The sequence below is a fragment of the Vibrio alginolyticus NBRC 15630 = ATCC 17749 genome (genome assembly GCF_000354175.2).
Classification (GTDB): domain Bacteria; phylum Pseudomonadota; class Gammaproteobacteria; order Enterobacterales; family Vibrionaceae; genus Vibrio; species Vibrio alginolyticus.
Genome location: NC_022359.1, coordinates 288,357 through 749,729, shown reverse-complemented (window position 1 = coordinate 749,729; position 461,373 = coordinate 288,357). Strand labels below are relative to the sequence as shown.

Here is a 461,373-nt window from a genome sequence, read left to right as displayed (position 1 = left end):
CTTTTTTTCTCAAACTAAACGAGACAAAGCAACAAGGCGTATTTACGCTCAAAGACGTGGCGCGTAAAGGCGTTGACTTCACCTCATACTGCGAGCAGTTCTATCATCAAACAGGGTGGAAAGACGAGCTTAGCATGCTAGTCGAAGTTGAATCTGGCCGTTGGGTCATGCTGTACTTCGGATATATGACTGATGGAAAATACTTTTCTCAGCAACAAATAAATAAGCTAAAGCCCTATTTCCCGATAATTCAGTCGCTTTGTCAGCAGCATTGGAAACAAACGGAATTTACCTTTTCTGAGCCTGTTTTTGCACAGAGTGCTTATTCTGGCAGTATGCGATTAGCCATTGAGCAAGCTTTAGCAACGTTTGGCGTAGAATCACTCACCCGTCGCGAACAAGAGGTGGCTTCGCTTCTCGCTCAAGGGTTTGACACCAAAGAAATTGCCGCGCGGTTACACTTAGTTCAAGGCACGGTCAAAAATCATCGAAAGCGAATTTACTCGCAATTAAATGTGTCTTCATTGAGTGAGTTATTCCAGCTTTTCCTCAATCACCTCATTCTCCATTCAAGATAAAAAACTGTCCCTTAAGGGATATATCGAGAAAAGGTGTCGCGTTTTAGTCTGAATGTAACAACCACTAAAACAGACAAAAAGAATGACGACACCATTACTGCAAGATTTACAAGATCGCGGCTTGATTGCACAAGCCAGCGATTTGGAAGAAATTCAGACACTTCTCTCACAGCCACAAACCGTTTACTGCGGCTTCGATCCTACAGCTGGCAGCTTACATATCGGCCACCTCGTGCCTTTGATTATGCTTAAGCGCTTTCAAGATGCCGGACACCAAGCTGTTGCCTTGATTGGCGGTGCAACGGGCATGATTGGCGACCCAAGCTTTAAAGCGACTGAGCGCAGTCTGAACTCAGAAGAAATCGTCTCAGGCTGGGTTAACGATCTTTCTAATCAAATTCAGCAGTTGATGAACCACCAACTGACCAAGCCGATGATCATGGTGAACAATGCTGACTGGATGAAAGCGATCAATGTGATCGACTTCTTTCGCGATGTGGGTAAGCACTTCTCGATCAATACTATGGTCAACCGAGAATCGGTAAAACAACGCCTGCAACGACCTGACCAAGGTATCTCCTTCACCGAATTTAGCTACGCCCTACTGCAATCGTACGATTTTGCCGAGCTAAACCGTCGATACGGTTGCCGTTTGCAAATCGGTGGCAATGACCAATGGGGAAACATCGTCAGCGGGATCGATTTAACTCGCCGTCAAAATGGTGAGCAAGTATTTGGCTTAACTCTGCCGCTGATCACCAAATCCGATGGCACCAAATTTGGCAAAACCGAAGGCGGCGCAGTGTGGCTAGATCCTAGCAAGACCTCTCCTTACGCGTTCTACCAGTTCTGGCTTGGCGCAGAAGACGCCGACGTTTACCACTTCTTGCGTTACTACACATTCTTGAGCTGCGAAGAAATTGCCAGCATTGAAGCGCAAGACCAAGCAAGCCAAAGCAAGCCACAAGCACAACGTATTCTCGCTGAAGAAATGACGCGATTTGTTCATGGCGAAGACGGCCTCGCCAGTGCCGAGCGCATCACTCAAGCTTTATTCAGCGGTAATGTGCAACAGCTGAGTTTGGGTGAATTAAAACAATTGGAGTTGGATGGTTTACCAAGCATTGAGAGCGCACAGCAAGATTTGGTTGAGCTGTTGATTGAGTCGGGCTTAGCAAGTTCGAAGCGTGTTGCACGCGAACACATCAGCAACAACGCCATCAGTGTAAACGGTGAAAAAGTGTCGGCTGATAACCCAAGTTTGAGCTTCCCACTGTTTGATCAATATTGGTTACTGCAACGCGGTAAAAAGCACTTCTGCCTCGTGAAGCGTGCCGCGTAGTAACACTCGCAGTACAAAGCCCATAAAAAATTCCCCTCACCGCTTTCGTGATGAGGGGAATTCAAATTTGAACGATTTTAAGCCTAACAATAGGCAAAGGCGTTGCTTATTGCGTTCTTAAACGTTGCCAGTACTTTTCGTAAATCGCTAACGTTTCTGCGCCAACATCATTAATAAACTCGCCTTTTTTCATGTCTTCTGATGAAGGGAAAATAGTACGGTTATTTTTCAACTCTTCTGGCAATTTGTCACGCCCAGCGTTCGTTGCCGACGCATAACCCAAACTGGTCACGATTTCCGCTTGGTTCTCTGATTGGTACATGAAGTTAATAAATTTATGCGCCAATGCTTTGTTTTTACTGCCAGACGGAATAGTGAAGTTGTCCATCCACAATACCGCGCCCTCTTCCGGCATCACGAACTTCAGCTCAGGCATTTCAACCTGTCCTTGGAATGCGTTGCCGTTCCATTGCATGCCGACCGATGTTTCACCGGACACGTAAGGGACTTGCGGCGCATCTGAGTTATACAGTAATACGTTGTTTTTCAGCGCTACTAGAGAATCAAAAGCCTGCTCGATTTCAGCTTCGTCTTTTGTATTCACGCTATGACCATTTTTCTTCAACGCCATACCGAACACATCGCGAACGTCATCAATCAGCATGACTTGTTGTTCGTATTGAGACTCCCATAAGTCTGCCCATTTGGTCACTGGGTGCTCAACCATGGATTCGTTGTAGCTGATCCCGGTAATGCCCCAAATATAAGGCAGCGAGTAATCATTTTTAGGATCGTGCGCTTGGCCAAGTAAACCGTCCATTGTGTCTTGCATGTTTGGCACTTGAGCGTGATCTATTTTCGAAAGCAGCCCTTCTCGCCCCATTTTTTCAATGAAGTACGCAGAAGCAAAAACCACATCGTAGCCAGAACCTTTTAGCAATTTTAGCTTGGTGTACATTGATTCATTATTCTCAAAGGTCGAATAATTAATCGTAACGCCTTCTTGTTTTTCAAACGCTTTTAACGATGCTTCCGGCAAATAGCCACCCCATGCATAAACGTTCAACGTTTTGCTATCTGCATGAGCAAACATGCTGAGCACAAGAGCACTCAGCCCCAATCCTTTGATGATTAATTTCATGGTATGCAATCCAACCAGTCCAGCGACGCGCTGGGATTCGGGTGCATAATTAGGTAATTGTTACCCAATTGAAAGAAAATTTAATTAATCTTTAACAGCAAAAATATTTATCGAATTTATAAAATTAACGCATGTTTTTAATAGCGACTGTGCATACCAAAATGATGAGACATTCCATCTTCCATTCGGCCGCCTTTCCAGCCACCAGAGCCGAGTAAATTAAGCACATCTTGAGCGGTATAGTCGGCACCAGAAAAGAAATCATGCGCCACGTCTGAGCGTATTGCTTGCAACTCTGGTTGATTTTCCAAATCAAGATCTTGCGGATCCGCATATAATGCCAACGCAATTTTTTGTTGGCACGCGCTTAACTCACTGGTGCTCGTCTTTACCTGACCAACCGAAAAATACTCACGACTGCCGTATCCCACCACCAATCTGGTACTCATTAGTTTAATCACTTTCTTAATGCGACGACGTTGTATAAATCTCAACATGTTTTGTTATTCCTGTATTAAGTTGGCTATGGTCGTATTCTTTTGTTCGAATTAAAACACTCTGTTTTATCCGCGAAATTTCTCTAGCGCTTTTCGCGATGATCGGTTGTATAATACGATCCTGAAATATTTTGTTACGTTACCTCGGTAACCCCTGAGACTGCAACATGAACAACAGCAGATGGGTCGGCTTTATAGGCGGCACGATTGTCTTACTTAGTACCTTTATCCTCTTCGGATCTTCCGTCCACTCTGCTTGGTACCGAATCCCTGCGGAAGCCATTCATGGTATCGCCTTCACTTTGGCTTTTGGTTTAGGGTTAAACAGCCTGCTGGCGTACGCGACGGCAGTGATTACTCTTGCTGCACTATTCTACATTGGCTTTGTCGTTAGCTATCGGGTCCATCAGAAACTTAAATAGTCTTCTGTCTCAACCTGAGCTTAATAACGGATACTTGGTAACTAAAAAGGGAGCAAACGCTCCCTTTTTAGTTGTCAGCATGTAGATGTTCTATGCCCGCTTTAATCATTAAGGTGGTATACCCTCAACGACTGCTGCATACCTGAAACATGATCACCTAAATACTCAACCGTCATTGGAACCTTGGCCAACAGAGTAAAACTGGAGTCACTGAACCTTCCATCAGCATCACTCTCCAAATGAACAAAAAACGCAGGCTTATCCGCAATCAATGTAATTCGCCTCCCTTCAATAGAGACATCTATATTGGCTTTCGCTATCGGCAAGGTTTTTAGCTCGTGAGTACTAAACCATGTGTTGCTTATTCTGTCTTCACCGATTTGCGCTTCAACATAGAAGAAGCCTGACGTAAGTTCATCCTTCTCGATCAATTCATCCAACTGCCACAAAATCGTATTGCTGTCTGCTATGACTGTTTGTTCTAAGCTCCAACATTGCTTTTCTTCCCCTTGCCAATCTAACCACTTGAGCAATGCGTTGACGCTTGCGGACTCTTTCGCATCATTGAGCAAATGTAGGCTCAACTCGCCTGTATGCTCGGAAAATACCAAATACTGCGGCGCAAAAAAGCGTTTTGCATGGTAGTGCAACTGCTTCCATCTACCACTGTATTCCAAACTAGACCAAGAACTGACAGGCCAATTGTCGTTGAGTTGCCAGTACAGCATGCCGCGACAAACTGGAGAAATGGCACGCCAATGATCGCATGCAGTTTTGATCGCGATTGCCTGCTGAACTTGACTTAAATACAGCATGTTCTCAAATCCAGAGGGAAAACGAAAATAGCGCGTGAACATCTCTGTAATAATACTATTACCACGAGGGTTCTTCTGATGTTGTTCGAAAGTTGGGGATGTAATATTCCAGTCTTGCTCAGGGACAAACCGCTTAACTTCAGCAAAAGATGGCCAAGATTGAAAACCAAACTCAGAGCAAAAACGAGGATTCACGTCAACGTAGGCACTGAATGATTTTCCTGAATGCCAAACGTCCCAAAAGTGCATATCGCCTTTACTATCATCATGCCACGCATCACCGAAATCCAGTTCACCATTACATGGGGAACTTGGCCAGAAACGGCGAGTGCTATCTTGCTCGGTAATCTCCTTCTCAATCATGCGGTTGAGGCGATCGTAGTTTACCGTGTATTTGACTTTGCTGCGCTTAGATTCGTCATACCAACCAATAGCTCCAATCACTTCATTGTCACCACACCAAAGTGCGATTGATGGGTGCTCCTTGAGCCTCGGGATTTGGAATCTAAGTTCTTCTTCTACCTCTTTTAAAAACTCGTCGTTTGATGGGTACAACGAGCAGGCGAACATCATGTCTTGCCACACCAACAAGCCAAGTTCATCACAAAGGTTATAAAAGGTTTCAGTCTCGTACTGACCACCGCCCCATACGCGAATCATGTTCATGTTGGCATCAACCGCACTTTGCAAAAGGTTGCGATAACGTGTTTCGCACTCTCGCCCCGGCATTGCGTCAATAGGGATCCAGTTGGCACCTTTAGCATTAATCGGTACGCCATTGACGATAAATTCCATTGCAGAGCCGTGCTCATCAGCTTGATTATTTAGAGTTAACTGACGCAAACCAATGTTGTGCGTTAACTTTTGCTCTCTGCAATAAATGGTAATGGGATAGAGATACGCTTCGCCATAACCCGATGGCCCCCAGCGTTGAGGCTCCAAAATGTGGAACTGGCAATGATAGTGACCACTTCCTTTTGTTTGAATACATTGACGCTCACCATTAAATTCAACCATCATTTCATGGCGTTGACTGTCCGTTTCCACTTCAACTACTACATCAAGAAACACACTCCCATCGGCTTGCCATTGCTGCTCTGTCGAGAAGCCTTTGAGCCAAAGCTCATTCACAATGTCGATTTGAATGGGGTCGTAAATACCCGATACCATCAAGCAAATGCCCCAGTCCCATCCGGAATGGCATTGTGTTTTGCGGATCAAGTTCATGTGTGGAATTTGGTTGTTGCCCATTGCCGATGGAATAGGAAATGGCAGTTTTTTTGCTCTTGCGATACCTTCTAAATCCACCCGAGCAAACTCAACCCGAATCGTGTTAGTACCTTGCTTTAAATGCGGTTTAATATCCACACGTTGCTGGGTAAACATGTTGCTGCAAGTTAGTGCTAACTCACCATTAACATAGAAGGTTGCCAAGGTATCGACACGAGTTAGCGTCATCCAAATTTGCTTGGCAGACAACGTAAACGCGTCGACGTCAAACTCACGTGAGATATGCCACTCACACTCTTCAATCCATCGAACTTTGTTTTCATTATCGGCAAAATAAGGATCTGGAATCTGCTCTGCTTGTAAAAGCGCCGACACATTATCGCCCGGAATAAACATTGGAATTTCAAGATTGGGACGCTGTGGCGAGGTAAGCATCCACTGCCCGTTAAGTTCGAAGTGAGCCATCGAGTTAAACCTTAGCTTGGGAAAAACATGTTTCTCAATGTAATCCTGATAAACCCATGCAAAAATAAGGGAAATGTTAATTACATACGAAATGCGGTGCATTTCACGTAAAAACTCTTTCTTTTGATCTCTACCCAAAAATCAGCAACTTGGCTAACCTGTTAAAAATTAATCGAAATCTAAGGTTATATTTGCAACTTCGACATGTTAACATCATCGGCTTTTTGAACATCCTCACACTTTTCGTTGAAACGATGTGAGGGGAAATGCACGGCTTCATAGCCCTAAAAAGCGAAGTAATTATGTCAAATATGACGAATGCCGCCTCCCACACAGCGCCTATTCAGGATGCTGACTATTCTGCTATTCATCCCCCATCTTTACTCAAGCGCCTCGAACTCACCAATCCTGTCTTTTGGTTAAGTGGTAGCTTCCTCACTCTATTCGTTTTACTTGCTCTAACGAATACCGACTTTCTAACCGCAATGGTTAACACCGGCTTCGGCTTTGCTACTAAATATTTCGGAGCTTACTGGCAAGTACTGCTTCTTCTGAATTTCCTAATTGGTTTGGCTCTTGCGTTTGGTCGCACTGGTTATGTGCGCCTAGGTGGTCTAGCGAAACCTGATATTGATAACTTTAAGTGGTTGTCAATCGTACTCTGTACTCTACTTGCAGGTGGTGGTGTGTTCTGGGCCGCAGCTGAGCCTATCGCGCACTTTGTGACTGCTCCGCCTCTATACGGGGAAGCCTCACCGAAAACTGCCGCAATCAATGCCCTATCTCAGTCTTTTATGCACTGGGGCTTCTTAGCTTGGGCGATCCTTGGTGGTCTATCTTCCATTGTCTTAATGCACTTGCATTACGATAAAGGCCTGCCTCTTAAGCCGCGTACTCTGCTTTACCCTGTGTTTGGTGATAAAGCCATTAAAGGCTGGATTGGTGATGTTGCTGACGCATGTAGCATCATTGCAGTAGCAGCAGGAACCATCGGTCCTATCGGCTTCTTAGGTTTACAAATTAGCTACGCGCTAAACTCATTGTTTGGCCTGCCAGATACGTTCGTAACGCAAAGTATGGTTATTATGGCGGCGATCCTGATGTATACCCTTTCCGCACTGAGCGGTTTGAGCAAGGGTATTCAAATCGTCAGTCGTTACAACATCATTTTGTCTGTACTATTAATTGGTTACATCCTGTTCTTCGGGCCGACAAGCTTTATCGTTGATGGCTACGTGCAAGGCGTTGGTCGTATGGTGGATAACTTCTTCCCTATGGCACTTTACCGTGGTGATACAGGCTGGCTAAGTTGGTGGACAGTATTCTTCTGGGGTTGGTTTATCGGTTATGGCCCAATGATGGCGATCTTTATTGCTCGTATCTCTCGTGGTCGTACAATTCGCCAATTAATCATGTCTATTAGCATCGCGGCACCGCTGATTACTTGCTTCTGGTTTAGTATCGTTGGTGGCAGTGGCCTTGCGTTTGAACTTGATAACCCTGGTTTGATTTCATCTGCGTTTGAAGGCTTTAACTTGCCTGCAGCACTGCTAGCGATTACTGGTGAATTACCTTACCCAATGATCATTTCGGTTCTGTTCCTGATCTTAACGACAACATTTATCGTGACGACGGGTGACTCGATGACTTACACAATCAGTGTAGTGATGACGGGCTCAACAGAACCAAACGCAGTGATTCGCTCGTTCTGGGGTCTGATTATGGGTATTGTCGCTATTGCGCTCATCTCAATGGGCTCTGGTGGTATTTCTGCATTGCAGTCTTTCATTGTGATTACCGCCGTGCCTGTGTCTTTCATTTTGCTGCCAAGCATTTGGAAAGCACCCGGCATTGCAAGCAGAATGGCGAAAGAGCAAGGCCTCGTTTAAACCGCCTCTCTAACCAATATGCGAAAAAGAGCCCTTCATTGGGCTCTTTTTAATTCTGCGCTTTATCCTACGCTATCAATGCGAATCATCACTGCGTCTGGACGCCAATACTCGAATTCGCAGTCCATTAAATGCCCATCTTGTTTGTAGTTTACCCGCCGAATTTTCAGAACGGGTTGTCCTTCAACTAGGTTCAACGCCTTAGCGACATGAGCAGGAGCTGACGTGGGAATCACATCAAAACGAGAGCGCTTTGTCTCGTAACCATACTTCTCACGATAAATGCCCGTCAGGGACATGGTGAGGTTCTCAGACAATATACCCTCAAACAGTGCCGCTTTGAGCACGTTCTCAACAAACAATACCGCTCGCCCATCAATAAAACGTAACCGTTCAATTACATAAATTGGGGTAATTAGCTCCACCTCTAACGATTTGGCATACTCACCTGCGGCCATTTCACTTCGCACGTTGAGTAACTTAGTTTCTGCAATACGATGCTGCTCTCGAATCATCTGATGGAAGTGAGAACGAGACAACGGGTTGTAACAGATACGCTCAGGAGATACATACCAACCCCGGCGCTCTTCTCGATAAATAAGACCTTCAGTTTCTAAAGACACCAACGCATCTTTGATAGTGATTCGAGTTGTAGAAAACAGCTCACTGAGCTCTCTCTCTGACGGCAGTTTTTGTCCTTCCGACATGATGCCGGAAAGAATCTGCTGTTTTAAGCTGCTTCTAATTTTTCCTAATTGGGTACCAAATTGTCCGGTGCCTGTCGCTCTCATTCTGATCTAGTCCAACGATAATTTGACGAATAACATAAGGCGTTTACGTAACAAAAATATGACATTAATCAACAGAACACATACTGAACGTATGAAATATAAGTGCCATATAAAATCAGCAAAACTGTCAAATTACTTGCGCTAAATCGTCACATTCCATCCATAGCATACAAAGCGAACTTACTGACCTAGTCCAGAAGGATGGAGACAATGAAAACTTTGCTAAGTCGTTCAATTACCGCACCAGCGGCAATCATTGCGGTAACGCTCGCTACGCCAACAGTAGCGAAAGAAGCCGATATTGAATCTTTGGTAGCAGCAGCACAAAAAGAAGGGGCGGTTTACAGTGTGGGTATGCCTGACAGTTGGGCAAACTGGAAAGACACTTGGGCTGATTTAAAGTCAAATTACAACCTTAAGCACCAAGACACGGATATGAGCTCGGCTCAAGAAATCGCAAAATTCGAAGCTGAGAAGAAAAACGCGACCGCAGACATTGGTGACGTAGGCTTTGCCTTCGCACGTGTAGCGGTTAAAAAAGGCGTCACTCAGCCATATAAACCAACAACTTGGAATGACATCCCAGATTGGGCAAAAGACGAAGATGGTCATTGGGCACTTGCCTACACTGGCACTATTTCTTTTATCTCCAACAATAACCTCGTAAAAGACGCGCCAAAAACGTGGGATGACCTATTAAAAGGCGACTACAAAGTGACCGTAGGTGACGTAGGCGTAGCAGCACAGGCAAACAACGCGGTTCTCGCCGCAGCGTTCGCCAACGGTGGGGACGAATCCAACCTCAAGCCTGCGCTCAAATTCTTTTCAGAACTCGCGAAGCAAGGTCGTCTTTCATTTACCGATCCGAACATCGCCAACCTAGAAAAAGGCGAAGTTGAAGTGGCGATCATGTGGGACTTCAATGCATTGAACTACCGCGACAAAATTGACCGCGACCGCTTTACAGTGAGCATTCCTCAAGATGGCTCTGTGATTTCTGGTTATACAACCATAATCAATAAATACGCGAAGAACCCTAATGCAGCAAAGCTTGCTCGTGAATACATCTTCAGCGATCAAGGGCAAATCAACTTAGCAGAAGGTTATGCGCGTCCAATCCGCACCAACATCACACTGCCTCAAGCAGTGCAAGACAAGCTAATTGCTAATGACCAATACAGCAATGTTCACCCAGTGACTGACTTCTCAGCTTGGGAAAAGTCCGCACGTAAGCTGCCACGTCAATGGCAAGAAAGTGTCTTAATCCACCAGCAATAAGAGTAAGTCGTTATGAGCAATAAGGTCATCCTTGTTGTTCTAGATGGACTGAACTATCAGGTAGCCCGTGATTGCATGGGCTACCTCAATGGTCTTCTAGAACAACGTCGTTCCCAACAAGAAACTCGCGCAACGCTTTATCCTGTGCAGTGTGAGCTGCCCTCTATGTCTCGCCCACTTTATGAGTGCATTTTAACGGGCGTTCGCCCTGTAGAAAGCGGCATCGTAAACAACAATATCGTTCGTCTATCCAAACACGATTCCATTTTCAGTTTGGCAAAAGCCCAAGGAAAAGTGACCGCTGCGGCTGCCTACCACTGGGTAAGTGAGCTTTATAATCGCGCGCCATTTGAACCTGTTCGCGATCGTTTCACGCATGATGAAACCCTGAATATCCAGCACGGCTGCTTTTACCATTGGGATCATTATCCTGATGAAGCCTTGTTCCTGGACGCAGAGTATTTACGTCGAAACTATCAACCTGATTTCTTATTGATCCATCCGATGAATATCGACGATACAGGACATAAGTTTGGCCTAGACTCTCGCCAATACCGCAATTGTGTGCGAGGTGCAGACATTATTCTTTCCAACTACATCGATCAATGGCTTGCTGATGGGTATCAAATCATTGTGACCAGCGATCATGGCATGAACAACGATCTTTCTCACGGTGGGATTTTACCTGAAGAGCGAGAAGTTCCCCTGTTTGTCATTGGTGATAAGTTTACCCATCAAGATTGTCATATTAAGCAAACTGATATTTGTGGCACCGTTTGTCAATTGCTAAACCTTGACCACACGAAGCCATACACTCAGGAATTGTTAGCACTATGAGCAGTTCAGTCCTCTCCCCAAGCTCCAGCGAATCACGTTCAAATTTGGCAAGTACTTGGTTAAAGCGCTTTAAGCCAGCCATTTGGTTGGCGCCTTTCGCACTGTTTTTCTATCTATTTCAACTCGCACCGATGATTTGGGTACTGTTAAACAGCTTTATCTACGATGGCGAGTTTGCCTTCGATAACTACATTGAAGTGCTCGACTCCGCCTTTATGATGCAGGCGTTTGGCAACAGTTTGTGGTTAGCTGTATGGTCGAGCATTTTTGGCTTAGCCATTGCGACTCTGTTGGTCTCTTCTCTGCGCAGAGTCGATTCTAAAGTCCGCGACGGTGTGATTGCGTTTACGAACATGAGCAGCAACTTTGCAGGCGTACCTCTGTCATTCGCTTTTATTATTATTTTGGGCACCAATGGGGCGATTACCCTTTTGCTCAAGCAGTATGGCTTACTCGGTGATTTCGACCTTTATGGTAAATGGGGCCTGCTGGCCATTTACATCTACTTCCAAATCCCGCTGGCGGTATTGTTGCTCTACCCTGCGTTCGACGCGTTGAGTGATGATTGGCAAGCTGCTGCTGCGCTACTGGGAGCCAAAACATCACAGTATTGGGCGAAAATCGCGCTGCCAGTGCTCTCACCAGCCTTATTCGGTACCTTTATTATCTTAATAGCCAACGCAATTGGCGCTTATGCGAGTGTTTATGCGCTGACCTCCGGTAACTATAACGTCATCACAATTAGAATTGCGAGTCTGGTATCGGGAGACCTGTTCCTTGAACCTAATCTCGCCGCTGCAATTTCGGTGATTCTAATGGCGTTACTTGCCTTTATCACAGTGATTAACCAATGGCTCATTTCGAAAAGCTATGCAGGTAGGAAGTAGTCATGAACAACGTTAATACTCGATTCCATAAAACGGTGGTTTATTCCATTGTTGGGATCATGCTCATCCCGATTTTAGCGACCTTTGTCTATTCGCTTTCATCACGCTGGGGCGCCACGGTGCTTCCAGATGGTTTCACTTTTGATTGGTACGTTAAATTGCTGACCGACCCACGCTTTTTGCAAGCGTTTGGGCGTTCGCTGTTTATTTGTATTGCTTCGCTAACCCTCAGTGTGATTCTAGTTCTGCCAGCGATATTCGTGGTGTTTTACTACTTTCCAAGGCTCGATAAGCTCATGAACGTATTGATTTTGCTACCATTCGCTGTACCACCAGTGGTGTCCTCCGTCGGCTTGCTTCAACTTTATGCTGACAGTGAAATCTCCCTTATCGGTACTCCTTGGATTCTAGTAGGTACTTACTTCACCATCGCGTTACCGTTCATGTATCGTGCGATTTCTAATAGCTTCGAAGCAATTAACCTTAACGATTTAATGGACGCTGCACACTTGCTAGGAGCAAGCACAACCAAAGCGTTTTTGATGGTCATTTTACCTAACCTCAAAAAAGGACTGATGGCATCGCTTTTCCTTTCATTTTCATTTCTATTGGGAGAGTTTGTGTTCGCCAATATTTTAGTCGGCACACGTTATGAAACCCTGCAAATCTACTTGTATAACATGCGTCAGACGAGCGGCCACTTTACGTCTGCCTTAGTGATGACCTACTTCCTATTTATTTTTTTACTGACTTGGTTGGCAAGTCGTTTCAGCCGAGGAGTCAAACAATGAGCTACGTAACAGCGAAAAATCTAACTAAACGTTTTGGTGATAACACCGTATTTGAGGATATTCACTTTAACATCGAGCAAGGTGAATTCATTACGCTTTTGGGCCCTAGCGGTTGTGGTAAATCGACACTACTTCGCAGCCTTGCTGGGCTTAACCCTGTCGATGGAGGCGAGATTTGGGTAAACGGAGAAGATATCACGCATCAAGTCCCGCAAGAGCGTGGTATTGGGATGGTCTTTCAATCGTATGCGCTGTTTCCCAATATGACCGTCGAAGGCAACATTGCATTTGGCTTAAAAATGAAAAAGCTTGCGAATGATGATATTCGACGTGAAGTGGCTAAAGTCATCAAACTGGTGGATCTGGCAGGTAAAGAAAAACACTATCCGCATCAACTTTCTGGCGGTCAGCGCCAGCGTGTCGCACTCGCTCGAGCGTTGGTGGTGAAACCTCGCATATTATTGCTTGATGAGCCACTTTCTGCGCTTGATGCCAAAATACGCAAACACCTTCGTCAGCAAATCCGAGACATTCAGAAAGAGATGAATCTCACCACTATCTTCGTAACTCATGACCAAGAAGAGGCGATGATTATGTCTGATCGTATCTTCCTAATGAGTAAAGGGGAAATTGTTCAAGCAGGAACACCTGAAGAAATTTATACTCATCCTGCTAACGAGTTTGTGGCCGGTTTCATGGGGCACTACAACCTTGTAGAGGCCAATAAAGCCAAGCAACTCTTCAACATTGATACCGAATGGAAAGTAGCGATTCGCCCAGAGTCTATATATGTAAAAGAGCAAGGTCGTCAATATGATAGCCACATCTCAGCGCCACAAGTAGGTACGATCACCAACCACCAGCTTCTAGGTAATGTTATTCGCTATCAAGTGAACGTTGAAGAGTGTGAGCTCACTGTTGACTTGCTTAACCGCTCTTCAGAACGCTTACTAGCGAATGGCAGCCAACTAGAGCTACTCTTTAACCTAAACGAAATTCAACCAGTGAGAGCCTAAACATGTCCAAACCTTTGTATGTTTTTGATATGGATGAAACCCTAATAAACGGCGACTGCGCAATGATTTGGAACGAGTTTATGGTTGAGAGAGGCATCGCGACTGATCCTTTATTTATTATGGAAGATCAGCGTCTAATGGCCTTGTACTCTGAAGGCAAAATGGACATGGAAGATTACCTAGCGTTCTCCATGAAGCCACTAGAAAACATGCCGATTGAAGAAGTAAACGCCTTGGTTGAAGAATGTGTTGAAAGCCATATTTTGCCTAAACAGTTCCCTCAAGCCAAAACCCTGATTGAGCAACTGTCTCGTGATGGTATAGATATGGTTATCATCTCTGCCAGCGTCACTTTTTTGGTGGAAGCCGTTGGTCGCCGTCTTAATATTCCAACCGCACTCGGAATTGATTTAATCGAGAAAAACAACCGTTATACTGCTGAAATCGACGGTATCCCGAGTTATCGTGAAGGCAAAGTCACGCGATTAAAACAGTGGCTAGAAAATCAGCCTGAGCCTTATTCCGAAATCCATTTCTATACCGATTCAATCAACGATTTACCACTTTGTGAATACGCGAACTACGCTTATCTGGTAAATCCATGCCCACAACTAAAAGAACACGCCAACAGACCGAATTGGAGTGTGTTAAGTTGGGGGTGATATAGCCTCACAAGACCGTTCTTCCTAAGTAAATACTTTTCTATTTGTTCAAAGAGCAGTTCTTTCTGCTCTTTTTTACTTCTCTTCTTCACAAATTAATCACTTGATTAAATACTGATTAATTTTTCACATGTCGCATGAGAAATCAGCGTCTTATAATTAATCAAATGTTTAATATTTTGAGAGAAGATTGTGACGGAAGCGCATCGAAGGGCGGGAAGACCCACAGATAATATCGACGCAAGGGAAAAACTGATTTTCCACGCGCGCGAACTCTTCACCATTATGGCTTATGACAAGGTCTCTACTCGCCTAGTCGCGCAGAAAGCAGGCGTGAACGTGGCGATGATTCGTTACTACTTTGGCAACAAAGAAGGCTTGTTCGAGACCATGTTGCGCGAAACACTGTCACCGATGCAAAAGCAGATGCAGACGTTGGTATCCAACAGTAACGAGCAAAACTTTCTCGATCTAATGCGCACCTACTACCGCGAAATGATCAAGGTACCACAGTTCCCACGCTTAGTTGCCCAAGTTATGAATATGCCCCCATCGGAAACCCAACGCAAACTGCTCGAAAAAGTCTTCGCAGATATCAGTAAGCCAATGCAAGGTGTGATCTTTGATAAGTTGATCGACAGTGGCGTTTTACGAAAAGACGCCGACCCTCAACTTTGTCGCGTCTCTTACATCAGCTTGATGGTATTTCCTTTTATGGCACCACCAGCACTGCTCGCCATTCATGGCATTGAACTTTCTGAAGCCTTCTTGAACCGATTATTCGAACACAACATACAACTGATGAAACATGGATTTTTAGACTCGGGCGACCAATATGAAGATAAATAAAAAGCTGCTGTTCTTTCCTGCTCTTGCGGTGGGGGTCGTCATTCTGTTTTTGGCGATTAGCCTCAAACCAGATTTGCCCGTAAAACCCGCTGGAGATCGTGCACGGTTGGTCGAGACGATTCCACTTGAGCTCAAAGCCATTGCTCCAGTAGCCATAGGGTTTGGCAAGATCGCCCCAAAAGTGGAATGGAAAGCGATAGCCGAAGTGACGGGGAAAGTGGTCTACCGCCATCCGCAGCTGGAAAAAGGACAAGTGTTGCAAGCAGGGACAGAAATCTTGCGAATCGACCCACTCGATTACGAACTGAAACTGGTTCAAGCTCAAGCCGATCTCAAATCTGCTCAAACCTCTCTGGCTAAGCTGAACCAAGAAGAAGCGAATCTCAAAAGCACACTCAAGATAGAAGCCAACCGTCTGGTTATCGCCAACAAAGAGTTAGACCGTAAACAAAACCTACGTAAAAAAGGCCTAACCTCGCAATCGGATGTAGATCAGCAAGAGCAAAGCGCGCTCTCTCAACGTAAATTAGTGCTGGATATTGAAAATCAAATTGGTTTGATGCCGGATGAGAAACGAGTCGCGGAAGCCCTAGTTAAAGTTAATGCATCAAAAGTGGATGAGGCCGAACGCTCGCTTGATAAAACCATCATCACGCTTCCTTACGATTTGCGTATTGCTGACGTAGAAATTGAGAAAAAGCAAGTGGTTAACCTCCAACAAACCATGGTGACAGGACATGGTATTGATGTCATGGAAGTGGAAGCTCAACTATCCATTCATGACATGCAAACTTTGGCGGCGAGCATCGGTGAGTTTGTCCGCGATGAATCTGGTATTCCACAACCTGATATGAATGCGATTCATGCCAACATTGAACTCAGCAGCGGTAACCTCTCTGCAAGCTGGCCTGCGAAAGTTGCACGCATCAGTGAAACGGTTGATCCAAGCCAAGCGACTGCCGGTGTGATTCTGGAAATTGAACAAGACTACCGTGCATTAAACCCAACGTCTGCGCCTCCATTGGTGAACGGCATGTTTGTGCGTGCCTTGATTGAGGGACAAGAGAACCCGAGTTGGGTCATCCCAGAGCGTGCGCTTCATGGCGATAAGATTTACCTGATGGGAGATGACAACCGTCTGCAAGTCGTCACGGTTGAAGTGTTATATCGCCGCAATAACCAAGTGGTGATCGATGGTGAACTAGAGCAAGGTCAGAAGCTGATCATCAACGATTTGCTGCCCGCAATTAACGGCATGCTATTGAAAGAGTCACCTGAACAGTCAGAAGCCACTATTGAGGAGTCTGATTCATGATCCGATTCTTCGCCAAGCATCCAACAGCAGCCAACTTGCTGATGCTAACGCTGCTGATATTGGGGATTTCTTCACTTTCCACGATTAAGCGTGAAACTTTTCCTGAGTTTGATCCGCCCTACATCCTAGCTGGTGTGGTTTACCCAGGAGCTTCCCCGCAAGAAGTCGAAGAGAGTATCTGTGTCCGAATGGAAGATGCTGTTGATGGCCTTGCTAACATTGAAGAAACGCAATGTGAAGCGATAGAAGGCTCTGCGCGTCTTATCTTAAAACTGAATGAAGAAGCCGACATTGGGCGCATGTTGGTTGATGTTCAAACCCAGATCAACTCGATAAACGACTTCCCACAAGAGATTGAATCTCCTGTGGTCCAAGAGCTCGATTGGAACGAGCCAGTTGTGGATGTCGCGATCACCGCAGATACCACATGGCCAGAGCTAAAAGCGTATGCCGAACAGCTTAAACGCACGTTAAAAATCGATTACGATGTCTCTTTGGTTGAAGTTGCTGGCTTCTCTGACCACCAATACCGAGTAGAGTTAGACACTCAAGCTATCCGACAACTTGGTTTGAGTGTTGGTGATATTGCGGACCAGATTGGTCGTCAAAACGTCAAGTTGCCAAGTGGCAATGTCGAAACGCCAGATAAGAACTTTCTGATCCGCTTTGACGAACGACGCGTGACGCCGGAAGAGCTTGAGACTATCGTCGTGGGCTCTGGTACAAATGGCTCAATCATCCGTCTAAGAGATATTGCGACGATTACCGACCGGTTTGAATTGGACGAACAGAAAGTCCTCTTCGATGGTCACCCTTCTGCCCTACTAAAAGTCAGCAAAAACAAAGAAGATGACGCACTGCGTATCAAGGAACGGGTTGCTCAATTTGTCGAAGAACAACAAGCTATCGCGCCAGACGGTGTGATGCTACAAATGACCAATGACCTTTCATCTGTGCTTTGGGATCGCCTGACCATGATGGTCAAAAACGGTTGGCAAGGTATCATTCTGGTTTTCGCCACCATGTGGTTGTTCTTTAGTTTTCGCTACTCTTTTTGGGTCGCAGCTGGTTTGCCCGTAGCCTTCTTAGGTGGGTTATTTTTGATGGCGCAACTTGGCCTGTCCATCAACATCATGTCTTTGGTCGGGTTACTCATGGCCATCGGTATCATGATGGATGATGCCATCGTTATTGCCGAATCGATTGCCGCTCACCTCGACCGAGGAGAAGAGATCGATGATGCCGTTATCAAAGGAGTGAAAAAGGTACTGCCAGGGGTAATTTCTTCCTTCCTAACTACGGTGTGTATTTTTGGTAGCTTGTTATTCCTGCAAGGTGAAATGGGTGCGGTACTTAAAGCAGTTCCTCAAGTTCTGATCCTCGTTTTGAGTTTGAGTTTGGTGGAAGCCTTCTTGATCCTACCTAACCACCTTTCTCATTCGCTACATAAACAAAAGCAAGAGCGAACAACACCGAAGTTCAAACAAAAGCTGCTCGCTTCTTTTGAAAACTTCCGCAACACCACCTTGGTCAACGCAGTAGATAAAGTGGTCGAGTATCGCTATGCCTTTATGGGTGGCGTGGTTGCCTTGCTTCTTATCTCCGCGGCCACGTTAGTAGGTGGTTTACTCAAGTTCCAACCCTTCCCTGAATTGGATGGCGACATTGCAGAAACGCGTATTATTCTTCCTCCGGGTTCTTCTCTGTCTCAAACGGAAGCTGTCGTCGATAAGATCGTCGCTTCCGCTCAAAAGCTAGATAAAGAATGGACAGAGAAAGTGGAAGACGGCAATCCATTGGTTCTACACATCACCAGTCAATTCAACGCTAACGCCGACGCGAATGAATCTGGCCCTCACATTGCCACGGTACGTCTGGATTTGCTGGGTGCAGAGAGTCGTAACACACTCATCGATGAATTTATCGATGCATGGCGTGAAGACATTGGTGAACTTGCCGATCCTATCTCGCTGGTATTTAAACAACCGACCATGGGGCCGGGTGGACGAGCGATCGAAATTCGAGCGAAGCATGATGAACTGGATGCGCTCAAAGCCGCCTCTATCGACATTCAACAATACTTAAATGAGTTTGACGGTGTCCATGGCGTGTTGGATGACATGCGTATGGGTAAAGAAGAAGTCTTGGTAAAACTGCGTCCGGGCGCAGAAGCTTACGGGATTAACGGCCAACTCATCGCCAATCAATTGCGTGCAGCTTTCTTTGGCCAAACCGCAGACGAGATCCAAGTTGGGGTAGAAAACATTTCAATCGAAGTTCGCCTCGATAAAGCACAAGCCGGTGACTTACAGCAATTGGCAAACTTTCCTATTATCTTGTCCGATGGCAGTCAAATCCCCCTCGCAACCATTGCGACTTTGGATTTCCAACGTAATTACGTAAGAATCCAGCGCATTGATGGCTTGAGGACTGTGAGCGTATTCGGCGATATCGACAATACGAAAGCCAACTCAACCGCCATTATTCGTCAGTTCCAACAGGATGAAGCGCCAAAGCTTATGCAAAAGTATCCCGGTCTTCGCTTCGATTTTGAAGGTGAAGCCAAAGATACCGCTGAAACTGGCGCATCAATGGGTAAAGGCTTCTTGCTTGGTTTGTTTGGCGTGTTTGCGATTCTGAGTTACCAATTCCGCAGTTATTTGGAACCATTCGTCGTCATGCTTGCGATTCCCCTCGCTTTTATTGGCGTGGTATGGGGACACATCCTACTCGGTCACTCATTAAGTATGCCAAGTATGATGGGCTTCGTCTCATTAGCAGGGATTGTGGTGAATGACTCGATTCTGTTAGTTCAGTACATACGCCATCATGTGGATGAAGGGGATAATGTGCATGACTCGGTAGTCAAAGCCAGTCGGGAACGCTTTAGAGCAGTATTCCTAACATCAATGACCACTGCAGCAGGTTTGCTTCCGTTGCTGACTGAAACCAGTTTGCAAGCACAGGTTATCCAACCACTGGTTATATCCATCGTGTTTGGTATTTTCGCATCCACTCTGCTGGTGTTGTTTATGATCCCTGCCGCGTATGCCATTTTAGCTGACTTCGGCCTAGTCCATAAACACGAAGAAATCTAAAACGACTGATAAGTACATTTATCAAAATGAACAAGAGCGGCTTAGGTCGCTTTTTGTTCGATACCAATACGTTAAAAAAACACACAATCACTTAACAAACAGAGGGTTATTGTATCTCATTAAGTGTGAATATGAACAGTTAAGGATTAAGTATGTTGAGTTTTATATAACCAAATCAAATAACCAACACAAGATTTATAATATGTCTTATTGTCAAAAACGGCATTTCACAGAGTAAAAATACACGTAGGCAACACATTCACAATTTAAACTCACGATAATGAAAACATTGATTGAAGAATTAACATTTTAACAATGATTACAACAATGTTAACTTTAGCCTCGTTGGTCGCGCTGGTGGTAAGCCTCTCACCAAGCCTATTGTCAGTTTTATATGGACGTTCGACCACCTCCAAAATGAATAGACACCCAATTTGGTGCCCTTTTTTCGCCCGTGAAAGCATTCTTCGCGGGCTTTTTTCTTTAAGTTAAGTATGAACGCTCTGGATCAACTTTTTTTGCCAACCTTTCGGATTTGGAGGTAGTATGCGAATCAATAAGCGGAGACAGTGCTAGCAACTCTAAAACATTTTTTTCAAAGATTTCATCCGCGTGTCTTACCCAATCTAAAAACTTTTTTTGAGCAAACATAGGCTCGATTTCATATAAAAATTCAATACTAAAGTAAAACTCATTTTTGATAGGCAAATTGTACACTCTTCGATAGTCTTTTTTATACTCCAAATTTCCTTCTACATATTTTGAAAATGTATTTTCACCAATCTTGATATCTTGGCATTTGATTGGAGGGTAACCACGAAGAAACTCTCCTACAAGGAACTCTTCTTTCGCTCTCTTTTTTTCTTCGTTTATCGGGTCCATTCCCCAACGATGATTTGCATACGCAATGGCATCATTCATCAACTCTGTATGATCACCTTTTCGAGAGCCGTCAGGTGACTCTACAGCATGATAAAAACCCACGTACTCGTTCTCTATAAATGAAGATAGTTGATTAACACTAGTAATATATTTATCTGAAGATTTAATCCTTAACCGAATATATAAGCCACCTTGTTTATTGATTGGTAATAGTGGATTTATTATTTTATTTTGAAAAGAGAAATAAATCGTGGCCAATTTTATAAACTTTTCATGCCGCTCTACTTTTGAATCAATATTGAATCGTTGTAATTCAATAAAATCTTGGTATACATGACCTTCATATATATTGTTCGGACATTCAAATGATAGTACTAAGTCATCTATCTGGAATACATTATGTAACAAGTGTGCAAAATCTGGTTTCCCTCTAAAACCATCTTTACACATTTTAATAAAACTCATATGTCTATCTCTTATTCTTCAAATATGCATCAATACCTTTAAACGAGAGCCTGCAATATGAGTTCTAATTCAAGTAAAGGTAAGCCACATACTAAGGTATTATGAAGGTCAAAAAGGAGATCGGATCTTTTCTAAATTTTAAATATCTAACATCACCTCCACTTTACTGAAATCTACACTTTTAAAAGTTACATCCGCTCCATCCAGCAATAGCTCATCAAACACGCCAACTATTGATAATGAGCTTGAGGATCTGATCCCTACCCATGAAATGAGAAACAAAAAAGCCAGCCTTAAAAGGCTGGCAAGTAGAGCAACAAGGTCAGTGCTTACTGCTAACTAACACCGAACTCGTATTGGATTCATTTTCGTCTGTTAGTCTCTTTTATCGGCGTTTATGACTTGCTTGCTTTCTCTTTGTGGCACGTTACCTTTACTAACTGTTCTTGCTCATCTTTAATGTTTTTCACGATACGCTCATCACGTGCGTGAATGGCATCCATGTTCATTTGCTGAATATCTGCTATAGCTTCATGTTTCATCTCAGAAAAGTCCTGACGTAAATCTGAGCTCCACTCCTCTTTGTCTAAAGTGTTAGCAGCAGCGATCGGTGATGACATTACAGCAATAAGACTTAGAGTAGATAGAAATACGCTTTTCATAATAAGCTCCTTGAGGATTAGCAGTTAATTTTAATTACAACTTATATATTGCACATACGATGCCAACTTTTATTTTGTTATTTTTCAACAACTTAAACAAACCCTCATGTTCAACGTTATCTTCGTCTGGTAAATTTCGCTAACCAAGTGTCAAATTAACCATACGAATTTAAAACATTAGAAACATACACATTAGAAATACTTTGTCAGGCAGTTTTCTCATCAGATAACTACGTAACTGCCCACTAAAAAATCACTTTGAATCAAAATGCGGAAACAAAAAAGCAGCCCGAAGGCTGCTCCTAATCGTTAACATCAAGCTTGTTAACTCGATACGCTTGCTTCAACGCTCGACGTCACTGGCGACTTTCTGAAACGATTAATCAAACGATGGATAAACCTCTTAATCGATCTGAAAATATTTTTCATATCTTCAAGCATTAAATACAAACAAGGCACCAACACTAAAGTCAGAACCGTTGCGTACAACACCGCAAAGCCCAAAGCGACAGCCATCGGTATGACAAAACGCGCCTGCAAACTCGTTTCAAACATTATCGGCAATACACCCGCAAACGTCGTTATTGAGGTGAGCGTGATAGCTCGAAAACGAGCACAACCCGCCTCAACAACCGCTTGTTTGATGTTCATACCCTTTTCTCTCACTTGGTTTACGTAATCTGTCATAACCAGAGAGTCGTTGATAACCACGCCAGCAGCGGCGATCAAACCAAATGTCGACATCATACTGATGTCTAAACCTAGCCAGAAATGGCCCCAAATCGCCCCCGTCAGACTAAACGGAATGACGGACATTACAATCAAAGGTTGGGTATAACTTTTTAACGGTACAGCTAACAAGATGTAGACGATGATCATGCCTGCAATAAAGAACAAAATCTGTTCATTACGCTGCGCAGCCTGCTCTTCAATATCACCACCCAATTCTGTTTTCACACTCGAGAACGCTTGCTTCATATCCGGTAAGATATTGTCGTCAATGACCTTCACGATTTCTTGAGGTTCAACCAATTCTTCGTCTATCGAACCATAGACATAAACGGTTTGATACCCGCCTTCACGTCGAATGCTACTCACGCCCGGCTGCTCGTTGATCTTCACCACATCACCTAGCATGACCTTCTTACCTGCTGGTGTGGTAATCACAGCGTAACGCAATGATGAGAATGCTTCACGCGTCAATTGCGGGTAACGCACCATAACTTTAATTTCTTCACCATCACGAATAATGCGCTGTGCTTCGCCACCATAAAAGCTGCCACCAACTTGCTCTGCGATCATGGTAAGATCCAGACCGAGATCGTACGCTACAGGCGCAAGAGACAGGAGTACTTCTTTGCTTCCAGAATCAATAGAAGATGAAATATCATATAACCCTTCTTCCTGCTGTAAACGCTCTATCAAGTAACGCCCAGCCTCGTTGAGCTCATTGATGTTAGAACCAAACAACAAGTAGCCAAACTCATCCCTGTCACCACCACCCGCACTCTGCTCGCGGATTTTGATGCTCTTCATACCTGGAATAACAGGCATAGCTTCACGCCAACGTCGAGCCAGTTCAAATGTATTGAACGGGCGTAACTCTTCATCAACCAGAGGTACTAATACACGACCTTCGGTGCGGCTTCTGTTGTACGACAGCACATCACGAATCATTCCTTGACCATGTTCTGCAATGGTCTCAGATTCGATCTTTTGCATGACACGTTCAATAGTCTTGAGTGCACTGATTGTCTGCTCACTTGAAACGGTATCATTCATTTCAATAGTGATCGCAGGATAGTCAGTCGGCACTTTAGGGTTAGGGATCACCCGAACATAATTCGCGTTGATCAAAGCCGCGCTGATCAGCAGTAAACCACAGAACACCGCAAACACTGTCCAGCGCCAATGGGTGCATGTTGTTACAAAGTTACGATATGGACCATTTACAAAACCAAAAAACGTTGGTTAAATCGGTCACGCCAGCCACCTGGTTTAACTGGCTTAAAATGGGTATGCGCCAAGTGCGCTGGTAGGATCAACTTTGATTCAATCAAACTGAAGATCAAACAAAGAATCACGACCCCCGCAATACCATAAAAGAAGGCACTATCAATACCGCTAGACAACAAGAAAGGGGCAAACACCGCAATTGTGGTTAACACACCGAAAGTGGCTGGTGTGGCAACACGTTTTACACCACGAACCACGTTTTCGACGCCACCGCCTTTTTCTTCAATTTCGCTGTAAGCGCTCTCTCCCATCACGATGGCGTCATCAACTACAATACCGAGCACCATGATGAAAGCGAACAGCGAGACGATGTTCACTGTAATACCCAAAGCTGGCATCATCATCACCGCACCAAGGAAACACACTGGTAAGCCGATCATTACCCACATAGCCAAGCGGAAACGTAGGAAAATGGTCAGCATAATCGCGACTAATGCAGCGCCTTGCAGCAAGTTTTTCAACATCATGTCGAGACGCCCATTTAAATAATAAGTCGTATCAACCAAGACTTTGAGCTTAACATCCTGCGGCAATGTCTTGTTTTTTGCTTCAATATAATTACGAACGGACTGTGCAACAGGGATAATGTTCTGATCACGAGTTGCTTCAACAGACATGTAGATCGCATTTTGACCTGAGTATTCAAAGTAGCGCTCTTCTTCCGTAAAGCCATCTTTTATTGTGGCAATATCTTGCAACAGAACCTTTGCACCATTTGCGCCAAGCTTTACAGGAATATTTCTAAACTCATCACCACGGTAGTATTGGTTTTCAATCCTTACTGCAATCATCCCTGAGTTTGTTTTTACTTCGCCCGCAGAAAAGTTGGCTGAGTAACGGCTGATCGCGCTGCTGATATCGCTCAACGTCAGGTCGTATTTACGAAGAACAAGTGGGTCAACTTCAATCGCTATTTCTTCTTCTGGCGCACTCAGATACACCAGCATGACGTTTTCTAACTGAAGTAATTCATCTTCGATTTGCTTAGCAATCGGTTTAAGCTCCTCGAGCGGTCGGTCCCCGACTAATCCCATTTCGATTACATCTTGGCGCCATTCAACTTGGTAAACATTGATTGGTTCCATACCCGCTGGTAAGTTAGACAAGGTATCAATACGTTGATTTACATCATCTAAGACACGCTTGATATCGGCATTAACGTCTACCTCGATAGAAACATACGCGCTACCTCTAGAGGCCGTTGAGACTGCTTTTTTAATCCCGGTGACGTCTTTAATCGATTCCTCGACCTTAACGAGAATACTCTCTTCTATCTCTTGAGGAGAAGCGCCAGGATAAGCCGCACGAACATCAATGTAGTTCACCTCAATATTCGGAAACATCTGCCTTTGAATAAAGAGAAAACTCACCACACCCATGATAATGATGAACACCATCAAAAGGTTGGCAGCGACGGGGTTATTCGCAAAATAGGCAATTAAGCCCTTTTGTTTAGTATCTTCCATGACAAACTCCTACTTACTGTACGACGGTTTCGGAGTCGTCACTCTTTTTTGCGATTTGTACCGCCATGCCTTTTTGAGGGTACTCTGGTAAGGTCAGTACCAACTTATCACTTTGCTCTAAGCCTTCGCCCACCAGCAAAAACTCACCTTCTGCTCTCAAAACCGTGACAGTTCTGGGTTGAAGTTGATTATCGCCATTCACCACCCACACGGTACGGTTTTTAACTAATTCCTGTGGCAAGCGGTAGATGTGCTTAAGTTCCTTACCAGTGAAGCTCACTTCAACGTAGGAGCCGAATTTAATTGGAGGCTGCTGGTTATCGACACCGTATGGGTCCGCGATTTGAATGACCATGTTAATCATTCGGGTAGCGCTATCAATCATGCCTAGATCACGAACTACTCGACCTTCTCTAGTGGTAGAAAACACACCTTGCTGCGTCACTGTCGCAGTGAGTTCACCAATGGATTCGGGTAAAAATGCACTATCAAAACCGGCAATGGGTACGTGCACCTCTGCCACTTCGATGTTGTTTAACGTGGCAACTCGAGAACCAGATGTAACAAATTGACCAACACCAATATCACGCTCAACAACCAGCGCATCGTAAGGTGCAACTACTTTGCAATTTTCTAACTCTCTTTTTGCTCGTTTGAGTGCCGCTTGAGCCGACTTCACTTGCGCTTGTGCGCTCAAAACGTGAGGCTTGCGTAAATACAGATCCGTCACTTGCTTATCGCTCAGTCTCTTTGCCTGACGTTTTGCCACTTCGGCTTTCGCTTGTTCCTCAATCAAGTTTGCGCGTGCACTAGCTAAATCGGCTTCAGCTTGTAAAACCGACGCTTCATAGTTGTCACTTTCAATTGTGAAAAGAACCTCTCCTCGTTTTACGATGCCACCCGTCACAAAATTCGGGTGCCAACTTTTAACTTCACCACTAACTTGCGCGGAAAGGTGTGTTTTTTCAAAAGGGACTAATTCACCGTGACTGGTAATCACCACTTTGTGATCGGTAGGAAAAAGAGAAGAAGCCTGAACAGTAGGTTCTGTAATTGCATCTTTGGTTGACTCTTTTTCCGGCGCAGTTGCGGCAATTGCAGCATATCCTGCATAAGAGCCTCCAACGACGACGAAGGGTAAAAGCCAACGTAATATGGGTTTTGCTAACATCGAAAATCCTTTTTTATTGTTGTTTTCAACACCACACTTTTATTCAGTCCATTGCTCCCGGTAAGCATGGTGGTGAGAGAATTGAATTTGAATAAACATCAAAGCGGCACTTGCCTAGTCTTTTAAGCAGCGAACTAGATAGTTATTGCCAATTTAAAGTTAATAAAATTAACAAAAAATTAACCAACTGCGCAAGTTGCTCTGACTTAACTTTTATTCTAAACAGCAAATGACATGCCAAGCATTTATTTATTAGAAATCATATGGTTATATAAAAAGCATTATTTTATCCAGTGTGCTATTGGTCATAATCACCAGATATTAGTGATTATGACCAATACGGCCATAATGATAATTAAAATAAATGATTATCTGCGCTCTAAAAGTTGAACTTAGTGCAGGCTCTATGGCAATTCATTGATTAATCGCTCGTTATCAAACGGTTCTGGGTGCATGTGGCGTCAGCTTAAGTCTATAATTTGGAGTAGGTAACACTCTGTAAGACAAGGAAATGTGCTTTGTTACAAACGCTCGCCAAGTTGCTCTTCCCCTCGCTGCTCACTATTTTATCGGCATGCTCATCCGTATCGTTGAATGACGCCAGTGAAAAGTCCACCAGCTTTCAGCTCGGTTATCAAAAGGATTCTGTTCTTGCGCAGTACTTTGAAGCTTACGGGAGAGACCCTAAGTCCATAACTGGCTTTGCACCGTTAAATCAGGGACACGATGCCCTTCTTGCTCGAACCTCTTTGATCGAGTCCGCCCAGAAAAGCCTTGATCTTCAATACTATATTTACCGTGGTGACGAAACGAGTCAGCTAATAACGTGGCGCTTGTATGAAGCGGCAAAGCGTGGTGTTCGAGTAAGGCTGTTGCTTGACGATATGCAAAAGCGAAACGACGATGTGATGGCTGCCCTCAATGCACATCCTAATATAGAAATCCGCTTATTTAACCCGCATCAGTATCGCGACTCCCGTTGGTTCGCTCTTGCTAGCGATTTTGAACGTCTTAATCGTCGTATGCACAATAAGTCTCTGATTGCAGACAGTGTTTCCGCCATTGTCGGAGGTAGAAATATCGGCAATGAATACTTCTCTTTTGAATCGCAAGTTGAGTTTGGTGATTTTGATCTTCTGCTCTATGGTGAGGCGGTACAACAAACTGCCGATCAGTTCGACCTCTACTGGAATAGCGCCTATTCGATACCAATGGAATGGATTACACCGAATTCACAGCAAATTACCGACCAAGCGATTCAAAAGCAGGTCAATAAACTCCGGTTAGAGGAAAAGTTTTCAACCGGCCGCTATGACTTCACTCAACTGGATATGTACCAAGATCTAAAACAAGGCAAACTCAAGCTCTACTGGGGAGAAGCGAAAGTATGGTTTGATCTGCCCGATAAAGTCGCGACCCGAGAGAGCCAACTTATTGATAATTTAACGGAGCTGGTTAAAAGTGTTGAGGATTCATTTGTGCTCATCTCTCCCTATTTCGTTCCAACTGAAGTAGGTACTCAAGCATTAAGTAACGCGGCCAAGCGAGGCGTTGATATCACGATTGTGACCAATAGCCTCGCGTCTAACGATGTGTTTGCCGTGCATGGTTGGTACGCAAAATATCGAAAAGATCTACTCGAAGCTGGAATCAAGCTTTGGGAAGTAAAAGCGAGCGCAAAACTCAAAAGTAAGTGGAGCCTCACGGGGAGTAGCAGAGCAAGTTTACACGCTAAAGCAATGACGATTGATAACAAAACACTTTTCGTTGGTTCGATGAACTGGGACCCACGTTCGGCCGCTTTGAATACCGAAATGGCCGTTGTTATCGAACAGCCAGAATATGTGCAAATGTTTCTAGAACAACTGCCGAATCAACTGTCGAGTAACGCCTATGCCTTAACTCTGCGCGACGGGGACATTGTCTGGACCGACGTAAAAACAGGCGAAGAATACGACTCCGAACCAGAAGCAGGAGTATGGCGAAAAATGGGCGCTTGGTTCTCCGGAATATTACCGATTGAAGATCAGCTATAACAGCTGCCAATACTGCAAACCTCCCCAGTCAAGCAAAACAAAATGGACGCTAGTTTTGGGCAGGGGACACAACCAACATAAGGAAGTTCAATGCCAGCGCAATGGAATGAATACTATCAGAAAATTTTAAGCCAACCTCACCGCCCAAACGTGGAAAATGCCGTAAACCAACTTAAGATAGAAGGCAAAGTCGCTCTTGATATTGGCTGCGGAATAGGTCGAGACAGCCACTTTCTACTCGAACAGGGATTTAAGGTTCACGCATGTGATAGCAATGAAGATGCAGTAAAAACTTGTTTAACACGCTTTGAAGGTAATAAACGATTTTCGGTTTCGCAGTGCTGTTTTACTGAATTTAATTACCCTCAGTGCAGCTTGGTTATCGCAAATGCCAGTTTGTTCTTTTGCCCTGATACAGGCTTCAAACAAGTCTGGACAAAAATAGACAGCGCATTACAACCGGGCGGTATCTTCTGCGGCGATTTCTTGGGAGTGAAAGACTCCTGGGTTACCTCCGAAATGCACCCAAACATTACCGCATTAACAAAAAAGGAAGTGGAAAGCTTATTCGAAGGTTACGACCTCATTTCATTGCATGAAAGAGATGAAGACGGGACCACTGTAGTAGGAAGCCAAAAACATTGGCACATGTTTAGTGTGACCGCTCGAAAGCGCTAAAAATGGTCTCTCAGTAAAGAAAGCAGCACTTCAAATCAGTGCTGCTATCAGAGATTAATTGACGGGATACACCACTTCAAAACGCTCTAAAACCAGCGTACGTTTCTCATGCCAATCGATGTTCAACTCATCGCATTCAGCTTTAAAAAATGCAGTATGAGCATCACGCCACCAGTTTAAGGTTCTATCACCTTCGCCTTCTGCGTAGGCAAACTCTGCGGTTACATTCTCATATTTGCATGTACTTACGTCAGTAATTCGTATCACGCAAACCGGGTCCCCATCCCAATTCGTCACTACTTGTAAATGACCGACTTGGGGCATGGTTTCACCATGTTCTCGATACCAAAGCTCCAAACTGCACGATGCAGTTTTCTGTCCAATACGAACCAAGTCTGCGCATACATTCGCGTTGTATTCATCGGCACAATAATAGTCAGCACTGACTGATGGTACAGCTTCCCTTTGTTCTGGTGATAATAATTCTAGGAATTGTTCTAAGTAATCCTTAGCTCGCGCGTCCATGCTCACTCCATTAATCATAAATTCGCAAGGAGGATAAAAGATATCACAACAAATAACCACCAGGAACAAACTGAAAAACAACAAGAATATGACTTCTACGAAGACGACTGTTATTTCTTTTGTAATAACTTTGCTAAACGTTTGTGCTATTTGCTATTGTTGCATGGTCTATCTGTACTCTTCTCGTGAAAGGACGTTATATGCGCTTATTTATTGGTATTTTTTTCTCGCTGATACTTGCCTTGCCAACAATGGCATCGGAGGAAAAGTATTCAGAATCGGATCTGTTAGATAGACCATTAATGGAACGCTATATTTTAGATGAACTAAAAGCGCTGCGTCAGGACTATCAAAGCCTAGAAAAGCGAATGATCACAGAGATCACCGATCGCGAGCTAACGGTCGCAGATAAATCGTTGAACTATGCCAACGTGACCGTTACATACTTCTTCTACATCATTGCTGGTGTCGCATCTCTGATTGCCTTTGTCGGATGGCAATCTCTGCGTGAGTTTAAACACAACACCAAAGAGATGGCTGATAAACGATTGGAGAAGATCGCCCAAGAATACGAGAAAAAGTTTGTCGCCCTTGAGCGAGATTTAAAACGCAAAACTCGCATTATCAGTGAAAACAACAAAGAAATTGAGAAAATCAACGAGATCCATAACTTATGGCTACGTGCACAAAGCTCTCAAACTCCAGAGCAACGTATCGAAATCTATGATGAAATCTTGTTAATTCGTCCAGGTGATTTAGAAGCGTTGACGTACAAAGCCGACGCAGCGATGGAAATCAACGAATACCATTGGGCACTTAGCATTTGTAACCGCGTACTTGAAGTCGATTACACCAACGGCCCTGCACTGTATCAACGCGCGTGTGCATACTCTCGCCTTGGTATCGAAGAGCAAGCTATTGAAGACTTGGAACGCGCAATTGAATACAGCCCATCCATTCGTGATTTACTTGCCGAAGAACGAGACCTCGAATTGCTGCACGGTAATGAGCGTTTTGAAAAGCTCTTACATCTAGCAAGCGAATAATGGAATAAACAGCATGAGCAGCCACTTTAATCTAGAAGACGCTAGCCAAGTATTGGTTGGCGCTTTTGCCCTAGCAGTCCCGATCTCATTTTCGGAGGAAGCGTGGCGATTGGGTGAGAGCCTACCAATGGCAAACTTGCTCATGCTGTTAAGTCTTTCTGTCATTTTCCTCAGTTTTTTCGCGTATCAAAGCGTGTTTCAAAGCCACATCAAGAATCGCGTATCCATCTTTATTTTTCGTGTGGTTATCGCGTACCTCATTGCGGCCGTTGTGGTAGCGTTAGTTCTTTTCTGTCTTGATAAACTGCCACTCATGAATGAGCCTTTGGTTGCGATAAAACGCGTTATCGTCATCACAATGCCTGCTTCGATGGGCGCGATCGTAGTCGACAGTTTCGACAAAGAATAGAGATAATCGCTACTCTTCTTCTAACGTTAAGTTCGACCCCGAGTGGTCTTTCCCTAATACATCTTCTGGGTTTCGCAGTGCGCAGGTTTCTAACGACAAGCACCCGCAGCCAATGCATCCGCCTAAATCGTTTTGCAACGCTTTAAGTTTTTGAATCTTTTGTTCTAACTGTTCATGCCAATGGCTTGCCATTTCTTCCCATTGCGCTTTGTTAGGGGCTTGGTGTTTCGGCAGTTCATCTAACGCATGTTTAATTTCTTCTAACGACAACCCAACTTGCTGCGCTGCTTTGATCACCGCAACACGGCGCAACACACTGCGATGGTAGCGACGCTGATTACCTTGATTTCTCCAACTCGAAATCAGTCCTTTTTGCTCGTAAAAATGTAGGGCAGATACTTTCACTCCAGAACGTTTTGCCACTTCTCCTACGCTGATTTCCATCCTTGACTCCCTGTGTATCAATTTTGTTAAAAAAATGCTTTACCTCAAGCTTACTTGAGGTTTTAAAGTTGCACCATCTTAATTAACGCTAAACCCCGGCGATCTCAAGATAATGTGTTCAGCGCGAACGACTTGGTTGTTAAACACAAGACAGTTGGACATCAAGCTTTTGAAACTCATCGGGAGTTAGAGGCAAACATAATGAAAAATAAAACTCAGCCGTACTTAGCTGGCCGCTTCTTCGACAGCATTTCCTCTGGCTTATTCATGATGGCGCTGCCATGGGTCATGCTTTCCGAACCTAACATGGGTACATTCGTCGCTTTAGTTTCTCTGAGCTGCACCGCGATTTCTTTTCTGGCTACGCCTTTCTTTTCCACTTTAATTGACCGACATTCACGCAAAGTACTACTCGTGCTCAATCAATGGATTCAATCGGGTATGGCTTTGGTGGTGTTCATTGCTTATTGGTTAGGGTTTGAGTCACACTGGTTGCTGGCTTTTGCGCAATTGGTGTATTGGGTTTCGAGTAATTTTGCATGGACGACCAACAACGCCTTCACCCAAGAAAATTATCAGCACCATGAGTATGCGAAAATTTCGGGTCAGCAAGAAATTGTAATGCAATCCACAACCCTCGGAGCTGGCGCGTTGGGTATTGTTTTGCTTGAAATGTGGGGTATGAAAGAGTTTGCTTTGTTTGCGGCCAGCGCCTCTGCGTTAGCAGCGATGTTCTATATTCTGACGCCTTATACCCAACAATTAAGGGCGTCAAAATCCGTTGCTTTCATCGCGCAACTCAAAGAGAGCAAACAAATATTCCGTCTCGAACCCCGATTTTATGGCTTTATTCTGCTCTCTTGCCTCTCTTATCCTGCATTGACGTATTTGAGCAAACTGGTGCCGATTTGGTTTTCTGAACAAGGCATCTCTGGCGATTGGTTTGCAGGGTTCAACATCAGTTTTGGCCTCGGCTCGTTGCTAACCGGCTTTATTGTCACCAAAGTGCTAAGCCGTGCCTCCCATAGCCACATTATGTTCGCTTCGATGGTTATGGTATCTTTTGCGCTTATCGGGATGAGTTTTGCGATGAGCCCGCTGACCATCTTATTGTTTACGGCGCTGTTTGGCGTATTTAACGCGCTAAATCGCATTGCGAGAGTCAACTGGATGCATCACACCGTAGCGGTTCATCAACGAGGTCGCGTCGATGGCGGCATCAGCATGTTTGCCACCACCATTCAATCTCTCAGTTACGTCCTGATTGCAATGTTGAGTCATTACGAACTAACACAATACGGTTTTGCAATCGCAGCTGCTGTCATGGTGTTAGCAGTGATTTTGATGGGATTACTCAGTCGAGACGTCGAGCCGTTTAACGACCTGCCCCTTCATGCAGCAGCAAAGTGAAGCATAGAAATTGAGAAGTTGAGAAATTGAAAAAGCGAGATAGGAAGGCAACCAACATCGTCTTCCTATTTTTTACGCCAGCACTTTTACCTCTATCGCTTATCAGCAAGGTTGGGTATTCTGAGGTGACCAACATGAGCAGAAGGAATTCGCAGTGAATTTAAGGCAATTAGAAGTCTTTTACGCCATTATGCAAGCAGGAACGGTGTCTGGTGCGGCTCGCTTACTACACGTTTCCCAGCCCAATGTAACTCGAGTTCTCGCCCATACAGAACAACAACTGAGCTTCGCTTTATTTGAGCGTGTAAAGGGGCGTCTCGTTCCCACTCAAGAAGCCAAAGCCTTATTGCCAGAGGCTGAAAAAGTCTATCAACAACTCGGACAATTTCGCTCTCTGACCAACAAAGTCAAACAGGGAACTCAACATTTACGAGTCGGTGCCCCGCCTGTTTTGGCCGCACACTTGTTAGCGCCGACTGTCGCGTTGCTGTCGAAAGAGCACGGCATCTCCTTTGAGCTCTTAACGGCCAATCGCGATGAGCTGTGCTCAGGTTTACTGAAACATGAATTGGATGTCGCCATTGCGTTCGGTGAAGAAACGCCACCAGCGATCATGGGACACATGTTATTAAAAGAAAACTTGGCGCTAATTGCCCCTAAAAGCGCAGCGATACCCACAGAAAAAACCGTCACTTTAGAAGAACTCATCAGTCACGATTTACTCATTATCGGTTTAGATAGCCGAGACCCTTTGGGTCTATTGCTGCATCAAACCTTATCAGCGCGTGACGAGCATTATCAACATGCCATCACCGTCCGCAGCTACTCCGCGGCGGCTGAACTGGTGAAAAACGAAGCAGGATTCGCAATTGTAGACCCTTGGACTGCAAAACAATATCGCCAAGATAATGCCGTTTCCGTGCATGCTTTGGAGCCAAATATGTCCTTCTCCGTCTCTATTTTATTCGCAGAGCACACACCTCAATCCATTGCGACAAAGCAATTTATCACCGCCCTAAAACAACAGATGGGTTAAAGGTATAACCTGAAGTTATACCTGCCTAACAAATAAGCATTCGGTTTCCTAAATCAGTCTGGCTACATTAATGAGCAATAACGATGACGAAGGGAACCATCATGCAAATTGCTCAACCTTACCTACTCTTTCTTGGCGATGTAACCGATCCACTCGCAGCAAAAACCGCGCGTGGCATATACCAATGGCGACCTGAGATTTGTCTTGGCCAAATCCGCCTGACGCCAGAAACCGTATCGCTTGGTTTAACCGACATGACACTACAACAAGCGCAGCAGCAAGGAGCAAAAACGCTGGTGCTCGGCACGGCAAATCCAGGAGGCGTCATTCCCGAAGCTTGGCAAGCAACCTTACTTGAAGCGGCAGAGATGGGATTTGAAATTGCATCGGGCATGCACCAACGTTTGGCGGAACTTTCTCCTCTTGCCGATCTAGAACAACGCGGATTAACCAAACTGTATGATGTTCGCCATTATGATGCCCCGCTCAAGGTCGGCAATGGCAAAGCTCGCGCAGGCAAGCGAGTACTTACTGTAGGAACAGATTGCTCCGTTGGCAAAATGTACTCTGCCCTCGCCATTGAGCACACATTAAAGCGTAAAAACTGTCGCGCAGAGTTCAAAGCAACGGGTCAAACTGGAATTCTCATCGCAGGCAGTGGCATTTCAATTGATGCCGTAGTTGCCGATTTTATCTCCGGCGCAGTAGAAACGATCAGCCCTGAGTTCACCGATCACGATTGGGACATCATCGAAGGGCAAGGTTCGTTATTTAACCCTTCGTTTGCTGGCGTAAGTTTGGGCTTACTTCACGGCGCACAAGCTGACGCTCTGATACTGTGCCATGAGATTGGTCGCCCGCACATCCGCAACTTACCACATGCGAGCTTGCCAACCATTGAACAAACGATAGAAGCGAATCTGGCCGCTGCTCGCCTAACAAATCCAAACGCTCAATTAGTGGGTATTTGCTTAAACACTTCGGCGCTCAGCGAAGAAGATGCTGCCCAGTTATGCCAGGATTGGAGCGACAAATACCAAGTGCCCGTCACCGACCCTGTACGTTTTGGCGTTGATGCGGTTGCAGATAGGCTCCTTACGATTTAAGAAACATTTACGGTTTAGAAAATAACTGCGGTTTAGGGAAAACTAGTGAGATGAAAATTCATGTAGAACCTGTCACGATTGCCATGGCGACACCATTTCGCATCTCTCGCGGCAGTCGGACAGAGTGCCACGTAGTCCGAGTGACAATTGAACATCGAGGCATGACCGCCCAAGGTGAATGCACGCCATACCCTCGTTATGGTGAATCGGTTGAATCGGTGATTAAGGCGATTTCTCACGCCGCACATGAACTGCAAAGTTTGTATGCCAAAGGCGAAGCTGATGTCATGGTTCTCAAAAGCCAGCTTCAATCGTTATTGCCCACGGGGGCGGCAAGAAATGCATTGGATTGCGCCCTTTGGCATCTTCACGCGCTTTTGAGCCACAAGCAACAGGTTCACGACCTCTTTACGTTACCAGAGGCGATTGTGACGGCGATGACGGTTTCTATCGACACGCCGCAAGCGATGGCAAAACAGGCGCAGGATTACCTTAGCCAAGGCGCAAAACTGCTTAAGGTAAAACTGGATGGTGAACACGTGCTTGATCGCGTTGCCGCAGTACGCGATGCTGCGCCGCACGCGCAAATTGTTTTAGATGCGAATGAAGCATGGCAAAGCCTCGACCTCGCGACGGTATTTGCTCAACTCGAACCGCTAGACATCACCATGATCGAACAACCGTTGCCACAAGACTGCGATGACGTACTCGCCAGCATTCCGCACCCCATTCCACTTTGCGCCGATGAAAGTTGTCACACCAGAGAGCAATTACATCAGCTGGTTGGAAAATATGAAATGGTGAATATTAAGCTAGATAAAACTGGCGGGCTCACTGAAGCACTATTATTAGCCGACGACGCCCAAAAACTCGGTTTTAGCCTCATGTCCGGTTGTATGTTGGGGACGTCGCTTGCGATGCGCGCTGCCTTACCCATTGCTGCTCAGGCAAGCGTTGTCGATCTTGATGGCCCGGTGTTGCTCGGACAAGATGTAACGCCAAGCTTGGTTTATCGCGACGGCGAAATCGTTCTTTCCAAATAGCCTAAAAAATCCAGAGGTTTTGCTCCAAAAGTCAGAACCTCTGAGTTTATGATCTCGATTAAAAAACAATCAGCCCCATCATGAAATAAGTCACATAAATTATATGGTTATTGAGGCATGCTAAGATTCCAGTAGTCCAAGAAGGTGGTCTTATGCATCGAGTCATCCGGAAAATGACGTGGAAAACGAATAGGCGGTAATCCCGCCCTACTCCAATGCAGTGCGTGGGTTTCTATAACAACCCACTTCCTAGCAATTCGTAGGTTTTTCACGCCATCTTGCAAGGAGGCTCTATGCCTATCAACAAAATACGCAATATCGCTTTTGTCGGCCAAACCGGGACCGGTAAAACCACGCTGATAGAAAAACTGCTCTTCACCTGCGATGCCACGCACCATTTAGGCAGCGTAGAAAAAGGCGATACCGTTACCGACTTCGACCCTCAATCCATCCAATATCAACACAGTATTGAAGCAACGCCAGTAGCACTGCGCTGGAATAAACACCGGCTCAATATCATCGACACTCCGGGACAAAACGAGTTACTTGGCCGTACTATCAGCGTTTTTCCTGCCGTTGAAACATCTGCCCTTGTCATCGACCCTCAAACCCCACTTAACCAAACTTCCGATCGCTTATTCACCTTTGCTAAAGAGCAGCAAAAATGTCAGATGATCATTATCAATAAGCTCGATAACCACGGTAATCAGTTAGAAAGATTGATGGAGAACATCGTTGAGCATTTTGGTGACCACTGCTTGCCGATCAACTTACCTTCGGCTGACGGGGAATCTGTAGTTGACTGCTATTTCGAACCAGAATTGGGACGAGAAACCTTACTTGCAACGGTAGATGAAGCTCATGAGACCTTAATTGACCAAGTCATCGAAGTCGATGAAGAACTGATGGAACTGTATCTGGAACAAGGCTCCGAACTCACCGCAGAGCAACTGCATGATCCGTTTGAAGAAGCACTGAGAACTGGACATGTGATTCCGGTCTGTTTTGTCTCAGGACAAACCGGCGCGGGCGTCGAGTTGCTGCTGCGCACCTTGGCGGAGATCATGCCCATGCCAAACGAGGGTAACCCTCCTCTACTGGAAAAGAACGGCAAAAAAATCAAAGTAAATTGCGAAACCTTAGAGCACACCGTCGCACACGTGTACAAAGTCAGCGTCGACCCATATATGGGAAAACTTGCCTACTTACGTGTGTATCAGGGTGAAATCAATGCGGGCAGCCAGCTTTATATTGGCGAAAGCAACAAGGCATTTAAAGTTGGGCACTTATATCAACTGCAGGGCAAAGATAGAACCGAGATCCCTCGCGCGCTTGCGGGCGACTTCTGCGTTTTAGCCAAAGTGGATGATCTCGAATTCGATTCAATCGTTCATGACTCTCACGAAGAAGATGGTGTTCAACTCAAAACGTTGGACCTTCCTGACTCCATGTATTCTTTGTGCTTGAAGCCTCTTAAGCGTGGAGATGAGCAAAAATTAGGAGATGTGCTGAATAAAATTGCCAGTGAAGACCCTTCTCTGCGCATCGAACATCGCGCTCGCACCAACGAAACCATCATCAGCGGCCAAGGGGAGTTTCACCTCAAAGTCGCATTAGAAAAGATGGCGAACGTGTACAAACTGGACGTCGAAACCTGCCAACCAAGCGTCGAATACTTTGAAACCATCACCAAACCTGCCGAAGGGCATTATCGACACAAAAAACAAAGTGGCGGTGCAGGCCAGTTTGGTGAAGTGCAATTGAAGGTTCGTCCACTCGAACGTGGTGCCGGATTTAAGTTCATCAACAAAGTGGTGGGTGGCGCCATTCCAACCGCGCTCATTCCTGCTGTAGAAAAAGGTATTTTGCAAGCGTTAGAGGAAGGCGCGATTTCTGGCAACCCAATTAAGGATGTGGAAGTCACCGTTTATGACGGTAAATATCACTCCGTCGATTCGAAAGAAATTGCGTTTGTCATCGCAGGTAAGAAAGCCTTTTTAGATGCGATTAACAACGCAGATCCTATTGTGCTAGAACCCATTGTCCAGATGGAACTGCACATCCCAACCGCGAACGTTGGCGATGTTTCTGGAGATTTATCTGGAAACCGAGGCTTAATCGAAGGCACCGAGCCAATCGACAGCAGCTTCACCTTACTCAGAGCCAAGTCACCTGTAAACGAGCTGCAAGATTACGCTCGTCGATTACGCTCTATCACTGGTGGTGAAGGCAGCTTTAGTATGACCTTAAGCCATTACGAGCCTGCGCCACCAGCAGTGCAAAAACAGGTCTGCCAAGGCAGTACACAACAAGGTTAATTCCCTAAGATTCAAATCAATCACATAAACAAAAAAGCGCCCTCATTTTGAGGGCGCTTTTAGGTAAAAGAAAAATTATTTATCGAGAGACAAACCTATCTGACTGATTTTGCTTTCAAACTCTTCGATGCTGTTCGCTTTGTAAGTCGGAGCACCGTTAAAGTAGCGCGGTTTCTCTGGCAGCATCGCATTTTTCAGCTCTTGTTCTTGATCGATATTGTCATGGTAAACCGTTACACGATTTGGAATATCCTGCTTCATTACAGCCATTTTGGTTCTCCTTTATTAAGACGAATAGTAAGCGTAGAACGAATTTATCGGAGTACAGGCGTAACTGTGTAAAATTTAGACACCAACGACAAAATCATATTTAAACAGTTGCATTTAATATTTTTGAGGCACTTTGTCGTGGCTATTGGCAAACGTGAGTGCAGCGATTAAGGTGAGCTCTCTCTACATGAAGACAGGAAGTCCGGTGTCGCAGCAAGAACTCAACCAAATGGGCAGTGCCAAAGTTTTTCTCATCGAAAAAGATGGCGTCCAAGTAATAGAAAAACGTAACCCTACTCAAATAGAAGTCGCGTTTTATCAACGCTATGCCGAACAGTTTAACGCGCTTGGAATACACGTACCGCGCTTGATTCAACTCGACGACCAGAAAAACGTTCTGTACATTGAATACGTTCCCCACGCAGTCGAGCAAGCATTCTTACTTGAAGATGATCGAGTCATTGAACAACTCGTCAAACTGCACCGACTTCCACCAACATCAGATGGTGTTTATCACCGCCACCAGTGGATACCACAAGCGACTCAACAAGCACTCACTACACTTAAACTGGGCTCAGAGACAGAACAGTTCTTCCACCAGCTACAACAACGATCGGCGCACCTTTTTGATAGGCAGAACTTGATCTCCGGAGACACCAATGCAGGAAACTGGGGACAGCGCGAAAATGGCGAGCTGGTGCTGTTCGACTGGGAGCGCTTTTCTACAGGGCATGTCGCGATAGATTTAGCACCGCTCATCGAGGGCATGGGCACATTTGATGATTACTTGAACGTAGCAGACAAATATATAAAGTGCGCAGAGAAAGGTGAAACAACAGAATTGGCGCGCGATATCGGACTAGCAAAAGCGTGGATCGTTGTCGAGGTAGTCAACATACTGGTCTCCAGAGAGAATCCGCAGACCAGCAAGTATTTGGACTGGTTTCGGCAAACCTTGCCGCAATGGGCCAAAAGCCTTAGCGCTCAGGTGATGAGTTAGGTTCTGAGATTTGATATAAACGCCTTTCAGGTTCTGCGCATGAGGTTTCGCAGTTGCATACTTTATCAACACCGACGTTGTTTAGACCGCCGCAACTTCCTTGAATACGCTTGTTATGAAAAATGACGCCAAGTGACATCAACAAAATGATTGCGAGAAAACCAAGAAAGGTAAATAACCAAACCATATTAACCTGCCTTATTAGCCATCGACTCTAGCTTAAGTATAGCAGGGCTAGATGTTGCTTTGAGTAGCGCTTTAGGTCTTGCCAACAAGGAGGTTTTTGATTTTTGGCCACCACAACCACAGGAGCCGCAGCCGCCTTTTTGTTTGTGAACACTTTTCTTATGATTGTTTGATGGGCGTCCTTGAGAGGGCTCAATCAAAGGCTCTCTTGGAACCGCAAGCACATCTTCCAATGAACTACGAGTAGACAGCCTAAATACTGGCGTGCCACTGCTAAGTAGCTTTGCCAATACACGTTCACCAATATTTCGCACAAGAACAGCATCCACATTGTACCCTTGTAGAGACTGAATCAACTGAGACTTCGCATTACAACCCGCTTGTGGCATAGAAGCAATGTTCGCTAAGTTTTTTAGCATACCGTCAGTATCAGAATAAATAGCGATGTATGGTGCTTTTACAAAGTGGTTTGCCACCCGCTCACCATCATTAGGAATAGCATAAATCATAAGTTTGACTCCTCATTCGGAAAAACTAATGCATGACCTTCAACTAAACTTTTTGCGACTTTCAATCTTGCACTTTTTACTGTGTTACCAAAAGTTTGTCTAGAAACGCCCATCTGCTCCGCAGCTTGCTGCTGGCTAAGCCCCTCTAAGTCGGCTAAACGTAGCGCTTCTAACTCTTCTGGTAATATGGCGACTTGCTCCAACTGATTAAATGGAATGCCATTGGGCTTAAAGCAGTGGTGAGCCGCACGTCCGCATATTCGTCTTTCTATCTTTGGTCTTGCCATCATTGTCCCTCAAAAACACAGAGTCAAATTACGCCTTAAACTGGCATATGCCAATAACATTTTTAGCATATGCCAATAAACTAAGTTTGCAAAAATCAACACGACAAATACGTAATACATCAGCATTAATTAGACATCTAATAATTTAGAAATTTCGATGACAAACGAGCAAAAAGATCAATTCTAATTAACCGGATAATAAAAACGTTAATTTGCGCAGATTTTTCATACAAATACACGCTAATGTGTTCATTTTATTGAAGAAGAAAAACTATAATCCAAGCAAATCATTAGTTTGAACACTAATGATTGTTTTATTTAAAGGATGTATACCTAAGGAACGAAAAAGAGAAGTTTGACGATATTCGCCTGAGCTTAAAGAGTAATACGTTCGATAAAGAACCTGTCGAACGACCATTACTTGGCCTAGGTGCCCTACTCTTCTTGCCAAATTAAGTTTCTTGAAAGCGCTTAGGTATATCAGAAAAAGGAAGTACATATGTCTGACTCAAATTGGCTCAGCGAATTCCCGGAAATGGATGCCTCTGATCTCAGGGCGATTCGCAAAACACTCGACGGCGCCTACAGAGATTTCTCTCGCGAGTATGGTGAACTCATTGAGTCTCTGTTTGATCCGCTCCTTGCGTTTCTTGTCTGGTTTGAAAAACTTCTGATTTCTACACCTTGGTTCATTATTTTAGGTGTCTGCACCACTCTCGTTTATGCCGCCAGCCGCTCTTGGAAACTGGCCGCTGCATGTTTTGGTTCGCTGATTCTGATTGGCTATTTCGGAATGTGGGAAGACACTATGCGCACGCTCAGTATCATCACTGTGTGTACCATGCTTGCCATTGCACTCGGTATCCCTATCGGTATCGCTATGGCGCGCTCTAATCGCATTCAGTCGGTGGTAACACCATTACTCGACGTCATGCAGACCATGCCGGCATTTGTGTATCTCATTCCAGTTGTGATGTTATTGGGCATCGGGAAAATTCCTGGCCTTATTGCAGTAGTGATCTACGCGATTCCACCGGTTATTCGTTTAACCAATTTGGGCATTCGTCTAGTTGATAAAGAAGTATTGGAAGCCGCAACCGCATTTGGTGCCAGCACTCGGCAACGGCTTTTTGGGGTTCAGCTTCCGCTTGCAATGCCAACCATCATGGCGGGAATTAACCAAACGATCATGATGGCACTGTCAATGGTGGTCATCGCATCAATGATTGGGGTAAAAGGTTTAGGTCAGCCTGTTCTAAAGTCTATTACCAATCAATATTTCACTCTTGGTCTTCTCAATGGTTTAGCAATTGTCGCCCTAGCAATCCTTTTTGATCGTGCTTCACAAGCGTATGCGAAACGCACTCAAGCTCATTTAGGAGACTCAAAACATGACTAGTCCACTTATCGAAATCAGCGGTCTGTATAAAATCTTCGGCCCCAAGCCCAATAGCGTGATTGAGCGCGTTAAGTTGGGACATAGTAAAGAGCAGGTTTTAACGGAAACGGGCCACACGGTCGGACTAAAAGACATCAACCTGCAAATTCAAAAGGGTGAAATTTTTGTCATTATGGGATTATCCGGTTCTGGAAAATCCACCATGATTCGCCACTTCAACCGATTAATCGATCCAACCATGGGGCAGATTTTGGTAGAAGGGGTGGATGTCATGCAACTTTCGAACAAAGAGCTTGAACAGTTTCGCCGTCACAAGATGTCTATGGTGTTCCAGCGCTTTGGTTTGCTGCCTCATCGCACTGTTATCGACAACATCGCATATGGTTTGGAAGTTCAGGGAATGAATAAAGAGGCGCGCTTAGAAAAAGCAAATGAATGGTTAGAAACCGTTGGACTGACGGGTTATAAGCACCAGTATCCTGCTCAACTATCGGGTGGACAGCAACAGCGTGTGGGCCTTGCACGGGCACTGGCTACCGACGCCGAAATACTGTTGATGGACGAGGCTTTTTCAGCATTGGACCCTCTGATTCGGAGCGAAATGCAAGATCAGCTGGTAGAGCTGCAACAGAAGCTGCACAAAACCATTATTTTCATTACTCATGATTTAGATGAAGCGCTTCGACTTGGCGATCGCATCGCGATTCTTAAAGACGGTGAACTTGTCCAACAAGGTTCACCAGACGAAATTTTACTGCATCCTGCCGATGAGTACGTTGAAGCCTTTGTAAAAGACGTCAATAGAGCGCGAGCACTGACAGTCGAAACGCTGATGCAGCCACCTTCGTACTGTGTTCGCGCTGAAACCATTGAAGATGCACTAAGTGAAATGAAACGTGTTAAACGTGATTATGCCTACCATGAGACCAATGCAGGCTATCAAGGCGTGATAACACAGCAAGGATTGCTAAACGCAGCGAAGTTAACTCATATATCAGATTGGCGTGATGATATCTATGAAGAGGTGCCTATCATCTCTCCACATTTAGCCATTGAGCAAGTGCTGACTGAAGTCATGTCGTGTGAACATTCACTGCCCGTCATCGATGAGCACGGCCATTTGAAAGGCGAATTAAATCGTCAGGTTATTGCGGAGCTGTTTTCTGATCAACGAAGCACAAAACGAGGCACTTCACGCTCAAGCTTCAATAACGTTTCTTAGATGATGTTGATAATACAGCTCACAACAATGTGGGCTGTTATCAATTAACTCACTCCCACTCCCACTCCCCTTTTTAGATATTTGTCTGTGGGCTCAAGCTTGATACCCAAAGCAACATTTACATTGTTCTGATTTTCCTGACAATTTCATGCTCATATCCGGTTTTATTGACATAGTTAGATCATTCTATTGCTTTTTGATGACGCAAATCCTCGATAAATGTCTACTATTACTCTCATACAAAATCTTGATTTAAAGAGGGATAAAATGAAAAAGACAATGTTGGCACTAACAGGCGCGGTAATCATTCTTGCAGGCTGTCAAGATGAGAAACCTGCCGAAACAAGCGCAGTTGAAGTACCTCAGGCAACGGAAACTGAAGTCACCACCAGTGCAGACGTTACGACTGAGACAATTGACACGTTACCAGTAGAAGAAGAACAGGTAATTACTGAAGAGACATTTGTAGACTCTGAACACAACGCACAAAGTGCTCTGGACTGGAACGGCACCTACAAAGGAACACTACCTTGCGCGGATTGTGCTGGTATCGATATGACCATCACACTAAATCAAGATGGCACTTACGTACTTGAAGAAAGCTACCAAGACAAAGAAGACGGTCAATCAAAATCTGAAGGTCAATTCACTTGGGACGCAAATGGCAGCATCGTAACGTTGACAAATGAAGATGCACCAAACCAATACTTTGTTGGTGAAAACGTACTTATGAAGCTAGACATGAATGGCGAAAAAGTAACGGGTGACCTAGCACCACTATACAACTTAACGAAACAGTAAGAAGTTAGTATCAATACCTGATAAATACCCCAAATCCGAGCCACCCCAGCTCGGATTTTTTCGCTGTTTTAACGAAAGCTATTCCAGCAACCTTTCTATTCTGAAGCAACATTCTGCTTCTTACCCTGATTGTTCATTACATTTCCATACGCTTTGCCGATAGATGCTTACAACGTCATTTTGTACAGTGTTCAAAACAAAACAGAACAACTCGGAAAAATGATGAAAAAAACATTAATTGCACTACTTACTCTGACAGCTGCTGGCTCAGCTTTCGCTGGCGATACTTACATTCGTAACGGTAACATCTACAACAACGAAGGCGGTTGGAACGTAGAAGCTGGTGTGGCTCAAGGCAGCGATCTTTTCAAAGCTCAAAAGCATAATACAGCACCAATTCTCAACGGTGGTTACCATGGTGACGACTTTAATGCCGACCTAAGTGGCATTAACTACCGCTTCTTCGGTAACACCAATGAGTTAATCAACATGAGTGCCTACCTTGTAGGTAGTGGTGTAATGCGCGACGGTGATACAGCGAAAAGCCTGAAAGGCACAGATAAACGCCGTTTCGCCGTCGATCTAGGTTTAAACGCAGACTTTACACTGGATCAAAACAACGTCATTTCTACATACCTTCAGCACGATATCAGCGGTGCTTACAAAGGTTACTTGGCGGGCGCGACTTACTTCCACATCATGAAATTCGGTAGTGTTGATTTTGTTCCTTTTGCTAACCTAACTTATCAAAGTGAAGACTACGTAGATTACTACTTTGGTGTGAAACAACGCGAAGCAAACGCAAACCGCAAAGCATACAAAGGTGATTCAACGGTAAGCTATGGTGTGGGCTACAAACTTGTTATGCCAATCAACGACAACTGGCAAGTAAGCCAAATGACACAATACACGCGCCTAGGCAGCGGTATCAGCGACTCTTCTATCGTTGATAGCGCAAACCAATGGGTTGTTGGCGCAAGTGTGTCGTACAACTTCTAATCCGATACGCCCTTATAAAGCCATCATTTCGATGGCTTTATGCGTTGGACATTTGCATAATCTTGAACACCGACTCTAGTGTGAATGAGCAATCCATAACCTATGTAAATCGCTATAGCCTGTATTCTTCACCTGCACACCTCGCACTTGCTGTGTTTTTGTCACTTCTTCGTAGCCAACAAACAAAGGCAAATATAGGTACTGATCGCGCAGCGCTTTCTCTAGGTTTAATAAAGACTGTAGCGAGTGATCATCTGCCATCGCCCTGCGAACCTTTTCTCTATGGCTTAACATCTGGCTTTGATCAAAACTAAAACGCAGTCCAGTTGCTATCGACAGCCATTCGAAGATGCCATATTCAAATGGTGCTTCCATGACTTCCTCAATGAAGAGCAAATCTGCTTGGTGAGACACTACCTCAGGAAAACTAATGTCATCAATAACAATGATCTCTAACTCTAATCCCGTTGCACGAATCACACTGTGCAACCATTCGGAATGACGAATTAAACTCGGAATCGTCCAGACAGGTTCAGCTAATACCACTTTACCTTTCAGTTTAGGTATCACAACACCATCTGTTATTGATAAATCTTGCTCGTGAGTCTCTAACTGAATGCTGTCAACGGCACTTGGCGCATCATAAATTCGCTTTTGCACATGGATGTAATCAGCGAGTTGATACCAAGTTTCTTTTGTGAGTTGGGATTCCGCGCGTTCGCGGTAGGTCACATATGAAAATGCGCTAATTTTTTCCACTTCAACGTGATCGGAGCTTTGGTTAAAGCTCAACATATTTAAGGTTTTAACATCACCATGAGACAGCGTTATTTGATCTAACAATGCGCGTGCTGAAAAATACTCTTTGTGCGCTTCAAGAGTCATACTCTCCTGGTTCCAGCCGCTGATTTTAAATGGCCCAGTCCCTATGTGGTAGGAATAACTAGAACCGAAAGAGACGACATCTCGACACAGAATAGACGCATGAGGAGTTGCTAGCATGTATGGAAACAACTTGTTCGGATGCTTCAATATGATTTTTAAGCAGTTAGATGTTTCTGCAACCACGCTATCAATGCATTGCCAGAGCTCGTGAACTGGTCCTTTTATCTCCCTAAGTCTTTCTATACTCCAAACCACATCCTGTATGTTAAGGGGTTCGCCATCATGGCGATATATGCCTGGCCGCAACCATAACGTCATTACCTTGCCTTCCATTTTCCATTCGTGTGCTAACGATGGCTCGATACCACCATTGGAATTTTGGGTCAGCAATACGTCATAAACGCTTTTCGCGACGTGTAATTCAGTGTGACGGTAAGTATTCGCAGGGTCGATTTTGGATACCCAAGGGTAAGAAGAAATCAAAATAGCGTTATTTGATTCATTCAATCGATTCACTTTTTCAGATGCGATAGTTAGTGCTCTAACCGCGGTTTGACCGAACCAATCAATAAGTTTCGTTATTGAGTTCATTCTTCCTCTGCCAAGCTCCTCAACCAAAAACTCGGTCATCGCTTGTTGGAGGGAAATATTAATACTGAGACGGCTAGCGTTACTTCGGCCAATCGCAGGTTGCCAATCGACCCAATCGTAAGTGGCAAGCTTTTTCATCACAATAGAAACATTGCGCCTCGACGTGCAAATCACCGCTTCTAGCTCAGAAAGCGTAACAAGGTGATACTGGTGAGGTTCAAAGTGCTTTAACAGTAGATCCAGATACCTAAGATTGACATCGTTCACAAAGATTCCTAAGAGTTATTCCAAAGCAAAAAAAATAGCACAGGACGCTTAGCAACTAAACTTCCTGTGCTATATCTAAACAAATTCAAAGCTTGGACTCAGCTCGACCAACAGAAGTCAAAAACGTTTACTAAGCCAAGAGGTAACTTGAATAAGTATTCTTAGAAACGGTAGCTCATACCTACAGAGAACACATTGATGTCTGCATCAACCGTTACTTTTTCATTGCCAAATTTCGCAATGTCTAGCTCAGGCATCATGTATTCCCATTCAACTTGTAGAGCAAAGTTTTCAGTAATAGCGAACTCTGCGCCTAAACCGTACATGCCTGTTACAGTGCTGTCAGAAATGGTGGTATGGCCTGCGCTACCGTCAATCACAGAGTTGCTAATTTTGAATTCAGCATTGAAGTAAGAAAGACCAGCTTTAGCAAAAAGGTTGAAACGATCGCCAATCGGTAGAGTCGCTTTTGGCTGAATCGATAGATACTTCATGTCACCAACAGTAACAACTTTGCCGTCTAAAGCATCGTAGCCACCAATGGCTGCTTCTAGAGAAATGTATTCGTTGAATTTGTAACCACCGAATACTTTGCCTGAAAGGCTTGAGTCATCTTCAAGTTTAAGTTTAGTGCTAGCGTTAGTACCACCACCATTGATAGAGCCATTAACATCACCAAACGATGCTTGACCTACAGATGCACCAACGTAAGGAGCTGCGTTTGCAACAGAACATGTTGCTAGAAGGGCTGTCATTAGCCATGTTTTTTTAAACATTGTATTTCACTGCCTGTTAATTATTGAGGTTGTGTTTTGCCCATCCTTAAGCATGCCATGCTGTCCATTTCACTTGGTTTCAAAACCAAGTGGATGTTAATGAATAAAAACTCAATAAAACATGAAATATTTAGACACAACTTTGCCACTTTCTTTCTTAATTTTGACAATTTAGTCATTTCACAAGCATTGCTGCTTCAACCAGTTAGTGAGCTTGATGATTTCCGCTTGCTTGGCTCGACTCTTTTTATGAATAAAATAAAAGCTGTCTCCGGTTTCCAATCCATGAGAAGGGATGTACACCAAATCGTGCGCTTTATCTCTTTCATTGAGCATAAAATCATTCGCAAATGCGATGCCTTGGTCATAACGCGCCGCCTCTATTGCCAACAACATATGACTAAAATGTTGAACATCGACATCTTTCGGCAAGGTGTAACCGCCCGCTCTGCACCACTCAGCCCAGTCTTTTCCTCTCTCACGATAAATTGAGTCTGTCGACAAAATAGGGTATCGCCAAAGCGCTTCTGGAATCGGTTGATCTTGCAACTCTTTCCAAATTTTATGGCTGCAGACCGGATACAGCGTCTCCGCGTATAACTTTACCGACATGTAGTTTCGCTTTGGCTTTTCTACCGTGATGAAACAATCGCCAACGCTGTCTGTCTGTTCAGGATCACCAACGACCATATTGAGTGTCAGATCGATTTCTGGATGTAAGCGCTTAAAATCAGACAAACGCGGAATAAGCCACTTTACGGCAAGCGAGCTATAAATCGCCAACCGTATGCTGCCTTTGTCCCCTTCTCGCACCTTTTGGCTGGCCATCGCAATTGAGCTAATTGCTGGGCTAATATCCTCTAAATAGCGGGTGCCCGTATCGGACAAAGAGAGCTTTCTGCCTTGACGGATAAATAATGATTCACCCAAATAATCTTCTAATAATCGTATCTGGTGGCTAACGGCACTTTGCGTCACATTGAGTTCTTCAGCAGCAAGCGAAAAGCTAGAGTTTCTGGCAACAGATTCAAAACAGTGAACAGCTCTGAGTGGTGGCAATTTCATTATCTAAAAATCTCATACTTAAACTAATAAATATCACTTCACTTCATCCTATGACATCACCTACTCTTTGGCAAAGAAAGAGGAGAGGAAAAAGTGAAAGTTACATCGGTCGGAGCAGCGATGCTGCTATTAATTGTTGGAAATCTCATTGCGGTGCTTTCGGACTCTTTAATTAAAAGTGTCGGAAATGAAGTGCCTATTTTTCAATTTGTCTTTTTCCGACAAATATCAGCGGTGCTTTTCCTGCTGCCAGTCTACCTGCTAACAAAAAATGCGCCTTTTCTTGAAGGGTTTAAGTGGCATGCTGTTCGCGCTCACGTATGGTTACTTGGTGCAATATTCATGGTTTTGGCGATCTCATCTTTACCGCTCGCAACTGCGAACGCGATCTTTTACGCCGCGCCATTGATCATGCTGCCACTTGCAGCAATCTTTTTTGGAGAACAGTTGTCTAAGCAATCGGTCGCTGCAGCGATAATGGGCTTTGCCGGTGTATTGGTCATCATTCGTCCAGACCAAATCGATTGGGCAGCCATTTCAGCTTTAGTTGTTGCAATTACTTTAGCAATCAATAACTTGCTCATTCGAAAACTGCCAAAAAATCAGTCTGTGATGCAAACGTTATTGATGACAAACTTGGCAGGTATTCCAGTAGCCTTCTTGCTTGTTCTGATCGAAGCAGAACCTTGGGACTGGAGTGCTTTCCCTGTTGCTGCTGGCTCAAGTTTGTTCATCATGATTTATGCAGCAACATGTGTCATCGCTTACCGTTCGATCGATAGCAACAAAATTGCTAGCGCTGAATACAGTGGCTTAATTGGTGCCGTGTTTGTGGGATTGATTTGGTTTGGAGAAGTGCCAGATATATTTATGGCAATAGGAACCATTATGATTGTTGTGCCTCTGGTTTGGCTTTCTAAACGAGAGCGTCGCAAGAAAAAGTTGCAAGAGCAACAAGAAGCGCACGTTACTTAAAGTTGTGCTCTAGCCCAAAGACTAAAAAACCGAGCCGTAAGTGCTCGGTTTTTTATGTGGCTCTAATCGTTTTTTACGTAAGCGACTACGTGAGATAAAAACTGCCTTGCAAAGCGATCATTAAACCGGATGCGATATTCATGCTCGGCTTCCGACACTAGACGCCAGCCTTCAGCAAAGTATTCTTTGATATCATCAACCGCCTCTTCTTTATTTTTGATGTGTTTCGCGTTCCACTGATAAGTGCAAGAGACAACGATCAGCCCACCCACCTTGGTGGTTTTTTTTAGAGCATTGATCACGCTAAGTGGCGACTCACATTGATCAATCACATTTAAACATACGACTAAATCAAAGCGAGATTGGAGAGTATCAAGCTCAAAAGGCTGGTTAATTAGCGTCAAATCAACATGAGCACATTTCTGTACGATATCTCTATTCTCTACCTCTAAAGTGTTTAAGGTGTTCACATCGTGAAGGTAAGTAAGCTCGACGCGTTGTTCTTCTATTAATAGTTGCTTCAAGCCATCCATTAACCTATTTGAAGGCTCCACAAGCGTCGCTTCTCTAAGGTTAGGTAAGCGTTGCACTAACTCATAATAATTTCTTCCCAGCGCCGCCCCAACCTCAAGTAGGGAATACGGCTGAACGCTGCTTTCGATTACCGCCTGCGCAATAAAATCAGCAACTTGGGAGCAGTGAGGTGATGACAAAAAAGAAAGTGGGACTTGTTTTGAGCGACTGGTTATCATCTCAATCTGTTGATCCTCAATGAACTTGTCGAACCATTGCGCTTCGAAATAACCAGCCAAACCGTGCTCGGTCAGGTAAAAATCTTCCATGTTTTTTCCGTTCGTACTTTTAGAAAAGTGATTGTATCGAACACGGAAATTAACGGGTATTTCTGGCCGCACATTCCAATAGGAAAACAGATGAAAACGCCGCTTGTGTGAAAAAGCCCTTTCATCTCAAAGATAAAAGGGCTTGTTAATCGCTTCGGTTAAGTCGCTAACTATTGTGGTAGAACAACGTTACCATCTTGAATTGGGAACGTTTTTGTCGCTGGCTTGCTCGCCAAACGAACCGTCGTTGGTGCACCTGAAACTTCGTAAGTGACGTCGTAACCCACTACTTTATCAGATGTCGTATATTCTGTATGACACTGTTTTTTCGTCGTTGTTACTACATCACCTTTTTGCACATTCTCCTGGATCTTACGACCTGTCAGTGCACCAGCAATCGTACCAGCTGCAGTTGCAATCACTTTACCTGAGCCACCACCGATTTGGTTGCCCAGCGCTGCTCCAGCTGCTGCGCCACCAACCGTACCAATAATTTTATTGTCATCCGCAGGGGCAACTTGCTCGGTTACTACCACGTCTTTACATACTTGGTGCGGCTTTTTCACCGTTTCAGTCACCGCTTCAACCAAAGTAATGTTTGCTTGAGTTGGAGCTGGTGGCGTTTTGTCTTTACAGCCTGCTAGTACAGCAACAACTGCCGTTGCAATTGCGATAGATTTCATATTCATGATTTACATCCCAGTATGGTTTGCTTTGATGAGCGTTATGGTAAATCGCAAAAGGGAAATCACATCAGACGAAAACAAACCCTCTGTTATTAACAAGTAAAGAAACACTGTTTTATAAGAGGTACGTCAAGAAACACTCAGCAACGTGTCAACAGAGCTAAAACTGTATCACTACTGATTATGATTGGGCTGGACTAGTCTATGAGATTTATTTTTAAGCCAAGCTCAAAAATAGTTCGTCATCCGTTAAATACTTATGACGGTGGCTTAGATTACGCACGTGCATAAACATAAAATCAGGGAAACCAGGCGCTATAATGTTATTTGGTTCCCAGCATACACCGCCAACAAACACATATCGCCCCTGCTTGTCATCTTCGTGAAGGGGGTTATTAAGAGGAGAAGAAAACTCTGCTCGGCAACCTTCAACCACACAAACAATTTGTCCTTTAAAAAGGCCAATCACGCGCTTTACAAGATTTGCCTTGATACCACACCTCCATGCTTGGCGAGTGGCCATCTCATAGCCATATTTTCGGATCGCTTTCTTTTGCAAATGTACTACTAGGTTCATTTTGACTCCTGATTCAAGCAACTACGTGAAGCCCAAAGTCATAAAAGCAGATAGACGTCTATACCCGAGTGAGCTCATGGTACGTGGGAATAAACTACGTGATTAGACTGAGTTTAGTGTCGGATGAGATACACCGTCCACGATGCTGTAACGTATCGATTTACACTAATCAAAGGCAGATAACACATCAACTTTTGAGTGCTTTCCTGCGCTGTATCTGGTTACTTCTGTATATTACTATAACGAAATCACCCTCCACGTTTACCTATATAAATTTGTCGTAACGATAGAGGGTGCTTATCAAGGAGAGAGGATAACGCCTACGCGTCAATGAGATAATTTTGACCTTCAGTTTCTAAACGATCGATCATTTTACGACACTCATTTAAATCAAGAGGTTGTTCAAAGCGGCGCTTGAGATTCATCAAAAAGAAGATATCTTCACACATGGCTTTCTCAGGTTCGTCACTGATTTTGGCGACCGGTGAACCATTGCACGTGACCATTTTTATCACGATAGAAAGTGGCTGGTAGGCTTCACCATCTTTATTGACATAATCACCCATATCATTGGCAAGAAAAGTACCGATACCAAAACTCACCTGAATACGTCCTTGGAAATACTCGCAAATATCTAACGCTTGTTCGAAGTTAAGTCCGTCGGTAAACACCAGTGTTTTTGTTAATGGGTCTATATTCAGTGACTGGTAGTGTGCAATCATTTTTTCACCCCAGCTATAAGGGCAACCACTATCGTGACGTACACCGAAGTACGCGTTACTTAGTTCTTCATCAAAGTCTTTAAGGAAAGCATCGATACCAATCGTATCGGTTAACGCAATGCCTAGTGCACCATTAAACATTTTTTGCCAACGTTGCAACGCCACTTTTTGCGAATCTCGCACATTCACCAGAGCTTGGTGTCCCATAAACCATTCATGAGCAACGGTGCCGATAGGCGTCAAGTTTAGCTCTTTTGCTAAGTGATAGTTGCTTGTTCCTGTCAAACATTCCGGCACTTCCTGGCACAAATATTCCAGCATAGTGCGCTGAGCTTGGAAGGAAAAACGTCGACGCGTCGACATGTCAGAAAATTTAAAGTTAGTGATGTTACGACGTTTTAGTTCCGACTTTAGGTGCCGAACTTTCTCTTCTAAAACAGTGGTAAATTGCACAACAGGGATATCTGACCAACGCTGACGGCTACGAACTTCAGACACGATGCTCATGATGATCGTTTCGTACAAGATGGTATCTCGCCACAAACCGTTAATAGTAATTCTTAACTGGCTTGAGCCATCAGCCATGGCTTTGTTATGGAAAGAGACATCGCTTTGTGGGTTGAAACGGAAATGGCGCAGTGCATCAACAAAGTCAGGATTCAGGTAAGGCGCGACACGCTTAATATATTCAATTTCTTCTTGCGTAAATTGAATATCTTGCAGTTTAAGGACTTCGGCTTTTACCTCAGGCAAAAGCTCAGAAAGGTCTTCCTCACTGCGCACGATAAACTTATATGACACCATCGCATCAGGGTAAAGCGCTGTTACAGCACTCATCATATTGACTTTGTAGACATCGAAATCCAAAGCGCTTTGAATGATGCGGGAAGAAAATAGTTTGGTGGTCATTAGGTGCCCTTCTACATGCCCTTCCTGGGTATATAACTTTTTGTTACTAACTAATTTGCGTAAACAATAAACACCCATCTATAGTTTGTCAACTTTTGTTACTAACCACTCATTTTTATAAGGTTTTTTTGTCTAGAATTCGAACAAGCATTGTGAATAAGTCAGAGTCATCCGTAAATTTATGCTCAAACCGTATTAAGAACACTACCGAAAACGTTTCTAACAACTCGTTACTTACCCATTGATTGACCACTTGTTATGCGCTAGATTACTTACAAATCAATATTAGGACCCAACCATGATCGTATCTGTCGACATTATTCCATTCAGGCTATCTGGCTGTGCCGATAAGGGATTGGAAGTGTTGTTGATTAAACGTTCAAATCCAAATCGGCCATACCATGGAGTCTGGGCACTACCGGGCGGATTTGTCTTTGATAAAGACTTAACCAGTGAAGGCGGACGCCCGGCCGATGAAAACTTTGAAGCGGCGCGTCGCCGAATTTGCCGTGAGAAAATCCATACCTACCCTCGCCATTTTAGCGAAGCGTTTATCGACGGTGATCCAAAGCGCGATCCAGAAGACTGGAGCTTAAACATTACGCACTACGCCTTAGTCGATCGTAACAATGTAGAGCAAATAAATAATGCAGGTGTACCGGAATGCCAACTTAAATGGTTTTCGCTACAGGCTATTCTCAATGGAGAAGAAACCCTCGCATTTGATCATCAAAAAACCATTGAAAAAGCGTGGCAAAAGCTTCGTGCATCCATTGAATACACATCGGTTCTTTTGTTTGCATTAGACAAAGAGTTTTTGGTTGCGGACATCATTTCTGCTTATCAAGAGTTTGGTATTGATATCAGCCGAATGACGATTAAGCGCCGCTTGATAGATTCAGGCGTACTAAAACCCACTAATAAAGTCGCTTCAACCAACAAAGGCAAAGGTGGAAAACCCGCAATGGTATATACGCTGACTAGCGACGAAGTAACCTTTTTTCAAAACTGTTTGCGTGGATAAACGCAGACAATCAGACAGACAAGGAGTCTGCCATGACTGTTCGAGTAAACTATCAAACTACAGCAGTGATCGACGTTGATCCAGAGAAAGGCTTTAGTGAGTTATGTCCAAATGAACTGCCCGTTGCAGGTGCGTTGGAAATCGTACCGGAGCTTTTGAGTAATCATGCCAAAGGCCGATTAAAACTGGTCAGTCGTGACTTGCACCCACCGAAAGCAAAATGGGATGCAGAATCGCCAGCCAATATGCTTGAGCCCGTTGGTTTACCGAATGTGGATATAAAGTGGAACCGTCACTGTGTGCTTGGCACAACAGGTTCTGAGCTGCTAGATGGTTTACCACCCGTGTTGGACTATGATTTTCAAGTTAATAAAGGTATGGATCCTGACGCGCACCCTTACGGTATTTTTTTCCATGATATTGCCGACACCAAAACGACAGGCGCGCATGAATTTCTAAAGTTCAACGGGATTGATACCTTAGTTATCGGTGGCCTTGCCTTAGACTTTTGCGTGAAAAAATCCGTCATGCAAGCGTTGGAACTTGGCTACAGTGTGGTAGTTAATCTTGCTTCAACTCGTGCGGTGCTGCCTGATAATATAGAGAATGTGCTGACAGAGCTCAGAGATAATGGCGCATTATTTGTCGAAAAAGCGGACGACATCATCGTAGAAAAGTTCGCCTAGAAACGATAGTAACCGAGAAGGATTTCACCATGCATCAACATGAAAAATTGAATTACGTTGAATTTGGTTCCACTAATGTCAGTGCGACCAAACAATTTTTTGAGCGTGCTTTTGACTGGAGCTTTACCGATTATGGCCCAGAATATTCTGCATTTTCAGGACAAGGGTTGGATGGCGGATTCTTCAAATCTGAGTTTATAAACCAAACCGCAAATGGTGGCGCACTTTTAGTATTTTATAGCTCAGACATTCAGGCCACTCAGGCAAAAGTAGAGCAGCATGGTGGAAAAATTATCCGCCCTATTTTCGAATTCCCCGGCGGCTGTCGATTCCACTTCACTGAACCGAGTGGAAATGAATTCGCAGTATGGTCAGAGAGCCATTAAGTCATCACAAATCAACAACACACCATCAACGTGAGCCCAAGCTAGCCAGATCCGGAACTGGCATTACATTTCTGGTTGACCTCATCCTTGGTTTAATTCACTGTTAGCGCAACAATTAATCGATGAGGCGCTAGACCTCGACCAAGGATGTCAAATGACTGCCGTCAGTTTTTTTCGCTTACTCTGCCTCGCTGCTATTTGGGGTGGCTCGTTTCTGTTTATGCGAGTCGCCGCCAACACATTCGGGCCGGCTTACTTAATCGAATTTCGAGTTACATTTGCCGCCGTCGCTTTGTTATTGATCGCCGTATATTTGAAGAAGAAACTCACGTTAACTGCGCATACTAAACACTTCTTTATTATTGGCTTATTCAATAGCGCAGTTCCATTTTTACTCTTTGCGTACGCAGCCCAGACACTGAATGCATCAACTTTAGCAATATTGAACTCAACCGCCCCAATATGGGGAGCACTAGTTGGCTTTGTTTGGTACCGCAGCCCACTCACAGCGAAATCTGTTCTCGGTATGCTAATAGGCATTGGAGGCGTTGCAGTCTTGGTCGGCTTAGATACTTCAACCATAGGTGAAGAAGCCATGCTCCCTATTGCCGCCAGTTTGATGGCTTCTTTCAGCTATGGCATTGCTACCAACTACACTAAAAATGCGCCACAAGTACCTGCTTTTGACAATGCTCACGGCAGCATGTGGGCGGCGGTTATTTGGGTACTGCCGCTGCTACCATTCTTACCAATGCGTGCAGAACCAAGTCATTTCGAATGGAGCTCTGTTGTCACGCTCGGCGTTGTATGCACAGGGTTCGCTTATTTGCTCTATTTCCGCTTAGTTTCTGATATCGGCCCAGCGTCAGCACTGACTGTCACTTTTCTTGTTCCTGTTTTTGGTATCTTATGGGGCTACTTGGTGCTAGATGAGCCCGTCGGCTCTAACACCATCATAGGAACAATTCTAGTGCTTAGCGGCACTATGCTAGTCACCGGTTTCTCCCCAACAGCAATGCTCGCGAAGCGAAAACGAAGCGTGGCTTAATCAGCCTAATATAACTTCCACACCTCGCTTTTTGATTTGTTCAAGGTCGCTTTTCGGAGCGGCTTTGTCAGTCAGCAGCACTGATATTTCGTCAGTCTTACCAATTGATGAGGGATAAATTTGCCCAAATTTACTAGAATCCGTTAGAACAATATTGCGCCTTTTTTTCGCAATGATGGTTTCTGCGATCTCAGCGCGCATCATGTCGCGGCTAGTAAAGCCAGTGTCTTGATGGAAGCCGTCAATACCCAAGAAGGCCGTGCTGAAATGAATGTTCTCAATACACAACTTAGTCAGCGGTCCGACCAAGCTCTCGCCTTGGTGCTGATACACGCCACCAAGCAAGATAATGTTGGCAGAAGTGTTACGGATGAGATGGGCGATATACGCCGATGGCGTAATGATGGTCACATCGCCGCGCTCAGCCAATGTCCGAGCCAACAACGCATTGGCACTGCCTCCTTCAATCAGCACTGTCTCATTCGGTGCGACCAAATCCGCAGCTTGGTTTGCGAGCGATTGTTTAATATCGAAACGTACTTCCAGGCGGGCATCAATGTCATCACTTTGCAACGCGGTAGCTGCGCCGTGAACGCGCTTTAGGTAGCCCTGTTGCTCCAGAAAGTTCAAATCCTGTCTGATGGTCACGCCCGACACGCCAATGATGTCAGAAAGCTCCGTGACTTGAACGCGTTTACGGTCGTTCACTAATTGCAGAATTTCATTTTGTCTTGGGTTCACAGGTTCGCTCCTTATTGATGAGCTTACAGTATACTCACCTGATGTTTCATATGAAAAGAACTTGAAAGTAAAAAGGAAAAAACGCGTGGTCTGATTAGCCAAGCTTTACCTTGCGAATATCGCTCCCATCAACAGATAATAGGGCAACGAAAATGGGATGGAAGAAGAGGGGTTAACTCCCTACATCCCAACAACGGTAAAGACTAGGATAAAAGTAATGGAAGAAATTTACTTCGCAGGCGGTTGCCTTTGGGGCGTGCAAGAATTTATGCGCCACCTTCCGGGCGTAATCAACACAGAAGCCGGGCGAGCAAATGGCACAACGGATAACACTCAATCCGAATACGATGGCTACGCAGAGTGCGTGAAAACCCAGTTCGACCCTGAGCAAGTTTCGGTTGAAACTTTAATGGGGTATTTGTTTGAGATAATCGACCCTTACAGCGTTAACAAGCAAGGTGAAGACGTAGGTGAGAAGTACCGTACTGGTGTTTATAGCCAAAACGAACAGCATCTCACCATGGCGAAAGCGTTTATCGCAGTACGACCGGACGCCGACAAGATCGCCGTAGAAGTACTGCCACTCACAAATTATGTGCCAAGTGATGATGAGCACCAAGACAGACTCACAAACTTTCCGAATGATTACTGCCACATCCCATTAGATTTACTACATAAATACAGGGATAACTCGTAACCATTCAGTCAGCATCGCTTTAAAAGGCAAGATGCATATCAGTTTAAATCGATGCCGTCCACTAATGACAATGTCATTTCTGCCGCCGATATTTCCTTACAACCCGACGAGTTTTGTCCGCACCACAACGGTGTGAATTCATCTCGGTTTTGCTTTTCCATAAGCGCTCTTAGTTGAGCCATTTCAATGGAGGCGTATGGGAATTTCGGCGCAAACTCACTGATGTAGCCTAGCTCCGACATCGCGCGATTCACAATGCCTCTCGCTGGTCGGCCCGAGAAAACATTGGTCACAGCGGTATGTTGCGCGCGTTCACTGGCAATGGCATATCGATGTAAAGACGATGTTTTCGCCTCATCACACAACAAATAGGCGCTGCCAACTTGAACGGCACTCGCTCCTAATCTCAACGCGGCTTCCACCCCACTTCTATCAGCGATTCCGCCTGCAGCAATAACAGGCAAATTCACCCGTTTGGCGATTTGTGGTAATAACGCCATCAAACTTAATTGAGTAGTTAAATCATCCGATAAAAACATACCTCGGTGTCCACCAGCCTCCAAGCCTTGGGCGATAATACCGTCAACGCCTTTTGCTTCTAGCCAAAGTGCTTCGTCCACCGTGGTCGCTGACGAAAGGATCTTCCCTCCCCACCCTCTAATTCGAGCTAACAGATCATCGTCTGGCAAACCAAAGTGGAAACTGATCACTGGCGGTGCAAATGGTTCAATCGCGTCAGCAATATCATGATTGAAAGGCATCCTTGTCGGAGCGTTTGGCTGAGCCTGAACGGTTGCATCAACCTCGGAAAAATACGGTTGCAGCGTTTTTTGCCACTTTTCGTGCTTGTTGGCGTCATACTCCGGCATTTCATGGCAAAAGAAATTGAGGTTAAACGGTCGGTTAGTTGCCTGCTTGATAAGTTGAAGTTCTTTTACGATGGCGTCTTTGTTCAGCATTCCACAAGGTAACGAGCCAAGCCCGCCAACATTACTGACGGCTATGGTCATTTGGCTGTCTTGCACACCGGCCATTGGCGCTTGAATAATCGGTAACTCTGTTCCCAAAAGTGTATTAAATACCTTATTTATCATGACCTTTCCTTGAAAACTTAACCTTTACCTGTGATGGATCTGCGCCATCGTTATCCAGACTAGACTTTCACATGATTAACCACTTATAAAGTTAAAGTGATGCATTTGTGCGCTATGCACTTTTGATAGAAATGACAAAGGGAGCCTATGGCTCCCTTAATATGCTGAATAACAAGAATCAGAGTGACTATCGTACGACATCTGATTCAAGCTCTAGCTCTGCTACAGACAGCATGGCAAACTCTTCCTCGGCGGTTGCTGCCACCAATTTGTTGCGGCTGTATAACCCATAATAAACACCACCGATAAGAAACAATCCCATTGTCATGAAAAAGGCCGAGGGATCAAAAGCATAAACACCTGTCATTGCGATCAAAGAAAGCACCAGAGAAATACTCGACGTAATTATCCCACCAGGCGTTTTATATGGACGAGTTAATTCAGGCTGTTTAATTCGCAATAAAATATGGCTCAAGGACATTAATGCGTACGATACAGTCGCACCGACAACAGCCATCGCCAAGATTAAGTCCCCCTCACCCGTAAGTGAAACCAAGAACCCAAAAACGCCCGGAACCAACAGCGCACGAGAAGGCACTTTTTTGTCACTGGTTAATGACAAAGTTTGCGGTAAATAACCCGCGCGGGAAAGCGCAAACACCAAGCGGCTGTAACCATAAATGATAGAAAAGAAAGAAGCGATAAGACCAGCTAACCCGAGTAAGTTCACGGCCATTGCTACCGTTGAATTGCCCGTAAGCTTTAGGGCGTCAACTAATGGCACCGCGCTATCGCCTATGACCTTTGAGCCAACCGCACCAGCCAAAAGGACGACTACGAGAGTTGCGGTTAGCAATAAAAACAGCATCGCACCAATGATGCCTTTGGGAACATCTTTTGCCGGATTTTTTGCCTCCTCTGCCGCTAAAGGCACACCTTCAACCGCAAGAAACAACCACATTGCAAATGGCAACGCAGCCCATACGCCATACCACCCAAACGGCAAGATTTCTGTTGCCTGAGCCGTCGCCGGAGCAATATCGAATAAGTTATTAACGTCAAAGTGACCAATAAGCACAGCAGCAGTAATTAGAATAGCTAGCACAGCCAAACCGCTGATGACCATCATTACTTTGAGAGCTTCGCCAACCCCTGCCATATGAATAGCGATAAAGACGGCGTAGAAAAGTGCGTAAACAACAGGACCATCGATACCAACCAATTCATTAACTGCTGAGCCAATAAAAATCACTATCGCAGCAGGCGCGAGCGCATATTCAATCAAAACTGATAAGCCAGTGAAAAAGCCACCTGTCGGCCCCATCGCCTGTCTTGCGAAGCTGTAACCACCACCCGCAGCAGGAATAGCCGCAGACATTTCAGCTAAAGACAATACTAGCGTGAAATACATTACTGCCATCGCGATAGCAGCAATAAGAAAGCCTCCCCATCCTGCTTGAGCGATGCCAAAGTTCCAACCGGCGAAGTCACCAGATATAACATACGAGACACCTAAGCCCGCAAGTAAAATCCAACCTGCGGTGCCTCTTTTTAGCTGCCTTTTGGCCAAGTACTCCTGATGTTTAGACATAGTAAATCCTTCTACTTTGATGAAATTAAAAAGTTGTCGCTGTGTTTATCTTCAACGCTTGCGCCACTTGGCTCATTGATATCTGAGCGATCTTTCAGATTCACTCCTGACAGTTGTAATTTTCGAGCCTCCTTGAGCAAGTAAAATGCGCGTTCACAGGCATCGTCATAGTTGAGCCCCTGGGGACGCACATTGGAAATGCAGTTTCTTTGGGAATCTTTAGAGCCTCGTTTAGCCCCCCAAGTGAGATACATACCCATGCTATCCGGAGAAGTTAGACCGGGTCTCTCTCCAATTAAAACCAGCACGGCCTTGGCGTTAAAACATTCACCAACATCATCCCCTACCGCTACTCTTCCTTGCTTTACGATTGTGATAGGTGCGAATTTCCATTGATGTTCATCATCAGCGCTTAAAAGAGAAATCAATCGAGTAACAACAGGCACGGCATGGTTTTGAATTGCGACGGAAGAAAGTCCATCAGCAATAACAATCGCAAGATCAATGTCAGTGTTATGCTCATTTGCTATCAAGTTGAGCGTTTGCCAAGAAGATTCATCAAGCAGCCTTCCTAAATCGGGCCTTTGCAGGTACATAAGCCGATCACTTACTCGGCTGCTCACTACCACTGGAGGCTCTAAGGTATTTTCAAGAATCGAGTAAGAGTCCGACAAACCAGCAACGAGAGACTCAATATTCAAACTGCAATGCACTGCATCCATAGCTTGGGCATGATCCAGCTGAAATGAGAGTAACTCGTTGGTTGGTACACTGTTCCCGCTACGACCCAGAGCGATCCGAGCAGAGGTGAAGTCACGTAACTTTCCCCACGGGTTGTATGTGACAACTTCAGACTCATCTTGTGGGGACTGAGCAATGGTGATTACTTTACCCATGAGAATACCCCTTATTCAGTTGGTTAATTGCTCCCGAAAACGAGCGAGAGATTTGCTCACTTAACCGAACGTCTTGCACGCTCTCGAAAATCTGCATCTCCATTAACCATTGTTCGAACTCTGGTGCTGGCTTCAAACCGAGTACTTTTCTTGCGTAAAGGGCATCGTGAAATGAGGTAGTTTGATAATTGAGCATGATGTCATCAGACCCTGGAATACCCATGATGAACGAGCACTCGGCCACACCTAATAGTGTCAGCAAGTTATCCATGTCATTCTGATCGGCATAGGCATGATTGGTGTAACAGATATCGCAACCCATAGGTAAACCAAGCAACTTCCCACAGAAATGATCTTCAAGCCCAGCACGAATGATCTGTTTGCCATCAAACAGATACTCAGGGCCAATAAACCCAACGACAGTATTAACCAACAAAGGATCGAACTGTTTCGCGACAGCATAAGCGCGGGCTTCACAAGTCTGCTGATCGACCCCATGAAATGCATTCGCAGACAGCGCTGTACCTTGTCCGGTTTCAAAATACATCACATTGTTTCCTACGCTACCTCGATTCAAAGACAACGCGGCTTCATGGGCCTCTTTCAAAATCGACAAGTCGATTCCGAAGGTATCATTCGTCCCTTGCGTGCCGCCTATCGACTGAAAAACGAGATCGACTGGTGCACCCATTTCAATGGCTTCGATCGTGTTCGTGACATGAGTTAACACACAAGACTGAGTCGGTATTTGATAGTGTTGAATCACCTCATCCATTAAGTTCATTAACTTAATAGCTTGAGGTACATTATCTGTTGCCGGATTGATACCGATAACCGCATCGCCATTTCCGTACATCAGACCATCAAAAATGGTCGCTGCGATACCGTTGAGAGAATCAGTGGGATGATTCGGCTGTAAGCGAGTAGACAGGCGACTCGGCAAACCAATCGTATTCCGAAAAGCCGTGACAACTTGGCTTTTTTAGCAACGAGAATCAAATCCTGGTTGCGCATAATCTTACTGACTGCGGCCACCATTTCTGGTGTTAAACCTTGACGAATTTTAGCCAACGTTTCACCATCGGCTTCTTCACTCAGCAGCCAATTTCGAAAATCTCCGACCGTCAAGTGCTCAATCGGTTTAAAAGCTTCAAGGTCATGCGTATCGATAATTAGGCGAGTGATATCGTCGCTTTCGTATGGAATAACCGCCTCGTTAAGAAACGTTTTAAGTGGTAACTCAGATAGCGCCATTTGTGCGACTACACGTTCTGCCGCTGACTGAGCACAAACCCCGGCTAACGCATCGCCTGAGCGCTCCGGTGTCGCTTTCGCCATCAAGTCAGCTAATGACTTAAAGGTATAGACTTTACTTCCTTGTTGCCGACGATAAGTTGCCGTCATTGCTCTTCCTCTTCACTATTTGGTTCGCTTTTTGCTGAACTATCAATAAGCTTTAAGAAAGTATTGCCAAATGTGTTCCGTAGCGTTATCAAAAACTGGCAACATTTATAAACCAATAATAAACAATGAGTTATGTAAATACTGCTCCAACATGACTCACAAAAAAGGAATGAGCATCACAAGGATGAGTAACCAAATGCCCCAAACTGCACCAATGCTGTGCATCCATCACACTAAGGATGCAAACCAACAAGCTGCGAGTCTGATAAACTGGCAACAGGAATATGACCAACTCAGCGATGGTCGATTTTTAGGTCAAATTCGAGAACGACGATTTCCCAATTTCCATGTGTTTCGTGAAGACAGTAACCGCTCGCTAAGACAGCAATGCAGGGTTGAAGAGGGAGGTATTTGGTTGGGTTTGAGTGCGGAAAATAAGCCGCTACACCTAAATCACAGTCAGTTTAATTCAAGCCAGCTTTTGCTTAGGCAAGGTGGCGCTGATTTTGAGTTAATGACACCGGAGCAGTTTTCTATCTATGGAATAGTGCTCGACAAAAACTTCGTTCACATCATAGAAAATCAACTTGAGCTTGGGAGTATCCAGAACAACATATTTCACTTAACGGGTTTGACGGAAAAACACATTCAACAACTTAAATACTACTTAGGCACGTTACTTGGTTCCGCCGAGCCAAGATGGTCTGAAACCACACATCAAGCAATCTTAAAAGACATTGTGCTGGAGTTGTTCTCACTCAGTTCACTGCACACGAGCCATCCGATATCAATCTCTCATCGTCAACACGTGATGCAGCGTATAAAACAACAGCTACAGGATCTAGACTACCGTACACCAATAACCGTCAGTGAACTGTGTGACGCAGTACACGTCAGTCGTCGCACACTACAGTACACCTTTGAACATTGCTGTAATACTTCCCCAAAGCAGTTCATACATCGAATGCGCCTGAATCAAGTACGTAGAGTGCTACAAAGCCCTGAAGATAATCGAACAATTGCAGAAATTGCTTTTGACTTTGGTTTTTTCCATCTCGGGCAGTTCAGTCAAAGCTACAAGCGGCTATTTGGTGAGACGCCAACTGAAACGAGAAAATGGGAGTCCAGCAAATAAGATGACAGGCAGTATATTCTTTCAGATCCTGCGTTGGGGCCATGTTATGCAGTCGCAATGATTTGCTGAAACTTAGCATGAAGCTCTTCAAGTGCCGCTTCAACATCCGGTTCTGCACGGCTCAAGTGCGAGATTAACGTCATAAAATAGCAGTCAAAAATCAGCGGTATTTTTCCCTCAAGGACGGAGCTTCCGTTTACAGATTGAAACAAAGCTTGGTTAAACGACTGATAATAATCCAAATCCCAAATCACTTCTTTCAACAAAGCTCGGCTCAGCTCAACGTTCGCAAAATAGTAGCGATAGTATTTCTCCGTCAGCGCCAAACCAATGTCGATATCGGTTTTACCTTCCACACTGACTAGCGTTTCTTGGCTGATCTGTTGCAGTTGCGCCAGCATCCCTTCGCGCAAAATCGACAGTTTAGTCGGGAAATGGCTAAACACTGTGCCATCGGCTACTCCTGCTTCTCTCGCTATCTGCCTTGTGGTCGTCATGTCATAGCCATTTTGAGCAAAAGATGCCCATGCGGCTTTTAGAATTTTATCTCTGGTTTGTTGTCGCTTCGTCATTGATGTGTCTGCTTAATGAGCCTGAAAGGATCATACCTTGCGTGGTTGAGATTGACAAATTGAGCGCGCTCATTTATAAAATTGAGCATGCTCATTTTATATAAAAACAAAAGGAATCGCTCATGTACGTATTAAACAAACTAGGCCAAGGATTGATTTTCTTCCCGACCATCTTCTGCTTTTCGTATATTTTAAGACCGATATTAATGGTCATCCTTATTCCAGGAGGACTCGCACTTTTGGCGTTAATCGGTGGCGCAGAAGTCAGAGCAGAACTCAAAGCCATGCTGCTTGAGGAGCTTTTTGGCGTTAGCCCATCGCACACCACCTCGAAAAAGGCGTGAGTGCGCTACAAACGTTGGCAAGGCTAAGTAAAAAAGAAAACGCGCAGATATCGAGATCTCAATACCTGCGCGTAGATGTGGTGAAAATAAGACTGGCGTTAGTCAGTATTCGTGTTCTGGCCAATTCGCCATAAAACGCCACTAGGGTCAAACAAACAACATTCGCGCATGCCCCAAGGTTGCTCGACCAGCTCAGTCAAACGCGAACCAAATTCTTCATGACCCACTTTGGATAAGTGCTGATGCCAGCTTTCTGCGTCTTCTACGAGCAAGTGCATCATGAAGTTATTGCCGTGTTCTGGCTCATAAAAATTCTGTAAAAGAAACGCGCAGCTACCTTGAGAGAAGTATGCTACATCACCGAAGTCCGATGCCATTTCAAAGCCAATCGCCTCATAAAAACGTTTTGATAGCGCGTAATCTTTCGCCGGAACAAATGATTTGATTTCAACAATATTGAGGTTTTCCATTTCCAATTTCCTAAGCCTTTTTCCATAAAACTGACTGACGTAATCTCGCTCTATGCCTTCTATTCGCCTTGCGTAATCTGCTGTGATGACAGTGGCACACACTCTGCCATTTGCGTTTGTAACCACGTGATAAATTTATGTTCGAGTTCTGTACGCTTTTTATCTTGACTCAATAAAACGTAATTGCAACTTGATGGAGAAAACCCAAATGGTGCGACCAAATTACCACGCTTAATATCGTCCATGACAAAAGGATACGATCCCATTGCGACGCCTAAGCCATCCACCGCTGCTTGTATGCAAAAATAAAAATGCGTGAATGATTGCTGAGTGTTGCCGTTGAAAGTTTCACAACGTGTTGATTGCTGCCAATCCGCCCAAGCATTCGGTCTGGTTTGGCTATTCAACAATCGAGCTGCTTTCAAATTGTCTTTAATGGATTGCCAATACTCAGGAGAAAATACCGGCCCCACCCACTCTTCCACAAGAATGGTTTTGTCGTAATCGTGATGCTGCGCAAAATCGTCTCGACGAATCGCCATCGAAAGCCCAGTTGATCCTAATGTTACCGGGCCACCAGCCGTCGACAAACGAACATCAGCACGGTGTTCATCATTAAACGCGGCCAACCTTGGCATCAACCAGCGCATGGTTAATGTCGGTTCACAAGACACTTCAAGATGCTGATGCTTCTCTTGCATAAGCGTATTCACGCCTTTTTCTAGCGTTTGGAATGCCGTTTCTGTGTATGTCTTGAGTAATTCGCCTTCTGCCGTCAACACGACTTTCCTGCCCTCTTTGAAGAACAAAGGTTGAGACAGATATTGCTCAAGTTGCTTGATCTGCTTACTCACGGCTCCGTGGGTAATGTTCAGTTTGTCAGCCGCTTCAGTGTAGCTTGAAGAACTCGCCGCAACGTGGAAGACATAAAAAGATTTCAGGTGACGCATCTGTGAGTTTTTCTCACCAATATGGGAATATTTTTCGATTATAGTCAGTAATAAAGACGCCTACAATTCCGCTACATCCCAGACTTCATCATTCAAACAGGAAATCGATATGGAATTTGTAACTCTTGCGTTATTAGGTGTGCTTATTGTTATTAGCCCTGGCGCAGACTTTGTTTTGGTATTAAGAAATAGCTTAAATCAAGGACGAAAAGCAGGCGTGTACAGTGCGATTGGTATCAGCATGGCGATCAGCATCCACATCGCATACTCCATGCTGGGGATCAGTTACTTAACTTCACAAAATGAATGGTTGTTTAATCTCGTGCGCTATCTTGGGGCCGCTTATCTTGTCTACCTTGGGATTAAAGGAATATTCTCCTCGCAGCCTGCGTCAAACTCAGAAACCATTCAACAGAGCGAGTATTCAATGTGGCGATTTTTCATGCAGGGATTTCTGTGTAATTTACTCAATCCCAAGACGATGCTGTTTTTTCTGAGTATTTTTAGCCAAGTGATTTCTCCCGACTCTAATCAGCAACACATCGCCTTTTTTTACGGGATTTATATGATTGCGCTGCATGGTATTTGGTTTTCTATCGTTGCTGTTTTATTCACGTCATCCCAGCTACAAGCTTTCTTGTTGAAGATTAAGCATCGACTCAATCAAGCATGTGGGGCGGGATTGATCATTTTCGGCGCAATGCTGGGCTTAAAGGTGTAGTGCGCTTGCGGTCCGATTACCCCAGTTCAAATTGATCATTGAACAAGTGGCAGTAATCAAATAAAAATCTACATTATCAATACTTTAAATTAGAAAAAAACAGCCAACGTGCGCTGGCTGTTTCGATACAGTTAATGGATGACCCGAGCGTCCCCTTTAAATAACTGAGACAGATCGATAGTGAATATCGTCACTGTCGGACGTTTAGGCAGAGCATTTTCGATCGAAAACTCTGGCCCAGCTGGAACGAGGGGGAAGTGAATAGCAGTCGGCCACGTTGACGAAGCTTCATTACCGCCCGGCTCAGATATTGAGAAAGAAAACGCAGGTAAACGGGTCATAACACTTACCTCAAATGACTGATTAGCGGGCTCAAGCGAGCCCGCTTAGGTTTTGCAATGTTATTGTTATTTTAACGCTTACTTAATCACTAACGATTGATGACGTTAGATATCAAGTTCTTTGTCTTCAACGTGGTTGGTGATCATCGCTTCAGTGGTGATCATCAAGCCAGCAACAGACGCAGCGAATTGAAGCGCTGAGCGTGTTACTTTCGCAGGGTCCAAGATACCCATTTCGATCATGTTGCCGTATTCACCTGTTGCAGCGTTGTAACCGTAATCGGCATCACCCGCTTTGACAGCGTTCGCCACAACAGAAGCTTCGTCACCTGCGTTAGTTGCGATTTGACGAAGAGGCTCTTCCATTGCACGTAGGGCAACTCGGATACCCACGTTTTGGTCATCATTGTCGCCTTTTAGATCCGCCAATTCTTTCGCGATCTTAGTTAGAGCTACACCACCACCAGCAACAATACCTTCTTCAACCGCTGCGCGAGTAGCGTGTAGCGCATCGTCCACGCGGTCTTTCTTCTCTTTCATCTCAACTTCGGTTGCAGCGCCGATCTTGATCACCGCTACGCCGCCAGAAAGCTTCGCAACACGTTGTTGAAGCTTGTCTTTATCGTATTGAGAGGTGGTTGTTTCGATTTGTTTTTCAATCGAAGCCACACGATCAGTAATCGCGCTTGCTTCTGCTGCGCCACCCACAATGGTTGTTGTGTCTTTGGTGATGGTCACTTTCTTCGCACTACCTAGTTGCTCTAACGTTGCTTTTTCGAGCTCTAGGCCGATTTCTTCAGAGATGACCGTACCAGCAGTTAGTACCGCAATGTCTTCCATCATCGCTTTACGGTTGTCACCAAAGCCAGGCGCTTTCACCGCGGTCGCACGCACGATGCCGCGCATGTTGTTCACAACCAATGTCGCTAGCGCTTCACCTTCGATGTCTTCAGCAATGATCAATAGCGAGCGAGAAGATTTCGCCACTTCTTCTAGTACAGGCAATAGCTCGCGGATGCTGCTGACTTTTTTGTCCACCAATAGGATGTAAGGGTTGTCTAGCTCTACGCTGCCATTTTCTTGGTTAGTGATGAAGTATGGCGACAAGTAACCGCGGTCAAATTGCATACCTTCAACCACAGACAATTCGTTGTTTAGACCTTGGCCTTCTTCAACCGTAATCACGCCATTGCGACCCACTTTCTCCATCGCTTCTGCAATGATTTCACCGATCGCGCGATCGCTGTTTGCAGAAATGCTACCCACTTGGGTAATGGATTCTTTGTCGCTGCATGGCTTAGACATTTCACGTAGTTTCTCAACCGCCGTTTCAGTGGCTTTGTCGATACCACGTTTTAGGTCCATTGGGTTCATGCCAGAGGCTACCGCTTTAAGACCTTCATTGATGAAAGATTGCGCCAGTACGGTAGCGGTCGTTGTACCGTCCCCCGCTTCATCATTCGCTTTGGACGCCACTTGTTTCACCATTTGTGCGCCCATGTTTTCGAACTTATCTTTCAGTTCGATTTCTTTCGCTACAGACACGCCATCTTTGGTGATGGTTGGCGCGCCGTAAGATTTATCAAGCACAACGTTGCGGCCTTTCGGGCCTAGTGTCACTTTTACTGCGTCCGCCAGTAAGTTCACACCTTTCAGCATTTTTTGACGTGCGTCATTAGCAAATAATACGTCTTTTGCAGCCATGGTTATCTCCTCAAAAAACTACTACAAAAATAATTACTCAACGATTGCTAACACATCAGATTCGGACAGAATTAAGTATTCTGCGCCGTCAATTTTCTCGGTTTTCACGCCGTAACCGTCATTGAAAATGATTTGGTCGCCCACTTTGACTTCCATCGCAGCGCGTTCGCCATTTTCAAGACGTTTACCTAAACCAACAGCAATGACTTTCCCGCGGTTTGATTTTTTCACCGACTGAGAAGTTAAAACGATTCCCCCTTCAGATTTATTTTCCACCTCTTGTCTTTCAACAATTAGCTTGTCATTTAAAGGACGAATTTTCATTTTTAAGTGCCTCCTACTTGGAACCAAAAATAAAAGACAAAATAAACATCAAGATGGATTTGCGAGTCGACAGCTCGCTTTCGATGAAAATAATAAGGTCGAAAAATGAGAGTTCAAGAGGTGAATTTGATAAAAATTTTTATTAAATTAAATAAAATTTTCTATCGAATTATCGTATTCACAACCACTTAGCATCTCTTTATGATGGAAAATATGCTCAATCAAATCTAGAGTGGTTACGTACTCTTAAAAAGGATAATCAAACAATGAAAAAGGCCGTATCTCTATTTCTTGCAACGTTGTGCGTTGGCTTCCTCTCACCCAACGTGTCGGCTTCTGAACGCGCTGAACAAGGGTGGCAATTGATTGACGAGGGCGCGATGATTGTCGATGTGCGTACGCCGCAAGAGTTTTCTGAAGGGCATTTGGATAATGCCGTCAACTTCCCTTTATCTGAACTTGATAAACATTTTCAAGACGTCGATAAAGATCAAGCTATCGTGTTGTACTGTCGCAGTGGTAACCGCTCTGGCAAAGCGTATCAATACTTACAATCGCAAGGCTTTACGAATCTGCACAATGCAGGTGGCTTAGAAGAACTACAAAACGCCAAATAGTCGTCTCCGTTCTAATATACAAAGTAAAAGCACAGAGCGTGTCGCAAGCGTATTGTAACGCGCTCTGTTTCTAAATACTTATCTACAACAACTCTATTTTGGCCCAGCATCAAATTGAGTCAGGTTATCCGATATCTCGAGCCACGGCGCTTTCGACGCGACAAAAATATGGAAATCAGGCTTGTGAGAAGGTGTGTCATCCAAGATACCAAGGCGAATATTGACGATCCCATTGTTCTTTTTCGAATACAGACTTGATCCGCAGTGGCGACAAAAGCATAGCATGGTATTTTCGCTTTTCTGATAAGTTTGAATATCTTCTTTCCCTTGGATAATAAGCAGTTTATCCAACGCAATACCACCGGCAGATGAATAGTCAGAACCTGTGAACTTGCGGCATTCAGAGCAATGGCAATTTCCCATGTACTTAAATTCATCTGCCACTTCCAACTTTACCTTGCCGCACAGACATGAGCCTTTTAGTACTTCCATTTGAATTCCTTTTTGTTATGAATCTAATTGAATTAGATGGCTATCTCGACACCATGCCACTGCAATACGAAAAATTAAAGACAGGCAATACAGGTTTTCAAAAATGAAACGAAAATGTAAAACATTCCATTCAGAGGGAAGTGCGCTCGACACGTGAAAAATCGAGCTATTTTAGATACAAAAACACCAAGCAATAACGCTTGGTGTTTACCTCACAGAATGTCGCCTCAGAAAAGGCGCTTTCCGCTGTGCTTAAAAAATGCAGTGTTTAGTAAAGCTGGTCGCTTCGTTTGCAGTCCAGTCACCTTTCGGCTTATCTTTCAGGTTTTCACACCATTGCTCGCTGCCGACACCATCTTGCAGAACACAATGCTTTGCAAAGTCTACCGCGTTGTCTGCTGTCCATTCTGTTTTTGGCTTATCGCGCATGTCGTTACACCAGCCTTCAGTGCCCACTTCATCACTACAAGCGGTCAAAGCAGAAGCCGCCAACATCAGCATGACTAGTTTTTTCATAAATTTAAGGTTCCAGTTGCAAACAATAGTAAAATTAAACTCAATCTCTTCAACACATGCCCATTCAAGTGTCTGAATAAAGGCGTCACTAGCTGAAGTGACTTTTGTATCAACTATAACGAAATTATCAGTCTACGTGTTAAGACACCGAAAAATTATTGAGCGACTCTGTGTAAAGCGCGCCATTCTAAAAGCTATAGGCAGCGCGCTTTTGTTAGCTCACCAACCTTAAAAGAGCCAGTACCAAAGCACGCTAAACGCAGCTCTAATGCCATTTGTTCAAAGTGATCGACGACAGACTGCGTGCTGATCGTCGCAGCTTTTAATACCGCACCAGCTTGCCCAATGAGATTAGCACCCAAATGAATGGCTTTCGCCGCTTCAAGTCCGTTATGAACACCTCCCGAGGCGATCAAGGGTAATGTAGGATGCAGTGCGCGGATTTGAGCCAAACATGTTGCTGTAGGGACACCCCAATCGCGGAAAAGCTCGGCTGCACGCTGCATTTTCGGATTATCTTGGCAATACCCTTCAACCGCACTCCAGCTTGTGCCACCCGCGCCCGCAACGTCAATTGCATCCACACCAGCATCAATTAATCGCTGCGCAACGTGTCCGCTAATACCAAAACCGACTTCTTTGATAATGATAGGAACCTTCACGCGAGATTTAAGCATCTCAATTGCCTGGAAAACACCAACCCAATTGTGGTCGCCATTTTTCTGAAACGCTTCCTGCATTGGATTAACGTGCACAAACAAGGCATCGGCTTGAATCGCCTCAACCGCACGTTGCGCATTATCGAGTTTACCTTTATCGAGCAATTGAGCGGCTCCAAGATTGGAATACAACGGTACTTCTTTCGCCAACTCACGAATGGTTTTACCCAAGCCCGAATGCTGACTTTCTTCTAAGCTAATCCGTTGCGAGCCCACACCCATGGCAATACCTAATTCACTTGCTGCTTCAGCTAAACGACAATTGATCGTTTCTGCGTCTTTTGCTCCGCCAGTCATCGAGCTAATCAAAAACGGTAGCGCTAATTGATGACCAAGAAACTCTGTCGATAAATCGATCGCGTGAAAGTCACATTCTGGCAGCGCACAGTGTTCAAACTCGACAGACTCAAAACCCGCCGTTTTATGCTTCATGCTCATTTCATGATGTAAAACAGCATCTAGGTGTAAATCTTTTCGGTTAGTTTGCGGAGCCATAATGTCACCCTAAAGTAAAACAGTCGCGCAGTATTGCGATCCTTATCAGTAACGTCAATGCGAATTTTGTGAATTTGCCGGATTACTTTTCCGAAACGAGTAATGAATCTCGACTGCCCCTGACATTATAAGAAAAGAAACTCGCTTTCCGTTTTAAACAAGCCGGCAAGTTTCTCTTCAAATTGAGATAATCAGCGTACGATACCCATGATGAAAATGGATCACATTGCTCTGTAGTTTACTTTACGCTGTCCGACAGAATTAGCGACACAACAGTGCTTGTCGTCGTTGGTTCAAACTGTTCGGGATCATCACAGAATTGAATTTTTCCTTTTTCTTCTACATGGAACAGCGGTACAACTGAACTACCTTTGTGATGCGCTAAATAATCTTGATACGTGAAGTTATCGCTCAATTTCGTGTGTTTAACCTCTGCACCACGACTTAACATACTGGCTAGCTGGGTATAGCTTACATTGCCGCCCATCAGCAATTTACCATGGTACTCCTGAGCCACGGAGTGCTTCTCGCTGCCATTGCCGTTGGTTTTCACTTTTTGTAAGCAGTGAACTTTATCTTCCCCAAACTCGTCGACGAATTGCATGCAAGCCATAATGTTGAAATGCTGATCGGGCGTTAATGCAACCACTTGTCCAACTCCTATCAAGTTCAAGTTGTCGTCCGCGTGACTAGAAATAGGGTTGCCGTAATAGTAATCCAACCCCAACATACGAACCTGACTGATGTACTCCCAGTTTGAGTCAGTCATTAATACGCGGCGGTCATAACGCGCCAGCGCCTGCCCTATTTCTCTTGCTACTCGGTTAGCACCAATCAACAAGAAGCCGCGTGGTGCTGGCTCTGTAACGCCCAACGTCAGCGCTACAGGACGTGCCGTCGCACTTTGTAACACGACCGTTCCTATAATCACCATGAAGGTCATAGGGACCAGTAAAATCGCTTCATCAATGCCGTATTCGGTCAATTTGATCGCGAAAAGAGACGAAATCGAAGCAGCAACAATACCGCGCGGTGCAACCCAAGACAAAAACAGCTTATCTTTAAGACGCAAGTTGCTGCGGAAGGTTGAAAGAAAAATCGATAACGGACGCGACACTAACTGCATAAATACAAACAACAATAACGCACCGCTACCTAGCGCAGCAAAATCATCCAGACTGATTCGAGCCGCAAGGAAGATGAACAATCCGGTGATCAGTAAAATGGTTAAATGCTCTTTAAAGTGCAGAATTTGCTGAATATTGATGTCTTTAGCGTTTGCGAGCCACATACCCATTACGGTGACGGTTAGTAACCCAGCTTCAGACTCAATGTGGTTAGAGACCGAAAATACACCTAGAACCACCATCAAAACCGCAAATGGCTGCAAATATTCCGGTAGCCAAGAGCGACGCATGATCGTCGCAACTGCATAGCCTGAGGCCGCACCTAGCATGACACCGACAGCAATGATCGTCCCAAACACTTCGACGCTATTTATCGCGCTGTGAGATACGATAAACTCGTAAACCATCACAACAAAAAGCGCACCGAGCGGGTCAATCAAAATCCCTTCCCATCGCAAAATGTTAGCAAGCGTACTGTTAGGTCTTACGGTTCGTAGAAGTGGCACGATGACCGTCGGCCCTGTTACTACGGTTAAGCTGCCGAATAACATGGCAAGCTCCCAAGTAAAGCCGAGGAAATAGTGTGTTGCGATACTGGTCGCCGCCCACGAAATGATCGCCCCGATGGAAACAATGCTCCATACCGAACCACTCACGCCACGAATTTCTTTAAAATTTAAGGTCAAACTGCCTTCAAATAAAATCACTGCCACCGCCAAAGAGACCAACGGAAAGAGCAAATTACCTAATATCTCATCAGGATTTAACCACTGCATAAATGGCCCGACGATCAGCCCTGCCAACAACAAAAATAAAATCGCTGGCAAACGCAATCGCCAAGCTAACCATTGGCAACCTAAACCAATAACCCCAACCGCTGACAGCACCAGCGCTTCATTACCCACTTGCATCAATAATTACCTGTTTTTGTCTTTTTTCGCGTGAATGCGCTATACCCGAATACATTCAGCCTTACGGTCAAATAGAAACAACCGAACGTGCAAATCAAACGACTGACCTTCGATGACATCGCTACGAAACGCACATGTTTGAAGTCCTTTGGCGATCGCATCAGAACTATGAATATAGTTGACCCCCAATGACTTAACGACTCATTTTTGTTCATCAGGTCTTAAAGTGGCACACAAGTGTGCGACTTTGTCGAATTCATCATTACGCATTGAGTTTCATTATGTAGAATGATTTCTGAAGAAAGCGCGGAACCTAGCACTATATGAGGCTAAGGCATAGAGCATGAACTAAGCTTTAGCGTAAGTGCTCAAAGTTAAGAATCGTGGGTCACGCGACGTACGCAAGGAGAAATGGATTGTACGTAATACTAGCACTGTTCATGGCGTGTCTCGCCATCCTCATCGGAGTGAAAGCCGCCAACCGAGCTGCACTTTTAGAAAAAGAACTAACCAAACTTCGTGAGGAAGTTACATCACTACGAGCCAGTGTCCATGGGGGCTCAAACCAACAAGTGCACCAACAATCCAGCATCGAAAAAGACACACCATCTGTAGCGACGTCACCTCACATAGAATCACAACAGAAAAATGTCTCATCCTCTGGGGAACATGATCCAGCTGCCAACCTAGACTTAAACCAGAGCGCTGCGAATCAAGAATACGCCCAGACAAGAGAAGTGCAACTGGATGTTTTTAGTCAAGAAAATGAGTCATTCCTTCAGAGTAAAGTTCAGAGCCTGCTTAGCAACATTCAAGAAAATTGGTTGGTTTGGGTAGGCGCATTGGCCATGCTGATCGGTGGAGGTTATCTCGTACAGGTGATTGGTAGCCACATCCAGTTTTCGCCATTTATGCGAGTGTCCTTTGCCTTTGTGATCTCATTACTAATGGTGCTTGTTGGCGAGTGGTTTCACCGTAAAGAACAACAGAATCCGCAACGGGCAGCACGAGCCCAAGGCTTTACGTATGTTCCTGCTGCCGTTACCGGTACGGGATTAACGGGCATTTACTGCACCGTCATTTTTGCCTTTGTGGTTTATCAAATGCTAACGCCAAGTATCTCGTTGATCATTTTGGCTTCAGCGGCATTTTTCAGTTTAGCATTATCATTGCGACAAGGGCCGTTAATGGCCGTGCTTGGCTTAATTGGTGGCTACACAGCACCACTGTGGATTGGAGGTAGTGAACCCAACTACTTTTTGTTAGCCGGATACATCTGCGCGATTTCGTTCGCGGCGACCTTATTGATGCAAAAAGTGCGTAGGGCATGGATTACGCCAAGTATCGCGATTCCACATGTCATTTGGATGTTGCTGTTGATTGAGAGTGTACCAACAGAACGGTTGTTCTCGTGGCTCGCGATTTATCTCTCCATCACTTTGTATCTCATTTTCGCGGTTCCGAGAATGGGTTGGATGCTCAATCCTCGCTTTCGTCACTATCAAAGCAAGTGGACAAACTCGCCGACCGCTACCGCTCTCGCAACTGCTTTATTGACCTTTTCTGCCGTCACCAGAATGCCGGAGCTGAACGCTCTACAAATGGCGTACTGTTATACGCTGCTTGTTGCGATCATCTGGCTACCAGCACTTCGTACAGGCTGGTCATTACGTGTATTTTTGCCATCCATTCTCGTCTCGGCAACCGCGCTGATTGTTCTTACCATCGCTTTTGATGCGCTGTATATGTTAGAGCGAGAAGCTAGCATCCTATTCGCATTGGCGGTGAGTATTGCGCTGATCTGCTATCGAACATATTGCCAATCACTTAGTGACCGTTCGCAACTCAGTGGGCTGCTTCTGCTGGTACTGGCTCCCGCGATGAGCTTAATTACGTTGTTTTATATTGACGAATTTATGCAAGGCTACCTGTGGTATTGGACTGCATTCTGCGCATTGATGGCCACTTACTATGCTGTGCTTGGTCAGCGTGCACGTTCGTTGGCATTAGAATGCTCTGCCGTTATGCATGCTTTAATCGTAGGTATCGCTTTTGTTTGGTTGAGTGATACTTGGTTAACAACAGCAATCTCAATACAAGTTGCGATAATGGCCTTACAGGCTCAATTCGGGTTATTTCGACCTGCGAGTTGGGCGATTAAAGTGGCAATGGGAATACTGGTTATCCGACTCACGCTGCTACCTTTCATCCCCGAATGGCAACCGGTAGAAGCTGGGCATTGGGCTTGGGTTCTGGTGAGTTATCTGCCTTCTCTCTTCATCTTGTCTTATGCTCGTTCAACACTAAAACAAGTGGACCGAGAACTGACCAACTGGTTTGAAGGGGCGTTTTTACATGTATTCTTAATGGCATTGTTCACCCAAACTAACTACTGGTTAACGGGGCAATATGGTTACTTGGGGCACATCGACTTCACAAGTGCGGCAGTCTTTGCCAATCAAGCATTAGTTATGGGTTTGGTATACAGCTACCGCAGCCAATTTGCGCAACGCTTAAGCCGTATCTACGAAATCTATAGTTACTTGCTTTGGTGCGCGTTCGCTATATTGATTATTTTGCTTAATACGGCAGAATCGCCGTTGGTGACTGATAACGTCTCGGCACAAGCACTTCCCATCTTTAACATGCTGAGTATCGGCTGGCTGTTACCAGCTTGCATCCTGCTTATCGCAGCCTTTAAACGCTGGAATACGTTGCAAGTTCATCGATTTGCGATTGCTAGTCTAGGCTTTTTACTTGCAGCCATTTGGTTGGGGATGTCTATCCGTCAATTCTGGCAAACCACATCGATGATGCTGTATCAGCCAACCAGCATGGCTGAGTTGTTCAGTTATTCAGTGGCTGGCTTGCTCGTAGGTGGATTGCTGACTTGGCGCGGCGTGACCCAACAGGAGCTGATGATGCAGCGTGTCGGTCTAGTGGTCCTTGCCTGTGTCGCACTGAAAGTATTCTTATGGGATGTGAGCTCTCTGGATGGGTTCTGGCGAGCGATAAGCTTCTTAGGCTTAGGTGCGTCTTTGATAGCACTTGGATGGCTATTCCAGAAATTGAATCGTTCGGTGGCAAAAGCACTCGAGCCCTAGACGAGTCGAAGAGAGATTCCCGACAGTGCGCTGTTTTCGTTATTGGGGGACGATAACAGTGTAAAGCCGGGAATCATTGGAGTGTTCGTTACTTCAGTAAAGCGACCACGGTATGACGACGCACGTTTGCTTGCGCATTCAATGCCTGAAAAGTCGAAGTAAACTCGCCAGACTTTTGCATGAATCCATCCAGTTTTGCATTCACCTCATTGACTGAAAGCTGTGCGGTTTTGGTTTGGATAGAACGCATTTGAGTATTCAGTTCACCATGAAAAGCTTTCGCTTCTTGCAAACTCGTTTGAACTTGTTTCAGATGCTGATTTACTTTGGCAATCGTCTGCTTGATGCCGTCGCGTGAGCCTAGATCAAACCCGAGCTCCGCAATACCATCTGGCTCAGACTTTAAGTTCAAAACGTTAGGCTGTCCCGCAGGGAATCGGTGCCCTTCCCCCGTTACCATCACCTTTTGCTGCATTTGTTGATAAGCGTTGTCTCTGGCTTCAAATAAAATGCTGCCATCATCGGCTAATGAGGCTCGCATTCCTAACGCAATCAAGCTGCGATCCAGCATTTTGACCGTTCGCTCACCGTCTGATTGTCCATCAAACTGAATCATCACCGCTTGACCTTGAGGAAAATCCAAACGGATTTGCTCGGCCTTGTCGCTTAAGCGATGAACATTCAAACCTGGAATAGAAAAGCGACGAATGTCCGCTTTATCCAGTTTTAAGTGCAGTTCGTTATTTAGGACTTTCTGGCCATCGAAACGTGCTTGCTCAACGACTTTTTGGATGGTGGCTTTAGAACGAACCAATGTATCCTGCAAACCAGGAACATTTTGTACGCCTTGATTAATAGCTTGCGTCAAACCACGTTTAATTTGCGTGAGCTCTTTGCCAATCACCTGCAGCGATTTGGACGCGATCTGAACCGCCGTGGCTTGCTGCTGACCCTGCGTAAGCTGAATACCAGATACAGAGTAGGCTGACGCAGTGTCAGCCTGAATTTGCGCCGGACGCGGTTTAATTGCCGTACTTGAGTCTGCAGAACGGGTCGGCATGATAGAGGCTTGTTCTTGTCCACCTAAGCGTATGCTATGGGGTCTAACCTCTACTGTACTCATTACCATAAAAAGAACTTCCTAACCTTATAAACGGTCAAACAGCGACAAACCATCGATCTTCACATAGCTTGCTTGCGTTGCTTGCAAAGCGGCCATGTAATTACTCAATCGTACCGACGCTTCACCATAGTCCAGAGCAGAGAGGTCTCCAGATACCTTGTCAACGAACAGCTTGTTTTCACTGTGCGCGCCACCAACAAGATCTAAGTTGTTGTGTCGACCACCAATCTCAGTCATGGTCCCTAGTACGTTTGAAAAAGTATCGTCGATAGCGCTGATACTCGCCTCAACTTCAGCTCTGAAGTTGGCGGTAGGGCTCTCAAACTCTTTGATCAGCGCATCAATTTGGTTAAGCACGTTATGGCCTCCCCCAAGGTCCAATATTTCTTTTGCAGTCATATTGGAATCCATCGTGACACCTTTAGCAATTGTTACTACGCGCTTGTCACTATTACCTTCAATTACGTAGCTGCCGCTCGCTTTACTTACAGCCGCAGTATCCGTTTTAGTACCAGAGAAAAGGTAGTGCCCTTCTTCATCCTGCGCGTTAAAAGACGACTCAATAGAATCACGGTAACTCTTAAGCTCTGTAATCATACCGCCACGACTTTCGTCAGTAAGAGAGCCGTTCGCACCCCAAAGCGCGATGTCTCGCATGCTTTTTAAGCTTTCTTTGATCGAATCTAAATGGGTTTCTTGACTCGATAGCGTCGTTTTTACGTTTTCAATGTTGTTTTTGTACTGAGCAATCGCACTGGTTTCTCGGTCTAAGTTAAGCAACTTGATCGAAGCCATTGGATCGTCAGACAGCTTGGTTAAGCGCTTGCCAGTAGACATCTGTTGCAGAGCTTCGCCTAATCCCGCGCTATTGCTCTGCAAGCTGTGCAACATCATTTGACTAAATTGATTGTCACTAATTCGCATCTAAACTTTCCTCTTAGAATAACTGCAGAATAGAATCGAGCAGTTGATTTGCTGTGCTGATCACTTTCATGTTGGCATTGTGCGCATTAGCAAACATCATTAGGTTAGCCGCTTCTTCATCGCTGTTTACGGAACTAACATTATCGCGAGCTGCGTGCGCTTGCTTGTTCATGGCTAACTTCGCTTGATAATCAGCATTAGCTTGGCGTGCTTTAATTGCGGTTTGACCCACCATTGAACTAAAGGCATCGTTCAAGCTTACTGAGCCGTAACCTGATACCGCCACTGGCTTGTTGCTTAACTCGATCAATGATTGCAACGCATCTGCGTTACCAGGTGTTCCATCACTTGAGAACGCAAGCTCATCTGGAGTTAGCTTGGTAATATCCAAACTGGCTGCAGGGTTTGCTGGGTCATAGCTGAACAAAGGTTTACCTGGGTTGCCATTTAAGTCTTTGCCAGTTGCAAGCACGGCGTTGTATTCATCCGCGAGAGCTTTCGCCATGTCATTCAGAGCCAGTTGGTTTGGTTTCAACACTTCGGTTTGATAGTCATTAATCGCACCTAATTTGCCACCAAGCGAGTCACCAATCGCAAAGCTTTGATTCGAGAACGTGACGTGTAAGTCCGCTAAGTAAGGATCACTCGGGTCAGGAATGGCTTCCAGTTTGCCATGGTCCGTACCCATCACAAGCGGTTGACCAGAGGTTAGTGTGACCTGAACACTGCCGTCATGCTGCTGTGTTGTTTTGATTTCAATGGTTTGAGATAACTCACCGATTAACCTATCTCGTTCATCCATTAACTGTGATGGATTACCACCTGTACCTTGCATCTCTACCAGTTGCTTGTTCACCTTCGCGATATTTTCCATAAGGCTATTCGCGTGGTTAAGCGCTGCATTACGTTGGTCGCTCATGTCTTTATGTTGATTGTATAAAGACTCGGTAAGCGTATTAAAGCGGCGGGCCAAAGCTTCAGATTCGTTAATGATCTGCTGGCGGTAAGGTATGGATTCCGGCTTAACGGTCGCATCGTTAAGCGCAGCGTTTAGCGAGTCCAAGCCAGCCGATATACTGAAACCATCGGCACCAAGCGTATTCTCCAGCTGACTCATGTTACTGGTGTATCCAGATGCGTATGCCGCCATACTGTTAGTCGACCACGTTTGCTTAATCAGAAATTGATCAGTAACGCGGCGAATGCTAGTGACTTCTACCCCTAAACCTGGACTTAAGCGATTGGCTTTACCATCATCGACAGACGCCATCAACGCTTGTTGACGACTGTAACCCACGGTATTCACGTTTGCCACGTTTTGCGCGGTTACGTCTAGGGCCACACGGTTCGCGCCTAAACCTGAAAGGGCAATATTAACTAGGTTCATTTACAGCTCCATTTTTCTGATCAACGGCTGAGAAAACGCGGTAGTCATACCGGCCTCACCGAATACCTGTTTAACAGAGGCGACGGCTTGAGAAGCGGTATTAAATAGGCTTGAATTCTTCTCCACCTCTTTAGAATCTACTTGTGAGATAGATTCAGAATTCGAAGCTTTACCATCGTTAGCGGATGAGATGTTGCGCGCAGCATCGAAAGCAACCTCACGCATAGACGGGCTCAGCTGCTGGATGAGCATATTGGCAATGCCTGAGCTCTGTTTCTTTGCTAGTTCCATCGCCAGCTGACCGTCATACATATCACGGAATACCCCTTGTTGCTGACTGGCGAACGGGCTGTCTTTATCAGCAAGAGCATCACTACTGCTGCGCATTTGGCGTAACACCATTTGTAGGAACATTGCCTCAAATTGACCTGCGACGACTTCAAGTGCGCCTTCTTGATCACGACTATGCTTGATGTTAGCCAATGCACTATTGTCGTGATAAAGCATCGAATTTAACTGAGTTTGTTCATTGGTACTGTCTAGCTTCATCCTTAACTCCTTATATCACGACCAATTCAGCGTTCAATGCACCCGCTTCACTCAAAGCTTGCAGGATAGACATCAAGTCTGTAGGCGTGGCACCTAAACTATTTACCGCATTAACTATGGTGTTAAGTTCCGTGCCTGGAGGCCAAATCACCATCTGAGCGAGATCTTCATTCACATCAAGGTCCGTTTGGTTAACGACTTTCGTATCGCCATTTGCAAACGCATTAGGCTGACTAACTTGTTGTGATTCAGAAATTCGCACGGTCAAGTTACCGTGACTTACTGCTGCTTCACTCACTTTGACACTCTTACCGATCACTACGGTGCCAGTGCGAGAGTTAAAGACAATACGAGCAGGTTTACGGCCTTCAACGACGCTCATTTCTTCAAGCATCGACATCATGACGACACGCTGCTGTGTATCTTTTGGTGCACGCATATCAATGCGCGCTTTATTGATCGCAACTGCAACGTTAGGTCCAAAAGTGTTGTTAATTTCACGCGCAATATTTTTTGCTGTAGTGAAGCTAGGCTTGCGCAGGTTTAGGGTGATTTCATCACGTTGGTTGAAATCGGTTTTGATTTCTCTCTCTAAAGTCGCACCATTCGGAACGCGACCCGCCGTTGGTGTGTTTACTTCTACTTTGGAGCCACTTCGCCCCTCTGCAGATAAGCCGCCCACAACCACGTTACCTTGCGCAATCGCGTACACTTCGCCATCAATACCACGTAAAGGCGTTAGCAATAACGTACCACCGCGAAGGCTCTTTGCATCACCGATTGAAGACACAACCACATCCAACGTTTGTCCTGGGCCTGCCATTGGGTCAACGGACGCTGTCACACTCACAGAAGCCACATTTCGTAGCTTAGGGTTCATACTGTCATCAATTTGAACCCCAAACTGACGTAGCATGTTGGTAATAGATTGAGAGGTAAATTTCACTTGGTTTCGGTCACCTTGGCCGGCTAAGCCAACTACCAAACCATAACCAACCAGTTGGTTTTCTCGAATGCCGCGAACATCGACCAAGTCCATGATCGGAATTTCCGCTTCAGCACGTGAAGTGCCTGGTAGTCCCAAGGTCAACACCAATAGGAGAGACATAAAGAAAGATTGCATTGTCTTCATTAGAAAGGTACCCATGGGCTGTTGAAAAACTGAGTTAGCCACCCGGCTGCGTTGCTGTCAGCTAGCGCTCCGCGACCTGCGTAGGTAATTCTTGCATCAGCAATTCGTTGAGAAGAAACTTGGTTACTGCGGTTAATATCATCCACACGGACGATACCGGTTAGACGAATAAACTCGTCGCCTTGATTCAGACGAAGCCATTTTTCACCGCTGATACGCAATACGCCATTAGGTAATACTTCGTGTACCGTTACCGTAATGGCACCTTGAAGCTTGTTGCCTTGTGAACTTGATGCACTGCCATCGAAGTTACGTTTGCCATCCACGCTAACCCCTAACTCATCGATAGTTTTCGTGCCTATGGTCGGCGCCACAAAGTTAATTGCTGAACTTTTACCGAACTTAGTACCCGCATTTTTACTCGATGAGGTTTCTTCTGATAATTGAACCGTTAATACATCGCCAACTCGGTAAGCACGACGATCCTGGAACAGAGTCATCGTGTATTGGTGACGATAAAGGCTACCAGATTGGGTTTCCGGCAGCGTGTAATCGAGCGTTGGTGGTGCATATTCCTCAGCATTCGGCTCAGGCGGAATAAATTCCTGACGGCCAGCACATCCCACCAGCAACACGGCGGCTACTGCCCAACTCTTAGAAAGCCATTTCATTGCTTTTTCCTTCATCATCACCAATTTCATACTTACATTGATTGCGAAACAAACTTCAGCATGTCATCTGCAGCAGAGACCACTTTCGCATTCATCTCATACGCACGTTGAGTGGTGATCATGTCGACCATCTCTTCTACTACTTGTACGTTTGACCCTTCCAGTGCACCTTGCTTGATAATGCCGGCGCCATCAGCTCCTGCAATCAGCTCATCAGCTGGACCGCTGGCTTCCGTTTCACGGAATAAGTTGCCACCCATGGCCTCTAAGCCGGCTGGATTGATGAATTTTGCAAGTGTAATTTGACCAAGCTGCTGAGGTGTTGGATCGTCTGCTGTTGTTGTAGTCACTGTGCCATCAACACCCACAGAGAAAGAGACCGCATTGTCTGGGATCTGGATTTGAGGCTCTAAAGGCAGGCCCTGACTGTTCACCATTAAGCCTTCTGAGTTTCGATGGAACTGACCATTACGTGTATACATGATCTGTCCGTCCGAGTTTTCTATTTGGAAGAAACCCTGACCCATTACAGCAAGATCCAACTCTTGCGTTGTGTTTTGGGTATTACCTTGCGTGAACACTTTTTGTGTGCCAACAACGCGAACACCGCTACCTAGCTGAATACCACTTGGTAGTTCGTTAACTTGGTCTACTTGTGCGCCTGGTTGACGCTGAATGCTGTAGAAAAGATCTTCAAATACGACTCGGTCACGCTTAAAGCCAACCGTGTTTACGTTTGCTAGGTTGTTAGAAATGGCAGTCATCTTCGTGTCTTGCGCTGCCATGCCTGTCTTACTTACCCATAATGCTGAATGCATTTTTTACTCCTTGCGGGGCGAGACTTAGCTCGCCGCCATTAATTTGTTACCAGCTTTTGCTAGAGTTTCCGCCGTTTTCATCATGCGAACTTGCATTTCAAAGTTGCGCGTCAGCGACATCACACTAACCAATTCATCAATAGCAGATACGTTACTGCCCTCAATGTGCTCAGGAGAGAGTTGCACGGTTTCATCTGCCGCGAATGGCACGCCATCTACGCTGTGCAGCAAGCTATCACTCTCTTTTTGCAGTTGATTAATTTCCGGTTTAACCAACTTCAAAGTGCCTGCCACAATTTCTGCGCCGCCACCTGGTGGGATCACTGAGACTTGACCACGCTCGCTGATTTCAATCTTTTGATAATCCGGCACAACCAAAGGACCATTGTCACCGAGGACAGGGAACCCATTGATTGTTAGAGCGCCAAAAGTATCGACCTGAATATTGCCTGCACGGGTGTAAGCTTCGTTACCCGCTAGGGTTTCTACAGAGAGATATCCCTCCCCCATAACCGCAACGTCCAACGGACGTCCTGTTTTCACAATATCGCCAGCGTCGAAACGTGTTGAGGCAGAGTTGGTCACAACCATAGTGCGACCATCAAAACCTGGGCCTTGCATCTCTACACTACGCACACGCTCCATATCCGCTCGAAAACCCGCAGTATCAGCATTTGATAAGTTGTTTGAACGAACGTGCTGCGCTTTAAGAACTCGGCTGGCACCCGACGTTGCCGTAAATAACAAACTATCCATGCAAAACTCCCATTACACCGCGTTAAACAAAGCTTGAGTAAGCTTGTCGCTGGTAGAAATTGTCTTTGCGTTTGCTTGGTAGTTGCGTTGTGCAGTCATTAGAGCAACAAGCTCGCTGGTTAAGTCAACGTTAGAACCTTCTAATGCACCCGGAGTTAGGTCACCCATCGTACCTGAACCCGGAACACCCATAATTGGAGCACCTGAGCTAAAGCTTTGAGTCCATGATGTTCCACTCACTTTCGCTAAGCCTTGTGTGTTTGCAAAATCAGCAAGAACAACCTGACCTTGTAGCTGTGATTGGCCGTTAGTGTAAGTCGCGTAAACCATGCCGTTACCTTCAACGCGTACACCTGCAAGTTCACCTGATGTGTAACCGTTAGGACTATTAGTACTTACGCCAAAAGCTGCACCAAATTGCGTGCTGCCTTTCAGGTTAATGTCTACACTCATCGCGTTCGCGCCTGCAGCAGGGAATGAAACATTAAACGGCGCAGTTGGTGCTGAAAGCGAGCCGTCTTTACCAAACGTTACAGGCACAGTTGCTACTGGCGTCGTACCGCCATCTACTTGAACGTTCACTTCCCACGAGTTAGAAGCAGTCTTAGTAAAGTACTGAGTTACCGTGTGCGAGTTACCCAGTGAGTCGTAGACTTTTGTTGTGTAAGACGAGTTAAATGAGCTTGGATCTTTTGGATTGAATGGCGTTACGGCTTTATCAATAACAGACGCGCTTGCGTCGAAGTTCGCAACAAAATCTAAGCTGTCTGTTGCTTTAGCATTCAGTGAGGAAGTCGATACCTGAATATTACCCACAGAACCTGTCATTAGGTTGTTGTTGCTATCGACACTGTAACCTTGAAGCTTTGCACCGCTGTTAGCCGTAACAAAGTTGTTCTTATCCGTTGAGAACACACCTGAACGTGTGTACAACATTTGACCCATATTATCTTTAGTAACAAAAAAGCCACCGCCATTAATAGCTAGGTCCATCGCACGGCCAGTTCCTGTGATACTGCCGTCTTTGTCGAAGTTCTGTGAAATTGACGCGACTTCCACACCACCAGGTTGCATGCCGTTATATACAGCGGAGAATTCTGTGCGGCCACCTTTAAAACCATACGTTGATGCGTTGGCAATGTTGTGACTGATTGTGTTTAGCTCTGTGTTGGTCGCGTCCAGACCACTTAGTGCGATGTTAAAACTCATAAATAGACCTCTGATTTCCGTATTTGGTTAAGCACCAAACTGAGTGATTTGATAGAAAGGAACGTTGCCAACGCCATGGACATTGACTAATGCTGCGCCACCGGTATTAGGAATGCGCACTTGCTCAACAGTGCCTGCCATCAGCACATTTGGACTTGCTTGCCCTTCTTGCACTTCTACGGCCACTGAGTATTTGCCTGGTTTAAGACCAAGTTCTTCAGGATTAATTGAAAAGTCGACGTCACCTTTGCCGTGAGCACCTAGTGGCACTTTAGTTGATTGACCAAATTCATCTTTAACAACTAACGTGACTTGGTTTGAGCTATGAGCGAGTTCGATTTTTCCGTTTTGTACGTCTTCACCAAGCTGAAATTCATCCGCATTGACGTAAACCGTTTGCCCAACAAGGCCCGCTGTTGATAGCACTTGCATGTTGTCCAGTAACACCATGCTCTGTTGCATTGTCTTAGACATATTCTCGGTACTTTGTACCTGCGAGAACTGAGCCAATTGACCAACGTATTCCGTACCATCAAGGGGATTAAGTGGGTCTTGGTTTTGAATTTGAGCCACCATCAAAGAAATAAACTCATTCTCCAATGAAGAAGCGCTGTTCATGTCTTTAGGGTTTGGTGAGATACCGTTGCTGTCTTTTGTTTTTGTATTTACTGGAGCGTCAGACGATAAAGGGGTGTATTGTGCAATACTCATTAGCTACCCTGCCCTAATCTAAGCAGACCTTGCTGCATACTTTTTACATTGGCTAATACTTCAACATTCGTTTCGAAGCTGCGTGTTGCGGACATCATGTCTGCCATTTCAGCAACTACATCAATATCTGGGTAAAACACATAACCTTCATCATTAGCCAGTGGGTTGTTCGGCTCAAAACGCTTCTCTGCATCTCCAGCATTTTTAACAACGTCAACAATGCGAACTTCTGCATTGGGATAAGCTCCATTTTCTGTTGTCATTTGCGTTTTTTGGTACACAGTCGCAAATACTGGCTTAAGCGCTTTATAAGCATCTTCTGGATTTGCAGATACTGCATCTGCGTTTGCTAAGTTACTGGCTACCGTATTAAGACGCACAGTTTGTGCTGTCATCGCGGAACCAGTGATCGAGTAAATATCAGTGAATGACATAATTAACGTCCCTCAATCGCTTTCGCTAAGCCATTAAATTTCATGTTGAGAAACGTCAGGCTAGTTTGAAAGTCCATGTTGTTTTGCGTGAATTTTGCTTGTTCAACACCAAGCTCTACGGTGTTGCCATTTTTGCTATTCTGGTAAGGCACCGAGTATTGGGCCTGAACCTGGAACTTTGGCACCGGTTTGTTCACACCACCTGCCGTTACTTGGTTCATTACGGTGGTGAAACTTAGGTCTTTCGCCAAATACCCAGGGGTGTCAACATTTGCTAGGTTACTGGCGAGGACTTTGGTACGCTGAACGCGAAAATTAAGTGCCTCTGGATGTACTCCTAAAGCATTTTCAAATGTGATCGCCATGCATCTTCCTTACAGTTGGCTCGAATACGCCAACATACAAACAAGATACGTGCCATAAAAAATAGCTATATATATCAATGACTTACAAACAAGGATGGAAGCCAAACTTCCGGCTCTCGGAAAGCATTAAAAACAAGAGGAAAGTGTCCACTTCCTCAACAATAATGCTGACGTTACTCGCTTTGACATCAGAACAAGCATTCGCCAACACCAATGACAAAACCCTCAGCGTTGAAGAGATAAAATCCGTTGTAGCAACGGATTTCGAACAAGAGGTGGATCGCGTAGCGCTCTCCAATCAGTGGGGGGAGTACAAACTGGACTTCGACATGTGGGTGCCCGGTTCTGCCAATCACTTGCCAGAATGTCAATCGCCTTTAGTTATCACAGGTCGTGACAACAACACGTTGCCAGTCGGTAACCTCAAGCGCTCAGTCAGCTGCGACAATATCGCATCACCATGGCGAATTAACGTTACGATAAAGTCTTCGCTGACTCTGCCTGTTTTGGTCGCGACAACCACGGTTGGCCGAAATGAAGTCGTAACGGCTAAACACATAAAGCTTGAAACCCGAACCATCTCTCGCCAAGACGATTTTTATACTCGCCCCGAGCAAGCAGTAGGCTTAGAAACCTCTCGTCGTTTGAGGGCTGGACAAGTGGTTAATCCATCCAATTTGTCGGCCCCACCTCTAATCGAGAAAGGCAATGAAGTCATAGTCATTGCGAGCAAAAATGGATTTAGTGCCAGCACAAAAGGAGTCGCCTTAGAAGATGGAGCGAAAGGGCAACAAATTGACGTGGAAAACCCAAGTTCGGGCAAGGTCATAAGAGCAGTCGTAACTGGATTAAACCAGGTTCATACTCAATTTTGATTTTTTGACTCGGGGTAACATTTTTTAATTTTGGCTCTCGTCAGTAACACTGAACTTCGAGTACAAAAAAATATTTAATGTTTATCACATTCTAACCGCCTACTTAATTTAGAACATGATGATGAGGACCACAGCATGAAAATCGACAAAGTCGCGGGCGGTCATGTCCCACAAACAAAATTACAGCAAGCAAGCAAACAGCCTGTCGACGTCGTCGAACAGAGCAAAGTACACGAGCCTGCATTTCAAGCGAATACCGTAGCGATAGATCGCGCTCAAGCTGAAATGGCATCACTACCTGATGTTGATATGGAAAAAGTAGAACAAGTACGCAACGCATTAGCGCGTGGTGAACTTAGCCTAGATACAAAAGTGCTATCCAAGGCAATCATGCAGTTCCATACAGGTCACGAGTAATAAAACGCTAGGAAGACATCATGGCAAGCGCAGTATCGCAGCGAATTCAACAATTTGTTCGCTCTATATCTGAGGATATTAAGCTTTATCAACAACTGCTTCCTTTGCTTCAGCAGCAAAAGGTATTGTACTTAAAGTTTGATGGAGAGGCACTGAACGACAATGTTCAGAAACAAATGCCGATACTCAATAAACTCAGCCGCTCCGCCAATGACAGAAGCCAGTGTATGCGAGCGCTGGGGTTAGCGTGTAATGACGCCAGCGTAAAACGAATTTTCAACGCTTTGCCTGCCCAAATAGGTATGCAAGCTAGAAAACAATGGGCGCTATTGGAAACGTTGGTAAGTCAGTGCCAACAATACAATCAGAGCAATGGCCACAGCTCTGCGGCGTTCCATGAGTTGGTCAGTCAACTCAAACAACCTGTGCAACACACTTATGAAGATAAATCGTTCTAAACGATGTTCGTCTTGCCTACAGATTCAGTCGCCATCTCGGCTGAGTACTGTAGGCCTTTTTATTTTATTGCCTTTCTGTCCTACCTTCCATTCACATGCCAGGCAAAACCAAATGCTGTCGATATTCAAACGCAGTATCAAGTATTAGCCCCATATAAGCCACAAATTGCCAAGCGTCTCGATTCATCCAAACCGGTAATTAACCACATTTTCAAACAGCTTCAAAACCACTCATTACCAAATAGCCTAGCCTTAGTGCCAATGTTAGAGTCTTCTTACAATCCCAAAGCCGTTTCTCATGCTAACGCCGCCGGACTTTGGCAATTGATACCAACCACAGCGAAACGATTCGGATTAACGATAAATACAAAACAAGACGATCGCTTTGACACAGAAGCCAGCACAACGGCCGCGCTCAAGTACCTGGCGTTTTTATACAACAAATTCGATCAAAATATGGCTCTGACCTTAGCTGCATACAATGCCGGAGAAGGACGCGTTGCACGTGCTATTCAGCAAGCAGGAAGTCGAGATTTCCAACAACTCACGCTGCCTAACGAGACTCGTCAATACGTCAGCCGCTTCTATGCATTGGAAAAGTTGATAGATATCGGTCAGTTACAATCCTCATCATTTCAACCTTTACTCTTGTTTGCTCCAGACACTCCTATGATTTCACAACCGCTGGTCGACTTTAGCCGACTGCCTCCGCTAGTTAATTTGTGATAAAAGCTACGACAGAGCCCAATGTCAGAGAAACGTAAAATTACAAGATCCTGTTCGGCGAATTTGAAAACTCGTGATCTCTATGCAAACGTGTGCAAAAAAGTTGAGGTAAGGTATCTCAAAGATAAGAAAGAGTAGTGGTTTACTAAAAAGCGCCCCAATTGCGCTTGGCAATTGGGTAGATATGCGTCACATTGCGTTTGCAAAAAACATGAAAACCAATGGTCAGACCTAATAATTATTTACACACTAAATGTAAAACAGCTATTGTTTTCATAGTTCGAAACAAATCTAACATATCAAGATGGCGCTTCGCTTGCGCGTCTGGAATAAGTCCGGGTTCCGGGGGGGAGTCCGGACTTTTTTATTGCTCTAAAATCTTTGCCCACAATAGAGCCAACAGAAGCTAAGTCGTAATAATGCAAGCTAGCTGCTTATAGTAATTCTTTAGAAATCAACTGAAGCAAAAACGTTTCGCGCTCAATGCTCATGCCTTTTTTCGGGCTTTCTGCCATCGTTTTTTCATTGTGTGCAATTGCTTCGTGAATGTTCATCCATAACGGGCGCATTCCATTTTTAACTTCGTAATCTTCATACGCCGTTTCGCCTAGCTCACGTTCGATTTTACATGTATAACAATACGACACCATGTGCATCACGTCAGCGTCATCCTTGTACCACGGACGAAACTCCTCAAAGATTCCGAAAGGCTTAATACCATGTATATTTTGGGCGCCCGTTTCTTCCTCTAATTCACGGACTAATCCAGCAATGACATCTTCACCATCATCAATACCACCGCCTGGTAGCGTGTAGTCATGGTAACGTTCTGTATAGAGCAACAGCACATCTTCACCATCAAGTACAATGGCTCGCGCTGCATTGCGCTGAAAAACAATTTTGTCATCCAAATGCTCTATGTCTGGATGAACGGTCGATTTTAAATGTCTCATCGAAAATACCACGGTCAATGTTTTGTGCGCATATTACCGAATTTCACACTTTAAATCATTGTTGTAGGCCAGGTACGTTCGAGCGCTTGTCAGGAAGTGATTGATATGACCTTCACAACAATACGCCAAGAACAGAAGTGTGACGTGCTAATCAGCAATAAATGAGAATATCTAAATTCTTATACGTCCCTCTTACTTTTAACATCGATAAGACAATAATCTCTTAAAGTTGCCTATAATCAATACAATACTCGCCCACCCCATGCGGAGATAAAGAATGAAAAAGACAAATTTAATGATGGCTATGGCTGCAACATTGGTACTGGCTGGTTGTTCAACTTACAAGGGAGCGACCCGATCAACTGAGTATACCTCCGTTGCAAATCCCGCAGCCGTATACTGTGTTCAGCAAGGTGGTGAGCTGGATACCGTGTCGGAAAACGGCGAACGTGTCACTTACTGTGTGCTGTCGGACAATGAACGCGTCGAGCAATGGGAATACTATCGCGAGAATCACAAAGAAAATGAGGGTGACAACTACTAATTATTTTTGTCGATACGTCACCTTCCCTCTATCACTTAGGAGCCTTTGGGCTCCTTTTTTATTTGATTTATCAAAGTGTTCTTACGTTGTTTTTACATATCTCTGACTTTACCGCACATCGACCCTATATCGAACAGTGTTCTATTCTTGACATCCCCCTGACATAACTTTCCACTTGGACAATAAAATTCCAAACACAGATCACACTAATTCACATTTCTTCCACATTTTCTGGGACAGGTGAGCAAGATGAAAACACAAATAGTAAAAGAAGCCGAGTCAGCCCCAAGCAACGTTGTTACTGAAAAATCAAAGCGCATTATTTATAAATCGAGTTTAAACGCCTTGATGATTGTCGCTATAAGTATTCTCGTTAACCTTAGTCTTCGTCTTGATTATGTCGTGTTGGGATCAAGCCTTGGCGAGCTTTCCGTTACAGAAACGCTCCAGCTTGTGATGCTTGCTATTGCATCATGGTCGTTTTTCAGCTTATCGAAACAACAGCCTCAGCTAAAGCATGCGGCTATTTTGATTGCAGGATTTTTTGCAGTACTGATTATTCGCGAAACGGACTATTGGACAGACATGATTCATCATGGCTCTTGGGTTTTCCCAGCACTTGCTGTCACCGCACTGGCTTGCGCCAAAGCTTACCAAGGTGGTAAAGGTACCATGAACGAAATGGCGACCATTTTAACGGTGCCACATATGAAGCTATTAGTTGGTGCTGTAATGCTATTATTAGTCTTCTCTCGTTTGTATGGTATGGGTAGTTTTTGGCAACAAGTGATGGACGAAAATTACATCCGTGATGTTAAAAATATCTCAGAAGAAGGTATAGAACTGCTTTGCTACTGTTTGATCGCATTAAGCGCCGTCCGCACAAAACGCGAGCTTAATGAATAGACTCTGGGTCAAAGCGACGGTTCAATGCCGTCAGTATCGGATGGAAGATACTTAATGCCTTTTCCGCAGCACCTACAGATTCATCCAAGGCCGTCATTTCGACGGCCTTTTTCATTTCTTCAATATGTTGCAAAGCCTCTTTATCGAGCGGTAAAGAGAGCAATTTGTGAATAGCATCTCTTGCGATCATCAGTGGCTTTTTTCGGACAATTGATAAATCTCGGAAAAATGCGCCATGCTTGATCCCTTCTAAATAAACTCGGTAGGTTGTGAGTTCATCGAGTAGCAAGAATGTCTCCGCCATAAGCCCTTTATGTGGGTATGGCACGCTAATATGTTTGCTGATATCCAGTGGAATATTGAGGGTCACCCCCATGGATTCGCAATCGGATTTAAGTACTCGTAATAAGCCTTGCTCATCCATCAAATTCTGGATATCAATGATTCGTTCGAGGTGGTAGTCATTAGACAGCAAGATAACCTCAACCGGATGCCCCGACGATAACTCGAACAACCCACTTTTGCACAAAACTTGGGAAACATAACGCATGTTTTGAAACGTGTTCAACGACTCCGTTTCTAAGAGTATATGACGTTCAGGGAACGGATTCACAGAGTCTGCGTTTAGGGTTCTAAAATACGCGTACATCGCCTCTGCTTCAGAAACACTTTGTCCTTGCGTTACTCCGCCACAAAAAATAATCGCCGTTCGCTCTGTCGGTAGTGATGCAGTCCTACAAGACAAAGCTTCGACTCTTGTTATGCCCTCAGAGGTCAACCTGTTATTGACGAGGCGTTTACCTAAAACGATGACGATGTTGTCTAACTTCATTTTAAAATCTCGCGCTTAGTTGGCAGTGTTACAAAAATCTTCTTTCACTCCCGACCCACAAGCTTTAACATCTAGTTAACAACACTGTTCTAGAGACCTTTATAAAGGTTCACTGCTAAAGGAAGTCAATTATGCTGTCGATTTTCGATATATTTAAAATTGGTGTCGGGCCATCCAGCTCCCATACTAATGGTCCTATGCTTGCCGGATTCCATTTCACTCAGCTAGTTAGCGACTCTATGGCGAAAGTGCATCGGGTGCAAGTGGACCTTTATGGCTCATTGTCACTGACAGGTCGAGGGCACCATACAGACCGAGCCACGGTCCTTGGTTTGATGGGAAATAAACCTGATACCATCAAAATGAGCAGTGCCAAAAGTGCGCTACAAAATACCATAGACAATAATACGCTCATGCTCGCCGGTACACACCAAATTGAGTTTAGCTACGACCATGACATCGTCTTTCATAGCGACAACCTTCCCTTGCATGAAAATGGCATGACGATTACGGCATTAGACGCTGCTGGAGATCAAGTAGCGTTTGAAATTTATTACTCCATTGGGGGCGGATTCATCGCCACCGCCGACGAACTAGAGAACGGCACGCAACAAGATGAGGTCGCAGTACCATTTCCGTTTACATCCGCAGATGAGATGCTGGAAAAAGCCGAGACGAACGGTTTCAGCTTGGGAGGCATGATCCTCCAAAACGAACTCGCATTTCGCTCAGACGAAGAAATTAACCAAAGAGCAGAGCAAATTTGGAAAGTGATGTCGCTCTGCATGCAACGTGGCTTCGATACGGAAGGGATTTTGGAAGGTGGTCTAAATGTCACTCGTCGAGCACCAAACCTTTTGAAAAAGCTCGAAGCCAACGCTGCAGTTGAAAACGATCCGATGGAGATCATGGATTGGATCAATCTCTTCGCCTTTGCGGTTAGTGAAGAAAATGCAGCAGGAGGGCAAGTCGTTACTTCTCCAACGAATGGCGCAGCAGGGGTGATTCCGGCGGTATTGATGTACTACCATCGCTTCATCAAAGAGCTCGATGTTAAACAGCTAAAAGACTTTCTCGCAGTCGCCGGCGCTATCGGCATCTTATATAAAACTAACGCGTCAATTTCTGGTGCAGAAGTGGGGTGTCAGGGAGAAGTTGGGGTTTCTTCATCCATGGCTGCCGCTGGCTTAACAGCGCTAAGAGGGGGCAGTAACGAGCAGATTTGTATTGCTGCGGAAATTGCGATGGAGCATTCATTGGGTATGACTTGTGACCCGATTGGCGGCTTGGTTCAAGTACCTTGTATTGAAAGAAATGCCATGGGAGCAATGAAAGCGATTAATGCATCGCGTATGGCATTAAAGCGCACAAGTAAATGCTTAATTTCGTTAGATAAAGTTATCGAAACCATGTATCAGACTGGTAAAGATATGAATAAAAAATACCGTGAAACCTCTTTGGGGGGCTTAGCTGTCATTCATATGGCACCGCCATGCGAATAATGGCAAGTGGTCATTGCGCTTAGCTTCTCACCATACGCTTATCTGGTAATTGTGATCTGATGATATTACATATAGAAATGCCGCGTTCTTCGCGGCATTTTCTTAACAAGAAACTATTCGATTAATCACGTCGACCACGAAGTTCAATTTTTTGAGTTGCAGCATCCGAATGGATTGTTACACCGCCATAGGCCATTTCATTGCGACCCTTCAGCGTCAATTGAGAATCTGCACGCTCTACGTCAACCTGATTTTTCGTTGCCATCGTCATATCAATCGTGCCCGTGTATGACCCATCGCCAGCAAATGCTACGTTTGTTGAGCAAATCATCAAAACAAGTGCGATTAGTTTTTTCATACATCACCTCTATTATCGTTCTAACTTTCTTTCGGTGGAAAAACTGTAACAACAGAAACGCGCTCATACGAGGAAAGCCATTATTTACCAAATGGAAATCCATGCTAATAAACTGGTGTAACCAAGAATAACTTATCGTTACCTTCAATAAATCAGGGATAAGGCAGCAACTTAAATTGACCGAGCGTTGTCTTTTCTTAAGAAATTCAGCGATATGATTTGTCGACAAAAGCCAAGCGAGACAATGTATGAGCGTTAATCTGGATATTCAAAATATTTTGGTATTAAAACGGATGTATGAGTTACGTAACGTCCGGTTAGTCGCAGAATCACTCGGTAAAACGTCAGGAGCAATCAGCAAAAATCTGACAAAGATGAAAACTCAGCTCAATGATCCGCTATTCGTTCAGACCAAAAATGGCTTTGAACCAACAGCTTTTGTGGAAGCGAATATTGCGCATTTTGAGCAAATAATCAACAGTATTGATTCCATCAAACCACAGCATTTTTCACCAGCTCATTTTGACGGTTCAATCACTATTTATGCTAACACATTGTTTTGGGAGTACTTTGGTGACAAGTTTTACTTGGAGTTACTAAAGTACGCCCCAAACGCAAAATTCTCATGTTTGCGCTGGGGTAGCGAAGCAAAAAAACGATTAATTGACGGTGAAAACGCCATTGCGATTCATTACTTTGATGAAGATCTGCCACAGTCAATTGTTCAGACCGAACTAGGGCGAGGAAAAGCGGTATTTTTTGTTCGACAAGATCATCCCGCTCAAAACTCCCAAGAACTAGAAGAATACCCTTTTATACTTTTTAAAACGCCGGGATGGAACGACTACCGATACCCAGTGTTGGAAAGGCTCAAACATATGGGTTTTAGAACCACACCTAAAGTGGAAATTGAGCATCCAGCGATGATTCAAAAAGTGCTTCTGCAAACGAATCATTTTGGCATAACGATGAGTGGACATGTTCCTAAGGGTTGCCGGAGTATCGCGCTTCCTGCTGGGCTAGAGCTTGATGTTCGCTACGTGATGAGCTGTCGTCGCTCTCAACAGCAAGCTCCGGTAAATCAGTGGTTATTAGATGTCATTAAGCATGTCGCTCAGTCCTAGACTGATGACTTGCTACTGCTAATAATAGCCAAACCACACATGCGCTCTACTTACTCGCTGAACGAACATTAAAGACTCTGTATTAACCATTGAGCAAAGGTGTTTACGTATGATTTTTTGGATGCTCGAACCATCATATAATGTGCACCAGAACTTGGCATATGCCAATTTCCAGCCTGGACTAATACGCCCTGTTGCAGCTCATCCTCAACAAGAAAGTCTCTTACCAGCAACACGCCAAGTTGATTAATCGCAGCATGAATAGCAAGCAATGAGTGTTCAAACTCGGCGACGACTTTGCTCACCTTCCCTTGGTAACCTTGGTGTGAAAGCCACTCTTGCCAAGATTCATGATAACCACTAGTACAGATTTTAGGCGTTTTAGCTAACTGCGAGAGGTCATTTATCGGGTTTAAATGCATAAAGCCGGGGCTTGCGACAACAATCCAGTTTTCTTGGGTTAATCGTATGGCTTCTTGCTCTTGCCAATCTCCATCTCCGTTAATAATTTCGATATCCGCAATCGCACTGGCGTTTGGAACTGTATTAGCAGTTGTCGAGACTTTAAAGAAAATGTCTGGGAATTGTCGCTGAAAATCAGCCAATCTTGGCATTAACCACTGAGAGCAAAAGCTGTGAGCGACATGTAAGTTAACTTGCGTATTCTTGGGACGAGTAAATAAATGCTGCGTCGTGGTCGATAATGTTTGAAGCACATGATTAACCACAGGCCAGTATTCTTGTGCGGAGCAGGTCAGCGTAAGGTGAGTGCCCTTACGCTCGAATAACGTCGCATTGAGCTGTGACTCTAGCGATTTCACCTGTTGGCTGACGGCCGCACGAGTCACATTTAGCTCCTCTGCGGCTTTTGTAAAACTCTGTAGTCGCGCCGTGGCTTCAAAAGCTCGGAGCAAATTGAGCGGCGGTAAACTTTGCATATCATTCTCCCAAACACTTGGCTGTCATGCTATGAACTGGTGATGACAAATTGATGAAGGTGCTGAGTTTACGTATGTTGAGCATATGTCAAAGCGTCCCGATATAACTATGTTTCTACACAACTACTTAGTTTGTTAAGCGGGATCAAAAAAGCCAGCGTGATACACGCTGGCTTTTGGAACTTTATCTTAAGCAGGAATTATTCTGCTTTTTCAGTTGTTTGGTATTCAAACGCAGGAACAACCACTTCAACACGACGGTTCATTTGACGACCTTGACGTGTCTCGTTGCTTGCCACTGGGTTAGCTTCACCCATGCCTTTCACTGTCATACGCTCAGCCGCAATACCTTTTGCTTGGAACTCGTCAGCAACGGCTTTTGCACGTTTTTCTGTGAGTTGCTTGTTGTAAGCAGCAGAACCTGTCGTATCGCTGTAACCCGTGATCTCAACTTGAGCTTGTGGGTAAGTATTCATCAAATCAACGGTACCAGAAAGGTTCGACGCGTCTTTCACTTCTGCACTTTCTAAGTCGAATTGTACTGTCGCTGTTGTTTGAGCAGGGTAAACGTGATCTACAATGCGTGTTGCAGGACGTGCTTCTACCACCTCTTCAACGGCTTTTTCTTGAACGACTGGCTCAGAACCAAACTTGTAGTTGAAACCGATACCGAAGAAATCTGAATCCATGTCTTCAATTACATCATCAGACATATCTTGGTAGCGTTGGTATTCAGCACGTAGGCTCCAGTTGTAGTTGATTTGGTATTCAGCACCCAGAGAGCCAGTTGGTACGAAATCTTTCTCGTCACCAGCCATCATGTATGCAGCACCAACTTTCGCGAATAGATTCCAAGAATCCGTTAGCGGTAGGTTAAATTTAGGAGCAAGCGTCAACGCCCAAAGATCACCATCAACGGTGTTTAGGCCAGGCTTTTTGAAGTTTGCAGTGAAGTCACCAAGGTAATCAACACCATACTCTGCTGCAACGTACTTGTTGAAGCTGTAGCCTAAGTGCATAGATGCTGCAAAACTGTCGTCGTCACAAGGTTCGTTCAGGTAACACGCATCGTTTAGAGAGTTGTAACCTACTTTACCGCCCATGTAAGTGTCAGCAAGTGCAACGTTTGAGATCACACCACCAGCAAGTACAGTAGCCACTGCTATAGCGATTTTTTTCATTATTCTTTTCCTTTTTCTTGTACACAAAGCAACACACCGCGGCAGCATACTGCCGTAAAATATGAAGCCGTAACTTTCTCTTTTCTTCGAATAGAAATAGCTAAATAGCGTAGGAAAGAATCAAAAATGATATTCAAACGCCAATGACGTAAAACGGAAAAAGGTAACCTCAAGACCATCTATTCATGAGCTTCATCCGCATACCCAACCGAAAAATAAAGTTCGTTGCGTTGGTTTAGCCATAGTCAATTCGTTGCGGAGAATATCACAAAGAAGCCAACTTTCTGTGACGCAAATCACCATAAAAAGCCACTTTCTCAAATTTAAGAATCATCATTTAAGCTTGTGAATGGCAACAAATTTTTACAGGGGAGCGTGGATATGGAGAGCACAAAAAAACAGCTCATTTAAAATGAGCTGTTTTCGAAATAATGAAAAAGCGTTAACTCGTCGCGCTAAATTTTATCCGCTACGGTTAACGTTGCAGCTAATACATCTTGTCCAAACAAGACACTACGCTCAGGAGACCAACCGTAAAGTGGATCTGGGTGATTGTTGTTATCTTTAAATGGCATTTCGATTGTGTAAGACAAGCATTTGAACTGCTCTGCAACCCAATTTGAACCGACCGTCAAATTCGCTTTACCAGGCTCATCTTTATCGTAACCAATCTCATCTTGGAACTCTGGCGTAATAGTCAGTAACGCTTGCTTAAATGATGTCTCTAAAGCGGCAAGATTTTCATCGTAAGAAGGAATACCTTCTGAGCCAGCGACGAAGTTATACGGAATCGCTTCATCGCCATGAATATCTAAAAACATGTCAACACCCGTTTCCAGCATGCGCTGACGCACAAGGTAGACTTCTGGGCTCTTTTCCATTGATGGCGTTTGCCATTCACGATTTAGGTTTACACCTACTGCGTTGGTACGCAAGTGACCGCGAATACCACCGTCTGGGTTCATATTTGGTACGACGTAAAGCACCGCTTTTTCAAGCAATGCACGCGCAACCGTGTCGTTTTCATCTAACAGACGTTGGATCATACCTTCCATGAACCATTCCGCCATGGTCTCACCTGGGTGCTGACGTGCAATCATCCAGATTTTCTTTTTGCCTTCTTCTGGCTCACCGAAAGTAAGCAAGCTCATGTCATTGCCATCTAGCGTATGACCAAGCGTCTCTAGTTGGCAGTGGTGCGCGCTTTGTGCCATGTGTAACAAGTCTAAATGGCGATCGTACGTGTATGGCGCAAAGTACGCGAAGTAAATTGAACTGCGCTCAGGGATTACAGTGAAAGTCAGCGTGTCGCCATCGAACTCTGCCGGTACTCGGAACCATTCTTCACGATCGTAAGACGCAACCACATCGTAACCTTGCCATCCTTCTGGATAAGCCGATTTAGCCAAATCAAGCAATTTGATGGTGTGCGATTGCTCAGCTTCTGTCTCAAGACGGAAGTGGAACCACTGGTAGAATTCCGACATATTGTCGTTAGGAATTTTGAGTTGGATGTCGTTTTTGTCGTCCGCTTTCACTACGTGAATGCTGCCGCTATCGAAGTTGCTGAATACTTTCATTTTATGACTCACCTTTTAAATCTGAGCTTGAAAGACAGAGGCTAACACAAGGCTTCATCGCGCCCCAATGACTTTCACTGCAAACTGTCTCGTTTGTGGCTAAAGTCTTCAGTTTAGTCAAGCTTATCCGCTTTGCCTGCTGGTCCTGCAAGTTTTGCTAGCCGCTTATCCCAGATAAACGGCGTTTTCTCGTTATCTTCTGCTTCCTCTTTTCGACGTACCGCGTTGCGCACTATCATAGCCCCGGTCCAGCGAAGCGGTTCTGGTGGGAAACACCCCAACGGTCCTTTGGCTAAACCACTGTTCGTCCACTCGTTATCGATTCCCAATATCAATGAAGATAGGATCTTTCCGCCCATGCGAGTCTGCGCTACACCATTGCCTGAATAACCAAATCCGTAAAAGATATTGCTCTGTTTATCTAGCTCGCCGAAAAAAGGGAAACCAGTAGCAGAACGATCAGAGCCCCCCGTCCATGAATAAGCAAACTCCTCGCCTCTCAAACGAGGAAACAACTTATCGAACGACTTACGCAGTAGACCTTGGTAGCGTGTTGGCTTGTTAAACATTACGTCAACTTGGTTATTGAAAGAAAACTGATTGCCGCCTTTCCCCAACATCAAACGGCCATCTGGCGTATCTCGGTAATAGTGCACAAAAATACGAGAATCCAACACACTAGAACCTACCTGCCAACCAGATTGAGGTAGTGCGTCACCAAGCGGCTTGGTGATCACCATGTCGGAAGAGACCACCACGATACTGTTTTTAAACTGTTTAAACTGCTCCACCATCCATGCGTTCAATGCCAACACCACCTGCTGCGCTTGAACATTTCCTTTAGGTGTACAGACAGTGGCAGGTTTTCCATAATCTAAACGCGTCATCGGCGTATTCTCATAGATTTCAACACCCAACTCCATTGCGACGCGTCTTAATCCTCTCGCCAATAAAGCAGGTTGAACGCTGGCTGCAACTGGAGAGTGAAAGCCTTCTATATTGCGCGGCGATCCCGCATTGGCACGCAGTTCCTCCACCGAGCAACGACGCCAACTGTTCACTTCTAATCGCTTTAACTCGTCCACAACTGGCTGCATTCCCCCAGTTTGAGCCGGATTGGTTGCAGTGTAATAAACCCCTTTTAACGATAATTGCGCATCGATGTTGTGCTGCTGACAAAAGTCGTCAATCTCTAGCACTGCTTGTTCCGACTCTTTTACTAACCAAGCAGCATGTTCTTCACCGAATAACCGTTTCAATGTCGGGAACTTGGTAGACCAAGTCAGCATACAACCGCCGTTTGCGCCCGATGCACCACTGCCACATAAGCCCTTTTCGATAACAACCACCTGTTTTGCCGGAGATTGCTGCTTAATCATAATCGCGGTCCAAAGTCCGGTGTATCCGCCACCAACAATCGCAACGTCAGTATTAATGTTCTGCTGTAACGGTTGTGGCGTTTCTGGTTGCTCAGCTTCAATTGCCTGCTTGAACCAATATGAATGATGTGTCATCGGGTATCCTCGTTAGTGCGTTACATCCATTTCCGCAAACACTTTACAAACGATGATGACAATCAACGAGCAAGAAAATCTAACGCTGAGCGATAGAAAATGTTGCACTGAGAGTGTGAAAATTTTCGCTTTCGACAAAAACAAAATGGGGAGCTCGTGGCTCCCCAAAACAAACAGCAAAAAATATTAGTAGTAAACAATTCAAGTCCGTCTTACTGGTTAGTATTTACCGGTATCACGCATGCGGTACTCGTATTGAACATTGAGAATAGGCTGGTAAACAACTTGCCCGTCACTTTGCAAGAACTCATTTACCATGACTTTTGAGTCAGTGATAGAAAACGATTGGCGATCAACATACGTTGTAAGGCTCGTAAACTCATCACGGAGTTGTCCAGATGATTTATTTTGGTAGCTTTGGATCATGTCTCGGCCCATTTCATAAGCCGCTTGTTTGCTATCCATTACGTCGCCATGGATAGTTTCGGTATCGTTTGTCCACTGATAACCACCAGCAAGAGCCATAGAAGGTGCAGCAATCAGAGCAATCGTACTTGCTAAAGTTGTTAAGCGTTTCATAAACCTCTCCTTACTTACCTTTACATCGGGCCAAAATTGGCTCGATACTTATAAGGTACGTATAAAGACCTAAAACACGTCAAAACAATTTCAAATAATGTTCAATTTTCGTTCAACTTATTTCACATTAACTTAGCAACTCAACGTCATATTCAGCCGACATTCGCATTTTCTTTCTTTTGAACAATGGGTTTCAACCTGACACTTCCTTACCAAACCATACAATACCTAAGGTCAATTTTCTCTTAGAATTTCAGCAAAAGAACAGTGTTCAAAACCTTACACAAACGTCGGACACAGCAAAAACCACCTCTTTTCAGTCGTGCTTTGCATTCCTCCTTTTCGGGTTCTTCGCTGCTCGTCCGTCGGTTCTTAATTGTCGCTATTGAGCACAAGTTAATCTGGAGTGAAAATGACCGCGAACAAATCCATTTTTTACCATAGCAAATCGATTTACTCAGATGATTATGCTGATGTCTACAAGCCAATTTGGACCTACAGAGCTAAGTTCATCTTACGTGCGCTTTATTACAAACGTGCATTTAAGCACCTTTCAGACAATATTGAATCGTCATTGTTAGAGTTGCTTTGTACACGTACGCATCGGTTTTTAGAGAAACCGTTTCGTCCGTATATCATCAAAAACAACTCAGCGTTCGATCGTTCTAACTTGGTAGTTGATCACTATAAAACTATTTCAGAACTGTTTTCTAAACAAACAATCGAAGAAATCTACACAGACTCGAAAGGCCTAACATTAGCCTCTTTTGAAATTGACGAAATCCTGTACTCGGTGAGATTAGTATACGAAGCACGTTATCAAAAAGAAGGCGATATGAGCCTAGTGCTGCACAGCGCTGAAGATGGCAACTTCTACACGCTCTCTTTTACGCTCGGTCACATCGAATCTGGACGCAGCATTATGATTGGCGGCTTACAAGGACCGCGAAGCAGTGAAGAAAACAACGCGAAAATTAAAAAGCTAACTCGTAAGCTTTACGGACAGAGACCAAAAAGCTTGATGGTGAGCTTGCTCACTTTGCTCGCACAAATTTGGGAAGTGAACACGATTCTAGCAGTGAAAACGCAGTCCCATACTTACGCAGCTAAGCGCTACAGCAAAGGGCGAATCAAAACGGATTACGATGCACTCTGGCAAGAATTGGGCGGCACCGAATACAATCGTCATTTTTACTCAATTGATGTAAATGCACCCCGTCGAGATATCGAAGGCATGTCGCGCTCTAAGCGTTCGATGTATCGTCGCCGTTATGAATGGCTAGACAACACCAAGGTCACTTTCGAACAAATATTAAAAGGCGAGCAAGCTAAAAGCTAAGGAGAAGCGTTCATGCGTTATTCATTCATTACTGCTTTAGTGTTGTCGGCTTTTTCTTTGTCAGCCAATGCAGAAACCAGTGAGCACATCATAGGTACAAACATTGGCTATGGCGATGTGAACTACGATGCGCCGACAAGCAAAGAATCAGGCGACATGTTCTTAGGTGAAATATATTACCGCTACATGCCAACACATAACTTTGGTATCGAAGCAGGTTATAAAGGCGCGTTTGACGGTATCGGCTCGATACTCGTGAGTCCGATTTCAGAAGTCACCGATACGAGCTTCTCCGGACCTCGCTTGAGTGGCTATGCTAGCTATCCTCTGGGTTCAGGTTTCGAACTGTACGGCAAGGCAGGTGTCACTCTCTACACTCTCGAATACACTTATAAAATGAACGGTCAGAGCAAGAACATCGAACACTCAAGTGTCGGAGGTGAAGCGGCTGGCGGTATCGGCTGGAGCTATAAACACTTTGGTTTGAATGCAGAATATGTGTACTCAAAAAACAGCGATTTTGACTCTAGCGGCGTGATGTTTGGTGCGCAACTGCGTTTTTAAACAAGGCTTACAAGTTAATACAAAAGGCAGCGAGAGGCTCATTCGCTGCCTTTTTTCGTGAATATAGGTCAATACGCAAGCGCGAGAATGATCCCCGCCACGATAGAAGTAACGCCAAGCCCTCGGGTGAGATACCATTTCTCAGACAAAAACCAAATCCCCATAAACAATCCAAACACAATACTGATTTGCCTTAGTGCTACGACCAAACTCACGTTGTCGGTCATGGTCATCGCAAACAGCACCAAGCCGTAGGTGGATGCCATCATTACCCCTGCCATGCTGGCTATTTTTCGGATATGCCAGGCTGTCTTAATCTCATCTGGCTTGCCCGTAACCAAGCACCACACAAGGGCAGGAATACCAATTGCCCAAAACTGCACGCCCAAATAGAAGATTGCACTGTACTGATCATTCAAGATCTCTGATGCTTGTCCTGTGAGTAAACTCAGCGCTTCTTTATCAACCACGGAGTAACCCGTTGTGCCTATTGCGGCAATTAATGCCCAGAACACACCGACATTCAAATAAGAGCTCAGCGTCATCTGACGAAAGTTCGTCAGTGGTACCAGCATACAACCAAGGGTTATCAGCAAGAATCCAAGCCACTGCTGACTGGATAATTCATGCCCTAATGCCACACTGATTGCGCCGACCATCATCACAGGCAGTGCCCGAGCAATCGGATAAACCACGCCCACGTCTGCGTGCTTATAAGCGACAATCAAGCCGACCAGATAGACCATTTGTGAAATGCCGCTAATGAACAGCAATCCCCAAAACTCACTCGGTAATGATGTCCAGCCAATGGTTGCCAAATACCAAATCAAATAAGGGGTAAGAATGAAACATGCTGAAAAGCTGGCGGCCATAGTAAACGCAAGTCCAGAACCTGAGTTGCTTTTACCAAGGATATTCCAGCCCGCATGGAGAACAGCAGAAAAAACGACGAGACCAATCGCCAACAAATCCATTTCAATGTTCCTGTCTGAATAAAATAAAGGCCCCGAGATGGAGCCTTAGATAATGAGAAAATCCACTTAACGATTGAGTTCCGCCAGAGATTCAATGCTGATGGCATCGTGTCGCCAATACTCGATATCGCAATCAATCAACTCACCATGCTGGTTGTAGTTGATGCGCTCCACTACCATCGCTGGCGTACCGGCTGTCGCACGCAATGCCTGAGCCATTTCACCCAACAAAGTACTGGTTGAAATGCGGTAGCGAATCTTTTGATACGTCACGCCATAATGATCGCGGTAAATGTCCGTCAGTGAATTTGATAAATCGTAGTCCAGCAGGTTCGGAAACAGCTCTGGGCGAATGTAGTTTGTTACGAATACCACAGGTCTATCTTCAAGGTATCGCACTCGGTCGACTCGATACACGTCCGAGAAAGGCTGCAAGTCCAGCAAGCGCGCGGCTTGTTTGTTTGCCAACGTTCCTTTTGCTGCGACCAACTCCGTTTTTGGCACACGATTTTGCGCTTTCGCCATGTTCGGGAAGTTCAGCGTTTGGGTTGGGTCGTAACGCAATGGCTCAGGTGAGATAAACCAACCTCGGCGATCTTCGCGATAGATTCGACCTTCTGCTTCCAGCAGTGATAAAGCTTCACGCAGAGTGACGCGTGTAGTATCGAACGACTCCGCCAACTTACGCTCTGCTGGCAGTTTTTGACGCGGCGATAGCATGCCCGCTTCAATCTGTTCAACAATCGAATCTTTAATTTTTACGTATTGCACGAAGTGTCCTTATCTTTTGCGCCAAGCTTGTGTGCGATTCTCTAACAATTTACCCAAAGTCATCTGAACAATCTTCGCAATTGCGGCAGCAATCATGATCATCACCGCCATTGCCGCTGCAGCGCCAGTTTGACCTGCATCGTCCATATTCAGAATCGAGACCGAAGCCGGAATCGTATCGGTTGAGTAAAGGAATACTACCGCAGAAGTGGTGGTCAATGCATTAACAAACAAGTAAGTCGCAATGTCCAAAATCGCAGGTAAACACACAGGTAATGTCACTTTAAAGAACAACTTGTATTGAGGAAGCTTCACCGATGCCGCCGTGGCTTCAATCTCCGATGGCAACTGCTTTAGCGCTGTCAGGGCAGTCATGTGACCTACTGTGTAGTAATGGACTACCGTGTTAATCACCAAGAATGCCATGGTGCCATAAAGCACGTTCAAAGGATTGTTCGCATCATTGAAGTAAAAGATGTAACCCAAGCCAAGCACCATACCAGGAACCGCCATTGGCACCACGCTAAGCATTTGCATCACTTGACGAATTGGACCAAACGCACGTCCTTTCTCAATGCAGTAAGCACCGACAAAGATGATGGCTGTACCAATAACTGCCGTCCAACCTGCCAGCGTTAACGAGTTGAAGAATGGGCTCCAACCGTAGGTGCTCATTTCAGCAAAGTTGTAGTTGTTTAGCGTCAGCGCTTTGTTCCAAGGCCAGAACGTAACTAACGAGCCATACACCGCCATGCCAAGCACAGCCAACACTGCGATAGAAATGATGCAGCAGTAAACCAAACAAATGCTGTCGCGCGCTTTGTTGGGTTCTGGCTGATAAGGCACCGAGCGCGTGTCGAATAAGCTCTTTTGTTTTTTCTGTACCCAGCGGTCTGCACCGAACGCCATTACCGCAGGGAATAACAACATAATGCTGGTTACCGCACCCATGGCAAAGTTTTGCTGTCCCACAACTTGCTTGAAGATGTCAGTCGCCAGAACGTTATAGCTGCCACCAATCACTTTCGGCACACCAAAGTCCGTGATAACCAGTGTAAAAACGACGATAAGCGTACTGATCAAACCGTATTTCGCCGCAGGTAACGTCACCATAAAGAAGGTTTTGATGGGTGAAGTTTTCAGTGCGCGGGCTGCTTCATACAAGCGGGCATCTGAAGTGCGCAGCGACGTGGTTAAGATCATCAATGCATGAGGAAAGGTCCAGAAGATCAAACCCATCGAGATACCAATTACGCCATAAATCGAGTTTCCCAACAGCATTTCTTTGGCAATACCTTGATTACCGAAAAGGAAGATCAAACTGATCGCCGGCAACAACGAAGGCGCAAGGATTGGCGCAGTACCTAAGATTTGGAACAAACCTTTAAACGGCATGCATGAACGAGTCAGCGCGTAGGCATACCCAAACGCAAGTACACCCACCACCGAGGTTACAATCACGCCCAAAGTGAAGGTGTTGCCCACCGACACCCACAAGCTTGAAGAGGAAAAGTACGTCGCAAAGTTTGCCAATCCAACAAATTCGCCATTGGCATTTTGCACACTCTTGGTCAACATTGCCCAAAGCGGCATTAAGATGAACAGCACCATCATGGTCGACAAACCAGCGAGCAAACCGAACAACACAAGGTTGTCGCGGCTAACACGTCCGAGTAAGGATTTTGCTTTGTCTTGTGTGGTCAGGCTATTCATCGTCATTGTCTTCGCATCCATGTTTACACCTACGCCGCTAGCGCTTTATCAACCGAGGGCACGGCGTAACCATGCAGCCCTTCTTCAGCAAACTGGATGTAACGTACATCGCCCGCTTTGATATTGAGTTTTTGAACCGTTTCCACGGGCACATCCACTACGATGGTTTTCGTTGAGCTGTCGTTTTGCAATACACAATCAATGCGGAAAAACGCCCCCAGAAACTCGGTTGCGGTAACTCGCACTGGTAAAGAGTTGTTGTAGTTTTCAACAAACTTGATGCTTTCAGGACGCACCGCAAGGTCGAAGCGGTCACCACGTTCGATCTTACGATTGGTCAAGCTTGGCGCTGGCATTAAGGTTTCTGCAATGCGTATTTGGGAATCCGTTGCGACTGAGGTTTCAATAAAGTTCATGCTGCCGACAAACTCAGCGACAAAGCGCGTGGCTGGTTGTTGGTAGATCTCTTGAGGTGTGCCGACTTGCTCAATCACGCCATGGTTCATTACCACGATACGATCCGCCATCGACAGCGCTTCGTCCTGATCGTGCGTAACCATGATGGTGGTGATGCCAAGCTGACGTTGCAGCTTACAAATCTCGTCACGTAAGTGAACACGTACTTTTGCATCCAGCGCTGACAGCGGCTCATCAAGTAGCAGTAGACCCGGAGACAACGCTAATGCGCGAGCGAGTGCTACACGCTGCTGTTGACCACCAGAAAGTTGGTTAGGGAATTTCTCGCCAGAGGTTGGAAGACCAATGGTTTCTAACCAGTAATCTACTTTCTCTAGCGCTTCTTTGGTCGACATACCTTGGTTCTTCAAACCCACTGCAATATTCTCTTGCACAGTTAGGTTCGGAAACAAAGCATAAGATTGGAATACGATGCCGAAATCGCGCTTCTCTGGTGGTAGGAATGTGGTCTCTTGACCGTTTTGAAAAATCGCACCAGACGTTGGCAAGTCTAAACCTGCAATGGCACGTAGCAGAGTGGTTTTACCGCAGCCAGAAGGACCAAGAAAACAAACGAACTCGCCCTTTTCAATCGCTAGCGAGATTTTCTTTAATGCAGTGAACTGTCCGAATTGCTTCACTACATTTTCGATATTTAGGTAATGTTGGTTAGTTGACATAACACACGCTCCAAATGGTATATACCAACTTTAGTTTTGGAGTGTTACGTTCCAATGACAAATTTATAGCCAGAAGATGACAAATAGATGAAGGGAGATGAGAGTGGTAATTAGAGATTCCCGACTTTCTTAAGTCCGTCATTCCAGCGAACCTAGGTGAGACTAGGAATCTACTTGCAGCAAACTCTGAAATAACAGAGAAAACAAAAAATCCACCTCAACCGAGGTGGATTTCAACATTCAACTCAAGCAAATTCAATTAAGACTTTGGCTCTGATTTCGCGTCGAACTTCTCAGACCATGCCGCTAGAATCTCTGCACGCTTGCTGCCCATTTGCGCGAAGTCCATCTTCGCCATGTTCTCTTGAACATTCGGGAAGTTAGATACAGTCGCTTTCACTTCTTTATGTGCAACCACTGGGTACATTTCTACGTAAAGCTCGTTTGCCGCTTTAGAGATTGACCAGTCGACAACACGTTTCGCTGCATCAGACTCTTTTACTAGACCAACCGCTTCTGATTCCCAGCCGATGCCTTTTGGTGTGATAACCGCTAGTGGTGCACCTTGTGTTTTCAGCTTCGCGCCGCGACTTGCCATAGAGATACCGATAGCCACTTCGCCCATACCCGCCTGAACACATGGCTTAGAACCAGAGTGTGTGTAGTGAGCAATGTTTTTGTCTAAGTCACGCATGTAGTTCCATGCCTGATCTTCACCCATGTTTTGTAACCAAGCAGACACCTGCATGTAACCAGTACCTGAAGAAGCTGGGTTAGGCATAGCAATGTGACCTTTATAAACTGGCTTAGTGAGGTCTTCCCAAGACGTTGGCTTAGGCAGGTTAAGTTGTTTGGCAACCGCTTCGTTGAAACAAACTGCGTTAAAGAACGCATCGTTACCGAACCAAGCTTGGTTTGATTGAGGGTCGTTTAGATTCGCGTGCAGCTCTTCCAAACCTTTTGGTGTGTAAGGCTTAAGAAGACCTTCATCTTTAAGCAGTGCCATTGACGAGCCAGCAAGACCCCAAACCACTTCTGCTTGAGGGTTATTCTTTTCTGCCAGCAATTTCGCCGTCATGATACCTGTTGAATCACGAACCCACTTAATCTTGATATCTGGGTTGTCTTTCTCAAACGCAGACTTGTATTTAGCAAGAATGTCAGTTTCGAAAGCGGTGTAAACCGTCACTTCCTGTGCAGCCATTGCATTGGTAGCAAGCAGAGAGACAAGCGCAGCCAGCGATCCTTTCATCAAACGGTTTTTCATCATTTTCTCCAGTTAATTTGGCTAAGTTTTCATTTTGGTCTGTACCAGTTGACGATATACACCCTACTGAGCCTTTGTGACGAAATCATGACCATAAAATGGCAGTTTTGAGAAAATTATCGATAAATAGGCGACCAACTGATCGGTGAAATTTTGGATATTAAAGTTTTATGAAATTCACTGAATGGCTATTTACGACCCTTTTTCATCCTTGTTAGAGTGAACTCAATTTTGGTGTAGACCAATTAAATTATTCTGATGGAAATCGAGATGAAAAACGAATACCTACTACTGACTCCTGGCCCTTTATCCACTTCTGAAAGCGTTCGTGAAGCCATGCTTAAAGACTGGTGTACTTGGGATGATGAATACAACAAAGACATTGTCGAAGTGATCCGCACTAAGCTTGTAAAACTGGCAACCAACCAAGACGGCTACACCAGCGTACTAATGCAAGGCAGCGGCACTGCGTCGGTAGAAGCCACGATTGGCAGCGCCATTGGCAAAGATGGAAAATTGTTGGTTGTCGACAACGGTGCTTACGGTGCGCGTATCGCCCAGATCGCTGATTACCTAAATATTCCATGCCATGTTGTTTCCCCAGGCGAAACATCACAGCCACACTTGAACGAGGTGGAAACTGCATTGGCATCGGACCCTGCTATCACACACGTGGCGATTGTTCACTGTGAGACAACCACTGGCATGCTTAACCCAATTGAGGCATTTGCTTCTGCGGCAAAAGCGCACGGTAAAGTGGTGATTCTCGATGCCATGTCGAGCTTCGGCGGGATTCCTATCGATATCGCAGAACTAGGCATCGATTTTATGATCAGCTCTGCAAACAAATGTATTCAAGGCGTGCCGGGCTTTGGCTTTGTGATTGCGAAACAAACGGAACTCGAAAAGTGCCAAGGTCAGGCACGTTCTTTGAGCCTTGATCTTTACGACCAGTGGCACTGCATGGAAGTGAACCACGGCAAATGGCGTTTCACGTCTCCTACGCACACGGTTCGCGCTTTCTACCAAGCATTACTAGAGCTGGAACAAGAAGGCGGCATTGAGGCTCGTCATAACCGTTACCAAACTAACCAGAAAACACTGGTTGCAGGTATGCGCTCTCTTGGTTTCGAACCGCTACTGAGTGATGACCTTCACTCGCCAATCATCACTTCTTTCTACTCTCCAACACACAGTGATTACCAATTCAAAGCGTTCTACACGCGTTTGAAAGAGCAAGGCTTCGTGATTTATCCGGGTAAAGTATCGAACGCAGATTGCTTCCGTATCGGCAACATTGGTGAAGTTTACCCAGCAGATATCGAGCGCTTAATCGGTGCGATTGAAAAAGCAATGTACTGGCAAGTTGCGTAAAGCAGCCTTCTGGTTGAGAGAGCGTTATGACTCAGAACATCAAACCGACCCATTTTCGTAGTGAAGGCGATGTCAACACGACACCGGCGCGCCAAGCTTGGAATGCATCGATGGACGACGAACGCACGCAAGCATTGTTGAAGCGTGATTCGGAGGTCTTTCTTCATCAAGCCATGTCGACGCCTTGCTTAGATAACTTGGAAGCAGCGGAAGGCATCTACATCCAAGATGCCACGGGCAAAAAGTACATGGACTTCCATGGCAATAACGTCCATCAATTGGGCTACGGTCACCCGCATGTGATTAAACGAGTGCAAGAGCAAATTGCCAAACTGCCGTTTTCACCACGTCGTTTTACCAACGAGACCGCGATTGAATGCGCCGAAAAACTCACCCAAATCTGTGGCGGCGAATTGAACCGCGTGCTGTTTGCTCCGGGTGGCACATCTGCGGTTGGCATGGCGCTTAAACTAGCGCGCCACATCACGGGCAACTACAAGGTGGTGTCTCTGTGGGATTCCTTCCACGGCGCATCATTGGATGCCATTTCAGTAGGTGGCGAAGCGTGTTTCCGCCAAGGCATGGGACCATTAATGGCAGGTGTTGAACGCATTCCACCAGCAGTGTCTTACCGTGGTGCTTTCCCAGTTGCCGACGGTAGCGATGTGCATTATGCCGACTACCTTGAATACGTGATTGAGAAAGAAGGCGGCGTGGGCGCATTTATCGCAGAAGCGGTCCGCAACACGGATGTTCAAGTGCCGAGTAAAGCCTACTGGAAACGCATCCGCGAAATCTGTGACAAACACAATGTCATGCTGATCATCGACGACATCCCTAACGGCATGGGTCGCAGCGGTGAATGGTTTACCTACCAAGCCTACGACATCGAGCCAGATATGCTCTGCATCGGTAAAGGTTTAGGCGGAGGCCTAGTGCCTATCGCAGCCATGGTAACCAAAGACAAATACAACACCGCCGAGCAAATCTCCATGGGTCACTACACTCATGAGAAAAGCCCTATCGGTTGTGCTGCAGCACTGGCAACCATGGAAGCCATTGAGCAAGGCGGCTTACTAGATAAAGCCAAAGCCGACAGCCAGTTCATGCGTGAAAAGCTGCTAGAGATGAAAGCCAAATACCCAGTGATTGGTGATGTGCGTGGCATCGGCATGTTATGGGGAATTGAACTGGTTACTGACCACGAAAGCAAAGCACGCGCGTATGACGAAGCGGAAGCTGTGCTGTACCAATGCCTCAACAATGGGGTGAGCTTCAAGGTATCGCAAGGTAACGTGATTCAACTCAGCCCACCGCTGATCATCACCCGCGAACAACTGACAGAAGCGTTGGCGATCTTCGAAGAAGCGATCGCCAAAGTGTGTAAAGACTTTAACTACTTCTAACCTCAACAAAAACCAATTGATTCAGAGTGCAGTTCAAACGTGTAGGCAAGCGCTCTGGCAAGTAAGAAAAAGGATTGAACATGAACAAATCACCAATTCAAGCAGTGATCTTTGACTGGGCTGGCACTATCGTCGATTTCGGCTCTTTTGCACCAACCAGCATCTTTGTGGAAGCATTCAAACAAGGCTTTGATTTCGAAATCGACCTTGAAGAAGCGCGCGAACCAATGGGGCTTGGCAAGTGGGATCACATCCAAGCAGTGGGTCGTATTCCTGCCGTTGATAAGCGCTGGAATGAGAAGTTTGGTCGCTCAATGACCAGCGAAGACATCGACGCTATCTACGCAGCATTTATGCCGCTGCAAAAAGCAAAAGTGGCAGACCACGCAGAGCCAATCCTTAATGCGATTGAAGTTGTAAACGATCTGAAAGACAAAGGCATCAAGATCGGTTCTTGTTCTGGTTACCCCCGCCAAGTGATGGACGTGCTGATTCCAGTGGCGGCGGATTACGGATACAAACCGGATTACGTAGTAGCAACGGATGACCTGCCTCAAGGTGGTCGCCCAGCACCATTTATGGCACTGAAGAACGTGATTGAGCTGAATGTAACGGACGTTAACGCGTGTATCAAAGTGGATGACGCAGCCCCAGGCATCGATGAAGGTCACAACGCCGGTATGTGGACCGTTGGCTTGCTGCTTTCTGGTAACGAAGCAGGTCTAACGTTTGAAGAATACCAAGCTGCGGACGAAGCAACGCTTAATGCCGCTCGTGAAAAAGCGCGTGCAAAATTGCTCAAGAGCTCGCCGCACTACCTCATCGACACCATTGCTGACTTCCCAGAAGTGGTTGCAGATATCGAACGTCGCCTAGCAGCAGGTGAGCGTCCGTAATCTTCATCTTCCACTAACAAATGAAACAAACGCCCCTCACGTGAGGGGCGTTTTTCTTTTTGGCACTATCTTAAGGAGGTTTGGCTTATTGAAGCGTATTTCCGTTAGATAGCAGCTTTCTTGTCGGCTCTTGCTCAGTGTATTCGACCGCATCGTGATCCGCGAGCTTATCGACTTCCGCCTGTTCACCCACCACAATCAACACATGTTGTTTCACCAGAGCATCGACCACTTCAATGTTGTGCTGACGAAGAAGCGCTCTCACTTCGCTCTCTTTTCCTTCATGATACTTAACAAAGTAACGTGCAGGTTGCTGCTCGGCTTGATCTTGGCGTTCATCCACGAGAGGAAATCCTTGATTGTTTGCCAAGCTGCTTGAGCTCAGTCCGATTGCCAATAGTGCGGTAGCGCCTACCACAGACAAAGAAAGTAAGGTCAACTTCTTCATAGTCACTCCTTATTGAAAGGTCAGAGTCCAACTGTTGATGGTGCCTGTGTCTCTTCTGGCACTGTCCACCGCTTTTAGTTCCCATGTACCTTGCGATTCAAAACCAGAAAAATCCGCTTGGAACGTGTTTTTTATATCGTTAGCGCTGCCGCCAGTATTATTGTGAAGTACAACTTCTCCACCAGTCGGTGACGTTAAAGTCACTCGTAGATCACCGATGTAAGTGTGGCTAATATCAACGTCAATACTTACTGTGCCTGAATCACCAGAGCGATCGACTTCTACTGCACTGATTGCGCCAGAAGATTTATTATCTGGAATCGCAACAGGGCTGGTATTTGAGAAGCTAGAGTCCGAAGAGCTACCACCATCAGGTCCATTACAGCCAGCGTCCAAGAACAGCTTCGCCGCTTCAGCATTAACTAGGCCGTGGCCAGTACGGTTGTCTCGACCAGCAACATCAATATCTGTTGCAGTTTTCACTAGGGCATTACGTACTTGCGCTGCTGTACAGGTTGGGTGGTAACTCCACACCAAGCCAGCTACGCCCGTTACGTGCGGTGTCGCCATTGATGTACCATTGTAGTACTCGTAATCTTCACCAGAGGTTGTTGCAACAGTAATTTCCTGACCAACATACCCCAATAGCTCTTGACCAAATGCACGATCAACCGTTACCGAAACCATACGATAAGCGTTGTTTGTGTCTACCAAGAAAGGGTTTTGTAAACCAGGTAGTTCAGAGTTGCTGTATACGATTGCAGCTCGCGCACCCGCATTGTAACAAGCCTGAACCGCATCTACTTCAGGGTAGTTTCCTGAAGACTGGTTGCCGATACGCTCAGTCAAACAAATTTTGCCCGACATATCACCACAGTTAAAGTTACCGCCAGAGACATCACAGCTATCTAGCGTTGCCGTTACTGAACCCGCGATTGGATCCGGAACATACGAAGAACCGTTATTGATCAAACGATTGTGAGGAACAATCCCACGATCAAACTGGCTTACACCATTCAAGGTAATATCAGAAAGTTTACCTTCACCTACCGTAACCGTTGATAAGATCGCCACACCCGGGCCTGAGATCTCAACTTGATTAGTAGATTGTGAGAACGCCGCATGATCATTTTGATTATCAACAGCCGCAACAGACATCACTGAGTCATAAGAAGCTGGATAGCTGTGCGCTGTATTGCCATCATTACCCGCAGCGGCGATCAATAGAACGCCTTGATCGTAAATATTTTGCAGTGCATTTTGCTCAGTTCGGCTTGATTGACTACCACCAAGGCTCATGTTCACAACGTTAGCACCATTATCGGCACAGGTCTGGATTGCTTTAACAAGCCCAGATGAGTAACCCCAACCCGATTCGTTAAATACTTTCACGATGTGCAAATTAACATTCTGGTTTGGCATCACACCCTTTACACCTTCGGTGTTGGCAATCGCAGCAATCGTACCCGCGACGTGAGTACCGTGGGCATTGTTGTTACCCGGATCACTCCATGATCCCGTACCACTATCGTTAGTACCAGCAACGCGGTTACCGCTTAGGTCGTTGTGCGAAATGTCGTACCCTGAATCGATAATACATACAGTGCGATTACCCGCATTGAAGTCAGCTAACAGTTGAGCATTAACCGCTTCATATCCCCATGGGGTCGTTTCGCTGAGCAAATAGCGAGGTGGATCGACTTCCACGTATTCCACATCACTACGGTTGCGAAGCGGCTCTAAGTCATCGCCATCCAATTCAACGCTGTAAATGGCGCGATTGCCCAGTTTTTCCACCTTACGTGCCTTCACCTGTTCTAGAGCAGACTCCTGCGCGATTCGTGGCCCCCAGAATGAGTTACCCCCCATTGAAGAACGGCTGACTGCATCTTCTTTGAATTTGACGATGTACTTCGTCGGTAACTTAGATTCATCAAATCCCATTGGTGGAGCCGCAAACGCTGACATCGAAGTGGTCAGTGCTATTGCTACGGCAGACAACGAAAATAAGCCTTGTTTTTTACTTGTTGTGTAGTGCATTTGCCCTATTCCTTATTTGAGCTAATTTTTATTCACTATATTCTCATGAAAAGTCATCATCATGATGTTTACATGAGAGCTTCAGCTATAGTTTACAGAGCAAAAATGCCAAACAATTTGTTTCATGAATATACAAATTTGTACAAAAGATCATTCAATAAACACTTTAAGTTAACATCAAAAATCATCAACAAAACCTTATAAAGCAATTACTTAATTAACAAAAAGTGAATGTTAAATTAATGTTAGTGAGTAATTATTCTAAATATCACCCATTTAATCGATTGCTATGCTGAATGGATTTTTTGACCGTGGTGCCAAAACTGAAATATTGAATATTTAGTTGTTGACTGTCTTGAGCATTTACTCAGAATTAGAAGGTTTAGTGAGAAAAATTCTCATCTAAATACTGTTATAGCCGAGCGTATTCACGCATTCGGAACAATAACCATTACAAGAAGAGTGAATGATGAAAAAAACAATCACACTATTAACTGCATTACTTCCGCTTGCCTCCGCCATTGCAGAGGAGCCAACTTTATCACCGGCAATGGTTTCTGCGGCTGAAGTGGTTAGCGCGCAAGAAAATCAAACTTATACGTACGTTCGATGCTGGTATCGTACGAGCCACTCTAAGGACGATGCGGCTACCGATTGGAAATGGGCAAAAAACCAAGATGGTAGTGACTTCACTATCGATGGTTATTGGTGGAGCTCTGTCTCATTTAAAAACATGTTCTACACCAATACCTCACAAAACGTAATTCGCCAGCGTTGTGAAGAAACACTAGATCTAGCGAACGAGAACGCAGACATTACATTTTTTGCTGCTGACAATCGTTATTCTTATAACCACACGATCTGGAGCAATGATGCTGCAATGCAACCAGATCAAATCAACAAGGTAGTGGCTTTGGGCGATAGCTTGTCTGATACAGGCAACATCTTTAACGCGTCCCAATGGCGCTTCCCTAACCCGAATAGCTGGTTCTTGGGTCACTTCTCAAACGGTTTTGTTTGGACGGAATACGTTGCTAAAGCCAAAAACTTACCGCTATACAACTGGGCAGTTGGTGGCGCAGCAGGTGAAAACCAATACATCGCGCTAACTGGTGTCGGCGAACAAGTTTCTTCTTACTTAACCTACACAAAGCTGGCGAAGAACTACAACCCTGCTAACACATTGTTTACGTTAGAGTTTGGTTTAAATGATTTCATGAACTACAACCGTAGCGTGCCGGAAGTAAAAGCGGATTACGCTGAAGCTCTGATTCGTTTAACAGACGCTGGCGCGAAGAACTTCATGTTGATGACACTGCCTGATGCAACCAAAGCACCACAGTTCAAATACTCAACACAGGAAGAAATTGAAACGATTCGTGCGAAAGTATTGAAGATGAACGAGTTCATCAAAGCACAAGCGATGTACTACAAAGCCCAAGGCTACAACATCGCATTGTTTGATACACACGCACTGTTTGAGAAGTTAACCTCGGCACCAGAAGAACACGGTTTCGTAAATGCAAGCGACCCTTGCTTAGACATCAACCGTTCATCCTCTGTTGACTACATGTACACTCACTCATTACGTTCTGAATGTGCAGCATCTGGCGCAGATAAGTTCGTGTTCTGGGATGTGACTCACCCAACCACAGCAACGCATCGTTATGTGGCTGAAAAAATGTTAGAAAGCAGCAATAACTTAGAAGAGTTTCGCTTTTAATAAGCCGTTGTTGTTCATTGCAAATTAATCTGCATAAAAATGACCACGATGCTTCGTGGTCATTTTTTATCGATATCGAACCCCGATAACGGTTTTATTTGAGCTCACTTACTTCAAGCCGTTGATTTAGAGACGTTGACTTTGAGCAGCCTCATTCAGCTTTCTGTTTTTGGTACGTTACCGCGGAAGCTGTCCACCATAATAGAGATCAACGTCTTTAAGGTTACATCATCACTGCGGTATGAGTAGGCTCGTATACCCGTAAACTGAACCTGGAACAACTGAGCAAGAAGCAATGTATCCTGGGCTTCAATTTCGCCATTCTCGATTGCTCGCTCAAACAGCTTTGCAAGAAAAGATTCAAATTGGTTTGCTAAGCTGATTGTTTGATTGCGCAGCGCATTAAAATCCTCAGCAAATTCACTTGCTGATTTGACTAACATGCACACTTCACTGGGATTGGAGTCTCGCTGATTGATAACCACATCAATCGCGAAAGCTTCTATTGCATCTAGAACCGTTGTGTTCTGAGCTAAATGCAACTCAAACAGGGCTTGCAAGTTCGCAACGTACATTTTTAGCGCTTCACAATATAGCCCCTCTTTTGACCCAAACGTCGCATAAATACTTCCAGGACGCAGATTCACGCTATCTTGTAAATCACGTGTAGATGTTGCATGAAAACCTTTCTTCCAGAATAGATCCGAGGCGGCTTTCACCACTTCATCACGTTGGAATTTCTTTGTATTCGCCATGAGCAATTATCAATTTTGAACATATGCTCAATTTTATATTGAGCGACCGCTCAAAATCAACTATCCTGTTCTTGCCTAATCCGCTCATATCCAATTACAGGAGATTTAAACATGGCAGAATTTAAACTGTATACCGCAGAAAACGCACCCGAAGGATCAAAGCACCTGATTGAAAATTCAGTCAAAGCGTTTGGCATGCTACCAAACCTTCATGCTGTTATGGCTGAAGCGCCAACCTTGCTTGAGGGTTATCAAGTTGTGCATGAGCTCTTTCAACAAACATCATTTAACGCAGAAGAATTGACCGTCGTATGGCAAACCATCAACGTTGAACATGGTTGTCACTACTGCGTTCCTGCTCATAGTGCGATCGCGGCGTCAATGAAAGTGGATCAGGAGATTGTCGATGCTCTCGTCAACCAAACACCATTGGCAGACGAAAAACTTGAAACACTACGAGAGACAACGCTTCAAATGGTGCGCCAACGTGGTGTAGTTGAAGAGTCTCAGATAGAGAAATTCTTTGCGGCGGGTTACGGACAGCAGCAACTGCTTGAAATTGTTCTTGGTCTAGCGCAAAAAGTGATGAGTAACTACACCAATCACCTAGCTGACACCCCGGTTGATGCACCTTTCAAGAAGTTCGCCAAGTAACTTAAGCTTTTATTACTGGTCCCATTCATGGGACCAGTAATACCTTCAAAAAAAGCTTTGTTGCATGGCGCTTCGCTAGTGTGTGCTGACCCCTAATTACAACGGCGCAACGTCGGTTCCTCCTAAAGACTGGTAAAGCGTAACCTGAGTGAGAAACTGGTTGTAGCGGTTCTCCAACAAAGAAGCTTGTGCGTTTCTGGTGTCTTCTTGGGCATTCAAATAGTCCATGATCGATGTCGAGCCATACTGATACCGCGCAGCATAAATGGACTCAGCGGCACTTGCGGCATCATATTGTTCTTGTAAACGCGCCGCTTGATACTTCAATTTTTCTCGTGCTGACAAGGCATTTTCGACATCTTGGAAGGCGGCGTACAACACTTGGCGATAGCTCACAATGGCCGATTGATAGTCTAAATCGGCAATGGCTTGGCTGTTTTTCATCTCATTCCACTGCAAAAACGGTAGCGTCATATCCGCACCTAAGCTGCCAATCGGGTTGGAAAGCAGGTCTTTAAGCGCTTGTGATGATCCACCCAGAGCCCCAGTGAGCGTCAGCTTGGGCAAGTAGTCCAAATCTGCTGCGTCTTTATTTGCTAGCGCGGCTTTGACTTCATAAATCGCTGCTTTAATGTCGGGTCTGCGGATCAATAAATCAGACGGAGCACCAACACTCAACGATGGCATATCGCCTTCAGGCAGCATTTGGATGTTTACACTAATGCTCTTCGGCGGTTGATTGAACAAAATCGCAAAGGCGTTGTTTGCCTCAAGTAAACTCTGTTCAAACTCACTTTGCTGCGCTTGTAAGCTTGCCAACGTACGTTTGGCTTCAAGCACATCTAACTGATCCACAGCGCCAAGTTGGTACTGTTTTTCAATCAATTGTAGCGTTTGAGCTGCGTCTGCCACATTACGCTGACTGAGGTTTAAGCGCTGTTTCAGATAGCCGATTTGCCAATATAACGATGCCGTCGTTGCCACCAAACTTTGTGCGGTCGCCTCGCGATCTTGTTGACTTGCCATCGCCGTCCACTTGGCTTGGTCAACGTCTGCCGAGATTTTTCCCCACAAATCCAACTCGTAATTGACGGACAAGTTAGTGCTGTAGCTATCTGCCGATTCCCCGCTATCAAGAGATTTTTGAACTTGTCCTGATGTGGAAGAACTCAACGTAGGGAAAAGGTCATCTTGCGCTAAACCCAGCTGTAAACGCGCTTTCTTTAGCGTTAGCGTTGCCAGCGTCAAATCGTTGTTTTGAGCCAACACCTGAGTAATGTATTGATTAAGCGTTGGGTCGTTAAACGCCAACCACCAAGGATCCATACTGACATCACCCGCAACATGCATCTGTTGCCAATTTGCAGGCACTTGCACCTCAGGAGCTTGATAGTCACTACGCATAAGCGACCCACAACCTGACAACCACACTGCACTTAAGGCAGCCGCGACCAATCGAGTTTTGAATTTCATTGTGTTACTCATTTTTAGTCTCTCGCTAGCGCTTCTATCGGATCGAGTTTGGCGGCATTACGAGCAGGTAAAAAGCCGAAAGCGATGCCAATCAACGTTGAGCAAATAAACGCCCAGATGATCGAGTTCATCGAGTAAATCATTTGGAAGCTGCTGCCAGATGTACTGAATGCAAAACCAATCAAAAACGCCAAGCCAATACCAGCAATGCCACCACACAAACACACTAGTACCGCTTCAATCAAAAACTGACGCAAAATATCCGCTTGCCGCGCACCCACAGCCATTCGCACACCGATCTCTTTCGTGCGCTCTGTCACCGACACCAACATGATGTTCATTACGCCAATTCCCCCGACAATTAGGGAGATCACCGCAATCGCTGAGATCAGTAACGTCATGGTTGCGGTGGTTTTCTCGATGCTCTGACGAATGGTGTCAGTGTTAATCGTGAAGAAATCTTCTGTACCGTGGCGCATTTTTAACAAGTTGATGATGCTCTGTTCTACCGCTGCGCTTGGGGCGTTCTCATCAATCCGTACAGTAATGCCGTTGAGGTAGCGTTGTCCCATCATTCGTCCCGACATGGTGGTGTATGGCACCCAAATTTTCAGCGCGTCGCTGTTGCCAAACGCGTCTTCTTTTTTCTGCGTGACACCCACAATACGCACTGGCAATGAACCAAGAAAAATCACTTCACCAATAGGATTTCTATCCGCAAACATTTCCTTTCTGGTGTTGTCATCAATCACTGCTTCTTGGGCGAGTGAGTTCACGCTCTCTTCATCCCAAAACTGACCTTTGGCGATCTCATAACCGCGCACACGGAAATAATCTTCCCCAACCCCTTCCACAGACGCGGTTGCATCCTGATTGGCGTAACGCACGGTTAAGCTGTTGGATAAAGACGGCGTGACACTGTCGACAAAAGGTAGACTCTCCAACGATTTAGCATCGTCGGCGGTTAGCGTTTTCACTCGTCCGGAGCGGCGGTCACCAAACCCTTTGCCCGGCCTGACATCAATGGTGTTTGTTCCCATGGATGAAATATTCGACAAAATTTGCTGTTGTGAACCATTACCTAGTGCCACCACGGAAACCACCGAGGCTATACCAATAATGATGCCGAGCATGGTCAAAAACGTGCGCATTCTGTGGCTAGACATCGCTAGCAGCGCCATTTTGAGCGCGTCAATAAAACTGTCCCACTTCCACCACTTACTGGCGGCTTGCGCTGGGCGATGAAAAGACGCGCTCGGTGTCTTTGCTGCTTGCTCATTGATTACAACTTGTGCATTTGGCGTATCTGCAATGATTTCACCATCTTTGATTTCAATGATGCGATCCGCAAAGTTCGCCACGTTCATATCATGAGTCACTATGATGATCGTATGCCCAAGTTGATGTAACTCTCTAAGAAGTGCCATCATCTCTTGCCCGCTGTGACTGTCTAATGCACCAGTGGGCTCATCAGCGAGAATCACCTCACCACCGTTCATCAGTGCACGAGCAACACTCACGCGCTGTTGCTGGCCACCACTCAGCTGGCTGGGCTTGTGAGTCAAACGATCTTCCAGCCCTAAGCGAGCCAATAACGACTGCGCTCGCTCCGTTCTTTGACGATGAGGAACTCCCGCGTAAACCGCAGGTACTTCCACGTTTGCCACCGCGGTTAAGTCCCCCAGCAAATGGTAACGCTGGAATATAAAGCCAAAATACTCGCGGCGCAGTTCCGCCAGTTGATCAGATTCCAACGTCGAGACATCTTGCCCATTAATGAAGTATCGACCGCTGGACGGTTTATCCAAGCAGCCGAGCACATTCATCAGCGTCGATTTACCTGAGCCTGATGCACCCACGATCGCGACCATTTCACCGCGTTTTATCTCTAAATTAATGTGGTTCAACACGGTAAGCGACTCGTCTCCAGAGACGAAACGTCGAGTTAAATCCTCAACTTTTAAAAGCACGTCACTCATCTTAGAACCTCATTGGAGGTCGACGACGATCACCTCGGCTTGATGATTCTCCATCCATAGCATTGCCAAGAACAACTTGGTCGCCTTCCTTCAAACCTGAGAGAATTTCTGCGTTCACTTTGTTGTTGATACCCACTGTCACGGGCTTTTGCACCACTTGGCCCTGTTCAAGCACTGGCACGGTATAGTTGCCTTTGCCGCCAGATTTTTGCAGGACTTGTGAAGGGACAATCAAGGTATTTTCCGATTGCTCAAGGACAATCGAAACTTGCGCAGTCATGCCGATGCGCAAAATACCTTGCGGGTTCTTCACATCAAATACAGCGTTGTAGTAAATGGCGTCGCTATCTGAAATGCTCAAATCGCTGTCATCGCCATCCATGATGGTTGGCCCCGGCTCAATGGCGCGCAATGTGCCTTTAAACTGCTGATTCGGTTTGCCTAAAATGGTGAACAGCGCCGTTTGGCCTGGGTGAACAAAAATCACATCGGCTTCCGAAATTTCGGCTTTCACCGTCATCGTATCTAACTTGGCTAACTCGATAATAGTTGGCGTGGTTTGATTGGCGTTTACGGTTTGTCCTTCTTCCACCGCGGTGTAGACCACCGTGCCATCCATCGGTGCGTTGATGGTGGTGTAACCGAGATCTAACTGCGCATTGTCGACGTTGATTTTGGCTTTCTCGATTTCGGCATCCAGTTGCGCTAACTCGGCTTTGTAGATGGCGAGCGTCGCTTCGGCATTCTCGTAATCAGCTCGTGAGCTCGCTTTCGCTGCCAACATGCCTTTTTGGCGCACGTATTCATAGTTTGCTTGTTTAATCTGCGCTTGCTTAGCCTGGTACTGAGCGTTGAGACTATTAAGAGACGCTTGGGCTTCTTTGAGGCTGTTTTGCTGAGTCAGGCTGTCAATCTGTGCAATCAAGTCCCCCTGTTTGATCTCATCCCCTAAGTTCACAGCGAGGCGTTGAATTTGCCCAGATACTTGCGCACCTACATTCACCAATTTGGACGCTTGCAACATGCCGTTGGCTAATACCGCCTTTTCGATATTGCCTTTGCGAACGACTTCTGTCGCGTAAGAAAAAATGGGTTCTGGACGTTGCAGATAATGATAACCACCAGCACCAATAGCAAGTAGGCTACACAAAACGAGCCATTTTTTATTGAGTTTCATAGCAGGAGTGAAGTAAATAATCGTTTTGATTTTATACTGCTATTTGTCTTAGCCGTACAGGGTACGAGACGTAAAGATAGGTAAATTAACGTCAAGATACTGAAGGAATAACTTCACTAACGTGAAAAATCCGAGATATTATAGTCACTTCAAAACTTTATCATTCAATAAATATAACAAAGATCATTTTTAATATAGAAATTCAAGTTATAAGTATTATAAACAAAACTTTTAAATACCAACAAACCAGTAAAATCTAAGCTTATTCAATATGCCATCCATTTAAATTTCATTATGGTCATTTTGATGATTGAATTTAAAGAGGAGTTAAGTGGCAAGTTAAATAAAAAATACCCACATAACACAGGTAAGACCGAGAGGAGTGTGTCATGTGGGTTTAAAACGATAGTTCTCTTGCTGATTCGAACTACCAACGTTGGGATGCAATGGAAATACAAATGACTCAGAGTTTCCATCACGAACACTTTATCGCTGGATTTACCTCTGTTTGTTAGGGAACAGTCAGCACAATAAAAATAGAGAAGTAATACCGCAAAAATAAAAGTAGAGGCTCTGAGTTTAATTTACACGTAAAATAATCACCACATTCACGACATGAACCCTTAATAAATTCATCAATAAATATTTATTAAGTTAAATTTATTTATTGTCAACATACTGTTAGTTTTACTCCTAAATATACTGGTCAGATTTGTTTATTTTACTGCTTTTCGTTGCAATACAATCTCTAATTAATTCATGAGAAAAAACATGCAGCGACAATTCACTCTTTCACCGATTTATTTATTAATCGGTTTAGCCTCATCGACGGCGTATGCCGGTGGTTTTCAAATTAACGAACATTCGGCGACGGGTCTTGGTCGTGCTTTTGCTGGTGATGCTGTTATTGGTGATAATGCGTCTGTAGTCAGCCGCAACGCCGCAGCGATGACGCTGTTTAAACAAAATGCCTTATCGTTCGGTGTCACTTACGTCAAACCTGACGTTACCGTTAAAAATGCGCAATATCATCGAGCTAACATTAATGCGGATGTCAATGTTGGTATGGGCGGTTTTCCTCCGTCCCCTCAAGTTGACATTACCCCGTCCTTCTCTCAAACCGTGACCGATATTGATGACGTCGATGGCGTTGGTCAACCAGCCGTTGTACCCAATTTTTACTTTATTCACCCTATCAACGACGACTGGTATCTAGGCTTATCGGCATACTCCAACTTCGGAACCGACATGGAGTTTAAACCAAACTATGGCGCACCTGTTTTTGGCGGTGTCACCAGCGTAGCGAGTGTCAACCTTGGCGCAAGCTTGGCATACAAGGTGAACGACCGTTTTAGTATTGGTGGTGGTATTGATGTGATTTACGGCTCTGGTGAGCTGTACCGCGATATGGACGTGGGTGTTTGCGTTGGTGGGAACATACTTGGAAACGAACTAGAACAACGCTGTGGATCCGTAAAAGGCAACGCACTTGATGTGGAAGCTGGCGGCATTGGGCTTGGTGCGAATATTGGCATGATGTACGAGTTTAACGAACGTCATCGCTTGGGTTTAAGCTACAAGCACAGCCCTAACATCGATGCCAAGGGCGACATCCACTTTGCTGGCGAATCGTACGACTCGCTTGCTATGCCGCTACCGGATATTGCGGAGTTTTCCGGTTATCACCGCGTCTTACCTAAATTTGCCCTGCACTATTCTGTGCAGTGGATTGGTTGGTCAGCATTTGACAGCTTGAAAGCTGATGATCAGTTGCTAAAAGATTTTCAGTGGCAAGACTCCGCGCACTACTCCATCGGTGCGACTTGGTACGCCAATGAACGTTGGACACTACGCACGGGTTACATGTTCGACAAAACACCTGTCGATGAGCTGACTTCGCTTTCTATCCCAGATTCGAACCGTCACTGGTTATCTGCGGGTGCCTCTTACCAATGGTCATCAGATACCACGGTTGACATCGGCATGACGTACTTGATTGGTGAAGATGTCAACGTAGAAGAGTACGCGTATGAAGGTGTTCCTGCACCGATGGTAACGGGCGTGACCCATTCAAATGCGTTCCTAATTGGTGCCCAACTCAGCCACCGTTTCTAATTTGTCAGGCAGTGATCAAACCTCTATGTCATTGCCTTGTAACAACGCTTATCAAAGCGACCGAACAGAGACATTATTATGAACAAAACACTACTTGCTTTTTCACTCTCACTTCTCACTCTAGGCGCGGCTCAGGCTTCAGAATGGGGCTATGGCAATGACAAACACGGGCCAGAGCACTGGGGAGAAATCGCCAAAGACTGCGCAACCACGAAAAACCAAAGCCCAATCAACATCGACAACCCAGCCGATGCAAAACTGGAAGCACTGAACCTTTCGTACACTGGTCAGGTCATTGGTTTAACCAACAATGGTCATACGCTGCAAGCGCAAGTGAACGGACGTAACAGCTTCACCATCGATGGCGAGACGTTCGAGCTGCAACAGTTCCATTTCCACACACCTTCAGAAAACCAAATCAAAGGCCGCCAATATCCACTTGAAGCGCACTTTGTACACGCCAACGCAGACGGCGAGTTGGCGGTAATTTCGGTGATGTTTGATGCTGGCGATCAAAACGCAGCGCTGTCTAAACTGATCAACGCAATCCCACAAGAGAATCAAACCACCTTCTTTAAAGATACGTTTGAGATTAACGACTTACTGCCAAAAACTGCAAACTACTATCGATTTAACGGCTCTTTAACCACACCACCATGTTCAGAAGGTGTGCGCTGGTTTGTGCTTAAAGACACTCAAACCTTATCCAAAGATCAAGCCGCGAAACTGATGGAAGTCATGGGACAAAACAATCGTCCGCTGCAACCGCTAAATGCGCGCGTTGTACTTTCTAACTAAACGCCACATCCGATAAGGGGCATCGTATTTGCCCCTTATTTTGATTCGCTCTAACCTCACTTCGTTACAGGAACCCCCAATGAAAACTCCATCTGTTCTGTCACTCTTACTCGCACTCGCCCCGACATTCGCCTTCTCTCATAACCTTTCTGTCGGTCAAACCACCCCTTCCGTCAGCATTGATACCTATGGCGAAATGACGCTGCAAGGAGACGATGTGGCTTATCAACCTTGGGCAACTCAGCAGATGTTAGGCAAAGTCCGTGTGATACAAGCCATTGCAGGTCGTAGTAAAGCCAAAGAGATGAACGCGCCGCTGATGTCAGCAATCACTGCCGCTCACTTTCCTGAAGATCAGTATCAGACCACAACCGTGATCAACCAAGAAGACGCCATTTGGGGAACCGGTACATTTGTAAAATCGTCGGCAGAGGACAGCAAAAAGACATTCTCTTGGTCTTCCATGGTGTTAGACAAAAATGGCGTATTAGCAACAACTTGGGATCTGCAGCAAGAAAGTTCTGCGATTATCGTACAAAATAAACAAGGCGAAATTTTATTCGTGAAAGAAGGGGCTTTAACTCAAGACGAAGTCACACACGTCATCGAACTGATTAAACAGAATATCTAAACCTAAGGTAAGGAAAAGCTATGAAACTGTTCAACACCATCGCACTCTGTCTTTTAGCGGCTGTGGCCTCTTTCCAATCGGTTGCTGGAGACAACGATTGGGACAAGATTGCAGATAAGACCGTCAGTTTTAAATCGGAAACCGACACAGTCAATCCACTGTCCCCATTTGCTAACGCTCGTTTTAGCCACATCAAAATCAAATGTACGCAAGGTACGGTCGATCTGAAAAGCGTTAAAGTAATCATGAAAGATGGTCAGGAAAAGACGTTCGACAGTTTAGGTGTTCTGACTAAAGGCATGTCATCAAGAAGTTTAAGCCTACCAACAAAAGATAACGCGAAATTAGACAAGATCGAGTTGAACTATGAATCGGTTGGCAGCACAGCGCTGCAAGTCGCGGGAGTGACCAAAAAAGCGCAAGTGGAAATCTTAGGTAAGAAAATCGACGAGTAAGCGATGGCTCAACGAACTCACCCAAACTAAAAACAGCGGCACTAGGCCGCTGTTTTCATTAAAAAATCGTCATGGATAACTAAATGAATTTCTTCAGCTTCGCCAAACCATAAGCGGCGATGGTGACACAATCTTTGATCGTGCCGTCGATCATCATCTGTTCGAACTCCTCAACAGAAAAAGCGCGAGTGATCAAATCCTCTTCTTCACTGTCGAGTTGATTGCCCACGTCCGTTAAATCAGTGGCGAAGTAGACGTGACATGTCTGATTCAAAAAGCCGTATGCGATAAACTGCGCGCCGACATACGCCATTGCGCTCGCCTGCATGCCCGTTTCTTCACGCAGCTCGCCTTTGGCAAGCTCAAGATGATCCGCATCTGGGTTTGATTCCCACGCCCCTTGTGGGATCTCCCAACAACGTTGACCTACGGTGTAACGGTACTGCTGAACCAAGTGAATCATCCCGTTATCGATAGCCAGAATCGCAGCACAATCAGGTTTGTCGACCACACCATAGATGCCCTCTGCGCCGCTCGGACGTAAAATTTTGTCCTCACGCACCGTCATCCACTTATTCTGGTAAACGACTTTGCTGTCTAACTGTTTGATGTCTGACATGGTTATTCCTTGATTTTTCTGAGGGTTACTGCGGAATAATACCCGATTCGGTTACGCCACCAAAATGTTCTTTAGTTCACTCAAAGACTCAACGGTGTAATTTGGTGCGATACGCTCATCGACGCTTGCGCCTGTGGTATTTAACCAGCAAGTTTCAATACCAAAATTATTACCACCCAGAATATCGGAATGCAGGTTGTCACCCACCATCAGTACGCGCGTTTTGCATGGGTTGCCCATTTGCTGCATCGCGTATTCAAAAATACCTAAGTCCGGTTTTGCTACGCCCACTTGTTCAGAGATCACCACTTTATCGAAGTACTCAGTCATCCCTGTGCGCTCAAGGCGAATTGCTTGCAACTCTGTAAAACCGTTGGTGATGATGCCCATTTTAGCTTTGCCTTGCAGCGCTTCCATCAGCTCTTTTGCACCTGGCAACAAGCTGCAAATATCGGCCATCGCTTCTAAAAATGCGCTGTTGAGATCTGCTGTTGTAGTATTCAACTTCTCAGCCCACTCGGTAAAACGCTTATGTTTTAGCTCATCTGCCGTTACTTTGCCGTCTTGGTAATCCACCCAAAGCGGTTTGTTTACGGTTTGGTAATGAGCAAAATCTTGTTCAGTAAAATCTACGCCTTTGCGAGAAAACATAAGCTGCAAACCTTTGAAAGCATCAAAGTGGAATAAGGTTTCGTCAGCGTCAAACAGGATCCAATCGTACTTCATTTTCTTCTTCCCAAAATCAAGGTCGTAATACTGGTGCATAGTCTAGATTGTTTTCTTCTTGAAGATAATCTCTATAATTGGAAATTAATTGTATCCTTGTGCTCAACAATAAATGCTTCACGATAATAGGAGATTGATGTGAACGCGATTGCCTCCCTGCCCGTTTTTGTTGCTGTTGTCGAATGCGGCAGCTTTTCCCTTGCGGCCAAACAGCTGAATCTGACGAAATCGGCGATCAGCAAACGCATCAACCAACTAGAAGATGATTTGGGCATTCGTCTCCTTAATCGAACTACGCGTAAGCTGAGCCTGACCGAAGCAGGAGAACGCTATTTTGAGTACGCCTCTCAAGCGCTCAACCTAGCCCAGCAAGGCGTAGACGCGGTATCGGAACTGCAAGGCTCTCCACAAGGTCGGCTCAAAATTACCGTGCCGATGTCTTTCGGTGTACTGCATATCGCGCCTTTGATCAGCGAGTTTCTCGCTCGTTACCCGAAAATTGAAGTGGATTTAAACCTCGAAGACAAAATGGTCGATTTGGTTAAAGACGGTTTTGATTTGGGGATCCGTATTGGTGAACTCACCTCTTCCAATCTAATCGCAAAACGTCTCGCCCCTTGTAAAAGTGTGCTTTGTGCCTCGCCAGATTACTTAGCGGAGTTTGGAACACCACAAAAACCAAGTGATTTAGTCAGTCACAACTGCCTGCGCTACTCCTATTTCCGTGGCGGCGTCGAATGGATGTTCATCAACAACGGCAGCGAATACAAGGTGCTTCCAAAAGGAAACTTTATCGTCAATAACAGCGAAGCCATTCGCCAGTTGCTGTTAAGAGGTTCGGGCATTGCTCAACTGCCAACATTTATTGCAGGAAGAGACTTTGCCGCAGGAAATCTAAAACCGGTGATGGAAGAGTATTCTCTACCAGAACACGCCATTTATGCGGTTTTTCCTGAGCGCAAGCACATGCCGTTGAAAGTAAGAGCCTTTATCGATTTTATCAGCGAAAAACTCGGTACAGATTTACCTTACTGGGATCGTTACATCAGCCCAGAAAAATAACCATATTGATGATAAGTGAGTGAGATTTCACTACTGACATGTTCTGACATTCCATCCGCGTAACCTTATTTGGAACTCAACAGGCAATCCGCCAAAACCAATAAGGAATCACAATATGGAAACCGTTATCGAAACTGTGCAATTTCGTCTAACCGCAGGCACAACAGAGCAAGACGTGATCGCCGCTGCCAAACAGTCACAAACGTTTGTGAAGAATCTGCCGGGCTTTTTGTACCGATCGCTCAGTCACGAAGCGACGCACGATGTGTGGACAGACATCATTTACTGGCGTTCAATGGACGATGCAAAACAGGCGGGAAAACAGATTAAGCAAGCCGTTGAATTTCAGCCTCTGTTATCAATGATTGACTGCGAAAGCTTCGAGCTTAAACATCACAACTTAAAAATGTGCAGTGAGCTAGAGAAGTAATCAGCCACACTACCACTAACAACCAGTAGGTCTAGATAAGGAACATCATGAGCAAATCAGAACGACTGTTTGAGCTACTGACGCTTCTGCGCGCAAAGCGTTACGCCGTGACAGCGAAAGAGCTCGCAGAAAGAATGGAAGTTAGCGAACGTACGATTTATCGCGATATTCAGTCGTTGCTCAGTTCTGGTGTTCCGATTCAAGGTGAAGCAGGTGTCGGCTACCTGCTGCAAGCTGGCTCTCATCTGCCGCCTTTGATGTTCTCAGAAAAAGAGATGATGGCGCTTGAACTGGGTATGCGGATGGTTCGAGCCTGGTCGGATGCCGAACTTGCCGAAGCGTCTCACTCTGCGTCCACCAAAATACTTTCGGTATTGCCCGATAAGCTCAAACAACAAGTGGAAGATTGTCCGCTGATTGTGCCCGATTATCACACCCAATCCGAGACTGCCAAACGAGGGCAGCTTCTGCGCCACGCGATTGATCATCAGTTTAAGGTCAGTTTGGATTACCAAGATGAAAGCGGACAGGTGACCGAGAGAAAAATCCAACCGTTAGGCCAGTTCTTTTGGGGCAAAGTCTGGACGCTGGTCGCCTGGTGCGAATTGCGCGATGACTACCGCCAGTTCCGCCTCGACCGTATCCAAGCACTGCGTATGCACGATGAAGAGTTTCAGAGTGCGGAAACCAAATCTCTCAAACATTATATTGCGCAGTATGAATCGAAAGATTGAGTGTTTTTCATCCCTCCATCACAAGGATTCTAAATTGCTCTGCTCAATGCGCGATATTTGGAAAGGCACATTTGGTTAAACTAATGTTTCATTTTTAACAGATGCGCAACCAACCTAAGATCGTTAACTTAAGTAGCACGTCAACCACACCGGAGCGTGAAGCTATGAAAGTACTGATTCAATACACCCAAGCAGGGAAATATCGAGATCAAGCGTGGGAGTCTTTAACTCTTCGATCTAAAGGTGATATGCAGGCCGTTACCCCTTCTTATGCTGCCCAACTTATCGAACAAAGCAAAGCGACACTTGTGATGACTGAGGAGCAACAAATCGTTATTCATCCATAACCGACTATTAGCCTTGTTTAACCAACCTTTGTTAGTTGTGCAAGGCTTACATCTCGCCATTACACGTTATCCATTTTATACACGACCAACTATATTTACATAAAAATCAATAAAATAGTTCTTATTTTCGTTCTCGACACTCCTTCAAAACGCCCTTACATTCATAGCTAAGATATAGGTTATCTGTTAGTCTCTTTATTTCTTCATGATAAAAATTAGGATAAAACCTTTGAAAAAGCATCGGTTTATTATAAGGATAGGTGCAATATGCAATTGATCTGGAACATTATTGGATACTTAATGTTCTCTGGTGTATTAGTTATTTTTTTTCAAACATTCTTTATAGGTATCATGCACCTTTTAATGCCAAAAGACATTGTCAATAGCTACTTTAAAGAACCTTATTTTAACACTTTCGAACTAGCTCTATTTACAGGTTGGCCTTACGCATTTTTCCGAACATTGATGTTTGTTCGTTTAATCGTTCAACCTAACTCAGGTAAAAAACGAAAGTTACCCGATGTATCCCAAGAGGTGCCTAGGTGGTACCGTCTATTATCCTTCATTTTAATATGGGTAATTATCATAAACTCTACAATGTTAGCGCTTGTATTTTTTATCGCAGGTTTTTTATCATTAGCAGATCATGTATGACCTTTACCTATCCAATTAAGTCTAATGTCACACTTTAAATGTAAATAACATTAAGAATTTCACACAAATAATAAATACATCAGCTAATTTATGGCTTTTTAAAATGAAAGTCTAGAATGCAAAAAAATAAAATTTTTAAATATAGTTTCTTGTTAATATCTATACAAATAAATTATTAGCTAGAGGTGCTCTGTGTCGGGATCTTTTAAGTATAAAATAAAAGTCATGATAACTTATCACCTATTATATTAAACATGTATGGTGCTCCATATGGTAGCAAGGACTATCAGATGGTACTGACTCATATAATGACATTAAACAAGCATATTTCAGATCCTAACCGCATTAGAGCAGGCGATATCATTTGGTTATCAGCTCTACCCAAATCAAGCTCTCAACTTAAAACTCAAAGTAACAATGCGTTACCTCCTAAAAGTATCGCGAAGCTAGGGACCTACCCAGCGTCTAAACCTCAAATGCCCAGCTCTCCTCCCCATAAAGTTTTGCCTCCCAATCTTCTCAGCTACAATCAACCTCCAAAATCAATCTCAAATCAAGTTCCACCGCAACATGCTGACATGTTTTGGGCGTTGGCATGGCTGGAAAACAACGCCAATATGATTACTATTCCAGGAGGTACCTTGATGGGTGCTACAGGGAACTTGATGAGTAAAGGAAATATTAAGCTCATTGAGAACATCAACGACCTTTACGCAAACTATAAAAACGGAGTAATAAGTAAAGGACAATATGATGGTCGACGTAAAAAACATTTAGACCTACTAAAGAAAAATGTTGGCCCTATGGAAAAGCTGCTATTTGGCAACAAAACGACTCACCAGTCTATTCGCATAGCTCGAAGTGGAGGGTTACCTGCGAATGCTCATATAGTTAAACAAGCCGAAAAACTGAATAAAATAGCTCAAGCATCTAAAGTGGGCGGACATGTTTTAGTCGGTGTTGGTCTGACGGCTTCCTGCATTCAGATTGCGAATACACAAGACCAACATGAGAAGAATGAAATTTTTGTTGAGTCAATAACTAGCACAGCTGTAGGAATGGGTACCAGCGCGTTAGTCGGTCTATTTTTAGTATCAAACCCTATTGGCTGGGGGACTGCCATTGTACTCGCTGCCGGTTCAACGGCTGTAGGTTATGCATCCGGTAAAGTGGCAAAAAGCTTTTATAATTCAATTGAAAGCAAGCCAAACTTAGTCGCTAGTACTGGAATAGAGTCTATATGCAGCAAGTAATCACATTTCTTTTTTACACTTTAATGACTGGTGTGATTATTATTTTCTTACAAACCATTTCTATCGGTGTCATGCACTTTCTGATGCCGAAGGAGATTGTTGGGAACTATTTTAAAAAACCATATTTTAATGAATTTGAGCTTTCTTTATTCACAGGGTGGCCTTACGCATTTTTCCGAACATTGATGTTTGTTCGTTTAATCGTTCAACCTAGCTCAGGTGAAAAGCGAAAATTACCTAATATTTCTAGAGAAGTACCAAAATGGTATCGTTATTTGTCGATTCTATTACTGGGTATTATCATTGTTAACTCTGTTGTCGTTGCCCTGACTTTATCAATTGGTGCCGTTCTTTTAGCAATTGAGTGAGGAATTAACATTAAAATATAACGATGTACTCGACGAAGAGAGCTCAGTCTGAACTCTCTAATCGCCAGAGTTATTGCATACTAACCTCTACTCTTCTTCGTTGAGACGACGAATCAACTTAGCTGGCGTGCCTCCGTATAGACAATCTGGCGGCACATCATGGTTGACTACCGAGTTCGCCGCAATAACCGAGCGAGCACCAATCGTCACACCTTGGTTAATGACCGAATTTCCGCCAATCCACACATCATCTTCAATCGTGATAGGTTTACAAAACGTTTCCCAACGCCGACGACTTCGGTAATCAACAGAATGAGAAGCGGTATAAAATTGCACGCTCGGTCCAATGAGCACGTGGTTCCCGATGGTAATTTTGGCACCATCGAGCATGACCACGTTCATGTTGATAAAGGTTTCTTCACCTATTTCGATGGTCTTACCAAATTCACAATGAAAAGGGGACTGGACAATACAACGGCCTACCTTGCCAAATAGCTGCTTTTGCAATTCGTCGCGCTGACTTTCGTCGGTGTTATTATTAAGTGCTCTAAGTGCTTGAAGAGCATGGCTTCTAATGGCGTCAATTTCTTTGTCCATGCCATCAAAGACCTGGCCAGACATCATTTTTTCTAGTTCTGTCACTGGAAGACTCCTACAACCTGCAATTACTGCTTTCAGATTCTTCACAAGGTACGTGAACTGCGAAATAAAAAAAGAGAAAAGCCCGGACTTTTCTCTTTCCTGTTTTTATATTTTGTGGAGTCTGTCAACTTACACAATTTCCCAACTGTGGGTCATCTCAACACCTTCGCCTAGCATTAAGCAAACCGAGCAGTATTTTTCTAGCGAGTCAGCCACCACTTTTGCTACGACTTCTGGGTCAAGCTCGTCACCTGACACTTCAAAGTGGATATTCACTTGCGTAAAGATACGCGGTGCGGTTTCACGACGCTCTGTGGTTAGCTTGGCATTAACTGACGAAACCTTTTGGCCTGCTGTTTTCAAACCATCAACAACATCGACAGAGCTACAGCCACCAGCAGCCATTAGTACCATTTCCATTGGGCTTGGTGCGGTTGCACCACCATTGCCATCCATCACTACGGAGTGGCCCGACTGAGATTGCCCAAGGAATTTAAAATCTTCTATCCATTTAACTTCAGCTTGCATGATTTACCTCATTTAGCATCGCTTATTCAAGGCATCGTTGCCCTTACTAGCGGTGTGTTTCTTGTCGATACTTTAGCTCTATCGCATAAAAGGGCAACGGAATTTTCAACATTACTGTAATTTTTTCGCTCGGTTACCTTTCTCTATACGTAACACTTTTTATTTAAGTAACACTTTCTACAAAAATAACGATGAGGTAGCTATGAAGAATATGTCTAAGTTATTGGCCGGTTTCTCCTTCGCACTTCCAGTCTTGTTTCTACTATTGAGTAAAACAGGTACCGCCGATACGATGGATAAGCTGAAGGCTTCAGAGAATACAAGAATCGCAACGCTAGCTGGCGGTTGTTTCTGGTGTACAGAATCGGATTTAGAGCAACTGCCCGGCGTAATCGATGTTGTATCAGGTTATTCAGGTGGTCATATTGAAAACCCGACTTACCGCCAAGTCTCTTCTGGTAAATCTGGTCATATTGAAGTGATTGAGGTGAAGTACGATCCTGCTGTCGTGAACTACGAGCAAGTGCTGGACTACTTCTTCCGTCATATCGACCCTACCGACGATAAAGGTTCATTTGTTGACCGTGGTCCTCAATACCGTCCAGCGATCTTCTACCATAATGCGGAGCAAAAGCAGATTGCTAAGCAGTTTATGATGGAAATCGACAAGGCGATGATCTATCCAAAACCGTTGAAAACAGAGCTGATCGAGTTTGAAAAGTTTTACCCTGCGGAGTCGTACCATCAGGATTACTACAAGAAGAGTAGCTTGAAGTACAAATACTACCGCTACGCATCAGGTCGCGATAAATATCTCGACGAAGTATTTGGTGAAGATCGAAAAGAAAGTCCTAAAACACTTCGACAGTTGATTGAAGAAAAAAAGCTGCTTTCGAAAGTGAAAGCGTACAGTAAACCTGCTCAGTCTGAAATCAAATCAAACTTAACAGAGCTACAGTATTACGTGACGCAAGAAGAAGGCACGGAGCGTCCGTTTGATAATGAATACTGGGACAACAAAGAAGCGGGAATTTATGTGGATATTGTGACCGGTGAACCGCTATTTTCTTCTACTGATAAATACAAATCTGGCACAGGTTGGCCAAGCTTTACTCGACCAATTAACCCGGGTTACATCGTGGAGAAAACCGATTATAAACTGCTCTACCCTAGAACGGAGATCCGCAGTAAGTTTGGTGATTCACACCTAGGTCATGTGTTTAAAGATGGTCCGAAGCCGACGGGATTACGCTATTGTATGAACTCTGCTGCGATGAAATTTGTACCTGTGAACAAGATGGCGAGTTTAGGCTACGGCGATTACCTGTACCTATTTGATAAGTAGCTAAACCACCGTTTTAACCAAATTAGGAGTGAACAATCAGCGCGATGAAAGGTTTTAAATCCAACCTTCCCATGAAAGTCTGTCCGGTCTGTCAGCGCCCATTTTCTTGGAGAAAGAAGTGGGCGCGAAATTGGGAGGAAATCGTTTATTGTTCTGAGCGTTGCCGAAGAAATAAATCAACGAAAACGTAGGTCACTCCGACCCTCTCTGGAGTATGTTATTTCATTTGTATTAACGTTTGTACGCGTTCTCTTACCAAGGTAATAACGTCCCATCATAAGCCCAAAACGCCCCGCTATCTTGCGGGGTTGCTTTTTCTATCAAGCCTAATAAATCCTTAGCAACTCGCTCTGGCGTGAACAACTTTCCCTCTGGGACATTGGTTTGAAAAGGTGCCGACAAAGCGGTATCTGTGGTGCCAGGGTGAAGTGAAAGCACCGTGCCATGTTTGACCACTCTTTGCCATTCGATCGACATGGTTTTTAGGAACATGTTTAATGCGGCTTTCGATGCTCGATAGCTGTACCAACCACCGAGCTGATTATCGCTAATGCTGCCAACTTTGGCCGAAATGGTCGCAAACTTGGGTGCAGTACTGCGCTTTAGCTTGGGCGTGAAGTATTTCGCCAACAGCAAACTTGGCAAAGTATTAACCGTGATGGTTTGCTGAAAGAAGTCTGCGTCGAGCGAGCTAAGATTCTTCTCAGGACCTTTCTCTTGGGTGTGCAACATACCAACACAGTTCACCAACCAATCGACGTGTTCAATCTGCTCACTGAACGCTTTTACCTGCTCGTCTTGCGATACATCCACTTGATGCCAAACGACATTTGGGTGTTGCCAATCTGGTTGCTGCTTACGATAAGTGGCATGCACGCGAGCTTGAGGAAACCGAGCTGCGGCTTCTCTCACCATCGCCAAACCAATTCCACCATTGCCACCGACGATGAGTATTTCCATCACAAGTTCTCCACGTTTTCTATGTAGTGCTCTGCGGTATCAAGAATCGCTTGGCGTTGTTGTTCTTCCATGTTGTCCCAAGAGCGGAAAATCATCCCGATTCGTGGATTGGCTGCGAGGCGCTTGTCGTGTTTGTTCATAAAGCGCCAATAAAGGCTGTTAAACGGACACGATCCTTCCCCACTCCTCGCCTTATTGTCGTAATGGCAACCCTTACAGTAGTCGCTCATTTTGTTGATGTAAGAACCACTCGCCGCGTAAGGTTTGGTGCCAACAATGCCGCCATCCGCAAACAATGCCATGCCACGTGTGTTCGGCATTTCGACCCATTCAATCGCATCAACATAGATACCGAGATACCACTCATCCACTTGATCTGGGTCGATCTCGGTTAGCAAGCAAAAGTTACCAGTGACCATCAAACGTTGGATGTGGTGTGCGTAGGCGTAATCGAGGGACTGCCCAATCGCATTGCGCATACAAGCCATTTTAGTTTCACCATTCCAGAAGAAATCTGGCAGCTTTCTTTCTGCGCCCAATTCGTTGTTTTTCGGGTAATGAGGCATGTTCGCCCAATAGACCCCTCGAATGTACTCTCGCCATCCTAAGATTTGGCGAATAAACCCTTCAACTTGAGAAATGTCGATGTCCGCGTTGGAATGAAATGCCTTGAGTGAAGCATCAATGACTTCTCCCGGGTGCAGTAATTTGCTGTTAAGCGAGAATGAAATTCGGCTGTGATACAAGCTCCACTTAGCGTCGTGCTGGCCTGTCATGGCATCTTGAAAACGTCCGAATAACGGCAGACAGACTTGGCAGAAATGCGCGAGTAAAGAGAGGCTTTGCGCGCGATTGATCGGCCACAACAAGTCTCCTTCGAGGTTTCCGATGGTTTTGATGTCATGTTCTGCCAACCGCTCAATAATGCCGTGGACGTCGGTACTGAACATCAAAGGTTGTGGAAGTTGTTCAATGTCTTTGGCTTTGAGCTTGTTACGATTATTGGCATCGTAATTCCATTTTCCGCCGATAGGCTTTCCGTCTTGCATCAAGATGTCGAAGCGCTTGCGCATACGGCGGTAAAAGTGCTCCATCATGATGTGTTTGCCTTGAGGAAACTGCGATTCTATTTCCTCAAACGGTAACAAAAAGTGCTCCGAATCGACACAACGCGTCACGACCCCATCAAGCTTTAATTTGGCTAACTGCTCTAGCAGACGGTATTCATCCGGGCGTTGATATTCAAACTTACTTGCACCAACTTCACTCGCGTAGTGTTGCAAGACTTGCTCAAGATCGTCGAAGGATTGTGTGTCATCCAATGTGAGGTGCAGAACTTGGTGACCTTCACTCTGACGCTCTTTTGCAAACTGTTCCATTGCAGAAAAGAACGCACACACTTTCTGAATATGATGCGTGACGTAAGTATTCTCTTGCTTGAGCTCCGCAATCAGGTAAAGCACTTGCTCATCAGGTTGCTGAAACCAAGAGTGCTCACTGTTAAGTTGATCGCCCAAGATCAATCGTACGGTTTCAAATTGCATTACGGTTTCTCCGATGACGAAGCTTTGTCACTGCTGCCCATCACAATCGGCCAATCGACCATGTCTACACTATCCAAATGCGCGCCAGGACAACGACCTTGCCACCTATCGATGAACTCCATGTGCGGATCGTACATTTCGGTTTGCTTTTCGAGGTTGAATTGTCGTGAACCACGCGGATCAGCACCAACGCCCGCTAGGTATTGCCAATTTCCCCAGTTTGATGCCACATCGTAATCAACCAGTTGTGACTCAAAGTACGCCGCGCCATAACGCCAATCGAGGCCAAGTTCATGCACCAAACAACTGGCGACTAACTGTCTGCCACGATTCGACATATAACCGGTTTCATTAAGTTGGTGCATACACGCATTGACGATAGGAAATGGCGTTTCACCTTTCTTCCATTGTTGGAAACGGTGCGCGTAAAAGCTGGTGAGTGGTGCTCGATTTTGGATGCCACCGAATCGGAAGAGCTGTCGCTTGTGTCGACGGGCATACCAATAAAAGTATTCACGCCAAAGCAGCTCGAAATAAATCCAATAGGTTGAATCATTTGCACCATTCGCGGCTTCATAGCGTTTCAACATGGCATAAATGGTTTTCGGAGAAACGCACCCATTAGCTAACCAAGGAGAGAACTTGGTGGAGTAATCCATGCCATCTAAACCGTTGCGTGTTTGTTTGTATTCACTGGCTAGTGTGGAAGCAAAATACTGGCGACAATGTTCAAGCCCGCGGCTTTCTCCACCATGAAACGTAGCTTTTGTGTCAAAGTAATATGCAGTAACGGAAGGCAGATTCACACCTAAAGGAATTGGAGGTAACGAACGGATACTCTCGTGGGGCCGAGAGATGTCTAAACTTTCAACTTGCTTTCTAAACTGCGTGAAAGTCGTAGGCAGTTTGCTCAAGTCAAATGGCAGTTGTTCTTCCCTTAACAGGGTCCGGATTGCTTGCTGTTTTATTTTTACATGAGAAGCGCCTTCAGCTACGCGACCTAACGCTTGTTGCTCATCCGAACCGGGAAAAGCGTCAGCATATATATGTGTGACGCCGAAGCGATTAACAGCATACTTGATTGCTTGATCGGGCGTTAGTTCAACCGCCCATAATCGCTGACCAAGGTGATTCAAAGATTGATTGAGTTCACTAAGCGATGAGTCGAGAAACTGCAATTTCGCGCGCCCGAAAGAGGCTTCCTGCGCAAAGTGATGCAAGTAAGGCGTCATTGAAGGGTAGCAATACAAGCAAATTAACTCGTCCATTTCTACACTGGCGCTTTTCAACAGTGGGTTGTCGTGCAATCGCAAGTCGTTCGTGAACCAATAAAGTCCTATTTTCTTTTTCAATTCGCACCCTCAGATGTTAATTCTTCGTCTACGAGTTCTTTTCACGGAGACCCTGACGTTAAGCCTTTTGATTTACTTGCTTTTATACGAAAACGAGAGTTTGACGATCATTAGGTTACTAACGTTCACACGGAATTCATTTGCTGGATATCTCAAAACACGCAATACCACCAAATTCCTGTACATGTTTCATACTGATATTTTATAAAATTTGAATCCAACGGTATTGATCACGATCTTAATCACTCATTTTCTATATAAACCATGCAAAAGTGATAAAAATTAAAGCGACATTAGTTAATATCCGTTAATCTAAGCCCAATCCCATTTTGCTAGTACCATCGCAGAAATGACCGACGAGTTTAAGAAATCAACCGCTAATTTAAAAAAAGCGGTCCCACTGATGATCAAAAACCATGTTGCTGCCACGCCAGCCAACTACGCGCTTTGGTATACCTACGTTGACAAGACCATTCCAGAACTCAACTTTGAGTTAGACACGGTGTTAGAAAACTACGGTATTTGCCCGCCAGCAACCAATAAACAGCTTTACAACAACTATGTGGCCAGCAAAGCAGAAACCAGCCTTGAAGATCTTAGAACCAATGTAGAAGTTCTGCTACATGAAGTATCCAGTTCAATGAGCGATACAATTTCAGATACTTCCTCCTTTTCTGAGATGGTAGACAAAAGCTTTAATAAACTGGAAAAAGTTGAGGACAATAGCCTAAGCATTGAAGAAGTGATGGTAGTGATTCGTCAACTTGTCGCAGAGTCACACGAAATTCGTCACTCAACAAAGTTTTTGAATAGCCAATTGACTAACGCGAGTGAAGAAATTTCTCGCCTCAAAAACCAACTGGCTGAAGTACAGCAAGATGCGTTGTTCGATGGTTTGTCAAACCTATACAACCGCCGAGCATTTGACAAAGATCTCTCTTCACTTATTGCATCAAATCAGGCAATGACCTTGATCATGCTTGATATCGATCATTTCAAATCATTTAACGACAATTACGGGCACCTTTTTGGCGATACAGTATTAAAAGCCATTGCCCGCCGGCTACAACAAAGTTGTCGAGATGGGATATGTGCGTACCGTTTTGGTGGTGAAGAATTCGCGTTAATTGTACCTAACAAATCTCTGCGAATTGCTCGCCAATATGCAGACACACTACGCCGCATGATAGAAAAACTGCGTATCAGAGATAAGCGCTCAGGCACACAAGTTCACAGCATTACCGCTTCTTTTGGGGTGGCAGAGTTTGAGCCTGGTGATACGCCTGAAGCCTTAATCAATAAAGCCGATAAACAGCTTTATGAAGCAAAACAACTCGGTCGTAACCGCGTGATGCCAATTTAAATAAACTGGCTAAGCGAAAACGACTTTTATGATGAAAAAGAAAACCCCGCGCTGTAAAGTGCGGGGTTTTTGTATCCAATCATGAGTATCTTAATCGACGCTGTAACAGTAACTTAGAATGTAGTCGTCACCATTTTTTGCGGTATATTCTTTATCTTCACTGCATGCCATCGGCTTACCTTTTTTGTCGCCTTTGATTAGGCTTATCCAATGGCGCATCGCGGTTGGTGCATTGCCAGTTAGTTCAGGATGAAACGTCGTGCGAGTTTCCAATTGAATATCGTCAATGTCCACTAATTCCACGCAACCAGTGCCTTTGTGACAGCCAAACAGCACTTCTACATGATTGCCCGAATCATCTTTAAACAAAATCGACTTTGGATCTTCCTTTTCACCAGTGTACGCCACAAAATGTTTCGGACTTTTCAGGCCGCTATGCGTACCGTCTTTGAAGTAAGCCAATACATGGCGATAATCAATTACGTAACTTGATACGTCTTGGTGCGACCCGTTCTCCAATGGGAACATGCGGTCAAGCAGTTGCTTCGCTTTTACTTGTTTCTCACTCTGCTGCTCGGCACTTACCGCTTCGACGGCAAATACGGCTTCAGCGATAAATGGGCGTTGTTGTTGTTGCATCTCTTTTTTATCGAAGTTCAGCATATTCATCGTCATATCCTCGCACTTAAAAACTCGTCCTAGAGTAAAAACTTAAATCCTTTATTTAAGTTTCAGGCAATTCTGTGAAGTGGATGGTTAATTTCCTTGCCTGCTCATTATGTAGACTAGCGAAATATTGACTACAATTTCACAACAAAAATTTTACAATGTGAATTTTACAAAATGTCTGTGTCAAAAAGCCTTATTCGTCAGTCTCATTTTCTTGGTACGAAAATTCGTAATCTAAGAAAAAACAACCATTTAACGATGGAGGATTTATCTGCCCGTTGTGTAAGAATTAATCCAGAGTACGCTCCTTCGGTTTCTTACCTTTCGATGATTGAGCGCGGAAAACGCGTACCGAGTATCGATATGCTCGAAGTGATCGCGGAAGTTTTTCAAAAAGATCCTGCGTGGTTTTTAGATGATGAACCCGAATTAGAAGCCATCACACCCAACAAAGGGAATCGTGGTGGGATTAGTGGCATGGCGCTGGAGCCGAGCTTCCTGTTCTCCAATGATATTCTTCAAATCGCGATACCAGAAATGCTCTCCCAAACAGGTATCACAGGGCGTCAATTCGCCCACTTACTGATCCGCGCACACCAAGAGAACCACCAAAACCATTTCCCAGACTTAGAACGGGCAGCGGAAGAAGTGGGCTTAAAGCGACTTAATCTGTCAGTGGAAGATCTGATCGACATTGCAAAGAGTATGGGGTTGGATATTCGCTGGGTAGACCGAGCGCCACAAGATGTGATTGATGAACTGGGCGTCAGCGCCAAACAGTTGATTACGTCTTTCATGGAGCCACCTGGGACTATTTATCTCAATAAACGAATGCGTGACTATCCAACCCGATTGAAGTATGACTTGGCGGTATATATCGGCCATCGAGTGCTCCATAGCAGCGATGCAATGAATAACGTTTTATCTATCGGGCATCAAAACAATTGGGAGCAAATGGACAGCCCTGTGTCGAACTCTGAACTCAATTCGCAAGATATCCTGCAAGCTTGGCGTGATTTTGAGTCCAGCTTCTTTGCCGGTGCCCTACTCTGCCCCAAAGTACCCTTTCGTCAGTTGCTTGACCGTTCTGGTTACGAGATTGATGTTCACAAAAAGGCGGGGGTTTCTCCTTCCGTTGCAATGCGTCGCATGACGGTGGTCTCGCCTTACCCTCATTGGCACTATTTTGATGCCTATGGCCCTGGCAAGTTAAAAGCCGTGTATCGCGGAAATGGTATTCCATTGCCTTGGGGCAACATGCGCAAAGTGAACGACCCTTGCCAGCACTGGGCCGTATTCCGACGCCTTTCCCAGCCTTTGGATACCAGTTCAGCGCAAATTTCGATTTTAAATGTTGGCGACGAGCCACGTATCTACTGCTGCGAATCGGTTAACGTATTTGATCCTGCGGGGAATAATCGCGTGCTATGTGCCGGTATTGATCTTAACCCTGCCATTTCTGCACAAGGTGGCGATGCCGTTTCCATAGCGGAAGAACTTAAGTCCCTTTGTGTCGCTTCCGGCGGAAGTAGTGTTATTCCTCCCCACATCAAAAAAGACTTAACGACTATCGCTAAGATATTAAACATCAACTGGATAGAGCGCGGGATTCAAACCCAAGCAAGGTTGATCTGCTCCAGAGGGGCGGTTTGTCCAAGACAACCTAGTTGTTACAGCAAGTGCGGAGAAGCTGATGAGACGCGCAACGACGTGAATATCATCGGTCTTTAGAAAGAAAAAACGCCAATCACAATATACGTGATTGGCGGTATATACTTGTGAACAATTTGTATTCACTAACAACGTCAGTTGGCTAGGTGACCCTCGGCTTAATAAGGGTCACTATAAGTAAAGCACGATGCGTGCCAACTTTAAAAAAGCCGTTTTTTAGTAGATCCAGATGCATATCGTTGCTTTATTAACCATTAATTTCGCAAACTGCATTTGCAAAATGCAACATCATGCAAATATGCCACTGAATGCACTGCTAATAACGACTCTCTCAGCAAAGTGTCTGTGAACATATGAAGTCACATATTCTTGCACCTCAATGATGATGAGATTTCGGGCTCCCAACTTTACCATTCCTCTAACCCCTTATTGAAACTGGGTTCAGGCTCATCCGCCATGCTTTTGTTGATACATTCTCTCATCGGCTATTTTCATCATTTGCTCAGGAGATGACATTTTCGGGTCAAATATCGCGTACCCAATACTGGCTTTCAAATAGATAAGCGTTTCATCGTAAATGACGGGCGTCGAGCATAGCGCTAATCGAAGTTTTTGTAGAAGGGACTGAACATTTTCTTCCGTTCCAGGGTGATGGACTACAACTAAAAACTCATCACCGCCCATTCTGGCCACGATGTCTGATTTACGCAGAGAGCTTTTTACCCTTTCAGCCGTAGCGATTAAAACTTTGTCACCTGCGTCGTGACCATAGGTATCGTTAATGTGTTTAAACCTATCTAGGTCAATATTAATTAAGGCGAAGCTATAACGCTTTTTATAACGTTTCGCTATTTCGAACTGCTGCTTGTAAAACTTCATAAAATAGCGACGGTTTGGTAAATTCGTAAGTTCATCGTGTAAAGCTCTGTCATCTGCAATGGTATACAGTCGATAAATGGCGAACAGCGCGAGGCTAAGTGCGAATATAATGGGATAGCCGATTACTCTAGCTAAATGCAACTGATGCCAAGAGATTTGGCGATCAGCTTTGCCTCCAGAGAAAACCACCATACTCCACCCACCATAAGGAAAATGAACCATCTCTTTTGCATATACCATGCTATTTACACTTTGCGCGCCAAAGAAAGCATCACCAAATGAGCCACCGCTATCGTAACCACGGATCATTAAAGGGTAACGATACGAGAAATCAATTACGCCGGTTTCTCTCATCAGAGCATCGAAATCAATCACCGCACTGATCACTCCCCAGTAGTCCTGATTCATTGGAGGATCAAGAAAAACAGGCACACGCACGATCAAACCTCGGCCACCTTGGATCAATGTAACGGGCCCTGCGATGAAAATTTCTTGTACATCCTTGGCTTTTTGCACCTGTACCCACTGCTGTGGCACTGCGCGGTAATCAAGGCCGATTAGGCGCTCATTACCTTGGCGTGGAAATACATGACTAATTACATCATTTTTCGCGATACCGATGATTGTAATATGTTTACTTTTATTTAGGATTCGGTGAGCGGCGATACTCAATTCTTCTTCTTGATTTTTAGGAAGTAACGTAATGAGTGTCGCTAAAGTACTGGCTTTGTAGATATCCGCCATAAGTACCGCTTCCAAATTGGAACGGAGAATGGAAAGTTGTTCTTTGGCCTCAACTTGAACTCGCTCTTTGTGAAGCTCTTGCTGGTTTCGATTTAACAGCTCAATAACCCCAATACACAAAGCGAAAAAGGTGAGGAAGAACAATGCAAAATAGCATCGCTTTCTGGGTAAATAACGCATTTTCTCCCCACAACTCGTATACAACTACGAGATTTTTTATTTATTGTTAAAATTCTTATTATCACAAGAATAACCAATCATAATCAGAAAGGTAACAGTGATTGACAACTTTTATGTTTTAGGTGTGAGATGATGCATCAACAAGGCGATTTATTTGGCGGCGATCTATGGCAAGAAGTAGAAAGAGGAAAACTTTATTATGATCCTCATTTTCTTAGCCATCTTGAGGCGGATAATTACTTTGACCAACTTCGAAAGACACTGCCATGGCACCAAGAACACATTACTATGTTCGGCAAGTCAGTACTTCAACCTCGCTTACAAGCGTGGCACGGTGATGCAGCATATACTTACTCAGGCTTAACCATGCAGCCTCACCCTTGGACTCCTGAGTTAACTCAGCTCAAAGTGCGTTGTGAATCAGTTGCTGATGTCACTTTTAATTCTGTTCTCGCTAACTTATATCGACACGGTCAAGACTCAATGGGCTGGCACCAAGATAATGAACCAGAGTTAGGTAGAAACCCTGTTATCGCATCTTTGAACTTAGGTGAAACACGTCGATTTTTGCTTAGAAATTTACATTGTAAAACTGAGATTGAATATGAGCTTTCTCACGGCTCCTTACTGATTATGGCTGGCGAGCTACAGCATCACTGGAAGCACTGCGTACCAAAAACCGCGAAAACCAAAGATGAACGTATCAACCTGACTTTTAGGCAAATTTTTAACTATTGACTCAGCTTTTACATTCTCAATTAATATTGATGGTAGGTTTAGGTTCAGGACTTCATAGGGAATGGATTTATGCGTATTAAACCTCTTAGCTTAGCGGTCTTACTCTCTTGCTCACTTACCTTTGCAGCTCAGGCATCACAGGAAGAGGTACCGCTTCTCGATAATACTCAATCAGCGCAGTTGATTCGTAGTACCTACGAACAGGAACTGTTCACTTTCCCGGCGTTTAAAGAGGGCCATTTTGGCTTACGCATGTACCGCCAAACATTAGATGAGAAATATCACGCTGCCATTTGGACCGACATGGCACAAGTAGCCAGCCGGTTAAACCAATTTGCTAATGAAGTCGTTGAACCAGAAGACATCATTCTCTATTCATCTCAAAGGCTGACCACGTATCAAGAGAAAGAAACCGAACGAGGTCAGCGACGCTATACCGTGACTAAACACCATCCTGAGTACCTTTATCTTGGTGTGGATTTGCTTGGCGCAATGGCAAGAGCAAACGAATATGGCCTACAACATAAACAAGACAAAACGCTGAGAAAAATTATTAGGCGCTACGATTTCTCGCGTTACGTTACGGACAAAGAGATGATAGAGGCATGGGCAGCTCAGCTTGCAAACCAAGTCTACTGGCTTCGTCAGCTAGGAGAGCAAGATGTGGTCGAGGAATTCACTCAAACCTTCCGGAACACCTACCCCGACGATAAAGATAAGATGCTTTCAGCTCAGCAGTATTGGAACAAACTCTATGGTATGACGCACATCATCTTTGCCGATTCAAAGTATTATCAGGAGCGAGTAAGCGAGAAGAAACACCAATGGATTTATGATTACTTTCGCAACAACATCGACACTATCCTACTGCGCGCCAAAGAAGACGTGATTGCGGAAGTCGGCATTTCGTTTTTGTTAGCAGGCTTGGACCATGATCCGGTCGTAAAGAAAACCCGCCAAGCCATTCGTCACGCAATCAACGCAGAAAAAGGGATGATTCCGTCGGTCGACGGTAACTTTGATCTCAAGTACGGCGAACACCGTAACGTGCTAGCCATCATGCTGCTCGATTGGAAAGGGGTACATAAAGCGCCAACTTATCAAGAGCACCCAGAGGCTTTTAAATCGATACCTTACGGCTTAATGCCCAAGCCTTAGAAATAACAAAACCCGCCTAAATGGCGGGTTTTTAGTGTGGATCTTCAATCTAAATTAGAGAGAGATAAAAATGCCCGCTAAGCACGCACTCATCAGGTTAGCGAGTGTACCAGCAGCAACCGCTTTTAGGCCTAGACTTGCAACATCTTTGCGGCGCTCAGGTGCCATCACGCCGATAGAGCCCAACTGAATCGCAATTGAGCCAATGTTCGCAAAACCACACAACGCAAAAGTGATAATAATTTGAGTATGCTCAGACAGTGTCGCTTTGTGCTGCACAAAATCGATAAACGCAACAAACTCATTCATCACCACTTTCTGACCAATGTATGAACCCGCAGCTAGAATTTCGTGGCTTGGCACACCAATCAACCACGCTAGAGGTGCAAACAAATAACCAAAAATCGCTTGTAGCGTTACGCCAGAGAAACCAAGTATCTCACCCAAGTTTTCTAACCCCGTGTTCACCATCGCGATAACACTCACGAAAGCGATAAGCATGGTACCAACAGCAACGGCAACTTTCATACCGCCCATGGCACCGCTTGCTAGCGCATCAATTACGTTGCTTTCTTCTGATTTATCTAGCTCAATATTGTTGTAATCGCTTGGCGTTTGACGCTCAGGAACGATGATTTTTGCCATCATCAAACTACCTGGTGCTGCCATAAAGCTTGCCGCGATCAAGTATTTGAGGTCGACCCCCAAACCAGCATAACCACCAAGCACACTGCCCGCCACTGAAGCCATACCACCAGCCATCACAGCAAACAGTTCAGAGCGAGTCATGTTAGAAAGAAATGGACGAATAAGAAGTGGTGACTCGCCTTGAGATAAGAAAATGTTCCCTGTTGCAACCAAAGACTCTGCTTTACTCGTACCCAAGAACTTCTGGATAGCGCCGCCAATAAATTGAATCACTTTTTGCATAATGCCCAAATAGTAAAGGGCGGAGATAAGAGCACTGAAGAAGATGATGATAGGAAGGACACGAATAGCGAAGATAAAGCCAGAAGAAGCGAGGTCACCAAAGAGGAATTTAATCCCTTCATCAGCAAAGCTGAGTAGCCCCGCGACACCATTACTTAAACTCGCTAGCGCCGCTTGACCCAACGGGAAATAGAGCACTAACGCAGCAAACCCCATTTGTAGCATCAAGGCGCGAGATACAGTTTTCCAATTAATGGAAGAACGACCTTCAGAAAGTAGGAAAGCACAACCTAGCAGTGCAACAATACCAAATAGACTAAATAGAACACTCATGAGCTGGACCTACTAAACGTTGAAAAAGAAAAAAGAGCCAAAGGAATTGGCAGAAGAAAGGGACAACGCAGCGAGTGATAACTCACTTTTAGATCCAGAATGCAGACAGAACGAATAGTTCGACATCTTATTTTTACCTTATACAAGCAATTGAACGTAGCTGGTCCGGTCCGTGGGGTCATTCACTGCTGGCGAGCATGTTGCTTGGCCTGCTCCATGTGACGGCTTGTATGGGTAAGGGTCCTGAACAACTAAACCCTAATTCCCGCTTAAACGGGACGCAAGTATAGCCAACAAAAAGAGATATTCATCACATTTATTTACGCAAACGTTCAAGCGTTCAAAATTTAGGCAAAAGCACTCTTTTGTCGTCATACTATTAATAAAAGTAAGGGCATAAGGATAGGCGTTGATGGTAAAAAACATAAAAGTGACCAATAAATATGCAATCAAACTCGAAAGAGCCAAAATTCGTCATTTTGCTCTCGCCAACAGGTGGATTTTGGTTATAATTCGCGTTGCTTCTTTCGAGGCCTCTGAGTATTCAGAGCATCATGATGCCGAGATGGTGAAATTGGTAGACACGCTAGCATGAGGTGCTAGTGCCTTTGGTGTGAGGGTTCGAGTCCCTCTCTCGGCACCATTATCCTTCTTCCCTAATTTTGTTCGAGTGTAATGCAAAGTTCTAAGCAGGCGAGACAGTCTACAGATGCTAATCAACTTCTGAGTGAGCTTGCGGTTCACGCTTTATTACACCTGCACTTTAAAATTCACGCGTCCTCGCATGGCCTCTCCCTTAAAGAACGTAATGACTTACTTCAGAAATGGCTGAAACCAAAACTGAAGAGTAATCGCTATAAGCTGATTAAAAAGCCGTTAAAGTCTTTGACTCAGCAGGCAAAAGGTGAGAACGGAAATCTGGAAGTATTACTCGAGCGCTGCGTCGGTGCAGACAAACCCAGCAACCCTCAACCCGATCTAGATAGCTACTTGCTGCTGATCAACGAGATTGAGAAGAAACTGGGGACTACCGTGTTATTATCGCGACCGGAAGACGTCGACTTATCTCACGACCAACACGGCTGTTTGCTGTGTGTGCTTTCTGAGAACTTAAATCAGCACTTCGATGATAATAACGCCCTAATCGCTCCTATTTCGATGCTGTTCCGCGGACCAATGAGTCAACGTTCGCTTTTCCTTGGCAGCATTTACGCCAGTGGTACCTTCAATTATGAAGTGCAGTATCAAGACGACCAGTTCGTTCGCATCACATTAGAGTTGGCGTAAATGTAACGCTAAGAAATAAGCGAATCGAAAAAGGCCGCGAAACTCGCGGCCTTTTGCTTATCTAGATTTAAACTTGAGTTAATCGATCTCTTTAAATCGAGCAGTAAAGTGGCGCAGCACTGGTGGCTCGTACTCGAAAGTGAGCCCTTTTAACTCATGTGCACGATTTTTCAGTTCGATAATCGCATCCGCAATGTAATCCATATGATCGTTTGTGTAGACACGACGTGGAATGGTCAAACGCATCAACTCAAGCTCTGACGCTTTTTGTTTACCCGTTTCCGGATCTCGACCAAGCAGCAACGAACCTATCTCTACTGCTCGAATACCCGCTTCCAAGTACAAAGCATTACACAATACCTGCGCAGGAAACTGATCCGCTGGAATATGTGGCAAAATCTTAGCGGCATCCACAAACACTGCGTGACCACCCGTTGGGTATTGAATTGGAATACCGCCTTCACGTAAGCGCTCACCTAAGTATTGAACTTGGCTAATTCGGTAGTGAAGAAAATCTTCATCTGCCGCTTCATACAAACCGCGAGCGAGCGCTTCCATATCACGCCCAGCCATACCACCGTATGTCACAAATCCTTCCATGGGTACACAACGTGTCTGCACCGCCTGGAACAACTCCTTATGATCACGAATACAACACATGCCACCAATGTTTACCATCGGGTCTTTCTTAGCTGACATGGTGAGCATATCACCGTACTGGTACATCTCACGGATGATTTCCAGAATCGATTTATTTTCGTAACCCGCTTCACGCTGCTTGATAAAGTAGGCGTTCTCACAGTAACGAGCCGAGTCAATCACCACTGGAATATCGCACTTGGTTGCAATCTCGTACACACTGCGCATGTTTTCCATCGACACAGGCTGACCACCGGAGCTATTACAAGTAATCGTGGTGATAATTGCACAAATGTTATGCGAACCGTACGCTTCAATTGTTGCCACCAGCTTATCGATATCAAAATTGCCCTTCCAATCATAAGGCGTAGTGGTGTCGAATGCTTCTTCCGTTACCACGTTAATCGCTTTACCGCCATTGAGTTCAATGTGACCCGCTGTGGTATCAAAATGGTAGTTCGAGATAAATACTGGCGTTTCGCCACCACGCACCTGACGCATACGCTCAATCAAAGCTGGGAACAAAATTTGCTCGGCACCACGCCCTTGGTGTGCAGGCACGGTGAGCTTATAACCGAAGAAGTGCTCCACTGCATCACACAGGTTGTAGTAATTTCGACTCCCCGCATAGGATTCATCCCCCATCATGATGCCAGCCCACTGATTATCACTCATGGCACCAGTGCCAGAGTCAGTCAGCAAATCGATATAAACATCATCACTACGAAGAAGAAATGGATTATAGCCCGCTTCTTTTAACGCGACTTCACGGTCTGCCAAAGTCGTCATTTTGATTGGCTCAACCATTTTGATACGGAAAGGTTCTGGAATACGTTTCATTGTTAATTTCCTTATACGCATTGCCCTACGCAGTTTCACGTAAGACTAAAAAACAAATAGATAGAATGCTTTTCAATGCGATTGCATTGAGGAAATCAACGAGAAGAGATTTTACTAAGAAGAGACAAGCAGTAGTCTAGGTTATACCAGAACGACAGCACCAAACGGCTATCGAGAATATCCTTTATTCTCATCGTCTTCGTCCTCCTGATAAAAATAAAAAGTCAGAAACCCTATGTCTCTGACCTTTTCAATATAGTGCAGTTTTCAATCAATTTTCAGTGAGGTCACCCTCATTTTAAGAAGGTCTCGCCCTTTTCATTCTGCGTTTGATATTACTTTCTTTGACTAGGTAATCGAAAAGTGGCGCGAATAAGTTAGCAAATAGAATCGCTAACATGATGCCTTCTGGATAAGCCGGGTTCAGCACTCGGATAAAAATCGTCATCACACCGATTAATAGTCCGTATGCCCATTTCCCGTTATTGGTAAAAGCTGCCGAGACAGGGTCTGTCGCCATAAAGAAGGTACCAAACGCAACCCCACCAATCACGAAGTGCCAGTAGAACGGCATGGAGAACATGGGGTTAGAGTCTGAACCGATCGCATTCAATAGTAGTGAAGCTCCGATTAAACCGACCAACACGCCCGCAACAATTCTCCACGATGCAATCTTCATAAAGATGAGAACCAAGCCTGTTAGTGCGATCAACAACGTGGAGACTTCACCCATCGAGCCTGGTAAATTACCAACAAAAGCATCTCCCCATGAAATTGTTTGTCCTGTCATATTATTTATCAAAGCACTTTGCCCGCCTTCATACCATTGACTAAGTGGAGTAGCGCCAGAGTAACCATCAGCCGCGACCCACACAGCACCACCGGACATGTTGGCAGGATAGGCAAAGTATAAGAACGCTCGCCCTGCTAAAGCTGGATTTAGGAAGTTTCGTCCAGTACCACCGAAAATCTCCTTCGCCACAACAATACCGAAAGTGATACCTAAAGCCGCTTGCCATAGTGGAATTGTCGGAGGAAGGATCAGCGCAAAGAGTATAGAGCTGACAAAAAAACCTTCATTCACCTCATGCTTTCGCACAATAGCAAACAGAACTTCCCAGAAACCACCAACGATAAACACCGTCGCATAAACCGGGAGAAAGTAAGTAGCACCAAGCCACATTTTACTTTCCCACCCCGCTTGTGAAACCGCATCTAACGAACCCCATACCCAACTCAGTTGCCATGAAGAAACAAGCGCTTGCTGAGCTGAGGCTTGTTCCATTCCATACAACAAGGCATCACTCGCTTGCTGGCCTATGTTGTACATACCCCAGAACATGGCAGGGAAGACCGCCAACCACACCATGATCATAATACGTTTTAAATCGATGCTATCTCGAACGTGAGTCATGCCCTGGTTTACCTTACCAGGCGTGTAAAAAATGGTTTCGACAGCTTCGAAAAGTGGGTAGAACTTGTGATACTTCCCACCTGGACCAAACTTAGGTGTCGCTTTCTCAAAGTAATGTTTAAGGCTCATAACACTCCTCCTTTATCTAAAAGATGGTACGCACATGTGTAAAAAGCGATCGTTTTTTAATCTCTTCGTCTTCCTTCTTCGTATTTCACCTTGTTCGCCACTCTTCTGTCTCCTCTTTAAATCCGGCGAACAGTTTTATCCAACGAAAAAGGGACCGCTCATGGACACACTCGCCATTGACCTAGCTAGATTCCAATTTGCCTTTACTGTCTCTTTCCACATTATTTTTCCAGCTTTTACGATTGGTTTGGCAAGTTATCTCGCTGTATTAGAGGGCTTGTACTTAAAAACGGGCAACAAACAGTACATGCAAATCTATAAGTACTGGCTCAAAATCTTTGCCATCAGTTTTGGTATGGGTGTGGTGAGTGGCATCGTGTTGAGCTATCAATTCGGTACTAACTGGAGCGTGTTTGCCGACAAAACAGGCCCAATCCTGGGCCCGCTAATGGGTTATGAAGTTTTTACTGCGTTTTTCCTCGAAGCGGGGTTTTTAGGCGTGATGCTTTTCGGTATGGATAAGGTGGGTAAGAAGCTTCACTTCGCCGCGACTTGTATTGTTGCATTCGGGACGTTTTTGTCTGCGTTTTGGATACTTTCGGTTAATAGTTGGATGCAAACACCAGCGGGCTACAGTATCAACGAAGCCGGACAGTTTATCCCAGAAGACTGGTGGGCGATTGTCTTCAACCCTTCCTTCCCTTACCGGCTCGTTCATATGTTGCTCGCCGCTTACCTTACTACTGCCTTTGTTGTAGCCGGCGTTGCCGCTTATCACTTACTAAAAGCAAACCATAACCCTCTTGCCAGAATTATGTTCTCGATGGCAATGTGGATGGCTGCCATCGTGACACCAATTCAAATCGTTGCTGGAGACATGCATGGTTTAAACACCCTTGAACATCAACCCGCCAAAGTCGCCGCGATGGAAGGGCACTATGAGTCTCACCAAGGCGCGCCATTGATCCTCTTCGGTATCCCTAACGATGAAGAAAAACGCATGGAATACGCACTGGAAATCCCCAAACTCGGTAGTTTGATCTTAACTCATGACCTCAACGGTGAAGTGAAGGGATTAGATGCTTTTCCAGAGGAGGAACACCCTCCTGTCTCTATCGTTTTCTGGTCTTTCCGAGTAATGGTCGCGCTTGGTTTTGGCATGCTTGTTATTGGTTTGTGGAGCCTTTGGCTAAGAAAACGTCGCAAACTTTTTGATTCAAGGGCACTTCAACGTATTTGTGTCCTGTTTGCCCCAGCGGGGTTCATTGCAGTTTTAGCAGGCTGGATAACTACCGAAGTCGGTCGACAGCCTTACACCGTATACGGTCTTTTAACCACAGCCAATTCGGCATCGCCTATTGATGCCGCCGCGGTGAGCGTCTCCCTGACGGCGTTCATCGTGGTTTACTTTGTGGTTTTTGGAGCTGGCTTCTTCTATCTCCTACGTTTGATGCGTAAGTCTCCAACTCGATATGAAGAAGGCCTAGATAGCCGACTTCCTGATGGCACGAAAACCGATGCCATCACACATTCTAACCATCTAACCTAGGAGCTAACTCATGGATTACGCATTAATTTGGTACGCTTTGATTGGGCTCGCCGTTCTGATTTATGTCGTGTTAGATGGCTTTGATCTCGGTATTGGTATCCTATTCCTCAGCGCTAATGACGATGAAGAGCGCGACATGATGATGAACAGCATCGCTCCTGTTTGGGATGGGAATGAAACTTGGCTAGTTCTTGGCGGTGGTGGGCTTTTTGCCGTGTTCCCCCTCGCCTACGCGGTCATTATGCCAGCACTCTATGCTCCCCTGATTTTAATGCTGCTCGGGTTAATTCTGCGCGGGGTTTCTTTTGAGTATCGCTTCCGAACACAACGCGGAAAGTTTTTATGGGATAGCGCTTTTTTCATTGGTTCACTCACCGCGGCATTGATGCAAGGCATTATGCTCGGAACCCTGCTCCAAGGTATAGAGGTTAGTGAACGAGCATACGCAGGTGGATGGTTTGATTGGCTTTCACCATTTAGCGTATTTTGTGGCCTGGCGCTTGTTTGTGCTTATATTCTGCTCGGTTCATGCTGGTTATTAATCAAGCTTCCAGAAGAGCTGATGGGGCGCTATTACGTGGTCGCGCGACGATGGGGACTAGCGATGGTAGCCTGTATATTCATCGCCAGTTTGTGGCTGCCATTGAGCCAAAATATCGTATTTGAACGTTGGTTCTCATTACCAAACTCGCTACTGTTTTTCATTTTACCAATTATTGCAGCGGCACTTATTTGGCAGCTATTCAAAGCCTTACTCGACCACAAAGCCGTCCGAGCCTACGTTCTTGCGATCGGCCTGTTTCTTGTGTCCGCGATGGGTTTCGGTGTCAGTACATTCCCTTACTTGGTCCCATTCGCACTCACTTATCAAGACGTCGCTGCGCCAGATAAGAGTTTGGCATTTTTACTTGCCGGTGCGGTGGTATTACTTCCTCTGATCATAGCCTACACGGCTTATTCGTACTGGGTTTTCCGCGGCAAGATGAAACGTGGAGAAGGATATCACTGATGAAACTAAAACCCACTTTGTGGTTCATTGGCATTTGGCTGGCAAGCGTGGTCGCCTTGTTTATCATCAGTTCGTTGATACGAACTGCGATATTGTAGGCCCAGAGTCTACTGCACCACATCTGAAGCCATTGAGGTCTATACTCAAGCAAGAGTAAAACAACGGAGTGTTTTTATGACCTTAAAGCGGTTTCTGGTAACTTTGATTCCTTTGACGGTTCCACTGTTTTCACCAAATGCATTGGCCGTAGACAAGCAGATGTCATCCGCCATGAAAAGTAAAATGCGGTCTATTTGCTCCGCAACAGACGAGCAGGGCCATTGGCAACTTGCTGAAGCAACTCCTGACGCCAGACGCTCACTCAACATGGTGCTTTATCAAATGAATGCCGATGATAAATTGAAAGCAATTCATGAGGTGAGAACGAAAATGGTCGGCGGCACCCATTATGCGTTTGAGTTCGAGTTGCAAGATGGTCAAGTCTGGAATGCAATTGTATTGCACAGTGCCCGAGGCGATTACATGATAGAAAGACACGCCAAGAAAGGTGAACTCTGCCCTAAAGATGGCAACTCCTAATTCCCAGATTCAAATACAATAAAGGCGACAGTTACGTCGCCTTTGTTTTATACCGTTTTCGCCTCTATCTTTTCATTCACTTTATCGCAAATGTACTCCCCAATCGGCATTGCAGATGTCGCTGCGGGAGAGGGTGCGTTACAAACGTGCAGGCTTCTTGCGCTTTCGGCAAACAAGAAGTCATGAACCAAGGTTCCGTCGGATAACACCGCTTGCGCACGAATACCCGCTGGATATGGTTTGAGATCGTCTACCTTGATGCTTGGGCAGTATTTATTGACCAGCTTGAGATAGCCCGGCTTCCACCACGAGTTCTTAAACTCATCCAATCCGGTTTTTAGATGCTTTTGTGTCACCTTCCAGAAACCGGAGAAACTGAGCATTTGCATGGTATCTTGCAAGCTGAAGTTAACCTTGTCGTACCCTTCTCGCTTCCAGCCTTGCACCGCATTTGGACCTACGGTCACACTGCCATCAATCATGCGAGTCAGATGGACGCCCAAGAATGGCAAGTCAGGGTCGGGAATTGGATAAATAAGATGATTCACCACTTGGTCGTGTTTGCTATCTAAGCGGTAGTATTCACCACGATAAGGGATGATCTGAAAGTCAGTTGGAATACCCATCATCTTAGTCATGCGATCCGCCATCAAGCCGCTGCAAGTAACCAAGAACTTAGTATTAAGCTGCATCGTTTGACCGTCTGAAATGCAGGTCAGTTGGACTTCCTCGTCCTTCTCTTCGGCAGCCACCACTTTGGTTCTCAAGCTGATTTGACCGCCGAGTTTTTTGAATTCTTCCGCCATCTGCTCAGTGACCAAACGATAATCGACAATACTGGTGGTTTTGACATAAATCGCGCCCAAGCCTGTGATGTTTGGTTCAGCGAGTTTAAGCTGAACTTCATCGAGTAGCTTTACGTCAATGCCGTTGACATGGCAGCGCTCATAAAGCGCATTCATGCGTTCGACTTCTTGCTCGTTTGTCGCAACCAACAACTTGCCACAGTTCTCCACCGGAATATCGTGCTCAGCACAGAACGAAATGGTTCGCTCTACCCCACGCTTACAAAAATCGGCTTTTAGGCTGCCCGGTGCGTAGTACACCCCAGCATGAATCACGCCGCTATTGTGTCCGGTTTGGTGCTTCGCAAAACCGGACTCTTTCTCAACCAATAAAATGGATTTGTCTGGGTGACGTTGCTGCAGTTGCCATGCCGTCGACACACCAACGATACCGCCACCGACAATAATGTAGTCATAGACTGATTTCATACGACCTCTTATAAAACCGAGAGTTGAGATTGTTGCAATTTGAACTTGCGACCACTGTAAATGAACACCGCGACAAATACCGCGCAGCTTGCCACACGAACCAACATTGGGATGTCGTGCCAAACCAGCAATGTACCCACCACTACCAACAAGAGACGAGTCAGAATGTTTAGAGGACCTTCCAAGTAGCCTTCAATCGCACCAATCAATGCATAGGTTCCGATGATGGCGAAGAAGCCCACGGTAATTACCGACGTTACATCCCAACTTACTAAGCCTGTGTAAGCAATCAGCAGCGGTACAAGATACAAACCTTTAGCGATTTTCCATGCCATCAAACCGGTACGCATTGGCGGTGTTTTAGCGATGGTTGCCGCAGCAAAGGCGGTCAAACACACTGGAGGCGTTACGTTGCTGTCTTGCGATAACCAGAAGATGATGAGGTGAGCAGCCAGCAACGCCAAGCCTACTGCTTCTATACCCAAACTTTGCTCTAGTAGAGTTTCCATAAAGTCCGCAGGTACTAGCGCCACCATTTCTTTCGCGGTTTCCAACGCCATTGGAGCATTAAGCAGTTCCAGCTTTTCTGGCGCCGCCAACATGAAGATGGCTTTTGCTTGTTCTGGCAATTGACCCGACACCATCAATTCAAGCAATTGGTTTTCCGCAATCAACTTGTAAAGCGCAGGGGCAGACAGTGTGCCCAACACAATATACGCCGCTGTCACAGGCAAGCCCATACCCAAAACAAGAGAAGCGAGCGCAATCAGAACGATCATGACGAACAAGTCGCCATTCGCCCAACCGTCGATCATCAGTGAGAACGTATTGCCGATACCCGTTGTGCTGATCACGTTGATCACCAAACCGATACCCACCAGCAATACGGCTGTTGTCGCCATGTTTTTCGCGCCTTGCGAAAGTGCTTCGATGATCGCTTTTGGTCCCATCTTGTGATCTTTCGAGAACCAAGAAGCCACCACTACTGAAATGATCGACAAGCCCGCAGCGTAAGTTGGCGTAAAGCCTTGAACCAACAAAGTAACCAACACCGCCAGTGGGATAAGGTTGTGCCAACCGCTGATCAGCACTTTCATTAGAGATTCATCGCTGGTCGTGATTTTTTGAACGCCGCTGCGTTTGGCTTCGATACGCACAAAGAACGCAACAGATAAGAAATAAATAAGAGCAGGAATAAAAGACACCGCGATGATATCAACATACGGAATTTGTGTGTAAGACGCCATGATGAAAGCACCCGCGCCCATTACTGGTGGCATCAACTGACCACCTGTCGACGCTGCAGCCTCAACACCCGCCGCAAAGCGCGAAGGGAAACCTGCTTTTTGCATTAAAGGAATACTGATAACACCGGTGGAAACCGTATTTGCCACACTAGAGCCCGATACTGAGCCCATCAAACCGGAGCCAATCACCGCAATAAAACCGGGACCACCGATGATTTTGCCAGCCGCAGCACGTGCCACATTGATTATATAATCACCGACACCAGAGCGAACAAGAAACGCACCAAACAGAATGAACATAAATACAAAAGTCCAACTGATGCGCGAGATAGAACCAAACATGCCCTCAGAAGAATAGAAGCTGCGGTAGAGCAAGGTTTCCATGCTCAAACCCGGGAAGTGGAAAATGCCTGTCGCCCACTGCCCCCAAAGCACAACGTAGCTTAAACACACCACAATCAGCACTGGAATAAACCAACCCATGGTGCGTCGGATAAGCTCAATCACAATCAGGATTGCCATGATGGCGAAGACCCAATCGCTGGTCACGAACTTCACACCACGTTCGTAGAGTGCATCTTCGGCATAGGGAATGTAGAGCAAACACGCGACCGCGCCCATGGCAATTAACACATCGATACCGAGTGCAATCTTACTCTGCTTGAGAGAGATATGAGCCGGATACCAAAGCGCACAAATCACCGCAAAGCCAGCAAAGTGGGTCGCGGAAATCCATAACTCTGGTAACGTCGATAAGGTATTAAACCAAATGTGCAAAGCAGACAACACCACGCCAAACACTGTGATTGTGGTGGTTACCCACGGAAAATCAGTGCGCGTGGGCAACTCAAACTTCTGCAATTCCTTTTCTATTGAGTCGCTCATCTCATACTCCAAGCTCTGGCGGCTTTTTCCATCTTAGAAATCGGTAGGGATAAAATGCCCCGAGCCGAAACTCGGGGCCAAGTTAGCGTTATTTCGCCATTAGGTCTGATGGGATTTCGATGCCCATTTCTTTGTAGTAACGCGCCGCGCCTGGGTGAAGAGGCACTGGCAAGCCAGCGATCGCTTTCTCAATCGCCATTGCTTTTGTTGCTTTGTGGATACCTTGTAGGAAAGGCAGATTCTCGTAGATCGCTTTGGTTAGTTGGTAAACGTCTTCTTCCGAGATATCTTCACGAACTGCCAAGAAGTTAGGCTGTGCAATGGTGGTGATCGGCTTATCTAGACCCGGGTACGTGTTCGCTGGGATCTCGTACTTCGTCCATAGGTTGTAATTGCCGTTCGCCTCTTTGATTTGTTCGTCAGTAAACGAAAGAATCGAAATGTCTTTACCCAACGCAGCAAAAGCTTGAGTGACCGCACCAACAGGTACACCCGCAGGCGTGTTCATGCCGTCAATGGTGCCGTTTTGAAGTGCGCTCGCACTGCCGCCGTAACCCATGTAAGCAAGATTGAATTTATCAGGGTCGACCTTCAGACCTTTCATGATTTGGCGACCAGAGTTCTCAGTACCTGAGTTCTTCTTACCGATAGAGAACTTCTTGCCATCTAGGTTGTTCAGATCAGTCACTGTGCCCGTTTTTGCTAGGTCAGAGCGAACAATAAAGTGCTCAACGTTTTGCCAAAGCATAGAGACTGAGCGCAGTTGTTCTTGGCGACCGCTCTTCTCATAAGGACCTTCACCAGACCAAGCCCACGCACCGTAAAGACCTTGTAGAATCGCGAACTGTGCTTCGTTTTCATTCAGCAGTTTAACGTTTTCACCAGAGCCCGCAGAGCTGATTGCAGAAAGGGAGAAGTGGTGCTTTGGTGCCAACTTCACTTTGCTTAACGTCGCCAACGCTACGCCCACAGGGTAGTAAGTACCACCTGTCGATGCCGTTGCAAGAATATAGCTACGATCTTCTGCCGCAGCGTTAGCAGCAATACCAAAAGAAGTCACAGCGACAGCCAAAGCTTTTACCAGCTTATTCATTTTCATTATTACTCTCCGTGTAGTCGTTTCACGATTGGGGATTTACATCATGTTAAACCTTTATTAACAACACATTCCCTAGAGCAATTGAAATGCCAACTTTTAACCCTTTGTATTTATTGAACTAAGTACTGAAAGACATCAAAAATGAGCAAAATCATGCTGATTTGATAGCAAAGTAATGAGCAAGATCTTGCTCATTGAAGAGGAGAAGGTTGCACGCCTAGATCGCAAAAGGTTAATAAAATGTGATCAAGACAAAATAAATGCACGATTCACTAATAAGCAATATTTTGCCGATGCAATTTTGGATTGAATTGCAACTAATGAGCGTCTTAACAATAAGAAGAAAAAGCGCATCATTCTAAACTGCTCAATTTATCAGCTGAGGTTTATAGCCTAAACGACTACAAATAGCACAAAAATACAGCAAAGAAAGCCATGTTACAAAAATGAAAAGTCATTTATTCTAATTTTTAATTTAAAAAGCAGCTCGATCCACCAGTTCAGAAACAAACATTGACCGTATCAACTTATTTTCTACTTCGGGGTTGTGCCAATGGCCCTATGTTCGTTAGTGTAACAACACGCCAAGGCAAACGTATTCCTTGGTATTTTTTCGTCTTTAAGGATCACCCATGTCAGCAACTGCGCAATTACAATTCGCTTTAAAACGCCCATCTGGCGTTGCTGCTGCGATCCTCCTGCTCTCTCTGGAACTGATTCAGAGCTGACAGGCTATATCTAAACTTTCTGTCAGCTTGAGAAGAAGCTGACGGGAACACCACATACTCCTCCCATTCCTTTCAGTTTCTTCCAAGCGAAACATAAGAGGAATAACAATGTTAAGCGCACGCAATATCGCCGCTTTGGGCTTCATGACTTTCGCCATGTACTTAGGCGCGGGTAACCTGATCTTCCCTCCATTTTTGGGTTACCAAGCAGGTGAAAACTTTCTGAGCGGGATGTCTGGCTTCCTCTTAACGGGTGTAGGTCTGCCTGCGATGGCACTAGTGATGGTGGCTATCGTAAACGGTTCAGACAAATTAACCGCTGCCCTACCTAAACCTTTGGCGACCAGTTTTTGGGTAATGGTATTTATCGTAATTGGCCCTGCGTTCGTGATTCCACGTGCAATTACCGTGGCTTACCAATTCAGCTTTGCGCCAATGTTTGGTGATGCAGCTTTGGTGCCTTTCACTATTGCCTTCTGTGCTATCACCATTCTATTTGCCCTATATCCGGGTAAATTGGTCGACAACCTAGGCAAGATCTTAACGCCTGCCTTGATGGCAATCTTGATCATCATGTCTGTGACGGCTTTGGTTTCTCCTGCAGGTGAGCTAACTGCCGCAACGGGACCATACCTATCTGGTGCATTTGCTGAAGGCTTGACCCAAGGCTACATGACCATGGATGCGCTAGGTTCTATCGGTTTTGGTTGGATTATCTTCCGCGCGATTCGCAGCATGGGTGTGGATTGCCCGAAAGCCACCGCAAAATACACGCTAATCGCAGCTTTGATGTACGCGGTTGCCATGGCGTTTGTTTACATCTCATTGGCTTACATTGGCTCGACAAGCTCATACTTGGGTTCTGAGTTCAGCAATGGTGGCGACATTTTAACGGCATTCACCTTCAGCCACTTCGGCGCATTTGGTTCACTATTACTAGGTGCCGTGATGGTATTAGCGTGTTTGACTACTGCTATCGGCGTAACCACCGCAGGCAGTGAGTTTTACGACAACACCTTCAGCAAAGTGAACTACAAAGGCTGCGTTATCACGACCATGGTATTGGCAGGTTTAATCGCCAACGTAGGTCTGGAGCAACTATTGGCTATCACATTACCAGCGGTTGTGGCGCTTCACCCAGTAGCGATTGCGTTGATGATCATGGCACCGGTGCGCAACAAGATGTCGCAAATCATGGTCGTCGCGACGGCGTTCACTGCTCTAACGTTTGGTTGTGTTGATGCGCTGCACATCCTAGGTTACATGCCAAGTTCCACTGATGAGTGGATGGGTAATTACATGCCTCTGTACAATGACTTTGCTAGCTGGATTGTGCCTAGCGTATTTATGATGATTGTTGGTCTGCTGTTTACGACGAAAACCAACCAAACCGAACAATTCGAGCTGGTGAATGAATAGCCGTTTAACATAAGACATCGCTCAATAAGTGCGTTACTATGTAGCTCGCTTATTGATATCAGGCAAAGGAGTTGCCTGAATGAAAGATTGATATGGGTCGCCTATGGATAATCAGTATCTAGACATCAGAACACTGAACTTTATCGTTATTCTGTTCTCTTGCATTTACTCTATTAGTCTGCTTTGTTATCAATACACTCAGGGTAGAGTCAAAGGCTTAAAAACCTTCTCGATATCACTACTGTTTATTGGTTTAGGCCCTTTTTTACTTGGCTTTAGAGGCTCTGCGCCAGACTGGCTGACCATCGTCATAGCCAACACTCTCATATTAGTCGGCTTCTTGCTTACGCTATATAGCGTAAGCATTTTTCGTCAATATCCTTTAAAATTGGCTCACTGTCTTACCTTGTTAACACCTGTTTTCAGTGGTTCATTTTACTATTTCACCTTCCATGACCCTTCTATCAAAAGCCGCATTATTTATCTGAGCATGTATATTTGTATCGTCACCTTCTTTAGTGGTGTCGCCATGCTTAAAGGTACCCAAAAGGACTTAAAGCTCCCTGTTAAAGCAATGGCTTACTCTTTCTTTGGATTTAGTTTTTTTATGGGATTTAGGGCGCTTTGGAGTACTTTTTCAGGTGAGTTACCAAGTTTTATGGTCGCAGGCCTTATCCATCAGCTGACTTTCTTATTTAGCATCTGCCTGATCGTTGCTTTGAGCTTTAGTATGCTGTGGTTAATTAACGGACGCTTGGTGCAATCCATAAATGATCTCTCTCATTTAGATGCACTCACAGGGCTATATAATCGTCGAGCCATGGAAGAAATCGTTCCAAACTTGGTTAGTAAAGCACATAAAAAAAGCCAAGCAATCAGCATTATTATGACTGATGTCGACAAGTTCAAAGCGATTAATGATCACTATGGTCACACGGTTGGCGACTCCGTCATGGCAACGATCTCCACTATTTTTAAAAAGCATCTTCCTGAGTCAGCCTGCATTGTGCGATTTGGTGGTGACGAGTTCATGATTGTTTTGCTCGAAAAAGCACAACAAGCCAAAATTGTCGCAGAGCAAATTCGCCTTGCGGTCGAAACTGAAACCGCTTTGCAATCATTTAAAACTGAAGTGACCATGAGCTTTGGTATCAGTCAGTTATCTGAGGGGCAATCACTTCAAGAGGCGCTTGCTGAAGCAGACGAAGCGCTATATAGCTCTAAACATACTGGAAGGAACCTCGTTACCTTGTTTGGAGAAGGTAAAGACCTAAATTATAAGTTTGTCCCAGCTCCTGCCAAAAGCGCATAACATGTTTGTTATGCCAATGATTTTACATTAGCTAGAAATCGTACTAAGTATAGTCGGAGCGATTCAAACCAAACTTCTGCATCTTTTGGTTAAGGGTTCGACGTGGTAAATCCAACTCCTGCATCACCTCATTGATGCGTCCATGATGCCTGACTAAAGAATCATGTAGCACCTTACGTTCAAAGTTATGTAGCTGAATCGCCAACGGCACGCCCGCATGCGTCTCTTCGGTTGTTGAGGATGGTCGACTAGAGAGAATTTCCATTACGGAGACGGTTTCATCCAATGCAAAACGCATCGCTACATTCCTAAGCTCACGTACGTTACCAGGCCAAGAGTAAGCAAGAATGGCCTTTCTATCGGCTTCACTCAGTGGGCGGCTCTCAGGGTTACTTTTCAGAGCAAAGTGTTCGAACAAGATCAACGCATCATCTTCTCGCTCACGTAGCGGTGGCAAATAGATCTGCGCCACATTAAGACGATAGTACAAATCCTGACGAAACTCGTCATGATCATTGAGATCTTCTTTCGCGGCGGCGATCACTCTCAAATCAACTGAGATCTGTTGGTTGCCCCCAACGCGCTCTACCGTATGTTCCTGTAATGAACGCAACACTTTCACCTGCATGGACAGCGGCATACTCTCGATTTCATCAAAGAATAAAGTGCCTTTATCCGCGTATTCCAACTTACCAATGCGCTTTTTACCCGCTCCGGTAAATGCCCCTGCTTCATGCCCAAACAGCTCACTTTCAAACAGGTTCTCAGGAATAGCGCCACAGTTGATTGGCACAAAATGATAGGATCTGCGTTGGCTTTCATTATGCAAACTGGTCGCCACCAGCTCTTTACCACAACCTGTTTCGCCGTAAATGATCACGTTAGTATCAATGCGTGCTAACTTGGCTACTTGTTCTCTAAGCTGTTGCATCACTCGGCTTCGCCCAATCAACACCTCTTCTAAGCCGCTAACGCTAGATAGGTACTCTTGGCGATCTTGAGTAGACGTTTGTGCGCGATAGCTCTCGACCGCTTCGGTTACTCGTTGGGATAAACGCTCAGGTTGGAAAGGTTTCTCAATAAAATCGAACGCACCGTTTTGTAACGCCCCTACTGCCATATCGACGTCACCATGTCCGGTGATCAAGATAACTGGCGTTGGGATGTGATTAGCAATCAGGCTTTCTAGTATCGACAAGCCGTCGGTGTCCGGCAGGCGAACATCACTGACAATCGCATCAAATTCTTGGCTAAGAATGGCCGCTTTCCCCTCTTCTCCTAAACTGAATGCGGTCACGTCGAACCCCGCCAGTTGCAGCCACTGACTGGTAGCCTGACGAACAATGTCATCGTCTTCGATAAGTGCAATTTTAGGGGTGTCGTCAAAAGCCATGAGTTACTACCGTAGGTGGAATAGAAATCGCTCTTTGCTAACGGTAGCAAAAACCACTGAGGAGAAAAGGAGCTAGATCTCACTTCTTGCTTACAAGTCTTTAACATCCAACCAGTTAGGCGCACTCTTTAATGACTCTCGGTGAGAACGCACTAGCTGAACGGAGTCAGTATGCAGCGCAAAAGGAATGGCAAAACGTGGCTTGTGGTCGTAATTGCAGCAGTGCTGATGTTGTCTTGTTATAGCGCCAGCAGAGAGGTTGCTCGTCAATGGTTGAGCGTACAAACTCAAACCGAAGCTCAACAAAAACTGCTCGACTATATCGGTGAAGTTCGCCGTGCACTCAAACGTTTCTACCACTTACCTTACCTCGTCACCAATAACCCAGAAACCATCGCTTTTGTGAAAGGGAATCTGACTTATTACGAACCGTTGCAAACCCAACTGACTCAACTAGATAAAGCCGCCAATACGGAAGGTTGGCTAATCCTGTCTAACTCTGGCGAAGTATTGGTCTCAAGTTTGATCGAAGAGCGCTTTAGCCTGTCTGACCGAAAAGCCATTGTGGAACAAATTCACAACCAAGGCGGCGGTGTTTCCTTGGTGAACAAAACCAAAGGTTCGAGCCCATTGTATTATCTTGCAGCCCCTATCTACGATGGTCTGGATATCGCTGGCATTGTGGTGGTGCAAATCAACCTTAGCCTATTGACCGAACAGACCATTACTAGCCAAGACATCATTACGTTGCAGAACCGTCAGCAACGCTTTTTCCTATCGAGCAGCTCGCTCTATAACGCAGACTGGTTTAACGAACCGAGCAACACCGTTCAGTTAGAAACGCAACGCTTATACGACAACACCAACATCAGTGTGTGGACGCTCAACCAACAGCGTTATTTTGCACACACCGTTAAATTAGATGATTTGAATTGGTACGTCAGCTACCTCACCCCTTCTAAGCCGATTCAACAAACCATCAATGTGATTGGTTGGAGCGTAGCAGCGCTGCTCTTATTGGTTGTATTGCTCGTCATCATTGGCTTACAACGACGACAAAAGCACATCAATCAACAACGAATTCAAGCTCTGTTGGAAGAGTCCCAACGCCGCTTGAAACAGATGATCAATAAGACCCACGTTGGTTTACTATTGATTGATGAACAAGGGCAACTGTTCGATCTCAACCCAATGGCGAAGCGTTTGTTCTGTTTACCAGAGAGCGTCAATCGACACGCTTTTGCTTGGGAGTTATTCGATGCAGGCAACCCCAATTCCACCACACTCAAGTTGCTTAAGGATTTACCTAAACATAAAGAGCTCGCAGAGATCAGCACGGTCGAAACCATCGCCAGACGCAGTGACGGTAGCGTCTTCCCTGTCCTGTTCTCGCTAACCAGTTTCCCTTGGCATGGCGAGCAGTATTTCCTTGCCACGATCATAGACATCAGTAAGCGGAAAAAAGCCGAGCAATCGCTGCAACAGGTCAACCAAGAACTGGCGCAACGGGTAGAAGAGCGTACTCAAGCGCTAAAAGAAGCGCAAAACCAATTAATTGAATCAAGCAAAATGGCCGCCTTGGGTCGCATGTCGAGCGCGATTACTCATGAGCTCAATCAGCCACTGACGGGCTTACGTACCTTGCTCACAACAAACGAACTGTTAGCAGAACGTGGCGAAACCGAGATGATGAAAGCCAACAACGTATTGGTGCAGAAGCTGATTGATCGCATGGCAAGCATGACCAGCCAGTTAAAGACGTTCGCCTATAACAAACCAGAAAGCCTACAAGCGATTTCTCTTACCTCCGCACTCGAAGAGACCTTGCGCGTCTATCAATCCCAATTAGATAAGGTGGATGTGCGTGTTCGGGTTCCTCATGACTTACCTAACATCATGGGTGAAGAACAACGACTGCTTCAGGTGCTCGGTAATCTTGTCTCGAATGCGCTAGACGCAATGAACAACACCACCAACCCGCAGCTCAACTTGATCGTCAATCCAACTGTTAATCAGGTCGAACTGATCGTCAGTGACAATGGCTGTGGCGTGTCGAATGAGATGCTTGAATCCATGTTCGAACCCTTCCAAACCTCAAAGAAAATTGGTGAAGGATTGGGGCTGGGTTTAGCGATTACGGCCAACAATATGCGTGATATGAACGGACAAATTACCGTGCATAAGAATGAACAAAATGGGCTGACTTTCACTCTATTGTTCAAATCAGCCTAGGTTGATATTGATTACAAAATCATCATTAGAACTAAGCATCCCCGCTGTTTGAGAAAAATACGATCTCGATACAAGTATCGAGGTGTCTCCTACACTATTCTCAAGCAATAAATCCACAAACATTTCCTAAATATAAAGAGTGAGAAACATGATTAAGTTTCCTGAACATTTTCTTTGGGGTGGTGCCATTGCTGCAAACCAAGTAGAAGGGGCGTACAACCTTGGGGGTAAAGGGTTATCGACATCAGACATGCTGCCAAACGGTATTTTGAGTCCGCATCAAACCCGTGAAGAGCGTACACCGGGTATCAAAGACGTGGCGATCGACTTCTACAATCGCTACCCAGAAGACATCGCGCTGTTCAAAGAGATGGGCTTTAACTGTCTGCGCCTATCTTTAGCTTGGAGCCGCATCTTCCCGAACGGGGACGAGTTAGAACCGAACGAAGAAGGTTTGGCGTTCTACGATAAAATTTTTGACGAACTTACCGAGCACAACATCCAACCTTTCGTGACCTTATCTCACTACGAAATGCCTTACGCACTGGTTGAAAATTACGGCGGTTGGGGCGATCGTCGCGTCATCGAATTCTTCGAACGTTATGCTCGCACCGTGCTGGAGCGCTACAAAGACAAAGTGAAGCTGTGGTTAACGTTCAACGAAATCAACATGTCTCTACACGCACCATTTACTGGTGTTGGTTTGCAAGAAGACGCCAATGAACAAGAGATTTACCAAGCGATTCACCACCAGCTAGTCGCAAACGCAAAAGCGGTAAAACTGTGTCAGCAAATCGTATCAAACGGCAAAATTGGTAACATGCTGCTTGGCGCAATCAACTACCCATACACCTGTAACCCTGATGACGTGCTTGCTGCAATGCATGAAAACAACAAGTGGTTGTTCTTCGGTGATGTACAAACGCGTGGTCAGTACCCAGGCTACATGAAGCGTTACTTCCGTGAAAACGGTATCGAAATTCAGATGGAAGCAGGCGACTTAGAAGAAATTGCATCGGCAAGTGTCGATTTCATCTCATTCAGCTACTACGCAAGTGGCTGTGCAAGTGCGGATCCGAAACAGAAAGAAGTGGGTAACATTGTCGATAGCGTACCAAACCCATACCTTGAAAAGAGCCAGTGGGGTTGGTTGATCGATCCAAAAGGCCTGCGCATTCTGCTTAACTTCCTTCACGATCGCTACCAAAAACCACTGTTTGTCGTAGAAAACGGCTTAGGTGCACGTGATGAAATCGATGAAAACGGTGAGATTCAAGATGATTACCGCATCGCTTACTTGAACGAACATCTTGTTCAAGCACACGAAGCGATTCTGGATGGCGTTGAGCTGATGGGCTTTACCAGCTGGGGGCCAATCGATTTGGTCGCAAACTCAACCGCTGAGATGAGCAAACGTTACGGCTTTATCTATGTCGATCGTCATGATGATGGGCAAGGAACGCTAGAACGTAAACGCAAGAAAAGCTTTTTCTGCTATCAAGACGTGATTCGTACTTCAGGCGGTTCATTGAAAAGCTAAGCCTGTTGTCTAGGTATAAAGTGCAACTAGGCATTCGCCTAAACCATCAAGCCCTGCAATTGCAGGGCTTGAATTTTAAGGTGTTTATTCATTTAGAGATTAAACTGCAATCTCTCCACCGTCTTCACGGCGAATAACCACTGTCGCCGCTCGTGGGCGCACAGAAACACCAGCAGGCGTTTCTTCGGCTGCATCTTCACTGTATGGCCAGTTACCTGGGTGCTGAATATTTACAAACAATGATTTGTAATCAGGGCTGATGGTAAAGCCTGTTACTTCACAACCATTTGGTCCGACAAAGAAGCGTTTCAATTCAGCTTGATTATCCGCACCAATCACAGCTTGATCACCATTCTCATCTGTTAGCTTCGATGGCACAACAGCCAACATTTGATCATTGGTGTAAGACGTGACTTCATCTGCGCCGTTATCAGTCTGAATCCACAAAATACCACGGCCATCAAACGCTAATCCGTCTGGGCTCGCAAACTGGTTTAACTCATTCAAGCCAGAACGGTTGGTATCTGCATCACCATTTGCTGGCGAACCAAACACAAAGATATCCCAAGTAAAGTCAGTTGCTGAAGCACCTTCATCCCAACGAATAACATGACCAAACTTATTATTCAAACGTGGATTCGCAGGATTGGTTTCATCTGTACGGCGCGTATTGTTCGTCAATGTTAAATATACTGAACCCGTGAATGGATCAACCGTACACCACTCTGGTCGATCCATTGGTGTTGCCCCAACTAAATCCGCCGCACCCGCAGTATTGATGATAATTTCAGCCAGTGAATCAAAGTGATCCGCTAACGTACCACCAGCGGTTGTTACGCTATCAAGCGTTAATGGTAACCAAGTACCTGTGCTGTCTTCATTGAAGCGCGCCACATACAGTGTGCCTTCGTCCATGTACTTGTCACCCATCGCCAAGCGGTTATCAGGGTTAGCATCTGCTGGATCCCACGCTGCCGCAGATTCAAATTTGTATAGGTATTCAAAGCGAGAATCGTGACCAGAATAAAATACCACTGGTTTGCCTTCTTCAAGCTTACCGAAAGTACAGCCCTCGTGACGGAAACGACCTAGCGCAGTACGTTTCTTCGCACGTGAGTTTTGCGTGTAAGGGTCAATCTCGACAATGTAACCGTGACCATTGGCTTCATTACGGTAATCATCCATCGCACTTGCTCCTGTTGGAGCCACATTAAAGCGAGAGAACTCATCAAGACGCTCTTCTGCATTACCTGCTAATGTCTCCCACAAGTAGCGTGTGCTTTGGTCATCAACACCAATGCGATCTTGCTCTTCTGTACGAGTCCCGGCGTTAACAAAGTAACCAGGCCAGTTCTCTTCACACGTTAAGTAAGTGCCCCACGGCGTGTAGCCGTTGCCACAGTTGTTTAACGTACCACGCGCTTGGCTGCCATCTGGTGAGAAACGAGTGACAGTTAAAGATGTGTGGGCTACCGGGCCAGACAAATCCATGACTGTCGCACCAGTATAACGACGGTTTAGTGGGTCGGTATCAACCAACTTCCACATGTTGTCTTCCAGTTGAATGCGAACCACTGATACACCGTGCGCGTTAATCTCTTTACGCACTTCATCTACAATGGTACGTACGCCATTTTCAACCGTCGGACCGTTTGGATGCAGTGCTGATGTGTCGATGTACTCGTGGTTAATACATAGCAAGCCATCTGTAGTGCTATCGTTCAATGGGAAAAAATGCATGCCGTCATGGTGCATGCCTAGCGCATTTAACTGATCGGTACTGGTGTTGGTACCATCATTTTGCCATGCGCTGCCTTGTGCATTAAGTGGTGTTCCCCAAGGTACTAGTACTTGTGCGGTGTAGCCTTGTGGAATTGAAACTGCGTCAGTGAGTGAGCCAGGGATAGATTCAAAGTTAAGAACGGCTTTAGATGCGCCCGAACCACTGCTTACTGTACTCCCTGAGTCAGACGAGTTACAACCAGCCAATCCGAAAGCACCAAACGCTGTCATCGCACTGATACCTAAACCACCTTTCAGAATGCTGCGTCGAGATAGGCTCGCTTCTAATACTTCTTCAAATGGTTTGTTTTCACTTTGGTTATAACGCGTCGCGTCAAAGGTTTCCTTGCTCATTTTTACTTTCCCGATCTTATAGTTTAATTAATAAATAAGTGATTAGTTGAACGGCAAGAAGTTTGGATAAGAAAAATGACAAAAGTGCTTAAAACATATGAAACTTGTGTTTCAACAATACTGCAAACCAACCAACACAGCTAACGAAGCAATTAAATTCTGGTCACATAATCACCAACTGTATCGCTTCATTCTGATTTTACTTGGGCTAAAGTGTGATAGAAGGTATAAGGTGTACGAAATCAAATCATCTACGAGAGATAATCATGAAATTAGACAAGATCGGTAACAAGAGCCGTCGTATCCGTAAAAAGCTGTTCTTAGGTGAGTTCGCAATCCTAGGTTTCGAGATCAGCTGTGAAACAGACATTAACGACTTCGACCGTTACGATGCATTCGTTGATGACTTTATCGACTACATTGACGAGCTTGGTCTTTGCTTCGGTGGCGGTGGTCTAGAACTGTTTGAAGGCTTCCTATGTTCTACTGACCGTTACGGCAGTGCGACTGAAGAACAGAAAGCGCAAGTTATCAAATGGTTAGAAGCACGCCCAGAAGTGAAAAGCGCGCAAGCGGGCGAACTAGTTGACGCCAACTACCTGTAACTAAAGGGCAACCTGTAATACGCAGAGCTCAGTAAATGGTAGAGAAAGCTGGTCTTAAGACTGGCTTTTTTATTTTTTGAAGAATGCGATATTAAAAATAGAGTGCTTGGGAAGTTGCGCGGAGTGATTGTGGCGTTTTTGAGCTGGCAATCAACGGGAAACTGCGTTCCACAGCCAGCTCGTGCCTTTAGGTATAATTAACTATGATTTTTTAGCTGGTGCGTCTTTCGTGTCTTTCCAGTATTGAATACGCACACGATGTAGCTGAGCTCTTCTAGTCTTTTTCATAGTAAAGTCCCTCATCTTATATAAGTAACGCTCCTCATGGAGCTTATTGTCTAAGGTCGTATCCCCTTCAATCTATAAGGGAATCAATCATTTAACCGTGACCAATTTCACAACATAATGATAATTACCGATTTCTTGCAGCCTGTTTTTACTGGCAAACGGCATATTATCTATCTGACACAGTTAACTTACTCACCAGATATGACAGAAAAATGGCAATCAAGTTCCCTACTTATACTGTCATTGAATCTTAATAAGGATTAACAAGGTGGGCATTTCAGATTTACCATACTGTTTATAAAAACCGCAAGAATTTTTATTTCTTTTCAAACAAATCTCTACTCAAGATCAATTCACTTTCATCTTTATCGTCTCCCTTTTAACGCATTGTGATCCAGTTCAATCCACAGAACTCGGAACAAAAAGCGCACATTAATACATTCACCACCAAACTTGTGCGAGATCTCTTACAAGAGTTGTGAGCAAATAGATTAATCACCTCTAAGAGCAATGCCAGAAAAAACATTAAATATATGATTTAAAAGTAATATTTAAATTCACTTAAAATAATCAGTAAAAATAATTTAGAAAAGTTAATTGAGTCAAATCAGCAAAACATCAATACTCAATTTGTCGACAGGATGTTGGCGGGAACAGGAAAAAAGCCTAAAGGATTGGGTATCTTCAGGATGAAGATTTGATAACTTAGGATGAGTTGTCAGCAAGGATGTAGTTAAGCTCTAGGATAGAGTTCGCCCGTCAGGATGATAGGCAAGAATGGACACCGCTAGGAAGGCGATGAACAAGGAACTCGGTTAAAGGACTTAGCCACAATCAAGGATAGATGCAGGGAGCACCTATTAGTAGCTGGATTGCTGCGAAAAAGAATAAGCCCCGTCTGGGAAACCAGGCGGGGTTTTATTTTGTCTGTAATGTATTGATAACGATTCATCTTTTATCGTTTAAGTCTTCTCTGTTTTCATAAAACACCGTGCTATCATTTTCTTTACGTCTCCCAACAAAGCTCTCAGAAAATCACACACTATGCTTAATCCTGTTTGGTTACATACATTTAAGACATTGATTGAAGTCGGTCATTTTACGCAAACGGCAGAAAAACTTTTTATGACTCAGCCTGGCGTCAGCCAACACATCAAAAAATTAGAGCAAAGTTGTCAGCATGCCTTGATCAAGCGCGAAAACAAAAGCTTCGAATTAACCGAGCAAGGCAGGATTGTCTACGCATATGCGCTCGAGTTAGAAGATAGAGAAAAGAAGCTGCTCGAAGAGCTCAGTTTTGATGATGCGTTTTCAGGCCATTGTAAACTGGCTTGTTCTGGTGCAATGGCGTTAATGTTGTATGGGCCCATTTTGGAGAAGCAAAAACAGCACCCGAGCTTATCGTTACATTTAGAAGCCGCGCCAAATCAATCTATTCTCAACGCCATAACGCAAGGGCACATTGATATTGGTATCGTGACTGATGTTCCCAACAAAGGTCTGTTTCACAGTGAGCGAATTGGTAAAGAGAGGTTGTGCTTGGTTCTGCCAAAGCAATATCAAAATAAGCAGATAACGCCACAACTCTTGCATGACTGTGGTGTCATTAGCCACCCTGATGCCGAGCATTACATGACGCTGTTTTTTGACCAATGTGAAGAACCACAGCTCCAAGAAATTAAGATGAGCGATTTACCATTATCCGGCTACGTAAATCAATTGAGCCAAATTTTGCTGCCTGTCAGCAAAGGACTTGGCTTCACCGTGCTGCCTCAAAGTGCGGTCGACAATTTTCCACTAAAAGACACGTTATACATTGCTCAACTGAAAAACACTGTATGTGAAGAGCTATTTCTGGTTCGTAAGCGCAGTCGTGCTCTACCTCTGCGCTATCAGACCATCAAAGAAGTGTTATTGGATGTGATCGGTGGTGCGCATCAATGATGTTAGCCACTCTTCGCTGGTAATGCGTTCCTCTTGGCAATCCACCCAATATGGTTTGCCAGATAACCAACTTTTCGACGCAACTTCTTTTATAAACACATCCACGGAATCAACGTCATCTTTGGCGTAATCCCATTTATTGCGCATGTGTTCTGCTGCTTCTTGATTAGTGTACGACTTGCCGTTGCGGATAAAAGTGCAAGAGGATTGCTCAACTCGTTTTATCAACGTCGAGATATCTTGCTCTACCCCTGCTAGTGCAAAGGTAGGCAGAATGCTTAATGTAAGTAACAACGTCCACTTTGCTTTCATCGCACCTTTATCCTTATCCCTGGCCACGTAACTACTAACTACTAACTACTAACTACTAACTACTAACTACTAATAGTAACTACTGATAAGTGACTTAACTATTCTGGTGTTTGGCTGCTTAGCTCAGCAATTATTGCCACCATGCCCGAGCAGGCTGAGGCTCCGCAATCGCCAAGCGTTGACCAATCTCAGGGCTAACTAACGTTACACCGCGCTCTTCACTGATGTCTAACGCGCGTTGCATCGGTTCATTCCAATCGTGCATCGATAAATCAAACGTGCTGTTATGGATCGGCATCATAACTTTGCCCTGCACATCGATGTGTGCTTGAACGCTTTGCTCTGGGAACATGTGAATGTCTGACCAGAGTTCATTGTACGCACCTGTTTCAATCATGGTGAAGTCAAATGGACCGTACTTTTCGCCAATCTCTTTAAAGCCATTGAAGTAACCAGAGTCACCACTGAAGAACACTTTGTGTTGTTGTGCATTGATAACCCAACTGCCCCACAGCGTCGTATCGCGGTCTGTCAAACCTCGACCGGAGAAATGCTGAGTCGGAGTCAATGTATATTCAATGCCGTCGACAGAATGTGACTCCCACCAATCTAGCTCGATCACTTTCTCCTTCGGCACCCCCCAGTTAACCAGTAATTGCCCCACTTTTAACGGCACCAAGAAAGTGCCCACCTTGTCGCCTAGCACTTTAATAGAAGCTTTATCTAGGTGATCGTAATGGTCATGACTGATCACCACCACATCGATAGTTGGCAAATCTTCTATCGTGATGGGAGTTTTGTGAAAACGTTTTGGCCCAGCCCATTTCACAGGAGACGCGCGATCACTGAATACAGGGTCGGTCATCACCAGTTTTCCATCGAGCTTCATTAATACGCTTGAGTGACCCAGACGATAGATGACGTCATCGTGCTCTTCTAACAGCTGCTGCGCTGTGATCGCATGCACTGGAATTTCAATCGTTGGTGTTGGGTTAAGGCGCTCAGTCGTAAAATACGCTTTCATGATTTCGAACATGTCGCCCAAACCGCTTTTGTATTCCAACTCTGTATTTGCAAATTTGTCCGGGTATGTTGGCGCTTTTTCAGTATCAACATTAGAACAAGAAATCATGGATGTACCCATCGCGAACGCTCCTACTGTGGCTAGCAAAGTTTTTTTCATAAAAAGTTAACCCGAACAAAAGTAAACTACACGGTGCAGTTTACATTCTAATTATCAAAAGTAAACTACTTAGTGTAAAATAGATCAAGAAATGATCTTCTTAACTTAGCAAGCTTATGAATGTAAAAAGAAAAAGTCGTAGCGAAACCAAAAGAGAAGCCATCTTGTGCGCGGCAAGGCAAGCGTTTCAAGAGTTTGGAGTGCAAAACACCAGCATGGATAAGCTCTCTTCAATCGCACAAGTCTCTAAGCGCACGGTCTATAATCACTTCCCTTCTAAGGAAGCGATCGTGACGGAGTTGCTGACTGAGCTTTGGCGTTCGTCAATGATGGAAAGCGATATTAAACGCTTGGCCACTCTGCCACTTAAAGATCAATTGATTGAATTACTCTACAGCGAGATCATTGTGGTGACGGAACCAAACTATATTGAGCTGGCAAAAGTGGCATTTGGGCACTTCTTATTTAAGCCGGAAGATCTCAAAGAACAAGCAGAACAAATGTCGAAACAGGAAACCGCCCTGTACCGCTGGCTTACTGAGAAATCGAACAGTGGCGCTTTGCAAATTGATGATGTACATATAGCAAGCACTCAATTGCACAACTTACTTAAAGGCAGTGCATTCTGGCCGCAGTTAATGGGAATTCGCCCCTCTTTGTCGAATGAAGAATCTAGGCTGTTAGCTACCCAAACGGCGGAACTTTTTTTAAGTCACTATCAAAACAGCTAAAAACAGCGGTCAAATTGGCCGCTTTTTTAAGCGATAATTCGTGACAAAGCGATGAAATTTTTGCTCAATTTTATTTATCTCACCCTTGACAGTCTCATACCGCAAGGCGTGAGCGTTCGATAAAATATTTTTGTCGTGTCGACGATGCTTTTTCGTTTTCATCTCACAAAAAAACGCCCTAAGGTGCGCACCTCTGACGACGTGGTTGTTCAACCACAATTCTAAATCGTTGAAGTAAGTAGGTTATGTCATAACATGATCACCTGCCTACTGCATTCTATGCTCTATACTTATATTTTAATTTGGTACTGACTTACTAAGGAATTGCCATGCGTATTGCTATTCTCTCTCGTAATGAGAATTTATATTCAACCATGCGCCTAAAACAGGCGGGTGAAGAACGTGGGCATCAAATCGATGTGATCGACACGCTTCACTGTTATATGGACATTACGAGCAACAACCCTAAGATCCGCTACAAGGGTGAAGAATTACCGCAATACGATGCTGTTATTCCGCGTATTGGGGCATCTATTACGTTTTACGGCACTGCTGTTGTACGTCAGTTTGAAATGATGGGTACATTTTGTGTCAACGAATCTGTCGCGATCAGCCGCTCTCGTGACAAGTTGCGCTCATTGCAATTGCTATCACGTAAAGGCATCGGTTTGCCACGCACTGGCTTTGCTCACCATCCTGACAACATTCAGGACGTGATCAAAAACGTTGGTGGCGCACCTCTAGTGATTAAATTGCTAGAAGGCACTCAAGGCATTGGTGTTGTACTTGCTGAAACAAATAAAGCGGCAGAAAGTGTGATTGAAGCTTTCATGGGTTTGAAAGCTAACATCATGGTGCAAGAATTTATCGAAGAAGCAAAAGGCGCGGACATCCGCTGTTTTGTTGTCGGAAATAAGGTGATTGCCGCAATGAAGCGCCAAGCAAAGGAAGGCGAGTTCCGTTCTAACCTTCACCGTGGTGGCTCTGCACAACTCGTGCGTTTGAGCAAAGAAGAGCGTGCGACCGCTGTAAATGCAGCGAAAGTGATGGGCTTGAACCTTTGTGGTGTGGATATCCTTCAATCTAAAAATGGCCCAGTGGTAATGGAAGTGAACTCTTCCCCTGGTCTAGAAGGCATCGAACTAGCAACTGGTAAAAACATTGCAGGTATGATCTTCGATTTTATCGAGAAAAACGCTAAGCCAAATTCAAACCGTACTCGCGGTAAAGGTTGATTTTTGTTTAACGCACAAGAGAGCCAAAAGCCGGCTCTCTTGTTACTCGTCGCTAGGATGACACTATGAATCAGAAAATGATCATTGGGAATGCCGAAGCTATTTGCTTGCCAGAGTTAGGGATTACTCACCTTGAAGCGCGTATTGATACAGGCGCTCAAACCTCTTCATTACATGTAGACAATATTGATTGCTTTGAAAAAGATGGTCAGTCTTATGTTGCATTCGATCTGCACCCAGATGTATACCATTTAGAACAAGTGGTTCGCTGCACAGCGAAACTAAAAGCAAACCGTAAGGTTAAATCTTCTAACGGTACTTTTGAGCACCGCTGCGTGATCACAACGATGCTGCGTATGGGCGACCAACAATGGCCAATCGACATTACGTTGACTAACCGTGAAAAAATGACTTACATGATGTTGTTAGGTCGTCAGGGCATGGCAGACAAAGTGCTCGTTGATCCTAGCCAATCTCACTTATTGGCATCTTAACCCCGTAGCTTCAGATGAGTGATCGAACGTTTTTGTTGAGCATCACTCGTCTGGCTTTATCTTCGCCTACTTCCTACGAAATAACGCAAACAACAATCCCTTCGCTTTAACTTTTGTCACTCGCCAGTGCGTCATTGGCTTAGTCGGCGCTGTATTCAAAATGTGCTGATACGCTTTTTCATCCAAAGTCACCTCTCCCCCATGTGCCAAAAGCAAACATTGCGGATTCATCTCAAACACACGCTTTAATGATTGCCGATATTGATTCGGATGAAATATGGGAAACGGCGCAATCAGATGCTTTTTCACCTGCACCATTAAATCCGCCACATACAACACATCTTGTTCAGAATGATAAACCGACAGATCTCGGTCGGTATGCCCTAGCGTTTCTAGCACCTGCCAATCATCAAATCCAGGAATAAACTGTCCATCAATAAGTTCAATATCTGGCTTTAGCTTGCGGGAATACCACAGGTTTTGCTTTGGTTTACGCATCCGATTCGCCATCCAGCGTGCTAACATCAAATCGGTCAAATGCATTAGCCAACCGTCTACACCGCTATACCACTGGTTCTCTCGCTTTGCGGCCAATAGCTTGCATCCTGTTAAATCACGTAGTTTGTGCGCACCACCAGCATGGTCTGGATGCATGTGGGTCACAACAACCAACTTTAGGTCAGAAAAAGGACGATGGAGTTGATGTTCAATAAAGTCTTTAAGATGAGGGATGTCTGCTCGACTGGCACCATCAAGCAACAATAATTTATCGGAATATTCGGCGAGATACATGGTCTGAATGTACCCCTGAATTCTGTGCAGCTGCAAAATATGTCCTTATTTTAGTGAGATGCTTCATGACCGAATCCTTACTGGTCAGACCAACTATAACAGCAGAATGGACGCTTCGGTAAACAAATATTCACACGTAGCGACGACAACAAATCATAATCGAGATGATAGATTTTAATCATTAGACTCAAGGGCCCTTTTATCCGTTAATGCGCGCACACGGAGTTCGTGTCAGGGTATGAGGTAAATACCTCATGATTTGCTTTTTTGTACTTTTCCTTCTAATTAATTAAGGAGTTAAGTACATTTTTGTGAGAATCGAGTTGGAAAAAGCAACTAAATTAGACCGCATCCGCGCGGACTACAACGTTCACTACTGGAGCCAAGGTTTCTACGGCATTGATGACCAAGGCGAAGTATATGTATCACCACGTAGTGATCGTGCACATCAAATCCCTTTCAGTGCGATTGTAAATGAGCTAGAAGCGAAGCAGTTAAATCTGCCTGTATTAGTACGCTTCCCGCAAATTGTGCACCAACGTGTGCATGGTATTTGCCACGCATTCAACCAAGCAATTGAAGAATACCAATATCCAAACAAATACTTGTTGGTGTACCCAATTAAAGTAAACCAACAACGTGAAGTGGTGGATGAAATTCTAGCGAGCCAAGCTCAACTAGAAACCAAGCAGCTTGGTCTTGAAGCGGGTAGCAAGCCAGAATTGTTGGCGGTACTTGCATTGGCTCAACAAGGTAGCTCCGTGATCGTGTGTAATGGCTACAAAGACCGTGAGTATGTGCGTCTTGCACTGATCGGTGAAAAGCTAGGCCACAAAGTATTCATCGTACTAGAGAAGCTTTCTGAGCTGGATCTGGTACTAGAAGAAGCGAAAAGTTTGGGCGTAAAACCGCGCCTTGGTTTACGCATTCGCCTCGCCTCTCAAGGCGCAGGGAAATGGCAAGCAAGTGGCGGTGAAAAATCGAAGTTTGGTTTATCAGCATCGCAAGTGCTTAGCGTTATTGAACGTCTTAAACGCGAAGGCAACCTAGACGCGATGCAACTGGTTCACTTCCACCTTGGTTCACAGATGGCAAACATCCGTGATGTACGCAATGGTGTGAACGAGTCTGCACGTTTCTACTGCGAACTACGCGCACTCGGTGCAAACATCGAGTACTTCGATGTGGGCGGCGGCTTGGCAGTGGATTATGACGGCACACGCAGCCAATCATCGAATTCGATGAACTACGGCCTTGCAGAATACGCACGTAATATCGTCAACACAGTGGGCGATGTGTGTCTGCAATACGAACAACCAATGCCAGTGATCATTTCGGAATCGGGTCGCTCGCTAACAGCGCACCACGCTGTATTGATTTCTAACGTAATTGGTACCGAATCGTACCTACCGGAAGAAGTACATGAGCGTGATGATGACGCTCCGCTTTTGCTACAAAACATGTGGCGAAACTGGGAAAACTTACAAGATGGTACAGACGCTCGTGCGTTAATTGAGATTTACAATGATACCCAAAGTGATTTGGCAGAAGTGCACTCTCAATTTGCTACAGGCGTGCTTAACTTGGAACAACGTGCGTGGGCAGAACAATTGTCACTGCGCATTTACTTCGAATTAAGCCGCAAGATGAGCACTAAGAATCGCTTCCACCGTCCGATTCTGGACGAGTTGAGCGAACGTCTTGCAGATAAGTTCTTCGTGAACTTCTCTCTCTTCCAATCTCTACCAGATGCTTGGGGTATTGATCAGGTGTTCCCTGTTCTGCCACTTTCTGGTCTTGGCGAGGCGGAAGAGCGTCGTGCAGTGATGTTGGACATCACATGTGACTCTGATGGCGCGATCGATCACTACGTTGATGGTCAAGGCATCGAGAGCACGCTACCTGTACCAGCTTGGAGCAAAGACAAACCGTACTTAATGGGCTTTTTTCTAGTAGGCGCATACCAAGAAATCCTTGGTGACATGCACAACCTATTTGGTGATACCCACAGTGCTGTAGTCAATGTTGATGAACACGGTCAATTTGAGATCAGTTACATCAACGAAGGTGATAGTGTAGAAGACATGATGCGCTACGTTCATATCGACGTGGATGCGATTCGTGACAATTATAAACAATTGGTTTCACAGCGAGTTGAAGCCAATGAACAAGCACAAATCCTAGCAGAACTAGAACAAGGTCTAGCAGGATACACCTATTTAGAGGACTTCTGATATGAATGATTTGTTTACTAAAACTGATTATTCGCTTTACTCCAACTCTATGTCGTTTTTACGTCTGCCGTACATTCGTAACCCGGTATCGGCAGACGCAGACGTTGTGGTGTTGGGAGTCCCTCTGGACATGGCAACATCTGGTCGTCCAGGTGCGCGTATGGGTCCAGATGCAATTCGCCGTGCCTCAGTCAACTTGGCATGGGAAGGTAAGAAGTTCCCGTGGAGCTTCAACGTATTGGATAAACTGAAAGTGATCGACGCGGGCGACCTTGTGTTCGATTGCGGTGATGCGGAAGATTTCACTTACCGTCTAGAGGCGGCAACCAGTGAAATTCTAAAAAGCGGTAAAACCATGTTGGGATTGGGCGGTGACCACTTCATCACACTGCCTATCCTGCGTGCCTACGCGAAGCATCATGGTCAAATGGCTCTGATTCACTTTGATGCTCATACGGATACCTACGCAAATGGCAGTTCATACGACCACGGTACGATGTTCTACCATGCGCCGAAAGAAGGTTTGATCTCAGCAAAGAACTCAATACAAATCGGCATTCGTACGGAGTACAAACAGCAAGATCACGGCTTCAATGTGATTAATGCGATGCAAGCGAATGACATGTCGGTGAACGAGATCCTAGAAGAAATTCGTCGCACCGTCGCAGACAAGCCAGTATATGTCACTTTTGACATCGACTGCTTAGACCCGGCCTTCGCACCGGGAACTGGTACACCAGTTTGTGGTGGCTTGAACTCAGACAAAGCGCTGAAAATTATTCGTGGTTTAGCCGGCATGAATATCGTGGGTATGGATGTTGTCGAAGTATCGCCTCCATACGACCACAGTGATGTTACCGCACTAGCGGGAGCAACCATCGCACTAGAAATGCTTTACGCATACGCATCTGAGCGCGAATAGACATAATCATTTCTAAGGGAGCTTCGGCTCCCTTTTCTTTCTGATGCCTTCCTCTACCTTTTATTCACTCGTTTCATCTTGAACTCAGATCAACCGAGCAGACGCTTTATTTTTGCACTTTAACCATTAAAACCAGTTACCTATAAGGCTCATTCTATTCACGAAAAGTAAAAGATTTAACTTAATTAGACAAAGAAATGCATCTCTTTTTGAAAACAAAATCGGATTAGTTTTTCTAATTGAAATCATAGATTTTTATCTTGCTCAACTTCACACTTTTCGATTGCTAATTATACAAGCAAGCACTATTATCTCGCGCAAATACCCCCGCAACACAAGAATTCAGTTGGCACTCTATAAAAGAGCGCTAAGGGTTTTTACGTCTTAAATTTTTTGGAGAGATACGCAAATGTCTGCTTCGTTTCCATTAGCGAAACTTACCTTTTTAATCGCTATATTGACTGCCGTGGGTCAAATGACCCAGACAATGTACGTGCCTTCAATCGGTCATATGGCGGGCGAGTTTTTGGTATCTGCGTCATCACTTCAAGCTGTGATGGCTTGTTACCTAATCCCATATGGCTTGTCGCAATTTGCGTATGGCACACTATCGGACCGCTTGGGACGCAAACCGATCATCATCGTCGGGCTGCTTATCTACATCGTGGGTACACTGGTAGCATTATTTGCACATCAATTTGAATGGTTCTTGATTGGTAGCTTTATCCAAGGCTTAGGTATTGGCTGCGGCGGTGCGATGTCACGCACTCTGACTCGCGATTGCTTTGAAGGCTCTGATCTACACAGAGCAAACAGCTTAATTAGCATGTGTGTGATTTTCTCACCATTAATGGCACCAGTATTAGGCGGTTACCTAACAGAAGCTTTCGGATGGCGGTCGAGCTACTTGTTCTTAGCGCTATTTGCTATCGCGGTTGTGATCACCATGATGACAAGCATGATGGAGACGCTACCAAAAGAGAAACGCAAATTCGAACCAGTAGCCAAAAGCTACAAACACGTTTTGTCTGACCGTCGCTTTCAAGGCTTTTTGATTTGCCTGGTTGCAACATTCGCTGGTGTGGGTGTATTCGAAGCGGCAGCTGGGGTGTTGTTAGGTGGGGTATTAGAATTACCAGCAACAACGGTAAGTTTGCTGTTTATATTGCCGATCCCAGGTTACTTGGTGGGTGCAGGCTTATCTAGCTACATCGCAAGACGTCGCTCTGAGCGTCGTGCTTTAAATGTAGGCTTGGTCTCTATTTTTGTGGGCTCTGCTATTGTGCTCATCCCAGGCTTGTTTGGTTTAACCACTGCATTAACGCTGGTTGGAGGCGCAACCGTGTACTTTTTGGGTGCAGGTATTCTCTTCCCAGCGGCAACAACTGGAGCGATTGCGCCATTCCCATACCATGCAGGAACAGCAGGCGCGACATTGGGTGGCATGCAAAACTTGGGGGCAGGTGTCGCAACTTTGCTCGCGTCACTATTTCCAGCGCATAACCAGATGCCTTTGGGCATTTTGATGATGGCAATGTCGGTAATTGCAATGCTTGGGTTAATGTGGGTGAATCGAGCACACAATCACTCAAACGAAGTACCGCAAGTTATCTGATCATTATCAGCTTACTTTCAAAATCCAAAAGGGACACACTCAACAAGTGTGTCCCTTTTTTCATATCACACTATATCGATTTCCCGATGAGAATGATTTAACTTTCGAATTGATATTTGTTAAAAATAACAGCTGCTTACACAATGTGTTTTCAGCTTCCTTCAAATTGAGTAGCCAACTCGAAAATATTGAGGATTCTCACTTTTTCGGCATACCCCATAACAAAGAATGGACAACTGAAAACCACTAACAAAATGAAAGCCCAGCCCTCAGGATGAGGCCACTTGGGTGTACAATAAGGATAAAATCAGATGCGTTTCACTTTAACTACGTTGACCGTCTCGGTCGCGCTTGTCGCCGGATGCAGCAATCAAGGAACCCCCAGCATGACTCAATACTCCCAAACACAGATCGTTGCTCAACAAACTCAAGCTCCGGTTGCGAAAAAAGTCCCTCACGCGATGACTATTCATGGCGATACCCGCGTTGATAACTACTACTGGATGCGTGACGACGAACGTAAAGACCCTGAAATTTTACAGCACCTAGAGAAAGAAAATCAGTACGCAGAAACCGTTCTAAAGCACACTGAAACATTTCAAGATACGCTATTTGAAGAAATTAAAGGGCGTATCGCAAAAGACGACAACTCAGTACCGGTTCGTAAAGGCAACTACTTCTACTCCAGTGAAGTGACCGGAGATAACGAGTACGAAGTCCATTTGCGAGCTAAAGACTTTGCAGGCAAAGACAAACAAATCATTTTAGATGTCAATGAACTAGCAAAAGAACATGAATTTTTCAGTATCGGCGGCCTATACGTTAGTCCGAATGAAAACTTATTGGCGTATGGCGAAGACACATTAAGCCGCCGCGTGTACACCCTTAAGATCAAAGACCTGACAACAGGCAATTACCTACAAGATGAAATCGAAGGGGCCTCAAGCGCTGTCGCATGGCAGAACGATAACAACGCCTTTTACTACATCAAAAAAGATCCTCAGACCTTATTGGGCTACCAAGTTTATCGTCATGTATTGGGCACACCACAAAGCAACGATGAGCTGATTTTTGAGGAAACCGACAGCGCCTATTACACCTCACTAAGCAAAAGCAAAGATGGCGAAGATATTTATATCTGGCATTCGAGTACAGAAACCAGTGGGGTCTCTATCATTGATGCGAACAACCCTAAAGCAAAGGCGAAACCGTTCTATCCTCGCGAAGATGGCATTGAATACAGTATTTCTAAGCTAGGCGATTGGTACTACATTTATACTAACTATCAAGCCGTCAACTTCCGTTTGATGAAAGTTCATCAAAATGACATACATGACCGCTCTAAATGGCAAGATGTGATTGCCGCAGACGACAACACTCAACTTGTCGACTTCGAGTTATTCGATGATCACATCGTCTATGAGCAGCGCTCTAACGGCCTAGCAAGCGTCACTGTACGTCAGCTTTCAACAGGAAAAGAATTCCCCCTCACATTTAATGACGATGCGTTTGCTGCCTATTTGACAGGTAACCTAGAGCTGGATAACGAGAAAGTTCGTATTTATTACAGCAGTTTAACCACTCCAGGAACCTACTACGATTTCGATCTAACAACGGGCGGGTCAGAAATCATGAAGCAAACACCTGTACTTGGTGATTTTAATCCTGACAATTACCAATCAGAACGCATCATGGTCACAGCCCGTGACGGTAAAGAAGTACCCGTTTCTTTGGTGTATCGTAAAGACTTATTTAAGAAAGATGGTACGAATCCACTCTACCAATATGGTTATGGGTCTTATGGCGCAACCATTGAGCCAACTTTCCGCTCGACACGTTTGAGTCTATTGGATCGCGGCTTTGTTTACGCCATTGCTCATATTCGTGGATCTGAAATGCTTGGCCGCCCTTGGTATGAAGACGGTAAAAAACTAACCAAGCAAAACACATTCAACGACTTTATTGATGTGACTAAAGGTTTGGTTGAACAAGGCTACGGCGCGAAAGATAAAGTCTTCGCTGTTGGTGGCTCTGCAGGAGGTCTCTTAATGGGGGCTATCATCAACCAAGCACCAGAACTGTACCGCGGTATCGGTGCACATGTTCCGTTTGTGGACGTGGTAACCACCATGCTCGATGAATCGATTCCATTGACCACCAATGAGTATGATGAATGGGGTAACCCAAATAACAAAACATACTATGACTATATGTTGAGTTACTCGCCTTACGACAACATCAAGGCGCAAAACTACCCGAACATGTTGGTAACGACTGGCTTGCACGACTCTCAAGTACAGTACTTTGAACCAATGAAGTGGGTCGCCAAACTTCGTGAAATGAAGACAGACGATAACGTCTTGTTGTTCAAAACCGATATGGAAGCCGGACACGGCGGCGCATCTGGTCGATTTAAGCGCTTAAAAGAAGATGCGCTAGAGTATGCCTTCTTCCTCGATTTACTCGATAAAAAATAAGCGTATTAATAGAACTGCATCTCTTCTAACAACAAAAATGCCCGCAAGTTGCGGGCATTTTTTATAGACGCACTCTCTAAACAAAGAGTGGGGTTACCTAAGCACAGAATGACTAGCGTCTCTTATAGCCAAAGGATAGCAGAAAGAAAAACGCCTACTCACAACGAGTAGGCGTTAACACAATAAATGTGTTTAGGCAGTAGAAACTGGCCTATTTATTAGAAGTAGTAACGAGCACCTAGAGTCCAGTAGTCGTTCTCTTCATTGTTGTAGTCGTTACCTAGGTCAAACTGGTAACCAGCGAAAGTAACGAATGCAGGAGTTACTGCGTACTCTGCTTGTAGCGCAGTTTCGCTTGAAACTGTCTTGTTGTCTTTGTCGTCTTCTACACCTTCGTAGTTAACGCTGAACGTCCAATTGTTGACTCCGTACGCTAGTAGGCCCTCAATCTGAGTAGTTTCTTCACGCATCTCGTAGAAGTATTCGTTCATGCCGTATACAACAGCTGCGTACAGACCAGAGCCATACTCACCGTAATTTACAGAAACAAGGTGTGATTCAGCAGTTTTAGTACCTAGACCAGAATTCTCAACATCACCGCCGCTGTATACGTAGCCTAGACCAAAGCCCGCAACAGAGCCGCTCAGTGCGATTTGACCACGTTGGTCATACTTGCTGCCTTTAGAAACGTATTCTGGAAGACCTGTGTTAGGGTTTTGTTGTAATGATAGGCCTCTATCATCATTTTCACCTTGCCAACCAAGACCTAGGTTGAAAGCAAAACCTTCGCCAAACTCAAAGCTTTTACGGTAGCTGATCATTTTTTCAGCACGACCAGTACCTAGATTGTTGTGATTGTCGTACAAAAAGTCGTTCGCGAACGCGATTGGTAGATCCGCAACGCCAGCGACATCGTAGTACGGAGACCACTGTGTACCTCCCACTAAACGGCCAAACTGCTGGTGGGTCGCGCCGATGTAGCCCAAACGAGTTGAAAACGACTGGCTACCACCATTTAGGTAGTTAAGTGCCCATTCGCCTTTAGCGTCGATAGTGATACCGTTGCCAATGTCTTTCTTGCCCGCAACATTGATACGTGGAGACACTTGGTGAACTTTTACTTCTTCTTCGAAATACTCACCCACGCCAACTGAAACGTGACCGCCGATCGATAAAGATGTACCATCGCTGTTGTAAACTTCTGCTGCGAAGGCCTGTGAACCACATGCTAGTGCCGCCACTGCAACGGCTAGAGTTTTCATTTTCATTGTTAACATCCGTATAGTTGTTTGTACCGGTTCGCTTAGAAACAGATTAAATCCGAATCAATCGCAACGAACACATAACAAAGTAGTAATGAAATAGAAATGAAACAAACACTTTCTTATGCAACCAGTGGTATCAATGCTCACATTTTGAGCTTAATCACAAAAAAATAGGGAACTTTTCACTCCCCATCATAAAATCTGTGGCTTTTTACGTGTCACATCTCCCAACGTGCGAGTGGCTTCTCAGTTTTGATACCGTTACTGCCCCAGCGGTCAATAACATCAATTTGCAGTATGCGGCTCGGTTTAATAAGCGATGTCAAGGTTTTCGACGGTCGTTTATCCGTCACTAACCATAGCGTTTTATCTTGTTCAAACTGAGCTTTTAAAGATAATTTGTCTTCTTCTGTCCACTCAAGTTCCGGCTTAAATTCGCGCCCAACCACAAACAATTGGTTGCCAGAGGCAAAGTCCTCTAATGACTCACTCATCAGTACCACTGAATCGATGCCTTTATCGAAGATCTCTGCCTGTTGTTGGTTGATCAGTTCACGCACATTGAGCATAAGAGCCTGTTGATTCGTTTGAATCGCCTTTTGGTGTTCAGGATATACACGTTGTAGATCCTCTCCAACAATGCCCGCCATTCGGATTAAGTTTGTAGGGTTCAGCCATGCGTACTTCGATGTTGACCCGTTTTCCAATGTCAGAACTGCAACTCCTTGAGCTCTAGGAGAAATGGCCTGCGATGCATCGATTTCAATCAAGTGAATGTTGCCCTGTCGAGCGTAAACATAAGTCGGGTCTTGTTTCCAAATCGCACCAAGAGTAATAGCAACCGTCGCGGCTTGACCCGCTTGCTTAACTTGCTCTGTACCTTTATTTGCGAACCAGTTCTCAAGACGCTCAACGCCGTAACGCTTTGGAGGCAGATACTGAGTCTCTATCCCTGTACCTTTCATGAGTTGCTCAGACAACATGTACGTGACGGGAGTGCTGGTTAAAATGTCTTTGGCGCTTGCCAACGATGGAAGTGTTGTCGCTATAACCAAACCAAAAGTTATCGCTAATTTTTTTATCTTCATGTTCATTACTTTATAAAAAGGGTTACGCTTTTTGGATAATTCGGTAAACCGTTGCTGTTAGGAAAAATGCCGCAGAAACAATGATGATGGATGCGCCTGATGGCACTGGTAGCTCAAGCTCCATCGGCAGTATGGTTCCTATTAAACACGCAATGGTTGCCAATAAAGAAGAAAGGAGAACAAAACTGCCCATGCGTTTAGTCAATAACCTAGCCGTTGCACCAGGAATCAGCAGCAATGCACCAACCAATACCGCGCCAATAATCTTTACCGCGGCGATGGTGACCAAGGTGATCATCATGACAAATAAGTAATCATAAAAGCTGGTATTAAAGCCGCGTACACGTGCAATATCCGGGCTGATACAAGTTAGCAAAATGCGGTTAAACGTTGGAATAAGAAGCAGTAATATGATCAAACAACTGATCGCTAAAATAAGGATATCGTTGTCCGTCACAGTCAAGATCGAGCCAAACAACACGTTCTCCAACATGTGAATGTTGATCTTACGAGCAACGTACATTAACAGCGCAGCACCAACCGCTAACGCTAATGCAAGAAAAACCCCAACCAGTGTGTCGTAAGGTACATTCGTACGATTACGAACAAAGTGAAGCAACAGCGCAAAAATCATACAAAAGCTAAACAATCCGATGATCGGATTCTCTGGCGGCTCACCGAGCAACACACCAATCGCGATTCCGGTAAGCGCAGCATGCCCAACCGCTTCAGAGAAAAAAGCCAGTCGCTTGGCGATGACTAATGTACCAAGACCACCAAGTAATGGTCCTAATATCAGCGCTGCCACAATTGCGTTTACCATGAAGGCATAAGAAAAGCTATCGCTTAACCATCCAGCTTCAACGCCGCTAACCGCTAACTCTCGCAACCAATCCATTATGCAGCCTCCACTTTTGCTGTGTAGTGCTTGAATAATGTTTCTATACGATCAGGGCTTAGCACATCTGAATGGTGACCTGACGCCACAATTTGACGATTTACGACATGGACCTGCGCATCTAAACGGCGCACGGCGGTCACGTCATGATGTACTGCCACCACCGTTTTGCCTTCTCCAACAACTTCATGAATCAAACCTTCAAGATATCGAACACCTTGCTCATCCATGCCAGTTGTAGGTTCGTCTAAAACCAATAAATTGGGCTCATCCAGTAAAGCTTGCGCAAACAAAACACGCTGTTGCTCACCGCCAGAGAGTTGCCCCATACGACGGTCGCTACGCGTTGCCATACCCACGCGATCCAGCTGGGCCAGGGCATGTTGAGTTTGTTTCGTTTTACGTCGCCAAAATAGAGGGATACGAGTTTGGTTAAGCAGTACAAAATCCATCACGGTTAACGGGAGGCTTGCTTCAAACATCGCTTTTTGTGGCACATACCCTATCTTCCCCGATGCAGCTGATGGTTCTGGCCAATTGAGCGCTATGTTTCCCGAAAATGGCGTGAGTCCAAGTACCGAACGAAGCAAAGAGGTTTTACCACCGCCGTTCGGTCCCATAATAACGTGACATTTCGCGTTCTCGAATTCGGCGCTGATGTTCTGCAAAATGATATTGTCGGCGTATTTTAGGCCCACGTTACTTAAGGAAACGGAAGGTCCAGTCATCACGCCTTTTCCCCTGCTCGCTTACTCGCCACAAATTTCATGGCTTCGATTAGTGTTTCCACATTATCTCGCATCTCAACCTCGACTTTATCAGCCTCATACTCACCGTGAGTCATGTGAGAAAAGCGATAAAGCTGCACCCCGGTCGCCTCTTCGATGGTATCAACAAAGCGATTCGGCATATTGAGCTCATAAAACAGAACATCAATGCCCGATTCACGAATTTTCTCTATCGTTTCCTGTAGCTGACTTGCACTTGGTTCTACACCATGAGCAGGCTCAATGACAGCGGCAACGTCAACACCAAACTCCTGAAGGATATATCCGTAAGCATTGTGGGTTGTCGCCACCTTCATACCAGCCGTGTCCAACTCACCAAGAGACAACATTGCATCACGCTTCATCAGGCGAAATGTTTTCGCGTATTTACGAGCATTTTGGCGATAGAACGTAGCATTGTCTGGGTCCAATTGGCTTAGCTCACTCGCGATGGTGTAAACCTTTTGAATGGTTGTTGATAGACCGACAAAGGTGTGAGGGTTCACTGCTCCTTGACCAACAGACTGCCCCATAGCGGGCAATAAAGGCACTTCTTTGTTCGCTTCGATAACCACGAGATCATCACGCTGAGAAGCCTTGATCACTTTCAGTGCAAAATCGTCATGACCAATACCATTGATCACTATTACGTCCATTTCATTTAAGCGCTTAAGATCATTAGGTTGTGGCAAATAGTTGTGAGGATTAAAACCAGCATCAACCAAAGGAACGATGTCCGCCTTCTCACCAACAACGGCTTTAACATAGCTGTAATAAGGTTGAAGCGTAATACCAATACTGAGTTTATCGGCAGCAAAGCCAGTAGAAGACACCGTCAATAACGCGGTGGCTGTAAGAATACGACGTAAAAGAGAGCGTTTGATCATAGTACTTATCAATTATGTTGTCTTAATGGGCGTGAGAATGAGAGGAAGAGTCTGACAGAACGATTTGTTTCCACCCGAAATCGTGGCGTTTAGCTAGATCGCTTAGTCCCTCCACATTTAACGAACGGCTAGAATCATTAAACCAAATATCAGCTTGAGAACTGCGGCTATCCAACAGCATGGAAGCAGAGCCTTGGGCACTGGTCTTCACGCCAATGTAGACACCGTCATCAATTCGTTGCCACTGATGAGAACCTTTACGCTTCCAGTTTTGGTCTTTCACGAACGGAGCAATCCAAAGCACCTCCATATCAGAGATCTCAGGCCAAGTTCCGGTATCTAACTGCAAATCACGAATCTCTTCATGAGCGAGCTTAAGCTCAGCGATCAACCCCAACTCATTTTGATGTAAATCCGTGATTAACACTTGATGAGACTGCATGTCTGGCTTTTCAGTCGCGACCTGATGGTAGGGCATAAGTATGGCTGCTGAACTGAGAATTGCTGCGATTGTCAGTGCGACCCACTTTCCTTCTCGGTTACCATCATCAGGGCGAACTTTCTGTACACTCATTTCTCTTTCAGCTCAACGATATCCACTTCCACCGGGCTTTCATGTCCGGCATCAAATACCAAATAGAAATCTGTTTCAGGGTGAGTAAATTCTGCGATGGAACGCTTATCTGTTTTTTCTTTGGCGATCAGATTGTCGTCGTAATCGTACATTTCGACATCGTAGTCGACCGCTGTCGATCCATCCGAGTAGCCCGCTTCACAAATCACTTTATCTTGCGCCAAGTGACAGCTCATCAGAGGAAAATGTGCAGCAGCGTGAAAGGACGCAAATCCAGAAAAAAGCAAAACCGCTTTTAGAAGAGAAGTGTTATTCATGATAATTCCAAAATGGCCCAGCAATTGCTGAGCCTAATTCGATTAGTTAAGTTGAGTTTCAAACGTAAGATGAACATTGGCACTCGCTTTATCCGCCAATGGATTATCTTTTAATTCACCTTTGTAGTTCGCTTTCATTAAGTAGCGCCCGGCGACTTCTGGCGTGAAGATCACTTTGCCATCTTTATCGCTCACCACATCGATTTGTTCTTGATGGTTTCGGTACATGGTACCTTCACGTGTAATCTCAGCAGTAACGCCCTCTTGTGGCTCTCCGTTAAAGAAAAACTGGAAAGTCACAGGCTCACCTTCAATGATGTCCGATGGATGCGTGATCGGTTTCATCTCCAGCATTTTGCCTTCAATCTCCAACGCTTTGTCCGTTGGCATACCAACCGTAATGTAGCTTTCTGCTCGGGTGTAACTTAGTTGAGTAACCACATCACGCGCTTGCTCAGGAAGCACGTCACCACGCTCAGCTTTGTTTGCTCGCGCCCATTTCACCGTATCACGACGGCCCGCTTTGTATTGTGTGTAGTAGCTCGGCTGATTATTAATCGCGACTTTGTGCGTGCCTTCTTCTGTAAAAAAGAAATCAAACATAGAGCGACGCTTGCCACGAACAACAAAGTTAGGACGCTCAGAGCGGCCATCCGGCATCACCACAAATGCCTGATCACTACCCGCAGGCTTATCAAAAACAAACGTTCCGTGAGAGGCAGTAACATCAAATGTCAGCCAGTCACCGCCTTCTTTAGAAACCGTAAAGTGAGAGGGCAGAACCCAACGTGGATGTGCTTGTGCGGTGGTGGTTACAGCCAATCCCATTGCCATTACACTCGCCAATGCCACTGCTTTCATTTTGGTTTTCATTGTTGTGTCCTTTAATCACTTAACTTGATAATTGACGGTGATGACACCCGTCTCTTGTGTTGGTTTAAGCTCATAGCGCACGTCACTGTCCGCTAGCGTTATTTTTTGACGTAAGTAGTTTCGCCCACCGTGTTCACGAACGACCTCGACGTACAACGTGTAATTTCCTTGTTCCAAACGCTCCCCTGCGTCATTGGTTCCATCCCAGACAAAGCGGTATTGACCAGCAGGACGTGTTGCAGAAGTCACCGCATCAACAAGTTCACGATCATAACGACCCGCTTTTCTCCACCAGCTGCGTAGATCTTTTAACCATTCGTCTTTCCCTACCCATAACTGAATGGTTTTAACCGGTTTACGCTGATCGTTTTCAACCCAAACCGCCACATAAGGGCGTGCATACATTGAGGTATCTATCTTTGGAAGTTCGAGTTCGAAGTCGACCTTCGCGTTATCTGGTAGAGGCGCCGCGGAAAGAGAGAAAGGAGTAAAAGCCGCGATCAAAGCGGCTTTACAAAAGTGATTACGGCGGAAAAACCTTCCTGTGTTCAACATAAGTGTTCTCTAAAAAAGCTGTTATGGAACAGCAACAAAATAAATTACGAGCGACAGTAACGTACCAAAGCTCATCCATTGCATTGACGTTCTGAGCGTCTTCTTCTTAGGCAGTAACAAGCACACGCCTGTAAGAACAAAAAACACCATCAAAAGCGCAGTGACGTCGATAAACCACTTCCAAATCCCGCCACTGTTGCGTCCTTTATGTAGATCGTTCAGCAGCGCAACAATACCGTAGTGCGTCGTTTCAACATCAGCCGCACCAGTAGTCATATCAATAAAGACCGTAGCGTTATAACCCGGGCCTTTAAAATCCATAGAAAGCTCTCCGAGTAACAACTCACCTTGCTCAACTTCGGTATACACATCTAGTGCGGAAGGAGTGCCGCGAAGCTCGGTTTCTTTAGTCAAGAAAGCCACCAGTTCTTCACGATTAGGTTGAAAGGTATCTGAATGTGAGAATAGAACTGAGTGCGGAACCGTCAGAGTATGTTGTTGAATGATAGGTTCACTGCGTTCAAACAATTCGGGGCGATTGAGGGTAATACCAGTTACTGCAAAAAACAGCGTAACTAAGAGAAGAGCCATCGAAATATAGATATGTAGGCGGCGAGCCCAAGTTTGAACACCTTTGCTTTTAAGCAACATAGAAACAATCATCACCAATAAATGTGGGGCATAATTTAGGTGATAATCATTCGTATTGGCATTTAATTTACATTGTTTACTTTAAACAAAAAATACCCGAGACTGAGCTCGGGTATTTAATAAAAATGTTCGCTATGAGTTCTGCGTCGATTCTACTTTGCGTAGCTGAGATAGATACTTAACCCAACTTTTTGCCTGATTAGACGGCTTAATCTCATTCGCTCTTTTGGCGTTAGCGAGCGCATCGTCAAACCGCTTAAGTTTGTAGTAAGCGCGAGTTTTGATAAGTGCAACATCCGCTTTACGACCTCTGACATTATCGAGCGCGGCAATGGCATCTTTATAATGGCCTTCTTGCACCAACAGTTGAGAATAGTTCCAGTAATACTGCCTATCTAGCTGAGCTGCAATACGCCAGCTATCAATAGATTCTTCCCACTCTTTTGCCATTTGCCAATACGTTGCTTGCTGAGCTTTTAGCTTACTATTCGAGTTTACATCCTCTAGCTCGTTCATCACCAACGCAGCTCTCTCAGGAATACCTCGTTTCGCGTACAATTGTGCCAGCAGCTTTAAGTCATCTTGGCTAAGTTGTAACCCTTTCAGTTTTGCCAACGCCAAAGAGTCTAGGGCACGTTTGTTGTCATCAACCCGTAGATATAGAGCAACAAGCTGACGCCACCATTCAATTCGCTCAGGTTCAATCACGATTAAGCGTTTGATGGTCGAGATTGCCGGCTTCCACTTTTTCAGTTCTAGCTCAGCAGAAAGCTTTATCGACAATGCGCCAAGCTTGTCTGGCTGACCAAACTTCTCATAACGAGCCATTGCTGAAAGCACTTTTTGCCACTGACTCAGTTGATAATGAGATTGGGAAATACGTAGCCATAGCTCATGCGCTTTTTGACCTTTAGGAATGTTTTTGCTCAAGGCATAGTAATGAGGTAACGCCTTAGAAAAACGTTGCTCGTTCAGCAGTATATCAGCCAACATTTTTCGGGTTTGCCATGATTGCTCATCTTGTAGCAAACCACTATTGACTGCCAACTCAAGTTGCTTAATCGCCGCTTGAGTTTGCTCATTCTGCCAGTAAAAAATACCCAACATTCGAGCGACATAAGCTTGGTCATATCCACGAGAAAGCTCCATAGCTTCAAGAGATGAAATCGCTTCTTTCAGTTTCTCTTCTTGAGCCAAGTTGTATGCTCGTTGAACTCTCGCTGCGGTGTATTGGCTTAACTCACTGGCAATGGTTGAGAGTGCACTCAGGCTTAATACCGTACCGATTAAGAATTTTTTCATCATTTGGCTAACTTGAACTCCACTTTAGCGGTTTGTCCGAACTGCTCAATTGACACACCATCCTCAACTTTTGGCTGATACTTCCATTTTTTAAGCGCACGGATTGCTTCTCTTTCAAACATGCGCTCGGGCTCAGCCTCGATCACTTCAATATCTTTTGGTCGTCCAGTTGCATCGATCGTGAAACGCATAATGACATAACCTTCCACTCTACGTTTCAGCGCCTTACTTGGATAGCGAGGATCAACACGATACAACGGCAGTGCTTGCTGGTTGCCCATTGTTCCCTTCAAGTTTGGGGCGCTAATCGCGATGCCTTCAAGGGCTGTGTTTAAACCTAAAGCACTGACTGGCGTCATCTGACTCATTGGTTCCATTTGAGTGTCAGATTGAGACAGATCCATTGGCTCCGGCGCTTGAGGTGGTTCTGGTTGCTCCGGCACTGAACGTTGACGACGCTGCACGTCTGCTTCATTCTCTACCATCACCATATCAAAACGAACGGCTTCTGAAGCTTCTGGTGCACGCTGGTTGCCTTTATCAACCATCCACGCCATAAAGCTAAACAAGCTCACAGAAATTAACAGTGATGCTGGTAGTGCAAGTAACAGCCTGCCCATTAAGGTTTCTCCGCCGCCAATGCAATGTTCTTCACACCCGCCGCCTTTGCAGCGTCCATCACTTTCACGACAGTGCCATTGTAAGCATGCTCGTCAGCTTGGATAACTAACGAAGCATCAGGTTGATCAAGTAACAGGTGCTCAATAGAGGCCTCAACACGCTCAATATCAACCACTCGTTTGTCAATGTACACATCATTCGCTGCCGTTACTGCGATAAAAATGCCCGCGTCTTTTTGACTTACTACATTAGAAGCCTGGGGGCGATTCACTTCTACACCGGATTCACGTACAAACGAACTGGTCACAATGAAGAAGATCAACATGATGAAGACGATATCAAGCATCGAGGTTAAATCGACTTGAGCTTCATCTTGTTGGTTAGGTCTGCGTCCGAGTCTCACTTTTGACTCCTTAAAGATTGTTCTAACTGGATAGCTTTTCGTTCACACACTTTGCTAAGGCGAGCATGAATAAACATGCCCGCAAGCGCTGCTACCATACCTGCCATGGTTGGCAGCGTAGCAAGTGAGATACCAGAAGCCATCAATTTCGGATTGCTGCTGCCTTGCGATGCCATTACGTCAAACACCGTAATCATGCCTGTCACCGTCCCTAACAACCCTAGCATTGGGCAAACCGCCACAAGTAGCTTAATAGTCGATAGGTTTTGGCGTAGTTCGATTTGCGCTTTTGCAATCCATCCTTCACGGATTTGATGCGCGTACCAAGAGTGGTGCTCTGATCTTGCGTGCCACTGCTCACAAAGCTGTTTTTTTACCCCAGGGAAAACCGTTGTGAGATAAATAACTCGCTCCATAACCAACAGCCAGCACACCGCCACGACGGCGGCCAGCCACCATAGGATTTGACCACCTTGCTGCATAAAGCTCATCAAGGTTGTGGCCCAATCCTCACTGATCAAACCCAATGTGCTGAGTAGGATCTGCTCCATTACGCTGCGTTCTCCGCTAAGGTGTTAGAGTGACTTTTGTTATTCGGCATATCACGCTCAGCTTGTTCTGCAACTAAACCGATGCCTTGTTTTTCTAAGATACTGCGAATATTTTCTGCTTGAGAGCTCAATACGTTGTGCGCTAATAGCAAAGGCATGGCTGAAACAAGGCCAAGTACGGTAGTCACAAGTGCCATCGAAATGCCACCCGCCATTACTTTCGGATCACCATTACCAAATTGAGTGATGACTTGGAAGGTTTCGATCATACCCGTTACCGTGCCTAGTAGGCCAAGCATAGGAGCTAGAGCAGCAAGAAGCTTAAGCATCGACAACCCTTTTTCTAGGTGGGTTTGCTCATCAACAACGGCTTCCAAAAGACGTAGTTCTAACGCTTCTACGCTGCGATGCTTGTCTTTCTGGTATACCGCAAGCACGCGACCCAAAGGGTTGTTTCCTGGCTGCGCTGGGGTTTTCAGTTGCTTCATGATTTTCTGGCGCGAAATCATCAAAGATGCACCACGTACGAGCGCAATCAATAGGCCGATAGCCAATAAACCAAGGATGATTTTGCCGACAACGCCACCCGCATTTAGGCGATCAGCCAAAGTCGGTGAGTTTGCGAGCTGCTCAAGAAGAATGCCACGTGACGGATCTATGACAAGCGCATCAATGTCACCAGAGGAAATAGTATTCGCTGTTGGACCGCTTTCAGGCTGACGAAGATAGTTTACCGCATCTCCGCGTTGACCATTCCACTTAACGTAGCCAGTGTCATCCAGCAGCGCCATAGAACCAAGACGAACACCACTAACCGTTTGTTCACGACCCTCGCCATTTAGCAGTGTGAAAGAGACGTTTGCCATTTCACCGCTTGCTTTGATTTGTTCTTCCATGCTGCGCCACATCGCCTGAAGTTGGGTCAACGTTGGCAGTGATTTAGCCGCAACAATAGCATCGATATCTTTCTGATATGAGTTTGCATCTACACCGGTTACTGAGCTTTTTAGCTCAGACTCTAGCTCTTTTGCGTTCTGGCGAACGACGCCAAATAACTCACCTAGGCTCCCGGTTTCTAGACGCAACTTTTCTTCTAGCTGTGCCAGTTCTGCTTCATTTTCACCGAAGGTAATACTTAATGAGTCCGCCTCTGCTTGAAGAGCAGCACGCTCTGCCACCAATTTATTCTTTATAGCCTGTAGGTCTTGCTCTGTTTGCTTAAAACCTGATTCACGCGCGACATTGTGCGATTGCTGTTGACGATTTTCTTGCTGCGCCTTTTGTAACAACGCATCACTAGCAAAAGTTGTATAAGGCATTAATGCGGCTGTCGAGATTAATGCAACCGATAACCATTTTTTCATCATTTATTTGCCCTCCGCAGCGGTTAACGACACTGGCAGAGTTAACATACTCGGCGCGATCTGTTTATTCGCCATAGCGAACGCTTTGTCTAGCTCTGATTTTTGCTCAGAACCCACTTGTTGCCATGCTTGTTGTTGCTGTGACCAGCTCCAAAATGTGTCACCAGATAAGCTACGCGCTACCAAAGACAAACGGCCTAAATAGAGAATGTCCGCCTCCACAGCTTCATTGTCACCCAGGTTAATCTTGCCTTGGTAAACGCCAAGCTTGGTGCCGTAATCCATTTCAATTTGGTACGCTTCTAAAATACGACGAAACTTCTCTGCATCCGCAACGTCTGCACGCGTCACCATGGAATCCAGCTTTGCAATTCGCTCCTCACGTTGCGCTTTGCGTATAGGCTTGTCGTTAGCGACGAGCACTTTTAAGCCCTCAAGCATGTGATACATTAAAGGCACGACACCTTGACGAGTTTGAGCAATCTGTTCAATTTGCTCGTTCAAGCTATCAACTTCTTGATTTTGGCTCTCAACAAGGCTTGCAAGATGATCGCGATAAATCTTCAAGTTACCGACTTCTTCTTGCAGCTGCTCAATTTCAGCTTCTAGAGTAAGTGATTTTTCTGCGCTTGCATCAATACGTTTTTGGCTTACCGCCGACGACTGGTTTGTTTTACTCTGCACAGCTTGTGCATCGTTTAAGTTCGCCGCGTGAGCGGGAATCAAAACCGATGATATCAACAGAGCGATACTTGATTTCATTAGATTCATACGAGTTATATTTCTGTGTTCCAAAAACGACCAAAGGGGAAGACTACCCTTCCCCTTTAATAATCAAATTGTTATCAGTACTTGAACTGGATTGTTGCCATGTAGTTGCGGCTTTCTCCAACCACAACCCCACTCGCACCTTTTTGCTCGCCATTCGTGCTACCACCACCTGCGAAGTAGTCGGTATCGAATAAATTCTCGACATTGAATCGAGCAATGATATCCAAGTTTTCATCGTACTTATGTTTGTATGACACGCCCATATCAACGCGAGCGTAGCCATCTTTCTTGAAGGTGTTCTTTGCATCACCGTAGCGATCACCTTCATAAATCAAACCAAGGTTTAAGTTAGTGTTGTCTTGAACCTTGTAGCTAGACCATAGACTTGCCGAGAACTCTGGCACGTCTACAGGGCGGTTACCTTCATATCTTTCTGCCTTCTTAAGCTCTGCATCCAAATACATTGCAGAAGCGGTTAGCGACAACTCTGGGGTCACAAAACCTTGAGCCATTAACTCAGCACCTTTGTGAACTTGCTCACCACCTTGCGTTTTCTTGTGTAGGAGATTGCCGCCCGCGTCTTTGCCGCTTTCAACATCCAGCGAGATGTTCTCTAACGTGATATCAAACACTGCACCAGATACAAATAAGCGCTGATCAAACAGTTCCCACTTAGTTCCGATCTCGTAAGAGATACCACGCTCTGCGTCTAGCTTCTCACCATCATTGATATACTTTTTGCCACGACCACTGCTGACTTCACCTTGCGGCATAAAGCTTTCAGAGTACTGAACGTAAACCGAGCCATTCGTCGCTGGGTGGAAAATTACACCAAATTTTGGAGAAACCTGGTTTTCGGTCAGGTCATCATCACGCTTTTCGTCATAACGAACACCTGCAAGCACTTGCCAGTAATCATTAATCGTCATCATATTTTGCGCGTAGATACCCCAAGTATCGTGCTCGCTTGTGGACTGTTTAACTTTCCCAGAGTAGCCAGGACGAGGCACTGTCTGACCGGCTTCTATACTTATAGGGTTGTAATACTTTTGGAAACGGTCATAGGTATACTCTAGATAGTTCGCACCTACCAAAAACGTGTTATCTGTACCAAACAGAGAAAAGTCCGTCGTCACATCTATATATGCAGTATCAAACACCCAATTATCTTTGCGTTCGTTACCAGAATGGTCGATCTTAGTATCTTGGTCATAAGTTTCGAAACCTGGGTAAGACTCCACATCAAAACGCTTAAAGTCTTGACGGTTGTAACCTGCTTTTACGTTCACGTTATCCGTGACTTGCGCATTAATATCGACACCGTAGTTTTCTACTTCGTTATCAATTTCAGACCACTGCGCATCCCAAATGTACTTATCACCGCGAACCGCTTTGCCATCAACAATGTATGCGCCAGAGTCCACGCTACCGTCGTCTTTCGTGCGATCGTAATGAGCCGATACCATAAAGTTGTCTGTGATATCGTACTCAACCACTAGGCCAGCTACCGTACGATCTGTTTTAGGCTCAGTGCCATCACCGTACCTGCGCCAAGAGCCGTAGCTTTCTTTGGCAAAAATTGCGCGCGCTCGCAGTGTCTCTGCATCATTTAGCGCGCCACTCACATCAAGCACAGTGCGTGAGTGATCATTCGAACCTAGATCTTGACTCAAACTTGCTTGTGTTTGAGTTGTTGGTTTTTTCGAAACCATGTTTACCAAACCACCCGGCTCAGATTTACCGTATAGCAGACCTGATGGACCTTTAAGCACTTCAACACGCTCTAAAAGCTCAATTGGCTGACGGTAGTGTGACCAGTGTTGACGACCATCACGAAGAAAACCGTCTGAACTGCTAAGTTCAAAACCACGTAGAGAGAAACGTTCGCGGTTACGGCTTGTACCACCCGCGCTAACACTTGCATCGTTACGTAGCACTTCACCAAGTGTACTTGCACGCTGCTCATCAATTACCGCTTCATCGATAACCGCTACTTGTCCCGGCGTTTCCAGCTGCGTCATTTCCATGCGCATTGCTGTACTGTTTGTATCTGCCTTGTAGCCGAACTCTCGACCTTCTACAACTACATGTTCGTCTGTTTGAACTTCCGCCACTGCAGGTGTTGCTAACACTGCACCGATCACTAACGCCAAATGGCTCTTAGTAAACATATCCTTTCACTCCGATTATTATTTTTCGGGTCACATACTTGTTGAATGCGATTCCCTCTTAATTATTTCGCGGGTGAATATAAGTGATAAGTATTACCATTTGCATTAAATTTACATTCTTTGCATTTGCAAACTTTTGTAAAGTACTCTCTGATGATGCGCCATGATAATGTGACATTAATCACAAAAATTACGACTTAATCATACTTATTGCTTGAACACTAAAGTAACCCTCAAACCGCCTTGCTCACGGTTTTTCGCCGTGACTGCTCCACCCATAATACGCATGGATTCTTTGACAATCGCAAGACCTAAACCGTAGCCACCAAGCTTTTTATCTCTAGAAGCATCTAAGCGTGTAAACGGATCAAAAATATCGACCAGCTTGTTCTCTGGAATACCAGGCCCATCATCAGATACTGACATGGTGGTGAACTGCTGCCCTTCTTTGACATAATTTTCCAGAGAAACTTCTATCTGAGATGCTGGTCCTGAATATTTAATGGCATTACCAATAAGATTGTTCAAACAACGAATGACCAGCGTTTCTTCACAAATGGCTTTAGCACATACAGCTTCTGAGCGGAAAGACAACGTCTGTTCTGACTTCAAATCTATTTTGCAACGTTCTACTTGCGGGGAGAGCAAAACTTCTAAATCACAGCGTTTCGTGGCTTTGTCGAAGCGCGCATTTTCCAAGCGACTGAACTCCAATATATCGCTGATCAAATGGTTTAGCTCTTTTGCTTCATCTTCTAGCCTTGCCACTAGGCTTTGCTCACTTTCTCCAACACGCTTTCGCAAAAGATGCAGAACCAAGTTCTGCCTCGCTAACGGCGTTCTCAATTCGTGAGAGACATCTCTTATAAGCAGTCGCTGCTTTTCAGCGAGAGAATGAATCTGTTGCGTCATGTGATCGAAATCTTGCGCTAACTCGTTAAACTCACGCGTGCTCGACTTCAGCTCTTTCACGACACTGACATTAAAATCGCCATTAGATAGCTTTTTGCTTGCTTCTCTCAATCGATCCAATGGTTGCTGTAAGTTACGTGCCATTAGCAGCGAAAAGAGCGCCAAAATAACCACTGCAATCACGACTTTGAGAATAGAGAAATACAGAATGAAGTCATTTGCAGGGTGCAGTCGATGTGGCAATTGAATCACTAAAGTATTGCCATGAACTAAAGGAATATTGATGATGGGGCGATTCACTTTCCCCTCAAGTTGATCATCAATGCTTCTCTTAAATTGAAGTTTGAACTCGAAGTGCGGATGCATCAGACGGTGCGTAACTGGTTGCTGATGTTCATTCAACACAAATAAATAAAAGTTTTGCGCATTTGCCCAGTCAGCAAGTTCGTCCATGTCTCCGTGCTCAATCAATACATTGGCTTGATGTGCAAGGTCTAGCATTTCTTCTCGCACACTATCGGGCACTTTCAACATGGCTTTCACCAGAGCTTGTTCCGCTAAGGATTGCACGACCAAAATACTAATGACAATTGCGGTCATGCAACTAAATAACTTGAACGCTAAGCTATCTTTACGTTTTGCAATAAAAGGTGGACATCGGAGCTTCATTAACGGTTTACAGCCTCTAAATAACTGTAACCTTTGCCACGGAAGGTTTTGATATGTTGCTTGGAAAGCCCCGCTTCAACTAACTTGCGACGTATGTTACTGATGTGCATATCAAGGTTGCGATCAAAAGGACTCAGCTCTTTCTTTAACACTTCAGTTTGAAGCTCTGCTTTTGAAATCACGACTCCTTGGTTTTTTACCAAGTAGCTCAATAGTTCAGCTTCCGTACTTGTGAGGGGTAAGCTATTAAGCTGGTCGCTGATCGTTTGAACGGTACTACACATCGTCTGACGTTGACGTTCCAAGCCAACACGACGAAGAATCGCTTTGATGCGCATTAGAAGCTCAGCGACATTAAAGGGCTTTCCGATATACTGATCGGCCCCCGCTTGGTAACCATCAAGCATCGAGTTTTCATCGTTGAGAGCGGTAAGCATTAGAATAGGTGTCGCGAAGCGCTGACAGATCCTACGAGCAACTTGCATGCCGTTAAGGTTTGGTAACATGACATCAAGCAATACAAGATCTACAGGCGTTTTTTCCATATATTGCAGCGCACTTTCACCGCAATGCACAGAAGATACGATGTAGCCCTCCTCTTGCAAAACCGCTTCTAACAGCTCACACAAAGGAACGTCATCATCGACTATCAAAACTCGTGACATTACCACTCACCATTCAAATAAAAATGGTTCGCATTTTATTACTCATTTACCAATTAAACAACTACACACTCTAAGGCTTTAAGTCCACAGGACTCAGTCCAAGAAGCAGCAACGTACTATTAGAGTTTAATGTTCACTTGTACTAAAGGTTCCTAACAATATGCACCTAGATATATCTTCATAGAAAAAACGAGTACAATCAGGCAACCGCAAAGCAAAAGATAAAGCGAATGGAAACGTTATTAATTGGTCACCGTGGCGTGGCAGGTTCATACCCTGAGAATACAAAAATAAGCATTCAGGCAGCCATTGACCTGGGGTTGAAGTGGGTGGAAGTGGATATACAGCCTACCAAAGATAATGTTTTAGTGGTTTGCCATGATCATACCGTCAATCGATGCAGCAATGGACAAGGGCGTGTTGATGAGCTCACCCTGGAAGACTTAAAAGCATTAGATTTCGGTAGTTGGTTTAGCACAGACTTTTCAGGCGAGAAGATCGTGACACTAGATGAACTGCTCACTTTAGCTACTGAGAATAAGCTTAACTTGAATATCGAAGTTAAAGTAGACAACCATCCAGCGGAAGAAGTGGCGCAGACTCTCGCCAATGCGTTAACAAAAAGTCCAATGCCGCAAGAGAATGTACTCCTATCGAGCTTTAGTCATGACGTCATTAGAGCGATGCACAAATACTGCAGTGGCTACCGATTGGGTGTGTTAAGTGAATTCTTTACGAGAAAAGATAAACGCCTTTTGGAAGAAGTTAGTGCCTATAGCTGCAACCTAAATATTAACTGGGTTCGTACTCGCCAGATAAACAAACTCCAACAAGCCGGTTACAAAGTGATGTGCTATACGGTGAACAATCCAAATAAACTGAAATACCTGCCTCAGTTAGACGGTATTTTTAGTGATCATCCACAGCGCTTTATGCCATAGCCTATAAGAGCCAGAACATTAAAGGGGACCTTTTGTTACCACTCAATCTGAATTGGTGTCCCCATCTCGACAAGCTGGATAAATTCGTCCATCTCCTCGTTGGTAATCGCAATACACCCATTAGTCCAATCAAAACTTTGGATGTAAATCGGCAACTGACTCTCACCGTTTTTTAAGCCATGAATTTTGATGTTCCCTCCAGGGGACACACCTCGGCGCTTCGCTTCCAACGTATCAATCGCATCAGGGTAACTGATATGCACAGAACGATAAAAAGCAGAGTCCTCTATAACATAATCTAGAGTGTATTCGCCCTCTGGTGTGCGATTGTCTCCCTCTTCTTGTTTATGTCCTTGAGGGTTCGCTCCTAAAGCAATTCGGTATTCTTTTAGCACTGCTCCTTGTTCCATCAAATACATTCGACGCTTAGACTTGTCGACTTTAACGAGGTCAACAGCTGCGTGAGTGCCAGAAGCAAACACACAACACAAGAACATAGAGCACCATTTTACTGACATTGTCGTAACGCCTAAGCTAATAAAGTGAACAAGAAAAGAGCGATAATGCTAGTCAGTTAATGCTCGTAAAGCAAACAGTATCTAATGCGGAACCATAAGATAGACTCGCTGAAAGGCGTACTTCTTATCGTTATTTGATACAACAAAAGTCAAAGAGAAGATTTCTCTATTCATTGCGGCTAAGTTGCATTACTTTATAAGCATATTTATTTATAAAGTCCGCACTTTTTGAGAGGGAACCATGATTAACATTGCTTTTTTTAGTGCAAAATCCTACGACGAAGCCTCTTTTAATAAAATTAAAAATAACCGCGATTTTGAATTTCACTATCACGACTTCCGACTAACCGAAAAAACAGCCAAGATGGCGCACGGCAGTGATGTCGTATGTGCGTTTGTTAATGATGATCTTTCAGCTCCTGTCCTTAAACAGCTTTCTCTGGGCGGGACCAAGCTTATTGCTATGCGCTGCGCGGGATATGATAAAGTTGATCAACAAGCAGCCAAAGAACTAGGCTTACAAGTGGTTCGAGTTCCTGCTTACTCACCAGAAGCAGTGGCAGAGCACACGGTTGGTTTAATGATGTGCCTAAACCGCCGTCTTCACAAGGCCTACCAACGCACACGTGACGCCAACTTCTCGCTAGAGGGTCTTGTTGGCTTTAACTTTTTCGGAAAAACCGTTGGTGTTATTGGTACGGGTAAGATTGGTATCGCGACGATGCGTATCTTCAAAGGGCTTGGCATGGAACTGCTTTGCTACGACCCCTACGAAAACCCATTAGCGCTAGAAATGGGAGCCCGTTACTGTTCGCTTGAAGAAATCTACGCTAATGCGGATATTATCTCTCTCCATTGTCCAATGAGTGAAGAAAACTATCACTTATTGAACGAAAAAGCCTTCACGCAAATGAAAGATGGTGTAATGATCATTAACACCAGTCGAGGCGAGTTGCTAGATTCACTAGCGGCGATAGAAGCGTTGAAACAAGGTAAGATTGGTGCGCTTGGCCTAGACGTGTATGACAATGAAAAAGACTTATTCTTCCAAGATAAATCTAACGATGTCATTGTAGATGATGTTTTCCGCCGTTTATCGGCTTGTCATAACGTGCTGTTTACTGGCCACCAAGCATTCTTGACTCACGAAGCACTTAATAATATTGCCTCTGTGACGCTTGATAACGTCGAAGCCTTTTTCTCTGGTAACGTATCGGGCAATGAACTGATTAACTAAAGCCAGACAATCGAGAAGTATAGTAGAGCGTGTGACCTCAGCTATGCTATACTCCTCGGCTATTTAAAATTTGAGCCAAATTACCATGAGCATAAAAACTGATATTCAAAAGCTGCACAACCGTTTAGATACATGCCAACGTAAACTTGATGCGGCACGTTCTCGTGGTGATCACGAAATGATTACAAAGTTCACGGATGAAGTAGAACAGCTGACCAAAAAGCTTAACCAGTTAAAGCACAAGCAAAACTATGAGCTGAACAAAGAACGTAAAAGCTTACTTGATATGCCTTTCTCTCGTGAAATCACCAAAGCAGAACAAGCGGACATAGGCAAACTAAAAAAACGCGTACGCGGCTTAGTAATCGTTCACCCATTAACAAAAGTTGGTAAAGAACTTCGCCTTGATGTGATGACAGGCTTTGCGCCAAAAGAGTTTTAAAACTCGCATTAACATTTATGGAGCCTAAGCATTTGCTTGGGCTTTTTATTTTGTACTGCTTCATTAGATTTCATCGAAATATCAATCCATAAGCTATTAAAAAGGCCAGCGACAAAAGCCACTGACCTATTTCGACCAATATCGTCCGCATTACATCTCAACGTTACGACAGTTGCTGCAACTTGTGCTCCACAACGGGATCATTCGGAACCAACTGCTGAGCGACTTCCAAAAGCTGTACTGCATCTTGCGGGTTGTCATACTCATGCTTAAGTGCAATATCAACAAGTGGCTGAATATCGATTTGCGCTTGATGCTCCTTCACATGTTCTTTCTTTTCTTCAATTAGTACATTATGAGCGGTGCTCAGTAAGTTTAAACGATGCTGTGAGCTCGCATTCGCCTTGTTAAGGCACTGATAGTAATCTTCTTTTAAGCGCAGCGTTTTGGTCTGATGACGAAACTGCGCTATATCTATCTTCTGATAACGTATAAAGTCTACGGCCACTTGCTTATAAAAACCGAATTTATTCAAATACGTCGCGTGGGTACCATGTCCCATCCCGAAGACTCTTAAGTGAGTGAGCTCTGGGTAGCGTTTGGCGTGAAGGCGGTCGATTTCATTAGTTGGATCATAAATGATATAGCCTTTTGCATCGCCAAGGTCGAGGTCGTGATACTTTCCTTCCCAATCAAATTGTTGGGCAAGTTCAGTACTTGGCCTATCATCCCATGGCACCAAAACTTTGTTTTTTGTGCTGACCGGGTGAAACATCAATACTTGATCCAACTTTAATAGATTAGAAAAGGCACCAATAGCAAAACCACCGCGGCTAAGTCCATAGCCTAAACGACATTCAAAGGGCTCAAGTAAAGTCGACAGTTGCTCTAGAAAGAAAATCAAATTACGGCTGCGAAACCAGTTACTTTTCCCAAGATGCTGAAATGAAATAATATTTACTTTTTGTTTCTGGGCTAAGCGATAACCCCAAGGCGCAAAGTCTGAGTGTAAGTCCTGTACTTGTAGATTCGTACCAGCAGGGGAAAAGGTGAACAACAGTGGTTTATTTCGGTCGACAAACTCATACTTAACAAATACATCATCAAGTAAGTCCTCCCCGGACATCGGTAGCCTGGTTTGCTGTTCTTCACGAGAAAGAGCCAGCCATTCATCCAACCAGTACAGTAACTTCATTAATCCTCCATCTAAATTGCGCCTAGCAATTGTGTTAAAAATCTAGTTTTTAGTGTGTGATCATCTCCCCCTGGTTACAGGGGACTCTGATATCAGTCCTCTTTTAAAACAAAGCGTGAATTTGCTTATTAAATTGGTCAATATCTAAGGTTTGATGGCGAACAAACTCCTGCGCCACCAGATTAAAAAATTCTAATTTATCTAATTGTGTGGATTGAGTGCCGTGTCCCATACCGACGACTTTCAAATGAGTAAGCTCGGGATAACGTTCAGCATGAAGACGATCAATGCGATTGGATGGGTCATAAATAATATAACCTTTGGCATTGCCCAAATCTCTATCATGATAGCCGCTTTCCCAAGCAAACTGCTGAGCAAGCTCAGTACTCGGCCGATCATCCCAAGGCACTAACGCTTTATTTTTGTGCTAACAGGATAAAACAACAAAAGATGTTCTAATTTCAGCAAGTTAGCGAACGCGCCAATTGCAAAGCCACCTCGACTTTGCCCATAACCCAAACGACATTGGAAGGGGTGAAGCAACTCAGATAGCTGCTCCAGAAAGAAAATCAAATTCCGACTACGGAACCAATTACTTTGTCCTAAATGTTGAAAGGCAATAATGTTTACTTGTTGTTGTATTCCGAGCTCGTAGCCCCAAGGAGAAAAATCCGGAGTTAAATCTTGTACCTGCACATCAGTACCGGAAGGAGAAAATGTAAACAACAATGGCTTGTTAAGATCGACGAGTTCATACTTCACAAACACATCATCAAGTAAATCGTAGCCAGAGATAGGTAAAGCCATCTCTTGTTCTTGTTGAGTAAGAGCTTGCCATTCATCTAACCAGTAAAGTAGCTTCATTTTTTCTCCAAGTGCATCCGCAGTATTTAGACTGGAACTCTATCAAAATGCGTTTAAGCATCCCACGTTGAGACTTAAGAAAGCTCTATTTGAAGCCCAAATGAGACGTATGGAAATGTCTTCGATTGAAGGTATTACTGCGTAAACTAAACCCAAAGTAGGTACGCAAAAACTTGGAGAAAGAGCTAGAGAAAAATCAATTAGAAGTTTCGATAACAGCGGTTAAAAAACAGCAGATACAAAAAAACCGCTGTAAGAACAGCGGTTTTTTTTAAAAGTGGCGGAGAGATAGGGATTTGAACCCTAGATACGCTATTAACGTATGCCGGTTTTCAAGACCGGTGCTTTCAACCACTCAGCCATCTCTCCACAAATTGTCACTAAAACTTAGTCTTATACTATTGATGCTAATTTTTAGTTTTGCCTTCAGTTATCTCAATTAAAGAGAACTTGAAAGCGATGTTTAAAGCCTGGCGATGTTCTACTCTCACATGGGGAAGCCCCACACTACCATCGACGCTATTTCGTTTCACTTCTGAGTTCGGCATGGAAATCAGGTGGGTCCAAAACGCTATGGTCGCCAAGCAAATTCTTTAATTCGGAAAGCTGTTTTTTAATTCTCGTTCTTACACATTCAATGTTCTTTCATTGAGTCCATCAAAACCCCTTGGGTGTTGTATGGTTAAGCCTCACGGGCAATTAGTACAGGTTAGCTCAACGCCTCACAACGCTTACACACCCTGCCTATCAACGTCGTAGTCTACGACAACCCTTTAGGATACTTAAAGTATCAGGGAGAACTCATCTCAAGGCTCGCTTCCCGCTTAGATGCTTTCAGCGGTTATCGATCCCGAACTTAGCTACCGGGCAATGCGTCTGGCGACACAACCCGAACACCAGAGGTTCGTCCACTCCGGTCCTCTCGTACTAGGAGCAGCCCCTTTCAATTCTCCAACGCCCACGGCAGATAGGGACCGAACTGTCTCACGACGTTCTAAACCCAGCTCGCGTACCACTTTAAATGGCGAACAGCCATACCCTTGGGACCGACTTCAGCCCCAGGATGTGATGAGCCGACATCGAGGTGCCAAACACCGCCGTCGATATGAACTCTTGGGCGGTATCAGCCTGTTATCCCCGGAGTACCTTTTATCCGTTGAGCGATGGCCCTTCCATTCAGAACCACCGGATCACTATGACCTGCTTTCGCACCTGCTCGAATTGTCATTCTCGCAGTCAAGCGGGCTTATGCCATTGCACTAACCTCACGATGTCCAACCGTGATTAGCCCACCTTCGTGCTCCTCCGTTACGCTTTGGGAGGAGACCGCCCCAGTCAAACTACCCACCAGGCACTGTCCGCAACCCCGATAAGGGGTCGACGTTAGAACATCAACACTACAAGGGTGGTATTTCAAGGACGGCTCCACGCAATCTAGCGACTGCGCTTCAAAGCCTCCCACCTATCCTACACATGTAGGGTCAATGTTCAGTGCCAAGCTGTAGTAAAGGTTCACGGGGTCTTTCCGTCTAGCCGCGGGTACACTGCATCTTCACAGCGATTTCAATTTCACTGAGTCTCGGGTGGAGACAGCGTGGCCATCATTACGCCATTCGTGCAGGTCGGAACTTACCCGACAAGGAATTTCGCTACCTTAGGACCGTTATAGTTACGGCCGCCGTTTACCGGGGCTTCGATCAAGAGCTTCGACCGAAGTCTAACCCCATCAATTAACCTTCCGGCACCGGGCAGGCGTCACACCGTATACGTCATCTTGCGATTTTGCACAGTGCTGTGTTTTTAATAAACAGTTGCAGCCACCTGGTATCTGCGACTCTCAATAGCTCCATCCGCGAGGGACTTCACCGTCGAGAGCGTACCTTCTCCCGAAGTTACGGTACCATTTTGCCTAGTTCCTTCACCCGAGTTCTCTCAAGCGCCTTGGTATTCTCTACCCGACCACCTGTGTCGGTTTGGGGTACGATTCCTTACAATCTGAAGCTTAGAGGCTTTTCCTGGAAGCATGGCATCAATGACTTCACTACCGTAGTAGCTCGACGTCGTGTCTCAGCCTTAGAAAGAGCCGGATTTACCTAACTCTTCAGCCTACGCACTTGAACCTGGACAACCGTCGCCAGGCCCACCTAGCCTTCTCCGTCCCCCCATCGCAATTGTAAGAAGTACGGGAATATTAACCCGTTTCCCATCGACTACGCCTTTCGGCCTCGCCTTAGGGGTCGACTTACCCTGCCCCGATTAACGTTGGACAGGAACCCTTGGTCTTCCGGCGAGGAGGTTTTTCACCCCCTTTATCGTTACTCATGTCAGCATTCGCACTTCTGATACGTCCAGCATGCGTTACCACACACCTTCAACCGCTTACAGAACGCTCCCCTACCCAATGCACTAAAGTACATTGCCGCAGCTTCGGTTTACTACTTAGCCCCGTTACATCTTCCGCGCAGGCCGACTCGACCAGTGAGCTATTACGCTTTCTTTAAATGATGGCTGCTTCTAAGCCAACATCCTGGCTGTCTGAGCCTTCCCACATCGTTTCCCACTTAGTAGTAATTTGGGACCTTAGCTGGCGGTCTGGGTTGTTTCCCTCTCCACGACGGACGTTAGCACCCGCCGTGTGTCTCCCGGATAGTACTTACTGGTATTCGGAGTTTGCAAAGGGTTGGTAAGTCGGGATGACCCCCTAGCCTTAACAGTGCTCTACCCCCAGTAGTATTCGTCCGAGGCGCTACCTAAATAGCTTTCGGGGAGAACCAGCTATCTCCAGGTTTGATTGGCCTTTCACCCCTAGCCACAAGTCATCCGCTAATTTTTCAACATTAGTCGGTTCGGTCCTCCAGTTGATGTTACTCAACCTTCAACCTGCCCATGGCTAGATCACCTGGTTTCGGGTCTATATCCAGAGACTGAACGCCCAGTTAAGACTCGGTTTCCCTACGGCTCCCCTAGATGGTTAACCTTGCCACTGAATATAAGTCGCTGACCCATTATACAAAAGGTACGCAGTCACAGGACAAGCCTGCTCCTACTGCTTGTACGTACACGGTTTCAGGTTCTATTTCACTCCCCTCACAGGGGTTCTTTTCGCCTTTCCCTCACGGTACTGGTTCACTATCGGTCAGTCAGTAGTATTTAGCCTTGGAGGATGGTCCCCCCATATTCAGACAGGATATCACGTGTCCCGCCCTACTCGATTTCACTGAACACACGTCGTCAACTACGGGACTATCACCCTGTATCGTCAGCCTTTCCAGACTGTTCGTCTAACGCGTGTAAAGCTTAAGGGCTAGTCCAATTTCGCTCGCCGCTACTTTCGGAATCTCGGTTGATTTCTTTTCCTCGGGGTACTTAGATGTTTCAGTTCCCCCGGTTCGCCCTGTTGAGCTATGTATTCACTCAACAGTAATACCTTATGGTATTGGGTTTCCCCATTCGGAAATCCCAGACTCAAATGGTTTTTACTACCTAATCTGGGCTTATCGCAAGTTAATACGTCCTTCATCGCCTCTGACTGCCAAGGCATCCACCGTGTACGCTTAGTCACTTAACCATACAACCCGAAGGAGTTTCGAGTTGATGTTCAAATCACCAAAGTTGTCTCTCATTATTTGAATGAGCGAGAGACATTCGATTTTGCCGGACTCAATTTCGAATAATCACTGTAAAAGTGATATTCCCAAGAACACTTGAATGTGTTTTTTGGTGTTTGTCATAAAGACAAACATTGAGAACTTTACAAACAATCTTAAAGATTGTTTTGTCAGCTTTCCAAATTGTTAAAGAGCTATGTTGCTTCACAAGGAAGTTACATTTTCTAAAGACTTTCAGAGTCAAAAATACCAACCAGTATCAATTGCTTGTTCTGGTTTGGACGTTTTATTCCAAAAATACTTAGAGAATGGTGGGCGATACCGGGCTCGAACCAGTGACCCCCTGCTTGTAAGGCAGGTGCTCTCCCAACTGAGCTAATCGCCCACATTGTTTTGATTTCCGTGGAAGGAAATGGTGGGTCGTGCAGGATTCGAACCTGCGACCAATTGATTAAAAGTCAACTGCTCTACCAACTGAGCTAACGACCCAATGGTATCCCGTAGGGGAGTCGAACCCCTGTTACCGCCGTGAAAGGGCGGTGTCCTAGGCCTCTAGACGAACGGGACACTAAGTGAACATCTTGGGGGATGTTCTATCTCTTAAACTTCATAAACCGTATCAATCTGTGTGAACACTCATCGCAATAATCATCGTTTAAGGAGGTGATCCAGCGCCAGGTTCCCCTAGCGCTACCTTGTTACGACTTCACCCCAGTCATGAACCACAAAGTGGTAAGCGTCCCCCCGAAGGTTAAACTACCTACTTCTTTTGCAGCCCACTCCCATGGTGTGACGGGCGGTGTGTACAAGGCCCGGGAACGTATTCACCGTGGCATTCTGATCCACGATTACTAGCGATTCCGACTTCATGGAGTCGAGTTGCAGACTCCAATCCGGACTACGACGCACTTTTTGGGATTCGCTCACTTTCGCAAGTTGGCCGCCCTCTGTATGCGCCATTGTAGCACGTGTGTAGCCCTACTCGTAAGGGCCATGATGACTTGACGTCGTCCCCACCTTCCTCCGGTTTATCACCGGCAGTCTCCCTGGAGTTCCCGACATTACTCGCTGGCAAACAAGGATAAGGGTTGCGCTCGTTGCGGGACTTAACCCAACATTTCACAACACGAGCTGACGACAGCCATGCAGCACCTGTCTCAGAGTTCCCGAAGGCACCAATCCATCTCTGGAAAGTTCTCTGGATGTCAAGAGTAGGTAAGGTTCTTCGCGTTGCATCGAATTAAACCACATGCTCCACCGCTTGTGCGGGCCCCCGTCAATTCATTTGAGTTTTAATCTTGCGACCGTACTCCCCAGGCGGTCTACTTAACGCGTTAGCTCCGAAAGCCACGGCTCAAGGCCACAACCTCCAAGTAGACATCGTTTACGGCGTGGACTACCAGGGTATCTAATCCTGTTTGCTCCCCACGCTTTCGCATCTGAGTGTCAGTATCTGTCCAGGGGGCCGCCTTCGCCACCGGTATTCCTTCAGATCTCTACGCATTTCACCGCTACACCTGAAATTCTACCCCCCTCTACAGTACTCTAGTCTGCCAGTTTCAAATGCTATTCCGAGGTTGAGCCCCGGGCTTTCACATCTGACTTAACAAACCACCTGCATGCGCTTTACGCCCAGTAATTCCGATTAACGCTCGCACCCTCCGTATTACCGCGGCTGCTGGCACGGAGTTAGCCGGTGCTTCTTCTGTCGCTAACGTCAAATGATAGTGCTATTAACACTACCACCTTCCTCACGACTGAAAGTGCTTTACAACCCGAAGGCCTTCTTCACACACGCGGCATGGCTGCATCAGGCTTGCGCCCATTGTGCAATATTCCCCACTGCTGCCTCCCGTAGGAGTCTGGACCGTGTCTCAGTTCCAGTGTGGCTGATCATCCTCTCAGACCAGCTAGGGATCGTCGCCTTGGTGAGCCCTTACCTCACCAACTAGCTAATCCCACCTAGGCATATCCTGACGCGAGAGGCCCGAAGGTCCCCCTCTTTGGCCCGTAGGCATCATGCGGTATTAGCCATCGTTTCCAATGGTTATCCCCCACATCAGGGCAATTTCCTAGGCATTACTCACCCGTCCGCCGCTCGACGCCGTTATCGTTCCCCGAAGGTTCAGATAACTCGTTTCCGCTCGACTTGCATGTGTTAGGCCTGCCGCCAGCGTTCAATCTGAGCCATGATCAAACTCTTCAATTTAAGATTTTGTTCGGCTCAATGAATACTGAACATTACATAACGTAATGTTTGAATTGACTGTGCTGAATCCGAAGATTCAATGGTCACTTCGTTTCATTGAAACCTAATTTGATACCGAGGTATCTAATTGGATTATCATCAACGAGTGCCCACACAGATTGATAGGTCTATATTGTTAAAGAGCTTGCTTCGTAAGCTTTGCTATCGAAGCGGAGGCGTATTCTAAGGAATTAATTTTCAGTGTCAAACACTTTTTTAAATTAATTTTTAGAAGTTTTCTTTCGCCTTCTTGCCAACCGCTTTTGCGTTTCCGCTTTGCCCTGACAACGGAGGCGCATTATAGGGAGATGATTTTTCTTGGCAACCCCTTTTCAGAAAAAAAATCAAAAAAAAGCGTCGAATGATGAAATCTCACTCAAACGCTTATTTTTAGCACTCAGTTGTTAACTTCAAGTAGCAAATAGGCAATCAATATGTGTCTAGCCAAGACTCTTCAAAGCCTGTGATATCGAGACTCATTGATTGCGCCGCTTCGATTTGCTCGAGAGCCTCCAATTCTTTATTTACACTGCTCATCGTCAGTGTGTTGTTGTCTAGCTCAAACACCTGACTTTGAGTCGTATAGTAGAACTTAAGGATCGTCAGCGCTTTTACATCGCCATTGTTCGCGGCTGCTTTAATGCTTTTTAGTTTACGAAAGATCTTGTTGTGCAGCTGCTTGAGTTTCCAAACGTACAGCACTTCTTCCATGTATGGTCGAGTTTTAATTTGATTCAATAAAGAGAGGGAAGTTGCAACTGCGAGAACGACACCAATCAAATTCCAATGGAAATTGCCCGTTGATTGTTCTGGTACGACTTCAGTGTTGCCAAACAAAACAATCAACAAGGTACTAAAGGCAAGAGAGGAGATGGCGAGCAACGCAACAAAACCGCCAATCACAAGGTTTACTTTCTTTTTATAAATGTCTTTATTTATCTGTTTGATTTCCATATATCACTCCTAACAGGGTTGCCTCCTATTCTAACCAGCACACCCAGCTCCACAATCGAAGCTTTGTAAGTAAGTTCACATTTGCTATTAAACTCGCATCCCTTCCCTGCTTGGGTATATACTTCCGCGCATTCACTCTTCCTATATAGAGGCTAAATTCATGCGCTCTTTTGTTTTACGAGCTCGCGCGGCGCCAACCACCAGCAAAGCACTGTTAGAAGGTGTTGGTAATGAAGCGCATACAGAGATTCTTGCTCATACCATGATGAACACGATGTTCGTTGCTCAATCACACCGTGAAGATGTGGTTGTTCACTTGGTTTTAGAAAGCACAAAAGATTTCTCACGCACCATTACTATTCGCTCCAACGACATCACCAACATTGGCGGCTTCCATGAGTCAACCTTGATTGCAGCAGTGGCTCGCGCTTTGGATGCTTCGGTTGGTATGGGTAAAGAGCAACTTCGTGAAGTCGAACCTGGTATTACCGTTCGTACAGTGAGCTTTGAACGCCTAGTACAAGAACTGGCAGAAGATCACCAACTATATATGCTGGATAAGAAAGGCGAATTTGTTCGTGATGCAGAAATTGGTGAAAATCCATGTTTCTTGCTAACTGACCATATACCGATGCCGAAAAAGTCTTTTAACAGCTTAAAGCGCCTTGGCACAGAGAAGATCAGCTTAGGTCCTAAGATGCTTTTCGCTTCTCAGTGTGTAGTATTGATCCACAATGAGTTGGACATACGCGAATTCTAGTTATTCGCGCACACGTTGCTAGATAATGAAAGAGGACTCTATTGAGTCCTCTTTTTGTTTCTATAGTAATGCTAAGTTTACTTACCACCAATGCTCAAACGAGCAAAACGAACGTCTGGCGAGAAGAAAGTTCGGCTATCGTTAATTAGCTGAGTATCACCTACTGCCTCAACTTCTTGCAGCATATTGTAGAAGTTACCCGCTACCGTGATCCCACGAACTGGTTGAATGCGCTTACCATCACGGCACAAGAAACCACTCGCGCCAAATGAGAAATCACCACTCACTGCATCCGCACCAGAATGGACACCTTGAAGTTCGACTAACTCTAGGTACTCACCCGCTTTTACTTCTGACGCACTGCTGTTACCCGTCGCAATCACTTTGTGATTCGCTGATACGTCTAGGCTCGATTTTGCACCGCGAGCGGCACTTGCTGTCGAGACTGCGCCCAAGTAACTTGCGGTCTGGCTGTTGTGTAGCAAGGTTTTCAACTCACCATTAGCAATCATGACATTATCTTGAGTAGCGAAGCCTTCACTATCAAAACTCGCGATTGCCATACCATTTGGCATGTAAGCCGTATCAGTAAAGGTAATTAAATCACTCGCAACACGTTGACCAAGCTTGTCACCCAGTGGCGTAATGCCTTTCATCGCGCTTACGCCAGAGAAAGCACTGCCGAAAGCACCGAATAAACTTGCTAGCGCATTGATGTGGAAGATAGCAGGGTAGTTACCCGTCGCAACCGGTGCGCCTTCAAGAAGATCGCGAGCAAGGTTGTAGCCACCCTCGATACAGTAAGCTGGATTCAACTCATCAAAACGGCGACCCAGTGACATTCTACCCGCCATTGACTGTTTGCCGTCTTTTTCAAACAAGGTATACGCGTAACAAGTGAACGAGCGCTCGAAGTGTTGACACAATGTGCCTTGAGTATTGGCAATGATCAGTTGTGTTTCGCCATCGCTGTAACCATTGTAAGGTGCGCTAGAGGCGTGAGGCAGAGCCACTACGCCTTGCTCAAGAGCGAGAGACAGTTCGATTTTTTCGTCAACAGAAGTTGTATCTTCTTGCGCAATCTCAGCAACATCAGTCGCGATTTGACTGTTCACGCAACTAATCGTCTGATGTTCATCTTGCTTGGAAAAGCGAGCGCTTTGCAGTGCGTTGGTCAGCATCAAATCCAAGCTTGGTTGCTCTAACGACTCAGAATAGCTTGTTGCAACACGCGCATCTTTCACAACACGAACACCCAGAACTTGGCTTGAGCTTACTTTGTACTCATCCAGCTTTCCTTGGTTCGCTTTCAAAGAAAAGCTACTGTTACGGTTTACAATGACGTCCGCTTCTGCACCTTGGCGTTTTGCTTCTGATAGGACGTAATCAACCGCATTAAGAAGTTGTTGTTCTTGGCTCATTAGTTACCGCCTCCTACCAGAATGTTATCTACTTTCAGCGTTGGCTGACCGACAGTTGTTGGTACTGAACCACTCACGGAACCACACATGCCCGGCGCAAGCGCCATGTCTTTGCCGACCATGCTGATTTCTTTCAACACTTTTGGACCCGTGCTGATCAGCGTTGCTGTTTTCAGAGGCTTGGTGATTTTGCCATTTTCAATGAGGTAGGCTTCACGAACAGCAAAGTTAAACTCCCCCGTACCCGGTTGAACAGAGCCACCGCCCATCTTCTTCGCATAGATACCACGTTCGATGCCTGCCAGCATGTCATTAAGTGAATGCTCGCCCTCTTCGATAAAGGTGTTACGCATGCGCGAGGTTGGTGCGAACTTGTAGTTTTGACGACGACCAGAACCCGTAGGCTCATAACCTGTCTTCATGCCACCCATTTTATCGACCATGAAGCTGGTTAGCTTACCGTCTTTGATCAGTTGAGTGCGCTGAGTCTTCATACCTTCATCATCAATGTGAATCGAGCCCCATTCGTTGGTCATGGTGCCATCATCGACTGCATTCACTGCGGTGTGAGCAACCATTTCGCCCATCTTGTCGTGGAAGACTGATGCTTTCTTCGCAACTGAAGTGGTTTCTAGCAAGTGACCACATGCTTCATGGAAGATAACGCCGCCAAAGCCGTTACCAATCACCACCGGCATTTCACCCGATGGACAAGCATCCGCGCCAAGTTTTACTAACGCTTGCTGCGCGATAGTTTGACCTAGCTCTTTGGCATCAAGCTGTTCACTGAATTCCCAACCAGCAAGAGCGCCAGGACCTTCCATACCAGAAGACTGCTCATTACCTTTTTGCGCGACAGTGTTACCAGCAACACGAATGTAGTGGCGAGTATCGTCAACGTGTAGACCTTCTGAGTTGAAGATAGACACTTGTTGCTCGCGCTGAAGAACGCTGCCAATAAACTGGCTGATATGTTCACTCTCAGCACGTGCGGCTTGGTCAACTTTCAATAGAAACGCGATTTTTGAATCTAGGTTAGCATCCTTACCTAGCGGCATGCGGCAACCATGTTGGATTGGGTAGCGGTTCAAATTCAAAGAACCCGCTGACGCGATTTGCTCACGCTTGTCTTTTGCAGCAAGCAGCGAGGTTACGCGCTTTAGTTCGGCTTCATCTGTGCTGTTGGTGTAACCGTAAAGCACCTTATGACCGAAAAAAAGACGAATACCGATACCAAAATCGATACCCGAGTTAACCTTATCCACTTCACCAGATGCGATCTGGACAGTGTTGGTTTGGTGATGTTCAACGAATAGTTCAGCGAAATCAGCCCCCAAAAAGAGCGCATGATCGATCACTGACTTCGCTGTTACAGAATTAAGCATGAAGTCTCCTTGCTCGATGATCGTCTTAGCCTTCCTAATTAACTGTGAAAAAGTTCAACAAAGTTAAATTGGCAACACGTTAAATTTTAACAGTTTTTTAACCTTGTTTTGTGCTAATCCTTGCTTAACGAGACCACGATTATTTATTAAATATTCCAGGTTCTGCTCATTCACCAGAGCGTTGCACTAGTAAATTCCACCCAGCAAACCATTTAGGTGCTTACTTTATCACTCACCTCGCATAATTGAATACTCATTATAATTACGCTCAAAAAACGTATCCCTTCCGCAATGGTCCTGCTATCATCCGAACGAAATAGTCGGGGGGCCACACGACAAGTGTTGGCTGAGATCGAAATTCGAGACCCGTTGAACCTGATTCAGTTAGCACTGACGTAGGGAACTATGCACACTTTGCCTTTCGTCGCCCCTCTTAGGTAAGCGATAGCGATCGAAAAATCGATCTATCTGCAACGGTCAAAGTCAGTTCCTATACGTCTTGTAGTAGGAGCGACCATGACGCAGCAATCACAACCTCATTCACATCACACGCCAGCCTTGCCTACCCCTATCGTATTGACCATCGCGGGCTCAGACAGTGGTGGCGGTGCAGGTATTCAAGCCGACATCAAAGCGATGTCCGCAACCGGCAGTTTTGCTTGCTCGGTAATCACGGCGATTACTTCGCAAAATACCCAAGGCGTTTCTGCGATTTTCCCCATTCCTCTCGACCATGTAGAGAGCCAACTTGATGCAGTATTTACCGACCTCAACATCGTTGCAGTCAAAGTGGGCATGCTGGCAGATTCCAACATCATCAAAGTCGTTGCAGACAAAATTAAACAATACCAGCCAAAACACCTCGTGATTGACCCTGTGATGGTGGCCACCAGCGGCGATCTATTACTGGAACAGTCGGCAATCAGCACTTTAAAAGAAGAATTGATTCCGCTCGCAGACATCATTACCCCTAACCTACCCGAAGGCGCAGCATTGACGGGTAAGCCAATGCCTCAATCAGAATCTGAAATGAACGATATGATTACCGACCTTCGTGCGCTTGGCGCCAAAGCTATTCTGCTCAAAGGCGGTCACCTTGAAGAAAATGAAAACAGCAACGATCTGCTTATCATGCAAGACAGTGCCGAGTTAATTAGCGCCAAGCGATTTCCAACCAAAAACACTCATGGCACAGGCTGTACACTTTCTTCCGCCATTGCGTCTTATCTTGGCCAAGGCAACAACCTACACAAAGCGGTGCACCTGGGTAAGCAGTACATCAGCCAAGCTATCGCACACGCTGATGAATTGGATGTAGGTAAAGGCCATGGCCCTGTGAACCACTTTTTTGCGGGTCATACTTATGTTCGCTAACGCGATTGGCATTCAGCTTTCCGATGCTAGTCTGCGATACAAAGACAGCCAAACACCAACGCTAGCAGGGTTGAGTATGACTATTCCTGCTAATCAATGGACAGTGTTACTTGGTCGCAGTGGCTGCGGAAAAACGACGATATTGCGTTACTTAGCTGGCCTACTGGATGACCAAGTTGACTGGCATGGCGAACTCATCACAACGGATGGCGCTGCACTGCATGACCGTATCGCTTACATGGCTCAGCAGGATTTATTGCTACCGTGGTTGAATGTGTTAGACAACGTCTGCCTCAGTTCTCGATTTTCTCAAGAGCAAGCACCAGAGCAAAATAGACAACGTGCACTGGCTTTACTAAACCAAGTAAAACTCGCCGATTACGCGGATGCTAAACCAACTCAGCTCTCTGGCGGCATGAGACAACGTGTTGCCCTTGCTCGCACTCTGATGCAAGACAAGCCTCTGGTTCTGATGGATGAGCCTTTCTCTGCGTTGGACGCGGTTACTCGCCATAAGTTGCAGACCTTGTCTGCCGAATTACTGAAAGATAAGACCGTTGTTCTTATTACCCACGACCCACAAGAAGCGGTGCGATTAGCTCACCAACTCTATGTACTGCAAGGTACGCCTGCGCAAGCTCAGCACTTGGTTGTTCCGGATTCCAAGCCACCACGAGTTCTCGATGGAGAGTGCGCCGCGCTTCAACAAGCGATTTTGGATCAATTGGAGAAAGGCTATGAGTGATATGACTCAGTACAACTCCGTTTCGGCACGCGTTAGTAAAAAAGAACGCGTGACCCATCCGGCTCTACGCTTAGTTATCAGCACAGCGGTGATCTTGGGATTGTGGCAGATGGTTGTTGTGGTATTCGACATGCCAAGCTTCATCTTACCTTCACCAATTGAAGTGCTGGATAGATTAGTCACTCGTTACGATGTTCTGCTCAAACATACTTGGGTTACCGCGCAAGAGATTTTACTTGGCTTGGCGCTTGGATTATCAATGGGTTTGCTGTTCGCATTGCAAATGCTGATGTTCGAGCCGCTGAAGCGTTGGTTACTGCCAATTCTGATTGCTAGCCAAGCGATCCCTGTATTCGCTATCGCGCCAGTGCTCATGCTTTGGCTGGGTTACGGCATTGCATCGAAAGTAGTCATGGCGGCGATCATCATCTTTTTCCCCGTCACGACATGTTGCTATGACGGCTTGCGCAATACGCCAACAGGTTACCTCGACCTTGCCAAGACCATGGGCGCGTCTAAATGGCAGCTACTTCGTCATATTCAATTGCCAGCCGCCCTACCAACTTTAGCCTCAGGTATTCGTGTTGCCGTCGTTATTGCGCCAATTGGAGCAGTGGTCGGTGAGTGGGTAGGTTCAAGTGAAGGCTTGGGTTATCTGATGCTCCAAGCTAACGCTCGCATGATCATTGATGAGATGTTTGCGGCGCTGTTTATCCTCGCCGTGCTGTCTATCGCACTCTACTTCATCACCGATAAATTATTGAAAAAAGCCATCCCTTGGGAAAGCAAGTAATTGCCGAAAATAACCAAAGGAAATTGGGAAAGAAAAGGAAGAACCCCGTGAATAAAAACAAACTTATGAGCGCTGCTGCTCTACTCGCTTCAGTGGTATCAACCAATGTGCTTGCAGCAGAAAAAGAGATGACACTGATGTTGGATTGGTTCGTCAACCCAAATCATGGTCCTATCGTGATTGCCAAAGAGCGTGGTTACTTCAAAGAACAAGGTTTGAAGGTCAACATTCAAGAGCCGGCAGATCCAAGCACGCCACCTAAGTTGGTCGCGGCGGGTAAAGTCGACATGGCGATTTCATACCAACCGAGCCTAACTATCGATGTCGCAGCTGGTTTGCCACTAATCCGCTCTGCGACTTTGATTGCTACGCCACTCAACACTCTGATGGTGTTGGATAACGGTAAGAATGAAAACCTTGGCGACTTGAAAGGCAAGAAGATCGGTATTGCGATCGCAGGCAACGAAGAAGCGACAATCGGCACCATGCTAACTCAAGAGAACGTGAAGTTTTCTGACGTACAAATCATCAACGTAGGTTGGGCGCTGTCTTCGTCTCTTGCGTCTGGAAAGGTGGATGCGATTTGGGGCGGTCTACGTAACTTCGAAACCAACCAACTGGCACTAGAAGGTTATAAAGCTAAGGCCTTCTTCCCTGAAGAACACGGCGTGCCAGCGTATGACGAGTTAGTCTTCGTAGCCAATGCAAAAACCTACGACAAAGAAGCCATCAAGGCATTCAACAAAGCGCTAGAGCAAGCAACCACTTACATCGTTAACCATCCAAAAGAATCTTGGAAAGAGTTTGTTGCTTATTCACCAGACACGCTCAACAACGAGCTTAACCAACGCGCTTGGAACGACACGCTAACTCGTTTTGCTCTTCGTCCATCCGCAGTAGATCTGAAACGCTACGATGATTATGCGCAATTCATGTATTCACAAAAAATCATCGAAACACTGCCAAAAGCGAAAGATTACGTACCGAACTTTGACTAATTCTACTGACTTTGGGCTCTAAGCCTAGGGTCTTTTGATAACGAGATACCCATAATGAAATACCAAGATTTGATCGACGCTTGCCGCCAAGATTGGCAAGAATACACTGAGCATGCTTTCGTGCAGCAATTGGCGCAAGGCACTCTGGCTCAGCCTTGTTTTCTGCATTACCTAAAGCAGGATTTTCTTTTCCTAAAACAGTACGCACGAGCCTACGCATTAGCGATCTACAAAGCACGTACTTTGGATGACATGCGCCGTGCCTTACCAAGCGTACATGCATTGCTCGATTCTGAAATTGCCCACCACGTGACTTACTGTGAGCAATGGGGACTGACAGAATCCGACTTAGAAAACGAGCCAGAAGATTTCGGCACTGTGGCTTACACCCGTTACGTATTAGATGCTGGCATGACGGGCGATCTTGTTGATCTATACGCGGCACTAGCGCCATGCTCCATCGGTTATGCCGTAATCGGTAAGGTGCTGATTGAAGATGAAAAGACCGTAATCGAAGGCAACCCATATGCAAGTTGGATCAACCTCTACGGTGGTGAGGAATTCCAATCTGGTGTCGCAAAAGGGGCAGAACACTTTAATCAGTTGCTAGCAGAAATTGATATCAACAGCCAGCGCGGTCAAAACCTGATTCAGGTATTCAAAACCGCAACGCGTATGGAAGTAGCATTCTGGCAACAAGGTCTGAACGCTCAGCAAGATTAATCGGAGAGTCTCATGTTAATTGAACAAATCACCCAAGCATTAACCGCAGTACGCCAGCAAAAGCCGTTAGTCGTCAACATCACTAACTACGTGGTGATGAATAACACAGCAAACGCACTATTAGCGATCGGCGCTTCTCCAATCATGGCGCACTCCAAACAAGAGATGGCAGAGATGATGTCGTTTGCTGGCGCTTTGGTGATCAACATCGGCACCCTAGACAGCGTTTGGACGCCGCGCATGAGCTATGCCGTCGAGCAAGCCAATTCGAACGGTAAAATTGTTGTGCTCGACCCTGTCGGTTGCGGTGCAAGTTCACTGCGTACAGAGACATCGCGTGAGATCGCACGCCTTGCAAACAAGCTGATCATCCGTGGTAACGCCTCAGAAATCATTGCACTCGCTGGCGAGCAAGCACAAAGCAAAGGCGTCGATGCGTTAGACAGCAGCGACGCAGCACTTGGCGCAGCAAACTTCTTAGTCGCAGAGTATGGTGCGAGCGTAGTGATTTCTGGCGAGACTGATTACATCGTCACGAAGGAACAAACCGTGCAACTGAACAATGGTCACGAGATGATGCCATACGTAACGGGCATGGGCTGCACACTAACGGCACTGACTGGCGCTTTCGCAGCAATCGGCGACGAAACGGGCCTTGCTGCAGCAGCGGTGCTTGGCGTTGTGGGGGAAATTGCGGCTGAGCAAGCGCGAGGGCCAGGTAGCTTGCAAATGCATCTTTTGGATGAGCTTTACCAACTGGATGAAGAAACACTGGCAACACGTCTTAAATTACAAGTGAGATAAATCGCTTCTCAATGCTTTAAACGCCTCTCACTCCAACGAAAGTGGGAGGCGAAAGGAAACACAATGAACGCCTATCGTTTGTATTTGGTCACCGACGACCAACAAGATTTACCCACTCTCAAACACGTTGTAAGAAAGGCGGTAGAAGGTGGGGTCACCATGGTACAGGTGCGCGAAAAGCATGGTGACGTTCGTGAATTTATTGAACGAGCTCAAGCCGTGAAGACGATCCTTGAAGGCACTGGCGTCCCGTTAATCATCAATGATCGTGTTGATGTTGCACTTGCCGTCGATGCCGATGGTGTTCACCTCGGGCAGTCAGACATGCCAGCAGAGATCGCTCGTCAATTGATTGGCCCAAACAAGATTCTCGGCTTATCGATTGAGACTGAAGATCAACTGGCAGAGGCGGATTCTCTGCCCATTGATTACATCGGCTTGAGTGCCATCTTCGCTACGCCGACCAAAACCAACACCAAAAAACACTGGGGTATTGAAGGTTTGAAGATGGCGTTGAACACCACGTCCTTACCAATCGTCGCTATTGGTAGCATTAACGAAAGTAACATTCCGCAACTCAGCGCCACTGGTGTTCATGGCTTAGCTTTGGTTTCAGCGATTTGCCACGCAGAAGATCCAAAAGCCGCATCGGAATATTTATTAGGGTTGATGAGCTAACCTTGCTCACGCCTGAACAAAGCGCTTATGGATGAGCGCGTTTGCCTTTCAGTACTTTCAACAACCTCTCCTTTCACAACGAAGAGCTGCAATGTCACTTTCACGCTCGAATTGACAGAGCGTTGATAAGTTTTTCACGCCAGATAACGTAAGATAAGCCCCTTATTTTCACGTGGTTGAATAACCCTCAATAAAAACAAAACGCTCTCAATGAAAACCAAAAAATATGGATTGATGATGCTCGCCTTGTTTGTTCTTGGCATCATCCCAATGTCGCTGTTTGGCTCTTATCACAATCTCACTTCACAGGTGCCGGAAAGTCTGGGTATTACTTTTACTTTGCTCACAGATTCTGCTGGTAGCAAAGGCTTTTTAATTACGTTAACACTGCTACTGCTTTCTTTATTTCGCTTTAAACCAAGTCGCATTGAGTGGATACAAAAACTCTCAATGTTAGGGTTGTTACTGGTGATTGGTTTTGCCAGCAAAACGGGGCTAAAACTGATGACAGAAAGCCCGCGTCCCTACACGGAATTGCTCGCAGCAGAACAATTGATTGAGCACCCAGACGCGTTTTATCAGTTGGATACAAAGCAGCAAGCCAACGTAATTAACCAGATTTCTGAACACGTCAGTGATTGGCGAACGCGCCATTGGCAAGGCGAGAAAGACTATTCTTTCCCATCCGGCCATACGATTTTCGTTTCGATTTGTTTGGCTTTCTTTGGCGGGTTGTTCTTACAGAACAAGTGCTATATCTCTGCACTGTCATTATGGATGTGGGGAATGAGCGTCGCATATAGCCGCTTATGGCTGGGGATGCACCGCCCTGAAGATTTAATAGGCTCAGTCTTGTTTGTCGCGATTGTATTTACTTTACTCCCGACATTTCAAATTAAGAAACAGATGCCATTTGTTTCTCTCGCTTCGCGCTAATGTGAACGATTACTAGATAAAAAAGAAGCCAGCGATTCGCTGGCTTCTTGCTTTAAAACGCTACTTTTTTCTAACCATTTCTTGGTGGTTCAAACGCTGTTAGTTCTAATTCTGGGCCAGTGTATTTTTCAATACGAACCAGCGCCGAGTTCGCCGCACAGCCGTTTGCAAGTCGAGAGGTCGGAATATCCAACGTTAACACGTTACAACCGCCGTTCTTACAAATGCCGGTTTTCGGATCCAGATCCGGCCAGCCGCCTTCATGAATACACACTGAACCTTGCTTGATTCGGTCAGTCACTTCTGCACCAACCAATACTTGACCACGGTTGTTAAACGCACGAACTAAATCGCCCGTTTTAATACCACGCGCTTTCGCATCTTCAGGGTGAATCCAAATAGGTTCACGGTTTGCAATTGCGTACTCTTCGCGAATCTTCGCGTAGTTAAACTGGCTGTGTAGACGATGCGCTGCGTGCGCGGTCATTAGCTGCAACTCGCCGTCTTTTGCATTGCCAGTGTACTCGGTTGGTGCCATCCACGTTGGGTGTGGAGGACAGTCTTCCAACTGATAACCTTCAATGGTTTTCGAGAAGATTTCGATCTTACCACTTGGTGTACCGAGTGGATTCATGATCGGGTCTTCACGGAAATCTGCGTAACGAACAAACTGTGCGTTCTTCTCGTTCCACTTCATCTCGATCAGTTGGTTATCTTCCCAGAACTTGCTGAAGTTCGGCATTGCTACGCGAGAGCCACGGCCACCTTGTTGCGCCGCCTTGTAGAAGCCGTACAGCCATTCCATTTCAGTTTTGCCTTCGGTGTATACGTCACGGCCACCCGGAGCTAGCATCTCGGCCATGTCCGCGAATACATCGAAGTCATTACGCGCTTCACCTTGCGGCTCAACCACTTGCTTCATTGGCACCAAGTGTTGGTTACTGTAGTCACCCGTCATCGTTAAGTCGTTACGCTCGAACGATGTGGTGATTGGCAGAACAATGTCCGCGTGCTTCGCAGCCGCCGTCCAGTAAGGCTCTGAAATCACGATCAGCTCAGGCTTTTGCCACGCTTTGATCAGACGGTTGGTGTCTTGGTGGTGAGTAAAGTTCGCACCACCTGCCCACCAAATCATCTTGATGTCCGGGAACGTCAGTTCATGACCGTTATGATGGTAGGATTGACCTGGGTTTTCCAACGCCTCGACAATACGCGCCACAGGGAAGCTTTGCACCGCGCCAGACACCGCCCAGTCGTTCCCCGCAGAAGAGCCGCCACCCAGCGATGCCGAAATCGCAGGAAGTACGCCAGCATCACGAGCAGGGTTACCACCGTTTGAGTAGTGGTAAGAGAAACCAAAACCACCGCCCGGTAAACCGATTTGACCCAACATTGTTGCCAGTGTAACCAGCATCCAGTGACGCTGCTCACCGTATTGTTGGCGCTGCATGCCCCAACCAGCCATCAGCATGGTGCGGTTTTTACTGAAGATGTCAGCCAGTAGCTCAAGTTGCTTCGCAGGTACGCCACAGATTTGTGATGCCCATTCTGCTGATTTTTCTACGCCGTCTTCTTCGCCCATCAGGTACGCTTCAAACTTGTCGTAACCTGCGGTGTATTTATCGAGGAAGGCTTTATCGTGCTTACCTTGTTTCACTAAAGTGTGTGCGATACCCATCATCATTGCCACGTCGGTCATTGGGTGAGGAGCAATCCACTCCGCATTCTCACCAAAGAACTCGATGGTTTCAGAACGAATAGGGTCAATAGCGATAACCGTCTTGCCTGATTTTTTCAACTGATGGAAGAACTCAAGACCAGCACAGTCTGTTGAGCTCCACGCGATTTTTAGAGTGTTGATCGGGTTTAAGCCCCAAAGCACAACCACATCGCTGTGCTCTAGTACCACTGGGTACGTGGTTTGTTGCTCATACACTTCGATAGAGCCCACAACGTGCGGCATGATGACCTGCGCAGCACCCGTTGAGTAGTCACCCAAGTGGCCTGAATAGCCGCCCGCCATGCTCATGTAACGTTGCAGCAAGGTTTGTGCTTTGTGCAGCACGCCACTTGAGCGCCAGCCGTAAGAGCCTGCAAACACAGAAGCCGGGCCATATTCTTTGCGAATTCGCATGTGCTGTTCGTGGATCAGCTTGTAAGCCTCATCCCAAGACACACGCACAAACTCATCACTACCGCGCACACCTTCTGGCGACGATGGGTTTGCCAAGTAGCCTTTACGTACCATTGGGTACTTCACACGCGCCTTGGTATGCACTTGGTCAGGCCCAGTAGTTTGTAGACTATTTGGTACAGTTTGTGGAAGAGCATTAGTAGTCGAAACCAACTTACCATCTTTCACTTCACATAACATTGGGCCCATGCGGCCCGCTGTCAAAATGCCCTTGCCACGCTGGTTTGAAGACGCAACAGACATAGGTGCAAATGAAGTGAATGCCATTGCACCAGCCGCCATACCAGTGCCTTTTAGAAATCCGCGACGGGTCATATTAGTCATAATCTTATCCTTCTATTTATCGTTAGTGACCAACCACATCTTTCGCGTGGTGCTGGAAGAACTTGGTTAGAATTTCTAGGTTCTCGGCTGAAATATCAGTTCGATCACCCATACTTTTCGCTACCGGTCCCCATGCATTCACTGTGAAGTGATTTGAAGGAATTTTCGCGTGACAAGTTGCACAGTAAACGTTGTCCAACTCTTCTGCGTATGACCATACTGGTTCAAGCGTGTCAACAACTGGAGAATCAATAGCGCCAGTTAGAGAAACCGCGCGCCATTCGTTGCCGTAAACATCTGCCTCAAATTCACCAGTTTCAAGCGCTTGTTGGCCTTGCTCTGTTAGCGTTGCTACGATGGCACGTTGACCTTCTCCCATGTAAAGCACTTGCTCTGCGCCTTTCATTTGGAATGCGTTCAACTTAACAGTGCGGTTGTCGCCTTTAGAGCTGATTACTTCCAACTTCGTCGTTGGGTTAATTTTGCCCATCTCACCCATTGCGATTTCAGTCACAGGGTAAACGACTTTGGCACCAGGTGATGTTTTTGTGGTGAAGCTCATCAACGTTTCAAATGCCTTGCTGTCTAGCTCTGCTTCTGGTGCAAAGTGCGCCACACCTTTATGACAATCGATACACGTTTGATCGTTTGCTTTCGCGTAAGCGTGCATCTTCGCCGCATCACGTGATTGCTCAAACTCTTCCATTGCATCGAAATCATGACACGAACGACACGTCGCTGAATCATTTTCACGGAACTGAGCCCATACCGTTTCAGCCATATCTTTACGATGTGCTTCATATTTCTCTGGCGTGTCGATCTTACCTGTCACAAATTCATGGTAGATGTCTTTCGACGCGCGAATTTTGGTGATCAGGTAATCCATTGGTTCTTGAGGAATATGACAGTCAGAACATTCCGCGCGAATGCCTTTCGCATTACTGAAGTGCACTGAGCCTTGGTACTCTTTGTAAGGGGTTTCCATAGAGTGGCACGAGAGACAAAATTCAGTATCTGAGGTGTAATGCATTACTGCCGCACTCCCCCCCAAAGTTAACCAGCCCACACCAATGCCGGCAGCAACCAGCAGTGCAACATATCGTTTTTTTATTGACATAATTAGCAACACTTCCAAATAAAATGTAATTATAGGTCGCAAATTACTACTTTATGGGTAGTCCTCTCTTGATCCACATCATTTCCGTGTTGCTCTGTATGCCTCAAGTATGAAATTTTGTTATTTGCATCTCAAAGATGAATATATGGCAATAATCCATTACCCAGCCAACTATTCACCACATAAATCACTTTTATGAATGCAACTATTTGATTAAACAGATAAGAGGATGAGAGACTGAATCTCCACATTGATGCAGTAAGGACACGCATGTCAGTTTATATCGAGACGCACAGAAGCCAATTAAGACCCATCAAAGCCAGTGACTGGGAACTCTTTCAACGATTACTCTCCGAACAAGAGGTTATTGCGCTCTGTTTCGATCGTCCCAGCGAAACAGAAATAAGAGAAAAATTTGCTTCGCGATTATTACCATGGACCCCAAATTGCCAGCATTGGCTTTGCCTTGTAATACTCGATAAGCAATCTGAACAACCCATCGGCATCACTGGCTTTGCTATTGAAAACGGTAAGGCAGAGGTAGGTTACTTACTTTTGCCGGAATTTCATGGCCAACAGTTTGGAACAGAAACTCTTCAAGCGCTTCTATACTGGGCAACCTCGACACATAACATCAACCACTTTTCCGCGACGGTCACTGAAGGCAATATTGCGTCAGAACGTGTCCTGATAAAATGTGGTTTCGAACTCATTGAGGTCATTCCAGACGCATACCAAATTGGTGGCAAACCCTACGCCGATAAAATCTACTCACTACAAAAATAAGGACGTATTTTGAATAAAGTAGTCATCATTACCGGCGCAAGCCGAGGCATTGGAGCCGCAGCGGCGAAAAAGCTGGCCGAGCAAGGCTATCGCGTTTGCGTTAATTACCGCACTCAGCAAGAGGCCGCCGACCAAGTTGTGGCAGAAATACAAGCAAACGGTGGAAAAGCGATTGCCATCGCCGCAGACGTAGCCGATGAGAAGCAAGTGCTCTCCTTGTTTGATGAAACAGAACGTGAATTTGGTGCAGTGACGCACTTGGTCAACAACGTTGGCATCCTATTTACTCAATCGCCTTTGTCTGAAATCAGCTTGGAACGCTTTCAGAAAGTAATGAACACCAATGTGAATAGCTGTTTCCTCTGCTGTCGAGAAGCGGCGAGGCGATTCAGTGCAGGCGGTGCAATTGTGAATGTCTCCTCTGGAGCGTCGCGCTCAGGCGCGCCATTTGAGTATGTCGATTACGCCACATCAAAAGGCGCGATGGATACCTTAACTAAAGGGCTCTCGCTAGAGTTGGCAGAGCGCAATATTCGCGTCAATGGCGTTCGACCTGGTTTCATTTACACTGATATGCATGCCGACGGCGGAGAACCAAACCGAGTAGATAGACTCAGCCCTCAAATTCCTCTTAAACGCGGTGGCACGGTAGAAGAAGTGGCAAATGCGATCGCTTGGCTATTAAGTGACGAAGCCTCTTATGTCACGGGATCATTTATCGATATTGCAGGGGGCAGATAGAATGCAAGTCCATATCCGACAAGCAACTCCCGATGATTTAGACGAAATTTTTCAGCTTAATTTTCAAATTAATTCACTGCATTTTGCAAATGCGCCAGAAGCCTTTGTTGCGCCTTCAGAAGCTGACCGCGAATTTCTTGCACAAGCACTAGAGAACAAAGAGCGACTCTTTTTGATTGCCGAACGCGAACAGCAAATTCTCGGCTTCTTAACCGCGATGATCACCCAAAACGACACCGTCAGTTTTCTGATCAAAGACCCAATTTGTCGCGTGGGAACAATTGTTGTCGATGAAGCGCAAAAGCAGCAAGGAATCGGCCGCCAACTGCTCCAAACCTGTGAGCAATGGGCGCGCGATGCCAATGCCACACAAGTTCGATTGGAAGTGATGGAATTCAATCAGCCAGCACAGCGCTTTTACGATAATCAAGGTTTTAAAACTAACTCACGCATTATGCTGAAACATTTGTAACGATAACGACAATTAAGCGCTTTTCACGACTAAACCCACCTAAATCGCATTTATCGATGCAATTTACCCCCCTGATTTTAGAAAAAGACGATATGATGTGCGGATAAGGAGATTCGAACATGATTTATCTTTTCGATTGGGGGAACACCTTGATGGTAGATTTCCCTCACGCACAAGGAAAAATGTGCGATTGGGAACACGTAGAAGCTGTTCCTCAAGCCAGAGAAACACTGGCAATACTTTCCCAAAATCATCCCATCTACATTGCGACCAGTGCATCTGATTCCAACATGGAAGAGGTTCAGCGTGCATTTGTTCGCGTCGACTTAGACCAATACTTAAATGGCTATTTTTGTTTTGCCAACCTCGGTATCGCTAAAAACCTACCTGAGTTTTATCTCGCCATCGCAAAACAGTTAGGGGTTAACGTGAGTGGAATAACCATGGTTGGCGATTTACCTCACAAAGATATTTACCCTGCGATGAAAGCGGGCGTAAACACAATTTGGTTTAACCCAACGGGCGCTGATGCACCAGCCGAAGCCATTCCTAACCAAATTCGTTGTTTATCTGAGCTTATCCCCTAACCGTTACTAACCTGCACTAATCAAGGAAGATGAATGCAAATCAGATCCATCAAGGTGAGCGATATCGCGCGCTTCACCGCGCTGTGGAATCGAGTGTACTCCGAAGGGGAATTTTTGATTTCTCCTGCACCCGATAACGCAACGCTTCGCAGAATCCTGCAACGTGTGGAAAACGAGTCCATCCCTCAGTTTGTCGCGTTTGACCGCCAAAAACTTATCGGTAGTGTTGAAATCTACCCAGCTGAGATGTGCGGTTACGAAAGAGGGCAACGCCTTCGCGTCGGTATTCTTGGTATTCACATCGACAAAAACTACCGAGGCAAAGGATTGGGGCGGAAACTATTGGCAGTCGCGATCGCACGTGGTTGGGAATTTGGTTACGACCAAATCGCACTCTACGTATACACAACCAACACACCAGCGATTGCTTTGTATGAACGGTTTGGATTTGAACATCAGGGGGAACTTGGGGAAGTGACCTTGCCAAATGGTAAAGTCTTGATGAGTCAAAAAATGGTATTGTATAAAGCGCAAAGCCCTTCGAAAAACCCCGATTTGTAGAGTCACGATAACCGTTGTTCGCAACACTTATTCGGGATTAACACCCTTGCGTCACATACCCTCGAACAATTGAATCGTTAGAGGCTTGATTCACGTAGTAGAAATAGCATGCCTCTTCTGCCAGTGTGTAACCTTGCGGCCAAATGTACACAACGCGATCAACTCCCGATTTATCTAAGAACTGATAATCAGGAATCGCGACAAAATGAGCACTGTTTGGGTGCTGCTGACCGATGATGCAAAAATCACTGCCTTTGCACGGCACGTCAATTTTCGAATAACCTCTGGCTGGTAGATCGATTTCTAACAAAGCTCGAATACTATCGGCACTCGCTTCTGGCATGCCTTTGCGTGTTTTGACATGTCGGTCAATGTAGTGAACGTGCTCTTGGCCGTAAGCGTTATCAATCACTGATTGAGCATGGAAGAACTTGAGAGCCGTACCCAAAGAAGACTGAGAACTGTGCAGCATCGCAGCGTATGCTTGGCGATGAATATCGAGTAGTACTGGTAAAGCAGCTAATGCGATGAAAGCCAAAGTGGTAAGCACTATGGTGATTTCCATCAGCGTAAATCCCTTTGATTTCACGTTTCTTATCTCAACTAGCCCAAGACAATAGCCCCACATCCATGTGAGACCGAGCCAATATATCGCCAATTTCTTACGATTAAAGGCTTAAGGGGTAAGAAGAGACAAACACCACGCAAACTTGAGAACAGCAGCCAAAGAGCAGTGTAACAAAACGACGCTATGTGTCAGATATTAGACGGTTTTTACTCTCTAGTTACTGAGTAAAGGCACATTATTTCGCACCAGACCACGACGAACATTCGTGCACATTTTGCCAAAACGACGAATCTCATCGAACTGCGGAACAATGCCGCGCTCCATGGCTGACTCCCAATAAGTGACTTCTGAATCGACCATTTCCAACAATTTCTTCGGACAGCCAATGCACTGCCCTTCTGGTCCACATACAAACGTTTCTGGTTCATAAATTGGTAGTTCCGCTTTTACTTGCTCGATGATGCTACGCATGGCGGTCATTCGATCTGGCTTTACCTTCATCATTCTGCTCCACGGATTAAGATGAAGCAGATTGTACCCACTGATACGCAAATGTCCCTAGCCAATTTAGGTATATTCTGTTTGAATCGATTTCTTTATCGTCAGATCCGGCTTTTTAACCACCAAATACACCGCCGTAGCTGCCAGTACGAAACCAGAAATCCCCATCCAATCAAATGACTCTCCAAACGCGAGCCAAGCCTGAATCGCCGTCGTTGGCGGCACTAGGTAGAATACAGAAGCTACGCTCGATGCAGCACCGTTCTTAACCATGTACAGCAGCAGTAGAATAGCTACACAAGAGAGCACGACGACCAACCACAACACAGTCAAAATAAACTCCAGTTCCCACTGCACTTGCATGGTTTCAAACTGCATCGCAACGGGCAGAAACATGACGAGCGCGGCCAAATATTGCACCGTCGCACCACCCACCATATCCACTTGTTGGCAATGTTTTTTCTGATAAAGCGTCCCTAGCGTGATACCAACCAAAGCCAACAAACACAAACCAATGGCCAACACTTTATGCTGCTCGGATTGCCACTCCATTTTGCCCATCAACACCATAGCGATACCGACAAAACCAAGAGCCAAACCCAACCATTGCGAGGGTTTAAATTCCTCACGAACAAACGCCACCAGCAAAGCCGCGGTTAAAATCGGTTGAATACCCACCAACAACGAACTCAACCCAGCAGGCATACCCAAGGCGATAGCGAAATAAGTACCGCCCAGATAGAAACCGTGGATCAACGCACCAACCACACAGCTGTGCCAAAAATCTTTTCCTGTCGGCAACCTTCTACGCAATACCGCCACAAGAACCAAAAACAATAAGACATTGAATGCCATACGGATAGAAAGTAGTGTCGCTGGCTCGGCATATTGTAAACCAAAACGCGCACCAACGAATCCAGAAGCCCAAAGGATGACAAATACAAAAGGGATGGCTCGGATTAACATGATCGCCTCACTCACGCTTGTTTTATGTTTTGAGATACTGCTAATGTAATTAGGTACAGTGTTTTCAAAAAGTGACAGATGGAAGTGTTTTTATGGGTACAGATTTATTGGGAAGCGGTGAAGGGAATAAGTACCTCGTGGTGGAAAAACACCTCAAACAAGCCATCAATGGTGGCGTTTATCAGGCGGATGATCGACTGCCTTCCATTCGCTCGTTGAGCCAAGAATTAAACGTCAGTAAAAATACCGTGATTCGTGCGTATCAAGAGCTGGAAGCACAAAACTTGGTTTACTCGGTACCCAAATCGGGTTATCGAGTTAAAGTCGCCTTGCCGACCTCTCGCTCAATTCCGGATCCGACTCGCGTGGATTTGCTCTCGATCTGCAAAGAAATCCTTACTTATCCTGAATACCAAGAGCGTTTGCCTACCGGTTCTGCCCACCCAAACATTGACTCCCCCGCGATCAAAAGCTTGTACGCCGAGATCGGCCGCCACAGCCGCCAGCAAACGCATGTACCGAGCCATTACCAATTACCACCCGGTGATCACCTCTTAATCAAACAACTAGCGAAAATCACACAAGATTTGGGCACGCCAGCCAAGTTGGATGAGATCATGGTGACGCACGGCGCGCAACAAGCCATTAGCCTAGCGCTGCGCGCAACGACACAAAAAGGCGATATCGTCGCGGTGGAGTCCCCTTGCTATTTTGGCAACTTATTGATGCTAGAATCACTCGGCCTCAAAGTGGTGGAAATTCCGAGTTGCCCACGCGACGGTATGTGCCCCGAAGCCTTAGCAAAAGCAATGGTGACATGGGACATAAAAGCGATCATCGTAACGCCAAACTTCACCAATCCAACTGGTGCCATGATGCCGCTAGAAAAGCGTCAACAATTACTATTGGCGTCCGGCAATATTCCTATTATCGAAGACGATGTGTTTGGCGGGTTAAGTTATGATAAGCCGTTGCCAAGCTTGAGATTGCTCGATGACAAGCAACGCGTAATTTACGTGAATTCGTTATCCAAAACGCTCGATTCGCGTTTGAGAATTGGTTGGATGTTGGCGGGGCGATATCGAGACCAAATTGAACAATATCTACTGTGTGAGAACATGGGCAGTTTGAACCTGATGCAATCCGCCGTGGCAACGTTTCTAACGTCAGGCAAGTATCGAACGCATACTGCGCGAATGGGTCGGGTTTATCAAAACAACATGCGCCGATTTATCCAGATGCTTCATCAATACTTGGATGAATACGAACCTCTAAAAAATCGATACCAGATCAACGCCGTACAAGGCTCGTTCTTACTTTGGTTGCGACTGCCCGAAGACACGGACAGCTATGCGTTGTATCAAGCATGCAATAAGCACAGAATCAGCCTACTTCCCGGCACCGTATTTGGCACTCAAGGGCAATATCGGCATTGCGTACGCCTCAGCGTGGCAAACTTTGGTCATGAAACCGATTGGAGTCAAGCGATGCAAACACTGGCAAAATTGATAGCAAAGCATGCCTGTTAACTCGCTCTTGCTAAATGAACTTATGCCTACACACGCAAACACGTAACAACAAAAAACTCCACGCAAAGGTGGAGTTTTTCATATCGTCATCGCCTTCAGTGCGACTTAATTTGCCACATTCTCGCGACGTTTTCGGCTAAGTTAGCAACGTTGACGTCGGCCTCTTTCATGGCCTCAGGTAAGCTCATCGCCCTTGGTACACAAGCAAACACCGCATCAATGCCGCACTCATAAACCGCCTGATAGTTGTCGCCCACACAGCCTGCTAATGCAATGACTGGTAAATTACACTGCTTGGCGACCTGAGCAACGCCCATCGGCGTTTTGCCATGTGCGGTTTGATGATCGATTCGACCCTCGCCTGTAAATACGATATCCGCATCCGCAACATGCTGAGCAAGTTTGACCGTTTCAAGCACAATCTCAATTCCCGGTTGCAAACGTGCTGGCGTGTACCCGAGCAAGGCCGCGCCCATACCACCAGCAGCACCCGCCCCTTCACGAGTCAGTACATGCTTACCCGTCGCTTGTTCCGTCAACTCGCCAAACTTGCGCAATGCGTTATCGAGCAGAGTAACGTCTGATACGGTCGCTCCCTTTTGAGGGCCAAAGATAGCCGACGCGCCTTTGTCACCACAGAGTGGGTTATCAACATCGCACGCTACCAACACTTCGCAAGTTGCTAAGCGAGGGTCAATACCAGAAATATCGATGGACGCAAGCGCCGCTAACCCGCCTCCATTTGGGGTAATTGCATGACCAGATTCATCAAGAAACGCCACCCCCAACGCGGTCAACATGCCCACGCCACCATCATTGGTAGCGCTGCCGCCCAAACCAATGATTAAGCGTTGAATGCCTCTGTCTAGCGCGTGTTTGATCAGCTGTCCGGTACCAATGCTACTGGTCAGTTTTGGGTCGCGAGCGTCACTCGGCACAAGGTGCAGCCCACTGGCCTCCGCCATTTCAATAACCGCGGTTTCGCCGTCGCCGAGGATGCCATAAAACGCTTCAACATCATTCCCTAATGGCGCGGTCACCGTTGTGAAGACTTGTTCGCCTTGAGTTGCATCTATCAAAGATTGAACCGTGCCTTCGCCACCGTCTGCGACCGGAACCGTAACAAACTCAGCATCATGCCATACGCGAGCAAGACCCGTTTTGATCGCCTCGCTCACTTGTTTGGCGGTTAAGCTTTCTTTAAATGAATCAGGTGCAATTACCACTTTCATACGTATTTCCAGAGACTTATAAGAGAACGAGGCTCAAAATGTACACCAATGCCATTGCCGTGACACCTTGAACGAGCGTAGCCATGGTTTGCGCGCGGTACGCTAAGCCCACCGACATGCGGCTAAACTGCGAAACTACCCAGAAGAAACTGTCGTTTGCATGAGAAACCGTCATCGCACCAGCACCGATCGCCATCACCGTTAATACGCGGCCCATTTCTGAATCGAGCCCCAATTGCGTAAGCATAGGCGCAACCAAAGCCGATGTGGTCACCAATGCAACCGTTGATGAACCTTGCGCCGACTTTAGCGCAGCCGCAACGATAAATGGCATGAAAATACCCACGCCCAGCGCCGATAGCGTCGTACCTAAGTATTCACCTAGCGGCGTGGCTTTTAATACCGCGCCAAATGCGCCACCAGCACCGGTAATCAAAAGAATAGGCGCAGCAGCCGTAATACCTTGGCTGATTCGCTCGCCAAATTCTTCAATCTTGTTGTCTGATTTGAGTAGGCGAACAGAAAGGAACAGGCCAATCACCAATGCCGTTAGTGGCTGCCCTAAGAAAGTCAGAACATCAAACACAAAACCTTCGCCCAGCGGTAGGCTTGGGAATTTCGCGATAGAGCCAAAACAGATCAATAAGATAGGAAAAAAAATAGGAGCGAATGCTTGGCTCACCGTTGGCAATTTGCCGTAAGACGCTTTGAGTGCTTGCCAGTCTTGCTGAATTTCTTCTGCGGCTTCAATGCCATCTGGTTCAACATGTTGGAATCGGTTCGCCCACAACATCCCCGCTAACGCCGCAACCGCTGCAACAAACACACCCACACCAATCACTAAACCAAGGTTAGATTCCAGGCCTAAGTTACCCGCAGCGGCAATCGGGCCAGGAGTTGGCGGCACAAACGTGTGCGTTGCGTATAGGCCAGTTGCCAACGCCACACTCATCGCAACGCTTGAGGTTTTTAAACGCTTAGCGAGTGATTCTTTGAGCGAGTTCAGAATGACAAAGCCTGAATCACAAAATACTGGAACAGAAACGATGTAACCTATGATGCTCATGGTCAATGTTGGGAAACGCTCACCCAACACTTTGATGACCGTATCGGCCATGGTGATCGCCGCACCACTTTTTTCCAAAATAACACCAATGATGGTACCTAAAACGATAACCAAACCAATGTAACCAAGGATGCCGCCAAAGCCAGAAGCAATGGTTTTGGCAATGCTATCTGCCGGTAAGCCGTAAGCAAATGCCGCAAGGAACGCCGCGATGATCAGCGCTAAAAAGGGATGTAATTTGAATTTGGTGGTCGTGAGCACAATAAATGCGATCACCCCGAGCAGGATTAATATAAGGTTCATGATAACTCCATTTATTCTTATTTTGCTGAGCAAGTCCGTGTTGGCTCACTCAACATGTAGGGACGCATGAATTATTAATCGTTTGCTTTAGAATTCCTTTAGGCGGAGTGACAAATGATGTGGTCAAAAAATGACGCGTATTGTGCAGATGCACAATATCACGACATTTTTGAGAGCCGAGTCGCAATATAAAGCTCCGCTAACCCCACAAAATTGGTGGTTGGCAGCCCTGTTATCTCGGTGATTTTTTCTAACCGATAACGCAGAGTGTTCCGGTGAATATACAGCATTTTAGAGCATTCCGTCACATTGCCATTGCATTCAAACAACGCATCTAGGGTTTTCAGTAATTGCCCAGATTTGTCTTTCTCTTTCAACCGTTTCACGCCATCAATAATTTGTTCACCTTGCCAAATATCCGCCAACGGCGCTAACAGCACAGGCAAACGAAGTTCATCGAACAGGTACTTACGTTTCTCTGGGTAGAACTGCTTGCCAATGGCTAATACCTGCTTTGCGCTTTGGTATGACAAAGCAACATCTTTAGGCTCATTAAACAACTGCCCTAGCGCAATGTGAAACGTATGCGAATCGTGATCGCTTAAACGCGACATCAACTTATCAATGCGCTCACTTTCAACTTGGCTATCCCACTGCTTGGCGGAATGACACGGTTTCAACACCACAATTTCATTCACTGAGACAATCGCAACTAGGTTGTTACGCTCTGGGTATTCAAGCAGCTCAACAATATTGCGCACACTCTTCATGCTTTTCGAGGCGGACGGCGTCGAGACTTCAATCACCGTTGCCACCCGTGGTTGAGTAACATCGATAGAAAGACGCATCGCCCAATCTTTCAGCTCTTCATCGGTCAATTTCCCATTGATCCAAGCCAGAATAAACTCTTCGCGATGACGTCTGTCCCACTGAAATTTTTCCACCAGCGCGGCTTGCTCGATTGTCAGTTCAGCGGTCATTTTAACCAGTTTTGCAAAATCTCGGATTTTCTCCGGCTCGCCTGTGACGCCAACAATACCGACCACGTCGCCATGTAATTTCAACAACATATTGATACCGGGTTTGACACCCTGCAACGTCAAACATTGCTGCTCATTAAGCTCTAGCGAATCGCCATGATTCAGCGCCAGTACCGCGCCATCATGCACTTGCCCAACACGTTTAGGGTCGCCACTGCCAATGATGATGCCTGCCGAGTTCATCACATTCACATTGTGACCAATGATGGACATGGTTCGATCAACAATTTGTTGTGCTAAAGCGTGGTCGAGAATCACCATTTCGAGTTTCCAAATTGACCGTTTAATCACTCAATAAATCACAAATGGCAAACTATCGCGATGCTGCGGTTCTAAATAACGGAAGCAGCTCAAAGCATTATCCAATTAACCACACTTAAAAAGCGGATTAAACCTTCATTTTTAGCAGAGGGTTATATACTTAGAACAAAGGTTACCAATGCATTCTTCACTGTGCATTGATGCCACTCGTCTACCTACAGAGGAGAGATCAACATGGAGTTACGGAATAAATCGGGGGAAGTTGCAAATATTGCTGATAACCTCACTTTGAAGGAAATCACAGAAATGGGCTACACCGTAGATTTATGCGATGAAGCATTTGCCCCTGGAGAGCATTGGAAAGCGGAAGGTAAAACGCAAGGTATGGGCGAGTATCCAGAGGAGTAAACGTCCTGACTAACCAGCGTACAAAAGCGTTCCACAAACAGAAAAGCCGAGCGACTTAACGCTCGGTTTTTTACTTCTGAACTTCTTGAATAAACAAGCTCATCTCTTCAAGATAGTTGCCGTTTGAGCATCCCCAGTCGGTGACCTCAATCAACTCAGTAACTAACTGTCCAGACTCATCATCTTGCACTCTCTGCACAAACGCTTCAAAACGTTCCAGTTGCGCCTGACTCTTAACGCCATGCACGGCATATTCTACAAGCAAGCCGTTGTACGTCTGCCAGCGCTGGTCGCCCGCAACATCATTGCTTAAAATCACAGAACACTTTTGTTGAATGCTTTCAACCGCATCATTTCTTGGTGGCGCGACTGTGGAACATCCAACTAAAATCGTACCTACCGCCAATAACTTAACTTTTGTCTTATTTATCATATCGTTTCCAACTGTATCGCCACGATATGGAAATCTTATTACACCTGATAAGGATCATCGATAGCGCACCGCAGATTAATTACTTAATAAACTGTAAACTCCATACCAGTCTTAACACTGCAAGCTCATAACTCCTATTAACTCACCCAAATGTAAACAAATAGTAAAATCACCTTTACGCGATGCAAAATCGACAAATGAGATTAGCGTTCCTTTCTCGCGACCAAGCGTGCAATAATCAACTGTCTACATAACGAAACCATTTGAAGGATCAAAATGACCGCAACGGATTACCTCAACGACCTCAATCAACGTTACCTTGCGATTCACCGCACCAAAGAAGATTTCTTTTGGGAAACTTACATGGGGATCAGCGATGACCATGATGGCTCGACGCAAGCACAAACGGCATGGACAAGCTTTTTAAGCAACGCCGAGCAAATTACTGCCATCAAACAACAGCTTGAAGCCGCGGACTCAATTACCGACCCACAAGAGAAACAACAAACCATTACGGGTCTATCTGGTTGGCTAGCGATGTTTGAATCTCACGCTATCGAGGGCGAAAAAGCACAAGCGTTGAAAAATCAGCTCATTGCCTTTGAAGCTGAGCTCTTCGAGAAAAAACAGAACCACGTACAAACATTTACCGATGAGAACGGCGAGCAAGTAGAAGGTTCACTACCCGTATTAAGCTCAACCATTCGCACCAGCAATCATGAAGAAGTTCGCCAATCGGCTCATCAAGCGTTGCTGAACCTTGAACAATGGCTACTGCAAAACGGCTTTATAGAGCTGATCAAACTGCGCAACCAGTTCGCTCGCTCACTCGGTTATGCGACTTTCTTTGATTACTCCGTGCAAAAAACGGAAAAGATGAGCTCTGAACAGCTATTCGAGATTTTGGAAGATTTCGAACAACGCACGCGAGATGCGCATCTAAACAGCTTAGAAAACTTGGCGAAAGAGAAAGGCGCAAGCGCACTAGCAGGCTACAACTTTGTTTACTCATTCGCGGGTGACGTTATGCGTGACCTTGACCCATACGTGCCGTTCTCAAAATCTCTGAGACGCTGGGTAGAATCATTTGGTCGCCTAAATATTGATTACTCTGGTGCGACGCTAACGCTGGATTTACTAGATCGCAAAGGTAAGTACCCGAATGGGTTCTGCCACGGCCCTATTCCTTCTTTCTATAATCAAGGCGAGTGGGTCGCAGCGCAGGTGAACTTCACCAGTAATGCCAAACCAGACCAAGTGGGCAGCGGCTACGATGGCATTAACACGCTGTTCCACGAAGGCGGCCACGCAGCACACTTTGCGAACGTAAAAATGAACGCGCCTTGTTTCTCGCAGGAGTTTGCGCCGACGTCAATGGCTTATGCAGAAACTCAGTCGATGTTCTGTGATAGCCTGTTAACCGATGCCGATTGGCTAAAACAGTACGCACTGGATGATGAAGGGAATTCTGTGCCTGATGAGATTATTCAAGCAATGATCAACAGCCGTCAGCCATTCAAAGCTTATGAAGAACGTAGCATCTTGGTTGTGCCATATTTTGAGCGCGCGTTGTATCAATTGAGCGATGACGAGTTAACGCCAGAGCGCATCACTAAGCTCGCTCGCGATTGTGAAAAACAGATCCTTGGTTTGGAATGCAGCCCTCGCCCACTGATGGCGATTCCACATTTGCTATCCGACGAAGCGGCTTGTGCGTATCAAGGTTATCTACTCGCGCACATGGCGGTGTATCAGACCCGTGCATACTTCCTTGAGAAGTTTGGTTACCTGACGGATAACCCAGAAATTGGCCCACTGCTGGCAAAACACTACTGGCACGCAGGCAATCACTTGTCGCACAACGAAACCATTGTCAGCCTGACTGGCGAAGGCTTCAATGCCAAATACCTTGCAGACGTGTGTAACCTGTCGCCAGAACAGGCATGGGAAGTGCAGCAGAAGAAAATCGACTCACTTGCGACGCGAGAGCGAGCATCAGTCGCTTCACTGAACGCCGCGATTAAAGTCGTCGACGGCAGTAAAGAGCTGGCAAGCAACGCCATCTCTGACGAACAAATGTGTGACGATTTTGAACGTTACATCGTAGAGGCTTACGGTCGATAACACGCAGAAAGCCAGGAGCTCGCCTTCTGGCTTTTTATTCTTTAGCTAATGCAATAAGAAGGAAGATCCATGTACCAAGAAGTCATCAAATTTTGGTTCGAGGAGCTATCGCCCCAAAATTGGTTTGAAAACAACCCAGAACTGGACAAGTGTATTGCATCGCGATTTGCCTCGGTATTAGAACAAGCCGCTCGTTGTGAACTGTTTAATTGGCGTAACAGCGCACAAGGACGATTGGCCGAAATCATCGTCCTCGACCAGTTTTCACGTAATGTGTATCGCAACACCCCAAAAGCGTTTGCACAAGACCCACTCGCATTAGCATTGGCTCAAGAGGCAATTCGGTTAGGTTACGACAAAGAATTAGCGCCTGAGCAGCTAAGCTTTTTGTACATGCCGTTTATGCACAGCGAATCTCGCCTCATTCATGTCCAAGCTGAAAAATTGTTTCGCGCATCAGGGCTTGAAAATAACTACGATTTTGAGCTAAAACACAAAGCCATCATCGACCAGTTTGGGCGCTATCCTCATCGCAATGCGATATTGGGAAGAAAGAGCACTCCCGAAGAGTTAGCGTTTTTGCAACAACCTGGGTCAAGTTTCTAAATAACAATGAATAATGAGTTAACCATGAGAGACCACGCAGTATGTTGGCCATGCTTGCTAAAACTAGACGGCGACGATGAGCTGATCTACACGCATTCCCAGTCCGACTTAGACTCTGAATGCGAAGCCCTCATTTTTGGGCAAGATGATTACGTTATCGACTCAAATGGCAACACGTTTGAATTGAAAAACAATGGTTCGAACACCACTCTTTTACATCTAAAAGAACGAACGCTTTCCGTAGAAGAGGTTACGTCATTAATCCAATCGCATGAATTCAGCCTCGCGCAACGGTGCATTATCAAGATTCATTTCACCTCGGTGAGGCAAGCTGTTGAGGCCTTAGCTCACTAACTCAATCCCAACGCGCAAATCATTAAATAAAATTATCATTTTTATAATTTATGATAATTTCATGTAATCAACATCACGCCATATACTCTCCCACATCGAAACAAGACAACGTTCAAACACACATGTTGGGAGCAAACAAATGAAAATGAATCATGTCGGTATTATGGTCGGAGATATGGACAAAGCGGTTGAGTTTTACACGCAAGCGCTAGGTCTAAAAGTCGTTATGGGCAACACGAAAGTGATTGAAGAACGCGAAACGGCAATTGGCAGAATGTGTATTGCGGTCTTTGGGGAAGGCTTTAAAGGCTTCAACATTGCGCACCTTGTGACAAGTGATGGCATCGGCCTTGAGTTATTCGAAATGAAAGAGCGTCAAGAGCGCCATGAAGTGGATTTTTCTCGCATCGGTATCTTCCATTTCTGTTTGCAGACAGACGATTTTGAAGGTGCTATCAAACGCACCGAAGCACTAGGTGGCAAAGTTCGCATGGACATCATGCGTTACCACCCAGAAGACGATAATAAGCCTGCGAAAATGGTTTACCTAGAAGACCCATTCGGCAACCTATTCGAGCTTTACTCACACACTTACGAAGAAACTTACGCTTCTGATTACGAGTAATAGCCCCATCCATATTCCAAAAGGCTAGCAATACGCTAGCCTTTTTTTGTTTGCTTTGAGTTGCAGTGTTTCTGCACTCGCTCTAGCAAAAAAACATCTGGAATTTGATCATTTCTCTCACCACTTTTAAGGTCACTTTATACTTACCTCAACACAATGCAAAAAGGAGTGAAGTATGCCCACCAAAAATCCAATCGCCATCAAAGCGCTTGATCATGTTGTTTTAAGGACCTGTAACCTCGATGCTATGTTGCATTTCTATCGAGACATTTTGGGCTGCCCTGTCGAACGCGAAGTAACGGAACTTGGTTTAACTCAACTTAGGGCAGGTAACGCATTGATTGATGTGGTGACGGTAGACAGCGAATTAGGCCAACTCGGCGGTAAGCCACCAGTTCAAAATGGTCGTAATATTGACCATTTTTGCCTGCAATTGGCGCCTTTTTCCGAGGATGAATTACTGGAATATCTGCGTTCGAACGGCATTGAAACCGAAGAGTTTGCGAAACGCTACGGAGCACAAGGATTCGGTCGCTCACTCTATATTCATGATCCGGAAGGAAATGTCGTCGAGTTAAAACCTCAAGTGATTGATGAGTAAGCGAGTAAAAACCTTGTTATATTCTGAAAATAACAAGGTTAACTTCTAAAATAATTATTGAAGTAAGAACATATTATTAAGTCAAAATTCTAGCTGGCTCACCTGTTTCTTTTTCTCGCCACCATTGTTTATTTATCTGTTTTTTATGAACGTAAAAACTCTCCCCCGGCATTGGCGTCAGCAGCGTTATATGTTCTTTTTGACAATGGGCAAGCAAATCTAAAATCGGTTCGTCCCAGCGGTGAGTAAACAGCTCGTATGTAGCCCAATGTACTGGCAGCAGTTTTTTCGCATTTAAATCGCGAAACGCTTGCACGGTATGATGAGCCTGCATGTGCCCCCAGTTTTCGACCGGATAACCTTGGCCTTTCACATCGGCAGCTACTTCCAAACAGGCAATGTCGATTGGTCCACATCGCAGTGCGATCTCGGAAAAGTGCGAATCGTAAGCTGAATCGCCACTAAAATAGAGCGTCTCTTCTTTACCTTTGATGACCCAAGAAGCCCACAAGGTCGAGTTTTTATCGAAATAAGTACGACCAGAATTATGGTTAGCGGGCGTACAAATCAGTTCGATTCCGGCATAGTGCACGCTATCCCACCAATCGAATTCCACGATGTTGTCTGCGCAAACGCCCCACTTTATCAGATGCTTGCCAACCCCTAAGGGTACATAAAACGTCACGGGTTTATCGGCGTAGAAACGTATGGTCGATGCTTCTAAATGGTCGTAATGATCGTGCGAAATCACGATAATTTCAGGAATCGGCAAACAATCTCTGGCATGGGTATTGGGAATATTGCGTTCAAACCACGCTTTTGCGATGAACGGAGAAGCGTAATCAAATACCGGATCAGTCAGAATTCGAATGCCATCGACCTCCACCAGCATGGTGGAATGGCCCAGCCAAGTAACGCGCATCGATTCACTTCGCTGCGCAAACTGCGTAGGTTGAATTGGGAAATGTGGCAGATGTTCGTTAGGACTCAATGGCGTTCTACCACCAAGATAGCTCCAACACACCTGCCAGAATGATTGCGGGCTAGGGACATTTGGCATCTCGTTTTTAACGCGGCCGTTTTCAAATTGAGGCGAGTGGTAAACACGGTGCGCCAACTGCGCATGGTAGGTTTGAGGCGGAATCAGTGAACTTGGCTTTTGTTCACTCGTTAGGTATGTGCGCTTAAGTATCGTCTCAGACATATCGTTATTTTGTCTCGCTTGTGAACGCTCAACAGTAGGTTTATTAAAACGTGCGTGTATGTCTATTTCGTGACCAAAATGAGGTGTAAGATGAAGATTCAGTTTCAATCAAACGTCTTCTATTTAAGGAAGCGGTTCTCAAACCTTCTGAATACTGCGTCGGTTTGAAAGGAGAAAACTATGGTGACTTGCAGCCAATACGATTTTATTGAAATCGCCTGTATGTTTAAGCTCCCTATCGAGATCACACTAAAAAATGGTGAAACTCATCAGGGCAACGCGTTCGACACAGGCTACGACATGCAGCGACAAGAGTGCTTGTTTTTAGATATGGATGGTGAGCACACCGCTTTCCCGACTGAACAATTAGTCGCAATGCGCGCGCTCAAAGCCAATCCGCATTTTGATGAAGTGACGTTTGAGTAAACGTCCGTCTTTCATTGACACCGTCCAATAAAAAACACCTCTCAAGCAAATACAACTTGAGAGGCGTTCTCTTACACGATTCACCGGAACTTGTTGTTATTCTCGCGACCGGATGAAAACCAGCATCGGCATCATGATCACGAACATCACTCCCACAAGCTGGAAGGTGTGCACAAACGCGACCATTTGCGATTGCTGCTGCAACATCTGTTGGTATTGGTCTAACGCAACCGGATCGGTAATAGAAAGCCCATGATTGGCCGCCCAGTCATGCAAGTTAGGATTATAAGGATTAATACCCTCTCCCAGCGCATGCCATTGCTGCTGACTATCACGATATTGGAACGTGGTGGCGATAGAAATACCAAACGAGCTACCAATGGTACGGAACAGATTGTAAATACTCGCCGCCGCAACAGATTGCTCTTTCGGAATCGTTAAATACGCCAAGGTGGATAGCGTCGAGAAGGTTAAACCAAGCCCCATCCCCTGAATCATACTCGGCATCACAATCCAAAATGTATCGATCTGCAGTGAGTATTGCGTCATCAAATAACTACCAATCCCGATGCAGCTTAAGCCAAAGACTATTTTGATTCTGGGATCGAATTGCGGATTGAGCTTAATCACTAAAATCAACATCGCCGCCGACGCCAACCCTCGCGGTGCCATTAATAAGCCAGTGGTTGAGACCGGATAATCCAGCAAGCTTTCCAACAGCATTGGTTGTTGAGTCGTCAGACCAAACATCGCCATCGACACCACGGCAATCATCAATGACGAGACCATAAGGTTTCGGTCTTTCAGTAGCCACAATGGCGCTATTGGACTTTTGGTTTTCCAACTGCGATAGATCCACATCACCAATCCCATGACTGCGAGCAATATCGCCGTCTGAATCATACGTGAGTCGAGCCAGTCTTCTTCGTTACCTTTATCCAACACAAACTGCAACGCGCCCACACCTAACGCCATGTAACCGATGATCCACCAGTCAAAGTTAGGTTTGGATTTGTTGTCGATATGGATATAGCGATAAATCAAAGAGGTACAGATCAAACCGAATGGCAAGTTGATGTAAAAAATCCAGCGCCAGTTAATGTTGTCGGTGATCACACCACCTACAACTGGGCCCAAAATAGGACCAAGCAAAATGCCGATGGAGAAAATCGCCATCGCTTTGCCTTTTTGCTCATACGGATAGATCTGCACTAACGTCGACTGCGCCAATGGAATCACCGACGCGCCGAAAGCGCCTTGGATAATGCGAAATAGCACCATCTCTTCAAGAGACTGTGCTTGCCCACAAAGCGCACTGGCAATCACAAAACCGATCACAGCAACCAACATGACTTTGCGTTCACCAAAGCGCGACACCCAGAAACTGGTCATCGGAATGAAGATCGCTTCCGCCATGCTGTAACCCGTCAGCACCCAAGTAATTTGGTCTGCCGTTGCGCCCAACGCGCCCATCATGTGCGATAGCGACACGTTCGCAACGGTCATATCGATTAACACCATGATGGCAGAAAGCATCACGGCGACGGTGGCAATCCCCCGTTTGTCTGCCGTAATTTGATGGCTCATTGCACGCTACTTTGCAAATCAATGGTGACTTCTGAGCTCGCACCCACGCGAAGTTGCGGCGCATCGGCCGGTACTTCTAATGCCAAACGTACAGGGAAACGCTGTTTGATTTTAACCCAGTTACCCGTTGCGTTTTCTGGTGGCATCAAGGAGAACGATGTACCACTCGCAGGCGACAGCTGTTCTACCGTTGCTTTCCACACCACGTCTGGGTACATATCAATCACCACATCCGCATGCATGCCAGGTTTAATATGAGTAAGATCGGTTTCTTTAAAGTTCGCGCGTACCCAATAGCTGTCTTTTAAAATCACAGGGAACAACGTTTGACCCACGCTAACGACCGAGCCTACGTGCGTATTGATTTCACCGGCCATGCCATCCACTGGTGACGTAATGTCGGTGTAGCTCAAGTTCAGCTCCGCTTGCGCTAACTGTGCTGCCGCTTGTTGAACGACCGCAGCCTCTACGCCTTCTTCACCACGGTTCGCAATGGCTTTTTCTACCGTCGCACGTCCTTGCTCTAGGCTCGCTTGGGCATTGGCAAGTTTGTTTTTCGCCGTATCTAAATCTTGGTCCGACGCCAGTTTGCGTTTCACCAAGGAATCCGTACGTTTGTATTCTACTTGCGCTTCTGTCAGGTTAGAGCGCGCCGCATCTAAGCCCGCAACGGCTTCAGTTACCTGCTTATCGGCAACGTCATGTTGCTGGACCGCCAATTGGTATGCCGCTTTGGCTTGCTTCACTGCCAACAAATATGGGCGTGAATCTATCTTCAGCAGTAGGTCACCTTTGTTAACAGATTGGAAGTCTTTGACATCCACAGAAACCACTTGGCCTTTTACCTGAGGCGCTACCGACAAAATTTTTGCCCTAACGTAGGCATCTTCCGTGCTTGGGTGACTGTCTGAATACTGCCAAGACCAATACATCGCACCAAATGCGATAACACAGAGAGTAAAGAAAAGAGTTTTTACCAGCTTAGATCTGGAGGAGGAATGCTTTGCGATGTCGTCGCTCATTTATATTGTCCACTTGTTCAATTATGTGATCAGTGTAGGACTTTTCGATCTTCCGACAATAAAATGATCTGCAAGGTAAAGATCCAATTTTGCATGTTGCTAAGTGGAGTAAATGATGTGCAATCAAAACGAGGATAAAAAAGAGGGGCAGTCCCCGTAACCGCCCCCAAAGTCATGCCAATAATAGTAATGTGCGTGTAACTACTGGTTTTTCTTAGAACTTGTAACCGCCGCTGATCATAAATACCCAAGGGTTAATTTTGACGTCGGTTTTTTGCTTCACTCCACCTGCTTTATAAGTTGCTTCTGTCTCAATGTTTGCGTACCACGCAGCGGCGTTGAGGAACCATTGATCGTTGATCATGTAGTCCACACCAATATTCGCTGCTAGACCGAATGAATCATCTAATTTCAAATCTGACAGGTCAGCGCCTTTACCCGTACTATTGAAATCTTCATCAAAGAATATGGTGTAGTTCAGACCTGCACCAACGTATGGACGGAACTTACTTTGAGACTCGCCAAAATAGTACTGCACCATTAGCGTTGGTGGTAAATGTTTGGTTTTCGCGATATCACTACCAACCAAATCTGTCGAAATGTCGTGGCTGAATGGTGTTGCTGCTAGAAGCTCTAAACTGATGTTGTCTGTGAACATGTAGCCAAACGTCAAACCAAGCTGCGTATTTGAGTCAACTTCTAACTCTTCTTGAGAACCAAGAATCTTATCACTGCTGTCATTTGGAACGACAGACGCCGCACCAACACGAAGAACGAAGTCACCTTGTTTATGAGCGAAAACACTTGGTGACACGAGTGCAGCAACCACTGCTAGACTGCAGATTGTTTTTTTCATTTTTATTTCCTTTCGTAGGGCTTCGTTATGTCGTACCCAAAGGGGTGCCTGCTAACTGATCTGAGATTTCAAGTAAACTCAGCGCCTTGAAGCACACGGGTATCTATATCTTTTTGAGCTGTGCGCAATCTAGCACATAGAAACCCTACTATTTTGATGGAAATCAATTTGTGAAAAATATAGGTTTTTTGTATGGAGAAACGCCATATTGATCAACAAATTATGCAAATAGGATACAATTCTGTAATGCAAACTGTGCGTGTGAGTTGCCATGCATACCGATAAATGCGAATCCTCTCGTTAAGGCTCGTAGCCAGTAAAAACTTTTTTCGTCCTCTACGTCTTCTATTTTCAAAAAAACACCCACTTAAAAAGCTCGTTTGACCCCTTAAAATCGCGATTTGAGGGGTTTGTAAAACACTGAAATACAAGAAGTTATTTTTATGGAAAATCAGTCACTTGGAGTGCTAGTCTGCTCGCAGCTAAGGAGAAGACATGTTAAAAACCGACCTCATTTTTGAACGAGAAAACTTTTCTCATCACGATTTTCAGAATGCCACCTTTAAAAACTGCCACTTTTATATGTGCTGTTTCGACCATGCCGATCTGCGCGATGCTAAGTTCATCGACTGTCGCTTTATCGAATCCAAAGCGCTAGAAGGGTGTAGTTTTCGCTTCGCGAACTTAAAAGACGCCAGCTTTACGAACTGTATGTTGGCGATGAGCCTGTTTAACGGCGCAAATTGTATGGGCTTGGAGCTACGTAAGTGCGATCTCAAAGGGGCAAACTTCCAAGGTGCGAACTTTGCTAATCGCGTCAGTAACACCATGTTTTTCTGTTCTGCTTTTATTACTGGCTGCAACCTCACCTACTGTAACTTCGAGCGAGTGTTACTAGAAAAATGTGACCTCTTTGAAAACCGTTGGAACGGTGCGAACCTCGCAGGGGCAACTCTCAAAGGCTCGGATTTATCTCGCTGCGAATTCTCGCCAGAACAATGGGGAACCTTTAACGTTGAGCAGTGTGATCTGACTCATGTCGAACTAGACGGGCTGGATGTTCGCCGCGTTTCTCTGTTTGGTGTTAAGATTTGTGATTGGCAACAAGAGCAATTGCTTGCGCCTTTTGGACTGATCATTCTCTAAGGAAAGGCCATGAACCTGTTTAAAGACTTACCGAATAACCTCGACGAGGAAGTGTTCGAAGACCTGCTGACCCACAAAAACCTGCGTATAGAACGCATTGTCTCAACGGGGCAAACCTCGCCCGAAAGTGGCTGGTACGATCAAGAAGAACATGAATGGGTCTTGGTTCTTAAAGGAGCTGGAGAGCTGACTTTTGAATCAGGTGTCGTGCAACGACTTGAGGCAGGCGATCACGTTACGATTCCAGCTCATACCAAACACAAAGTGAGCTGGACTGACCCAACGCAAGAAACCATCTGGTTGGCGGTGTTTTATCAATAAACACAAAACGATCTTAAACCTAAAAATAGGCGCTGAATTTGCTCGATACTACTAAGCCGTCACTGGCACTGTTTGATTTTGATGGCACCATCACCCGAGAGGATATGTTTAGCCTTTTCCTCCACTATTCTGCTTGTGGCCTGCGCAAACGAGTAGGAAAGGTCGCTATCATGCCATTTTATGCGCTGTACAAACTCGGAGTGTTACCCGCTCGTGTTATGCGTCCACTCAGCAGTTTTATTGCATTTTCAGGGAAAGAAACGCAAAAAATTGAAGCGATTGGCGCTCAGTTTGCCCATGAAGTGATCCCGCTGTACTTACGGCCAGAAGCGATGGAAAGATTGGCGTGGCATCAACACAGAGGCGATACCATTGTAGTGGTGTCGGCATCACTCAATGCGTATCTCAAGCCTTGGTGTGAGGCGAACGGTTACCACTTGCTGTGCAGTGAACTGATCTCAGAACAGCCAAAACTGAGTGGCTTTTACCAGCAAGGTGATTGCAGTTTAGAAAGAAAAGTCTCACGTGTGAAAGCGGCGTTTTCACTCGACGAGTTTGCATCTGTTTATGCCTACGGTGATACACACGAAGACATTCCGATGCTCAAACTGGCAGACTACGCGATGCTCAACTGGAGCGAGTGGAGAGCAAGCGAATAACGATATGTGCTCTGATTTTCAAGACAACCACTCAACCAAAGTGATCGTTTTAGACTGAAAAAACAAACCCTTCTCACATGAGAAGGGTTTTACTGTTCAGGGCCCGAATAACTGGCTTAACGCCATACACCCCATTGACCCGTTGTGCCTGGTTCCTCACCAGACGTCCACCACTGGGCAGTCCATTCTTTACCGTTGTGCGTCACCACATCACCTTGGTTGTATACGGCCGTCTTGTCCCACAAGTTGGTTGGTTCAACTGGTGGCGGTACATCCGCTTTGATCAGTGACAACGCATAACTGAAGTCTGCGCTTGGCGCTAATACTTGATTCGCATTCACGTTGTTACTATCGAACATATAGTGGTTCATCTCTTGATGCCAAATGCCCACATACCAATCGCCCGTTTGCTGCGCGTTAAATTGATCTGCTATTTCTGCCGCCCAAGTCGCCGTATTGTTCGCACTGATTGGTAGTGAAATATCGACAATTTCATTGCCTGTCGCATTAAACGTACGGAAACGGATGGTGTCACCCGCTTCTACTGGTCCGAAACCTTGCTGAACAAAGTAGCCTAGAGATGTCAGATTATTGCCCGGTTCGGTTGGATCAACAGGGTCAGTCGGTGGCGTCGTGCCTGTTCCGTTTAACGTAATGTCACTACAGTTGTAGAAACCTTCCCCAGCGACATCAATACGCTGCCAACGAGTGTAAAGTACCGCATCGCCGGAACGATCAGCAGGGAAAGTCACCTGAATACGGTAGCGTTTTTCCGCATCAACATACACATCACCTGCGGTGTCGATCAGCTCTAAATCACTCCAAGTAAGAGGTTTTGAATCATCATAAGTTGGCTTGGTGAGATAGAATTCCCAGTACGATGGATTGTGCGGCGCTTTGCCGTAAAACACCAATTCAATCTGGTTGTTTGCATCTGGCGTAACATTGGTGCGCTGCCAGTTTGGAGAAGGAATGTTCAAGCCTTTCTTAGCCGCATCGCCGGCAGAACACAGTTCACCGTCACGAACCACCGCCTGAACGTGTGCCATGTCGCGGTAGTTTGGTACGTTCGCCGCAATTTCGCTGCGTTGCACAAACGGGTACGCGCCAGATTCTTCAAAAGCCGCTTTACACGCTTGGTTAGGGATCTCGTTGGTCCAAAAACCACCGTCTAAATAACACGTATTTTGACGAGCACTTGGAAACTCCACCCAGCCATGGGCGTTGACGTTAAATGAGCTCAATGCGGCAACAGCGCTTAAGCTCAAAAGAGGAAGTGTTACATGTGATTTCATCGTTCATCCTTAATTTTGCTGACTCGCCGCTCTGAAACACAAGCGGTTTAAGCAAAACTAGCAGGATGAGATTATTTCGAAGGTGAGAATAAATATGGAAATTGTAAGAGTGCCATCTGCTTTCCAGCATTTGTTGTGTACTTATCTCATACTCGACTGACTCTTTCGAGTCACTTCAAATTCGTGTGCCACAAAAACTGTCACTCTCGTTTGGCTATCGCTCGTCTTTTGGTGTGTCCATCACCACCATCGTTGTGATCGACTTGACGTGTTCGCACTCACCCAACACATCAGCATGGAACGCTTTATAAGCGGCGAGATCTTGCGTCTCTACGCGTATGAGATATTCGTTAGATCCCGTAATGTTGTGACATTCCACCACCTCGTTTACAAAACGCACATACTCTTCGAAACCCAGCTGTGCCTGCTTAGAGTGCGAGGCCAAACCAATCGACACATAAGCGACAAAACCCACGCCAAGTTGCTGATTATCCAGTACTGCTCGGTAGCCTTTGATCACGCCTTTACGCTCTAAATCTTGCACTCGGCGTAAGGTGGCAGATGGAGATAAACCAACGCGTTCCGACAGCTCTACATTGGAGATTCTTCCGTCGCGTTTAAGCACTTGCAATATTCTTTCGTCAAATCTATCCATGATGATGTTTCATTGCTTATTTGGTTTCTAATCATCAAATAAAAGCACAATATTGACCTCATTTCTACTTATAGTTGTTCTTTACTTATCGAGAACTGATTCAAGGAACAATCTATGGAATATCATCAACTGGGCGCTTTGGCGTTGTTCGCTTTTGTCTCCACTTTTACGCCGGGTCCCAATAACATTATGTTGATGACCTCAGGGGCAAATGTCGGCTTTAAACGCACTATCCCACATATGTTGGGCATTACCTTTGGCTTTGGTGCCATGCTAATTTTGGTGGGCATTGGCTTGATGAGCCTGTTCCACGCATATCCAATTACACACTCCATTTTGAAAGTGTTGAGCTCGAGTTATTTGCTGTACTTGACGTACAAAATCGCCACCAGCGACAAAACCGAAGCAAAACACGATTTTCGCCCAATGTCTTTTTTAGGGGCTGTCGCATTCCAATGGGTGAACCCAAAAGGTTGGTCGATGGCGTTGACGGCCATTACGGTATACAGCAGTGGCGGTGCATGGCTCGAACTGACTTTTATCGCCGGTATCTTCTGCTTAGCTAACTTGCCATCGGTAACATTTTGGACGGCGGCAGGTATGCAATTGCAGCGTTGGTTGACCACCGATAAACGCGTTAAGGGGTTCAACTACAGCATGGCTGCGCTGTTGCTTTTGTCTACGATTCCAATGATATAAGTCTATTTTGGGTTAAAAAACGACTCACTTTACGTAATTGGGAAAGGACAGATACTGCATTTTGCTTGAGGCTTTGGCGTTAATTCACAGTGTAAATTTGTTTAAAGACGCTACCCTCTTGTTAGGGAACTTGATAATCTTTAAATGAGAAAGAGAATAATTATCGAGTAAAGTAACAATGAAAAAGAAGCCTCAACCTAAAACGCTTGTTGTCACAGACACAGAAACCATCACTCCAAACATGCAGCGCATTACCTTGCAAGGTGAGGCGCTGAGCCACTTTCCTCGTGACTGCGAAGGCAGTTACATCAAATTACTGTTTAACGATATGGGCGGCGCGGATCTGAGCATCCTGCCAGAAGACGACCGACCAATCATGCGCACCTACACTATCCGACGCTTTCATCCAGAAACCAGTTCAATCGAAGTGGATTTCGTCCGACACGTAACGCAAGATCTGCAATGCGGATTTGCAGCGCGTTGGGCAATGGCCGCGCAAAAAGGCGACACGATCAGCATTGTTGGGCCAGGTAGCATCTCCAACTTAAATACTGAGGCGGATTGGTTCTTCATGGCTGCCGATATGACAGCACTTCCAGCACTTTCTGCGAAAATTCGTACGCTGCCAGAAGAGGCCAAAGGCTACGCTGTGATCAGCGTGATGTCTCCAGCCGACATTCAACCCCTAAACACGCCAGCCGGTATGGAGTTGATTTGGCTAACTGAACAGCAAACCTTGGCTGATAGCGTTCGCGAACTCGAGTGGTTAGACGGTAACGCTTCGGTATGGTGTGCGTGTGAGTTCGATTCAATGCGCGCGCTGCGCCAATATTTCCGCAATGAGAAAGAAGTCGATCGCGAGAATATCTACATCAGCAGCTATTGGAAGCAAGGCGTGTCTGAAGATGGGCACAAAGTGATTAAACGTGAAGACGCGGAATCCAACCAATAGTGGTTCATTTATTTCCAGTTCAAGCGCTTATCCCAATAAAAACGCCCGGCATCACCGGGCGTTTTAGCGACTTCAGTTGTATTAAAGTTCATGAAAACTCTAATCCGCTAGTTCCTGCGCTAAAAAGTCGATCAACAACCTCACTTTGGGCGATAAATTTCGGCTTTGTGGATACAGTGCCCAAATGCCTTCACGGTCGTCTCGGTAATCGGTCAGCACCTCGACTAGCTCACCGTTATCTAGAGCTTCTTGAACGTAATAGTCTGGCAACTGCACTAAACCCAAACCACGTTTGGCGGCGCCCATTAGCGCAAAACCACTATTGCATTTAATCCTCCCCGACACACGCAAAGACTTATCGCGTTTATTTTCCTTAAAATGCCAATAATCGACCGAACCAACTAGGCACTGATGTCGAGCCAGTTCGGATAATGTGTGAGGCTCGCCAAATCGCTCCAAATACATAGGGCTAGCACACACGTAATTTTGACGCGACGAAAGACGCTTTGCGATCATGCTGGAGTCTTGCAGGCGGCCAAGACGAATCGCCACGTCTACCCCTTGCTCTATCAAATCCAGTTTTTGATTGGTCAGAACTAAATCGAGGTCCACACGCGGGTACTTCTCCAAAAACTGATGCAAGAGCGGCGCGAGGTTCATTTCCCCATAGGTCACAGGCGCTGTCACACGCAGCAAACCTCGCGGTTCGGTCTGCATTTGCGTTACGGCAAGCTCGGCCAGTTCTAGCCCTTCGACCAAATGTTTGCACTGCTGATAATAAAGCTGTCCAGCTTCAGACAGAGAAACTTTTCTCGTCGTGCGATGCAGTAACTTAACCGCAAGACGCTCTTCAAGTGCCGATACGCGGCGACTGATTTGTGCCACTGACGTTTTCAGTTTAGCCGCGGCAGCTGTAAAGCTGTTAGTTTCCGCTACGGCAACAAACTCGCTGACTCCTTCCCAATTCGCCATGCTGTATTCCTGTCGACCTCTTCTAGACAAATAGTGATTACATTGTTCTCGTCGCGCTACGCTTTGAAAACGGGAAAACTTTACGCGTCAGGTAACGGACGAAGTTCGTCGTATTGCGCATCAAGCTCAATGCCAAAATATTCTTTCAACGCATCCAGGTAGGTTTGACCTGGCTCTAGCTCTATTTCTGTTAGCTCTTCATGATTGGTGCATCTGAGTGTGTAGTTAAGCAGCGTCACCAACCCACTTTCTGTCGCTCTAGCAGCGACTCTTGCGCTAGTAAAACGCGAATTAGGCGAAGTCGAGGTAAAGAAGTTGCTACATGCAATGTCACCAGCACACACGAACTCTAGGTCAAAGCTGTATAGATTGTTCCACACGTCTGTTCCATCGGTTGAAAGCACTTGGAGGAAATAACCAAACTGAGCATCTTTGACAAAACGGAAGGTTTGTAAATCCGTCTGAATCACTTGGTCAAGGATAAATGGCAATGGCGCTCGAGGGGTATTGGAGCCAAAACCCACATCGACAATCCATGTTTGTTCCTCTAACGTCACTAACGTGATTTGATGACTACGACCTGTTGGTGTACCAGACACATGTACACGCCCTAGCAAACTTCGCGCTTCAAACCCAAGAGTGTTGAGCACATCAAGCATTAAACCATTTAATTCAAAGCAGTAACCACCGCGAGAGTGGTACACGGTTTTTTGAATAATATCTTCAATCTCAACAGAGACGCCTCGCTGCAATGCGATGTCAAAATTCTCAAACGGCAGGCAACGATGCTGCGCCACGTGAACTCTGTGCAATGACTCCAAATCGGCGGGCAATTCACTAGGCAAGCCTAGCTTGGTTAAATAGGCACTCAGATCCGTCTTATTCATAATCACTCTTACTTAGCTGATGGTTTGACAGTTTTCTACTTTAGCCCCTCTATCTAACTTCAGGTCAATCACCTTTTCCATTTCCCTTCCGCTTTAAGGAGGCATCGCACTCTTTTTACACGCTCACCTTATCATTATTACGCATATGTAAAAATCATTTTCAAAATGGACGGATTATCATTTTTACTGAAACACCTAAAATGAGCACCAACAAAACGACGAAGCGCGGTAAGCAAACCTTAACTACGCTTATTACGTCACTCCATATACTGAAAATATAAAGGAAACATCCAATGTCGCTTGAAATCAAACCTGGTCAAACTCACATAAAATCAAAAGCAATGGTCGCTTGGGCTGCAGGTGAGCCGCTTAAAATGGAAGAAGTGGATGTACAACTTCCAAAAGCCGGCGAAGTGCTAGTACGCATCGTAGCAACTGGTGTTTGTCACACTGACGCATTCACACTATCAGGTGACGATCCAGAAGGTATCTTCCCTTCAATCCTTGGTCACGAAGGTGGCGGCATCGTTGAAATGGTTGGCGAAGGCGTAACAAGCGTTGAAGTTGGCGACCACGTTATCCCACTTTACACTGCTGAATGTGGTGAGTGTAAGTTCTGTAAATCTGGCAAAACGAACCTATGTCAGGCCGTTCGTGAAACGCAAGGTAAAGGCCTAATGCCAGATGGCACAAGCCGATTCTCTATCAACGGCGAAACTATCTTCCACTACATGGGTTGTTCTACTTTCTCTGAGTACACGGTTCTTCCAGAAATCTCACTAGCGAAAGTAAACAAAGAAGCACCACTTGAAGAAGTTTGTCTTCTAGGTTGTGGCGTAACCACTGGTATGGGTGCGGTATTAAACACAGCTAAAGTTGAAAAAGGCGACACAGTGGCAATCTTTGGTCTCGGCGGTATCGGTCTTTCTGCAATCATCGGTGCTCGCATGGCTGGTGCCAGCCGCATCATCGGTGTAGACATCAACGAAAGCAAATTCGACCTAGCGAAACAACTTGGTGCAACTGATTGCATCAACCCACAAAAATTCGACAAGCCAATTCAAGAAGTGATTGTTGAAATGACAGACGGTGGTGTTGACTACTCATTCGAATGTATCGGTAACGTAAACGTGATGCGCCAAGCACTTGAGTGCTGTCACAAAGGTTGGGGTGAGTCAGTCATCATTGGTGTTGCTGGTGCAGGTCAAGAGATCTCAACTCGTCCATTCCAACTGGTAACTGGTCGTGTATGGCGTGGCAGCGCTTTCGGTGGCGTTAAAGGTCGCTCTGAGCTTCCAGAAATCGTAAACCGTTACATGGCTGGTGAATTCGGCTTACAGGAGTTCATTACCCACACAATGGGATTAGCAGACGTCAACAAAGCGTTTGATCTGATGCATGAAGGTAAGAGCATCCGAACAGTTATCCATATGGATCAATAATGCTGCCTCAGGCTCTCCTTTTGGGGAGCCTGAATTCCTTCTGCTAATTAGAGAGTTTATTCATGACCATTGAAAATGTAAGCCAAGCCAAAGTGTTTGGCGGTTGGCACAAGCAATATACACACGAATCCAATGCCCTAAACTGCACCATGCGCTTCGCAATATTCTTGCCACCTAACGCAACGAAATCAAATCCCGTACCCGCGCTATACTGGCTCTCTGGTTTAACGTGTACCGATGAGAACTTTATGCAGAAAGCGGGCGCATTTCGTATGGCGGCCGAGCTTGGCATTGCGATCATTGCACCAGACACAAGTCCGAGAGGCGAAGGTATCGCTGACGACGAAAGCTATGACCTAGGAAAAGGAGCTGGCTTTTACCTTAATGCGACGCAAGCACCTTGGTCACTGCATTACTGTATGTACGACTATGTGACTGAGGAGTTGCCTGCGATCATCGAAAGTAACTTCCCAGTCTCTGACGTGAAGTCAATTTCCGGTCACAGTATGGGCGGCCACGGAGCGCTCACCATTGGTCTGAAAAATTCAGAACAGTACCGTTCTATTTCAGCGTTCAGTCCAATCAGTAACCCAATGCAATGCCCTTGGGGACAAAAAGCCTTTACTGCTTACTTAGGCAAGGAGCTTGAAAGCTGGAAGCAATACGATGCAAGTGAACTTCTAAAACAACAACAATCACCATTACCAATTTTGGTTGATCAAGGTGATGCTGATGGCTTCTTAAATGAGCAGCTTAGACCGGAAGCGCTGATTGCTGCGGCAAAAATACACGATTCAAACCTAACCTTGAGAATGCAACCAGGCTATGACCATAGCTATTACTTCATCTCAAGCTTTATTGAAGAGCACCTCAACTTCCATGCAAAATATTTGTTTGCATAGTTAATTTAAGTAAGCTCATGAAATAAAAAATAAAGTCACCAAAACTAGGTGACTTTATTTTCTTTACGTACTAACAAATACATATCTGAATATCGATGATTTAAATATGTAAAATAATGTAACTTAAGAACAAATTCGACGTCCATTTCTCGCCTTATTAAATTCTCATTTCCGACACAGTATCTTTATTAAAAATGAAACAAAGTTGCACTAAAAACCAATTAAATACCGCGAAATCATTACGAAACTCTACCATCATCCCAATACTCTGAGCTTTTAATTAAGAAGCAACTTAATAACCTTGACGTGACGTAAACCGACAGTTATTTTTGAAACATAACGTATTATAAAATCTCATCCGGTTGGCTCTATAATTATAAATAAATTACCGCTAGCACCTTTGTCCTAGCTAAGAAAAAAGAATAAAACTCAAAAGGGCATATGATGAAAAAGATAGTCGCGCTAGGTCTGTTTTTTGTTGCGCCATTCTTGTCTGCAAATACGATCGTATTTAGTAGTAGCCAGCAGCCTAGTGTCATACTGGAACTGGAAGAGATCCAAGCTTTACCTACCACTAGCTACACGATGACATTGCCTTGGCTTCCTGCCTCGTCAGAGTTTTTAGGCGTTAAACTCAGCACGCTTCTTACACACGTCTATGGAAAGGTACCAGAGCAGGTTGATATCAGCAGCTTAAACGACTATCACTCGACATTGTCCCGACAAGATATTCTTCGATATCAACCAATACTGGCTTATCAACAAGATCAGAATTACATAAAAGTCAGGAATAAAGGCCCTTTCTGGGTGATATATCCACTCAATCTCTATCCAGAGCTAAACTACAATAAATATCATGCGCAAATGGTATGGCAAGTAAATGAAATAAAAGAAAAATAATAAGAATGAAGTTATCAGAACCCTATTCTAAGAAACAAAGAATATTGCAATATTCTACCACCAGCAAAATGCTGCTGGTGGTGTTTGCCGTTTCTTTGCTTCTCGCGAATGTCGTGCTTTTACAGCAAACACGTTCACTCTCACAAAATTTTAATAACGAACAAAAACAAGCGACTTGGTTTTTATTCCAACTCTCCAAAGAACTATCAGAACTTGTCGGCGAGGCCAGACGGTTAGATGAAAACGTATTGAATATTGATGGTGCAGAGCTTCAATACGAGTTAGCGTGGAGTCGCTTTGACTTATTGACCAGTAGCACGAAAGCCAATAAGTTCTTTTCTCGGAACAACATGCACCTTTACTTCATTAACCTTTTTGAAGAGTTCAAAGAGCTAGAAAAACAACTAGTAGAAGCTAGAACAGGTGATAGCCAAGCTGCTGCTGCATTTTATCGTTCAACTCAAACACTATATTTAGGCTTAATAGACTTCGTTAATCAAAACTTCCGTCTAAGCAGTAAAGCTTATGAAGCACAAAAAGGTCAAACCCAGCGCTTAATGCAAGCACAATATATGTTGTTTGCGACGTTCGTTTTGTCGATTATCTCTCTAACTTATTTCTTTTATCGTGAATCCCATTTTCATAGAAAATTGGCGCTCAGCGACCCTTTGACGAACCTAGGGAACCGCAATGCACTATTCATTACCCTAAACAAATTTACTCAAGAAAAAAGGCCCTTTTCTCTCTGGATTCTAGATTTAAATGGTTTTAAAGAAATCAACGACACACACGGACACCAAGTTGGCGACACTGTACTGCGGGAAATCGCTAGGCGGCTTAATTCTATGACACTCAATGATTTTACTGTTTATCGCATGGGAGGAGATGAGTTCGCGGTTATCCTTGAAGGTGAACATCTCAATGAAGAGAACGTACGTGAGCAGATAAATACCGTCTTTGATGCACAAATATTAAACTCCGATAAAGTCTCAACACTTTCAACAAGCATGGGCTTAGCGCAATACCCTAAAGACAGTGACAATGTTGACTTTCTTATCAGCATAGCGGATAAGCGCATGTACAAAATGAAATTTCAACGTTAAACGGTATATATGATGAGAAAGTTCATGCAAGTACTGCTTCTACTGGCAGTCATTGCGGCAGGTGTGTTGGCTTGGGTATTTATTCCATCGCACGAAACCATCGGGCAAAAAACGCTTGAGCAAGCACTCAACGACGACTACAGCCTAGTTGGGCATCGAATCTACTCAACCGATCCGGATGCTGGCAACCGATTCGGCTACTTCGTATTGGCAACGGGCCAGAGCATTGAAGAGCAAGAGCCGTTTTTGGTCACTTCGGATCAGTTTATTCGCATGGAGCAAACGGGTGATAATACCTTGTCTGTGACCATCAATGGCCGTATTTACCATTATCATAACGACTTGTGGGTGCCAAAATCAGACGGGAAATTGCAACACTTTTTAGTCAGCGCAACCGCCAAGTACGTACGCTAAAACGGGAACCTTACTCCCCCCAAAAAAACAAAGCCCCGCAGTGTATGCGGGGCTTTTTACGTGAAGAAGAAAATAACATCGAAAAAATGAGCGTTACTTCGCTAACACTTTCTCTTTAATCACTTTGAGTACCCCAGCCTCTTGGTTGCTTGGCGCAGAATAACGAGCAATTTTCTTAATCTCTTCGTGCGCGTTGGCAACCGCGTACGAATGCTCACTGACTTGCAGCATTTCGAGGTCATTGAGGTAATCACCAAACGTCATTGTTTCTGCCGGAGTAAAATTCATCGTCTCTTGAAGGTGCTGAATGGCCGCGCCTTTAGACGCCTCGGCATTCATCACATCCAGCCAAATTTTTGCGCTCACTACGACTTTATGCGTTGCGCCAAACTTCGCGTTCATGGTCGGGAACAGGAGCTCTTCCGAACCGTCAAAGTGACAAATTGCTACCTTAATAAACTCGTCTTCGACCTCAAGCAAATCCGGCACATATTCACAGCGGTGGTAGTACTTTTGAAATTCTTCCAGCGATTGCTGATCATGCGTTTCGATGTACGCCGAGCGCTTGCCACACAATACGATGTTCGTTCCGTCAATTTCACGAGCCGCTTTCACAATCTCCGCCACTTCCGCTTTAGGAATGGTGCAACTGTAGAGCTCTTTGTCTTGGTACATCACCAAGGTGCCGTTTTCAGCCACATACAACAGTCTGTCTTTGATTGGCGCGAACGTGTCTCGCAGACTGTAATACTGACGACCAGACGCAGCAGAGAACAAAATACCTTGCTCTTCCAGTTGCAAAAACAGATCGAAAAACTCCGGATCCAAACGACCGTATTGGTCAAGCAATGTGCCATCCATATCGGAAGCAATAAATTTGATGCGAACTTGTGACATTAACTAAAACTCTAAATGACGCTGCGAAAATATATCCATGTAAGGTACAGGATCTTGTATGAATCTCAAGTCGGGATGACGACGCCTTTCGCTATTACCAAGGATGCTGTTTAAAGTAATCTTCACTGTGATCGATGAAAGCTCTCACCGCAGGAGACAAGTGTTTACGTGATGAATACAGCGCGTAAATGTTGAGATCATTTGGCTTCCAATCCGGCAACACCGACTCAAGCTGACCCGATTTGAGATAGATATTGCTCAAGTAAGTTGGCAACATCGAAATACCCATGCCTTGTAAAGCGCCATGCAATAACGCCGTGGCCTCATTGCTGGTTAGGCGACACTCAATTCCCACCGATTCGAACTGGTCGCCCTGAGACAAATGCCACACGTGACGCTCAAAGTTTTTGTATCCCAAACAGTCGTGTGAAGATAAATCTCGCGGATGCGCGATCGCGTGGTGAGTTTGCAAATATTGCGGTGATGCTACCAACACCGATTCGCACACCGCAATCGGCTTACCAATCAAAGAAGGATCGGGATCTGACGCAATTCGGATCGCCAGATCGATACGTTGTTCGGTTAGATCACTCACTGAATCTTGCAGATCTATGTCGATATGCACTTTGGGGTGCTTTTGCATAAAACTGTTTACTACGGGGATCAACTGTGAGAATCCAAATGAAGTACTAGACGCAAGACGGATTTTTCCGGACAGCTCACCATCAGCGGCAATGTTCGACGTTAATGTATCGGCCTGTTTTAACCAGCGCTCAATCTGAGGCAAGCTGCGCTCCCCTGCGGTGGTGAGCGACACCTTGCGCGTAGTGCGGTGCAACAAACGAGTTTGCAACCAGTTCTCCATCGCCTCTACGTAACGAGTCACCATTGGCCGAGACATGTCTAACCGTTCTGCGGTCGCGGTAAAACTGCCAGAATACACCACATCCACAAACACTTTTGCTGCCGTTACTCTATCCATACATTTGCTCGAAATAAGAAATAGTGATGCACATTATTGTGTATTTTTCCGAGCGTATCAATTTCCTAATATAGCTCCCGTTCCCAAGCCATGGTCGCTTGGCCCCAAATTCTTTAGGAGCTTATTATGAAAAAATTCACTTTGATTGCTGCATCCATTTTAATGGCAAGCCCTGTTCTAGCGGCAAACCACTCTCCCCTTACTCTTGAGGTTTACAACGCCGACGGTAACAGCTTCCACGTAAACTCAACCTTGGTATACGGTGAGACTGACGCCATGGTTATCGACACTGGCTTCACCAAAGCTGACGCGATGCGCATTGCCGCTAAAGTGCTGGACTCAGGCAAAACGCTTAAAACCATTTTTATCAGCCAAGCGGACCCAGACTACTACTTTGGCGCAGAGGCCTTACACCAACAGTTCCCTGATGCGCAGATCATCACAACGCCTGCGGTTCAAAAAATTATTAAAGAGAAATTGGCTGGAAAGCTGGCGTACTGGGGACCAAAGCTTGGCGCAAACGCACCGGTAAAACCAGTGATCCCTGTCGCGTACGATAAAGCATCATTGGAGCTAGAAGGTCATAAGATTGAAATTCGTGGTAACCATGGCACATCAGCACACCGCCCTTACCTATGGATTCCAGATAACAAAGCGATTCTAGGTAACGTAGCCGTGTACTCAAACGTACATTTGTGGATGGCAGATGCCGCTGACCAGACCGCCATCAATGCTTGGGAGCAGCAACTTAGCGAGATGCTTGCGCTTAAACCTCAAGTGGTCATTCCTGGTCACATGAAAGCAGGCACAAAGCTGAACGCAGACACCATTCGCTACTCGCAACAATACTTGCAGGATTTTCAGCAAGCGAAAAAACACAGCAATAACAGCGTTCAACTCATTGACACCATGTCTGCGAAATACCCAGAAGCTCAATTGCCAATCGCGCTAGAAATCGGTGCGAAAGTGCATACTGGTGAAATGTCATGGTAACCGTGCATTACTTCTTCGATCCCATGTGTGGTTGGTGCTACGGGGCATCACCACTCATCGAAGCCTTGATGGACACCTCTCAATTTAAGGTAGAGCTTCATCCCGGCGGTATGATTGAGAAACGCGCGATTGAACCTGAATTTCGTCAGCACATCATCAACAGTGACGCTCGTATTGCAACCGAAACCGGAGCGACGTTTGGTGAAGCATATCTGCAACGCGTGAAAAGCGAAGATGCGTTTGTTCTTGATTCTTATCTACCAACACAAGCGATCTTGAGTGCGGAAAAAATGGGGCTGAATCCATGGCACATGCTAAAGGCCATCCAATCTGCGCATTATCAGCTCGGGTTAAAAGTGAATGAAGCATCGACGCTCAAAGCCATTGCAGAATCGCTAGGTTTAGCAAGTGATGCGTGGGAGCAAAACATGACGTTAAGCGAAGCCGAACTAGGTGAGAGAATTCGCTCTAGCCGACAATTGATGCGCCAGTTGCACGTTGGTGGTTATCCAACCCTGATTGCAGAAGTAAATGGCGAGTACCTGACCTTGCCGCACTCGGCCTACTACGACAAACCAGCACAGTGGAAGCTTGCATTACGAAAACTGCAATAAACTCTTCCCCACTCGCTCTTGTCCTTAATCCAAGAGCGAGTGCCAACACCGACATGGCAATCCTGACTCAAACAGGTACAATCCTCGCTCGAATTTTTACTCGCGCGGATACCCACCATGCACTCGCCTGAACATTGTTTTACTCGTTTTACTGCTGATACTTCTGATTATGAATTACCAACGCAGTTTACGTTTCCGTTCTACTACACGCCGCATCCTCTTTGCGTTATAGCCGCAAAGCAATTGCAACAGCATTTATTAGCGCAAACCGACTTCGAACACGATTTTGGTTTGGTTAATGAAGAAACGGGGCGAGGCAAAATGTTTGGCGTATTGCTGGTAAAAAGCCCTCAAGGCGAGCTCGGCTTTTTAAGTGCGTTTTCTGGCAAAATTGCTGACCAAAACTTGATTCCAGGATTTGTCCCTCCTGTGTACGACATGCTGACCGATGAAGGCTTCTTCCGCGCAGAAACGGATGCCATCAACGCCGCCAATGCGGAGTACAAAACCTGTGCTGCGAATCCGGAATTGGCGGATCTTAAAGCGCAAATCCAAGCCGACCGAGCCGCTTATCAGCAAGAGGAGCAAACACAGCGCCAAGTGATGATTGACGGCCGCGCCGCGCGCAAACGACAGCGTCAACAGGGCGAGCAAACACTCAATGCCGATGACCTCAAAATCTTATTGGATGAATTGGGTAAACAAAGTGTCGCCGAGAAAAACGTTCTCAAATACTTAAAGCAAGCGTGGGATGAAAAGCTTGCAATCAAAGAAGCGCGATTGGCTGAGTTAGAGCAGCAACTTGCTCACCTGAAAGAGCAGCGCAAAACGCTCTCCAACGCTTTGCAGCACAAATTGCATAAACAATACCGCTTCCTAAACAACCATGGCGAAGCACGCGACTTGGTGGACATTTTTGCTGACACCACAAAACCAATCCCACCAGCAGGTGCGGGGGAATGTGCTGCGCCAAAACTGCTCCAATACGCGTTTAAACACGGATTCAAACCGCTGGCGTTGACAGAATTTTGGTGGGGTGTTTCGCCAAAGTCTGAGGTTCGCCAACACAAAAAATTCTACCCATCGTGTAATAGCAAATGTCAGCCGATTTTAGGCCATATGATGCAAGGGTTGAACGTCGAACCTAACCCATTGGCGGAGAATTGGGCAGAAGACAAAGAGCTAGAGATAATCTACCAAGACGACGCTATGGTCGTCGTCAACAAGCCCTCGGGCTTACTTTCAGTGCCTGGTAAAACTATCAAGGACTCTGCTTATACGCGCCTACAAGCGATGTACCCTGATGTGGAAGGGCCGTTTGTGATTCATCGTCTCGACATGGCGACCTCTGGCATTTTGGTGTTTGCCTTAACTAAGCGCGCGAACAAAAGTCTGCAAAAACAGTTTATGGCTCGCGGCGTACAAAAACGTTATATGGCACTGCTCGAAGGCGTATTAAACGAGCCTGAAGGGGAAATTTCACTGCCAATGCGTGGTGACCCAGACGACCGCCCACGTCAACTGGTGTGTTTTGAACACGGGAAACATGCAGAAACCTACTGGCAACTGATTGAAGTCAAAGATGGACGCAGCAAGGTATATATGTATCCGAAAACCGGGCGAACTCACCAACTACGTGTACACAGTGCTCATCACATGGGGTTAAACATGCCGATGGTTGGTGATGGTTTATACGGCGAAAAATCGAATCGCTTACACCTGCATGCTGAGATGCTAGAGCTGGATCATCCATACAGCAAAGAGCGCATGGTGTTCCAAGCTGAGTGCGAATTCTAACGTCTTCCCGATTTTAAATAACAAAAAGGCACTGACTATCAGTGCCTTTTTTTGTTTTCTAACAACAGAATAAGCGTGATGCGCGATACCGAAAACCGTTAGCTCACCTTAAACTTGGTCCACACCTGAGAGCGCCAACGTCTTGCCATGATGATACCACGTACCCATTCATCGAGAGCGATTGCCATCCAAGCCCCTAAAACGCCATAACCCAAGTGGATGCCAAAGATGTAAGAGAAAAGCACGCCTAGTCCCCACATACTCAAAATCCCCATTTGCACTGGGAACTTGATGTCACCCGCGCCTTTGAGCCCCGCGATAAAAATCAGGTTAAACACACGTCCGGCCTCGAGCAAAATTGAGCCCATGACTAACGAACCTGCCAATGCGAGTATCTCTGGTTGATCGGTAAATACGCGCAGAATCTCTTCTCTAAACAGGTAAATCAGTGTGGTTGCCGCCGTTGATGCCACAAATCCTACTAAGAAGTAGATTTGTACGCGTTTTAAAATGCTGCTCACCCAACCTTTACCGATGTAGTAACCAGTCTGAATTTGCGCTGCCTGACCAATTGCCAGCGCGAAAGCAAACGAGAAACGGGCAATGTTTTGCGCATAAGTGAAAGCCGCTAACGATGCCGTCCCCATTTGCACCACAAAATACACAATGCAGATTTGCGCCACGTTGTAAGACAGCACCTCACCCGCGTTCATGCCGCCGATTTTTAAGATCTTTTTGTAAATCTCTACGGGCACTTGTTTCATGGTCGACATTGGTAGCTCAATGCTGCTGCGCGCGAGAATAAACCATAACATTAAGGTACCGATGACTTGGCTGACGACGGTTGCTATTGCCACGCCTTGCACGCCATACACAAGTAAACCAAATGGCTGGTAAAGCGCAATATAGTTACCAATGATGTTGAACACACCCGAGATCAAATTCACCACCATTGGGGAACGTGAATAACCATGACTACGCAGAATAGTTGTAAAAACAACGCCAATCGTAACGTTAAACGTCATCGCACCGCTTATCAGCAGATATTCATGAGCGTACTGCTCGACTTGCGCTTCCAAGCCGTAATACGGGAGTAGATATATCGCACCAAGCACGGCAATCACACTCAATAGCACACCGACGAGCACAGACAACGCAATACTCGCAACACCAACGCTCACTGACTCTTGCTCGCGTCCAGCGCCATTGTATTGGGCAATCAAAATCCCCGTACCGCTACTGACAAACGTCGAAACGATGATTAAAAAGAAGGTAATCTGCGTGATCACACCAACAGCGGATACGGCTTTGTCTGAGTAGCCACTCAGCATGAACACGTCACTGGTTCCTAAAGCCGTCCGTAGCAAAATTTCGACAAGAATTGGCCAAGCTAATGCCACGATAGACATTCGTTGGTTGATGTTTTGGCTTTTAGGCATGCTTGTAACCTTTCCTACAACTAAAAACTGCCTCACAATATTTGTGAAGCAGTTTAAAAATAGTGACTCGAACGAAGCTCGATATGAGGTTGTGATTTAGCGCGGATTCTAGTCGCATATTGGTCATAACGACAACAATATTTCGCCCTGTTTCGGAAAAATATTTCTAATGCATTTTCGAAACGACATATGCCTTGACGATACGTAGAGCAGAGATTGGTGAACAATACTCTCAATCAACGAGCACCGAACAGAATCAGGATAATCAATAGAAATGCGTCTAACTAGATACATTACTTTGAATTATCAGTCCAACCATATAGAGCCATGAAGAACCGTCATGAAAACCTGCATGCGCCACCATTCCTCTTTGAACACTCGCACCAAATCACACTGATGGCTTTGCACTAAAAATGACTGATATCACATTTGGAAACTTTGTTGTTCTATTTATCGCGAAAATACCGCCTAGAATAAGCGTACACGTTAATTAAGCAAGGATACGTAATGTCGACATTGGCTGGGGCGCGCTTAGAAGAAATGGCGGACATCCGCTCAACAAGAAAAAAGAAAATTGTCTTTTTATGCTCCAGTATCGCCGCTGCCTGTTTAACTTATGGTTCCATTGCTCAATCACTTGAGAATAACTGGGGCTTAAGCTTTTTCCATGCTTTGTGTGCCTTGGCATGCTTAGCAATCAGTTATGTAATAAAAGTCCAGCGGCACCATCAATACGCCGACTTATGGCTAAGTGCTGTCTTAATGTTCGAAGGGTTATTGTTACTTCTGTATAACGACGCTCCGTCAGGCAAGGTGCTATGGCTATATCCTATTGTCGCCACTCTGGTATTAATTAATGAGTTTAAGGTCGGTCTGCTGTTCAGTGGGACCTACATTTTACTGATCTTTTTTGGGGTCGCTTTTTTAGATCGACTGCCAACAGCCACAGAAATCATAGAGCGGAGATTGATGCTGACCCTGATAGCGACCGCGTTTGTGTGTCACACGTTCTCGTATTACTACACGAAAGTCCTCAATTACATTCAAACACTGTATCGTGAGGGGATTGAGGAGTTAGCATATTTTGACCAGCTCACTGGGCTTGCCAATCGCTGGAGCTTTGAGACTTGGGCGCGCGCAAAGCTCGATGAAATCAAGCACTCATCTGATGACAGCATCACCGCATTGGTTTTTCTCGATATCGATAACTTCAAGCACATCAACGACACCTACGGGCACGATATTGGTGACCAAGTACTTCAAGCCTTCGCAACTCGATTAAAAAATAACATTCGCAACAAAGACAGAAAAACAGATAAACACGACTACTCCATCGCTCGATTTGCGGGCGACGAGTTTGTAATCATGCTTTACGATGTAAAAAGTAAAGATGACCTAGACAGCATCCTAAAACGGATCGTAAATCTGTTTCCGACAGGTTACCGAAGCTACGATATGATTAACGAGTTAACGATGAGTGTAGGTGCTGCTATCTATAAGCAAGATGCAAAGGATTTGTCTGAATTGACTCGATGTGCAGACAAAGCAATGTACGCAGCTAAACATACTGGTAAAAACCAGTACGCCTTTTATGAGCACTGCAATACGGAAGAACAGTCAACATCTGATGCACCAGCGGTACCAGAAGCTTGCTAATGACTAAGCGAACACATGCATCACCCAAAGCCCCACAACGAGGAATACGATTAACCACACTACTTGCAACGTTCTGTTCGGCTTGTCTTGCTGACGAGTGGGGTGATCTTTAAACGCACGGCCCTTCATTTTGCCCATTAAGCTCTTTCCTAGAGCACGTCGATAAAATTCACGTCTCTTATGAGCGGCATTGGCAACTTCGGTAAAGCGCTGTCTTTGCTCATTGGTGAGATCTTTGTCCTCGTAACGAGGAGGGAGATCAGAATGCTTGCGTTGTACTGCCATCACTTCCTCCCTGGTCGATGGGTACATTTTTATTAAGTATATACCCAAATAACCAAAAAGATGCGTTATAAGTGAAGCACATAGACGAAAAAACCACCCGAAGGTGGTTTTATGACGAGCAACAAATGAACGCTAGAAGTACTCACATAAATACGCAGTCGCTTCTTTCACTTGAAGCTCAAATGAAGAATTACCTTCCACTTCAAAAAACTCACCACTTTGATAAGTCGTCCAATCGCTCTCGCCAACACGCTTGACCACAAGCGCACCTTTTACAACCGTCATACGCTCTGGTGCTTGAGTACCAAACGTGTACTCACCAGGAAGCATCACACCAACGCTAACATCCTGATCTTTCTGGTTAAAGCCTAGTGATTTTACACTACCAGCAAAATAGCTATTTTCCTTAATATTCATTATTGGTTTCCTTATCAAAAGTCCGCTCTTTTTTACCTTGTTTCTTTCCGTTACTCAAGCTTTGAAAGCCATTAAACTCAACGTAATAACGCACATCCTTTGCTACTGAGCGAGAACCTTTTTTCGCGAGGATTAATCAGGCGACCTAAACCGAGCAAGAAAACCTGCGAAGTAATGAATGTGAGCAAACAACAAAACCATCAATAAGATGTGTATCTGAATGTAAAAGTGGACATTAGATCATAGTTTCGTCGTCTCAATGGCGGGATTGTTTGTTTTTAAAAAGGAAGGTTTCCACCATGTTAAAAAAGTGGAGAAAATTAGATCTATGACGGACTCGACTCGCCGAAGGCGAAAAGCACGACAAGAACCAAAACTTTCATTTTTGGCTCGCTACCAATCCAAAATCCTCAAGAGTACATTTGTCTGCTTCGGGATGGGTCTGTTGACGTTTTTTGGCTATCAAATCCACCTCTCCTATCAAGACCACATTGATCCGGAAAAGGTGTACGGCGAATGGATTGAGATTGGCGCGCCACCCTACCAAACAGAACGTCTCGTTTTCACTGAAGATGGGGTATACCGAAACCATCGACTCATTACGACGGAATTTGAATTCGATGGCAAGGTCATCACGTTGAATACCGGATTAGGAAAGACAGCGTATCAGATCTCGGGCTCTCATCTTTCACCTCAAATACGCCGTATTGAGCCTCTTATTCCAGATCAGCGATTCATTCGTAAAGGATTTGAGCATACCGTTCAGGGCTCAGAAACCGGCGCAGCCTCTAAACGTCGCGCCGCGTTGAGTGAACACTTCAGCCGTGACTAGTATGTCTTCACGGCTATTTTTCCTTTCAATTCTCTTTCTATATCAATGAAACAAAACCTTAATAAACAACAAAATAAGGCCTTCATCGCATTTAACCAACTCGTTACTGAGTAAACAATAATTTTAGTTTCTGCTGAGACTTTATAAATTATTGACTCAGTCTGACACTTTCTGTGTAACAGAGTGCGAGTTTTAGTTAAGTTCTCTCAAGTGCCTCGAAAACCGTCTTAATTTTTTTTGACGAAAAAAAACTCTCTGAAATGCTGAGTGTGATGCTTTTGCACGTGGAGTAAATCCAATCATCTTATCTGGTGCAAGAGCAGCCTATGTTCTAGGTAGAACATGAATCCAAGGATTGAGAGAGAAGTTATGATTCGATTTAACCTATGTGCAGCTGGAGTTGCTTTAGCGATATCAGGTGCTGCAGTTGCGGCTCCAACCGCACCAAGTATCGATATGTACGGTTCCAACAACCTTCAGTTTTCTAAAATTGAACTCGCGATGGAAACCACGTCAGGCTACTACGACATGGTGAAATACCATGAGCAAGCGAAGATCACTGTTAAATTTAACCAGTGGAGTGGCACACCTGGTGACACTTACAACGTCTATTTTGATGGTGTAAAAGTAGCAAGCGGCCCTATCACTGGTAGCCAAACGACAGCTTCGTTTGAATACGGCCAAGGTGGCTTATACCAAATGGAAATCGAAGCATGTGATGCGACAGGTTGTGCGAAAAGCGCACCAGCTGAAATCACGATTGCAGATACCGATGGTTCTCACCTGAAGCCACTAACGATGAATGTTGATCCAAACAACAAAACCTACAATACCGATCCAAGCGTCGTGATGGGTACGTATTTTGTTGAATGGGGCATCTATGGCCGTGACTACACCGTCGATAATATGCCGGTCGACAACTTGACTCACATCCTTTACGGTTTTATCCCAATTTGTGGCCCAAATGAGTCTGTGAAGTCTGTTGGCGGCAACAGTTTCAACGCGCTACAAACTGCTTGTACAGGTGTGCCTGATTATGAAGTCGTTATCCATGACCCTTGGGCTGCTTATCAGAAGAGCTTCCCACAAGCTGGTCATGAATACAGCACGCCTATCAAGGGTAACTACGCAATGCTAATGGCATTGAAACAACGTAACCCTGATCTAAAAATCATCCCATCGATCGGTGGTTGGACACTGTCTGACCCATTCTTCGATTTCGTGGACAAGAAAAACCGTGACACATTCGTCGCATCAGTTAAGAAGTTCCTGAAAACTTGGAAATTCTACGACGGTGTTGATATCGACTGGGAATTCCCTGGCGGCGGCGGTGCAGCAGCCGATAAGGGCGACCCTGTAAACGATGGCCCAGCATACATCGCACTGATGCGTGAACTGCGCGTAATGCTTGATGAATTAGAAGCTGAGACAGGCCGTACTTACGAGCTAACGTCCGCTATCGGTGTCGGTTACGACAAGATTGAAGACGTAGACTACGCAGATGCAGTTCAGTACATGGATTACATCTTCGCAATGACTTACGACTTCTACGGTGGTTGGAATAACGTTCCTGGTCACCAAACTGCGCTTTACTGTGGTTCATTCATGCGTCCTGGTCAGTGTGACGGTAGTGGCGTTGATGAGAACGGCGAACCGTACAAAGGTCCTGCTTACACAGCAGATAACGGCATCCAACTTCTTCTTGCTCAAGGCGTTCCTGCGAACAAGCTAGTACTTGGTACAGCAATGTACGGTCGTGGCTGGGAAGGCGTAACTCCAGATACGCTAACCGATCCAAACGACCCAATGACGGGTACTGCTACAGGTAAACTGAAGGGCAGCACAGCGCAAGGTGTTTGGGAAGATGGCGTAATTGACTACAAAGGCATTAAGTCATTCATGCTAGGTGCAAACAACACTGGTATTAACGGCTTCGAGTACGGCTACGATGCACAAGCAGAAGCACCATGGGTATGGAACCGTACTACGGGCGAGTTGATCACATTTGATGACCACCGTTCAGTGCTAGCAAAAGGTAGCTACGCGAAGTCTCTTGGTCTTGCTGGTCTATTCTCTTGGGAAATTGACGCGGATAACGGTGACATTCTAAACGCGATGCACGAAGGTATGGCTGGTGGTGTGGTTCCTCAACCAAACCGTAAGCCAACCGCAGCCGCTGGCGCAGATCAATCGGTAACAGGTCCTGCAAATGTGGTTCTAGATGGCAGCCTGTCAAAAGACTCTGACGGCACCATCGCAAGCTACGCTTGGGAACAAGTATCTGGCACAGCAGTGGCACTAACAGGTGCAAACTCAGCGAAAGCAAGCTTTGATGCAGCAGAAGTTACTGTTGAAGAGCAATTAACTTTCAAGCTGACGGTGACTGATAACGAGGGTGCAACGGCATCTGACCTCGTTGTAGTAACAGTGAAACCAGCAGGTGTTGTTGACCCAGTGAACAGCGCACCAGTTGCACAAGTTGTTGCTCCAGCAACAGCAAACGCTGGTGACGTTGTGGTTGTAGATGCATCTGCGTCTAGCGATGCAGACAACGATACCCTGACATTCAACTGGACTCTACCTCAAGGTCTGAATGCAACGGTTGAAGGCTCTAAAGTCACGTTCACTGCTGCGGAATACCCGCAAGACACAAGCTTAAGCTTCACTGTAAGTGTGAGCGACGGTAAAGCGTCTTCATCGGCAAGCGCGACAGTGGTTGTTGCACAGCACTCAACCGATCCGAACCCTGGTACTTGTGACAACGCATGGGATGCGAGCGCAGTGTACACAGGTGGTAACCAAGTGACTCACGCAGGTAAAACGTGGGAAGCGAAATGGTGGACTCAGGGTGACGATCCTAGCCAATCTGGCGAATGGGGCGTTTGGAAAGAAGTTGGCGTAGCTAACTGTAACTAACTTCAGCCTTGCAGACGTTCTGCTAAATAAACAAAGGACAGCTTCGGCTGTCCTTTTTGGATTTAACTTCTTAACGAGAAGAGCAACACCAGAGACGAAAAAGTCTGAGGTGTTACTTTCAAATCGAATTAGCGCAAAACGGAGCGAATCAATCAGTAAAAGTAAGGGTTACCAAGCACTATCGAGCAAACGGTCAAAACTACTGAAGACTTGCTCACACTTCATCACTCGACCATGCCCCTGACCTTGTGTTGTCACTAACTCAACGTTTTTAATCTCTTCAGCCGCTTTTGCCGAGACACTGTATTTGGTGAACTTATCTTGCTCATCATGAATAATAATGGTGTGAGACGGACGCTCAGACAAACGCTTCATCGGATCAATGGACTGTAACGGATAACCAAATTGGTCTTCAACTTCTGAAACCACAGCATTAAAAAGCTTCATCGAGTAACCGGAACGCGCAATGCTACCGAATAAGTTCTCTACGTAATTTAATACCGGAGCAATAAGCAGCAAAGGCTTGTTTTCTAATTTACTGTGCCTACACTCAAGAGCAGAAGCGGTGCCCATGCTGTGCCCAACTAGGCCAACAATATCCTCGACCGTATCCAACACATCTTCTAATCCTCTGACAAACCCCGGAATGTGCCCATACTGCCCCTCACTCTCACCATGTGCCGGATGATCGTACGCCAAAGCAGTAAACCCTTTCGACGCAATATGTTCCATCAGTGGATAAAACTGACTTGCCGTTCCAGACCAACCATGAGTTAGCACCCAAATAGGTCCAGAGCCCAAAGTATAGGTTTTGATGATGCCTGCATGCCCTTTAATTTCACCTTTGATAAGCCCTTGAGGCTCAATATTTTTAGGTTGCGTACGAGCAGGTGTCAGAAGAAGCTTGCGCGCGGTCTTCTTTGCATGTGACGGGGCCAGTGTATGGTGTAACCGAGTACTAATGTTCACCAAACTGCGCTTAATACTGAAACGTTGCGATGTATTAAAGTAAATTTTTTCACTCATAATCATGTCCTTAACTACCAGCTTTGCACAAAATAGAACGGTCGTGCTTTTTACGCTGATAAGAAAGAGCGAACTCAGCCGCTCTTTGTGATTTTATGTCTACGAATCTGGGAAGCGAATAACCGATATTAGCCTTTCCAGCGAGAAAATAAGTTGTCGATCCCTTGCCAAAACAGACGCAAGCTTTCTTGCTCACCTTTAATTGAGTAAAAAACATGCGCACTCAAATAGAGACCGTACAAATCAAACGTTGCTTGGCGTGTATCTAAGTCTGCTGAAAATTCTTGCTTCTCTTTGCCTTTCGCTATTTGGATCTCCAAATAGCTCAGCCAAGTGTCTATGGATTTACGCAGTCCGGCCTGAAGCGGGCAATCTTTATCTGCCGTATCATTCCAAGCGTCAAGAAACATACAACTTCCTTGGAATGCGTGATTCCAAGTCATCCAAGAGTCGAGCAACCCTCGAATTTTACGCTCGATATTGCCATCCCCGAGTTCTCGAGCAGGCTCAATAACCCGATCAGCGAACACTTTATTGGCGTGATCAAGCACCGATAGCTGTAAATTCAACTTCGAATTAAAGTGGGCAAACAGACCACTTTTCGACATACCGCATTGCTTGGCTAACTCTCCAATCGTAAGACTTTCTAATCCGTCTTCGCTGGCGATCTCAAAAGCCCGCTGCAGAATAAACTCTTTTGTCACTTTTCCTTTTTGCATAGTCTTATTTTTAGCACGATCGTTCTTTTTTGCAATCTCGAGTTAACTGGTCTAACCATTATTCAGTGCTATTTTCGACTCACGAATCAGGTATTGATTGCGTTAATAGGTTAATAATTAAGAAGTTTGAAGTAAGTCTTAATTTTCAAAACAGCTTCAATGTAAGCGCAAGTCTGTTGACTTTTTCACGCATTACTTCAGTAACAACCTGCTATTTTCACCTAAGTTTTTATTTAGGTAAACAATGTAATGGCAAAGAAACAAAAAATAGCCAGCTTAGAGTTTGCACGTATCATTGCAATGCTTGCGATTGTGGGTTTGCATTGCCAGATGGCACTGACGTACTGGCAGTGGGATGGGATACCATGGGTTGGCTATATGCTCAACCAACTGGCTCGTTTTGCTGTTCCGCTGTTCTTTCTCATCTCGGGTTATCTAATCCAGCCGAAGTTGAGTCATTCACCTATCGATACTCTTAAGAACTACGCCAAACCGTTAATGAAGGTTTGGCTCATTTGGAGCATGATCAGTTTACTGATGCCATTCCAATGGCAGACGGTCGCTGAGGCAGGGTATCTCGCCGAAAGGCAAGGTTATTGGGGGTACTTAATGTCAACCCCGATCAATTCACTCATCGAAGGCGGACTCGTTCATCTGTGGTTTATTCCGGCTCTGGTCATTGCCGTAGCGTTAATTGCCTTTCTCGTGCATATCAATATGGTGCAACTGATACTGCCAACTGCAGTATTGCTATACATATACGGGGTCTTTGCTGGCAGTTACGCGCTCATTACCGACCTGCCAGCGCCTTTCTTTACTCGTAACGGGCCTTTTTTCAGCACGTTGCTAGTTGCTCTAGGTTATTTCGCACGAGAAGCGCAGTGGCGGTGGTCGAGAAACAATACGGTTCGATGCATTATTCTTGGCATGGCACTGCATTTTGGTGAAGCTTACTGGCTGATGCAACATGACGTCGCTTTCAACTCGCACGACTTCCTATTCGGTACCGTTATCTGGGCTGTAGGTGTCTTTATGTGGCTTTTGGCTCACCCTCATTTTGGCGACATGCCTTGGGTCTTCAAACTATCTCCTAGCGTGTTAGGAATATATGTTAGCCATCTGCTTATCATAATTGTCATGATGAATGTCGCTGGATTTATCGGGCTGCAACACCTCGCGAAAGATGTGTTTATTTATCCTGCAACAATTGTTGCAACCATACTGCTTGTGAAAGCAATCGACGCTTCACCGTTGAAAAAATGGCTCCTACGCTAAATGCATTCAGCTCTAGATATAGCTAGCTTTAACTCAAAAGGGTTAGAGCTAGCCAGTTAAAAATGAGATTTCTCTCTCACTGACCAATTTTTGACTTTCTAATCCTTCAGAATTTGCTTTCACTCACAAAAAACATTGTTCATTTCCTTTAAATTGGCTCGACTATTACAACATTGCTCATTAAACGGAGGCTGTATGTGGGCAGGTCAAGGACTCGTTCCTTTTTTAGAGATTAGTCACTGGTTAACTTACGGTTTATATGCCGCTGCGGTTTTATTCGGCGCAGCAAGCATTGCGTCACTCAGAAAATAGTGGCGCACACTATCATTTCCTAACTCCTACTGTTAATTCGAGCTCTCTCACAACTAACTCATTCATTTGTGGCTAATATTTCTCCAACCAGACAAAGGAGAAATGTCTATGCCAATCTATCCAATTGTGGCTTTCTGCTGTTTGTTGTTCTCTAGCGCCACCTTTGCTGCATCAACCAATGAACTGAATCTTGTTAATTCTGGTGTCGGTTACGCGGCTCTGATTATCTTTTCGATCGCTTACATACTGGTTATGTTGGAAGAGTATCTGAAAATGAGAAAATCCAAGCCAGTGCTGCTCGCTGCAGGGTTAATTTGGATTCTGATTGGCTACACCTTTGCTCAGCACAACCAGCCTGAAATCGCCAAATCCGCACTAGAACACAACTTGTTGGAATATGCCGAGTTGCTGCTGTTTTTGCTCGTGGCGATGACTTACATCAACGCAATGGAAGAACGCAAACTCTTCGATGCCTTACAGGCGTGGATGGTTGGTAAAGGTTTTGGATTCAAAAAGTTGTTCTGGCTGACGGGGTTTCTCGCTTTTGTCATTTCACCGATTGCCGATAACTTAACTACGGCCCTTTTGATGTGCGCTGTAGTGATGAAAGTCTCTGGTGATAATCCTAAGTTCGTCAATCTTGCTTGTATCAACATTGTTATCGCAGCCAACGCTGGCGGTGCATTCAGCCCATTTGGGGATATTACAACCCTGATGGTGTGGCAAGCTGGTCATGTCAGCTTTGCTGAGTTCATTCCGTTGTTTGTACCGTCATTGGTGAACTACTTGGTTCCCGCGTTTTTGATGTCACTGTTTGTTCCAAACACAAAACCGAATACGATTCACCAACACGTTGAGCTAAAACGCGGGGCAAGGCGTATTGTCGCATTATTCATTCTGACTATTGCCACCGCAGTCTCTTTCCACGCTTTGCTGCACTTCCCACCCGTTATGGGCATGATGATGGGCTTGGCGTACTTACAGTTTTTCGGATATTTTTTGCGTCAAACTCTCAAACACTCACTCGCAAAGAAAGCGGCTATGGCAATTGCCAATGGTGACGATCAGGCATTGAAGCGCTTAGGCTCAGTGGTTCCGTTTGATGTGTTTCATCGTGTGTCTCGAGCCGAATGGGACACCTTGTTGTTCTTCTACGGTGTTGTGATGTGTGTTGGCGGTTTAAGTTTACTTGGCTACCTCGAACTGGTTTCAAACGTCATGTACACGCAATGGAACCCAGTCTGGGCAAACGTAATGGTTGGTGTCCTATCTGCAATCGTCGATAACATTCCGGTTATGTTTGCTGTACTGACCATGGAACCAAGCATGTCGATGGGCAACTGGCTACTCGTCACATTAACCGCAGGTGTCGGGGGCAGTTTGCTTTCCATTGGCTCCGCGGCAGGCGTCGCTTTAATGGGAGCCGCGCGTGGACAATACACCTTCTTTGGCCACCTAAAGTGGGCTCCCGTCATCGCCTTGGGTTATGCCGCCAGTATTGCGGTACACTTGTGGATGAATAGCGGTTTATTTACTTAAAAACACCTAGAATTAGTCACTTAACTTGCAATGTAACCTAACGGTCGGATGGATGGTTAACGCCATCCATCACTTCAATCGCTCCCAACTCATATGGGTTGACGCCCTCTAAGCAGCCGACATTATAGCCATACTCACTCGGGTCAGAACGACGCTGATGGTGCGTATAAATACCGCACTCGCCACAGAAAAAGTGCTTCGCAGTGTGTGTATTAAATTGATACTGCTTCAAGACGTCTTCGCCTTGCACAATACGAATACCGTTCAAAGGTACAGACGCGACAATCGCGCCACGACGTCGACACATAGAACAGTCACACCGTCTCGGTTTCTCAATACCATTGGGTAACGCCAGTTCCAACTCAACTTTTCCACAGTGACAACTCAGTCGATGTAATGTGTTGATTTGGGTGTTGCCAACTTTCTTAATCATAACTTTTCCTTGTTGTTTTTCTATCTGTGTACATTATGTTAAACAGGTTAATATCATCATAATCTCGTCCAAAAACTCGACATCCATCACTTTTCGCGACATTTTATTGGCCGATTTGTTAGTTGCTATTTTGGCGACTGTCTATCGCGTCCGTGAGACGTGTTATCTCCGGCGCGGTTTTTAAACCAAGGAAATTAATTTATGGACAAAGATCATAGCCTAAGAGAGAACCTCTTGGCTCTGACGCTCGGCAGTGCGTTGGTGTCACTTGGGGTGATATTTTTTAGCAAAGTAGGATTGCTCACTGGCGGTACGGCTGGTTTGGCGATCTTCCTAACCAAAGTGAGTGACTTCAGTTTTGGTCAGATATTTTTCGCTCTTAACCTCCCTTTTTATATTTTATCTGTGATGCGCATGGGTTGGCGCTTCACTATCAATACCTTTATTGCGGTTTCGATTGTCTCTTTTGCGGTCGATCATCTGCATCATGTGATTGAGATTTCACGAATCGAACCTTTCTATGCGGCACTTTTGGGTGGTGGGCTGATTGGAATCGGTATGTTGGTAATTTTCCGTCACAAAATGAGTTTGGGTGGCTTTAACATTCTAGCGTTGTACCTTCAGGAACGTTTTGGAGTTCGAGCGGGTAAAGTTCAAATGGCGTTAGATTGTGCCATCGTGGTGATGTCACTGTTCATTGTAGATGTGCACCTTATCGCTCTATCTGTTCTAGGTGCCATCGCAACGAACTTGATTTTGGCGATGAACCATAAACCAGGACGATACCAAGCAAAAGCGCAAGCAGCATAATCATCGCTGCATAGTCAACAACCCTAAAGCCCCCAGCCAGTCGCTCGGGGCTTTTTTCATTCTACGCTAAGATCACGTCAACGAGCTCGTTTTGCAGTGCTGCTGCATCTCCTCATCCAATTTAGCTTTATATTTCTGGCTAAGATGGAAGTGTACTTGCATCAGCAAGTCATGTGCGTGGAACAGCTCAAGCGCGTCGCTACCATGTTGCTGACAAATATCTTCACAGCGCTCAGCATGCACTTTGGCTTCTTGCGGTTTATCCGCTTTAAGCAAGCTCATAGCTAAGCGATACTCTGCGCGCTCTTCTTGCATCCAACCCCCTGCCACTTTCCAATAGTCTAGCGCGAGTGTTGCTGCTTCTAACATCTTCGATGTTTCCATGCACGTGCGCTCAGCCAGCGCTTCGTACTGACATGCTAAGTTGTTTGCAGTGATCGCGAAAGCGCGCGCTAATGGCCCTTCTGCATCGTTCGGCGTCATTCCTAACGCTGCTTTCACCAACCATTGACTCGCCAGTTCAAGCTGAGCAAGTGCAGAAAGTTCATTCGAAATCAAAGCGTAAACTCGGCGTTGTTCTTGCTCTTCCAATAATTCCATATTGTCAGTGCCATCTACGAAATAGCGCGCAACGGCAATACTGCGTTGAAATGCCAAACTCTCAGCAACCTTGCGTTCATCAAAGTGCTCTAAACAAGTAAGAAACTGTTCTGGGCACTGGAGATGCCCAATAGCGGTATGCAGCATCAATGCGAATATTCGCTCGATTTGGGTAACGTCTTTCACCTCGCTCAGAGCCGTTTCTAGCTGAGCATAAACTTGTTCGGGATTTTCCTCGTGATGCTGCCAACACTCACTCATGAAGGCATCAAAATCCGTTTTGAAAGGCATGTCCTTATTGTCCTTTTTCTATTCGTATAACGAATATGAAACTCTACACTATCGTTACCCCTGTGTAGCACGCTTAATCCCAATATGAGAATCGCCTCACTTAAAGCGGTGTACCTTGCTCCAACGCGAGCAAACGTTGCTTGCGCTCCACTCCACCTGCATACCCAGTCAGTTTTCCGCTTTTGCCAATAACGCGATGACAAGGTACCACGATAGAAATCGGATTCTTCCCGTTTGCTAACCCAACAGCACGCACAGCTTTAGGGTTACCTATCGCATTCGCGAGATCTTGATAGCTCCACGTTTCCCCATATGGAATGGTCGTTAGTGCCTGCCAAACTTGATTTTGAAAATCAGTGCCTGTCGCTGCAAGGGGCAAGTCGAATTCGTTGCGCAGACCAGTAAAGTATTCATCCAGTTGGGTGACAGCTTGGCGCAAAACCGGATGCTGCTCGTCTCGCACCCCCAGCTCACTCGGCTTAGTGGTGCATGTTTCAAACCAAATACCAAGCAAGCCCTCAGCGTTCGATTGGATAGTCACCGTTCCTAGTGGACTCGGCATTTCGGTATAAAATGTTTTCATGATTGATTCCATAAGTGAAACGTCGCGTAGCTTCCCCAAGGGGCCGCAGTGTGCGTATTCAGTGATGGGTAACGCTGCATCGCCTTTTTCACCACTAAGTCTTTATCTAGAAAGCAATCGGGTTGAGATTGCCCTCGCAGTTGAGCATAACTGACGGTCCAAGGTCCAATGCCTTTCAAAGCTAGCCACTGCTGGGGGGCAGCTTCTGAGTTGTCCTGCATAAACTGGGCGAAGCGCACTAGCGTCTCTATACGGCTTTGCGGCATGCGCAAAAAGCTCACATCGGAGTTCGCAATATCACTGGGAGTCGGGAAAAAACGTTTTTCTGACTCTCCACTAAGTGTGGCCACCAATAAGTTAAGTTGACCAATCGCAGCTTTAACCGACACCTGCTGGCCTAAAATCGCTCTAACCCCTGCTTCCCATGCATTCCATACACCAGGAATACGAATACCTTTACTCGACACGAGCCCAGGCGCGACATACTCCAAATGCTGCTCAACAGTACAAATATCAGCGTCAAGATCGAACATACGACGAATGTCAGACACCAAGTTTTGCAGCTTCGTTACGTCTTCAATTTCAAACGCCAGTTCTAAGTATCCTTCACCTTTTGTCGCTTTAAACCAGGCTTTGCTGTTATCCAAAAAAACGTTGCGCTGATAACTCTCATCACTCACTAGCTCAACCCCCTCAACCGCTCGCAAACGATAGAAGTCCAACATGTGCGACCAATTCAACTCACCTCGATAAGGTAAGGCAATTCGATTGCAACCCGCACCATCAAACTCTTTACGGCGTACTTGAGAAGGCGTTAGTTTGAGAAACTTTTGAAAAGCATCGTTAAAGCGGCGCGTACTGTTAAAACCTGACGCAAACCCCACGTCGGTGACCGACATAGAGCTGGAGTGAAGCAACTGTTTGGCGAACATTAGTTGCTGATATTGCGCATACTGCTTGGGTGACATACCTAGATACTGCTCAAACAACATACGTAAGTAACGGTCAGAAATCCCAACACACTCAGCCAACTCTGACACCGAATGGTGATGCAACTCCCCTCTATCAATTAACGAAATTGCTCGTTGAAAGGTCGTCTCGACACCTTTCCATGCCCAAGATCCAGGCGCGCTGTCAGGTCGACAACGTAAACACGGACGGTACCCTGCTTGAAGGGCTTGCGTCTTATCAGCGAAATACTCAACATTTTCTTCTTTAGGCAAATTTGCCGGGCAAATCGGACGGCAAAAGATTCCCGTTGTTTTTACCGCCACATAAAATCGCCCATCAAAACGACTGTCTCGCGCGACTCGCGCCTTGTGACACTGCTCGAAGGTCAGTGAGGTATGGGGGTGAATAAACATAGTGCTTTCCTTGCTCATGCCTTTTGTCATTTATTGTTCATAGGCATCGTTCAATATAGTGTTATTGTAGCTTGCTTAAGCGCCCACAATTAGCCATTTTCGGAACTCAATATTGAGATTTATTGGCATTAGCGCTTTTGTACACTAAAGTTAGATCCAGAACATCACAACAACGTCGGCTAAAGGGAATTGGCATGGACTTACATACTTGCGTAATTGTATTAAGAAACCAAAAGGTTATTACCAGTAAATCCGTAGATCATTCTATTGGAATTATCGAAAGAGACTCAGATAACGAGATCTCAGAAATTCAGATTAATGCGACGGATGGACGTAATATTCGAACTTATCACTACAACAATGTAGAGGAGTCATTAGAGAGCTTAATGAACCTCTGACGGTTTTCTTTAACTCACCTTTCTCCCTTGTTAAAAGCGAAAGCAATAGAGCACAGTACATGTGCTCTTTTTTTGTTTAACAGCAAAAATGTTTATCGAAAATAATGACAGACCTTGATTTAAAACAGACAATAATCGGCAAATAAACACCCGAATATAAAAATCAAGACATTGATTTAAATAAATAAAAACCAATCATTCAATTTTTTAGAACGAGTTTATCAAAATCCTCCCGTTATTTTTATGTTCGCCTCTACCTAAACTGTTCTCAACAGCACGGGAGCACACGCTTCCCACTCATTGAAAAGAGTCAGAGGACAGAATCATGAAAGCACTATTACAGAAAATTACCACATCAAACGCAGGTTACAGCGCACTATCACTTCGCGTTCCAATCGGCATTATCTTTATGGCGCACGGCGCACAAAAACTATTTGGCTGGTTTGGTGGCTACGGCCTAGAAGGCACAGGTCAGTGGATGGCATCTATCGGTTTAGGTCCTGGCGTACTCATGGCGTTACTTGCGGGCAGCGCAGAGTTCTTTGGCGGCTTGTTCATTTTACTTGGTCTGCTAACTCGACCAGCAGCGGTTGCTTTGGCGTTCACGATGGTGGTAGCGATATTCTCTGTCCACTTTGAGAATGGCCTGTTCATGGCAAACAACGGTTACGAGTTTGGCTTGGCATTACTGGCAGCGAGCGTTTCTCTGGCGTTCTCTGGCGCAGGTAAAGCAGCGTTAGATAACTTATTAAACAAAAAGCTCTCTTAAGGAGGCCTTATGATTACGGTAAGACATGCAGCAGACCGAGGTCGAGCAAACTTTGGCTGGCTTGATAGCAAACATACGTTTTCTTTTGGTAGCTACTACGATCCTCAACATATGGGCTTTTCTGAGCTGAGAGTCATTAATGACGATGTAGTCAAGCCTGGCGCGGGTTTTGATACACATGGCCACCGTGATATGGAGATCATCAGCTATGTGTTGGAAGGTGTTATCGCACACAAAGACAGTGAAGGTAACGTCAAAACACTACCTGCAGGTGAATTCCAACTCATGTCGGCAGGGAAAGGGATTTACCACAGTGAGTACAATGCATCGAACCAAGATACGCTGCGGTTTCTACAGATTTGGATTCAACCGAACACATTTGGAACCAAACCAGGTTATCAGCAAAAAGATTTTGGTCGCAATCCTGGGTTAACGACTATCGCAACTCCAACTGGAGAAAACGGCACGCTACTTATTAAGCAAGATGCGACTTTGCATCAGTTAATTCTTGAGCCAAGTAGCGAACTAAACTTTGAGATTGAGTCGGGCCGAAATCTATTCATCCATCAAGTGACTGGGAGCCTTAGTGTCGACAATACCACTTTGACGGCTGGCGACGGCGCGAAGGTTGAACACCAGAGTAAGGTTGTTTTGCGCAATACATCAAACGAAAGCACAACAGCCCTGTTGTTTGACTTACCATAACTATCGATTCATCGAGATAAAAACAAAGCCGCCTTGATTTCTCAAGGCGGCTTTTTCGTTTTTCTGACTTTTCATTCAACGCTATTCGTCGGAAGTGCCAGAACCAATTTGCTGAAAACTGTAAGCGGTCAGTGGATCGATCTCTTTGACAATTTCTTCCACTTGCTTAATCGCGTCTACAGACGAGCTAGCTTTACGATAGCTCAAATAGATAGGGCGACACCAATCTTCTACTCCAGACACCTTGTGAAGCTGCCCATTAGCGATAAATGGCTCCACGAGAGAGATTGGTAAGTACGCGGCTCCACCCTTCTCTAAAATAAAGTCCAATGCGATACGCGCTGTTGAAGTGCGTAAATATGGAGCCGGAATCTTAGGGTGACGCTCAGAATGCTCTGAGGAGAAACGCGTCCCCCAGTCAACGTACACATATTTGTTTTCGAAAACGGTATCTAAAGAATCTTTCTCAGTTGATACCAGAACGAGAACAACATCCGCCACTTTTTTACAGTTAAGCTCATCAGCTTTGATCTGATCGAACGCAAATGCCATATCTAACGTGCGCTCTAGCAAGCTACGACTGAGCATCTCACGTCCCATCACTTCTGCCATGAAGCCATAACCACCAAACGAATCTGTGACGACACTTAAACAATTCTGTAAATAAGCGTCCCAAATGTTTGGCGTGCCACCTAACGTTAGTTGCAGCGCTTTGCCATCTTCAAGCGATAATTCTAGCTTCGCTTGTTGCAATGTAGTGACCATTACCTCGGCATAGCTGATTAAGCGCTCACCTGCAGAGGTCAACTTTATGTTATTTCGATCACGAATAAACAATTGCGTATCGAAGTAACTTTCCAATTGTTTGATACGTGCGCTCACAGCGGCTTGGGTAATATAAAGGTTCTCAGCAGCACGTCCGAAGTGACGAACTCTTGCCAGCTCTAAAAATGTTCGAAAGACTTTTACATCCATAAACCATCTCCTGGTTAATATAAAACCAGATTAACAACTAATTAAAATCATGACGACAAAAAAGTTTTGTTTTTCTTTTGTTAGATTTAAGCCTAATTTTCGCCGTAAGTTCACTACATTCATCAATAACGGTTACAGAGGCTGTTGACATGTCTGACACTGAATTCCGTCATGGCAAAAAACGTTTTTACGATAACGTAAAATTCCCACGCGGCTTTGCAAAGTCTGGCGATTTTACTCTTTCAGAAGAGGAAATCCTAACAATTTATGGGGATACAATGCTTGGCTTAGAGTCAGGCGAATTAACACCTGAAAACAGCGAAGAGAAACACTTCATCAAGGTGTTAGAAAACCCGGGCAAAGCAAAAACAAAACTTGAGCGTACGTGGCTAAAGTACACCCAACTTGCTCGTGGTCGCAAGCGCTTCCATACGCTAAATGGTCGTAACAAGCCTGACGCCACAGAAGAATACATTGAAGAGAGTTTGGTTGAAGACGATTAATAACCAATAACCTAGTTCTCGCCTTTTTCTAGCAGTAGGCGAAAGCTCGTTTGACTTTACTGAGCGAGCAAGACAAGCTCATTTCTTCTCCTAAAGCCCAAGGGGGCATTCTCCCAAGGGCTTTTTTAATATTTGGGTGATGACCGTTTACTTGGCGAGCGTCGCAATCTTTTTCAGAAAGCTCTCTTTCAAATGCTCTTGGTCATATTCCAAGTGATAGGTGTTGTGGAAGCCAATTTTTAGCTCAACACCATTCCCTCTCAAGAAAACGTTGTACCCATCGTAGTCAGAAAACGCTTCTACACCTTCATACATTTTACCAAATTCGGTTGGCGTACCGTTGTTCATCACACATTCGTAAGCCTGTAGTACTTTGCTCGGATCTAACTCATTTTTCATACCGAATTCCTCACTGGTTTACACATTTCAATTATGGTTAAAGAATGAGCGCCATGCCATATCTAACCCATAATATTTGAAGTTCGTGTGCGATTTCGCACTCTGTAGGTTGTTAAAAAACAAGGTTAAGTGCGAAGGCAGAACTTAATTTAGATCATAAATTTTATCTATTGATTCGTCAGTTTCATAATGCAATTTCTTTGTAAAAAATCGTCTTATAAAAGCATTTAGATATAAAAATCGTCGACAAAACCAACATTGGTTAAAGAAAAAGCAAAATTTTGACCTAAAACAATAGCAGTTCGCCATTACTTATTTTATAATGCGAATTAATGTTTCAGTACATCGTCAATTCCAATAACTAGGGGCACAAAATGAGACTTATCCCGTTAACTCGAGCAGCACAAGTAGGTAAGTGGGCAGCTGCGCATATCGCTAAGCGTATCAACGACTTTAAACCTACTGCTGAGCGTCCATTCGTTCTGGGTCTACCAACTGGTGGCACTCCTCTAGCAACCTACAAAGCCCTAATCGAGCTTTACCAAGCCGGCGAAGTCAGCTTCAAAAACGTCGTGACTTTTAACATGGATGAGTACATTGGCATCCCTGCGGATCACCCAGAATCTTACCGCTCGTTCATGTACAACAACTTCTTTAATCACATTGATATTCAAGAAGAAAATATCAACCTACTGAACGGTAACACAGACGATCACGACGCAGAATGTAAGCGTTACGAAGACAAAATTAAGTCTTACGGCAAGATCAACCTGTTCATGGGCGGCGTGGGTAACGACGGTCACATCGCGTTCAACGAGCCAGCGTCATCTCTTTCTTCTCGTACTCGCATCAAGACCCTCACTGAAGACACTCGCATTGCGAACTCTCGCTTCTTTGACGGCGACATCAACCAAGTGCCTAAATACGCGCTGACTATCGGTGTTGGTACGCTTCTAGACTCAGAAGAAGTGATGATCTTGGTCACTGGCCATAACAAAGCTCAGGCACTTGAAGCAGCCGTGGAAGGTTGTGTAAACCATCTATGGACAGTTTCTGCACTTCAGCTTCACCCTAAAGCGGTGATCGTATGCGACGAACCAGCTCAACAAGAACTGAAAGTGAAGACAGTGAAGTACTTCTCTGAGCTAGAAGCAGAAAACATCAAAGGCTTTTAACCCATAGGATGGCAGCCTAGAAATACACTAAAAATACAAAACCCGTGTTGAACACGGGTTTTTTCTTATCTGAACAGCGGGCTTAAGTCGTCAATAAGCTTTAATACCAAACTGACGAAGACGCTTAGGAAGCACTTCATCCAACTTGTCTAGTTCACTCGGTTCGACTTCGATAAGATTGAAATGATGCTGCTCATAAACAGTACGAATGGTCTCACGGTCGGCCTGAGCCATCTCCCCATCGTCACTTCCCCAAAATTGCAAATAGACTTTGCCACCTGGCAAGTAAAAATCGCTAGTGACATCTTGGTCAATCGGCAACTGACGCTCATAAGCGTGCACTACACCAGCCAAGTACAGCCAGTTGTCAATGAGCAACTCACCCTTAGAGCGTACGTAATGCCCATCTAATGTTCGGTGCTTGGCTTCAAATTTTTGGCGAAAGCTTGAGTACGATTTATCCGTAGAATGTGACTCCGCGTCTTGCCCTAAAAACTCAATGACAGACTGCTTAAGACGCTTGTTACGCAGCACCACATCGTGCCATACGACAAAGGTATTTTGTGTTTCTTTATCGGTTCTTTGCTGCCCACCAGCGCGCACACCAGCTTCTGTGACACTCCATCCCTCTTCGGATTTGGTCAACCAACCCAGTTCACTCAAAAGCTGGTTCATGCGCTTCGCATTCAATTTCAGCTTTTCACCCAGTTGTGTCGCGCTCAATGTTTTCCCTGAGCTGGGAGTCAGCTCAATATGTAAGTTGGTCGGCCAGACGATGAACTGGCCAAATTTAGGGTGATCCACATACTCACCGCCAAACTTTGCCCCTTCTTCGGTCAAAATCCACTTTTCATCTTGGCGAACGATGTAGCCTGCACGTTTGAGATCGGCAAACAGCAGCTTAGCTTCTACCTTGCGCATTTTCGCTAATGCCGACGTCGATATTTTTTCAGACATGTGGGTACCTCATGCTGCTGCAAAATTGAACACTATGTCGTCATAGTAACGCATTGATTTCACGGCTTGAAGTCAGGCAAACAAGATTTCGTGTTACAAATAGCAAAGCCAGCGTATAGGTGCTGGCTTTGTTATTTCGGTAAAAAAGCGAATGTTATTTAATAAAAGCGATGCATCCTTGCAAAATCACTAAATTCACAATGTCGATGAAGAATGCACCGACAATTGGAACCACCATAAATGCTTGTGGTGATGGACCATATCGACTCACGATGGAGCCCATATTCATGACCGCAGTCGGTGTAGCACCTAACCCAAAACCGCAGTGTCCGCTAGCGATCACCGCCGCATCGTAGTTGCCTCCCATCATGCGGAATGTTACGTAGTAAGTGAACATCGCCAACACTGCCGACTGAATAGCAAGAATAATAAGGAATGGGATCGCAAGATCGAAAATATTCCACAATTTCAAACTCATCAAGGCCATGGCAAGAAATAGAGATAGTGCAACCGTGCCAAGAATATCAACGGTTTCTAAATCAGCCTTGCGCGCCTTCGTCACTTCCATGATGTTAGTGATAACAACACCAATAAACAGCGCATAAACAAAATCGGGAATCATTAACCACTTGATGTCAAAACTGCTTACCCAACTCTCGAGATACTTCGCGCCTGTCACGCAAAGTAGAATGATGGACAAGCTTTCAACGACTCTTTTCGCTGTGACACGATCTTCCTCATGTTCGTTGTACGTCACCAGTTCAGGGAAACTCTGATGACTTTGATTGGTGCGTCCGTATTCCGATTCCAAGTTGTGTTTGTTTAGTAGCTTTTGTGCAACAGGGCTGCCAATAATCCCGCCCATCACCAAGCCAAATGTAGCAGAAGCCATTGCCACCTCTAGAACATTATGCAAACCATACATTTCTTGAAAAGTTTGCGACCACGCAGCTCCAGTTCCATGTCCGCCAGAAAGCGTAATGGATCCGGCGATCAACCCCATGAGTGGATCTAACCCCAACGCTGTTGCTAAGGACACGCCGACCGCATTTTGGATAAGAATGTAGACCGATGCCACAACTAGGAAGATGAAAACCTTCGCACCGCCTTTAATCAGTTGGGTGTAATTTGCCGCTAAGCCAACGGTTGCAAAAAACATCAGCATAAAGACGTTTTGCAGTGGTAAATCAAAGGAGACATCCACACCATTTAAGTGCATCGTCGTGATGACGCAAGCGACCACTAGACCACCAACAATTGGCTCTGGAATATTAAATTTTTTTAAGGTTGGTAACTTGGTATTGATGAACTGCCCTAAAAACAACACGCAAATTGCGACGAGGAACGACTCCTGTGGGCCGATAGATATTACCTGATTCATGAGACCTCTTTACTCTACTCTTTCTCATTCATTGAGCACGAGCTCAACGTGAGATAGGTGCCTAAGCCAGTCAGATTGCCTCTCGAAACTTTTGTTTTCTAGGCCTCTTTGACCATTGATTCTCATCAAGTAAGAAATAGGCAGACCTAAAATTATGCTAATTATCATTCAGTGAGAATATTCATTTAGAACAGGCGATAAGTGTATTGATGGGAAGAGAAAAACAACACTTCTCAACTTATGAGAAGCAATTAATTTCCATATAAAACAAAACCTCAAAACAACGACCACATAGGTGGATATTTAGAGCGAATGAGAGAGGCGGATACACTAGGTTTTAAATTATTACTTTCTCTCTAATGCACTAGGTGTTATACATATATATAACACCATCTCAACCAAGAGATTCACTCATGACTAATTGGCATGATCGCCAACCGATATTTCGACAGTTGGCAGACCTGATCACGCAGCAAATACTGCAAGGTGTCTGGCAAGAAGGCGATGCTCTGCCCTCCGTCCGTAGCATCTCTGCAGATATGAAAATTAACCACCTCACCGTAATGAAAGGCTATCAATTGCTTGTTGATGACGGGCTAGTGGAGAAAAAACGCGGTCAAGGTATGTTTGTCGCTTCAGGAGCAAAGCTCAAATTACTCGCAGACGAGAAGGCACGTTTTCTTCAGCAACAAATTCCGCAGATAGCCGACACAATACAGCGTCTGGATATGTCACTCGACGAATTCATTCTACAACTAAAACCACACTTGAAAGGTGACCAATGAGCGCATTAGTCAGTGTAAACAACGTCTCCAAGCACTATCAGCAACAAGGAGAAGCACTGCATGAAGTGAGTTTCGACCTACATGCAGGACAAGTACTTGGCTTACTCGGCCATAATGGCGCAGGTAAATCAACGCTTATTAATGCCCTACTCGGTGCACATGAATATCAGGGCACTATTCGTATCAACGGATTTGAACCCATTATGCAACGCGACAAGATAATGCAGAGCTTATCCTACATCTCGGATGTCAACGTTCTGCCAGATTGGATGACCGTTGCTCAACTGCTTAACTATACCGAGGGCGTGCATCCAGGGTTCAATCGCGCCCAAGCAGATACGCTACTTCGTCAAACGGACATCAAACCTCGTGCGCGTATCAAATCTTTATCCAAAGGGATGAAGGTGCAATTACACCTCGCGATTGTGATCGCAACCAACACCCAAATCCTCATATTGGATGAACCGACACTCGGGTTAGATCTCGTGTATCGCGAGACGTTTTATCGTCACTTATTGGAATGGTTTCACGACGGCGATCGCGTGTTGATCATCGCCAGTCATGAAGTATCAGAGATTGAGCACTTGCTGACAGATGTTCTGATTCTTAAGCATGGTCGCCCCGTTCTGCAAACCTCGATGGACAGTATCAGTGAAGACTATTTCATTCTTGAAGCCAACGACGAGCACCGCACACAAATTGAAGCGATGAACCCACTCTCGTCACAAAAAGGCCTCGGTTCAACGAAATGGTTACTCAAAGCCCAGTATGCCCAACAAGCAGAAACAATGGGCTCCATCCATGGGGTGAAGTTAGCGGATCTATTTTTAGCATTGCAGAAGGAGGCAGCGTAATGCGTTCAGTTGTCGCGATGTTGCAAAAAGAGTGGTTAGAAAACCCTCTTGTTTTACGTATTCCACTGTTTGTGTTGGCGTGTGGAGTTATTCTCTTTGTGAGTTTAATGAGTAACGACACTCTACAACACAATATGTTTTTCCAAATGAGCTTTGGTGGCGATGTCAGTGACATTCACAAAGAGCTTGGCGATGATGTCAATATGTTGATTACCGGAGGAGCAGGGCTGCTGTCTATCTTGTTAGCCGTTCAGTACTTCCCAAGAACGCTACGCAAAGAACGGGCGGAAGGCAGCATTATGTTTTGGCGCAGTATGCCTGTCAGTGACATAAAAACCCATTTAGTGAAGCTAGGATTTGGCTTATTGGTGATTCCGCTCGTCTGCTCGGTGCTCGTACTCGCTGCAAATTTAATGTTGTGGTTGCTGAACATCTCTACTGATCACCAATTGGCTTTATTGTACCGCCAAGCCTCGTTAGGTTACGTGCTGCTGCATTGGGGAGAGTTTTTAATCAGAATGTTTTTCGCCGGTATTCTGCTGTTACCGCTGGCATTAACTGCGATGGCTATTTCACAAAAAGTGAACTCACCACTGGTCATTTTGTTTATCGCCATTTATGCGCTGCGTTGGATGCCTATCGCACTTTTTGGTTTCTACGGGCTAGATCAGTTTTTCTCCGAAGTGCTTTACCTTCCGCTGCACGCCATTATTACACCAAACCCATTCAATGCCATTCCTCAAGCGGGTTGGTTAAACGTTGGCATTTACGCCTTCATTGGTATTCTTGGTTGGACAGCTAGCCTCAAGTTCAGCCGAACTATCCAATAATTCTTCGTTCAATAAACGACCAAACCAAGTCATAAAAAAACGGTCACAACCAGTGTTGTGACCGTTTTTATTTCGCCTCTAGGAGCTCATCCACTTAACTTTAACCAAGGAATGAAATGTAGCCTTGCAAGATAATTAAGTTGACGATGTCGATAAAGAAAGCGCCCACAATTGGCACCACCATAAATGCTTGTGGCGACGGGCCAAATCGGTTAACGATTGAACCCATGTTCATTACGGCTGTTGGGGTTGCACCCAAGCCAAAACCGCAGTGCCCCCCTGCAATAACCGCAGCATCGTAGTTGCTTCCCATCACTTTGAACGTAACATAGTACGTAAAGATTGCTAAGACGACAGACTGCACAGCTAAAATAACCAAGAATGGAATCGCTAGATCGAAGATATTCCATAACTTCAAGCTCATCAGAGCCATCGCTAAGAACAGAGATAGCGATACCGTACCTAACATATCGACCGTTTCGGCATCTAACTTACGAATCTTGGTCACTTCCAAGAAATTCGTAATGATCACACCAATGAATAGCGCATATACGAAGTCTGGAATCATCAGCCATGAGATTTCATACGTGCTTACCCATTGCTCGACATACTTGGCCCCAGTAACACAGATCAGTAGGAAGAAGAGTTTCTCCACCACTTTTTTCGCCGTTACTTTATCTTCTTCGTATTCATTGTAAGTCACCAACTCCGGGAATTTCTCGTGAGTTTTGGCATCTCGACCACCACGACCATACTCAGACTCTATGCTGTTCTTTTCGACTAGGCGCTGCGCTACAGGGCTACCAATGATACCGCCGATGATCAAACCAAAAGTCGCTGATGCCATTGCAATTTCTAAGACGTTATCCAATCCATACACGTCTTGAAAGGTTTGTGACCACGCAGCACCTGTACCATGACCACCAGACAGAGTAATCGAGCCAGCAATTAACCCCATCAAAGGATCTAAACCGAGCGCCGCCGCAAGTGAAACGCCAACGCCGTTTTGTATGATGATGTAAAACGATGCGACAGCTAAGAAGATAAAAACCTTCGCACCTCCTTTCATCAACTGAGTGTAATTTGCGGCCAAACCAACTGTCGCAAAAAACATTAACATAAACGTATTTTGTAATGGCAAGTCGAACTCTAAATCGATGCCGTTGAAATGAAGAGCAGTAATCATGCAGGCTACAATAAGACCACCTACAATCGGCTCAGGTATGTTGAATTTCTTTAAAATCGGTAGCTTAGCATTAATAAAATGCCCCAGGAAAAGCACACTGATTGCGACCAAGAAGGACTCCAGTGCACCTACAGATATTAAATGATTCATATCGCCTCTTATTATTGTTCTCTTCATTCTCCGTAATGAATGAGTGTTAGTTTAACCTTCGTTCAATAGCAAATTTTCTCGCTTTATTGTTTCGAAAATACTCAAAAAGTTGGTGTAGATGCGCCTTAGGCTAGTTTAAGGGGCGCTCCTTAAGCGATGTGTCAGTTTTTACGCTGTTAGCAAGCCCTTAAATGTGAAAGGAGCTGATACAGCTCCTTCAAATGGCCCCTCGCAATACCTGTGCGTTATCGCTTGGGCTGTCGTGTTGTGAGTAAATTCTGGGTGACACTTTCTGAACCACTTCGGGCTCCCTTACTTAAACAGAATGTGTCAATTACTATCAAACAAAGTTCCTTCCCGTTGTAACCGCTAAACGCCGAGAGCGCGTTCAAAACAATTGGGTTTGCCTGTTCCTGTCGTAGCTTTTCAACTCTGGCTCATGGTGTATAAACGAGCCGAATCCAAGGAAACTCTCAGGCTGCAACAAACGTTTTCGTCACAACGGAGCAGGATTATAACATATCGCTGATAATTTTCTTCAATTCAGTGACATTCACCAACCCCATGGTTAAACCTTGCAATGATTAACTGCCTATTATCATTTTCACAGATAAAGATCGAAGCACAGTTACTCAGTAAGCTTCTTAGAAAACGATGCATAGCTAATAACTTCACCGCCGTTCTTATCCAAGAGGTCTTGATAAACGCCCTAGAGAACCAAGCAGCCGAAATATGCGATGTTATCATGATTGCTTTTCGAGACCGACGTCCCGACTTTGGCTAATGAGTACAACCCCAACTATGCATCAGACAAAAACATGTATAATTTTTTATACAAGTTATTCAATAACAAGAGTCCCACATGAACATTCATTCGCTTTGCGCTGCGCTATTACTCAGCATCGTCTCATCAGCTACAGCAGCTGAAAACATTCGTATTCAATATTCTCCCATAGAGACAACTCATGAAAAAATCGCCCAACAATCGATTAAAAGCAGCGATGTAAACACCATCTTTGTTGAGCTGTCTCAGGCCTACTTTCCATTTGATAAAGCTCTCACGCTGGTTTACGGCGGAGAAGATGGTCCAATGTATGATCCTGATACACACACAATATACGTTCCTTACACTTTTTATTTGGAGTCGCTCAATTACTTCTCCAATAATCAGTATGGAGAACGCTTCGGAAAATCCCCAAAAACAGGGGCGCTAGATACGTTATTGCACACTTTACTTCATGAAGCTGGACATGCTTACATCGAAGATCAAAGCATCCCTGTTCTCGGAAAAGAAGAAGATGCGGTCGATAATTTTGCCACTATTTTAATGATTGACTTCCTAAAAGATGGCGCAGATATGGCCATTAGCGCCGCCGACATGTTCGCATTCGAATCCGACGACAGACCGGACTACTACGATTTTGGCGAGTACATTGACGAACACAGCTTTGATTTGCAGCGTTACTTTTCAACGTTATGTTTGGTGTACGGTAGTGATCCTGAGCAATACAAAGCCTTACTCGATGAAGTAGAAAAAGACTACCTGCGTGATCGCAAAGAGTTCTGCCAATTCAATTACGGCAACATTCGCGACAATTGGCTGCATTACTTGCAAAACAATGAACCAAAAGAAAATTCGCCACGTAAAAGCGATTAGAAAATCTCAAATAAGAAGACCGCAATGACAAACCTCACCATATTTTATGACGGAACCTGCCCGCTTTGTGCCAAAGAGATGAAGGCGCTAAAACAACGCGATTCCAAGCAGCACATCAAAACCGTCGATATCTATAGTGATACATTCGCAGATTATCCGCAGATCGATCCTGAACAAGCCAACACCATTTTGCACGCCCTCAACGAAAAGGGGGAGCTTCTGCTTGGGTTGGACGTGACTCATCGTGCGTGGCAATTAGTTGGTCGCGGTTGGCTCTACGCTCCACTGCGTTGGCGCCTCGTTAAACCTGTTACTGACTGGCTTTACCTCAAATTCGCAAAGAATAGGTATCGCGTCTCATATTGGTTAACAGGGACTTCTCGTTGCAATAGTGGGTCGTGTTCACGTTAATTGTGATCCCGCTTAAAAATGCTACGACCTTCGTCTAGATTTACAAATTTCCAGTACTTCTGATTGATTAACTCGGTTAATCTCTAAGCATTACAACAATAAGTATTAACACTTTTATCAGGCAAGCTTATTCAGCTTGTCACTTGTAACGCTGCGCCGAGAGAAGGACGTCTCTATGAATCTGACGATCAGAAAACGACTATATATCCTTTCAATAATTCCAATTCTAACTATGGCAATAGGCATGATGTGGTTCACCTACGTACAAACCACGGCCTACAACGAGCACGAGATTGAGCAAACTCGAAGTCGAATGATGGAGATGAAAAAAGCCGAACTCAAAAGTTACGTACAAATGGCGCGTTCCGCTGTCGAACCGCTACTCGCACAAAATGCCCCACTGGAAGAGGCTCTGCCTATCTTGAAACAACTAGAGTTTGGTCAATCCGGCTACATCTTTGGTTATGATTCAAAAGGCGTTCGTGTCGTGGTGGGTAAAAACACCAAAGGCATCGGGGAAAACTTCTATAACTTGCAGGACAAGAAAGGCAATTACCTGATTCAGGATTTGCTAAAAAATGCCAAAACTGGTGAGTTCACGACTTATTACTTCCCGAAACTCGGTCAGAGTGAAGCACTACCGAAACTCAGCTACTCAGTCTTTATTCCTGAATGGGACTTGATGTTGGGTACGGGCTTCTACACTGACGATATCGACGCCATTGTGGCAGACATGGAAAAAGCAGCACACGAAGATCTCAACACCACACTAACTGCGATAGCCCTGTTTTGTGCCTCGATAACAGCAATAGTTGCAGTCTTTGCCGTATTTGTTAACCGCAGCATCATGAAACCTATTGAGCAGTTTGATGCTTCAATTCACTCTTTCGCGCAAGGCGATGCAGATTTAACCGCGCGCATGGAAGAATCGAGCGTGCCGGAGTTCACCCAACTTAGCCGTAACTTCAATATCTTCGTTGAAAGCCTGCAAGGCATCATTAAGAGCGTTAGCCACGTAGGACAAGAAGTGGTTTCAGAGACCAACGAGATGTCACAGCGTGCATCGCAAGTGGATGAATTAGCTTCTGGTCAACGTGAAGAGACCGAACAAGTCGCAGCGGCAATGACCGAGATGACAGCAACGGCGCACGAGATTTCAAACAACGCTAACCAAGCAGCACAATCAGCCAGAGACGCCGATGAAAACTCGCAACAAGCAAAACACATTGTTGATTCGGCAGCGAACTCTGTCGAAGCACTCGCGCTAGAGGTGTCGGAAGCCAGCACGGTGATTTCTCGTTTAGAGAGCGATGTACAGAACATTTCTTCTTCGCTAGAAGTGATTCAAGACATCGCCGAGCAAACCAACCTATTGGCACTGAACGCAGCCATTGAAGCAGCCCGTGCAGGCGAACAAGGTCGCGGCTTCGCAGTCGTTGCCGATGAGGTCCGTAAACTGGCGAGTCGCACTCAAGACAGCACAGGCGAAATTCACCAAATGATTGAGCAGTTGAAGTCTGGCTCGGATGCGGCAGTGAAAGCCATGGGTTCAAGCCAAGCGCGTGGTGAAGCAACGGTTGAGGAAGCACGAGCTGCCTCTGCCGCACTGCAAGAAATCCAAGCCGCAATTGCTAACATCATGGACATGAACACGCTTATCGCAACGGCAACCGAAGAGCAAAGCCAAGTTGGGCAAGAGATTTCACAACGCATCGAAGTCATCTCTCAACAAAGCAGCCAATCGGCGCACCTTGCCAACCAAAACCGCGCAGGCAGTGGCAACCTTAACCACAAAGCTAACGAGCTGTACGACTTGGTCGGTCGCTTTACGGTTTAACGCTTTCCTCACCCATTCACCATGCAAACAGCGGCGCCAAAAAGTCGCTGTTTTTATTTCTGCTATCCTCATACGACTTAGCTATAATGCCGCCAACTTAGCACCTACAAGGGCAAACCAGATGATTATTATGACCACCAATTTCGGTGACATCGAGATTGAACTGAACCTAGAACGAGCGCCAGTTAGCTCAAAGAACTTCAAAAAATACTGTGAAGATGGCTTCTACAACGGCACCATTTTCCACCGCGTTATCGATGGCTTTATGATCCAAGGTGGCGGTCACACCGAAGACATGGCAGAAAAGCCAACGCGCGCACCGATCGCGAATGAAGCAAACCGTGGTCTAAAGAACCTTGTTGGCACTATCGCAATGGCGCGTACCGATGCACCGCACTCTGCAACGGCACAGTTCTTCATTAACTTGGAAGACAATAATTTCCTAGACCACACCGCAACCACCAACCTAGGCTGGGGCTACGCCGTGTTTGGTAAAGTGACCGCGGGTATGGATGTCGTAAATCGCATCGCGAAAGTGAAAACGACCTCTAAGCTTGGTCACGATGATGTGCCATGCGATCCAATCATTATCGAGAAAGTGACGATCAGCGAATAAACCCATTCGCCTCTTCGGAGAAATCGTCGCTATAAAACGAAGAAAGCGCCTAATGTCTTATGACCTAGGCGCTTTTTGTTTTTATTGCTGAAAAAATGAGCAGCGAGTTTACAGTGTAAAAAGTGAGCAGTTCTAGCGATTACATCCCTTTGAACAAACTTTGAGATGCACGGCTCACCGGGAGCTTGTTCTCTCCAACGTGAACAAACATTCTGCCAGCAAAGTCTTTGTTTACTTTGTTAATTTTGCACACTTGCACCACGCTTGAACGGTGTACTTGCCAGAACTGTTCTGGGTTAAGCTGCCCTATCAACTCTTTCAACGATGTGCGAATCAAATACTCCTGCACTTTACCCTGTCCTTGTTGGGCATACACAGAAACGTATTTTTCTTCCGCTTTGAAATACAACACATCAGACGTGGCAATCAGATGAATATCTTCCCCTTGCGTCGCTTTGATCCACTGAAGATATTGCGGCGTTTGTGGCGCGGATAATTGCTGCAACTGCTCCAATAGGCTGCTCATCTGCACATTACTGCTTTCTTGCTCTCGCTTGGCAAGGCGTGCTTTCACTCTTTCACACGTCGTCAGAAGGCGCTCATCCGAGATAGGCTTAAGCAAATAATCGGCAGCATTTTGCTCAAAAGCTTTGATGGCGTAATCATCGTACGCGGTGACAAACACAATCAAAGGTGGATTGGCGAGTTGATTGAGTTTTTGCGCTAAGGTCATACCATCCAAAACTGGCATACGAATATCGAGAAACGCAATATCAGGTTGGCTTTGCTCAATGGCTTGCAACGCTTGTTCACCATCGGCGACTTTGGCTATCACCTCTAGCTCTGGCCACACTTCAGCTAGGCTTTTATCAAGATGATGCCTCAATAGCGGTTCATCATCAGCAATAATGGCAGTAAACCCTGTATTCATTCCTTTCTTCCTTGATTACGATTCCATTGGCCAACTCAGGCGAACACAAACACCACCCTGAGCAGACTCACTGATAGAAACCTCTCCTTGCCCTGCGAACAAAGCTTCAACTCGCTGCTTGAGGTTACTTAAACCGACGCCAGAGCCCATGTGCCCACTAACATGATTCAAGCCAACACCCGTGTCTCTGACTTCAATCTTCAAGTTCTGTCGTTCACGCTTGATGAGCAAACTGATTTCGCCGCCTTCTCGCTTCGGCTCAATACCATGGATGATGGCGTTTTCGATTAAAGGTTGGAGCATCATCGGCGGTAATTCGGTTCTGCCTAGCCCTTCTTCCACCTCAATCTTGTAACTGAGTCGATCACCCAAACGAGTTTGTTGGATGCCTAAGTAAGCCTCAAGTAACGCCGTTTCATTGTCTATGGTGGTGTGTTCTTCGCGTGAGCTTTTGAGCGTCGCACGCAGCAGCGCGGTTAACTGTTCTAGCATTAGCTTGGCTTTATCGACATCTTGCGACATGAGCGCACTGATATTTGCCAAGGTATTGAATAAGAAATGCGGTTCAATCTGGCTTTGCATCTGCTTAAGCTGACTCAGCAACAGCGCACGATCTTGCTCTGCTTTCTCGCGCTTGATGGCTTCCAACTCTCGTTGAGCAACCGCCTCTTTCTCACGCGAGTAAAAATAGAAATAACACATACCGCTAAACAGTAATCCCATTAAGCCAACAGGGATCATATCGGAGATACCAAAATACTCTCCGAGCCAAAATTGCGCATTAATCACCCCAAACAATAAACAGGCAACAAGCGAACACACCACTTCTATCATACGCGGGATGGTTGGAAACAAACGGTCAATCAACCATGAGAAGAAGATAGCCGAATAGCCAAATCCAAAGCTAACCGCTACATGAATGTAAAATGGACCGCCCCAAACCGAGAGCGTCATTGCTGCGATAAAGAGACAAAATGCCGTGGTCACTAATAAGCTACGCGGCCATCCACTTTTCACCACTGATTTTGCTGAACACATTTAGAATTTCCCTTTGATGTTAAATACAATCATATGCTTATCATTGATTTGTGCGTAAGCAGATTGGTCGTCTCCGGTTAAAAAGCGTGCGGCAACTTCCACTTCTACACTTTGATCGCCAGTATCAATCCATTGGTAGTTAAGCCACTGCGTGACAATCACACCACCATCTTGTGGCGACAGCATCACATCCAACGTGGGGGTTACATCACTTAGCCAGCCCATATCCGCTTTGCCGTTCCATGCAGCCCATGCTTCCAAATCCCAACTCCAGTGCAACATTACGTTATGCTGAACGATATTGGCATGCTGAAACCCTTGGGCGTAGCTTGTCGCAAGTAGAGCGCTGCTAGCCAACAGAGAGTTGTTAGGATCAGGGATCTGAGAGAGTAATTCGCCACGCTCTATTGCTTGTTGCCATTCGCTTTTCGACCATGCACGGCTGTCGTACCAATATTCAGCAATCACGTTGTGCCCGGCTTGGTTTGCCCAATTCAACCCAATTAAGGCTTGGAATGCGCTGCCCAGCTCCTCAACCGAAACGGGTTGGTAAAGATCATCCTGCTGAAACTGATAGCCGACACTTTGGTTTTGCCACAGCATGGAACCGTGCATAGCGATGGATTCATCCCACACGGCAATGGCACTGGCTCCGAGTAAACCTCGGCGCACATCATCGTAATAACCAATAAGTTGATACTCGGTGTCACCCACCAGTGCATAACGACGAATACCAACACCTTGCTGCTCTGCGGCTTGATCAAGAGCACTCTGGTCTTGTTGCCCCCAGCTTGAATCCGTTGCAATCACCGTCCACTCGCCTGCCATATCGTAGCGAGAGAGTGAAAACACACCCGCACCCTCTTCTGCGACTATGCCAACAGGATTTTGTCGATAAGGCTTAAACAGATCCAAAGGTCGGTAGCCATAACCCACGCCCCAATCCACGCGCAACTTACCTAAGCTCACATCAAGAGTGGTATCACCGACTTGCCACTCCCCTAGCCAAGCCAGCTCTCGAATCAGCAATTGGTTATCAGCTTCACTCCACCAATCACTCTTTCCTTGTTGATTGAGGTACAAACCTTGGCTGTACAGAGCAAACAAGCCACTGAAGTTGTGATAATTCACCTGTACATCCAACAGTGCATTAAGTGAATCACGAGAACTGCCCTGCGCTTGCATAAATGCGCTATCACGCTGCTTGGCAGTTTCGTAGCTGACAGCCCAATCCCACTCAAAACTCAGCTCATCATTGGCAAAAACTGGGGCTGCTGCGCCCACACACAACGACGCAGCAATCAACAAACTGGTGCTTTTGTTAAGGTTAGGCTGGTGCGGTTTCATGTGACTTCCTTGCTCGTTTTTATGGTTCTATTTACGAAGCTCAGACTAAAGCTGAGTCGTGTTAGCTTTTGGCAAATAACTTGGGTTGTAGAACTTGTTATCCAGCTGCCAAGGCACGATTTCTTGATACTCGATAACGGTCTTTTTGCTCGGCTGAATGCTATCAAGCAAGGTCATCTCACTGACGTAGTCTTCACCGTTATCGCTTGCACGTCCGTATTGCGCTTGCTTGGCGAGTTTGCCAGAGCGCAAGTAAAGATCAGCTTTAATTGGAAACGCATCTTGCTCAGACAACCACAAATCGATCTTCTGATAGCTTGCCCCTTTGGTTTTCGCGGTTAAGGCAAGGTGATAAGCCGCAACACTCTCTCCGTTCACCGAAACGGTTTCTGTCGCTTTCCATTCACCTTGATAATCTTGACTCCACGTCAGGGTTGAGATGTCGCCGATAGACGCTTCACCAAGCAGCTTCTGCATTGGCGTAATGCGAATCGGACGGCGGCTCTTTGGCATTTGCAGCCAGTAGTTGTCGCCCATCATCAGCATCTTTTGCCCTGCTTCAACCGCCGATTTGAACACCACCAGCGATTCACGATTTGGACGCGTGTACACGTGGTAAAGACGGGTTTTATCTAACTCTTGGTCTTGATATAAGCGCACCAGTGACACCACTTTGGAGGAATCATCTTGCAAGCGGTAGCTGTCGGCTTTTTCAATCAATTGCGCAACTTGCTGTGCATCTAGTGCTGTTTCATTCGCACTGACATTCATGCTTGCAACGCCAGTTACCGTCAGCAATGCAATTGGTAATAGTGATTTGAAATTAAACATAAATCAGTGCCTCCGTAATTGGCTTGTTCACCCCTTTGCGTGCCGAGAAAAACGCCGCAACCAAACAAATCATCAATACTGCAAATCCTGCTATAGCTACTAGCTCCCAAGAGAAGTAAATCGTTAATGGGTAACCTTCTGTGCGTCCTGGCGGTGGCGGCATTTGCACATCCACGACCATCAGTAAGACGGTAACTAACCCAGTAAACAAAGCGCCAATTAAGCTGCCAATAACCGCAAGCAACCCTGCTTCGCGCAAGAACCCAGCAATGATTTCGCGAGGGTAGCTACCAAGTGCTGACAAGGTGCCGATTTCACGTGTACGCTCGGTGACCGACATGGTCATGGTGTTGAACAGCGCAACAAAGACCACCAACGCCATTACTGCGCCCATGATGCCGAAGATACGGTCGTACAAATCTTTCACTTTGAGGTAGAAGAACGCACGTTCTTGCCAAGGCGTAATCTCAATATCTTGGTCACCAAAGTTCTGCTTTTGCTTACTCAAAACCGAAGCCACTTGTTGCTCGACTTGGTTAGTTAAACTGGTATCGAATAGGAAGACAGATAACGCACTGACTTTGTCTGAACCGAGCAGCGATTGCGCGCTGTTGATGTGCACGTACAACTGGCGTTTATCAAGCTCAGGCACGCCGGTTGAATAGATGCCACGAACTTTGAAGTCATACGCATTCAATGCACCGTCGGTTGTGGTCGCCAGCAAGGTAATCCAATCGCCAACGTGCACGCTTAGGTTGTTCGCCAAATCAACGCCAAGCATCACTTCTGGCTCTGTTGAGTCATAACGCGATGCATGAATGTTGGACAACGTCTGCCCTTCGCGCACATCCAAAAACGGTCCTTTCATATCGAATTCGCGCTCGTTAACACCAATGCCGATAAAGATCGATGACTTGTTGCCGTTGGAAATCAAACCGCTGAACTCAACTCGTGGCTGCACGCCTCGCACTTCATTCAACCCAATCAATTGCTTGGTGATGTCGTCGGCATGAGTTAACCCGTTACTCAGCGGCATCTCTTCTTCTTTAGCGAAATAACCCGGCGTGGTTAACGTCAGATGCCCCGTGTCACGCGCTGTCGACTCTTTCAAACTGTCGTAGGTGTATAGACCAAAACCGCCCGCACTGGTTAACGCAAACACGGCAATGGCAATGATCAGCATCGACAACAAACTGCGACGGCGATTGCGTTGCAGGTTCAACCAAGCAAGGCGAACGGAAACTGGAATTAGCTTGCCCATGAAACCTCCTCCACACTTGCGTGCGTTTGGGTGATTTTGCCATCCACCAACTCAATGGTGCGGTCACAACGGGATGCCATACGAGGGTCGTGTGTGGCGACAATAAAAGTGGTGCCTAGCTCGTGTCCGAGCCCTTTCATAATGTCGATGACCTTGTTGGCAGTTTGGCTATCAAGACTTGCGGTTGGCTCATCAGCAATCACCAGTGCTGGTTTGTGCACTAAGGCGCGTGCAATTGCCACACGCTGCTGCTGACCGCCCGACAAGTTATCGGGCATATGATGAATAAACTCGCCCAAGCCAACGTGCTCTAGCATTTGTGTGGCGAGCTCGGTTTGTTCCGCTTTTGAAAAACCGTTGAGATGCAGCGGATACGCCACGTTCTCCAACGCTGTCATCACAGGCACAAGATTGAATTTTTGGAACACAAAGCCAAGCTTTTCACGGCGCATTTTCGCCGCCTGCATTTGTCCGGTTGGGTATGGGCTGCCTGCAAATGTCACCTGACCTTGGTATTGAGTATCCAGCATGCCAAGCACATTAAGTAAGGTGCTTTTGCCTGAGCCAGACGGCCCGCATAATGCCACCATTTCGCCGGCAAACACTTCACCAGACACGTCTCGCAATGCACGCACGGTTTGGCTACCAAGGGCGTAATCGCGGCTAAGTTGATTAAAAACGATCATGACGCCTCCCTAATACTTGGCTAGCAACGCTTTCGCGGTTTGCGTTTCTAGATTGCTATCACCTAACTGCTCCATTTGCGCTAACCATATTTTGGCTTGTTGAACATCTTCAGCACGCAATGCAGCTTCAATGGCGTAGCGATAAATCCAAGACGTTGCCGCGAAAGGTTGTTGGCTAAAACTCGGTTCATCGAGCAGAGAAAGGTACAGCTCGTAGCCACGCTCAAAGTGATTGAACATGTCAGGCAGAGAGGTAAACGTAGTAGCTGCCATGGCGGTAGCTAGCTGGTATTCCGGCAAGCCTTGTAAGCGTTGTTGCTCTTGCAGTGGTACTGGCTGATTCGCCATTAAATCCAAGCCTTTTTGGATTGTGGCAAGACCGCGCTCGGTGAACTTCATCTTGTTCCAAGGCATAAACGCCTCACGACCTTGCAACGTCTCCGCACTGCCCAAGTAAACCAAGGTCACCGGCGTTGCGCCCTGCTCTTCGAGTTGTTTGGATAGTTCGCCATAAACAGTATCAACTAAGCCAGAGTCACCCTGTGCTGCTTGGTTGAATTGACTGAGTGTGCGCTCGCTTGGGTTAGCCAGAGCCAGATTGCTGCTAAGTGCAAATGCGGCGATAAACGTACTTGCCAGTTTAAGAGCTTTGATTGAGCGAGATTGAGAAACCATCATGTACTGTCCTTAGTTGAACGTGATTTGATGGTTTCAGATTAAGGGAGAAGATCGCACGCTGCTTTTGCATGCGACCAATGGCAGTTATGCAGAGTGAATGGTATTGAGAGAGGATGAATGACATTCACTTAAACAGAAAATACAATTCCGCTCATTCGTAACTCTACATTTTTACGGCAGTCACAATAAAAGCACTGGCTTAAAATCTGAGGCTAGTGTATTTATCCATCCCACAGCTACCCATAACAGACAGTGTCGCACTCTCCTTTCTTACACACCTTTGCATGGTGTCTGTTGTTTCGAAATCGAGATTCTTAGCATCGGAATAGTTTGAACTCTTCGAGTTTTAGTTGTTTTCGCACTCAAAATAGGTGCGTTATTAGGTCGTTGAAAATGAATAAGCGTTATTTCCCAAGAGTTGATTTGCCACTGCTAATGGCGATCATTCCGATCATGCTGTTAAGTTCGCTCACTCTCTGGAGTGCCAGTAGCTTTAATGAGGCGATGCTCTTCAAACATTTGGCGCGCTGCGGACTGACATTAGTTTGTATCTTGGTCATGTCCTCGATTCCAGCGTCCAGCTATCAGCGCTCAGCTCCATATCTCTACATTATTGCGGTTGCTCTGCTACTTGCTGTCGCTTTATTTGGTGATAGCACCAATGGCTCTCAACGTTGGCTCGATATCGGCTTCTTCCGCTTTCAACCGTCTGAGCTAATCAAACTTTCCATTCCAATCATGATCGCCTGGATGCTGCATATTGAAGGAGGTCGACCAGACAGTCGGAAAATTGCGTTTTGCTTACTTATTACAATGATTCCTGCCGGGTTAATCGCGCTACAACCGGATTTAGACGGTGCAGTTTTTACCGTCATTTATGCATTGTTCGTTTTGTTTTTGGCTGGCATGAGCTGGAAAATAATATGCGGGTTTATTGCGAGCATTTTAACGTTAGCACCTATTTTATGGTTCTTCGTTATGGAAACCTATCAAAAGAGCCGTGTAACACAGTTCTTGCACCCTGAGTCCGATCCACTGGGTTCGGGCTACCAAATCATCCAATCTTTGATTGCGATTGGCTCAGGCGGTATGAAAGGCAAAGGTTGGATGAATGCAACGCAGGGAACACTTGGCTTTATTCCAGAAAGTCATACGGACTTTATTTTTTCGACCTATGCGGAAGAATGGGGCTTTGTTGGCAGTTTAGTCTTACTCGCATTGTACTTGTTTATTACTGCACGCGTTATGTTGCTTGCATGTCAGTCTGACCACTTTTTTAGTCGGCTGGTAAGTGGCGCATTAGCGATGAGCTTTTTTCTGTATGCTTTTATCAATACGGGCATGGTGAGTGGCTTGTTGCCAGTAATGGGTAGCCCACTTCCCTTCTTTAGCTATGGCGGCACGGCGATGCTAACTCAAGGTATCTGTTTTGGTGTAATCATGTCGCTGTGTTATTCCAAATATCGTAACGCATAGCGTTGCTTGAGAAAAAGCGATCAAAAAAGGCTTCCCTAAGGAAGCCTTTTTACAACGATATGAGCGAATTAATTACAGCTCTGCGTTGTGGTAAACCTGCTGAACATCATCACAGTCATCTAGAAGATCTAGGAATTTCTGGAATTTCTCAGCATCTTCACCCGATACAGGCGTATGAGTTTGCGGAACGAATGTGATTTCTTCAACATCGATCGTTAGATCTGGGAATGCACCGTTAAGCGCAGTTTTTGTTTTGAAGAATTCTGTGTGAGGTGCGAATACAGTGATAACACCGTCTTCTAGCTCAACGTCAGTAACGTCTACGTCTTCCATCATTAGCGTTTCTAGGATGATTTCATCATCGTCGCCTTTGAACTGGAATACCGCTTGGTGATCGAACATGTGAGAAACCGAGCCCTCAACACCAATTTTCGCACCGACTTTCACAAAGCATTGGCGTACATCTTGGAAAGTACGGTTGCCGTTGTCTGTTAGACAGTCAACGATAACGCTAGTACCGCCAGGGCCGAAGCCTTCGTAACGTGCTGGAGTGTAGTCTTCACCACCGCCACCGTTCGCTTTGTCGATCGCTTTATCGATAACGTGCGCAGGAACTTGGTCTTTTTTCGCTTTTGCGATCAGGTGTTTCAAAGACAAGTTCATGTCTGGATCACCACCACCGTTTTTCGCGCACATGTAAATTTCTTTACCGTATTTGGAATAAACTTTAATTTTCGCGCCTGCAGTTTTCGCCATAGAGGCTTTGCGCACTTCAAAACTTCTTCCCATCGGGATGTCTCTCTAAATTCAAATTTAATGCGAAGGATTTTAGCAAAAAGCGAAACCTTTTCAATTTCGCTTAGCAAAGGAATAGGGAGGTTACCTCATTCGTCGCATTGGATTGAACCATTGCCACGGTTCGCGTTAAGCGACACCCATTACTCGTTTGTACTTTTCGACCGATTGCTGGAAAAACGCCTTTTCATCAGCATCGTTAATCTTGGACAACTGTTCTTCTATTGCTTCAGGACCAGATTTGGCCTCTCTGAGCTTCCAAACCAAAAACGACGCCTGCTTATCCAGTTCGATTTTGTTTTTTCGTCAGGCGGCAATAGGGATAGATTAAACGACATTCACAGCCTCAAGGTACTTTAAATACTAGCCGGGCACTATATCACACAGAGTTACAATTACAGAATAGAAACGCACTTAACTTGATCGATTTCAAGTTAACTATTTTGGCACCGCGCTGATTTTCAGTGCTTTTGGTAAATGCTGTTCGAATATTTGTTGTAATCGATTCTTGGTAACGGGTTTAGCCACGAACTCGTTCATCCCAACATCGAAGCAATGTCGCTGATCCTCTTTAATGACATTGGCACTTAGCGCAATAATTGGAACGTGTTTCCCCCACTCTCCCATTTTTCGAATTCGCTCCGTAGCAATAAACCCATCCATCACAGGCATTTGGCAGTCCATAAAAATCAAATCGAAAGGCTGCTGATCACACAGCTGCAATGCTTCTTCGCCATGGTTGGCGACACTCACTCGCACACCCAGTTTTTCTAACATGATGCGAACTACCTTCTGATTGACGATGGTATCTTCAACAACCAATACCCAAGGTTTATCGTTATCTTGAGGGCTGATTTCGTTGTCTTCCGCTTTCGGGAAATCTAATACATTAAGTTGGTCGGTATAGGTCGATTGCGCATTTATTACAGCAACAGGAATCGAAAATTCAAAACAGCTTCCCAGCCCAAGCTCACTTGTTAGTTGTATTTCCCCTCCCATCAAGTTAACCAACTGTGCAGCTATCGCCAAACCAAGCCCTGTCCCACCATACTTTCTGGTGGTACTACCATCAGCTTGTTGGAAGCGTTCGAAGATTGCTTGTTGGTGCTCTTTCGCAATACCAATCCCAGAATCCACAACTCGAAACCGGATAAGAGCGGTCTCTCCATCAAGTCGAGATAACGCTACAAGAAGCTTCACATGGCCGCGCTCGGTAAATTTAATCGCGTTGCTCAACAAATTGTTCAGAACTTGTTTCAATCGTGTGGCATCACCTTGCACTTCCGTTGGCAAGTGAGGATCAATATCGCTGAGCAGCTGTAAGTTTTTCTGCTTGGCTTTGACACTATGTAAACTGATGACATCGTCAAGTAGCTCGCGAAGATCATAGCTCGTGTATTCTAGCTCTACTTTGCCAGCTTCAACTTTAGAGAAGTCCAAAATGTCGTCGATGATCGTCATTAGTGAGTGAGAAGAACTGTCAATGATCTCTACAAACTCTTTTTGCTGGGGATCGAGGTCGGTGTCATTGAGCAACGACGACACACCAATAATGCCATTCATCGGTGTGCGGATCTCATGACTCATAGTGGCGAGAAACTCACTTTTTTTACGATTAGCGACTTCTGCCCTATCGCGTTCAGCCTCTAACTCAGTCTGGTGCTCTTTCACTTTCTCAACACTTCGGTTGTATTTCTCTGCCAAAACACTCACTTCATCAAAGCACCATCGTTTAGGGAGAGTCACTTTACTCGGCACTGTACCGCCACGAAAATCGCTCACCGCACCAGACAGCAATTGTAACGGATTGACCAACAAGCGAAACGCCACCCAAAGAACACCAATGATGAGGACAAGAATTTTGATCGCTTCTGTCGTAAGTAGAAAAAAGAACTGCTGCCAAAGATCTTCATATATCGCGCTAAGATCCGATTGAACCGTTAATATCGCGAGATCATACGTTTTATCGCCGACCCGATACTGCATCGGCCAGCTTCTCTCGACAACATCCTCAGAAAGCGCCGAACCTAATTCAATGATAACTTCGTCTTCACTAGCAATACGTAAGTAGTCCACCGAGGGCATACGCATTGCACCTTGAGCTTGTGTCAACAACAGCTCCCTATCCTCTACCCACAAACTCGCAGAAAAGCTCGATAAATAGCTAGACTCAACCTGCTTTAATTCAACATCTAAATGGGCTAAATCTTCGTGAAAAACTCGATATAAGCTCACTGTAGAAATGATGACCGTAAAGATTAAACTCAACGTTAATACCGCCAACATAAGTTGGTTGCCGATACTAAAACGACGTTGAGATCGCTCTTTTTCATCCATATGAAACCGCTCCGATAAACTTGCGCTACTCTAAATATAGCTACGCACAAATAATAATCGAGGATACGATGAAAAGACTTCTACTTAGATTGGCTTTTAGCTTAATTGTTGTAAGTTCTCATGTGACCGCAAATCAAGTGAACTATTACGTCATTGCTGAACAAGCTCGACCATTTCAAATTGAACAACAGGGACAAATGCACTCCGGAATTGTGACCGATATCGTCAGCGCTATCTTCGCGGAGTCGGATTACCAAGTGAATTATCATACTTATCCATTTAAACGTATGATTTCCATATTGGAAGAAGGCGCTGAGCCAAACTGGTTAACTTATGGCAGCCCGAACTGGGGCAAGGTGCAGTCGGAAAATTTATCTGAGGAGCCCATTTACACTGTAAAACATGTACTGGTGTCGAGTAGCGAGAAGCCTTTAGAATTCAAAAACATGGATACCATGCATGGTCGTTCTATTGTATTACTGCTAGGGTTTGATTATCCAAATTTAACACCGTTCTTTGAAAATGGCAGTGTCAATGAAATGCGTGTGAAAGACTACAACGCCGCATACCGAGTGATAAGCCGAACCCCTGGAGATACAGCTTTTGTCGAGATGGAATCCCGAGTCCTTTACAACTTAAAGCGACTCAATTTGCCGTTAGAGAATTTTCAGATACAGCCTTTCAGCTCGGTTATTCCTGACTACTCAATCTACCTGGCTTTTTCACCTCAAATGCAACCAGAAACTCAAAATTACATCAATACACGACTCGTTGAATTAAAAACCTCAGGGGAAATTGATGAAATCATTCAAAAGTATCAATGAATCAACTCATTAACAAAAACGCCAACGATGATACGTTGGCGTTTTTGTTTCTGAGAAATCTGTAGAACTTACTTAGTGTGGTTAACAAACTTAGGATCAAACATGTGCCCCAATTTACTCGCCTTGGTTTGCAGGTAATGTTGATTACTTGGGTTATTCCCTTCTTGTAATGGCACTCGTTCAATGACGTTAATATCAACCGCTTTTAAGGCGGCGAGCTTGCGTGGGTTATTCGTCATTAGACGCACAGCGTCAATCCCCAAATGCTCTAGCATTCCTTTACAGAACGCGTAATCACGCATATCAGCGGCAAAACCTAAACGCTCATTTGCTTCCACGGTATCTGCGCCATCATCTTGTAAGTGATAGGCACGAATTTTATTAATCAAGCCGATTCCACGCCCTTCTTGACGTAAATAAAGCAGCACGCCACATCCCTCTTTGACGATGTTTTGTAGCGCTCTATTAAGCTGAAAACCACAGTCACAACGCGTGCTAAATAGAGCATCTCCGGTAAGACACTCCGAATGCAACCGAATAAGTGGTGCTGCACTTTTTGTTGGCTCGCCATAGACCAGAGCAAGATGCTCTTTATTTGTCGCGGCTTCAATAAAGCCGTACATCATAAATGTGCCCCACTGGGTGGGCAATTTGGCTTTATCGATAAACTTCACGAGATTGTAAGGCTCAACATGTCTCAGCTCTGCTCGAACATTCATCAGAATCTCTCCTAGATGATTTTCTCCTTTACCATCTCCCCCGTCTCCCCAAAAGGCATCTTTATGAGAATGCTCTGTTAGGCAAGCGTTACCCGTTCTCATTAATTGCTGCGCTAATGGTGGATTTTGTAGAAACTTTTCCCTAACGATGAAAGCCATAACAGCCAACTTTATATCGTCCCAATCGCTTCTGACAAAGTGTTCGTATTTACGGCTTAAAGCAAACGCTTCATCAGGGGTGCTTGCGTGCTGAATTTTACTTTGCAACTGAGCATCGAGAAACTTTTGGGCTTGGTAATAATGTTCGCTGGTGGGCCAAGTTTGGGAGGAGATATTGACTGGGGCATGGCAAAAATTTGAGAGAAAACCGTGGGGCTCATCGGGCTCATAAAAAAGGATTTGATCAACCATACTTGCGCTCCTTGCTTTGTGGTTGCGATAATCAACAAAAAGCATATCGCTACTGATATATCTAGTAACACAAGGTCAGATTGTCAAACTTCTTCGGGACGGGACGTGAGTGTGAAACTCGTGCTTTTGAGGCGCAAGACAGATAAATGGAGAGTTTGAATAAGAGAGTAATAGAGTGAAAAAATAAAAAGGGCAGTCCGTCGACTACCCTATGGGTTGCTAAACCAACCTGAGGCGATCAGTGTATCAAGCCAAGCTCCCTTGCTTCTTCAATGGTCAACCCACTTTCACGGATCTCACGTAACGCTTCAATGCGTCTTCTGGCTTCTGCTGATTTCACTGTTTTCTCTGGCTTCACAACGGTTTCCTCATCAGGTAATTCCCATTTGTGAGCGATGTTGGTCATCTCGTCATGGTCGATAGAATTAATGGACATATTTCCTCCGAACACACCATGTTTTCGATGCGTAATCTATAGCAAAACCGGAACAAGGTGGTAAGAAAAACTGTAGGGAAATGTGACCCCTCCCGCCCTTTCGTTAACTCCTTAATAGATTCATCATTTAAGTTTTGCCAAGGGACAAATTTACGATTAAATTTGAGTAATTCCCCCTACGAAAAGTGTGCTGATCTAGCTCTCAATTCTGCTCTTCTTTAGTTTTATCAACGACGCATTACACCACTTCCTGTTTCACCTAACTTTCGAGTCACTTCACTGATTCATAGTTTGATACTTTCTAAAAACCGCCACACCTGATAATGATAATAATTATCTTTTAGATTGGTAAGGTGTTTATATGGATGGTATTAACTTAAGTCATGCATACCACAATGACCCGGTCATCCAGATCCGAGATTTGTGCGTCGATTACATCACTGATAATGGTGATTTTAATGCGGTAAAGTCCGTCAGCTTTGATATCGGCAAAGGCGAAGTATTTGGTCTTGCCGGTGAATCTGGATGTGGTAAAAGCACAATTGCATTCTCAATAAATCGTCTTCATAAGCCGCCAGCGTTCATTTCTGGCGGTAAAATATGGTTTGATGGCAAAGATATCCTTAGTATCTCAGACTCTGAACTGACCGCTCTAAGGTGGAGTGAAATCGCCATGGTGTTCCAGAGCGCGATGAACTCACTCAACCCTGTCTTAACGATACAAGAGCAATTTGCAGATGTGTTACGACACCATCAAGGCCTCACTAACGCTCAAGCAAAAGATAGAGCAGAAAAGTTGTTGGACTTGGTCAATATTCCTCGAGAACGCTTAGCAGAATATCCTCACCAATTTTCAGGAGGAATGCGTCAGCGGTTGGTGATAGCCATTGCTTTGTCTCTAAATCCAAAACTGATCATTATGGATGAACCCACAACAGCATTAGATGTAGTGGTACAGCGAGAAATTTTACAGCAAATTTATCAGCTTAGAGATGAGTTCGGTTTTTCAGTCCTCTTTATCACTCATGACCTGGCACTCATGAGCCAACTATGTGATCGAATTGCAATCATGCGTCACGGAGAAATCGTCGAAGTCAATCGAGCATACGATATACGCAATCATCCTCAACACCCTTACACGCAAAAGCTATGGGCTTCTTTCCCAAACATCCATGACGTCCACAAACAACCAGAGTTACAAGGAGCGTAACCATGAGTCAACCTATCATCCAAATGAAAAATGTGATTAAAGAATTCAAAGTGGGCGGTGGTTTAGCGAAAGAGGAAACCTTTCGTGCGCTTCAAGGAGTGACTTTTGATCTGTACGCAGGAAAAACCTTGGCTTTGGTTGGAGAGTCAGGCTGCGGTAAGAGTACTTGCGCTCGCTTAATAACCAAAGTCTATCCTGCAACGGAAGGCGAGATCCTTTTCAATGGCACTGACATAAATGAGATCACGTCACGATCGGCTCTACAAGAATATCGCAGTAAAGTACAAATGGTGTTTCAAGATCCGTTTGGCTCTCTCAATCCAACTCATACCATTCGCCATCACCTAACACGTCCTTTAAAAATTCATAAACAAGTCAAAAACGAGCGCGACATCCCAGCCCGCTTGGAAGAGCTCCTAAAGCTGGTGGAACTACCTGAAGAGACATTGAATAAGTTCCCTCACGAACTCAGTGGTGGGCAACGTCAGCGAGTAAACTTAGCAAGGGCTTTAGCGGTAGGTTCGCAAATCATTCTTGCGGATGAGCCTACGTCTATGCTGGATGTTTCTATTCGCTTGGGAGTGTTGAATTTAATGCAACGAATGAAGCAAGAACTGGGAATTGGTTTTTTATACATCACTCATGATCTGGCGACTGCGCACTACATCGCGGAAGAAACCGCAGTAATGTACAAAGGGCAAATCGTTGAATGGGGCGACACGCATTCAATACTTAAGAATCCGCAGCATCCTTATACTAAGCTGTTGATTTCTGCCGTTCCTGATCCTGACTTACCTTTTGGTAACTTAGTGAAAAATGAACCAAACTATTCGATAGATGCCGATGAAATTCGTCAACGTAGCAGCATAATTGTCGACGAATTTGATCAAATAGGACCAAATCACTATGTAAAACAATGGACTGAGGCAGCGTAATGGATTTGAGTACTTGGCAAGATCAAATCGCCATGTGGTACGAACAGCGGAAACATGATCAAGTAGAAAAATTGGAAACGATCTTATATCAGGTGCCTGATGACGTGTTTGGACCCGAATTGAGTGATCTTCAAAGTAAAGCGATTGCTTGCTGGTTGGATGGATGTTTACGCGTGTTTCAACATGCAAGGTACCAAGACCCTCAGAAAGCATATCAAACTTTGCTTTATACGAGTGCAAAGCTTGAACAAGCAGCATGCCAAGTCTCGACTGATATTCTGATCAAAGATTGGTGTTTGAGACGACTTCAGCATCTCACCGTTGTGGCGTTAGAGTTTTGTAATCAGCAGTGTGATCAAAACAAGTGGCAGGAACAAGCCCATAGCTTAATCGAATCACATGTTGCGTTGATGCGTTCATTACATTGGAATGAACCTAAGAAGCATGATCAAGGTTTGCCTCATTAGTCCGGAAAAATGATCAAGGCTTAATTAGCGGAATTTTAGGTAAAAAAAAGCGAGTTTCCTGAGGAGAAACTCGCGAAGTCTATTCAGAATGAATGTAACAATATGAGCCAATCTATTAATCATCAGAAAGGACAAAAGGTTGTCTATTCGGGATAAATAGTAGTATTAGGCTTGGCTTCTAATGTCAGTGGTTTGTAAGAGTTAAGTCTGTTTTTTATCATCGAAAGACATTGTTACATTTCAAACCGATACATCACACCTATAGCTTGATACACATCAAGCGACATTTTTAAATCGCCATTTCATCCAAGGCACGAAATACCATTTCATCCATGTGACCATCGAAGATTTGACGACAAACTTTCCGACGCACCGCTAACCCCGCAATCAAGCGCTCGATGGTAAGATGCTTGACATCGTTCTGGGTGTTAAACAGCTCGACGGTTTTACTTAATGTCTCATAAGGAATCGGCTCATCCCCTACCCTTAGCCAATCGAGCTTCTCTATGTAATCTGAGCACTCTTCTTTGATTGAGGCATACGAGTGCCCTGTCATCGCAGATAAAGCCGTTATACTGCGTTCTAGAGCCTCTGGTGAGGTATATTTAGATAGAGTAATGGTGATCTCATCAGCATTGATCTCTACCAAATGTTTTCTTTGCTTCACGCGTCGCCCTAAATTTCCTCTTGGAGACGGTGCTTTGCGTTGAATGGGCTCAAATTCGCCGTCTATGATGCCTGAGAGCTCCTCAAGCTGCTGTCGGGTTACCATCTCATTACGAAGCGGGTTTGGCAGCGTAGGCGCCATGTTGCGCTTGCCTGCGTTGGTTGTACGAGCACGTGAGTAACGCAGCACCTCTTCGACGTCACATTTGATGTCGATCTGGTAATCCATCACTTTATCATTCTCGATCATAGTTTCGATCGTTAAGTGATAGCCCCATAAGTTCACCACAAAAAGATCGTCTGTCCCTTTGCCGTCTGACAAGCGTTTCAGCTCACGGATCAGATCCATTGAGAACCGACGCCATTCAATGTTACGTGCAAGCTTCTGATTTAACTCGCTCAACAGCATGCAATCTGTGTGTCGGCGCACCATACGGCTACGGAAAAACGAATACAGCTGGAACACCAACGTATGCTGTTTCAGGATTTCTGGTGGGAACAAGAAGAAATAATCGCGCGTTAACAGCTCTTCATAAAACGAAGGTTCCCAAACTAAAATATATAAGTTTGGCTTGATACGAATTTCACCATCGCTTCCCTCCACTGGTGCCTCTTCAGAGGCTGTGATGGTTCGAGCAAGAAAACGAAAACGATCACTTTTGAAGCCCTCTGGCATGTTTTCACTTAGCCAACGTCCAGTAAGTTCATGGAGCTGAAAATCAGTGAATTCAATGCGATCAATGCTATCGCGAATGGAATCACGAGCTGGGCCACTGTCTTTTTTGCCTCTGAGCGACAAAATATCAGTGATGTATAGCGGCGTTTTGTTTGGTACGTGAGCAGCATCAAGCTGATACTGATCTTTGTGATGATCATGATACTGAACCGTTAACGTGAAGAGAGCGAACAGGGTCATGAGATCATCCACAGTCATGATATTTTTGGATGATCGCGTCTCAATAACGGCTTTTGTGCCAGAGATCGACACCATGGATTTCTGATAACTTTTTCGAGTTCTTGGTGGCGCAAGTGCTTGGTCAATGATCCCAGCCCAATTTGTTGGAGATACAACAAATTGATCGGCTTCATCTTTCATCGTGGGAGGTGTGTTTAACCCGTGCTCATTCAACAAACGTTTGTTTACTTGAGTCTGAGCCAATGCTTTCGAACGTTTTTGTTTTTCGTTCTGGCGAACTTTGTCGGTAACAAGACTTGTTGCTCCCAACACAGATATAAGCTGATTGGGATTCACAAATTTATGTAGCATCGTTTTACCAGCAAGTCCCTCTTCAAAACGCACTGGAGTTTGAGTAAATAAACCAATATTTACTGCCGCGCGCAAACGTTGTTGCAAGGCTGCACGTGTGAGTTGCCCATCTGTTGCTTCCACAATCTCTGTGGTTGAAACCAAACCATCCTTGCTGCTGAAGCCTCGTAATGAGATCAGATTAAGCAACTCTAAGATGCTTTTGGTCACCCCTTTGAAATGTTGGTACTGCTCTACCCAATCCGCAGAGGATTCATGTACCTCAAAAAGATGGCCATCTTTGTGGCTTCTCGGTGCTTTAATCAGAATTTTTTCATCAGCCGTCATTTTAGATCCAGATCACACTAGCCGTAGTTGTGCTATGGTTCCGAAGAATAAAGAAAAACAGATCATAAATAAAGAAAAAAGATTGTTTTTTAAATAACTGATCTTTTTGATTAATCTGATCTTAATTGATTATATGATCTAATGATCTGGCTTGAAATTTTTCGCTAAGCTTTTGTTCTATAAGACTATTATTTCCATTTATTTCGGAACTATGATCATAAGAAGTCTGAAAGTATGATCAACAATAACCTGAAAGCATGATCATATTTATTCGTAAGCATGATCATTAAGGTTATGAAAAGATGATCAAAAGAGTCTTGAAACGATGATCATGATGTTTTTACAGGTTATCCACAGATGCAGTATTTAATAATGATCTTCACGATGATTATATTGTGCATTGGTGATGTTATTTATACTCGGATCGATGATCAAGAGCCAATATATCTATCGTTCTGGCGTCCATATTGATGAGATATCACTCATCTGATTAAAATACATTCAAGTCGCTCATATTTAGAAGTAAATCCTAGTCTCTGCTTATTTACAGGAAGCATGATCATGAGAGTGTGATTTATCATAGCAACTTGAGCAATTTCATTGTTCCGGCTTCTATACCGTCAATTTCTGCTCAATCCCCCATTCTGTCTGCACTCAACCGTAAATCAGAGAAGAAAACTCATGCTTCCGAGAGATTTTAAGGCTTGATCATATTTCCGACTAATGGATCTTATTTTATTTGCGTGTTTACACCGTACTCTGCTCAATTTTTCCATGATCATGCTTTCGGATTTGTTTATTAACACGGAAGCATGATCATAAGTATACCTTGATCATACTTCCATAGATGTTTCGCTGGAACTGCCCTATTTTGCTCGGAGACATGATCAAGGTGTTCAGGTCTTTATTGTTCCGATATTACTTACTATTTTTCGTTTAAATTAGGTTGGTCTAACATAATCCGTAATTTAGCTTAAGATTATAATCGTTCCGGTAGAAAATTGATTTACATTGTAAATGAGTGACGCTGTAACACTTTTTATTTTTAAGTTTAGGTGTCCACTTATGAGAAGATTATTTGATTAAAAATAGTTATCTTTTTGACCATAAATCATAAAAGCGTCGATTTGGGTGTTTTTTTATGTGATGGTAATTCAAAATGTTCGTGCACCTTTTTGTTGTTTTTGGTCTTTACTGCTGTACAATTGCAGTTATAAATCCTTCCAACGGAATTTGGCATGAAAAGAGAAAAAACGATTGAAAACCTTCTTGAGTTAGCGGAGCTGACTCAGCAGGTTCAAGCTGACCGTATTGAAATTGTTTTAGAAGAGCGAAGCGATAACTACTTCCCACCAATGTCGAAAGCGATGATGGAAACCCGTTCTGGTCTAACTCGCCGTAAGCTCGACGACGCGATTGGTAAAATGGAAGCCGCTGGGCATCAATTTACTAAAAACAACGCGAATCATTATTCAATTACGTTAGAAGAAGCACACATGCTCATGGATGCGGCTGAAGTGCCTAAATTTCATGAGCGTAAAAAGAATTCAGGTAACAAACCTTGGATTATTAATGTGCAGAACCAAAAGGGCGGTACAGGTAAATCAATGACCGCGGTTCATTTAGCGGCATGTTTAGCGCTAAATTTGGATAAACGATACCGTATTTGTTTAATCGACTTAGACCCACAAGGCTCGCTACGTTTATTCCTCAACCCGCAAATCAGCATGGCAGAGCATGATAATATCTATTCTGCGGTAGACATTATGTTGGGTAACGTGCCTGATGGTGTGGAAATTGACAGTGAATTTTTACGTAAAAACGTATTGCTGCCAACGCAATATCCGAACTTAAAGTCGATTTCAGCGTTTCCAGAAGACGCGATGTTTAATGCGGAAGCATGGCAAACGCTATCTGAAGACCCATCACTCGATATCGTCCGTCTGCTGAAAGAGCAACTGATTGATAAAATTGCTGATGACTTCGATATCATTATGATTGATACCGGTCCACACGTTGACCCATTAGTATGGAATGCGATGTATGCATCAAATGCCTTGCTCATTCCTTGTGCGGCTAAGCGTCTGGACTGGGCTTCAACAGTAAACTTCTTCCAGCATTTGCCTACGGTATATGAAATGTTCCCGGAGGACTGGAATGGTCTTGAGTTTGTTCGCTTGATGCCAACCATGTTTGAGGACGACAATAAGAAGCAAGTTTCTGTTTTAACTGAAATGAACTATCTTCTAGGTGACCAAGTTATGATGGCTACTATTCCTCGTAGCCGTGCGTTTGAAACCTGTGCCGATACCTACAGCACAGTATTTGATCTGACAGTAAGCGATTTTGAAGGCGGTAAGAAGACACTAGCTACCGCGCAAGACGCTGTTCATAAAAGCGCACTGGAATTAGAGCGTGTGCTGCACTCTAATTGGCCGTCATTGAATCAGGGGTAATAAGTAAATGGCTTTGAAAACGTCTGAATTAAACGCGAAATTATTTGGCAAAACGAATAAGCGTCGTGTTGTGACTCCGCAAGAGGCGCAAACTGCGGCAAAAGAGAAAGCTCAAACGATTGAACTAGCAGTTGCAGGTGAAAATATTGTTCAGTTTGAACTTGTGCGTATTCCTGCAAATAAAGTTGCGACAGAAACAACAGTATTTGTTGATAACGCTCGTGAGCAATCGTTCTTAAACGAACATGCTTTATCTGATGTTTTAGTCACACTCAAAGAGCGTGGCCAACAATATCCAGCGGTGGGTCGTAGAACTGAAGATGGCAAGATTGAAGTTTTAGATGGTAGCCGTCGTCGCATGTCTTGTATCCTCGCTGAACAAGATTTTTTGGTTTATGTTGCTGACAACATCAATACTGACCATGCTAAGTTTTTGTCTGATGTGGCAAATGCTCACAAACCGCTCTCTTTATACGAAAAAGGTAAAGAGATGCAGGCTAAGCTTGATAGTGGTGAAGCTGAGGATCAGAAAGCATTGGCAAAAATGTTCCAGTGCAGTGAAGCGTTGGTAAGTGGCGCTTTAAAAGCCGCAGCATTACCGTTAGAACTGCTTCAAGCGTATCCGAATGTTGGCGATCTCGGTCGCCCAACAATCGTGAAACTGCACAAACAGTTTTCAACGCTAACGCCAGAGCAGCAGCAAGAGCTGTTAGATAAATGTCGCTCTAGCGAAGGGTTTTTATGGCAGCGAAGCACAGCTCAAGGCGTTGCTCGTCTGACAAAAGAAGTCACGGAAAGCATCGAAAATTGGATTACTGAACTTGCACCAGCAAAACCTGGTAAGAAGACGGAAAAAGTCGACTTAGTTAAAGGTCGAGCAAGCTATAGCCGAAAAGGTAGCAGCCTGGCGTTGAACTTGAAGAAAGTTGACGACAGCTTAATGGAAGAGATTCTTGCGTTTGTACAAACCAAACTGCAATAACAAATGATGATTGAATCAACCGCCTCCGGGCGGTTTTTTTATATCTGAGAAGCGTCAAATTAAAGATGTGATACCATTACGTCAGTTCAACGTTGGATAGACAAAATGCAGACACAATCTGATTTCCTTTCATCACTTCAACATCAAGCTCACCAATCTTTCCAAAGGATTGGTGTTGTCATTCAAGGCGAGGCTTCTTGGCAAAATGCGTTGATGTCAGAGTTCCATAAAACGCAGCGCCATCAACGTTGGTTTTCTGTTGGTGATTTTGGTTTGAAAAACGTATCCAGTGTTTCGTCTAAACAAGGACACATGTTGCTAGGCAGAGAGTGTGACGTTCTATTGTTTGATGCTCGAAATGGCTTTGACGCCAATAGTTTTACCGCCGCGCTTGGCTCATTGGTTGGCGGCGGTTTTCTTATTGTCATTACTGAGCTGCGACAAAATGCGAATTTTGCTCAGCAATGGATGCACAAACAGTGGGAGAAGCTCGTTGTTATTGAGCAAGACAAACCATTGCCAACGGCTCCAGACATCAAGCAAGCAGAAAAAGAAAGCCACTACACGGAACAAGAACATGCCATTTCTCTAATTGAAAAGGTGGTGACAGGACATCGAAAGCGACCGTTAATTTTGACCGCTGATCGTGGGCGCGGAAAAACAAGTGCCCTCGGCATTGCGTGTGCGAACTTATTACAGCAGAAGCCACTTAGAATCTTAATTACGGCACCATCTATAAAAGCCGTTGAGCCTGTTTACCAACATGCTTTACGTTTACTCCCTAACGCACAGCGCATTAAGAAGGACAGATTAGAATCAGGGCAGGGAGCCATTCAATTCATTGCTCCTGACGAACTTCTATCGAGCAGACCTGAATGTGATTTGTTACTTGTCGATGAAGCGGCTGCAATTCCAGTTCCTATGCTCAAAAGCATTACCGAACATTATCATCGACTCGTTTTTTCTACGACTGTTCATGGTTATGAAGGTTGTGGCCGGGGCTTTACGATTAAATTTGTTGATTGGCTTCAGAAACAGCGTTCGGGAATGAAAACATGGCACATGACACAGCCCATCCGCTGGAGCATGAATGATGCGCTTGAATCATGGCTCTATGACGCGTTTTTGTTGGATGCGGAGTTAACGCACCATCAACTTAAACAGGTCGACTCAATTTCCCTTTCTAAAGCCGATAAGAACAATTTGATATCGCAGCCTAGTTTGCTGCGTGAGTGCTTCGCTCTTTTGGTGAATGCTCATTATCAGACCTCGCCGAATGATTTGATTCACCTTTTGCAAGACGACAACAGTCAGCTCTATTTTGCTAAGCAAGATAATGCGGTTGTGGGGGTGATATTAGCGGTCGAAGAGGGGGGCCTTGACGATGAATTGATTGAAGAAATCCAGCTTGGTAAGCGTCGTCCTAAAGGACACTTAGCCCCAATTACGATTGCAAACCACCTAGGATTCCCGAATGTCGCGAATCTATCGACGCTGCGAGTCATGAGAATTGCGGTTCATCCAGCATTGCAAGGCAAAGGCATTGGTCAAAAAATTCTGCAGCAACTTGAGCAAATGGCTGCTAAACACATTGCCTACTTATCCACGAGTTTTGGTGCGACGGAAGAGTTGCTCTATTTCTGGCGACAATCGAACTTCCGTACAATTCGCTTAGGGTCAATGCGCGATGCTGCTAGCGGTTGTTATTCAGTCTTGATGGTCAAACCTTGTGATTCCCAACAGACGGCTTGGGTCGACCAATCTCAGGCGCTATTTGAAGAAATGTTGTCTAACAATGTGGCTGACGTCTATCCAAAATTAGAAGCCCCTATTTTTCGAGCTCTATTGCCGCAACCTTTGGGAATGAGTCCACTTCATCCCGCTAAGTTATTACTAATTGAATGTTATGCTGATGGTGGTAACAGTTATGAGTCTGTGTCTGTGTGGCTTCAACAGTGGTTACTTAATTTAGGTTTGAACTCTGTTTCCGACTTGATGATTAGTAAGCTTTTTCTTAACCGTAGTTGGACTGAATGTGCTCAGCAATTTGGTTTACCTGGAAGAAGGCAAGTTGAGCAGCAGTTAAGGGACGAAGTAAGACACATTTGGAGCGATTTACACTGTAAACAATAAAGGGAAATTTACACTGTAAATGAAATTATTGGGAGCTGATTTTACACTGTAAATCCAGCTCCTTTTTGTTTCAGCGTGTATTTTGATTGAGCTTTAGGTTAAATCGAGTTTTCTCTTAATATGCTGTTTAACCGTTATTGATGGATTACTTTCTTTAGTGACGTGAGCCCTATAATAAGAAATGCGAGGTTTGTTCAGAAAACGGATTTGGTTAGACTGAAAGTGTTGATGGGAAGCAAAGTGGTAAGGGTATGTGGAAGCTGTGTCTTGAGTTATCTGAAGATAAGACCAAGGTGATAGCCCGTCTTCCGGGAGAAGTGGACCTCGGTGGTGAGCTAAATCAAAATGAATTAAACGAGCAGCTCGTCGCAATGAACGCTGAAAGGATGTTTGTTGTTGAGGGGGAAGTCGTTAGGTTCATTAACTGCGCCAAAGAACGTAAAGCCGAAGCTTACGAAGGCATCGTCATTGCGGAAAAACGCAACGCGCAAGTTGAGGTCGAATTATCGAATAATGACATGCTCGCCAGCATGAACGTTGTCGGCGCGTACGGAGGCCGAGGTTTACGTGGCCCCGAGATTGTTCAAGCCCTTGCTCAAGCGCGAGTTTCGAAAGGCATCAACAAACTGGCTTTGAAGAAAGTGTTGGTTGTCAGCACTCAGCTCAAACCCGGCGAAACTTTTTCTCAACCTGTAGCGGTTGGTAAGCAACCTATCAAAGGCAAAGACGCTCTTTTTACTCCTCTTGTTAAAGACATCACCAAACGCATCCTCAAACCCAAAGACGGCCAATCTGCTAGCGACAAAATTGATTTACGTAACCTCGGTGAAACTATCGCGGTTGACGTAGGCGATGAGGTGATGCGCCGCACGCCTGCGACCAAAGGCACGCCTGGCTTTACTGTTCAAGGGCGAGTGATTCCTCCGCAAGCCGGAAAAGACAGCCCAATGAAGCCGGGCAAAGGCACTGAGATAAGCAAGCAAGACCCAAACCTATTGATTGCATCGGTATCCGGTACGCCTCTGATTAAAGACAAAACCATCGAAGTTGATAACGCACTCTGCCTCAATAGCGTTGGCGTGAATACAGGCCACGTGAAATTCAAAGGGAATGTGATTATCGGTGGCAACATCGAATCCGGAATGATTGTTAAAGCGACGGGCTCTATTACTGTAGGCGGCTTCATTGAATCGGCTGAAGTACAAGCGCAAGACGACATTCAAGTTGGTAAAGGGATCATTGGCCACACCGTGAGTGATGGCCAGCCAAAGAGTTGTCACGTCAAAGCCAAAGGTTCGATTCGTGCCAGCTACGCCCAATATTGTGATTTGCAAGCTGGCGAAGATATTGAGTTGGCGGTGCACAGCATGAATAACGATATTGTTTGTGGGCGCAATCTGACGGTGCTGGATGCGAACGGTAGGAACGGTACGCTCAGCGGCGGAGATGCAAAAGTCGGTGACAAAGTGGTGTGCTTACAATTGGGCGTAGAAGGCGACACCGCCACTAAGGTAGAAGCGTTCGCGCGCTATTCTGCATTTAAGGAGCGATTAGCAGAGCTCAAAGATCAATACAAACGCGCTCAAGAAGGCACGATGGATGTGATTCGTAAAGAGCTCGAATTTAAGAAACGTCCTAAAGCCGAACGTACCGACGAAGAACAAGCTCAGATTGACGTGATGAAAACACAAAACAACGAGCAGCTTGAAGCGATAAAGCAAAAGCTAGAACAAACGGAACATGACTTTGAAGTCGCGTTAGAAGAAAATATTGTCGAAGCCAAAGAGCGTGTCTTCACTCGCGTGACGGTGCAGTTTGGCGACGAACAAGTAACGACAAAGCGCACTCATGGCGGTTGTTCGTTCCGTTTCAATCAATACGAAATTAAAGTCTCGGCGAACTTGGAAGAAGAGGACGTCGCTGCGGTTTAAGCTTTCTTACTCACTGAGCCCACACGTCGCAACAATATGTGTGGGCTTTTTTTATCTACAAATCGACAATGTGCTCTTGATAGTAGTCCGCAAGCGCACCCACTTGGCTGCTACACATTACTTTCATTGCTTGTTTAATGTGTTCTATTGGCCAGTTCCACCATTGGATATTGAGTAGAGTTTCAATCTCTTTATCGCTGAATCGTTGACGTACGACTTGGTTGTTTCCAACCACCACAGAATAAGGTTGCACGTCTTTCGTCACTACGGCGCGTGCTCCGATGACGGCTCCATCGCCGATGTTTACTCCGGGCATGATCATCGCCTCACCGCCAATCCAAACATCATTTCCCACCACTGTGTCTCCGGCACGCTCGAAACCGTCTTGTACGCCTTCTCCAAATTCTTCAGGAGAGAAGGGGAAGGTCGAAATCCAGTCAATGCGATGACCTTGGTTTCCTGCCATCATGAAGGTGGCTCCAGAAGCGATGGAACAAAACTTGCCAACGATTAATTTGTCGATGCTATCGGGTTCTCTACTTTGCCATTCTTGAAGTGTGACGGGGTCACCCAACAAGTAGCGTACCGCTTGCTCTTCGAAGCTTTTTTGATGATAGAAGCCCGAGTAATAGCTGTAATCGCCAACGATGATATTGGGATTAGTGATGTGATCTTTAATGACTTGACCTTTTAACCACGTGTCGAAAACACTCATAACTCATCCTTTCAAATTTAGGTTGTACAGAGTTTAGAGGCTTTCTATTATTTCCAGTAGTTTGATTTTAGAGATTCAGAATTACTGTATGGAAATAAAATGGCTCAGCTACGTACCACTTTACGTCGCTTTGTGTGAGGAACGGAGTATTGCTGGTGCAGCAAAGCGACTGAATTGTTCGAATGCGCATGTAAGTCGGCAACTTAAACAGCTTGAAGACATATTGTCGGTGCAGCTTATTCAGCGAACTACGCGCCAGTTTAATTTGACCTACGATGGTTTGCGGTTTTATCAGCAGGTAAAGCAACTGCTCGAAGGCGCTGAGCAGATCAATGAGCAAGTCATGGCAAACGAGATCGTATCGGGAAAATTGAGAATAGCGGCGTCCGCTTCTTTCGGATCTGCGTTACTCAGCCAAACATTGATCGAGTTTCGATTGCAACATCCACAAGTGAGCGTCGAAGTGATCTTCACAGAGACGCCTCTCGACTTGATTGAGGCTGGGTTTGATATCGCATTCTACTTTACCGATACTCCTCCAGAGGGATACGTCGGCCATCAGCTACGCACTTTACACTGTAAACCGATCGCTCATCGCTCGTATTTAGCTGATAAACCAAATGTAAGTACGCCAGAGGAGCTTGGTGACTTAGAGCACATCCTTTATAAAAGTCGTGACTTGGTGTTAGACAAGTGGACGTTTACGCATAAGCAAACTCAACAGCAGTGCAGCATTGAGTTAGAAAGTACGCTGAGTTTTAATCTTGTCCAGTCCATGTTGGATGCTACTTTGACTGGCTGTGGTGTAGCCATGTTAGATGAATTTGCACTGGCTAAACTCGACCCTGCACAAAAAGAACAACTCGTGAGTTTGCTGCCAGAATGGCAAACGGATGCGATTTTGCCGCTTTATCTGCTTTACCCAAAACGTGAGCACTTACCAAGAAGAACGCGAGCGTTCATCGAACACTTTAGGAACATATATTCTGTCGGCGAATAGCGACAACAAACTTAGCAACAATTGAGGAAGCAAAGGAATGCGAAAACACTGTATTGCGATTGGCGGTGGGGGCTGGATGATGGGAGAGAATCCGAGCCCGCTCGATCAATACATTTTGTCTTTGTCTTGTAAGGAGAATCCAAACATTTGTTTTATACCTACAGCCACGGGAGATGCTGATGAAGTGATTGAACGTTTTTACGATGCGAAGCTTAGTGAAAACGTGACCCATTTTCCGCTGTTTAAGTTTGAAGCTGGTTGGAAAGAAACGCTATTTGAACAAGACATCATTTACGTAGGTGGCGGTAATACGCGTTCGATGTTGGCCATTTGGCGCGAATGGGGAATCGATAGAATACTCAAGCAGTGTTATGAACAAGGCATCATCATTTGTGGCATGAGCGCAGGTGCAATTTGTTGGTTTGAGTTTGCGGTGACAGACAGTGATCCCGAAGCATACCAAGTTATGCGTTGTCTTGGATTTATTGACGGTTTGGCTGCGGCACATTTTTCTCATGTAGGTGAGAAGTTCGAGGTTTTCCAAGCCTTTGCTCGTTCTCAACCGAGCATCACTTGTTATGGCATTCACGATTATGCGGCATTGCACTTTGTTGATGGAAAATTGTTAGCTACTGTCACCAGCCTCCCTGATGCAGGCGTGTTGGTTAAAACAGGTAACGAAGAAAACATATTGCGAGGGTGAGCTTCTTCAAATCAGCATTAAAGGCAATAACTACTGACCGGACATAGAAGAAGCTCATGGATTCAGCTAACTTACATTAAGTATCGTGCTTACAGCTCGTAACGGAGACCTAAGTGGTAGTAGCTTTCGTCTGCGTGTGCACCGCCAAACGAGACTTCTTGTCCATTGCTGTAGCCACGCGAGCCGTTACGATCAACGTAGTTTGTGTAGATAGAAGAACGAGGCGTCAGTTTGTATTGCACTTCTAGCGTTGTATCTTTCAGCTCTAGCTCGTCACCATCACTATTTTCTAAAGAACGATAACCAGCACGCAGTGCCCATTTGTCATTTACACTGTAAACCGCCGTTAGTTCCATCACTTTGTCGGTACTGGTTTGTGAGTAATAGCCCTCTAGTTCATCTTCCGAGTACAACGCACCCAACATCAAATCACCTAGGTAGTAACGCGTACCTGCACCCCAGAATGTGTAATCGGTGTCGTTGCTTTCACGTGCATCACCTTTATTCTTCTGCATCGCTATCACTGGTGCCAAGGTACCCAAATTCCCCATGTCTAGCGTATAACGCAGTGCAGCGTTGTAACCGTAGTCGAGCTCAGAAGTGTTGTTTCCTAAAATGTACGCGACAGAAAAATCGACATTACCTAGGCTGTTTTGGTATTGCAGCGTGCCATCTTGACGGAAAACTTGCGTTGCGGTTTTGTCGACTTTATTCGCTTGGCGCGCCATAGAAACATCGGAAGAGGCGAACACATCACCAATGTCGGTAAACATAATCAACCCAGATGCCACGCGACCACCAGTAATGCGACCATAATCTTTCGCATCAATACCCGCCCATACATAACGTGCGGTCAGAGACGGTTTGTCGTTTACTTGGTTTGCGTATTCAGCGGCACCCACTTGGTATTGCGCTTGGCCGATGATCGACGCGTACTCGTTGATGGTTTGTGAACCGTTTAAACCAATACGGCCATCAAACTCGCCATTTGCATCGCCGTGCTCGTTATTTTTACTGGTGACATTGAAACCAAGACGAGAGTAAATATTTAAAACTGACCCATCTTCCGCTTGATACAGCTGCGCTGCCATTGCGTTTGATGCCATCAATGTAGGGAGAAGTAGAGTCAAAATGTGCTTTTTCATGATTAACGACCTTTCATTTCTATTGTTTTAGGTACGACAAAGCCCCTTCCGAGTAACGGAATAAGAAAAATTATCGTGAAGTAGAGAGAGGGTGCGCCCTTGTTTGCCAAGGGCGCGAGCTAGTCCATTCCTATAGGGGAAGAATGATTTAGCTTAAATCGACGTCTTTGCAGCCAAAGAAGTAAGTCGCGAGGAAGCCGACGATGTAAGAGATAAGCAGGCCAGCAACAAACACCATCATTCCCGGGAAGATGCCATTTTCTGATGTCATGAGAGGAATCGCCACGATACCGGACGGGCCAAACACCGTATTAAGACCAACTGGTAAGCCAAGGTAAGAAACTAAACCGATAAAGAAGCCGCCCGCAGCGCCGCCAATACAAGCGGTAACGAATGGTTTTACGCGTGGTAATGTCACGCCGTAAATCAATGGTTCGCCAATGCCTAGAAGGCCAGGAATAATAGCGCCTTTAACTTGAGTGCGCAGTAGAGCGTCTTTTTTGGCTTTGAAATACAGCGCCATTGACGCGCCAACCTGACCGCCACCAGCCATCGCCAGGATAGGGAATAGCGAGTTAAAGCCCTGTGCTTCCATCAATGCGAAGTACACTGGAACAAAACCCTGGTGGATGCCAAATACCACAGAAATTAAGAACAAACCTGCCAAGATCGCAGCGCCTAATGGGTTATCGTTCAAGTTGAGGAACAACCAAGACATCCCTTTAAACAGCTCGCCGCCGATTGGCATGATGATCAAGAAGGTTACCGCACCCATGATCAACAGAGTGATAACGGACGTTAAGATCATGTCCAGATCATCTGGCATGTATTGACGAACCTTACGCTCGACTTGCGCACCGATGATCGCCGCCAAAAGTACGCCGATAATGTTGCCGCGCGGATCAATCGCAAAGCCGAAAAACTCGTTCATGCCAGAGTAAATACCGGATGTAGCCTCTGGGTTGTAACCCAGCACAAACAAAGAGGCGAGAATGGCACCATTAACACCAGAGCCGCCAAACGCTTGCTGCGCGTTGTAACCAATCAGAATACTTAAGAAAGCAAACAGACCCTTACCAAAGACTTTCATGTAGGCGATCAAATCCAGCATAAACTGGCTTGGTGTCTGGTCGAGAACAAACATCTGTTCCAATAACGTCGCAAAACCTAGCAACAAACCAGCGGCAATAAAACCAGGGATCAACGGCGTAAAGATGGTAGCAAACTTGCTTAAAAAACGCTGAACCGCACTGGTTTGCTTACTCTTCATCTGTTTTTTCTGCTCGGCTGCGACGGCAGAAAGATCTTGTTGCGGCATATCTGCTTCTTCACTGTCACCAGAGGTTAAGCTGTAGATCAATTGATTCATCATCTCAGCCGCTTGTTGAGCTTTTCCGGGACCGAGAATGATCTGAAACTGCTCATCGCTTTCCACCACACCCATTACGCCGGGAATTTGCTTGATAACTGATTGATCAGCCAAGCCATTGTTGGCGAGCGATAAACGCAAACGCGTCATACAGTTACCACATTTGCTTACGTTGCTACTGCCACCCACTGCGGACAGCAACTGCGATACTGTGTTTGAAGTTATTTTTGCCATAGGGTCTATCCTTCAGAACTCGGATTATTTAGTTATTATTTAGTGCTGCGCGAATAAAGCCGTTGTGCGCGGCGAGGCGTGATTTGGCTTGTTCGGCATCCAAATCGGCCAAAATCATTAAGATGGCGGTTTTGCAGTGGCGACCGCAGGCATTTAATGCTCGCTCTGCTTCTTCTTTTGATGCGTCGGTTGCTTCCACAACAATGTTGGTTTGGCGTTGTATGAGCTTGGCGTTAGTGGCTTCTACATCCACCATTAAGTTGCCAAATACCTTACCGCTACGAATCATTGCGCCTGTCGTGAGCATGTTTAGCACCAGTTTTTGTGCGGTGCCAGCTTTCATGCGAGAAGATCCAGTGACAACCTCTGCGCCAACTATCGGCAGAATCGCGATGTCGGCCGCTTCTGCCATGGCACATTCTGGATTACAAGCGATAGATGCGGTCGTGGCTCCGATGGATTTAGCGTACTCCAAACCACCTAGTACATAAGGTGTACGGCCACTCGCTGCAATGCCTACAACCACGTCATGCTTGGTGAGGTGAAGTGCTTTTAAGTCGTCTTGACCCATTTTCGCGTTGTCTTCTGCGTTTTCTACCGCTTTTAAAATCGCTTGATGTCCACCAGCAATTAAGCCAATCACCATATCTGGATGCGTGCCGTAGGTAGGAGGACACTCGCTCGCATCAAGAATTCCTAAGCGGCCTGATGTGCCTGCTCCCATGTAAACCAAACGGCCACCATTGGCGAACGCTGCAGTAATTGCATCAACCGTCTTTGCAATTTGTGGTAGCACTGCTTTGACCGCGAGCGCGACTTTTTGATCCTCTTCATTAATGACTTGCAGCATCTCGATGGTCGAAAGCGTATCAATCTCTGCACTGACTGGATTACGGCTTTCTGTCACCAATCGGCTTAAATCAATTTTCATGTTTTACACTCTTCGTAATGTTCAATCTGAGGGCGATTCTATGGAATAAAATATTCTGTTTTGGTGATAAAAATCACACTTGAGGTTATTCTTTGTGCAGGAGAAATTTGGAATAATGAGAGAAAATATATGTCTATTACATCCGATATAAACTGGCTTGGTTAGAATAATCATGGAGTTAAATCAAACTCCAATTATTTTTGTTTTGGAATAAATTATTTAAATTTTTTGAGGTTTTTGTTGTGTCAGTTGTCAATAAGATAGTCGCGAGGCGTACTCAGCTTTCGCAAAGTGGTCGTTTGGTCGGCGATTGGATTGTTGAAAACGCAGAAAAGGCGGCGCTGCTCACTAGCCAAGAACTTGCGGCGCAAGTAAAAGTGAGTCAATCGAGCATTGTGAAATTTACTCAGCGTATTGGCTTTAAAGGCTACAGCGAGTTTAAGTTAGCTCTGAATGAAGAGATTGGCCGTAAGCATGCGATGCAGTCGACACCGTTGCACAGTGATATTTTGGCAGATGATCCCATCGCGGTTATTTCACAGAAACTGGTGAAAGCAAAAACAGATGCTATGTTTCAAACCACCAATGCGCTGTCTTATGAAGCGTGTCACCAAGCGGTGAAATGGTTGAGCGAAGCGCGTCGAGTGCAAGTGGTCGGGATTGGGGGCTCAGCCCTGACCGCGAAGGATTTAAGCTTTAAACTGCTTAAACTCGGTATTACGGCGCTTTCCGAACAAGACAGCCACGTGCAGATTGCTGTTGCTCGTACCCTCTCTTCAGAAGATGTGCAGATTGCGATTTCGTATTCGGGCGAACGCAAAGAAATTCTCGTCGCGGCAGAAGCGGCAAAAGAGCAGGGCGCGAAGGTGATTGCGTTATCTGCTCCTGGGAGAAGTCGCTTGCGCGGTATTGCCGATATTACGTTTGATACGATTGCCAATGAAACGGAACATCGCAGCTCATCCATTGCTTCGCGTACCGCGCAAAACGTGATCACCGATTTGCTGTTTATCATCTTGGTTCAGCAAAGAGACGACAGTGCCCGTCAGTTGATCAGCGATATCAGTACCGACATCAAACAGATCCTCACATGATCGCTTAACCAACAGCGGACTAGAGATCCGGATCGTGCCTCAGCAAAGCAATAAAAGCAGAGAGATGTTTTTCAATGGTGAGATCGGCAGAAATCGCGGGTAATTCCAACGTGATGCAAGGTAAATCACGTTCACTACACCAAGTGCCGAATGAGCCGGGTGTTTCGTAGTCGACATCGTCAACGATTGGCAGTTGGAACTGCTCGCCGAGCCATTTGGCAAGGTCGGAATGTTTGGGATCATCCACAAAAGCAAGCGGTTCATGAAACGACACCACAAACTTTGGCTTGCGCAGTTCAATCAAGTTAATTAATGCGCTAACTTCAGGCTCTAGTTGGTTTTTAGTGCCAGTTTTCACCTGTACGTCTCGAACGGGTGTGTGAGAGCTCCATCGATACACTGTGCCATGCTCAGTCCAATTTTGGGTTGGAAACGCGCGATTGAGATCCACTTGGTTTGCATTTGCGCGTGTGCCTAGTTGGTTGCCGTCAGGATTCATTGACAGAATCACATCATGTCGTAAGTTTTCAGCAGGCAAGCTTCTTAGCGCGCAGGACAAACCTGCAATCGAGGCCGTCTCGTCCCCGTGAGTGCCTGCCAAAATCAAACCTCGCAAAGCACTTTCGACTTGAGCCGGAAAATACAGTAATGGCGCACCAAGCACGGATTGACCGTATGATGTTGGCCGAATTAAAAATGCCGCTCTTTCCGTTCTTGGAATTAGACTCACCGTAATCTCCTGATTGATGAAGTAGTATCAATATCTAAGCTAATTACACCTAGCTAAACTGAACCGTTTAAACTCGTCAATGGTTGAAATGTTAATTGTGGCACTTGCTTCACAAGACGCGTTAGGAGAACGAAAAACGATATGGATTTTAAAAAACATTCAACGGCGTTGCTGATTTCCTCTTTATTCACCCCTTTTCTTGCTACATCAGTTGCTGCGGAGACCTTACCTAAAGGTATTCAACTTGCCGCAGAACAGCATTTAGTACGTGCGAATGACGCAGAGGCGGCGACGCTTGACCCAGCGAAAGCCGAAGGTCTGCCAGAAATGCATGTGATTCGTGACTTATTTGAAGGGCTTGTGATTCAAGATCGTGACGGAAACATTATTCCCGGTGTGGCAGAATCATGGGAAACCAACGACAACCAAACCTTTACTTTTCACTTGCGCAAAGACGCGAAATGGTCGAATGGCGAGCCTGTGACGGCGGATGATTTTGTCTATTCACTGCGCCGAGCGGTGGACCCGAAGACCGCTTCTCCAAATGTTTGGTATCTCAAACTCACCAAGATCAAAAACATCGCCGATGTAGCAGAGGACAAAAAGCCTTTGGACGATCTCGGTATCAAGGCAGTGGATAAATACACCCTACGTTTTGAGTTGGACAGTCAAGTGCCGTACTTTGTTGCTATGACTGGGCACACGTCCATGATGCCAGTGCATCAAGCGACAGTGGAAAACCGCGACAAGCCGTGGAGCGATCCAGACCAATTTGTTAGCAACGGTGCATTCACATTGGATAAGTGGGTCGTGAATGAGCGCATTGAACTGGTTAAGAGTCCAAATTACTGGGACAGCGCAGATACGCATTTAAACAGAGTGACTTACATTCCGTTTGAAAACCAAAACGCGTCAATCAATCGTTATGCGGCAGGAGAGCTGGATATCACGTCAGATGTGCCGACTCATATGGCGCAGAAGCTTAAACAAGATTACAAGCAGGCTTACACGGTGGTGCCATTACTGTGCACGTATTACTACGCGTTCAATACCACTCGTCCGCCATTTGATGATGCGCGAGTGCGTCAAGCGGTGTCGTACTCCATCATGCGTGATGTGATTACGAATGGTGTCACGCAAGTGGGCAACCTTCCTGCGTATACCTTTGCGCATCAGTACACTGCCGGTTTTGATGCGACTCCCCCTGAGTATAGTAAGTGGAGTCAGCAACAACGTGACGAGAAAGCGCGTCAGTTGTTAAAAGAAGCGGGTTACAGCCAAGACAAGCCGCTCGATTTTAAATTGCTGTACAACACCAGTGAGGCAAACAAATCGATCGCGGTTGCGATAGCGTCGATGCTACAAAAAAATCTCGGTGCAAACGTGGAGTTAGAAAACCAAGAGTGGAAGTCGTACTTAGTGGCGCGTAAACAAGGCAATTTCGATGTGATGCGCGCTTCCTGGTGTGGTGATTACAATGAAGCGTCTACTTTCCTGAGCTTACTTCGCTCAGGTTCTTCGGGTAACTTTGCACGTTACAGCAGTGAAGCGTATGACAACGCGATGAACAGTGCATTGGCTGCAACCAATGAGAAAGCGCGCCAAGGATTTTACGACCAAGCTGAACAGTTGCTGGCGACAGATATGCCTATCGCGCCAATCTATTACTACATGCAAGCACGTTTGGTTCGTCCAACCGTGGGTGGCTTTGCAAAGAATAACGTAGAAGGGCGCATCTACTCGAAAGATCTCTACATCAAGAAGTAGCGCTCAAAACAAGCGATAAATATGAAGCCCCGAAGATGTATCTTACGGGGCTTCTTTTTATTGTTAGCGAGTGGAGAGCTTGTTCACGAGCATAGCGACTCGTTTGCCAAGATACTCCGCTGTTGCAACATCAGAAGCATGCAACTGACCACCTTCACCACCTTGTGCAACAATACCACCTTGTACACCATAACGATTCAGGTTTTGCTCCCCAGAATTGCTGATCTTATCCAACCCGACCCACATCATGCCGTGTTGGTTAGCGAGCGTTTGTAGATATTGTAATGTGCAAGATTGGTCGCCATTCATTGCCCCACCACTGGTAAAGCCAGCCGCGATTTTGCTCGCCCATTTTTGGTAATACCAAGATTCACTGCTTGCATCTGCAAATGCTTTAAACTGCGCTGCTACACCGCCCATATAGGTCGGTGAGCCAAAGATAATCGCATCACACTCAGCAAGTTCATCCATTAGTTTAGGGTTCACAAAACGTCCCTCAATAATCTCACTGCCTTCAATTCGGTGAGAGAGGATTTCACATTCATCTTGCTGCTTAATGCCTTGTTGTTCAACACCTGCGGCAATCGCGCGAGCAAGCTGACCAGTAACGTCGGTTTTAGAGAAATAAATAATCGCAATTTTGGACACAATGGTTCCTTTTTTCATTGTTGATTTTTAATCGTGCGACTAAGGCTAAAACCTCAAGATAAGTTGAGGTCAAGAAGAGATTTGAGATAGATAAAGTACGAATTGGTATCTAAAGAGCTTTCTTATAGGGTAAGTCGACGGCATAACTACAGTGAATGCAACGACGATGAATGTCGTGTATAAAAGCGTTAAAGGAAGATCTTAAAGATGTAGAAAACTCTCTTGGAAACAATGATAAAGGTACCGATGCTAGTGATGATTAATAGGCGGAAAAATAGATTAAAATATGTAAACTCAGACCTGATCCAAGGCGGGAAAAGTACATTTCATCGTTTCTTAAGGCGAGGGATTATTATCATTATGGTAGGAGGCCTTTCTACAGCCTCTTCCACGGTATTTGCACACTTTATAGCGGGGGTGTTTGATGTGGATATGAATGTTCATCCAGAGAGCTTAGAAGAAAAAGTGCATGCACTACTTTTTGTTTCGGTCAGTCTTGTTTTTTACCTCTTTTATGCCCTTATCTCGCTAAATATTAGTGGGTGGCTCATAATGAAGCTAAAAATATAAGCTTAACTAAAACCATGTCCTTGTATTTTAAGGAAGATGGAACTAGTGACGATTTTTTCTTTGCTTGCACCATCTCTATTTTTTGTATTTATTTAAGGTTCGTAAATAAGAAGCTTCCTTTGGTTAAAGTGGCGCTTTTGGTTTCGGCGATGTGTCATGTTTTTATCATGAAAGAATACAGTGGTGACCTTCAGCTTATACGTTTTGTCTCTTCACTGTTTTTCGCCATTAACTTTGGGTTATTTGTGACCACCAAGTGATACTAAAAAGCCGATGTAGATACATCGGCTTTTTAGTGGGTTATTTCTTTCTGCGAGTATAAATCCGAGATTTGGCTTTACTTGGCTCTGGCTTGTTTTTCGCCAGCTTTAGTACCGCTTTTTGCAAAATCTGGTTGTTTGGGTAAGTGATCAAGTTACCGTTGTCGTGCTTAATTAACACGTGAAACATGCTGATTTCTTGAATCTCACCGCAGATGTCTTCATCTTTGTCTACGACTTTAATTCGGTCACCCACTCGGTACGGGAAGACAAAAAAGATCAAAAAGCTGGCAGTGATGTTGCTCAGAATTGACCACTGCGCAATAAACGCCACACCTAATACGGCAAAAATGGACGATAGGAACAAAGACACATCGCCATAGCCAATACCTGTGATAATGGCAAAAATAGAGGCGGTCAAAAATAGCAGCGCGACATTGAAACAGCGCTGAATAAAACTCAAACGGGCCTTTTTTACACCTTTCGTTGTTGCCAAATTTAGGATGGCTCTATTTACAATCCTCTTCAGGATGCGATACGCGATCAGGACAAAAATGCCCATCAATAGTTTGTAACCGAGGGAGCCCGTAGTGAAATACTGGCTCACTTGCTCTAATTGGATCCAATCATTCATTTCTTCATCTCGACGATATCTAGAAAGCGGCTTTTATAGCTGATTTTTTGCTGTAAGTAATCACAATTTTTCTTTACACCATTTGTCTCTGTGTTGAGGTACCACAGAGTACTATATAAGTTAATCAAAGACTTAGTGAGCATTACGAACTCTTTGGCTTCATTACTTATATTCAATCAAAGCTGACGTGATTTTGAAGAGAGCATTCTTTGAGCTGTATCCCATATCCGACATTCTATGATGCTAGTTCCTCATAAACGAGCTGAATATGACTTTTGTCCTGATAACCTAAGGTGTATTAATTGAAATAGCTTTTAGGGCGTTGAAAAATGGAAGAAGATGAAAAGGCGATTATGATTTTATTCGTGATTGTTGGCCTTGTACTCGTTTGGGTCGCGCTTGAAGAACTTAATTATCTCGGGCTCCCAATAAAATAAGCCCCGTTAAACATGAGTCAAACGGGGCCTTTGTCTTTTATCAATGTGAATTCAGGCTAGCTAACCGCACGCACTTTGCCTTGTTTCAAATCGTTCAGCACTTGCGCTTTAGGGCCATCTGCAATGATGCTGCCTTTCTCCATCACAATTACGCGATCAACGATGTCGAGCATAGACGTTTTGTGCGTAATCAGAATCAGCGTTTCACTAGGTTTCAACTGTGCTAATTGATGTTTAATGTGCATTTCTGAGCGATTATCCATCGCACTGGTTGGTTCATCCATGAGTAGAACAGGAGGACGACCCAAAAATGCACGAGCGATCGTGACTGCTTGACGTTGACCACCCGAAAGCATTGCACCACCTTCACCAACTTGGCGTTCTAAGCCCGCTGGGTCAGATTGCGTAAACGCAGTAACACCGGCACGATTCGCTGCGTCTAGTACGTCACGGTCATCGGTTAATGGGCGACCTAGCGTAATGTTGTCGCGGATAGAACCAAAGAACAGATTCGAATCTTGCGGCACACAACCAATATTACGGCGAATGTCGACATGATGCAGCTGTGCGATGTCGGTATCATCAATGCGAACATGACCTTCCGTCGGCTGATACAAGCCCATGATTAGACGCTCTAACGTGGTTTTCCCCGAACCGATACGGCCTATGATCGCTACTTTTTCGCCTGGGTTAATAGTCAAGCTCAAATCTCGAATCGACGCCACCGGTGAATCTGGGTAGTGGAAGGTCACGCGTTCAAGTTCAATTTTGCCTTGTACTATTGGGCGGTGAATGTAACGTTTACCTTCTTCTTGTTCATCCGGCATTTCCATGACTTGATTGATAATTGTCATAGAAGACTTCGCTTGGTTGTAGCGCGTAGAGAGTAAGGATAACTGAACCAAAGGACCAATCGCGCGGCCGCTAAGCATGGTTGCGGCAATCAAACCGCCCATGGTTAAGTCGCCTTCTGCAATTAAGTAAACGCCTAGGATGATCATCCCTACGTTACTACTTTGCTGCACAAAACCTGCCGCGTTTTGAATGCTATCCGTAATTCGGCGGCTTTTTATATTCCAGTTCGCCATGTGCGCAACTGCCTCTTCCCAGCGGTATTGGAATTGGCTTTGCGCACTGAGCATTTTTACGGTTTCTAACCCAGCCAGGCTCTCTATCAAATTGGCATATTTTTGCGATGCTAGGCGTGAACCCTCCTCTATGGAGCGACGCAGCGGCCCTTGTATCAGTAGCGAGTGAATAATCAAAATGACCACGCCCACCATCGGTACATACACAAGATCGCCAGCCATTAGCCATATAATCACTAAGAACAGAATGGCAAAAGGCAAATCAATGAGAGCACTGACGGTCGCTGAAGTAAAAAACTCTCGAATAGATTCGAATTCTTGTAAATGGCGAGCGAAGGCACCGACCGAAGGCGGCTTCGATTCCATTCTAATCCCCATCACTTTGCTGAACAGTTTGGATGAAATCAGAATGTCAGACTTCTTGCCCGCCACATCAATGAAGTAATTTCTCAGCGACTTGAGAATGAAGTCAAACAGGAACACGACAAAGATGCCACTTGCTAGTACCCATAGGGTTTCAAACGCAAGATTCGGAACCACTTTGTCGTACACCAAGCGAGTGAATAGCGGAGCGGCAACCGCAAAGAGGTTGATGAGAAGTGATGCGATTAAAACATCACGGTAGATGCGTTTTGACTGCCACAAGGTTGACCAGAACCAGTGGCCTTCGTTGGTTTTGAGCACTTCGGGAGAGCGCTCATCGAAACGGAATTGCTTTTTAACTAAAAAGTACCGACCAGTGTATTGCTCAAGTAGGTCTTCTAATGGAATAGAGATCGGCACCATTCCACTTTCTAGGGTGGTGACTTCGGCCTCGCGTTTCTCCATATTGATGCTGTTGAGAACGCAAGAGTCACCGCCTTTAAGAACTAAGATTGCCGGCAGAATTAGGCTAGAGATGCTCTCCAGCTCTGCGCGGTTTTCCTTGGCAACCAATCCGGCCCTTTCCGCTGCTCTTGGTAGCAAAAATGGGGTCAGTTTACCGTCAGATAGCGGTAGTCCGTTGACTAGCGCTTCTGGCGAGTTAGCTAACCCATAGTAACGGCTAACGTAGATGAGCGAATTCAGTAAAGGGTCTTTCATCGTTGATAAACCTTTTTATTCCTTGTCGACGATGAATCCTTGGAATACCTCAACAAAATGTTCAGTGAGGAAGTCCAACTGGATTTGAGTTTCGATACGCGATGCGATAGTCGTAATACCAAGGTTGTGGGCAGTACGAGAGATCGACGTTAGCGTGAATTTTTGTTTTTCGTCGTGCAAGTTGTGTGTGAATAGGTAATCGAGCTTCACATAGTTCGGGCGGAACTCTTGGATGTATTCCAAAGATTGGAAGTTACGTCCGTAGTTATCTACGCCGAACTCAGCACCTGATTGGCGAATGGCATTACATAACAGTGCTGTGTGGTGAGGCTGATCGATAAAGCATTCCTCTGGAATTTCAAAGTGTAGCTTAGAGGCCACTTTGGCGTGTTTTTCCAGCATGCTAGTTGTCCAGCGAATAAACGATGGTTGAGACAAGCTGCTTTGCGCGATGTTAATCGCGACTGGGTCATTAAGTTCACCACTTTCTAGCATCTTAATCATTGATTCAATGACATACTGGTCAAAGATGTTGGTGGCGTCTAACTGTTCTAGTGCGAATAGGTATTGATTCGCACGATACGTTTCACCATCTTTTTCGATGCTTGAAAATACTTCGTTGTGGAATACTTTACCCCATGTGTTTTTCGCAGCTTGGAAACGGAATTTAACCCAATCACTATGAATGGCTTCTTCAACCAACGCTTTCCATTGCTGTTTACCCATCAAACTAGAAGGTGTATCACTGCCAATGAAGCCGTATGGCTTGTCTGGTTGCGCTTTGGCTTTCGATAGTGCGTTGTCCACCATCGAGAGGATTTCAGAGCGCGTTTTCTGATCTTTGCTGTGTGCAACCCCTAGTGACGCTTTAGGTTTTGCTAAGCCTGTTGGGTCAGTATTTAGGCCGTTCACACAATTGACGATGCTGTCCGATAAAATGCGTAACTCGCTCTCATCCATATGAGGGAAAAGCAAGCCGAACTCATCACTAGACAAGCGAGCAATAGTGGCACCCGGTACATCAATGGTGTTTTTCAAACGTTGAGACAGTTCTTTAACGTGGGCATCTGCGCGTTGGTAATCTTTGGTCTCGTAAATGTCCCCAATATATTCAGCATGGAGTAGCGCGATACCCCCTTGCGTTTGCTCTGCAAGCCATTGGTCGATTTGGTTGATGTAGAATGAGCGGTTACCCAATTTAGATATAGGATCGAGGTAAGCCTGAGCACGCAGACGTTGCGCCTCTTTGGCTTGCTCTTTGAATGATAGCTCGATTTGAGCAGACATCATGTTAATGCCATCTACCACCGCGATAAGATCTTTGGTTCTTGGACGAGCAAGCGGTTCACCAAATTGGTTATTCGCGATTTCATGCATTTTATTTACGATGGCCGTTAATGGTTTTAGCGAGCGACGTAGGATGTATGAAATTGCCACTAAACCAGCTAGAAAAATAACACTGAATACAGACAGCAAGCCAATAAAACCTTGCCAGAGCTGCTCGTAAGCTGCGCCTGGGTGGCTAATGATTTCTACTTCGGCGAGCTGCATCCAACCACTGGTCACAACACGCTTATCGTGAATCGCTTTAAATAGATTCATGTCGATAAACCATTGTGGCACCGTACTTGGTTTAACTGGGTAAGTACGCACGATCTGGTAGTCAGAATCTAATGCTGTAAGACGAACAACGGAGTAGGTGCTGCCGTCAAATAGAGCATTAATCACGGACTCAACCGCGACTTTATCTTTGTCCTTTAGGTAAGGAGCCAGTGCCAAACCTACGGTGTTAATAGTGTTGTTGACCTCTGAACGTTGCTGTTGCTCCAAGCTGTCTCGAGTCGTGTTGAATTGGATTACGAATACTGATGCCAACAAGAGTATAAAGACCGTAACCATCCCCACCACAAGCTTCTTATATAGGGTCATGTTTCTCACTCGTCATAGTTAATTTTAGGTTTATTTAACTGCAACTTACGTTCGCGCGAGCGTAAGTCATTCCAAAGGCTCAACCGTGATGCTTTCCCTGCCAGCTCTCCAGTGCTAGCAGATGACTTCATCAACCACAGGTTTGTACCATTAAAACTGTATATCGGTAGCAAGTCGCTACGCTTAGAGGCTCGGACAATGTCAGGATTGATATTATCGAGAATGAGCGGCTCAGAACTTGGGGTAGGGTAGTAAGCTAATACCATGTGAAACTGATTCAGTTCGATGGCTTTTACGTATATTAACCGCATCTTTGAATCTGGTATTCCTAGCTCGAGTAAAGAGAAGTACTTAGCAATAGTGAAATCTTCACAGTCTCCTGCGTTACTCCCTAAAAATTCGAGTGGCGTAGCCCAATAATCTGTCTTTCCCCACAGTTTTATGTCGTCAACGAAATACAGCTGATTAAAAAAGTCGTTAACGCCAGCGAGCTGTTCATGAGTCTCTAATTGTTTAAATAAGTCGAGGTTCTTTCGCCATGTATTTACGCGCAATCCCGCACGTTCGCCGTACACCGCTGTGACCGTATTGACCCATCGTTGTTCTTTACTGTTCAGCGCACCAAGTTGGAACGACAAACAACTTAAGCTGATTAATAATGTAACTTTACGCTGCAAATTGGATCGCATATTCGACTCGTATCACAAGTATACTCTTCTAGAGAGTTCGTCAGTGAGAAATAAGTGCTTTTTATTTAATCACTTATCGCTCAATACTCCCTATCGCGAGTATCTTAATGTGGTTTACTCCTTCAAGGCGTTCGTTTTGGCACTTAAAATCGGTTTAAGTAGATATTCCAAAACGGTTCGCTTCCCTGTGATGATATCGACCGATGCTGTCATTCCTGGAATGATTGGTAAATCTGCATCTTGACCAAAGTTTGTTTTTTCGGTGCGTACACGAACAATGTAGAAGCTGTTGCCTTCTTCATCTTGAGTGGTATCCGCGCTGATATGTTCCAACTCTCCCTCTAAACCGCCGTACTTTGTGAAGTCGTAAGCTGTAAATTTCACGATAGCATGAAGATCTGGGCGTAAAAATGCGATGTCTTTTGGCGCAATTTTCGCCTCTACCAATAGTGTGTCTTCTGTTGGTACGATCTCGACGATATCCATACCAGGTTGGATAACACCACCGACAGTATTGATGTTCAGTGTTTTGATTTTGCCTGTTACTGGCGAATTCACAACCGTTCGGTTTACTCTATCTTCCAAGCCCACCGCTGATTCAACCAAAGCAGATAACTGGTCTTGGGCGCTGTTGAGTTTCTCTTGCTGTTCAGAGCGGAATTTGAGTGCAACATCAATACGGTTGAGCATGGATTCTCGAATCGCTGATTGCAATACGGGAATCTTGAGCTCACTGGACGTCATTTCACGACGGGTATCGTTGACTTGGCGCTGTAATTTGAGCAGTTCAATACGAGGAACAACGCCCTCGTCTGCCAAAGGTTTGGTGATATCGAGTTCTTTTTTCGCGTATTGGTAGCTTTGACGCAAGTTCCTTACTCGTGCTTGGATCTCTACCAAGTCCTGCTGCTTTTGCTGCACTTGTTGGTCAATAACAGAAAGTTGGTTGCGTAAATTATCTAGATCTTCGCGATATTCTGCTTTTTGACGCTGTGTGAGTTGAGGTCGAGTCTCTTCCAAGGTTGGTGGGAAGGTCAGTTTACCGTAATCAAGTAGTACACTTTGACGCCAGTTTTCCGTTTCAAAATCACGATTAACGGCAACACTGTTAATAGAAGCGGATAGTTGCAGCACAGATGCGGTAAGGTTGGCAACTTGTTGCTCACGTTCACGAAAATCTGAGCGAAAGCGGGTGTCATCGATAAGCAGTAACTGTTGGCCTTTTTCAACCAACTGACCTTCTTTGACCAAGATTTCTTTGACTAAGCCACCTTCTAAGTTTTGGACTACTTGTATCTGTGAGGAGGGAATCACTTTGCCTTGACCAACCGTGACTTTGTCGATTTCAGCCCAAGATGCCCAACCTATTGCTGCAATGAAAAATAGCACCATAACCCAGAGCATAAAACGCGCGCTGTTGGGGGTATTGAGGAGCAATGCTGCAGTTTTGTCATCAACAAAATCCAACTCTTCATCGTTGAGTTTGTTGTAGTTATCTCGGCTCATCACAGTCCCTGCTTATATAATTACGGATTATCTTTTTGATCTTATTATTATTAACCGATCATGTCAGCATGCTCGGCTAATAAAATATGAGAAGAGGGTTATTCTCTCTTCAAATGAGCTTTCTTACACTTTCTAAATCAAACAAAAGCATAATTAGCGCCGGAGTATAGCTATTACGCCTTGAACTTGGCTTTATCCAACTGATGTTTTTTAGTTTGTCGTACAAGGTTTTGCGTGATACCTGTAATTCTAGTTGAACCTCTTTGAGTCTGCCGCGATGTCTTTGCAATGCATCGAATAACAAGCAATATTCAAAGTATTCTGTGCGCTGAGTCATACTCTGAATTTCAAGACTTTTCTCACTGTTCCAATCTTCCATTCTAAAAGTATCTGGCTTGAGGGCACGAAGTTCAGCAAATTGGCGTAGCTGCTTAACGTTTTCTGGCCATTCGAGACTGGTGAGGTGTTTGACCTCTTCTAGGCTGATATGTGGCGGCTGTAACTGATATCGGCTCGCTGTGTGGCGCACAAAGTGCTTGTATAAAGGCCCTATATCTTCCTTTCTTTCATCGAGCGTCGGTAAGTGAATTAGAGTCGCCAGGGATTTTAGAGGTGGCTCGGCTTGGGTGGTCGCGCCAAAAACACGTTCAAGTTTCGGGTGCTTGAACAAGTATTCCCATTGTTCAAATGATACATGCTCTGCGCTATGTAAGTACAAACTGCAGTGGCGTTTTCCTTCACTTAAGCGGTGTATGGCTTTGTCGAGAGCTTCTAATGAAAACTCATAAAGGTCTTCACCAGAAGCGGCGATTAACTCACTATCCGGTGTTGCATGTATGTCGTGGGCAAATTGTGCAGCGAGTCGCCGACCCGTACCATCTTGACCTACAAAAATGAGCGGCTGGCTTGTGGGCGCACTGATCAAGGCGCGACGAATGCTCACCATGGCCTTACTGTGACCAATCATTTTCGGACCAACATGAGTTTGCATGTCGAGCTCTTTCTTAAGCCAGATGTTTTCTTGCAACAAGTTCAGTTTATCGCTGGCATTGTTGAGCGATTTCATGAGCTGTTCCGTTGAAAACGGTTTTTCTAGAAAGTCGTACGCGCCGCTTTTCATCGCATCTACCGCGGTTTTCACATCTCCATGTCCAGTAAGTACGATGAATTGAAAGTGATCGTTTTTGCTTCGCAAAGTTCGCATAAACTCCAAGCCATCCATCACGGGCATATGGATATCGGTAATGATAATCGCAGGCATATTTGAGTCGATTACGCGTAAGGCTTCTACTGCGTTTGGTAAGCAGGTGACGTCTATCCCTTCAATCAGCAGGGCTTGAGACACGGCATCACGAATGTGTGGTTCGTCATCAACAAAGAAAACTGGGTTATTCATGGTCGTTTTCCACTTCTGGGGTACGTTTATTCTGATTGACTATTGGTAGCGTCACGATAAAGGTCATCCCTCCTGCTTGTTGTTCTGTGCTCTGATGTTTATAGGCACAGAGGGAGCCGTGATAGCTCTCTAAAATGCGTTTGGAGATGGTCAAACCTAATCCTAAGCCCTCTGGCTTAGTCGTAAAAAATGGATCAAAGATTTTTGCTAGGGCTTCGTCCGACATGCCAGGCCCGTTATCGGAAACAAGAATGTCGCAACTGTCATCATGACACTGAACAGCAATGGATATTTGCGGATCGATACAGTGGTTTTCCATCGCTTGTGCCGCGTTGTGGAAGAGGTTTATCAGCACTTGTTCTAATTCAACGCTGTGAATGGCCAGCTTCACATCATAGTCGATGGCCGGAACTTTTAGTGTTACTCCTTGCTTAATAAGCTTGTTGCTCAAAATGCTGGTGGCAGTATGTACCGCGTCGTGCAGTACTGAGATTTCATTGTGTGAATCGTGCGTGGCTTTCCGAGTAAAGACTTTTAAGCGGGCAATGACTTCCGAAATGGTGTCATTAAGTGTCAGCATTTTGCCCAAATTGTCGGCGACCATTGGGTATTTTTCCATTGCCAACAAACGCTGCGAGTTTTCGGTATAGGTTCTTAGTGCGGAAAGTGGCTGATTTATCTCATGATTAATACTGGCAGACAGCTCGCCCAACAGTGCCAATTTCGCGGCTTGCGTCAGCTCTTGTTGTGTTTGTTTAAGCTCTTGTTGGCTTTGTTCATATTGGCGGGTGGTCTGTTGTAGCTTTTGGTTGGCTTCACTCAGAACTAGTGTCCGTTGCACTACTTTTTCTTCTAGGCTCACATTGAGATGGGCAAGGCGTGCTTTGTTAACTAGGGTTTGGAACCACGCTAACGCAATTAGAGCAATGAGCGCATATAAGATCAGGAAGACGATATCGGCCTGTAAAACGGCGGCAAGAACGCTGTTGTGGTTAATTAAGGCAACGACGCGAAACCCTTTATCCAATAAGTGTGTTGCGTATGCGAGGTAATTCGGTGATAGAAGCAATTGATTGTCATCAAACTCCGTGACACCACTGTGCGCCGTCAACTCACCAAAATATTCGGGCAAGGTATCGCCATATTGACGCGTTTCGGTAAGTTCAATTATTGCACTCGATGACAGTGGGAAAAGTGCACGATAGCGCCAGTCTGGTAAATTGCTCATAAACACGACATTGTGTTTATCTGTAATGAGTACGTCAGTCGTGGTTTGCGAAAGGCGCTGTTCTAATTGCTCCAAGTTCACTTTTACTGTGATCACGCCAACGACTTCCTCATTTACCCACAGCGGAGATGAGAAGAAGTACCCACGTTTATTCGAGCGCACGCCTAATCCAACATATTGAGCGGGCTCACCGCGTCGCGCATTTTTAAAATAGGGGCGATAGCTAAAGCTAGAGCCAACAAACGTATCTTCTTGCTGAAAGTTACTTGAGGCTATGACTAACCCGGTGCGGTCATGAACGTAAATCGTATCGGCCAAACTTTGCTTCAACCAATCTGATAACAGTAGGTTGAGCTCTTGAGAGGGCGTTCCGCGCTCTACTGCTTTGAGTAGTCTTGGGTCGTGACTTAATAGGTTTGGTATCTGTTCAAACTTTGCCAGTTCGTAGTCCACTTCTTGTGACACTTGCGCGGCTTGTCTCTCTAGCTTTTGTTGCCATTGATCATGTTGGTATTGAGTTGCGTAATGATGAGTAAGCGCAAGCCCTGAAATGCCGACGGCACACAGTAGCAGTAAAAAATGACGTAGGGCTTTGGGGTTGAGTAAGTTCACGATCGGCTCACTGGTTTTTTGTGTCATGGTATCAAATGACGCACTGTGATGCTGTGAGCGGCAACGATAACAAGCACAATGATGTCCTTGTATTTCCTCAGTATCGGGAGCACAATCGACAAAAACGAGTGAAGGAGTAAAGATGGAACTTGCTGATATTCGTCGTGAGTACACCAAAGGTGGGCTGCGTCGTAAAGATTTGAAAGCTGATCCTATTGATCAATTTAATCTGTGGCTAGAGCAAGCAGTTGAAGCGGGTTTAACGGACCCGACTGCGATGACAGTTGCAACGGTTGATGAAAATGGCATGCCGTTTCAACGCATTGTTCTATTGAAAAACGTCGACAAAGATGGTTTTGTGTTTTACACCAACCTAGGCAGTCGCAAGGCCCAGCAGCTAGAGCATAACAGCAATATTAGTTTGCACTTCCCTTGGCATCCGTTAGAGCGCCAAGTTCATATTACTGGTGTGGCTGAAAAGCTTACCGCCGTAGAGAATATGAAATACTTTACTTCTCGTCCTAAAGAGAGCCAGTTGGCCGCAATCGCGAGCAAACAAAGTAGCCGTATTTCTGCCAGAGGTGTGTTGGAAGGTAAGTTTTTAGAGCTAAAACAGAAGTTTGCTAAGGGTGAAATACCAGTACCAACCTTTTGGGGTGGCTTTCGCGTAAAACCAAAGAGCATCGAATTTTGGCAAGGTGGCGAACATCGCCTTCACGATCGTTTTCTTTTCTCCCAGCATGATGGAAGTTGGGACATTGATCGTTTAGCGCCATAGGCTTATGGTCCCTCATGAATAAACAAACACCGCCGAATTGGGGCGGTGTTTTTGTAGGTAGAAGCGATGCGAATTATCGCTCTCCATTCAACACAACCGATAATTGATGCTTAAGCAGCGTTTTGGGTACAACAGAGCCGTAGCCTGCTTCCATTGCTTTATCTATTAGCTCGTTCTTGCTGTTCGCTGCAAACTTATTACGTAAGCGTGCGACGTGACCTTCAACGGTTTTTGTTGATATGCCCATGACCTGAGAGATAAATTGAGGCTTTTTGCCATAGAGCAAGAGGAAAAGCGTTTCTTGCTCGCGGCATGTGAGCTTCTCTGGTTTTGGTTGTAAGTCAGAAAAACGAAAGATGGATTGTTGATTTGGGTTGGTACTGATTGCACGACAAACCCAATACCCGACTTCAATCACGGCGGTGTCGGTGAGTTCCCTTCCGTAGAAAATGGTGCCTACGATGTCGCCTTTGTCATCTCGCCACGGTGTTTTAGTAAATATATGTGCTCGCCAGCGGCCATCTGGATAAGGGTGGATATCCAGAATTTTTAGTGACTCGCCAGTTTCGAGAACGTGTTTATCTTGGCGTTGAAATTCTTGCGCGCATTCAGTGGTTGGGCTGGCCATATCAAAATCAGTTTTACCCAAGCACTCCTCGGGCGACGTGTGCCCTAACAGTTCTGCGTATTCCTGGTTTACGTATAGGAATACCGAATCTTTATCTTTGCATCCCCAACAACCTGGTAGCTGTTTAAGGAGGGATTGTTCTATGGTATCGACTGAAATATTCACAAAAGGACTCACTACATACTGCTTTTACCAATACAGAGACGTCCGTGTTACATGGCTCGTATTGATGTTGCCAAGTAGGCAGTTACGTTGCTAGAACACGTTCGTTGATTGGCGCTCAATCCAATTAAATTCGTGGTGTTCGATGTTTTCGTCAGGTAGTCATAGACAACGACGAAATGGAACGAAGAGTTTAATTGGGAAAATGGTCTGTTTCATTACAGATATGTGCGCTCACGGATGTCCGCCAATGTTCGGCTTACAACTCGTATCGTCCTTGATCATGCTTCCTACAACTCAGTTGTAATGTGGTTGACGTTCATATCACTTGTGAGCGAAAGAGCAGCACCTAAGCATATGAGAGGGACATTGAGACAAACGCTATGATATCAGCTTATGCCATTGTTTTCATTGTTGAGAAGCGAAAAAAAAAAGCCAGCCTGAAGACGGGCTGGCAACACAAGATATAATCTTGTCGACGTGTAGAAGAGGTTCTAAATTACCTAGCGAGGGTCTGCTAAGTAAGTTAGAGGTATCAATGAGATACCGAGAGCTTTAGATCGTATGCATCTTAAAGCTCGATAACTAATGTATTGAATCAGAAGCATATTAGTAAGGGGGGAAATCCCTCTATGTTGAGTTTAAGAGTGGGTTTCGATCCGTTTCAGGGACGAGTTATCTAATATGGAGCACGGTGTTTTACAAAATAACAGATTGTTCGGTAATAAGGATCTTTACATTGATTGATTATGTATACGTAAGGTGTTGCCTATCTATCCGTTTTTGTTAATAAAATTGGTTGCTCACTGACCGTAAATTAACCTCGCATGATCATCGTTCCGGAACTATGATCATGTAAATGAACTTGAGCATGCTGATTTGATCTTGTCGATTGAGTTGGGTAAAAGTTGCAACCCAACAAAGAAGGTATATGATGCGAAGACGTAAGCTGACCGTGTAAAGACGACTGTTTAAAATGAGTGATTCAGATAACCAAAAAATCCTTTCATATCAAGAGATTATTCTGCCAAAGCCGGCGGAGCTGATCACACTTCCGTCTTATATGGATTGCCACGATCATTCTTATACGCAGATCGTGATTGGTTTAAAAGGGCAAGCCGAATTTGAAGTGCGCGGGCGAGGTAATCTTGTCGGCCCTGGTCAAGGTTGTGTGGTTACCGCATGCTCTGATCATGCTTTCGGTGGCGTCATCAATCAATCGGATATTTTGGTGCTGAATATGCCCAAACCGACAAATGATGATCCTGAAATGCTTCAAAAAATCAATAACCTGGAGAGAGACCATGTCTACTTCCAGTTAGATAGTCAAATTCAGAAGCTGATACAGATGTTGGTTCAGGAAATGCGAAACCATCCGGATGACCTGCTGTTAAGTCGTGCGTGTAACGACACTGTGATTGCATTAATGCAGCGCCATATCTCGGCATTTGAGACCAGTCGAAAAGAGTCGCGCTTTGATTTGGAGGCGATTGATCGTTACATTGAGCAGCACCTGAGTCATAAGATTAGTGTGGCTCAATTGGCCGGGCGAGTGTTTCTTGGGGAAAGTCAGTTCCATTGCTTGTTTAAAGAGCAGATGGGGATTACACCTCATCAATATGTTCTCGGAAAGCGAATCGACATGGCTCGTGAATTAATCGAGCAAGGTCACCTTTCTTTAGGGCAAATTGCCGAGTTTACTGGCTTCTCAAGCCAGAGTACTTTTACTCATACTTTTACTCGCTTACAGGGAATATCACCTTCCCGTTATAAAAAACAAGTTGGATAACAACGCGTTTTTTAGGACGGCACAATCAATTAGAATAAAGCCATGCACTCTGCGTGGTTTTTTTTATGTTTTATTCACGTGACCTATCTCTCGTTTTTTTAAATTCTCTGTTCTTTGCAGTGGCTGATATGCCACTTGATCCTACATTTTCTCTTAGAACGAGCTCTTCACAAAAATCTTATTGATATTCTTAATATTTTGTTGTGAATGCAATGAAAAAATTAAAATTTACAACACAAAATATTACCTATTTGAATGTGACTATGTGGATGTTTTGTTATAAAAGCGAGTTTTTGGCAAAAATGTCGTAGTTTTTGACAAGTATTCTTATCGGCCTCAAAATACACTGCCAGCCATTGATAATCCTCGAAGCGGTTTTCGAGGAGTGAGATTGAGGAACACACATGTTTACAGCTACGAACGTGTTGACACCGGAATTTATCGGGCAGCCGCTTGATAAGTTGTGGTCACTGATCTCGCCATTATATATGGTGGACGAGTCTCAATGGCTAGAGCAACTATTGCCACTAGCGACGCCGACAGAGGATGAAAAATCGGCGATCACTACCCAAACGACCCACCTTATCGAAGCCATTCGTGCCGATAAGAAGTCAATCCAGATGATTGATGCTTTATTGCTGGAATACAGCTTAGATACTCAAGAAGGTATCTTGCTGATGTGTCTTGCAGAAGCATTAATGCGCATCCCAGATGCCGCGACAGCAGATTCTTTGATTAAAGATAAGTTGAGTGTCGCAGACTGGAAATCTCACCTGAAAAACTCTGACTCTGTGTTTGTTAACGCATCAACATGGGGCCTCATGCTAACAGGTAAAGTGGTTGGTCTTGGTGAGCAAGGCACCCAGAGCCCAGGTCAGGCTGTAAACCGTCTGGTAAATAAATTCTCTGAGCCCGTGATTCGTAAAGCCATGTATCAGGCAATGAAGATCATGGGTCACCAGTTTGTTCGTGGTCGTACGATCGAAGAAGCGCAAAAGAACGGTCGTCCGATGCGCGACAAAGGTTTCACCTACTCGTTTGATATGTTGGGTGAGGCGGCGTTAACTACAGCGGACGCGAACAAGTACTTCAAAGATTACCTAATGGCGATCGAAGCGGTGGGTCGCGAGACTTACGGTAACGACACCAGCCCTGCGCCTTCGATTTCCATCAAGCTTTCTGCATTACATCCGCGCTACGAAGTCGCAAATGAAGAACGTGTAATGACAGAGTTGTATGACTCACTAATGCAACTACTAAAACGTGCTATTGAAGTCGACGTTGCAATCACAATCGATGCAGAAGAAGCGGATCGCCTTGAGCTTTCTCTGAAGCTATTTGAGAAAGTGTACCGTAGCGATCTTGTGAAAGGTTGGGGCAAGTTTGGTTTGGTTATTCAAGCCTACTCAAAACGTGCGCTACCAGTCTTGGTGTGGCTAAATGCACTCGCAAAAGAGCAAGGTGACGTTATTCCTCTGCGTTTGGTTAAAGGCGCGTACTGGGACAGCGAAATCAAGTGGTCTCAACAAGCGGGTTATGCAAACTACCCAGTATACACTCGCAAAGAAGCGACGGACGTTGCATACCTAGCTTGTGCTCGTTTCCTACTTAGCGAAGGTGTTCGCGGTAATATCTACCCACAATTTGCAAGCCACAATGCTCACACAGTTACGGCAATTGCTGTCATGGCGGAGCACAAAGAATACGAGTTCCAGCGCCTGCATGGTATGGGTGATTCACTGTATAACCATGTTATGAAAATGTACGGTCAGCCAGTACGTATTTATGCTCCTGTCGGTAGCCATGCTGATCTTCTTCCGTACTTGGTTCGTCGTCTGCTTGAAAATGGTGCGAACAGCTCGTTTGTACACCGTCTAGTTGATGCGCGTTGTCCGATTTATGAGTTGACTCATCACCCTGTGGATGTGTTGACGGGTTTTGACACGCTACACAACGACAAAATTCCATTGCCTGCCGATATTTTCCCTGAGCGTAAGAACTCATATGGCGTCAACATCGACATCGACAGTGAAGCGAAGCCATTTGAAGCTCAGGTCGAAAGCTTCATGGACAATCAGTGGGTTGCAGGCCCGATGATCAATGGTGAACGCTTTGCCGAAAGCATGATCAAGGAAAATGCGGCTGAGATCATCACCGCACCATACGATCGCCGAATTGAAGTCGGCAAAGTGGCATTTGCAACTCTTGATCACGTTTCCGCTGCAATTGATGCGGCGCAAACTGCTTTCTCTGATTGGAAAGCCGTTCCTGTAGAACAAAAAGCGGCTTGTTTAGAAAAGCTTGCTGACTTAATGGAAGAAAACCTGGCTGAGCTGGTGGCGATTTGTCACAAAGAAGCGGGCAAAACGATTCACGATAGCATTGATGAAGTTCGTGAAGCGGTGGATTTCTGTCGTTATTACGCGAAACAAGCGCAAAACCTACAGCCATTTGAGCTAGAAGGCTTTGATGGTGTGAAACGCATTTCTAGCCGTGAAGGTCTTGGTGTGTTTGTGTGTATTAGCCCTTGGAACTTCCCGTTGGCTATCTTCCTTGGTCAGGTGACGGCAGCACTGATTGCGGGTAACACAGTGGTTGCAAAACCTGCTGAGCAAACAAGCTTAATTGCCGCTCGCGCTATTGAACTAATGCTTGATGCTGGTTTCCCTGCAGGTGTGATTCAGTTACTTACTGGTCGCGGCGCTGAGATTGGTCATGCACTGACTTCTCATGATGCTATTGCTGGTGTGGCATTCACTGGCTCAACGGCAACGGCGCAACGCATTAACGTCACGCTTGCGGAGCGCAGCGCGAAACCGGTTCCGTTTATTGCGGAAACAGGTGGTCAAAACGCAATGATCGTGGACAGTACTGCATTGCCAGAGCAGGTGGTGCGTGATGTGATTCGTTCGGCGTTTGCATCTGCAGGTCAGCGTTGTTCTGCCCTTCGTGTTCTATTTGTACAAGAAGATGTAGCAGACCGTATGATCAACCTGATTCAAGGTGCGATGAATGAGCTGCATGTTGGTTTACCTTACCTACACAAAACGGATGTTGGTCCGGTTATCGACAGCAATGCAAAACAAAAACTCCTCGCTCACCTTGAGCAAATGAGCAAAACACAGACTAAAGTCGCTCAGCTACAGCTGGATGAATCGTGCCAGCATGGTGACTTTGTCTCACCAAGTGCGTTTGAAATCTCGGGCATCGATGTGCTGAAAGAAGAACAATTTGGTCCAATCTTGCACATTGTTCGCTTTAAAGCGTCTGAATTACCGAACGTGGTTGCGCAGATCAACAGAACGGGTTTTGGCTTGACGATGGGTATCCATAGCCGTAACGAAACCACGTACCGTTGGATTGAGAAACATGCACGAGTAGGTAACTGCTATATCAACCGAGACCAAGTTGGCGCTGTGGTTGGTGTACAGCCGTTTGGTGGTCAAGGCTTGTCGGGTACTGGCCCGAAAGCTGGTGGTCCACACTACCTATTCCGCTTTACTCAACATCTTCTTGCTCAAGCAGAAAACGCATAAGGAGTCGCATTATGGTTCATCAGATCACCTATTTTAAAGATGCATTCTCTGCGTGGGAGCAGTGGAATCTGACTGATTTTGATTACAAATGCGAGCATGTTCTGGCATTTAAATCTGCACTAGAAGGGCAGCAGTCTACCGTTGCCAAAGTGGTTTCTTACCACTTGCAACAAGCATCAACTCTTCTTGCAGAAACTCACCAGTTAGTTGGCCCTACAGGGGAAACTAACGAACTGTATGCCGCAGGACGCGGTGTGGCTTTGGTGATTTGTGAAAACAACATCGAGCCTGCTGATAATGCGTTATACAGTGCTTTTGCGATGATCACCTGTGCCTTAATTGCAGGCAACAGTGTGGTCGTTTGCAGTGACAATGCAGAGCTAAACCAACTGGTTAAGCAAGCTGTAGCGTTGGCAAACTTCCCATCTAACTTAGTCCAGGTTGTTGCGTACGATGCGTCTGCCCCGTTGCTTGAGAGCGATGTACGTAGTGTGGGTTATGTTGGGCGTTCACAGGTTGAGCATGCGCTCAATCTTCAACTAGCTAAGCGTGACGGTGCAATCGTCGGCTTAGTTTCTGAAACGGATTTAGAGTCACCGAAATTGGCTCATGATCCTCATCTCTCGTTGCGCTTCATTACTGAGCGCACTCGAACGATAAATATTACCGCGGTGGGTGGTAACGCAACTCTACTCGAGTTGGGGAACGAAACTCACTAACCTGACTTGTAATGCCAATCTGGAGTAACTGGACTGAGAGCCGGTCCAGATTGGTTTTTTATACTCTGATGTATTGCTGAGACGGTAAAATATCAGGGCAGGCAAGGAAGGAAATAATTATAACGAGGACTATCTAATGATAGAAAATAGCTTTGCTATCACGTCCACTTTTGTGGCGTATTTACTGATTATGGTTGCTATTGGCGTTTACGCGTATAAGAGGACTTCCAATTCATCTGACTACTTCCTAGGTGGCCGTAGCCTAGGTCCGTGGCCTGCTGCATTATCTGCAGGTGCTTCAGACATGAGTGGTTGGCTGCTGCTAGGCTTGCCTGGCTATGCGTACGCTGCGGGTATCGAGGCCTTCTGGTTAGCCGGCGGTCTACTTCTTGGTACATGGGCAAACTGGCTCATCAGTGCAAAACGCCTCCGTACCTACAGTATCCAAACTGACGCGCTAACGTTGCCAGAGTTCCTGTCACGTCGCTTCAACGATAAGTCGAAACTGATTCAGACAATCTCTGCGTTTTTCATTCTTCTATTTTTCCTTTTCTACACCAGCTCAGGTTTGGTCGCAGGGGGCAAACTGTTTGAGACGGTATTCGGTCTAGATTATACCTACGCTGTTATCATCGGTACGGTGTGTGTCGTTTCTTACACACTATTCGGTGGTTTCCTAGCGGTATCTTGGACTGACTTAGTGCAAGGTCTGCTAATGGCGGCTGCGCTAATGATTGTTCCTATAGCGGTAATGGACGGTGGTTTAGGTCAGCTAAGTTCTGATCTACATGACATCAACCCAGAACTTGCAACGCTATGGAATGACGCGAAAGGCGAACCATTGTCTGCGATTGCCATTATCTCTCTAGCGGCGTGGGGCCTTGGTTACTTTGGTCAGCCACACATCCTAGCGCGTTTTAAAGCGTCTCGTTCAAACAAAGATCTAACGACTGCACGTCGTATCGCAGTGATTTGGACGGCACTATCTATGGTTGGTGCAATGCTTGTTGGTCTTGTTGGTCTGGTTTGGGTTACGGGTCATCCGGGTACTCAACTAGAGGACGGTGAGAAGATCTTCATGCTATTGGTTAACGCAGTATTCCACCCTGTCGTTGCGGGTATGTTGTTAGCAGCAATCCTAGCGGCGGTAATGAGTACCGCTGACTCACAGCTCCTTGTTTCATCTTCAGCGCTTGCAGAAGATTTCTACAAGCAAGTATTCAAGCCAGAAGCGTCTTCTGAAGAAATCGTAATGATTGGTCGTATCGGTGTTATCGTTATTTCGCTTGTTGCGCTATTCCTAGCGATGACGCCTGATAGCTCAGTACTTGGTCTTGTATCTTACGCTTGGGCTGGTTTTGGTGCGGCATTTGGTCCTGCGGTTGTACTTAGCCTTTACTGGAGCGGTATGAACCGTAACGGTGCGTTAGCAGGTATTCTTGTTGGTGGTATCACTATCGTGGTTTGGAAGCAGCTAACTGGCGGTTGGTTTGATGTGTACGAAATCGTACCGGGCATCATCTTCTCTACGCTTGCTATCATTGTGGTAAGTAAAGCAACGGGCGGTGCTGCGCAAGACGTGTTAGACCAACACCAGTCGTTCGAGAAAAAACTGGTTGAACTAGACTAGTAACTTCCCGTATATGAACACAAAGCCCGCTATTTTAGCGGGCTTTGTTTTATCTGAAACTTAATTAACGTTAATGGTGGTAGCTTGAGATCAAAGCTTAGCATTGCTCGGTTAGATTGGAGTGTTAGTCGCGACGAATTTTGGCGTAAATAACGGTGTTACTCAACTCTCCCGATGTAGTCAGACGTTCGTTTCTGAGCTCTCCTTCGAACTCATAACCACAGCGCTCGGCTACAGCCCGGCTCTTTTGGTTGGTGCTATCAGCATGAATTGCGATTCTCTTGGCGCCCAAGTCATCAAACGCATAGCGCTCAACTTCGAGCACAGCCTCGGCAACATAACCATTGCCAACGGCAGCATTATCTAACCAATAACCTATCTCAAAGGACGGTACGTCGGGATCTCGAATCATCAAGCCGACCGCACCCAGTAAGCGATCGCTTTCCTTTTCAATGATGTAGTAACGCAGCTCTTCTTCGAAGTTTTCAAAGTTTGCGATGGCTTTCTCTGTCCCTTCTATCATCGCTTCTAATGTCAGCACATGAGGCACCCACGGCAGATAGACTTCGAGAGTCTTTTGGCTGCGAACGACAGCTTGATGCGCCTCTTCGGCTCGTTCTAAACAAGCAGGGATGAGTTTGAGACGTTTCGTTTCCATGCCGACTCTCCTATGGGTGAAAAATGAACGGAAAATCATTTAAACAGATGTACTTAGAATGATCTAGTCAACGCCGTCATATTATTCACTTGGTTTGCCAGAGAGAAACTGAGAGAATCGAACCGTTATCAAACCAACTAGGTTCATTATGAAACTTTTAGTAAGAAACTTGGCTCGTCACATGACCGAGCAAGATATCCGCAAATTATTCTCAGCGTACGGCAAAGTAGAACTGTGTTCGCTAGTGCTTGATCAAGACACGGGTTTGTCGAAAGGCTTCGGTTTTGTCATCATGCCGGACGAAGCAGAAGCCATTTCTGCTCTTGAAGCACTGAATTTGACGAACGTAGAAAAAAGCAAAATTCGCGTGAAAGTCGCACAAGACTAATACAGAGAAAAGCCAGCGTTATTGCTGGCTTTTTTGTCTTTCTATTTAGAGACCAAATTGGCAACATTCTAGAATGTCTTCTCTTTTCGTTTTAGCGAGATTGATCATCAATTCTCTCTTCAAGTTGTTTCATTAAATCCTTTAACTGTAGAGAATCGAAATTGTCTGAATTCGGCACTTGGTAAGCGTCGTTGACTGTGTAGAGCATCAAACTTTTGCTAGAGAAGAACTCTTTCTGTATTTGGACTTTGACAATGTCATCAAGAGGTAGACGGAAGTAAACCGTTGAGCCCTGGCGGTACTTCAAGGTGTTGGTGCTTGCATCGATATCTAGCGTTTTAGGATTGAACGCGCGGCGCGTGAAGTACGTTGAGAGCAGTTTCAATCCTATTATTGTGAGTGCTACGAGTCCAAACTCGACGATCTTGTCTGCTAGGTAGGAAAAATAGAACAGCGACAACAATACAGTTCCTAGCAAGAAAGGGTTGTTCTTGGGCAGATTTTGTGAAGTTTCATGGATGATCATCCGACATATCCCTCGACTTTATTCAGAAGCGACAAACGTGAGTTGGTAGACACAAACCTTTCGTTCTTTGCCTTGCATGCGCAATGTTTTGTCACCGATGTAAGGGATATTTAGTTTTTGGATCACCGATTTAGAACGCTGATTGTCCACCAAATGCATCACGGTTATTCCGTTTAACTCAAAGTGCATTCGAGCAAATTCGAGTAAGGCTTTGGAGGCCTCGAATGCATAGCCTTTCCCCCAATGTGGCACGCCAACCCAGTAGCCTAATGTACCGTAGCCCTCTTCGATACGCGGTAAACTCACTGTACCAAGTAACTCCCCAGTGTTTCGCAAGGTAATAGCGTACGCCACGCCTTGATGCTGCTGATACATCGGATCGTGCCTATCTATCCATGCTTGCGCCATCGGTCGCTCATAAGGATGAGGGATGTTTGCTGTCATGTCGGCAATTCGCTTATCTCCAGCGAGTAAAGCCACTTGTTGGCAGTCATCGATATTGAATGGCCGGAGGACGAGTCTTTCGGTAGTGAGAATCGGTTGTATCGTCATGCATTTCTTCCTTGATGAGACGGCTATAGCTGCTAGCAACTGGTTTGCGGGGTAAATCAAGATAACAAGGCGTCTCGAAAGCTCGATCTAGCCAGCTGTAAAGTTGTCATGCGCCTTACTAAATAATAAGCCCGAACAATTGCTTATGTGTAATGTGTCGTATTATTACACACATAAGCACGTTTGCTCATATTGATGGTACAAAAGTTGAGGTCTGACCAATGTCTCAGTTTTTTGATACTTTCGTTCAATTTTTTGAAGATAGGGCACAAAAAATTAAAGGAGCTTTTTAATTGTGGAATTATTTTGAACAAAATATGTCAATTGTCAGTAGGACGAAAAAGTAGGGAGAAGAGAAATGCCGGATATATATTGCGCAGCTTGTAGAAAATCAACGCAACATAAAGTGATTATGAAGCGTTGCGAGCCTCAGTCTGTTGACTCGTTAACAGGCAAAATGGTGAGTTTTACACAGCTGATGGCGAAATTTGTATCAGGTGAACATTATTACGAGATGGAGCCTCAATACTACTGCCGTTGTTGTAATCATCGTGCAATTGGAGAGGTTGTTCCACATCCTACACGGCATACATCGGCCGCACTCTAATTCTGAGTGATAGCCATGATTAATGGCTAATTAGGGGGGCGTTGCCCGAACGACAGATCTATACAGGCGTATCATGCGCTTTCAAATTTGCGACTCCGCGGGAGCCGCTAGGTTGCTTTTTCTCTTCATATCACGGTTACTAAGTGAGCGGCAATAATCATAGCTCTTTCCCTCCTTCGTTGTTTTCTGGTTATTCTCTGCTGAATTTCACATGCTGTGCATTTGATGGTTTGCAATTGTTTGAGCAACGATTAATGTGATGCTTTCTAAGTGGTTACAAGGAAGTGGGTTAATGAGTTATCAATTGGACCGGATTGATTTACATATTTTGAGAGTGCTTCATTCGAGAGGCAGAATTCCAGTTGTAGAACTAGCAAAGCTGATTAACTTAACGACTTCTCCATGTTCTGATCGTGTAAAGCGGCTAGAAAAAGAAGGGTATATCAATGGTTATCATGCGGAGTTGAATGCGGAAAAGTTGGGGCTGGATGTGCAAGTATTCATCCATATTCGTTTAGACCAAACCAGTTTTTCTATTTTTGAAAAGTTTGCGAAAGCGGTGGAATTGATGCCTGAAATTGAAGAGTGCTACTCGCTCTCTGGAGATTTCGATACCATGATAAAAGTTCGTGTTAAGAGCATGAAAGCGTATCAGGAGTTTATGTCGAGTAAGTTAGGCACGCTTCCGGGCGTGATTCAAACTCGTAGTGAAGTGGTCATAGAAGAACATAAAACGGGATTTGGTGTTAATCCCGAGCTCCTTGGTTAGGCGAGGCATGTGTTGAGCCTCCTTATTTAGCGTGGCTTGGTATATTACTTTTTCTCGATTAAAAAAGGAGCCGAAGCTCCTTTTTTAATAAATCGGTGAGCGATTATGCCCCGATAAAGGTACTGATGACGCCAATTAAACCACCAAAAACACCGCCCCAAACGACTAGCCAGCCAAGGTGTTCTTTGATCATCTTTTGCACCATTTCTTTAACTAATGCCGGTGTTAATTCGCTTAAACGTTGATCGATGATACCTTCAATGTTCTGCTTTATCTCATCCATCATTGCAGGAGATTCGAATTGCTCTTTCAGTGCTTCTTTGATGTTATCGCTCTTGCTCAACTCAATGATGGATTCTTGCATCTTTTCGACGAAAGGTTGGCGCATGGGTTGTAGCGCTTCCGAGCCACCAAACATCGCTAGCATGCCACCAAACTGAGAGCCTTCAATTACTTCCACTAGGGAATCAAATGCTGGATTTAAATCTACTTTCTCAATTACTGGTTGAAGATCGATGTTCACACCGCCCGCCATTTCTTTATTCAAGAATCGGTCAATGTTCGCTTCAGTAAAAAACTGTTCCATCATTAAGTTTTTGATAGCCAGTTTAAACTCTTCAAATCGCGCGGGGATCACGCCAGAACCGTATAATCCAGGCACTTTCTCAAACAGCATATGGATGGCAAGCCAGTTGGTGATGGCGCCTGAGAACGCAAACAGCCCTGCATACCAAAGATAGTCGTTTTGTAATTGATGACCTCCAGCCATCAAAGCGATAGCGAGGACATTCGTTAGCAAACTTTTGTTCATAGTGACCAGTTATATATGAATATCGGAAAGAATAAGTGGGCCTGATTCTATACCTAAGTCACATTAAGATGCTAGGTTTTGCCGTGATGAGTAATCTTGTAGAGAAGGGACAAAAAATGAATGCTCAGAAAAACAAAACCCGACAATCATTGTCGGGCCACTGCTTTTTCTTAGAAAAACTAAGATTCTATTTTTAATTTTAGATGCGGTAGATCTTACAACAAAGTTGGCATTTCCATCTTTCTGAGTAGCCAAATAGCTTGTCAGCCCAACTTGGTTTGAGTTGTACGATCTGCATTGAACCACATTTACACATAAGCTAATTACCTTATTGTTAATATAATAACTAAGCCATCTATTGAGTATAGCTGTTTCTCAAAAAGTGAAATGACAAATGAAGACGGCTCAATACTCTGTATTGTGTTCATTGCAATGGATACGCAACGAGGCGGTATATTAGCAGAAAAAGTGTGAGCTTTATCATGGAGAGTGTTTCATATATGAGAAACCACAATGGCTATATGAGCATCTAGCCATGGATTTAAATAAAAAACGGCGCTTAAAGCGCCGTTTTTATTGAGCTTATCACTCGTTAAGAAGCGTGTTGATTGTCTAGTTCTTCAGCGATAAATCCGCCAGTTTGATGCGCCCAAAGCTGGGCGTAAATGCCGTTATTCGCAATGAGTTCTTGATGAGAACCTTGTTCAACGATGCTGCCTTTATCTAGCACGATGAGGCGATCCATTTGTGCGATGGTCGATAATCGGTGAGCGATAGCAATAACCGTTTTCCCTTGCATTAATTCATTCAAGCTTTCCTGAATCGCTGCTTCGACTTCTGAATCTAGAGCCGATGTTGCTTCATCCAATACCAGCAATGGTGCATCTTTGAGTAGCACACGAGATATTGCGATACGCTGACGTTGGCCGCCAGACAGTTTCACACCACGTTCACCAACTTGCGCATCGTATCCGACATTACCAAATGGGTCGGTCAGAGTTTCGATAAACTCATGGGCATGCGCTTGCTTAGTGGCTTTCAGCAAATCTTCTTCTGTCGCATCTGGATTGCCATACAAAATATTGTCTCGAATTGAACGGTGTAGCAGAGAAGTATCTTGGGTCACCATACCGATCTTTGAACGCAAAGAGTCTTGTGTGACTTCTGAGATGTTCTGTCCATCGATCTTAATGCTGCCGTCTTCGACATCGTGGAAACGAAGTAACAAGTTCACCAAAGTCGATTTTCCGGCGCCGGAGCGCCCAACCAAGCCTACTTTCTCTCCTGGTTTGATGTTGAGATCGAGATGGCTAATTACGCCTTTGTTCTCACCGTAATGGAAGCTGACGTTATCAAAGTGAATGCCTCCTTCAGTGACAACCAAGTCTTTTGCACCTGGTTTATCTTTAATATCAATAGGCTTAGAGAGTGTTTTCATTCCATCGACAACGGTTCCCATGTTTTCAAAGAGGGCGCCAACTTCCCACATTATCCACATCGACATACCGTTTACGCGCAATGCAAGACTAACAGCAATCGCAATCGCGCCAACGCTAATGGCACTATCCAACCACAGGTAAATCGATAAAGCAGCAACGGAAAAGACCAAAATATAGTTTGAGATCTCTACAGCGACGTCGAAGCCGGTCACTAGGCGCATTTGACGATAGACCGTATTCAAAAATCCTTTCATGCCTTGCTCGGCATATTGGGTTTCGCGCTGGCTATGAGAAAACAGTTTGACGGTTTGAATATTGGTATAACTGTCGACGATGCGCCCTGTCATTGTCGAACGTGCATCGGCCTGTGCTGAAGCGACGTCTTTGAGCTTAGGGACAAAATAGATTTGGATAGCGATGTAAGCGAGTAGCCAGACAATCATTGGGATCATCAAACGCCAGTCTGCCGTCGCTAACATAATGATCATGCTGGTGAAGTAAACCGTAACGTAAACAAACACATCCATAGCTTTCATCACGGTTTCGCGCACAGCTAATGAGGTTTGCATGACTTTCGTTGCGACTCGACCTGCAAAATCATCTTGATAGAAGTTCAAGCTTTGATTGAGCAAATACCGGTGTGCAAGCCAGCGGATAGACATTGGGTAGTTGCCCAATAACGTTTGATGAACGAGCAACGAGTACAAGATCACCAATATAGGCATGACAACCAGCAATAAGGCTCCGTAGAAAATCAAATCCGATTTGTTGTCTTGTAAGAACGTTTCTGGATTGCTGGTAGACAACCAATCAACCAATTGTCCCATGGCGCCAAACAACATTACCTCAACAACAGCCACAATTGTGGCCATCAAAGACATGATGATCAAAGGCTTTTCATAACCACGAGTGTAATAACGCAGAAAAGCGAACATCCCTGAAGGAGGCTGATCCGGTGTAGATTTGGGGAACGGCTCTGTAAAGCCTTCAAATCGTTTAAACATAACTCATCCTAAAGTTAAAACAGTGCCATTTGGGGTGGCTAAATCCATCGATTCACGCTGCTTTGGACGAAACCGCGTGTATGAGAGTTTCTTGCCTGCTCCTCGATAAAGCAGACCGATTGACGAGAGGGGCGAAAAAATAGTCTAACCGATTGTGTCTTAAATGTAACTAGTTGGTTATGAGTGTGATTGTCTATGGTTCTGATTCTTATGATGAATTCTTATCATGTTCATCACGGTGCAATAAAAGCTTAAACCTGCAAAGTGACAATAAAATTTAGGGAAAAATGAACTTAATGCAGCAAAAATTACTTTTGGGCAATTAAATTAATTGTCAAAACAGCAAAACTGAAGTTAACAATAAATTTACAATCTCCTCATTCTAGTGATAAGGAATGTATTGGATGCTATTACACGAATCAGTGACCCAATTTGCTAATGGGAAAGAAGAAAGCACGCAAAGTGCTCAGCGCCAAACCGCGAACTGCGTAGTGATGGTGCCACCGAAAGAGTTTCGTTTTAATGAAGAAACCGCACAAGATAATGAGTTCCAACATAAAGTGTCACTCAGCCAAGAAGAAGTCTCACGTCGAGTAATGGCCGAGTTCGCGAGTATGGTTGCAACGCTGCGTCAAGAGGGCGTTCAAGTTGTTGAATTTGATTATCCAACTTCAGATGTTGCAACGCCAGACGCGGTATTTCCAAACAATTGGTTTAGCACTACGCCAGATGGCACGTTGTACACCTTTCCAATGGCCTGTGAAAACCGTCAAAAAGAAGTACGTCCCGATGCACTTGTGGCAGCACTAGCGCAAGCAGGGCGAGAAGTTCATCGACGCAGCAGTCTAACTGAATATCTTGACGAGCAAGCGTATTTAGAAAGCACGGGTGTGATGGTGTTTGACCACCTAAATAAAACGGTCTACGCCGCACTCTCACAACGTTGTGATCGTCTGGTTTTAGAAGATTACGCCGATCGTATTGGCTATGAACGAGTGATTTCTTTCCAAACTCGTTTGCCGTCTGGTGCGCCGATTTATCACACCAATGTGATGATGGCGGTTGGCGAACAGTTTTGCGTGATTTGTGACGAAGTGATCCCAGAATTTGAGCGTCGTTTTGTAATGAAGTCACTCGCCAAAGACAAGCAAGTCATCTCAATTTCGCTTGATCAGATGAACCAGTTCTGCGGTAACATTCTGCAACTAGAAACGATCAACGGCGACAAGGTGATTGCGATGTCGCAATCGGCGTACGATGCATTCTCACCAGCACAAAGAAACCAATTGGCAACGCACGGTAAATTGCTGCCATTCGACGTTTCTACCATAGAATCTATTGGTGGTGGTTCGGTTCGTTGCATGTTGGGTGAAGTGTTCTTACCGAATCGTAAAGCTGTGCTTTAATAAACTGCACATTTCTTTTCAGCCGCAGTGAAAGGCTGATGAAGCGTTCTCTTCAAGGGTTTTTAGCCGTTAGCTCTGTGGCAGTACAGACTAACGGCTTTTTTGCGCTTTTTAGTTTTCTGACGATTTGCGTAGGCGACGCTTGGTTTAAGCACCTAAAATAGGATGGTTCACCTAGCAGATTGTGGTAAAGTCCGCGCCTGCGTTTTACCGCATCTTCATTATTTTTATTGCTTCTTCAACCCAAAGTACAAGGTTTTCGTTAATGCCATTTTCTACTCTCTCATTGAGTTCTGAGCTGATTCACGCACTGCCAAAAGACTTCAAGAAACCGACCGATATTCAAGCGTTGGCCATTCCTGAGCTGTTGGCTGGTCAAGATCTATTGGCTTTGGCAAATACAGGCAGCGGCAAAACCCTTGCTTATGGTTTGCCTTTGTTGGAAAAGCTGGGTGTCAATCCAGAGCAAAAAGCGCTGATTCTTGTGCCAACTCGTGAGCTGGCAATGCAAGTGAGTGAAGCAATTAACCAAGTTGGTCAAGTTCTTGAACTCAACGCAGTGTGTTTGTGTGGCGGCGTTGATAAAGAGCAACAACAGCAGGCGCTAGCGACAAATCCTCATATCCTTGTCGCGACGACTGGTCGTTTGGTTGACCTAGCAAACAACGGTTTAGACTTAAGCAATATCCATTACCTAGTGTTGGATGAAGCGGATCGTCTGTTGGATATGGGCTTTTGGCCTGACGTACAAAATATTGCGGGGCTTATTTCAAACCAGCGTCAAACCGCAATGTTCTCGGCAACGTTTTCAGATGAGTTGAAGGGTAAAGCGAAGCTGCTTATGCAGGCACCAAAGCAAGTTGCAGCGCATCAAGAAAACAGCACCAACCAAGATATTGCTGAAACGCTGTACCTCGTCAACAAAGGCAGTAAAACCAAGGCATTGATTGAACTGATTCAAAAAAACGCGTGGACTAAGGCATTAGTCTTTATTGGTGCGAAAGAGAACGCCGATGGCTTAGCGAAGAAGCTGAATAAAGCGGGCATCTCAACCAATGCGTTGCATGGCAATAAGAGTCAAGATGAGCGAGAAGAAGCACTGGCGCAGTTTAAATCTGGGCAAATTCAGGTGTTGATTGCCACCGATCTACTAGCGCGCGGCATTCACATTGAGCAATTGCCTGTAGTGATCAACTTTGAACTGCCAATGCATGCAGAAACCTATGTTCACCGAGTAGGGCGCACCGCTCGCGCAGGCGAACAAGGTGTGGCGGTGTCATTGGTTTGTCATGGTGAAATGGACGCACTAAGCGCGATTCGTCACCTGACTCAACGTGCATTACCAGTGCAAGATCTGGCAGGTTTTCCAGTAACGGATAAGCCATCAACTGGCGAGAGCAAACGCGCGCCACGCGATAAAAAAGCCAACCGTCGAACTCATGCTAAGAAGAGCATTAAGCAGTTTCAAGGAAGTCGAAACGCCCAGCCCCGAGTGCGAAGTAAACCAAAAAAACACGCTCTGACGGCATAGTCGGTTCAGAGCGTGGCTTAAATTTTACTTTGGGGTGTTAACCCACAGTTGGGCCAACCAAGCGCATTTCCCAATCTTCAACTTCGCCAGTTTCTAGGCGGCGCTCGACCAACTTGCCCCAAGACTCGACTAACGGCAGCTCAGACAGCTGAGTGAGTTCTTTTCTATCTAAACAGCCAGTGAAAACCGCGCCCATGATGCGAGCCAGTGGCCATTCTGGATAAGGTCTTTCGCACAGAATAATCTCGTCACCTGCACCGATATCGCCTTCTTCCAACACTCGGAAATACCAGCCTGTTCGAAGCGTATCTTGCAGTCTTCTCGCCATGTCGTGTTGGTCAAAACGTACGTTAAGTTTCCAACAAGGCATGCGACCTTGCGACACTTCCAGTAGTGTTGAGCCGATGCGAATTTTATCTTTCAAGCAAATCGTGGATTCGGTGACGCCTTCGGAGCTGATGTTTTCGCCAAAGCCGCCGGCGGATTGGAAAATTGGTCTTTTGCCTAATTCTTGTTGCCAGATTGGGTAGTGCTCGCTTGGGTAAATATGAAGCGCTTTTTGAATGCCACCATGAAAGCGCGGATCACCTTGCTCATCACTGATAAAACCGAGCTCTGTTGCATGCTGGCGCTCAGGCAGCACTTGTTTGTTGATTGCGCTTTGCGCACCATGAGCATAAGGGACGGTTTTCCCTGCTAGCACAGCTTTTACGACGCCGATTTTCTTCATGTAACCTCCTTATTATTTGAATGAGAGATAAAGTGTTTACCTTCATTCGCGATGCGGAGCATGATAGCCTAGTAAACTTGTGTCGGTGTAGGGATGAAAAGACAACTAACAATGCTAGCTCGCCAAATTGATTCGAAGTCAGGCGTCGTCACCTCCAATGAGATGATGGCCGCGAATCCCCATTCTCCTGTTTTAGTGAAAACCATCGACATGCCAAAAGGTTACATTGATGCGCTGCATCAACACACTTGGCATCAAATCATCTTTCCTATCAAAGGGTTATTGCAAACACAAACTGAGCATTATCAGCATTTGGTTCCGCACACCTCTGCGTTATTTGTTCCTGCGGGTGTTCAACACGAGTCGATTGCTCTAAGCAATACGATATTTGTTGGCATTTACCTCAACCCTGAGTTTGGCGCAACGTACGAGCCACAAGTGAGAACCATTGCTTTAACGCCGTTTTTAAATGAGCTTTTACAAGAGATCCGCAGACAGTGTGAAGGTGAGACAAGCCACGAAGAAGTGCTGCATTTGCTGGCGGTGTTGCATGATCAAATTTTGAAAAGCAACGTGCAGACATTTCAGTTATTGCTGCCACAAGACAGACGACTAAAACTGATTTTCGAGCAATTGACTGACGAGCCCGCGTTGAGCTGTTCGCTAAAAGAGTGGGGGGAGAAAATTGGGGCGTCTGAGCGTACTTTATCACGGCTGTTCGCCAAGGAATTCAACACTTCATTTCTGCTTTGGCGGCAACAAATTCGGCTAATTTACTCGCTTTCTTTGTTAGATGAATCGTTGCCAATCCAAGCCATTGCAGACCTAGTGGGTTATCAAAATGACTCATCCTACATCAAAGCATTTAAAGCCTATTTTGATATGACGCCACAACAGTTTAGAGTGAACGGCGCATCGCGCAGGTAGAAATACAGAGCTTCGACTTCACTTAATGCTTTTGAGTAGAAGTCGCGAAACTTCCTTTTTGAATTTCAATTACATGGTATGAATAACAATGGCACCAACGATAAATACTCGAGTGAATCAATTCTGTTTTGGTCAGCCCCAAACGTCGCTGTCGTTGGAAAAAGAGCCCCTCAAACCGCTTGCTCAGGGCAAGGTTCGGGTGCGACTGGAAGCCACCAATATTAACCCAAGTGACTTGCTTTCCATTCATGGTGTTGGGCAATACCGCCGCGTTCACATACCACCTCGCGTGCCGGGATTTGAAGCGGTTGGGCGTGTGGTGGAAGTCAGTGCAGTTGGTCAAACTGACCTTCAAGTTGGGCAAAAGGTGTTGGTGGCGATGAGTGGTACTTGGCAATACTACATAGATGCCTCGCCTGAGAATCTTTTTCCGCTACCTGAGAGTTTGGAGAACGGCTATGCCTGTCAGTTGTACATCAACGCGTTAACCGCGTGGGTGATCACCACTAAAGTAGCTAAGTTGAACAAAGACTATGTGGTGATCATCAATGCAGCAGGGTCAGCGATCGGTAAGATATTTGCCCAGCTCGCCCATTCACTGGGTTTTACACTGATTGCTGTGACCTCAAAGCCAGACGAGTATCCGTACGATACTATTCCAGTGTTGGACGCGAAGAAAGACTTACAAGCGCAGCTGCAAACGCGCCAACTGCCACAACCAACGGTCGCTCTGGACGCGATAGGTGGTGAGGCTGGCACGGATCTCATTCGTACCTTGAAAGAAAATGGCCAATACATCAACTACGGAACATTGTCGTTAACGCCTTATACGCCTGAGTTTTTTGAATCGATGAAGGCCAACAACATCGACTTTAGTACATTCTTTTTGCGGTATTGGGAAGAATCGGTAGGTAAAGGCGGGAGAAAGACGGTGTTCGCTGAAATGTTAGAACACTTTATTAGCAGCGACATAAAGTTAAACGTTGCATATGATCTGCCGTTAGAGGACTTTCAAACAGCGATTGAAATGGTTGAGCGACGCTCGTCAGCAGTGTCAGGAAAAATCATTTTGACGCTGTGAATTACAGTGAGCCTGTTGAGAAAAGGGAGGATAAAATCCTCCCTTTTTTATGGGTTTACTTGTAATGATTGGGCTATTTTAGATGGAAGATTTGCTCTGTTTCGAGCGATGTCATCGCACGTACTTGACGCCAAATGTAATAAAAAATACCGAACATCATCAACATACTTGGGATGGCAATCATTGGGTAACTGTACAGCGTCATTTTTCCTAACTCTTCGTTAAAGGCAGCAGTACCAGAAGGGCTAGTCACAATCCAAGTCGCAAGGAAGTAGTTCATTGCAGATGAGAACGCAAAAGTACTTGCAAACAGGTAGTTAGAAGACATAAGGCAACGTTCGAACGCATCGGTTTTACCATTTTCTTTTAAACGTTGGTTAATCAACGCGAGATTCAACACTGTGTTATTCAGTACTAACTTCTGCATCAGTGGGTAGCGGGTAAACGTTGAACCCAAAACCGCTAAACCGATCAGGCCAGGAATCAGGGCTTCTTTTAGTGCTAACCAGCGTGTATCAAGCTCTAACAAGCCGATGCCACCAGTTAGTAGAACACTGATAAAGCCCAGAGCAGAAATAAAGTTAAATTTCTTGTTACGGACAAGGTCCATACCGCCATAAATGATAGGAAATAGCAAAGCGACAACCAGCGCCATTGCTGTCCCTAGATGCTCATCGCCACTAAACTTCATCAAAATGAAGGAAGGGATAAATACGTTGAAAAGGATTTCAAATAAGGGATTCGGCTTTTTCGCCGTCGTGTTACTCATAATGTTTTACTGACTCTACTCTATGTCGGCTGTTATTGTACTTTGACAAGAAGTGTTCATCTAGTCGCGCTTGATGTAAAGCGTTAAAGCGTCGAGTTGTGTAACGACTTATGAAATAGACCGGAGCATAGCCAGTTAGTTTACATGATTGACTACTTTTTGTGTCTTAATGACTCTCCTTCTGTGCGATGATCTGATTACGCGCTCTGAATAATCGAGTCGCCACTGTGTTGTGGTTGAGCCTCAAGGCTTGGGCAATTTCATCATGATTCAACCCAGCCACTAAGCTCAAGAGCAACGGCTCTCGGTATTTGGGTTCGAGAATCATCATTTGTTTTTGAAGCCAATCTTGGGCCATGTCGTAGTCACTGCCAGGGTAGGTTTTTGTCTGTATTGCACACTCATCAATGTCGACAAAATCGTACTGTTTTCTATCAAAGCGCCGAGCATTCTCACGACGCAAAATAGTAATGAGCCAAGACTTCGCGGCGTTGGGGTCATTTAATTTATCAAAGAATCGCCACGCTTTCAGAAAGGTTTCTTGCGCTAAATCTTGAGCAAGGTGGTGATCTTTGCATAACCAATACGCGAGACGGTAAATCTCTTGGTATCGATCTTTCGTCAGTGCTTCGTAACGTTTATGTTTTTCCATAGCATTAAGATAAAAAGTTTGGAGAGCACGTTGTGTCTGCCAGATGAACGACAACCCTTTTTATCGCTTTTACAGTGATAAAAAGGGTTGTTCGATTAGGAAGACAAATTCGAAGAGTTAACCTTCCAAATATCGAAGGGTGACTCTGATTTCTTTCTTACACGCTTAAAATGGTTGGTTGGAAAAGCGTGAGTACTGGATGGCATCTGCGACTTCCTGAGCTTTAGACTCTGAAGTCATAAGGTGAAGTAGCTTAAGAGCAGCTTGATAGCTAACTAGGCTACCGTTCGAAGTGATAACGCCATCATCAATGACAAAATTCTGGTCGACTTGTACTTTGACTGCTGGGTAATCTCTTTGAAAGCCGTTTTCACCTCCGGCCCAAGTTGTTGCTTTTTTGCCGTTTAAAAGGCCAGCTTCGGCTAACAAATACGCGCCAGAGCAATTACTTGCCATCCAATCTGCCGCCTTTGAGGTAGTTTTAATAAAGTGAATGAGATCTTTATTTTCGATTAGTGCATCCATGTCATAGCTGGATGTTAAAACCAATACGTCGAGTTCCGGCAGATCACCAATCCAAGCATCCACACCAATTTTTAATCCTTCTTCAGTGGTGATGGTTTTCTGATCTGAGACGGAAATGGTGAGCACGTCATAATCACTAAACCAAGTGAGACGACTTGCGACGCCAAAAACCTCTAAAGGAGCAGTAACATCAGAGGTCAGTACGCCATCGTAAACCAGAATACCAATTCGTTTATCTGCGGCATGTGCTGTTTGAAGCATCCCAAAGAATAGGACTAGTGTCGCTATCAATAGTTGTAGTGCATTCTTCAATCCGTTTTTACCCATGGTTTTTTCCTCGTTAACAGAGCATCAAGTTATTGAGGTTCATTATATTTAGGCTAATTAGTGATTGAAGAGCCAGTTTGTCTTTACTAAAGTGAATAAAATTCATGAATAGAGTTCATTGGTTATATGGATAAGATACGGTCCCTACGATTTTTTATTGCCACTTTAGATGGCGGTAGTTTTGCTGCGGCTGCCAAAGTGTATGGCACTGACCCTTCGACCGTGAGTAAAGCCATACATCGTCTTGAAAGCGATTTGGGTATACAGCTTTTTCAACGTTCTACGCGACAGAGCCGCCTGACAGAAGCTGGTCGTAGGTACGCAAATACTGCTAGGTTTGTACTGGAGGAGCTGGCGGCATGTGAGGATTCATTAAAAAGTCACAATGATGCGCTTTCAGGGCAGCTTAAGATTAATGTGCCAGTCTCGTACGGTCGCCTCTATATTCGTCCTTTATTAAAAGAGTTTTGTCGCCGCTACCCTAACATCACTATCGATATTCATTACGATGACGCCTACGTTGATATTATTGAGCAAGGTATTGATGTGTCGATTCGCTCTGGTGTCGTTCACGATAGTCAATTGATTGTGCGTCAGCTGAGCCCTATCGATTTTATCATTTGTGCCAGTCAGGATTACTTAGCGCGCCATGGTGTTCCGAGTGGCCCGGATGTATTCAATGACCATTCTTGGGTTCGTTTTCGTTTTAAACAAACGGGGAAACTGTTGCCGATTCGGATGCCAGAACCAGACGGTGCGAGTGAATATGACCCCGAAAGAAACTATATTGTAAATGACGGTGAATCCATGGCAGAGCTTTGCGCAGAAGGCTTAGGATTAACTCAGATTCCTCATTTTATCGCGAGAGACTGGCTTAAAGCGGGGCGTTTAGTGCCGATATTTCCAAGCATGCGCCAAGCAGGAAATGGCGTGTATCTTCTCTATGCCAACCGGGAATATGTGCCTGCCCGAGTGAGGGTGTTCATCGATTTTATCACTCAAGCAATACAGGATATGGATGAAACGCCATTCCATACTTGGGCTGAAACGTTGCCGATTTATCGACCGAACCAAGGCGATTGAAAACTTCATGTGAGTCTTTGGTTAAAAACCCCTAAGCTATATGGTGCTTTTATTGGTTTTTGTTAGTTTATTGGGCGTTATTATCGAAAAGCGCAGTTTGCTCTTCGTCACTCATAAAGGAAAGACAATGCCAACTAAGATCTTAGTGCCTGCTTTGGCCCTACTTCTCAGCGCATGTGGCGGCGATGGGGAGTCGTCAGCCCCAGCAGAAAGCGGCTCACAAAACACAGGTTCCACATCGTCACAAGGCACATTTGCCGAGCAGATGCTTGCAGCGGTCAACAGCGCCCGCTCTACTACACAACAGTGTGGTGCAACCACCATGCCACCTGTTGGGGCCCTGACTTGGAGCTACGATTTGGAAAGCGCCGCTTATCGACATTCAAGCGACATGGCGAACAGCGATTTCATGAGCCACACAGGCTCTGATGGCAGCAAAATGTCAGATCGAGTTAACGCAACGGGCTATGCTTGGAGCGCCATTGGTGAGAATGTCGCCGTAGGGCAAAGCAGCATTAACGCCGTCGTTAATGCTTGGTTATCGAGTGAAGGTCACTGCCTTAATATCATGAGTGCGGATTTTGATCAGATGGGCGCGTCGCTTGTCGAAAATCACTCTGCACGCTACGGGTATTACTGGACTCAGGTTTTTGCCAAACAGCGCTAATGCAGAAGCCTGATAGATAAAATAAAACGCCAGCAGTCACTATCTGCTGGCGTTTTTGTTATTTACATCTCTTTTAGCTTGTCAGGTTACGAAGTTTTGGGTCATCCGCCAGGTATTCAACAAATTCAATCTCAAAACCTGCAGGGTCAACAAAATACACATTTTTGCGATATGGTTCATCAGCACCAGGTTGGGCAATCGGATAACCTGCATCGGTTAGTCTTTTGATGATTGCATCGACGTTGTTGGTCACATAAGCAAAATGCGCTAGCCCAACTTGGTGCCCGCTCAACTCGCGGTTTTCTCCTTCGCCATGGTCACTCATGGCTATGTATTGATACTCGTCGCCAAAATGTAGCCAGTTTCTTGGTTTGCCACTCCATTCGCCTTTACCTTCATCACGCACGTACCAATGTGGAAATGCAGTTTGGTAAAACTTCAGCATTTCAGGGATATCTTTCACGACTAAGTTAATATGTTCTAGTTGGATCATGATGTGCTCCTTTTTGTCATTTTCTAGCCAACGATGAATATGCTAAAACCTCAAGTAAAGTTGAGGTAAAGGGCTTTTTTAAAATTTTTTAGGATTGATATCTTTGGATCTGGATACATTGAGAGATTCGGTGGGTTTGGTGCTTTGAATCTGAGAGCTGGGTTAGGGGCTTGCAACCTTGTTTCACCCTTTGTTTATTCGTGCTAATCATTTTCGAGCGAGTTTGTGGTGAGTAGATTCCCAGTCTCACCTAGGTTCGCGGGAATGACGGGAAGAGAACGCTAAACGGACAGCGTCATTCTGAAGGAGCCTAAGCGAGTATTCAGAATCTACTTTCAGTGTGTTGTTATGTTGCGTTGTGAATTGAATTATCCGCGAGCACAGAACCAGTTCCTCCCTTTTGAGCTCTGCGTGTTGAGAGCTTCGGAGTTTGATACAAGGGGAGGTTAGGTGGGGTTGCTGGTTTGAGGTTGAATGTTGGGTAAGGTGTTTGCAACCTTCTTTCACCTTTTGTTTGTTCGTGCTACTCATTTTCGATCGAGTTTACGGTGAGTAGATTCCCAGTCTCACCTAGGTTCGCGGGAATGACGGGGAGAGAACGCTAAACGAACAGCGTCATTCTGAAGGAGCCTAAGCGAGTATTCAGAATCTATTCGCAGCGCGTTGTGATGCTGGTGGAGTGAACTGAATTATCCGTGATTGTAGAGCCATTCCCTCCAGTTTGAACTCGGAGCGCTGAGGGATTTGCTTACACCTCTCCCCAAACCAAAAAAGCCAGCAGTTAATACCTGCTGGCAAAGTCTTTGGGCTTCTAGGTTTTTTTGATTTTATTTCTTGTTACTCATCGCTGTCACGGTGCCCCGATTGGTTTTCCGGGGAAGAAAACACAGCACCGTGCGCTTTGTGCTCAAGAAATTGGAGATTAGCCTTGCTTACGGATTAGGTAGTCAAATGCGCCTAAGCTTGCTTTTGCACCTTCACCCATCGCAATGATGATCTGTTTGTAAGGAACGGTTGTTGCGTCACCCGCTGCGAACACACCTTCTAGGCTAGTATCGCCACGGCTACCGACTTCGATTTCGCCGCGCTCAGATAGCGCTACTTCTGAATCTTTTAGCCATTCTGTGTTCGGTACTAGACCGATTTGAACAAAGATACCTGACAGTTCAATCTCTTTGATTTCATCTGTGTTGCGGTCTTTGTACTTCAAGCTTGTTACGCGAGTACCGTCACCCACCACTTCTGTAGTTTGTGCCATCGTGATGATGTCTACGTTTGGTAGTGAGTTCGCTTTGTCGATAAGCACTTGGTCTGCGCGAAGTACGTCTGCGAATTCAAGAACCGTTACGTGTTCTACGATACCAGCAAGGTCGATAGCTGCTTCGATGCCTGAGTTACCACCACCGATAACCGCAGTTTTTTTGCCTTTGAACAGTGGACCGTCACAGTGTGGGCAGTACGCGACGCCTTTGTTGCGGTACTCTTGCTCACCCGGAACGTTCATTTCACGCCAGCGTGCACCAGGGCTAAGGATGACACTCTTACTCTTCAGCGTTGCGCCGCTTTCAAGTTGGATGTGAATCAAGCCGTCTTCTGTGTGTGTTGCACCCATTAGCTTCTCAGCTTGTTGCTCAGTCACGACGTCTACGTCGTATTCTTTTAGGTGTTCTGCTAGGTCAGTTGCTAGTTTTGGACCTTCAGTGCGTTTCACCGAAATGAAGTTCTCGATTGCCATGGTGTCCATAACCTGACCACCAAAGCGTTTAGCAACAACGCCAGTACGAATACCTTTACGAGCAGCGTATAGTGCAGCTGCGCTACCACCAGGACCACCGCCGACAACAAGTACATCGTATGGGTCTTTTTCGCTCAGTGCTTTCGCGGCTTTCTCGCTCGCGCCGTCATCCACTTTGTTTAGGATTTCAGTCAGAGACATACGGCCTTGACCGAATAGCTCACCGTTCACGAATACGCTTGGTACGGCCATGATGTCGCGTTGTTTCACTTCATCTTGGAAGAGTGCACCGTCGATCATGGTTGCTTTTACTTTCGGGTTGATCGCCGCCATCATGTTGAACGCTTGAACCACGTCCGGACAGTTTTGACACGACAGTGAAATGAAGATTTCTACGTCTAGATCTTTGTCTAGTGCTGCGATTTGCTCAATCACTTCTGGTTCTAGTTTGATTGGGTGACCGCCAGAGTGAAGCAGTGCCAATACTAGAGAGGTAAATTCGTGACCCATTGGCAAGCCTGCAAAGCGTAGTGCTGTGCCTTTTGCTGGGTTAGTTACCGCCATCACTGGTTTACGTGCGCTTGCGTTGTCGTCACGTTCAACGGTGATTAGGTCGCTCATCTCTGCGATTTGGTTCGCTAGAGACAAAATGTCATTCGATGCTTTGCTTTCATCTAGACTAACCACTAAACGAACTTCTTCTTTTACATTAGCCAGATATTGTTTGAGTTGTTGTTGGATCGCTTGGTCTAACATAGTTGTTACTACCTTAATTAAATAGTTACCAATCAAAACAAGTATTTGTTCATTCTTGCTAGCTAAAATCGTTGATAACTGCGTTATAGATTTTGTAGTTAGAGGAACTAGCTATCGAAAATCTATGCCTGGTTCTAAACGATTTTTTCTACGCAATTACTGCACACCTACTTATTCAGATAGGTAATAAAAAGTGGTTACTGTAGATAAAACCTGAGGGGGAGAGAGCAAATCAGGCAGAAGGTCGTCAAGGTATCTAACCTGAAGTGCTCTCTAATTCAGTTCTAATCAGAAAAAGGAAATCGGAACTGATTAGAACTTAAATTTCAGTGGCTTAGATTTTGCCAACTAGGTCTAGTGATGGAGCTAGTGTCTCTTCACCTTCTTTCCATTTAGCTGGGCAAACTTCGCCTGGGTGTGCTGCTACGTATTGAGCTGCTTTCACTTTGCGTAGTAGGTCTTCTGCGTCACGACCGATACCTTCAGCAGTGATTTCCATTGCTTGGATAGTACCTTCTGGGTCGATTAGGAACGTTGCACGGTCTGCAAGACCCTGACCTTCACGCATCACACCGAAGTTGTTTGTGATGTTGCCTGTTTGGTCGCCAAGCATGTAGTACTGAATCTTACCGATTGTGTCTGAGCTGTCGTGCCATGCTTTGTGAGTGAAGTGTGTGTCAGTTGATACTGAGTAAACTTCTACGCCACGTTTTTGTAGCTCTTCGTAGTGGTCTGCTAGGTCGCCCAGTTCTGTTGGACATACAAACGTAAAGTCTGCTGGGTAGAAGAAGAATACTGCCCATTTACCTAGAACGTCTTGTTCTGTTACTTCAACGAATTCACCGTTTTTGTACGCTGTAGCTGCAAATGGTTTGATTTGAGTATTAATCATAATTTACTTTCCTTTGAATGTTTTAAGCTGAGCTGTTGTTGCTTTCGGAAAGTATATTCTCATCGGAGTGTGTTTAAGGAAAATCGCTTGTAACTATCCTATTGATAGCCATTTCCTATTTCACTTGATAGGCATATCCGATGTAGATGAGTTTGCTTTGATAGGTTTTATTGAAGATAAAGGCAGATTAGCAATAGAGAATACCGATGATTACTTTGAGTAGATCGTCTAACTAAGATCGAAGGAGCCTGCATCTCGGCAGGCTCTTTCTAATAGGAAGTGGTGAAGCGGATGCTTCTATCTTGTTAGCTCAGATTGTCGAGCACTTTGCCGCACAGCTTCTTCAGCATGATCATTTCATCCAGCTCTAATGTGATTTTACACATCATGGCATTTGGCACCGACTTAGCTTGTTCTTTAAGGTCACGACCTTGCTTGGTTAGGTTGAGTACGCGAACGCGTTCATCGGTTTCACTGCGACCACGCTCTACATAGCCTTTTGCTTCTAAGCGTTTAAGCAGCGGTGTGAGTGTGCCTGAGTCCAAATGCAGTTGTGACCCCAACTCTTTCACACTGGCACCATCTTTCTCCCACAACACCATCATCACTAAGTACTGCGAATAAGTCAGATCAAGCTCGTCCAGCAACGGGCGGTACGCTCGGATCACTGCATTTGCTGCGCTGTAGAGCGGGAAGCAGACTTGGTTTTCGAGTAAGAGTTTATCGTCGTCGGTCATGGTGTTGTCGGTGTAACACTGGCTCATTGGCGTTGCCTACCTGCTCACAGGGAAAGAGAGTCATAAAATAAATTGTGCACAATATAGTTGCAAACGATCTTTACTTCGATATAAGATTGCAAGCAATTAAATTGTGAGCAACTTAAATTAAGAAGGACACTCGCATGACTACTCTATACAAAACTCAAGCTACCGCTTTGGCTGGTCGTGATGGTCAAGTAAAAACTGATGACGGTCTTCTCGATCTAGAGCTGTCATACCCGAAGGAAATGGGCGGCACAGGCGCAGCAACTAACCCAGAACAGCTTTTTGCAGCGGGTTATTCGGCATGTTTTTCTAACGCGATTCTGCATGTAGCTCGTGAAGGTAAAGTAAACCTGAAAAGTGCACCCGTAACAGCGGAAGTGGGCATTGGTCCGAACGATAACGGCGGCTTTGCATTAACAGTGAGCCTAGCGGTAGAGCTAGACATGCCACAAGAACAAGCGCTAGAGCTAACGCGCATTGCACACCAAGTTTGCCCATACTCAAACGCAGTTCGTGGCAACATTGATGTAGCAGTAACGGTAAACGGCGAAGCGATTTAAGCGGTTCTTACCACGTTACAAAGACAAGAAAGCCTGCAAGTACGCAGGCTTTTGGTTTATTTGATGGCGGTGCAGAAGCTAACGTCTGCATGGTGCGTTTGTGGGTCGAAGCTGTGGTAAAGCTCAAAGCAAGGACGGTCGTCGTTCTCAATACCGGATTCAATTACCTTGCTCATGACATCATCCCATGCTTTTGAGTATTGGCTCGGGTCAGTAATGTGCTGGCGCATCACCGCATATTGACCACCGGGGAAGTCTTGCAGCTCAATGCCTTTTGGAACTTCCGTATCTTCTGGCACCATCAAGCAGATATCAGTGCGACACTTCTCGTCTGGCGTGATTTCTGGATTGTCATGGTAGATGAAGATGCAGGTATTGCCTGCCAAACCTTTCATTCCTGCCCATTGATACAAGCGACCTGATGGCTCCTCATAGCCTTGGCCGTAAGGGCCGTTTACGCGAATGTAAGCCAGTTTTGCTTTTTCAAAGTTTTGCGTTTCCATTGTCATGCTCCATTTGGTGAGTTCAGAGCCAGTATATGAATCGCTTGGTGTTACTTCGTTTCCATTCTTGCGCAACGTGTGTCCAATCTTGCTGTTTCGTGCTAATTCAGAAAACTGCTGGTAGTTTTCGCAGTCGCGAAAGGCCGTAGGTGTAACGCCATAATGTTGCTTGAAGGCTTTGGCTAAGCTCTGTGAGCTAGAAAATCCGTACTCTAAGGCAATGTTTAATACCGGTTGCTTGGATTTGAATAAGTCATCGGCGGCGGCTTCTAGACGCAAACGTCGAATGAAATCAGCCAATGTCTCGCCTTGCACGGCTTTGAAGGTGCGATGAAAGTGATAAGGAGAAAGGTTCGCCAGCGCGGCCACTTCTGGCAGATTGAGTGGTTCATTAAAGTGTTGTTCTAAATAACGAATCACAGGAACCAGTCGTTGGTGGTAGTCGACGCGCATCGGGGGATTTCCTTGTTCTGTTCAGCTTGTTTTCTCTGCTCAAAGCCTACCGCAATCCAACAAGCTTGCAAGGGAGCAGCGTGAGAAATGCGTGGCGAGATGAGCGTCAATCAGTCACACTCAACGAGCAGATGTTTAAGCAAAAACGTTGCGCCCATTATCTTTACTAACCGCTAGGACAATCATGATAGCTTGGAAACAGTCTCTGCCAGAGTACGAATGGCTCATTCATCAAGTTTGGTACTTGGAAGTGCCAGAGGGTGAAGTCATTGACCCCAAGCCGCACCTTATCCCAAACCCGCGTGCTCATTTACTCTTTACGCCACCAGAGCAAGGCTACAGCTACGACACGGGACACACAAAGCTTGCTGGCAAAGGCTGCCACTTGTTAATGGCTAACGAACATTTACTGTTGTTGGAAGATACGGCTCCCATCAAGCGTATTGGTATCACCTTTCGCCCAGAGGGTTTTTATGCCATTGAATCACGGTTTAGTGATGCATCCCAAGTTAGTGCAATTAACCAATGCGAATGGTTTGATTGGCTTAACGCGGCGTTTGATGAGCGCTTTCAACAAGGCTTATGGCAGTTAGAGTTGCAAGGTTCATCGCAATGTTTGCTGAACTACATCAAACAACATTTAGATGCGTTAGATATCGAACCTTGCCGTACCAAACCGTTTTTGGCGTCACAAAAAGCGGTATCCGTGATGGACGCTCAAGCGCTACGTTCACCTGAGTTAGCGATGGATATTGATGAGATAGCCAAACAGTGCGCCTGTTCTCGCAGAACGCTTGAGCGCAGTTTCAAACAAGTGGTGGGGTTGAGCGTTAAGCAGTATCAACAAATGGCGCGTCTGGAGCAGATGATTTTGACTCTCTACAAGCAACAAGAAGCGATTGATTGGGCGAGTTTCTCACAACAATTTGGTTTCAGTGACCAATCGCATTTGATTCGTACCCTCAAACATCAGCTAAGAAAAACGCCGAGCAAATACCTGAAAAAACGTGACTTAACCATCGATATCTATGGCGATTTTGAGTCGTAATACATTGCTAATCAGCCCGAAAGTTGTCGCAAAAATCCAATTTTTCTCTTATCCGCTGGGCTACTATTTTCAGCAGATAACGAGGTAACACATGTCATATCAAAAACTAAAACAAGGCGAAGCCATTCCATTTAATGAATCGTTGACTATCCAACTGATTCAAGGCTCTGATCTACAAGATATTATCGAGATGCTGAACGACGATAAGGTCAATCAGTATCTGTTCTTCGCACCTGCTGATAACAACCTGTATGAAGGCTTCTTTGGCCCTATTATTGAAAATACGGCACAAGCGATTAAAGACGGTGTTTGGTCAGATAGCCCAACGTTCGTGATTCGTGACCAGCAAGGTCAGTACATGGGAATGTGTGCGGTGACCGCAGTGATGTTCTTAACTGGCAACTACGAAGTGGGTTATCAGTTACCTACTTGCGCATGGGGCAAAGGCGTCGCGACTCGCGCTTGCCAAATGATGACCGAGATTGGATTTACTGAGTTAAACGCCCATAAAGTCAGTGCCGATTGCTACGCTTCTAATGCTGGTTCTTACAAGACGTTAGAGAAAAATGGTTTTACTCAAGAAGGCCGTCAGAAAGACTACTATAAACTAGAGCAAGGCTTTGACGACAAGCTCTACTACGGTATGACCGCAGAGCAATTCGCGTCTTTAAATCGCTAATAATTAGCCGACAAAAAAGTAGCTAACAACAACGTAGCGAACAAAAAAGGCCGTTAACCCACATGCTCGGGTTAACGGCCTTTTCTATATTCAGCGCTAAATGGCTAAGACTTAGTTGCCTTGGTTTTGGCTTTGAAGCTTCTCTTTTGCTTCTTCAACCTTTGAGAAATCCAATCCCAACTCGTCTACGGCTTCTTTGATTAGCGCAGGGTTTTGCATCACTTGCGCCATCAGCATTTGTAGCTTGTCTTGTGGCAAACCTAGTTGGCTGATTGTTGCCATTGCCGCTAGAGGGTTTTGCGTCAGAGTCTGAAAAATCTCGTTGATTTGCTCATCGCTGATGTTGTTCTCTTTCAGCAAGGCGATAATTGGGTTCATCATATTTCCTTTCAATCAGTGTATGACTTGGTTGCCAGTATTTGTTCTAGTAGAATAATTGGGGCTCCCGCTCAACATTTCAATACCCCGTTAGCTCCATGTAACCAGTCCCAGAATGAGAGCCCTCAATACGTACTGGGCCTTCCCAATAAGGTACCGAAAGCGGCATTTTCGCGTTCGGGTTGAGAGCAGAAACGGTAAGCTCAATTTGCTGATTTGGAATCGACACTTGCCACTGGGTTGGATACTTTCGCCCTTGGATTTCTGTTTGCTTGGTTGCTATTAAGCGAATGTCTTTTTGAGAAATGGCGATGCCAGAGCCATCTTGCTGCATCAGCTTTGCGCTGGCGTAACTAGCTTGTCCGGTTTTGGAATCCCGCAACTGGAACACCACCAAGCTGGTTTTGTCACTCAACCTCAGAGCAAACCAGTCCCAGCCTTGTTGTGAGTCGAGTAAGAATTGCGAGCTCCACTCTCGATCTATCCAGCCTTCACCCGACACTTGATGAGTTTCGCCGTCGATGGTGACTTCACCGGAGACATCAATAAACGGTTGGCTGTAGTAATACGAAGCCACCTGACCATCGGCACTTTTGGTGCTGTAACCTTGCTCGCCTTGCTTTTGATAAGGTGCGCTGCTGGTCAGTTTTAGTGAGTAGCCAAACTGCTCTGAATTGGCATTTAGCGTGGCAGGGAAGAGGTCGTTGGTTGAAGAGGTCCACTGCCAATCATCGAGGTAAACACGAAATGGAGAGCTATCGACGCCGGCTAAGGACGCTTGAGCGCGTGACCATTTTTCATCTGCATAGTGTTTGTCGGTTGTCGTGACTGCGCTGTGCGCCATGTAGATTTGCTGAGTTTGCCACTCGGTTTTCTTCACGTCATCTTCGCCCGTTGGCGGCGCAGCAGCAAAGCGAAATTGTGTCCATTGAACGCCAAGTGGGTTGCCTTCTTCATCAATTAAGTTAGCGGTTAAGTACCACCATTCATGACGAAAGTTTGGGTGCGCTTGATGATCGGTAGGAAAGGTGAGTTCAACCCCTTTTTCTACGGGTGTGAATAGGTTGCTTTCGCTTTGCATATCTCCACTGCCCAGAAAAGTTCCCATATTTTGTTGCTGCGCATCTTCACAACCGAATAGGAATAAGCTGCTTATGAGTAGAGTAAGCTTGCTTGCCAATCGAACCATCACAAGACCTCGCTTTGCAAACTGGAGACGACAGGCTTACTGACCAATCGCCACAGCGGAATCAAGGTTGCGATCACTGCCACCAAGATGGTGATTGCCGCAATGCTCAGCGCATCACTCCAATTCCACAGATAATTTAAGCTCCAACCAAAAGCTCGTAAGGTGACGATGTCTGTCAGTACATAACCCACCATCGCACCGAGGGGCAGGGCAATGACCAGCGTAAAACTGACCAAAGCGACGATCTGCCCGACCACCATGGTCATTAATTTACGACGGCTGACGCCAAGTGCATACAGCCTTGCAATGGCGGCTTTGCGCGCGTCGAGCAACATAAAACAAGCACTGAACAAACCAATCACCGCGACCATCAACGTCACGCCGTTGAGTGCGCGTGTAATGGCGAAGGTCTGCGAGAAAATATCCAACGCGATGGATTTGATTTGCGCCTGATCGTAGAGCTGACTTGGATGCAGATTCAATTGCTCGCGCAGTTGCTCGTATACGATTTGTGGGTCTCCTGATACTTTAATGCCAAGGCTTGTTGGCAGGTCGGTAAAGCCACTCTCTTGCCATAATTTGGGTGCCAATAACACTTCACCGTTGGGTGAGCCGTAATCGTGGAATACCGCACCCACAAGCAGGTTCTTATTTGGAACGGCATCAAGCGTGAGCGCGCTACCCAGTGATAAACCCAGTTTGACCGCGGTTGGTTCACTGATAGCGACCAACTCACCTTGGTAAAAGCGTGACCAGAAGTTCTCCAAATGCGATTTGAACACCATGGTTTGTTCTAAGGTGTCTTTGTCTTTGGTACCAAGCAAAATCGGTAAGCCTTGCAGGTTATCGTCGACGTAGTATTGCTTGTAGACGGTCTCAACATTATTGAACTGCCCTAACGCGCGCTCTACATCAGCGATCTCTCCTTGGGCAGGGCTGACGTAAATATCGGCGTGTAGCCTTTGTTCTAACCACTGTTTTAAGGTGGATTCAAAACTGCCCACTAGCGTATTCATCCCCATATTGGCTGTAACGGCGAGTAGCAGTGCCATCATGGCGAGAGAAAGCGGAGAAATCAGCTCGCGCAACTCAGCAAAAAGATACTGCATCAAACCGGAATTGGTGCGTTTTTCACACCAATTGGCTAAGACGCTGAGTGTTTTGGGTAGATATAAAGGAATCGACACCACAAGCACGCCGAGCCACGCTATGGTGAAGCGGTGATGCTCACTCAACCATAACCCTGCGAGTGCGAGAGCCGTCAACGAAGCACCTATCACGAACAATTGGTTTTCGTTAGAGGCTTCCGGCGCTTGATAAAATCCGCCATGAGAGGAAAGCGGCTGGCGCACTCGCTGTTTAAAGTGCTGCCAACATGCCAGCAGGGTGGCGACTAACGTGAGTAGCAATGCTTGTGCCCACCATTGCCACTGCCAAGTTCCGGGCAGCAGTGTCGCGCCATAAAGTTGCTTTAGAGTCAGTGCCACGGTCGGATGTAACCAGTGGCTAAGCTGCATGCCCAATACAAAACCGAGGGAAGCGCCGATGGTAACGAGAAGAGTGAGCTCAACTAACAGCGCAGAGAACACAATGCTCGGCGCAACACCCGCTTGTTGAATTTGCACTAACAGCCGATTGCGTTTCAGCAAGCTGTACTTTACGCCGTTGTAAGCGATGAACAGCCCGACTAAAAACGCGAGTAAGCTCATTGCGGTGAGGTTGAGGTGAAAGCTGTCGGTCAGCGAACCAAGGTCTGTACTTTGGTTATTGGAAATCCATTGCCCTTGATCGCTAATCAGCTTCTGCCAATTTGCCTGCGTGTCTTTATCCCCTTTATCACCCGAATGGAAAACTGCAATGTAACTGAGCTGCCCTTGTTTATTGAGCAGTTGCTGGGCAAAGCCAATGTCCATCAACATTCGGCTACCTAACTGCCATTCGTCTGGTAGCACCACCACTTGGGTTGGAATGTCATCCAGAGTTAGGGTTTCTACTTCCCCTAAGTTTTGATGTTGAGATTGGCTCATCATCACGATCGGCTTACCGGCCAAAAGCTCAGGTAAAGGTAAAGCACTGTCGAACAAAGACACGTTTTGTTGGTTTTCTGACGAATAGCGCGAACGTGAGGAAATTGCGGCAATCAACTCACTACCTTGCACTGACCAGCGACGCCCTTGTTCGTCTCTCACTCGCCCTTCGATTACAGGTAGTGCTGCACTGAGCCCGTTTTGTCTAAGGGTGAAATAAAGAGACTCGGGCAGATAGTTTTGCCCTGCTGGTGGAATAATTAAGTTCTGAGCTTGTGCGCTAAGCTGCTCGGTAGATTCCGCATAACTTCGTTTGGCATTGAGGTTGATGGCTTGCACCGCAACGAATAAGGTCACAGCCAACACGATACCGATCAGAATCGCGGCGGCTTGCAGTGGCGCCTGCCGATAGTGCGCTGCAAACAGATTCAGGGCGAGTCGAGTATGAGTGAATCTGTTGTTTGATGGCTTAGTTTGCTTCATGGTGAAGCTCATGTTTGTTTACTTGATGGCTGTTCTGTAGCTGACTGTTATCCAATCGCAGCCGTGCTTTCATAAATTCAGCGCATTCATGGCTGTGGGTCACCAAGAGCACGGCGGTATTGCCTTGGGTGGTGATTTCACTGAGTAGTTTCATCACTTCCAAGCCTGCTTTTTGGTCGAGGTTACCTGTGGGTTCATCGGCGAGTAGAAGCTTAGGTTTGTGTGCCAATGCGCGCGCAATCGCGACTCGTTGTTGTTGACCTCCGGAAAGGGCAGAAACATGCCTGTCGAGAAGTTGGCTGATACCTAGAGTCTCGACCAAATAATCGCACCAGTCGTTCCATTTCTGTTGATTCAAATGCAGAGGGAAGGCGATGTTTTGCTGCACGTTGAGCGGCGTTAATAGATTGAATTGCTGGAAGATAACACCGAGTTTTTGATGTCGAAATCGGCTCCATTGTGGGTCTTTCCAAGCCGCCGTGTTATCGCCATCTAACCACAACTCACCATCGGAAAGCGGCTCAAAGCCAGCGATGACATTGAGCAAAGTACTTTTGCCGCTGCCACTTGCGCCCGTCAGCGCAACACTCGCTCCTGTGTTCAACGTGAAGTCGACGCCTTCCAACACGCGATGTGTCTCTTTGCCATCGACAAAGCTTTTGCTGGCGTGTTTGAGTGTGACAAGTGGGCTTTCCATTTCCTCTCCCTGTATTCAAAAGGTGTCGTTTCTTTTGGCAATGCTTATTGCTGTTCGTTCTTTAGAAACTTTAGACAACAATCAGATAAAAACAGCGATTTACATCGATTTCTTAATAACTTGTACTGAAAAGAAGAGGGAATAGATTAAACGAGAAGGGGATATGACAGGCATTAAAAAAGCCCGAGTCAGACTCGAGCTTTCAAATACATTCAGCGTAGTCAGCTTACACGTAGTACGCTTCAACTTCGCCTTTAAGCTTGATTAGCATTGGGTTACCGAAACGGTCTTTTGCTTTAGGAGAAGCAATTTTTACCCAACCTTCGCTGATGCAGTATTCTTCTACGTCAGTACGCTCTTGGCCGTTGATACGAATACCGATTTGGTGCTCGAAGCATTCTTTGATGAAGAATGGGCTACGTGGGTTACCCGCTAGGCGATCTGGTAGAGCTGGTTTAGCTGTGTCTGTCATTTTGTGTGACCTAAATTCCGTAAAAAGTGCGCTATTGTAGTCAGTGCACTGTGTGTGTTCAAGATATGTTGAGAGTCGATGCGTTGTTTAACTTTCAAGTAACTCCTACAACCCCTTTAAATACTGCGCGTTGGCTGTTGGTTGAATCATGGCATTCAGCGTTTGGACGGTTTGTTCGCTGTGTTCTTCAAGTAGAGCTAAGAACGCGTCAATCAACTCAGGTTTGCTTGCTGAGACTTTCGTTTCGGTCTGGATATCACGCAGATCGATCAACACATCGGTAAACAATTGCGGCAGATCGTGCAGCACTTGCAGGTTTAAGATGTTGTGCTCGCTGTAGATTGAATTGTGGCTGCCTTTTTGTTTTTGCACCAAGTAAGGATTGTCTTTTAAGTTGATGATAGACGTGCGTTTATCACAGCGTTTCAAACAACTTTTGTTGACCTTCACCTTACGGCATCCTTCGGTTTGTTGAAACAAACATTGGCGGCTCGTGAGTAGAGTGTTCGGGTGATAAATGCTGTAGAAGCTGCGCATGTTTTTCGGACGCTTTATGTGACGCACCTGCTTCATATTCAGCTCGTTAGAAACAAACGCGCCACTTGCCGCGAACTCGTCTTGAAGGCATTTAAACGCGTATGAGTTCACCGTGTTCAGTTGTGGGCCTGCCACCCAGCCTAAGCCGAGCTCTTTTGCGATCATGCCGACACCTGAGTTGTTGGTGATCAACCACTCAGGTTGGATGGTTTCCAAAAATACGCGCGCGGCGTGGTAGTCTTCGCCAATCAAAATGGCTGGGAACCAAGGTTTGAGCATTGGGTTGGCTTGGAACAATTCAATCATCGCGCTCAGTTCACCAGACAATCCCATTGGCAATTGATAGTAAACATCAACGTCGTGGTATTCGCACAGCATGGCTTCTTGTGCTGACGAGATCAGAACCGATAATTTTGGCGCACCTTGGCGAGGTTCTGGTTGAGGTAACGTTGGCAGAGTTGGCACATCAATCGACCCTTTCAAGCTGCTGCCGGATACTTGTGTTGAAGTGACATCGAACGACTTAGTTTGCTCTGCCACTTTCTCAATGATCGCGGTTTTGTCATCGTAGAGTTTCTTTTTCACCGCTTGTACATCATCAGCAGACTGGCATTGGTAAACCTTCGAAAAATGCTTTACAGCATGGTCGCGCGGGTTGTCGATGTACATCGCCTTGCCGAAATCACCTTGCAAAAATGCGTTGGAGAAATCACGGTTGAACACCGTGTATAACTCTGTGGTGTCTTCAGAGAGTTCCAAACCCTCGCACAAGCGATCGATTTGCTGGCGCCAATTGTCGACCACGGTATAGACGTAGTGCGATTTCTTGATTCGCCCTTCCACTTTTAATGAATACACGCCAGCATCGGCAAGCGCTTCCAAGTCCCCAAAGGCGGAGTTGTCTTTCATATTGAGTGGGTAGTTGTTGCCTGTTTTGGTCGTTTCGTACTGTTCGCGACAAGGTTGGCTACAGCGTCCACGGTTACCTGATGCGCCATTGCGAGCGGAACTGATGTAGCAAATTCCGGAGAATCCGATGCAGTATGAGCCGTGGACAAACACTTCCATCATTACGTTGTGCTCGCGACCAAATTGCGCCAGATGTTTTATCTCACTGATGTTAAGTTCGCGAGATAAGTTTACTCGGCTTGCGGTGAGCTGGTTGAGAAAGAGGATTTGGCCTTCGTTATGCGTGTTCAGTTGCGTTGAAGCGTGCACATCCAAATCGGGAAAGTGATGTTTGAGAATGTAGGCCAGACCGAGATCTTGTACGATCACGCCATCGATTTTGGTGGTGTTCAGTTGGCTGAGCAAGCGAACAATCGCTGGAATTTCACTTTCTAAAATCAGCACATTCAACGTTAGGAAAATCTTACAGCTGTGCTGATGGGCCAACGTTAACACGCCATTTAAGTTATCTAAGGTGAGGTTGGTCGCTCGGTTACGAGCATTGAAGCGGTCGAGCCCACAGTAAATTGCATCGGCGCCAGCGGCAATGGCGGCTTTGATGGAATCTAAATCACCACCGGGTGCTAATAACTCAAATTGATCGCGTGTCACTACTTTTCTCTTTCTTACTAAAATAGGCTGCAAATGTTACGTATTTCACGCTTTTGATGCTCGGCTAGTTAATGCTTTATTAATCTGAATCAATTTATCCGTGTTACACGGTCGACTCTTGAGTGGGTAGAGTGCAATTCGCGATAGCGGAATCTGACTTCTATACACTTGGTTTTTCTATATTTACAGTTTTCGACTCAGATAGAGAGGAAGGGACGACAAATGAAAAAAGTAATCATCGGGTTGGTCGTGGCGTTGACGTCATTGAGTGCGTTGGCTGGTGAGGGCGTGGTAACCGTTGCGAGCACGCATTCAGCAAAAGATACAGCGGATAAATTTGTCGCTATCGCGCAAGAAAAAGGGTTGAACGTCTTTGCGCGCATTAACCATCAAGAGAATGCCGCGAAAGTCGATATGACGTTGCGACCAACCGAAGTTATCGTGTTTGGAAACCCTAAAGTGGGCACGCCACTGATGATCTGTGCGCAGGAAGTGGCGCTCGATTTACCCCAAAAAGTGTTGGTGTATGAAGATGCTGAAGGCAAAACGTGGTTAGCTTATAACGATCCTATGTATTTAAAGCAGCGCCATCATATTGAAGGCTGTGACGAGGTATTGAACAAAATCAGCGGCGTGCTGGGCAATTTAACCAACGCGGCGGCGAAGTAGGGTGCAGTATTAGGGCTGCTTGTTATGTTGAAGAATAAAAAAGCCCCAATGATTGGGGCTTGAATGAAGCGAAGTATGCCGTTTAGAAATAGTGGAAGATCGGCGGTTCATGCATCAAGAAGTTTTGATGGGAGATGTTCCACGCATACGCGCCCGCTAAGGTAAACACAACGTAATCACCAATATCGACGTGGGCGACGTGTTGATTGCGTGCCAGCACATCTTTGGGCGTACAAAGCTGGCCGACAAAGGTCGCTTGTGCATGCTGAATTGGGTGAGAAATCTCATGGTGTTGCTCGCTTTTCAGGATGACGAATGGATGATCATGGCTCTGCGCTGCTGGCGTGCGGAAATGGTGGGTTCCTCCGCGCGCGATGACAAAGTTTTCGCCAAGATTTTGCTTAATATCCAGCACTTCCATTACGTAATAACCGCATGCCGCCGTGATGAAACGTCCGCATTCAAAACGCAGTGTCCAATCTTGCACTTGCTCTTTAGCGATGAGGAATTCCAACTTGTCGCAAAACTCCATCCACGGAAAGTGTTGCTCAGGGTTTTGGTAGTTGATGCCCATGCCGCCGCCCAAGTTGATCATCAGCTCACCGAGTTCGAACTCCTGTTGCCACGCCTTCACGACTTGGAAATAGCGCTGCATCAACGCTAAGTGACGTTCAACATCGAGCTGATGCGACATCAAGTGAAAATGGAAACCTTTCAGTGACACTTGCGGGAAATCGCGCAGCAACATTAAAGCATTACTCAGTTCGGACTCGTCCAAGCCAAATGGAGTCGGCTTGCCACCCATCGCCAACTTGCTGAGCGTGATGTCGCCAATATCAATGTTCATACGCAAAAAGATCGAAGTAGGGCGGTTGAGGCGCTCGGTTAGTGCTCCAATGCGCTTTAGCTCGGTGAGACTTTCGACATGAATTCCATCGACATCCAGCTCAATCGCTTGTTGCAATTCACTTAGCATTTTTCCGGGGCCACCGAAGATCAATGGCTTATCGAGTTGTTGCTGGTGGAGGTGTGTCAACTCCCCGCCAGACGCCGCTTCAAAACCATCGACATACGGCGCGAGCGTTTTGAGAATAGGGCCCGATGGATTGGCTTTGGCTGCGTAAAATAGCTCGACATTTTTCGGCAAAACGTGACGCAGTTGTTTGATGTGTTCTTCTAAGGCGTTTAGGTCATACACGTACGCGCACAAGGGTTGATTTTGCTGCTGTGCGAGCGTGTGAACTTGCTGGCTAACGCGTGTCGATAGGGAGAGTGAATTAGACATGTTGCGCTCCTTTTTCGTGTTGCTGCCAAGGCGCGGCGACTTGGGTATAGCCCGACTCCTTATCGGCTTTTTGCATCAAACGCGTGGTGAAATTATTTTTGCTTGGGAAGTGACCGCCATTCAGCAATGCTTCTAGTTCTGGCTGTTTTCCATTCACTGACTGCCAACGCACAATGGCACTTTGCACCGCATTCCACAGCGTTTGCTCTAGTGGCTCATCACCTTCTGCGATGAAGAAAATCGCTTCGCTGATGTTGTTGATAAAGGTGCAGTATCCGATGCGATTCCAGCCTTGTTCGCGACTGTAGTAAACCGATTGTCGCGCGCGTTCAGACAAGTCAGTTAATGTTTCTGCTGGCCAAAACTCTGGCAGTAACTTGGTGCCTTCCAAATCACGAATCCAAACACAACACGGCATCTCTTGTTCAAAGCCAATCAAGGTGTTTTGCAAATGCGGCTCAAACGCCACCCCGTGTTTGAAGTAGTAGTTAAACACACCTGGAATTAGGCAATGCAAATAGCGTTCAAACCACAGTGTCGCGATGTCGGAATAGCGATTTTGCGTAGTACGCGCTTTGTTTTTAAGGCGTTGAGCAATGCAACTGTTGCCGTTTTTGTCGTAAGCAAACAGAGCGCCAGCGAGGGTTGGTTTTAAGATGTCGACTTCGCTCAGCGAGAAATTTTCGCGGTATAAAATCCCAAACGATTCGCGCGCTTTGGTTTTGTCATCCCAATTACGCTCAGCGACACTTTCTAGATTCAATGTGGTGGCGTAAGGCTCTGTCATCACTTTAAATACGGGGTTGTGCAGCTGTTCGTTTTCTCGAATTGGTTTGAGAATCGACGTGAGCTGCACGGCGCTGTCGAGTTCGTACCACGCGTTTTTTCGCACGCAATTGGTTAATCGTACGTTGATGGAGAATTTCGCAAACCAATCCATATCTGGATGGTAGAGGGTACGAACTGAAGAGGTCGGCTGCATCTTTTCACCACCTAAACCCAGTGGCGTGATCTTGCCTTGTTCAATGGCACGCTTCACGCTTGGGTTGCTCAAAATGGTGTAGCTTTCCCAAGGATGGCAAGGGTAGAGGATCTTCCCATTGCTGGTGGTGTGTTGTGGCGCGAGCTGTTGTAGCATGCGTTGCGCAGGGTTAGCTTCTCCGTCGGAACTCAGCACATCAAGTAAGGACGTATCCACTTCAAACCAGTACAACGGGACTTGCGCGCCGACTTCTGGAGAAAACGCCAAGAGATCATCCATGGTGACGCCCGAACGACTTTTCGGGGTCGGATGGAAAGTATGCCCCCAAATCAGAGATTGTTCCGAAGCGATAAACTCGTTGTGATGCGATTTGGGCGCGACGTTGAGAAACTGCTCGGTAACCAGCACGCTATTTTCCAGTTGTTCGATCAGCTCATGGTTGAACGGGATCGCCAACACCTGCTTGAGATAGTTAAGCAAAAGCGTAAGAGTTTGCGTGGCATCCAATTTCGCCCAACCAGATCCCGGCATTTTCGCCCACGGCAGTTCTGCCAATTTGATTTTGCCCAGTTTGCTCGCGTAGTGAATCGGCAAAACCAGCACGTCATTTTGTTGAGAAAGATGAACGGCTACCCGCTGCTTGGCGGAATAGTTGCGTTTTAACGTTTGGGGTAGCGATGTCGATTGGTAGTGCCATTCCACTTGTTGATTCGGTAGCGCAAATTCACGTAAGTAACAATTAAGAACACCCATTATCGTGTTGAGTTGGGCCTTCTCACGATTGAGCTGCACATCATGCGCGCGCAACTCGCTAGTCTGAGAGGATTGAGTTTGTAACATGTTGATTTCCAAATTTTGAATGGAGAACCAGCGCGATCAAGGTGATTACGCTGACTATCGCAGAAAGTAGGAAAGGAACCTCAAGTAGCCCCAAGCTAGAAATGAAAGAAGCGCAAAATCCCGCTGCCACGCCCCCCCATTTGGACATGGCATCAAAGCGAGAAAATACTTTGCCACTGAGTTTGCGATCCAGATTGCTCGCAAGATGCTGATGCAATCCGTGATAACAACACACCATCGCGATGCCGAAGATAATTCTCGCAGCAATGAGTGCGGTTTCGGATGCAATCAAATGCAAGGCAGAGCTCACGGCAAGCAATGCAAACCCAAGCCACAACGTGCGCAGCGGTTGATGCCGATTCAGCCCATCTGACAACACGTGGATTTTGCCTGCCAGCAACAGATAGACACCATGCGGCAGTGCGTACAAAAAACCGATCCATGCGTGGTTAGTGATGCCATATTGCTGCACAAACGGCGAGAAATAAGGAAAGGTCACCACCATAGAAAACGCAAACCCGAACTGAGCAAAGAAGATCCAACGAATGGCATGCATTGCGTTTTTCTGTGCAACCGGTTTTTCTTGCTGAGGTTCTGAGTTTGGCTTTTCGAGGTTTTGGTCGGCGGGTTTATCCACTGGCAGTGTTAGCGTGATGCCCATCGCAATCAAAGGCAAAACGCATAACCAAAGGTACGCGTTGAGCGGGTTGGTCTCTGACAAGCTCCAGCCGAGCCCAATAGGCGCAACGATCAGCGCCAAGCGAGCAGATAGCTGGGTTTTATTGAGTGACTTGCCGAGTGTTTTGGCTTCTTTAATTTGACTAGATAAGTAGCTGTTCGAGGCGGCCATGGTGCCGCCAAAGGTTCCTTGAACAATAAGACCAAACACAAACATGGCGAGGTTGTCTGCAAAGCCGCACAGCGCAAACCCTGCTGCAAGGCCAAGTTGCGCGCGCAAGAGTGAGCGGCGGCGACCGTAGCGATCAGCAAAGTTGCCCCAAAATCGCGCCGCCAACGCAGTACAAAACGTGGGTAGGATAAACAATACCCCTGCCCAGTCTGCATCAATGCTTGCGCCTAACGTTGGCAACACGACGGGTAGAAATAGCGGCATACCTAACGCGGCAAACGCAGCGATAAAGTGGCACAACAACACGCTGTAGATGAGTTTGGTCATAATCGTTTAACGTACGCTTTTTTTGATGGCTTCTAAGTAGGCGCGTTGCGCTTCTTTGCTAGAAAGCAGCAAGAAGTTCGGAGCCGACAAACCATAGAACTTATTGATGTCACTCGCGCCGGAGGCTTCTTTCGAGAGCAAACTGCCAGAGCTCAACAAGTATTTGGCGTACAAATCAGGTGCTTCTTGCAGTAACTCGCGTGCCAGTTTTGTCTCTAACCCTCCGCTTTCTAGTCGGTTGAGTTGCTCTGCAATGCTTTTGGCCACGATGGCGTAAAGCGATGCTGAAGAGGCAATGCCCTTCGCTGCCATGGCTTCTACAATCGCTGCGATATCCAGTTGTAATGTGATGGTGGTAAACATCTGACCGAGCGCCAATTCATTGTCGACTTTGATGCGTTGATCGAGCAGTTCATCGCAATCCACTGGAAGTAGTTTTGCGCCGTGTTTTTGGGCAGCATGCTCTGTTGCAAAGTGGAAGCGCTCTGGCCAAATTCGCGCCGCGTCGTTGTCTTTCATCGCGAGCGTCATTTTGCCCTGTTGATCAAATGCAATGATGGCGTTTTGCTGGTTGGACTCCAATGCGATGCCATAACGAAGCCACAAGGTGAGGTGCACTTGGCATAATAGATCGACGTAATCTTGGAACCACGCCAGCGTATCTTGTTGATAGTAATGTTCTGCCAAATGTTCTAAGAACAAGCGGTCGTCAGGCATTGGGCTTGCTAGTGCTGCAACCGGAACTAACGCTTTGTCTTCGCAATGAGTAAGTGGATACTCACGTACGATGTACGCGAAGGTTTTATCCTCGCCGACGTGTCCACCGTGTTTTTCGTTGCAATGGAACAAGCGACTGTTTAAATCGGCGTCCGTTTGTTCAAGGTGGCTGAGTAGGCGTTCAAACCAGTGGCCGTCATACAGTGTTGAAGGCTTGATTAAGCGAATATTTTTCGTGCCTAGCGATCGCATGATCAGCGGAACCTTGATGTGAATGTGCGGTGCGTCGTTCACGACCACCGTACGAACGGAAAGCGTCGGCGTCACGTCTAGATACGTTAAAGGCGCTTCTATCATACCTTCGGGTAAGGCTTCTAAAGATCGCAGGGTGAGCGGATGCGCAGGGAACAGTACGTGGCTCAGTGCAAAATCAGCAGGAAGCCCAACTTGCTCCATGGTTGGCCAGCAATCAGGTTGTTCGCTAGTTAATGTCAACAGTGATTTTTCAATCGCAATCCAATGCAGAGCAAAGCTTTGTGCGAACTCGGGCGCGTACTTAGCAAGGTCTTCATCGCTCAGGCCAAACTTCGCCCGCGCAGTTGGATAGTACGGGTGGTCAAGGTAAGAAGCGATCTGGTCGGCTAGCAGCAGTTTTTGATGCCAAGAACCAAGCTTGGATATTGGTTGAGAAATGTGGTCTGCGTGATGATGAAACGCTTGGTCACACAGCGCTTTGTGTTTCTCTGCACATTCCAGTTCTTGAAGGTATCCCGCCAGCAACTCGTGAGAGCTCTCATGCGCCAGTGTCGTTAGTAGCGCAATCCACTCTTTGTAATGCTGTTGATGCTCGATTTGGCCATTTTTCTCCACCCACCAACCTGGTGGTGTTTCGTCATTGGCGTGACCGTAGCGCCAGTGCTGCATGTAATACGCTGGCGCAACAGGTAAATACAACGTGAAATCAGAGTTGGCAAATATCAGCCAGACTTGCTCGTCTTGAGGAACAATTACCCCTTTTGGCGCGTCTCTACTGAACTTGGCCTTCGACAAAATGCCAAACATGTCTTCGCGTAAGCAAGTGTCGATCAATCGTTGCGTTAGATACAAAGCGTTGTCATTCATGCTGCCACCTCACGAGTCGGAGCTAGATCGAAATTGCTAAGCGCGTTCTGCAGCGATTGGTCGAGGTTTCGCCCTGATGGTGAGACAATCGAAATTCGGGCGAGATAATCCTTATTGGAATAACTCTGTTGGAAGTGTTCTCCAGCGGTTTTTAGTACCTGTTGCTGAGTGATGATATCGTCATCGTGTTGGATGAACGACGTCGAACCTCCGTCGATCACACCGCTGTGTTCCGCAACTACGTAGTGCACGTGCGCTGACCCATGAATTTGGTAATCGCCGTCCAATCTTCGACCCAAATGCAGACCCAAAATTGTGCTAAACCAACCAAAGTGAGCGAGATTGTTGAGCAAGAATTCGCGGCCATCTCCAATACTGCGGTAGTTGATTTCCACCAGAACTGGGCCGTTTTCCGTGATGATAAATTCGCTGTGGCAAACTCCAAAACCAACGCCGAACGCTTTCAGTTGAGCCAAGCAAGCTTCTCGGTGAGCAATGCCGTTTGGTCCGTTCCAGTCTGCGGCGGTTTCGATAAAGTAAGGCGGCTCAGAGAGCGACACATCAAAACCGCCCACGGCGATAAGTTGGTTACCGTCTCCTAAAGTTTCGAGCGTAACCAACGGTCCTTGAAGAAACTTCTCCACCAGAATGGCGGCGTTTGGGTGCTTTTGCCAAAACGCCTCGCAGTAAGCATCGAGCTCGCTTTGGGAGTCACAGCGCTGTACATCTAGACTTGCCACGCCTTCTTTGGGTTTTGCTACGACAGGGAAGGCCATGCCTAATGCCACATTCGAATGGCGATGCAGCAAACAGCTTTGTGTGTTGGGTAAGGATTTTTCATTTAACACTTGTCGAGTTAAGTGTTTGTTTTTGGCCTTTAACGTGACAGACCAATCTTTGGATGGGAGGCCAAAAAATTGCGCGCAGATGGCGGTGGAAGTTTGTAAGTGATCACTATTGCTGAAAATAGCGTCTGGCTTTAATTCATGCTCCGTGATGGTTTCGATGAGTTCTAATGGGTTGAAGACATCACATTCTAGAATGGTATCCGGATTAAAGTGACTATCACGACTCGCCAACTCTAAATGGCTGAGCTTATGGTCGGTGATAAGAACGACGTGAAGGTCCATCGCTTTAGCTGCAGGCACAAAGCCGTGAGTGACTGCATCGTTAACGACATGACTTACGATAATCATCGTAGATTTCATGAGCTTTCCTAATTTTCTAACATTTTCTTCTAACGTTGATAAAGTCGCTCACGGTCGTCTTCCAATGTGCCTCTCTCGAGACGGAGGGCAGAAGTTTCAGTATTTATTGTTATGATATTTGGTTTTTTTGTTGTTAGTTGTGTTTTTAGGGTAAATAAATATAGAGCATAAAATTAATATTGCAAATAGAAATAATATTTGTTCTTATTTCCATTCGTTGGCTTTATAACAACTAAACGGAATTATGGAATGAATAAATTATTGACCCTGACCCCCTTGGCGGTCGCGATTGGTTCTTCATTAGTAGCACCAAGCGCAGTGGCTTCAGAAGAGACGAACTCAACCCCATCAGCAACTGAAACGATTCAAGTCTTCGGTCATCAGTACGAAGGTTATGCTGAACACATGCCTCAATCAGGCACCAAAACCGATGTGGAATGGCTTGATGTGCCACAAGCGGTATCCGTAGTAACGAAAACAGAAATGCAAGACCGAGGCGCGGTGCGTTTAGTGGATGCGCTAGATGGGGTAGCCGGGGTCAATAACACCTTGGGCGAAGGCAGCCGCGATCAGTTCATGATCCGTGGTTTTGATTCACTCAACGATATGTACCGTGATGGCTTGCGAGATGACGGTACGTTGCAGTCTTACCGCAGCTTAGCGAACGTTGAACGCGTTGAAATTGTGAAAGGCCCTGCGGGTGCTTTGTATGGCCGTGGTTCGGCTGGGGGCATCATCAACTTGGTGACGAAACGCGCTAACGGTGAGAATTTTACTCACGTAAACGGTAGTGTAGGCAGCAACAACCAATATGTTGGTCAGGTCGACAGCTCAATGGCGTTTACAGATAAGGTCAACGGGCGTATTAACTTGGAATACCGTCAAGCCGACTCGTACGTTGATCATGTTGATTCAAACGATTTCTTCATTGCACCGACCATTCGTGTGTTACCAGCGGAAGGTCACACCATTGATATTGACGTGGAATACGCCCATCAAGAACTAGTGCCGTATCGTGGTGTGCCATCAAAAAATGGCAAGCCAGTTGATTTGCCAGTAAGCACTTACTTTGGCGGCACAAACGACTATCAGGAGTCAGACAGTCTCCGTATTGCGGTGGATTACGAATGGCGTCTGAATGATCAATGGGTATGGAACAACCGAGCGGCGTTCAACCATATCGAACTTGAGCAAAAAGGCACGCGTCAGGGCAAAGTGACGGGTAATGAAGTGTCTCAAACCGTCAACAACTTTGGTTACGATCCACGTACTACGACCACTTTACAATCTGAGTTGGTTTGGGAAACCAGGGACAATCAATTGATGGTGGGTGCAGATTTCAACCAGATCGATATCGACCTAACGTTGGCAAGTGACAAAACGCTTCCTCCGCAAAATATCTACGACCCAGTCGTTGGTCCAACGCCTGATCCGGGCTTTAAGCCATTTCGTGACAATACCACCACCACGACAGGTTTGTATGTGCAAGACGTCTATACGTGGGGTGACCTTTCTTTGATCGGTAACGTGCGTTACGACTCGATGGAACTCGAACAACAAAAAGCGGGCTCAGATAAGGAAAAATTGGATGATGACAAAGTCAGCTACCGTGCTGGTTTGGTATACCGCATCAATTCCGACACATCCGTATACGCCAGTTTAGCGCGCTCTTGGCAGTTACCGTACGCTGGTATCTACATCAATCCAAAATTGGCGGAATTCTTCCACACCGACTTAAAAGAGGTGGGTGCGAAAGCGTACCTTTTGGATAACGCATTAATGTTGAATGCGGCACTGTTCCAGATTGATCAAGAGCAACCACAAACTAACGTGGACGGCGATGTGATCGATAAAATTGAAGTGCGTCACCAAGGTATTGAATTAGAGGCTCGCGGTCAAATCACCAAACAGTGGGACATCTCTGTGGGTTACAGCTACTTGGACGCGGAAGACAAAGCCACAGGCAAAAAGCCGAACGATGTATCAGACCACTTGTTCTCTCTTTGGAGCACTTACCAATTGGATGACAACTGGCGTTTAGGCGGTGGTGTGAAGTACGTGGGCGACCGTTACGCAGGTAACGACGAAGCTGTCGCACTTGGCGATTACACAACGGTGGATTTGATGGCGGCGTACACCACTGGTCGTCATAAAATCCAAGCGAACGCTTACAACATTTTGGATGAGAAATACATTCTTGGCGCAACAAACGGCACGTCTGGCTTAAACCAGATTGGCTACGGCGCACCAGCCGAGTTTATGCTCAGCTACGGATATCAGTTCTAGGCTTTTTGTGCGTAGTTAGCGCCTGTTAGCCAATTTTTACCTCATATTGAGGATGTTTAGCCCCGAGAGCTTACGGGATGTATTCTGCCCGAGGCTCAATTTCTCGCAAAGGAGATCTTAATGTCTTACCAGAATTTGGATGGTAAAGTGCGTGTACGTGCTGGTTTGTCTACCACTTACAGTGTGCTTGCGATTGCAATCGCTTCTGCCACATCCATGAGCGCGGTTGCCGCTCCTGCTAAAACAGAACAAACTACCGCGATGGAAACCGTCGTTGTCACTGGTAGCGTGATTGGTAAATCTGAAATTGAAGACGTCAAAGAGTACCCAGGTGCTCGTACCGTCATTACCCGCGAGCAAATCGAGAAAACCGCCGCAGGCTCGATTGATAACGCGCTACAGCGCGTGCCGGGTATTAAAGTTCAGGATGAAAGCGGAACGGGCGTATTGCCCAACATTTCCGTACGTGGTTTGAAAGCAAGCCGTAGTGGTCATGCTCAGTTCTTGATGGATGGTGTACCGCTAACACTTGCGCCATATGGTCACACTGGTCAGTCTATCTTCCCAGCAACACTGTCGATGCTTGATCGTATTGACATTGTACGCGGTGGTGCTGCAGTACAGTACGGCCCAAACAACGTCGGTGGTGTGATCAACTTAGTGACCAAACCGATTCCACACACGTGGCAAACTGAAATCAGTAACCGCCTTACCGTGTTTGATGGCGGTGATGCGCCGCTGAATGATTTTTACCTACGCACGGGCGGCTGGTTAAGCGACACATTTGCACTACAGTTGGAAGGTAACTTCCTAAAAGGTGAAAGCTTCCGTGAACATTCCGATACGGACGTGAAGAACTTTCAAGCTAAAGCACAGTGGCTATTGAGTGACACTCAAGAGATTCAAGCATTCCTGCAACGTTACGATGCTGAAACGCAAATGCCGGGCGCACTTTCGCCACAAGACTACGAACAAGATCGTCACCAATCGAAACGTCCTTACGATGATTATGAAGGTAAGTCGACACGCTGGAGTGTTAAGTACATCCACGATTTGCCATTTGCCGACAGTGCCGAGCTAGAAGTGCTAACGTTTGGCCATAAGTCAGAGCGTCTTTTCAAGTGGGGCTTTAACAGCGCGGGTGGCCATTGGGCGGATCCGGCTCTGCCAGCGACGGACGTTCGTACCTCTCCACGTGAATTTACCGTGTATGGTATAGAGCCAAAAATGGCGATGTACTTTGGCGAAGGTAAATCCGTTACTCAAAACTGGATCGTGGGTACCCGTTATGTTAATGAAGACATTGACTACAAACTCACTCAGACTCCAATCGCCGGTGGTGCAACCAGCGTTCCGCGTGATTGGCATCTAGATACGGACGCGTTTGCTGGATACGTTAGCAACGAAATTGGTTTGTTCAATGATACATTGAAGGTAACGCCTGGGTTGCGTGTTGAGTCGGTTCGAATGACGTTTACCGATCGTGTTAAAAAACAAACGGCAGACAACACCGTGACGGAATGGTTGCCAGGTTTGACGGTGGCATACAACTTAACTGACCAGTGGGTGACGTATGCGAACGCGCAAAAATCACTTCGTGCGCCACAAATTGCCTACATCCGAGGTTTGGGTGAAGAAGGTAGTGAACTGGCTTGGAACTACGAAGTCGGCGCGCGTTACACCCAAGATGCGACCAGCTTTAACGCTGCACTTTATCGCATCGACTTTGAAGATCAATTGCAATGGCAAAGCTCAACGCAGACCTTCGATAACATCGGAAAAACACTTCACCAAGGCATAGAGCTTTCTGCTCGTTACGTGCCTGAAGCACTACCTGCACTGAGTTTAGGCGCAAGCTACAACTATCTAGACGCTACGCTTGAAGAAGAAGGCGCGAATAAAGGTAATCAACTGCCTTACACCTCTAAGCATCAGCTTGGTTGGGATGCAACCTACGCATTTTACGGCATGGACACCACGCTATCGGGCTTCTACTTTAGTGATTCGTATACCGATAACGCCAACACCAGTGCCGAAGATGCAACTGGCGCAACGGGTAAAGTACCATCTTACATGGTGTGGAACTTCAACTTGGGGACGGATTTATACAAAGACGACAAAGGCAAGTTACGCATGAATGTTGCGGTGAACAACTTGTTTGACGAGGAGTATTACTTCCGCGGGATTGATACAAGCCCAGTTGGTCGGTACCCAGCTCCGGGACGCTCTTACACACTGGATCTGAACTATCAGTTTTAAGCGTTTCGTTCACCGAGTTTGAAAAGAAAAGTCGCCAATTTACCTTGGCGACTTTGCCGATCTTAGGTAATGGAAAACTCTTAGCACTGGAAAAAAGCAAGATGAAAAATAAAAACAATTTACGATCAAACACTTTTCAACCGTTTTGCTGATGCTGTTGAGCTCAGCTTTGATGTCATTTAGCGCATTTTCTCAGGCGCGCAGCGTGCAAGATGAGCAAGGCACTTTTGAGCTAGAAGCGATACCTCAACGTATTGTGGTTTTAGAATTTTCGTTTGTCGATGCATTAGCGGCAGTCGATGTCTCACCTGTAGGCGTCGCCGATGACAACGATGCCACACGAGTCATTCCTGCTGTTCGTGCCAAGGTTGGTCCTTGGCAATCGGTCGGCATGCGCTCGCAACCGAGTTTAGAGGCGATTGCGGTGCTCAAGCCGGATTTGATCATTGCTGATGCAGAACGTCATCGCGCGATTTATCAAGATTTGCAGCGAATTGCGCCAACTTTGCTGTTAAAAAGCCGTGGTGAGACATATCAAGAAAATCTCGAATCCGCACACAAAATCGGCGTGGCAATTGGCAAACAAGCGAAAATGACACAACGCATTGAGCAGCACAAACAGACAATGGCGGAGTTCAAACAGCATTTTGCAACACAAGAAACCATTCAGTTTGGTGTGGTTTCTGACAAAGGGATGTGGTTGCATAGCCCGGTTTCTTACGCTGGGGGCGTTTTGAGTACGCTAGGCATCCAAAGCCCGCTGGCTCCATCTGAGCAAAAAGCGTATATCCCAACCAGTTTCGAACTTTTACTAAAAACCAACCCTGATTGGTTACTAGTTGGACTTTACTCTCAGCCAAATATCGTGGATGAATGGCGCAAAAATCCATTATTTAAGTTGCTAACTGCGGCGAAAAAGCAGCAACTGGTCGAAGTCTCTCCGGAACTGTGGTCATTAAATCGCGGCATGTTGGCGGCGGAAGAAATTGCCCGCAACCTTGAAGCGTTATTGGGGCGCTCATGAGTGCGTCGATAATCTCAGAAAGCCCGACTTCGGTTAGAAAACCGCATTGGAAAGCGAGCTTGTTTGTCTGTGCTATGGCGTTGTGTACGCTGTCAGGCTATACCGCCTCAATGATTGGCTGGTCTAACTTTTCTTTGAGCGTTAATGATCTGACAAGCTATTGGTTTGCGTTTGATGAGGGCAATATGCTGCATCAAATTCTTGCGACGTTGCGCGCTCCTCGCACCTATGCTGGGTTATTGATTGGCGCTTCGCTTGCGGTATCTGGCGTGCTGATGCAAGGGTTAACTCGCAACCCTTTGGCGTCGCCATCCATTCTCGGCATTAATGCTGGTGCGGCGTGTTTTATGGCCTTGGCCTCCATCGGCGCACCATTCTTTAGTCAATTGAACCCAATCATCAACGCGGTATTCGGCGCGCTACTAAGTGGTGGTGCGGTCATGTTGTTGGGTGGTTTTTTCTCTGCGCGTTCTCACCCATTGCGTTTGGTGCTGGCGGGCATTGCCATCAGTGCGTTGCTGATAGGGTTAACTCGTGCGTCGGTAATTTTGGCGGATGACATGGCTTACAGCGTGTTGCATTGGTTAACGGGTTCACTCTCTGCGGTAGATTCTGAGCAGTGGCAGCAACTGTGGCCTTTTGCGACTTTAGGTTTGGTGCTCGCCATGGGCTTAGCGCGAAACTTAAATTTACTCGCGTTGGGGGACGAAGTTGCTGTTGGGCTAGGTGGTAACATTCGTCTTACGCGATTTATCAGTGGTTTATCGGTTGTGCTGTTGGCAGGAACTAGCGTAGCGATTGCTGGACCAATTGGCTTTGTCGGGTTGTTAGTGCCGCACTTGGTGCGCCCGATTGTTGGTCACAACTATCACATTCTCATTCCGGTTTCCGCCTTGTGTGGCGCGACATTAGTGACGTGGTCAGATGCTTTATCACGCGCGATTGCTTTTCCGGCTGAAACGCCAGTGGGCGTGATTACCGCGCTGTTGGGCACACCTTGCTTTATCGCGATTGCAATGAGGAAATCATCATGATGAATCAAACCAAACTGTTTGCATTAGTTGGATTGTTGCTGACTGCGTCTTCTCTCACGCTGTTTGTTGGCGCGGCGAACATGTCGGCTCAACAGGTTTTTGCATTGCTGTTTTCTTTCTCTGACTCGGACTTTGTGATTCACCAATATCGATTACCGAGAATGTTGCTCGCCATTGGCGTGGGCGCTGGGTTGGGGCTGTCAGGCGTTTTAGTTCAAGGCGTCATCCGTAATCCACTTGCCTCACCAGATTTAATGGGGATAAGCGCCGGAGCAGGACTGGCCGCTACCGCTTGTTTGGTGCTGTATCCGAATGCGCCAGTGGCAATGTTGCCGATGGTCGCCATGGCGGGAGGCTTGCTTGCTGCTGGCTTTATTGCTGTGCTGGCTTACTGGTCGAAACCAACACCAGCACGTTTGGCGCTGATTGGTGTTGCTGTCAGCGCATTTTTAGCCAGCGGTATCGATTTTCTTCTGATTGTGCACCCTATCGAAATCAACACGGCGATGGTATGGCTAACCGGCAGTTTGTGGGGACGAAATTGGCAACAAGTGCCGTTTATTTGGAGTGCTCTATTGCTGCTACTGCCATTGGCGTTTTGGCTGGCATGGCGGTTAGATGTGATGGGACTGGGAGAAGAAAGCGCCACTACACTTGGCACGAAACCAAGACAGATCCAAATTCTTGCGTTGATTGCTGCCGTGCTATTGGCGAGCATCAGCGTGTCTGTGGCAGGCACGATCAGCTTTGTTGGCCTGCTTGCGCCGCATCTTGCGCGTTTGCTGTTTGGTCACAATCACAAGTTATTGATTCCTGCTTCTGCAACCCTTGGCGCGCTGTTGGTGATTTGCGCCGATGGTCTAGCGAGAGGCTTACAGCCACCAATTGAGTTGCCAGCGGGTGTGCTGACTTCTGTTATTGGCGCACCATATTTCATTTTTCTTTTGTATCGTTATCGAGGTTGGTAAGCATGTTACGAACGCAGAACTTATCCGTCGCGTACGGCAAACAGACCATCATTCCGGATCTCTCTTTGTCGATTCCTCAAGGTAAAATTACCGCGCTTGTTGGCCCAAATGGTTGCGGTAAGTCGACACTATTAAAAACCTTGGTACGCATCAATAAACCAGCTTCTGGCCAAGTGTTGTATGGCGACAAACCACTAAGCAGCTACGGTGATAAACGCTTGGCGCGTTCGTTGTCTTTGCTGCCGCAGATTCTTGTCAGTCCTGAAGGTATTACCGTCAGAAAACTGGTCGAATATGGCCGCTCGCCTTATCTCTCTCATTGGGGCCGGTTAAGTCAACAAGACAAGACCTTAGTCGAGCAAGCAATGCAAGATACTGGCGTGATTGAGTTTGCTGACAAGCCAGTTGAATCGCTGTCTGGCGGTCAAAGGCAAAGAGCGTGGATTGCGATGGTAATGGCGCAAGATACCGACGTAGTGATGCTTGATGAGCCAACCACTTACTTGGATCTTTCTCACCAAGTTGAGCTGATGAAACTCATGAGGCAGATGAACGACAAAGGCAAAACTGTGGTGGTAGTACTGCACGATCTAAACCAAGCGTGCCGTTATTGCGATCATTTGGTGGTGTTGGAAAAAGGTCAGTTAGTCACGCAGGGAACACCGCAAGAGGTACTGACAGAAGGTATGTTGGCATCGGTGTTTGATTTACAAGCGAGAGTATTTAACGACCCAATCTCAGGCACGCCGATGTGTGTGGCGGTGTAGGTCTTACGTCTTTCGAAAGCTATCTGCAATAAAAGCGTCGAGCCATAAAAATAAACCCCGCTAGTTATACATTTGCTAGCGGGGTTTGTTGTTTTTAAGTGCGTTCCTAACGTGGCGTTTAAGCCAGTTTAAACGTCGCTACTTTCGAGTTGAGATCCTCGGCTTGTGATTTCAGCTCAGCAGATTGATTCATCGATTCTTCGGCACCAACCACCAAGTGATCGGTCACATCTTTAATTGACGTGACGTTTTGCGTGATTTCATTGGTTACGTGCGTTTGCTCTTCGGCTGCGGTTGCAATTTGCGTTGCCATATCGCTGATCAACGCAACGGCCGCGTTGATTTCATCCAGAGCCAGTGCTGCGCGATCGGCATCTTCCACCGAACCTTGGGCAAGTTGAGAGCTTGTATCCATGATGGTCACAGCGCGTTGTGTGGTTTGCTGCAAAGTCTCGATCGTCGAGCGAATCTCTTCGGTTGAGGTGTGTGTGCGTTGTGATAGTACGCGAACCTCGTCTGCAACAACGGCAAAACCGCGACCTTGTTCACCTGCACGCGCCGCTTCAATCGCCGCATTCAGAGCCAGTAAGTTGGTTTGTTCTGCGATGTCTCGAATCGTTGATAGTACGGTTGAGATGTCTTGCGCGTGCTGGTTGAGCTCGCCGATGACAACGCTCGCTTGGTTGACTTCAGAAGACAAATTATTGATGGACGATTTGGAATTGATCACCAACTCATGACCATTTTGTGTGCTCGCTGAAGAGTCTTGAGCGGCTTTAGCCGTCTGCTCTGCATGTGCTGCAATCTCTTGCGTTGCCGATGCCATTTCGGTCACAGCGGTCGCCACCATAGTGATTTCTTGTTGCTGATGGTTCAGATCAGAAACCGATTGATTCGCGCGATTCGTGCTCAGCTCCGATTGTTGGCTCAGTTCTTCCGCTTGGTGACGAATGTGACCAATAAGTTGCTGCAAACTTTCAACGAACTGGTTGAAGTTTTCAGCCAGCTCACCAACTTCGTCACGGTTTTCTACTTTGATGCGTTGAGTTAGGTCGCCGCTACCGTTGGCGATTTGCGCAAGCGCATTCGAAACATTGTAGAGCGGACGGAACAAGATGTTACATAGCAGGTTAAACAAAGCCACACAGATAACGACGACGATAGTGGTTGCGATGATTTGATCCCAAACTGCATCGTAAAGTGGGGCAACCAACGAGTTTTGATCTAACACTGTGACCGTTGTGAGTTTGGTACCCTCTATGTGGCGCGCGTAAATCACATATTCGATGCCGTTAATAGAGACGCGACGTTCTGTACCTGAACGTGCGGCTGACGTAATGTCGTTGTTGTTGAGGCCTAGCTTGCTAACCGGTTGATTCAGCAGTTTACCGTTGTTATGAGTGAAAATATTGCCCTGTTCATTGGCAATAAACATATAACCTTCACCCGGTAGGATCACTTGGTTCAGACTGTTCAGGATATCACCGATCTCTACGTCAGCACCCAGAACGACGGTTTGATCATGCAATTGCAGGGCTTTACCGAGCGACACCACATTCGCACCAGTTGCAGCAGCAACGGTCGGGTTATCCATAAAGACTTTCGATGGGTTGGCGATTGCATTGGTATACCAACCCCACTTACGAGGATCGTTATTACCTGGTGGCAAAACCACCCCATTAGCGTTGTCTTGTGACCCGTCCGGGTAAGCGAGGAAAACGTTATCGAACGCGCCAGAGTCTCGGACTTGTTTCAAATGCGTAACCAGAGAACGTTTCTCTGAATCAGAAGAGAGTGAAGTCAGTGCGCGCTCTTTAGAGAGTAGCCAGTCCTTTACGTATTGATTGTAAGATGCGCTAGTGCTTTCTAGTCGCTGTGCGACTTCGACATCGAGCCTGTTTAATGAATCTCGAAAAGACAGCCCCTCTACCAGCACTCCCCCGAGAATGATGGCGGCACTGGCAGAGATTGCCAGTTTGTTTTTTAATGATAGATTTTTGAACATAAAGCGAATAATAGATCTTTGAATAATAGTTGTTGTGTTTTTATTCTCATCAGTGCTCTCTGCGCTGTTGAATATGCAGCAGAAAGTCAGATTCGAATCTGTTCAATAATTATATTTTATTGCTCAAAATAAATACTGACTCCATGTCGCGAATTTGAGTTTTACATCAAATAAGCAAAAGGATTTGGAACGATATTATTTATGTATTTGTAAAGTAAGGATTTGTCGATTTTTGTAAATGAGAATTGATTTCAATAAATGGTGATCTTTATCACATTTGCGTGTCTGATAATCCATTAAAAATGTGAAGGTTATAGCACCGGATATATATTGATTAGCTTAATCATTGTTATGGGCAATCGTTATGCGCAGTATATTGTTAGTCCCCGCGTTATTAGTGTCAGGGTGTGCTCTGATACAACAGTCGACGCCGATTCAACCTGACGCCAACTGGCACGTGGACCAGTTATCGAACGGTATGAAATACCATCTTTATCCAACAGAAGACCAAGAAGTCTCGGTCCGTTTGGTGATGAACATCGGCTCATTCCAAGAAACATCTTCTCAAAAGGGTTACGCTCACTTTGTTGAGCATATGGCGTTTAATGGTAGTGAGCATTTTACCGGTAACGACGTTGTCAAACTTTTCGAGCAATCTGGTGGTAGCTTTGGCGCTGATATCAACGCTTTTACCAGTTATCAGCAAACGTCTTACCAACTTGACCTTGCGAATAATACGAAGCTAGAAGATGCCCTGAAGTGGATGAGAGATATCGGTAACGGACTTGAGTTTGCTCCTGAGCAAGTAGAGAAAGAAAAAGGGGTGATTCTCGGGGAATGGCGACGTGCTAATCCGGATGATAAGTCCTTTTCTATGCATGCTTACCAAGCCTCGATTGAAGGCACTATGTATGGTGAGCATGACCCAATTGGTACTCGCGAAGCGATTCAAAACGCTTCCTCGAGTAAGTTAAAGGCGTTTTACGACAAGTGGTACCAGCCACAAAATGCCGAGTTGATTGTGACCGGTAATATCGACATAGATTCACTGTCCAAGATTATCAAAAGCAAGTTCTCGAACTGGGAAAGTACCTCGGATACGGTAATAGAGAAGCGCCGTGATATTCGAGTGAACAACGAAAACAGAATCTTGCCAAGTAACACGATGGAATCACCAAGTCTTCATTTAGTGATTGAGCGTGGTCTAAGTGGCGGTACGACGATTGAGCAACAACATGAAGTGTGGCGTGATGAAGTCGCAACACAACTCATTCAACAGCGTTTGATCCGTGTACTCAGTGATGCCGCTGAACCTTTTCAATACGCTTATGCAGAGCCCTATTACTCTAACTATCAGCGTATGATGTCGGCAGGGATTTCGTTTGCACCAGATCGCCGCGAACAAATGCACCAGACTTTCATTCGTACCTTGGCGTCGTTGAGAGATTATGGTGCGACTCAATCCGAGTTAGATAGCGTTATGTCAAATTGGCAAGGTGAACTTGCAAATATTGATTCAGATTGGAGTCAGCGTAAGCCAAACAGTTACGCAGAAGCACGTGTTTTTCAAATTGGACAAGACAGTGTCAGCCAATCAAAAGAGAATTATGCCCAGAGTTTGGCAGAATTCATCAACAACGAGAATTTAGAGAGCATTAACACACAATTGGATGCCTTGTTATCTCAGCAGCCAAGCTTTTTTATTGGTTTGGGGAAAAGCGAAACGTCAGAACAGTTCAATGGTGTATTTGCCGCTCTAAACAGTGCCTATCTTCAAACTGGCGAAAAACCGTTAGAGATGTATGACAAAGTGGATGGATTCTTAAAGCCTACCCAGGAAGGCAGCATCACGAGCATGCGTCAGGAAGCGGGTGGTTTTCAAGTCTATACGCTATCAAACGGTGTCGAAGTGTGGTTCCAAAAAGATACTAAAGCGGGTGGTCGAGCGTATATTTATTATGCGAGTCAAGGTGGTAAAGCCGCTGTTGATCCGACGTTGTATGCCGCTTATGAAATCGCAGCAACAACGGCAATACGCAGTGGGTTAGGGGCATTTTCTGGTTCAGAGCTAGATAGCTACTTACGCAAAAACAACATTGCGCTTGGCGCGATGCTTGATGCGACCAGTCACGGAGCGCAAATTACGGCGCCAAATACGCACCTAACTGATGCTTTGAATGGACTATACAACCTAGCGACGGAGATTAAAGTCGACGAGCGCCAGATGGCGGCAGCGAAGCAAGAGTTTAAACAGCAGAGCGGCGCTTTTTTTGAATCACCGATGGGAAAACTGATTCAAAAAGCAAACGGCAATTCTTATTTGCCGGGTAGTCGTCATCGTATAGTGTCCAGTGATGATGTTGAACAAGTGACTTCCGAGCAGATACTAGCGGTGCATGAGCAACTTTTCAAAACCAATGATGGTTTTAAGATGGTTATTGTTGCAAACGTAGAGCCGGAAGAAATTACACCACTTTTGCGTAAATATGTGGCCTCTATCGAAATGAAACCGAGTCGTTCGATTGATTATCACGTTGCGTTTAACCCGGAAGTGCCGGAGCGAACTGTGGTTTCGGATGGGCATGAACCTTCATCGTTGTATGTAATGCGTTTGACTAATACGAGCGATTACCAACGTACGGCAAGAGACACGGTTATCGAAGATATTTTGCAACGTATTAGTAATGCACGTGTTTTGGATATTGTGCGAGAAGAGTCTAGCCTTGATTACAGCCCGAGCATTTACACCATGACACAAGATCGCGAACCCATCTCTGATTGGCTCTTGGAGTCTCAAGTTGAGCCCGAAGACGTGGCACTTTTAGAGAGTAAACTGGGCAAAGTGTTTGATGGTTTAGCGTCAAATATTACCCAAAAAGAAGTGGATACGGCCGCGAAACAACTGGCAGTCGCGATGCAAGGATTGGATGACAACCCAGCACAGAGATCATGGGCATATACTCGTTATTTGGTGCATGATTACGGCGTCGATGTGTTGCTTGACGTTGAGAAAGTGGCTAAGAGTGTGACGTTAGATGAAGTGAAAGCGCATGCAAAATCAGCTTTTGGTCCACAAGCAAAACGCTCGGTGATGGTTTTAAATCCGGCCGAATAATCACGTAGTTTCTGACGAAAATCGTGGCAATAGTAATAAAAAAGACGGCGTGAAAGCCGTCTTTTTAAGCACTTTAATCAGAGCGTTTTATGCTGATTTACGCGCAAGTCGCTTTTCATTGTTGGTGTTGTTTTCTTTTGTGTTCGCACTGTCTTGAGCCTTACCCTTTAACGTTACCACTTCCTTTTCAGGTAATTCGGCTGCTTCACCAAAGAATTTGCCACCAGGTTCAATGCTGAGGTTATTGCTCCAGATCCTACCGCTTACGCGTCCCTTGGCAAGCACTTGAATGTGTTCTGCGTGACAGTTTCCGTCCATCATGCCGTTAATGATCAGCTGTTTAGCGTAGATTTCACCGTTTACTCGCCCGCTTTCTGCGACAACGAGAGTGCCTTCCACGTTAATTTGACCATCGACGATGCCATCAATCTGGACATCGTTTTCTACTTTGAGTTCTCCGCTAAGAGAACAGCCTTTGGCGATGAGAGTTGAAGCTGCTGAGCTACTCGTTGTTCCACTGTTTTGATTAAAGATTCCCATCGTATTCTTCGCTCCTTAGTAAAAATGTCTTCGAAATCATTAAGGCTCCAATCGACAAATGGTTTCGGATTCAGTGCTCGCCCAACAAATCGCACCTCGTAATGCAGGTGAGGGCCAGAAGAGAGCCCACTGTTGCCGGAAATTGCAATCAGCTGCCCTTTTTTGACGAACTGACCACTTTTTACTTTGAACGCTTTCAAGTGCGAATAAGAACTCGAAAAACCGAAAGAATGTTGTAGCCTGAGGAAGTTACCAGAGCCTTTATTACTGCGGCGGGTAACTTCCACTACCCCATCGGCAGGGGCATAAATTTTGGTACCGATATTTACGGCAAAATCGAGCCCACGATGCATTTTGGCAACTTTTGTCACCGGATGGATACGCTTACCGAATCCGGAAGATAGCCGTACGTTGCCGACTGGAGAACCACTTGGTATTTGGTTTAATAACACCATGCGAACGTTTGAGGTTATCGCCGCTGCATCGAGCCTAGCATCCAAGTTATTTGTCGAGGTATGTTCTCCAACCCCAAGCACTTTCTCTAATTCCCCCAAACGTTCCGAAACAAGTTGTACCCGTTCTTCCCGTTCTGAAAGGTCATTTTCTAGCTCTGATTTAAGTGTTTTCAGTGTGCTGAGCTCTTCACCCATGGTGCGTGAATGCTCTGTCAATTCAGCTTGTTTTAACGCTGCATTATCAACGCGAGTGTACAAGTGATGAATTAAGATTACGGTCGCGGCCAGAGCAACAACAAAAAAAACGAAAAACGTTTTTATGTTGCGTTGCATCCTTTTACTGAAGTACCAATGTCTTGAGCCATTGATAGTTGATATAGAGATCGTCAACTGGTCTTTCATCGTCTTCTATTGCTCGTATTTGGTATACGTCTCGTCACTGAGTTAGTAGGAATGTAAGGAAAACGAGTAGGGACCGCCAGAGGCAAATTGGAAAGAAGTGTCAGGTCGTGAGGCGTTTTCAGATATTAGATAAAAGACTCAATAAAGATTTAATATTCTGCTGATTTTGGTCGTAATTACTCCAAATCGCTTCATTTAACTGAATATTATGATTTTTAAGGCGGTTATCCGAGAAATTGGATTGTGAATATTGCCAATAGCATCCGCACGCAATTCAACTTACTTCACGGTTTGCCTTATAAATGTTGGATAATTTATCAAACCGACATTCATTACATCGATAACTTGTTTATGATAGCGGTTGATATAAAGCACTATTCATTGGCTTTAAACCTAAGCGTTACATTTCGTTTAGGAACACATAACTATGACAACGGAGTTGGTCGTGAAAAAACTACTATTGGCTACAGCAGTGGTCGCAGCAGCAGGGGGCGCTGGCTACCTGTACCAAAACAATACTACCGCGAGTGATGCAGGCTCACTGTTAACGCAAGTTCCTGCAGATTCACTTATGGTGACGTATCAGACAGAACCTTTTAACCATTATAAATACATGAACGCATTCGGTACGGCGAATCAAGGCTCGATTGCAGAACTTTTTGCCGATGAACCACTGTCTCCACAACAGCAGTTTGCAGTTAACTTATTCGATGGATACCTAGAGAGTGCTGCGTCGCCAGAAACATTAAAAGCTTATTTGGGCACCGGGGAAAACATTAATCCTGTGTTGTACACAATTGGTATGGTACCGGTGTACAAAGTGGATATTGAAGACCCTGCCGCGTTATGGAAAACACTGGATCATGAAGAGCAGATGAGCGGCGCTAAGCATGAGTTGGTTAAGCTTGGTGAAGTCGAGTATCGTCGTTACGAGATGACTGATTCAATTGACCCGCAGGACGGTATTGGCTTGGTTGTAGCCGTGGTTGATAACGTGCTTACGTTAACGGTTGATGTTCCGCAACTGGGCGTTCAAAACCCGATTAAAATGGCATTAGGGCTTGAAGCACCAAGTCAAAATATTGCTGACAGTGGACGCCTTGAGGCGTTGCAAGCCAAATACGGTGAAAACAACAACTCTTTTGGTTACTTTGATCATCGCGAAGTGATTAAAGGTTTGACGACGAAAGATGGCAATATGTTTGCTCGTCAAATCAGCACGTTGGATGCAATAGATCCTGAACCAACGATTGAGGAAATGCGTTCACCAGCCTGCCATACTGAGCTTACTCAAGTTGCAGAAAACTGGCCTCAGTCCGTCGCGTTTGCAGAATACAAGATGAAAGGCGATCAGGCGTTCATTAAAGGTTCTTTTGTTGTTGAGTCCAACAATAAAGTGATTCTAGATGCGCTCAAGTCGATTCGTGGTGTATTGGCTGAGTCTAAAAGTGATAAGAGTTTCTTTAGTATGGCGCTTGGTTTAGACATTAATACTCTAGCGCCATCGATTGGTCAGATTTGGGCTGACTTGACCCAGCCTCAATATCAATGCTCTTTATTGACACAAATGCAGCAAGAGATGGGCGGCCAGAATCCAGCAGCCGCTGTAAGCATGGGGTCAGGCATGGTTAATGGCCTTAAAGGGTTAAGCCTGCAAATGTTTGATATCAAAGTAGATACTAATGCTCAGCATGGTGAAGTATTTAGCCAGCTAGATGGTATGTTGTCTCTTTCTGCCAATGATCCAATGATGCTTATTCAAACTGCGCAAATGTTCGTTCCTGAACTTGCTCAATTGCAAATTCAACCGGATAACCAACCTGTTAATGTCAGTGACCTATTAGAAATGCATACTGGCATGAAGGTGGACGTGTTTGCTCGTTTAAACGAAAACCATTTCACCCTTTACAGTGGTGATAGTGCTGCGGAAGCAAGCAAAGAAGTGATGGCGCAATCACTTTCTCCAAATGGCTTGTTCAGCTTTGATTTTGATTCAGAGCGTATTTTGGAAGTGTTAGAGAGTGCGTCGTCAATCACAGGGGAGCCGGTTCCGGATGATGTTGTCAAAAGCTTACAAGGCGAGCTTGTTGGTGGTATGACGATGGACGTGACAGACCAAGGTATTGGTTTTGAGTTTGATTACCGCGGTGCAACTAAACCTGTAACGGTTGCACAGCAGTAACACATTGCGTAGAAAAAGGCGGCTTGAAGCCGCCTTTTGTTATTATGTACCGTATTAAAAAGCGAGTGGGAAGAGCGACGCTTACTCATCTATTTGAGGATGAGAGTATTGCTGATATTCAGGTAACTCTTTTCTTAAATTACTAAATGTCGCCCATGCACTTTCTTTTGAGAGTTTGTTGATCAGCCAGTTTGGCAATAGACCTCCGGGGTCAGCAAACGCCTTGTATTCCACGAGTGTTGTATCGTTTGTGAGTTTTTGTAACTCCCAAGTCGCATCAACCGAGCGAATTCGAACATAACCATTTTGTTCAGCAAGATATGAGTCAGGTGCGCTTTTGATTTCTATCGTGAATCCCAGCTCATCGACCCAGTACTTTGAGTAGGTGACCATATCCCGATTTTTGGCAGGCCATGGTGCTTTAAACTGGGTGTAAACGATGTTCTCGGTGGCCGATATCTGATTTAAAACCCGGCTATGACTGGCATTGTCAATCCAGTTCGGGATATTGTCACTGTCTTCCAGTAGCGTTAAAAATGCACCATAGCTGGTGGGTGTGAACATCCGGGCACGGATCTCAACTAAACCGTCACTATGTTCTCGGGAGTAAATTGTGATTCCATTCTTGTCACTCTCGAACTGCCAGTTCTCGTTGGCGCTCGCATCAGTGCCAGCGGATATCAATGTGGCGAGTGTTAAGGCGCCCATTCTTAAATGCAACATCATGTTAGTATCCGCCAACTTTTCCTAAATTTAAGTTTATACGATTTGTCGTAACTATAAGGACAATAGTATGTTTTTTGTTATCGTTCTGAAGGTTGCTCTGCACTGAAGCCACGTTGAATGTTGGTGAAGGTAAGCGATGCAAATATTACGATAACGATCGCTAGATGCCATGCTTGACTCAATCCAAGCTGCACCAGAGTTAAGCTGACCAATGAGGAGACGACCATTTGTCCACCACCAGACATTGCCGCTGCGGCACCTGCTTGCTTTTTATAAGGTTGCATTACCATCGCTTGTGCACAAGGTAGGGCAATACCATTACCCAAGATCATTAATAGCTGTCCTAGCATCAGAAATAGAGGCTCAACAGGACAGAAAAATAACCATATTGCGGCAGCGAGGTGAAGAAATGGGGTGCAGAGCAGCATTTTTTTATTGCCAATAATTGGCCTTACTCGGTTACAAATCGTGGTACCACATAACATACCCAAAGCGGGAATGAGCGCCCACATCGCGTATTGAGCGGAGGTCATGCCAATTTGATCTTGCATGATAAATGGCATCACAGAGACTGTCGTAATCATTAAGCTGAAGTTTAACCAACTGATACTGGCGAAACTCATAAAGTAACGAGACGTAAGTAAGCTCTTGTATTGGAGTAACATTTTTCGGGGTGACGGAATGACAGAACGTTTTGTGATGGTTTCTGTGAACTTAAAGGCGATGATTACCCAAGCCAGCGAGACATAGCCCAACAGAGAAATAAACACCATACTCCAACCGAAGTGGAAGTTGATAAAGCCGCCAATCACAGGTGCAATAAGTGGCGTGATTGAAGCCGCCATGGCGATGTAAGACATTGCCACTGGGAGTTCATCCCCGCTAAATCTATCTCGAGTCGACGCCCTCGCGAGTACCGCGCAGCATCCTGTACCTAACCCTTGTAAAAAGCGCCCCATCACCATCCCTGTAAATGTGTCACTGAAGAAAATAATTATCAGCAGACCAGACATCGCGATGAGTAAACCGGTAAGTAATACTCTTTTTCGTCCTAAAGCATCTGACACTGGCCCGTAGATAAATTGAGAGGGGCCGAAGCCGAGCAAATAAATACTCACAAGCAGTTGAGCTTGGTCGAGGGAGATGGAAAAGTCTTTTGCTATCCATGGCAAAGAGGGCATAACTAGCCCCATGCTCAACTGGCCAACGCTAATAATAAGACAGGCGAGTAGTATAGTATGAAAGTTGATTGGGCGACTCATGACTGGTCTCCATTCAAACAACCTTTTTGGCGTCGTGAGCTTAAGCCGCCTTCGTCATCCACTTCATTTAGCTTTGCTTTGACCCGCTTCACAGTCGATAGACTGACTTCGCATTGCTCTGCTACGTTTTGCAATGTGTAGCCTTCTAGCAGTAACGTTGCGATCTGTTGGTGTTTGGTTTTGTTTGCGGGGCGGCCGCGAAACTTCTGTTTCCATAATTCTGGCTGCTCTTTAATGGCCTGTCGCCCTTGCTCTGCGGCAAACAGGCGATGTTCAGTCTGCACTTTCCCATATCCAGATAACACTGTGAGTAGTGTTTGAGTCTGAACAGAACCTGGCTCAAAAGTTATTGATTCACATACAGTTTTCAATATTACTCCTTTATCGAGTAGCATTTTTATCGTGTTCAATGCTTGACTAAAGTCGCGACCAAATGCGGTCAGCCACCAGAGCACAATCGTATCCCCAGCTCTGACGGAATCGAGCAGTCGTAAGAATGCCTCTCTCTCGGTTGGAGGCATGCAACCACGAACCTTATCCTCAAAATGCTGAGCTTCGGGCGCAAAAGCTTTTAGAGTATTAAGGTGCTCTTGGTAAGCTCGATTTTTTGGCGAATAACGAGTGTAAAGATACGTGGTCATAAGGATTATGAGCCTCTTTTTGTTTGGTTCATATAGTGTAATAGCTCATAAATATACATGGGTTCATTAATGCTTACAACACTAAATGAGCCGTTTGGGAGTCAGAGGCAAATAAAAAAGCCAACCGAATGGCTGGCTATAGCTATTTAAGCTTTTGTTGTCTGGCGCTCGATTAACTTCACTGGCACCATCATTTTTACTAGGCTGCCGTTTTTCGTATTAATTTGATCAACAATGATCTTCACGCACTCGCGAGCGAGGCGACGGAAATCCTGGCGGAACGTGGTTAATTGATAGCTTAACCATTCTGTCTGAGGAATATTATCAAAACCAATGACTTGTAAGTCCTGAGGAATCCTCAACCCGCATTCTATACGGGCGATATCCATGACCGCCATCGCAAGGTTATCGGTTGCACAGAACACCGCTTCAGGCCGATTTTTGTCTGCCAGTATGGCACGGACTTTATCAAGTGAGCTCGCGTAGTCATAGCTGGCTTCAATGATGCGTGGCGTCTTGCCGGTTAGGTCTTCAAATTCAGAGCAGAAGCCGCTTTGACGTTCGTCATTCGTAAAGGTTGGCACTTCTCCCGTCAAATAAACCGCGTTCTTCACGCCACTTTTGTGCAGAAGTTGCGCAGCTTGTTGGCCTGCTTCGTAGTTGTCACTGATAACGTAGCTACTCCTAGTACCTTCAACAACTCGTGCGTATTGAACAATTGGGATATTAAACTCTTCACATTCTTCATAAAGGGACTTATTGAAGGTTGCGGAAGCAGCAATGACACCATCGACGCGATACTGGAAGATATTTGGGATTGAGTGGCCCTCTTCTTCATCCACTTGCCATGGAATCAATACGGCAGAATAACCTTTTTTCTGTAACTCACTGGAAATTAATTGCAGTGTTTTCATATGGATAGGGTAATCCGCATCAGGAAACACCAAACCTATCAATTTCGATTCGTTTGTGGTCAGGCTACGTGCAAAGGCGTTAGGGCGGTAGTTAAGGGCTTTAGCCGCTTCAAAGACTTTTTGCTTGGTCTTTTCGGATACTGAGCTACCCGGAACAAACACGCGCGATACAGTAGATTGAGAGACGCCTGCCATCTTTGCCACATCTTTTGATGTGACTACGTGTTTAATTGATTTCATGAATAAAACTTAGTTGCCAGTAATTGAGGTCATAAGACTAGCATAAATAGGTACGTATTCATAAATGTTCTGACGGGGTATCCTAAGTAGAATAATGGCTTTGGAGTATTAAAAAGCAAAATGTGGGTTAACCCATTTGGTTTGCTTTGAGCTAGCACTAGATCTAGTGCGTAGATACTGTCCGTTTGTTGGACGTACAGTATCTACGTAAAGAAGATTAATTTGCTTGTTTGACTGCAACTTTACGTTTCGGGGAGAGGAGTGAATACCCCATGTATCCGATGCAAGCGGTAGCGACAAGAATAGAGCAGCCACGCATAAAGTTAATCAGCATAGGAGCGTTGTCGGTAAACGCGTTGATCCCCCAAAGCATCACGAGAGAGAATACAAACATCACTAGTAAACCATAACATGGAGCATCGATTTTGCCGGGAACGACATACCAACCATCTTCCTTGATTGGTTTATTTAGACGAGCATATTCCGCTTGCTGGCCTTTCACTGTGTAAAGATGCATTTCATCTTGTTTACCCGTCAGGAGAAGGCTAGCAATGTAAGCGACAACGGCATTCACAAGGACGCCAATCACGCAATACCAAGGCCACGCAATATCGGTCGCAACGGCTACATACCAGATCACCAAGAAGCTAGCAGCAACGCCAATTAACAAGCCTTTTTCCGTAATGTGTTTTGAGTAGAAACCAAGGACGAACATACAGAAGCTCGCACCGACAAAGTAAGAGCCTGCCTTACTCAGCACTTCCAGTACCGAGCCTGTGCTGGTGGCAAACATGATCGCTGGAATGATGACCAAAATCGCCCACGCCACCGTGAAGAAACGCGATACCTTTAAGTAATGCTCTTCCGACTCGTTTTGCTTGTAGAAGCGTTTGTAAAAGTCAGCCACAGAAACGGTCGCCATTGAGTTAAATGCGGAATCGAGACTCGACATACTTGCCGCCAGAATCGCAGCGGCAATGATGCCCATCAAGCCTGGCATTCCATATTCACTCGCATAATGAAGAATGATGGTGTTGCCGTTTTCAAACTCTTTACCGTCGTAATAAGCGTTGAACAGGACGCCAAGCAAGATAAAGACAAAGTAAATAAAGAAGGCCACGTAGCCCATCATCAACATTGCCTTTTTCGCATCGCCCATGTTTTTCGCGGCCATACAGCGCTGTACCATCATTTGGTTACCGCCATACACGGTGGTGTGGAACATCGTCATTGCGATAACGCCAGCCCATACAGTCGTTACTTGGCTTAGGTCAAAACTTGTCTGTAGGGCATCTGTCATTCCTTTCGCTTTGAGTTCTGCCATTACCTCCGTCATCGGGGCAGGCATGCCATTCCATACGGCTTCGATGATGATGAATGCGCCAATAAACAAGATCACAGCTTGAATCACATCAGTCCAAATGACAGCCGCGATACCGCCCATTACGGTGTAGATAAGGGCAATTGCAGTGACGATCATGATGCAGTACATCACGTCGATACCTGTGATGAACTCTAAAATCATTGCTGTCGCATAGAGTACCGCTGCCGAGCTCAATGCTTGTTTGATAAGGAAGATAAACGACAATGTCAGTCGTGAAGCCTTACCGAAGCGTCGTTCTTGATACTCGTATATAGAGGTTAAACCGTTATTGTAGAAAAACGGCATGAATACAGCCACGATGAAGAAGATCACGAGCGGGTAATTGAGGTGAATCGCGATTACCGATAGGCCTTCTTTGTATGACCAAGCCGGCCCACCAAGAAACGACATGGCACTGACGTAAGTACAAACGACTGAAATACCGATCGCCCACCAAGGAATGTTTTTGTCACCCAAGGCGAATTGGCTCGCAGAAGTGACTCGCTTACCAATTACTGCGCCCAGTACTAACGTTAGGGCAATGTATCCGCCAAGGATGCTCCAGTTAAGTGCGCCAAACTCATGCATAATTAGGTCCTTCTAACTGTTCTTTCATTTGTGCAAATACGTCGTATCCAAGTTGCAGCAGGATATGAACGATGTCGATCGCCACCCAGTTTTCCTTCAGTAAATCGCCTTCGCGTCGCCAAATGTCCATAACGCGAAGTTCGATGTGTTTTCCTGTCGGAGCAAGACCGAGCCAGCCACTGTGACCAGTATGAGTACCATGCATATGCGGCCAACCACCTGTGGATACGTAGTCATTTTTGGCCAAAAAATTGACCTCAATATCGACACTTCGATCAGGGAAGGCGAACACGAATGGTGCTTGATGGTGGTTACGGAAACCTTTGATACCGCGCGTAGTGCCAATACCTGCTGGGCCGTACCACATAAAGTCACTGTGCCAGTAGTTTTCTAAATCCATCGAGAAGAGATCTTGACCATCAAAACGACCCAAGCAAGACAACATATCTTCGACTAATTGGGCGCTCTTCTCACTTTCTTTCAGAGACACAACAGAATGTTGGATACCGTTTGACGTCGCAGGAGAAGGGACTAAGCCATCGTGGCCTAAGCTTTTTCTAAGAGGGTTGCTTCCCGCTTGATTCATCGCATCGATGAAGTCTGGAATCATGTATGATTCGGTGATTTGGTCGTTCTCCACACACACCATTTCGGTGTAACGTAAGTAGAGTGTTTTCCCTGTTGCAGGGATGCCAAACAGTGACTGTTCAAACGTACCGATAAAGTAACCAGTAGAGTTGTACCAAGTACGGCCTTCGTATTCGCCGTGCATCACAATCATTGGTCGGCGTTCGGCATCAGGCAAAGCATTAACAAGTGGTGAGAGGAAAGATTCGTGGGTTGCATCTGGGCCATTGAGATCGTTCACAGGGTGCGCCACGCACCATTTTACGTCAGGGTTCAAAGCTTGCAGAGCGGCCTGTTTTTGCTCTTTATCTGCGGCGTTGAAGTAGTTCTGGTAGAACTGTTCGATGATGTTGAGTGACATGTTGCTTCCTTACTGTCTGTGATTTGAATGAATAGTGTTTAATCAGCCGTTAGCCTTGCTGTAGCAGGATTTGCTTCCAGATTGCGGTCTCGTCAAACAAAGTGAATTCGCGACGAAGACCCCAAGGGCCAAACTCAGCGTGGCTGATCCCCATGATGTAAACCTCTTTCCCCGAAGGCTTACCAAACATCCCATATCCCTCATGCTTACCGTGCAAAGACCATCGAATTGCAGCGCGTGGTGACATCATGTCGTCATCTCGGCCAATACGATGGTGAACGGTAAATTGAGCATTTGGGAAAGACGCACGAAGTGCCATCCAAAAATGATCGACTTCCGAGTGTGATAGGGCAGTTTGACCGCCAGTGTATTCGCCGATGCAAGCGCGGTCGTACTCTTTCGGTACTATAGAGAACTCGGCATTCATAAGGCTTCTGAGAATTGCTTCGTAGCGCTGACCATATTCGTTGTCGTTGCCTACGCCCAAATAAGGTCCAGGAATGTCGACTTCAGGAGTGAACGGAAATGGGCTTGATTCCACGCCACCTTCAAATTCGATTTGTTGGCGTGCAAACTCTTCTGACGTCATGCCCAGTTGTTTCGCGATATCGGCTTGATCGCGAACCAACCATTCGTCATTGATTTGGTTATTGATAGCATGGCAATCTGCGATAATACGGAAACGAAGCTTGCGGTTCGAAGCTTGCCCATAGAAGCCGTTGCCACTGTGTGTTGCAGTAGAGATGATTCGATGAGAAGAAAGCATGCCTTGTTCCGGGGTGCCTGACCAAATGACGTCTTCGCCATATAGCGTGCGATCGGGAAACTCGGCCAGTGTCGCCATTGTTGCACTGATCACCCCTTCGTTTCCTTGAACGATAGAGAGTGGAGTACGCACAACAATGTCGGGAGAGTAGTAGTGTTCTAAGGTGTTTAAACCTCGGTCTTCCCAAATCTCTTTTGTGATACCAAGAATGTAGTCGGGAAAATCACGCCACTTTTCATCGAAGCCAACCATGGCCATAAATCACCTCCGTAATTGAATAATTATGTTTTGATTACGTATTCAAAATATATCATGTTGCCATTTTGTCAACGGATTGTTTTTCGATTGTTTAAATAGCGTGCTGATGATCAGATTTTTAACAATTGAGCGGAAAATAAACTAAAAAAGTACAGGAGAGATGGAAGCTATCTCTTATCGAGACGTGTTAATAAGAAAGGAGGTCAAAGTTTTTTGTATGAATTTCCTAATATCTTATTGTTTTTTAATCGCTTAATTTATTTTGATCTGTTTGAATGGAAATAAATGATTAAGCCAAAACTGATAATCATGCAGATCAAGGCACCCAAATAGACTTTATCGCTAATATTCAGCTATTTTGGTGTCAATTATCCTTATATCTTTCAAATTCTCCTTTTGCATACGAATGCTTAAAGGCTTTTTTATTAAATCGGAAGTAGATAACGAATAAGCCACTAGAAAGGTATTTATCTAGTGGCTATAACAGTCATAAGCGCTCTATGAGTGCAACGATCAGGATAAAAGCGCAGGTAATGATAGCGAGATGGCAGGGATGAAGGTAATCAACATCAAGGCCACTATCATTGCTCCAATCCAACCCATGATGGCTTTAGAGAGCGACTCTATCGGTACTTTGCCTACCTGACTTGCCATAAACAGGTTGGCTCCCAGAGGAGGCGTAACAAAGCCAATGGCCAAGTTCACGATCATCACGATACCAAAATGAACGGGATCCATGCCGAGTGCTGACGTAATGGGTAACAGAATTGGTGTGAGAATAACAATCGCTGCCAGCGTTTCCATAAAGGTACCGACGAGCAACAACAGGACATTGATGCAAAGCAGTATCAGAAGTTTGTTTTCGGTAATCGATAGAATGAACTGAGCAATTTCAGTCGGCAGACGTTCTAGGGTCAATATGCGGCCAAACGTCACGGACGCACCCACAATGACGAGCACAGCGCCAACTAACAGTGACGACTCTAGAATGATTTTCACCACTTGCGCTGGTTTGAGCTCTTTATAAACAAACATGCCAAAGAATAAGCCATAGAGCACACCAATGGCGGCTGATTCGGTAGGTGTGAAGATACCAGAATAGATACCGCCGAGAATGATCACGGGTAGTAGCATTGCCCAACTGGCTTCTTTTAACGCATCAAGACGCTCTGCCCAGGTCGCTTTGCGCTCGTTACCTGTGTAGCCCCGCATTTTTGACACAATTAGACAATAGCCGATCAATACCATACCGACGACCAAGCCAGGAATGATTCCCGCCATGAACATCTTAGTGACGGAGACTTCAGCAGTGATCGCGTAGACGATCATCACCACAGAGGGTGGAATAATGACGCCAATTCCGCCGGAGGACGCGATTAAAGCACCTGCAAAGCTGCGGTCGTAGCCTTTCTTCACCATCGAAGGAATCATCGTCAGGCCGATAGCGGCAACAGTGGCAGACCCTGTACCAGAGATGGATGCGAAGAACATACACGCCACAATGGCCACGATACCAAGCCCGCCAGTAAAGTGGCCAAAGAAGACCTCCGCCACATGCAATAATCGTTTTGAGATCCCTCCTTGGCTCATAAGGTTACCTGCTAAGGTAAAAAGAACGACGGCGAGGAGAGGGAAGGAGTCGAGCCCTGTTACCATTCCTTGGACTAAAAACTCGATGTTAAGGAATGGCAGGCTTAATATCGCGACCATACTGGCTGCCGCCAGAGCAATACCGACCGGAACGCCAATGAGCAGAAGCAGACCAAAGCTGCCAAACAAAAGTGCAGACGTCATGCGTTAAACTCCAATAGTCGGTTAGAAGTACGATACTTTGCTTTGATATGGCGATAGCGTTGGCGAGAAAAGCGAACTCGTTCATTGTTGGTGGAGCACGCGTTCACACGTTGATAAATGCTTGTCACTAGGCGCGCGCAGCTTAATAGTGCGCAAACTAAAACAGAGGCATACAAACACGCAATAGGAATTTCCATTGCGGGTGCAATCTGACCGAGTTGCAGGCTGCGGTTTATAACCTTAAATCCAAACCAGGCGACAGTGGCACTAAAGGCAAGGTAGATAAGATCAGAGACAATCAAACTGAATTGCGTCCAATTGCCCGGAAGTTTATCGATGAACACACGAATGCGGATGTGTCGATCATCTCGGATACAGTAGCTGATGCTCAGGTACATCGCCCATACGAATAAATAACGAGCCAGCTCTTCAGCCCACGCGATCGTTGCGTCAAATAGGCGTAGTGTGATTTGCAAGCACAGTAAAGTTGTCATCGTCGAGATCGCGATAACGATAAGGGTAGGTTCTAGGTATTTGTCTAGTAAGCGAAACCACTTCATGTTCACCTCCAAAACGAGAAAGCACGACCTGTTGCCAGATCGTGCAAAAGAGTGGGAGTTATAAGCGTTCTATCTCGGCAATCACGTTGTCAAACAAGTCTTCACCTGTCTTGCTACGCAGATCTTGGTACACGGCTGCATTCATTTTTTCTTTCATGATGCTGCGTACCTCGTCTGGGACGATGTTAACCGTCATGCCTTTTGCTTCGAGCTCTTTGATTACTTCTTGGTTTTGCTTAGCGGCGAGCTCACGCTGTTTTGCGATGGTTTCTTTGCTTACTTCACTGATCAGCGCTTGTTGTGCGGCCGGCAGTGAATCCCAAAACGATTTGTTCATGAACAACACGTAGTTGGTGTATATATGGTTAGTTAAAGAGAGGTACTTTTGTGCCTCGTAAAAACGTTCGGCATAAATAGAGTAGATAGCACTTTCTTGAGCGTTAATCAGGCCTTGTTGTAACGAGGTGAAAATTTCTCCCCAAGACAGAGGTGTTGGCGCAGTACCAATAGATTTCCACGCGCTTATTTGAGTGGGGTTAGATGCCGAGCGAATCTTTAGCCCTTTCAGGTCCTCAATACTATCAATTGGCTGTTTGTTGTTGGTCACGCTACGAAAGCCGACCTCCATAAAGCCAAGTCCATGAAAGCCTTTTGATTCCATAGCATTCAACAATGGTTGTCCGATCTTCTCACTGTCGAGCGCTTTGTGTGCTTGCTCTTCGCTATCAAAAAGGTAGAACACGTCGAGCACGTTAAACTCTGGGACGTAGGGAGAGAGTAAAACTGACGCACCAAACGTCATTTGTAAGTTGCCTTGCTGTACGAGTTCAGTCGTCTCACGCACATCGCCTAGTTGTCTTGCCGGATAGATTTCAACTTCTATCTCACCGTTTGAGCGAGTTTCCACTTCTTGTTCGAAATAGAGCATTGCTTTGTGTACGGGAGAGGTTTCTTGACTGTCATGAGCAAGACGAATAACACTGGTTGCAAACGTATTCATACTGCTAAATGCAAGCCCCAGTGCGGTAAGTGAAGTAAGGATTGCTTTCTTCATCGTTCTTCCTTGTTTCTAGTATGGCCTGCCATTGGCATTCGTCGGCAAGTCACACAACTTTTTATGTTTTTATAAATTAGTTGAGCAATTCATATCCATTTTGCATACGAATCCAAAATAAAACATTAAAGTAACAAGTCAATAACAAGGTTGATGAATTGATGAGGAATTAAATAACGATTGGTGAAAATTTAATCGCGATCACAGAAAATGCCTTACTCGAAAGCAAGGCATTTTGTTTATGAAGAATGAATAAAAATGGATTTATTAAATGGTGCTACTACGTTCGATCAAGGTGCCTTGCTCGAAAAGGTATTCGCCAGTTGCATCCAGGTTGCCGTTGATTCGATTCATCAAGTCTTCAACCGCTCGTTTAACAATTTTGTCGACTGGTTGAGCAATGGTGGTCAAATCATAACTCGGCCATGCAGACATCGGAATGTTATCCACGCCCATCACTGAGAAGTCTTGAGGGATCTTTGCTCCGGCTTGGCGTAAACCATCCATCACACCCATGGCGAGGATGTCGTTTGCACAGAAAATCGCGTCGGGTTTACTGGTATGTGACAAGATTTCTTTCGCCGCATCTAGGCCAGCTTCAAAACTGTATTTGGCTTGAATAAAGGTCGGGGATGGAGCGCCGAGCTCTTGCAGTTTTGAAGAGAAGCCAAGCCAGCGCTCTTCACTGGTCATTGAACCTGCATCACCACTGATGTAAGCACATTGTTTTGCGCCTTTCTGCGTTAAATACTCGGCTGCTTGTTGGCCCGCCAATCGGTTATCAATGCCAGAGCTGTTGGCATTAATACCCTCGGCGTAGCGGTTAATCAAGCTTAAATGAACGCCAAACTTTTCGCATTGGGCAAACGCGCGTGAGGTTAAACGGCTGGTGGCGATAACGAGTCCGTCCACTTGGTATTCAATGGCGCGTGAAATGGCGAGATCGAGGTCGTCCTTGTCGATAGGGCAAAGCACAACTTGTCCGCCTCGCTTTTGAATTTCGACAGCCAAAGCACGAGATTGCATGTCGTACATTGGGTTTGATTCGCTATCTAACGCAATCGCCACTAAGCCTGAACGATTCGAAATCAGACCTCGGGCGATGGCATTCGGTGTGTATCCGAGCTTAGCTGCGGCATCCATCACCATTTTGCGTTTCTTCTCGCTAATACTCGCAGTCGGGCTGAATGCTCTAGATACCGTCGATTGAGAGACGCCGAGCATCTTCGCGACGTCGATCGAAGTTACTTTCGCTTTAATGGTGATACTCCTTATTTAAGGCCATTGAACCTTCTCATACGTGCTGAGTGTATGGGCTAGGGGATTTCTGTGTCTAGAGTATTACATTGATAAGGCGTAAATATCAGAGAAAACTCAAGAATTCATCACATTTCTCTCTTGCTTGAAGCCATCAATGATCATTTTGTGTTCAGAGCCAACACAAAAGAAGCTAACGCCGAGTTCACGCCATTCCCGAGCTTGTTGAGCCGTCGCGACAAACATGCCAACAGGTTTATTGGCGGCTCTGGCCGCTTCGATTACTCGCATACTTGCTTGTGCGACTTTCTCATCATGAACGCTATCAGCACCATAAGCGACAGTGAGATCAACTTGGCCAATGAAGAGCGCATCAATTCCTTCAACATTGGCAATCGCTTCAACATTTTCAACCCCTTGAGGGTCTTCAATTTGTGCAATGACAATCGTATTCGCACGGCTGTCTTTTAAGTGTTCAACCATGGGCTTAGTGGCGTATTGCGCTGCTCGACTGGAACCAGCATACCCTCGGCCACCTTCTCCGTAATGGCAGATTTTCGCCAGTTGCGTCGCTTGCTCAGCAGTACAAACATGGGGAATTTGTACACCCGCCGCGCCACAGTCAAGCGCGTTCAAAATGGTTGAAGGAGCGCTGTCTTGTACTCGTACCACGCACGCGAGGTCATTCGCTCTGGCCGCCATGATGCACAGATCAAGCGAGGAACGATCGAAAGGTGCGTGCTCTGCATCCAGTACCACAAAAGGCAACTCTGCCAGTGCCAATACCTCGATAATGTGAGGATGAGGGGTTTTAACAAATGTACCTAATAGCGTTTCTTTAGTCAGACGTTGCTTAAAATTGCTCATAATTCTCTCCTTTGCAAAGGTATGCAAAAACTAACACGGTGAAATGTAAATGATGAGTAAAAATGATGTGATCTAAAACTCATTTTTGATTAAAAATTAAACTCAATCAAGGTCCTTATTACTTACTTTTATTTGTTTAAATTAATCAATACAAAGGCTTAAGGGTGGTTTTTTTGGTTTGTTGACTTAACTTGTCAAATGTTAATTAAGTGTTTAATCTGATTTTGCATTCGTATCCAAAAGCATAAAAATAACCGTTCGTCAGCCTCAATGTTCAAGGAGAAACCCAATGGCACGCATTTTAAAAAACGGAATCACTGAAGAAGCATCAGCATCAAACGACGCAAAAGTGCGTCAGATTGTTGAAAACATTCTTGCTGATATTGAATCGAAAGGTGATAGCGCTGTACGTGAGTTGTCTGAAAAGTTTGATAACTGGTCGCCGGAGCAATTCCGCCTGTCAGAAGAGCAAATCCAAGCCTGTGTGGATGCGCTTGATGAATCGACTCGTCATGATATCGAGTTCGCTCAGCAACAAGTTCGAAACTTTGCTCAAATTCAGCGTGACTCAATGAAAGACGTCGAAGTAGAAACCATGCCTGGTGTGGTACTGGGGCATAAAAATATTCCAGTCAACAGCGTGGGTTGTTACATCCCTGGCGGTAAATACCCATTGGTTGCATCCGCTCACATGAGTGTACTGACGGCGAAAGTCGCGGGCGTAAAACGTGTTATTGCTTGTGCGCCACCGTTTAATGGCCAGCCGAATGTGGCGATTGTCGCTGCGATGGCAATGGCGGGTGCGGATGAAATCTATTGCTTCGGTGGTGTTCAGGCGGTAGGTGCAATGGCTCTGGGGACGGAGACTATTGCACCGGTCGATATGATTGTAGGGCCGGGTAACGCATTTGTAGCAGAGGCAAAACGTCAGTTGTTTGGTCGCGTCGGTATCGACTTGTTTGCAGGCCCAACGGAAACCTTAGTCATTGCTGATGAGAAAGGCTGTGACCCAGAATTGGCAGCGGCGGACTTGCTTGGGCAGGCCGAGCACGGTTACAACTCTCCAGCTGTCTTGTTGACCAACAGCGAGACATTTGCACAAGAGACCATCAAAGAGATTGAACGTCAGTTAACCATTCTCCCAACGGCGGAAGTTGCGGGTAAAGCGTGGGCAGATTACGGACAGGTGATCGTATGTGATAGTTACGAAGAAATGGTGGAAGTAGCAGACGATATCGCTTCTGAACACGTTCAAGTGATGACGGAAGATCCTAAATACTTCCTAGCTAACATGACCAACTACGGTGCCTTGTTCCTAGGTCGTGAAACCAACGTTTCTTACGGCGATAAATGTATTGGTACCAACCATACACTGCCAACGAAGAAAGCGGCGCGATACACCGGTGGTCTTTGGGTAGGTAAGTTCATCAAGACTTGTACTTACCAGCGAGTAACGGAAGCAGCATCCTTAAAAGTGGGTGAATACTGCTCTCGCTTGTGTGCACTAGAAGGCTTTGCAGGTCACAAAGAGCAAGCAGATATTCGTGTACGCCGTTACAAAGGCAAAGTGGAAGAGGCGTAATATGTCGAAACTTGCCTTAGTCACAGGCGGCAGTGGCGGACTGGGTGCCGCCATTTGTCGCAAGCTAGCTCAATCTGGATATCGCGTAATTCTGACTTACAACAGTAATCAGAAAGCAGCCGACGACGTGCTTTCTTCGTTACCACGTAACGAGCATTTGGCATTCAAACTGAACGTGGCAGATTCTAGTGCGATTGAGCAGCTTAAACATCAAGTCAGTGAGATGAGCGACAAGCTAGATTTGTTGGTCAATTGTGCGGGGATGACGAAGTTCGTCGCGCATGCCGATCTGCAAAGTTTGGATGACCAATTATTTGATCAAATTTTCCAAGTGAACGTCCGTGCGCCTTTTGCCATGGTTCGAGCGTTTGAGCCTTTGCTCCAGCAAGCCAATGGTTGTGTGGTGAACATTACTTCTATCGCGGCACAGACTGCGATGGGCAGCAACATTGCTTATTGCGCGAGTAAATCTGCCGCAGAAAACATGACCCGTTCTTTAGCTCGCGCATTGTCCCCTGAGATTCGCGTTTTGGCTGTAGCGCCTGGGCTTGTCGACACCGAATTTGTCAAAGGCTTGGACGATGCTTGGCGTAACCAACAAGAACAATCCACACCGCTCAAGCGTTTAGCCAATGATGAAGAGGTTGCTCAAGCCGTGTACGCCGCGGCAGAGGTTCTGACCTTCTCGACAGGCAATACCATCGCGGTTGATGGTGGGCGACCTTTAGGTCTGTAACACACTTTCGGTCTGTAACTAACTTTAGGCTTGTAACTAACAATTCAAAGGCTAGGTCCAAACAAGGACAACAAGGACAACAAGGATTTACAATGACTCTACAATCTAAAATGAATAATAACCTGGTCCGCTACATGGAACTGATTCCGGGTACGAGTGCGTTTATTGATGCGCGCACGCCAGGCAGTGATCTGAAAGATAACTTCTGCATTATCGGTGCTGGGGTGGCAGAGAGCAGTCGTCAGCATGTTCATATTCGCGATACGGCGGGCTTTAATATTGGTGCCGCAGGCCAACCGCCGGGCATCAAAAATTCGTTGCACTCTCATCGTACCGCCGAGCTTTTCTTGGTGTTCAAAGGTCAGTTCCGTTTTTATTGGGGGAACGATGGCGAACACGAGGCGGTGTTGTCTCACGGTGACGTCATCTCGATTCCAACCAATCTCTTCCGTGGATTTGAAGTGGTTGGCCGCGATTACGGCTTTATGTTCTCGGTACTTGGCGGCGACGATTCAGGTGGCGGCGTTATTTGGCATCCAAACGTTATTAAAGACAGTCAAGGTTATGGTTTATACCTCAAAGCCGATGGCACACTCGTGGACACTATTAATGGCGACCCGGTGCCACAAGAATCAGAATTGATGCCGCTGCTTACCGAAGAAGAGCTCGCGACCTTCGATACCTACACCGCAGAAGAGATGATGCCATTTGTCGCTCTGCTAAAAGATTATCGTGAAATCAAAGGCGATTTCAGCGGAAGCAACGTGAAACAATACGCCTTAACGGGTCACCCTTTGGCGAGTTATGACTTCCAAGTAAAGAGTGAAGATGAAGTGAGCATCATGGCTTATGAGCTTTCTGAAGGTGGCTCGATTCCTCAACACTGCCGAGAAGAAAAACAAGTACTTATCAACTTTGATGGCGATACAGAGGTGGTCCTCACGCATCAAGGCGAACAAGCTAATGTTGTTTTAACGCGCGGTGATGTGCTGAATGTTCCAGAAGGTGCGTCTTATTCACTGACGAACTTGCGGGGTAATAGTTTGACGTATTGCATTCTTGGGTCTGATCAACCAAAGCCGCTTGCAGGAGAATAAAATGACGCAACCCACCTCGTTAGTTTGGCTACCCGGACTACTTTGTGATGGCACATTGTTTGAGGAAGTCAACCGAGCGTTGCCAAGTTGGGTTGAGCCTTCATGCCCGACGCTGGCCTCATTGCCGTCAATGGAACAGCTGGCGCAGAAAGTGTTGCAAGACGCACCGCAGGAGTTTGTCTTGGGTGGCTTATCAATGGGTGGGATTCTTGCCTTTGAGGTGTACCGTCAAGCGCCAAACAGAGTCAAAGGCTTGATCCTCATGGATACCAATGCAGCAGATGAAAAGCCAGAGGTGACACAAAAGCGTGATGCACTGGTTAGCCGTGCGTTAAGTGGTGAGTTTGAACGCATTACGGCTGACACTCTGATGCCTGTGCTGATTCATCCAAGCCGTTTGCAAGACAAAGCGTTAACTGAGCGTATCGAAGGCATGGCGGTTAATGTAGGTTTGGAGGCATTTGAAGCACATGCTAAAGCGTTAGCAACTCGCCCGGATGCTCGACCTTTATTGGCGGACATTCAAGCTCCTACGTTGGTGATAACAGGTAAAGAAGATAAGCTTTGTCCGCTAGACAATCATCTGCTCATGGAGAGATGCATCCCAAACGTCACACTTCATGTTATCCCTGAGTGTGGGCATCTATCTACGCTTGAGCAGCCTTTAATTATTAGTGAAGTGATGGCTACTTGGCTTCAAGATAACTTTGCTTAGTGTTGATAAGAACTTCATCACTCACCACCTTAAGGTTACTTGGGTATAGGTGGTGAGCGATGAGTATTATCAGAAGTAGTAGCGAATACCTGCCGCGAATTGATCATCACGGTTTTCGAATTTGCTGCCATCGTACTGATCTTTACCTAGGTCGAACTGGTATTCAGTCCAAACTAGGAATTTGTTCTTCTGGAAGTGGTATTCAAGACCAGGGATCAGCAAGTTACGCTCGTAACCTTGAGTCTCGTCACCACTATCCTCCATGTAGTTGTAGTTCAACGTTGGGCGCAAGCCGTTGTCGAAGTGGTAGTAAGTGTAGATTTCGCCACCTAGGGTATCGAACATTACGTCCGTACCGCCTTGGCTCACTGCTTCCCAGTTTTCGCCAACGTGGAAAGTCGCACCTGCGTAGAAGCCACCGTTGCTGTAGTTTGCGCCCAATAGCATGATGCGCATGTTGTCGCCGTTTTCTACGCCAACCACGCTTGCGTCTAGATCCGCAACTTCATTTTGATGGTAAGCCGCACCCAGTGTTACGCCATCAACGGGTTTGTAAGTGATCGAAGCACCCATGCCGTTTTTCAGTGAGGCTGTCGCATTGCTTGCTAGAGCAACATCTTCACGCGTGGTCTGGTAAGTAAAGCCGTAGCTCACTTTTTCATTAATTGAATTACGGTACGTAATTGAGTTTTCCGCACGACCAGCACCGGATGCGATACCCCAGTCAGCTAGGTTGTAAACACCTGAGCCACGAGTACCGAATACACGACCTAAATCGGTGTACCATGCTACGTCGTAGAAGGTAGACCACTGTTTAGTACCCGCAGCAATCTTGCCGTATTTTTCGTGATCAACACCTGCGTATAGCAAGCGGTCGTAAATGTTGTCGCCGTTCGCGCCAGAGTTGTAGCCCCATTCCGCGTGACCGAAACCAGTCCAGCCGTTATCCAGACCCATTTGGCCTTTCAAACCGAAACGTGAGCTGCCGCTGTTCCATTCGCCGTTGTCATCACCGCCACGGTCTTGGTAGCGAAGATCGAAACGGCCATCGATGGTTAGGCTGTCGCCAGCGTCATTAACAAAAGTGTGTGCAGCAAAGGCTGAGCTAGAAGTAAGCGCTGCTAAAATCACTGCAGAAAGGGTCGACTTTTTCATCATCAATCTCATTATTCAGGGCGCAGAAAGCCACCGTGCGTTCATGCCCGTTTTGAATAAGGGTTCTATCTTGAGGTTGTGCCCCATCCTTGAGGCACGAGTTGGGAGCATGTCGCCTGAACCGAGAGGGGATTCAGGCAACATAAAGGCGGGTTGACAATCCGCCCCTAGGACTTCTTATAGAGAAGGGTTTAGGATCTGTTGAGTACGCTCGAACACGTCTAGACCTTGCTGTTTTAGCCAGTAAGGAAGGTCGATCAGTACCCAGTTCTCAGATAGCTTGTCGCCGTCACGGTAGTAAACGTCAACCACTTGCATGTCTGCACGTACTTCACCACCTGTCATACCTAGGAAACCACCGATAGGCGTGTTAGATAGGTTTGGCCAGCCGAAGAAACAAGAGAAGTTACCTTCTGCGAAACGACATACGTGGCCGTTAAACTTCTTGTCTTTTAGGTTGTTACGGAACGGCAATTGGTGCTGCTGTTGGTAACGAGGGATTGTATAAGACGCACCGATACCACATGGACCGTACCAGATCATGTCTTTAGACCAGCTCTTCTCAAGAACTTCTGGTGGGCAACCCATAGCGCCGCTGTCGTTTAGTGCAGATAGGTCATCAACCATCTTGTTCACTAGTGCTAGTGTTGCTACGCCTTCTTCTGGTGCTGCGTCTTCGAACAGTAGACCATCGTGGTTACGAGGACCAGGGTATACGAAGTGCTTACCTGTTGATGGTGGCAGTGGGTAACAACCCGCTTGGTCCATTGCACCTAGAAGGTCTAGGAATAGGCCAGTCTTAGTGATCTTGCCGTTTTCAACACAGTTAAATTCTGCGTAACGGATGTTCATGATTTTGCCAGTTGGGCGCATGCCTAGGTATTCAGCGTCGAATAGACCCATGAAGTGACCCATGCTCATTACCCAGATTTCACCTGATGTTACTTCGTTCTCACCACCGATGAAGATGTCTTGACGACGCTGCATGCGAGTCATTGATTTCATCAAAGGAGCCCAGAAAACGTCAGCCGCTGCTTGAGCGCCTTGTTGCTCACGGAATGGGTAAACACCACGCCATAGGTAATCTTCTGAAGTGTGTGCTTTTAGTACTTCTGCCACGTTCTCGTGAGTTGCGTTTTCCATTGCGCTGAAGTATTCACGTACAACGCGTTTCGCTTCTTGATATTTAGACATAATAAACTCTCTTATTTGCTGTCGAGTCGGCTTTGGGAACAGGACTCGAAATTAAGTTTTTTCATCCGGCCGGGGAGCCAGCCGGAGTTTTTGAAATTCAGTTACGCTTTTGCTGCTTCGGCTTTTTTGCTCTTATCGAACACGCCGCCTTTTAGTGTCTCTGGCAGTGATAGCCATAGAAGACCAGCAAGGATCCATACGATTGGTGAACCCCACATTGCGGTTTGTAGGTCGGTACGTTCTTGGATGAAGATAAGTACCATTGGTGCCCACATACCGAGGATACGACCGCCGTGGAATAGCGCCGCGCCGTAGCTACGTAGGTGTGCTGGGAACAGTTCTGAGAAGTAACCACCCCATACCGCTGAAGAAGACAGACCGAAGTTGTAAATCAGACCAAGTAGAGCCAGCATGTTTAGGCCGCCAATCACCATGTCGCCAGGTGCAACAAAGAAGATTGAAACCATGATGCCCGCTAGGATGAAGCCAAATGCGTTCACCTTACGACCGAATTTGTCAGCTACCCAACCCCAGAACCACGCACCAAACAGTGAACCAAATGCTGAGATAGAGAAGATGAGACCGATGGTTGCACCGTCGAACATACGTACATCACGTAGGTAAGTGGTTACGAAGCCACCAAAGAATTGGAAACCGTAGAAATTAAGGCCAGCCAGTAATAGACACGTTAGAGTGATCTTACGGTAAGGCTTGCTTAGCATTTCGCCCCAAGAGCCTTTTTTCGCTGGTGCATCTGATTCTTCTGCTTTTGCTTGCTCTTCTTCACCGTAAGCGATCACTTTGCTGTCGCTAGGTAGTACAAAGATCATGACAACAGCGGCTGCCAATGGTGGGATACCACCAACAAGCATTAGGCTTTCCCATGGTGCATCAATGCTTGCAATAAATGCTGCATACGCACCCATTACCATCAGTGCTACAGAGAACATAGAAGACGCGAATGCCGTCAACTTACCACGTACCGTTGGCGTAAATAGGCCGATCATTAGGCTTACTGCCACGGTGAAGTAACCACCCAGTGACAAACCAATGATGAAACGCATTGCTGCCCATGTTGTGTAGTCGGTGAACATCATATTGATGATCGTTGCGCCACCGTTTAGGGCTGTGATGGTAATAAGAGTGGATTTCTTACCAAATTTTGTTGCGAACCAAGCACAGCTCAATGCACCGATAAGTGCACCAACCGACTGCCATGTATAGAACTGGGCAGTGTCTGACAGGCTAATACCATCATACGCTTCAACGATGTATGGGCGTACGTAGTCAATAATTACAAAGTTATAACAATAGAAAAAGTAACCAACCAGTATCGCTAGATAGGCAGCTACCCTTTGAATCATAGGAACTTCGCTCATGTGTCTTTTGGCATTCATGACCGATAAACCTCTATTTCACTTAGGATTTGTTGCTATTCAAACTTAAAGAATACGATCTTATTGGGATCATCTTCGATTTCGTGTCGTGGTGAATCATAGTTTTTTTAAGGTCATTAGATCCGTGATCAATATCAATTTTAAAATGAATGCGTACCCAATAAGTGGTTTTTAGTGATGGGAGTCTCATTAAATCGGTCTTTTTGGCATTTTTGAATATATAACCGTCTATATTGGTGATTATAGTCACAGTTATGGCGGGATTATCGTTTAGATATGCTTTTTTAAAGTAATATCCAAGCACAAATAATTAGCACCCAGAATTATGGAAGCCCTGAAATGGTTACGTACTCAAGTTTTGTGGTGATTGCGTTATACGTGTTAATCACCATATTAATCAGCTATTTAGTGAATAAGCGCTACAACAAGGGTGGCGACTTTTCCACGGGTGGAAAGCAATTTGGCTGGTTTACGGCAGGTGTTTCGATACTTGCGACTTACATTAGTGCGATGACGTTTGTAGGGATGCCTGGTTGGGTTTATAGATCTGGCATGGAAGCGATGAGTATTCACCTTAACTATCCCATCGTTATTTTTTTCACTGTCATTTTCTTTGTGCCTGTCTTCTATAAGCTGGGTCTGACTTCGATTTATGAATACCTTGAGCACCGCTTTGGGGTGTATGCAAGAACCATCAACTCGATCGTGTTCATTGTGGTTCAATGTATCTCTGCGGGTGTGATTTTGTATGCCGTGGCGCTGATCTTAGTGCAAGTTCTGCCTATCAGTATTTCTGAAGCTATTATCTACATTAGTATTTTCACCGCTTGCTATACCTATGCGGGTGGGATTTCCACGGTGATCTGGACCGATATGTTGCAATCTGCAGTATTGGTTGCGGGCAGCATCGCTATCTTTGCCATTCTAATGACAGAGATTAATGCGGCAGATTACCTTTCTCGTGATCACCTGAATATCATCAACTTAGACTTTGATTTGGGCGTGGATACCACACTCTGGGCTGGCGTGGTTGCCGTGAGCTTTTTGCATTTGAGTGTGTACGGCACCAACCAATTGATCATCCAACGCACGTTAGCGACGAGATGTGAAAAGACGGCGCAGAAGTCGATGCTGTTGTGTGGTTACGGTGCGTTTTTCGTGTACTTGTTCTTCGCGGTACTCGGTGTTCTTTTGAGTGTTTTCTATCAAGATCAATCGTTTGAAAACAGCAACGAAGTGATTTTGGATTTTGTCTTCAACCACACTAACCCAATTGTGGTTGGTTTGATCATTTCCGCATTGGCAGCGGCCGCAATGTCGACCTTGGATTCGACCTACAACTCAATGGCGACCGTCGCGACGTTCGATATCTACAAGCGTTTCGTTCGCAAGAGTGCCGATGATGAGCACTACGAAAAAGTCGCAAGAAAGATGAGTTTGCTCGCTGCGGCTATGGTGGTAGTGCCAGCTCTTCTGGCGGTATCGAATGAATCGGTACTCAAAACCATCGCTAGTCTGACTTCTATCTTTGTTGGTATCCGTTTGGGTTCATTCGTGCTTGGCTTATTCTGGGCAAAAGCCAATGAGAAAGGCGTGATCGTTGGCAGTATCATGAGTGTGATTGCGGTGTTTACTGCAATGTATCTCGACGTGGCTTGGCCGTGGTTCGCGCCAATTGGTACGTTTGTCTTCCTTTTGTTTGGTGTGTTAGTGAGCCGTCGTTGGGGCGCTGTGACTGCCGAGCAACAAATCTTTATCAATAATCAAAAACATCTTTTTGCAAAGCCAACCGCAAGCCATTACGGGCTGTTGGTGTTCGCCGTGGCGACCATCGCTGCTTGTATGGTTCTCCCTGATTGGCTTTATGCTGCATTGTCGTAATAGGTAGGTTTATGCTGTCCATCTTTGATATTTACAAGATTGGTGTGGGCCCTTCTAGCTCTCACACTAATGGTCCAATGATCGCGGGTTACCACTTCACTCGTTTGATTGAATCGAACTTGGCAAAAGTAGTTCGTATTCAAGTCGATTTATATGGCTCACTCTCGTTAACGGGGATTGGTCACCATACTGACCGTGCAACGATTTTGGGTCTGTTGGGTAACAAACCAGATACCATCAAAATCGCTTCTGCGAACAAAGCGATGCGCAAGGCGATTGAAGAGGGCATGATGTCTGTCGATGGCCGTCATGAAATCGAATTCAACTACAAAACGGACATGTTGTTCCATGAAGAGAACCTTCCTCTGCATGAGAATGGCATGACGATTACTGCGTTAGATGCGCATGGCAATCAGGTTGGGTTTGAAACTTACTACTCTATCGGTGGTGGGTTCATCGCAACGGCGGATGAACTGCAAAATGGCAGCGCGACTTCACCCGTAGAAGTTGAGTTTCCATTCTCCAGTGCGGACGAAATGTTGGCACAGGCAGAGAAGAACGGCATGAGCCTTGGCGGCATGATTCTGAAAAACGAACAAGCGTTTCAGGATATGGAAGCCATCAATCAACGTGCAGAACAGATCTGGCGTGTGATGACGCGTTGCATGGAGCGTGGTTTCGAGACAGAAGGTATCTTGGATGGCGGCTTGAACGTGACCCGCCGTGCGCCTAACTTGCTGAAGAAGCTTGAAGCAAATGAAGCAATCGAAAACGATCCGATGGAAATCATGGATTGGATTAACCTGTTTGCTTTTGCTGTGAGTGAAGAAAACGCTGCTGGTGGACAAGTCGTAACGTCGCCAACTAATGGTGCGGCGGGTGTGATTCCAGCGGTATTGATGTACTACCATCGCTTCATCAAAGAGCTCGATACTAAACAGCTTAAAGACTTCCTTGCTGTATCCGGTGCGATTGGCATTTTGTACAAAACTAATGCGTCTATCTCGGGTGCCGAAGTGGGTTGTCAGGGCGAAGTCGGTGTTTCTTCTTCTATGGCGGCAGCTGGCTTGACCGCGCTACGTGGTGGCAGCAATGAACAAATTTGCATTGCTGCTGAGATTGCCATGGAGCACTCACTAGGCATGACTTGTGACCCAATTGGTGGCTTAGTGCAAGTACCGTGTATTGAGCGTAATGCAATGGGGGCAATGAAAGCGATCAATGCATCTCGCATGGCATTAAAGCGTAATAGTAAATGTTTGATCTCGTTGGATAAGGTGATTGAAACCATGTATCAAACGGGCAAAGACATGAACAAGAAATACCGCGAGACGTCACTGGGTGGATTGGCTTTGATCCACCTAGCGCCGCCTTGCGAATAATGAGTTAGGCAAATCTAACCAACAAAAAGCCGAAGCACTGAGATGCATCGGCTTTCCTTTTTTGGAGCGTTTATAACTTAGCTATGCGTTTGCTCACCTTTTGGTGTGCTTTGGTTTGGTTGATAGTGCAAAATCACCATTGAGGTGGGTGACAGCAAGACTTCGCCTTCAGCATGTCCTGGGTTGAGGTTACGTACGTTTGTATCACAGATCGTCCCCCATTCTTGCTTTCGCTCATTGGGGAGTTTAAAGCGCGCTGTGGCGTTAGTTTGGTTGATGAGGTAGACCAGCTCTTGCCCTTCTTTACCGATACCAAGGTGAAGTGCGACAGAGCTTAAACGGTTCCAATCATCGTGCTCCATTAAGCGACCGTCTGTACGGCGCCAGAAAATACGGTTGTTATTGCGGTTTTCGCCACTGAAAGCTCGGATAAATGGCACCATGTATTGATTTCGGTTGGCGACCATTTGTGACATCCATGCTTTGAAATGTTGCTTACGTTCTGTCTCTTCCCAGTTCAGCCAACTGGTTTCGTTATCTTGGCAATAGGCATTATTGTTACCGCCTTGGGTGTGAGACAGAACATCAGCAGTGAGAATGTGTGGGATACCGAAGGCAAACAGCAAGCTAGCAATAAGGTTGCGTTTTTGCTTTTCACGCGTGGCGATAATCATCAGATTTTCCGTCTCGCCTTCAACACCGTAGTTTTCTGAACGATTGTCACCGTGACCGTCGCGATTTTCTTCGCCATTGGCTTCGTTATGTTTGTGCTTGTAAGACACTAAATCTTGCAGTGTGAAGCCATCGTGATACGTGATGTAATTTACGGTGAGTTTGTATGGCCAGTTCGCTGCACTATAAATGTCACGAGAGCCCATTAATCGAGTGGCAAACTCTTTTAAATAGCCTTGATCACCGCGCCAAAAACTGCGGGAAATATCACGCAGTTTGTCATTACATTCGTTCCAACCAAATGGAAAGTTACCCACTTGGTAGCCATTTGGACCAATATCCCAAGGCTCGGCAATCAATTTGGTTTCACGCAAAATTGGGTCTTGCGCAACGGCTTTAAAGAAAGCTGCTTCTGGGTTGTAATCATCGCCCTGTCGACCTAACGTTGCAGCCAAGTCAAAACGGAAGCCATCGACTTTAAATTCGCTAACCCAGTAGCGCAATGTATCCATCACAAGGTTTAAGGCTGGTTGGTAGGTGAGATCCACTGTATTTCCGCAGCCAGTGTAATTGGCGAAGTGGTTGCCATGTTTGATGTAAAAACAGGAGTCGAGGGCTTTCAGGTTGAAAATTGTAGGCCCTTCACCACCTTCAGCAGTGTGGTTGTAAACCACGTCGAGAATCACTTCGATGCCGTTTTTATGCAATTCGCGAATTGTTGTTTTTAATTCCGTAACGGCGTCTTGTTCTGCGTAGCGCGGATCGGGCACCATAAAGAGATAAGGGTTGTATCCCCAATAATTGACCTTTTCCATCTCTAGTAGGTGAGGCTCATGCATGCATGCTGCGACAGGTAGCAATTGCAGCGTGTTGATGTTTTGCTGTTTGTAAAAGGCCAGCATTTCAGGTGATGCAAGACCTAAATAGCGCCCCTTCAGCTTGTCCTCAACCTCAGGGTGGCGTTGGGTAAGCCCTTTGACGTGCGTCTCAAACAACACCATCTCTTCTCTGGGTATACGCGGGTGATCCGTGTTTTGCCAGTCAAAATCATCTTCGATAACGACGCACTTCGGCATATCGAAACTTTTGGCTGGAGAGTAGGGAGGATGATAGTGGAGGGCTTTATCTATTGATTTTGCGTACGGATCAGAAATTAACAGTGGCTCGTCCTTGTGGGAGACAAGATAACCGTATTTTTGCCCTGGCTTAATATCTGGAATAAAAGTATGACGTATGCCAGCGTATTCATTCGGTAAACCGTGAAGCTCGTAGCTGCCATCGTCTGCAAACAATGCCAGTTGAATGTCTTTTACGCCCGGAGCATGAATAGAGAAGTTACAGCCTTCTTTATTCAATGTTGCGCCCAGGGGGTAGGGGCGAGAGAGAAGTCGTGTCATCGGAGATACTTTATTTAATATTTATTGCTACCTTTAGGAAACTATAAGTTAAAAACTTTGTCTTACTAAGGTCAACCACCCTAAATATAAAAATATTCGTGTAATTTAATTACTTTATGTGACGGCTTAGAGTCAAAAATATGAAATGGCTATCACTTTGTAGCGGCTCAAAACCGAACAAACTTACTAATTCCTCCCTAGATTGGTGATCTGACTCGAAAAAACACCATTCGGTAAATTTTCTACTCCCTTCTCATCCCCCTTAAATTAGTTTAGGGCGGAGGAAGTCATCCTTGTACGCCTCGGGTAATCTCACAACTGTTGAAACAAACGGGGATTCGTTCCCATCTTACCTCTCTTTCTTTAGGTGTGTTTTTACTGCCTATATTCACCTAAAAGAGTGAGCAGGGAAGACAGAATTATAAATACCCTTAATGGAGTTAAGAATGAAAAAAGTAAGTGCAATTGCTGCTGCTGTAGCTGCAACTTTAGCTGCTGGTTCTGCATTCGCAGTGGATTTCCACGGTTACATGCGTGCTGGCGTTGGCGTGAACGCTGACGGTGGTCAACAATTAACATTCGAAAAGAACAAGATCGGTCGTCTAGGTAATGAAAGCGATATCTACGGCGAGATTCAACTAGGTAAAGAAGTTTACAACAACAACGGCAAAACGTTCTACGTAGACTCTATGGTTGCAATGACTTCTAACGGTTCAAACGACTGGGAAAGCACTTCTGCTAACTGTGGTTTGGATAACGGCGAAGTGAAATGTGTAGACGATGCACAATTCGCACTACGTCAGTTCAACGTTCAAGCTAAAGGCCTACTAAACTTTGCTCCTGAAGCAACGCTTTGGGCAGGTAAACGCTACTACCAACGTCACGACATTCATATCTCTGACTTCTACTACTGGAACATCTCTGGCGCGGGCGCTGGTGTTGAAGGTATCGAAGCTGGTCCTGGTAAAGTTTCTTTCGCTTGGGTTCGTAACGACCGCGGCGATATCGCAGACCCAGGCAACGATGGTGGCGCAACAAACGTAAACACTCTAGACGTACGTTACGCAGGTCTTCCTCTATGGGACAACGGCTCTCTAGAAATGGGCTTGAACTACGCAATTCTTAACGAAACTGACGCTGCGCCAAACGGCACTAAAGATGCGAAAAACGGCGTAATGTTCACAGCAGAATTGACTCAAGGTCTAGACGCTGGTTTCAACAAAACAGTGCTTCAGTACGGTACTGAAGGTTACTCTAAAACAATGGCATTCTACGGCGACGGTAGCTGGTACGGCGCAGAAGCTGACAACGGTGCATCTGGTTACCGCCTAATCAACTGGGGTGTAATCGGCATGGGCGACAGCTGGGAAATGGGTCACCAGTTAGTGTACGGTGTTGGTGAAGACATGTGGGCTGGCCAAGACAAGTGGGAAACAATGTCTGTTGTTGTTCGTCCAATGTACAAATGGGATGACAACCACAAAACTATTTTCGAAGCTGGTTACGCTATCGACGATAACGACGGCGAAGAAAACAAATACGGTAAGCTAACTGTTGCTCAAGCATGGTCTGCTGGCTCTAGCTTCTGGGCTCGTCCTGAAATCCGTGTTTACGCTTCTTACCTAACGGCTGACAAAGAAGACAACTCAAACACATTTGACAACGGTCGTTCAGACGATACGTTCCAGTTCGGTGTACAAGCTGAAGCTTGGTGGTAATCATCTAACCACTAAGTCCTAAATTGTCCTAGAATGATACAGCCAGAACTTATCTGGCTGTATTTATTTAAAAAACAATAAAGAGTCGAGGTAGACAGTAATGAAAAAATGGCTTGCTCCCGTACTGCTGGGCATGTTGGCTACTGGTTGTGCGTCTGTAGAACAAGTAGAGATGAGTCCAAAAGGTCAGCAACAAGTGATCACGCAATCGGGTGATATTCAATGGGTACCGCTTAACGTGCCTGTGGTTACTGAATTCGCTTTGACTGATAAAAGCCAAATGTTGTTGGATGGTAACAGTGCTGGCGCTATTGCAGCGTTTGCTCTTCCAGGAAACCGTGGCAGTCTCGATATCAAATTAGAGACGTTCGTAAGTAAAGAACTTCAATTTTATGCTCCTAATGTCGCAGTGATGAACTCGGCAGGAGAAACCATTTACCAAGCAGATTTTTCAAAGTTTAAGTATGAACCAGCAAAACTGTTGGACAACGATAAATTCGTACTTGATCTCAATGTGATTCCAGACATGACAGGTAACGATCTGCATGTGTTGGTTTACACGACTTCCGCCGATCTAAAAGGAAGTACACAAGTTTTACACCCTGCAAAAGCCTTCGCCATGGCGCGCCACACTCAGCCGCCAGATATTGCAGACCCTCTAGCGAAACATAGCCCACTTGGTCAGTTCCGCTTTTCGGTATCCGCGAATGATATCGTGAATACTAAGATTGTTGCGAAAAACGATAACATTCCCCAAGGTACGGACCTTACTAGCTACTACTACAGCTCCATTGAAGCAGCAGTCGCAGCGAATGATATTCCGAAAGCGCTCACTTTGCTTGATGAAGCAAAAGAGCTGGGTATCGAAGGTGCACAACAAGTGTTTGTGAAAGCCGTAAATAGAAAATAATCAGATAAAAAAGGTCAGCGAAATGCTGACCTTTTTCATAGAAAATAAACCAATAAAAATACCCCTACATAGAGTTACCTTATTCACATAATTATTTTTATTACTTTGTTTTTTATATAGGTTGGATCAATAATTAATGGCAGTTCCTAACTTATTTTTTGTACTTAGGAAATAAACAAACTTCTCGAAGTGATTTAAATTCGCAATCTGACGATATTTATTTGGCGTTTGATATTTCCATTTTAATAACGATTAATATTTCTTTTAACCGTTGAGTTTATTTTGCTTTGGATATACTAAAAAGGAATTACGTGAAATGAACATGATGAAGACCTCTCTTGCTGCTGCCCTACTTGTTGCCTTAGTAGGTTGTCAATCGACGGCAGAACCTGAAGCGGCCACAGAGCCAGTTGTTAATATGTCTCAAGACGAAGTGGTTGCTTTCATGAAAGCGTGTGACAACCCAGACAGCACAGCGAAAGGACCTATTTCTAAACCACTATTTGTGGTGGGTACTTTTGCGGATTCCGATTGGAAACACGTGCCTCAGCGTCAATACACCTACAAAGGGAATAATTTCTACCAAGCCGTGGTTCAAGAAAAAGTAGGCTCCTACAAAATGCAGTATGCGACCGAGTTGTGGTTCCCACAATTTACCGCAAAAGGTAATAGAATGAACGTTGGTGAATTAACACCATTAACATTTGGTGGTTACGGTACGGATACTTCGGTTGATATTAAAGAAGATGGTAAATATGTATGGAGTCTTCAGTTTGAAGGAAAAGGCAAACCTGTTCATGTCATGGTAAATAAGTGCCAATAATATTCAATTCAATTATTTAAAATCTATTTTTATTTATTAATCCCTGCATGAAACACATGTCGGGGTTAATTTTATTACTCAAATTTCCGTAGTTTATTTGAGTAAGTTAGGGAGAATAAAATGCGTAATATCCTACGTAACCATCGCCTGTCTCGATCGTTGCTTGCGTTAAGTGTGATTGGTGCTTTATCTGCGTGTAATTCTTCTGGTGGTGGCGACACTAATAGCAGCACTCCGCTACCGGATACCAGTTATGCTTGCCAAGCCAATGTCATGGCGCAAAGTAACCAACTTCGTACTTATCAAATCATGGTAGAGAGTTTTGTGGATGGTGATGCGAGCATTGGTCACGGTACAGGTTATGGCACCAGCCATCATAACGGCGATTTGCAAGGAGTGATTGATTCACTCGATTACATCCAAGACTTAGGGATGAATGCGATTTGGTTGACGCCAGTTTTTGAGTCAGAAGAGATAGCAGGACAAGATCATTGGGCGGATCGTTTGGACGCCACCGGCTATTTTGCGACAGATTACTTTAAAATCGACCCCAAATTTGGTGACTTAGCGACCGCGAAAACTTTAGTCGAAGAAGCACACAAACGCGGTCTGTACGTATTTTTTGATGGCGTATTTGGCCACCATAAGAATGGTTTGATCAAACCCTCGCCTTCCGGCTTGTTGCCTTCAGGCTCAAGCAATCCCGTGGATTACCCAGCCAGTCTCGATTTCTACAAAGAGGTGGCGACGTATTGGATCAAAGAACTCAAGATTGACGGCTGGCGTTTAGATCAAGCCTATCAAGTTCCGACAGACGCTTGGACACAACTTCGTAAAGCCGTCGATGAAGCCTCACAAAGTGTGACGTACACCAATAGCAAAGGCGATCAAGTGAATCCGTTGGGTTACATGGTGGCAGAGATTTGGAAAGGGGAGTCTGAGATTGCGAATGAGGCGTATGGATCGAACAGCGATCCAGCATTGTGCTCTGCGTTTGACTTCCCTATGCGATATCGCATCGTTGAAACTTTGGCCGTGAATGAGAGCGGCGTGGGTGGTCGCGGTGTGGATTGGTTAGACAACGGCTACAGCACACACAACCAATATCCAACACATGCGCAGCCGAATTTGATGATCGGCAACCATGATTTAGTGCGCTTTGGTGACTTGTTACAGCGCGGAAACTTGGCGGATGTGAATGATGCAGAATATTGGTTACGCCATAAAGCCGCGTTTGCTTTCCAAGCGGCGTACACCGGGCCAATCACGTTGTACTACGGTGATGAAATCGGGGATCAAGTGGATGGTTTTGCCGCAAAAGAAGACAACAGCACCTGTGCCATTCAAGGTTTGTGCGATGATCACGTTGCGCGCAGCAGTGCGAAAATTGAAGGCGTGACGGCGACGCTTGATGCAAACCAAGCCGATCTCAAATCTTATGTGACATCGCTGATGACAATGCGCGATGCGCATCCTGCACTTTATCAAGGGTCACGCACGAATTTAGTTGCGAGTAACGGCAGTTATGTGGACTTGAAACAATCTGGTTCGGACAAAGTCTTGTTTGCGCTAAATACCTTAGAGAGCGCTAGAAGCGTCACTCTTACTCAGGAGAGTGTTGGTACTGGTGAGTTGGTGGATTTGCTCACGAATGAAAAAATTACTCCGAGCAATGGTCAATATCAGATTCTGATGTCGCCACTACAAGGACGATTCTTTGCGGTAAAACCTTAAGGAATTATCCAGAATTGATGCTCACCAGTTGAGCTGACCACAAGCTTTCTTATAAACAAGCCAAGTGTTGTTGCTGACCCCCATAGGCGCACACTTGGCTTTTTTCTGTCTGTTTTACTTTTCCCTTAATGGTTTTACGATGATGTAGCCAACAAGTTGCTTCGCTTTTTGTATTGGCGTTTGTTTTCAGCAGGTGAATATTTGTGAGATAAGCTGCACATTAAAAAGTAAATTAACACTTGTGCAACGTAAAAATGTGACTGAAGGATTACTTATGCCCCACTAATATGTTTATCGTGTTTGGGATTTATATAACTAATGGAAAAGTATAATGAAATCCATAACGAACTCCCTCTGTCTCCTTGCTGCTGTTAGCTCTCCGTTTGCATATAGCCAAATTATCAACGGTGACTTTGAACAGTGGAATGGCAATGTACCTACGCAGTGGTCAGAGATTGACGCGGGCATTACAGTGTCGCCAAGCAGCGAACAAATCAAATCGGGCGGCCTGGCTGCCCAGGTCGTCGTGAATACAGGTACCCAAAGCAACACCGACTTTTTGCAAACCATTAATGTGGAGCAAGGGAAAACCTATCCGTTTTCTGTCTCGGTTTATCATACCGAAGGAAATGTAAAAGCACGTCTGGTGGTTGATGGTTATCACAATTACTCGAACCCACAACAGATAAACCAGTGGCAAGAGCTCGCGCACAACTACACAGCGAGCTCGAACAAGACCATCAACGTCGGTTTGCGTTTTTACGATGAAGCCAGTTTTGATGGCTCAGAAGTTGTCTACGTCGATAATTTTCAACCGACTGAGACGAGTACACAACCTCCTGTAGAAAGTTGTAGTGATCACCAAGTGGTCTTGACTCTCACAACCGATAATTATGGTTCAGAAACTAGCTGGACGTTAAAAAACAACCAAGCTGAAGTACTGTTTTCTGGTCAGGGATATGAGTCAGCAATCACCATTGAAAAGAGCATGTGCTTAGCTGACGGTAACTACCAATTCACGATTCAAGACGAGTATGGTGACGGCATTTGTTGTGGCAGTGGCGCGGGGTCGTACACGCTGACTGAGGGAGATAAGACTCTTGCTTCTGGCGCTGAATTCTCGAAAAGTGAAACCACCGATTTTACGTTAGGTGACTCAACCACGACCCCACCAGTGGTTGATGGTTACTATCAAGCGGCATCTGGTAAGACGGGATACGCTCTAAAAACAGCGTTGTTTAACATTATCAATAATCACTCCAGCCGAGGCTATTCTGCGGTCTGGACCTTGGTAAAAGATGCCGATATTGATCGTTATTACGAAAATGATGGCTCTATTCTCGATATGTATTCTGAAAAGCCATCTGCTAGCGATACAGTAAGCTTTACCAAAGTCACAGACCAATGTGGCCAATACAAAACGGAAGGGGATTGCTACAACCGTGAGCACTCTTTTCCGAAAAGCTGGTTTGGCGGTAAGGTTGAGCCGATGAACTCAGACGGTCATCACTTGTTTGCAACTGATGGTTATGTAAACGCGAAGCGCAGTAATTGGCCATTTGGTGAAGTGGGCACCGCGACCTACGTGTCTAGTAATGGCTCTAAACTTGGACAAGCAAGCACTAGTCTGGGCTACTCCGGTACGGTGTTTGAGCCGATTGATGAGTTTAAGGGCGACTTCGCCCGTGCTTATTTCTACATGGCAACCCGCTATGAAAATGTTGTAGGTAACTGGGAAGGCAATTCAAGCAATGCGGATGCTGTCCTTGATGGTTCAAGTTCAACGGTTTTTGAACCTTGGATGTTAAACATGCTGAAACGTTGGCACAAAAATGATCCCGTTAGTGAAAAAGAACGAAACCGCAATCAACAAGTGTTTGATTTTCAGGGCAATCGTAATCCATTCATTGATCATCCTGAGTTTGTTGAACAGATTTGGGGAAACTAACACCTTTTTGATTTTGGTATCCACCATTTAGTGACGCCAACAAAACAAAGGGGAAGCGTGATGCTTCCCCTTTTTCATTACGGATGTTTTTAAATGAAACTAGTTTTTCGTTACCGTCACGATTGGCGCCGACTTGTCAGCCGCATTGAAGTGGAAGTTGTAGTTTCCTGCTTCTGCAATCGCAATTTTTAGGTTTGCGCTACCGCCACCGGCTTCCATCGTCAGCGCTTTACCAAGCTCAACACTGCCTTCACCACCGAAGTTGGTGTCTGCTGCCCAGTCTGCGCTCGCAACTTTCATCTCGTAGTTGCCCGCCGCTAGGGTAATGTCTAGCGAATAAACGTCATTTGCAACATAGCTGAACTTCGCTGTTGAGTCTTGTGCTGGAGCATCCCATGTAGTGATAGTGCCACGTAAGTAAAGTGCTGTTTCACCGAATGTTGGTGCATCTGCTGACTTGGTCACTGACACGACCGGTTTTTCTACGCTTTCATCTTGAACATGTAGCGCGTTCAGAGTGAAGTTGTACTTACCTGTTTCAGCAACAGACAGCTTACAGTTACCTTCTGAACCTAATTCTAGTGAACCAGAAGCTATATTCGCAATATCACAACCGATGTTTGGATTTGCCCAACCAGAGTCCGCGAATTTGAACTCGTGTTCACCAGCTTCAAGAACGCCAGTTACAGAGTACATACCGTTGCCAATAAAGGTCATCGCCCAATCACTGCTATCAGACCACTCGTTCATCGTGCCTTTCACGTAAACAACGGTTTCGCCGTAAGGAGGAATGCTCGATACGTCTTTGTTATCCGTGTTTACTGGTAGGCCAGCACCTTGTGCGCCGTTTTGTGGCTGCACGAATACCGCTGTTGTCAGTGCTGGTACTGTGAACGTTTCATTGGTGAAGCTTGCACCTTTGACGATGTCATCCGCAGAGTTTTGTTGAACTTCATGCAGTTCGAAACCAGTTGCGCCAGCAACTTTGAAAGATTTCTCAGTTGATGTTGAGTTCACAACGGCCACGACAGCATCGTAGTTCGAATCTAAATCGGCACCCGCTGATGTACCATCGTCGATAGACATCACAATCAAGCCTTCCACTTGGTCTTTCCCTACGTTGCGGAAGTCCACACGGTTCATCACTTCTTGCGCGGTATCTAGGCGGAATAGTTCGCTTGTGCTACGGATTTTTAGTAGCTCTAGGAATTGTTGCTTAGTCAGCTCGATGTCGGTTGAATCTGGTTTCGCCGTGCTGTCACCAACGATGGTTTTGATCAGCTCCCAGTTTGCACCGTCTTTGTCTTCACGTGGTAGACCAACGTTCCAGTTATTGTCGCTTCCGTCGAAGAATACACGGTTGAACCAGTCACCAGAATCGTACGAGTCGCGCTGCATAGATTTAGAGCGCAATAGCTCAGAACCCATGTGGATAAATGGAATGCCTTGACCAAGCATCACCGTTGATAGGGACACAGACTGCATACGTGCACGCTCGGCAGATGAAGTGCCTGTCGCAATCTTGTAGGCGTTGTTATCCCACAATGTTTGGTTGTCGTGCTTAGACACGTAAGAGATGTTCTCTGATGGCACTTTTGTGTAGCCTGCAGGCGCACCATTGTAATCAACGTTCTTACCCAGTTTGGTTTCGCCTTTGTAATCAAGAAGGATGTAATCAGCCAAGTTACCAGCCATACCTAGACGAACCAGATCTTGGTTGTGTAAACGACCATTCACCGACTCTGCGTCAGTTTTGGTTTCTTCGTTAGGATAAGCGGCGTTACCAAAGCCTTGGTTAAAGCGAAGTGGGTGCTTACCTTCAGAATCTACACCGCCATCAAACGGGCTTCCGCCACGAACTGCGTCACGCAGACGATCAGAGAAAGTACCGATTTCTGTCCCCGCCATGTTGACTTGTGTCGCCTGATCGAAGCGAGCGTTTTGCGCGACTTCACCAAAGTCCCAACCTTCGCCGTAGAACAAGGTATTCGGGTCAATTTCACGGACTTTTTCAAGTGCGTAAACCATCACATCTTTCGGCTGGTGGCCCATAAGGTCAAAACGGAAACCATCGACTTTATAGTCATCCGCCCATACCATCAATGAGTCAACCATTAGTTTACCCATCATCAAGTTCTCGGTTGCGGTGTTATCACAACAGGTTGAGTTTTCGACGCCGCCAGTGTTGACGTTTAGGCGGTGGTAGTACCCAGGGACAATCTTATCCAGTACTGATTTTTCGTTCACACCAGATGCATTTGTGTGGTTGTACACGACGTCCATGACCAGTTTCAGATCCATTTTATGCGTCGCTTGAACCATTTCGCGGAACTCAAGAATACGCTTAGACCCGTTAGGATCGGTCGCATAACTGCCTTCTGGCACGGTGTAGTGGTAAGGGTCATAACCCCAGTTGAAGCTGTCTAGCATGCGAAGATCGTTCATCAACGCTTGTGCTTTGCCCGTTGTTGGGTCGTAGCTATTTAATACCTCTTCAATTACTTTGCCGTCATCTTCGGTCTCACAAATGGAGGCTTCTGGCTTGATGCCACAAAGTTTACCCACGGTGTCGGTGATATCGACTCGCTTGTCAGCGTCTTCATCCACGGTTGCAATATCAAACGCAGGCAGGATATGTAGCGTTGTTAGGCCAGCATCTTTTAAAGCTTGTAAGTGAGATACAGACTCACGCTCAGGTTCTGTAAGCGCCAGATATTTGCCATCAAGACTTGGTGTGCCTTTGCTGTCGTTAAAGCTGAAATCACGAATGTGTGACTCGTAAAGGACGTGGTCTTCGTCTTTTTTAACCGTTGGGCGTGCGTAGTTTTTCCAATCTTGAGGCATTAAGCTTGGATCATCTAAATCAACCACTTGCGAGTATCGTGAGTTCTTAGACAAGCTCATTGAATATGGGTCTGTTACCAAACGCGTTTCAACGACGCCAGTTGTTGGGTGGTATACCTTAACTTGGTAGCGATAATATTTGTTGACAACGTTGCTTTGTGCCTCAGAAACCCAGATACCTGTTGCTGGGTCTTCCGTCATGGCAACGGTCGCTTCTTCTGCTAAGTTTTCATCGTAGATTATCAGATCAACATCTTGGGCAGTTGGTGCCCATAGTTTGAAGGTTGCGGCACCGCCTTCCACAATCGCACCGAGTTCTTGACCGATCGCGTTACCTGCCTTGGAATCGGCAAACACCGCATCCAAAACGCCCGGTTTTTGCACTTCAGTTGCAGAAATGACGTCACCATTTGCGTTGTAAGCCACCATAACGATTTGTGACTTCAGGATCGTACGCAAGGTCGCGTCATCGACATCGATACCCGCAGCTTGAAGGCTAGCAAGGTGACGGAAGCGTGATTTCAGACCATCAGACAACTCACCAGCTTTTGTCAGCTCAACTGCTGTACCGCCAGAGATTTGCTTATCTTCATCCATTTTGATGTCATTGCTAATGCTGTAGAACAGCTTCATGGAATCCGCACTGGTCGCCGCTTCCCATGCAATGGTGTTGGCGTCTAACCAATGGGCTTTTTGACCATCAATATCAACAGGGCGCTCTTCTATTGGCTCGTAGTAAAGTTCACTGCTGCCGTGGAAGCCAAACAAACCTTTCGATTCGCCGATTTTCGTCAACTCTACTTTTGAGTTTGCGCTGCCGAACGCTTTCTCATCACCTTTGTGCAGAATGAAGTTCATGCATTCGTGTGGGTCAGAGGCGTCAGGGTTTATTTTCAGTACGTAGTAAGCACCGTAGGTGTCGTTGATGCCATCGAATGGGTGTGGCGCAGACCAATCCGTTCCTGTTCCCGGAATGCCCATTGCGTCTAAATCTGTGCTGGTACAGCCCTCACCGTTCCATAGGTGCAAGCCCCAACCTTCGTAGTCGCTTGCTGTTGAAGCTGATGCTACGTCACGTTTGTAATAAATGACGACTTCGTTCTCTCCCGCAGGGTACAAGCCTGAGCCAGGGTTCGTCGTATCTTCGTTCGTGCTATCACTACCACAACCGCTGATTACCGCGACGGAAATCAAAGGCAGTACGGTTTTGGCAATTGTTGATAATTTAAATGTCTTATTGTCCACGTTTACAAATCCATTGTTATTGAATTGATATTGAGCTGCGCGCTGCCTTCGCTGACTCAATCATCAAGAAGGTTTTGCACACGCTAGAAAGGCAGATGCCAAAAAAGGAAATGTTCAATTAGATGCTAATACACTGAATCATCAGCAAAATGTGAGAGCAGGCTGTTAAGTTTTTTACAGGTGCAAATTTTCTGTCACAGTCGATTTTGTTCACAAATTAAATAATAAAACAGGCGCATAGTGAGAGATTCTGCACATCATTAAAATGTGAATTTTTATGGGAGGAGTAAGGGGGGATGATAGGGGATGAGAATGTCTCAGCCCCAAAACCGTGATTAAGTTCTATAAAAATGAGGGCTATATTTTTCTTTTAAAAATAAGTTGCAGTGATGTTGAATAAAATACCGCCATTAAGTCTTCGCAAGCTTCAGATTTTCGCTAAGTGGTCGTTATATAATGAAGGTAGTCGGCGTTACGTCGGCGCGTAATCATAAGATTTCCCTGAAAGGGAGTTGAATTGGGCCCTGAAACCAAAAGAGGCTATTTATGAGTAGTATGGGCATTGCCATTGCGGCAACTGGCCTTTCACTCGTCCTGATATTTGTGTGGATGATCTCGTTGTCGATGCGGAAACAGAGACTCGAGGCAGAGAGGAAAGCTCGCGAAGCCGCTTATCGAAAGGCGATGCATAAAGCGCGAGAGCAAGAGCGTAAAGAGCGAGAGTTCAAAGCAGAAACCGGGCATATTCCCACCATTTTATTTCTAGCGAAAGAAGCCGAAAAGGACAACATTCGTCAAGCGCTGTATTGGTATGATAAAGCAGCTAAATTGGACAATGTGACGGGGATGTACGGCATTGTTCGCTTAAGTGAACGCATGCGCGAAGATGTGATTTTAAAAGAGCAGGCAAACTTCTGGCGTACCGCAATTGCGGGAATGGAAGGGGATACCGAAGCGAAATTTTCGACGGGCAAGGCCTTGGTCTTTGGTCGAGGAACTGAAAAAAATATCCCAAAAGGTAACCAACTGATTGAAACTGCCGCCGAAGAAGGCTGCATTGATGCCATGATTTATATGGGGGAATGGCAGCTTTCACCAGACAATAGTGCAGGACGCAGTGCAGATGCGCTTTACTGGTTTATGAAAGCGGCGGAAAAAGACAGTGCAGATGGCAAGATCCAAGTCGGCTTATGTTACCTAAATGGCATTGGTACAGAAAAAAGCATGGTTAAAGGTTGCTACTGGCTGGAACGGGCCGCGGAAGGTGGCAGTGCTAAAGCGATGTATCATGCTGGCGAAGCGTGGAAGGATAAAGGTAAAACGGGTAATGCAATTGCTTACGTTTGGCTGTTTCTTTCGGCCAATATGGGCTACCAACCTGCGCGTACGTTGCGTGATGAAGTGGCGACCAATATTGGTGTTGATGTTGTCGTTGGATTGCAGTCCATAGCGAAGCCGTTGCAAAGAAAGCTGGCCTCAGGAATGGTGAGAAAGCACTCTATTATTCGAGCCCTTAACAAAGTGTACAAACGCGAAGCGTATTTTCCTGCGGAAGAGGAGCTCAATGCGGTGTTGAATGATGAGAATAAAGACGCCTCCGAAGCTTGGGAGGAGGCATCAACACTAGATTTTCAGCCTAACATGACAACGGTAACAGCAGAAGGTCAGGCAAGCACATCGCCCAACGAAAAAAAACTTTCTAAAGAGGCGCTCGATTTCACTCAAAACTTCCTTCAACCATAACCTATCTTATCCAGAAGCCTCAAGAGTGAGGCTTTTCTTTTGTCTTTAAAATGTTACGCCAAATCCAAGTCAGCTCAAAGTATTTGAGGCTAGACATCCAATGACGTGAAAACTCATTTTCGACATTTGGAGGACGAAAGATGATAAGTCAACCTGTTAAAATCGGTGACGATACCGCCGTAGTCATTCCAAGCGCAATCCTGGCTCAGCTCGGGATAAGGGAAGGAGATACCCTAGAAATCGCACTGAATAAAGACAAAATGGAAATTAAGAAGATGGTGTTGAAAACCAGCACTCCAACTTACTCTGAAGATATTGAGGAGAATTGAGTTAGAGAATCTTGGTTTGTCGGATACACTACTGGTTTCGCAAAACTGGCGCTTGCCGCTGTCTTTGAACTATCGATAACAACAATAAGAGGTAAGGTACTATGCAAGGTATCCTCTCTATACAATCTCATGTTTCTTTTGGTCATGCTGGTAACAGCAGTGCCGTTTTCCCAATGCAACGCATGGGTTTCGAAGTATGGCCGATTCATACCGTTCAATTTTCTAACCACACGCAGTATCAAGAAGGCTGGACTGGGCGAGCGTTTGCGGCTGAAGACATCAGCGAGTTAGTTCGTGGACTTGGTAACATCGGCGCGCTGGAAAAGTGCCAAGCGGTATTGACGGGCTACCAAGGTAGCGCAGAGCAGTGCCTTGCTGTTGAAGATACCGTGACGAAAGTGAAACAAGCAAACCCGAACGCACTTTACGTTTGCGACCCTGTGATGGGCGCGCCAGACAAAGGCTGCATTGTGGCTCCGGGCATTGCTGAAAATCTTCTAACGCGTTTGATGCCAATGGCGGACGTGATCGTTCCGAACCAATTCGAGCTAAGTCAATTTGCTGAGATGGAAATCCACTCACTAGACGATGCGATCACCGCATGCCAACGTGCGCTAGAGAAAGGTCCAAAGGTGGTGCTAGTTAAGCACCTTTACTGCCTAGAAAATGGCAGCTTCAACATGCTATTGGCTACGCAAGAAGGTATTTACCTTGCGAAGCGTCCTCAATTTGAGTTTGCTAAACAACCTGTTGGCGTGGGCGATCTTATTTCAGCTATCTTTACCGCGGGACTCTTAAAAGGCTGGTCTCCTAAGCAAGCTTTCCAACATTGTCATGACGCATGCTACGGGGTGTTAAGTGCAACGTACCATGCAGGCGAATGGGAGCTGCAAACTATTGCGGCGCAGCAAGAGTTTGTTGAGCCAAGCAAAAACTTCCCGATTGAAGAAGTGGCTCTGGTCACCGCATAATTGAGCGCAATTAAACAAAAAAGGGGAGCCATCATCGGCTCCCCTTTCTATTTGTTCTGTCAGTCTTACTGAGCTTTTTGCTGCTCTGATTTACAAACTGCTGCCGTAAAGACAACGTCTGTTGAGCTGTTTAGCGCAGTTTCTGCAGAGTCTTGAATCACACCGATAATGAAGCCAACCGCTACAACCTGCATTGCTACGTCGTTTGAGATACCAAACAGGCCACACGCAAGTGGGATAAGTAGTAGAGAGCCACCTGCAACACCTGATGCGCCGCATGCAGAAACCGCAGCTACAATACTTAGAAGTAGCGCAGTCAGTAGATCAACTTCGATACCCATAGTGTGCACAGCTGCAAGCGTTAGCGTTGTGATAGTGATTGCAGCACCAGCCATGTTGATGGTCGCACCTAGAGGAATAGATACTGAGTACGTATCCTCGTCCAGTTTTAGCTTCTCACATAGTGCCATGTTTACTGGAATATTCGCCGCACTTGAACGAGTGAAGAACGCTGTTACACCACTTTCACGCAGACAACGGAATACAAGTGGGTAAGGGTTTTGTTTGGTTTTAACGAACACGATCGCCGGGTTTACAATGAGTGCGATGATCATCATTGCGCCAAGAAGAACCGCCAGAAGGTGTGCGTAGCTTGCTAGCGCGCTAAAGCCCGTTGTCGCAAACGTTGAAGCAACCAAGCCAAAGATACCAAATGGTGCAAGACGAATGATAAAGCGCACAATGTGAGACACGCTGTGGCTTAGATCTTCAAATACGGCCTTCGTTGTTGCCGATGCGTGGTGTAGTGCAAGACCCAGACCCACACCCCAAGCAAGAATGCCGATGTAGTTTGCTTCTACTAGTGCATTTACTGGGTTGTCGACCAGTTTAAACAACAATGTGCGTAGAATTTCAGCAATACCTTGAGGAGGCGTTGCACCTTCAGCGCCGGTGACAAGCGTTAAATTGGTCGGGAAAAGGAAGCTTAGAACCACTGCTGATAGCGCCGCGAAGAATGTACCCATCAGGTACAGTACAACGATTGGGCGCATGTAAGTGTGTTGGTTTTTCTTTTGGTTTGCAATTGAAGCGGCAACCAAAATAAACACAAGAATTGGCGCGATCGCTTTAAGCGCACCGACAAAAAGGCTACCAATTAATCCCGCGCTTTCGGCATGGCTTGGAGAAATTGTCGCGAGCAAAATACCAAAGACGATACCGACAAGGATCTGGACGACGAGGTTACCACGAGCATATCGGGCAACGAGGCTGTTGTGTTGCATACATCATTCCTGCAATTTTATGCCAGAGTGGCAGGGCAATAGTCCATCATTACACGGCGATAATGCCCTTATATTACAAGGGGTGAGCATTGCTTCTGGTCACTAAGACACATGATTATCAATTATCCTGTTTTTATAAATTCAGCCATTTTCTTGCTGAATATCACATATCTTAGCTTGGTAATATTTTGTGTCTAGTTTTAGTTTGTTTTTGGATTAAATGTTTGCTCAATGTTATTTAAATAAGATTTTTATGTTGAAAATTATCATTAGTTATGAGTAATGGTTTTTAATAAAGTTGTTAAAAAGGAGACTTTCGTCTCCTTTGATTTTATTGACAACTCAAACGCAACAAATTAATAACTTTGTTGGCGCCTGCGCTTATCACTCATGGCATTTCGAGTGAGTTTCCCGAACTGTCGACTTTGAGCTCGTTGCTCTGCCAAAGTCGCACCGTTAAAGGCTTGTTCTCGCAATAGTTTTTGATAGTTATTGAAACGACGAACTTCCAGTTTGCCATTTTCAATCGCAGTTTGAATTGCGCAACCCGGCTCAGTTTGATGCTGGCAATCACCAAAGCGACAACGCTGAGCGAGAGCCTCAATGTCAGAAAATGCCTCACTGACCCCCGATTCACAATCTGCTAGTTGAAGCTCGCGCATTCCCGGAGTATCAATCAAGATGCCGCCATCAGGTAATAGATGGATAGAGCGCGATGTAGTTGTATGTCGCCCTTTGCTATCGTCTTCACGAATATGCCCAGTTGCCTGTTCTTGTTGCCCGAGTAATGCATTAACAAGAGTTGATTTGCCAACGCCTGAAGAACCGATAAAAGCGAGGGTTAGTCCTTCTTTGCACCAGGTCATGAGTTTAGAAGCACTCTCTATTTCTAAGCCGTTGACTGCTTCTATAGCTAATAGAGGGTCGAGCTTCTGTACTTGGCTTTTTAGTTCATCAGTATTGTCACACAAATCGGCTTTGGAAAGCACGATGACGGGTTCGACTTCGGCTTCATGAGCCAAGGCAAGATAACGTTCAATACGACTTAAATTGAAGTCGTCGTTAAGGGAACAGACGATAAACACTGTATCCACATTGGCTGCGATGAGTTGCTCTGCCACTTTGCTGCCAGCGGCTTTGCGGCTAAAGAGGCTCAAGCGATCCAGTAAGCGAACAAATTGCTGATCTTCATTTAAGATTACCCAGTCTCCGACGGTCATGTTGGGTAAAGAATGGTGGGCATTAAGATGAACTTGCCCAGTTTCTGTTGCCAATAAATAACCACTTCGGTGATGCGCAATTACACGAGCAAAGATAGTGTTGTCGTAATCGTCTAATGTCAGTTGTTGCTGAAAAAATGGTTTCCAACCCAATTGTTTTAGAGGGTTTGAAGTTGAAACTAATGTGTCACAAAAAGTATGTGTTTGATTCATTATTGAATTATCCCAGACGCAACAAAGCGCCTTAATACAAATCGCATTAGGGTCTAATTCGGATAGAGTTGACCCCGGTGAAGACCGGGCAGAGAAGGGGAGTTGTGGCTATGCCACAGAGTTGGTGCTGTTAGGGTTACCCTTGCGATGCCCAGTTAGTGTTATTCAATACAATCATCTTGTGTCCTCTTCGTTGGTTAATAAATAAGTGAGTTAATTAAGCCAAAAGAGTATAGCCGCCGTTTTTTAAAGAGGGTAGCTATACTGCAAAAATATTAACTTTGTTTTGTGATGCGCTCTTCCATAATCTGCGAATACGTGTTGGCTTTTAAGCCGTATATGATTTGGACATGACGATCATCCAATATCACGACGCCATGCGCGCCATGATTTTTGAGTGCGTTCTTATCGATGACGGACGTCGCTCTGAGGGTAAGGCGCAGCCGAGTCGCACATGCACCAGTTTCTAGCAGGTTCTCTATGCCCCCAATGGCGTCAATGATCGTATCGACGTCTTGTTCGACATTGGGGTTGGTATGAGTTAGGAAATTGAAAAATTGCTTCAGCACTGACTTAACCGTCATTTGAAGAGCCTTCGGTCGTTAGTTTTGAAATGGCTTCAACAATCGGTGCCGGTGAGAGTGTATGCGGTACTTTAGTGATTAACGTGCCATCCGGCTTCAAGAAGTAAAAGTAAGAGCTATGATCCAGCGTGTACTTTAGTTCCGAGCCTTCCAATTCTGTCTTACGGAAAATGACACCATAGTTGTGTGCCAAAGGTGTCGTTACATCAAGTGGTGCCGATAGGCCTTCAATCATTGGATGGAAGTAATGGGCATATTTTGCTGATGCATCGGCCTCATCACGCTCTGGGTCTAAAGAAATGAACATCGGGCGTAGTTGTGCTTTTTGCGCGTCGTCAATTTGATTCAGTGCCCCTGCCAGCATTGCAAGAGAAGTTGGGCAAACGTCTGGGCAGCGAGTAAAGCCAAAATAGACAACTCGGATGCGAGGGTCATTCACATCGAAGATATTGACGGCTTGGTTATTTTCCCCAAACAATACCGTTTGTTGAGAGGTGGAACTGTCCACTAGCTCTGGCTTCGTGTTCTGATTATCTAAATAGCTCTTTACGCCAAACCCGAGTGCGAAAGCAGCTACGAGAAATAGGGACCAATTGCGGCTCATAACGATTCCTTATCTTTGCATTTTTATAGCAGGGTAAACGGTATTCTCTCCATCACTGAGTTCACCAACCCAAGTCATCGCATCCTCCGTGCAAACCGGGAGAATGATGTCACCTTGATATTGGCCAGGAGCGATTTGCTTCAGCAAAAACTTAGGCTCACCCATCTCCATTTCTCTTCCTGAAAGACTTAGGATGAGTTGCTTAGCATCGCTTGTATGCCACTCAACATTTAGAGTGGTAGGAACCAAGGGTTGAGCAGTTTCTGAGTTTAGTGTCATCGTAACATTTTCTTGGACGCAAGAGGTTGTAGAGAGAAAGCAGTATTCATCTATTGACTTGCTTTGAGTGGAAGAAGAAAAGCTTTTTATTAGAGTCGGGGCATAAAATCCCGCAACTAATGCGGCTGAAACAGCGGCGATTTGTAACACTTTCATGAAGGTTCAGCATTTATCACTTAACATTACGAGCATCGTAGCACAGATGCGCCGCTCGCCAACTCGTGACCTCGGTAAATTGTGCGTTATACCTCGGTGACCAGCTTCCTAGTAACGCGACGGACTTTATTGCATCAAATACAGCAGAGTTTTCAATTGAGATGTTTTGCCCTTAGCCAATAGATAAAAACGGAGCCAATTGGCTCCGTTTTTATTTGGTTCAGTATGTGTTTGATACCAAAGTTATTTATCTGAATCTGCGAATTTCTCTAGACCCAAAACCAGAGCAATGGCTGCAAGCATCATTACGACAGCAAGTACTAACTGAGAAGGTTGTGATGTCACGTGTTCAAATTCAAATGGTGATAGGTTGTGCTGTAGCAATGGCACTTGTTCGCCCTTCGAATTGGTGCGCCAAGTGATGGTTTCTTTCCATGGCCAAATCTTTGGCAACGTACCAATCATTAATCCAGTCAAAAACATCAGGGTGAAATCACGGAACTTGCGTAGTAACCACGACAATAAGTGAGAGAAGGACAGTAAACCGATCACGCAGCCAGACAAAAATAGCGCTAATGTATCGACTTGAAAACCTTTCACTGCGGCTAATACAGGAGCATACATGCCAATCAGCAGCAAAATAAAACTGCCAGAGATACCCGGCAAGATCATCGCACAAATCGCGATAGCTCCAGCGAATAAGGTGTTAATGGCCGTTGGTTCCATGTGTAAAGGTTTGAGCACAGTAATACTATAAGCAAACCCGACACCAACGAGCAGAATGACAAAGCGGACAAGATCGCGTTGCTCAACCTGACGAATAATGTGATACACAGAGACCAAAATTAGACCAAAGAAAAATGACCAAAGTGGGATCGGGTGTGTGTCAAGAAGCCAAGTAATCAACTTTGCTAGCGTTGCAATACTGGTGAAAATGCCGGCAAACAGAGCGATTAGGAAGAATCCGTTGATGTGATTAAACGCGGCTTTAAACCCTTCTTTTCGCCAGATAGAGAAAAGTGAGGGGTTAATGCGTCGAATGCTTTCAAGCAGCGTATCGTAAATACCAGTGATAAACGCGATGGTGCCGCCAGATACACCAGGTACAACATCTGCTGCACCCATGGCGATTCCCTTGAAGAAAGTAATTAAGTAGTTCATTGCTCTAATGCTAAGTCGTTTCGATGGCAGAGAGTATACAAACATTGCGATGAAAAAAGTATGAAATAGTGCTGTAACTACTTGGTTTTATATCCAATCTATTGCCTATCTTTATTACCCGCCAAGAGACAATGCCGCCGTAACGAGCTTTTAATGCTTGGTTTACATTTTTGAGATGATTAACTCTACTATCAATTATCAATCTTGGTTGCATTGTGCAATTGCAATTTGCATTGTCAAATTGCATTTTGATAATTTGCGCGTGAATAAATCCAGCTTATATGAGATCTTGTGCCCAAAAATAAGTCTTTGCATTTTGGCATGATTAATGCATAATACTGCTCGACCCTTCTTAAGCCGAGGGTCACCTAGCCAACTGACGTTGTTAGTGAATACA

415 protein-coding genes, 5 tRNA genes, 3 rRNA genes, 5 pseudogenes and 1 riboswitch (1 of these 429 cut by a window edge) are annotated in these 461,373 nt (G+C 45.5%); of the genes and pseudogenes, 197 read left to right on the top strand and 231 right to left on the bottom strand.

Features of this window, described 5'->3' with window-relative positions; genetic code table 11:
* On the top strand, window positions 1-578 hold the 3' portion of the coding sequence (locus N646_RS18750; protein WP_021707696.1) for a response regulator transcription factor. It extends 229 nt beyond the left edge of the window; 578 of the gene's 807 nt are visible here — the last part of the coding sequence; the start codon falls outside the window, past its left edge; its stop codon occupies window positions 576-578.
* Between the two features lie 82 nt (window positions 579-660).
* Window positions 661-1,920, top strand: a complete 1,260-nt coding sequence (gene tyrS / locus N646_RS18745; RefSeq protein ID WP_017819809.1) for a tyrosine--tRNA ligase — start codon at window positions 661-663, stop codon at window positions 1,918-1,920.
* Between the two features lie 106 nt (window positions 1,921-2,026).
* Here the strand turns inward: tyrS and N646_RS18740 are convergent, their stop codons facing one another.
* Together N646_RS18740 and N646_RS18735 are read right to left on the bottom strand one after the other, a co-directional pair.
* The gene (locus N646_RS18740; protein WP_017819808.1) at window positions 2,027-3,061 is read right to left on the bottom strand and encodes an ABC transporter substrate-binding protein; all 1,035 of its coding nucleotides are present in this window, start codon (window positions 3,059-3,061) and stop codon (window positions 2,027-2,029) included.
* A gap of 137 nt (window positions 3,062-3,198) precedes the next feature.
* The gene (locus N646_RS18735; RefSeq protein ID WP_017819807.1) at window positions 3,199-3,558 is read right to left on the bottom strand and encodes a DUF6559 family protein; all 360 of its coding nucleotides are present in this window, start codon (window positions 3,556-3,558) and stop codon (window positions 3,199-3,201) included.
* 167 nt (window positions 3,559-3,725) lie between these two features.
* On the opposite strand from N646_RS18735, the gene N646_RS18730 reads away from it, so the two are divergent.
* Window positions 3,726-3,980, top strand: a complete 255-nt coding sequence (locus tag N646_RS18730; protein WP_017819806.1) for a hypothetical protein — start codon at window positions 3,726-3,728, stop codon at window positions 3,978-3,980.
* Window positions 3,981-4,081: 101 nt separating this feature from the next.
* Here N646_RS18730 and N646_RS18725 read toward each other — a convergent pair whose 3' ends face one another.
* Window positions 4,082-6,490, bottom strand: coding sequence for a beta-mannosidase (locus N646_RS18725; protein ID WP_017819805.1), 2,409 nt, complete (start codon window positions 6,488-6,490; stop codon window positions 4,082-4,084).
* Between the two features lie 302 nt (window positions 6,491-6,792).
* Here N646_RS18725 and N646_RS18720 point away from each other — a divergent pair, with 302 nt between their 5' ends.
* Window positions 6,793-8,379: a BCCT family transporter gene (locus N646_RS18720; RefSeq protein WP_017819804.1), complete on the top strand. Its 1,587-nt coding sequence runs from the start codon at window positions 6,793-6,795 to the stop codon at window positions 8,377-8,379.
* Between the two features lie 62 nt (window positions 8,380-8,441).
* Here N646_RS18720 and N646_RS18715 read toward each other — a convergent pair whose 3' ends face one another.
* Entirely contained in the window at window positions 8,442-9,170 is a 729-nt protein-coding gene (locus tag N646_RS18715; RefSeq protein WP_017819803.1) for a UTRA domain-containing protein, read from the bottom strand.
* A gap of 210 nt (window positions 9,171-9,380) precedes the next feature.
* On the opposite strand from N646_RS18715, the gene N646_RS18710 reads away from it, so the two are divergent.
* The 9 genes from N646_RS18710 to N646_RS18670 all read left to right on the top strand — a co-directional run bounded on the left by N646_RS18710 (window position 9,381) and on the right by N646_RS18670 (window position 19,903).
* Window positions 9,381-10,448 carry an ABC transporter substrate-binding protein gene (locus N646_RS18710; protein ID WP_005373851.1) on the top strand — a complete coding sequence of 356 codons (1,068 nt, stop codon included), beginning with the start codon at window positions 9,381-9,383 and terminating at the stop codon, window positions 10,446-10,448.
* 12 nt (window positions 10,449-10,460) lie between these two features.
* Window positions 10,461-11,285 (top strand): alkaline phosphatase family protein, encoded by an 825-nt coding sequence (locus tag N646_RS18705; RefSeq protein WP_017819802.1) that lies wholly within the window; start codon window positions 10,461-10,463, stop codon window positions 11,283-11,285.
* Complete coding sequence (locus tag N646_RS18700; protein ID WP_017633568.1) at window positions 11,282-12,172, top strand: ABC transporter permease; 891 nt, start codon at window positions 11,282-11,284, stop codon at window positions 12,170-12,172. Before N646_RS18705 ends, N646_RS18700 begins: the two co-directional genes overlap by 4 nt.
* 2 nt (window positions 12,173-12,174) lie before the next feature.
* Complete coding sequence (locus N646_RS18695; RefSeq protein ID WP_005373859.1) at window positions 12,175-12,963, top strand: ABC transporter permease; 789 nt, start codon at window positions 12,175-12,177, stop codon at window positions 12,961-12,963.
* Window positions 12,960-13,979 carry an ABC transporter ATP-binding protein gene (locus tag N646_RS18690; protein ID WP_005373862.1) on the top strand — a complete coding sequence of 340 codons (1,020 nt, stop codon included), beginning with the start codon at window positions 12,960-12,962 and terminating at the stop codon, window positions 13,977-13,979. Before N646_RS18695 ends, N646_RS18690 begins: the two co-directional genes overlap by 4 nt.
* A 2-nt stretch (window positions 13,980-13,981) precedes the next feature.
* Entirely contained in the window at window positions 13,982-14,641 is a 660-nt protein-coding gene (locus N646_RS18685; protein ID WP_017819801.1) for an HAD family hydrolase, read from the top strand.
* Between the two features lie 192 nt (window positions 14,642-14,833).
* Complete coding sequence (locus tag N646_RS18680) at window positions 14,834-15,490, top strand: TetR/AcrR family transcriptional regulator (RefSeq protein WP_021707693.1); 657 nt, start codon at window positions 14,834-14,836, stop codon at window positions 15,488-15,490.
* Window positions 15,477-16,805 (top strand): efflux RND transporter periplasmic adaptor subunit, encoded by a 1,329-nt coding sequence (locus N646_RS18675; RefSeq protein WP_017633564.1) that lies wholly within the window; start codon window positions 15,477-15,479, stop codon window positions 16,803-16,805. Before N646_RS18680 ends, N646_RS18675 begins: the two co-directional genes overlap by 14 nt.
* A complete protein-coding gene (locus tag N646_RS18670) occupies window positions 16,802-19,903 on the top strand; it encodes an efflux RND transporter permease subunit (protein ID WP_017819800.1) in 3,102 nt (1,033 codons plus the stop codon). The genes N646_RS18675 and N646_RS18670 overlap by 4 nt, the downstream gene beginning before the upstream one ends.
* 483 nt (window positions 19,904-20,386) lie before the next feature.
* Here N646_RS18670 and N646_RS18660 read toward each other — a convergent pair whose 3' ends face one another.
* The 4 genes and pseudogenes from N646_RS18660 to N646_RS18645 all read right to left on the bottom strand — a co-directional run bounded on the left by N646_RS18660 (window position 20,387) and on the right by N646_RS18645 (window position 26,565).
* Window positions 20,387-21,250: a hypothetical protein gene (locus N646_RS18660; RefSeq protein WP_017819798.1), complete on the bottom strand. Its 864-nt coding sequence runs from the start codon at window positions 21,248-21,250 to the stop codon at window positions 20,387-20,389.
* A 395-nt stretch (window positions 21,251-21,645) separates the two neighbouring features.
* A complete protein-coding gene (locus tag N646_RS18655) occupies window positions 21,646-21,912 on the bottom strand; it encodes a hypothetical protein (protein WP_005373876.1) in 267 nt (88 codons plus the stop codon).
* A gap of 324 nt (window positions 21,913-22,236) precedes the next feature.
* A pseudogene (locus tag N646_RS18650) lies at window positions 22,237-25,394 on the bottom strand (efflux RND transporter permease subunit).
* A 13-nt stretch (window positions 25,395-25,407) separates the two neighbouring features.
* Window positions 25,408-26,565 carry an efflux RND transporter periplasmic adaptor subunit gene (locus N646_RS18645; protein ID WP_017819797.1) on the bottom strand — a complete coding sequence of 386 codons (1,158 nt, stop codon included), beginning with the start codon at window positions 26,563-26,565 and terminating at the stop codon, window positions 25,408-25,410.
* Between the two features lie 518 nt (window positions 26,566-27,083).
* Here N646_RS18645 and N646_RS18640 point away from each other — a divergent pair.
* Together N646_RS18640 and N646_RS18635 are read left to right on the top strand one after the other, a co-directional pair.
* A complete protein-coding gene (locus tag N646_RS18640; RefSeq protein WP_017819796.1) occupies window positions 27,084-28,601 on the top strand; it encodes a phospholipase D family protein in 1,518 nt (505 codons plus the stop codon).
* Window positions 28,602-28,691: 90 nt separating this feature from the next.
* The gene (locus N646_RS18635) at window positions 28,692-29,279 is read left to right on the top strand and encodes a class I SAM-dependent methyltransferase (protein ID WP_017819795.1); all 588 of its coding nucleotides are present in this window, start codon (window positions 28,692-28,694) and stop codon (window positions 29,277-29,279) included.
* Window positions 29,280-29,333: 54 nt separating this feature from the next.
* Here N646_RS18635 and N646_RS18630 read toward each other — a convergent pair whose 3' ends face one another.
* Complete coding sequence (locus tag N646_RS18630) at window positions 29,334-29,804, bottom strand: ASCH domain-containing protein (RefSeq protein ID WP_017819794.1); 471 nt, start codon at window positions 29,802-29,804, stop codon at window positions 29,334-29,336.
* Between the two features lie 200 nt (window positions 29,805-30,004).
* On the opposite strand from N646_RS18630, the gene N646_RS18625 reads away from it, so the two are divergent.
* Both N646_RS18625 and N646_RS18620 read left to right on the top strand, forming a co-directional pair.
* Window positions 30,005-30,850, top strand: coding sequence for a tetratricopeptide repeat protein (locus N646_RS18625; RefSeq protein WP_005373890.1), 846 nt, complete (start codon window positions 30,005-30,007; stop codon window positions 30,848-30,850).
* A gap of 13 nt (window positions 30,851-30,863) precedes the next feature.
* Window positions 30,864-31,259: a DUF2391 family protein gene (locus tag N646_RS18620; RefSeq protein ID WP_005373896.1), complete on the top strand. Its 396-nt coding sequence runs from the start codon at window positions 30,864-30,866 to the stop codon at window positions 31,257-31,259.
* Between the two features lie 9 nt (window positions 31,260-31,268).
* Here N646_RS18620 and soxR read toward each other — a convergent pair whose 3' ends face one another.
* On the bottom strand, window positions 31,269-31,703 hold the full coding sequence (gene soxR, locus N646_RS18615; protein WP_005373898.1) for a redox-sensitive transcriptional activator SoxR: 435 nt from the start codon (window positions 31,701-31,703) through the stop codon (window positions 31,269-31,271).
* A gap of 201 nt (window positions 31,704-31,904) precedes the next feature.
* Here soxR and N646_RS18610 point away from each other — a divergent pair, with 201 nt between their 5' ends.
* The 5 genes from N646_RS18610 (at window position 31,905) to fusA (ending at window position 38,616) form a co-directional block, all read left to right on the top strand.
* On the top strand, window positions 31,905-33,113 hold the full coding sequence (locus tag N646_RS18610) for an MFS transporter (protein WP_017635140.1): 1,209 nt from the start codon (window positions 31,905-31,907) through the stop codon (window positions 33,111-33,113).
* Between the two features lie 154 nt (window positions 33,114-33,267).
* Window positions 33,268-34,149, top strand: coding sequence for a LysR family transcriptional regulator (locus N646_RS18605; RefSeq protein ID WP_017819793.1), 882 nt, complete (start codon window positions 33,268-33,270; stop codon window positions 34,147-34,149).
* A gap of 101 nt (window positions 34,150-34,250) precedes the next feature.
* Entirely contained in the window at window positions 34,251-35,255 is a 1,005-nt protein-coding gene (dgcN, locus tag N646_RS18600; protein WP_005373907.1) for an N-acetyltransferase DgcN, read from the top strand.
* Between the two features lie 50 nt (window positions 35,256-35,305).
* Window positions 35,306-36,298 carry an N-acetyl-D-Glu racemase DgcA gene (dgcA, locus tag N646_RS18595; RefSeq protein ID WP_017819792.1) on the top strand — a complete coding sequence of 331 codons (993 nt, stop codon included), beginning with the start codon at window positions 35,306-35,308 and terminating at the stop codon, window positions 36,296-36,298.
* A gap of 293 nt (window positions 36,299-36,591) precedes the next feature.
* Window positions 36,592-38,616, top strand: coding sequence for an elongation factor G (gene fusA, locus N646_RS18590; RefSeq protein WP_017819791.1), 2,025 nt, complete (start codon window positions 36,592-36,594; stop codon window positions 38,614-38,616).
* A gap of 75 nt (window positions 38,617-38,691) precedes the next feature.
* Here fusA and N646_RS18585 read toward each other — a convergent pair whose 3' ends face one another.
* Window positions 38,692-38,886, bottom strand: coding sequence for a hypothetical protein (locus tag N646_RS18585; protein WP_005373920.1), 195 nt, complete (start codon window positions 38,884-38,886; stop codon window positions 38,692-38,694).
* A 187-nt stretch (window positions 38,887-39,073) separates the two neighbouring features.
* On the opposite strand from N646_RS18585, the gene N646_RS18580 reads away from it, so the two are divergent.
* Window positions 39,074-39,886: an aminoglycoside phosphotransferase family protein gene (locus N646_RS18580; RefSeq protein WP_017819790.1), complete on the top strand. Its 813-nt coding sequence runs from the start codon at window positions 39,074-39,076 to the stop codon at window positions 39,884-39,886.
* On the opposite strand, the gene nqrM is transcribed toward N646_RS18580, so the two are convergent.
* From nqrM to N646_RS18565, 3 genes are read right to left on the bottom strand one after another with little or no spacing between them, the layout of a single operon-like run.
* Window positions 39,864-40,073, bottom strand: coding sequence for a (Na+)-NQR maturation NqrM (nqrM, locus tag N646_RS18575; protein ID WP_017635136.1), 210 nt, complete (start codon window positions 40,071-40,073; stop codon window positions 39,864-39,866). The genes N646_RS18580 and nqrM overlap by 23 nt on opposite strands.
* Window position 40,074: 1 nt before the next feature.
* Window positions 40,075-40,581, bottom strand: a complete 507-nt coding sequence (locus tag N646_RS18570) for a NifB/NifX family molybdenum-iron cluster-binding protein (protein WP_005373923.1) — start codon at window positions 40,579-40,581, stop codon at window positions 40,075-40,077.
* Window positions 40,578-40,868, bottom strand: coding sequence for a DUF134 domain-containing protein (locus N646_RS18565; protein WP_005373924.1), 291 nt, complete (start codon window positions 40,866-40,868; stop codon window positions 40,578-40,580). The genes N646_RS18570 and N646_RS18565 overlap by 4 nt, the downstream gene beginning before the upstream one ends.
* A gap of 499 nt (window positions 40,869-41,367) precedes the next feature.
* Here N646_RS18565 and N646_RS18560 point away from each other — a divergent pair, with 499 nt between their 5' ends.
* The 4 genes from N646_RS18560 (at window position 41,368) to ompV (ending at window position 45,289) form a co-directional block, all read left to right on the top strand.
* Window positions 41,368-42,267, top strand: a complete 900-nt coding sequence (locus N646_RS18560; RefSeq protein ID WP_005373926.1) for an ABC transporter permease — start codon at window positions 41,368-41,370, stop codon at window positions 42,265-42,267.
* Window positions 42,260-43,489 carry a quaternary amine ABC transporter ATP-binding protein gene (locus tag N646_RS18555; protein WP_005373928.1) on the top strand — a complete coding sequence of 410 codons (1,230 nt, stop codon included), beginning with the start codon at window positions 42,260-42,262 and terminating at the stop codon, window positions 43,487-43,489. Before N646_RS18560 ends, N646_RS18555 begins: the two co-directional genes overlap by 8 nt.
* A 267-nt stretch (window positions 43,490-43,756) precedes the next feature.
* Window positions 43,757-44,290: a copper resistance protein NlpE gene (locus tag N646_RS18550; protein WP_005373930.1), complete on the top strand. Its 534-nt coding sequence runs from the start codon at window positions 43,757-43,759 to the stop codon at window positions 44,288-44,290.
* A gap of 222 nt (window positions 44,291-44,512) precedes the next feature.
* Window positions 44,513-45,289 (top strand): outer membrane protein OmpV, encoded by a 777-nt coding sequence (ompV, locus tag N646_RS18545; RefSeq protein WP_017819788.1) that lies wholly within the window; start codon window positions 44,513-44,515, stop codon window positions 45,287-45,289.
* A 75-nt stretch (window positions 45,290-45,364) separates the two neighbouring features.
* Here the strand turns inward: ompV and N646_RS18540 are convergent, their stop codons facing one another.
* The 3 genes from N646_RS18540 to N646_RS18530 all read right to left on the bottom strand — a co-directional run bounded on the left by N646_RS18540 (window position 45,365) and on the right by N646_RS18530 (window position 48,873).
* Window positions 45,365-47,032 (bottom strand): ABC transporter substrate-binding protein, encoded by a 1,668-nt coding sequence (locus N646_RS18540; RefSeq protein ID WP_017819787.1) that lies wholly within the window; start codon window positions 47,030-47,032, stop codon window positions 45,365-45,367.
* A gap of 161 nt (window positions 47,033-47,193) precedes the next feature.
* Window positions 47,194-47,808 carry an outer membrane beta-barrel protein gene (locus tag N646_RS18535; RefSeq protein WP_005373936.1) on the bottom strand — a complete coding sequence of 205 codons (615 nt, stop codon included), beginning with the start codon at window positions 47,806-47,808 and terminating at the stop codon, window positions 47,194-47,196.
* A 180-nt stretch (window positions 47,809-47,988) separates the two neighbouring features.
* Window positions 47,989-48,873, bottom strand: a complete 885-nt coding sequence (locus N646_RS18530; protein WP_005387224.1) for a LysR family transcriptional regulator — start codon at window positions 48,871-48,873, stop codon at window positions 47,989-47,991.
* A gap of 93 nt (window positions 48,874-48,966) precedes the next feature.
* Between N646_RS18530 and N646_RS18525 the strand changes: the two genes are divergently transcribed.
* Window positions 48,967-49,848 (top strand): DMT family transporter, encoded by an 882-nt coding sequence (locus N646_RS18525; protein ID WP_005373940.1) that lies wholly within the window; start codon window positions 48,967-48,969, stop codon window positions 49,846-49,848.
* Window positions 49,849-49,910: 62 nt separating this feature from the next.
* Here N646_RS18525 and N646_RS18520 read toward each other — a convergent pair whose 3' ends face one another.
* The 4 genes from N646_RS18520 to pncB form a co-directional block, all read right to left on the bottom strand.
* Entirely contained in the window at window positions 49,911-50,690 is a 780-nt protein-coding gene (locus N646_RS18520) for a methyltransferase domain-containing protein (RefSeq protein ID WP_017819786.1), read from the bottom strand.
* A gap of 170 nt (window positions 50,691-50,860) precedes the next feature.
* Window positions 50,861-51,379 carry a glycine zipper 2TM domain-containing protein gene (locus N646_RS18515; RefSeq protein WP_005373945.1) on the bottom strand — a complete coding sequence of 173 codons (519 nt, stop codon included), beginning with the start codon at window positions 51,377-51,379 and terminating at the stop codon, window positions 50,861-50,863.
* Between the two features lie 214 nt (window positions 51,380-51,593).
* Entirely contained in the window at window positions 51,594-51,953 is a 360-nt protein-coding gene (locus tag N646_RS18510) for a hypothetical protein (protein ID WP_017819785.1), read from the bottom strand.
* 320 nt (window positions 51,954-52,273) lie between these two features.
* A complete protein-coding gene (gene pncB / locus N646_RS18505) occupies window positions 52,274-53,584 on the bottom strand; it encodes a nicotinate phosphoribosyltransferase (RefSeq protein WP_021035923.1) in 1,311 nt (436 codons plus the stop codon).
* Between the two features lie 298 nt (window positions 53,585-53,882).
* On the opposite strand from pncB, the gene N646_RS18500 reads away from it, so the two are divergent.
* The 4 genes from N646_RS18500 (at window position 53,883) to N646_RS18485 (ending at window position 56,728) form a co-directional block, all read left to right on the top strand.
* Window positions 53,883-54,608, top strand: coding sequence for an NUDIX domain-containing protein (locus N646_RS18500; protein WP_005373953.1), 726 nt, complete (start codon window positions 53,883-53,885; stop codon window positions 54,606-54,608).
* A 32-nt stretch (window positions 54,609-54,640) separates the two neighbouring features.
* On the top strand, window positions 54,641-55,294 hold the full coding sequence (locus tag N646_RS18495) for an isochorismatase family protein (protein WP_017819783.1): 654 nt from the start codon (window positions 54,641-54,643) through the stop codon (window positions 55,292-55,294).
* A gap of 29 nt (window positions 55,295-55,323) precedes the next feature.
* Window positions 55,324-55,680, top strand: coding sequence for a VOC family protein (locus tag N646_RS18490; RefSeq protein ID WP_005373957.1), 357 nt, complete (start codon window positions 55,324-55,326; stop codon window positions 55,678-55,680).
* A gap of 154 nt (window positions 55,681-55,834) precedes the next feature.
* Window positions 55,835-56,728, top strand: coding sequence for a DMT family transporter (locus tag N646_RS18485; protein ID WP_005373960.1), 894 nt, complete (start codon window positions 55,835-55,837; stop codon window positions 56,726-56,728).
* Here the strand turns inward: N646_RS18485 and N646_RS18480 are convergent, their stop codons facing one another.
* Window positions 56,729-57,469 carry a DeoR/GlpR family DNA-binding transcription regulator gene (locus N646_RS18480; protein ID WP_017635127.1) on the bottom strand — a complete coding sequence of 247 codons (741 nt, stop codon included), beginning with the start codon at window positions 57,467-57,469 and terminating at the stop codon, window positions 56,729-56,731.
* Window positions 57,470-57,686: 217 nt separating this feature from the next.
* On the opposite strand from N646_RS18480, the gene N646_RS18475 reads away from it, so the two are divergent.
* Window positions 57,687-58,166, top strand: a complete 480-nt coding sequence (locus N646_RS18475; RefSeq protein WP_005373965.1) for a peptide-methionine (S)-S-oxide reductase — start codon at window positions 57,687-57,689, stop codon at window positions 58,164-58,166.
* 38 nt (window positions 58,167-58,204) lie between these two features.
* On the opposite strand, the gene N646_RS18470 is transcribed toward N646_RS18475, so the two are convergent.
* From N646_RS18470 to N646_RS18455, 4 genes and pseudogenes are all read right to left on the bottom strand, one after another.
* Window positions 58,205-59,260, bottom strand: a complete 1,056-nt coding sequence (locus tag N646_RS18470; RefSeq protein WP_017819782.1) for an NAD(P)H-dependent flavin oxidoreductase — start codon at window positions 59,258-59,260, stop codon at window positions 58,205-58,207.
* A 187-nt stretch (window positions 59,261-59,447) separates the two neighbouring features.
* Complete coding sequence (eat, locus tag N646_RS18465) at window positions 59,448-60,851, bottom strand: ethanolamine permease (protein ID WP_005373969.1); 1,404 nt, start codon at window positions 60,849-60,851, stop codon at window positions 59,448-59,450.
* 11 nt (window positions 60,852-60,862) lie between these two features.
* Complete coding sequence (eutC, locus tag N646_RS18460) at window positions 60,863-61,747, bottom strand: ethanolamine ammonia-lyase subunit EutC (protein ID WP_017819781.1); 885 nt, start codon at window positions 61,745-61,747, stop codon at window positions 60,863-60,865.
* Window positions 61,740-63,151 (bottom strand): annotated as a pseudogene (locus N646_RS18455) (ethanolamine ammonia-lyase subunit EutB). The gene eutC and the pseudogene N646_RS18455 overlap by 8 nt, the downstream one beginning before the upstream one ends.
* Before the next feature lie 184 nt (window positions 63,152-63,335).
* On the opposite strand from N646_RS18455, the gene N646_RS18450 reads away from it, so the two are divergent.
* The gene (locus N646_RS18450; protein ID WP_017819780.1) at window positions 63,336-64,286 is read left to right on the top strand and encodes a helix-turn-helix domain-containing protein; all 951 of its coding nucleotides are present in this window, start codon (window positions 63,336-63,338) and stop codon (window positions 64,284-64,286) included.
* A 44-nt stretch (window positions 64,287-64,330) separates the two neighbouring features.
* Here N646_RS18450 and N646_RS18445 read toward each other — a convergent pair whose 3' ends face one another.
* Complete coding sequence (locus tag N646_RS18445) at window positions 64,331-64,858, bottom strand: TetR/AcrR family transcriptional regulator (protein ID WP_005373975.1); 528 nt, start codon at window positions 64,856-64,858, stop codon at window positions 64,331-64,333.
* 122 nt (window positions 64,859-64,980) lie between these two features.
* Between N646_RS18445 and N646_RS18440 the strand changes: the two genes are divergently transcribed.
* Entirely contained in the window at window positions 64,981-65,202 is a 222-nt protein-coding gene (locus N646_RS18440) for a hypothetical protein (protein WP_017819779.1), read from the top strand.
* Between the two features lie 98 nt (window positions 65,203-65,300).
* Here N646_RS18440 and N646_RS18435 read toward each other — a convergent pair whose 3' ends face one another.
* Together N646_RS18435 and N646_RS18430 are read right to left on the bottom strand one after the other, a co-directional pair.
* Entirely contained in the window at window positions 65,301-65,672 is a 372-nt protein-coding gene (locus N646_RS18435; protein WP_017819778.1) for a VOC family protein, read from the bottom strand.
* Window positions 65,673-65,731: 59 nt separating this feature from the next.
* Window positions 65,732-66,622, bottom strand: coding sequence for a LysR family transcriptional regulator (locus tag N646_RS18430; protein ID WP_017819777.1), 891 nt, complete (start codon window positions 66,620-66,622; stop codon window positions 65,732-65,734).
* A 109-nt stretch (window positions 66,623-66,731) separates the two neighbouring features.
* On the opposite strand from N646_RS18430, the gene N646_RS18425 reads away from it, so the two are divergent.
* Window positions 66,732-67,343, top strand: a complete 612-nt coding sequence (locus tag N646_RS18425) for a LysE family translocator (RefSeq protein WP_017819776.1) — start codon at window positions 66,732-66,734, stop codon at window positions 67,341-67,343.
* Window positions 67,344-67,474: 131 nt separating this feature from the next.
* On the opposite strand, the gene N646_RS23920 is transcribed toward N646_RS18425, so the two are convergent.
* The 3 genes from N646_RS23920 to N646_RS18415 all read right to left on the bottom strand — a co-directional run bounded on the left by N646_RS23920 (window position 67,475) and on the right by N646_RS18415 (window position 69,712).
* Window positions 67,475-67,684 carry a hypothetical protein gene (locus N646_RS23920; protein WP_005373984.1) on the bottom strand — a complete coding sequence of 70 codons (210 nt, stop codon included), beginning with the start codon at window positions 67,682-67,684 and terminating at the stop codon, window positions 67,475-67,477.
* Window positions 67,685-67,789: 105 nt separating this feature from the next.
* Complete coding sequence (gene groL / locus N646_RS18420) at window positions 67,790-69,388, bottom strand: chaperonin GroEL (RefSeq protein WP_017819775.1); 1,599 nt, start codon at window positions 69,386-69,388, stop codon at window positions 67,790-67,792.
* A gap of 33 nt (window positions 69,389-69,421) precedes the next feature.
* Window positions 69,422-69,712: a co-chaperone GroES gene (locus N646_RS18415; RefSeq protein WP_005373989.1), complete on the bottom strand. Its 291-nt coding sequence runs from the start codon at window positions 69,710-69,712 to the stop codon at window positions 69,422-69,424.
* A gap of 266 nt (window positions 69,713-69,978) precedes the next feature.
* On the opposite strand from N646_RS18415, the gene N646_RS18410 reads away from it, so the two are divergent.
* Window positions 69,979-70,329, top strand: a complete 351-nt coding sequence (locus N646_RS18410) for a rhodanese-like domain-containing protein (RefSeq protein WP_017819774.1) — start codon at window positions 69,979-69,981, stop codon at window positions 70,327-70,329.
* Between the two features lie 93 nt (window positions 70,330-70,422).
* Here N646_RS18410 and N646_RS18405 read toward each other — a convergent pair whose 3' ends face one another.
* From N646_RS18405 to N646_RS18390, 4 genes are all read right to left on the bottom strand, one after another.
* Window positions 70,423-70,821 (bottom strand): GFA family protein, encoded by a 399-nt coding sequence (locus N646_RS18405; RefSeq protein ID WP_005388696.1) that lies wholly within the window; start codon window positions 70,819-70,821, stop codon window positions 70,423-70,425.
* A gap of 252 nt (window positions 70,822-71,073) precedes the next feature.
* Window positions 71,074-71,337, bottom strand: a complete 264-nt coding sequence (locus N646_RS18400) for a DUF3012 domain-containing protein (RefSeq protein ID WP_005373992.1) — start codon at window positions 71,335-71,337, stop codon at window positions 71,074-71,076.
* A gap of 194 nt (window positions 71,338-71,531) precedes the next feature.
* On the bottom strand, window positions 71,532-72,551 hold the full coding sequence (gene fni, locus N646_RS18395; protein ID WP_017819773.1) for a type 2 isopentenyl-diphosphate Delta-isomerase: 1,020 nt from the start codon (window positions 72,549-72,551) through the stop codon (window positions 71,532-71,534).
* Window positions 72,552-72,789: 238 nt separating this feature from the next.
* The gene (locus N646_RS18390) at window positions 72,790-74,589 is read right to left on the bottom strand and encodes a cation:proton antiporter (protein WP_017819772.1); all 1,800 of its coding nucleotides are present in this window, start codon (window positions 74,587-74,589) and stop codon (window positions 72,790-72,792) included.
* Between the two features lie 440 nt (window positions 74,590-75,029).
* Here N646_RS18390 and N646_RS18385 point away from each other — a divergent pair, with 440 nt between their 5' ends.
* Window positions 75,030-77,693, top strand: a complete 2,664-nt coding sequence (locus tag N646_RS18385) for a DUF2339 domain-containing protein (RefSeq protein ID WP_049812046.1) — start codon at window positions 75,030-75,032, stop codon at window positions 77,691-77,693.
* Window positions 77,694-77,781: 88 nt separating this feature from the next.
* Here N646_RS18385 and N646_RS18380 read toward each other — a convergent pair whose 3' ends face one another.
* The 12 genes from N646_RS18380 to flgB are packed head-to-tail and all read right to left on the bottom strand — an operon-like array spanning window position 77,782 to window position 87,772.
* A complete protein-coding gene (locus N646_RS18380; RefSeq protein ID WP_005373996.1) occupies window positions 77,782-78,822 on the bottom strand; it encodes a flagellin in 1,041 nt (346 codons plus the stop codon).
* A gap of 18 nt (window positions 78,823-78,840) precedes the next feature.
* On the bottom strand, window positions 78,841-79,740 hold the full coding sequence (gene flgL / locus N646_RS18375) for a flagellar hook-associated protein FlgL (RefSeq protein ID WP_005373998.1): 900 nt from the start codon (window positions 79,738-79,740) through the stop codon (window positions 78,841-78,843).
* Window positions 79,741-79,753: 13 nt separating this feature from the next.
* On the bottom strand, window positions 79,754-81,127 hold the full coding sequence (gene flgK / locus N646_RS18370) for a flagellar hook-associated protein FlgK (RefSeq protein WP_005374000.1): 1,374 nt from the start codon (window positions 81,125-81,127) through the stop codon (window positions 79,754-79,756).
* Complete coding sequence (locus N646_RS18365) at window positions 81,128-81,676, bottom strand: rod-binding protein (protein ID WP_005374002.1); 549 nt, start codon at window positions 81,674-81,676, stop codon at window positions 81,128-81,130. It lies immediately after the preceding gene.
* Window positions 81,677-81,686: 10 nt separating this feature from the next.
* Window positions 81,687-82,823 carry a flagellar basal body P-ring protein FlgI gene (locus tag N646_RS18360; RefSeq protein WP_086026720.1) on the bottom strand — a complete coding sequence of 379 codons (1,137 nt, stop codon included), beginning with the start codon at window positions 82,821-82,823 and terminating at the stop codon, window positions 81,687-81,689.
* Window positions 82,808-83,479, bottom strand: a complete 672-nt coding sequence (flgH, locus tag N646_RS18355; RefSeq protein WP_017635111.1) for a flagellar basal body L-ring protein FlgH — start codon at window positions 83,477-83,479, stop codon at window positions 82,808-82,810. Before flgH ends, N646_RS18360 begins: the two co-directional genes overlap by 16 nt.
* 32 nt (window positions 83,480-83,511) lie before the next feature.
* Window positions 83,512-84,297, bottom strand: coding sequence for a flagellar basal-body rod protein FlgG (gene flgG, locus N646_RS18350; RefSeq protein WP_005374008.1), 786 nt, complete (start codon window positions 84,295-84,297; stop codon window positions 83,512-83,514).
* A gap of 24 nt (window positions 84,298-84,321) precedes the next feature.
* Complete coding sequence (flgF, locus tag N646_RS18345; RefSeq protein WP_017819769.1) at window positions 84,322-85,053, bottom strand: flagellar basal-body rod protein FlgF; 732 nt, start codon at window positions 85,051-85,053, stop codon at window positions 84,322-84,324.
* A gap of 12 nt (window positions 85,054-85,065) precedes the next feature.
* A complete protein-coding gene (flgE, locus tag N646_RS18340; RefSeq protein ID WP_005374010.1) occupies window positions 85,066-86,262 on the bottom strand; it encodes a flagellar hook protein FlgE in 1,197 nt (398 codons plus the stop codon).
* A gap of 27 nt (window positions 86,263-86,289) precedes the next feature.
* Window positions 86,290-86,973 (bottom strand): flagellar hook assembly protein FlgD, encoded by a 684-nt coding sequence (gene flgD / locus N646_RS18335; RefSeq protein WP_017819768.1) that lies wholly within the window; start codon window positions 86,971-86,973, stop codon window positions 86,290-86,292.
* Window positions 86,973-87,407, bottom strand: a complete 435-nt coding sequence (gene flgC, locus N646_RS18330) for a flagellar basal body rod protein FlgC (protein ID WP_005374012.1) — start codon at window positions 87,405-87,407, stop codon at window positions 86,973-86,975. Before flgC ends, flgD begins: the two co-directional genes overlap by 1 nt.
* Window positions 87,408-87,409: 2 nt before the next feature.
* Window positions 87,410-87,772: a flagellar basal body rod protein FlgB gene (gene flgB, locus N646_RS18325; protein WP_005374013.1), complete on the bottom strand. Its 363-nt coding sequence runs from the start codon at window positions 87,770-87,772 to the stop codon at window positions 87,410-87,412.
* Window positions 87,773-87,849: 77 nt separating this feature from the next.
* On the opposite strand from flgB, the gene flgA reads away from it, so the two are divergent.
* The 4 genes from flgA (at window position 87,850) to N646_RS18305 (ending at window position 90,248) form a co-directional block, all read left to right on the top strand.
* The gene (gene flgA, locus N646_RS18320) at window positions 87,850-88,647 is read left to right on the top strand and encodes a flagellar basal body P-ring formation chaperone FlgA (RefSeq protein WP_041170532.1); all 798 of its coding nucleotides are present in this window, start codon (window positions 87,850-87,852) and stop codon (window positions 88,645-88,647) included.
* A 135-nt stretch (window positions 88,648-88,782) separates the two neighbouring features.
* A complete protein-coding gene (gene flgM, locus N646_RS18315) occupies window positions 88,783-89,064 on the top strand; it encodes a flagellar biosynthesis anti-sigma factor FlgM (protein ID WP_005374016.1) in 282 nt (93 codons plus the stop codon).
* Window positions 89,065-89,084: 20 nt separating this feature from the next.
* Window positions 89,085-89,522 (top strand): flagellar export chaperone FlgN, encoded by a 438-nt coding sequence (flgN, locus tag N646_RS18310; RefSeq protein ID WP_005374018.1) that lies wholly within the window; start codon window positions 89,085-89,087, stop codon window positions 89,520-89,522.
* Between the two features lie 12 nt (window positions 89,523-89,534).
* Window positions 89,535-90,248, top strand: coding sequence for a lytic transglycosylase domain-containing protein (locus tag N646_RS18305; protein ID WP_021035917.1), 714 nt, complete (start codon window positions 89,535-89,537; stop codon window positions 90,246-90,248).
* A gap of 434 nt (window positions 90,249-90,682) precedes the next feature.
* On the opposite strand, the gene N646_RS18300 is transcribed toward N646_RS18305, so the two are convergent.
* On the bottom strand, window positions 90,683-91,201 hold the full coding sequence (locus N646_RS18300; protein ID WP_017819767.1) for an NUDIX hydrolase: 519 nt from the start codon (window positions 91,199-91,201) through the stop codon (window positions 90,683-90,685).
* A 277-nt stretch (window positions 91,202-91,478) separates the two neighbouring features.
* On the opposite strand from N646_RS18300, the gene N646_RS18295 reads away from it, so the two are divergent.
* Together N646_RS18295 and N646_RS18290 are read left to right on the top strand one after the other, a co-directional pair.
* Window positions 91,479-91,745, top strand: coding sequence for a putative hemolysin (locus N646_RS18295; RefSeq protein WP_017819766.1), 267 nt, complete (start codon window positions 91,479-91,481; stop codon window positions 91,743-91,745).
* Between the two features lie 249 nt (window positions 91,746-91,994).
* Complete coding sequence (locus tag N646_RS18290) at window positions 91,995-92,651, top strand: hypothetical protein (protein WP_005374025.1); 657 nt, start codon at window positions 91,995-91,997, stop codon at window positions 92,649-92,651.
* On the opposite strand, the gene N646_RS18285 is transcribed toward N646_RS18290, so the two are convergent.
* Complete coding sequence (locus N646_RS18285; RefSeq protein WP_017819765.1) at window positions 92,641-93,483, bottom strand: YdcF family protein; 843 nt, start codon at window positions 93,481-93,483, stop codon at window positions 92,641-92,643. The two genes, N646_RS18290 and N646_RS18285, sit on opposite strands and share 11 nt — an antisense overlap.
* Before the next feature lie 131 nt (window positions 93,484-93,614).
* On the opposite strand from N646_RS18285, the gene N646_RS18280 reads away from it, so the two are divergent.
* Window positions 93,615-94,985 (top strand): L-serine ammonia-lyase, encoded by a 1,371-nt coding sequence (locus N646_RS18280; RefSeq protein ID WP_017819764.1) that lies wholly within the window; start codon window positions 93,615-93,617, stop codon window positions 94,983-94,985.
* A 121-nt stretch (window positions 94,986-95,106) separates the two neighbouring features.
* On the opposite strand, the gene N646_RS18275 is transcribed toward N646_RS18280, so the two are convergent.
* Window positions 95,107-95,343: a hypothetical protein gene (locus N646_RS18275; RefSeq protein ID WP_017819763.1), complete on the bottom strand. Its 237-nt coding sequence runs from the start codon at window positions 95,341-95,343 to the stop codon at window positions 95,107-95,109.
* Between the two features lie 248 nt (window positions 95,344-95,591).
* Between N646_RS18275 and N646_RS18270 the strand changes: the two genes are divergently transcribed.
* Window positions 95,592-96,467: a LysR family transcriptional regulator gene (locus N646_RS18270; RefSeq protein ID WP_017819762.1), complete on the top strand. Its 876-nt coding sequence runs from the start codon at window positions 95,592-95,594 to the stop codon at window positions 96,465-96,467.
* A gap of 68 nt (window positions 96,468-96,535) precedes the next feature.
* Here N646_RS18270 and N646_RS18265 read toward each other — a convergent pair whose 3' ends face one another.
* The 5 genes from N646_RS18265 to N646_RS18245 all read right to left on the bottom strand — a co-directional run bounded on the left by N646_RS18265 (window position 96,536) and on the right by N646_RS18245 (window position 102,259).
* A complete protein-coding gene (locus tag N646_RS18265; protein WP_017819761.1) occupies window positions 96,536-97,405 on the bottom strand; it encodes a LysR substrate-binding domain-containing protein in 870 nt (289 codons plus the stop codon).
* A 200-nt stretch (window positions 97,406-97,605) separates the two neighbouring features.
* Window positions 97,606-98,586, bottom strand: coding sequence for an OmpA family protein (locus N646_RS18260; RefSeq protein ID WP_005374035.1), 981 nt, complete (start codon window positions 98,584-98,586; stop codon window positions 97,606-97,608).
* 455 nt (window positions 98,587-99,041) lie between these two features.
* A complete protein-coding gene (locus N646_RS18255) occupies window positions 99,042-100,166 on the bottom strand; it encodes a M14 family metallopeptidase (RefSeq protein ID WP_017819760.1) in 1,125 nt (374 codons plus the stop codon).
* Between the two features lie 113 nt (window positions 100,167-100,279).
* Complete coding sequence (locus N646_RS18250; protein WP_017819759.1) at window positions 100,280-101,680, bottom strand: FAD-dependent oxidoreductase; 1,401 nt, start codon at window positions 101,678-101,680, stop codon at window positions 100,280-100,282.
* Between the two features lie 219 nt (window positions 101,681-101,899).
* Entirely contained in the window at window positions 101,900-102,259 is a 360-nt protein-coding gene (locus N646_RS18245; protein WP_017819758.1) for a DUF3316 domain-containing protein, read from the bottom strand.
* Between the two features lie 412 nt (window positions 102,260-102,671).
* On the opposite strand from N646_RS18245, the gene N646_RS18240 reads away from it, so the two are divergent.
* Complete coding sequence (locus N646_RS18240) at window positions 102,672-103,598, top strand: VirK/YbjX family protein (protein ID WP_005374042.1); 927 nt, start codon at window positions 102,672-102,674, stop codon at window positions 103,596-103,598.
* A gap of 12 nt (window positions 103,599-103,610) precedes the next feature.
* Complete coding sequence (locus N646_RS18235; RefSeq protein WP_017819757.1) at window positions 103,611-104,162, top strand: outer membrane beta-barrel protein; 552 nt, start codon at window positions 103,611-103,613, stop codon at window positions 104,160-104,162.
* Between the two features lie 68 nt (window positions 104,163-104,230).
* Here the strand turns inward: N646_RS18235 and N646_RS18230 are convergent, their stop codons facing one another.
* The 5 genes from N646_RS18230 to N646_RS18210 all read right to left on the bottom strand — a co-directional run bounded on the left by N646_RS18230 (window position 104,231) and on the right by N646_RS18210 (window position 110,026).
* Entirely contained in the window at window positions 104,231-105,136 is a 906-nt protein-coding gene (locus tag N646_RS18230) for an EamA family transporter (RefSeq protein ID WP_017819756.1), read from the bottom strand.
* Between the two features lie 66 nt (window positions 105,137-105,202).
* On the bottom strand, window positions 105,203-105,907 hold the full coding sequence (gene phnR, locus N646_RS18225) for a phosphonate utilization transcriptional regulator PhnR (RefSeq protein ID WP_005442366.1): 705 nt from the start codon (window positions 105,905-105,907) through the stop codon (window positions 105,203-105,205).
* A 9-nt stretch (window positions 105,908-105,916) separates the two neighbouring features.
* Window positions 105,917-107,641 carry a putative 2-aminoethylphosphonate ABC transporter permease subunit gene (locus N646_RS18220; RefSeq protein WP_017819755.1) on the bottom strand — a complete coding sequence of 575 codons (1,725 nt, stop codon included), beginning with the start codon at window positions 107,639-107,641 and terminating at the stop codon, window positions 105,917-105,919.
* 8 nt (window positions 107,642-107,649) lie between these two features.
* Window positions 107,650-108,756 carry a putative 2-aminoethylphosphonate ABC transporter ATP-binding protein gene (locus N646_RS18215; protein WP_017819754.1) on the bottom strand — a complete coding sequence of 369 codons (1,107 nt, stop codon included), beginning with the start codon at window positions 108,754-108,756 and terminating at the stop codon, window positions 107,650-107,652.
* 259 nt (window positions 108,757-109,015) lie between these two features.
* Entirely contained in the window at window positions 109,016-110,026 is a 1,011-nt protein-coding gene (locus tag N646_RS18210; protein WP_005384363.1) for a putative 2-aminoethylphosphonate ABC transporter substrate-binding protein, read from the bottom strand.
* A gap of 267 nt (window positions 110,027-110,293) precedes the next feature.
* On the opposite strand from N646_RS18210, the gene phnW reads away from it, so the two are divergent.
* The 3 genes from phnW (at window position 110,294) to phnX (ending at window position 113,699) form a co-directional block, all read left to right on the top strand.
* Window positions 110,294-111,397: a 2-aminoethylphosphonate--pyruvate transaminase gene (gene phnW / locus N646_RS18205; RefSeq protein ID WP_017819753.1), complete on the top strand. Its 1,104-nt coding sequence runs from the start codon at window positions 110,294-110,296 to the stop codon at window positions 111,395-111,397.
* Between the two features lie 26 nt (window positions 111,398-111,423).
* Window positions 111,424-112,803, top strand: a complete 1,380-nt coding sequence (locus N646_RS18200; protein WP_017819752.1) for an aspartate aminotransferase family protein — start codon at window positions 111,424-111,426, stop codon at window positions 112,801-112,803.
* 80 nt (window positions 112,804-112,883) lie between these two features.
* Window positions 112,884-113,699 (top strand): phosphonoacetaldehyde hydrolase, encoded by an 816-nt coding sequence (phnX, locus tag N646_RS18195; RefSeq protein WP_017819751.1) that lies wholly within the window; start codon window positions 112,884-112,886, stop codon window positions 113,697-113,699.
* An 85-nt stretch (window positions 113,700-113,784) separates the two neighbouring features.
* Here the strand turns inward: phnX and N646_RS18190 are convergent, their stop codons facing one another.
* Both N646_RS18190 and N646_RS18185 read right to left on the bottom strand, forming a co-directional pair.
* Complete coding sequence (locus N646_RS18190; protein ID WP_017819750.1) at window positions 113,785-114,147, bottom strand: hypothetical protein; 363 nt, start codon at window positions 114,145-114,147, stop codon at window positions 113,785-113,787.
* A gap of 9 nt (window positions 114,148-114,156) precedes the next feature.
* Window positions 114,157-116,187, bottom strand: a complete 2,031-nt coding sequence (locus tag N646_RS18185) for a S8 family serine peptidase (protein WP_017819749.1) — start codon at window positions 116,185-116,187, stop codon at window positions 114,157-114,159.
* 466 nt (window positions 116,188-116,653) lie between these two features.
* Between N646_RS18185 and N646_RS18180 the strand changes: the two genes are divergently transcribed.
* Window positions 116,654-117,910: a type 2 secretion system lipase gene (locus tag N646_RS18180; protein ID WP_017819748.1), complete on the top strand. Its 1,257-nt coding sequence runs from the start codon at window positions 116,654-116,656 to the stop codon at window positions 117,908-117,910.
* A gap of 155 nt (window positions 117,911-118,065) precedes the next feature.
* Here N646_RS18180 and N646_RS18175 read toward each other — a convergent pair whose 3' ends face one another.
* Window positions 118,066-118,665: a TetR/AcrR family transcriptional regulator gene (locus N646_RS18175; protein WP_017819747.1), complete on the bottom strand. Its 600-nt coding sequence runs from the start codon at window positions 118,663-118,665 to the stop codon at window positions 118,066-118,068.
* Between the two features lie 111 nt (window positions 118,666-118,776).
* On the opposite strand from N646_RS18175, the gene N646_RS18170 reads away from it, so the two are divergent.
* Complete coding sequence (locus tag N646_RS18170) at window positions 118,777-119,319, top strand: carboxymuconolactone decarboxylase family protein (protein ID WP_005374097.1); 543 nt, start codon at window positions 118,777-118,779, stop codon at window positions 119,317-119,319.
* A 96-nt stretch (window positions 119,320-119,415) separates the two neighbouring features.
* Here the strand turns inward: N646_RS18170 and N646_RS18165 are convergent, their stop codons facing one another.
* Genes N646_RS18165 through N646_RS18155 form a run of 3 tightly spaced genes read right to left on the bottom strand, consistent with a single transcriptional unit; the run spans window position 119,416 to window position 123,948 of the window.
* Window positions 119,416-120,792 (bottom strand): efflux transporter outer membrane subunit, encoded by a 1,377-nt coding sequence (locus N646_RS18165; protein WP_021035914.1) that lies wholly within the window; start codon window positions 120,790-120,792, stop codon window positions 119,416-119,418.
* A 14-nt stretch (window positions 120,793-120,806) separates the two neighbouring features.
* Window positions 120,807-122,771, bottom strand: coding sequence for a MacB family efflux pump subunit (locus N646_RS18160; RefSeq protein ID WP_017819745.1), 1,965 nt, complete (start codon window positions 122,769-122,771; stop codon window positions 120,807-120,809).
* Window position 122,772: 1 nt separating this feature from the next.
* A complete protein-coding gene (locus tag N646_RS18155) occupies window positions 122,773-123,948 on the bottom strand; it encodes an efflux RND transporter periplasmic adaptor subunit (RefSeq protein ID WP_017819744.1) in 1,176 nt (391 codons plus the stop codon).
* Between the two features lie 771 nt (window positions 123,949-124,719).
* Here N646_RS18155 and N646_RS18150 point away from each other — a divergent pair.
* The 4 genes from N646_RS18150 (at window position 124,720) to N646_RS18135 (ending at window position 127,947) form a co-directional block, all read left to right on the top strand.
* Window positions 124,720-126,063, top strand: a complete 1,344-nt coding sequence (locus N646_RS18150) for an OmpP1/FadL family transporter (RefSeq protein WP_017819742.1) — start codon at window positions 124,720-124,722, stop codon at window positions 126,061-126,063.
* Between the two features lie 78 nt (window positions 126,064-126,141).
* Window positions 126,142-126,861 (top strand): carbonic anhydrase, encoded by a 720-nt coding sequence (locus N646_RS18145; RefSeq protein WP_017819741.1) that lies wholly within the window; start codon window positions 126,142-126,144, stop codon window positions 126,859-126,861.
* Between the two features lie 79 nt (window positions 126,862-126,940).
* The gene (locus N646_RS18140) at window positions 126,941-127,492 is read left to right on the top strand and encodes a YtfJ family protein (RefSeq protein WP_005480925.1); all 552 of its coding nucleotides are present in this window, start codon (window positions 126,941-126,943) and stop codon (window positions 127,490-127,492) included.
* Between the two features lie 20 nt (window positions 127,493-127,512).
* Window positions 127,513-127,947, top strand: coding sequence for a hypothetical protein (locus N646_RS18135; RefSeq protein WP_005480927.1), 435 nt, complete (start codon window positions 127,513-127,515; stop codon window positions 127,945-127,947).
* Window positions 127,948-128,026: 79 nt separating this feature from the next.
* On the opposite strand, the gene N646_RS18130 is transcribed toward N646_RS18135, so the two are convergent.
* Window positions 128,027-128,566, bottom strand: coding sequence for an NUDIX domain-containing protein (locus N646_RS18130; protein ID WP_017635078.1), 540 nt, complete (start codon window positions 128,564-128,566; stop codon window positions 128,027-128,029).
* A gap of 51 nt (window positions 128,567-128,617) precedes the next feature.
* A complete protein-coding gene (yjjG, locus tag N646_RS18125; protein WP_005374109.1) occupies window positions 128,618-129,292 on the bottom strand; it encodes a pyrimidine 5'-nucleotidase in 675 nt (224 codons plus the stop codon).
* Window positions 129,293-129,430: 138 nt separating this feature from the next.
* On the opposite strand from yjjG, the gene N646_RS18120 reads away from it, so the two are divergent.
* The 6 genes from N646_RS18120 (at window position 129,431) to N646_RS18090 (ending at window position 134,140) form a co-directional block, all read left to right on the top strand.
* The gene (locus tag N646_RS18120; protein ID WP_017819740.1) at window positions 129,431-130,354 is read left to right on the top strand and encodes a LysR family transcriptional regulator; all 924 of its coding nucleotides are present in this window, start codon (window positions 129,431-129,433) and stop codon (window positions 130,352-130,354) included.
* 115 nt (window positions 130,355-130,469) lie between these two features.
* Complete coding sequence (locus N646_RS18115; RefSeq protein WP_017819739.1) at window positions 130,470-130,784, top strand: hypothetical protein; 315 nt, start codon at window positions 130,470-130,472, stop codon at window positions 130,782-130,784.
* Between the two features lie 47 nt (window positions 130,785-130,831).
* Window positions 130,832-131,518, top strand: coding sequence for a helix-turn-helix transcriptional regulator (locus N646_RS18110; RefSeq protein ID WP_005497912.1), 687 nt, complete (start codon window positions 130,832-130,834; stop codon window positions 131,516-131,518).
* 164 nt (window positions 131,519-131,682) lie between these two features.
* Complete coding sequence (locus N646_RS18105; RefSeq protein ID WP_021035913.1) at window positions 131,683-131,865, top strand: hypothetical protein; 183 nt, start codon at window positions 131,683-131,685, stop codon at window positions 131,863-131,865.
* A 944-nt stretch (window positions 131,866-132,809) separates the two neighbouring features.
* Window positions 132,810-133,772: a glycine zipper family protein gene (locus tag N646_RS18095; protein WP_017819736.1), complete on the top strand. Its 963-nt coding sequence runs from the start codon at window positions 132,810-132,812 to the stop codon at window positions 133,770-133,772.
* Window positions 133,760-134,140 (top strand): hypothetical protein, encoded by a 381-nt coding sequence (locus N646_RS18090; protein ID WP_017819735.1) that lies wholly within the window; start codon window positions 133,760-133,762, stop codon window positions 134,138-134,140. The genes N646_RS18095 and N646_RS18090 overlap by 13 nt, the downstream gene beginning before the upstream one ends.
* 87 nt (window positions 134,141-134,227) lie before the next feature.
* Here the strand turns inward: N646_RS18090 and N646_RS18085 are convergent, their stop codons facing one another.
* Together N646_RS18085 and N646_RS18080 are read right to left on the bottom strand one after the other, a co-directional pair.
* Window positions 134,228-134,782 carry a sugar O-acetyltransferase gene (locus N646_RS18085; protein ID WP_017819734.1) on the bottom strand — a complete coding sequence of 185 codons (555 nt, stop codon included), beginning with the start codon at window positions 134,780-134,782 and terminating at the stop codon, window positions 134,228-134,230.
* Between the two features lie 129 nt (window positions 134,783-134,911).
* Complete coding sequence (locus N646_RS18080) at window positions 134,912-135,310, bottom strand: OsmC family protein (protein ID WP_017819733.1); 399 nt, start codon at window positions 135,308-135,310, stop codon at window positions 134,912-134,914.
* Window positions 135,311-135,512: 202 nt separating this feature from the next.
* Here N646_RS18080 and msrB point away from each other — a divergent pair, with 202 nt between their 5' ends.
* Together msrB and N646_RS23915 are read left to right on the top strand one after the other, a co-directional pair.
* Complete coding sequence (msrB, locus tag N646_RS18075) at window positions 135,513-136,655, top strand: peptide-methionine (R)-S-oxide reductase MsrB (protein WP_005374134.1); 1,143 nt, start codon at window positions 135,513-135,515, stop codon at window positions 136,653-136,655.
* Window positions 136,656-136,699: 44 nt separating this feature from the next.
* Window positions 136,700-136,846 (top strand): DUF2256 domain-containing protein, encoded by a 147-nt coding sequence (locus N646_RS23915; protein ID WP_005374142.1) that lies wholly within the window; start codon window positions 136,700-136,702, stop codon window positions 136,844-136,846.
* A 61-nt stretch (window positions 136,847-136,907) separates the two neighbouring features.
* Here N646_RS23915 and N646_RS18070 read toward each other — a convergent pair whose 3' ends face one another.
* Genes N646_RS18070 through N646_RS18060 form a run of 3 tightly spaced genes read right to left on the bottom strand, consistent with a single transcriptional unit; the run spans window position 136,908 to window position 140,511 of the window.
* Window positions 136,908-137,615 carry an SDR family oxidoreductase gene (locus N646_RS18070; protein WP_017819732.1) on the bottom strand — a complete coding sequence of 236 codons (708 nt, stop codon included), beginning with the start codon at window positions 137,613-137,615 and terminating at the stop codon, window positions 136,908-136,910.
* The gene (locus N646_RS18065; RefSeq protein ID WP_017819731.1) at window positions 137,615-139,159 is read right to left on the bottom strand and encodes a cryptochrome/photolyase family protein; all 1,545 of its coding nucleotides are present in this window, start codon (window positions 139,157-139,159) and stop codon (window positions 137,615-137,617) included. Before N646_RS18065 ends, N646_RS18070 begins: the two co-directional genes overlap by 1 nt.
* The gene (locus N646_RS18060) at window positions 139,159-140,511 is read right to left on the bottom strand and encodes a DASH family cryptochrome (protein WP_021035912.1); all 1,353 of its coding nucleotides are present in this window, start codon (window positions 140,509-140,511) and stop codon (window positions 139,159-139,161) included. Before N646_RS18060 ends, N646_RS18065 begins: the two co-directional genes overlap by 1 nt.
* 349 nt (window positions 140,512-140,860) lie before the next feature.
* Between N646_RS18060 and gefA the strand changes: the two genes are divergently transcribed.
* Window positions 140,861-141,874: a diguanylate cyclase GefA gene (gene gefA, locus N646_RS18055; protein ID WP_005374150.1), complete on the top strand. Its 1,014-nt coding sequence runs from the start codon at window positions 140,861-140,863 to the stop codon at window positions 141,872-141,874.
* Window positions 141,875-141,964: 90 nt separating this feature from the next.
* On the opposite strand, the gene N646_RS18050 is transcribed toward gefA, so the two are convergent.
* Window positions 141,965-142,543 (bottom strand): aldolase/citrate lyase/malate synthase family protein, encoded by a 579-nt coding sequence (locus tag N646_RS18050; RefSeq protein ID WP_005374156.1) that lies wholly within the window; start codon window positions 142,541-142,543, stop codon window positions 141,965-141,967.
* Between the two features lie 174 nt (window positions 142,544-142,717).
* On the opposite strand from N646_RS18050, the gene N646_RS18045 reads away from it, so the two are divergent.
* Window positions 142,718-144,274, top strand: a complete 1,557-nt coding sequence (locus tag N646_RS18045; protein ID WP_017819729.1) for a DUF3612 domain-containing protein — start codon at window positions 142,718-142,720, stop codon at window positions 144,272-144,274.
* Between the two features lie 387 nt (window positions 144,275-144,661).
* Here the strand turns inward: N646_RS18045 and N646_RS18040 are convergent, their stop codons facing one another.
* Window positions 144,662-146,017: a diguanylate cyclase gene (locus N646_RS18040; protein ID WP_021035911.1), complete on the bottom strand. Its 1,356-nt coding sequence runs from the start codon at window positions 146,015-146,017 to the stop codon at window positions 144,662-144,664.
* A 132-nt stretch (window positions 146,018-146,149) separates the two neighbouring features.
* Between N646_RS18040 and N646_RS18035 the strand changes: the two genes are divergently transcribed.
* Window positions 146,150-146,755: an alpha-ketoglutarate-dependent dioxygenase AlkB family protein gene (locus N646_RS18035; protein WP_005374161.1), complete on the top strand. Its 606-nt coding sequence runs from the start codon at window positions 146,150-146,152 to the stop codon at window positions 146,753-146,755.
* 69 nt (window positions 146,756-146,824) lie between these two features.
* Window positions 146,825-147,913 (top strand): DUF3541 domain-containing protein, encoded by a 1,089-nt coding sequence (locus N646_RS18030; RefSeq protein WP_017635514.1) that lies wholly within the window; start codon window positions 146,825-146,827, stop codon window positions 147,911-147,913.
* Window positions 147,914-147,967: 54 nt separating this feature from the next.
* Here the strand turns inward: N646_RS18030 and N646_RS18025 are convergent, their stop codons facing one another.
* Window positions 147,968-149,176, bottom strand: coding sequence for a NupC/NupG family nucleoside CNT transporter (locus N646_RS18025; RefSeq protein WP_017635515.1), 1,209 nt, complete (start codon window positions 149,174-149,176; stop codon window positions 147,968-147,970).
* A 559-nt stretch (window positions 149,177-149,735) separates the two neighbouring features.
* Between N646_RS18025 and N646_RS18020 the strand changes: the two genes are divergently transcribed.
* Window positions 149,736-149,819: transfer RNA gene (locus N646_RS18020), tRNA-Leu, on the top strand.
* A 32-nt stretch (window positions 149,820-149,851) separates the two neighbouring features.
* On the top strand, window positions 149,852-150,463 hold the full coding sequence (locus tag N646_RS18015) for a DUF2913 family protein (RefSeq protein WP_017819727.1): 612 nt from the start codon (window positions 149,852-149,854) through the stop codon (window positions 150,461-150,463).
* A gap of 78 nt (window positions 150,464-150,541) precedes the next feature.
* Here the strand turns inward: N646_RS18015 and N646_RS18010 are convergent, their stop codons facing one another.
* Both N646_RS18010 and N646_RS18005 read right to left on the bottom strand, forming a co-directional pair.
* Window positions 150,542-151,942, bottom strand: coding sequence for a tryptophanase (locus N646_RS18010; RefSeq protein ID WP_017819726.1), 1,401 nt, complete (start codon window positions 151,940-151,942; stop codon window positions 150,542-150,544).
* Window positions 151,943-152,240: 298 nt separating this feature from the next.
* Entirely contained in the window at window positions 152,241-153,485 is a 1,245-nt protein-coding gene (locus tag N646_RS18005; RefSeq protein ID WP_017819725.1) for an NADH:ubiquinone reductase (Na(+)-transporting) subunit B, read from the bottom strand.
* A gap of 160 nt (window positions 153,486-153,645) precedes the next feature.
* Between N646_RS18005 and N646_RS18000 the strand changes: the two genes are divergently transcribed.
* The 3 genes from N646_RS18000 (at window position 153,646) to N646_RS17990 (ending at window position 156,622) form a co-directional block, all read left to right on the top strand.
* A complete protein-coding gene (locus N646_RS18000; RefSeq protein WP_017635517.1) occupies window positions 153,646-155,034 on the top strand; it encodes a cytochrome ubiquinol oxidase subunit I in 1,389 nt (462 codons plus the stop codon).
* A gap of 10 nt (window positions 155,035-155,044) precedes the next feature.
* Entirely contained in the window at window positions 155,045-156,043 is a 999-nt protein-coding gene (cydB, locus tag N646_RS17995; protein WP_005374173.1) for a cytochrome d ubiquinol oxidase subunit II, read from the top strand.
* A gap of 174 nt (window positions 156,044-156,217) precedes the next feature.
* The gene (locus N646_RS17990; protein WP_017819723.1) at window positions 156,218-156,622 is read left to right on the top strand and encodes a hypothetical protein; all 405 of its coding nucleotides are present in this window, start codon (window positions 156,218-156,220) and stop codon (window positions 156,620-156,622) included.
* 47 nt (window positions 156,623-156,669) lie between these two features.
* Here the strand turns inward: N646_RS17990 and lhgO are convergent, their stop codons facing one another.
* The 3 genes from lhgO to N646_RS17975 all read right to left on the bottom strand — a co-directional run bounded on the left by lhgO (window position 156,670) and on the right by N646_RS17975 (window position 161,127).
* On the bottom strand, window positions 156,670-157,896 hold the full coding sequence (gene lhgO / locus N646_RS17985; protein ID WP_005384175.1) for an L-2-hydroxyglutarate oxidase: 1,227 nt from the start codon (window positions 157,894-157,896) through the stop codon (window positions 156,670-156,672).
* 8 nt (window positions 157,897-157,904) lie between these two features.
* Window positions 157,905-160,028, bottom strand: coding sequence for a TRAP transporter permease (locus N646_RS17980; protein WP_017819722.1), 2,124 nt, complete (start codon window positions 160,026-160,028; stop codon window positions 157,905-157,907).
* Window positions 160,029-160,116: 88 nt separating this feature from the next.
* Window positions 160,117-161,127 (bottom strand): TAXI family TRAP transporter solute-binding subunit, encoded by a 1,011-nt coding sequence (locus tag N646_RS17975; RefSeq protein WP_005374185.1) that lies wholly within the window; start codon window positions 161,125-161,127, stop codon window positions 160,117-160,119.
* 836 nt (window positions 161,128-161,963) lie between these two features.
* Between N646_RS17975 and brnQ the strand changes: the two genes are divergently transcribed.
* Together brnQ and N646_RS17965 are read left to right on the top strand one after the other, a co-directional pair.
* Window positions 161,964-163,274 (top strand): branched-chain amino acid transport system II carrier protein, encoded by a 1,311-nt coding sequence (gene brnQ, locus N646_RS17970; protein ID WP_005374201.1) that lies wholly within the window; start codon window positions 161,964-161,966, stop codon window positions 163,272-163,274.
* A gap of 103 nt (window positions 163,275-163,377) precedes the next feature.
* Entirely contained in the window at window positions 163,378-164,586 is a 1,209-nt protein-coding gene (locus tag N646_RS17965; protein ID WP_005374203.1) for a GGDEF domain-containing protein, read from the top strand.
* Window positions 164,587-164,629: 43 nt separating this feature from the next.
* On the opposite strand, the gene N646_RS17960 is transcribed toward N646_RS17965, so the two are convergent.
* Window positions 164,630-165,979, bottom strand: a complete 1,350-nt coding sequence (locus N646_RS17960; RefSeq protein ID WP_005374204.1) for a sigma-54-dependent transcriptional regulator — start codon at window positions 165,977-165,979, stop codon at window positions 164,630-164,632.
* A gap of 171 nt (window positions 165,980-166,150) precedes the next feature.
* Between N646_RS17960 and N646_RS17955 the strand changes: the two genes are divergently transcribed.
* Entirely contained in the window at window positions 166,151-168,211 is a 2,061-nt protein-coding gene (locus N646_RS17955; protein WP_017819721.1) for a sensor histidine kinase, read from the top strand.
* 148 nt (window positions 168,212-168,359) lie between these two features.
* Window positions 168,360-169,751, top strand: coding sequence for a glycoside hydrolase family 1 protein (locus N646_RS17950; protein ID WP_017819720.1), 1,392 nt, complete (start codon window positions 168,360-168,362; stop codon window positions 169,749-169,751).
* Window positions 169,752-169,850: 99 nt separating this feature from the next.
* Here the strand turns inward: N646_RS17950 and N646_RS17945 are convergent, their stop codons facing one another.
* The gene (locus N646_RS17945) at window positions 169,851-171,887 is read right to left on the bottom strand and encodes a PhoX family protein (RefSeq protein WP_017635525.1); all 2,037 of its coding nucleotides are present in this window, start codon (window positions 171,885-171,887) and stop codon (window positions 169,851-169,853) included.
* 266 nt (window positions 171,888-172,153) lie between these two features.
* Between N646_RS17945 and N646_RS17940 the strand changes: the two genes are divergently transcribed.
* Window positions 172,154-172,492, top strand: a complete 339-nt coding sequence (locus tag N646_RS17940; RefSeq protein ID WP_017819719.1) for a YggL 50S ribosome-binding family protein — start codon at window positions 172,154-172,156, stop codon at window positions 172,490-172,492.
* Window positions 172,493-173,824: 1,332 nt separating this feature from the next.
* The gene (locus N646_RS17935) at window positions 173,825-174,724 is read left to right on the top strand and encodes a LysR family transcriptional regulator (RefSeq protein WP_017819717.1); all 900 of its coding nucleotides are present in this window, start codon (window positions 173,825-173,827) and stop codon (window positions 174,722-174,724) included.
* Here the strand turns inward: N646_RS17935 and N646_RS17930 are convergent.
* Together N646_RS17930 and N646_RS17925 are read right to left on the bottom strand one after the other, a co-directional pair.
* Window positions 174,692-175,036 (bottom strand): DUF5329 family protein, encoded by a 345-nt coding sequence (locus tag N646_RS17930; protein ID WP_017819716.1) that lies wholly within the window; start codon window positions 175,034-175,036, stop codon window positions 174,692-174,694. The genes N646_RS17935 and N646_RS17930 overlap by 33 nt on opposite strands.
* Before the next feature lie 130 nt (window positions 175,037-175,166).
* Window positions 175,167-176,180, bottom strand: coding sequence for an MBL fold metallo-hydrolase (locus tag N646_RS17925; protein ID WP_017819715.1), 1,014 nt, complete (start codon window positions 176,178-176,180; stop codon window positions 175,167-175,169).
* 155 nt (window positions 176,181-176,335) lie between these two features.
* On the opposite strand from N646_RS17925, the gene N646_RS17920 reads away from it, so the two are divergent.
* From N646_RS17920 to N646_RS17910, 3 genes are all read left to right on the top strand, one after another.
* Entirely contained in the window at window positions 176,336-176,950 is a 615-nt protein-coding gene (locus N646_RS17920) for a TetR/AcrR family transcriptional regulator (protein ID WP_021035906.1), read from the top strand.
* 329 nt (window positions 176,951-177,279) lie between these two features.
* Entirely contained in the window at window positions 177,280-178,185 is a 906-nt protein-coding gene (gene rimK / locus N646_RS17915; RefSeq protein WP_005374224.1) for a 30S ribosomal protein S6--L-glutamate ligase, read from the top strand.
* 65 nt (window positions 178,186-178,250) lie between these two features.
* The gene (locus N646_RS17910; RefSeq protein ID WP_005384193.1) at window positions 178,251-178,679 is read left to right on the top strand and encodes an ATP-dependent zinc protease family protein; all 429 of its coding nucleotides are present in this window, start codon (window positions 178,251-178,253) and stop codon (window positions 178,677-178,679) included.
* Between the two features lie 66 nt (window positions 178,680-178,745).
* Here the strand turns inward: N646_RS17910 and N646_RS17905 are convergent, their stop codons facing one another.
* Window positions 178,746-179,471 carry an MBL fold metallo-hydrolase gene (locus tag N646_RS17905; protein ID WP_021035905.1) on the bottom strand — a complete coding sequence of 242 codons (726 nt, stop codon included), beginning with the start codon at window positions 179,469-179,471 and terminating at the stop codon, window positions 178,746-178,748.
* Between the two features lie 323 nt (window positions 179,472-179,794).
* Here N646_RS17905 and speA point away from each other — a divergent pair, with 323 nt between their 5' ends.
* From speA to N646_RS17885, 4 genes are all read left to right on the top strand, one after another.
* Entirely contained in the window at window positions 179,795-181,705 is a 1,911-nt protein-coding gene (gene speA / locus N646_RS17900; protein ID WP_031777220.1) for an arginine decarboxylase, read from the top strand.
* 1 nt (window position 181,706) lies between these two features.
* Window positions 181,707-182,627 (top strand): agmatinase, encoded by a 921-nt coding sequence (speB, locus tag N646_RS17895; protein ID WP_005374233.1) that lies wholly within the window; start codon window positions 181,707-181,709, stop codon window positions 182,625-182,627.
* Window positions 182,628-183,036: 409 nt separating this feature from the next.
* Window positions 183,037-184,242 (top strand): multidrug efflux MFS transporter EmrD, encoded by a 1,206-nt coding sequence (gene emrD / locus N646_RS17890; protein ID WP_017635532.1) that lies wholly within the window; start codon window positions 183,037-183,039, stop codon window positions 184,240-184,242.
* Window positions 184,243-184,553: 311 nt separating this feature from the next.
* Window positions 184,554-186,719, top strand: coding sequence for a S9 family peptidase (locus N646_RS17885; protein WP_031777219.1), 2,166 nt, complete (start codon window positions 184,554-184,556; stop codon window positions 186,717-186,719).
* Window positions 186,720-186,937: 218 nt separating this feature from the next.
* Here the strand turns inward: N646_RS17885 and N646_RS17880 are convergent, their stop codons facing one another.
* The 19 genes from N646_RS17880 to N646_RS17790 all read right to left on the bottom strand — a co-directional run bounded on the left by N646_RS17880 (window position 186,938) and on the right by N646_RS17790 (window position 204,023).
* A complete protein-coding gene (locus tag N646_RS17880; RefSeq protein ID WP_005374238.1) occupies window positions 186,938-187,987 on the bottom strand; it encodes a porin in 1,050 nt (349 codons plus the stop codon).
* Window positions 187,988-188,202: 215 nt separating this feature from the next.
* Complete coding sequence (locus N646_RS17875) at window positions 188,203-189,072, bottom strand: metal ABC transporter substrate-binding protein (RefSeq protein WP_005374240.1); 870 nt, start codon at window positions 189,070-189,072, stop codon at window positions 188,203-188,205.
* Window positions 189,073-189,094: 22 nt separating this feature from the next.
* A complete protein-coding gene (locus tag N646_RS17870) occupies window positions 189,095-189,970 on the bottom strand; it encodes a metal ABC transporter permease (RefSeq protein ID WP_005374244.1) in 876 nt (291 codons plus the stop codon).
* On the bottom strand, window positions 189,970-190,698 hold the full coding sequence (locus N646_RS17865; protein WP_005374248.1) for a metal ABC transporter ATP-binding protein: 729 nt from the start codon (window positions 190,696-190,698) through the stop codon (window positions 189,970-189,972). Before N646_RS17865 ends, N646_RS17870 begins: the two co-directional genes overlap by 1 nt.
* A complete protein-coding gene (locus N646_RS17860; RefSeq protein WP_005374249.1) occupies window positions 190,698-191,624 on the bottom strand; it encodes a metal ABC transporter solute-binding protein, Zn/Mn family in 927 nt (308 codons plus the stop codon). Before N646_RS17860 ends, N646_RS17865 begins: the two co-directional genes overlap by 1 nt.
* Before the next feature lie 22 nt (window positions 191,625-191,646).
* The gene (locus N646_RS17855; protein ID WP_005374250.1) at window positions 191,647-192,198 is read right to left on the bottom strand and encodes a DUF6162 family protein; all 552 of its coding nucleotides are present in this window, start codon (window positions 192,196-192,198) and stop codon (window positions 191,647-191,649) included.
* Entirely contained in the window at window positions 192,195-192,515 is a 321-nt protein-coding gene (locus N646_RS17850) for a hypothetical protein (RefSeq protein ID WP_005374251.1), read from the bottom strand. Before N646_RS17850 ends, N646_RS17855 begins: the two co-directional genes overlap by 4 nt.
* 42 nt (window positions 192,516-192,557) lie before the next feature.
* Window positions 192,558-193,388 (bottom strand): DUF4198 domain-containing protein, encoded by an 831-nt coding sequence (locus tag N646_RS17845; RefSeq protein WP_005374252.1) that lies wholly within the window; start codon window positions 193,386-193,388, stop codon window positions 192,558-192,560.
* A 15-nt stretch (window positions 193,389-193,403) separates the two neighbouring features.
* Window positions 193,404-193,943, bottom strand: a complete 540-nt coding sequence (locus N646_RS17840; RefSeq protein WP_017635538.1) for a DUF2271 domain-containing protein — start codon at window positions 193,941-193,943, stop codon at window positions 193,404-193,406.
* A gap of 21 nt (window positions 193,944-193,964) precedes the next feature.
* Entirely contained in the window at window positions 193,965-194,594 is a 630-nt protein-coding gene (locus N646_RS17835; RefSeq protein ID WP_021035904.1) for a PepSY-associated TM helix domain-containing protein, read from the bottom strand.
* Between the two features lie 132 nt (window positions 194,595-194,726).
* Entirely contained in the window at window positions 194,727-195,899 is a 1,173-nt protein-coding gene (locus N646_RS17830) for a tetratricopeptide repeat protein (protein ID WP_017819710.1), read from the bottom strand.
* On the bottom strand, window positions 195,896-196,516 hold the full coding sequence (locus N646_RS17825) for an energy transducer TonB (RefSeq protein WP_017819709.1): 621 nt from the start codon (window positions 196,514-196,516) through the stop codon (window positions 195,896-195,898). Before N646_RS17825 ends, N646_RS17830 begins: the two co-directional genes overlap by 4 nt.
* Complete coding sequence (locus N646_RS17820; protein ID WP_005374257.1) at window positions 196,516-196,920, bottom strand: ExbD/TolR family protein; 405 nt, start codon at window positions 196,918-196,920, stop codon at window positions 196,516-196,518. Before N646_RS17820 ends, N646_RS17825 begins: the two co-directional genes overlap by 1 nt.
* Window positions 196,917-197,471 (bottom strand): MotA/TolQ/ExbB proton channel family protein, encoded by a 555-nt coding sequence (locus N646_RS17815; protein WP_017819708.1) that lies wholly within the window; start codon window positions 197,469-197,471, stop codon window positions 196,917-196,919. The genes N646_RS17820 and N646_RS17815 overlap by 4 nt, the downstream gene beginning before the upstream one ends.
* Window positions 197,471-198,838, bottom strand: a complete 1,368-nt coding sequence (locus N646_RS17810; RefSeq protein WP_017819707.1) for a MotA/TolQ/ExbB proton channel family protein — start codon at window positions 198,836-198,838, stop codon at window positions 197,471-197,473. Before N646_RS17810 ends, N646_RS17815 begins: the two co-directional genes overlap by 1 nt.
* Complete coding sequence (locus N646_RS17805) at window positions 198,839-199,606, bottom strand: DUF3450 domain-containing protein (protein WP_017819706.1); 768 nt, start codon at window positions 199,604-199,606, stop codon at window positions 198,839-198,841.
* A 74-nt stretch (window positions 199,607-199,680) separates the two neighbouring features.
* Window positions 199,681-201,777: a TonB-dependent siderophore receptor gene (locus tag N646_RS17800; protein ID WP_017819705.1), complete on the bottom strand. Its 2,097-nt coding sequence runs from the start codon at window positions 201,775-201,777 to the stop codon at window positions 199,681-199,683.
* Window positions 201,778-201,984: 207 nt separating this feature from the next.
* Complete coding sequence (locus N646_RS17795; RefSeq protein ID WP_017819704.1) at window positions 201,985-203,358, bottom strand: sensor histidine kinase; 1,374 nt, start codon at window positions 203,356-203,358, stop codon at window positions 201,985-201,987.
* A complete protein-coding gene (locus N646_RS17790) occupies window positions 203,358-204,023 on the bottom strand; it encodes a response regulator transcription factor (protein WP_005386018.1) in 666 nt (221 codons plus the stop codon). Before N646_RS17790 ends, N646_RS17795 begins: the two co-directional genes overlap by 1 nt.
* Before the next feature lie 230 nt (window positions 204,024-204,253).
* Here N646_RS17790 and N646_RS17785 point away from each other — a divergent pair, with 230 nt between their 5' ends.
* Window positions 204,254-204,964: a glycerophosphodiester phosphodiesterase family protein gene (locus N646_RS17785; RefSeq protein ID WP_017819703.1), complete on the top strand. Its 711-nt coding sequence runs from the start codon at window positions 204,254-204,256 to the stop codon at window positions 204,962-204,964.
* Window positions 204,965-204,999: 35 nt separating this feature from the next.
* Here N646_RS17785 and N646_RS17780 read toward each other — a convergent pair whose 3' ends face one another.
* A complete protein-coding gene (locus N646_RS17780) occupies window positions 205,000-205,482 on the bottom strand; it encodes a L,D-transpeptidase family protein (RefSeq protein ID WP_017819702.1) in 483 nt (160 codons plus the stop codon).
* Between the two features lie 241 nt (window positions 205,483-205,723).
* On the opposite strand from N646_RS17780, the gene N646_RS17775 reads away from it, so the two are divergent.
* Together N646_RS17775 and N646_RS17770 are read left to right on the top strand one after the other, a co-directional pair.
* Complete coding sequence (locus tag N646_RS17775) at window positions 205,724-206,719, top strand: 2-hydroxyacid dehydrogenase (RefSeq protein ID WP_017819701.1); 996 nt, start codon at window positions 205,724-205,726, stop codon at window positions 206,717-206,719.
* An 85-nt stretch (window positions 206,720-206,804) separates the two neighbouring features.
* Entirely contained in the window at window positions 206,805-207,161 is a 357-nt protein-coding gene (locus N646_RS17770) for a YibL family ribosome-associated protein (RefSeq protein ID WP_005374274.1), read from the top strand.
* Window positions 207,162-207,324: 163 nt separating this feature from the next.
* Here N646_RS17770 and N646_RS17765 read toward each other — a convergent pair whose 3' ends face one another.
* The 11 genes from N646_RS17765 to N646_RS17720 all read right to left on the bottom strand — a co-directional run bounded on the left by N646_RS17765 (window position 207,325) and on the right by N646_RS17720 (window position 216,030).
* Complete coding sequence (locus N646_RS17765) at window positions 207,325-208,356, bottom strand: hypothetical protein (protein WP_005374275.1); 1,032 nt, start codon at window positions 208,354-208,356, stop codon at window positions 207,325-207,327.
* Between the two features lie 103 nt (window positions 208,357-208,459).
* The gene (locus tag N646_RS25015; RefSeq protein ID WP_021035900.1) at window positions 208,460-208,765 is read right to left on the bottom strand and encodes a hypothetical protein; all 306 of its coding nucleotides are present in this window, start codon (window positions 208,763-208,765) and stop codon (window positions 208,460-208,462) included.
* Complete coding sequence (locus N646_RS25010) at window positions 208,765-209,220, bottom strand: hypothetical protein (RefSeq protein WP_021035899.1); 456 nt, start codon at window positions 209,218-209,220, stop codon at window positions 208,765-208,767. The genes N646_RS25015 and N646_RS25010 overlap by 1 nt, the downstream gene beginning before the upstream one ends.
* 278 nt (window positions 209,221-209,498) lie before the next feature.
* Window positions 209,499-209,589, bottom strand: a tRNA-Ser gene (locus N646_RS17755).
* A 99-nt stretch (window positions 209,590-209,688) separates the two neighbouring features.
* Window positions 209,689-209,805: ribosomal RNA gene (rrf, locus tag N646_RS17750) — 5S ribosomal RNA — on the bottom strand.
* Between the two features lie 93 nt (window positions 209,806-209,898).
* Window positions 209,899-212,788: ribosomal RNA gene (locus N646_RS17745) — 23S ribosomal RNA — on the bottom strand.
* 349 nt (window positions 212,789-213,137) lie between these two features.
* Window positions 213,138-213,213: transfer RNA gene (locus N646_RS17740), tRNA-Val, on the bottom strand.
* Between the two features lie 28 nt (window positions 213,214-213,241).
* Window positions 213,242-213,317 (bottom strand) — tRNA-Lys (locus N646_RS17735).
* 2 nt (window positions 213,318-213,319) lie between these two features.
* Window positions 213,320-213,395: transfer RNA gene (locus N646_RS17730), tRNA-Glu, on the bottom strand.
* 89 nt (window positions 213,396-213,484) lie between these two features.
* Window positions 213,485-215,037, bottom strand: a 16S ribosomal RNA gene (locus tag N646_RS17725).
* Together the 16S, 23S and 5S rRNA genes with 4 tRNA genes alongside form the textbook arrangement of a ribosomal RNA operon.
* Before the next feature lie 468 nt (window positions 215,038-215,505).
* A complete protein-coding gene (locus N646_RS17720) occupies window positions 215,506-216,030 on the bottom strand; it encodes a DUF3087 domain-containing protein (RefSeq protein WP_017820996.1) in 525 nt (174 codons plus the stop codon).
* A gap of 160 nt (window positions 216,031-216,190) precedes the next feature.
* On the opposite strand from N646_RS17720, the gene trmY reads away from it, so the two are divergent.
* Entirely contained in the window at window positions 216,191-216,790 is a 600-nt protein-coding gene (gene trmY, locus N646_RS17715) for a tRNA (pseudouridine(54)-N(1))-methyltransferase TrmY (RefSeq protein ID WP_017634347.1), read from the top strand.
* A 77-nt stretch (window positions 216,791-216,867) separates the two neighbouring features.
* On the opposite strand, the gene N646_RS17710 is transcribed toward trmY, so the two are convergent.
* Both N646_RS17710 and N646_RS17705 read right to left on the bottom strand, forming a co-directional pair.
* Window positions 216,868-218,211: a TldD/PmbA family protein gene (locus N646_RS17710; protein WP_017820997.1), complete on the bottom strand. Its 1,344-nt coding sequence runs from the start codon at window positions 218,209-218,211 to the stop codon at window positions 216,868-216,870.
* Complete coding sequence (locus tag N646_RS17705; protein WP_017820998.1) at window positions 218,211-219,596, bottom strand: TldD/PmbA family protein; 1,386 nt, start codon at window positions 219,594-219,596, stop codon at window positions 218,211-218,213. The genes N646_RS17710 and N646_RS17705 overlap by 1 nt, the downstream gene beginning before the upstream one ends.
* Window positions 219,597-219,907: 311 nt before the next feature.
* A riboswitch (TPP riboswitch) is annotated at window positions 219,908-220,015 on the top strand.
* A gap of 97 nt (window positions 220,016-220,112) precedes the next feature.
* Here N646_RS17705 and thiD point away from each other — a divergent pair.
* The 8 genes from thiD to N646_RS17665 all read left to right on the top strand — a co-directional run bounded on the left by thiD (window position 220,113) and on the right by N646_RS17665 (window position 226,647).
* A complete protein-coding gene (gene thiD, locus N646_RS17700; protein ID WP_005383329.1) occupies window positions 220,113-220,970 on the top strand; it encodes a bifunctional hydroxymethylpyrimidine kinase/phosphomethylpyrimidine kinase in 858 nt (285 codons plus the stop codon).
* Window positions 220,960-221,715, top strand: coding sequence for an ABC transporter ATP-binding protein (locus N646_RS17695; protein WP_017820999.1), 756 nt, complete (start codon window positions 220,960-220,962; stop codon window positions 221,713-221,715). The genes thiD and N646_RS17695 overlap by 11 nt, the downstream gene beginning before the upstream one ends.
* Window positions 221,708-222,508 carry an ABC transporter permease gene (locus N646_RS17690; RefSeq protein ID WP_017821000.1) on the top strand — a complete coding sequence of 267 codons (801 nt, stop codon included), beginning with the start codon at window positions 221,708-221,710 and terminating at the stop codon, window positions 222,506-222,508. The genes N646_RS17695 and N646_RS17690 overlap by 8 nt, the downstream gene beginning before the upstream one ends.
* A 47-nt stretch (window positions 222,509-222,555) precedes the next feature.
* Window positions 222,556-223,506, top strand: coding sequence for an ABC transporter substrate-binding protein (locus tag N646_RS17685; RefSeq protein WP_017821001.1), 951 nt, complete (start codon window positions 222,556-222,558; stop codon window positions 223,504-223,506).
* A 54-nt stretch (window positions 223,507-223,560) separates the two neighbouring features.
* Window positions 223,561-224,229 carry a thiaminase II gene (tenA, locus tag N646_RS17680; RefSeq protein WP_005374294.1) on the top strand — a complete coding sequence of 223 codons (669 nt, stop codon included), beginning with the start codon at window positions 223,561-223,563 and terminating at the stop codon, window positions 224,227-224,229.
* Between the two features lie 12 nt (window positions 224,230-224,241).
* Entirely contained in the window at window positions 224,242-225,033 is a 792-nt protein-coding gene (gene thiM, locus N646_RS17675) for a hydroxyethylthiazole kinase (protein WP_017821002.1), read from the top strand.
* Between the two features lie 63 nt (window positions 225,034-225,096).
* The gene (gene thiE / locus N646_RS17670; protein WP_017821003.1) at window positions 225,097-225,711 is read left to right on the top strand and encodes a thiamine phosphate synthase; all 615 of its coding nucleotides are present in this window, start codon (window positions 225,097-225,099) and stop codon (window positions 225,709-225,711) included.
* Between the two features lie 210 nt (window positions 225,712-225,921).
* Entirely contained in the window at window positions 225,922-226,647 is a 726-nt protein-coding gene (locus tag N646_RS17665) for a phosphatase PAP2 family protein (protein ID WP_005374297.1), read from the top strand.
* Between the two features lie 70 nt (window positions 226,648-226,717).
* On the opposite strand, the gene N646_RS17660 is transcribed toward N646_RS17665, so the two are convergent.
* Window positions 226,718-229,165 (bottom strand): trimethylamine-N-oxide reductase 2, encoded by a 2,448-nt coding sequence (locus N646_RS17660; RefSeq protein ID WP_017821005.1) that lies wholly within the window; start codon window positions 229,163-229,165, stop codon window positions 226,718-226,720.
* Between the two features lie 22 nt (window positions 229,166-229,187).
* Window positions 229,188-230,282 carry a NapC/NirT family cytochrome c gene (locus N646_RS17655; protein ID WP_017821006.1) on the bottom strand — a complete coding sequence of 365 codons (1,095 nt, stop codon included), beginning with the start codon at window positions 230,280-230,282 and terminating at the stop codon, window positions 229,188-229,190.
* 270 nt (window positions 230,283-230,552) lie between these two features.
* Here N646_RS17655 and N646_RS17650 point away from each other — a divergent pair, with 270 nt between their 5' ends.
* From N646_RS17650 to N646_RS17630, 5 genes are all read left to right on the top strand, one after another.
* Window positions 230,553-231,068, top strand: coding sequence for a GNAT family N-acetyltransferase (locus N646_RS17650; protein ID WP_017634358.1), 516 nt, complete (start codon window positions 230,553-230,555; stop codon window positions 231,066-231,068).
* A gap of 9 nt (window positions 231,069-231,077) precedes the next feature.
* Entirely contained in the window at window positions 231,078-231,809 is a 732-nt protein-coding gene (locus N646_RS17645) for a glucose 1-dehydrogenase (RefSeq protein ID WP_017821007.1), read from the top strand.
* Window position 231,810: 1 nt separating this feature from the next.
* A complete protein-coding gene (locus N646_RS17640; protein WP_017821008.1) occupies window positions 231,811-232,281 on the top strand; it encodes a GNAT family N-acetyltransferase in 471 nt (156 codons plus the stop codon).
* Between the two features lie 119 nt (window positions 232,282-232,400).
* Window positions 232,401-232,868, top strand: coding sequence for an HAD family hydrolase (locus N646_RS17635; RefSeq protein ID WP_017821009.1), 468 nt, complete (start codon window positions 232,401-232,403; stop codon window positions 232,866-232,868).
* Between the two features lie 33 nt (window positions 232,869-232,901).
* Window positions 232,902-233,429, top strand: coding sequence for a GNAT family N-acetyltransferase (locus N646_RS17630; protein ID WP_005374314.1), 528 nt, complete (start codon window positions 232,902-232,904; stop codon window positions 233,427-233,429).
* 37 nt (window positions 233,430-233,466) lie between these two features.
* On the opposite strand, the gene N646_RS17625 is transcribed toward N646_RS17630, so the two are convergent.
* The 3 genes from N646_RS17625 to N646_RS17615 all read right to left on the bottom strand — a co-directional run bounded on the left by N646_RS17625 (window position 233,467) and on the right by N646_RS17615 (window position 235,464).
* Entirely contained in the window at window positions 233,467-234,057 is a 591-nt protein-coding gene (locus N646_RS17625; protein ID WP_225474250.1) for a type II secretion system protein, read from the bottom strand.
* Between the two features lie 153 nt (window positions 234,058-234,210).
* On the bottom strand, window positions 234,211-234,498 hold the full coding sequence (locus N646_RS17620) for a hypothetical protein (protein ID WP_005374318.1): 288 nt from the start codon (window positions 234,496-234,498) through the stop codon (window positions 234,211-234,213).
* A 66-nt stretch (window positions 234,499-234,564) separates the two neighbouring features.
* On the bottom strand, window positions 234,565-235,464 hold the full coding sequence (locus N646_RS17615; RefSeq protein WP_017634359.1) for a DMT family transporter: 900 nt from the start codon (window positions 235,462-235,464) through the stop codon (window positions 234,565-234,567).
* Window positions 235,465-235,556: 92 nt separating this feature from the next.
* Between N646_RS17615 and N646_RS17610 the strand changes: the two genes are divergently transcribed.
* Window positions 235,557-236,993 carry an aminotransferase-like domain-containing protein gene (locus tag N646_RS17610; protein WP_017821010.1) on the top strand — a complete coding sequence of 479 codons (1,437 nt, stop codon included), beginning with the start codon at window positions 235,557-235,559 and terminating at the stop codon, window positions 236,991-236,993.
* Window positions 236,994-237,088: 95 nt separating this feature from the next.
* Here N646_RS17610 and N646_RS17605 read toward each other — a convergent pair whose 3' ends face one another.
* From N646_RS17605 to N646_RS17595, 3 genes are all read right to left on the bottom strand, one after another.
* A complete protein-coding gene (locus tag N646_RS17605) occupies window positions 237,089-238,225 on the bottom strand; it encodes a glycerate kinase (RefSeq protein ID WP_017821011.1) in 1,137 nt (378 codons plus the stop codon).
* Between the two features lie 16 nt (window positions 238,226-238,241).
* The gene (locus tag N646_RS17600; RefSeq protein ID WP_017821012.1) at window positions 238,242-239,594 is read right to left on the bottom strand and encodes a GntP family permease; all 1,353 of its coding nucleotides are present in this window, start codon (window positions 239,592-239,594) and stop codon (window positions 238,242-238,244) included.
* Window positions 239,595-239,752: 158 nt separating this feature from the next.
* On the bottom strand, window positions 239,753-240,895 hold the full coding sequence (locus N646_RS17595) for a sugar diacid recognition domain-containing protein (protein WP_017821013.1): 1,143 nt from the start codon (window positions 240,893-240,895) through the stop codon (window positions 239,753-239,755).
* 234 nt (window positions 240,896-241,129) lie between these two features.
* On the opposite strand from N646_RS17595, the gene N646_RS24800 reads away from it, so the two are divergent.
* Complete coding sequence (locus N646_RS24800; RefSeq protein WP_005374332.1) at window positions 241,130-241,303, top strand: hypothetical protein; 174 nt, start codon at window positions 241,130-241,132, stop codon at window positions 241,301-241,303.
* Between the two features lie 70 nt (window positions 241,304-241,373).
* Here the strand turns inward: N646_RS24800 and N646_RS17590 are convergent, their stop codons facing one another.
* Window positions 241,374-241,736 (bottom strand): hypothetical protein, encoded by a 363-nt coding sequence (locus N646_RS17590; RefSeq protein WP_017821014.1) that lies wholly within the window; start codon window positions 241,734-241,736, stop codon window positions 241,374-241,376.
* 276 nt (window positions 241,737-242,012) lie between these two features.
* Here N646_RS17590 and N646_RS17585 point away from each other — a divergent pair, with 276 nt between their 5' ends.
* The 5 genes from N646_RS17585 to N646_RS17565 all read left to right on the top strand — a co-directional run bounded on the left by N646_RS17585 (window position 242,013) and on the right by N646_RS17565 (window position 246,046).
* Window positions 242,013-243,860, top strand: a complete 1,848-nt coding sequence (locus tag N646_RS17585; RefSeq protein WP_017821015.1) for a M3 family metallopeptidase — start codon at window positions 242,013-242,015, stop codon at window positions 243,858-243,860.
* 69 nt (window positions 243,861-243,929) lie between these two features.
* Window positions 243,930-244,466, top strand: coding sequence for a DUF924 family protein (locus N646_RS17580; protein ID WP_017821016.1), 537 nt, complete (start codon window positions 243,930-243,932; stop codon window positions 244,464-244,466).
* Between the two features lie 24 nt (window positions 244,467-244,490).
* Window positions 244,491-244,820 (top strand): DUF4144 domain-containing protein, encoded by a 330-nt coding sequence (locus tag N646_RS17575; protein ID WP_017634368.1) that lies wholly within the window; start codon window positions 244,491-244,493, stop codon window positions 244,818-244,820.
* A 139-nt stretch (window positions 244,821-244,959) separates the two neighbouring features.
* Window positions 244,960-245,445: a VOC family protein gene (locus N646_RS17570; protein WP_005374344.1), complete on the top strand. Its 486-nt coding sequence runs from the start codon at window positions 244,960-244,962 to the stop codon at window positions 245,443-245,445.
* A gap of 175 nt (window positions 245,446-245,620) precedes the next feature.
* Window positions 245,621-246,046: a VOC family protein gene (locus N646_RS17565; RefSeq protein WP_017821017.1), complete on the top strand. Its 426-nt coding sequence runs from the start codon at window positions 245,621-245,623 to the stop codon at window positions 246,044-246,046.
* A gap of 76 nt (window positions 246,047-246,122) precedes the next feature.
* Here N646_RS17565 and N646_RS17560 read toward each other — a convergent pair whose 3' ends face one another.
* Entirely contained in the window at window positions 246,123-247,250 is a 1,128-nt protein-coding gene (locus N646_RS17560; RefSeq protein WP_021035897.1) for an MBL fold metallo-hydrolase, read from the bottom strand.
* Between the two features lie 180 nt (window positions 247,251-247,430).
* Between N646_RS17560 and N646_RS17555 the strand changes: the two genes are divergently transcribed.
* On the top strand, window positions 247,431-247,676 hold the full coding sequence (locus N646_RS17555) for a Rho-binding antiterminator (protein WP_005460845.1): 246 nt from the start codon (window positions 247,431-247,433) through the stop codon (window positions 247,674-247,676).
* Window positions 247,677-247,772: 96 nt separating this feature from the next.
* On the opposite strand, the gene N646_RS17550 is transcribed toward N646_RS17555, so the two are convergent.
* The 3 genes from N646_RS17550 to ompW form a co-directional block, all read right to left on the bottom strand.
* Window positions 247,773-249,263 (bottom strand): MDR family MFS transporter, encoded by a 1,491-nt coding sequence (locus tag N646_RS17550; RefSeq protein WP_017821019.1) that lies wholly within the window; start codon window positions 249,261-249,263, stop codon window positions 247,773-247,775.
* On the bottom strand, window positions 249,260-250,285 hold the full coding sequence (locus tag N646_RS17545; RefSeq protein WP_017821020.1) for an HlyD family secretion protein: 1,026 nt from the start codon (window positions 250,283-250,285) through the stop codon (window positions 249,260-249,262). The genes N646_RS17550 and N646_RS17545 overlap by 4 nt, the downstream gene beginning before the upstream one ends.
* 214 nt (window positions 250,286-250,499) lie before the next feature.
* Window positions 250,500-251,141: an outer membrane protein OmpW gene (gene ompW / locus N646_RS17540; protein ID WP_017634373.1), complete on the bottom strand. Its 642-nt coding sequence runs from the start codon at window positions 251,139-251,141 to the stop codon at window positions 250,500-250,502.
* Window positions 251,142-251,636: 495 nt separating this feature from the next.
* On the opposite strand from ompW, the gene N646_RS17535 reads away from it, so the two are divergent.
* From N646_RS17535 to N646_RS17525, 3 genes are read left to right on the top strand one after another with little or no spacing between them, the layout of a single operon-like run.
* Window positions 251,637-252,287 (top strand): Qnr family pentapeptide repeat protein, encoded by a 651-nt coding sequence (locus tag N646_RS17535; protein ID WP_005374358.1) that lies wholly within the window; start codon window positions 251,637-251,639, stop codon window positions 252,285-252,287.
* Between the two features lie 9 nt (window positions 252,288-252,296).
* Window positions 252,297-252,608 (top strand): cupin domain-containing protein, encoded by a 312-nt coding sequence (locus N646_RS17530; protein ID WP_005383281.1) that lies wholly within the window; start codon window positions 252,297-252,299, stop codon window positions 252,606-252,608.
* Between the two features lie 38 nt (window positions 252,609-252,646).
* Entirely contained in the window at window positions 252,647-253,267 is a 621-nt protein-coding gene (locus N646_RS17525) for an HAD-IB family hydrolase (protein WP_017821021.1), read from the top strand.
* A gap of 116 nt (window positions 253,268-253,383) precedes the next feature.
* On the opposite strand, the gene N646_RS17520 is transcribed toward N646_RS17525, so the two are convergent.
* Both N646_RS17520 and N646_RS17515 read right to left on the bottom strand, forming a co-directional pair.
* The gene (locus N646_RS17520) at window positions 253,384-254,562 is read right to left on the bottom strand and encodes a lytic polysaccharide monooxygenase (protein WP_017821022.1); all 1,179 of its coding nucleotides are present in this window, start codon (window positions 254,560-254,562) and stop codon (window positions 253,384-253,386) included.
* Between the two features lie 214 nt (window positions 254,563-254,776).
* The gene (locus N646_RS17515; protein WP_017821023.1) at window positions 254,777-255,217 is read right to left on the bottom strand and encodes an Lrp/AsnC family transcriptional regulator; all 441 of its coding nucleotides are present in this window, start codon (window positions 255,215-255,217) and stop codon (window positions 254,777-254,779) included.
* 114 nt (window positions 255,218-255,331) lie between these two features.
* On the opposite strand from N646_RS17515, the gene N646_RS17510 reads away from it, so the two are divergent.
* Window positions 255,332-255,916 carry a LysE family translocator gene (locus tag N646_RS17510; protein ID WP_017821024.1) on the top strand — a complete coding sequence of 195 codons (585 nt, stop codon included), beginning with the start codon at window positions 255,332-255,334 and terminating at the stop codon, window positions 255,914-255,916.
* A gap of 178 nt (window positions 255,917-256,094) precedes the next feature.
* Window positions 256,095-256,868, top strand: a complete 774-nt coding sequence (locus N646_RS17505; protein WP_017821025.1) for a siderophore-interacting protein — start codon at window positions 256,095-256,097, stop codon at window positions 256,866-256,868.
* Window positions 256,869-256,967: 99 nt separating this feature from the next.
* On the opposite strand, the gene N646_RS17500 is transcribed toward N646_RS17505, so the two are convergent.
* Both N646_RS17500 and N646_RS17495 read right to left on the bottom strand, forming a co-directional pair.
* Window positions 256,968-257,840, bottom strand: a complete 873-nt coding sequence (locus N646_RS17500; protein WP_017633836.1) for a LysR family transcriptional regulator — start codon at window positions 257,838-257,840, stop codon at window positions 256,968-256,970.
* Between the two features lie 80 nt (window positions 257,841-257,920).
* Window positions 257,921-258,727 (bottom strand): arylamine N-acetyltransferase family protein, encoded by an 807-nt coding sequence (locus N646_RS17495; RefSeq protein WP_017821026.1) that lies wholly within the window; start codon window positions 258,725-258,727, stop codon window positions 257,921-257,923.
* 293 nt (window positions 258,728-259,020) lie between these two features.
* On the opposite strand from N646_RS17495, the gene N646_RS17490 reads away from it, so the two are divergent.
* The 5 genes from N646_RS17490 (at window position 259,021) to N646_RS17470 (ending at window position 263,488) form a co-directional block, all read left to right on the top strand.
* Window positions 259,021-260,169 (top strand): S-(hydroxymethyl)glutathione dehydrogenase/class III alcohol dehydrogenase, encoded by a 1,149-nt coding sequence (locus N646_RS17490; RefSeq protein ID WP_017821027.1) that lies wholly within the window; start codon window positions 259,021-259,023, stop codon window positions 260,167-260,169.
* A 62-nt stretch (window positions 260,170-260,231) separates the two neighbouring features.
* The gene (gene fghA, locus N646_RS17485; RefSeq protein ID WP_005374382.1) at window positions 260,232-261,071 is read left to right on the top strand and encodes an S-formylglutathione hydrolase; all 840 of its coding nucleotides are present in this window, start codon (window positions 260,232-260,234) and stop codon (window positions 261,069-261,071) included.
* Between the two features lie 444 nt (window positions 261,072-261,515).
* Window positions 261,516-261,971 carry a hypothetical protein gene (locus tag N646_RS17480; RefSeq protein WP_005374384.1) on the top strand — a complete coding sequence of 152 codons (456 nt, stop codon included), beginning with the start codon at window positions 261,516-261,518 and terminating at the stop codon, window positions 261,969-261,971.
* A gap of 5 nt (window positions 261,972-261,976) precedes the next feature.
* A complete protein-coding gene (locus tag N646_RS17475; RefSeq protein WP_017821028.1) occupies window positions 261,977-263,074 on the top strand; it encodes a GGDEF domain-containing protein in 1,098 nt (365 codons plus the stop codon).
* Window positions 263,075-263,098: 24 nt separating this feature from the next.
* A complete protein-coding gene (locus N646_RS17470) occupies window positions 263,099-263,488 on the top strand; it encodes a hypothetical protein (protein WP_017633832.1) in 390 nt (129 codons plus the stop codon).
* A gap of 93 nt (window positions 263,489-263,581) precedes the next feature.
* Here the strand turns inward: N646_RS17470 and N646_RS17465 are convergent, their stop codons facing one another.
* Together N646_RS17465 and N646_RS17460 are read right to left on the bottom strand one after the other, a co-directional pair.
* The gene (locus N646_RS17465; protein WP_017821029.1) at window positions 263,582-264,385 is read right to left on the bottom strand and encodes a Cof-type HAD-IIB family hydrolase; all 804 of its coding nucleotides are present in this window, start codon (window positions 264,383-264,385) and stop codon (window positions 263,582-263,584) included.
* 94 nt (window positions 264,386-264,479) lie between these two features.
* Window positions 264,480-265,367, bottom strand: a complete 888-nt coding sequence (locus N646_RS17460; protein WP_005383264.1) for a LysR family transcriptional regulator — start codon at window positions 265,365-265,367, stop codon at window positions 264,480-264,482.
* 126 nt (window positions 265,368-265,493) lie between these two features.
* Between N646_RS17460 and N646_RS17455 the strand changes: the two genes are divergently transcribed.
* The 3 genes from N646_RS17455 to N646_RS17445 all read left to right on the top strand — a co-directional run bounded on the left by N646_RS17455 (window position 265,494) and on the right by N646_RS17445 (window position 268,771).
* On the top strand, window positions 265,494-266,360 hold the full coding sequence (locus tag N646_RS17455) for an MBL fold metallo-hydrolase (RefSeq protein WP_017633829.1): 867 nt from the start codon (window positions 265,494-265,496) through the stop codon (window positions 266,358-266,360).
* Window positions 266,354-266,974, top strand: a complete 621-nt coding sequence (locus N646_RS17450) for a DsbA family protein (protein ID WP_017821030.1) — start codon at window positions 266,354-266,356, stop codon at window positions 266,972-266,974. Before N646_RS17455 ends, N646_RS17450 begins: the two co-directional genes overlap by 7 nt.
* Before the next feature lie 117 nt (window positions 266,975-267,091).
* Window positions 267,092-268,771: an RluA family pseudouridine synthase gene (locus N646_RS17445; RefSeq protein ID WP_017821031.1), complete on the top strand. Its 1,680-nt coding sequence runs from the start codon at window positions 267,092-267,094 to the stop codon at window positions 268,769-268,771.
* Between the two features lie 98 nt (window positions 268,772-268,869).
* Here N646_RS17445 and N646_RS17440 read toward each other — a convergent pair whose 3' ends face one another.
* Window positions 268,870-270,210 carry an MATE family efflux transporter gene (locus tag N646_RS17440; RefSeq protein WP_017821032.1) on the bottom strand — a complete coding sequence of 447 codons (1,341 nt, stop codon included), beginning with the start codon at window positions 270,208-270,210 and terminating at the stop codon, window positions 268,870-268,872.
* 507 nt (window positions 270,211-270,717) lie between these two features.
* Between N646_RS17440 and N646_RS17435 the strand changes: the two genes are divergently transcribed.
* Window positions 270,718-271,866: a GGDEF domain-containing protein gene (locus tag N646_RS17435; RefSeq protein WP_017821033.1), complete on the top strand. Its 1,149-nt coding sequence runs from the start codon at window positions 270,718-270,720 to the stop codon at window positions 271,864-271,866.
* A 3-nt stretch (window positions 271,867-271,869) separates the two neighbouring features.
* Here N646_RS17435 and N646_RS17430 read toward each other — a convergent pair whose 3' ends face one another.
* Together N646_RS17430 and ppnP are read right to left on the bottom strand one after the other, a co-directional pair.
* Window positions 271,870-272,151 (bottom strand): hypothetical protein, encoded by a 282-nt coding sequence (locus N646_RS17430; protein ID WP_005374405.1) that lies wholly within the window; start codon window positions 272,149-272,151, stop codon window positions 271,870-271,872.
* 132 nt (window positions 272,152-272,283) lie between these two features.
* Entirely contained in the window at window positions 272,284-272,568 is a 285-nt protein-coding gene (ppnP, locus tag N646_RS17425) for a pyrimidine/purine nucleoside phosphorylase (protein WP_005383244.1), read from the bottom strand.
* Between the two features lie 328 nt (window positions 272,569-272,896).
* Here ppnP and N646_RS17420 point away from each other — a divergent pair, with 328 nt between their 5' ends.
* Window positions 272,897-273,400, top strand: coding sequence for a DUF2850 domain-containing protein (locus N646_RS17420; RefSeq protein WP_021035895.1), 504 nt, complete (start codon window positions 272,897-272,899; stop codon window positions 273,398-273,400).
* Between the two features lie 369 nt (window positions 273,401-273,769).
* Window positions 273,770-276,316, top strand: coding sequence for a glycosyl hydrolase family 18 protein (locus tag N646_RS17415; RefSeq protein ID WP_017821035.1), 2,547 nt, complete (start codon window positions 273,770-273,772; stop codon window positions 276,314-276,316).
* 168 nt (window positions 276,317-276,484) lie between these two features.
* On the opposite strand, the gene N646_RS17410 is transcribed toward N646_RS17415, so the two are convergent.
* Together N646_RS17410 and N646_RS17405 are read right to left on the bottom strand one after the other, a co-directional pair.
* Window positions 276,485-277,342, bottom strand: coding sequence for an alpha/beta hydrolase (locus N646_RS17410; protein ID WP_017633823.1), 858 nt, complete (start codon window positions 277,340-277,342; stop codon window positions 276,485-276,487).
* A gap of 128 nt (window positions 277,343-277,470) precedes the next feature.
* Window positions 277,471-278,061 carry a TetR/AcrR family transcriptional regulator gene (locus tag N646_RS17405; RefSeq protein WP_017821036.1) on the bottom strand — a complete coding sequence of 197 codons (591 nt, stop codon included), beginning with the start codon at window positions 278,059-278,061 and terminating at the stop codon, window positions 277,471-277,473.
* Between the two features lie 249 nt (window positions 278,062-278,310).
* Here N646_RS17405 and N646_RS17400 point away from each other — a divergent pair, with 249 nt between their 5' ends.
* A complete protein-coding gene (locus N646_RS17400; RefSeq protein WP_017821037.1) occupies window positions 278,311-279,336 on the top strand; it encodes an acyltransferase in 1,026 nt (341 codons plus the stop codon).
* Window positions 279,337-279,756: 420 nt separating this feature from the next.
* Window positions 279,757-281,187 carry a sodium:proton antiporter NhaD gene (gene nhaD / locus N646_RS17390; protein ID WP_017633821.1) on the top strand — a complete coding sequence of 477 codons (1,431 nt, stop codon included), beginning with the start codon at window positions 279,757-279,759 and terminating at the stop codon, window positions 281,185-281,187.
* 37 nt (window positions 281,188-281,224) lie between these two features.
* Here nhaD and N646_RS17385 read toward each other — a convergent pair whose 3' ends face one another.
* On the bottom strand, window positions 281,225-281,620 hold the full coding sequence (locus tag N646_RS17385) for a GFA family protein (protein WP_017821038.1): 396 nt from the start codon (window positions 281,618-281,620) through the stop codon (window positions 281,225-281,227).
* A gap of 201 nt (window positions 281,621-281,821) precedes the next feature.
* On the opposite strand from N646_RS17385, the gene N646_RS17380 reads away from it, so the two are divergent.
* Window positions 281,822-282,430, top strand: coding sequence for a YitT family protein (locus tag N646_RS17380; RefSeq protein ID WP_005374427.1), 609 nt, complete (start codon window positions 281,822-281,824; stop codon window positions 282,428-282,430).
* A gap of 72 nt (window positions 282,431-282,502) precedes the next feature.
* On the opposite strand, the gene N646_RS17375 is transcribed toward N646_RS17380, so the two are convergent.
* The 3 genes from N646_RS17375 to N646_RS17365 all read right to left on the bottom strand — a co-directional run bounded on the left by N646_RS17375 (window position 282,503) and on the right by N646_RS17365 (window position 285,268).
* Window positions 282,503-283,321, bottom strand: coding sequence for a hypothetical protein (locus N646_RS17375; protein WP_017821039.1), 819 nt, complete (start codon window positions 283,319-283,321; stop codon window positions 282,503-282,505).
* Between the two features lie 100 nt (window positions 283,322-283,421).
* Entirely contained in the window at window positions 283,422-283,904 is a 483-nt protein-coding gene (locus tag N646_RS17370) for a methylated-DNA--[protein]-cysteine S-methyltransferase (RefSeq protein WP_017821040.1), read from the bottom strand.
* The gene (locus tag N646_RS17365) at window positions 283,901-285,268 is read right to left on the bottom strand and encodes an AlkA N-terminal domain-containing protein (protein ID WP_017821041.1); all 1,368 of its coding nucleotides are present in this window, start codon (window positions 285,266-285,268) and stop codon (window positions 283,901-283,903) included. The genes N646_RS17370 and N646_RS17365 overlap by 4 nt, the downstream gene beginning before the upstream one ends.
* A 194-nt stretch (window positions 285,269-285,462) precedes the next feature.
* Here N646_RS17365 and N646_RS17360 point away from each other — a divergent pair, with 194 nt between their 5' ends.
* The 3 genes from N646_RS17360 (at window position 285,463) to N646_RS17350 (ending at window position 287,140) form a co-directional block, all read left to right on the top strand.
* Window positions 285,463-285,666: a hypothetical protein gene (locus tag N646_RS17360; protein WP_017633816.1), complete on the top strand. Its 204-nt coding sequence runs from the start codon at window positions 285,463-285,465 to the stop codon at window positions 285,664-285,666.
* A gap of 325 nt (window positions 285,667-285,991) precedes the next feature.
* Window positions 285,992-286,435: a DoxX family protein gene (locus tag N646_RS17355; RefSeq protein WP_017821042.1), complete on the top strand. Its 444-nt coding sequence runs from the start codon at window positions 285,992-285,994 to the stop codon at window positions 286,433-286,435.
* Between the two features lie 9 nt (window positions 286,436-286,444).
* The gene (locus N646_RS17350; protein WP_017821043.1) at window positions 286,445-287,140 is read left to right on the top strand and encodes a pirin family protein; all 696 of its coding nucleotides are present in this window, start codon (window positions 286,445-286,447) and stop codon (window positions 287,138-287,140) included.
* A gap of 81 nt (window positions 287,141-287,221) precedes the next feature.
* Here N646_RS17350 and N646_RS17345 read toward each other — a convergent pair whose 3' ends face one another.
* Window positions 287,222-288,115, bottom strand: coding sequence for a LysR family transcriptional regulator (locus N646_RS17345; protein WP_005374436.1), 894 nt, complete (start codon window positions 288,113-288,115; stop codon window positions 287,222-287,224).
* Window positions 288,116-288,264: 149 nt separating this feature from the next.
* Between N646_RS17345 and N646_RS17340 the strand changes: the two genes are divergently transcribed.
* Window positions 288,265-288,618, top strand: a complete 354-nt coding sequence (locus N646_RS17340) for a DUF413 domain-containing protein (protein ID WP_005374439.1) — start codon at window positions 288,265-288,267, stop codon at window positions 288,616-288,618.
* Window positions 288,619-288,765: 147 nt separating this feature from the next.
* Here N646_RS17340 and N646_RS17335 read toward each other — a convergent pair whose 3' ends face one another.
* Window positions 288,766-289,017 carry a DUF3081 domain-containing protein gene (locus N646_RS17335; RefSeq protein ID WP_005374440.1) on the bottom strand — a complete coding sequence of 84 codons (252 nt, stop codon included), beginning with the start codon at window positions 289,015-289,017 and terminating at the stop codon, window positions 288,766-288,768.
* 374 nt (window positions 289,018-289,391) lie between these two features.
* Between N646_RS17335 and nagB the strand changes: the two genes are divergently transcribed.
* The gene (gene nagB, locus N646_RS17330) at window positions 289,392-290,192 is read left to right on the top strand and encodes a glucosamine-6-phosphate deaminase (RefSeq protein ID WP_005374441.1); all 801 of its coding nucleotides are present in this window, start codon (window positions 289,392-289,394) and stop codon (window positions 290,190-290,192) included.
* Between the two features lie 90 nt (window positions 290,193-290,282).
* On the opposite strand, the gene N646_RS17325 is transcribed toward nagB, so the two are convergent.
* A complete protein-coding gene (locus N646_RS17325) occupies window positions 290,283-291,149 on the bottom strand; it encodes a hypothetical protein (RefSeq protein WP_005374442.1) in 867 nt (288 codons plus the stop codon).
* Between the two features lie 154 nt (window positions 291,150-291,303).
* Window positions 291,304-292,530: a sodium/glutamate symporter gene (gene gltS, locus N646_RS17320; protein WP_017821044.1), complete on the bottom strand. Its 1,227-nt coding sequence runs from the start codon at window positions 292,528-292,530 to the stop codon at window positions 291,304-291,306.
* A 413-nt stretch (window positions 292,531-292,943) separates the two neighbouring features.
* On the opposite strand from gltS (N646_RS17320), the gene N646_RS17315 reads away from it, so the two are divergent.
* From N646_RS17315 to N646_RS17305, 3 genes are read left to right on the top strand one after another with little or no spacing between them, the layout of a single operon-like run.
* Complete coding sequence (locus N646_RS17315) at window positions 292,944-293,315, top strand: GntR family transcriptional regulator (RefSeq protein WP_017821045.1); 372 nt, start codon at window positions 292,944-292,946, stop codon at window positions 293,313-293,315.
* A complete protein-coding gene (locus N646_RS17310; RefSeq protein WP_017821046.1) occupies window positions 293,312-294,169 on the top strand; it encodes an ABC transporter ATP-binding protein in 858 nt (285 codons plus the stop codon). The genes N646_RS17315 and N646_RS17310 overlap by 4 nt, the downstream gene beginning before the upstream one ends.
* A complete protein-coding gene (locus tag N646_RS17305) occupies window positions 294,169-294,999 on the top strand; it encodes a membrane protein (RefSeq protein WP_017821047.1) in 831 nt (276 codons plus the stop codon). The genes N646_RS17310 and N646_RS17305 overlap by 1 nt, the downstream gene beginning before the upstream one ends.
* Window positions 295,000-295,099: 100 nt before the next feature.
* On the opposite strand, the gene gltS (N646_RS17300) is transcribed toward N646_RS17305, so the two are convergent.
* Entirely contained in the window at window positions 295,100-296,335 is a 1,236-nt protein-coding gene (gene gltS / locus N646_RS17300) for a sodium/glutamate symporter (RefSeq protein ID WP_005374448.1), read from the bottom strand.
* Between the two features lie 862 nt (window positions 296,336-297,197).
* Here gltS (N646_RS17300) and N646_RS17290 point away from each other — a divergent pair.
* The 4 genes from N646_RS17290 (at window position 297,198) to N646_RS17275 (ending at window position 300,856) form a co-directional block, all read left to right on the top strand.
* Window positions 297,198-297,992, top strand: a complete 795-nt coding sequence (locus N646_RS17290; RefSeq protein ID WP_017821048.1) for a DUF4344 domain-containing metallopeptidase — start codon at window positions 297,198-297,200, stop codon at window positions 297,990-297,992.
* Window positions 297,993-298,016: 24 nt separating this feature from the next.
* Window positions 298,017-298,403, top strand: coding sequence for a thiol-disulfide oxidoreductase DCC family protein (locus N646_RS17285; protein ID WP_017821049.1), 387 nt, complete (start codon window positions 298,017-298,019; stop codon window positions 298,401-298,403).
* 175 nt (window positions 298,404-298,578) lie between these two features.
* Window positions 298,579-300,240, top strand: a complete 1,662-nt coding sequence (locus tag N646_RS17280) for a methyl-accepting chemotaxis protein (protein WP_021707578.1) — start codon at window positions 298,579-298,581, stop codon at window positions 300,238-300,240.
* Between the two features lie 121 nt (window positions 300,241-300,361).
* Window positions 300,362-300,856: a peptidylprolyl isomerase gene (locus N646_RS17275; RefSeq protein WP_017821051.1), complete on the top strand. Its 495-nt coding sequence runs from the start codon at window positions 300,362-300,364 to the stop codon at window positions 300,854-300,856.
* A 139-nt stretch (window positions 300,857-300,995) separates the two neighbouring features.
* On the opposite strand, the gene N646_RS17270 is transcribed toward N646_RS17275, so the two are convergent.
* From N646_RS17270 to N646_RS17240, 7 genes are read right to left on the bottom strand one after another with little or no spacing between them, the layout of a single operon-like run.
* Window positions 300,996-301,787 (bottom strand): LytR/AlgR family response regulator transcription factor, encoded by a 792-nt coding sequence (locus N646_RS17270; RefSeq protein WP_017821052.1) that lies wholly within the window; start codon window positions 301,785-301,787, stop codon window positions 300,996-300,998.
* A gap of 15 nt (window positions 301,788-301,802) precedes the next feature.
* Window positions 301,803-302,825, bottom strand: coding sequence for a sensor histidine kinase (locus N646_RS17265; RefSeq protein ID WP_017821053.1), 1,023 nt, complete (start codon window positions 302,823-302,825; stop codon window positions 301,803-301,805).
* Complete coding sequence (locus N646_RS17260) at window positions 302,826-304,172, bottom strand: hypothetical protein (RefSeq protein WP_017821054.1); 1,347 nt, start codon at window positions 304,170-304,172, stop codon at window positions 302,826-302,828.
* A gap of 45 nt (window positions 304,173-304,217) precedes the next feature.
* Window positions 304,218-305,003, bottom strand: coding sequence for an outer membrane lipoprotein-sorting protein (locus N646_RS17255; RefSeq protein ID WP_017821055.1), 786 nt, complete (start codon window positions 305,001-305,003; stop codon window positions 304,218-304,220).
* Entirely contained in the window at window positions 304,996-306,264 is a 1,269-nt protein-coding gene (locus N646_RS17250; RefSeq protein WP_017821056.1) for an ABC transporter permease, read from the bottom strand. The genes N646_RS17255 and N646_RS17250 overlap by 8 nt, the downstream gene beginning before the upstream one ends.
* Window positions 306,252-306,950: an ABC transporter ATP-binding protein gene (locus N646_RS17245; RefSeq protein ID WP_005374479.1), complete on the bottom strand. Its 699-nt coding sequence runs from the start codon at window positions 306,948-306,950 to the stop codon at window positions 306,252-306,254. The genes N646_RS17250 and N646_RS17245 overlap by 13 nt, the downstream gene beginning before the upstream one ends.
* Before the next feature lie 9 nt (window positions 306,951-306,959).
* Entirely contained in the window at window positions 306,960-307,628 is a 669-nt protein-coding gene (locus N646_RS17240) for a hypothetical protein (protein ID WP_005383200.1), read from the bottom strand.
* Window positions 307,629-308,021: 393 nt separating this feature from the next.
* Here N646_RS17240 and rodA point away from each other — a divergent pair, with 393 nt between their 5' ends.
* Entirely contained in the window at window positions 308,022-309,104 is a 1,083-nt protein-coding gene (gene rodA / locus N646_RS17235; protein ID WP_017821057.1) for a rod shape-determining protein RodA, read from the top strand.
* Between the two features lie 72 nt (window positions 309,105-309,176).
* On the opposite strand, the gene N646_RS17230 is transcribed toward rodA, so the two are convergent.
* The 3 genes and pseudogenes from N646_RS17230 to N646_RS17220 form a co-directional block, all read right to left on the bottom strand.
* Window positions 309,177-309,893 (bottom strand): YebC/PmpR family DNA-binding transcriptional regulator, encoded by a 717-nt coding sequence (locus N646_RS17230; protein WP_005374482.1) that lies wholly within the window; start codon window positions 309,891-309,893, stop codon window positions 309,177-309,179.
* A 135-nt stretch (window positions 309,894-310,028) separates the two neighbouring features.
* Window positions 310,029-310,237, bottom strand: a pseudogene (locus N646_RS17225) (DUF3283 family protein).
* 100 nt (window positions 310,238-310,337) lie between these two features.
* Window positions 310,338-312,236, bottom strand: a complete 1,899-nt coding sequence (locus tag N646_RS17220) for an ATP-binding protein (protein ID WP_017821058.1) — start codon at window positions 312,234-312,236, stop codon at window positions 310,338-310,340.
* A gap of 68 nt (window positions 312,237-312,304) precedes the next feature.
* On the opposite strand from N646_RS17220, the gene N646_RS17215 reads away from it, so the two are divergent.
* Window positions 312,305-313,060 carry a substrate-binding periplasmic protein gene (locus N646_RS17215; protein ID WP_005383196.1) on the top strand — a complete coding sequence of 252 codons (756 nt, stop codon included), beginning with the start codon at window positions 312,305-312,307 and terminating at the stop codon, window positions 313,058-313,060.
* A gap of 68 nt (window positions 313,061-313,128) precedes the next feature.
* Here the strand turns inward: N646_RS17215 and ribA are convergent, their stop codons facing one another.
* Window positions 313,129-314,190, bottom strand: a complete 1,062-nt coding sequence (gene ribA, locus N646_RS23895; protein ID WP_017635221.1) for a GTP cyclohydrolase II — start codon at window positions 314,188-314,190, stop codon at window positions 313,129-313,131.
* A gap of 238 nt (window positions 314,191-314,428) precedes the next feature.
* Window positions 314,429-314,626 (bottom strand): PA3496 family putative envelope integrity protein, encoded by a 198-nt coding sequence (locus tag N646_RS17200; protein ID WP_005374493.1) that lies wholly within the window; start codon window positions 314,624-314,626, stop codon window positions 314,429-314,431.
* Between the two features lie 361 nt (window positions 314,627-314,987).
* Here N646_RS17200 and N646_RS17195 point away from each other — a divergent pair, with 361 nt between their 5' ends.
* The 3 genes from N646_RS17195 to N646_RS17185 are packed head-to-tail and all read left to right on the top strand — an operon-like array spanning window position 314,988 to window position 317,238.
* Entirely contained in the window at window positions 314,988-315,836 is an 849-nt protein-coding gene (locus N646_RS17195) for an ABC transporter ATP-binding protein (protein ID WP_005374497.1), read from the top strand.
* Between the two features lie 2 nt (window positions 315,837-315,838).
* Window positions 315,839-316,771 (top strand): ATP-binding cassette domain-containing protein, encoded by a 933-nt coding sequence (locus N646_RS17190; RefSeq protein ID WP_017821873.1) that lies wholly within the window; start codon window positions 315,839-315,841, stop codon window positions 316,769-316,771.
* Window positions 316,771-317,238, top strand: a complete 468-nt coding sequence (locus N646_RS17185) for a hypothetical protein (RefSeq protein WP_005374501.1) — start codon at window positions 316,771-316,773, stop codon at window positions 317,236-317,238. The genes N646_RS17190 and N646_RS17185 overlap by 1 nt, the downstream gene beginning before the upstream one ends.
* 289 nt (window positions 317,239-317,527) lie before the next feature.
* Here N646_RS17185 and N646_RS17180 read toward each other — a convergent pair whose 3' ends face one another.
* Window positions 317,528-319,498, bottom strand: coding sequence for a replication initiator protein RctB domain-containing protein (locus tag N646_RS17180; protein WP_005374502.1), 1,971 nt, complete (start codon window positions 319,496-319,498; stop codon window positions 317,528-317,530).
* A 1,238-nt stretch (window positions 319,499-320,736) separates the two neighbouring features.
* Here N646_RS17180 and N646_RS17175 point away from each other — a divergent pair.
* The 4 genes from N646_RS17175 (at window position 320,737) to N646_RS17160 (ending at window position 327,000) form a co-directional block, all read left to right on the top strand.
* Entirely contained in the window at window positions 320,737-321,954 is a 1,218-nt protein-coding gene (locus tag N646_RS17175; RefSeq protein ID WP_005374503.1) for an AAA family ATPase, read from the top strand.
* Between the two features lie 7 nt (window positions 321,955-321,961).
* Window positions 321,962-322,936 carry a ParB/RepB/Spo0J family partition protein gene (locus tag N646_RS17170; RefSeq protein ID WP_005374504.1) on the top strand — a complete coding sequence of 325 codons (975 nt, stop codon included), beginning with the start codon at window positions 321,962-321,964 and terminating at the stop codon, window positions 322,934-322,936.
* A 105-nt stretch (window positions 322,937-323,041) separates the two neighbouring features.
* Window positions 323,042-325,069, top strand: a complete 2,028-nt coding sequence (locus N646_RS17165) for a tRNA(Met) cytidine acetyltransferase TmcA (protein ID WP_017821874.1) — start codon at window positions 323,042-323,044, stop codon at window positions 325,067-325,069.
* A 251-nt stretch (window positions 325,070-325,320) separates the two neighbouring features.
* Window positions 325,321-327,000 carry a DUF342 domain-containing protein gene (locus N646_RS17160; RefSeq protein ID WP_017821875.1) on the top strand — a complete coding sequence of 560 codons (1,680 nt, stop codon included), beginning with the start codon at window positions 325,321-325,323 and terminating at the stop codon, window positions 326,998-327,000.
* Between the two features lie 55 nt (window positions 327,001-327,055).
* Here N646_RS17160 and catC read toward each other — a convergent pair whose 3' ends face one another.
* Entirely contained in the window at window positions 327,056-327,715 is a 660-nt protein-coding gene (gene catC / locus N646_RS17155; protein ID WP_017821876.1) for a type C chloramphenicol O-acetyltransferase, read from the bottom strand.
* A gap of 88 nt (window positions 327,716-327,803) precedes the next feature.
* Between catC and N646_RS17150 the strand changes: the two genes are divergently transcribed.
* Both N646_RS17150 and N646_RS17145 read left to right on the top strand, forming a co-directional pair.
* Complete coding sequence (locus tag N646_RS17150) at window positions 327,804-328,715, top strand: LysR family transcriptional regulator (RefSeq protein WP_017821877.1); 912 nt, start codon at window positions 327,804-327,806, stop codon at window positions 328,713-328,715.
* A 37-nt stretch (window positions 328,716-328,752) separates the two neighbouring features.
* A complete protein-coding gene (locus N646_RS17145) occupies window positions 328,753-329,418 on the top strand; it encodes a Type 1 glutamine amidotransferase-like domain-containing protein (RefSeq protein ID WP_017821878.1) in 666 nt (221 codons plus the stop codon).
* An 89-nt stretch (window positions 329,419-329,507) separates the two neighbouring features.
* On the opposite strand, the gene N646_RS17140 is transcribed toward N646_RS17145, so the two are convergent.
* From N646_RS17140 to murQ, 3 genes are all read right to left on the bottom strand, one after another.
* Window positions 329,508-330,563, bottom strand: coding sequence for a porin (locus N646_RS17140; protein WP_017821879.1), 1,056 nt, complete (start codon window positions 330,561-330,563; stop codon window positions 329,508-329,510).
* 148 nt (window positions 330,564-330,711) lie between these two features.
* The gene (gene murP, locus N646_RS17135; protein WP_017821880.1) at window positions 330,712-332,166 is read right to left on the bottom strand and encodes a PTS N-acetylmuramic acid transporter subunit IIBC; all 1,455 of its coding nucleotides are present in this window, start codon (window positions 332,164-332,166) and stop codon (window positions 330,712-330,714) included.
* A 28-nt stretch (window positions 332,167-332,194) separates the two neighbouring features.
* Complete coding sequence (gene murQ / locus N646_RS17130) at window positions 332,195-333,097, bottom strand: N-acetylmuramic acid 6-phosphate etherase (protein ID WP_017821881.1); 903 nt, start codon at window positions 333,095-333,097, stop codon at window positions 332,195-332,197.
* Between the two features lie 242 nt (window positions 333,098-333,339).
* On the opposite strand from murQ, the gene N646_RS17125 reads away from it, so the two are divergent.
* Window positions 333,340-334,191, top strand: a complete 852-nt coding sequence (locus tag N646_RS17125; protein ID WP_021707579.1) for an SIS domain-containing protein — start codon at window positions 333,340-333,342, stop codon at window positions 334,189-334,191.
* A gap of 19 nt (window positions 334,192-334,210) precedes the next feature.
* On the opposite strand, the gene mpaA is transcribed toward N646_RS17125, so the two are convergent.
* A complete protein-coding gene (gene mpaA / locus N646_RS17120; RefSeq protein ID WP_017821883.1) occupies window positions 334,211-334,921 on the bottom strand; it encodes a murein tripeptide amidase MpaA in 711 nt (236 codons plus the stop codon).
* A 141-nt stretch (window positions 334,922-335,062) separates the two neighbouring features.
* On the opposite strand from mpaA, the gene N646_RS17115 reads away from it, so the two are divergent.
* Window positions 335,063-336,688, top strand: a complete 1,626-nt coding sequence (locus tag N646_RS17115) for an ABC transporter substrate-binding protein (RefSeq protein WP_017821884.1) — start codon at window positions 335,063-335,065, stop codon at window positions 336,686-336,688.
* A gap of 63 nt (window positions 336,689-336,751) precedes the next feature.
* Here N646_RS17115 and N646_RS17110 read toward each other — a convergent pair whose 3' ends face one another.
* Window positions 336,752-337,336: a flavodoxin family protein gene (locus N646_RS17110; RefSeq protein ID WP_017821885.1), complete on the bottom strand. Its 585-nt coding sequence runs from the start codon at window positions 337,334-337,336 to the stop codon at window positions 336,752-336,754.
* Between the two features lie 231 nt (window positions 337,337-337,567).
* On the opposite strand from N646_RS17110, the gene N646_RS17105 reads away from it, so the two are divergent.
* Window positions 337,568-337,906, top strand: a complete 339-nt coding sequence (locus tag N646_RS17105; RefSeq protein WP_017821886.1) for a hypothetical protein — start codon at window positions 337,568-337,570, stop codon at window positions 337,904-337,906.
* A gap of 300 nt (window positions 337,907-338,206) precedes the next feature.
* On the opposite strand, the gene N646_RS17095 is transcribed toward N646_RS17105, so the two are convergent.
* The 7 genes and pseudogenes from N646_RS17095 to N646_RS17060 form a co-directional block, all read right to left on the bottom strand.
* Window positions 338,207-338,800: a mechanosensitive ion channel family protein gene (locus tag N646_RS17095; RefSeq protein ID WP_017820061.1), complete on the bottom strand. Its 594-nt coding sequence runs from the start codon at window positions 338,798-338,800 to the stop codon at window positions 338,207-338,209.
* Window positions 338,801-339,293: 493 nt separating this feature from the next.
* Window positions 339,294-341,408 (bottom strand): type I secretion system permease/ATPase, encoded by a 2,115-nt coding sequence (locus tag N646_RS17085; RefSeq protein ID WP_005374556.1) that lies wholly within the window; start codon window positions 341,406-341,408, stop codon window positions 339,294-339,296.
* Between the two features lie 15 nt (window positions 341,409-341,423).
* The gene (locus N646_RS17080; RefSeq protein ID WP_005383568.1) at window positions 341,424-343,337 is read right to left on the bottom strand and encodes a bifunctional diguanylate cyclase/phosphodiesterase; all 1,914 of its coding nucleotides are present in this window, start codon (window positions 343,335-343,337) and stop codon (window positions 341,424-341,426) included.
* A 5-nt stretch (window positions 343,338-343,342) separates the two neighbouring features.
* Window positions 343,343-344,026: a transglutaminase-like cysteine peptidase gene (locus tag N646_RS17075; RefSeq protein WP_005374561.1), complete on the bottom strand. Its 684-nt coding sequence runs from the start codon at window positions 344,024-344,026 to the stop codon at window positions 343,343-343,345.
* Between the two features lie 114 nt (window positions 344,027-344,140).
* Window positions 344,141-345,532: an HlyD family type I secretion periplasmic adaptor subunit gene (locus tag N646_RS17070; protein WP_005374562.1), complete on the bottom strand. Its 1,392-nt coding sequence runs from the start codon at window positions 345,530-345,532 to the stop codon at window positions 344,141-344,143.
* A 173-nt stretch (window positions 345,533-345,705) separates the two neighbouring features.
* A pseudogene (locus N646_RS17065) lies at window positions 345,706-346,928 on the bottom strand (sigma-54-dependent transcriptional regulator).
* Window positions 346,921-348,795: a sensor histidine kinase gene (locus N646_RS17060; protein ID WP_017820062.1), complete on the bottom strand. Its 1,875-nt coding sequence runs from the start codon at window positions 348,793-348,795 to the stop codon at window positions 346,921-346,923. Before N646_RS17060 ends, N646_RS17065 begins: the two are co-directional and overlap by 8 nt.
* A 115-nt stretch (window positions 348,796-348,910) precedes the next feature.
* Between N646_RS17060 and pdxH the strand changes: the two genes are divergently transcribed.
* Window positions 348,911-349,546, top strand: coding sequence for a pyridoxamine 5'-phosphate oxidase (gene pdxH, locus N646_RS17055; protein ID WP_005374570.1), 636 nt, complete (start codon window positions 348,911-348,913; stop codon window positions 349,544-349,546).
* A gap of 73 nt (window positions 349,547-349,619) precedes the next feature.
* Here the strand turns inward: pdxH and N646_RS17050 are convergent, their stop codons facing one another.
* Window positions 349,620-350,339 (bottom strand): helix-turn-helix transcriptional regulator, encoded by a 720-nt coding sequence (locus N646_RS17050; RefSeq protein ID WP_017820063.1) that lies wholly within the window; start codon window positions 350,337-350,339, stop codon window positions 349,620-349,622.
* Between the two features lie 973 nt (window positions 350,340-351,312).
* Between N646_RS17050 and N646_RS17045 the strand changes: the two genes are divergently transcribed.
* The 4 genes from N646_RS17045 to putP all read left to right on the top strand — a co-directional run bounded on the left by N646_RS17045 (window position 351,313) and on the right by putP (window position 358,010).
* A complete protein-coding gene (locus N646_RS17045) occupies window positions 351,313-352,125 on the top strand; it encodes an AraC family transcriptional regulator (RefSeq protein WP_017820064.1) in 813 nt (270 codons plus the stop codon).
* Window positions 352,126-352,529: 404 nt separating this feature from the next.
* Window positions 352,530-355,661 carry a bifunctional proline dehydrogenase/L-glutamate gamma-semialdehyde dehydrogenase PutA gene (putA, locus tag N646_RS17040; protein ID WP_017820065.1) on the top strand — a complete coding sequence of 1,044 codons (3,132 nt, stop codon included), beginning with the start codon at window positions 352,530-352,532 and terminating at the stop codon, window positions 355,659-355,661.
* 11 nt (window positions 355,662-355,672) lie between these two features.
* Window positions 355,673-356,380: a 1-pyrroline-5-carboxylate dehydrogenase gene (locus N646_RS17035; RefSeq protein WP_006740880.1), complete on the top strand. Its 708-nt coding sequence runs from the start codon at window positions 355,673-355,675 to the stop codon at window positions 356,378-356,380.
* 136 nt (window positions 356,381-356,516) lie between these two features.
* On the top strand, window positions 356,517-358,010 hold the full coding sequence (gene putP, locus N646_RS17030; protein ID WP_005374582.1) for a sodium/proline symporter PutP: 1,494 nt from the start codon (window positions 356,517-356,519) through the stop codon (window positions 358,008-358,010).
* 124 nt (window positions 358,011-358,134) lie between these two features.
* Here putP and N646_RS17025 read toward each other — a convergent pair whose 3' ends face one another.
* Window positions 358,135-358,668: a GNAT family N-acetyltransferase gene (locus N646_RS17025; protein WP_017820066.1), complete on the bottom strand. Its 534-nt coding sequence runs from the start codon at window positions 358,666-358,668 to the stop codon at window positions 358,135-358,137.
* Window positions 358,669-358,816: 148 nt separating this feature from the next.
* Here N646_RS17025 and N646_RS17020 point away from each other — a divergent pair, with 148 nt between their 5' ends.
* Window positions 358,817-359,056, top strand: coding sequence for an RNA recognition motif domain-containing protein (locus N646_RS17020; RefSeq protein ID WP_005374587.1), 240 nt, complete (start codon window positions 358,817-358,819; stop codon window positions 359,054-359,056).
* 91 nt (window positions 359,057-359,147) lie between these two features.
* Here N646_RS17020 and N646_RS17015 read toward each other — a convergent pair whose 3' ends face one another.
* Window positions 359,148-359,582: a hypothetical protein gene (locus tag N646_RS17015; protein WP_017820067.1), complete on the bottom strand. Its 435-nt coding sequence runs from the start codon at window positions 359,580-359,582 to the stop codon at window positions 359,148-359,150.
* A gap of 18 nt (window positions 359,583-359,600) precedes the next feature.
* Window positions 359,601-360,134 carry a GNAT family N-acetyltransferase gene (locus N646_RS17010; RefSeq protein WP_017820068.1) on the bottom strand — a complete coding sequence of 178 codons (534 nt, stop codon included), beginning with the start codon at window positions 360,132-360,134 and terminating at the stop codon, window positions 359,601-359,603.
* Window positions 360,135-360,492: 358 nt separating this feature from the next.
* Between N646_RS17010 and N646_RS25005 the strand changes: the two genes are divergently transcribed.
* Window positions 360,493-360,741: a hypothetical protein gene (locus N646_RS25005; RefSeq protein WP_005374593.1), complete on the top strand. Its 249-nt coding sequence runs from the start codon at window positions 360,493-360,495 to the stop codon at window positions 360,739-360,741.
* Between the two features lie 292 nt (window positions 360,742-361,033).
* On the top strand, window positions 361,034-361,510 hold the full coding sequence (locus tag N646_RS17005) for an Lrp/AsnC family transcriptional regulator (protein WP_005374595.1): 477 nt from the start codon (window positions 361,034-361,036) through the stop codon (window positions 361,508-361,510).
* 103 nt (window positions 361,511-361,613) lie between these two features.
* Here the strand turns inward: N646_RS17005 and N646_RS17000 are convergent, their stop codons facing one another.
* Together N646_RS17000 and N646_RS16995 are read right to left on the bottom strand one after the other, a co-directional pair.
* Window positions 361,614-362,321, bottom strand: a complete 708-nt coding sequence (locus tag N646_RS17000) for a DUF445 domain-containing protein (RefSeq protein ID WP_005374596.1) — start codon at window positions 362,319-362,321, stop codon at window positions 361,614-361,616.
* A 592-nt stretch (window positions 362,322-362,913) separates the two neighbouring features.
* A complete protein-coding gene (locus N646_RS16995; protein ID WP_005374597.1) occupies window positions 362,914-364,764 on the bottom strand; it encodes an ABC transporter ATP-binding protein in 1,851 nt (616 codons plus the stop codon).
* Between the two features lie 404 nt (window positions 364,765-365,168).
* Here N646_RS16995 and N646_RS16990 point away from each other — a divergent pair, with 404 nt between their 5' ends.
* Together N646_RS16990 and N646_RS16985 are read left to right on the top strand one after the other, a co-directional pair.
* Complete coding sequence (locus N646_RS16990; RefSeq protein ID WP_005374598.1) at window positions 365,169-366,170, top strand: arginine deiminase-related protein; 1,002 nt, start codon at window positions 365,169-365,171, stop codon at window positions 366,168-366,170.
* 265 nt (window positions 366,171-366,435) lie between these two features.
* Window positions 366,436-367,673, top strand: a pseudogene (locus N646_RS16985) (DEAD/DEAH box helicase).
* A 65-nt stretch (window positions 367,674-367,738) separates the two neighbouring features.
* Here the strand turns inward: N646_RS16985 and N646_RS16980 are convergent.
* The gene (locus tag N646_RS16980; protein WP_017820072.1) at window positions 367,739-368,431 is read right to left on the bottom strand and encodes an MOSC domain-containing protein; all 693 of its coding nucleotides are present in this window, start codon (window positions 368,429-368,431) and stop codon (window positions 367,739-367,741) included.
* Window positions 368,432-368,542: 111 nt separating this feature from the next.
* Here N646_RS16980 and N646_RS16975 point away from each other — a divergent pair, with 111 nt between their 5' ends.
* Together N646_RS16975 and N646_RS16970 are read left to right on the top strand one after the other, a co-directional pair.
* Window positions 368,543-369,358 (top strand): AraC family transcriptional regulator, encoded by an 816-nt coding sequence (locus N646_RS16975; protein WP_017820073.1) that lies wholly within the window; start codon window positions 368,543-368,545, stop codon window positions 369,356-369,358.
* 88 nt (window positions 369,359-369,446) lie between these two features.
* Window positions 369,447-370,439 (top strand): zinc-dependent alcohol dehydrogenase family protein, encoded by a 993-nt coding sequence (locus N646_RS16970; RefSeq protein ID WP_017820074.1) that lies wholly within the window; start codon window positions 369,447-369,449, stop codon window positions 370,437-370,439.
* Window positions 370,440-370,512: 73 nt separating this feature from the next.
* Here the strand turns inward: N646_RS16970 and N646_RS16965 are convergent, their stop codons facing one another.
* The 3 genes from N646_RS16965 to N646_RS16955 form a co-directional block, all read right to left on the bottom strand.
* Entirely contained in the window at window positions 370,513-371,208 is a 696-nt protein-coding gene (locus N646_RS16965; RefSeq protein WP_017820075.1) for a VC0807 family protein, read from the bottom strand.
* A gap of 166 nt (window positions 371,209-371,374) precedes the next feature.
* Window positions 371,375-371,905 carry a sigma-70 family RNA polymerase sigma factor gene (locus N646_RS16960; protein WP_255209459.1) on the bottom strand — a complete coding sequence of 177 codons (531 nt, stop codon included), beginning with the start codon at window positions 371,903-371,905 and terminating at the stop codon, window positions 371,375-371,377.
* Window positions 371,906-372,025: 120 nt separating this feature from the next.
* On the bottom strand, window positions 372,026-372,712 hold the full coding sequence (locus N646_RS16955; RefSeq protein ID WP_005383525.1) for a DJ-1/PfpI family protein: 687 nt from the start codon (window positions 372,710-372,712) through the stop codon (window positions 372,026-372,028).
* Between the two features lie 126 nt (window positions 372,713-372,838).
* On the opposite strand from N646_RS16955, the gene N646_RS16950 reads away from it, so the two are divergent.
* Complete coding sequence (locus tag N646_RS16950) at window positions 372,839-373,795, top strand: LysR family transcriptional regulator (RefSeq protein WP_017820076.1); 957 nt, start codon at window positions 372,839-372,841, stop codon at window positions 373,793-373,795.
* A gap of 127 nt (window positions 373,796-373,922) precedes the next feature.
* Window positions 373,923-374,462, top strand: a complete 540-nt coding sequence (locus tag N646_RS16945) for a CAP domain-containing protein (protein ID WP_017820077.1) — start codon at window positions 373,923-373,925, stop codon at window positions 374,460-374,462.
* A gap of 73 nt (window positions 374,463-374,535) precedes the next feature.
* Here N646_RS16945 and N646_RS16940 read toward each other — a convergent pair whose 3' ends face one another.
* The 4 genes from N646_RS16940 to N646_RS16925 form a co-directional block, all read right to left on the bottom strand.
* Complete coding sequence (locus tag N646_RS16940; RefSeq protein WP_005374615.1) at window positions 374,536-374,955, bottom strand: VOC family protein; 420 nt, start codon at window positions 374,953-374,955, stop codon at window positions 374,536-374,538.
* Between the two features lie 922 nt (window positions 374,956-375,877).
* Window positions 375,878-377,446, bottom strand: coding sequence for an alkyl hydroperoxide reductase subunit F (gene ahpF / locus N646_RS16935; RefSeq protein ID WP_021035887.1), 1,569 nt, complete (start codon window positions 377,444-377,446; stop codon window positions 375,878-375,880).
* A 334-nt stretch (window positions 377,447-377,780) separates the two neighbouring features.
* Window positions 377,781-378,338, bottom strand: a complete 558-nt coding sequence (gene ahpC, locus N646_RS16930) for an alkyl hydroperoxide reductase subunit C (protein WP_005374632.1) — start codon at window positions 378,336-378,338, stop codon at window positions 377,781-377,783.
* 305 nt (window positions 378,339-378,643) lie between these two features.
* Window positions 378,644-379,102 (bottom strand): MarR family winged helix-turn-helix transcriptional regulator, encoded by a 459-nt coding sequence (locus N646_RS16925; protein WP_005374637.1) that lies wholly within the window; start codon window positions 379,100-379,102, stop codon window positions 378,644-378,646.
* Window positions 379,103-379,239: 137 nt separating this feature from the next.
* Here N646_RS16925 and N646_RS16920 point away from each other — a divergent pair, with 137 nt between their 5' ends.
* Window positions 379,240-379,662: an organic hydroperoxide resistance protein gene (locus N646_RS16920; protein ID WP_017820078.1), complete on the top strand. Its 423-nt coding sequence runs from the start codon at window positions 379,240-379,242 to the stop codon at window positions 379,660-379,662.
* A 56-nt stretch (window positions 379,663-379,718) separates the two neighbouring features.
* Here the strand turns inward: N646_RS16920 and N646_RS16915 are convergent, their stop codons facing one another.
* Window positions 379,719-380,618 carry an AraC family transcriptional regulator gene (locus tag N646_RS16915; RefSeq protein ID WP_009706616.1) on the bottom strand — a complete coding sequence of 300 codons (900 nt, stop codon included), beginning with the start codon at window positions 380,616-380,618 and terminating at the stop codon, window positions 379,719-379,721.
* Between the two features lie 184 nt (window positions 380,619-380,802).
* Between N646_RS16915 and N646_RS16910 the strand changes: the two genes are divergently transcribed.
* Together N646_RS16910 and N646_RS16905 are read left to right on the top strand one after the other, a co-directional pair.
* Window positions 380,803-381,666 carry a helix-turn-helix domain-containing protein gene (locus N646_RS16910; RefSeq protein WP_017820079.1) on the top strand — a complete coding sequence of 288 codons (864 nt, stop codon included), beginning with the start codon at window positions 380,803-380,805 and terminating at the stop codon, window positions 381,664-381,666.
* A gap of 91 nt (window positions 381,667-381,757) precedes the next feature.
* On the top strand, window positions 381,758-382,345 hold the full coding sequence (locus tag N646_RS16905; protein ID WP_017820080.1) for a GNAT family N-acetyltransferase: 588 nt from the start codon (window positions 381,758-381,760) through the stop codon (window positions 382,343-382,345).
* Window positions 382,346-382,456: 111 nt separating this feature from the next.
* Here N646_RS16905 and N646_RS16900 read toward each other — a convergent pair whose 3' ends face one another.
* The 6 genes from N646_RS16900 to N646_RS16875 all read right to left on the bottom strand — a co-directional run bounded on the left by N646_RS16900 (window position 382,457) and on the right by N646_RS16875 (window position 389,688).
* A complete protein-coding gene (locus tag N646_RS16900; protein ID WP_004746427.1) occupies window positions 382,457-382,723 on the bottom strand; it encodes a DUF2999 family protein in 267 nt (88 codons plus the stop codon).
* Window positions 382,724-382,802: 79 nt separating this feature from the next.
* Window positions 382,803-383,912 carry a lipocalin-like domain-containing protein gene (locus N646_RS16895; protein WP_017820081.1) on the bottom strand — a complete coding sequence of 370 codons (1,110 nt, stop codon included), beginning with the start codon at window positions 383,910-383,912 and terminating at the stop codon, window positions 382,803-382,805.
* Window positions 383,912-386,422 carry an ABC transporter permease gene (locus N646_RS16890; RefSeq protein ID WP_017820082.1) on the bottom strand — a complete coding sequence of 837 codons (2,511 nt, stop codon included), beginning with the start codon at window positions 386,420-386,422 and terminating at the stop codon, window positions 383,912-383,914. The genes N646_RS16895 and N646_RS16890 overlap by 1 nt, the downstream gene beginning before the upstream one ends.
* Window positions 386,409-387,119: an ABC transporter ATP-binding protein gene (locus N646_RS16885; RefSeq protein ID WP_017820083.1), complete on the bottom strand. Its 711-nt coding sequence runs from the start codon at window positions 387,117-387,119 to the stop codon at window positions 386,409-386,411. Before N646_RS16885 ends, N646_RS16890 begins: the two co-directional genes overlap by 14 nt.
* Window positions 387,120-387,345: 226 nt before the next feature.
* The gene (locus N646_RS16880) at window positions 387,346-387,591 is read right to left on the bottom strand and encodes a DUF3297 family protein (RefSeq protein WP_005374689.1); all 246 of its coding nucleotides are present in this window, start codon (window positions 387,589-387,591) and stop codon (window positions 387,346-387,348) included.
* Window positions 387,592-387,696: 105 nt separating this feature from the next.
* Entirely contained in the window at window positions 387,697-389,688 is a 1,992-nt protein-coding gene (locus N646_RS16875; RefSeq protein ID WP_017820084.1) for a U32 family peptidase, read from the bottom strand.
* 222 nt (window positions 389,689-389,910) lie between these two features.
* Between N646_RS16875 and N646_RS16870 the strand changes: the two genes are divergently transcribed.
* Window positions 389,911-390,357, top strand: a complete 447-nt coding sequence (locus tag N646_RS16870) for a DUF302 domain-containing protein (protein ID WP_017820085.1) — start codon at window positions 389,911-389,913, stop codon at window positions 390,355-390,357.
* Window positions 390,358-390,439: 82 nt separating this feature from the next.
* Here the strand turns inward: N646_RS16870 and N646_RS16865 are convergent, their stop codons facing one another.
* The 5 genes from N646_RS16865 to N646_RS16845 are packed head-to-tail and all read right to left on the bottom strand — an operon-like array spanning window position 390,440 to window position 397,688.
* Window positions 390,440-391,642, bottom strand: a complete 1,203-nt coding sequence (locus N646_RS16865) for a type III PLP-dependent enzyme (RefSeq protein WP_017820086.1) — start codon at window positions 391,640-391,642, stop codon at window positions 390,440-390,442.
* Window positions 391,635-393,464: a siderophore biosynthesis protein PvsD gene (locus N646_RS16860; RefSeq protein WP_017820087.1), complete on the bottom strand. Its 1,830-nt coding sequence runs from the start codon at window positions 393,462-393,464 to the stop codon at window positions 391,635-391,637. The genes N646_RS16865 and N646_RS16860 overlap by 8 nt, the downstream gene beginning before the upstream one ends.
* Window positions 393,436-394,641 carry an MFS transporter gene (locus tag N646_RS16855; protein WP_017820088.1) on the bottom strand — a complete coding sequence of 402 codons (1,206 nt, stop codon included), beginning with the start codon at window positions 394,639-394,641 and terminating at the stop codon, window positions 393,436-393,438. The genes N646_RS16860 and N646_RS16855 overlap by 29 nt, the downstream gene beginning before the upstream one ends.
* A 6-nt stretch (window positions 394,642-394,647) precedes the next feature.
* On the bottom strand, window positions 394,648-396,480 hold the full coding sequence (locus N646_RS16850) for a siderophore biosynthesis protein PsvB (RefSeq protein ID WP_017820089.1): 1,833 nt from the start codon (window positions 396,478-396,480) through the stop codon (window positions 394,648-394,650).
* Complete coding sequence (locus tag N646_RS16845; protein ID WP_017820090.1) at window positions 396,477-397,688, bottom strand: ATP-grasp domain-containing protein; 1,212 nt, start codon at window positions 397,686-397,688, stop codon at window positions 396,477-396,479. Before N646_RS16845 ends, N646_RS16850 begins: the two co-directional genes overlap by 4 nt.
* Before the next feature lie 249 nt (window positions 397,689-397,937).
* On the opposite strand from N646_RS16845, the gene N646_RS16840 reads away from it, so the two are divergent.
* From N646_RS16840 to fecE, 6 genes are all read left to right on the top strand, one after another.
* Entirely contained in the window at window positions 397,938-399,974 is a 2,037-nt protein-coding gene (locus N646_RS16840; RefSeq protein ID WP_005383467.1) for a TonB-dependent receptor, read from the top strand.
* A gap of 120 nt (window positions 399,975-400,094) precedes the next feature.
* Window positions 400,095-402,233 carry a TonB-dependent siderophore vibrioferrin receptor PvuA gene (pvuA, locus tag N646_RS16835; RefSeq protein WP_017820091.1) on the top strand — a complete coding sequence of 713 codons (2,139 nt, stop codon included), beginning with the start codon at window positions 400,095-400,097 and terminating at the stop codon, window positions 402,231-402,233.
* 151 nt (window positions 402,234-402,384) lie between these two features.
* Complete coding sequence (locus N646_RS16830) at window positions 402,385-403,257, top strand: Fe(3+) dicitrate ABC transporter substrate-binding protein FecB (protein ID WP_017820092.1); 873 nt, start codon at window positions 402,385-402,387, stop codon at window positions 403,255-403,257.
* Between the two features lie 74 nt (window positions 403,258-403,331).
* Complete coding sequence (locus N646_RS16825) at window positions 403,332-404,291, top strand: FecCD family ABC transporter permease (protein WP_372034734.1); 960 nt, start codon at window positions 403,332-403,334, stop codon at window positions 404,289-404,291.
* Window positions 404,288-405,259, top strand: a complete 972-nt coding sequence (locus N646_RS16820) for a FecCD family ABC transporter permease (protein ID WP_017820094.1) — start codon at window positions 404,288-404,290, stop codon at window positions 405,257-405,259. The genes N646_RS16825 and N646_RS16820 overlap by 4 nt, the downstream gene beginning before the upstream one ends.
* A 2-nt stretch (window positions 405,260-405,261) precedes the next feature.
* Window positions 405,262-406,026, top strand: a complete 765-nt coding sequence (gene fecE / locus N646_RS16815) for a Fe(3+) dicitrate ABC transporter ATP-binding protein FecE (protein ID WP_017820095.1) — start codon at window positions 405,262-405,264, stop codon at window positions 406,024-406,026.
* Between the two features lie 118 nt (window positions 406,027-406,144).
* Here fecE and N646_RS16810 read toward each other — a convergent pair whose 3' ends face one another.
* Window positions 406,145-408,031 (bottom strand): methyl-accepting chemotaxis protein, encoded by a 1,887-nt coding sequence (locus N646_RS16810; protein WP_017820096.1) that lies wholly within the window; start codon window positions 408,029-408,031, stop codon window positions 406,145-406,147.
* Between the two features lie 364 nt (window positions 408,032-408,395).
* Between N646_RS16810 and N646_RS16805 the strand changes: the two genes are divergently transcribed.
* A complete protein-coding gene (locus N646_RS16805) occupies window positions 408,396-411,146 on the top strand; it encodes a M16 family metallopeptidase (RefSeq protein ID WP_017820097.1) in 2,751 nt (916 codons plus the stop codon).
* A gap of 87 nt (window positions 411,147-411,233) precedes the next feature.
* On the opposite strand, the gene N646_RS16800 is transcribed toward N646_RS16805, so the two are convergent.
* Both N646_RS16800 and N646_RS16795 read right to left on the bottom strand, forming a co-directional pair.
* Window positions 411,234-411,686: a bactofilin family protein gene (locus N646_RS16800; protein ID WP_080659230.1), complete on the bottom strand. Its 453-nt coding sequence runs from the start codon at window positions 411,684-411,686 to the stop codon at window positions 411,234-411,236.
* Window positions 411,590-412,543, bottom strand: a complete 954-nt coding sequence (locus N646_RS16795) for a M23 family metallopeptidase (RefSeq protein WP_005374721.1) — start codon at window positions 412,541-412,543, stop codon at window positions 411,590-411,592. Before N646_RS16795 ends, N646_RS16800 begins: the two co-directional genes overlap by 97 nt.
* A 427-nt stretch (window positions 412,544-412,970) precedes the next feature.
* Between N646_RS16795 and N646_RS16790 the strand changes: the two genes are divergently transcribed.
* On the top strand, window positions 412,971-414,725 hold the full coding sequence (locus N646_RS16790; RefSeq protein WP_017634495.1) for a hypothetical protein: 1,755 nt from the start codon (window positions 412,971-412,973) through the stop codon (window positions 414,723-414,725).
* An 81-nt stretch (window positions 414,726-414,806) separates the two neighbouring features.
* On the opposite strand, the gene N646_RS16785 is transcribed toward N646_RS16790, so the two are convergent.
* From N646_RS16785 to N646_RS16730, 12 genes are all read right to left on the bottom strand, one after another.
* On the bottom strand, window positions 414,807-415,451 hold the full coding sequence (locus N646_RS16785; protein WP_017820098.1) for an START domain-containing protein: 645 nt from the start codon (window positions 415,449-415,451) through the stop codon (window positions 414,807-414,809).
* Between the two features lie 77 nt (window positions 415,452-415,528).
* Complete coding sequence (locus N646_RS16780) at window positions 415,529-416,713, bottom strand: multidrug effflux MFS transporter (RefSeq protein ID WP_017820099.1); 1,185 nt, start codon at window positions 416,711-416,713, stop codon at window positions 415,529-415,531.
* Window positions 416,710-417,354, bottom strand: coding sequence for a recombinase family protein (locus N646_RS16775; protein WP_017820100.1), 645 nt, complete (start codon window positions 417,352-417,354; stop codon window positions 416,710-416,712). Before N646_RS16775 ends, N646_RS16780 begins: the two co-directional genes overlap by 4 nt.
* Before the next feature lie 146 nt (window positions 417,355-417,500).
* Window positions 417,501-418,508: a LacI family DNA-binding transcriptional regulator gene (locus N646_RS16770; RefSeq protein WP_017820101.1), complete on the bottom strand. Its 1,008-nt coding sequence runs from the start codon at window positions 418,506-418,508 to the stop codon at window positions 417,501-417,503.
* A gap of 217 nt (window positions 418,509-418,725) precedes the next feature.
* Window positions 418,726-420,459 carry a sodium:solute symporter family transporter gene (locus N646_RS16765; RefSeq protein ID WP_017820102.1) on the bottom strand — a complete coding sequence of 578 codons (1,734 nt, stop codon included), beginning with the start codon at window positions 420,457-420,459 and terminating at the stop codon, window positions 418,726-418,728.
* Window positions 420,452-421,447: a nuclear transport factor 2 family protein gene (locus tag N646_RS16760; protein WP_017820103.1), complete on the bottom strand. Its 996-nt coding sequence runs from the start codon at window positions 421,445-421,447 to the stop codon at window positions 420,452-420,454. Before N646_RS16760 ends, N646_RS16765 begins: the two co-directional genes overlap by 8 nt.
* A 49-nt stretch (window positions 421,448-421,496) precedes the next feature.
* A complete protein-coding gene (locus N646_RS16755) occupies window positions 421,497-422,471 on the bottom strand; it encodes a nuclear transport factor 2 family protein (RefSeq protein WP_017820104.1) in 975 nt (324 codons plus the stop codon).
* 513 nt (window positions 422,472-422,984) lie between these two features.
* Window positions 422,985-424,265: a TRAP transporter large permease gene (locus N646_RS16750; protein ID WP_005383432.1), complete on the bottom strand. Its 1,281-nt coding sequence runs from the start codon at window positions 424,263-424,265 to the stop codon at window positions 422,985-422,987.
* A complete protein-coding gene (locus N646_RS16745; protein WP_017820105.1) occupies window positions 424,262-424,825 on the bottom strand; it encodes a TRAP transporter small permease in 564 nt (187 codons plus the stop codon). The genes N646_RS16750 and N646_RS16745 overlap by 4 nt, the downstream gene beginning before the upstream one ends.
* Window positions 424,826-424,883: 58 nt before the next feature.
* A complete protein-coding gene (locus tag N646_RS16740) occupies window positions 424,884-425,879 on the bottom strand; it encodes a TRAP transporter substrate-binding protein (protein ID WP_017820106.1) in 996 nt (331 codons plus the stop codon).
* 267 nt (window positions 425,880-426,146) lie between these two features.
* Window positions 426,147-427,103 carry a LacI family DNA-binding transcriptional regulator gene (locus N646_RS16735; RefSeq protein WP_021035882.1) on the bottom strand — a complete coding sequence of 319 codons (957 nt, stop codon included), beginning with the start codon at window positions 427,101-427,103 and terminating at the stop codon, window positions 426,147-426,149.
* 150 nt (window positions 427,104-427,253) lie between these two features.
* Entirely contained in the window at window positions 427,254-428,003 is a 750-nt protein-coding gene (locus tag N646_RS16730) for an HpcH/HpaI aldolase family protein (RefSeq protein WP_005374748.1), read from the bottom strand.
* Window positions 428,004-428,292: 289 nt separating this feature from the next.
* On the opposite strand from N646_RS16730, the gene hisD reads away from it, so the two are divergent.
* The 4 genes from hisD to N646_RS16710 all read left to right on the top strand — a co-directional run bounded on the left by hisD (window position 428,293) and on the right by N646_RS16710 (window position 432,133).
* The gene (gene hisD, locus N646_RS16725; protein WP_005442059.1) at window positions 428,293-429,585 is read left to right on the top strand and encodes a histidinol dehydrogenase; all 1,293 of its coding nucleotides are present in this window, start codon (window positions 428,293-428,295) and stop codon (window positions 429,583-429,585) included.
* A 1-nt stretch (window position 429,586) separates the two neighbouring features.
* A complete protein-coding gene (locus N646_RS16720) occupies window positions 429,587-430,321 on the top strand; it encodes an SDR family NAD(P)-dependent oxidoreductase (protein ID WP_017820108.1) in 735 nt (244 codons plus the stop codon).
* A gap of 92 nt (window positions 430,322-430,413) precedes the next feature.
* The gene (locus N646_RS16715; protein ID WP_017820109.1) at window positions 430,414-431,418 is read left to right on the top strand and encodes a cupin domain-containing protein; all 1,005 of its coding nucleotides are present in this window, start codon (window positions 430,414-430,416) and stop codon (window positions 431,416-431,418) included.
* Window position 431,419: 1 nt separating this feature from the next.
* A complete protein-coding gene (locus N646_RS16710) occupies window positions 431,420-432,133 on the top strand; it encodes an alpha/beta fold hydrolase (protein WP_017820110.1) in 714 nt (237 codons plus the stop codon).
* A gap of 69 nt (window positions 432,134-432,202) precedes the next feature.
* Here the strand turns inward: N646_RS16710 and N646_RS16705 are convergent, their stop codons facing one another.
* The 3 genes from N646_RS16705 to N646_RS16695 form a co-directional block, all read right to left on the bottom strand.
* On the bottom strand, window positions 432,203-433,288 hold the full coding sequence (locus N646_RS16705; RefSeq protein WP_017820111.1) for a porin: 1,086 nt from the start codon (window positions 433,286-433,288) through the stop codon (window positions 432,203-432,205).
* Between the two features lie 177 nt (window positions 433,289-433,465).
* Window positions 433,466-434,482: a nuclear transport factor 2 family protein gene (locus N646_RS16700; RefSeq protein WP_005374772.1), complete on the bottom strand. Its 1,017-nt coding sequence runs from the start codon at window positions 434,480-434,482 to the stop codon at window positions 433,466-433,468.
* 101 nt (window positions 434,483-434,583) lie between these two features.
* Window positions 434,584-435,879 (bottom strand): MFS transporter, encoded by a 1,296-nt coding sequence (locus N646_RS16695; RefSeq protein WP_005374774.1) that lies wholly within the window; start codon window positions 435,877-435,879, stop codon window positions 434,584-434,586.
* A gap of 339 nt (window positions 435,880-436,218) precedes the next feature.
* Here N646_RS16695 and N646_RS16690 point away from each other — a divergent pair, with 339 nt between their 5' ends.
* Window positions 436,219-437,760 (top strand): sodium:solute symporter, encoded by a 1,542-nt coding sequence (locus N646_RS16690; RefSeq protein WP_017820112.1) that lies wholly within the window; start codon window positions 436,219-436,221, stop codon window positions 437,758-437,760.
* Between the two features lie 11 nt (window positions 437,761-437,771).
* Window positions 437,772-439,142, top strand: a complete 1,371-nt coding sequence (locus N646_RS16685) for an L-serine ammonia-lyase (RefSeq protein ID WP_017820113.1) — start codon at window positions 437,772-437,774, stop codon at window positions 439,140-439,142.
* Between the two features lie 77 nt (window positions 439,143-439,219).
* Here N646_RS16685 and glgX read toward each other — a convergent pair whose 3' ends face one another.
* Window positions 439,220-441,211, bottom strand: a complete 1,992-nt coding sequence (gene glgX / locus N646_RS16680; RefSeq protein ID WP_017820114.1) for a glycogen debranching protein GlgX — start codon at window positions 441,209-441,211, stop codon at window positions 439,220-439,222.
* 446 nt (window positions 441,212-441,657) lie between these two features.
* Here glgX and N646_RS16675 point away from each other — a divergent pair, with 446 nt between their 5' ends.
* From N646_RS16675 to N646_RS16655, 5 genes are all read left to right on the top strand, one after another.
* A complete protein-coding gene (locus N646_RS16675) occupies window positions 441,658-442,929 on the top strand; it encodes a maltoporin (protein WP_005374784.1) in 1,272 nt (423 codons plus the stop codon).
* Between the two features lie 100 nt (window positions 442,930-443,029).
* Window positions 443,030-443,839 (top strand): MalM family protein, encoded by an 810-nt coding sequence (locus N646_RS16670; RefSeq protein ID WP_005374786.1) that lies wholly within the window; start codon window positions 443,030-443,032, stop codon window positions 443,837-443,839.
* A gap of 316 nt (window positions 443,840-444,155) precedes the next feature.
* The gene (locus tag N646_RS16665; RefSeq protein ID WP_017634473.1) at window positions 444,156-444,662 is read left to right on the top strand and encodes a hypothetical protein; all 507 of its coding nucleotides are present in this window, start codon (window positions 444,156-444,158) and stop codon (window positions 444,660-444,662) included.
* A gap of 120 nt (window positions 444,663-444,782) precedes the next feature.
* Window positions 444,783-446,396 (top strand): alpha-amylase family glycosyl hydrolase, encoded by a 1,614-nt coding sequence (locus tag N646_RS16660; protein ID WP_017820115.1) that lies wholly within the window; start codon window positions 444,783-444,785, stop codon window positions 446,394-446,396.
* A 331-nt stretch (window positions 446,397-446,727) separates the two neighbouring features.
* Entirely contained in the window at window positions 446,728-448,344 is a 1,617-nt protein-coding gene (locus N646_RS16655; protein ID WP_017820116.1) for an endonuclease, read from the top strand.
* A gap of 99 nt (window positions 448,345-448,443) precedes the next feature.
* Here N646_RS16655 and pulA read toward each other — a convergent pair whose 3' ends face one another.
* A complete protein-coding gene (gene pulA / locus N646_RS16650) occupies window positions 448,444-452,433 on the bottom strand; it encodes a pullulanase-type alpha-1,6-glucosidase (protein ID WP_017820117.1) in 3,990 nt (1,329 codons plus the stop codon).
* Between the two features lie 546 nt (window positions 452,434-452,979).
* Here pulA and N646_RS16645 point away from each other — a divergent pair.
* The 3 genes from N646_RS16645 (at window position 452,980) to pdxY (ending at window position 455,476) form a co-directional block, all read left to right on the top strand.
* On the top strand, window positions 452,980-454,176 hold the full coding sequence (locus N646_RS16645; protein WP_017820118.1) for a tetratricopeptide repeat protein: 1,197 nt from the start codon (window positions 452,980-452,982) through the stop codon (window positions 454,174-454,176).
* A gap of 140 nt (window positions 454,177-454,316) precedes the next feature.
* Entirely contained in the window at window positions 454,317-454,505 is a 189-nt protein-coding gene (locus tag N646_RS16640; RefSeq protein ID WP_005458312.1) for an AbrB/MazE/SpoVT family DNA-binding domain-containing protein, read from the top strand.
* 101 nt (window positions 454,506-454,606) lie between these two features.
* On the top strand, window positions 454,607-455,476 hold the full coding sequence (gene pdxY / locus N646_RS16635) for a pyridoxal kinase PdxY (protein ID WP_017820119.1): 870 nt from the start codon (window positions 454,607-454,609) through the stop codon (window positions 455,474-455,476).
* 65 nt (window positions 455,477-455,541) lie between these two features.
* On the opposite strand, the gene sstT is transcribed toward pdxY, so the two are convergent.
* The 6 genes from sstT to N646_RS16605 all read right to left on the bottom strand — a co-directional run bounded on the left by sstT (window position 455,542) and on the right by N646_RS16605 (window position 460,976).
* Window positions 455,542-456,759: a serine/threonine transporter SstT gene (gene sstT, locus N646_RS16630; RefSeq protein ID WP_017820120.1), complete on the bottom strand. Its 1,218-nt coding sequence runs from the start codon at window positions 456,757-456,759 to the stop codon at window positions 455,542-455,544.
* A gap of 356 nt (window positions 456,760-457,115) precedes the next feature.
* The gene (gene rsgA / locus N646_RS16625) at window positions 457,116-458,192 is read right to left on the bottom strand and encodes a ribosome small subunit-dependent GTPase A (RefSeq protein ID WP_017820121.1); all 1,077 of its coding nucleotides are present in this window, start codon (window positions 458,190-458,192) and stop codon (window positions 457,116-457,118) included.
* Window positions 458,193-458,467: 275 nt separating this feature from the next.
* Window positions 458,468-458,776 (bottom strand): PTS transporter subunit EIIB, encoded by a 309-nt coding sequence (locus tag N646_RS16620; protein ID WP_005384641.1) that lies wholly within the window; start codon window positions 458,774-458,776, stop codon window positions 458,468-458,470.
* Entirely contained in the window at window positions 458,766-459,380 is a 615-nt protein-coding gene (locus N646_RS16615) for an SCO family protein (protein WP_017820122.1), read from the bottom strand. Before N646_RS16615 ends, N646_RS16620 begins: the two co-directional genes overlap by 11 nt.
* A gap of 9 nt (window positions 459,381-459,389) precedes the next feature.
* On the bottom strand, window positions 459,390-459,815 hold the full coding sequence (locus N646_RS16610) for a hypothetical protein (protein WP_017820123.1): 426 nt from the start codon (window positions 459,813-459,815) through the stop codon (window positions 459,390-459,392).
* Between the two features lie 243 nt (window positions 459,816-460,058).
* Window positions 460,059-460,976 carry a polyprenyl-phosphate transporter gene (locus tag N646_RS16605; RefSeq protein ID WP_017820124.1) on the bottom strand — a complete coding sequence of 306 codons (918 nt, stop codon included), beginning with the start codon at window positions 460,974-460,976 and terminating at the stop codon, window positions 460,059-460,061.
* Window positions 460,977-461,373 lie beyond the last annotated feature (397 nt).

Coding starts and splice junctions, on each gene's coding strand:
- tyrS (WP_017819809.1), top strand. CDS start 661: ATGACGACACCATTACTGCAAGATTTACAAGATCGCGGCTTGATTGCA.
- N646_RS18740 (WP_017819808.1), bottom strand. CDS start 3,061: ATGAAATTAATCATCAAAGGATTGGGGCTGAGTGCTCTTGTGCTCAGC.
- N646_RS18735 (WP_017819807.1), bottom strand. CDS start 3,558: ATGTTGAGATTTATACAACGTCGTCGCATTAAGAAAGTGATTAAACTA.
- N646_RS18730 (WP_017819806.1), top strand. CDS start 3,726: ATGAACAACAGCAGATGGGTCGGCTTTATAGGCGGCACGATTGTCTTA.
- N646_RS18725 (WP_017819805.1), bottom strand. CDS start 6,490: ATGGCTCACTTCGAACTTAACGGGCAGTGGATGCTTACCTCGCCACAG.
- N646_RS18720 (WP_017819804.1), top strand. CDS start 6,793: ATGTCAAATATGACGAATGCCGCCTCCCACACAGCGCCTATTCAGGAT.
- N646_RS18715 (WP_017819803.1), bottom strand. CDS start 9,170: ATGAGAGCGACAGGCACCGGACAATTTGGTACCCAATTAGGAAAAATT.
- N646_RS18710 (WP_005373851.1), top strand. CDS start 9,381: ATGAAAACTTTGCTAAGTCGTTCAATTACCGCACCAGCGGCAATCATT.
- N646_RS18705 (WP_017819802.1), top strand. CDS start 10,461: ATGAGCAATAAGGTCATCCTTGTTGTTCTAGATGGACTGAACTATCAG.
- N646_RS18700 (WP_017633568.1), top strand. CDS start 11,282: ATGAGCAGTTCAGTCCTCTCCCCAAGCTCCAGCGAATCACGTTCAAAT.
- N646_RS18695 (WP_005373859.1), top strand. CDS start 12,175: ATGAACAACGTTAATACTCGATTCCATAAAACGGTGGTTTATTCCATT.
- N646_RS18690 (WP_005373862.1), top strand. CDS start 12,960: ATGAGCTACGTAACAGCGAAAAATCTAACTAAACGTTTTGGTGATAAC.
- N646_RS18685 (WP_017819801.1), top strand. CDS start 13,982: ATGTCCAAACCTTTGTATGTTTTTGATATGGATGAAACCCTAATAAAC.
- N646_RS18675 (WP_017633564.1), top strand. CDS start 15,477: ATGAAGATAAATAAAAAGCTGCTGTTCTTTCCTGCTCTTGCGGTGGGG.
- N646_RS18670 (WP_017819800.1), top strand. CDS start 16,802: ATGATCCGATTCTTCGCCAAGCATCCAACAGCAGCCAACTTGCTGATG.
- N646_RS18660 (WP_017819798.1), bottom strand. CDS start 21,250: ATGAGTTTTATTAAAATGTGTAAAGATGGTTTTAGAGGGAAACCAGAT.
- N646_RS18655 (WP_005373876.1), bottom strand. CDS start 21,912: ATGAAAAGCGTATTTCTATCTACTCTAAGTCTTATTGCTGTAATGTCA.
- N646_RS18645 (WP_017819797.1), bottom strand. CDS start 26,565: ATGTTAGCAAAACCCATATTACGTTGGCTTTTACCCTTCGTCGTCGTT.
- N646_RS18635 (WP_017819795.1), top strand. CDS start 28,692: ATGCCAGCGCAATGGAATGAATACTATCAGAAAATTTTAAGCCAACCT.
- N646_RS18630 (WP_017819794.1), bottom strand. CDS start 29,804: ATGGACGCGCGAGCTAAGGATTACTTAGAACAATTCCTAGAATTATTA.
- N646_RS18625 (WP_005373890.1), top strand. CDS start 30,005: ATGCGCTTATTTATTGGTATTTTTTTCTCGCTGATACTTGCCTTGCCA.
- N646_RS18620 (WP_005373896.1), top strand. CDS start 30,864: ATGAGCAGCCACTTTAATCTAGAAGACGCTAGCCAAGTATTGGTTGGC.
- soxR (WP_005373898.1), bottom strand. CDS start 31,703: ATGGAAATCAGCGTAGGAGAAGTGGCAAAACGTTCTGGAGTGAAAGTA.
- N646_RS18610 (WP_017635140.1), top strand. CDS start 31,905: ATGAAAAATAAAACTCAGCCGTACTTAGCTGGCCGCTTCTTCGACAGC.
- dgcN (WP_005373907.1), top strand. CDS start 34,251: ATGCAAATTGCTCAACCTTACCTACTCTTTCTTGGCGATGTAACCGAT.
- dgcA (WP_017819792.1), top strand. CDS start 35,306: ATGAAAATTCATGTAGAACCTGTCACGATTGCCATGGCGACACCATTT.
- fusA (WP_017819791.1), top strand. CDS start 36,592: ATGCCTATCAACAAAATACGCAATATCGCTTTTGTCGGCCAAACCGGG.
- N646_RS18585 (WP_005373920.1), bottom strand. CDS start 38,886: ATGGCTGTAATGAAGCAGGATATTCCAAATCGTGTAACGGTTTACCAT.
- N646_RS18580 (WP_017819790.1), top strand. CDS start 39,074: ATGAAGACAGGAAGTCCGGTGTCGCAGCAAGAACTCAACCAAATGGGC.
- nqrM (WP_017635136.1), bottom strand. CDS start 40,073: ATGGTTTGGTTATTTACCTTTCTTGGTTTTCTCGCAATCATTTTGTTG.
- N646_RS18570 (WP_005373923.1), bottom strand. CDS start 40,581: ATGATTTATGCTATTCCTAATGATGGTGAGCGGGTGGCAAACCACTTT.
- N646_RS18565 (WP_005373924.1), bottom strand. CDS start 40,868: ATGGCAAGACCAAAGATAGAAAGACGAATATGCGGACGTGCGGCTCAC.
- N646_RS18560 (WP_005373926.1), top strand. CDS start 41,368: ATGTCTGACTCAAATTGGCTCAGCGAATTCCCGGAAATGGATGCCTCT.
- N646_RS18555 (WP_005373928.1), top strand. CDS start 42,260: ATGACTAGTCCACTTATCGAAATCAGCGGTCTGTATAAAATCTTCGGC.
- N646_RS18550 (WP_005373930.1), top strand. CDS start 43,757: ATGAAAAAGACAATGTTGGCACTAACAGGCGCGGTAATCATTCTTGCA.
- ompV (WP_017819788.1), top strand. CDS start 44,513: ATGAAAAAAACATTAATTGCACTACTTACTCTGACAGCTGCTGGCTCA.
- N646_RS18535 (WP_005373936.1), bottom strand. CDS start 47,808: ATGTTTAAAAAAACATGGCTAATGACAGCCCTTCTAGCAACATGTTCT.
- N646_RS18530 (WP_005387224.1), bottom strand. CDS start 48,873: ATGAAATTGCCACCACTCAGAGCTGTTCACTGTTTTGAATCTGTTGCC.
- N646_RS18520 (WP_017819786.1), bottom strand. CDS start 50,690: ATGGAAGATTTTTACCTGACCGAGCACGGTTTGGCTGGTTATTTCGAA.
- N646_RS18515 (WP_005373945.1), bottom strand. CDS start 51,379: ATGAATATGAAATCTATCGCAATTGCAACGGCAGTTGTTGCTGTACTA.
- N646_RS18510 (WP_017819785.1), bottom strand. CDS start 51,953: ATGAACCTAGTAGTACATTTGCAAAAGAAAGCGATCCGAAAATATGGC.
- pncB (WP_021035923.1), bottom strand. CDS start 53,584: ATGACCACCAAACTATTTTCTTCCCGCATCATTCAAAGCGCTTTGGAT.
- N646_RS18500 (WP_005373953.1), top strand. CDS start 53,883: ATGATCGTATCTGTCGACATTATTCCATTCAGGCTATCTGGCTGTGCC.
- N646_RS18495 (WP_017819783.1), top strand. CDS start 54,641: ATGACTGTTCGAGTAAACTATCAAACTACAGCAGTGATCGACGTTGAT.
- N646_RS18490 (WP_005373957.1), top strand. CDS start 55,324: ATGCATCAACATGAAAAATTGAATTACGTTGAATTTGGTTCCACTAAT.
- N646_RS18485 (WP_005373960.1), top strand. CDS start 55,835: ATGACTGCCGTCAGTTTTTTTCGCTTACTCTGCCTCGCTGCTATTTGG.
- N646_RS18475 (WP_005373965.1), top strand. CDS start 57,687: ATGGAAGAAATTTACTTCGCAGGCGGTTGCCTTTGGGGCGTGCAAGAA.
- N646_RS18470 (WP_017819782.1), bottom strand. CDS start 59,260: ATGATAAATAAGGTATTTAATACACTTTTGGGAACAGAGTTACCGATT.
- eat (WP_005373969.1), bottom strand. CDS start 60,851: ATGTCTAAACATCAGGAGTACTTGGCCAAAAGGCAGCTAAAAAGAGGC.
- eutC (WP_017819781.1), bottom strand. CDS start 61,747: ATGGGTAAAGTAATCACCATTGCTCAGTCCCCACAAGATGAGTCTGAA.
- N646_RS18450 (WP_017819780.1), top strand. CDS start 63,336: ATGAGTAACCAAATGCCCCAAACTGCACCAATGCTGTGCATCCATCAC.
- N646_RS18445 (WP_005373975.1), bottom strand. CDS start 64,858: ATGACGAAGCGACAACAAACCAGAGATAAAATTCTAAAAGCCGCATGG.
- N646_RS18440 (WP_017819779.1), top strand. CDS start 64,981: ATGTACGTATTAAACAAACTAGGCCAAGGATTGATTTTCTTCCCGACC.
- N646_RS18435 (WP_017819778.1), bottom strand. CDS start 65,672: ATGGAAAACCTCAATATTGTTGAAATCAAATCATTTGTTCCGGCGAAA.
- N646_RS18430 (WP_017819777.1), bottom strand. CDS start 66,622: ATGCGTCACCTGAAATCTTTTTATGTCTTCCACGTTGCGGCGAGTTCT.
- N646_RS18425 (WP_017819776.1), top strand. CDS start 66,732: ATGGAATTTGTAACTCTTGCGTTATTAGGTGTGCTTATTGTTATTAGC.
- N646_RS23920 (WP_005373984.1), bottom strand. CDS start 67,684: ATGACCCGTTTACCTGCGTTTTCTTTCTCAATATCTGAGCCGGGCGGT.
- groL (WP_017819775.1), bottom strand. CDS start 69,388: ATGGCTGCAAAAGACGTATTATTTGCTAATGACGCACGTCAAAAAATG.
- N646_RS18415 (WP_005373989.1), bottom strand. CDS start 69,712: ATGAAAATTCGTCCTTTAAATGACAAGCTAATTGTTGAAAGACAAGAG.
- N646_RS18410 (WP_017819774.1), top strand. CDS start 69,979: ATGAAAAAGGCCGTATCTCTATTTCTTGCAACGTTGTGCGTTGGCTTC.
- N646_RS18405 (WP_005388696.1), bottom strand. CDS start 70,821: ATGGAAGTACTAAAAGGCTCATGTCTGTGCGGCAAGGTAAAGTTGGAA.
- N646_RS18400 (WP_005373992.1), bottom strand. CDS start 71,337: ATGAAAAAACTAGTCATGCTGATGTTGGCGGCTTCTGCTTTGACCGCT.
- fni (WP_017819773.1), bottom strand. CDS start 72,551: ATGGCTCCGCAAACTAACCGAAAAGATTTACACCTAGATGCTGTTTTA.
- N646_RS18390 (WP_017819772.1), bottom strand. CDS start 74,589: ATGCAAGTGGGTAATGAAGCGCTGGTGCTGTCAGCGGTTGGGGTTATT.
- N646_RS18385 (WP_049812046.1), top strand. CDS start 75,030: ATGGCGTGTCTCGCCATCCTCATCGGAGTGAAAGCCGCCAACCGAGCT.
- N646_RS18380 (WP_005373996.1), bottom strand. CDS start 78,822: ATGGTAATGAGTACAGTAGAGGTTAGACCCCATAGCATACGCTTAGGT.
- flgL (WP_005373998.1), bottom strand. CDS start 79,740: ATGCGAATTAGTGACAATCAATTTAGTCAAATGATGTTGCACAGCTTG.
- flgK (WP_005374000.1), bottom strand. CDS start 81,127: ATGAACCTAGTTAATATTGCCCTTTCAGGTTTAGGCGCGAACCGTGTG.
- N646_RS18365 (WP_005374002.1), bottom strand. CDS start 81,676: ATGAAGCTAGACAGTACCAATGAACAAACTCAGTTAAATTCGATGCTT.
- N646_RS18360 (WP_086026720.1), bottom strand. CDS start 82,823: ATGGGTACCTTTCTAATGAAGACAATGCAATCTTTCTTTATGTCTCTC.
- flgH (WP_017635111.1), bottom strand. CDS start 83,479: ATGAAATGGCTTTCTAAGAGTTGGGCAGTAGCCGCCGTGTTGCTGGTG.
- flgG (WP_005374008.1), bottom strand. CDS start 84,297: ATGCATTCAGCATTATGGGTAAGTAAGACAGGCATGGCAGCGCAAGAC.
- flgF (WP_017819769.1), bottom strand. CDS start 85,053: ATGGATAGTTTGTTATTTACGGCAACGTCGGGTGCCAGCCGAGTTCTT.
- flgE (WP_005374010.1), bottom strand. CDS start 86,262: ATGAGTTTTAACATCGCACTAAGTGGTCTGGACGCGACCAACACAGAG.
- flgD (WP_017819768.1), bottom strand. CDS start 86,973: ATGAGTATTGCACAATACACCCCTTTATCGTCTGACGCTCCAGTAAAT.
- flgC (WP_005374012.1), bottom strand. CDS start 87,407: ATGTCATTCACTGATATTTACTCGATCACTGGTTCCGCGATGACAGCA.
- flgB (WP_005374013.1), bottom strand. CDS start 87,772: ATGGCGATCACATTTGAAAATGCTTTAGGAGTACATCCAGAGGCACTT.
- flgA (WP_041170532.1), top strand. CDS start 87,850: ATGACTTACAAACAAGGATGGAAGCCAAACTTCCGGCTCTCGGAAAGC.
- flgM (WP_005374016.1), top strand. CDS start 88,783: ATGAAAATCGACAAAGTCGCGGGCGGTCATGTCCCACAAACAAAATTA.
- flgN (WP_005374018.1), top strand. CDS start 89,085: ATGGCAAGCGCAGTATCGCAGCGAATTCAACAATTTGTTCGCTCTATA.
- N646_RS18300 (WP_017819767.1), bottom strand. CDS start 91,201: ATGAGACATTTAAAATCGACCGTTCATCCAGACATAGAGCATTTGGAT.
- N646_RS18295 (WP_017819766.1), top strand. CDS start 91,479: ATGAAAAAGACAAATTTAATGATGGCTATGGCTGCAACATTGGTACTG.
- N646_RS18290 (WP_005374025.1), top strand. CDS start 91,995: ATGAAAACACAAATAGTAAAAGAAGCCGAGTCAGCCCCAAGCAACGTT.
- N646_RS18285 (WP_017819765.1), bottom strand. CDS start 93,483: ATGAAGTTAGACAACATCGTCATCGTTTTAGGTAAACGCCTCGTCAAT.
- N646_RS18280 (WP_017819764.1), top strand. CDS start 93,615: ATGCTGTCGATTTTCGATATATTTAAAATTGGTGTCGGGCCATCCAGC.
- N646_RS18275 (WP_017819763.1), bottom strand. CDS start 95,343: ATGAAAAAACTAATCGCACTTGTTTTGATGATTTGCTCAACAAACGTA.
- N646_RS18270 (WP_017819762.1), top strand. CDS start 95,592: ATGAGCGTTAATCTGGATATTCAAAATATTTTGGTATTAAAACGGATG.
- N646_RS18265 (WP_017819761.1), bottom strand. CDS start 97,405: ATGCAAAGTTTACCGCCGCTCAATTTGCTCCGAGCTTTTGAAGCCACG.
- N646_RS18260 (WP_005374035.1), bottom strand. CDS start 98,586: ATGAAAAAAATCGCTATAGCAGTGGCTACTGTACTTGCTGGTGGTGTG.
- N646_RS18255 (WP_017819760.1), bottom strand. CDS start 100,166: ATGAAAGTATTCAGCAACTTCGATAGCGGCAGCATTCACGTAGTGAAA.
- N646_RS18250 (WP_017819759.1), bottom strand. CDS start 101,680: ATGACACATCATTCATATTGGTTCAAGCAGGCAATTGAAGCTGAGCAA.
- N646_RS18245 (WP_017819758.1), bottom strand. CDS start 102,259: ATGAAACGCTTAACAACTTTAGCAAGTACGATTGCTCTGATTGCTGCA.
- N646_RS18240 (WP_005374042.1), top strand. CDS start 102,672: ATGACCGCGAACAAATCCATTTTTTACCATAGCAAATCGATTTACTCA.
- N646_RS18235 (WP_017819757.1), top strand. CDS start 103,611: ATGCGTTATTCATTCATTACTGCTTTAGTGTTGTCGGCTTTTTCTTTG.
- N646_RS18230 (WP_017819756.1), bottom strand. CDS start 105,136: ATGGATTTGTTGGCGATTGGTCTCGTCGTTTTTTCTGCTGTTCTCCAT.
- N646_RS18220 (WP_017819755.1), bottom strand. CDS start 107,641: ATGGATGCGAAGACAATGACGATGAATAGCCTGACCACACAAGACAAA.
- N646_RS18215 (WP_017819754.1), bottom strand. CDS start 108,756: ATGTCAACTAACCAACATTACCTAAATATCGAAAATGTAGTGAAGCAA.
- N646_RS18210 (WP_005384363.1), bottom strand. CDS start 110,026: ATGATGAAAAACCGTTTGATGAAAGGATCGCTGGCTGCGCTTGTCTCT.
- phnW (WP_017819753.1), top strand. CDS start 110,294: ATGAAAAACGAATACCTACTACTGACTCCTGGCCCTTTATCCACTTCT.
- N646_RS18200 (WP_017819752.1), top strand. CDS start 111,424: ATGACTCAGAACATCAAACCGACCCATTTTCGTAGTGAAGGCGATGTC.
- phnX (WP_017819751.1), top strand. CDS start 112,884: ATGAACAAATCACCAATTCAAGCAGTGATCTTTGACTGGGCTGGCACT.
- N646_RS18190 (WP_017819750.1), bottom strand. CDS start 114,147: ATGAAGAAGTTGACCTTACTTTCTTTGTCTGTGGTAGGCGCTACCGCA.
- N646_RS18185 (WP_017819749.1), bottom strand. CDS start 116,187: ATGCACTACACAACAAGTAAAAAACAAGGCTTATTTTCGTTGTCTGCC.
- N646_RS18180 (WP_017819748.1), top strand. CDS start 116,654: ATGATGAAAAAAACAATCACACTATTAACTGCATTACTTCCGCTTGCC.
- N646_RS18175 (WP_017819747.1), bottom strand. CDS start 118,665: ATGGCGAATACAAAGAAATTCCAACGTGATGAAGTGGTGAAAGCCGCC.
- N646_RS18170 (WP_005374097.1), top strand. CDS start 118,777: ATGGCAGAATTTAAACTGTATACCGCAGAAAACGCACCCGAAGGATCA.
- N646_RS18165 (WP_021035914.1), bottom strand. CDS start 120,792: ATGAAATTCAAAACTCGATTGGTCGCGGCTGCCTTAAGTGCAGTGTGG.
- N646_RS18160 (WP_017819745.1), bottom strand. CDS start 122,771: ATGAGTGACGTGCTTTTAAAAGTTGAGGATTTAACTCGACGTTTCGTC.
- N646_RS18155 (WP_017819744.1), bottom strand. CDS start 123,948: ATGAAACTCAATAAAAAATGGCTCGTTTTGTGTAGCCTACTTGCTATT.
- N646_RS18150 (WP_017819742.1), top strand. CDS start 124,720: ATGCAGCGACAATTCACTCTTTCACCGATTTATTTATTAATCGGTTTA.
- N646_RS18145 (WP_017819741.1), top strand. CDS start 126,142: ATGAACAAAACACTACTTGCTTTTTCACTCTCACTTCTCACTCTAGGC.
- N646_RS18140 (WP_005480925.1), top strand. CDS start 126,941: ATGAAAACTCCATCTGTTCTGTCACTCTTACTCGCACTCGCCCCGACA.
- N646_RS18135 (WP_005480927.1), top strand. CDS start 127,513: ATGAAACTGTTCAACACCATCGCACTCTGTCTTTTAGCGGCTGTGGCC.
- N646_RS18130 (WP_017635078.1), bottom strand. CDS start 128,566: ATGTCAGACATCAAACAGTTAGACAGCAAAGTCGTTTACCAGAATAAG.
- yjjG (WP_005374109.1), bottom strand. CDS start 129,292: ATGAAGTACGATTGGATCCTGTTTGACGCTGACGAAACCTTATTCCAC.
- N646_RS18115 (WP_017819739.1), top strand. CDS start 130,470: ATGGAAACCGTTATCGAAACTGTGCAATTTCGTCTAACCGCAGGCACA.
- N646_RS18110 (WP_005497912.1), top strand. CDS start 130,832: ATGAGCAAATCAGAACGACTGTTTGAGCTACTGACGCTTCTGCGCGCA.
- N646_RS18105 (WP_021035913.1), top strand. CDS start 131,683: ATGAAAGTACTGATTCAATACACCCAAGCAGGGAAATATCGAGATCAA.
- N646_RS18095 (WP_017819736.1), top strand. CDS start 132,810: ATGGTACTGACTCATATAATGACATTAAACAAGCATATTTCAGATCCT.
- N646_RS18090 (WP_017819735.1), top strand. CDS start 133,760: ATGCAGCAAGTAATCACATTTCTTTTTTACACTTTAATGACTGGTGTG.
- N646_RS18080 (WP_017819733.1), bottom strand. CDS start 135,310: ATGCAAGCTGAAGTTAAATGGATAGAAGATTTTAAATTCCTTGGGCAA.
- msrB (WP_005374134.1), top strand. CDS start 135,513: ATGAAGAATATGTCTAAGTTATTGGCCGGTTTCTCCTTCGCACTTCCA.
- N646_RS23915 (WP_005374142.1), top strand. CDS start 136,700: ATGAAAGGTTTTAAATCCAACCTTCCCATGAAAGTCTGTCCGGTCTGT.
- N646_RS18070 (WP_017819732.1), bottom strand. CDS start 137,615: ATGGAAATACTCATCGTCGGTGGCAATGGTGGAATTGGTTTGGCGATG.
- N646_RS18065 (WP_017819731.1), bottom strand. CDS start 139,159: ATGCAATTTGAAACCGTACGATTGATCTTGGGCGATCAACTTAACAGT.
- gefA (WP_005374150.1), top strand. CDS start 140,861: ATGACCGACGAGTTTAAGAAATCAACCGCTAATTTAAAAAAAGCGGTC.
- N646_RS18050 (WP_005374156.1), bottom strand. CDS start 142,543: ATGAATATGCTGAACTTCGATAAAAAAGAGATGCAACAACAACAACGC.
- N646_RS18045 (WP_017819729.1), top strand. CDS start 142,718: ATGTCTGTGTCAAAAAGCCTTATTCGTCAGTCTCATTTTCTTGGTACG.
- N646_RS18040 (WP_021035911.1), bottom strand. CDS start 146,017: ATGCGTTATTTACCCAGAAAGCGATGCTATTTTGCATTGTTCTTCCTC.
- N646_RS18035 (WP_005374161.1), top strand. CDS start 146,150: ATGCATCAACAAGGCGATTTATTTGGCGGCGATCTATGGCAAGAAGTA.
- N646_RS18030 (WP_017635514.1), top strand. CDS start 146,825: ATGCGTATTAAACCTCTTAGCTTAGCGGTCTTACTCTCTTGCTCACTT.
- N646_RS18025 (WP_017635515.1), bottom strand. CDS start 149,176: ATGAGTGTTCTATTTAGTCTATTTGGTATTGTTGCACTGCTAGGTTGT.
- N646_RS18015 (WP_017819727.1), top strand. CDS start 149,852: ATGCAAAGTTCTAAGCAGGCGAGACAGTCTACAGATGCTAATCAACTT.
- N646_RS18010 (WP_017819726.1), bottom strand. CDS start 151,942: ATGAAACGTATTCCAGAACCTTTCCGTATCAAAATGGTTGAGCCAATC.
- N646_RS18005 (WP_017819725.1), bottom strand. CDS start 153,485: ATGAGCCTTAAACATTACTTTGAGAAAGCGACACCTAAGTTTGGTCCA.
- N646_RS18000 (WP_017635517.1), top strand. CDS start 153,646: ATGGACACACTCGCCATTGACCTAGCTAGATTCCAATTTGCCTTTACT.
- cydB (WP_005374173.1), top strand. CDS start 155,045: ATGGATTACGCATTAATTTGGTACGCTTTGATTGGGCTCGCCGTTCTG.
- N646_RS17990 (WP_017819723.1), top strand. CDS start 156,218: ATGACCTTAAAGCGGTTTCTGGTAACTTTGATTCCTTTGACGGTTCCA.
- lhgO (WP_005384175.1), bottom strand. CDS start 157,896: ATGAAATCAGTCTATGACTACATTATTGTCGGTGGCGGTATCGTTGGT.
- N646_RS17980 (WP_017819722.1), bottom strand. CDS start 160,028: ATGAGCGACTCAATAGAAAAGGAATTGCAGAAGTTTGAGTTGCCCACG.
- N646_RS17975 (WP_005374185.1), bottom strand. CDS start 161,127: ATGAAAATGAATAAGCTGGTAAAAGCTTTGGCTGTCGCTGTGACTTCT.
- brnQ (WP_005374201.1), top strand. CDS start 161,964: ATGTTAAGCGCACGCAATATCGCCGCTTTGGGCTTCATGACTTTCGCC.
- N646_RS17965 (WP_005374203.1), top strand. CDS start 163,378: ATGGATAATCAGTATCTAGACATCAGAACACTGAACTTTATCGTTATT.
- N646_RS17960 (WP_005374204.1), bottom strand. CDS start 165,979: ATGGCTTTTGACGACACCCCTAAAATTGCACTTATCGAAGACGATGAC.
- N646_RS17955 (WP_017819721.1), top strand. CDS start 166,151: ATGCAGCGCAAAAGGAATGGCAAAACGTGGCTTGTGGTCGTAATTGCA.
- N646_RS17950 (WP_017819720.1), top strand. CDS start 168,360: ATGATTAAGTTTCCTGAACATTTTCTTTGGGGTGGTGCCATTGCTGCA.
- N646_RS17945 (WP_017635525.1), bottom strand. CDS start 171,887: ATGAGCAAGGAAACCTTTGACGCGACGCGTTATAACCAAAGTGAAAAC.
- N646_RS17940 (WP_017819719.1), top strand. CDS start 172,154: ATGAAATTAGACAAGATCGGTAACAAGAGCCGTCGTATCCGTAAAAAG.
- N646_RS17935 (WP_017819717.1), top strand. CDS start 173,825: ATGCTTAATCCTGTTTGGTTACATACATTTAAGACATTGATTGAAGTC.
- N646_RS17930 (WP_017819716.1), bottom strand. CDS start 175,036: ATGAAAGCAAAGTGGACGTTGTTACTTACATTAAGCATTCTGCCTACC.
- N646_RS17925 (WP_017819715.1), bottom strand. CDS start 176,180: ATGGGTACATCCATGATTTCTTGTTCTAATGTTGATACTGAAAAAGCG.
- N646_RS17920 (WP_021035906.1), top strand. CDS start 176,336: ATGAATGTAAAAAGAAAAAGTCGTAGCGAAACCAAAAGAGAAGCCATC.
- rimK (WP_005374224.1), top strand. CDS start 177,280: ATGCGTATTGCTATTCTCTCTCGTAATGAGAATTTATATTCAACCATG.
- N646_RS17910 (WP_005384193.1), top strand. CDS start 178,251: ATGAATCAGAAAATGATCATTGGGAATGCCGAAGCTATTTGCTTGCCA.
- N646_RS17905 (WP_021035905.1), bottom strand. CDS start 179,471: ATGTATCTCGCCGAATATTCCGATAAATTATTGTTGCTTGATGGTGCC.
- speB (WP_005374233.1), top strand. CDS start 181,707: ATGAATGATTTGTTTACTAAAACTGATTATTCGCTTTACTCCAACTCT.
- emrD (WP_017635532.1), top strand. CDS start 183,037: ATGTCTGCTTCGTTTCCATTAGCGAAACTTACCTTTTTAATCGCTATA.
- N646_RS17885 (WP_031777219.1), top strand. CDS start 184,554: ATGCGTTTCACTTTAACTACGTTGACCGTCTCGGTCGCGCTTGTCGCC.
- N646_RS17880 (WP_005374238.1), bottom strand. CDS start 187,987: ATGAAAATGAAAACTCTAGCCGTTGCAGTGGCGGCACTAGCATGTGGT.
- N646_RS17875 (WP_005374240.1), bottom strand. CDS start 189,072: ATGAAGATAAAAAAATTAGCGATAACTTTTGGTTTGGTTATAGCGACA.
- N646_RS17870 (WP_005374244.1), bottom strand. CDS start 189,970: ATGGATTGGTTGCGAGAGTTAGCGGTTAGCGGCGTTGAAGCTGGATGG.
- N646_RS17865 (WP_005374248.1), bottom strand. CDS start 190,698: ATGACTGGACCTTCCGTTTCCTTAAGTAACGTGGGCCTAAAATACGCC.
- N646_RS17860 (WP_005374249.1), bottom strand. CDS start 191,624: ATGATCAAACGCTCTCTTTTACGTCGTATTCTTACAGCCACCGCGTTA.
- N646_RS17855 (WP_005374250.1), bottom strand. CDS start 192,198: ATGAGTGTACAGAAAGTTCGCCCTGATGATGGTAACCGAGAAGGAAAG.
- N646_RS17850 (WP_005374251.1), bottom strand. CDS start 192,515: ATGAATAACACTTCTCTTCTAAAAGCGGTTTTGCTTTTTTCTGGATTT.
- N646_RS17845 (WP_005374252.1), bottom strand. CDS start 193,388: ATGAAAACCAAAATGAAAGCAGTGGCATTGGCGAGTGTAATGGCAATG.
- N646_RS17840 (WP_017635538.1), bottom strand. CDS start 193,943: ATGTTGAACACAGGAAGGTTTTTCCGCCGTAATCACTTTTGTAAAGCC.
- N646_RS17835 (WP_021035904.1), bottom strand. CDS start 194,594: ATGTTGCTTAAAAGCAAAGGTGTTCAAACTTGGGCTCGCCGCCTACAT.
- N646_RS17830 (WP_017819710.1), bottom strand. CDS start 195,899: ATGATGAAAAAATTCTTAATCGGTACGGTATTAAGCCTGAGTGCACTC.
- N646_RS17825 (WP_017819709.1), bottom strand. CDS start 196,516: ATGGGCAGGCTGTTACTTGCACTACCAGCATCACTGTTAATTTCTGTG.
- N646_RS17815 (WP_017819708.1), bottom strand. CDS start 197,471: ATGGAGCAGATCCTACTCAGCACATTGGGTTTGATCAGTGAGGATTGG.
- N646_RS17810 (WP_017819707.1), bottom strand. CDS start 198,838: ATGATGAAAAAATGGTTATCGGTTGCATTAATCTCGACAGCCGCATTA.
- N646_RS17805 (WP_017819706.1), bottom strand. CDS start 199,606: ATGAATCTAATGAAATCAAGTATCGCTCTGTTGATATCATCGGTTTTG.
- N646_RS17800 (WP_017819705.1), bottom strand. CDS start 201,777: ATGTTTACTAAGAGCCATTTGGCGTTAGTGATCGGTGCAGTGTTAGCA.
- N646_RS17795 (WP_017819704.1), bottom strand. CDS start 203,358: ATGAAGCTCCGATGTCCACCTTTTATTGCAAAACGTAAAGATAGCTTA.
- N646_RS17790 (WP_005386018.1), bottom strand. CDS start 204,023: ATGTCACGAGTTTTGATAGTCGATGATGACGTTCCTTTGTGTGAGCTG.
- N646_RS17785 (WP_017819703.1), top strand. CDS start 204,254: ATGGAAACGTTATTAATTGGTCACCGTGGCGTGGCAGGTTCATACCCT.
- N646_RS17780 (WP_017819702.1), bottom strand. CDS start 205,482: ATGTCAGTAAAATGGTGCTCTATGTTCTTGTGTTGTGTGTTTGCTTCT.
- N646_RS17775 (WP_017819701.1), top strand. CDS start 205,724: ATGATTAACATTGCTTTTTTTAGTGCAAAATCCTACGACGAAGCCTCT.
- N646_RS17770 (WP_005374274.1), top strand. CDS start 206,805: ATGAGCATAAAAACTGATATTCAAAAGCTGCACAACCGTTTAGATACA.
- N646_RS17765 (WP_005374275.1), bottom strand. CDS start 208,356: ATGAAGTTACTGTACTGGTTGGATGAATGGCTGGCTCTTTCTCGTGAA.
- N646_RS25010 (WP_021035899.1), bottom strand. CDS start 209,220: ATGAAGCTACTTTACTGGTTAGATGAATGGCAAGCTCTTACTCAACAA.
- N646_RS17720 (WP_017820996.1), bottom strand. CDS start 216,030: ATGGAAATCAAACAGATAAATAAAGACATTTATAAAAAGAAAGTAAAC.
- trmY (WP_017634347.1), top strand. CDS start 216,191: ATGCGCTCTTTTGTTTTACGAGCTCGCGCGGCGCCAACCACCAGCAAA.
- N646_RS17710 (WP_017820997.1), bottom strand. CDS start 218,211: ATGAGCCAAGAACAACAACTTCTTAATGCGGTTGATTACGTCCTATCA.
- N646_RS17705 (WP_017820998.1), bottom strand. CDS start 219,596: ATGCTTAATTCTGTAACAGCGAAGTCAGTGATCGATCATGCGCTCTTT.
- thiD (WP_005383329.1), top strand. CDS start 220,113: ATGACGCAGCAATCACAACCTCATTCACATCACACGCCAGCCTTGCCT.
- N646_RS17695 (WP_017820999.1), top strand. CDS start 220,960: ATGTTCGCTAACGCGATTGGCATTCAGCTTTCCGATGCTAGTCTGCGA.
- N646_RS17690 (WP_017821000.1), top strand. CDS start 221,708: ATGAGTGATATGACTCAGTACAACTCCGTTTCGGCACGCGTTAGTAAA.
- tenA (WP_005374294.1), top strand. CDS start 223,561: ATGAAATACCAAGATTTGATCGACGCTTGCCGCCAAGATTGGCAAGAA.
- thiM (WP_017821002.1), top strand. CDS start 224,242: ATGTTAATTGAACAAATCACCCAAGCATTAACCGCAGTACGCCAGCAA.
- thiE (WP_017821003.1), top strand. CDS start 225,097: ATGAACGCCTATCGTTTGTATTTGGTCACCGACGACCAACAAGATTTA.
- N646_RS17665 (WP_005374297.1), top strand. CDS start 225,922: ATGAAAACCAAAAAATATGGATTGATGATGCTCGCCTTGTTTGTTCTT.
- N646_RS17660 (WP_017821005.1), bottom strand. CDS start 229,165: ATGACTAATATGACCCGTCGCGGATTTCTAAAAGGCACTGGTATGGCG.
- N646_RS17655 (WP_017821006.1), bottom strand. CDS start 230,282: ATGTCAATAAAAAAACGATATGTTGCACTGCTGGTTGCTGCCGGCATT.
- N646_RS17650 (WP_017634358.1), top strand. CDS start 230,553: ATGTCAGTTTATATCGAGACGCACAGAAGCCAATTAAGACCCATCAAA.
- N646_RS17640 (WP_017821008.1), top strand. CDS start 231,811: ATGCAAGTCCATATCCGACAAGCAACTCCCGATGATTTAGACGAAATT.
- N646_RS17635 (WP_017821009.1), top strand. CDS start 232,401: ATGATTTATCTTTTCGATTGGGGGAACACCTTGATGGTAGATTTCCCT.
- N646_RS17630 (WP_005374314.1), top strand. CDS start 232,902: ATGCAAATCAGATCCATCAAGGTGAGCGATATCGCGCGCTTCACCGCG.
- N646_RS17625 (WP_225474250.1), bottom strand. CDS start 234,057: ATGTGGGGCTATTGTCTTGGGCTAGTTGAGATAAGAAACGTGAAATCA.
- N646_RS17620 (WP_005374318.1), bottom strand. CDS start 234,498: ATGAAGGTAAAGCCAGATCGAATGACCGCCATGCGTAGCATCATCGAG.
- N646_RS17615 (WP_017634359.1), bottom strand. CDS start 235,464: ATGTTAATCCGAGCCATCCCTTTTGTATTTGTCATCCTTTGGGCTTCT.
- N646_RS17610 (WP_017821010.1), top strand. CDS start 235,557: ATGGGTACAGATTTATTGGGAAGCGGTGAAGGGAATAAGTACCTCGTG.
- N646_RS17605 (WP_017821011.1), bottom strand. CDS start 238,225: ATGAAAGTGGTAATTGCACCTGATTCATTTAAAGAAAGCTTAACCGCC.
- N646_RS17600 (WP_017821012.1), bottom strand. CDS start 239,594: ATGAACCTTATATTAATCCTGCTCGGGGTGATCGCATTTATTGTGCTC.
- N646_RS17595 (WP_017821013.1), bottom strand. CDS start 240,895: ATGGTGATTCTCGACCACGCTTTAGCACAACAAATTGTTGATCGAACC.
- N646_RS24800 (WP_005374332.1), top strand. CDS start 241,130: ATGGAGTTACGGAATAAATCGGGGGAAGTTGCAAATATTGCTGATAAC.
- N646_RS17590 (WP_017821014.1), bottom strand. CDS start 241,736: ATGATAAATAAGACAAAAGTTAAGTTATTGGCGGTAGGTACGATTTTA.
- N646_RS17585 (WP_017821015.1), top strand. CDS start 242,013: ATGACCGCAACGGATTACCTCAACGACCTCAATCAACGTTACCTTGCG.
- N646_RS17580 (WP_017821016.1), top strand. CDS start 243,930: ATGTACCAAGAAGTCATCAAATTTTGGTTCGAGGAGCTATCGCCCCAA.
- N646_RS17575 (WP_017634368.1), top strand. CDS start 244,491: ATGAGAGACCACGCAGTATGTTGGCCATGCTTGCTAAAACTAGACGGC.
- N646_RS17570 (WP_005374344.1), top strand. CDS start 244,960: ATGAAAATGAATCATGTCGGTATTATGGTCGGAGATATGGACAAAGCG.
- N646_RS17565 (WP_017821017.1), top strand. CDS start 245,621: ATGCCCACCAAAAATCCAATCGCCATCAAAGCGCTTGATCATGTTGTT.
- N646_RS17560 (WP_021035897.1), bottom strand. CDS start 247,250: ATGTCTGAGACGATACTTAAGCGCACATACCTAACGAGTGAACAAAAG.
- N646_RS17555 (WP_005460845.1), top strand. CDS start 247,431: ATGGTGACTTGCAGCCAATACGATTTTATTGAAATCGCCTGTATGTTT.
- N646_RS17550 (WP_017821019.1), bottom strand. CDS start 249,263: ATGAGCCATCAAATTACGGCAGACAAACGGGGGATTGCCACCGTCGCC.
- N646_RS17545 (WP_017821020.1), bottom strand. CDS start 250,285: ATGAGCGACGACATCGCAAAGCATTCCTCCTCCAGATCTAAGCTGGTA.
- ompW (WP_017634373.1), bottom strand. CDS start 251,141: ATGAAAAAAACAATCTGCAGTCTAGCAGTGGTTGCTGCACTCGTGTCA.
- N646_RS17535 (WP_005374358.1), top strand. CDS start 251,637: ATGTTAAAAACCGACCTCATTTTTGAACGAGAAAACTTTTCTCATCAC.
- N646_RS17530 (WP_005383281.1), top strand. CDS start 252,297: ATGAACCTGTTTAAAGACTTACCGAATAACCTCGACGAGGAAGTGTTC.
- N646_RS17520 (WP_017821022.1), bottom strand. CDS start 254,562: ATGAAATCACATGTAACACTTCCTCTTTTGAGCTTAAGCGCTGTTGCC.
- N646_RS17515 (WP_017821023.1), bottom strand. CDS start 255,217: ATGGATAGATTTGACGAAAGAATATTGCAAGTGCTTAAACGCGACGGA.
- N646_RS17510 (WP_017821024.1), top strand. CDS start 255,332: ATGGAATATCATCAACTGGGCGCTTTGGCGTTGTTCGCTTTTGTCTCC.
- N646_RS17505 (WP_017821025.1), top strand. CDS start 256,095: ATGAAAAAGAAGCCTCAACCTAAAACGCTTGTTGTCACAGACACAGAA.
- N646_RS17500 (WP_017633836.1), bottom strand. CDS start 257,840: ATGGCGAATTGGGAAGGAGTCAGCGAGTTTGTTGCCGTAGCGGAAACT.
- N646_RS17495 (WP_017821026.1), bottom strand. CDS start 258,727: ATGAATAAGACGGATCTGAGTGCCTATTTAACCAAGCTAGGCTTGCCT.
- N646_RS17490 (WP_017821027.1), top strand. CDS start 259,021: ATGTCGCTTGAAATCAAACCTGGTCAAACTCACATAAAATCAAAAGCA.
- fghA (WP_005374382.1), top strand. CDS start 260,232: ATGACCATTGAAAATGTAAGCCAAGCCAAAGTGTTTGGCGGTTGGCAC.
- N646_RS17480 (WP_005374384.1), top strand. CDS start 261,516: ATGAAAAAGATAGTCGCGCTAGGTCTGTTTTTTGTTGCGCCATTCTTG.
- N646_RS17475 (WP_017821028.1), top strand. CDS start 261,977: ATGAAGTTATCAGAACCCTATTCTAAGAAACAAAGAATATTGCAATAT.
- N646_RS17470 (WP_017633832.1), top strand. CDS start 263,099: ATGCAAGTACTGCTTCTACTGGCAGTCATTGCGGCAGGTGTGTTGGCT.
- N646_RS17465 (WP_017821029.1), bottom strand. CDS start 264,385: ATGTCACAAGTTCGCATCAAATTTATTGCTTCCGATATGGATGGCACA.
- N646_RS17460 (WP_005383264.1), bottom strand. CDS start 265,367: ATGGATAGAGTAACGGCAGCAAAAGTGTTTGTGGATGTGGTGTATTCT.
- N646_RS17455 (WP_017633829.1), top strand. CDS start 265,494: ATGAAAAAATTCACTTTGATTGCTGCATCCATTTTAATGGCAAGCCCT.
- N646_RS17450 (WP_017821030.1), top strand. CDS start 266,354: ATGGTAACCGTGCATTACTTCTTCGATCCCATGTGTGGTTGGTGCTAC.
- N646_RS17445 (WP_017821031.1), top strand. CDS start 267,092: ATGCACTCGCCTGAACATTGTTTTACTCGTTTTACTGCTGATACTTCT.
- N646_RS17440 (WP_017821032.1), bottom strand. CDS start 270,210: ATGCCTAAAAGCCAAAACATCAACCAACGAATGTCTATCGTGGCATTA.
- N646_RS17435 (WP_017821033.1), top strand. CDS start 270,718: ATGTCGACATTGGCTGGGGCGCGCTTAGAAGAAATGGCGGACATCCGC.
- N646_RS17430 (WP_005374405.1), bottom strand. CDS start 272,151: ATGGCAGTACAACGCAAGCATTCTGATCTCCCTCCTCGTTACGAGGAC.
- ppnP (WP_005383244.1), bottom strand. CDS start 272,568: ATGAATATTAAGGAAAATAGCTATTTTGCTGGTAGTGTAAAATCACTA.
- N646_RS17420 (WP_021035895.1), top strand. CDS start 272,897: ATGACGGACTCGACTCGCCGAAGGCGAAAAGCACGACAAGAACCAAAA.
- N646_RS17415 (WP_017821035.1), top strand. CDS start 273,770: ATGATTCGATTTAACCTATGTGCAGCTGGAGTTGCTTTAGCGATATCA.
- N646_RS17410 (WP_017633823.1), bottom strand. CDS start 277,342: ATGAGTGAAAAAATTTACTTTAATACATCGCAACGTTTCAGTATTAAG.
- N646_RS17405 (WP_017821036.1), bottom strand. CDS start 278,061: ATGCAAAAAGGAAAAGTGACAAAAGAGTTTATTCTGCAGCGGGCTTTT.
- N646_RS17400 (WP_017821037.1), top strand. CDS start 278,311: ATGGCAAAGAAACAAAAAATAGCCAGCTTAGAGTTTGCACGTATCATT.
- nhaD (WP_017633821.1), top strand. CDS start 279,757: ATGCCAATCTATCCAATTGTGGCTTTCTGCTGTTTGTTGTTCTCTAGC.
- N646_RS17385 (WP_017821038.1), bottom strand. CDS start 281,620: ATGATTAAGAAAGTTGGCAACACCCAAATCAACACATTACATCGACTG.
- N646_RS17380 (WP_005374427.1), top strand. CDS start 281,822: ATGGACAAAGATCATAGCCTAAGAGAGAACCTCTTGGCTCTGACGCTC.
- N646_RS17375 (WP_017821039.1), bottom strand. CDS start 283,321: ATGCCTTTCAAAACGGATTTTGATGCCTTCATGAGTGAGTGTTGGCAG.
- N646_RS17370 (WP_017821040.1), bottom strand. CDS start 283,904: ATGAAAACATTTTATACCGAAATGCCGAGTCCACTAGGAACGGTGACT.
- N646_RS17365 (WP_017821041.1), bottom strand. CDS start 285,268: ATGTTTATTCACCCCCATACCTCACTGACCTTCGAGCAGTGTCACAAG.
- N646_RS17360 (WP_017633816.1), top strand. CDS start 285,463: ATGGACTTACATACTTGCGTAATTGTATTAAGAAACCAAAAGGTTATT.
- N646_RS17355 (WP_017821042.1), top strand. CDS start 285,992: ATGAAAGCACTATTACAGAAAATTACCACATCAAACGCAGGTTACAGC.
- N646_RS17350 (WP_017821043.1), top strand. CDS start 286,445: ATGATTACGGTAAGACATGCAGCAGACCGAGGTCGAGCAAACTTTGGC.
- N646_RS17345 (WP_005374436.1), bottom strand. CDS start 288,115: ATGGATGTAAAAGTCTTTCGAACATTTTTAGAGCTGGCAAGAGTTCGT.
- N646_RS17340 (WP_005374439.1), top strand. CDS start 288,265: ATGTCTGACACTGAATTCCGTCATGGCAAAAAACGTTTTTACGATAAC.
- N646_RS17335 (WP_005374440.1), bottom strand. CDS start 289,017: ATGAAAAATGAGTTAGATCCGAGCAAAGTACTACAGGCTTACGAATGT.
- nagB (WP_005374441.1), top strand. CDS start 289,392: ATGAGACTTATCCCGTTAACTCGAGCAGCACAAGTAGGTAAGTGGGCA.
- N646_RS17325 (WP_005374442.1), bottom strand. CDS start 291,149: ATGTCTGAAAAAATATCGACGTCGGCATTAGCGAAAATGCGCAAGGTA.
- gltS (WP_017821044.1), bottom strand. CDS start 292,530: ATGAATCAGGTAATATCTATCGGCCCACAGGAGTCGTTCCTCGTCGCA.
- N646_RS17315 (WP_017821045.1), top strand. CDS start 292,944: ATGACTAATTGGCATGATCGCCAACCGATATTTCGACAGTTGGCAGAC.
- N646_RS17310 (WP_017821046.1), top strand. CDS start 293,312: ATGAGCGCATTAGTCAGTGTAAACAACGTCTCCAAGCACTATCAGCAA.
- N646_RS17305 (WP_017821047.1), top strand. CDS start 294,169: ATGCGTTCAGTTGTCGCGATGTTGCAAAAAGAGTGGTTAGAAAACCCT.
- gltS (WP_005374448.1), bottom strand. CDS start 296,335: ATGAATCATTTAATATCTGTAGGTGCACTGGAGTCCTTCTTGGTCGCA.
- N646_RS17290 (WP_017821048.1), top strand. CDS start 297,198: ATGAACATTCATTCGCTTTGCGCTGCGCTATTACTCAGCATCGTCTCA.
- N646_RS17285 (WP_017821049.1), top strand. CDS start 298,017: ATGACAAACCTCACCATATTTTATGACGGAACCTGCCCGCTTTGTGCC.
- N646_RS17280 (WP_021707578.1), top strand. CDS start 298,579: ATGAATCTGACGATCAGAAAACGACTATATATCCTTTCAATAATTCCA.
- N646_RS17275 (WP_017821051.1), top strand. CDS start 300,362: ATGATTATTATGACCACCAATTTCGGTGACATCGAGATTGAACTGAAC.
- N646_RS17270 (WP_017821052.1), bottom strand. CDS start 301,787: ATGAATACAGGGTTTACTGCCATTATTGCTGATGATGAACCGCTATTG.
- N646_RS17265 (WP_017821053.1), bottom strand. CDS start 302,825: ATGTGTTCAGCAAAATCAGTGGTGAAAAGTGGATGGCCGCGTAGCTTA.
- N646_RS17260 (WP_017821054.1), bottom strand. CDS start 304,172: ATGAAACCGCACCAGCCTAACCTTAACAAAAGCACCAGTTTGTTGATT.
- N646_RS17255 (WP_017821055.1), bottom strand. CDS start 305,003: ATGTTTAATTTCAAATCACTATTACCAATTGCATTGCTGACGGTAACT.
- N646_RS17250 (WP_017821056.1), bottom strand. CDS start 306,264: ATGGGCAAGCTAATTCCAGTTTCCGTTCGCCTTGCTTGGTTGAACCTG.
- N646_RS17245 (WP_005374479.1), bottom strand. CDS start 306,950: ATGATCGTTTTTAATCAACTTAGCCGCGATTACGCCCTTGGTAGCCAA.
- N646_RS17240 (WP_005383200.1), bottom strand. CDS start 307,628: ATGATGGTTTCTCAATCTCGCTCAATCAAAGCTCTTAAACTGGCAAGT.
- rodA (WP_017821057.1), top strand. CDS start 308,022: ATGAATAAGCGTTATTTCCCAAGAGTTGATTTGCCACTGCTAATGGCG.
- N646_RS17230 (WP_005374482.1), bottom strand. CDS start 309,893: ATGGGAAGAAGTTTTGAAGTGCGCAAAGCCTCTATGGCGAAAACTGCA.
- N646_RS17220 (WP_017821058.1), bottom strand. CDS start 312,236: ATGGATGAAAAAGAGCGATCTCAACGTCGTTTTAGTATCGGCAACCAA.
- N646_RS17215 (WP_005383196.1), top strand. CDS start 312,305: ATGAAAAGACTTCTACTTAGATTGGCTTTTAGCTTAATTGTTGTAAGT.
- ribA (WP_017635221.1), bottom strand. CDS start 314,190: ATGGTTGATCAAATCCTTTTTTATGAGCCCGATGAGCCCCACGGTTTT.
- N646_RS17200 (WP_005374493.1), bottom strand. CDS start 314,626: ATGTCCATTAATTCTATCGACCATGACGAGATGACCAACATCGCTCAC.
- N646_RS17195 (WP_005374497.1), top strand. CDS start 314,988: ATGGATGGTATTAACTTAAGTCATGCATACCACAATGACCCGGTCATC.
- N646_RS17190 (WP_017821873.1), top strand. CDS start 315,839: ATGAGTCAACCTATCATCCAAATGAAAAATGTGATTAAAGAATTCAAA.
- N646_RS17185 (WP_005374501.1), top strand. CDS start 316,771: ATGGATTTGAGTACTTGGCAAGATCAAATCGCCATGTGGTACGAACAG.
- N646_RS17180 (WP_005374502.1), bottom strand. CDS start 319,498: ATGACGGCTGATGAAAAAATTCTGATTAAAGCACCGAGAAGCCACAAA.
- N646_RS17175 (WP_005374503.1), top strand. CDS start 320,737: ATGAAAAGAGAAAAAACGATTGAAAACCTTCTTGAGTTAGCGGAGCTG.
- N646_RS17170 (WP_005374504.1), top strand. CDS start 321,962: ATGGCTTTGAAAACGTCTGAATTAAACGCGAAATTATTTGGCAAAACG.
- N646_RS17165 (WP_017821874.1), top strand. CDS start 323,042: ATGCAGACACAATCTGATTTCCTTTCATCACTTCAACATCAAGCTCAC.
- N646_RS17160 (WP_017821875.1), top strand. CDS start 325,321: ATGTGGAAGCTGTGTCTTGAGTTATCTGAAGATAAGACCAAGGTGATA.
- catC (WP_017821876.1), bottom strand. CDS start 327,715: ATGAGTGTTTTCGACACGTGGTTAAAAGGTCAAGTCATTAAAGATCAC.
- N646_RS17150 (WP_017821877.1), top strand. CDS start 327,804: ATGGAAATAAAATGGCTCAGCTACGTACCACTTTACGTCGCTTTGTGT.
- N646_RS17145 (WP_017821878.1), top strand. CDS start 328,753: ATGCGAAAACACTGTATTGCGATTGGCGGTGGGGGCTGGATGATGGGA.
- N646_RS17140 (WP_017821879.1), bottom strand. CDS start 330,563: ATGAAAAAGCACATTTTGACTCTACTTCTCCCTACATTGATGGCATCA.
- murP (WP_017821880.1), bottom strand. CDS start 332,166: ATGGCAAAAATAACTTCAAACACAGTATCGCAGTTGCTGTCCGCAGTG.
- murQ (WP_017821881.1), bottom strand. CDS start 333,097: ATGAAAATTGATTTAAGCCGATTGGTGACAGAAAGCCGTAATCCAGTC.
- N646_RS17115 (WP_017821884.1), top strand. CDS start 335,063: ATGGATTTTAAAAAACATTCAACGGCGTTGCTGATTTCCTCTTTATTC.
- N646_RS17105 (WP_017821886.1), top strand. CDS start 337,568: ATGATAAAGGTACCGATGCTAGTGATGATTAATAGGCGGAAAAATAGA.
- N646_RS17095 (WP_017820061.1), bottom strand. CDS start 338,800: ATGAATGATTGGATCCAATTAGAGCAAGTGAGCCAGTATTTCACTACG.
- N646_RS17085 (WP_005374556.1), bottom strand. CDS start 341,408: ATGAAAGACCCTTTACTGAATTCGCTCATCTACGTTAGCCGTTACTAT.
- N646_RS17080 (WP_005383568.1), bottom strand. CDS start 343,337: ATGACCCTATATAAGAAGCTTGTGGTGGGGATGGTTACGGTCTTTATA.
- N646_RS17075 (WP_005374561.1), bottom strand. CDS start 344,026: ATGCGATCCAATTTGCAGCGTAAAGTTACATTATTAATCAGCTTAAGT.
- N646_RS17070 (WP_005374562.1), bottom strand. CDS start 345,532: ATGAGCCGAGATAACTACAACAAACTCAACGATGAAGAGTTGGATTTT.
- N646_RS17060 (WP_017820062.1), bottom strand. CDS start 348,795: ATGACACAAAAAACCAGTGAGCCGATCGTGAACTTACTCAACCCCAAA.
- pdxH (WP_005374570.1), top strand. CDS start 348,911: ATGGAACTTGCTGATATTCGTCGTGAGTACACCAAAGGTGGGCTGCGT.
- N646_RS17045 (WP_017820064.1), top strand. CDS start 351,313: ATGAGTGATTCAGATAACCAAAAAATCCTTTCATATCAAGAGATTATT.
- putA (WP_017820065.1), top strand. CDS start 352,530: ATGTTTACAGCTACGAACGTGTTGACACCGGAATTTATCGGGCAGCCG.
- N646_RS17035 (WP_006740880.1), top strand. CDS start 355,673: ATGGTTCATCAGATCACCTATTTTAAAGATGCATTCTCTGCGTGGGAG.
- putP (WP_005374582.1), top strand. CDS start 356,517: ATGATAGAAAATAGCTTTGCTATCACGTCCACTTTTGTGGCGTATTTA.
- N646_RS17025 (WP_017820066.1), bottom strand. CDS start 358,668: ATGGAAACGAAACGTCTCAAACTCATCCCTGCTTGTTTAGAACGAGCC.
- N646_RS17020 (WP_005374587.1), top strand. CDS start 358,817: ATGAAACTTTTAGTAAGAAACTTGGCTCGTCACATGACCGAGCAAGAT.
- N646_RS17015 (WP_017820067.1), bottom strand. CDS start 359,582: ATGATCATCCATGAAACTTCACAAAATCTGCCCAAGAACAACCCTTTC.
- N646_RS17010 (WP_017820068.1), bottom strand. CDS start 360,134: ATGACGATACAACCGATTCTCACTACCGAAAGACTCGTCCTCCGGCCA.
- N646_RS25005 (WP_005374593.1), top strand. CDS start 360,493: ATGCCGGATATATATTGCGCAGCTTGTAGAAAATCAACGCAACATAAA.
- N646_RS17005 (WP_005374595.1), top strand. CDS start 361,034: ATGAGTTATCAATTGGACCGGATTGATTTACATATTTTGAGAGTGCTT.
- N646_RS17000 (WP_005374596.1), bottom strand. CDS start 362,321: ATGAACAAAAGTTTGCTAACGAATGTCCTCGCTATCGCTTTGATGGCT.
- N646_RS16995 (WP_005374597.1), bottom strand. CDS start 364,764: ATGTTTAAACGATTTGAAGGCTTTACAGAGCCGTTCCCCAAATCTACA.
- N646_RS16990 (WP_005374598.1), top strand. CDS start 365,169: ATGCTATTACACGAATCAGTGACCCAATTTGCTAATGGGAAAGAAGAA.
- N646_RS16980 (WP_017820072.1), bottom strand. CDS start 368,431: ATGAAGAAAATCGGCGTCGTAAAAGCTGTGCTAGCAGGGAAAACCGTC.
- N646_RS16975 (WP_017820073.1), top strand. CDS start 368,543: ATGCTAGCTCGCCAAATTGATTCGAAGTCAGGCGTCGTCACCTCCAAT.
- N646_RS16970 (WP_017820074.1), top strand. CDS start 369,447: ATGGCACCAACGATAAATACTCGAGTGAATCAATTCTGTTTTGGTCAG.
- N646_RS16965 (WP_017820075.1), bottom strand. CDS start 371,208: ATGAGTAACACGACGGCGAAAAAGCCGAATCCCTTATTTGAAATCCTT.
- N646_RS16955 (WP_005383525.1), bottom strand. CDS start 372,712: ATGGGTAAAAACGGATTGAAGAATGCACTACAACTATTGATAGCGACA.
- N646_RS16950 (WP_017820076.1), top strand. CDS start 372,839: ATGGATAAGATACGGTCCCTACGATTTTTTATTGCCACTTTAGATGGC.
- N646_RS16945 (WP_017820077.1), top strand. CDS start 373,923: ATGCCAACTAAGATCTTAGTGCCTGCTTTGGCCCTACTTCTCAGCGCA.
- N646_RS16940 (WP_005374615.1), bottom strand. CDS start 374,955: ATGATCCAACTAGAACATATTAACTTAGTCGTGAAAGATATCCCTGAA.
- ahpF (WP_021035887.1), bottom strand. CDS start 377,446: ATGTTAGACCAAGCGATCCAACAACAACTCAAACAATATCTGGCTAAT.
- ahpC (WP_005374632.1), bottom strand. CDS start 378,338: ATGATTAATACTCAAATCAAACCATTTGCAGCTACAGCGTACAAAAAC.
- N646_RS16925 (WP_005374637.1), bottom strand. CDS start 379,102: ATGAGCCAGTGTTACACCGACAACACCATGACCGACGACGATAAACTC.
- N646_RS16920 (WP_017820078.1), top strand. CDS start 379,240: ATGACTACTCTATACAAAACTCAAGCTACCGCTTTGGCTGGTCGTGAT.
- N646_RS16915 (WP_009706616.1), bottom strand. CDS start 380,618: ATGCGCGTCGACTACCACCAACGACTGGTTCCTGTGATTCGTTATTTA.
- N646_RS16910 (WP_017820079.1), top strand. CDS start 380,803: ATGATAGCTTGGAAACAGTCTCTGCCAGAGTACGAATGGCTCATTCAT.
- N646_RS16905 (WP_017820080.1), top strand. CDS start 381,758: ATGTCATATCAAAAACTAAAACAAGGCGAAGCCATTCCATTTAATGAA.
- N646_RS16900 (WP_004746427.1), bottom strand. CDS start 382,723: ATGAACCCAATTATCGCCTTGCTGAAAGAGAACAACATCAGCGATGAG.
- N646_RS16895 (WP_017820081.1), bottom strand. CDS start 383,912: ATGGTTCGATTGGCAAGCAAGCTTACTCTACTCATAAGCAGCTTATTC.
- N646_RS16890 (WP_017820082.1), bottom strand. CDS start 386,422: ATGAAGCAAACTAAGCCATCAAACAACAGATTCACTCATACTCGACTC.
- N646_RS16885 (WP_017820083.1), bottom strand. CDS start 387,119: ATGGAAAGCCCACTTGTCACACTCAAACACGCCAGCAAAAGCTTTGTC.
- N646_RS16880 (WP_005374689.1), bottom strand. CDS start 387,591: ATGACAGACACAGCTAAACCAGCTCTACCAGATCGCCTAGCGGGTAAC.
- N646_RS16870 (WP_017820085.1), top strand. CDS start 389,911: ATGAAAAAAGTAATCATCGGGTTGGTCGTGGCGTTGACGTCATTGAGT.
- N646_RS16865 (WP_017820086.1), bottom strand. CDS start 391,642: ATGTCTAATTCACTCTCCCTATCGACACGCGTTAGCCAGCAAGTTCAC.
- N646_RS16860 (WP_017820087.1), bottom strand. CDS start 393,464: ATGTTACAAACTCAATCCTCTCAGACTAGCGAGTTGCGCGCGCATGAT.
- N646_RS16855 (WP_017820088.1), bottom strand. CDS start 394,641: ATGACCAAACTCATCTACAGCGTGTTGTTGTGCCACTTTATCGCTGCG.
- N646_RS16850 (WP_017820089.1), bottom strand. CDS start 396,480: ATGAATGACAACGCTTTGTATCTAACGCAACGATTGATCGACACTTGC.
- N646_RS16845 (WP_017820090.1), bottom strand. CDS start 397,688: ATGAAATCTACGATGATTATCGTAAGTCATGTCGTTAACGATGCAGTC.
- N646_RS16840 (WP_005383467.1), top strand. CDS start 397,938: ATGAATAAATTATTGACCCTGACCCCCTTGGCGGTCGCGATTGGTTCT.
- pvuA (WP_017820091.1), top strand. CDS start 400,095: ATGTCTTACCAGAATTTGGATGGTAAAGTGCGTGTACGTGCTGGTTTG.
- N646_RS16830 (WP_017820092.1), top strand. CDS start 402,385: ATGCTGTTGAGCTCAGCTTTGATGTCATTTAGCGCATTTTCTCAGGCG.
- N646_RS16825 (WP_372034734.1), top strand. CDS start 403,332: ATGGCGTTGTGTACGCTGTCAGGCTATACCGCCTCAATGATTGGCTGG.
- N646_RS16820 (WP_017820094.1), top strand. CDS start 404,288: ATGATGAATCAAACCAAACTGTTTGCATTAGTTGGATTGTTGCTGACT.
- fecE (WP_017820095.1), top strand. CDS start 405,262: ATGTTACGAACGCAGAACTTATCCGTCGCGTACGGCAAACAGACCATC.
- N646_RS16810 (WP_017820096.1), bottom strand. CDS start 408,031: ATGTTCAAAAATCTATCATTAAAAAACAAACTGGCAATCTCTGCCAGT.
- N646_RS16805 (WP_017820097.1), top strand. CDS start 408,396: ATGCGCAGTATATTGTTAGTCCCCGCGTTATTAGTGTCAGGGTGTGCT.
- N646_RS16800 (WP_080659230.1), bottom strand. CDS start 411,686: ATGGGAATCTTTAATCAAAACAGTGGAACAACGAGTAGCTCAGCAGCT.
- N646_RS16795 (WP_005374721.1), bottom strand. CDS start 412,543: ATGAAAGACCAGTTGACGATCTCTATATCAACTATCAATGGCTCAAGA.
- N646_RS16790 (WP_017634495.1), top strand. CDS start 412,971: ATGACAACGGAGTTGGTCGTGAAAAAACTACTATTGGCTACAGCAGTG.
- N646_RS16785 (WP_017820098.1), bottom strand. CDS start 415,451: ATGATGTTGCATTTAAGAATGGGCGCCTTAACACTCGCCACATTGATA.
- N646_RS16780 (WP_017820099.1), bottom strand. CDS start 416,713: ATGAGTCGCCCAATCAACTTTCATACTATACTACTCGCCTGTCTTATT.
- N646_RS16775 (WP_017820100.1), bottom strand. CDS start 417,354: ATGACCACGTATCTTTACACTCGTTATTCGCCAAAAAATCGAGCTTAC.
- N646_RS16770 (WP_017820101.1), bottom strand. CDS start 418,508: ATGAAATCAATTAAACACGTAGTCACATCAAAAGATGTGGCAAAGATG.
- N646_RS16765 (WP_017820102.1), bottom strand. CDS start 420,459: ATGCATGAGTTTGGCGCACTTAACTGGAGCATCCTTGGCGGATACATT.
- N646_RS16760 (WP_017820103.1), bottom strand. CDS start 421,447: ATGTCACTCAACATCATCGAACAGTTCTACCAGAACTACTTCAACGCC.
- N646_RS16755 (WP_017820104.1), bottom strand. CDS start 422,471: ATGGCCATGGTTGGCTTCGATGAAAAGTGGCGTGATTTTCCCGACTAC.
- N646_RS16750 (WP_005383432.1), bottom strand. CDS start 424,265: ATGACGTCTGCACTTTTGTTTGGCAGCTTTGGTCTGCTTCTGCTCATT.
- N646_RS16745 (WP_017820105.1), bottom strand. CDS start 424,825: ATGAAGTGGTTTCGCTTACTAGACAAATACCTAGAACCTACCCTTATC.
- N646_RS16740 (WP_017820106.1), bottom strand. CDS start 425,879: ATGAAGAAAGCAATCCTTACTTCACTTACCGCACTGGGGCTTGCATTT.
- N646_RS16735 (WP_021035882.1), bottom strand. CDS start 427,103: ATGCTCGGCGTCTCTCAATCGACGGTATCTAGAGCATTCAGCCCGACT.
- N646_RS16730 (WP_005374748.1), bottom strand. CDS start 428,003: ATGAGCAATTTTAAGCAACGTCTGACTAAAGAAACGCTATTAGGTACA.
- hisD (WP_005442059.1), top strand. CDS start 428,293: ATGGCACGCATTTTAAAAAACGGAATCACTGAAGAAGCATCAGCATCA.
- N646_RS16720 (WP_017820108.1), top strand. CDS start 429,587: ATGTCGAAACTTGCCTTAGTCACAGGCGGCAGTGGCGGACTGGGTGCC.
- N646_RS16715 (WP_017820109.1), top strand. CDS start 430,414: ATGACTCTACAATCTAAAATGAATAATAACCTGGTCCGCTACATGGAA.
- N646_RS16710 (WP_017820110.1), top strand. CDS start 431,420: ATGACGCAACCCACCTCGTTAGTTTGGCTACCCGGACTACTTTGTGAT.
- N646_RS16705 (WP_017820111.1), bottom strand. CDS start 433,288: ATGAAAAAGTCGACCCTTTCTGCAGTGATTTTAGCAGCGCTTACTTCT.
- N646_RS16700 (WP_005374772.1), bottom strand. CDS start 434,482: ATGTCTAAATATCAAGAAGCGAAACGCGTTGTACGTGAATACTTCAGC.
- N646_RS16695 (WP_005374774.1), bottom strand. CDS start 435,879: ATGAATGCCAAAAGACACATGAGCGAAGTTCCTATGATTCAAAGGGTA.
- N646_RS16690 (WP_017820112.1), top strand. CDS start 436,219: ATGGTTACGTACTCAAGTTTTGTGGTGATTGCGTTATACGTGTTAATC.
- N646_RS16685 (WP_017820113.1), top strand. CDS start 437,772: ATGCTGTCCATCTTTGATATTTACAAGATTGGTGTGGGCCCTTCTAGC.
- glgX (WP_017820114.1), bottom strand. CDS start 441,211: ATGACACGACTTCTCTCTCGCCCCTACCCCCTGGGCGCAACATTGAAT.
- N646_RS16675 (WP_005374784.1), top strand. CDS start 441,658: ATGAAAAAAGTAAGTGCAATTGCTGCTGCTGTAGCTGCAACTTTAGCT.
- N646_RS16670 (WP_005374786.1), top strand. CDS start 443,030: ATGAAAAAATGGCTTGCTCCCGTACTGCTGGGCATGTTGGCTACTGGT.
- N646_RS16665 (WP_017634473.1), top strand. CDS start 444,156: ATGAACATGATGAAGACCTCTCTTGCTGCTGCCCTACTTGTTGCCTTA.
- N646_RS16660 (WP_017820115.1), top strand. CDS start 444,783: ATGCGTAATATCCTACGTAACCATCGCCTGTCTCGATCGTTGCTTGCG.
- N646_RS16655 (WP_017820116.1), top strand. CDS start 446,728: ATGAAATCCATAACGAACTCCCTCTGTCTCCTTGCTGCTGTTAGCTCT.
- N646_RS16645 (WP_017820118.1), top strand. CDS start 452,980: ATGAGTAGTATGGGCATTGCCATTGCGGCAACTGGCCTTTCACTCGTC.
- N646_RS16640 (WP_005458312.1), top strand. CDS start 454,317: ATGATAAGTCAACCTGTTAAAATCGGTGACGATACCGCCGTAGTCATT.
- pdxY (WP_017820119.1), top strand. CDS start 454,607: ATGCAAGGTATCCTCTCTATACAATCTCATGTTTCTTTTGGTCATGCT.
- sstT (WP_017820120.1), bottom strand. CDS start 456,759: ATGCAACACAACAGCCTCGTTGCCCGATATGCTCGTGGTAACCTCGTC.
- rsgA (WP_017820121.1), bottom strand. CDS start 458,192: ATGAATCAAACACATACTTTTTGTGACACATTAGTTTCAACTTCAAAC.
- N646_RS16620 (WP_005384641.1), bottom strand. CDS start 458,776: ATGACGGTTAAGTCAGTGCTGAAGCAATTTTTCAATTTCCTAACTCAT.
- N646_RS16615 (WP_017820122.1), bottom strand. CDS start 459,380: ATGAGCCGCAATTGGTCCCTATTTCTCGTAGCTGCTTTCGCACTCGGG.
- N646_RS16610 (WP_017820123.1), bottom strand. CDS start 459,815: ATGAAAGTGTTACAAATCGCCGCTGTTTCAGCCGCATTAGTTGCGGGA.
- N646_RS16605 (WP_017820124.1), bottom strand. CDS start 460,976: ATGAACTACTTAATTACTTTCTTCAAGGGAATCGCCATGGGTGCAGCA.